Below are 461,373 nucleotides of genomic sequence, written 5' to 3' on the forward strand. Positions count from 1 at the left end.
GCCGCCCACGACCCGCGAAAGTTGCCGGGCTTGGCTCGCCGTCTGGACTACGCAGGCGCCGACGCCGTCGTCCTCTCAGCCTGCGTGCAAATGCCCTCACTCGACGCCATCGAGGAGGCAGAACAGATCCTGGGCCGCCCGGTGGTCTCCTCCGCGGTGTGCACGGCTCACCAGATGCTGCGAGCCATGGACCTCGCCGCCGTCGCACCACATGCGGGCCACCTCCTCTCCGGCGCCTTCGCCGAGAGCTGAGTGTCCGGGCGACCCGGTCAGCCATTGCAGAGCGACGTCCACCGCTTCCGAAGCCTGCGCATCCGCTGGGAACGACGCGACGACATCCACGAGCATTCCTCAGCCTCACCGTCTGCTCACCATCCATCGCCACGTCCGAGGCCTTGTCAGGGCCTTCGGGTGTCACCTCCGCGTCTGCCCCTCGGAGACCCAGTCACCACGGCCCATGACACGCCGCCCACCGTGACGTCGTGACACTGACCAGTCGAACCAGGGTGACCGACCTCGCCCGACCGCTCCCCCATTCCTGACATTGACAAAACGTCCGACGCCTCCGCCGACCAACCGCCCGGTCCGCCTGGCTCCAGCCGACGCGAACTCATTCCCACTGCGGGCAGATGACACCACCTTGACAGACAATCACCCAGGTCAGGCACGTTGAGCACCTTCGGACCGGCACCGTCGGTCACACCAGGGAAGTGTCAGAAGGATGACCACCACATTGGGCAAGATTGAGAAGAATTCTCAATCTGTATGGGTTCACGCCCGGCGAGAGCGTGGCAGGTTGTGCGCGTATCGTGCTTAAATCGCCTAACAGCCAAGCCAGATGGCTTGATCCAGCCGCTGGCCGTCCCCGCGTCGAACGCCTGGCCAGATCCGGCGGGTCCGTCCACTGCACCGGTGCGAACCTGCGGCAGAACTCCGACGGACGGCCCCTCGCGTGCCTCCAGCGGAGCGCCGTCGGTGTCCTTGTCACCCTCCCACCGGAGGCCCGAGCACCGATCCCTTGCCACGAGCAAGTCGCCTCCGAGGTCGACCCGTGGGCAGCGTATGTCTCCTCGTCGCAACACAGCCCCCGCACCGGGGCTCGCCCGCATGCTCACGAAGGGAATCTCCATGACCGCCACCGTCTCCAACTTCCACTACGGCGCCGTGACCCCCATCGCCGCCTATCTGATGGCCTGCCTCGGGGCGGCGCTCGGGCTGCGATGCACCACACGCTCCCTGCGGCGCCCTCACCACAGAGCCCGATGGCTTTCCCTCGGCGCCGTGACCCTCGGCTGTGGCGTATGGACCATGCACTTCATCGCCATGACGGGGTTCAGCGTCCAAGGCGCACTCGTCCGCTACGACACGGTGACGACCCTCCTCAGCCTCGGGGTGGCGATCGCATTCGTCGGCATGGGCGTATCCCTCGTCGGAAACAGGGCCAACTCCCGGGCGAACCTGGGAACTGCCGGCGCGATCACGGGGATCGGGGTCGCGGGCATGCACTACCTGGGGATGGCCGCGATCCACACCAACGGCACGATTCGCTACGACGCACTGACGGTCGCCCTGTCAGTCATGGTGGCCGTCGCGGCTGCCAGCGCGGCACTGTGGGCGGCGGTCTCCATCCACGGACTGTGGTCCAGTCTGGGCGCAAGCCTGGTCATGGGGGTGGCCGTGACCGGCATGCACTACACCGGCATGGCTGCGGTATCCGTCCAGCTCACGGGCCAGGCAGGGGGCACGCAGTCCAGCACCAGCCTGCTGGCGTTCCTCATGGCCATGCTCGTCGGCCCGCTCATCGTGCTCCTGATAGCCGCCGTCATCATCATGTTCGACCCCGACATGATGCTCGGCGACGACTCATGGGCCGAGAAGGCGGCCCACTCCCGGCACGCCCACAGGAACCGTCTGCGCAGCCTCACGCCCACTGGTGGCCGGAACTCGGGGGCGAGTGCACCTGTCGACTGCACTGCAACGACAACAGGTTGCACTGATCCGAGTGACGAATCCTGGCGGGCTTTCTAGCATTCTCTCGTCGGGTCGCCTCATTTCGGCCGCCTACACCAGCCGGTAGCCCCCGATTCCCCCGTGGCAAATGCTTGAGCAGAGCGAATCTGGAGTCGCCATGAGCCCGTCCCTCAGTAAGCGGGACATCGAAACGGACATGCATTTCGCCGGTCCGGACGACCTCACCTATGCGCAGTATCTCCGCCTGGACGTCCTCCTCAGTGCGCAACGCACCCGCAGTAGGCCGGAACACCACGACGAGCTGCTGTTCATCATCCAGCACCACACCTCGGAACTCTGGCTGAAGCTGCTCATCCACGAACTGCGACGGGCGATCGCCGGCTTCGCCGAGGACGACGTGCCGACCGCCCTGAAGTGCCTGGCCCGAGTGAAGCACATCCAACGGCAACTCTTCGAACAGTGGGCCGTTCTCGAAACCATTACGCCGGGAGAGTTCGCGGCTTTCCGCGACCACCTCGCCAAGTCTTCCGGGTTCCAGTCGGGCCAGTACCGCCTTGTGGAGTTCCTGCTCGGAAACAAGAACCCGGACATGCTGGGGATGTTCGCCGAGGATCCTGTCACGCAGAACACGTTGCGTGAGGCTCTTCACCGCCCCGGCCTGTACGACGAGTTCCTGCGGCATCTCGCTCGGCAGGGATACGAGATCCCCCTGGAACTGATCGAACGCGACTTCTCGCAGCCCTATGTGGAAAGCCCGAAGCTCCTGCCGGTTCTGAAGCAGATCTACGAGCAGCCAGCGGAGCACTGGCGGCCGTGGGAGACCTGTGAGGAACTCGTCGACATCGAGGAGAACTTCCAGCTGTGGCGGTTCCGACACATGAAAGCCGTGGAGCGCGTTATCGGCTTCAAGCAGGGGACGGGCGGCTCAAGCGGTGTCGCGTTTCTGCGGGCAGCACTCGAACTGAGCTTCTTCCCCGAGCTCCTCACCGTACGCACCGAGATCGGGCGATGACCGCGACGGGGTGCGCCCGCTGACGGAGTTGGACCCGGTGCCTCGTACGGCTGCACAAGTGCGGGTGGCGGGGCACTCACCCTGGGGCTTGTCGATCCCCACCTGCACACTGACCAGTTCGACGTCCACGCCCCTCCCGCGGCGGAGGTCGGCGCAGTACGAGACCTGAGCTGTCACCGAGGCACGTCTGCGGACTCACCTTGCTCGGCGGCGCCCCCCAGCAGACTCTGTCGTGATCAACTGTGCCGTCGTCGCCCTGCGTGCGGGACGCCCTCTCGAGAGGACACCGTTGTGACCACGATGACACCTCCGTCCATGGGCGAGGCCCAAGGCCTCGACCGGAGCGACGAACTGGCGCCATTCCGTGCTCGATTCCTGCCCATCGAGGACCCGCGCGTGATCGCCTACCTCGACGGCAACTCACTCGGCAGGCCGCTGAGGACGACACGTGAGCTCGCGGACGACCTCGTCGTCCGGCAGTGGGGCTCCCGGCTCATCCGTGGGTGGCACGACGGGTGGCTCACGTTGCCGGAAAGACTGGGAGACGCTCTGGGAGATGGGGCGCTGGGCGCCGCACATGGGCAGGTGATCCTCTCCGACTCCACGTCCGTGTGTCTGTACAAGGTGCTGCGAGCGGCCGTGGCCCTCCGTCCCGGCAGGACGGAACTGGTGACCGATACGGGCAACTTCCCGACGGACCGCTACCTCGTGCCCGCGAACTGCGGATGACCGTCCGCTGGATCGAACCCGACTTGTCTGCAATGGGTGTCACGGCGGATCAGGCGCCCGTGCCGTGGGCCCGGAGACAGCGGTCGTCACCCTCTCGCACGTCGACTACCGGTCCGCACGCATCGCGGACATGGAGCGCATCACCACCGTCGTCCACGACGACGGCGCGCTCATGGTCTGGGATCTCTGCCACAGCGTCGGATCGATTCCCGTGGAACTAGACGCCACGCACACCGACTTCGCCGTCGGCTGCACCTACAAATTCCTCAACGCCGGCCCGGGCGCACCCGGGTTCCTGTACGTCGCGGAAGAGCACCAGACCTCTCTGTGCCAGCCGATTCCCGGCTGGATGAGCGCCGAGGACCTCTACGCCATGGCTCCCGCGCACGTCCCCGCCCCCGGGATACGCCGGATGATCTCCGGCACGCCGGCGATCACCGGGCTCACCGGCGTGGCGGCCGGTGTGGAGCTTCTGGGGGAAGCCGGCATCCACCGGGTCCGGGCCAAATCCCTGTCGCTGACCCGCATGGCCATCGCGTTGGCCGACGCATGGCTCACCCCGATGGGGTTCGGCCTGGCCACACCGCGCGAGGACAAACTACGTGCGGGACACGTCACCTTGTCGCACCCGCAGGCCAAGGAACTGGCCGAACTGCTGATCAGCAACGGCGTCATCGTGGACTTCCGGGCGCCCGACGGCATCCGGCTCGGACTCTCGCCTCTGTCCACGAGCTTCACCGAAGTGTGGTGTGCCCTGGACCGTATGTGGCGACTCGCAAAGAAGTTCCTGCCATGAGAGCAGTTGCCAGGAGCGAGCGCAGCCGTACCCCTCGGCGTCCCTGAGCTCCCTGAGCTCCCTGAGCAGGACGACATCAGGAGAGCCGACTACGTGAAAGCCCCCGCCCTCGTCTCCCATCGGGGCGGCCAGACTGCTGCGCATGCCCAGCGGCCACACGTCCGGCGCTCCCTCTCGGGCAACGCCGGCCACGGGACCCGATCGCAGATCGCTGCGGGGCTGTGCCCACAGGCTCCCGGATCCCTGCAGCCGTCGCTCAGGCGGTCGCAGGCTGGTTCTTGTCGGCCTCAGCCGCGACGGCTGTGTAGAAGACGTTTTTGCCCTGCTTGCTTCGGCGCACCAGCCCCTTGGCAACCATCGCCTCCAGGGTGCTGCGCACCACGGTGAGCTTGATGTTGCGTGTGGGATGCGCACCCTCCAGCCCGTCGGCGACCTCGATGGCCGACAACGGCTGACCCTTCACGCTGAGGTGACTCACCACGAGGTCCCGCAGCGTCGGAGCCGAGCCGTCCCTCGCAACGGCCGCCGTGCGGGAAGAGGATGACCTCTTCGTGGCAGCCTCGGGGCGGACTTCTCCGTTCCTGACGTCCTGCCCGGGGGCAACCTCGGCCTGGCGCGGGACCGACGCCTCGACGCCCTCCGCGGACGTCGACTGCCCGACATCCCCGAGAGCCTGCTGCATGTGGACCAAGAGCGCCCGGTTGTGCCGCAGCGTCTCCAACTGCTCCTGCAGGGCGGCCATCTCGCTGGACAGGCGCGCTTGCTCCGCGGTGTTGCGTTCCAGGTCGTCGGCCAGTCGGGCGGCGTAAAGCGGCCTAAGGCTAGTCGCTTTGTCCAGATTTTCAGTCACGGTGGCACTCTCCTCGGGCCCGGTGGGGCAATGCGTTACTGGATAGTACTCACTACAATTGTGGATAGCTCACGTGTGCTCGATTCACTGGGGGCGGACGGGCTCGCGAGGGGTGAGTGGCCTCGCAGGTGGGGGCAGGGAGATCTGCCCGGATGACACCCATACGTCGGCATCATGGCTGCGACATCGAGCGCTCCGGTTGACTTGCCCACGCTGCGCAAACCGCCCCTGCCGGCCGAATCGTCAAAAAGTCGGCACTCACTCGACAGGAGATCGGGAATGCAGCACACCGTCCCTTCGCAGCGCCGTGAGGAACCACCGTGCAACACCTGGCTCAGCCGTTTGACGTCTTCTCTCCCGCGTTCGACGCGGATCCCTACCCCGCCTACCGGCGCTTGAGGGAGGACCACCCGCTGTTATGGCATGAACCGACGGCCAGTTACGTCATCTCGCGCTACGAGGACGTCCGCACCGCCTTCACCGACCCGCGCTTCACCAGCGACAACTATCGCTGGCAGCTCGAGCCGGTGCACGGCCGCACCATTTTGCAGATGGACGGGCGGGAGCATGCCGTGACGCGCGCGCTCGTGGCGCCGGCGTTCCGCGGCACAGCCCTCAAGGAACACGTCATCCCCCTCATCGAGAAGAACGCCGTCGCCCTGATCGACGGCTTCCGCGGGACGGGCCATGCCGACCTGGTCGCACAGTTCGCTGTGCACTTCCCCCTCAATGTCATCGCCGACCTGCTCGGTCTGGCCCCTGCAGATCGTCCGGCATTGCACCGCTGGTACACCTCAATCGTCGCCTTCCTCGGCAACTTTGCCCAAGATCCCCAGGTGGCTGCCGACGGGCTGCGCACACGCGCCGAGTTCAGCGCTTACCTGCTCCCGCTCATCAGCCAACGCCGACAGAACCCCTGCAGCGACCTCATCTCCGCTCTCTGCAAGGCTGAGGTGGACGGGACGCACCTGACCGACGACGACATCAGGGCCTTCTGCAGTCTGCTGGTCACAGGCGGCGGGGAACCGCCGCAGAAGGCCCTCTCTCAGCTGCTCCTCAATCTGCTCACCCATCCCGACCAACTGGCAGCCGTGCGGGAAGACCGCAGCCTCATCGGCCATGCCATCGCTGAAACCCTGCGCTTCGGCTCTCCCGTTCAGATGATCACCAGGCAGACCTCCGACGAGGTGAAGCTCAGTGGCGGTACCGTTCCACAGGGGGCGACCGTCACCTGTCTCATCGGCTCGGCCAACCGGGACGAACGGCGCTTCTCCTCGCCGGACAGGTTTGACATCTTTCGTGAGGACCTTTCCCCGGCGAACGCCTTCAGCGCAGCTGCCAAACACATGTCGTTCGCTCTGGGCCGCCACTTCTGCGTCGGCGCTCTCCTCGCCGAAGCCGAGCTCTCGGCCGCCTTGCATCATCTGCTCGACTCCCTGCCCGACATGGCATGTGCGGCAGGATTCACTGGAGTGGAAGTGGGAGTGTTCACCCGCGGTCCTGTGACGCTGCCCGTGACGTTCACCGCTACCGCATGACAGCGGGGCTTCGGGGCCGCAGCGTTGCGGGAACGCATCGTCTCCGAAGTCCATGCGGCACTGAATTGAGGCCTGCCCGCGGAGCCGGGTGCTCAGCTCGTCCTTGACGACCACGGACGGCCCTTCCACCTGCACGCCCCCGCGACAAGGCGGTCCCGGGGTGCTGCGGGAAAGGGTTCCTCCCGGCCCGGCCACGGTCACGCCTTGACACCCTTGGCAACTTTCCGGCCGGTCAGACCCGCTATGGCGTCCCCGGGCAAAGGGAAGTCGGGTGCGTCGGCTGCTCGTGCGCTGGGGTGCGGGCCGAACCGGCCGGCGCGGCTGGGGGTGAACCGTGGCACCGTCGCCCAGGCCGTGTCCGATGGGTCGTGTGACGCTTCGGTTGGAATCTCGTTCCGTGGGTCATGGGGCGGGAGGGGATCTCTCTGATGCAGAGTGGGCTCGGCTGGAGTCGCACTTGCCGGCGAATCGCGGCCGGGGTGGACGGGAGATGACCGGCAGGCCCACCCATGATCCTGTTACGGGTTCTAAGCAGTGGAATTCCAAGGGGGTCACGATCCTGCGCGAGCCTTATGATGCGGGGTTCGGGCTGACCTTCCTCGCAGCCGATCCTGACGGGAACCGTATCCGCGTCGCACCGCAGGACTGAAAGGCCGCAATGCGGCAGGCGCGAACGATAGGTGCCGCGCCTGCCGTCGTCTGACTTCGAGAGGACGACAGGACCTAGCGGCAAACCCGGTACCGGCGGGTCCCGGCTGGGCGACGAGTCCCGCGGACCATATCCGACTCCCAGGCCGAGGAGATGGTGGTCCGCACCCTCGAAGCGACACCTTGGGGCAGGACGCACTGGTCGCAGCGGGAACTTCCAAAGCCGAGGCGATCTCGCCGGCCGGTGTGCTGCGGATCTGGCCTACCTTGACCTTCAGGATCCCCCGGACCCGTTCCTGGTCGTCAAGATCCGTGACGTCGCCGCCGGTCTGCATCGTCCCCCTGGCGGACACTGCCGTGTGCGCCAGGGGGCGAGAAGCCGCAGGCTCGGGCCCTGGTAGAGCGGAGCGGGCAGGCCTCGGGCTACTCGGCAGCCGTTGCCGACCAGGTCAAATGTGGCACAGCGATCGAACGTGCAGGAGACCTCGTCGGTCCGTTCCCCGGTGACCATGCGGCGTCCTCCGCGCGCGACGACCCGGGGGTCGGCCATTACCGTGTACGCCTAGATGATTGAGTCCAAGGGCTCGTAGCCGTAGGCCGCCAGAGAGTGGTGTCGCATGTCGCTGCCATCGCCCGCCCAGCACGTGCAAGGCGTGCCCGTTTCATTCTGGAGGTCAGCGGAGAGCACGCGACGCATGCTTCAGCGACTCGGTGGACGTCTAGGTCGGGGCCCAGCTGAGGAATGGCCTTGAGTCTCCAGTGACTGGAGGCAGCAGAGTGGGGGACATGGACGTTACGACCCTCTACTCGATCGGGGAGCTTTCCCGGCGGACCGGCTTGTCCGTGAGGACCATCCGGTTCTACTCCGATTCGGGGGTGGTAGCGCCGACCACCCGTAGCCCCGCCGGTTATCGGCTCTACGACCTCGACGCGCTGCTTCGTCTGGAACTCCTGCGCACACTGCGCGAGCTGGGCATGGACCTGGCCACGATTCAACGGGTACTGGACCGCGAGCTCTCGGTGGCGGAAGTCGCCGCGGCGCACGCCGACGCCATGGACGTCCAGATCCGGGTGCTGCAATTGCGTCGGAGCGTTCTGCGAGTCGTGGCCAGACGCGGGTCCAGTCCCGAGGAGACCAAGCTCATGCACAGGCTCACGCAGTTGTCCGGCGAGGAACGCCGACGTCTGATCGACGATTTCGTGGATGGCACCGTCGGCACAGTGGATGCCGACCCGACCGCGGTGGCCATGGTTCGCGCTGCCACTCCCGACCTCCCCGATGATCCGACCGGCGAGCAGGTCGCTGCGTGGGTGGAGCTCGCCGAGCTGGTCGGCGACGAGGATTTCCGTGCCCGGATGCGCCAAGCGGCCGTACGCCAGGCCGCCGGGCGCCCGCTCGACATCGAATGCGATGCCGGCGAGGAACTGATGGAATTCACCCGTCAGAAGGTGGCCGAGGCCAGGAAGTCGGGCATCGACCCGCTCAGCAACAGAGTCGCACCCGTCATCGACGACCTCGTGCACCGCTTCGCCGAGGTGCTCGCGCGCACCCCTGACACGGAATTCCGTAACTGGATGGCCCAGCAGTTCGAAGAGGCGCACGATCCCCGGGTAGACCGATACTGGCAGCTGGTATGGATCGTCAACGGCTGGCAGGTAGTACCGAACCTGATCCCGGTGTATCCCTGGCTCATCCAGGCCCTGCGAAATGACCGTGCCGCATAGTCACCGCAGTGGGCACGCCCCGGATCCCTGAATGAGTCCAGAGGATCACCTGCGGACATGAGACGAGGGCGTCCAACGTCGATGTGTGACCAACAACCTGGACACTCTCGCAACGGCACTCTATGCCCGGATTGACGACGAGTTGAAGGCTTCGCCGTGGCTGGGCGCCGTGGCGGCCTGCCGTCGGAATCACGCCCACGCTCAGTGACGCCGAGCTGATCACGCTCGCGGTCATGTCGGCGCTGCTCGGATGCACCTCTGAGCGGCGCTGGCTTCGCCGCGTCGGGCGGGACTTCGGCCACCTGTTTCCCTACGTGCCCCAGCAGTCCGGCTACAACAAGCGGCTGCGCGCCGCGTTCTCACTGCTCACCAGCATGATCCGGATCGTGGCCCGCGATACCTCACTGTGGAGCGACGATGTGTGGCTGGTCGACTCCACACCGGTCGGCTGCGGTTGCTCCCGTGAGACGGTCAAACGCTCGGACCTGGCAGGCTGGGCCCAGTACGGCTACTGCGCATCACACTCGCGATACTTCTGGGGGCTGCGTCTGCACCTGGTGTGCACACTCGGCGGACTGCCGGTCCTGTTCGCACTCACCGGGGCCAAGGCGGACGAGCGCGAAACACTGCGCGACATGCTCGATACCGCGCCACACGTCCTCGCCGCTCACCCCGGGCAGACGATCATCGGGGACAAGAACTACTTCGGCCGCGAGTTCGAGCACGGCCTTGCCGAGCGTCACCTGAAGTTGCTGCGGCCAGCCCGCAAGGGGGAAGCCGAGCCGGCCGGCTCACACCTGTTCAAACCGCTGCGGCAGGTCATCGAGTCGATCAATCAGACCTTCAAGGGGCAGCTCAACCTGGAACGACACGGCGGCAAGAGCCCTGCAGGGGTGTCAGCCCGGGTCTTGTGCCGGATCCTCGCACTCACAGCGGCGATCTGGCACAACGACCAAACTGGACAGCCCATCAAGCGATCACTCACTGCCTACGATCACTGACCGCAACAACACCTCTTGGACTCATTCATCTAGGCCTGTCTGGCCCAGGCTCGAGACCGAGGCAACTTCGACCTACCGGGTTCCGTCCGCCCCACGACCGCCCCGAGTGGTGCGCCCCCGGCCCGGCCGAACCGCGTCGGACCGGCCTCCGTCTGCCACGTTCCACGTTGGCGGCAGCCATCTGCCTCACGGCCCAACTGTATGGCCTGCCCCGACATGCCTGGAACGCCTCCCTCAGCGGCATGCCGGCACCCGCGCAGGACGACGAGGTCCGCGTGTTCTCTGGCGCTCGCCCGGACGACAGCCCTCACACCCTGCCCCGAAGGCCGTCGCCCACCAGATCGCCACCGACGTCAGACACTCGGCCCCGGCAGGGATCAGCGATCTCTACCGGAGCCGAGTCGCAGCGTTAAGCGATTGGCAACGCCATCGGCACTATGGAATGGACGGTGTCAGTGGGCCCCGCTGTCAAGCGTGGCCACCAGTGCGTCGCCGGATCCCGCAAGAAGGGGTTTCGGGATGAACTGCAAGAGGCCCTCCCGGCGCGAGCCCGTCCGGTACTCGGCCGCAGAGCCCGTAGAGCCGTCCGCAGCCGGCACAGAACCGAGCCTCAAGCTTCGAGACACCACATCGTCTACCAGGAAGGCGCGCCTCCACAGTTCATGAACGTGCACCCGGCTACAACTCGCTCCGTGCCCCCAGCACTTGAGCCATGGGGGAACACCGCTGCCGTCACAGACAGCAAACCCGTGACGCTGAGGATCAAGACGGCTCGCAAGACGGTGGAATTCAATGTAACTCCTTTTTTGGAACGCGAGAATGTCCAGGTGGAACCAGACCCTGCGGATAAACCCGAGAGGGCCCGGTTGATGGGAACGCTTGCGCCAGACGGTAACCGCTTCTGGGAACAACGTCCGCTCCATCAGACGCGGCCGACGACAGAGGGGACAGACGGGCACCCGCCACCGCGCGAACCGGCACTGCCCGAATGGCTGGCGACGGAAAAGTATTGCCCAAGTCACCCACGCAACTACGCCAGTGCGGTCTCCGCCTCTCACTGCGGGGTGCGCGAGAAATACGGCCGGTGCGTGCTTCGACGGAGCCAGTGCCTACGCGGCGCTCGACCAGTCCCGGCCCCACTGTGGACGTCCGGCAGGCTGTGTGCTGGCAGACCGAATTGCATGGGAAGTCCGACCGTCAGCGCTGGCATGCTCAATCCCCCGCAGCCCTGACCGTTGCACCATTCAACGGCGACGGCCGTGGTCAATCCTCTGCCGTCATGGCTTCGACGGATGACTGCGGCTCGGGGCTTTCAACGAAATCAACCGCGGAATCCTCGACGGGGCGCCGAGGCGTCGTGTCGAGAAGGAGGCGGGTGACATCGGGGCGCGCATAGTGTCCGACGGGATCGGCGGCGGCTTTGGCCAGGGCGATGGCGGACAGGTCGATGTCGGCGTACAGGATGCCTTCGGCGTCCTCGGACAGCGGCTCGGCCAAGGATCGGCCGTCGGGGCCGAAGATCCGGGCGAAACCGCCGCCGCGCTGAAGCAGTTGCTCCTTGACGGGGGTGTCGCAGAACATCTCGATGGCGGCATCGCCCACGGTTGCGCACGGCGCGAGGACGAAGACCTGCCCTTCGACTGCGTACATCTGAGAGGCGGCGGTATTGACCTCAGGACCCAGTGCGTGGGCTGCTCCCCTGTACACCGAGAAGCTGGGCCAAGCAGCCACATGCACCTGCTCGTGCTGGCTGAACAAGGCGTACTTGGTGAGCGGTTGCAGGTGCTCCCAGCAGCACAGAGCCCCGACACGGCCCAGGGGCGTCCGGTGGACGACCAGGTCGGATCCGTCACCCTCGCCGAAGACCGTGCGTTCAACGTGCGTGGGCTTGAGCTTGCGACGGGCGTGTACGAGCGCGCCTTGGGCGGAGATCAGAGCCTGCCCCATGTAGAGGCTGCCACCGCTGCGTTCGCTGTACCCGGCCACCACGGTGATGGCGTTGGCGCAAGCTGCGGCGGTCAGGCGCTCGAAGCGAGGCCCGTCGAGCGTGATCGAATTCTCGTGGTACCGCCCGAGGAAGGCGAAGCCGGCCGCGGGCGAGTCCAGCCATAACCACCACGGATATCCGGGAATAAAGGTCTCGGGAAAGGCGATGAGCTGCGCTCCGGCGCCAGCTGCTTCCTCGATCAGCGCGATGCTCTTGTCGATCGTGGCGTCAGCGTTGAGCCACACCGGCTCCGCCTGCACCACGGCGGCCCTGAAGGTACCCGTGTAGTCGACCATGGTCTTCTCCTCATCTCTCGTACAGTGTCCGGGGCTTGTCAGCCGGCGAGCGGCAAAAAGCCAGTCCGCGCATGGCAATTGATGTACTCGGCGGTGACCGCGCCGCTGGGCAGGACCGACACCTCGTGCCAGAACGCAATGTCGAGGGGACCTGTACCACCGCCGATCATCCGGAAGAAGCTCTCGTAGATCTCCAGATGAGTTCGGTCCTCACGGCACCAGTCCATCAGATGACTGAGCGAAGCGAACCAAGCGACAGTGCAGGCACGCTGCATCAGTGAACCGTCGGCCGTCTCCTCGGCGATATTGCGCGCCGCGATACAACCTGACTGTGGGGTGTCGGCAAGGTAGTCGACGCCGCGGTCCTTGACCGGCTTGACCTCGGTCAAGTACGTCTCACGATAGAGAGTGCTCTCCGACCAGTCCTGCGCGGTACGAATCAGGGCCACCTCGCCGGGCACCGTCACGCTGACGCGGCCCCCCGGCCCGGGGGCGTCGCGAGCGGGCTGTGGTGCGAAGGCGCCGATCGACGGCTCCAGGCCGTCGATCGCCGACGCCGGGATGCGGTCACGGGCGGCGCCCCAATAGTCGTGCACGCGGGTCTCGGCGAGTTCGACGGTCTCGTGTTGGGACAGCCCACTGGTTGCGCAGAGTTCGCGGCGATGGGTGTGCAGGCTCTCCGTGCGCTCGGCCGGGATGACGCACACCTCTCGCCAGTGCGCGAGCGGTCCATGCGTGGGCAACTGCTCCCACGCAGTGCGCGCCGGCTCAGAACGTTGCCACCGGTCGTACGCGTCCGGATCGACCCAGTAGGCCATCCAAACAACGTTGTGGGCGCCGGCGACGTCCACGAACGATCCGCGGTCCAGTACGTCCGGCCCGTGTGCTCCGGCGAACCACTCTCCCAGCGCAGCGGCACCACCCGCGGCGGCCTGTGCCGTCGCTGCCTGGCAGGCGTACTGGGCGAACACGAATGCCTCGGTACCTTGAGGCAGGCGCGAGGTGTAGGCGGTGAAGCGTGGTGCATGGCCTGGCGGTCCCATAGGGGGCATACGTCCTCCGGTGTTGATGGCATTGGGTGCATTGACTCCTGACCAGGCAAGCCCGCTGCGACTGTCAGGGGCCAGGGCGTTGACCGGGCGCGGCAAGAGGCCGACCCGTACTTTCACCGCGACGCATCTGGTTCGACGCCTCATGGGTGAACTGCCCGTAGCTCACTTGACAGGTATGGGCACGACTGAGTTACCTGAGCCTGCCACGCGATTCACCTGTTCAGCGGGGCGAGGGTTGCGTTCGGGCCGCCAACTGCAAGTCGATGGACGCACTGACAGTTGGCGGCCCTCTCCCCTTCCCCGCCCCCATGCTGCCCTGAACCAACCGCTCTCGCTGACTCGTGTGCCCGATCGGCCGTCGTCCGTGGCCCTCCCCGCCGCCCTGGCGGGTGCCACAGTCTCACTGATCCCGCCTCGGGATCCGGTATCGGTGGCCTGAGCAGTCGGCGCGCACCGAGTTGAGCACCCACGTGCGGCGACACAGTTCCACGATCAGGAAGACGAGGAATCGAAGATGACCAACGGCCCGAAGACGCCGACCGCCCACCGCGGCAAGCCACCTGCCGCTCACCTGTTGGATGAAGCCGAGCGAGTGTCCCTCGAAGAGCTTCGGGCTCTTCAATTGCACCGGCTACGGACGACACTCCGATACGCGTACGAGAACGTGGAGTTGTACCGCGCCAAATTCGACGAAGCCGGAGTGAAGCCGGACGACTGCCACGCGCTGGAGGATCTACGCTGGTTTCCCTTCACGACCAAGGCTGACTTACGCGATACCTACCCCTTCGGCATGTTCGCTGTGCCCCTGGAACGAGTACAGCGCATTCACGCCTCGAGTGGCACGACCGGGCGCCCTACGGTGGTCGGATACACCGAGAACGACCTGTCGATGTGGGCGGATGTCGTCGCCCGCAGCATCCGTGCCGCCGGTGGCCGCCCCGGCCACAAGGTGCACATCTCTTACGGTTACGGCCTGTTCACCGGCGGTCTCGGAGCCCACTACGGCGCGGAACGGGCCGGGTGCACAGTGATCCCCGCCTCGGGCGGCATGACCGCGCGCCAGGTGCGGATCATCCAGGACTTCGAGCCGGAGATCATCATGGCCACCCCGTCCTACATGCTCACTCTCCTCGACGAGTTCGAACGGCAGGGCGTCGAACCGCGCACCAGCTCCCTGAAGGTGGGCATCTTCGGCGCCGAACCGTGGACGGAGGAGATGCGGCGCGAGATCGAGGAGCGCCTGGACATCCACGCCGTCGACATCTACGGCCTGTCCGAAGTGATCGGCCCCGGCGTCGCGCAGGAGTGTGTGGAGGCCAAGGACGGTCTGCACGTGTGGGAGGACCATTTCTATCCCGAGGTCGTCGACCCAGTCACAGGTGACGTGCTGCCCGAGGGCGACCGCGGCGAGCTCGTCCTCACCTCGGTGACCAAGGAAGCGCAGCCTGTGATCCGCTACCGCACCCGCGATCTGACCCGACTCCTGCCCGGCACGGCCCGACCCGCCTTCCGCCGCATCGAAAGGATCTCCGATCGATGTGACGACATGATCATTCTCCGGGGGGTGAACGTCTTCCCGAGTCAGATCGAGGAGATCGTGCTGCGTGCGCCTGGCGTCGCACCGCACTTCCGGATCGAACTGTCCCGGAGCGAGCAGATGGACCACATGGCCGTCCGCGTCGAAGCACGTCCTGGCGTCCTGGCCGGACAGCGCGAGGCCGCAGTTCGAATGATCGCCAAGGGCGTCAAGGACGGCATCGGCGTCACCATCGACGTGACCGTCGTCGACCCTGGCGAGTTGGAGCGATCCACGGGGAAGATCCTCCGCGTCAGGGACCTGCGCAACGCCTGACCGGAGGATGTCAGCCCAGCTCACGTCCGGGCCTCGGGTAGGCCGCCGGCGGCACGGCCGAGCGAGCGGCCGCGCAGGCTGAATCGCGACCGGTCACCCGCCCTGAGGCCTGAGGGGTGAAGCCCTTGGGCGGCCCACCCTCCCCGTGCCGCCCAAGGGCAACACAGTCTTCCCATTCCGGCACCGTGTGCATACCGCCGGTGTCCGCACTCCATCCTGTAGGGGCCAGCTCGGGTCTCACCGGCCTCTTGCCTGGGTTCCCAGACTCCCACGGGTCCCAGGTGCTCAGTCCGCTGACACTCGATGGCATGCCTAGCGGGGCATTTGGACGGCTCCCCCGTATCCACAACGCCCCGCTAGGCACCAGCCCGATGCGCATGGACGCAGTTGCGGAAAACCGGGCCCAAGCCTGCCGAACGAAGGCTGCAGAGCGCCCACGCACCCCGCAGCCCAGAGGGCGGCCTCCATCAGGCCAGCGCCACGAGCTGCCGCACGATGCTCGCATCCCTGCCCACCAACTACCCAACAGAGGAACTCCATGACCCGAAAGCGGACCCCGAGCAAATCGAAGAAGATCATCGGCCTTGTACTCGGCGTCAGTGCGCTGTCATGCACCATCGCGGTGACCACCGGGTTGGGCTTCGCTTCAGAAAGCGACTCGCGCCCGGATGCCGTCCGCCATCCGGGCAAGCCTACGCCAGGAACATTTCAGGCGCCTGTGCGCTCCGGCGTCCAGATCTACGCCTGCACGCAGCAGCCCGACGGCACCTTCGCCTTCACCCAGCGCGATGTCCGCGCCACCCTCAAGGGCGGCATCAAGCACTCGTTCGTCAACCCTGCCTCCGGGCCGCCGCAGTGGGTCGCGCCGGACGGCAGCGCCGTGACGGCGACGGTCACCAGCAAGACTCCGCACGGTGCCGGCAACATCCCCGAGCTGGAGTTGACCGCCACGCAGACGGGCCTTCCCACCGGAAAGCTGGCGAATGTGACGAAGATCCGCCGGGTGAATACCCAGGGCGGTGTCGCCCCGACCGGGCCCTGCGATCCCGCAGCGAACCCGACGGTGGAAGTCCCCTACAGCGCCGTCTACGAGTTCATCGCCTCGCCGTCCCCGTCGACGCCCGCCGACGGGTGATCCTTGGGCTGGGGATATCGATCGCTCAGCTCCTCCGCTGAGTCAGTCGAAGTCACCGCTTCCTTGACAGCGCGGAAGGCGGCTGACCAGCCCGCCCGCTCGTGACGAGGCCCTTCCCCATCTTGTGTGTAGGTTCTCGCAGTCCTCCCAGCGGGACGAACTCCCGTGCCATGAACGTTTTTGGCGTGGCCACCCGATCGGTGGCCACGCCAAAAGTGTTCATGGCACGGGCCTCACACGCTCGACAGCCGATGGGACGGGGCACACGAGCTCACACAAGCACTCACTCGTGCCTACATCGAGTACGTGCCTCACCGTACGCGTGAGGGCGCGCCGCCGCTGCCGCATCAAGGGCTCCGGCGATTCCTGCTGAAGCCTCCCCGGCCGTCGAGCGGAACTCCGCCCCGGCCCGCGTGCCGCTCGAGCCCCGCGCCGGAACTCTCGGCGGTACGGAGGCCACGTAGCCTGCTAGGGCCGTGTCTCCTTCCCCGTCAAAGCAACATTGGCCGTCATTTCCACGGTGAGAGCACCGGATGAATCGCGGATCTGCACCTCGACATCGAACCGCGCCTTGCCGCGTGCCTCGAGGTTGCGGCGCACAACGCCGTTGTCCTGCACGGTGCGGGCCTCGGCAGTGAGGTCTCCCATGGCCACGGCGCAATAGCGGATGGTGGCCTGCGCCAGGAACGGGGTGTAGCGATCGAGTAAGTCGGAGAAGCCCGCAAGGGTCAGGGCGCCTGCCGCGGAATCGGCCAGAGTGAAGGCGACACCACCGTGTGGGCCGGCCACATGGTTGTGCAGGTCCGCTCGATCGGGGAGACGCAGAACTGCTCGGTCCCGGGCTATGTCGACGTACTGCAAGCCGATCGTCCGGGTAAACGGCATAGCTTGCGACAACATCGCCCGCACGGCCTCCAGACGTACGGCGCCGATGTCGGACCCATCTGTATTCACTGCGACCCTCCGCGGATGACGAACTCGGCATGCAAAGCATCTATCAAACGATCAAAGACGACCACAGCTCAACGGGCATCAGGCGATGAATGCCAGAGCAGGCAATGAGGCGTGTTCGAGCAGGCAGCAAGGGACCCTCACGACTTGGCGGATGGTAGTCATGGGGGTGTTCAACGCCCGACAGGCGTGGGCGGCGCGTCCAGACGCGCCGCCCACATCGGCAGGACGGCATGGGAAGTGCTTCATCACCGTCCGTGCCCGCTCTTGATCGTCACGGCCGGACGGCGTTCAACAGCAGACGCGCGGCCCTGACAGTTGGTGACCCATGACTGCGGAACCGCTAGCCCGCGCCCGCGGAGGGACGCACGCACCATGGCAAGCTCTTTCGCCTCCCGAGTGACAGCCTGAGGCAAGTGCCCCCAGCGCGGGAACGCTCTCGGCAGTGCTGCATGCCGTGGTAAGTGCGCATGCGCATCCTGCGCCCGAAGTGCACTTTCCTGTCGCCGAGGTCTGGCTCACCCCCCCCTGCTCGAGCAGTCAATCCGTTCCGGCATGATCCCGCGGCAGACGCATCGCGCGTTTCGCGCGATTTCTGTCGGCGTACTGGTGATGCGTTCGCAGCGTGCGACTGACAAGGCGCCGACGCGCCCGACGTTGTGGCTACGAGCAACGTACGGATGACGAACGGCACGGTCCACGGCAGGCCGGCCATGGATGGGAAGTTGCCTTCGACGACGGACTATGCCCGTCCCGGTCGGTCAAGGTGGCACTCGCGGAGGCGGTCGGCACGCGTCCGTCGTCTGCTTCTCCGCGCCGGAGAGTGGGTTGGGCACCAGACCGTCGGCGACACGGCCCTTGGAGGGACTCCGCCCGAGGTAGGCAGTCACCAACCAAACGCCCCGCGAGCGTAGTTAGCGGTTCGTTACGGAAGGGCGGCATTCTTCACTGGTTCTCCTCATCGCCGCCCAGTAGGGTCAACGCAGCTTGAACCACCGGGCGAGTGACTGAAGCACCGTGCCGGGGGTGTTCGGCGGCGCGACGGTACATCTGAGGGGTCCAGGACTGCCCGGTCGTATCGGGCCTCGTCCGCCCGGAATTCCCCTCCCCGTCCCCGCGATCTCCGCCAGTCAGCTCCCCGGCTGCGACCTCCGCCCCCCCATCGGCCACTGGTCGAAGTTCCGCCCCCCGTACGAGGAAACGCCCATGCACTTCGCAAAGCCGCCGTCGCACGCTGGTCATCCCGCCCGTCTCCTGACCTCATGTGCCACCGCCCTGCTGGTCCTCGGTGTGGCCGCCGCCTCCCCGGCCGCCGCTGCCGACTCCGTCTCCTACGACTTCGAATCGCCCTCCCAGAAGCTGCCGTTCATGGCGATCAACGGCGCAGGCCGCGTTCTCGTAGGGCCCGCGCCCGGAGGCAGGTCGGGGCAGGCCGCGCGCGTCAACATCCCCAACGACGGACATTCGTTCAAATCCGAGCTGGTCATCAAGGGTCTCGACGCGGGCAGTCATCGCTTCAGCTTCGCCAACTACCTTCCCGGTGACTGGCAAGAGCAGGACTTCGACACCATCGTCGCCCAGTGGTTCAGCACGCAGGACGACACGCTGCGGATCAAGCCCGTCGTGGCTCTTTCGATCCACAGCGCCGACTGGCAGCTGAAAATCCACTGGATGAGCGGTGGGGAGATACAGGAGAAGATCATCCCGCTCGGAGCGGCACGTCTGGGCCATTGGAACCAGTGGACCTTCGACATCACGTGGTCCTCCCCGACTACACCCGGTTCGATCGCCGTCGCACGAGATGGTGTCAACGTGGGCTCGCACCAGGGTGCCAACAACTACCACCGCGGGCAGCCGCCGCACTTCAGGATCGGCGCCTACCGACCTGGTTGGCGCCCGGAAAAGGGGCCGACGCAGCGGGGCGGAGCATCCGAGGCGGTCCTCTTCATCGACGACATCGCCATCACCAGCACAGCCGCCGGCTCCGCACCGAACCCGCTCCCGACAACGACCGGTGGCGCCGCTTCTCCCTCACGTCCCCCGGTTCTCTCCAGTTCCACCTCTGCCGCCTCGCCCTCCGCGTCCCCCTCCACGAAGGCCAGTGCGGCACCGACCAGCGGCGCACCCGCGGCCACCGCCGACGCCGCTCCCGGGGCACCCCGTGAGACACGGACGGAGAACGGGTCCTCGCTTTCGAGCACCGGCCCGACTGGGGTGATCGGCATCGCCGCCGCCAGTGCGGCGGCGCTGGCCTGTGGCGCCTTCCTTCTCTTCCGGCGACGCACCGGACCACAAGGGGCTCACCGCCGCTGAGGTCACCGGCCGCCCCCGCCGCAAGTCCTGCGCCACCCGGCGCTCTTTGAGGACCGGCGATTGCCTGGGAGGGGGCGTGCCGAAGACCAGGGTGGCATCCGGTACAGACGACCGCCGCCGGCAGAGTCCCCTACACAGAAGGCGGCAATCACATGGGCAACAGCAGCCGTCGGCGCCGGTCAGTCCCGGCTGGCATCGAGTCGCGACAGATCGCGATCACCGAGTTCCGCCGCAGTAAGTCCGGCCGCGGAGGCGGAGGTTCCGATGGTGCTGTAGTCGTAGGCGACTTCGGAGTGATACGCAAGGTCGATGCCGGTGATCTCTTCGTCCTCGGTTGCACGGAAGCCGATGGTCCGGTCGACGAGCTTGGCGATCAGCCAACTCAGGACGAAGGAGTACACCATTACGCTCGTCGCCCCGACGGCCTGGCGGCCGAGCTGGGCAAGACCTGCCCGGCCGCCGGTGGCAAGGACCCCGACGAGGAGAGTGCCGACCAGCCCGCCGACGAGGTGGACGCTCACGACATCGAGGGAGTCGTCGTAGCCAAGCCGGTCCTTCAAGCCGCTGGCAGCGCAGCAGATGACTCCGGCAGCCAAGCCGATGACCAGCGCGCCGCCGGCGGTGACATGAGCACCTGAGGGTGTGATGGCAACCAGACCGGCGACGGCGCCTGAAGCAGCGCCCACGGTGGTGAACGATCCGCGCTGGACTCGCTCGTATCCGAGCCATGCGAGCATGGCTGCGGCAGCCGCGACCTGGGTGTTGACGGCCATGGTGGACGCCGTGCCGTTGGCGGCGAGCGCCGATCCGGCGTTGAAGCCGAACCAGCCGAACCACAGCAGCCCCGCCCCGAGAATGACCAACGGCAGGCTGTGGGGGCGCATCTGCTCTTGTGTCAGGCCGATACGACGACCGACGACGAGCGCCGCGGCGAGGGCGCCCATGCCCGCGTTGATGTGGACTGCGGTGCCCCCGGCGAAATCGATCACCTCGAGCTTGAACAGCCAACCCTCGGGGTGCCATACCCAGTGTGCCACCGGAAAGTAGACAACGGTCGTCCACAGGGCGACGAACAGGATCCAGGCGCTGAACTTGGCTCGGTCGGCAAGGGCTCCGCTGATCAAGGCCGGGGCGATGACGGCGAACATCAACTGGAACAGGACGAAGGCGAGAACGGGTATGCCTCCCTCCGCGGTGAGTGAGTCGCCGGAAATGCCTGCCAGTCCGGCGTAGCGCAGGCCTCCTACGAGGCCTGCGCCGATGTCGTCGCCGAAGGCGAGCGAGTAGCCGTAGAGCATCCACAGGACGCTGACGACGCCGAGGCAGACGAACGACATCATCAGCATGCTCAGGGCACTCTTGACTCTGACCATGCCGCCGTAGAAGAAGGCGAGGCCGGGAGTCATCAGCATGACCAGGGCGGCGCTGATCAGCACGAAGGCCGTGTCTGCACCGTTCATTTGATATTTCCCCTCGTGGAGCCCAGCGCCCCCACGGATCGACGTGGGGGCGCTGCGGAAGGACAACGGTTACGAAAGCGGTCAGACCTGGGCGGCGCGTTCGAGGGCCGCGCAACAGGTGTCGACGATGACTCGCGTCACGTCGTAGGGGTCGATGTTGGCGTTGGGTCGTCGGTCCTCGATGTAGCCCTTCTTGTCGGCTTCCACCTGCCAGGGGATGCGTACCGAGGCACCACGGTCGGAGACGCCATAGCTGAACTCACCCCATGTAGAGGTCTCGTGCTGGCCGGTGAGACGGCGTTCGATACCCGAGCCGTAGAAGCGCAGGTGCTCGTACGGCTTGTCTCCGTGACCGAGGGACTCGCAGGCGGTGATGATCGCGTCGTAATTCTCACGCATGCTGCGCGTGGAGAAGTTGGTGTGGGCACCGGCGCCGTTCCAGTCACCGAGCGCCGGCTTGGGGTCCAGGGTGACGGACACTCCGTGCTCTTCGGCGGTGCGGTAGAGCAGCCAACGAGCCATCCACAGCTGGTCGGCGACCTCCAGCGGGGGAAGCGGACCCACCTGGAACTCCCACTGACCGGGCATCACCTCAGCGTTGATGCCGGAGATGTTCAGTCCCGCCGCAAGGCAGTAGGACAGGTGCTGTTCAACGATCTCGCGGCCGAAGATCTCATCGGCTCCGACTCCGCAGTAGTAGCCGCCCTGCGGAGCCGGGAATCCGTTGTCGGGAAAGCCCAGAGGCCTGCCCCCTCGAAAGAAGGTGTACTCCTGTTCGATACCGAACAGCGGTTCCTGGCCGGCGAAGCGTTCGGCAACCGGTGTCAGCCGGGCCCGCCTGTTGGACTCGTGAGGCACCATGGCGGTGTCGAGGACCTCGCAGAGCACCAGCAGGTCGCCACCGCCCCGGATGGGATCCGGGCAGGTGAATACCGGCTCGAGGACGCAATCGGAGGCGTGGCCCACCGCCTGGTTCGTACTGGAGCCGTCGAACCCCCACACCGGTGGGAGGGCGTTGTCGTCGAGGATCTTCGTCTTGGAGCGCAGCCGCGCAGTGGGGTCGCCGCCGTCGATCCAGATGTATTCGGCTCGGTAACTCATGGATTCCCTTTCAGTGATTGTTCTCGTGCGGAGCGCACGTAGGTGGCAGGGGGCTGACAGGTTGGTATCGGCGCGATCCGCGCTGCCGCCCCCAAGTTCAACTGGTCGTCTTCCGGGGTCGGCCCGGGCCCGGGCCGACCGGCCCGCGCAGTGCGCTGACGGCCTCGGGGTGGCCGGCCTTCTCGGCGTCGCTGCGGGGGGTACCGCCCCAACGGTCCTCAGCGGCTGCGTCCGCTCCGTGGTCCAGCAGATATTCGATGACGTCGATGTGGCCCTCGGACGCCGCGAGGTGGAGGGCCGTACGGCCGTCGTAGTCCTGGGAGCGCGCCGAGACCCCGCCGGCGAGGGCTGCCTGGATGCCGTCGAGGTCACCGATGCTGGCTGACCACAGCAGGCGTACCGTGCCGTCGATGGCTGTCTGGTCCTTCTTCAGGCGTGGGTCGCGCTTGCCGCCCTCGCTGTTGCCCGCGACCAGGGAGTCATAGACGTGAAAGTTGTACCTGTCGACCAACTCGCGGCAGAAGCCGATGCCACGCACCGAGTTGCCCAGCAGGTCCAGGCGGGGAGACCAGATCGCTATCCCCATCACCTGAGGGATGACAAGCATCAAGGCGCCCGATACGCCGCTCTTGGCCGGCAGGCCGATGGTGAAGGCGAACTCCCCTGAATAGTCGTACATACCGCACGACGACATCAGGGACAAACACTTCTGCACGGTGCCGGTGGAGAATACGCGTTCGTTGGTGAGCGGGACGACTCCACCATTCGCGAGCGCGGCAGCCGTGGACGCGAGGGCCACGCTGTCCAACTCGATGGAGCAGCATTGGAAATAGAATTCTAATGTGGACAGGAGATCGGTCGCGTCCGGGAAAGCGTTGTGCTCGCGCATAAAGTATCCCAGCGCGAAATTTCGGTCGGCTGTCTGCCTTTCTGAGAGGTAGACCGCGTTATTGAATCCGACGGGACGGCCTGCCGACAGTCTGCGCCACGTTTCGGCGACATAGTCGAATCGGTCGGCCATGGCCTGCAATGGTTTCACCAGTGCACAACTCATGATGGCCCCGGAGTTGATCATCGGGTTGTGCGGGAGCCCTTCTCCATTAACCGAAAGTTCATTGAAGCCGCTTCCGCTGGGCTCTCGTCCGACATGCCGGTGCACTACCTCCGGCCCGTGCTCCTCAAGCGTGAGAGCGTAATTGATGGGCTTGCACACCGACTGAACACAAAAGCGCCTACTGGAGTCTCCGATACTGAATTGCTGCCCATCGACCGTACATACGGATATTGCAAACAAATCAGGAGGAACGCGCTTCAACTGTGGTATGTAATCAGCGACGCTCCCTTTATCATCGGCGCGCAGATTCTCATAGATATCCGTCACGTCCGAGGTGAAGGATGCGAAGTCGGGTATCGCCAGAGCGCCGGTGAGTGCTCGGTTGACCAGGCCACCCGAGCGGCCGCACAGGGCGGCGAACTGGGATTGGTCAAGCTGGGCATCCCCCGCCGAACCACCGCTGCTCAACGCGCCCACCAAACGGGGGTCGGCAGAGCTGATGCCCGTACGTTCAAGTCGCGCCACGAGCTCGGCGACGGAAATCGCGCCCTGAGTGCTCTTCTTGAAGGAGTCGAAGAGCCGCTCGTACCGCGCGATGTTCTGCTCAGGATGGGCTTTTACTTTTATTCCTTCGGCCGTTTTCGCCACCGCAGCACCCCATTTCACTAGACTATTGCGTGTACCAGCGGGCGATCGACTGCTGCCACACGCTCACAGCGTGCCATGCCCGAGACGGAACGAAGGCGATCGGAGGACGAGCGTGCCTTTTCCGTCACGAGTCAGTGCCTAATAAAACCTGCAGTGACGTGATTCACATCCTCCCTGACGAACCGAAGGAGACTTAAAGCCATCCTCACGTGAACGTTGTTGTCGGAGCGAACCAAACGTCAGCGTCGCGGGTCGCACTGCGCTCACGCCCGCCGGCGTCTCCGCGGTATACGTTTTGAATGTCTGCAGAATATGAATCGCCCTGTGAAGGCACTTCTTGCTCGGCACACCTGGCCCCCGAATAGATGGGAGGCGGTCGTTCCACGCTCCTCCGCATGACTTCGGGCGCGATACGTCACGCGGCCTGCTCGCCGGCCGCAGCATCACCTTCCGGCGTAGCAGGCCCTCGCCCCGGAGGCTCGACGAAGCGCGGAGAAGACCGTCACCAGGAGGTGTTGTCGTCGCTTGGGACAGTGACGCCCAGCTTCTGCAGAACGGCGAAGCGAGAGAGTGCCGGCTCATGTCCGGCGCCCCCGCCGATCGGCTCCGCGAGGGGCTGGATCCACGCTTCCGGGTCCGCCTCGAAGGAGAACGCCAGGGATATGGTCTCCTCCTCCCTCAAGAGGGAACTCGGAGTGACGAAGCGATACTGCGGAGCTCGCCAGCGCCCGTCGGTCCACCGTTCCATGAGCGATCCCAGGTTGACGATGAGAGAGCCATCCGGGCATTGCCACGTGGAGTATTCACCGGAGGAACTCACCGCCTGCAGTTCCACGACCTGGCTGCGTAGTGTGAAGAGCCCGACATCCGCGCCGAATCGGCGGCGTGCCGGCAGCCGCTCCACGAACGCCGGGCAGTCCGCCGGAGGGTGCCACATCACATGCTGCGTCCAGCAAGCCTCGGTCGCATGGCCGGCGAAGAAGTCGGCGTCCAGGCCCAGGACTTCGGCCAGGAGAGCATTGACCTCCTGAGCCACCCGCGTCATGCAGGCCGTATAGCGACTCGCGATGAGCCTGAGGGTGGCGGCGCTCTCCGGCCATCGGTTGGGAGGGTAATAGAATCGGTCCAGCGCCATTTCTTCGGCAAGGTTCTCCCTGCCGATGCGGAAAGCCTTCTGATGGCCGTGATGCAGTGGCGATGTCGGCAACCTGCCGTTCTCGGGCGCGGGCACATCCTCCACCAAGAGGTTCCATCCATGGTCGCTCGCTGTCTCGGCGACACATGACTTCTTCACTTCATTCGGCAGTTCGAAGAAGGCTCGGCCGCAGGCTTTGAGAGCCTCCTCCAGCCCCATGGGCATCTCGAAGCCGCTGAGGAAGAATACGCCCGTCTCGCGCAGCGATCGGTCGAGATCCGCAGCCAGCACGGCTCGTCTCGAGGCAGAGACCGACCGCCACTGGGACAGGTCGATGTCAGGAATGGCGCTGTGCATCTCAACTCCTACGACTTGGGGCGTGGCGATACTCGCAGTGCCCCTTCGGGTTCTTCCTGGGAGCGGAGGCCTTCTCCACCCGCAGCTTCCATCACGGAACCGTCGCGATAGCAGGAAAGGAACGGAGCTGCCTCACACTCCCCCGCACGGGGCCGTGGCTGTAGCGTCACCGCGCAGATGCGGCCGTCCGCGACCACGCGGCGCGAGCCCGGCGCCCTCGACTCAGTGCAGTTGCTTCGCTGCGGCCTTGATGATTGCTCGCACCTGAGCCGTGATCGCGGCGCGGTTCCTGAGGAACACGGGGTCGCTGATCTGTCCCGCGTTCGGATCACTGTTACTGCCGCCGAACTCGAGAACCGGTGTGTGGATATGGCCGCCGGGAAGCGACGCGTGCAGAGCATCGCGAAGCAACGTCGCCCGGTAGGCGATCTCATTGGACAGATAGTCGCCGGCGCCCCCGGCCCGCGGTGTGGACCCCGGGGTGGGGCCGTCCGGCTGGTCGACCTGGTCTGTGGCTCCCGCTGGAATCTCTGTGACGGCAGTGAAGTCCCTCACCGGGAAGGGGCCCGTGCCGTGGGCGGTGATCTCTCCGTAGGGGAGACTCGTCGTGGTCCACTGGGGCTGCGGGTTCACCGTAGGAAGTCCGGCCGGCACCGGAATGCTCCCCGTGCGGGCTAGGTTGTCGTTGTCGGGAAAACCTCCGCGCCAGTTCCCGTTATAGCGGACCACGTCGAAGTGTCCGATGCCGCCCTGGCTGATGGTGGCGAACATGTCCACCTGCTCGGGTCCCGGGCGAAAATAGGGCAGCAGGGTCCGTTCCACTGTTCCTTCGGAGAAGTCCTGCCACCGCACAGGGAAAACGACGGCCTCGATCCGTGCTTCCCCGGAAGAGGTGCGAATGGTGGTTCCATCCAGGGCCAGCGCCGCCGCTCCGGAGGGATTGCTGCGCCGGATGTCGTCATCCAGCTGGAAGGGGTCAAATCCTGTGATCAGTATGTGCTTGATGCTGCCGCCGGAAGGGAAGGTGACCGATTCCGCACCGCGAGAGGCCCTCTCCAGTCGCGTCACGAGAGCGCCTCGCTGGCGGGACGAGATGGCGAACGGTGGCTTCCACTGCCTCACGCCCAAGGTCATCTGGAGGCGCGTCCAGTAAAGAGCCCTGTCGTCGTCCGCTCCCAGGGCAGCGTCCTGCGGCGATTTGCCCTGGGCTTGTGCCACCGCCTGTCGCCACACATTGCGGCCGGTGTCCGCCATGAGCTTTTGGGCCTGCTCGTACGTGGATACGCGGCTCAGTGCTTTGTTGAAGGAGTCGAGTCTCTTCTTCATCTGTGAGCTCTTCAGGATTTCCTGCGGGACCTGGAGTGTCGAACGCTGCTCCTCCGCCGTCGGCTGCGACACCGCGGCAGGGGCGACGCGAGCACTGGTCACCGCCTGGGCCGTGGCAGAAGGCAGGGCAGTGAGGGAAAGGTATGCTGCCAGGCTCACGCTGATGCTCAGGTTCATCGCGCTTCCCGCTCGTGATCGATGGGTCGTGGTGGACATACACATCTCCTTTGGGTCAATTCAGTCAATTAGCAATGGTTCGGCGGAATGCGGCGGCCGTGGCCGTCTGAGTGCTTTGCCGCTGCAGGGCTCTACTCAGCCTCTGCCACAAGCGGTGCGGAACTCGGCCCGAAAACGCCGCTGAGCGCGCTGACGCATCACTCACCATTGAGTGCATGCTGTTGCCTCGGCGTCCGAGGCCTCCGCCTCTTCGTTCGAGGGTCAGCCCCCGGATGCGGACCGGAAGGGCGAGATGGTCAACTCCGAGGATTTGCCGGCGGTCGACACCGGGCCGTTCTTCCATGCCGTCGTCAAGGGCTGCGTCTCATCCGGCGGCGTGACCAGGAGGCGATCCGGAGCTATGGACACGGCACCGAGCCCGAGGGTGCGCTGAATGACAGGAGTGCCACCGCGCTTGTGCCGGAATGGAGAAGGACGACCGTGCGCGCCTCTCGCGTACGCGCAGGCCCCGCTGTGATCGGATCATTCTTCGAGTCTTGGAACTCGGCTCCCGGATCGTCCTGGACCGTGCAGGTGGCACCGGACTTGTTGGTCAGGACGAGGGGGAAACTCTGCCGGCCCGCGCCGGGAGCGCCGATGCCGACGGACAGCGTGAGGTCGCTCGTCCGGCATCTCTGCGGTGCGCCGGCGTCTCCATCCGGTTGGCCCGATGCCCGACTCTGCGACGACGACTGCCGAGGCTCGGCGCCGGCCGTGGATGCGGCTGTTGGGCCGTCAACGCTTGGGTCGGTCTCGTGGCTCGTCACCGTGGGCCGGAACGGCTGAGTTTCGGCGGAAGCCGCGCATCCGCCCATGAGCATCAACACCGCTGCGGCACCGACGGTGACGGCCACGGGGGGCAGGTGGCATCGCGAGGATGAGAGGGAGTCGGGCAGGGGTTGAAATCTCATGGGTAAAGCCACTTCTCCTGATGTCGATGGGCCAACACAGGTGCGTCACGGGCGGAAGACGTCTCGTTCGACGATGGACCACGCGGTGAGGTTCGACATTGAGTCACCGACATTGAGTGTTCTGCGCCACAGGGCCACGGAATGCAGCTGCTCTCGCGGCCAGTTGGGTGCTGTGAGCCATGCGCGTTCACTTGAGCATCCGCTGGGGTCAGCCATGTAACTGCTTTTGCGCCGCAGTGCGCCGCCGCGCACGCTTTCAAACGTGACGTCAGTCAGAGGACGCCATGCCGGACCGCGTGCGCCACGGCATGGGTGCGGTTGCGCAGATCGAGCCGAGACAGCATGCCGTGGATGATGTTCTTGACAGTGCGCTCAGAGTAACTCAGTCGCTCCGCGATCTCTGCGGTGTCAAGTCCCTCCGCGAGCAGCTTTACCACCTCGACTTCACGACTGAGCAGGCCAGATGATGTCAGCTCACGAGGACTTAAGATGTCGCGCTGTATGACGCGCAGGTGTTCGATGAGCCAGGCGACCATGACCGGCGAGAAATCCGCCCGGCCGTTGTGGGCGCCGATGACCGCCTGGATGACCCGTTCCCGGTTGGCGTCCTTTCGGGGGAGGACGCCGCTCAGCCCGAAGTGCACGGCCTTGAGCAGGGGCTGCTTCTGCACGGAGTCTGCGACGACGACCATGCGCGGAGCCGGGCGGCGGGATTCTCTGGCCACCTGTTCCATACGCAGGACCGCCGCAGAGCAGACACACTCCTCGACGAGGAGGCAGACATCCGCTTCAGCCTGCCGCTCACTGGGCATCAGGATGGTTGCTGCACTGTCCTCCAGGTAGGAAGCCATGCCCGCGTTCGCGACGGGGTCGGCGGTGATGACGACAACGCTAATGGGGTCCACGTGCACTCCACGCAGTGATCTTCTTGTGCATGACAGCTGCAGGCGAGCATGTGCCGCCGCGCTCCTAGGCGTTCGCCTGCCCTGTTGGACGGCCGTTCAGCGGGAAGGGTTCCGCTCGACGCGTGTTCGGGCGTAGGGGCGACAGTCCGGCGGAGACCGTCCGACTGCACGGCGCGTCTGCGGTCGCCGAGCCATCCTCGCCAGGTCGGGGCGCGGCATCTACCAGCCGGCCCGCCATCCGCGTGCCGCCATGGTGGAGGATTCGGGGGTGATTTGACTGAGGGCTGACGTCGGCTCGACCGCACAGCCGGGATCGCGGGGATTCAGTCGCCGGGCGCGGCTGTGTCCGCTTGCCCGGCCCGCTGGAGGGGCTCCCTCGAGCTCCGCCCGGCATGTGAACGAAGGGCTGTCATCCCAGCACGCCGTGCTGAAGGGCGTAGGCCACCGCATGCGTGCGATTACGCAGGTCCAACCGTGTGAGCAGACCAGAGATGATGTTTCTGATGGTGCGCTCGGAAAAGTTCAGTTGCTGTGCTACCTCAGCGGTGCTGAGCCCATCCGCCAGAAGGCGTACGACCTTGACTTCCCGTGCCTTGAGGCCCGCTGAGGTGCGGGGTGTCTGTGTCGGCCCGATGAGCCCAGGGCTCTGAGCCACACCAGGGGCCCGTTGGGTCGAGCTGCCGGCGGCGAAGACCGCCTGGACGACGTGCTCACGCACCGCGCTGTCACGGTGGACGAGGCAGGTCACGCCCCAGCGTCGGGCGCGCTGAAGGTGGTGAGGGGAAACGGTGTTGGCGATGAGGACCATTCGCATGCCTGGATTCTTCATACCTTCGGCAGCCTGCTCCAGGCGCCGCCATGTGCCTGAGTTGACATCACCGTCGATCACCACGCAGATGTCGGAGTCCTGGCGCGCTGTGGGAGGAAGGACTCTCAGCACAGGGCTGTTCCTCAAATAGGAGGCGATTCCCTCGCCTGTTAACGGGTCGCGGGCGAGGATCGAGACGCGAAGGGGTTCCATGGTTTCAACTCCACTCGCTCATGTGGTACGCCGTCCGGCGTCTCCCAGCGGCCCCGCTGGGAGATGCAACGCTCGGAGGCAGGTAACGCATGGAAGGTTGTCCGTCTGCTGAACTTTCCTTCACTGCGGCGCGTCGTGATCCTGACGCCAGCTTTCAACGCCTGTCAAATTCATGCAGTGTTGGGGAGCCTCCTGCGCCCTTCCCCGACCGCACCGTCGAGCAGGACGCCTGCTCAACCGACGGCTAACCTCCGCGTGAGTGGTGTATCGACGGCCCGGCGGTGAGTTCGGTGGGCAGGGCGGTCTCGGTCCACTCGTCGTTCTGCTAGGCCGGCACGGTCCCGACCAGGTGGATCAGGGCACCACGGTCGGAGAAGACACCGAGCACGTCGGTGCGGCGGCGGATCTCCCGGTTCAAGCGTCAACCTGCTCTCCCGCGCGTACAGCCTGTGCCGCAACCGCGCGCTCAACTGCGCCGGTGTCGGACTGCTCAGACACAGCCCGCCGACGCGTGGCCACCCGTGACCCCGTGGATGGGCCGCCTTCGGAACCTGGCTCGGCATCGCGCGGGCGCGGTGAGTTCAACACCGTTGCCACGACGCCCCGGGCAGGGCCGCGCCGATCACGTCCGCCCGGCCGACGTGCGTATCGGAGACGACCAACCGGACGCCGGACACGCCGCGGGCGATCAGAGAGCGCAGGAAGACGCTTCCGCGAGTCGCTGGCAGGTTCCTGACATACCTGGGGCACCCAGATACTCACGGCCCTCGGCGCTCGCCACTGCGTGCGCCCTCGGACGCATTCACCGCCTCATAAGAGCACTGCATCCACCAATCGAGACCGCCGTCTGGTCGATCATGCCGCGCCACTCATATACCTGGCGCAGGTAGGGCGAGTGTCACACACCTGTACCACCCTGACGCCTTGGCAACTGATGGCATGATGTGGAAAGTTGAGTACCACCAGCACAAAGCACCGGCTGCGGAGGGCGGGAGACATCACACTCCCGTCCCACAGGGTTGCGTGAGCGTGGGCGAGGCGCTCTGACAGCCGGGCTTGCCGAGCCGGTGTAATCCACGCCCCTCGCAGAGATCCCCCAAGGTCTTCCTCCTACGCCGCCGCTGGTGCAGTGGTCCCAAGGTGGCGCACACACAGTTGAGAGCCGTCCCCACGTGAGCTGGGCGAAAAACGGCCTTCGGTGCGCTAACTTGGGAGAACGTTGGTTCTCGCTGAAGGGTTCCGGCCATGGGACATGGAACAGATCTTGGCATGCTCCGCACCTTCCTGTGCGTGTACCGCTGTGGAGGCGTCGCCAGAGCTGCGGGCCTTCTCGGGCTGTCCCAGCCTGCCGTCTCCCGCCATCTGAAGACGCTGGAAGGCATCATGAGCCGTACGCTCTTCCAGCGCCTGGGGCGGGGGGTCGCCCCGACGCAAGCAGGGCATCTCCTCGCGATACAGATCGCCGAGCATCTGGACGCCCTGGAGGACGCCGTCACTGCTCTCATGCCTGCTGCCGACACCTCCTCTCCCGTGCTGCTGGGTGCGCCGAGCGATCTGTTGTCCGTTTACGTCCTGCCCAGGCTGACCCCTTTGCTGTCTCAGGGAGTCGATGTGCACTGCCGCATCGGCCTGTGCCCCGAATTGGCACAGGAGCTCCTGCAGGACGAACTGGACCTGGTGGTGGTGACCAAGATCGAGCAGGCTCCCACGCGACAGCTCCACCTCAGGCACATCTGTGACGAGGAGTTCATACTGGTCGGCCGCACCGGGGAGAAACCGTATTCGCCCAAGAACGACGGGCGCCGCTTCATCGGTTACTCACCGGCCATGCCGATGGCTCGACGCTACTTCCGTACCTGCTGGGGGATCGAACCGCCCTCCCCAGCACTGACCGTCGCCGATCTGCGGACCGTCGTCGCCGCTGTCGCAGCGGGAGCCGGGTTGAGTGTCGTCCCCCGCTACCTGGCCCAGGGATCTCTGGACGCAGGCTGTCTCAGCGTGCTGCACACACCGGACATCACCGTGAGCAACTCGATCTACTTGGCAGCCCGTCGAGGACGGCAACATCTGCCTCAGATCCGGACAGCTTTTGAGCTGTTGTGTCCGGCTGACTGAACCGCGGGATCACGCCGCGGCCTCGCGGCCGTGTGCTGGTGCACGATTCTCCTTGAGGTGTCATCTTCCTCAGCCGATATCACCCAACTTCCCCCAGACGCATGCAGCGTCGATCACGCGTCATGTCCAGGCCCGCTCACCACGAGGCCGAGTCACCAAGGCACCGATGGCCGATACGAGAATTACCGTTCTCCTCACCGGGTGCGGACATGGCGCTCCCCCGCCGGCCGGGCACACCACCAGATCGACGCATACACGCCGAGTCTGCGCGAGCCCGTTGACAGAGCCCCGGTGCGCCAGGACACTCCTCTGCATCAATTGTGAGCCGTTTTTCACTAGGCGCACACTTCATACAGCCGCGACGTTCTGCTGAGGCACCACTCGGCCGCATCGCGCGCCGAACCGCCGACACCCCGGCTCGGCAGCATCCTTCGTCTCGCTCATCACGACGTCGTGAAAGAAAGTGAGTCCCCCCGTGACACCTGTCGCGTCCCCACCGACCCGCTCGTTCAAGGCCGTCGCTCCGGTCATCGCCCTGTGTTGGCTCGCCGTCTTCTTCGACGGCATGGACGTCAACATCTACGGCGCGGTCATACCGCATCTGCTCGACGACCCCAGCCTCGGCTTCTCCCCGGGGAAGGCGGGCACCGTCGGCAGCTGGACCACCTTCGGCATGCTGATCGGCGCGTTGGCGACCGGTACGCTCACCGACTGGCTGGGGCGCAAGCCGCTGGTCACAGCCAGTGTTCTGCTCTTCTCCCTGGGTTCCGCGCTGTGTGCCGCCGCTCCCGACGTCACCGTGTTCGCGGCAGGGCGCTTCGTGTCGGGTCTGGGACTCGGCGGGCTCATGCCGATCGGCCTGGCGCTCGTCGCCGAGTTCGCCCCTCCCCGGCGCGCCGCGCTGGCAACAGGCCTGATGATGACTTCGTACCACGCGGGCGGTATGGCCGCGACGGGCATCAGCCTCGCTGTCGCCCCCGACCACGGATGGCGCTGGGTCTTCTGGGCGGGGGTCCTTCCGGCCGTCGTCGCCGTCCCGCTGGTCATGAAGTGGTTGCCCGAATCACCCGGCGTTCTCTTCGCCAAGGGCCGCATCGAGCAGGCATACGCCGTCGCCGACCGCTTCGGGCTGGATCGCCCGGGCTCGTCCGCAGCGCCCTCGGCCGGCGCCAAGGGACGCATGACCGCGATCAGGGGCCTCTTCGCGCCCGGGGTCCGTGGGGCGACGCCGCTGCTGTGGATCGCGTCCTTCGCAGGACTGCTGCTGGTCTACGGTGTCTCCACCTGGCTGCCCGAGTTGATGCGTGCTTCCGGCTACTCACTCTCGTCATCCCTCACCTTCCTCATCGTGATCAACGCGGGAGGCATCCTCGGCATGCTGGTCGCCGGCCGCACCGCAGACCGCTTCGGTCCCGTCAAGGTGTCGGCGATCTGGTTCCTCCTCACCGCCTCGGGCGCCTTCCTGCTCCGTGCCCAACTGCCGCTGGGCGTCGCGTACGTCGTCGTATTCCTCACCGGGGTGTGGCTCTTCAGCGCCCAGGTGATGGTCTACGCGACCACGGCTCGGGTGTACGAGCCCGGCGAGCGCGCAACCGGCCTCGGGTGGGTCACCGGCGTGGGCCGCACCGGCGCCGTGGTCGGCCCCTGGCTCGGTGGCATGGTGATTGCGGACGGCAACGCCTCTCTCGGCTTCACCACGTTCGCCGTGGCCGCCGTCCTGGCCGCGGCCGCGATCTCCCTGGTGCCGGTGGTACGCCGAGCCCGGGCCGACGCGGCACCCGGTCCGACGGCGGCGCTGGCCGGCGCAGCCGACTGAGGCAGGCAGGTCCCTGGCCCGCCCGCCGCCCACGCGGCGGGCGGGCCAGGGACCGCTAGAGTCCAGCCCATCGATTCCGTCCTCGTCGCCGGACCGCATGGAGGTCCCATGACCAGCCTCGCAGCCTCGCCGCCCGCCCCGACGGCACCGTCGGTGACCGTCACCCCGCTGATACGCGGAATCGGCGTTCTCCGGCGACTGACCGAGGCCGGCGGCACGATGAGCTTGCGCGACCTCTCCGACGCCACCGCACTCCCTCGATCGACGGTGGACCGGATCGCGTCGACGCTGGCCCACATGGGGTACGTACGGCTGGACGGACGGGACGTGGGGCTCCTGCCAGGCGTGATGGACCTGGGCAACGCCTATCTCTCCGCCATCCGCCTACCCGCTCTCCTCGGCCCGCACGTGCGCGCCCTCGCCGACGATCTGGACGAGTCCGTGTCCCTGGTCGTGCCGGACGGCACGGGACTGCGGATGATCCATCAGGTCAAGCACCGGCGGGCCATGACCCTCTGCTTCGGGATCGGCGACGTGCTGCCGGTGGACCGCGCCGCCCCCGGACCTCTCATCGCTGCCGAATGGTCTGAGCGAACCTGGGCCGAGTGGTCGGCTCAGTCCGTCGCGTCGACGGGCCACGAGGCTTCCGCCGCACCGCCCGGAAGCGCGCCGAGCGCCCCATTCTCACGCGCCTTGTGTGCCGAGGCGGCTCAGCGCGGCTGGGCAGAGGACGATCAGCGGATCGAATCGGGGTTGGTCGCACTCGGCGCCGCCGTGCGGGACCCACACGGGCGCCAGGTGTGTGCTGTCAGCGTGGTCAGTCACACCAGTCGGCACCACATGGCGTCACTGCGCGAGGCAGCCCTGCTCAAACTCCTGCGGACAGTAGGGGAGATGGAGGAGACTCTGCGCCGCGCCTCCGCCCCACCGGCGGACGAGCTGTTCGGAAAGGCTGACTGGACTGGCACGTCGAAGCAGGTCATGGGGCGGGAGTTCGTCGAGTCGCTGGCCCGCGGACTCACCGTCATCACAGCTTTCGGAGCTGGTCACGACACGCTGACCGTCGCCGCCGCTGCTCGGGCCACCGGGCTGGTGCGAGCTACCGCCAGGCGGGCCCTGCTCACCCTGGAGCACCTGGGGTACGTCGCCGCCGAAGGCCGTGTCTTCCGGCTCACTCCGCGCGTCCTTGAACTCGGGTTCCCCCCGCTGTCCCGCATCGCACTCGCCGAACTCGCGCAGCCCTACATCGAAGACCTGGGCACCCGGGTGCGCGAATCCACCTCGATAGCGGTGCTGGAGGGGACTGACATCCGGTATACGGGGCGCGCCCCTGTGTACCGAGTCATGAGCGTCAACATCACCATCGGTACCCGCTTCCCCGCCTACGCCACGTCGATGGGGCGCGTCCTCCTGGCCGGACTGCCGCCCGAAGAACGCTCAGCCGTACTGGACGACTGTGAGCCGCTCCAACCGCTGACCGCCAGGACGATCACCGTCCGCGAACAACTGGAACAGCAGCTGAACCTGGTGGCCGGGCAAGGCTATGCGCTCGTCGACGGCGAACTGGAGGTCGGGCTCCGGTCGATCGCCGTACCGGTCCGAGACCGTTCCGGACACGTCGTGGCAGCTGTCAACGTCGCGATGCACAGTGGTCGCCGCAGCGAGGAAGAATGCCTCAAAGAGGTGCTCCCGCATCTGCGCGCGGCTGCGTCCCGTATCGAGACGGACTTCGCGACCGCGGCACGCTTCGTGACGATACCGGTGCTCTGAGAACCGGCACGATTCGCAGCCGTGCCGGTCTTCGCGGGGGCCGCCGGTGCGGGATCCCGCGTGAGCCATGACGACCGGTCCTCGGTGGGCCGGGCAGCACCGTCGTCCTCAAGCTCAGCGAGAAGACCCTGCCTTCGGGGCTCGTGGGCGCGAGGTGTCGCAGCACGCCGATCCTCCCCCACGGCGTCCTCGACCTCGTTGCCCACGACCGCGAATGCCGCCGACGCTGCCCACCGACAGCTCCTGGCAGCCCGCTCCGGACGGGCACGGGCCCGTCCGGAGCGGGGCGGTCAGTCAGGCCGCGGCAGGGCGGGCGGCTGCAATGGGGCCATCGGTCCGAAACCAGGGCCGGCCGGCTCCTCGCCGGGGACGGTCAGCCGATCGTCCAGCGCTGCAGCGCCGAGCCAGATTCCGTCTGTTGGATCACCTGGGCTCCGTCGGTCGCCGAGGCGGCGGTGAGCAGGAGGCCACTGCGGGCGGAGGCGATGGTGTACTCGTCGTCCGCACCGAGCGGAGTGACCTTCCAGCGCTGGCCGGTGCCGCCGTCGCACGCACGCTGCACGACGGTGGAACCGGCCGACGTGGAGCCGTCGGCCACCTCAGCACACTTCCCGGACGTCTTGTTGGTCAGGATGTAGGTGCCGTCGGACTGCCGGGTGAACGTCCATGTCTGATTGCCACCGCGGTTCGGCCCCCAGACGACCAGTCCCGTGCCGTCGGACGTCGAGCCGCCGGGGTTGTCCAGTGCCTTGCCTCCGGTCTCGACGCTGTGCGCGCCCTCCACGACCGTCACGGTCCCGGGCCAGGGAACACCCGGGGCGGCGTAATAGCCGATGCCGGCCGCGGTCCAGCGCGGTCCCTGCTGGGCCAGGCGCTGCCTGAAGCTCTTCCAGTCACGGGCGGACTGGGGCGTCCATCCGACCTCGGCGATGGCGGGGAGGCGGGGGAAGCTCATGAAGTCGGAGTAGACGTAGGGTTCGGGCCAGTGAGTGTTCGGGGTCGGCAGCTCGTTGCTGCCCTCGTAGGCGCGGTCGGCCCACAGCGCGGCCTCGACGCCGGCGATCTGTCCGGCCGGCACGATGGAACCGGTACCGTCCAGCTTCGCGGTGCTTGTCGCCGGGTCCCACTCGTACGACTTCTGAACCGGCACGTATCCGGACCAGCTCAGCCCATAGGGCGTGGACACGTCGTACTTCATGTCCAGGTAGGCATGGTCGGACGGTGACATGACGAACTTGGCGCCCTGGGCGACTCCGTTGCGGACGAAGGCGATGCTCTCCGTCTCGTCCGCGGTGCCGATGCTTTCCCGGTCGTCCTCCTCACCCCAGAACTGCATGAGGCTGCCGGAGGGGACGGTGGCCTGGCCGAGCTGGTGCCAGCCCATCACGGTCTTGTGCCGTGCGGTGGTCGCCGACGTGGCCGCCTTGGCGTACGCGGCGTACTGCTCCGGAGTGGCCTGTGGAGTCTCGTCGCCGCCGAGGTGGATGTACGGGCCGGGGGTCAACTTGGCCACCGCCTCGATCACGGTGGTCAGAAAGCGGGTCATGTCGGCCGTGTGCTGCTTGTCCTTCATGCAGTAGAGGCTGATCCCGACGTCGAATCCGGAGTAGGGCGGCTTCGCTCTGTCGTCACAGTTGAGTGCGGGCACCGACGCCAGTGCGGCCCGGGTGTGGCCGGGGCCGTCGACCTCCGGCACCACGGTCACGAAGCGGGACTTCGCGTAGGCGACGATTTCCTTGTATTCCTTCGCCGTGTAGTACCAGTCGGTGCCGCCGGTAAATCCGCTCTGCGTACTGGCGCCCACCTTGGTCAGGTTCGGTATCGCGTCGATGGCAATGCGCCAGCCCTGGTCGTCAGTCAGGTGCAGGTGAAGCGTGTTGATCTTGTACGCGGCGGCCTGGTCGATAGAGCGCTTGATCTGGGAAACGGGGTAGAAGCGGCGGGCGACGTCCAGCATCACACCGCGGTACGGGTACCGGGGCGAGTCGGAGATCAGTACGGGCGAGACGGTCCACTGGCGGGACTGTCCGGTAGGGGACTCCACCGCGGCCGGGAGCAGCTGACGCAGCGTCTGCACTCCGCGGAACAGGCCTTCGGCTCCGTGTGCCCTCACCACGACACCGTTCCTGCCGGACGACAGGGTGTATCCCTCTGCTCCCAGCGACTTGGGACCGTGGGGATCCAGTACGACGGCGTTCTTCTGCGCCCACGTGTCCCGGACGACCGGGAGGGTGTAGCCCGTGGCCGGGGAGAGCAGCCGGGAGAGGTAGGTACCGACGCCGAGCACCGCCGGCTTCTTCGAGAGCACAGCGATGGGAGTGTGGGGGGTGAGGGTGAATCCCTTGCCCGCCACCGCCTGCTGGGAGACGGGCCGCGGCACGAGGGCGTAGGGGGCGGGCGCGGGGGGAGCGGCGGCCGCCTGGGAAACTGGGGCCGGCAGCAGCGGGAGAGTGAGGACGACTGAGGCGAGTGCGGCGAGGCGTCGGCCTCGCCGGTGCAACCAGCGCATAGTTGACTCCTTCGGGCGGGAAGGGCTCGGGCTGTGGTCACGAGGTGAGCGGCCGGGACGGCGCGATGCGCGCCGGCGAAGCGGCAGAGGGAGGCGCAGTCGTTTCACGTCGAGCAGGGGCGGTGCGGTTTCGTATCGGACGTATCGGGCTGACGCACACCCACCGCCGGCTCTCTGTCGCGTAGCGAGCCGCTCGCACTCTCTGTAGAGGCGTGTACGACAAGGAGCGATACAGGACATACATCTTGCTTGCAACTGCTTGAACTTCGCTCTTTGTGAGCAACTTCAACCAAAAGGTGTCAGGGGGTGGGGTGACCGTCAAGACCTACTCGGCCGTAGCTTCACCTCTCTCGGTAGACCACTTCCCGGCGACCGCACGAGACAGCGGAGAACGTCCCTCATGCGACGCTCGGGCGTACGTCGGGGCCAGGCGCGACAAAGATCCGCTGTATCGCCCCTGCCGCGCCCGACAACGCGAGGCAGGAAGCAGGCGCGGTCAGGTCATGGGCCGGGCGGCGGGAGCCCCCGAGGGGCGCAAGATGCGATGCCCCGTCAGTACGCCGACCAGAGCCTCCAGGGCATCGCTTCGGCCACCGCAGCGGCACGGGTCGCCCTGCGGGCCGGACGCGACATGGCCGACTCTCATTCCCGGTTCATCGACACGAACAGGAAGTTGCGGCGGCCCCTGCCGGCTCCCGCACACGTATCGGCAGGGCGGCCGTGCGCTCGCAGTGGTGGATGGGACTCGCACCAACCCGGTCCGGTCGAGCGGACCGCCCGGCCGAGCCCTCGACGACGCCGGGCGCAACGATGCCCGCGGCAGCGGGGCGACAGTGTTCGGCGAGCGTGGCGACGCAGGCACAAACGCTGTCCAGCACGGCGTCAGCTCGCCACTCGGGACGGGTGAACCAGCGTTCCGTGCCCCGCGAGACCCCTTCGGGGCCGATGACCCTCTCATGTATGTGCCGCCCACCTACAGAACGATCACGGACCGTGCGTCGGCGTCGCGCGGTCACTCCTCCCGGACGGGTCGCCTCTGTGGGGCAGCACCCGTGAGGGCATGGCGGTGTCCGGTCATCCGTCCTGCTTGCTGTGGGAACGCCGGTGGGAAGCGACGGGCCCGCCCCCTGCGCGCCGGGAGGTTCGGCAGGGGGCGGGCGGCCAGGGTGGTTACTTGACGGATCCGGCAGTGAGACCGGAGACGACTTTCCGCTCGATGAGTGCGAAGAGGACAACGACGGGGACGATGGCGATGACCGAGCCGGCGAACAAGTAGTTCCACTGCACGGTGTAGTTGCCGATAAAGCTGTTGATGCCGACCGTCAGCGGCTGGCTCTCCGGGATCGTGGAGAGCGTGAGGCCCATGACGAACTCGTTCCACGCGGCGATGAAGGTGAAGATCATCGCCGTGACGACCCCGGGCATCGCGAGCGGAAGGGTGATGCGCAGCAGCGCTCCTCCCCTCCCCAGCCCGTCGATCATGGCCGCCTCTTCGAGCGCTTCCGGGATGGAGGCGAAGTAGGCGGTGAGGATCCAGATCGCGAAGGCCAGGTTGAAGGCCGCGTTGCACAAGATCAGGGTCCAGACGGAGTTGAGCATGTCGAGCTGGTAGAACTCTCGGTAGAGGCCGACCAGCAGGGACGTGGGCTGGAACATCTGGGTGATGAGCACCAGCAGGAGGAACAGCTTGCGGCCTCGGAACTTCATGCGCGCGGTGTAGTAGGCGGCCGGAACGGCAACCAGCAGAACTAGCACAGTCGATCCGGCGGCGACGAGCAGTGTGACACGGAGGTTGTCTCCGAGGTTCGACTCGTGCCACACGTCGACGAAGTTCGCCCACTCGAACTCGCCCGGGACATAGGTGGCGTCGCGCAGTTCGTGTACCGGCCGAAGCGCGGTGATCACCATCTCCGCGTACGGGAACAGGAACACGGCCGCGAGCAGCCAGGCTACGGCAGCGACCAGCAGGGTGTGCGGACGCAGCGTGCGATGGGCCCGTGGGGTGCCGTGTCGTGCGCCGCCGGCAACGGACCCGGCCGGAGCGGGTCGGGCGGTCTCCTCGGTGTTGAGGGTGCGCTGTGTCATCAGCTCTCCTCCTGGTTCCAGCGGCTGGCCTTGAGGAAGACGACGACCATGAGTACGACGAGGGCGAAGTTCACCACGGACATCGCCGCGGACTCGCCGATGTCGGAGTTCTTGAGCTGGTACATGAACACCGTGGTGGTGGCGGTGTCACTGTCCGGGCCACCTCGGGTCATGCTCCAGATGATGGGGAACGAGTTGAAGACGTTGATCAGGTTGATGACGACACCGACGAGGAAGGCCGGCCTCAGCAGGGGGAGGGTGATGCGCAGATACGTCTGCCAGGTGTTGGTGCCGTCGACCTTGGCTGCCTCGTAGACCTCCCCCGGAATGGTCTGCAGTCCCGCGAGCAGCGTGTAGGTGGTGAAGGGCAGGGAGACGAAGACCGCAACGAACATCATCCAGGGCCAGGCCGTCGAGGGGTCACCCAGCCAGTCCTTGGGCCCGTCGATGAGTCCCAGGTCGGTCATCAGCGTGTTCAGGACGCCGGCGGTCTGGTTGAGCATCCATTTGAAGCCGATGGCGGTCATCACCACCGAGGCGGCCCACGGTGCGATGAGCGCCCAGCGGGTGATGCGGCGGCCGGGAAACTTCTGGTTGAAGAGCTGGGCCAGCGCCAAGGAGATCACCATGGTGGCGGTGACCACGACCACGGTCCACACCACGGTCGAGAGGACGACCGCCGACAGCGACGGCTCCTCGAACAACTGCTTGTACTTGTCGAACCCTGCCGAACCCCGAACGAATCCGCTGCTGCTGATCTTCAGGAACGAGGTACGGACCATCTCGTAGACCGGCCAGAGCACGACCAGGGCGATGAGCGCGACGGCCGGCCCGATCCAGGGCAGCGGGCCCAGTCGGGCCAGGCCGCCCCGGCCCTTGCGACCGGAGCCTACGGTGGATGAAGTGGTGGACACGAGAGGTGCCTTCCGTGACAGTGCGGTTCGTGGGGCCTACTGATCGGAGACCGTGTCCTCGGCCTTCTTCTGAAGCTCGCCCAGCACCTTGGCGGGGTCGGTCACGGCCGTGCCCCCGCTCTTCTTGATCTCGGCAGAGACGGCGTCCCAGGCCGTGTCGCCCAGCGGGTAGAAGACCGCGTTCGGCAGCAGCCGGAAGAAGGGCTCGAGGTCCTTGTGCTTGCCGTTGCCGGTCATCTCCTGGAGCGTGTCCGTGGTGACCGGCATCAGGTTGTACATCTCGTCGAACTTCAGCGTGTTCTCCTTGGAGTACGCGAAGTCGAGGAACGTGCGTACCTCATCCTTGTGTCCGTTGTCCCTGAAGGCCATCATCCAGTCGGCGACGCCCAGCGTTGACCGCAGCGCACCTGTCTTTCCCGGGATGGGCGCGACACCGTAGTCGACCTTGCCGTCCTTGGACATCTGGATGAGAGAAGGGTGACCGTTGAGCATCGCGGTCTTGCCGGCGGCGAAGTCCGCGAACGCCGTCTTGCGGTCCGTCGTCGCGGGGTTGGCATACGTCAGGCCGGGCTCGACCAGGTTCGACTTCAGCCAGCTGAACGCCTCAATGTTGGCCTTGCTGTTCAGCGTGTACTTGCCTTCGCTGTCCGTGTAGCCACCGCTGTTGCCGAGCTCCCAGATCAGCGACTCACCCTGGGCCTCCTCGGGGCCCAGCGGCAGCGCGTAGGGGGTCACTCCCGGGACCTTCGCCTTGATCTTCTCGGCGGCGGCCTCGAGGTCGTCCCAGCTCTTCGGCACCTCGGTGATGCCGGCCTCGGCGAAGACCGACTTGTTGTAGAAGAAGGCCCGCGCCGAGGAGACGAACGGTATGCCGTACTGCGTGCCGTCGACCTCGCCTGCCTTGGCGAAACTGCCGATCAGATTGGCCTGGGTCGTCACGGACAGCACCTCGTCCGCTCTGTAGAGCAGGTTGTCGGCGACCTTGTCGGCGTAGCCGCCCGTCTGGAGGATGTCCGGAACGTTGCCGCTCTGGATCATCGTCTTGACCTGGGAGTCAATGTCGTTCCAGTTGATCACCTGAACGTCGACCTTGATCTTCGGGTTGGCGGCGGTGAAGCGCTGGGCGACGTCCTTCCAGTAGGCCGTCGAGCTGTTCGATGCCTTGTCGCCGTAGTCGGCAGCCACCAGCTTCAGTGTCACGCCGTCGTCGCTCGACGCATCGGCGCCACCGCAGGCCGTGAGGGTGAGCGCACCGATGGTGCAGGCACAGATCGCCACGAACAGCTGCTTGTTCATCGTCAGTACCGCCTTGTCTACTGGCCGGTCGAAACGACACGGCCCAGTGAGGTCTGGGAACTGCAGCAGACCCGGAGCGTGCACGCAGCTGAAAGATACAACCGGCTTTCGCTCATAAACGAGCATCTGCTGTGGCCAAAGTAAACACGAGGAAGGCGGCACAGAACCAGGCCCGTTACGCAAAAGATGCTTGGCGGCGCCCGATGCCCCTGACACTGCACGTGAGTTCACGACGGGCCACGACCGGCAGGTCATCCCGAAGACCGATGGGGACTCAAGGAAGACTCCCGCTGCCGCCGGCCTCATCCATCCCCCGGCGCCGGAGTGGTCACAAGATCCATGCCGGCCGCGATCCTCGACCTGGCCGGATCACACGATCAGCCGAAGGTCGCCCGCGCGAAGAAGACATCAACGTGCGAGGGTGCATCCGCGTTCGCTCGCGGAGTTCCGCCGTCGCATGCAGGAAAGAGCCAGCCGCCGGCGGCTGCGACGGGGAGAGCTACAGGCCACGTTCCGCGCGGGATGCCAGGCACCCGGCAGCGGACGGCGCGGCGGGGCAGTCCCGAGCCGCGAGGACGACATCGAGGGACCACGACAGCCCGCCTCTCGCCTCCTGGGCTCGGTTCAGGGCGTTCGGACGTCGATCCACCCGGGGCCTCTCGGCGGCCTGCCACCCGAAAGAACCCTCACAGCCCGCCGGAAGACATCACGCCTCTTCGCTGCGTGGGTCACCACGGTCTTCAGACGCTGATGACCTCGATACCCGCGTCGGTGAGCCGCGTCGCCATGTCGGGAGCGAGACCGGAGTCGGTGACGAGTACGTCGATCTGGTCGAGACCGCAGATCCTGGCGAACGCGCGCTTGCCCATCTTGGACGAGTCCGTCGCGAGAATCACCTTCCGTGCGCGCTCCGCGAAGAGCCTGCTGATACCCGCCTCGTCCTCGTGGTGCGTCATCACGCCGAGCTGCGGGTCCACGCCGTCGACGCCGAGCACGGCGACATCGAGCACCACCTGGTTGAGCACACCCTCCGTCAGCTGGCCCACCAGTTCGTAGGTCTGGGGACGCGCCACGCCACCGGTCACCACGATCTTGAACTGCGGGCGCACCGCCAATTCACCCGCGATGTTCAGCGCGTTCGTCACGACCGTGCACATCGGCCCGGAGGAGTTCTCCCCCCGCTCCCCCATCGCGCCCGTCCGGAGCACCAGAGCCCGTGCCACTTCGGTAGTGGTGGTGCCGCCATTGAGTCCGACGACGTCCCCCACGCCCAAGAGATCCGCCACTGCGCTCGCGATGCGCTGCTTCTCAGCAACCTGACGTGAGGACTTGTAGCGCAGCGGAAGCTCGTAGGACACCCCGTGCGCGATCGCCCCTCCGCGTGTGCGGACGAGCAGTTTCTGCTCAGCCAGTTCGTCGAGGTCACGCCTGATGGTCGCCGGCGATACCGCCACAGAGGCGGCCGCCTCCTCGACATCCAGCTTGCCGTTGACCGCGAGCAGCTCCAACAGCTTGCTCCACCGCTCCTGCTTGGACATGCGCCGCCCCTCCGTGCCCTGGACTCCGAGATGGCGCACCGAGGGGGCGAGGACCACCTGAGCGGCCGGCCAACCGGTCCCCGAGAGGTGTGCACGAACTTGATCGTAACGCCGCGGCACCGCGCACAGCATCGCAGGGGCAATTTGCGCAGGCCGCTGAACCTCCAGCGGCCTGCCCCTGGACGCGACAGCCCCCGCACCCGATACTTCACTCACACTTGTTGCAAGATGTCGCGTGTTTCTGCCTCTTATCAAGCATCTTCAATCATCTGGATGGTTCGACATCGATGAACAGACGCAACGTCCCTGCTGCCGCCGAGAACACCATTCCGCCTGTTCGGCGCAGGCCTGCCGCTCCGGTGACCCGTTCCGCCGCAGCTCTTCCTCCGTACGACGGACCGGCCGACGGCCGTAACACCGCCGGGTTCGGGGCCCACGCGGATGCGCAGCCGTACGGGAGCAATGCCTCCGGCGAGACCGACGTCTTCGCAGCGGGCGAATTCCCCCACAGTCGCCCCCGTTCCCAGGGCCACCCCCACGACCGCGGTCTCGCCCTCGGTCACCCCGGCATCTCGGCCGCGATCCTCGACCTGCTGAACCGGGCGCCCGACGCCACCGCAGGTCCGCTCGCCGACCTCGTGCGGACCCAGCGCCTCACCCTGCTCATCGCCCAGGCGTGCGGCCACAATCCTCGCCCACCCCGCGGCACCTCCGGCTCTGACGCCTCTGGGGGCGGTCGTGGCCGATAACCCCCATACACGGGAATGTGTGCTCGGCCTCGATGTCGGTGGTACCGGGATGAAGGGAGCGCTCCTGGACCGCGGTGTGCGGCCGCTGGAAACCGTACGGCGACCGACACCGCGCGCCGACGGGGCGCCCGCGGTGGTCGACGCGATCGCCGACACCCTGGTCACGCTGACCCGAAAAGCAGCCGAGCGAGGCCTGCCGGTGCATCGTGCGGGCGTAGTTGTCCCCGGCATCGTGGACGACGATCGGCAAACGGCCGTCTGGTCGGCGAACATCGGGTGGCGCGACCTCCCTCTCGCGGCGCTCCTCGAGGAACGCACCGGACTGCGCGTCACACTGGGCCACGACGTACGCGCGGGCGGAGTGGCCGAATGCGCCCTCGGCGCGGCCCGCGGAGTGCAGAACGCGCTCTTCGTGGCCATCGGCACCGGCATCGCCGCGGCCCTCGTCTGTGACGGCAAGCCGATCCGGTCCGGCGGATACGCAGGCGAACTCGGCCATGTCGTCGTCGAGTCCGAGGGGCGACCGTGTGCATGCGGCAGCACCGGCTGCCTGGAGACCGTCGCGTCCGCCACGGCCGTCGCGGCCGCGTACACCGTGCGCAGCGGGCGGACGGTGACAGGCGCCGCCGATGTCGCGGCCCTCACAGCGCAGGGCGACGCCGTGGCACAAGCGGTCTGGGAACGGGCCGCAAGGGGACTGGCGGACGCACTGGCGACCGCGACCGCGCTGCTCGCACCGGAGCTGATCGTGCTGGGAGGCGGTCTCGCAGAGGCCGGCCGACTCCTGCTCGACCCCGTGCGCGCCGGGCTCGACGAACGCCTCAGCTTCCAGCGCCGCCCTCTGCTCGTCCGAGCCGAGCTGGGAGACCAGGCGGGGTGCCTCGGCGCCGGCCTCATCGCCTGGCAGGCAGGCAGCGGCCGGCCATCCCACGACCGCCAGGGAACAGGAGTGTCCGGGCCATGATTCTCACCGTCACCCTCAACGCCGCCCTTGACGTCACCTGGGATGTCGACAGCCTGCGGCCCCGTACCTCCCACCGGGTCGACGCCGCGCACGAACGAGCGGGCGGCAAGGGAATCAACGTCGCCCGCGTGCTCACCTTCCTCGGGCACGACCCAGTGGCGACAGGTCTCGTGGGCGGCCCCACTGGCCGCCTGATCCGCGCCGGACTGCGTACCGCGGGCATCCGGGACGCGTTCGTCGACGTGTCCGGCGACGCACGACGGACCCTCGCCGTCGTGTCCCGCGACGACGGCGACGCCACCGTCTTCAACGGCCGGGGACCACACGTGGATCCCGCCGAGTGGGAACTCTTCTGCCGTCATTACGCCTCGTTGCTCGCGGGGGTACGCGTAGCCGTCCTGTGCGGCAGCACCCCGCCAGGTCTGCCGACGGACGCGTACGCGCTGCTGATCCGCATGGCCGCGGCGGCCGGCGTGATCACGGTGCTCGACACCAGTGGTCCCGCCCTCCTTGCGGCTCTGGACGCCCGGCCGGACGTAGTCAAACCCAATGCCGCGGAAATCACGGCGGCAACGGGGTGCGAGGACGTCCTGGAGGCCGCGGCCGAGCTGCAGGCGCGGGGCGCCCGGACAGTCGTCGCGTCGGCAGGCGCGGACGGCATGCACGCGATCACCGCCGACAGCACGTGGAGGGCGAGACCTCCCGAGCGGCTTTCGGGCAACCCGACAGGCGCCGGCGATGCCTGCGTAGCCGCGATCGCGGCCGGTCAGGAGGCCGGCTCCGCGTGGCCGGACATTCTGCGCGAGGCGGTGGCCCTGTCAGCCGCCGCGGTGCCGTGCCCGGTCGCCGGCGAGGTCGAAGCAGCCACCTACCACCGGTTCCGTCCAGAAGTCTCCGTAGAGGAAAGTCATGCGGCTCGCCCTCAACGCCCCCCGGCCCGAGCACCTCACACCCCTCACCTTGCTTATTAGTGCGCACTGTCGCCGCATTTCGAGCAACTTTTGACATCGATGATGCTCATGGAGCAGCATGCTGGGGTATCCGGACCTCCTCCCCCGACCACTCCGAGCGCAAGGAATTCGCGTGACCACCTTCGAAACCTCCCGCACCTCGGTCGAGATCGCTTCCCAGCCCGAGACATGGATGCGAGCGGCCCGATCCGTCAGCTCCTTCACTGACGTACTCCCCCGGCGTGGAGAGCGCGTCGCCGTGGTCGGCTGCGGCACGTCCTGGTTCATGGCCCATGCCTACGCCGAGCTGCGCGAGAGCGGGGGACACGGCGAGACCGACGCGTTCGCAGCCTCCGAGTTCCCGGTCGGCCGCAACTACGACCGGATCGTGGCCATCACCCGCTCCGGCACCACCAGCGAGGTCTTGGACCTGCTGGCGAAGGTCAGGGGCACCGTCACGACTTCCGCCCTCACCGCAGACCCCGCCACACCCGTCATGACCGCAGCCGACGCCGTCGCCGTTCTCGACTTCGCCGACGAGGATTCGGTCGTACAGACACGGTTCGCGACCACTGCGCTGGTTCTGCTGCGTGCACATCTGGAGGCGGAGCAGGCCCTGCCGGCCGGCGTGCGTCCGATCGCGCAGGCCGTCCAGGACGCTCAGCGCGCCCTTGTCCTTCCTCTGAGCAACGAGGTGTGCGGCGCCGAACAGTTCACCTTCCTCGGCACCGGCTGGACCTATGGCCTTGCCCTCGAAGCCGGCCTGAAGTTGCGGGAGGCTGCCAGGATGTGGACCGAGGCGTACCCGGCCATGGAGTACCGCCACGGTCCGATCAGCATCGCCGGCCCCTGCCGCGTTGCCTGGGTGTTCGGCCCGGTACCGCACGGCCTCGCCGACGACATCGCACGGGTCGGCGGCCATTTCGTCTCCGCATCGACCGACGCGGTCGGCGCGCTTGACCCCCTCGCCGATCTGATCGTCGCCCAGCGACTCGCCGTACGCCTCGCCGAGGCCGCCGGCTACGACCCGGACCGCCCCCGCAACCTCACCCGGTCCGTGATTCTCGGCAACGCGTCCGCGTGAAGCGCGCCCACTTCCTTCCCGACTCGCGGGAAGGAAGTGGTGCTCCGGCCGAGTGACCGATCCCGCCCTCGGCCCCGCGAAGTCGACCGGCACCCGCGGCCGGCGCTCTACCACCGCACTGGAGAGACTCTTCATGCCTCTGACATCCACCGACGACATCGTCGGCCCCGCACACGCCGGTGACCACGGCGTCGGCGCGTTCAACGTCGTACAGATCGAGCACGCCGAGGCCATCGTCGCCGGGGCCGAACTGGCGGAGCTGCCGGTCATCCTCCAGATCAGCGAGAACACAGCCCGTTATCACGGCTCGCTCGCCCCGATCGGACTCGCGTCGCTCGCCCTCGCCCGTGCAGCCTCGGTACCGGTGGCGGTCCACCTCGACCACGCCGAAACCCAGGAACTCGTCCACGAGGCCATCGAACTCGGTTTCACCTCCGTCATGTTCGACGCCTCCAAGCTCCCCTACGAAGCAAACGTCGCGGCAACACGGGTCATCACCGAGCACTGCCACCGGGCCGATGTATGGGTCGAGGCAGAGCTGGGTGAAGTCGGCGGCAAGGACGGTGCGCATGCTCCCGGCGTCCGCACCGACCCCGACGAAGCCCGCGCTTTCGCCGCATCGACGGCCGTGGACGCCCTCGCCGTCGCCGTGGGCAGCTCCCACGCCATGCTCACCCGTGACGCTGTCCTCGACTTCGCCCTTATCAGCCGGCTGCGGGACTCGCTCGGCATCCCCCTCGTGCTGCACGGCTCCTCAGGTGTCGGCGACACGGACCTGGCCAAGGCCGTCGCGGCCGGAATGAAGAAGGTCAACATCTCCACCCACCTCAACAACATCTTCACCCGCACGGTGCGTGACCGGCTGGCGGCATCAGCCAGCGTCGCTGACCCCCGCAAGTACCTGGGTCCGGCACGGGATACGGTGGCAACCGAAGTGGCACGCCTGCTGGGCGTCCTCGCGGGCCGCTGACCGTGCTCTTCGCCGACCGGTCGACCACAGCGGACGGGCGGTGCCGGGCGCGGCCCGTCGCTGCCCACCCGGCACGCGACGGCGGCCGCGGAGAACTTGTCAACGGTGAAGAGGATGACTGAAGCGCCGACCGCGACGCTCTGACAGCCAACCGGTCGGCAAGGCCGCCGGGCACGAACGTCTTCCTCCCCGCCTCGCGCGTCCTGGAGCTCGGATACGCGCGGCTGTCTACCCTCACCCTTGCCGACATCGCTCGGCCGCACCTCGCTGATCCGGTCGGACAGATGCGGGAGTCCGCCTCGCTCGCGCTGCTCGCCGGTGCAGGGATTCGCCCTGGTGGAGCAGGATCTGGAGACTGGGCCGCGTTCACCTGCCGTACCGGTCAGAGACCGTAGCGGGCGCGCCATGGCAGCCCCTGGACATCGCGCTGCACGCCGGTGTCGAGCCGCCCGAGCACACCCGGGACACCATGCTGCCCGCCCTGCATGCGTGCGCCGCCGTGTCGAGGCCGACCTTGCGGTCGCCGGCCCGGCACGCTCCCGTGATCACGGATTGACACTCCCGCGCCACAAGCGCGCGGAGACACGCCCCTATCGGCCGGCACGGTATGTGACTGGCTGCTGGTGTCGTGCAGGGTGACAGCGGCTCCACATCGGCTGGTCCATGACCCGGTCCCTGAAGGGGCGTGGTGAGGACAGTTGGCGTCCGTCGGCGGACTGCCCCCAGCGCTCCCGGCCGATGAACGACACTGCCTGCATGCATCTGAGCAAGACGAACCCGTACTCGGCCGCATGCCCCAGCCGACCGCTGATCGATCTGATCGGAGCCAAGTGGACGATCCTCGTCATCGGTTGTCTGACCCGAGGTACGCAGAGGTTCAGCGAACTGGCCGCCGAACTCCAGGGAGTCACGCCGAAGGCGCTCACGCAGACGCTGCGGCAACTCGAACGCAACGGCCTGGTCCTGCGCACAGTGCACCCCGTGATTCCTCCGCATGTCGAATACGAACTGACCCCTCTTGGCCACACCCTCCGCGGGCCCGTCGAAGCTCTGCTCGGCTGGACCGACGCCTACATCGAGGTGTGTTCCGCAGCACAACGCGCCTATGACGCCGACGCCTGAGCTGCACACTTCACTCGGATATAGCCACTATCAAGAAAGTGCAATCTTCAAGGAGATTCCGCGCATCCCTAGCGTGACCGAGGTACCGACCGGTACCCGCCATTCAGGGAGTACGTGATGTGCGAAGCAGAGCAGCACAACCATCAGTCGCCGTCTCGCCGCGGCATCCTGCGTTGGGGCGCGGCAGCCCTGCCCGCGGCCGCAGGCGTGACGGCCTTGGCATGGCCGACACAGGCCACCGGCACACCGTCTGCCGCGGTGCGCAGTGGTGCGTACTACGAGGCGGGTCGCGGAGACACCCTGCGCGGCATCGCCAACCGCTTCCTCGGCTCCGAACAGCGCTGGACGGAGCTCTACCGCCTGAACCGGCAGGTCCTGGACAAGAGCGGTGAGCCGCGCACTGGCCAGCGCCTGGAACTCCCCGAGTCTCCGGACGGCGCCACGACCCGGAACTTCGCGCCGCTCCCTGACACCGCCAAGCCTCTGGCCGTCCCCCCTGAGGGCTACCGGCTCGATCGCATCGGTGACGCCTTCTACGCCGTGACCGCCGGTGGCACGCAGGCGGCCTTCCTCGTCACCAGCGCCGGCGTGGTCGTCATCGATGCCCCGCCCTCGCTCACGGAAGCGCTTCCGGCCGCGATCCGCCGCGTCACCGGCCGCAAGGTCACCCACCTCGTGTACAGCCACGACCACGCCGACCACACCGCAAACGCGTCGGCGTTCGGCGACGTGATCCGCATCGCGCACACGGCGACCGCAGAACGGATCAAAGCCGACCAGGACCCGGGCCGTCCGATGCCCACGGTGACCTTCCACGACCGCTACCGCCTCGACCTCGGCGACCAGCGGCTGCTCCTCAGCTACCCGGGCGCCAACCACGAGGCCGGCAACATCCTCATCCACGCACCTCGCCAGCGCGCGGCCATGATGGTGGATGTCGTGATGCCCGGCTGGGCCCCCTTCCGCGCCTGGGGCACCGCCGACAGCGTCCCCGGTGTACTGCGTGCCCATGACGAGCTCGCCCGTATGGACCTGGACACGTACGTCGGCGGGCACGTCCACCGGCTCGGCACCAAGGAGGACATCGAGGTCTCCCGCGAGTTCGCGCGAGACCTGTGGAGGGCCACCGCCAAGGCCATCGCCGCCACCGACATGGCCCCCTACTTCGGCAAGGTCGAACCGGGCAACAACTGGGCCGGCTTCGATCTCTACCTGCAGGCTGTCGCCGACAAGGTGGAGCCTGTCATCTACCGCAAGTGGCTGGGCCGCCTCGGAGCAGTGGACGTCTTCACCCGCGAGAACGCCCTCACCGTGGCACTCTCCCAGATCGTCGACGCTCCGCGCGATCTCTGATCGCCGTACGGGCAGCAGGAGAACCTGCCCTGGCCAAGCCGAGGTCGTCGCACGTTCCGGCTCTCGGGGTACACCGGCTGGTCTCAGGGACGCCGGCGATCACCGTGCTCGTCGGCGTGGCGGCCGCTGTGGAGCTTCTGACGCAAGCCGGCATCCACCGGGTCCAGGCCACACAGCTGTCGCTGACCGGCATGGTCATCGCGCCGATCGACGCATGGCTCCGCGCAAGTCGCGGCTTGAGTGTCGCCCTCTCCACCCGCCCCCACGCTGAGGCTGCTGAGACAGCATGCATGAGCGGCGCAGCGGACCGCATGAGTGGGCATGCCCGCTCGAGAAGCCGGCATCACGTGGGCTCGCAGCGTCAGTTCCGGTCCCAGCGACAGTTGCAGCGGGTTCACAAGGGGGTCAGGGCGGCAAACTCCGCTTGGCGCGACGCGTCGCTGCACTCACGCCGGGCGATCCCGTAGAACGTCGCCCGCCCTTCACAGCTCAGCGGAGACCGCGCGTCCAGTCCGTCTTGGGCTGCCGCAGCTCGGCGATGCGGCAGCCCATCCGTCCGCTGATACAGCCGCACGGTTCCGACTTCCCTGGCTGCCTCCGCGATGATCACGTTGAGTTGGCGGATCTTCCAGACAGTGCGGCACAGCCTGACAGACGGCAGGGCAGGGCAGGGCAGGGCAGGGCAGGGCAGGGCAGGGCAGGGCCAACAGCTTCCGGTCACGAAGTGCAACGGGCGTCAGACAGTGATGGAATGTTTAGTCACGGTCCGTCTGCGACACGTTCAGGCATCACAAAATAGCGACCCCCGCGCGCATTCTGGACTGGTCTTCACGTGAAGAGGTGACGCACTTGTCCGGCCGGAAATCGATTCGCACGACAGAGGTGATATGCCTACTGCTGACATTTATACTGACCGGATGTACTCAAAATAACGACCATGGAGGTGGCGACAAGGAAAGAAAATTCAGACTTATGCTTATCTCCTCTCCTACGGGCTTGGATGCGCCGCTCTTCTACGGAAAATCGAGAGGGGTGTTTGCAAAGTACGGAATCGATTTGACCATCCAGTTCGGAAATGGTTCACAGAGGACGTACGACGCAGTTGCCAGCGGTCGCGCCGATGCGGGCGTCACGGTCTTCTCAGCAATTGCACTCAGCGCCGGGAAGGGAGGTGATCTCGTCTCGTTCGGTTCACTTCAGCAAGTGGACAGTGCAGGGATCCTCATGAGCAAGTCCTCTCATGTCACTTCGACGGCGGGTCTACGGGGCAAGACACTGCTTGCCTCCTCAGGATCAGCGCTCCGCAGGGTTCTTCCGGTCCTGCTGTCGCAGGCTGGAGTTCCGGAGGATCGTGTATCCGTAAAGGATGTCGTGCCAGGAGCCCTGTACGCCGCCTATGTTGCGGGCCAGGCAGACGGAATGATCACCGTACTTCCGAACTCTGTTCCTGTAGTGGGGGATAAACGTCCTTCCGTGGCCCTTCCTTTCATTGAAAACGGTATCGTCCAACCCGGCCTCAGCTTGGTGGCGCAACCAGAGGATCTGCGGTCCGAGCGGGACACGTACGTACGCTTCATGCGCGCTCTCATCGAAGCCGATTCCTTGGCTCAAGCTGATATTCGAGAAGCAGCAGGTTCCGTCTCCGAGGAGGCACCGCAGCTGACCAAGGACGTCACGGCCGACCAGTTCCGGGCAGCTCAGGAATTTCGATGCTGGGCTGACTCACCCAACGGTTCATCCTCTTTCTTGCAACCCGCCGCTCTGTGGAAGTCAGGAATCTCCCTCTTCGAAAAGTCGGGCATGATTGAAAGCGGCGCGCTTAATAGTGAAGCGCTGTACACGAATGGAATCGTTCGAACCGCTGTCAGTTCTGATCCACCGCGAGGTCCACATGCACGCGAGAGATGCTGAAGCAGAACTTCCCGGAAATCAGAAGGTGAAGGTATCGCAGGTAAGCCACGAGTTCGCCGGCAGATCGAGATCCGTGCACGCTTTGGAGGACGTCTCATTCTCCGTGCCGCAGGGCGAGTTCGTAAGCATCCTCGGGCCGTCCGGATGCGGGAAGAGCACCCTGCTCCATCTAATTTCCGGGCTCAACATCGCGTCCCGCGGCAGGATCTTCATCGACGAAAAACAGGTAAGAGGCACCAGCCAGGACATCGGTATGGTATTCCAATCAGATCTTCTGCTGGACTGGAGAAATGCGCTCGACAACGTACTGATCCAGATCGAGTTCCGCGGGCTAAAAAAGTCGGATTACGTTGAGCCCGCGCGGGAACTACTACGGAAAACGGGCCTTGAACTCTTCACGGACGCCATGCCGAAACAGTTGTCTGGAGGGATGAGACAGCGCGTCGGAATCTGCCGCGCATTGATCCACGACCCCAGTCTACTGCTCATGGATGAGCCGTTCGGCGCACTGGACGCCATCACCAGAGAACGCATGAACATAGATCTTCTCAAAGTGGTCGAAGAATCCGGCAAGACCGTTGTCTTCGTCACGCACAGTATTGAGGAGGCAGTCTTCCTGGCTGACCGGGTGCTGATTCTTTCAGGGCGACCTGGCAGTCTCGTTGCAGATATAGAGATCCCGATTCCGAGGCCCCGCCTTGAATGGCCTCACGGGGAGTCGGACTTTTCACCCTTTGCCAAAAAAGCCCGTGCTGCCCTCGGGCATCGTGATCCCTTGTCGTGAGGCGGTAACTCTCATGCCAGCGGCCGGATCGAGGACCGGCAGGCCCGCACGTCGGCCCTCCAGGTATCTGGGGTGGCTGTGGGGCTTGACCGGTTTCATTCTGCTTGGGCTCTCCTGGGAATTGATAGTCATATCCGGAACTGTTCCTGAAACTGCGCTTCCTCGCCCGATGGACGTACTGCAGGCCCTTGTCGAGTATCGCGCACCTCTGTGGGATAACGGCTTGACGACCTTGTCTGAGATCATTCTCGGATTCGCGCTGAGCGCAGTTTCAGGATTCCTCATCGCACTCCTCATCGCCAGCTCGACAGTCTTGAACCGGATCCTCTATCCCGTTGTGATCGTCGCGCAGGCGGTTCCGAAGGTAGCGCTCATCCCAGTAATTCTGATCTGGTTCGGATTCGGTCGCGCGTCCAACGCGGTGATAGCTCTTTTGATCTCCGTATTCCCTGTGATCGTGAACACTCTGTACGGACTGCAATCCGTGGATCAACGGCTTATCGATCTCGGTCGCGCCATGTCCGGAGGGCGATTCATGATATTCCGCAAAATCAGGTTGCCAGCGGCCATGCCCAGTGTTTTCACCGGCCTGAAACTAGGCATGTCATTTGCCACTGTGGGTGCCGTCGCGGGTGAGATTTTTGCCGGCTCCGAAGGGTTGGGATACCTCGTGTCCAGCGCGGCTGGGGCTCTCAATACTCCATTGGCCTATGCGGCGATCGTAGTAATATCCGCTATGGGCCTGATTTTGTACTACCTCATGCTCTGGCTCGAACGCCGTCTGCTGCCCTGGGCTGCGGGCGACCGACCGTCGGGCATGTGACGTCCGTTCCGAGCCTTCAGCCATCTTCTGTGGCCCAAGGACGGGAAAGGCCGCCAGTGTAGGCTGACCATGAGTTCACAAGACCGGGCAGGCCTGCGAGGTGACGCGTGGCTGGAAACGTTGCTGTGGCTGGTGCGAGTGTGTCGAGTCGACTCTTCGCCGTCCTGGACTGCTTTCAGGTCGGGGCATCGGCCCTGTCTTTGACCGACATCGCCAACCGCTCTGGACTCCCCCTGTCGACCGCCCGTCGATTGGTTTCTGATCTGGTCGCCTGGGGCGGCCTGGTGCAGCACGAGGACCGAAGGTTCCGAATCGGCATGCGACTGTGGAAGATCGGCTCCCTCGCCTCTGACCAGCGAGTACTCAGAGAAGCCGCCCTGCCGTACATGCACGATCTCTACGAGGCGACCCAGGAGAACATCCAGCTCGCGGTCCTCGACGGACTCGAGGCACTGTGTGTGGAAAAGATATCCGGCGTGAGAGCCGTGCCGACGTTCACACACCTCGGTGGACGACTGCCGCTGCACGCCACGGGGGTGGGGAAGATCCTTCTTGCATTCTCACCCCGAGAAGTGGTGGCAGCCGTGCTGGCGCAAGGGCTTCCTCCGATAACCTGCCACACCATCACCGAACCTGGGCGGCTCGTGTCCGAACTGGCCAAGGTTCGTCAGAGCCGGATCGCGTTCTCGCAAGAGGAAATGTCGCTGGGCGCTGTGTCCGTCGCTTCGGTGATCGAGGGATCCAACGGTGCTATGCGAGGCGCGGTGAGCATCGTGTCCCGGTCCGCTGCCCGGCTGGACCGGCTGGAGCCTGCGGTCCGCACGGCGGCACTGGGAATTTCCCGCGCCTGCATCTGATCACAAAACTCGGTGCCACTCAGTGGCAAGGAATCATTGCTGCCCCGACCAGGCCGCATCTACGTTCAAGGGGTACAGCGGTTCTGTACAGCCTCTAGCGAGAGACCGTGATGTGCCATGTACGCGCTGAATGAAACTGCCGCAGGCTCTTCCTCTGTGATGCCTCCTGTCGCCATCTGCGCCATGCCGACGCTTCCAGCCTCGGTGCCCGCCATGCGGCATCTCGCTGTGAAGGTTGCCAGCCGCTGGCAACTCGGCGACATCGCTGAGTCGTTGGAACTGGTCGTGACCGAACTCGTCACCAACGCGGTGAAGCACAGCGGGGCGTCAGAAGTGGTGATGCTGCTGGCACATGAATCCGAGACGTCCCTGAAAGTGCAGGTCAAGGATTCAGGGCAGTGGCTCGTCTCTGCCTCGGACACCTCCTCTGCTTCGCTTCCGGTGGACGGCTGGGGTCTTTCTCTGGTCAGCGAGCTCTGCGCACATTGTGAGATTCGAGCTGGAGAGCACGGCACCACGGTGACAGCCACGCTGGTGCGCACCGAACCCGCGCCGGAAATCGGCCGATCCCAGCCCGAGTGCTGCGATCTGAACGAGGCCGCTCGGTCACTGGTGCACCAGTGAACCTGCGGCTTCCGCTGCCACAGCGCGCTGTTGCCCACTCTCCTGTCCTCTACCGTCCGACCTCTACCCCCTTCTGTGGGCGAGCAACAACTCAGTCGGCTTCTTCCTCCGACACTCAGAGCTCGTAAAAGGATCTTGCCGAGGTGCCCTGGTCGGGCGTGACCGGTGTGCTGATTCGGCCGTTTCGCCGAGCTGCACGCGGCCGGCAAGCTCGACCGGACGCGCGTGCGTGGCCGGGTCCCTCGTCCGCGGAACAACTCGTTCGGCACCGACCGCTCCATCAGACCCGTCCGGCAGGACTCGACCAACTCTCGTGGAGAACTGGCGCCTCGACTTGGCTGATGCACCTGCCCACCCGGATCCGAGCGGGCACCCGGGTGCAAACCTCCTCCCTTCAGCCGCTGTTGACACGGTGATGGATCGTGCAAGAATCTGGATCTCAGTAGTCATGTTCAAGCATCACGGTGCGTTGTGGACGCTCGTTCTTGCTCGTTCTCCTGAGACAGCGCCCGACGCAACCAGCCGCACTCATCTGCCCCCGCGACAAGGCGACCCGAAACTCTCGTACAGAGTTGTCGACTCAGCGTCCCGGCCCAACGGCCGGCTTGTCCTCGTCGTGGTGGTGCTTGTCTGCCTCGTCGAGCAAGGAGGAACTCATGAGCACACTCTGGACCCGAGGTGTCCCGGCCGCCCTCGCCGCTGTCGCCGTCGCGACCTCCCCAAGCATCCTCGCGCCACCGACGGACACGGACCTCTCGCCCACCGCATTAGCCCTGCCTGCTGTCTCGCCCACGCCCCAATCCCTCACCCGCGCAGGCCATGACGTCGCCGTGACCGGCAGAGTCCTCCTCGTCGTAGACGAGCGGACGGACGCTGCGGCCCGTGCCCGACTCGTGAAGCACCTCAAGGGCCACGGCGTGGACCGCGTTGACATCGCTGATCCCCGCCACATTCCGAAAGCCTCCCCGGGCCGGCTCACGGTGCTCCTCGGCCCCGCGGAACGGCCCGACATCGCCCAAGCGCTCGGCGGCACTTCCGTGCCCGACCGCGCAGACGGATACGCGATCAAGATCAGCGGCCAAGGAAAGGCCGCTTCCACCATCGTGACACTCGGCGGCCACGACGAAACGGGGCAGTTCTATGCAGTCCAGACGCTACGTCAACTCTTCCGCCACTCCGGCGGCAAGCACTGGAAGATCGCGAACGTGCAGGTGACCGACTTCCCCTCCATGGGGCTGCGCGGCACCATCGAAGGCTTCTACGGACAGCCCTGGACCCACGCCGAACGCCTGGACCAGATGGACTTCTACGGGGACATCAAGGCCAACACCTACGTGTACGCCCCCAAGGATGATCCCTTCCACCGCAGCAAGTGGCGAGACCCCTACCCGACCGACAAGCTGAACGAACTCGGAGCGCTCGTCGCCCGGGCTTCGGCCAACCATGTGCGCTTCACCTTCGCAGTCTCCCCGGGAGAGTCGATCTGCTACTCCTCACCCGCCGACCGCGTCGCTCTTGAAGCCAAACTCCAGGCCCTGTACGACCTCGGCACCCGGGCCTTCTCCGTCCCCCTCGACGACATCAGCTACACCAAGTGGAACTGCGATGCCGACCTCAGGACGTACGGCGCTCCCGGACGGGCTGCCGCGGCCGCCGCGCAGGTCGACCTGCTGAACGACCTGCAACGACACTTCATAAGCACCCACCCGGCGACACAGCCGCTGCAGATGGTCCCCACCGAGTACGGCGATCTGACCGACACCGCCTACAAGCAGAAGCTGCGGGCCGCACTCGATCCGGCGGTGGTGGTGATGTGGACCGGCACGGACGTGGTGCCTCCCACCATCACGAATGCGCAGGCGGACGCATCCTCCAAGCTGTTCGGCCGTAAGGTCTTCGTCTGGGACAACTATCCTGTCAACGACTACGGCAACACGTCCGGCCGACTGCTGCTCGCCCCCTATGACAAGCGCGAGGCAGGCCTCTCTGATCACATCAGCGGCATCGTCGCCAACCCTATGAACCAACCCTCCGCGAGCAAGGTCGCCGTCTTCGGCGCGGCAGACTTCGCCTGGAACGACCGCGCCTACCAGGCCGACACGAGCTGGCGGCATGCCATGTCCTACCTCGCCGGCGGCGACACCACGGCAGCCAAAGCCCTCCAGGTCTTCAGTGACCTGGAGCACCTCGCCCCCACCTTCGGCGCCAAGCCCTGGCAGAGCCAAGCGCCTGAGCTCGCTCAGCGCTTCTCCGACTTCTGGCGTGCTTGGAACGGCAGTGGCCGCGACCGCCTGAAGGCTGTCCGTGAACTGCGGGCATACGCACTGCACATCGAGCGGGCACCCGCCACCATCCGCGACGGCGCGGTGCAGCGGGGATTCCTGGTGGACGCCGCGCCCTGGCTGGACGCCACAGCCCTGTGGGGCCGGGCCCTCGTCAAAGCGACCGACGCCCTCGACGCCCGGCTCCGCGGCCTGAAGGCGAAGTCCGACAGGCTGGCCGCCGAAGCGCGTTCCCTGCAAGCGCAGGCGAGGGCAGTACGTATCGTCCCCTCCCGCAACACCTGGGGCGAGGTTCAGCCAAAGGTGGGTGACGGCGTCCTCGACACCTTCCTGGCGCGGGCGGACGCCTTGTTGACTGACTGGGAAACCGGCTGACAGTTCAACGCAGCCTCCGTTGAACCCGATTGACCTCCGGATTCACGCGAAGAGTGCCGCGCCCCGGTCTACGGCGGTCCGTTGACCGGGGCGGCGGCGGGATCTCGCGAGGGGGTGGCGATCAGGGGCCTGACCCAGGGGCCGGATCGTTATGCGAGGACAGAGAGCCTTGACTACTTATGCGCGATAGCCACACGATACCTTCACCGCGTGTCCAGGTCACAGCAGCTCAACGCCCGCCATACATGGCCCTTTGCGACTCTGGATGCTCAATCGGCGGGCGCGGTGTGCCGCGAGGTACGACCGAAAGTTCGGCAGGAGAGCAGTGAATCCACATCGACCAACCGATGGTGCCCCGTCCGCGGACCCGTACACAACCCCGGGTGCAGAAGACCACCTGGAGGACCAACTCGAGAGCTTCACAGCCCACTGGGTGAGACCTTACGTCTCCACAGCCGAGTCAACGTCCACGTCCGGGCCCGTCAGCACCTGGGACACGCTGTCGCTCCAGCCCATCCATCATGCCGCAGTCGTCCATCCGCCCAAGCCAGTTGCACAGCCTCACGGGGCACATCGCCGGCGGGCACGTCCCTCAACTACACGCGGACGTTCACCGATTGCCGCCACAGCTGCCGCGATGGGTGTTCTCGCCGTCACTGCCGCATGGTGGAAGGTCTCCGTCAGCGATGACGTCCGGCAGCCGATCGCGTCGACGACAAGAGAGGTTGTCGAACCGTCGGAAACACCCTCCGCGCCCCACCCCGTACCCACCGAACCCAGTGACCGCTCGTCGCCGCCGCCGTTGGTCTCGGACATCGCCTCCGCCCCGGTGTCCAGCGGGCCGCCCTCGGCGTCGGTAAGCCGCGCAGGCACCCAATCCGCTTCCGCGGCAGCCAGATTGGTCAAGTCTCCATCCGCGCCGGCGGTGACACGTACTCTCACCGCGCCGCCGCCGTCAGCTCCGACCTCGCTGGTCCTCTACCGGGGCGACCGGGGTCCGGAGGTTGCTGAGATGCAACGCCGACTCTCCATGACGGGATTCTGGTCCGGCAGCTGGGACGGGGTGTACAACGGGCCGCTGGAACGTGCGGTGCGCGCCTTTCAGCAGTACTACGGCGTAACTGGTGACCCGTCAGGCACCTACGGCCAGGCAACGCGGAGGTTCCTGGAGTCGATCACGAAATGATGGACTGATCCTCTCCAGTACGTCTTCTCATCAGTGTCATTCGTGATCGTTATGGCTCAGGCCTCCGTCAATGAGATTGACTGCGTCTGCGACGGGCCCTTGTGGCGTACGCCTCCCCCCGTGGGCGCCCGGCATCGGGCCCGTCGCCCTCCTCCCTCTCGCACCGGACTGAACCGCTCCGGGGTCGATGACGGCTCCGGGCTGCCCCGGGTTGAGTGAAGCCGAGGTGCTGGGTTTCAGCTTGTCCGGCAACAGCGTCGGTTGCGTGATCTGTTGGAGCCGCTCCCGGCGTCCAGCAGTACGTTGAAGCGAGGCCCGCTGCCGCTGTCCCTCACACTCTTCCTGCCCGTCAGTGGCCGCACACACCGTGAAGACCTGCAGAAACCAGCAGCGGCTCCATGGGGGTGCAGCGCTGTCAACCGGCCAGGTCATCCAGTCCATCCGATGATCCCTTTGCTGATAGCTGATGTCCATCAGCGTCATGGCTCGCCCACGGTGTCCTGGGGTTGGCTGGAGCACGGCCGTGGCCTCCGTCAGAGCGCGGTGTCGCGTGACGCGGAGAAGAACGCTGCAGCCAGGCCATGAGCGTTGAGGGGCAGGCTGGGTGCTGCTGCTCAACCAGCCGGCGATTCAAACTGCTTGGGAGACATGCAATGACCTATATGCGTAGCCTGATCGGCCACGGGCAGACCCCCACTGCCCGTGGCCCGGCGCCGAATACCTCCGGGTGTTCGGCCGACGGTGGTCGTGCCGGGAGCGCCGCGGGCGAGCAGGATGTGGCCCGTGCCGTGACCTCGGCCGACGAGGCCTTTGCGGCCTGGTCAGCCGTGCCCCCTCCCGAACGCAGTGCGCTCTTTTTACAGGCCGCTCAGATTCTGGTGCTGCGCACCTCTCAAATCGTCGACACGATGGCTTCGGAAGTGGGTGCCACGGCAACCTGGTCCTCGTTCAACGCCAAGCTGGCGGCACAGATATTGATCGAAGCAGCTGGCGCTGTCACCCATCCGACCGGCCAGGTCCTGCCCACAGAGACTCCCGGTGCGCACTCCATCCATGTGCGCTTGCCCCTGGGTGTGGTCGCCGCGATCGCTCCATGGAACGCTCCGCTCATCCTGGCGGCCCGCGCCGTGGCCCTGCCGCTGGCTCTGGGCAACACCGTGGTGCTCAAGGCGAGCGAGGAGGCCCCCCTGTCCGGTGGGCGGCTCCTTCAGAGCGCCCTGAAGGAGGCAGGACTTCCCGACGGTGTACTCAACGTCGTCACTCACGCCCGCGGTGATGCCGCCGCTGTGGTCTCTGCCCTTGCCGCCGATCCGCGAGTACGCGCCGTGAACTTCACAGGTTCAGCCGCCGTGGGCCGCACCGTGGCGGTAGAGGCTGCCCGGCATCTCAAACCTTCCGTTCTCGAGCTGGGCGGGAAGAACTCTCTGCTCATCATGGAGGACGCCGATGTCGACTACGCAGTGGGCGCCGCTGTCTTCAGCGCGTTCATGAACGCGGGCCAGAGCTGCCTGAGCACCGACCGCATCTTCGTCCAGCGCCCGCTGGCCGACGAGTTCGTCGCAAGGCTCAGCGAACGGGTCACGGCTCTGCCCGACAGTGACCCCAGCTGGCCTGCCGGCACGACCGGCCCTCTGGTCCACTCCCGCGCTGCGGAGCGGGTGTCCGCGCTGGTCTCCGATGCCCTCTCCAAGGGAGCCACGGCGCTGGCGGGCACGGGCACGGTTGAGGCCCCCGGCACGCTGGTGGCGCCTGTGGTGCTCACCGATGTCACCCCGGACATGGACATCTGGTCGGCCGAAATCTTCGGCCCGGTGGTGGTGGTCCACGTCGCAGACAATGCGGACGAGGCGGTCGCCCTCGCCAACGAACCTCCCTGCGGGCTGACAGCAGGCGTCATCACGAGCGACTGGGCTGCAGGCCTCAACATCGCCCACCGGCTGCGGGCGGGCGCCGTCCATGTGAACAACCAGGACGTGGCCGGCCAAGCCAAGGCCCCTTTCGGAGGCATCAGAGACTCGGGGTACGGCCGCTTCGGAGGCCAGGCAGGGATAGAGGCCTTCACTGACACCCGGTGGATCACGTTGGGGGCCGGGGGACGCCCCGTCTTCCCGCTCTGAACCCAGGCATCCGCCGCGGCAGCGCACCGACCAGTGGTGCAGCTTCTTCCCGGGCGGGTTCCGTCGAACGCATGGCTCGGCGGATCTGCTCGCCCCTCGTATCGACAGCATTGTCATCGAAAGGATTCCCCTTGCGGACAGTGATAGTGGGAGCCGGTTCCGCCGGCCTCATGTGCGCCTGGAAGCTCAGCGCAGACGAAAATCATGAGGTCGTGGTCGTGGACGCAGGTATCGACCCGGGCCCGGAGGTTCCTCCGGAACTGCGCACCGACATTCTCCTGCCGCCCGAGTACTACTGGCCGTACATCGATGAGGACACCGGAAACGTTCTGCCTCGCGGCAAGGTGTTCGGCGGCAGCTCTGCGGTCAACGCAGCTGCAGCGGTTCGCGGGCACCCATGGTGCTATGACGCCTGGGGCTCTGAGGTGTGGTCCTGGGAGGCATGTCTGCCCGCTTTTCGTGCCATCGAGGCGGACCAGCAATTCGGCCAGGACGACCATCACGGTTCCAACGGCCCCATTGCGATCACCCGGTACGAGCAGGGCGCGTTCGACCTCGCGTTCCAGGACGCCTACCGGAGCCACGGCTACCATCCGGTGGCCGACCACAATGCCCCTGGTGCGCTGGGATTCGGCCCCTTCCCCACCAACCGCGTCGATGGCGTGCGCATGAGCACCCTCCTGACCGTGCTGCCCCAGATACGCACCCGCCCCAACGTGGAACTTCGGCCGGGCAGCGAAGTTCTGCGCGTGCTGGTCAGCGACGGTGTCGCCCGTGGGGTGATCCTGCGGGACGCTCAGGGGCAGCACACCGTCGAGGCCGACCGCGTCATCCTGTCCGCCGGCACGTTCGGTACACCGGAGATCTTGTTCCGCTCCGGCATAGGTCCCGGCGACAGCCTGCGGGCCGCGGACCTTCCGGTCGTCGCCCACGCACCCGAGCTGGGAACGAACCTGTCCGACCACTTCATCCTTCAGATGGACGTGGAGGTCACCGATCCCACGGCGCTGGCCATGCCCGGCGGGCAAGGCACCCTGCTCACCTTCGAGTTGCCCGGCGACCGCCATCCGCAAGCTCACGTATTCGCTTACCACGCCGCCTTCTTCGACCCTACGGCCGGTCCTCACACCGCTGCCGTGACGAGTTCCCTGATGACGCCCGAGAGCCGGGGCCATCTCGAGCTGGGCCGCGGACCGGCCCGGGTCCATCTCAACCACCTGTCAGCGCCGGTGGATCGTTCCCGGGCGGCCTGTGTCGTCACCGCCGTGGCAGACATCGTCGACGGCCTGGCCGCGCAAGGTCGGCTCAAGCTCCCCGACGCACCATGGTGGCGGAGGGAGGATCTGCAGCAGGCCTGCCGCGAGAAGGCCGTCTCCTACCACCACCCTGTGGGCACCTGCCGCATGGGCCGCGAGGGCACCAGCGTTGTAGACGAGCATCTTCAGGTGAGGGGGGTTGAGCAGCTGATGGTCGCTGACGCCTCCGTCATGCCCTCCCTTCCCAGGGCACAGACCAACCTGGCCACGATGATGATCGGCTACAGGGCGGCCGGATTCGCAACCCGATAGCGTGCCGGCTCGGCGATCCTCATGATGAGGGCCGCGACGGTCACGGTGCCGAGGAAGACGTAGGGCCAGGCTCGTCGTTGCGAGGGGCCATGGCTCTGGTGGGCTTGAGCCGGTTGATCGCCCGTTCGACGGTGTTGCGTTTCCTGTGCCGCTCGCTCCTTGTCGAAGCATGGTGACCGCCCGCCGCGTGAGCCTCTGCACTGACAGGCATTGCCCGGCCGCGGACGGCCGGGCAATGCCTGTCAGTGCATCAGAAGCTGTCCCCGTTCAGGGAATGTCCCGAGTCCGGAGGCATGGACGGACGGCTGATGAGGGGCTTGGGCACCGCGTTCACCCGAACCGGAGGAGCTGTCCGCAGCATGGACATCGGCAGCTCGGTGCCCCGGCAGACCCGACGAAAGCGTCGTTGAGGGGCGACATCAGTCTCTTCCTCGGTCTGGACGTGGGCAAGTGTGAACACCACGCCACCGCCGTCACACGGACCGTGAAGGAAGACGCTCGACAAACGGCTGCCCCATCCCGAACCTCGGCCCGATGCGAAGGACGCGTTCATCATGGCCGACGCGGCCCGTGTGCCCCTTAGACGCTGCGGGCGATCGACGGTGAGGACGAGACCATCGCCGAGCTGGCAGTGATCGTGGCTTCGACGACGACCCGGCCGGTGAGGCGACGAGGGTCACTGACAGCTGCGCGGCCTGCTGCCCCGGATCCATCCGTCGCTGGAGCGGGTGCTGGGGCCGAGGTTGCAGCACCCGACGGTGCTCGCCCTGCTGGAGCGGTTGCCCTGGACCCTGCCGCCCTGAACATCTGCACACCTGTCCGGGCGACCCGCCAGGGGCTCGTGCTGCCACCGCTCGAGCCTGCGCCGGCAGGTCTGCCCGGTGCCGAACCCCAGCGCGCGGCCCTCCCAGGATCCGCGCAATGGATTACGGACACGGGACGACCAGCCGGCACCGCAGGTCAACGGAGAAGGGGCACATCGTACGGGCTTCAGGCCGGGATACCGGTCCCCACACGAGAAGCCTGCAGCAAGGTGCGCGCAGCGTCCTTGGCCTGACGGGCCGGCTCAGGGGAACCGAAGATGGCGGCCGTGGTCATCGCGCCCTCGGCCAGGAGGACGAGGTGGTCGGCAAGCCAGGTGGGCGCTTCTGCAGCGGCAACCAGGTCGGCGACGTACTGTCGGAAAGCCTGCTTGTGAGCCTTGGCGATGTCGGCCACGGCCGGGGAGGACGCCCCCAGCTCGCCGAAGGAGTTGATGAACCCACAGCCCCGGAAGTCCGGCTCGCTGAACCAGCGGTACAACCAGTCGAACACCGCCAGGATGCGCTGTGCGGGCGACTCGGAGGAAGCGTCCACATATCGGGCCAGATCGTCCAGCCACCGCGCGTCCCGCTGGCGCAGGTACGCCTCGACCAGGGACTCCTTGGAAGGGAAGAGTTGGTAGAGACGCTTCAGCGGGACAGCAGACGCGGAGCGAATCGCATCCATCCCCACAGCCCGGACCCCCTGGCCGTAGAACAGTTCCTCAGCCGCGCCGAGAACCCGCCTCTCGGCCTCTTCTCGATCCACTTCAGTCACCCCCTCCCCGGGGAATTGTCGTTCTCTCGTATCTCCTACGGTACCTCGCACGCAGCCGGGCAGGACACGTTCTTGCTGCGTCCTGCCCGGCATCGCGGCCGTTCGAGGCGCGACAGGATCCGGCGAGGGCCTGCGCACGTCACCCCACGACGTCCAGCCCCTGGCCGGTTCGACGTGCGAACCGACGCATTCGGCGCGAACGGGGGCGGAGCTGCTGCGCCCGTCGGCGACTTCGGTGCGACAGCCGACGTCGGCGGCGCCACGGCGACGGGACTCTACAGGCCCAGGTCGCTCAGGCCTGGGTGTCCATCGGGTCGGCGTCCAAGGGGCCAGTGGAACAAGCGCTCCGACTCCTTGATGGGGAGTTCGTTGATGCAGGCGTAGCGATGGTGCATCAGCCCGTCACCTCCGAACTCCCAGTTCTCGTTGCCGAAGGCGCGAAACCAGTTGCCCGAGTCGTCGTGGTACTCGTAGGCGAACCGCACGGCGATTCGGTTGCCGTCGAAAGCCCACAATTCCTTGATGAGCCGGTAGTCCAGCTCTCGATTCCACTTGCGGGTGAGGAACGAGACGATCTCCTCGTAGCCGGTGGCGAACTCCGCACGGTTGCGCCACCGGGAGTCCACCGTGTAGGCGAGGGCGACCTTCTCGGGGTTGCGGGAGTTCCAGCCGTCCTCCGCCAGCCGCACCTTCTGCGCCGCGGACTCTTGGGTGAACGGGGGGAACGGATGGCGTGGTTCGTGTGTCATGTCATTTCCTTTGGCCAGGCTCAGGTTCACGCACTGAACAACTGCCGGCTCCGTGGCGACACCTCGGTCGACCGACGGAGCGACTTCACTCTGCGAGAACGTACGTTCTCTCGCTCCTCACACACTAGGAGAACGATGGTTCTCACCGCAAGTGGAACAACCTCTCCCTCCACGGGACCCGATGCCGTCCGGCGGATCCGGCTGTGCACGAAGAGCTGCGGGACCACCGACGGCGCCCTCAGGCCAGGACTCCGGGCCCAGCCGACGAAACGGCCAGGGTGAGCGGAAGCCCGGTCCAGGCTGTCCCGTATCGAGTTCCCGCCACCTGCGGACCGAGTGGATGCCACGGGCTACGATGTCGAGTCCGGTCGACCCGCGTCAGCGCGGAAGCCCTGAGTCACCCCAGGGCCCCTGCACCCCTTCCGGCATCCGTGGCCAGGGTTGCGCGTCCCCCTCACCACCTCTTCCACCGAGCAACCGACTCAGCGACACGTGGAATTGACCGCCGCCCGTCCGGCTTTCTGGTCGCGGAACGAGAAGGAACTCGCCTCCCCTCCCCCGGCCGGATAGCGGTGAGTACGGGCTGCTCCGGTTGGCACGTCGCGTGGATCAGCGACCGCTCACCCCCCGGGCCCGGCCATGAGCGCGTCGGCAATGCGGTACGTTAAGAGAACGCTGGTTCTCATCGAAGGGTTCCGAGCCATGAAACATGGAGCAGATCTCGCCATGCTCCGCACCTTCCTCTCTGTCTACCGATGTGCGGGCGTCGCCAAAGCCGCAGGTCAGCTCGGCCTGTCCCAGCCCGCCGTCTCGCGTCACCTCAAGGCGCTGGAAGGTGCCATGGGCCGGAGTCTGTTCGACCGCCTCGGGCGGGGGGTTGCCCCGACCCAGGCGGGAGTCCTCCTCGCCTCTGCGGTCGCCGCTCACCTGGATGCCCTGGAAGGCGCGATCGACGGCCTGGCTTCCCCCAGCGCCACGGCCCCAGTGCTGCTGGGGGCACCGAGCGATCTGCTCGCGATCCATGTCCTGCCCCAGTTGACCCCTCTGCTGGCACGCGGCGTCCACGTACATTGCCGCATCGGCCTGTCCCTCGAGCTCACCCAGGCGCTCCTGCACGACGAGCTGGACCTCGTCGTCATGACGCAGATCGAGCAGGCTCCCACCAGACAGCTTCACCTCAGACACCTGCGCGAGGAGGAGTTCGTACTGGTGGGCCAGGCCGGAGAAGCTGCTTACGCGCCACAGAACGACACTCGTCGCTTCATCGGATATTCCCCTGCCATGCCCATGGCGCGGCGCTATTTCCGTATGTGCTGGGGCATCCAGCCACCGGCTCCCGCCCTGACGGTCGCCGACCTCCGGGCCGTGGTGGCCGCCGTCACAGCAGGAGCCGGTCTGAGTGTCGTGCCCCGCTATCTCGCACAGGAGGCCCTGGACGCCGGCAGACTGAGTCTCCTGCACACGCCGGTCACACCCGTCAACAACTCGATATACCTCGCCACGCGCCGAGGACGCGAGCACCTGCCTCAGATCAGGGCCGCGTTCGAGCTGCTCTGCCGGACAGCCTGAAGCCACAGAAGCGGAGCTGCCCGGCTCGCATCAGACGTGCGAGTCGACCTAGACGGGCGGTGCGGTGACGCCTCGACCATCGGGAGCCTGCGAGCAGGTCGGAACATCATGGTCGCAAACCACTGCCTGACTCCCTTATCTGAGAATCAACGTTCTCTGTGAGTGCAAGGCAGCAGGACCGACCGTTCTCAACCCCGACCGGCATTGCCACGACGGCTCCCCATGCAGTCCTTCGCCGGAGCCACATCCAGTCAAGCCGGGCGGGACCCCCGGCCATGCTCGAGTCGGCTCCGGCCGACCGGAACGTTCGTTGCACGCCTCGCTGGGCAGTGCGCGGGGGCATCGGCACGGTTCGGATCCGATCACGATTCGGGACGAAATCGGCGAGTGGATGGGAGGCGATTGACTTCCACGACACTTTGATCGCACGGACACAACGCCGCTCCGATGCAGGAACCGGCCGCTCGGTTCGGCTCAAATGCCTTGTAATTTTTGATGGTCGACCGCCAACAGCATCATGGCTCACCTCGCGTCCCATGGGCTTGACTAACGGGCAGTCACGCTGCATCCGCCGCAGTGTGCGCGCCCTGGCGCTCTGGATCGAGCGCTGCGTCCGAGCCGCGTGTACAGGTCAGTGGCCACATCGCCGTCCCTGCAGACAAGCGGTCGAAAGTTCACTGCAACAGGAGATGCACATGTCCAGCTTGCGGAGCCGGGTCCTCGGCGGACAGCAGGCCCCGGCCAACCGCAGTCGTCCCCCGCACTCCAGCCCGCGTCTCGGGGGTGATGCCCCTCCCGCCGCTCTCCACACCGCGGTACGTGCTGTGACGGCTGCTCGCCAGGCGTTACACCGCTTAGCCAGTGCTGCGGTATCGCCGGCCCGCAGGACGCCACATACGCAACGCACCCATCGGATGGGGCCGTCGGTCCTTCCCCCCGCGCGATCCGCCCTTCACAGGGGAAGGCGTTCCTCAGCCACGCGCACCATCGACGCCTGGGTGGTTGCCCTCGTCTCACGGATCGGGGGTGCTGCCTACCAGGTCGCCTCGCGTGCCCTCGCGCTAGCCGGGCAGGACATGTACAGCGGCCCATCGCACGATGACCCCGTGCGTCACAGGCTCTTCGACTCCGTCCACTGCACAGCCGCCACCTGGGCCACCGACAACCGCGACGCACGCCTGTCGGCGGATCCATACGAAGGCGTGCGAGGTCACCGAATGCTTCGGATCCACCCACATCCTGGACGCCGCCGTGCAGGGCCCTCCGTGGCCGGGCTTCATCCGCATCCCAAGCGGACCGGTGCAGGGTCAGTGGACCTGGTTCATGCTCCAGAGACAGACCGCGGCGGGCAGTCGGAGTTGCGCCGCGCGAGCGTCAACCTGGATCTCGGGCCCATGGCTGAGCTGGGACCCTCACAGACCGGTACGACGTAGGGCGTCACCGGCCGGCACGCCGTCCCGCGGTGAAGACCCATCCGTCTGGCGCTTCCAAGAGAGCGGGCGCTGACCGCGGTCGAGCATGTGCCGGGCCTCGGGGCGGGTGAGAAGCAAAACCGACACCACAGCGACGGTCGTGGACAAGGCTCCAACTCGAGACGGCAACGATGTCAGGGCCTTCCGCTCCGGCATTGCAGCCCGTACAGCCTTCGTCCTGGTCCCACTCGCGGCCTACCCGCGCCTAGACCTCTATTGCACGGCCGTCTGCTCACCCGGGGGTTGTCGCGGCATGGCCTGGGACTCGGGGTCATCACCCTGAGCTGTCTCCAGGCGCAGTCCGTCCCCCGGCTCAGCGGGCCCCGATCACTCAGGGCGGGGCAGTGACCTGGCCCTCACGGTGAACACGGCACAGCTCCCTGCCCTGACAGAGGCGGTCCTGCACGAGTCGGAGCATGACACGGCATTCGGTGCGGAGGTCCGCCGGAGCATCGGCACATCTGTCCGCCGAACGGCCGTCGGCGGGTTGCGGTGAATCACTGACCACCGACCGATCCCATCCGACACGACCAAGAAGTCGACACATCCATCACAAGGAGTTCCTCGCATGCGTATCACCTCGATCGGCCACGCCGGTCTGCTGCTCGAGACCGCAGCCGGCCGCATCGTCTGCGATCCGTGGTTCACCCCGGCCTACTTCGGCTCCTGGGTGCCCTTTCCCGATAACACAGGAATTGATCCGGAGCCGCTCGCGAACGCCGACTACCTCTATGTGTCGCACCTGCACCGTGACCATTTCGACCCGGACTGGCTCAAGCGGCACATGTCCAAGAAGACGACAGTCCTCCTGCCCGGCTATCCTGTCCCGGACCTGTATGAAGCCATGAAGAACCTGGGCTTCAGGAATTTCGTCCACACTCGCGACAATCAGGTCACCGAACTCGACGGCAGCCTTCGTATCATGATCAACGCCCTCACCTCACCGACCGATGGGCCGATCGGCGACTCGGGCCTGCTGGTGGATGACGGCAGGGTACGGATCTTCAACCAGAACGACGCCCGGCCAATCGAGTCCGGACCCATCGAGGACTTCGGTCCCTTGCAGGGACACTTCCTGCAGTTCTCCGGCGCGATCTGGTACCCCATGGTCTACGACTTCCCGGACCGGATGAAGGCCACGATCGGGCGGCGCAAGCGGCAAAACGGCATGGAGCGCGCACTCAAGTACATCGGCCAATACAAGGCCGCACACGTCTTCCCATTCGCCGGACCGCCGTGCTTCCTCGACGAGGACCTCTTTCATCTGAACGATCTGGACCGGGACGAGACGAACGTCTTTCCCGACCAGTTCTCCTTCCTGGAATTTCTCCACAAACAGAACCAGGACAACGCGCACCTCTTCCTCACCGGCACCACGGTCGAACTGACCCCGGACTCCGAGTGCGTCGTGGAGCAGATACCCCACGACGAGATCAGCAGCATCCTGGACCGGCACACCTACCTCATGTCCTACGGACAAAAGGTCAAGCCGGTCATCGACGGGATCCTTGCCGCCCTGCCGCAGGACCGATCCGACCTCCTCGGTCAGTTGAAGGAGTGGGTACAGCCGCTCATCGGATCAGCCGACCACATGTGCGCGGGAGTCAATGGCCGCGTACTGCTCGAAGTGGCCGCCGTCGACGAGGGCCCCGAGGAGCGGATCGTCTTCGACTTCCTGAGCCGCCGGGTCACAGCGGAATCCGGCCAGGAGTGCCGCTACCGGTTCCGCGCCGCCCGGCCCCTCATCGAGGAACTGGTACGCAGCCGCGAGCAGGACTGGGTGAACCAGCTCTTCCTCTCCTGCCGCTTCGACGCCTCCCGCACGGGGCCGTACAACGAGTACGTCTACACGTTCTTCAAGTCCCTCTCCGTCGAGAGGATGGCCTACGTCGAGGGCTACTACGCGGCGTCCAGAGGAGTCCAGGACTACGCCCGAGCCGGGGACCTCGTCGTGCAGCGATACTGCCCGCATCTGAACGCCGACCTGGTGCGTTTCGGAACGGTGCATGACGGCGTGCTCACGTGTCAGCTTCACGGCTGGGAGTTCGATCTGGCGAGCGGTCACTGTCTGACCAGCGACGACCGCAAACTGGAGACCAGGCCCCTGCGCGACGGAGACGAATCCGATTCCGCCTACCCGCGCATCGCGACGGTCGACGCGGACGGCGGGTCGGACGGTCCTCCAGCGTGATTCCCGCGAGCTGACGGCACCCGGCAGGATCACGAGGACGGCGGCCTTCCACTCCGGTCTACTGCTGGTCCGTGGAACCGCCGAGGCCCGTCGCCCGCGCCGCACCGTCGTCGGCGAGACGGCCTGGGACTGGGGTCCGTGGTCGCCGCAGCCCGCCGCGACCACGGACCCCACCACCCTCGACCTCCCCCACCCCGGCTCAGCCGGCCACGCCGCACCGCACGCTCGCCAAACCGGCACGGGAGTCAGCACCACACCGTCGAATCGCCCCTAACTGCGCGCCCCGGACGGCACTCGTTTCGACCACCTTCGAGCCCCTGGACCACCTCTCCGTGAGTCGGCATGGTGGCCGCACGCATAGCCAACCCTCGAACTATGGTGTCCCACCACATGTGCCCCTGACCTGCGGATTCCTACGGTATGGCGACACCGAACGTCCCCGTCAACCGCTTGGAAGTGGTACCGATGTCCTCCCCCGCGACCGCTCCGCCATCCTCGGGAACCCCGGCCAGCCTCAAGCGCATCGTCGCCGCCAGTCTCATCGGCACCACCATCGAGTGGTACGACTTCTTCCTCTACGGCTCGGCCGCCGCTCTTGTCTTCAACAAGCTGTTCTTTCCGGGCTCCGACCCGCTCGTCGGCACGCTCCTGTCGTTCCTGACCTACGCCGTCGGTTTCGCCGCGCGGCCGCTCGGCGCTCTGGTCTTCGGGCATTACGGGGACCGGCTCGGACGCAAGAAGCTGCTGGTGCTGAGCCTGCTGCTGATGGGCGGGGCGACCTTCGCGATCGGGCTGCTGCCGACGCATGCGACCGTCGGGAGCGCCGCCCCGGTGCTGCTGACCGTGCTGCGGCTGGTCCAGGGTTTCGCGCTCGGCGGTGAGTGGGGCGGAGCCGTTCTGCTGGTGTCCGAGCACGGGGACGCACGGCGGCGCGGTTTCTGGGCCTCGTGGCCGCAGACGGGTGCCCCCGCAGGGCAATTGCTCGCGACCGGTGTGCTGTCCCTGCTCACGGCCGTGCTCTCGGACGCCGCCTTCGCCTCCTGGGGCTGGCGGATCCCCTTCCTGCTCTCCGGGGTGCTGGTGGTCGTCGGTTTGTGGATACGTCTGTCTGTCGATGAATCCCCTGTCTTCCGGCAGGCGTTGGCGCAGGCCGAGGCCCGCAAGGCGGTGCGGTCGGCGGAGGCGGAACAGCTGCCGCTGGTGTCGGTGCTGCGACACCACTGGCGTGACGTGCTGGTCGCGATGGGCGCGCGGATGGCGGAGAACATCTCCTACTACGTCATCACCGCGTTCATCCTCGTGTACGCGACCACCTCGGCCGGTGTCTCCAAGCAGACCGCGCTCAACGCCGTACTCATCGCCTCCGCCGTCCACTTCGCGGTGATCCCGGCCTGGGGTGCGCTGTCCGACCGGGTCGGGCGACGGCCGGTGTATCTGCTGGGCGCAGTCGGGATCGGGCTCTGGATGTTCCCGTTCTTCTCGCTCGTCGACACCGGCACCTTCGGCAGTCTCGTCCTCGCCGTGACGGTGGGTCTGGTACTGCACGGGGCGATGTACGCGCCCCAGGCCGCCTTCTTCTCCGAGATGTTCGCGACCCGGATGCGCTACTCCGGCGCTTCCATCGGCGCCCAGTTCGCCTCGGTCGCGGCGGGGGCGCCGGCGCCGCTGATCGCCACCGCGCTGCTGGCCGACTACGACAGCTCCACCCCGATCGCCCTCTACGTCATCGCCGCGGCCCTGTTGACGGTCGTCGCCGTGGGAGTCGCCAAGGAGACCCGTCACCGTGACCTGACCGACGGCGACCTGACCGACGGCGACCTGACCGACGGCGATCCCGGCGTGGGCGCGGAGCACCCGCAGACCCCGGCGACGGACGCGCGCGCCGTCTGATCCCGTCCCCGTGGCCGCCGCTCAGCCGCCTCCGTACGCCGTCCGCGCGCGTACGGGGGCCGCTCAGCGCGGTGCCGGGTTCGCCAACCGGTGCAGTCTAAGGGCCAGTTGGATCTCCAGTGCGCGCGCCGGGCTCTGCCAGTCGTCGCCCAGGAGGCGGCCGACGCGTTCGAGTCGCTGGGCCACCGTGTTGACGTGGACGTGGAGTTCGTCCTTGGTGCGGGCCGGGCTCATGCCCGACGCGAAGTACGCGTCGAGGGTGCGCAGCAGGTCGGTGCCCCGTCGTTCGTCATAGGCGACGACGCGGCCTATGGTGCGCTCCACGAATCCCGCCACATCCCGGTCGCCGGCGAGGAGCAGCCCCAGGAAGCCGAAGTCCTCCGCGGCCGCCCCGTCGCCGGAGCGGCCCAGCAGCCGCAGGGCGTCGAGACAGCGGCGGCCCTCCGCGTACGCGGCGACCACCGTGTCCGGGTCGGCGGCGAGGCCCCGCACCGGGGCGGACGCGCCGACGGTGACCGCTTCGTGCACGGCCGTGCCGAGGTGCAGCGCGGTACGGCGGGCCAACTCCGTCGCGGTGTCGCCGTGTTCGAGCGGCAGCAACAGGACGGTGCCGCCGTCGCGGGCGGCGGCCAGGCCGTGCCGGGTGGCGGCGAGGTGGGAGGCGGCGGACCACAGGCGGCGGCGCGCGGCCGCCTCCTGGTCGGCGTCGGGCGCGGCGGCGTCGAGGCGGGCCGCGAGCACGACATGGGTCGCGTCGAGGTCGGCGTGCAGCCGGGTGGCGCGCTCGCGCAGCAGACGCGGGTCACGGTCGCGGGCTTCGAGCAGGTCGTCGAGGAGCTCGCCGCGCACGCGCTGTTCGGCCTCGGCGGCCGAGCGTCTGGCCAGGAGCAGCAGGGAGGTGACCATCGCGGCCCGCTCCAGGGTGCGCTGGTCGACCGGGTCGAGGCCCGGGTGGCCGCGCAGCACCAGGGCACCGAGCAGTTCCCCGCCGGCCGCGACCGCCGCGACCCAGTCGTGCTCGTGGCGTACGGCGTGGCCTTCCGCGCGGGAGGCCTCCACGGCGGCGGCCGGTGCCGTCTCCAGGAACTCCACGGTGCCGTCGAGCACTTGGGAGACCGCGGCGGCCACGTCGTGGACCCCGCCGCCGCGCAGGACGAGTTCGGCCAGCCGGTCGTGGACGTCGGAGGCGCGCTCGATGACCGCGCTGCGGTCCCGGATGATCTCGTTGGCGTGCTCCAGGCCGGCCAGGGCCGAGCGCGTCTCGGTGAGCAGGTTGGCGGTGTCGATGGCGGCCGCGGCGAGCGCGGCGAAGGATCCGAGCAGGGCGATCTGCTCCCGCTCGAAGACCCGGGCGCGCCGGTCGGCGGCGAACAGCACCCCGATGACGTGGGGTCCGAGCATCAGCGGGACTCCGAGGATCGCGACCAGCCCCTCGTCGCGTACGCCCGCGTCGATGGTCGTCGTGTGCCGGAAGCGGTCGTCGCGGAAGTAGTCGTCGGTGACGTAGGGACGGGCCGTCTGGGCGACCAGGCCGCCGAGCCCCTCTCCCATTCCGAGGCGCAGCTGCTGGAAGCGGGCGGCGACCGAACCCTCGGTGACCCGCATGTACGTGTCGCCCCTGGCGGGGTCGTGCAGGCTGAGGTAGGCGATGTCGGTGCCGAGCAGCGAGCGGGCCCGTTGCACGATCGCCTGGAGTACGGCGTCCACGTCGCGTGGGCCCGCGAGGTCGTGGGCCGTCTCGAAGAGGGCGGACAGCTCGGCCTCCCGTCGGCGTCGGCCCTCCAGCTCGGAGCGGACCCGCAGCGCGAGCAGTTTGGCGTGTTCGAGTGCCGCGATCCGCTCGCCGGACCCGCCCTCGGCGCGGGCGAGCAGCACGGGCCGGTCGTACGCCTCGGCGGCCGCACCCCGGGCGAGCAGCTCGAGGAACGGCGCGTCGGCGTCGTAGGTGGGACCGAGGGCTGCCGTGGCGCCCTTCAGGTGATCGCGGGACATGCTCACAGGATTCCTCATCGCCGGGCTGCCCCGTCAGCCCTGTGGACAACTCCGCCGGCGCGGGCGGGCAGGGTGCTCGGTGCGCTCAGTGCGCGGTCCAGCCGCCGTCGAGGACCAGCGAGGTACCCGTCACGAAGGACGCCTGTGGGCCGCACAGGTACGCCACGGCCTCGGCGACCTCCTCCGGTTCGATGAGCCGTTTGACGGCGCTGTCCCGCAGCAGCACGTCGGCCAGCACGCGTTCTTCGGGGACGCCGTGCGTCCGCGCCTGGTCGGCGAGCTGCCGCTGCACGAGCGGGGTGCGCACATAGGCGGGGTTGACACAGTTGGAGGTCACACCGTGGGGGGCACCTTCGAGGGCGGCGGTCTTGGAGAGGCCCTCGAGTCCGTGTTTGGCGGCGACGTACGCCGACTTGTAGGCGGAGGCGCGCAGTCCGTGCACGGAGGACACGTTGACGATGCGGCCCCAGCCCTGCCCGTACATGTGGGGCAGGGCGCCGCGGATGAGCCGGAACGGTGCCTCCAGCATCACGGTGAGCACCGTGTGGAAGACGTCCGGCGGGAACTCCTCCAGAGGGGCCACCCGTTGCAGCCCGGCGTTGTTGATAAGGACGTCGGTCCCGGCGGCCGCGAGTTCGGCGGCGTCCAGGTCGGTGAGGTCCAGGACGTACGGTTCGACCGAGCCGGGCAGACCGGCCGTGCTCCCGGCGAGTGTCTCCAGTCCTGCCGCGTCCCGGTCGACGGCGCGGACCTTGGCCCCGGCGGCCGCGAGCCGCAGCGCGCAGGCCCGTCCGATGCCGCCGGCCGCGCCGGTGACGAGGGCGGTGCGGCCACCGAGGTCGAGCGAGGGGGTGGCGGGACCGGGGGCGGCGACCTGGGGCGAAGTCATGCGACGAGCCTAGGCAGAGCCGGGTCACCGCCCCATGTGGTCACCGCCCATACTTCACGTGGAAGGCGTGGTCTCGAACCACGTGGGTTCGTCGGCGAGCGCCTGCTTGATGCGGAACAGCTGCCGGTCCTGCATCGGCGGCAGCGCGTCCAGCGCGAACCAGCCCACCTCGACGGACTCGTCGTCGTTGACGCGCGCCTCGCCGTCCACGGCCCGGCAGCGGAAGGTGACGTCCATGAACTGGCATTCGTCGCCGTTCGGAAACTTCACCTGTCGGCCGGCACGAACCAGGACGACGCGTTCGGGGACGCAGTGCACGCCCGCCTCCTCGTACACCTCCCGCACCGCGCAGTCCGCGGGCTGCTCACCCGGTTCCGGGATGCCCGAGATCACGCACCACTCATGGTTGTCCGCGCGCTGGCCGAGCAGCACCCGCCCCTCGTCGTCGAAGACGACAGCGCTGACGCCGGGGAGCCAGAGCAGTTGGTGGCCCGCGGAGGCCCGGATCTCGGTGATGAAGTCAGGAGTCGGCATACGGCGACCCTATCCGGGGCGCCTGTTTCAGTCGGTGGCGCTCCGTCGGGCCCGCACCCCGGCGCCGATCGCCCATCCCAGGCCGCCCACGGCGACGAGCACCAGGGCGATCTCGGGCAGGATGCCGAGCTTCGTCGCCGGCGTCTCGGAGGAGCGCAGGGGCACCTTCTGCACCAGGGAGTCCGCGACGAACATGCCGGTCTTCTGGGTGATCTTCCCGTCCGGCATGATGATCGCGCTGACACCGCTGGTCACGGGCACCGTGACGGTACGGCTGTGCTCGACGGCGCGGACCCGTGACATGGCCAGCTGCTGGTAGGTCATCTCGCTGCGGTCGAAGGTGGCGTTGTTGCTGGGCACGGAGATCAGCTGGGCGCCGTGGGTGACCGTGTCGCGCACGGCCCAGTCGAAGGCCGCCTCGTAGCAGGTGGCGAGGCCGACCTCGGTCCCGTCCATGTCGAACACACCCGGCTTGCTGCCCCGGCTGAAGTCCTGGCCGACCATGGAGGTCCAGTTCTCGTTGATGGCCCCGATGAACGAGCGCAGCGGGAGGTACTCGCCGAACGGCTGGACCTGCCGCTTGTCGTACGTCTGGGTGGGCCCCTTCACCGGGTCCCACAGGATCTGCTCGTTGTAGAGCTTGCCGTCCCGCTCGACCACGCCGCCGACCGAGATGGGCGCGTTGATCGCCTTGGCCGCCTTGTCGATGACCGCGGCGGCGTCGGCGTAGGCGAAGGGGTCGATGTCGGAGGAGTTCTCCGGCCACAGGACGAAGTCGGGCTGGGCAATCTTGCCCGCCTTGACCTCGGCGGCCAGGCGCTCCGTCTCGCGCGCGTGGTAGTCGAGGACGGCCCGGCGCTGGGCGTTGAACTCCAGACCGAGCCGGGGGACGTTGCCCTGGATGACGGCGACCGTCGCGGTGCCGTCCTCCGCCTTGTCGCTGACCAGCGAGCGGGCGGCCACGGCGCCGACGACCGGGACGGCCACGCTGAGCAGGGCCAGGGCGGCCGCCGACCGCCGCACCTCACCCGAGCGCCGCCGCTCCATTACGAGGCGCACGACCTCGTACAGGCCGAAACCGCACAGGACGACGGCGAAGCCCAGTACCGGGGTGCCGCCGAGCGCGGCGAGGGGCAGGAAGACGCCGTCCGCCTGACCGAAGGCGATCTTGCCCCAGGGGAAGCCGCGGAAGGGCACGCGCGCGCGTGCCGCCTCACCGGCGATCCAGAGCGCCGCCGCCCACAGCGGCCAGGCCGGCAGCTTCGACACGGCCGCCACGCCCACGCCCACCAGCGCGACGAAGACCGCCTCGATGACCACCAGGGCGAGCCAGGGCCCGGGGCCGACCTCGACGCCGGTCCACACCAGGAGCGGCAGCAGGAAACCCAGCCCGAAGAGGTAGCCGAGACCGAAGGCCGCCTTCCAGCTGCGCCCGCGCAGCACCCAGCCCAGGACGGCGAAGGCCGGCAGCGCCAGCCACCACAGGGTGCGCGGCGGGAAACTGACGTAGAGCAGCACTCCGGAGAGCGCGGCTGCGGCGGCCGGGACGAGGCGCAGGAGCCGCGCGCCGCGCGGGGCCCGCGCGGCCTGGGGCTCCAGCTGGTCCGGCTGGCCCACGGAAGTTGCGGTGACGGTCACTCCGGGAGTGTACGGCGAGTGACCTTTTGGCCGACAGCGCAGTCCGTGGGGCGGTCTCCGCCTGCCGCACAACCCGGCGCAACTCATCCACAAACCGCCCATCAGCCGTTACGGTGTGCCAGTGCCCCAGGTCGCGCGCGGGCGGCCGGGGTCCGTCACGGTTCAGGGCCGTCACGGTCGGGGGGCGACCGGGTTCGGGGGGACGGGTGGGTGCCACGGGGACGACGTCCGCGGTCGACGCGGACGCGGACAGACGAAACGTTTCTGACGCGGCGGGCGTGGCCGTGCTCGGGGCCTGCGCCATCTGGTCCCTGGTCACCGCCGCCGTGCACGACGGACGCCCCGAGGGCGTCCTGCTCGCCGTACTGGCGGTCGCCGCCGGCTATGCGGCGGGACGGATCCTCGGAGTGTTGCTGCCGGTCGCCGGGCCCTGTGCCGGGGCGCTGGCGGGGCTCACCCTGTCGGTGGCCCGGCCTCGGCTCGCTCCGGGCCCCGAGATCGTCGCGCCGCTGGGTCACGCAGGCGCCACCGCCGCGGCGCTGACCCTGTCGGCCGGTGCCGCGTGCTGCGCCGCCTGGGCGACCCCCGTGCCGGTGGTGCGGCTCGGGCTGTGGCTGCTCGCCGCGGGCATCACGGTCGCCGGGGCCCTCGTGGGCTCGACCACGGCGGTGGTGACCTGTTGCGCGGTGCTGCTGTGCTCCCTTGCGGCCGGCCGGATGCGCCACCGGGGGCGGTGGCTCGCGGCCCTGGCCGTGGCCGCCGCCCTGGTGACGGGCCTGATCTGGGCGGTCGCCGGGAACGTGCTGTCCGGCGGCCTCGCCGAGTCTCTGACGGACCGGCTGACTGCGCACCGGGTCGATCTGTGGCGCGACGCCCTGGGCATGGCCCACCGGGAGGCCGTCCTCGGCGTGGGCCCCGGGCGCTTCGCGGAGCTGAGCGGTACGGCGGCGCAGTCGACGCTGTCCGACGGCAAGCCGCACTCGGCGCCGCTGCAACTGGCGGCGGAGCAGGGTGTCGTCGGTGTGCTGCTGCTCGCCGCGGCCTTCTGCTGGGTGATGTTCGCCCTGTGGCGGGCGCCGCGCCCCACCCCGGTCGTCCTCACCGCGGGTGCCGCGCTCACGGCTCTGGCCGCCGTCGCCGCGATCGGCAACGCGCTGAGCTTCACCACGGTGTCGGTCGGTGCCGGGCTGCTGGCCGGACTGGCCACGGCCCGGCCGCTCGCCGAGGAACCCGCGGTGCCCGAAATCCGGCCGGAGTTCGACCGGGACCTGCGCCACGACGACCGCCCGGCCGCCTGACCTCAGTGGCTTCCCGGTGCGGGCGTCAGGGCGTGGTGCCCGGGGTGCCCGCCCGCAGCCGGTCCCTGATGACACGCACCGCCGACTCCGCGTCGTCCACGGTGATGGTGAACGTGTGACCGTCCCAGAGCCGCAGCAGCACGCCCTCGCCACGGCGGACCACGACGGCCGTGCCCTTCTCCGGCCGCCAGCGATAGCCCCAGCCGCCCCAGTGCCGCGGAGTGACGAGCGGTACGAAGTCGGCCCCCGCGACATGGGCCAGCGGGATCCGCCGACGAGGCAGCCCTATGTGGCCGCAGCGCACTTCGAGCGACTCCTGGTCGAGCTTCAGGTCGACGTGGACGAAGGCGAGGGTGCCGAAGAGAACCAGCAACCCGGCGGCGATACAGCCGACGACGGACATGGCGAGCGGGGCGATGCCGGACGTCCACGCGGATTCGACGGCGAGCTCGACGCCGAGCGCCATGCAGGCGGCGCCGACGAGCGCCAGCACCCACTGGAACCGGTTGGTGGCGCGTCCGGTCCAGACGTCGGGATGCGGGGCGTCTGCATGCGGGACGTCGGGAAGCGGGATGCTCTCGTCGTGGGGGTGGTCCCTCATATTCATGAGGTTACTCAGGTTTCGCTGCGCCGCTAGCACGTAGCGCAGGGTGGCTGCTCCGCCCGGGCGGCGGGCGGCCCCGAGGGGCCGGTCCGGGCCCGTCGGTCACCGGGCGGAGCTGACGGCCTCCAGCAGTCGGCCTTCCGCATAGGCCAGGGCGGGCGCCGGGAGAGCGCCGGGACGGCCGCTGAGGAGAACCGTCACGGTGCCGAGCGCCGCCGCCTCGGGTGCGGGGCGCGCGCCGATGCGGCGCAGTGCCTGCGCGGCCACGGCGCCGGCCGAGCCGTGCAGCACGAGCGGCGGCCGGTCGGGGTGCTGCACGGCCGCACGGATGCGGTCGGCGACCAGTTCGTAATGGGTGCAGCCCAGGACGACGGTCGTTACTTCCTCGGGGGTGAGCGCGGCGGCCGCGGCGACCGCGGCGTCGATCGCCGCCTCGTCCGCGTGCTCGACCGCCTCCGCCAGTCCCCAGCAGGGCACCTCGGCGACCGTGACGCCCCCGGCGAAGTCCCGGATGAGGTTGCGCTGATAGGGGCTGCCGGTGGTGGCGGGCGTGGCCCAGATCGCGACGGGGCCGCCGCCGGCCGCGGCCGGCTTGATCGCCGGGACGGTGCCGATCACCGGGATGCCGGGTTCGAGGAGGGACCGCAGCGCGGGCAGGGCGTGCACGGTCGCCGTGTTGCAGCCGACGATGAGGGCCTCGGGCCGGTGCGCGGCGGCGGCCTCGGCGACGGCCACGGCACGCTCGGTGAGGTCCTGTGAGGTGCGCGGCCCCCAGGGCATGCCGTCGGGGTCGAGGGAGAGCACGAGATCGGCATCGGGTCGCAGGCGCCGTACCGCGACGGTGGCCGCCAGCAGGCCGATTCCGGAGTCCATGAGCGCGATCTTCACCCGGCCACCATAGACGATGTGCTCTTGCGGCCCGGTGGCGTGGGGCAGACTGCGCGCGTGAGCGCCATCGTGTGGATCGCCGCCGTGACTCTGGCCGCCTGGCTGTGGCTGTTGCTCTGTCAGGGCTTCTTCTGGCGCACGGACGTCAGGCTGCCGGCCCGGAAGGAGCCACGGGAGTGGCCGTCCGTCTGCGTCGTCGTCCCCGCGCGCGACGAGGCGGCGGTGCTGCCCGCGAGCCTGCCCTCTCTGCTCGCGCAGGACTACCCGGGGCGGGCGGAGGTCTTCCTCGTCGACGACGGCAGCTCCGACGGCACGGGGGAGCTGGCGCGCACGCTCGCCCGGCAGCGGGGCGGGCTCCCGCTGACCGTGGCCTCGCCGGGCGAGCCTCCCGCGGGCTGGACCGGGAAGCTGTGGGCGGTGCGGCACGGCATCGGCCTGGCACGCGCGCGTGAGCCCGAGTACCTCCTTCTCACGGATGCCGACATCGCGCACGGGCCCGACAGCCTGCGGGAGCTGGTGGCGGCGGCCCGCACCGGAGGGTTCGACGTCGTCTCCCAGATGGCACGGCTGCGGGTGGAGAGCCTGTGGGAGCGGCTGGTGGTCCCCGCCTTCGTCTACTTCTTCGCGCAGCTCTACCCCTTCCGGCGGATCGGCCGACGCGGGGCACGGACGGCGGCCGCCGCGGGCGGCTGCGTCCTGCTGCGCACCGACGCGGCCGAGCGGGCGCGGATCCCGGACGCCATCCGGCACGCCGTCATCGACGACGTGGCGCTCGCGCGGGCCGTGAAGGGCGCGGGCGGTCACGTCTGGCTGGGGCTGGCCGACCGCGTGGACAGCGTGCGGCCGTACCCGAGGCTGCACGATCTGTGGCGGATGGTCTCGCGCAGCGCTTACGCGCAGCTGCGGCACAGTCCGCTCCTGCTGACCGGCACGGTGCTCGGCCTGGCGCTGGTGTACCTGGTGCCTCCGCTCGCCCTGCTCGGCGGGCTCGCCGCAGGCAGTGCGGCCACCGCTGTGTTCGGTGGTCTGGCGTGGCTGGTGATGGCGGGGACGTACGTCCCGATGCTGCGCTACTACCGTCAGCCGCTGTGGCTCGCTCCCCTGCTGCCGTTCACCGCGTTCCTCTATCTGCTGATGACGGTCGACTCCGCGGTCCAGCACTACCGGGGACGCGGTGCGGCCTGGAAAGGCCGCACCTACGCCCGTCCGGACGCCGTCGCGGACGAGGGCTGAGCCGTCGTACAGGGGCCCCTGTGAACAGGGGCGCCCGACCACGGGCCGGCCTCTATTTGCGGCCCGGCGTCCAGTTCATGCCCCACCCGTAGGCGTAGTCGACGGTCCGCTGTGGGCTCACCCCGCGCTCGGGCACCAGGTAGCGGGCCTCGCGCTGGACGACGAGGTCGCCCCCGTTGTTGGTGATCAGCGCGAGCGCGCACACGGTCGAGGGGACCGTGCACTCGTCGAGGGAGAAGTCGATCGCGGCGCCGAACTGCGGTTGCAGCGTGACGGTGGCGTGCAGGTCGGCGAAGGAACGGGCGCCCTCGTAGACGGTCACGAAGACGAGGATGCGCCGGAAGTCGTTCTTGTGGTCGAGGTTCACGGTGAGGTTCTCACCGCTCGCCAGGGCGCCGGTGCGGTCGTCGCCGTCGAGGTGGATGTACGGCGGTTGGTGCAGGGCTCCGAAGGCGTTGCCGAGGGCCTGGACCACGCCCTTGCGGCCGTCGGCGAGCTCGAACAGGGCGCAGAGGTCGAGGTCGAGGTCGTTGTGCATGGCGACCGCGCGGCCGCGCTTGCTCCCCCACCCCGAGAACTGCTTGCGCACCTCCCAGTTCAGGTTCACCCGCAGGGCGCCCGAGGTGCCGCCCTGCTTGCTCAGGGACACCGACGGGGCGGCCTTGGTCAGCGTCACCTTGGTCAGCCGGACCGGTGCGACGGGCGGTGCCGGCGGCGGAGGCGGCGGGGCCTGGTGGACGGGCGGGGGCATCGTGGCCGGGAAGGCGGGCATGGTCGGCTGCTGGGAAGGCGGCGGGGGAGGAACCTGACGGGTCGGCGGGGCCGGGGCGGCCGCCTGCTGCGGCTCGTCCACGGTGATCCCGAAGTCGGTGGCCAGGCCTTCGAGACCGCTGTCGTAACCCTGGCCGACGGCCCGGAACTTCCAGGCGCCCTGGCGGCGGTAGAACTCCCCCAGCACGAAGGCCGTCTCCACCGTCGCGCCTGCACTGTCGAACCGTGCCACGACGGTGCCCTGCGCCGCGTCCCGTACCTCGATGTAGAGGTCCGGCACACGGCCGAACGAGCCGCCGTCCGTCGAGGCCGCCAGGACGATGGTCTCGATCGCGGGCTCCACGCGCGCGAGGTCGACGAGCAGGCTGTCGGTCACCCGGCCCCCGGCGTCGCGCTTGCCCTCGTGGCGGACAGCTCCGGAGGAGTGGGCCGGCTGGTTGTAGAAGACGAAGTCCGCGTCGGAACGGACCTTTCCGCCGACCAGCAGCAGTGCCGACGCGTCCGCGTCCGGAACGCCCGTTCCCGAGCGCCAGCCCAGTTCGACCCGCAGCGCCGTGGTCGGCACCGGAGCATTGGACCCCTTCGACATTGACATGTACGCCCCCATCGCGTGTCAGTGCACCGGGCCGCACGCCTCGGCACCCCTCGGGTTGTCTTTCCGGCCAACCTATTGCGCGCGACGGGGAACTCCCATCGGGAGCGCAGGATCAGCCCTGACCAACCGCCGGTAACCCGCTCGGAACTCGGCCTTTACACGATCGGAAGGACGCGTGCCGTCCTTTTTTCCCAAGTTCGCTCGCATTGGGGGCCCGAGGTCACTGCGGACACGGAAATCAACCCTCTTATCGGTCTCCCCAACCAGCACATCGTGGGCTTAACTTATGTGCCATGACCTCCCCCCGCTCCACCTATGGCGGCGGCTACTACGCCTCCTTCCCGGACACCCCGATCTACGACTCGCTCGTGGCCGAGCGGGGCACCCCGCAGATCGCCCCGATCCGGGTCCCCGCCGCGTACGACATGGGCAGCAGCAACCTGCCCGCGTTGCCGTCGGCGCTGCCCGCACTCCCGGCGGGCCCCTCGCAGTCCTACGGCTACGGCTACCCGCAGGCGCAGCAGCCCGCGCCGTTGCAGCAGGCTCCGGCGGCGTACATCCCGCCGCAGGCCGGCGCGCCGCGCGGCTACCCCGGACCCCAGGCGCAGCAGCAGCCGCGTCCGGCCGGCCCCGGCACGGGCTACGACGCCATGCGCCCGGCCGCTCCCCGGCCCGCCACGCCCCAGTACCAGGACCCGTACAACCAGCAGTACCGGGGCTACTGAGCCCACGGGGTCGTCGGTGCCACCTGGCAGGATGGCCCCATGGGGCATGTGCAGCTGCTGTCGATTCACGTCCATCCGGTCAAGGCGTTCCGGGGTCAGGCACCCCGGGAGGCCGTCGTGGAGCCCTGGGGGCTGGCCGGGGACCGACGCTGGGCGCTGATCGACGACGGGGGAAAGGTCGTCACACAACGTCAGCAGCCGCGCCTCGCGCTGGCCGCCGCCGAGCTTCTGCCCGGCGGCGGCGTGCGTCTGTCCGCGCCCGGTCTGGAGCCGCTGACCGTGCCGGTGCCCGAGCCGGTGGGCACGGTGTCGATGGAGATCTTCCGTGACAAGGTGGAGGGGGTCCTCGCCGACGACACCGCGCACGCCTGGTGCAGCGCCCACCTCGGCGCCGACGTGCGGCTGGTGCACATGGACGACCCCGCGACCCGTCGGCCGGTGGACCCCGGGTACGCGCGGCCCGGCGAGACCGTCACCTTCGCCGACGGATATCCGCTGCTGGCCGCCACGACCGCGTCCCTGGACGCCCTCAACTCGCTGATCGCCCAGGGCGAGCACGCCGAGGAGGGCCCGTTGCCGATGAACCGTTTCCGGCCGAACCTGGTCCTGGCGGGCACCGATCCGTGGGCGGAGGACGGCTGGTCGCGCCTCGTCGTCGGCGAGGTCGAGTTCCGGGTCGCCAAGCCGTGCGGCCGCTGCGTCGTGACCACCACCGACCAGGGCACCGCGACACGCGGCAAGGAGCCCCTCCACACCCTGGGCCGGCATCGGCGCCTCGGCGGCAAGCTGATCTTCGGACAGAACCTGGTGCCTCTCGGTCACGGCACGATCAGAGTCGGTGATCCGGTGCGCGTCATCGCATAGTTCCGGCCGGGGTCGGAGGCCGGGCGATCCGTGGGAACCCCCGCCCGCCTCCGGAGCGTTGGGATTGCGTGAGAAGTTCATGAGAGGTCCCGGGCTCTGGTGATTTCGCTCTCTCTTTCCCCGGGCTCGCACGTGAACGGCTCCAACGGGGGTTATCACGGAGCGGGAAGGGGGTGCGGGCGGTGCGAGCGATCGGCGGAATCTGGCGCTGGCGACACAACCCACTGCGTCGTACGACGGATCTGGTCGAGGCGTGGGTGGCCTTGTCGGCCTTGTTGCTGATCCTCCTCGTCGCGCCCGTGGTGGGTTCCCTCGTCGGCGCCGTGGCGCAGGACGTCCTCCAGCGGTCGGTCCACGAGCAGCGGCAGTCCCGCCACGAGGTCACGGCCACCGTGGTGCGCAAGGTGGACGGTTCGCCGCTGGAGGTGGACCCGGAGACGGCCACCGGCCGGGAGGCCCGCACCCGGGTCGTCGCGGACTGGACGGCGCCTGACGGCACGGCACGGCACGGCACGGTCCTGGCGGGCCTCAAGACCCCGCACGGCGGCGACCACTTCGAGATATGGACGGACGGGCACGGCGCGCTGGTGGCCCGCCCGCTGGACTCCGCCACGGCGACGACGCACGCCGTGCTGGCCGGCTTCGGCGCGGCCCTGCTCACCGCGGGCGCCGTCGAGGGCGTTCGCCGGCTGATCGTCTGGCGCCTGGTCCGTCGCCGGTACGCCCGTTGGGACCAGGCCTGGGACCGCGCGGGCCCGGACTGGGGCCGCACCGGCACCGGCAGCTGACGGCCTTCCGTCTCTGGTCAACCCACCACCCGCGCGCACGCTACGGTGGTCCGGCCGAACCATTCGGCATCAACCCGCGTATCACGAGGTGGGGGCACATCAACGCCATGGCACAGGGCACGGTCCAGGTGACGCACACCGGCACATCGAGGTGGCGGCGCCGCACGGGTGAGTACGCATCGCTCGCCGCCGCCCTGGAGGCCGCGGCCGAGGGTGACGTGCTCACCATCGCTCCCGGAACCTATCGGGAGAACCTTGTCGTGGAGCGGTCCGTCACGCTGCGCGGCCCCGAGGGCTCCCCCGGTTCCGTGCGCCTCGCGCCCCTGGACGGGGTGCCGTTGACCGTGCGCGCCTCGGCGGTGGTACAGGACCTGCATGTGGAGGGCCAGGACGCGGCCGCGCCCGCGGTGCTCGTCGAGGACGGCACGCCGGAGCTGCTGGACGTACGGATCGTCACGCGGTCGGCGGCGGGCATCGAGGTGCGGGGCAGTGCCCGCCCGACGGTGCGCCGGTGCACCGTCGACAACCCGGCGGGCATCGGCATCGCCGTGGTCGACGGCGGCGGTGGTGTCTTCGAGGAGTGCGAGGTCGTCGCGGCGGGTCAGGCCGGCGTCTCGGTGCGCGGCGGGGCCCACCCCCGGCTGGAGCGCTGCCGGGTGCACCACACGTCGGGCGCGGGCCTGAGCGCGACCGGCGACAACTCCTCTCTGGAGGCGGTGGGCTGCGAGGTCTACGAGGTCAGGGGCAGCGGTGTCCAGATCACCGCACGGGCCACCGCGCACCTCACCGACTGCGATGTGCACCGCACCACCTCCGACGGCGTCACGCTCGACACGGACGCCGTGCTCACCCTGGCCGACTGCCGTATCCACGACATCCCGGAGAACGCGGTCGACCTGCGCTCCCGTTCGGTACTGACACTGACCCGCACGACGGTGCGTCAGTTCGGCCGCAACGGACTGTCGGTGTGGGACCCGGGCACGCGCGTGGACGCCAACCAGTGCGAGATCTTCGACAGCACCGGCGACTACCCGGCCGTCTGGGTCAGCGACGGCGCCACCGCGGTCCTCGACTCCTGCCGGGTGCACGACGTGCCCGACGCGCTGTTCGTCCTCGACCGGGGCTCCCGCGCGGACGTCGTGGACAGCGACCTGTCCCAGGTGCGCAACACGGCCGTGTCGGTGAGCGACGGGGCGACCGCCCAGCTCGACGACTGCCGGATCCGGGACGCGGCGACCGGCGCGTGGTTCCGCGACCACGGCAGCGGCGGCACCCTCAACAACTGCACCGTGGACAGCACCCAGACCGGCGTGATCGTCACCAAGGGCGCCGACCCCACCGTCGAGCGCTGCACCGTCGACTCCCCCGCCGAGGCCGGGTTCTATGTGTCGGCCGGTGGCCGCGGCACCTTCCTGAACTGCCGGGTGACGAACAGCGGCGGCTACGGCTTCCACGTGATAGACGGCAGTCGTACGACGCTGCGCAAGTGCCGTACGGAGCGCTGCGCGCGCGGTGGTTACGAGTTCGCCGACGCCGGGGGCGACGCGGGCTCGGGCTCCGGTCCCCTGGTCGAGGACTGCACCAGCGACGAGAGCGCGGGCGTGCGGACACCCGGGGCCGTGGCGGCGGCGGCGACGGTCGCACAGACGACCGCCCAGTCGCCGGGTCTGCTGGGTGTGGTCCCCGAGCAGCGGGTCACCGCGCCGGAGCCGCAGCGGGCCGCCGGCGAGCCGGAGACGTCGGTGCGGACCTCGAAGGACGTGCTCGGCGAGTTGGACACGCTGGTGGGCCTGGAGAGCGTCAAACGCGAGGTGCGGGCCCTCATCGACATGATCGAGGTGGGGCGGCGCCGTCAGCAGGCCGGGCTCAAGGCGGCGTCCGTCAAGCGCCATCTGGTCTTCACCGGCTCCCCCGGCACCGGCAAGACCACCGTCGCCCGCCTCTACGGCGAGATCCTCGCCTCCCTGGACGTGCTGGAGAAGGGCCATCTCGTCGAGGTGTCCCGCGTGGACCTGGTCGGCGAGCACATCGGCTCGACGGCGATCCGCACCCAGGAGGCCTTCCAACGGGCGCACGGTGGCGTGCTGTTCATCGACGAGGCGTACGCGCTGTCGCCCGAGGACGCGGGCCGCGACTTCGGCAAGGAGGCCATCGACACCCTGGTGAAGCTGATGGAGGACCAACGGGACTCCGTGGTGGTGATCGTGGCGGGCTACACGGCGGAGATGGAGCGCTTCCTGTCGGTCAACCCCGGTGTGGCGTCCCGCTTCTCACGGACCATCACCTTCGGTGACTACGGTCCCGAAGAGCTGCTCCGGATCGTGGAACAGCAGGCCGAGGAGCACGAGTACCGGCTCGCTCCGGGCACCGCGGACGCCCTGTTGAAATACTTCACGGAGCTCCCCAAGGGACCCGCCTTCGGCAACGGGCGTACCGCGCGCCAGACGTTCGAGGCGATGGTGGAGCGGCACGCCGGCCGGGTCGCCCAGGTGGCCGAGCCGAGCACGGACGACCTGACCTTGCTGTACGCGGAGGACCTGCCCGAGCTGCCCTGATCCGCTCAGGTGCGCTGCTGGGGCAGCTCCGGTCGCAGCCGTCCCAGCAGCATCTCGCGTTCGTCCACGAACGCCGGGTCGGCCTGGTAGTCGGAGTGGCCCAGTACGGGGGCGGGCAGCGGGTGTTCCTCGGTGCGGCCGTACGCCAGCGGGTCCGCGAGGGGCTCGCGGTCCACCTGGGGGCCGCAGTCGTCGCCGGACAGCCGGACGGGGCCGCCGATGGGGTCGGTGAGCCGGTACAGGTTGCGCCAGCAGGCGATGTCCTCGTGCAGGGCGGCGAGCGCGGCCGGCCCGAAGTGAGCCGGGAACCAGCGGCCGTAGAGTCGCTCGATCGGGGAGCCGTAGGTGAGCAGGGCGACCCGCTTACGGTCGGAGGGCCTCAGCTGCCAGGCCGCGGCGGCCGCGAGGACGCTGCCCTGGGAGTGACCGGAGATCACCAGGCGTCCGCCCGTGGCGCGCGTCCAACTGGCCATCCGCCAGGTCAGGTCGGGGACCGCGCGCTCCGCGTAGCAGGGCGGGGCGAAGGGGTGCGCGGCGCGCGGCCAGAAGGTGCCGACGTCCCAGAGGATGCCGATCGTGCGCCGCGCGGAGGCGTCCTTGTAGGCGCGTCGGCCCCAGGTGACGAAGAGGACGAAGCCGAGCCCTATGAGCCAGGAGCCCATGGCCTGAGCGGTCTGGGCGGCGCCCTGGACGAAGGCCTGGGCGCCGTCCGTGGCGCGGACCGGGGTCTTCCCGGTGCCGAAGGCGCCGAGGAGCGCGCCCGCGCCCAGGAGCAGCGTCGCGGTGGAGACGACGGCGACGAGGAGCGGGCCACGGTCGGTGAGCGTGGCCATCGCGCGGGCGCGGGCGATGCGCCGGGTACGGGCCGGGTCGCCGGGTCCGACCCCGTACTCGCGGCCCACCGCGTCCTGCTCGGCCCGGGTGAGCCGCCAGGTCTGGCGCCCGAGCAGTGCGCACAGCGCCAGCAGGACGACGAGCAGCACGGGGATGACGGACGCCTGCCAGGTCAGGAGCACGGGCGGGCCGTCGAGGAAGGTCCCGGTGCCGTCCAGCCAGTCCGACACTCGCTGCGACACCCCGCCGGACATCACTCCGCCGAGCGCACAGGCCAGCATCGCGACAGCGGGCCCGCCGAGCCCGCGCAGGGCGCAGCGCTCCTGCTGGACGAGCTGAACCCGCTCGACGGCAGTGGCTCCCTCCGGGTCCGCCGGTGCGGAGCGCTCCTGTGGACAGTGGTGCAGGGCGCGGGCGACGACCGCGAGGGTGATCACCAGGGCACCCTGGGCGAGGGCGAGACCGCCGAAGGTCGCGTCGCCGGGAAGCCGGCCCTCGGAGTGCCAGCCCGGGCGCTGCCACCCGGCGTACACCAGGGTGAGGGCGAGCAGGACGAGGGCGGCCAGGGGCAGCCGGTGGACTAGGTGGGCGTCGATGCGCCGGTCGAGGCGGTGCTCGCTGCGGCCCCGGCGGCACACCACCCACACCGTGGCGAGCGCGCCCGCCACCAGGGACGCCTCCAGCAACCGGCCGAGCCAGTCGAGGAGGGCGGGGCCGCCGGGTCGGCGGTCCTGGCGCACGGCCGCCGTCCCCACGGCCGCGGCCACCGTCAGCAGTCCCGCCGCGGTGTGTGCCGCGCGCAGGCGGGCCACCAGCCGGCGCCCGTACCAGAAGCCGGGCCGGCCGAGTGCGGTGTGAGCGGGGCCGTTCTCGGGTTCGGAGGCGCGGTCGAGGGGCTCCTGGGACTCGTACGCCCGCCAGGTGCGGTGGGACAGGTACCACAGGAGACCGACGAGGGCGGTCGGGACCAGGGCCGCGAGGGCGAGCCGACGGCCCGGCAGGCTCCACCAGCCGCCGTCGGAGACCGCCGGGGAGAGGAAGCCCAGCCAGGAGTGACGCTCGGCGCACGCGGTCGTGCCCGCGCACTGCCAGGCGGTCAGGTCGAGGGCGACCTCGCAGGCCGCGGCGACGAGCAGCACCGTCAGGCTCAGCGCCGCGAGCCGCACGAGCAGCCCGTACAGCCGCACCGCGCGGACGCCCTCCCGTGCCGCGGGGCGCATCCAGTGGGCGAGGTTGACGACCATGAACGGCAGCAGCAGAAGCCACAGGGCACGGGTGCCGTTGCCGGAGGTGAGGTTGGACCACACATAGGCCTCGGGAACCGGGGCGTCGCGGCCGCGGTCGTCGGCGGGGCCGGTGTCCGCGGTGACGTCGTCGGCGCGCCGGAACACGGCCGCCGTGTCGTCGCCGGTGATCCGCACCGTGCGCGGATCGTTGAGCATCTTCTCGGGCGTGGCGCCACCCACGCCGTGGACCAGGAGTTCCAGGGCCGTTCTGTCCGCTGAGGCACGTTCCACCGTTCGCACTTCCCCCGTGACACGCATTCGACATGTGTCCGCGCGGACATAAGGATCGCCACTTCAAAGGCTTGATACACCTTCCGTCACGGAACCTCCTCGGAGCGTGTGGGGAACGCCCACGCCACACGTGAGTGGCATGCACGCGTCGGGGTGGTGGACCAGCTGTGTGCAAGCCGTGCGAGGATGGGACGCCCCCGCACCGGAATCGGCGAGAATGGCCTCGTCGGAGCAGGTGAGCGGGCCTGTCGGACGGGCTGAGGGAAAGGACCGGAGCGTACGTGAGTGAGAATCAGAACCTCCTCGCGGAGCAGCGCCGCGCCCTGATCCTGGACGAGGTACGCCGCCGGGGCGGCGTACGGGTCAACGAGCTGACCCGCAAGCTCGGCGTGTCGGACATGACGGTGCGCCGCGACCTCGACGCGCTGGCGCGGCAGGGTGTCCTGGAGAAGGTGCACGGCGGTGCGGTGCCGGTCGTGGAGGCGAGCACCCACGAGCCGGGATTCGAGGCGAAGTCGGGTCTGGAGCTGACCGCCAAGGAGGACATCGCGAAGGCGGCGGCGGAGCTCGTCGCCCCGGGCAGCGCGATCGCGCTGTCGGGCGGTACGACGACGTACGCGCTGGCGCATCATCTGGTGGACGTGCCGGATCTGACCGTGGTGACCAACTCGGTGCGCGTGGCCGACGTCTTCCACGTGGCGCAGCGCACCTCGGGCCCCCGGCAGGGCGCTGCCACGGTCGTGCTGACCGGCGGGGTGCGCACGCCGTCCGACTCGCTGGTGGGTCCGGTCGCCGACCAGGCCATCGCGGCGCTCCACTTCGACGTGCTGTTCCTCGGTGTGCACGGGATATCGGCCGAGGCCGGTCTCTCCACACCGAACCTCGCGGAGGCCGAGACCAACCGGCGTCTGGTGCAGTCGGCGCGCCGGGTCGTGGTGGTCGCGGACCACACCAAGTGGGGTGTGGTGGGCCTGAGTTCGTTCGCGGCGCTGGAGCAGGTCGACACGCTGGTGACGGACGCGGGGCTGCCGGAGGCGGCGCGCGTGGAGGTCGCCGAGCACCTGCGGCGGCTGGTGGTCGCGGGCGAGCCCGGTGAGGGTACAGACATCTGAAGGGCCTGCGGCTAGGGTGACGCACCCGTTTCCTCGCCCCGAGGAGGTTGTGCGCATGGCTCACCGGCTGCGCCCCGAAGGACTCCCGTTCGTCGAGACCGCTCCTGTACGGCTGGTTTTCGCCCGGGAGGTGTCCGCTCCCCCTGAGCTCGTCTTCCGCGCCCTCGCCGAGGACGTGTCCGGCTGGGCGGAGTGGTTCCCGGCCGTGACGTCCGTCCAGCCCCTGGACGACGGCGCGGGGCGCGACGTACGGCTCAGGGGCGGCACGCGTTTCCGGGAGACGGTGCTCGTGGCGAAGGAGCCGGAGCTGTACGCCTACCGCGTGGACGTGACCAACGCGCCGGGCGTCCGGGCGCTGGTCGAGGAGTGGCGGCTGACGCCGGCCGGGGCGGGGACGCGCGTGCAGTGGACGTTCGCCGCCGACGGCAACGGGGCGTTCCGGGCGGTCCTGCGGCTGGCCCGGGCCGGTCTGGGGCGGTCGTTCCGGGACGCGGTGACGAAGCTGGACCGCCGGCTCACCCCGTAAGGGTTCCGGCCCTTCCGCTCGGGCGGCGCGTGTCGGAGGTCAGGCCGGCCACACGCCCGTGGCCAGCAGCGATTCGATCGCGGCGGTGTAGGGGGCGATGTCGAGGCCCTGTTCGGCGAGCCAGGTGTCGGAGTAGTACTTGTCGAGGTAGCGGTCGCCCGGGTCGCACAGCAGGGTGACGACGCTGCCGCGGTGTCCGTCGGCCACCATCCCGGCGACGATCTTCAGCGCGCTCCACAGTCCGGTGCCGGTCGAGCCGCCCGCCTTGCGGCCGATGGCCCGTTCCAGGGCGCGTACGGCGGCGACACTGGCCGCGTCCGGGACCTTCATCATCCGGTCGACGGCGCCGGGCACGAAGCTGGGTTCCATGCGCGGTCGGCCGATGCCCTCGATGCGTGAGCCGCAGTCGCAGGTGACGTCCGGATCGCCGGTGGTCCAGCCCTCGAAGAAGCACGAGTTCTCCGGGTCGGCGACGCAGATGCGGGTGTTTCGCTGTGTGTAGTGGACGTACCGGGCGAGGGTCGCGGAGGTGCCGCCGGTGCCGGCCGTGGCCACGATCCAGGCGGGCTCCGGGAACCGCTCCCACTCCAGTTGGCGGAAGATGGATTCGGCGATGTTGTTGTTCCCGCGCCAGTCCGTGGCCCGTTCGGCGTAGGTGAACTGGTCCATGTAGTGGCCGCCGCTGTCCGCCGCGAGGCGGGCGGACTCCTCGTACATCGTGCGGGAGTCGTCGACGAAGTGGCACCGGCCGCCGTGGAACTCGATCAGGCGGATCTTCTCGGCACTCGTCGTGCGCGGCATCACCGCGATGAAGGGCACGCCGATCAGCTTGGCGAAGTACGCCTCGGAGACGGCCGTCGAACCGCTGGAGGCCTCGATCACCGGACAGCCCGGCCGGATCCAGCCGTTGCACAGGCCGTACAGGAAGAGCGAGCGGGCGAGTCGGTGCTTGAGGCTGCCGGTGGGGTGGGTCGACTCGTCCTTGAGATACAGGTCGATGCCCCACTTCTCGGGGAGCGGGAAGCGCAGGAGATGGGTGTCGGCCGAGCGGTTGGCGTCGGCCTGGACCTTGCGGACGGCTTCTTTCAGCCAGTCGCGGTAGGCGATGTCAGTGCGGTCGACGTCGAGGGTGGCGCCGGTCCTGTTGTGCTGAGGGGTGGTCACGGCGGGGCTCCTTCAGGCTTCGCGCCGACGGTGGTCCGCGCGGCCGACACACCGATCATAAGCACCAGTCACACGCTTCTCACCTGCATAAACACACCTTTGAGAGCCTCAAAGGCGGCCCTGGGGGGCGGCTTTGGGGGCATGGGGGCGCATTCCCGCGAATGCTCCGGACGGGTAGCGCCGGGGCGTCGTGCGCACTGGTGCTCGACGCCGGGCGCGGGCAGACTGCACCGGGTCGGGCGAAGGTCCGGGCGAGGTGATGACGCCGGTCCGGACGCGGGGCCCGGACGGGGGCGCACACTGGACCGAGGACGGGTTCGATCACGACGCGGGCTGGATCACGACCCACGCGGGTGCACGGTTCGGCTCACCCAGGCACACAAGGGGGCGGGGAGGCATGGCGGAGCCGGAGTTCACGGCTACGGGCGTGCGCATCGGCAAGCGGCTGCGTTCGCTCACCCGAGCCGGCCAGGTCCGGATCAGCGACGGCAGGCTGGAGCTGCTGACCAGCTACGGCAGCGAGATCGACAGCGCGCCCGTGCAGGCGGTCCGCGCCTCCAGGCCCTGGTTCGCGCCGGAGGACCGGGCGCTGGCCGACCTCAACGGCAACCGGTATCTGCTGACCCTCGGCGACCACGACCCGGCGCCCGGCGAACCGGGGCCACCCGCGGCGCGCCGCTTCATCGAAGCCGTGCGCAGGGCGGCGGGGCGCGGCGGCTGAGCCGGCGCCGATGTACCGCGCCCGAGGCCGAACGGGTGGCCTGGCCCACGCGAGTTGCGGCACTGCGGCCACTGCGTCACTCTGGTCTCACGTCACTCTGGGTTTACCGGCGATAACGCTGCGAACCAGCCCGCCGGCCACGACAGCAGGCGGCCGCCTTGCGCAGACGCTCTGCTCGATCCGAATCCCGTGTTCTTCCGGACCTAAGTCGGGGAGTCGCAGCCGTGATCACCAACCCGAACAGGCACTGCACGGTCGAGCTTCAGGCCCTGCCGTCGCGGATCGGCCAGGTCCGCAGAATCGTATCGGCGCAGTTGCGCTACTGGCATATGGATCCACTCATAGACCGCGCCGCGCTCGGTGTGACGGAGCTTTTGACCAACGTCCACCTGCACGCGCAGCCCGACAAGATGTGCGTCGTGGAGATGGAGCTGCTGCTCGACCGGCTCACCGTCTCGGTGCGTGACCACGACCCGCGCCTGCCGGTCGTGGGGGTCGTCGACGACGAGGCGCTCGCCACCTGCGGGCGCGGCCTGGCCATGGTGGCGGCGGTGAGCGAGAGCTGGGGCGCCCGGCCGGACGGCGAGTCCGGCAAGGTCGTGTGGTTCACGCTGCCGGCCCCCGTCGCCACGCGGGAGCTGTCGGCGCGTCCGCCGCGTCGTACGCCCAGGGAGCAGGTCCCGCCGCGGTTCACGGAGGTCGTGTCCGTCGACGACCTGCGGCCCGCACATGCCCCCGCCCGGTCGGCCGTCGTCGGCTGACCGGGCGGTGACGTCACCTTCGGGGCGTCTGTCACCCTGGGCCACGGTGACCGGTCCCTGAGGCGTACGCCGTCCGGGTGTACGTCACTCCGTGGCGATGGCCCGCAGCACGTCCAGGCGTGCCGCGCGCCGGGCCGGACGCGACCCGGCGAGGGCTCCGGCGGCGATGCCCACCAGGGCCACCACGGCGAGTCGCGCGGGCGGCAGCGCGAAGGCGAAGGCGCTGTCGCTCGATCCGTCGGAGGCCCGGACCAGCACCCAGCCGAGGAAGGCGCCGAGGGCCAGGCCGCCCGCCGTGCCGAACGCGGCGACCAGGACCGACTCCCAGCGGACCATGGCCCGCAGTTGGGACCGGGTCTGGCCTACGGCCCGGAGCAGGCCGAGCTCACGGGTGCGTTCGTGGATCGCCAGGGTCAGCGTGTTGGCGATACCCAGCAGCGCGATGAGGACCGCGAGGGCGAGCAGGGCGTAGACCAGGGTGAGCATCATGTCGATGCCGCCGGCCGAGGACTGCGCGTACTCGGCGCGGGTCTGCACCTCGGGGTTGCCGTAGAGGGCCGCGACCTTCTCCACCGCGGCCTTGCCCTCGGCCGTGCTCACGCCGTCCGCGAAGGAGACCGCGAGCAGCGTGTCGGCGTCCTGGGTGCGGTGCGGGGCCCAGGCCGCGCGGGTGATGACGTAGTCGCCGGCGAGTTCGGAGCGGCCGTAGACCGCACGCACGGTGAACGTCTTCTCGTCGCCGTCGGTGAAGGCGAGCCGGGTGGTGTCACCGGTGGTCAGGTGCCGGCGGTCCGCCTCCTGCCGGGTGATGGCGATGCCGTCGGTCCCGAGGGCGCCCAGGTCGCCCCGGACGGTGCCGAGGTCGAAGGTGCGGCGCAGGGCGACCGGGTCGGTGACGGTCAACGCCCGCCCCCTCCCGTCGACTTCCGCGACGCCCCGGCCGAGTCCGACGGCCGTGTCGACCTCGGGCAGCTTGCCCAGGGCCGGTGCGAGCCGGGGGCTGAGTCCGCTGCCGCCCGCGCCGAACGAAGGGGTGCTGACGGCTACGTCGCCCGCGAAGGAACGGGAGACGGTCTGGTCCATGGTCGCCTTGAGGGAGGCCCCGAACACGGTGAAGAGGGAGACCACGGCGACGCCGATCATCAGGGCGCCGGCGGTGGCCGCCGTCCGCTTCGGGCTGCGCAGGGCGTTGCGGCGGGCGAGGCCCCCGGTGACGCCCCGCAGCCGGTCCAGAGGGCCGCCGAGGACGTGAACGGCCGTGCCGGCGGCGACCGGACCGAGGACGACGAAGGCGATCAGGGCCAGGACGGCTCCGCCTCCCGCCAGCCACACGGACGGGATGACCAGGACGCCGGTGAGGGTCGCCGCGACGGCGAGGGCGAGCAGGACCGCGCCTGTGACGGCGCGTGGACGGGAGGCGCCGGAGGAGTCCACGGCCGTCTCGCGCAGCGCGGCCAGCGGGGCGGTGCGGCCGGCGCGCACGGCGGGCAGCAGCGCGGACCCCAGGCAGACCAGGACGCCGACCACGAGGGGGACGGTCAGCGACAGGGCGCCGATCACCAGGTCGCCCTCGGGGAAGGGGAATCCGATGGCCGGGAAGAGGGCCTGGAGACCGGCGGCGACACCGATGCCGCCCGCGAGTCCGGCGGCCGAAGCGGTCACGGCGACCGCGGCGGCCTCGACGAGCGTGGCCTCGGTGACCTGGCGGCGGGAGGCGCCGAGGGCACGCAACAGGGCGTTCTCCCGTGCGCGCTGGGCCACGACGATCGCGAACGTGTTGTGGATGGAGAAGGTCGCGACCAGCAGGGCCACACCGGAGAACACCAGGAGGAAGGTGGTGAAGATCGTCAGGAACTGGCCGGCGATCATGTCGGTGTTCTCCTGCGCGGACTCCTGACCGGTGATGGCCTCGACGCCCTCGGGCAGTACGGGAGTCAGCCGGTCGACGAGTTCCGCCTGGCTCACTCCCGGGTCGGCGCGCACGACGATGCTCGTCGCCCGGCCGGGCCTGGCGGTGAGGTACTTCTCGGCGTCGGCGCGGGTCATACCGGTGAAGGTCACCTGGGCCATGCCGTCCTCGCCGCCGAAGGTCGCGAGTCCGACGATCGTCACGCGCACGGGGTCGGGGGTGCGCAGCGTGGTGGTGTCGCCGATCTTCAGGCCGCCCTTCTCGGCGGTGCCCCGGTTGACGACGACCTCGCCGGACCGGGCCGGTGCGCGGCCCTCCGCGAGCCGGTAGGGGTTGAGCTTCCTGTCGGTGATCCAGTTGCCGGCGAGGGTGGGCGGGCCCTGGCCGCCGATCGGTCGGCCGTCGCTGCCGACGAGTTGCCCCGCGCCCTGGATGTCGGGGGCGACGGCCGCGACGCCGGGGACGGCCGCGACGGTGCCGACCAGGTCCGTGAGGACGGGCTGTCGCACGCCCTCGCTCTCGCCGGGGGTGGTGATGGTGTCGGCGCCGCGCACGACGGCGTCGGTGCCCGCGGTCGCGTTGCCGAACATCGAGTCGAAGCCGGCGCGCAGGGTGTCCCCCATGACCAGCGTTCCGGCCAGGAAGGCCACCCCGAGGAAGACGGCGAGGAAGGTTCCGGCGAAGCGGCGCCGGTGGGCGCGCAGCGACGAGAGGCTGAGTCGCAGGGACGCGTTCATGACGGCACCTCGAAGGCTTTCATGCGGTCCAGGACGCGGTCGGCGGTCGGGGACTCCATCCGGTCCACGAGCCGTCCGTCGGCGAGGAAGACGACCTCGTCGGCGTGGGTGGCGGCGACCGGGTCGTGGGTGACCATGACGACCGTGCGGCCGGTCCGGCTTACGGTGCGGGCGAGGAGCCCGAGCACCTCTCCCCCGGCGCGGGAGTCGAGGTTGCCGGTAGGCTCGTCGGCGAAGACGACGTCCGGCCGGCCGGCGAACGCCCGTGCCACGGCGACACGTTGCTGCTGGCCGCCGGAGAGTTCGGAGGGCCGGTGGTGGAGCCGGTCGCGGAGTCCGACGACGTCCACGAGGGCGTCGATCCACTCCGACTCGCCCCGCTCGCCCGCCAGGTCCAGCGGCAGCCGGATGTTCTCCTCGACGGTCAGGGTCGGCACCAGGTTGAACGCCTGGAAGACGAACCCGACCCGGTCGCGGCGCAGGAGGGTGAGGCGACGGTCGTCGAGCGTGCGCAGTTCGGTGTCGCCGATGTACGCGGTGCCCGAGGTGAGGGTGTCCAGGCCGGCGGCGCAGTGCATCAGGGTGGACTTGCCCGAGCCCGACGGGCCCATGATCGCGGTGAACCGTCCGGCCGGAAAGGCCACGCTCACCCCGTCCAGGGCCCGTACGGCGGTGTCGCCGACGCCGTGGACCTTCACGGCGTCGACGACCCGCGCGGCGTTCCGCGTGGCCGTGGCGGCGGTCGCGGTGCTCATGCCGCACCGCCCTTGCCCGTGCGGCCGAACTGCTCGTCCAGGACGGACAGCCGACGCCAGTACTCGTCCTCGTCGATCTCACCGGAGGCGAAGCGACGGCCGAGGACGGCGAGCGGCGAGTCGCCGGTGGGCCGGGGGTCGCCGGCCGCGCTCCACGGACCGCGGCGGCCTCGCCACACCGTGCGGCGCAGGAGCGTGACGACGCCCACGACGACGGCCGCCCAGATCAGCGGGAAGAACAGGATCCACGGGCCGGGTCCGCCACCGTCCCAGTTCGCCAGGGTGTTCATCTCGGGTCATCTCCTCAGTGGTTCTGCGTGATGCCTCGAGAGTCCCGCCGGGAGGGGGTCCGGGTCGTCGTACGGCCAGCGGCAGTGCGCGTACCTCGCCGGGAGTACGCGCGCGTGTCCCGGCTGCTCCCCGAGGGCTGTTCCGCGGGGCTCGACGTCTGTAACTACTAGTATGTACAGTCGGGTCATGAGCACTTCGGAGCGGCTGATCGAGTCCACCCGGGACCTGCTCTGGGAGCGCGGTTACGTGGGGACCAGCCCCAAGGCGATCCTGGAGCGCGCGGGCGCCGGGCAGGGCAGCATGTACCACCACTTCAAGGGCAAGCCCGACCTCGCCCTGGCGGCGATCCGGCGGACGGCCGACGAGATGCGGGCTACCGCCGAGGGAGTACTCGACGGACCGGGCACGCCGTACGAGCGCATCGAGGCGTACCTGACACGCGAGCGGGACGTGCTGCGCGGCTGCCCCATCGGGCGGCTGACGATGGATCCGGAGGTGATCGCGAGCGACGAGCTGCGCGAGCCCGTCGACGAGACGATCGACCGGATCCGTGAGCGGATCGCGCACCTCGTCGAAGAGGGCAAGGAACAGGGGCAGTTCGGGGCCGAGCTGGACGGCGAGGCGATCGCCGCCACCGTCGTCGCGACCGTCCAGGGCGGCTACGTCCTGGCCCGCGCGTCCGGTTCACCGACCGCCTTCGACGCGGGTGTCCGCGGGCTGCTGTCGCTGCTCGCGCCCCGTCCGGCCGACTAGGAGGCCCGATGCACGCCATGCAGTACGAGCTCACGCTGCCCGCCGACTACGACATGGGCGTCATCCACGCGCGCGTGTCCCGTGTCGGGCATCTGCTCGACGACTGGGAGGGCCTCGGTCTCAAGGCGTACCTGGTGCGCGAACGCGGGGTGCGCGGTTCGCCGGTCAACCAGTACGCGCCGTTCTACCTCTGGAACGCCGTGGAGGGCATGAACAGCTTCCTCTGGGGAGGCGGCTTCCAGCGCCTGAGCGACGACTTCGGGCGTCCGGCGGTCCGTCAGTGGACCGGTCTGGCCTACGAGGAGGGCGTCGCCGCCGGTTCCCCCGCCCTGTTCGCCGTACGACGGCGCGAGCCGGTCCCGGACGGCGTGGCGCTGTCCGAGACGGCGAGGGACGCGGCGGACGAGGTGGGGCGGCTGACGCGAGAGGAGGGCGCGGTGCTCGCGGCGGCGGCGGTCGACACGAGCCGCTGGGAGAGCGTGCACTTCTCGCTCTGGGCGCACGACACGCCGAAGGCCGACGGCGACCTGTTCCGGGTGCTGCACCTGTCGGCGCCGGGGCGGACCACCCTGCCCGGAGGCCGGCAGTGGTGAACGCCGTGCGGACCGTGCTCGGGGACCTGCCGGCGGAGCGGCTCGGCGTGTGCGACGCGCACGACCACCTGTTCTTCGGCAGTCCCAGGCTGCCCGGTCAGGAGCTGAACAGCCGCTCCGCGGCGCGTGCCGAGCTGGCCGCGTTCCGCGCGCAGGGCGGTGACGCCGTCGTGCAGTGGACGCCGTACGGTCTGGGCCGGCGCGCGGCGGATCTGCCCCTGCTGTCCCGGGAGGCCGGGGTGCGGGTGGTGGCCGCGACGGGGCTGCACCAGGACGTCCACTACGACAAGGCGACGCTCGACGGCCTGCGGCACCGGCTCGCCGAGGTGTTCGTGGCCGAACTGACCGAGGGCATCGGGACGTCGGGGGTCCGCGCCGGGCTGGTCAAGGTCGCGGGCGGGTTCCACGCCCTCGACGCGCACACCCGCTGGACCATGGCCGCCGCGGCCGAGGCGCATCACGCGACGGACGCGCCGATCGCCGTCCATCTGGAGCTGGGTACCGGCGCGCTCGACGTGGTCGACCTGCTCTGCGGGGAGTTGGGCGTGCCCCCGCACCGGGTGATCCTCGGGCACCTCAACCGGGCGCCCGACGGAGTGGTGCACCGGCAGGCCGCCGAGGCGGGCTGCTGGCTCGCCTTCGACGGCCCGTCACGCGCCCACCACGCCACCGACTGGCGGATGCCGGACGCCGTACGGGCCCTGGCCGATGCCGGATTCGGCGACCGGCTGCTGCTCGGCGGCGACACCACGACGGCCGCGGCCCGCTCGGTCGACGGCGGCCCCGGGATGCCGTATCTGCTGCGCCGGGTCCGGCCACGGCTGGCGCTCGCCGTGGGCGAGGAGCTGGTGGCGCGGATCCTGGCGGAGAACCCGGGGCGGGCCTTCGGCGTCGAGTGGCGCTGAACGCCGGCTCAGGGAGCGGGACGCTCAGGTGGACGCCTGGTCGCTGTCCTTCATGGCGCCCCAGCCGTGCCAGCGGTCGATCTCGATCCAGGCGCTGACACGCGAGCGGACCCGGTCGGGGTACGGCTTGCCCGTGTAGTGGGTGGAGATGCGGTCGATGTCGGCCAGCCCTTCGTCCTCGTGCAGCTCGGCCACCCGCCCGATGAGGGTGACGTGCGTGTACCAGTCGTCGGAGTCGAGGACGGTGAGGGTCAGGCGCGGGTCGCGGCGCAGGTGCTGGAGGCGGACCCGGCTCTCGTCCAGGCTGATCAGGACGCGCCCGTCCTCCCAGACGTACCAGGTGGGGGTGGAGACGGGGGTTCCGTCGGAACGCAGGGTCGCCATCACACAGGGGTTGGGGCGGCTCAGCAGTTCGACGGCCTCGGGCGGCAGCGGGGGCTTTGACACGGGATCTCCTCTCGGTTCGGGTGTCTCGCGGTTCGGGTGTCTCGCGGTTCAGACGTTCTTGTCGAAGCTGGCGAAGTAGGCGGCGGCCATGTCCTCGTCGCCGTGGCCCTGAGCGGCGGCCCGCTCCAGACGCTCGGCGCTCGCCGCCGCCACGTCCAGGCGGACGCCGTGCTCCCGGCCGGCCTCGACGATCAGCCGTGCGTCCTTCGCCGCCGTCGCGACCGCGAACTGTGCGGGCGAGAGCCGGTCGTCGAGGATCAGGCCGGTCTTCGCCTTTAGGTACCCCATGTCGAGCGGCCCACCCGCGATCAGCTCGAAGAACGCGTTCGGGTCGACATCGAGGGACTGCGACAGGGCGAGAACCTCGCCGGCCGCGGCGGTGGCCGCGATGACCCAGCTGTTGGCCACCAGCTTCAGGCGCGTCGCGCTCCCCTCGCCGCCGTCCTCGCCCGTCCACACCGTCCGCGCGCCCACCGCGTCGAACACCGGCGCCACCGCGTCGCGGTGCTCGCTCGGGCCGGCCGCCAGCACGGTCAGCTGACCGGCCTCGGCGGGTTGCCGGGTGCCCAGGACCGGCGCGTCGAAGAAGACGAGGTCGTGTGCGTGCGCAAAGGATGCCAGGTCACCGATGGCTCCGGTCCCGGCGGTCGTCGACTGCACCCAGGCCGCTCCGGCACGCAGGCCGGGCGCGGCCTCGCGCATGACCTCCAGGGCGGCGGGCCCGTCGTAGAGCATGGTGAGGACGACATCCGCACCCCCGACGGCCTGGGCGGGGGTGTCGACGACATGGACGCCGTCGGCGGCGAGCGGCTCGGCCTTGGCCCGGGTGCGGTTCCAGGCGCGCACGGTGTGTCCCGCCCGGGCGAGGTTGCGCGCCATTGCGGCACCCATGATGCCGGTGCCGAGGACGCTCACGGTCAGTTCGTCTGTCATGGCCTCAACCTACTTCGACGCGGCGCCCACCAGGCCGTCCAGCCACGCCTGGTGGCCGTTGAGCATCGGGTCCGGCCGCTCGCCCGCCAGGGCGGCCGCGGGCTGCCCGAGCTGGGTCTCCTGGGTCAGGATGCGGACCCGGCCGCCGGGCAGGTCCTCCACCAGCCAGGCGTGCAGGACGTCCAGGTGCTCCTCGGGCGGGCCGTTCAGCTCGGCCGTCCAGGACAGGCGGCCGGGAACGCCGTCGGCGGGGGCCTGGAACTCGACCACCAGCGCATCCAGGGGCGGGAAGCCGAAGGTGCCGAAGCCGAAGACGAGGCCGTCCTTCAGCTGGGGGCCGCCGCCCTGCGGGAACGAGATGTCGGCGACGTTGTCGTAGTAGCCCTGCCACTCGGAGGTGTCGATCAGGAAGCGCCAGACCTCCGCGGCCGTGAGGCCCTGCACGATCACCTCGTTGGAGACGAAGTTGTCGCCGGTGCCGGGGAGGTACTTCTCGGGCCAGTCGATCGCGTTCTGCGTGGTCATCGAGGTCCCTTCGGGGGAGTACGGGTGCCGCCGCTCGGCGACATCTTCGGACGATAGGACGGCGGGCCATCGGGAAACCAATAGAGGGGCCGATATCTGCCATCGGGACTCCGATGCACACGGCGGATACGCTGGTGGGTATGGAGAACCGGACGAACCGGACGCCCGACATCGGCGAGCTCATCGGCGGGGATGGCGCGGCCGCCGTCGGCAGACAGCTTCCGGCGCACGCCGACCTGAACCTGCTGCGTACCTTTCTGGCCGTGTACCGCGCCGGCTCGTTCACGGCGGCCGCCCCGCAGCTGGGGCTCTCGCAGCCCACCGTGACCGCCCAGATCCGCACCCTGGAGCAGCAGACCGGGCGTGAGCTCTTCACCCGGCTCCCCAGGGGGGTGGAACCGACGCCGCCGGCACATGAGCTCGCCGGGCAGGTCGCCGCGCCGCTCGACGCGCTGGCCTCGCTCGAGGGCGGCGGTCCGCAGTCCGGACAGGGCACGCCGGTGCATCTGGCGGGGCCGTCGGAGCTGCTGTGCGTGCGGGTGCTGCCGACGCTTGCCCCGCTGGTCGCCGACGGGCTTCAGCTGCGGGTGACGCAGGGGCTGACCGAACCGCTGCTGGAGGAGATGCGGGCCGGGCGGCACGACCTGGTGATCGCCACCCGGCGGCCGCGCGGCCGTGCGCTGGAGTCGGTGCCGCTGGCCGACGAGGAGTACGTCCTGGTCGCCTCCCCGGTCTGGGCCCGGCGGGTCGGGGAGTACCCGGCGGCGGACGGCGGTCTGTGCGCCGCGCTGCGGGACGTCCCCCTGGTGACGTACGCCGAGGACCTGCCCATCGCCCGGCGCTACTGGCGAAACGTCTTCGGCAAGCAGCTCACCGCCCGCGCCGCGGTCACGGTGCCCAATCTGTACGCGGTCCTGTCGGCGGTCAACGCGGGCGCCGGCTACAGCGTGCTGCCGCACTCGCTGTGCCAGGAGTACCTGGAGGCGGGCCGGCTGACCCGCCTCCACTCCCCCGAGGAACCCCCGCTCAACACGCTCTTTCTCGTCCAGCGTCCCGGCAGCGACGCCAACCCCGATGTGCTCCGGGTCGGCGACCGGCTGCGGGCGGCGGCGCGGGCCTGGTAGCAACTGGCCTACAAGCCTTGTCCGTTGAGCCTGCCCAGGTCAGGATGTGAGTCTGCTCCAGGGGGTGCTCATGCGGATCCGGTACGCCGCCGCGGCCTGCGCCGGTCTCGCGGTGCTGGCCTCGTCGACCGCCTGCACGGTGCCGGAGGCGGGCAGTACGGGCATCACGGTGACCGCGGACGGACTGCCCGTCGGGGTGCTGATGGTCTGTCATCACCACATCGACGCGGCCGTCCTGTACACCGGCGACGGTGACGACGGCGACGAGTCCGAGGACGTGGGGAGCTGGAGCCGCGCGGAGCCCGCCACCGGCTTCGTCACCTGGCCACTGCGCACGGGAGGCGGGGGCTGGAGCGTCGACCGGCAGCCGCCGGCCACGCTCGAGCGGCAGCGCACCTACATCCTGCACGGCGGGACCGAGGACAACTCCTGGTCGACGACCGCCGTCTCCTTCACGCTCGCCCACCTGGCCGCGCTCGTCCCGGGCCGGGTGCGCTACTTCGCGGGTGACGTGCCGGGCGCCGACGACGACGGTTATCTCACCGCGTCGGTCGAGGAGTTCCGCGCCGACGCCTGCGAGGACGACTGACCCGCACCCCACACCCCACTCCGTACTTGACCGATCATTCTCGTTTGATCTAGCGTCACCTCATGGCCAGAAGCAAGGAGTTCGACCCGGACGCGGCCCTCCAGTCGGCACTGGAGCTGTTCTGGCGGCGCGGCTACGAGGCCACTTCGATGGCGGACCTCGTCGAGCATCTGGGCATCGGCCGCGCCAGTCTCTACGCGACCTTCGGCAACAAGCACGAGCTGTACCTGAAGGCGCTGGACCGGTACGGGGAGAAGCACCAACCGCTGCTCCTGGACGAGTTGTCGCAGCCGGGGCCCGCGCTCCCCGCGGTGCGTGCCGTGGTGCGGCGGTTCGCCGCGGAGGCGACGGACGAGGCGAGCCGGGCGTACGGCTGCCTCGTCACCAACACGGCGGCGGAACTGGCCCCGCACGACGCCGCGGCGGCCCGCCGGGTCGAGCGGAGCTGGGAGCACCTGGAGACGCTGCTGGAGTCGACACTGGTGCGCGCGCGGGCGCAGGGCGAACTGCCGGCCGGGCGTGATCCGCGCGGGCTGGCGCGCATGCTGCTGGTCCTGCTCCAGGGACTGCGGGTGGTCGGCAAGGCCTCGCCCGATCCCGCGCGGGTGCGGGACGCGGCGGAGCAGGCGCTCACACTGCTGGACTGACCGACCCCGACCCATGGGAACCGTCGGGGTCGCTTTTACCGGCCCACATACTGGAATGATCGGTCTTGAAAGGACTGCCATGCTCCGGAACCGCTTCTCCGGCCGCACCGCACTCGTCACCGGTGGTGGTTCCGGCATCGGACGCACCCTCGCCCTGGCCTTCGCGGCCGAGGGGGCCCGGGTCGTCGTGGCCGGGCGCACCGGCGCCTCGCTCGACGAGACGGTCGGGCTCGTCGAGCGGGCCGGCGGAACCGCGCTCGCCCGGGTCGCCGACGTCTCGCGCGCCACCGACCTGGACGCACTCGTCCGGGCGGCCGTCGACCGGTTCGGCTCGCTCGACGTCGCCGTCAACAACGCGGGTGTCCTCCGGGCGGGACGGCCGCTCGCCGACGTCGACGAGGAGGACTGGCGGTCCATGGTCGACACCAACCTGACCGGTGTCTTCCTCGCCCTGCGGGCCGAGGTGCGGCAGATGCGGACGCAGCCGGGCGGCGGCGCGATCGTCAACGTGTCGTCCAACATCGGCGTGCACCGGCAGATCCGGGGCCTGACCGCGTACGCCACGAGCAAGGCGGCCGTGACCGCACTGACCCGCGGTGCCGCGCTGGAACACATCAGCGACGGCGTCCGGATCAACGCCGTCAGCCCCGGCCCGTCCGCGACGGCCATGTCGCTGCGGCCGGGCGAGTCCGAGGCCGAGCGTGCCCTGCGGATGAAGGAGCAGTCACCGCTGGGCCGGGTGTCGTCGACCGAGGAGGTGGCCCGGGCGGTGCTGTATCTCGCCTCGGACGACGCGGCGTCCGTCGTGGGCACCGACCTGGTGATCGACGGCGGGGCCGCCCTGTAGACCGGCGGTGCAGTGGACCCGGCGGTGCAGTGGACCGGCCGTGCGGTAGGCGGGCCCTGCGGTAGGCCGCGCAGGGCCGTGGACAGCGCCCTGTCTCACACGGGGCCCAGCGCCCCCAGCGGATCGTCCAGCACCGGCTGCCAGGCCAACTCGGCCGCGCCGACCAGGCTGTTGTGATCGAGCGAGCAGGCGAGGATGGGGACGCCGCCGCTGCGGCCCCACAGGCTCCGGTCGGCGACGACGGCACGCAGCCGGTCGGGGTCGGCGTCGAGGAGGGTCCGGTGCAGACCGCCGAGGATGATCCGGTCGGGGTTGAGGATGTTCACCAGACCGGCCAGACCCAGGCCGAGCCGGTCGATCAGGGCTTCGGCGGCCATGCGGACCACCGGATCCCCGTACTCCGCGTGGATCAGCTCGTTGGCCTGCTGGAGCAGGGAGCCCTCGGGGCCGGGTTCGCGGCCCGCGGTGGTGAGGAGGGCGAGCGGATCCGCCTCGACGTCGAGACAGCCCCGGCTGCCGCAGTAGCAGGGACGGCCCTCGGGGTTGACGGTGAGATGGCCGACCTCCAGGGCGAGGCCCGAACTGCCCGTGTGCAGACGCCCGTCCAGCACCAGTGCGCCACCGACGCCCCGGTGCCCGGTGGCCACGCACAGCAGGTCGCGGGCGCCGCGTCCGGCGCCGTGCCGGTGTTCCGCGAGGGCGGCGAGGTTGACGTCGTTGCCCACGAATCCGGGGCCGGTGAGACCGGCGGCGCGGATGCGTTCGGCGAAGATCTCCCGCACGGGGGCGCCCACCGGCCACGCCAGGTGCAGCGGGTTCAGCGCCAGCCCCTCGGGTTCGGTGACCGCGGACGGTACGGCGAGTCCGGCGCCCACACAGGGCCGGCCCGTCTGCCGCAGCAGTTCGGCGCCGGCGTCGACGGCGGCGCCGAGCACCTTGGCGGGGTCGGCGTCGACCGTCTCGCAGCTGGGCGTGGTGGCGACGATCCGCCCGCCGAGACCGACCAGCGCGGCCCGGAACCCGTCGGCGTGGACCTGTGCGGCGAGGGCGACCGGGCCTTCCTCGGCCACCTCGAGCCGGTGGGAGGGGCGGCCCTGCGAACCGGCGGCGGCACCCGGCCGCGCGTCGACCCTGATCAGGCCCAGCGCCTCCAGCTCCGCGGCGACCGCGCCGGCCGTCGCACGGGTGACGCCCAGTTCGGCGGTGAGAACCGCGCGGGTGGGCGCCCGTCCGGTGTGCACGAGCTCCAACGCGGGCCCGAGCGCACCGCGCCCCCGGTCCAGCCGCGCTCTCGAGGTGGTCCCATCCCCCGCCGGCCGGGGGTCCGCCTTGCCGCTCATGAGGGCGAGTCTCCCATGATCCGTTCCTCAGGTGACGTCGGGGAAGCCGCTGACCCGCAGTGTGATGTTCAGCCGTCCGGTCAGGCCGAGGCCGGCCGGTGCCGTGCCCGGGAGGACCCGCGGCACTCCGTGGTACGCGAGCCGCGACGGCCCCCCGAACACGAACAGGTCGCCGCTGCGCAGCTCGACGTCGGTGTAGGGCCGGGTCCGGGTCCGCGGGTTGCCGAAGCGGAAGACGCAGGTGTCGCCGAGGCTGAGGGAGACCACGGGCGCGTCGGACTTCTCGTCGGCGTCACGGTGCATGCCCATCCGGGCGTCGCCGTCGTAGAAGTTGATCAGCGCGATGTCGTACGCGGCGCCCCGGGCCTGCTCCGGTCCCAGCGCGTCGGCCACCGCGCGCCGGCCCAGCTCGCCCAGCCAGGCGGGGAAGGGCTTGACGGGCGCGCCGTCACCGTCGCTGACGGTACGGGCGTAGGCGTACGGGTACCAGTGCCAGCCCAGGCAGACCTGGCGGGCGGTCATCGTGCCGCCGCCGGGTGTACGGACCGTGCGCAGGCCCGCCGGCGGACGGGCCCAGTCCCGGCAGGCCCGGAGCAGCTCACGCTGATGTGCCGGGTCCGCCCAGTCGGGCACGTGCACCGCGCCCGGCGCGACCTGCGCACGTTCCCGCGGAAACAGCTCGGAGTCCATGGACCCATCCTCCGCCATGGGTCCGACACCGGGCCTGATCTGCTGCTCGGTTAGCCTTGAAGCACGATGAACGACCCTATGACGACGCCGTGGGGCGAGGTCACGCTGGCCCGCCACCCCGAGGATCCGCGCGAGCCGCTGCGCGCCTGGGACGCATCCGACGCGTACCTGCTCAGACACCTCGCGGAGCGGGACGTCCCGCTGACCGGCACGGTGGTGGTGCTCGGGGACCGCTGGGGCGCGCTGGCCACGGCCCTCGCGGCGCACCGCCCCACGCAGATCACCGACTCCTGGCTGGGCCAGGAGGCGACCCGGGCGAACCTGGCGCGGGCCGGCGTCGAGACCGGCGCGGTCCGGCTGCTCACCACCCAGGACCCGGCGCCGGAGCGGATCGACGTGCTTCTGGTCCGGGTGCCCAAGAGCCTGGCGCTGCTTGAGGACCAGCTGCTGCGGCTGGCCCCCGCCGTGCACCCGGGCACGGTCGTCGTCGGCACCGGCATGGTGAAGGAGATCCACACCTCGACGCTGAGGCTGTTCGAGCGGATCCTCGGGCCTACCCGGACCTCGCTCGCCGAGCAGAAGGCCCGGCTCGTCTTCTGCACCCCGGACCCGTCGCTGCGCCGCCCCGCCAACCCGTGGCCGTACGCCTACGACCTTCCCGACGATGTCGGCGGCGCTCTCTCCGGCCGTCCGGTCGTCAACCACGCGGGCGTGTTCTGCGCCGACAGGCTCGACATCGGCACCCGGTTCCTCCTGAAGCACCTGCCGACGACCAGCGGCACCCGCCGGGTCGTCGACCTGGGCTGCGGCAACGGCATCGTCGGCACGGCGGTGGCGCTGGCCAACCCGGAGGCCGAGGTGCTGTTCACGGACGAGTCGTTCCAGGCGGTGGCGTCGGCGGAGGCCACGTACAAGGCGAACGGGGTGCCGGGGCACGCCGAGTTCCGGGTCGGGGACGGGCTCGCGGGAGTGGCGGACGGCAGTGTGGACGTCGTGCTGAACAACCCGCCGTTCCACTCCCACCAGGCGACGACGGACGCCACGGCATGGCGGATGTTCACGGGGGCCCGGCGCGCCCTGCGGCCGGGCGGCGAGCTGTGGGTGGTGGGCAACCGGCACCTGGGCTACCACCTGAAGCTGAAGCGGCTGTTCGGCAACAGTGAACTGGTCGCCGGTGACCGGAAGTTCGTGGTGCTGAGGTCTGTCAGGCGAGGGTGAGCCCGACACCGGTGACGATCCGCTCGACGGTGCGCGCCATGGCGTCCCGCCCCGCGCTCAGGTAGGGCCGGGCGTCGACCGCGTCCGGATGCGCTCCCAGGTGTTCGCGGATCGCGCCGGTCAAGGCCTGGTTGAGGGCGGTGCCGATGTTGACCTTGGCGATGCCGCCCGTGACGGCGGCCGTCAGCTCCCGGTCCGGGACGCCGGAGGAGCCGTGCAGGACCAGGGGCACGTCGAGGGCCGTGCGGAGCCGCTCGAGCAGGCCGTGGTCGAGGACGGCGGTGCGGGTGGTCATCGCGTGGACGCTGCCGATGGCGACGGCCAGGGCGTCCACACCGGAGTCCGCCACGAACGCGCGGGCCTCGGCCGGGTCGGTGCGGGCACCGGGCGCATGCGCGCCCTTGCCGCCCATCTCCCCCAACTCGGCCTCGATCCACAGCCCTCGGGCATGCGCCAGCTCCACGGCGGCACGGGTCGCGGCGAGGTTCTCCTCGTACGGCAGGCGGGAAGCGTCGTACATGACCGAACTGAAGCCCGCGTCGGCCGCCCGGCGGAGCAGCGGATCGCTCTGGACGTGGTCGAGATGCAACGCGACCGGCACGGCGGCCTGTTCGGCCGCGACGGCGGCGGCGCGGGCGAGCGGGAGCAGGTGCCCCTGGCGGTAGGCGACGGCGTTCTCGCTGACCTGGAGGACGACGGGCGCGCCCGCGGACTCGGCGCCGGCGATGACGGCCTCGATGTGTTCCAGCGTGATGATGTTGAAGGCGGCGACGGCCGTACGGGCCGTGTGCGCCCGGTTGACCAGTTCGCCGGTGGTGGTGAGCGGCACGGCAGCTCCTCTTCGGGAGTCGAGGGCTCAGGGGGTGAGGATCACCGAGCGGGTGAGGTGGCGCGGGCGGTCCGGATCGAGGCCGCGGGCGGCGGCGACGGCCACGGCGAGGCGCTGGGCGCGGACCAGTTCGGCGAGGGGGTCCAGTTCACCCGGCACCCACAACGCGCCGGTGGCGCCCACCTGTCGGGCCAGCCCGTCGGGTGCCTCGCCGAACATCCAGGTCGCGGTGGAGGCGGTGGCGATGCTGATGGGGCCGTGCCGGTACTCCATCGCGGGATAGGCCTCGGTCCAGGACAGCGATGCCTCGCGCATCTTCAGCGCGGCCTCGTTCGCCAGTCCGACGGTCCAGCCGCGTCCGAGGAAGGTGAACTGCCCGCAGTCCACGAGCCCCCGGGGAAGCGGCCCGGCGAGCGCGGTGCGGGCGTCGGTGACGACCCTGTCGCCGTGCAGGCCGAAGTGGGCGCGGAGCAGGGTGAGCGCGGTGGTCGCGAACCGGGTCTGCACGACGGAGCGTTCGTCGGCGTAGTCCAGGACCACGACGTGGTCGGCCGACTCCATGACCGGGGTGTGCGGGTCGGCGGTGATCGCGGTCGTGCGGGTGCGTCCGCGCATCCGGCCGAGCAGGCCGAGGACCTCGGTGGTGGTGCCGGACCGGGTCAGGGCGACGATCCGGTCGTAGGAGCGGGCGTGGGGGAACTCCGAGGCGGCGAAGGCGTCGGTCTCGCCGTGCCCCGCACCCTCGCGCAGGGCGGCCGCGGCCTGGGCCATGAAGTACGAGGTGCCGCACCCGACGATCGCCACCCGCTCCCCGGGCATCGGCAACTCGCCTGCGTATCGGAAGACTTCGGCTGCGGCTCGGGTCCAGCACGCGGGCTGGTCGGTCAGTTCGTCCTCGACGTGGGTCATGCCCCACCTCTCCCCGACGGTGACTGCTCATGCTTGTTCATGCAAGATAGGGCCATCATTCGAGCAACGTCACGGACACGGCGGCCGACGCGGCGGCGGTGGGCCGGTTTTTCGAGAAGACGGGAATCAGGGCCCTCCTCGTCTGAACCCGCAGGCCGTGCGCCATCGCCCGCCGCTTTCGCTCTGCCGGCCGCCGGCCCGCCGCTGCCGCCCGCCCGCCGTTGTGCGTTGCCGGCCGCCTGGCGTCGTGCCGTTGCCGGTCGGCGGCCACGCACGCGTGGCCGCCGACGGTGAACTAGTCCCCGGCGTGCGCGAGTTCGATGTCGTGGTCGTCCACGTCACCGCCGCCGAGGATGATGCCGCTCGCGCGGGGCGGGTAGCCGGTCGCGACGACCGTGTACTGGCCGCCGTCCAGGTCGGAGAAGGCGTACGCCCCGTCGCCGCCCGTCGTGGCGGTCGCCACGACGTTCCCGGCGGCGTCCACCAGGGTCACCCGGGCGTCGCCCAGCGGAGCGCCGGCGCCGCGAATCGTGCCCCGCACCAGCGCGCCGGGCCGCAACTCGACGTCGACCCGGGTGACACCGGTGCCGGCGATCTCCACGGGCAGCGCCAGCGGCCGGTGCTTGGGCGAGCTGACCGCGAGAGTCACCGCGCCCGGCACCAGCTCGGCGACGGAGAACTCTCCCGCGCCGTCGGTCTGCGCAGTGGCCAGCACATCGCCGCGCACGTCCGTGAGGATGACCACCGCCCCGGCGACCGGTGCCCCGCTCTCCACGGACCGCACCGTGCCGACGAGCCCGCTGGCGCCGCTGAGCAGCACGTCGTACGTGACCGGCGTCGCCCCGACCACCACGGTCGTCGCCTGCGGCCGGTGCCCGTCGGCGGAGGCGATGAGCACGTAGGTGCCCTCCCCCGGCGCCTCGACGGCGTAGGAGCCGTCCGGCCCGGCGACCGCCCGGCTCGACTGCCGCCCGCCCAGCGAGATCAGGGTGACCGCGGCGCCCTCCACGGGCACGTTCTCCGCACCCCGCACGTGCCCGCGTATCGGATGCCCGCCGCCGGCCGGACCGTCGTCGGTCAGCCCGGGGACGACTGCGACGAGTTCCGCCACCGCGCGGGCCAGCGGCACGGCCACCGCGGCACCCACGACCTGCTCGTCCGGTGTGACGACGGCCGGTACGGCGACGGCCTGTTCGGCTCCGGTCGGTCCCGCCTCGGCGGGCACCGGGGAGACGGCTTCGGCGGCCGACGGCGCCGTGCCCGCCGTCCGCTGCCGCGGGAGGAACGCGGCGACGGCGAGGGCCAGGAGGGCCGCTCCGGAACCGACGGCCATGACCACCTTGAAGCCGTTCTCCGAAGGCAGCGCGGTGCCGCCGAAGCCGGTGGTCATCTGGGCCAGGAGCACGCCGGCGACAGCGCTCGCGGTGGACGTGCCGATGGACCGCATCAGCGTGTTGAGACTGTTCGCGGCGGCCGTCTCGGAGGGGTCCACGGCGCCCATGATGAGCGCGGGCATGGCCCCGTAGGCGAAGCCGATGCCGGCGCCGATGACACAGGAGACCAGGACGAGTTCCCACACCGCGTCCATCAGCACGATGTTGAGGCCGTACCCGGCGGCGACGATGACCGCGCCGAGCATCAGGGTCACCTTCGGGCCCCGCGCCTTGGAGACCAGCGCGGAGAGCGGCGCGGTGGCCATCATCACCAGGCCCGTGGGCGCCATCACCAGGCCGGCCGCCAGCAGCGACCTGCCCAGACCGTAGCCCGTCGCCTCGGGCAACTGGAGCAGCTGAGGGAGCACCAGGGACATCGCGAACATGGAGAAGCCGAAGGCCATCGAGGCGAGGTTGGTCACCAGCACCTGGCGGCGGGCGGTGGTGCGCAGATCCACCAGGGGTTCCCTGACGCGCAGTTCGAACACGCCCCACAGCAGCAGGACGACGACCGCGGCGGCGAAGAGCCCGAGAGTGGTGCCGCTCCCCCAGCCCCAGTCGGCGCCCTTGGAGATCGCGAGCAGCAGACACACCAGCCCGGCCGCCATGCCGAGGGCGCCGACCAGATCGAAGCGTCCGCCGGTGCGCACCTTCGACTCGGGCACGAAGACCGGGACGAGCACGGCCGCGACGACGCCGAGGACGGCCGACGTCCAGAACAGCGTGTGCCAGTCGAAGTGGTCCGCGATGAGCGCGGCGGCGGGCAGCCCGAGGGCACCGCCGATGCCGAGGGAGGCGCTCATGAGGGCGGTGGCCGAGCCGAGCCGCTCGGCGGGCAGTTCGTCACGCATGATGCTGATGCCGAGCGGGATGACGCCGGAGGCGAGTCCCTGCAGGGCCCGGCCGACGATCATCGGGACGAGCCCGTCGCTGAGGGCGGCCGTGACCGATCCCGCGATCAGCATGAGAAGGCTGACGAGCAGCATGCGGCGCTTGCCGTACATGTCGCCGAGCCGACCCATGACGGGGGTGGCGACGGCGGCCGCGAGGAGCGTGGCGGTGACCGCCCAGGCCGTGTCGGAGGCCGGGGCGTCGAGCAGCTTCGGCAACTCCGGGACGATCGGGATCACCAGGGTCTGCATCAGCGAGACCACGATCCCGCCGAAGGCCAGCACCGCCACGACGAGGCCGGCCCGCGGCGCGGCGGACCCCTCCCCCGCCGCCGCGGACCTGGGTTGCGCATGGGACATGGCCGAGCCTCCGTGGGGGGATGCGGTTCTGCACGACTGCGCAGCATCGTAAGCCTGCTTGATTGACTCAAGCAACCAGTACTTTCGGTGTGCGGCGTGTGAAGAAACCGGGCAGAGGACTCCGGGCGAACGGGTCAGGCCGACGGGCCGGGCAGAACGCTCTGCCCGGCCCCCGCGGCGTCGCTACAGCGCGCGCTCCAGCTGGTCCGCCACCAGCTTCACGAACCGTCCGGGCTCCTTCGGCCGTCCGCCCTCGGCGAGGACCGCCAGACCGTGCAGCAGCTCGGCGGTCTCGGCGAGCCCGGCACGGTCCTCCCGCTCCTTGTAGGCCTGGTTCAGGCCCTGCACGAGCAGGTGATCGGGGTTGAGCTCGAGGATCCGCAGGGCGCGCGGCACCTCCTGCCCCATCGCGCGGTACATGTTCTCCAGCGCCGGGGTGAGATCGTGCGCGTCGGAGACGATGCAGGCCGGGGACACGGTGAGGCGGGACGACAGCCGCACCTCCTTGACGTCCTCCCCCAGTTGCTCCTTCATCCAGCCGAGCAGACCGGCGTACTCCTCGCCCTGCTTCTCGCGCTCGCCGTCGGCCTTGTCGTCGTCCTCCCCGCCGAGGTCGACCTCGCCCTTGGCGACGGACCGCAGCGGCTTGCCGTCGAACTCGCCCACCGCGTCGACCCACACCTCGTCGACCGGGTCGGTGAGGAGCAGGACCTCGATGCCCTTCGCCCGGAACGCCTCCATGTGCGGGGAGTTCTCGATGCTCTGCCGGGACTCGCCGGTCAGGTAGTAGACGGCGTCCTGTCCGTCCTTCATCCGCTCCACGTAACTCTTCAGCGTGGTCGGTTCGTCCGCGCTGTGCGTGGACGCGAACGACGAGACGGCGAGGAGGGTTTCGCGGTTGTCGGAGTCGGTCAGCAGTCCTTCCTTCAGAACGGCGCCGAACTCCCGCCAGAAGGTGGCGTAGCGGTCGGGGGCCGCGGTCATCATGTCCTTGACCGTGGAGACGACCTTCTTGGTGAGCCGGCGCTGCATCATCCGGATGTGCCGGTCCTGCTGGAGGATCTCGCGCGAGACGTTCAGCGAGAGGTCCGCCGCGTCGACCACGCCCTTGACGAACCGCAGGTAGGACGGCAGCAGCGCCTCGCAGTCGTCCATGATGAAGACGCGCTTCACGTACAGCTGCACACCGCGCTGGTAGTTCTGGTTGTACAGGTCGTGCGGGGCGTGCGAGGGGAGGAACAGCAACGCCTGGTACTCGAAGGTGCCCTCCGCCTGGAGCCGGACGGTCTCCAGCGGTTCGCGCCAGTCGTGGCTGATGTGCTTGTACAGCTCGTGGTACTCGTCGTCGGACACCTCGTCGCGCGAGCGCGCCCACAGGGCCTTCATCGAGTTCAGCGTCTCGGGTTCGGGCGCGCTGTCGGCGGCCCCCTCGGCGTCGGCGGTGCCGGCCGTGTCGCCGTCGACCGCCTTCGGGACCAGCCTGATGGGCCAGGTGATGAAGTCCGAGTAGCGCTTGACGATCTCCTTGATCGTCCGGTCCGCGGTGTAGTCGTGCAGCTGGTCGTCGGCGTCGGCCGGCTTCAGGTGCAGCGTGACGGTGGTGCCCTGCGGCGCGTCGTCCACCCTCGCCAGCGTGTAGGTGCCCTCACCGCGCGACGACCAGCGGGTGCCCTGGCTCTCGCCGGCCCGCCGGGTCAGCAGCGTCATCTCGTCGGCCACCATGAAGCCGGAGTAGAAGCCGACGCCGAACTGCCCGATGAGCCCCTCGGCCCCGGCCTCCTCCTGGGCCTCGCGCAGCTCCTGCGCGAACTTCGCCGTGCCCGAGTTGGCGATGGTGCCGATGAGTCGGCCGACCTCGTCGTAAGACATCCCGATGCCGTTGTCCCGCACCGTCAGGGTGCGGGAGTCGGCGTCGATCTCGATCTGGATGTGCGGGTCCGAGACGTCGGCGTCGAGCGTGTCGTCCCGCAGCGCGGCGAGACGCAGCTTGTCCAGCGCGTCGGAGGCGTTGGAGACGAGCTCGCGGAGGAAGACGTCCTTGTTCGAGTAGACCGAATGGATCATCAGCTGCAACAGCTGACGGGCCTCTACCTGGAACTCAAACGTTTCTGTCGACATGATGGGCGTGTACCTCACAGGTTCCGGAGTCTCCTGGACTGGCGACAGCCACTGTAAAACACCAAGTCAGCCTGCGGTGCTCGCTGTTCGTGATCGTCCGGATGCGGGCGATCGGGGCAGGCGGTCCGGGCCCGGGATCAGGGCTGCAGAACAGGACGGGAGAACCGGGCGGCGGGAGAACGGAGCGGGAGATCAGCGCCGGATCTCCTCCACCTCCGCGAAGCCTTTCGCGGCGCTCCACCGGAGCCGGGTCAGCCACTCGGTGGAACTGCGGGTGAAGACGAGGTCCCCCGAGCCGCCCACGGGGGCGACCTTCGACCAGCCGTCGAAGCTCCTGGTGAGCTTCGTGTCCCACCGGCTGAGGTCCGCCGTGGCGACGGCCGCGATCGACTCCATGGGCGGTTCGCCGTCGTAGCAGTAGTCGCCCCAGTCGGCGATGACCGCGACCGTCCCGTCGAACACCTTGAGCGTGAGGCTCTGGCACCGGTCGGTCGCGGTCGCGTACACCACGCGCGGCGCGCTCCACACGCGCGTGTCCGCGTCCCGGTGCCGTTCCACGAGCCCGCGTCCCTCGACGTACGCCATGCCCACGCGTCGTCCGTCGGGCAGCCCGATCTCCTCGTCGAAACGAAGGGCCGACGCGGTCGGCGCGGTCGGCGCGGCACCGGTACCGGTACTCGTGCCTGTGGCCGTGCCCTTGGCGGGCGCGGTGGCCGTGGCGGTCGTCGACCCGCCGCCGTCTCCCTGTCCGCCGCAGGCCACCGCGGCACCCACCATCAGCACCGCCCCCGCCAGGGCCCGCAGCCGCTCTCCGTGCATCCGCATGGCCCCATGGTCCTCTCTCCCCGGGCCGAGGCAGGCCAGGTCGGTTCAGGCCGAGTCGGTTCGGCTCAGGTCATGCCGCGTCATGTCACGTCACATGAGTGACGCGGATCTTGGACTGGCCGTGCGGGAGTTCCTCCCAGTCGTCCATGAAGTCGGCTCGCAGGCCGTGCTTCTCGGCCAGGGCCACGAGGGTGTCGGTGCGGTAGTAGAAGTCCTCGCGCAGCACGTGGTGTTCCTCGCCCTCGGTGCGGTCGAAGGTGAAGTCGAACCAGCCGCCGGGCGCGAGCACCCGCCCCACGTTGGCCAGGCACTCGTCGATGACCGGGAGCGGCGAGTGCGAGAAGACGCTGTGCGCGTGCACGACGTCGAAGTGGGCGTCGGGCAGGAACCGCAGCGTCAGGTCGCGCACCGGCGTCAGCGTCGGCAGCCGCTGCTGCAGCCCCATCTCCACGATCGTGTCCTGCGCGGCCACGAGGATGTCGGGTGAGATGTCGATGCCGTGGTAGTGGCCGGGCTCCAGGTGCCGGATGAACCGCCAGCCGCCCCGCAGGTTGCCGCATCGACGTGGTCGGCGAGGCGGGAACCGGCGAGGAGGCACTCGCTCTGGCCGCCCGGCTGCGCCCCGACGTGGTGCTGATGGATCTTCAGCTCGACGGCGGCATGGACGGCGTGACGGCCACCCGGCGCCTGACCGGCGGACCGGAGGCGGGGCCCAGGGTCCTGGTGCTCACGATGTTCGACACCGACGCCGACATCACCCGCGCCATCGAGGCGGGCGCCACCGGCTACCTGCTCAAGGCCGAACGGCCGGACGAACTCTTCGCGGCGATCCGAGCCGCGGCGGCCGGCCGCACCGCGCTGTCGGCGCCCGTCGCCGACCGTCTGCTGACCAGGCTGCGCAGTCCGCGTCCCACCCTGTCCGCCCGTGAGCACGAGATCCTCGCTCAGCTGGCCCGCGGCCTGGGCAACCGGGAGATCGCCCGGGCGCTGTTCATCAGCGAGGCGACGGTCAAGACGCATCTCGGGCGGATCTACGGCAAGTTGGGGGTGGAGACGCGGTCGGGCGCGGTGGCGGTCGCCAAGGAGAGGCGACTGCTGCCGTGACGACGCGGCACGGGGAGGCCGGGTGCCGTCACCCCGGCCCGCACCACCGGCCACGCGCCACCGGTCGCGCACCATCTCTGCGCACCGCCTCCAGGTGTCCGTCACCTGTCTGGCCGGTGACAAGGCTTGCAAGGCCACATGTCACCTGTCAAGATGGTGACGTGAATCCGGACCATGTCTTCGTCTGCGGGAACCCGGCCCTCGACTTCGCCGCGACGCTCCGCGCGCGGCGGTCGCTCCGGTTCGAGATGTTCGCGACACCGAGCCGCCTGGAGGCCTGGTACGTCGAGTCCGCGGTCGTCGACGCGGTGACACCCAGCAGCGAGGCCGACGTGGCGCAGGCGATCGCACTACGGGAAGCCGTCTACGACCTGGTCACGACCCGGCGCCTCGGGGAGGCCTACCGCCCCGAGGCGCTCGCCGCCGTGAACGGCGCGGCCCGCGGGACTCCCGCGACGCCGCAGCTCACCGAGACGGGGCGGTGGACGAACGCCACCCCGGAACAAGCGCTGGCCACCGTGGCGCGGCATGCCGTCGAGCTTCTGAGCGGGCCGGATGTTCCGCTGCTCAAGGAGTGCGGCAACCCCGAGTGCACCCGCGTCTACATCGACCGCTCGCGCGGCATGCGCCGGCAGTGGTGCGGCATGGAGTCCTGCGGCAACAAGCTCAAGGCCGCGGCCTATCGCGCCCGCAAGAAGCAGCCGCAGGCGCCCGCTCCCCATTGATCCCCGCCCGTCTCGCCTGATCCCCGCCCGTCTCGCCCGGTCGCACTGAGCCTCACCGAGCACACCGGGCCTCGCCGAGCCCCGCCGCGAGCGCACAGGGCCTCGCCGCGAGAGCGCCGGCCGAGCGACATCCACGTCGCACCCGAACCCGAAGGGCCCGCCATCGGCGGGCCCTTCGGCATGCACAGAGTCATGCGTCACCGGTTTGACAGGTGACGAACCCCGTGTCACTGTCGTGCCACGTTCGTGCCGCGTCCGACCGACGGAAAGGCTCCAGATGTTCACGAGGCGAGGTTTCGGCAAGGCCGTGGGGGTGGGCGTGGGTGCCGCCGGTGCGTCGGCGGCCGGGCTGCCCACAGCCGCCGGGGCGGTCCCCGCTCCCGGAGCGCTTCCCACGCCCGGGGGGACTCCCGCCGCCGGGGCGGCCTCCGGCCCCGGGGCGCCGGGCGGTTTCGGGCGGCTGAAGCAGATCCGCGCCGGCGAGTTGGACATCGGCTACATGGAGACCGGCCCCGCCCACGGGCCCGCCGTCGTCCTGCTGCACGGCTGGCCCTACGACATCCACAGCTTCGCCGAGGTGGCCCCTCTGCTGGCGGCGCGAGGCCACCGAGTGATCGTCCCGTACCTGCGCGGTCACGGCACGACGACCTTCCTGTCGAGTACGACGTTCCGCAACGCGCAACAGTCGGTGGTCGCGCTCGACATCGTCGCGCTGCTGGACGCGCTGCGGATCGAACAGGCGGTCCTTGCCGGTTTCGACTGGGGATCACGGACGGCCGACATCATCGCCGCGCTGTGGCCGGAGCGCTGTCGGGCGCTCGTCTCCGTGACCGGCTATCTGATCACCGACCGCGAGCGCCAGCGCCATCCGTTGGCCGCCAAGGCCGAGTGGGCGTGGTGGTACCAGTACTACTTCGCCACCGAGCGGGGCCGGCAGGGACTCCACGACAACACACGGGACCTGGCCCGGTTGGTGTGGACGTTCAACTCGCCGACCTGGCGCTTCGACGAGGCCACGTTCGAGCGCACCGCGACCGCCTTCGACCATCCGGACCACGTAGACATCGTGATCCACAACTATCGCTGGCGGCTCGGCCTGGCCGAGGGGGATCCCCGGTACGACGGGCTCGAGAAGCGGCTAGCCGCAGGACCCGACATCGCCGTGCCGACCGTCACCCTCGACGGCGAGAAGGACCCCTTCACCCCTGCGGGCGACGGCGCGGCCTACCGCGACAAGTTCACCGGCCCCTACGCGCACCACACCCTGACCGGGATCGGCCACAACGTGCCGCAGGAGGCCCCCGGGGCGTTCGCGCAAGCCGTCCTCGAAGCGAACCGGCTCGCCGGCGCCTGACGCCCGGATCCCCACACCCCCTCCGCCCTCTCCTCCCCTCTCCCCCTCCCTCTCGGCAGACAGGACTGCAAGTGATGGACATGAAACTCGAGGTCGTCGTCGTACCGGTCTCCGACGTGGACCGCGCCAAGCGCTTCTACCGGACACTGCAATGGCGGCTGGACGCCGACTTCACCACCGACGAGGGTCTCCGGGTCGTCCAGGTGACCCCGCCGGGCTCCTCGGCATCGGTCATCTTCGGCACCGGGCTGAGCGCGGCCGCGCCGGGGTCCGTCGAAGGCCTGCATCTCGTCGTCCAGGACATCGAGGCGGCCCGGGCCGAACTCGTCGAGCGGGGCGTGGCGGTGAGCGCGGTGTTCCACGACGCGGGAGGCGTGTTCCACCGCGCCGGGACCGAGGGTCGGGTACCCGGCCCGGACCCGGAGCGCCGCAGCTACGCGTCGTTCGCCTCGTTCAGCGACCCGGACGGCAACGACTGGGTGCTCCAGGAGATCACCACGCGCCTCCCGGGCCGGTGACAAAGGCCGGACGCCCGGCGGACCCCGTGCGGGGGACGGGACGGGACGGAGCGGGGCGGCCTCCACGTCCGGGCGGAGCGGAGCGACGGAGGACCCCACGACGCCCTTGTTCAGCTCCTGACCACCGCCTAGCCTGATTTTGTGCCGCAAATAAACAAAACCCGAACACGCGACGCCGTGCCGGGTCACGGCAATGACCTCACCCGGCTCCGCATCGCCCTGACCACGTTCTTCGCCCTCGACGGCTTCGTCTTCGCCGGATGGGTCGTCCGCATCCCGGCCATCAAGGAACAGACCGGCGCCTCCCCCAGCACCCTCGGTCTCGCACTTCTCGGCGTCTCCGCGGGCGCGGTGATCACGATGATGTTCACCGGGCGCCTGTGCAGCCGCTACGGCAGTCACCCGGTCACCGTGGTCTGCGCGGTCCTGCTCTCCCTCAGCGTGACGCTGCCCCCGCTCACCCACTCCGCCGCCGCGCTCGGCGCCGTCCTGCTGCTGTTCGGCGCGGCGTACGGCAGCATCAACGTCGCCTTCAACAGCGCCGCCGTCGATCTGGTCGCGGCGCTGCGCAGGCCGGTCATGCCCACCTTCCACGCGGCCTTCAGCCTGGGCGGCATGATCGGCGCCGGTCTCGGCGGGCTGGTCGCGGGATCCCTGTCGCCCACTCACCATCTGCTGGGCCTGGGGATCATCGGCCTGCTCGTCACCGCGCTCACGGCACCCACACTGCTCCGGCTGGAGCCGCCGCGGCCGCCGGAGCACTCCGCCGCCGGGCCCCGACCCACCACCGCCGGGCCCGAGCCCACCACCGCGGGGCCCGAGGAGCCGGCGCCCGCGAAGGCGGCTCCGCACCGGCTGACGCCCCGCACCCGTCGTCTCGTCGTCGTCTTCGGCCTGATCGCCCTCTGCACCGCCTACGGCGAAGGCGCCCTGGCCGACTGGGGCGCGCTGCATCTGCGGCAGGACCTGGGGTCGTCCGCAGGGGCCGCCGCGGCCGGGTACTCGTGTTTCGCGCTCGCCATGACGGTCGGCAGGCTCACCGGCACCACCCTCCTCGAACGGCTGGGCCGCACCCGTACGGTGGTGATCGGCGGCGGCGTCGCGGCGGCGGGGATGCTGCTCGGCGCGCTCGCCCCGGCCCTGTGGGCGGCGCTCCTCGGCTACTCGGTCGCGGGACTCGGGCTGGCCAACCTCTTCCCGGTGGCCGTGGAACGCGCGGGCGCCCTGGCCGGCCCGAGCGGTGTCGCCACCGCCTCGACGCTCGGTTACGGCGGCATGCTTCTGGGCCCGCCCGCCATCGGCTTCATGACCGACTGGTTCTCCCTGCCCACCGCCCTCACCAGCGTGGCCGTGCTGGCCGGGGTGGCCGCGGCGATCGGCTTCGCCACCCGTCGCGCGACCGCCGGCTGACGACCGCCGCCCCTCCCCTCGACCGCACTCCATCCGGCACACTCCCCCACATGGAGACTGCCGAGTTCATCCACGCCCTGGACCAGGAAGGCCGGTCGCTCACCGCCGCGGCGGCGGAAGCGGGCCCCGACGCGAAGGTGCCGACCTGCCCTGACTGGCAGGTCAGGGACCTGCTGCGGCACACCGGCGCGGTGCACCGCTGGGCGACGACGTTCGTGGCCGAGGGCGCTCCTGCGCCCCGCCCCCTCGGCGAACCGCCGGAGCTCGACGGCGACGCGCTGCTCGACTGGTTCCGCGAGGGCCACCTGCGGCTCGTGGGCACCCTGTCCGCCGCCCCGCCCGACCTGCGGTGCTGGCACTTCCTGCCCGCGCCGTCACCGCTCGCGTTCTGGGCCAGACGCCAGGCGCACGAGACGGCCGTGCACCGCGTGGACGCGGAATCGGCCCGTGGCCGGGCACTCGAGGAGATCGCCCGGGACATCGCCGCCGGTTTCGCGGCGGACGGCATCGACGAGCTGCTGCGCGGATTCCACGCGCGTCCCAAGAGCCGGGTGCGGACCGACGGGCCCCGGACCCTGCGGGTGCGCGCGACGGACACGGCCGACGCCACGTGGACCGTACGTCTGTCGGCAGAGCCGCCCGTGACGGAGCGGAACGACGAGGGGGACGCCGACTGCGAGGTGTCCGGTCCCGCTGCACTGCTCTACCTGTCGTTGTGGAACCGGCTGCCGCTCCCGGCCGTGACCGGGGACGCCGCACTGGCGACGCTGTGGCGGGAGAAGTCCGCCGTCGAATGACAGGCCGCCGTCAACCGGCAGGCCGCCGCGGTCAGTCCGTGAGCATCCGGGTCAACACCGCGCGCTGCACCGGCCGTACGTCGCCGTGCAGCGCGCGCCCTTTCCGGGTGAGAGCGACCCGGACGCCTCTGCGGTCCTCCGCGCACATGCCGCGCTCGACCAGACCGTCCTTCTCCAGACGGGCGACGAGCCGCGACAGCGCGCTCTGACTGAGATGGACCCGCTCGGCGATCTCCTGGATGCGATAACTGCACGAGCCGTCCGACGCCGCCGACTCCGCGAGGACGTCCAGCACCTCGAAGTCGCTTCCGCACAGGCCGTGTTGATGCAGCGCCCGGTCGAGTTCGCACTGGGTCCGCGCATGCAGTGCCAGCATGTCCCGCCACTGTTCCACGAGCGCCTGCCCGGCCTCGGCCTCACCCTTCTTCGCCGCCATGGGGCGCACCGTAGCAGAGAACGTCGATCATTGCATCGGAATTAAATGCACTTGCATTCGATGCATGCGCATGTAGTCTCTCCGTCATGACCTCTCCGCTCCCCTCCCCCGCGTCCCCTCTCGCCGAGGGCCGCTGGACCTCGCGGCTGTGGGGCACCCTGCTGGTGCTGTGTGCCGCGATGTTCCTGGACGCGCTGGACGTGTCGATGGTCGGCGTCGCCCTGCCGTCCATCGGCTCCGACCTCGGCCTCTCCACCTCGACCCTGCAATGGATCGTCAGCGGCTACATCCTGGGATACGGCGGCCTGCTCCTGCTCGGCGGTCGCGCGGCCGACCTGCTCGGCCGCCGCCAGGTCTTCCTGATCGCCCTCGGTGTCTTCGCGCTGGCCTCGCTGCTCGGCGGGCTGGTCGACTCGGGCCCGCTGCTGATCGCGAGCCGGTTCATCAAGGGCCTCAGCGCCGCCTTCACGGCCCCGGCCGGTCTGTCCATCATCACCACGACGTTCCCGGAGGGCCCGCTGCGCAACCGGGCGCTCTCCATCTACACCACCTGCGCCGCCACCGGCTTCTCGATGGGCCTGGTCCTCTCCGGCCTTCTCACCGAGGCGAGTTGGCGCCTCACCATGCTGCTGCCCGCGCCGATCGCCCTGGTCGCGCTGGCGGCCGGTCTGAAGCTGCTGCCGCGCAGCGAACGCGAGAAGGACCACAACGGCTACGACGTGCCCGGTGCCGTGCTCGGCACCGCGTCGATGCTGCTGCTGGTCTTCACCGTGGTCCAGGCACCGGAGTCCGGCTGGACCTCCGCACGCACGCTGCTGTCGTTCCTCGCCGTCGCCGCCCTGCTGACCGTCTTCGTCCTCGTCGAGCGCCGCTCGGCCGGCCCGCTGATCCGGCTCGGCGTGCTGCGTTCCGGCAGTCAGATCCGTGCCCAGCTCGGCGCGATGGCCTTCTTCGGCTCGTACGTCGGCTTCCAGTTCCTGGCCACCCTCTACATGCAGACGCTGCTCGGCTGGTCGGCGCTGCACACGGCACTCGCCTTCCTGCCGGCCGGCGCGCTGGTCGCGGTGTCCTCGACCAAGATGGGCTCGATCGTCGACCGGTTCGGCACTCCGCGGCTGATCGCTGCGGGCTTCGCCTTCATGGTCACCGGGTACGCGCTGTTCCTGCGCGTCGATCTCGACCCGGTGTACGCGGCGGTGATCCTGCCCACCATGCTGCTGATCGGCGCGGCCTGCGCGCTGGTCTTCCCTTCGCTCAACATCCAGGCCACCAACGGCGTGGCGGACCACGAGCAGGGCATGGTCTCGGGGCTGCTCAACACCTCCGTGCAGGTGGGCGGTGCGATCTTCCTCGCGGTGGTGACGGCGGTGGTGACCGCGGGCGCCCCGGCCGACCCCACCCCGCAGGCCGTCCTCGACAGCTACCGGCCCGGACTGGCGGTGGTGACGGCCATCGCCGCCGTGGGCCTGCTCATCACCCTCCCCGGACTGCGCACCCGGCGCACCCGCAACTCGGTCGTGATCGCCAGGTCCACCGTGCCGGAGGCGGACGCGGAGCCCGTGGGGGCCCGCGACTAGGGCCTGTCCCGACGGACGGGCCCTGAGGGGGAAGCCGCCTCCAGGAGTGCGCCCGGCGGGGCCGATTGCCTCGCCGGGCGCACACCTGTGAGACTCGCCGGATGAGCGGGTACGGGGGCCGACGCACGCAGGCCGAGCGGGACGTGATCACCGTCGAGATCGGATACGCGCTGTGCAGTGCGGTGTTCGCGGCGGCGGTGCTCTTCGGGGCGGTCGCCGGTCCGGCGTTGCTGTTCGAACTGCCGGACCTGGCGGAGAAGTCGCTGCTGCGGACAGGCCTGGCACTCGCTCCCGTGGTGTTCGTGGTCCGTGTGGTCTCCGTCCTCGTCCGCCTCCGTACGGGCTCTCAGCCCAGCCAGCCCGGCCGGACCAACCCCGACTCGTAGGCGAGGACGACCAGTTGGGCCCGGTCCCGGGCGCCCAGCTTCACCATCGTGCGACTCACATGGGTCTTGGCGGTGAGCGGGCTGACCACCAGCCTGCGGGCGATCTCCTCGTTGGACAGACCGATCCCGACCAGCGCCATCACCTCCCGTTCCCGCTCGGTGAGCCGGCTCAGCGCGTCGGCCGCCGCGGGCTCCTTGGAGCGGGCGGCGAACTCGGCGATGAGCCGGCGGGTGACGCCCGGCGAGAGAAGCGCGTCCCCGGCGACCACCGCCCGTACGGCACGCAGGAGTTCCTCCGGTTCGGTGTCCTTGACCAGGAAGCCGGAAGCGCCCGAGCGGATCGCCTCGAAGACGTACTCGTCGAGTTCGAAGGTGGTCAGCATGATGACCTTGACCTGGGAGAGCGCCTCGTCGCCGGTGAGCCGACGGGTGGCGGCCAGGCCGTCGAGTAGGGGCATCCGGATGTCCATCAGCACGACGTCGGGCCGCAGTTCCCGCACCGCGCGCACCGCTTCCTCCCCGTCGGCGGCCTCGGCCGCCACCTCGATGTCCGGCTGCGCGTCCAGCAGCGCCCGGAACCCCGCCCGGACCAGCGACTGGTCGTCGGCGAGCAGTACGCGGATCACCGTGCCTCCCTCGTCCACCGGCCCCGCCCCGTTCGCCGGTCCCGCCCCGTTCACTGGTTCTCCCCGGCCCTCGTGGGCAGAAGGGCGAGCACCTGGAAGCCGCCGTCGGGGCGCGGTCCCGCCTCGATCGTGCCACCCAGGGCCGCGGCCCGCTCCCGCATCCCGGCGAGACCGTTGCCGCTGCCGCCCGCGTCGGCACCGGTCGCCGGACCGTCGTCGTCGATACGCAGCCGAAGCGTCCCGCCACCCTGTTCGAGCCGCACGCGCGCGTGGCGCGAGCCCGAGTGGCGCACGACGTTGGTGAGGGCCTCCTGGACGATGCGGAAGGCGGCGAGATCCGTGTGCGGCGACAACCGGGGCGGCCGGCCGGCGACATCGACCGTGAGGCCCGCGCGCGCCGCTTGTTCCACCAGTTCGGGCAGCCGGTCAAGGCCGGGTGCGGGGGTACGCGGCGCGTCCCCCGGCGTGCGGAGGCTGTCGAGCACCTGACGCACCTCACCCAGTGCTTCCTTGCTCGCGGACTTGATGGTGGTGAGCGCGGTGCGCGCCTGCTCCGGGTCGGAGTCGAGGAGCGCGAGGCCCACACCCGACTGCACGTTGATCACCGAGAGGCTGTGCGCGAGGACGTCGTGCAGTTCGCGGGCGATCCGCAGCCGTTCCTCGTCGGCGCGCCGCCGGGCGGCCTGGGCGCGCTCGGCCCGCTCACGGGCCCACTGTTCGCGCCGGATCCGGGCCAGTTCCGCGACCGCCACGATCGCCACGGCCCATCCCGCGACGACGATCTCCTGTCCGAAGGAGGCCGCGTCGTCACCGGCGGGCGGCAGCCACCGGTACAGCCAGTGCGCGACCAGCAGATGGACGGTCCACAGCAGGCCCAGCGCCGTCCAGGCGGCCCGCCGGTGCCCGGCGACCACGGCGGTGAAGCAGGCCACGGCCACGGTCAGGAAGACGGGCCCGTACGGGTAGCCGGCACCCAGGTAGAGCGCGGCGGCGGAGGCCGTGCCGAACACGACGGCCACCGGGTGGCGCTGCCGCCACAGCAGCAGCCCGGAGGCGAGCACCAGCAGCACGCGCGCGAAGGCGTCGAGCGGTGCCCGCTCACCCTCCTGCGCATGGGCCGCGAAGTTCGAGCCGACGAGGACGAAGGCGATGAGCAGCACGGTGGAGCGCCAGGGCCACCGCGCGGCACGCGGCTCCGGGTCCGCCCCGCCCTCCCGGCCCTCCCCCCAACGGCGCAGCCGCCGCGGCGGCCTGTGCGACCACCACTGCCCCGGGCCGCCGCGCCCCTGCGTCCGCTCTTCTTCCATGTCCGCCACGCTAGACGCCGCCGGGTGCGCCGGACGTCCGCCGGGCGAGGTGATCAGCCGTACTCCCCTGGAAGTACGCGCCGCTCCTGGAGACGGTGTGGAACCGACCCGTCGGCCCGTCGCCCCGGTGGCCACGCGGCCGGCGAGGAAGCAACCGCCGAGTGACGGGCCGCGGACCGCGACACCCTGGCCCGCCTGATGAGCCGGTTCGTACCGGACGTCACGCCGCTGAGCGACCGCGACGTCCGGCCGGCGACGCTTTCAACCCGGACGCACCCACGCCCAGCGGCGCGTTCTAGCGGAGTCCCACCTCTTGGGCGAGGCGCGTGACCGCGTAGCGGAAGAACGGCTCGCGCTCCTCCACGACCCGGTTGAACTGCCCGAACAGCTCGAACCCGACCAGCCCGTACAGCTGGGCCCAGGCCGCCACCAGCGCCGCGACCGCCCCCGGCGGGAGGTCGGGGGCCAGGTCGGCCGCCAGCCGGACCGCCTCGGGGACCAGCTCGTCCGTCAGGAGCGGCACCTCCAGCGCGTGGCTGCCGTGTGCGTCGCGCACGATGCCGATGAGGAGCAGGCCGACGCGGGCGGCGGCCGGGACGGTCGTCTGCGGCGCGCTGTAGCCGGGTACCGGCGAGCCGTAGATCAGCGCGTACTCCTGCGGATGCGCCAGCGCCCAGCCGCGCACCGCCTCGCCGACCGTGACCCAGCGCTCGACGGGAGCGGCGTCGGTGACGGCCGCGTGGGCGGTTTCCGCGGCCTCGCCGAGGGAGTCGTAGGCGTCGATGATGAGCGCCGTGAGCAGGTCGTCGCGGCTCGGGAAGTAGCGGTACAGCGCGGAGGAGACCATGCCGAGCTCACGGGCCACGGCGCGCAGCGAGAGCCTGGCCGCGCCGTCGGACGCGAGCTGTCTGCGGGCCTCCTCCTTGATGGCGGCGGTGACTTCGATCCTGGCGCGGGCGCGGGCTCCTCGAACGATGCTGCTCATGCGTGCCAGTGTCCCACGAGAACAGAGCAGCGCACCCAATGGGGATCGGTGCACAAAACTGAGAGCACTGCTCTTGCAATGGAGCGGCGACCTACGGCAGACTCGAATCAAGCGAGAGCAGTGCTCACACTTTCCGTCCCGTTGTCGTTCAGGAGGCAGCAACCATGTCCACCCACGTGCAGAAGCCCGGCTGGTTCACCGTCAACGTCTTCAACCGCGCCGTGGCCTGGCTGACCCGCCGGGGTCTGAGCGTGTGGGGGTCCCGGGTGCTGGCGGTCCGCGGCCGCAAGAGCGGCCAGTGGCGGACCACTCCCGTCAACCTGCTGACCGTGGACGGGCAGCAGTACCTGATCGCACCGCGCGGCCACGTCCAGTGGACGCACAACATGCGGGCGGTGGGCAGCGGTGAGCTGCGCCTCGGCAAGAACGTGGAGGAGTTCACCGCGGTCGAGGTCGCCGACGACGACAAGACGCCGTTGCTGCGCGCCTACCTCAAGCGCTGGAAGGCCGAGGTCGGCGTCTTCTTCAACGGGGTGGGTCCCGACTCCCCGGACGCCGAGATGCGCCGGATCGCCCCTGACCACCCGGTGTTCCGGATCACCGTCACGAACCGACGGTGATCCGCGCCCTTCCGGTCAGGAACCGCTCTCCTCGGCCGCCGGGCCTGACGTCGCCGCCTGCCGCCGGTCCACCGCGGCCAGTGCCCGCTGGGCCATCGGATGCGAGCGGATGAGCTCGCCCAGGGTCGTCCGGCCGCGGGTGATGTCGGTGAACGCCCGCCAGGCGGGGCGGACGCCGGTGAGGGCGGCGTGGAAGAGTCCGGGACGACGCTCGAAGAGGGCGAGCAGCCGCTTGCCGACGCTCATCTCCACACCGAGCCCGGCCTTGATCGCGAAGGCGTAGTTCAGTGCCTGCCGGCGGGCGTCCACCGCGTCGTGCGCCTCGGAGACACGGACCGCCCACTCGCCCGCGAGCCGGCCCGAGCGCAGCGCGAAGGAGATGCCCTCACGGGTCCACGGCTCCAGCAGCCCCGCCGCGTCACCGCACACGAGCACCCGCCCGCGCGACAGCGGGGAGTCGTCGGCCCGGCACCTGGTCAGGTGGCCGGAGGAGATGCTCGGCTCGAACCCGGCGAGGCCGAGCCGCCCGATGAAGTCCTCCAGATAGCGCTTGGTCGCCGCGCCCTCGCCGCGCGCCGAGATGACACCGACCGTCAGCGTGTCCCCCTTGGGGAACACCCAGCCGTAACTGCCGGGCATCGGACCCCAGTCGATGAGGACACGGCCCTTCCAGTCCTCGGCGACCGTCTCCGGCACCGGGATCTCCGCTTCCAGGCCGAGATCCACCTGGTCGAGCTTCACCCCGACATGAGCCCCTATGCGGCTCGCGCTGCCGTCCGCGCCGACCACCGCACGCGCCAGCAGCGTCTCGCCGCCCTGGAGGACGACCGCGACCGTGCGCCGGTCCGGCACCGCCGAGCCGTGCTGCTCGACCCGCTGCACGGTGACTCCCGTGCGCAGCTCGGCGCCCGCCTTCTGGGCGTGCTCGACGAGCTGATGGTCGAACTCGGGCCGGTTGATCAGCCCGAACAGCATCTGCCGGGAGCGGCGGGTGCGGGTGAAGCGCCCGTTGTTCGAGAAGGTCACCGCGTGCACCCGGTCGCGGAAGGGCAGCTCGAAGCCGGGTGGCAGCGAGTCGCGGGAAGGTCCGATGATGCCGCCGCCGCATGTCTTGTAGCGGGGCAGCTCCGCCTTCTCCAGCAACAGCACCCGCCGTCCCGTGACCGCCGCCGCGTAGGCGGCCGAAGCCCCTGCGGGGCCCGCGCCCACCACGACGACGTCCCACACCTGCCGTGCGTCGTCCGCCGAAGAGTTCTCGTCGTCCGCCGGAGAGTTCTCGCTGCTCACGATGGTCTACTGCTCCTGATCAAGCCGCTTGCCGCACCTGTCCCCCGCATCCTACGGCGGAGATCGCCACGGTCCGCTGTGGGAGGATCGGCGGCGCGCGCGCCCCACATCCCGGCAGGCGCGTACGCTCGCACGGTCACCCGTACGGACCAGTACACACCAGTACAACGTCGCACCCACAAGGAGCGTGCCCATGTCGTCGAATCCGGTCGCCGAGACCGTCGCCTCGCTGCTGCCCAGGGCACGGGCGGAGCTCACCGAGCTGGTGGCCTTCAAGTCGGTGGCGGACTTCGACCAGTTCCCCAGGAGCGAGAGCGAGGCCGCCGCGAACTGGATCGCGGACGCGCTGCGCGCCGAGGGCTTCCAGGACGTGGCCCTGCTCGACACCCCGGACGGCACGCAGTCGGTGTACGGCTGTCTGCCGGGCCCCGCCGGTGCCAGGACGGTCCTGCTCTACGCCCACTACGACGTGCAGCCGCCGCTGGACGAGGCCGGCTGGACGACCCCGCCCTTCGAGCTGACGGAGCGCGACGGCCGCTGGTACGGCCGCGGCAGCGCCGACTGCAAGGGCGGCGTCATCATGCACCTGCTCGCGCTGCGCGCCCTGAAGGCGAACGGGGGCGTCCCGGTCACCGTGAAGGTGATCGTGGAGGGCTCCGAGGAGCAGGGCACCGGCGGTCTGGAGCGGTATGCCGAGCAGCACCCCGACCTGCTGGCGGCCGACACCATCGTCATCGGCGACGCGGGCAACTTCCGGGTGGGTCTGCCGACCGTCACCTCCACGCTGCGCGGTATGACCATGATGCGGGTGCGGGTCGACACCCTCGAGGGCAACCTGCACTCCGGCCAGTTCGGCGGGGCGGCGCCGGACGCGCTGGGCGCGCTGATCCGCGTCCTGGACTCGCTGCGCGCCGAGGACGGCTCCACGACCGTCGACGGCCTCACCGACGACGCGCACTGGGAGGGCCTCCAGTACGACGAGGCGCAGTTCCGCCAGGACGCCAAGGTGCTGGACGGCGTCGGCCTGATCGGCTCCGGCACGGTCGCCGACCGTATCTGGGCGCGTCCCGCCGTCACCGTCCTGGGCATCGACTGCCCGCCGGTCGTCGGCGCCACGCCGTCCGTGCAGGCGGGTGCCCGTGCGCTGATCAGCCTCCGGGTGCCGCCGGGCGTGGACGCGGCCGAGGCGACGAAGCTGCTCCAGGCCCATCTGGAGGCCCACACGCCGTGGGGCGCGCGCGTGAGCACCGAACAGATCGGCCAGGGCCAGGCGTTCAGCGCGGACACCACCAGCCCGGCGTACGCGGCGATGGCCGACGCGATGGCGATCGCCTACCCCGGCCAGGACATGCAGTACGCGGGGCAGGGCGGCTCCATCCCGCTGTGCAACACCCTGGCCGCGCTCTACCCGCAGGCGGAGATCCTCCTCATCGGCCTGAGCGAGCCCGAGGCACAGATCCACGCGGTCAACGAGAGCGTTTCCCCCGAGGAGTTGGAGCGGCTCTCGGTGGCGGAGGCCCTGTTCCTGCGCAACTACGCGGCCGGCTGACCCGCTCCGCCGTCGGCAGAGGGCCTCGCCCGGCGGGCGGGCCCTCTCTACGGTCGCCCCGTGGAGGTCATCGAACTCCTCCCCCGCCTGCACCTGCTGCGCTTCCTTCGTCGACCTGCACCGTGGCTACGACCGTGCGTACATCAGCTCCTACCCGGTGACGTGGCTCGTCACCGACCTGTACGGGTACCGCGGCGAGGAACGGGCGTACGTGCGCGCGTGCGCCGGGGGCTGCGGCCGAGGGCATCCCGGACGGAGCCGCCGCGCTCGTCAGCCGGCACGCCCCGGTCGCCGAGGTGGTGGAGGGGTTCGAGCGGCGGTTCCGGGAGGAGTGCCGGTCGGCTGCCTTCCCGGCTGAGGCGCTGCGGCGGATCTCGTCCCCGTAGCGGCTCTCACTCGGTCGGCACGCCTGCCTCGAGATACAGGGCCGCCCCGCGCTCGCGGGCGCGCAGCGCCCAGCGCAGTCGCTCGTAGCGGACCGGTGGCAGGAGATCGGCCGCCTCCTCCTCCGTGACGAAGCGCCAGGCCCGCAGTTCGGGGCCGGGCAGCAGCAGCCCCGCCACGGCGGCGGCGTCGAGCCGTCCGCCGTCGAAGAGGAGGCGCAGCCCACCGTAGGCGGGCGGGGCCGGCCGTTCCCAGTCGACGACCAGCAGCCGGGGTACGTCGTCCAGCCGGATGCCGGTCTCCTCCTCGACCTCGCGCACGCCCGCGCGCGCGGGCGCCTCGCCGGGCTCCACCACCCCGCCGGGGAACTCCCAGCCGGGCTTGTACGTCGGGTCCACGAGCAGCACCCGGTCCTGGTCGTCGAAGAGGAGGACCCCGGCGGCCACCGTCTCGGCGGTGGGCTCGGGGGTCTGCACGATGTCGCACGCGGCCACGGCGCCGCTGCCCACGGCCTCGGCTATCCGGGCGGCCGTCTCCTGCGGAGTGAGGACTCCGTTGTCGACGGGATGGGCGTCGGCGGTGAGCCAGGAGGCGAGGGCGGCGTGGTACGGCTCGATGTGGTCGTACGACCACTGGCGGACGCGTATCTCGCCGTCGGGGAGGTCCGGCGGGACCTCACGGGCGGCTATTCGCTCGCGCAGGATCGTTTCCCCCGGGGCGAGGAGCACATGGCGGACGGGGATCCGGCGGGCGGCGAGACCGCCGAAGATCTCGTCGCGGTACTCCTGGCGCAGCAGGGTCATGGGGACGACGAGGGTGCCGCCCAGCTCGGCGAGCAGCGCGGCCGCCGTGTCGATCACGAGCCGCCGCCAGATCGGCAGGTCCTGGAAGTCGCCGACCTCGGCGAGACGTTTGGGCGGCAGCAGGTGCGGGAGAGCTCCGCCGATGACCTCGGGGTCGAAGAGCGTGCTGTTCGGGATCAGGTCGATCAATTCCCGTGCGGTGGTGGTCTTCCCCGCACCGAACGCGCCGTTGATCCAGACGACGGTCACGGTTCCCCCTCTTCTGTTGGCCCCCTGTGGCTTGCCCGCTCCACCCTGCCACGGAAACCAGTCCGCGTTGAGGGCGCACGAACGCCGTGGCGCCGGCCCCCTCGCGGTGGGGTGCCGGCGCCACGGCGTTCGTGGTCGGTGCCCGGTCCGTCAGCCGTTCTGCCCCAGCGCGTCGTCGTCGACGGCCAGGCTGTCGCTGGCGATGGTGTGGTCGAGGGTGCTGAGGGTGTCGCCCACGTTCAGCCCTTCGAGGTCGGCACCGCCCAGGCCGTGCGAGGGGGTGATCGCCGCGACGACGAGCCCGGTGGCGAGGGAGGCGATGGCGAGCATGCTGCGCTTCTTCATGCGGGGATCAACGGCGTCAACGGGCACGGGGTCACGCGTCACCCGGTAATCCCCGCGCACGATCGACCGGTCTGCGGCGAGAATGCCGTCGTCACCGACGGTTCGGAGGAGCTTCGCCATGATCGGCCCGCAACACGCCCATGCCGCCCTGGACGGTCTGGTGACGGGTGACGCCTTCGGCGACAGCTGGTTCACCCGCTCCGACGAGCCCGCCGAGGAGCTGTGGGCGGCGCGGGAGCCGCGTCCCGCGCCCTGGCCGTGGACGGACGACTCGGCGATGGCGTTCGTCCTCTTCGCCCATCTGACGGAGCACGGGGAGGTCCGTCCGGGCGACCTGGCCCGGCAGTTCGCCGCCGAGTACCGCCGCGACCCGGCCCGCAAGTACGGCCCGTCCATGCACAGCGTGCTGCGGCGCGTCGGCGAGGGCGAGGACTGGCGGGCGGTGACGACGGGACAGTTCGGCGGACAGGGTTCGTACGGCAACGGCGCCGCGATGCGGGTCGCCCCGCTGGGGGCCTGGTTCCGGGACGACCTCGCCGCGGCCCGCGAGCAGGCCCGGCTGTCGGCCCTGGCCACCCATGCCCACCCCGAGGCTGTCGCGGGCGCGGTGGCCGTGGCGGTCGCCGCCGCGCTGGCGGCCGCCGGCGCGGGCCGGGACGCCCCCGCGCGCGACGCGTTTCTGCGGGAGGTCGCCTCGCACCTGCCGGACAGCGACGTCCGCTCCGGGCTGCTGGTGGCCGCGGGCCTCCCCGGGCGCGCCTCGGTGCGCCACGCGGCGTCCGTGCTGGGCTCGGGGACGCTGATCTCGGCTCCGGACACGGTGCCGTTCGCCCTCTGGTCCGCCGCGGGGCACCTGGACGACCTGCCCGAGGCGCTGTGGCAGACCGTCGGCGGGTGGGGCGACCGCGACACGACCTGCGCCGTCGTCGGAGGCGTGGTCGCGTCCCGGACCGGCACGGACGGCGTCCCCGCCGTCTGGCGGCAGTCCTGCGAGGCCATCCCGGCCTGGAGCGGCTGGGACGTCGTCACGGCGGCCGGGACGGCCGGCCGGCACGGCGTCGGGTGACCGTCGCACGGCAGGCCGTGTGACGGTCGGGCCCCGCCCGTGCCCGCGCCACCCCCGGCCACCCGGCGCGCGCACGAGCACGCCTGCCCGCCGCCGCCCCACACTCCACTCCGACACCCGAAACGTTCCTTCGAGGTGCCGCCCGTCGAAGTCAGACCCCCGCCGCCGTGGCGCCCGCCCCCGCCCCGGCCCCCGTGCTCGCCGACAGCGCTGCCGCGGCCGCTCCCACCAGGCCCGCGTCCGTGCCCATCTGCGCCGGCGTCACGGTCAGGCGCTGGACGAAGGAGAGGGTGGCGTAGTCGCGGAGCGCCCGGCGCAGGGGGGCGAACAGCACCTCGCCCGCCTTGCCCACGCCCCCGCCGATCACCGCGATGTCGATCTCGACGAGGGTCGCGGTGGCCGCGATACCGGCGGCCAGGGCCTGGGCGGCCCGTTCGAAGGACGCCACGGCGACCGGGTCGCCCGCGCGGGCGGCGGCGGCCACCGCGGCCGCGGTGGTGTCGCCGTCGGGGCCGGGCAGCCAGCCGTTCTCCAGGGCCCGACGGGCGATGTGGGGACCGCTGGCGATGCGTTCCACACAGCCGCGCCCGCCGCACGGGCACAGGTCCCCGTCGAGTTCGACGCTGATGTGGCCGATGTGTCCGGCATTGCCGGTGGGGCCGGGGTGCAGTCGGCCGCCCAGCACCAGGCCGCCGCCGACGCCGGTGGAGACCACCATGCACAGCGCGTTGTCGTGCCCGCGGGCGGCGCCCTGCCAGTGTTCGGCCGCCGTGATCGCCACGCCGTCGCCGATGAGTTCGACCGGGAGGTTCCCCGTCACCGCCCGGACCCGGTCGACCAGCGGAAAGTCGCGCCAGCCGGGCACGTTCACCGGGCTGACCGTGCCCGCCGAGGCGTCCACCGGACCCGCGCTGCCGATGCCGACGGCTCGGACGCGCGCCCACGGCGGCGCCGCGGTCAGCTCCGCCAGCGTCTCCTCGACGGCCCGCATCACGGTGTCGCCGTTCTCCTGGGCGGGCGTGGGGCGCTGCGCGCGGGCCAGGATCGTGCCGTCGCCGTCCACCAGCGCTCCGGCGATCTTGGTGCCGCCGATGTCGAGCGCGGCCACGAGGTCGGTGTACATCAGTCTGGTTTCTCCCGGTCCACCATGGAAGGGCTGGCCGGTCCAGCGATTGGGGGACGCGGGCCGGAGATGCGGTGGACAGTGTCTCCCGCATCTGACAACGTTGTCCAGGCTCTATGCTCGACGCCACATCCTCATACACACCCTGGGACCCACGCATCCCCGTGCGCAAATCTTGTGGACGGGGTGCATGGCCGACCTCCCGTGGACGACAGGACAGGACACAGCATCGTGCCCGAGACGCAGCGCCGGCCCGAGAGCCGCTACGGCAACCGTCCCACCATGAAGGACGTCGCCGCTCGCGCCGGAGTCGGCCTCAAGACGGTCTCGCGCGTGGTGAACGGTGAGCCGGGCGTCACGCCCGAGACGGAACGCCGTGTCCAGGAGGCCATCGACGCGCTCGGCTTCCGCCGCAACGACAGCGCCCGGGTGCTGCGCAAGGGCAGCACGGCCAGCATCGGCCTGGTCCTGGAGGACCTCGCCGACCCGTTCTACGGGCCGCTCAGCCGCGCGGTGGAGGAAGTCGCCCGCGCCCACGGCGCCCTGCTCATCAACGGCTCCAGCGCCGAGGACCCGGACCGGGAGCAGGAGCTGGCGCTGGCGCTGTGCGCGCGCCGGGTGGACGGCCTGGTGGTGATCCCGGCCGGGGACGACCACCGGTACCTGGAGCCCGAGATCAAGGCGGGCGTCGCCACGGTGTTCGTCGACCGGCCGGCCGGCCAGATCGACGCCGACTGCGTCCTGTCGGACAACTTCGGCGGCGCCCACGAAGGCGTGACCCATCTGGTGGCGCACGGGCACCGCCGGATCGGCTTCATCGGCGACATGCCCCGCATCCACACCGCCGCCGAGCGCCTGCGCGGTTACCGGACGGCGATGGAGGACGCCGGCATACCGGTCGAGGACGCCTGGATGTCGCTGGGCGCCACCGACCCCCTGCGGGTGCGCCGCGCGGCCGAGGAGATGCTGTCCGGGCCCGCGCCGGTCACGGCGATCTTCTCGGGCAACAACCGGGTGACGGTCACCGTGATCCGGGTGCTCGCCGAGCAGGCCCGGCGGGTCGCCCTGGTGGCCTTCGACGACCTGGAGCTCGCCGACCTGCTCCAGCCGGGGGTCACGGTGGTCGCCCAGGACGCGGCCACTCTGGGCCGTACCGCCGCGGAGCGCCTGTTCGGGCAGCTGGACGGCACTCTGATCACCCCCGAGCGCATCGAACTGCCGACCCGGCTCGTCACGCGCGGCTCGGGAGAGCTGCCGCCGGCCGACTGAGACGCCATGGACGCCCGCGACGACCACCGCACACTTCGGGCGCTCGGCCTGGCCGACGCGCCGCGCGACCACCCGCTGAGCTATCCCGGCGCCTGGCCGGCCACGTCCGGGCTGCTCCACGGGGACGAGCTGCTGCCGCTGGACCGGCTGACACATCCCGGCCGCACTCCGGTCGTGGCCGTCGGTTCCAACGCCAGTCCCGCCCAACTGCGGCACAAGATGGCCGAGTTCGAAGTCACCTCGCCCATCCCCATGGTGAAGGCCCGGGTGACGGGCATCGACGTCGGCGTCTCGGCGCATGTCAGCCGCGTGGGCTATGTGTCCGCGTCCCCCGTCCACGCCCCCGCCGTCACCCGGGAGTTGTTCGTCATCTGGCTGGACCCGGAGCAACTCGCCCTGATCGACGCGACGGAGCCGAACTACGACCGGGTCCTGCTGCCCGCGCCGGGTTTCCGGGTCGAGCTGGAGAACGGCGAGGCACTCCTCGATTCGTTCGCGTACGTGAACCATCATGGCGTGCTGCACAACGGCGACGGCATCCCGCGCAGTCACCCCGGGCAGCGTGCCCTGATCACCGAACTCCTCGCACGGTCAACGGCGTTGCGGGAGCTGTTCGGGGCGACCCCGGAGGAGTTCTGCGCCCGCGCCAGGGCCGACGCACGGCTCTGCGAGCGGGGCACCCGATTGTTCGCGGAAGAGAACCTTGTGACCGCGTCCGGCCTGGAACATCTGCACGTCCGATAGAATGATCGAACGGCGTCGCGTGTCGGTCACCGGCCGGGTGAGGCATGGAGGCGCCCGTGAGTTTGCCTTACGGAGGCATTCCACACATGTCAGTCGAGTTGAACCACACCATCGTCCACTCCCGTGACAACCGGGAGTCCGCCGAGTTCCTCGCCCACATCCTGGGACTCGAAGTCGGGCCCGAGTGGGGCCCGTTCGTCCCGGTGAACACCAGCAACGGCGTCACCCTGGACTTCGCCGCCGTCCCGGTGGAGTCGATCGTCATGCAGCACTACGCGTTCCTCGTCTCGGACGAGGAGTTCGACGCGGCCTTCGAGCGGATCGAGCGGACGGGGATCACGTACTTCGCCGATCCGCACGGCAAGCAGCCGGGTGAGATCAACCATCACCACGGCGGCCGGGGTGTGTACTTCATGGATCCCGCCGGGCACGGCATGGAGATCATCACGACCCCGTACACCTTTCCTGAGCAGTAGTCGCCCCTGAGGGCCGGTGGCCGGTCGGGATCTCCCACCCCGGCCGGCCACACCCCCTGCGCGCTGTCGCCCTGCTGCCGTGCCGCCCTACTGCCCGGAGACCGTCAGATCACCTCGGCGCGGCGTCGCGAAACTCTCCAGGGCCGCCCGGTCGAGCCCGGTCGCGCCGGTCACCTCGGCGAGGTCGAGGGCGCCGCAGTCCAGGCCGCGCAGCAGGTAGCCGCTGAGGGCCTTGGCGGTCGCGGGCTCGTCCATCACATCGCCGCCGGCCCGGTTGGCGTACCGCGCAAGCCGCTCGGCGGCCTGGGCGAAGCCCTCCCGGTAGAAGGCGAAGACGGCCGCGTAGCGGGTGGGGATGTGGCCGGGGTGCATGTCCCAGCCCTGGTAGTAGGCGCGGGACAGGGCGCGGCGGGTGAGTCCGTAGTGCAGCCGCCAGGCGGCGTGCACCTGCTCGGTCGGGCCGACCGGCAGCACGTTCGTGGAACCGTCCGAGACGCGTACCCCGGTGCCGGCCGCCGCGACCTGCATGATCGCCTTGGCGTGGTCGGCAGCGGGGTGGTCGCTGGCCTGGTAGGCGGCGGACACGCCGAGGCAGGCGCTGTAGTCGAAGGTGCCGTAGTGGAGGCCGGTGGCGCGGCCCCGGGCCGCCTGGATCATCCGGGCGACCGTCGCGGTGCCGTCGGTGGCGAGGATGGACTGGCTGGTCTCGATCTGGATCTCGAAGCCGAGCCGTCCGTCGTCGAGGCCCCGCGTCCGCTCGAAGGCCTCCAGGAGCCGGACCATCGCGGTGACCTGCTCCGGATAGGTCACCTTCGGCAGCGTCAGGACCAGGCCGTCGGGAAGGCCGCCGTTCTCCATCAGGCCGGTGAGGAAGATGTCGAGGGTGCGGATGCCCCGGTCGCGCACCGCGGCCTCCATGCACTTCATGCGGATGCCCATGTACGGGGCCGCGGTGCCCTTCGCGCTCGCCTCCGCGATCAGCCGGGCCGCGCGGGCGGCCGTCGCGTCCTCCTCGGCGTCCGGGCGGGGGCCGTAGCCGTCCTCGAAGTCGACGCGCAGGTCCTCGACGGGCTCGCGCTCCAGCTTGGCCCGCACACGCGCGTACACGGGCTCGGCGAGGTCCTGGGAGAGGCCGAGACAGGCGGCGAAGGAAGCCGCGTCGGGGGCGTGCTCGTCGAGGGCGGCGAGGGCCCGGTCGCCCCAGGAGCGGATGGTGTCGGCGTCGAAGGCGTCGCCGGGGACGTAGACGGTGTGGACGGGCTGCCGGGTGCCGGGGTCGCCGGGGTAGCAGCGGTCGAGTTCGGCGTCGACCGGGGCGAGGGAGGCGCTGATCTCCTCGCTGACGGCGCCCGCGAGGCTTGTCGTGACCGTCTCCTGCTGGCCCTGACCCATTCCACACCCTCCGGTTTTTCCGCTGTACGGAATCAACAATCCGTAGAGCGAAGTTATCCGTGCAGCTTCCGGCAGGTCAACACCCTGTCCACGGCGCGGTCCCTACGCTCGTCGGCACACCGACTGTCTCTTCCGCACAACCGTCATCACCTTCATCCTGTCTCACAAGGGAGGGAACATATGACCGGCACCACGGGGCAGACCCGACGGGCTGGGCTGCGCACGGCCCTGGCCGTCCTGGCGACCGTGCCCGTGCTGGGCACGGCAGGGTCGTCCGCCACCCGGCACGAGAGCCCGGCGCGCGGGGCGCTTCAGCCCGCGCCCGTGCCGCCACTGAAGGTCATGACCTTCAATCTGCGCTACCCGGGCGCCAAGGACGCCCATACCTGGGCGGTCCGCCGTCCGGTGATGCGCGCGCTGCTGCGCCGGGCGGCTCCGCACGTCATCGGCACCCAGGAGGGACTGCCGGCCCAGTTGCGCGACATCGAGGCCGACTTCGGTCCGCACTACGACTGGATCGGCAAGGGCCGCAGCGTGGAGGACCCGGAGGCGGTGGCCGTCTTCTTCGACACCCGTCGGCTCGCCCCGGTCGAGCACGCGCACTTCTGGCTCTCCGACACACCCGACGTGCTCGGCTCCAACACCTGGGGGGCGGACTACCCCCGCATGGTCACCTGGGTCCGCTTCCGTGATCTGCGCGCGCGGAAGGAGTTCTACGTCCTCAACACCCATCTCGACAACGCCAGCCAGTACGCGCGCGTGCGCTCCGCCGACCTGATCGCCGTACGGATCGCCCGCTTGGACCGCTCCCTGCCGCTGCTGCTGACCGGCGACTTCAACGCCGTCGCCCACGTCAATCCGGTCTATGACAGGCTGCTGGCCGCCGGGCTGGTCGACACCTGGGACACGGCACGCGCGCGTGGCGGGGCCTATGCGACCTACCACGGTTACAAGCCGCTCACGCCGAACGGGGACCGCATCGACTGGATCCTGGCGACGCCGGGCGTCACCGTCCACCGCGAGTGGACCGACACCTTCCACCTGGACGGCCAGTACCCGAGCGATCACCTGCCGGTGCAGGCCTCGATGACCCTGGAATGAGCCGAGGCCCCCGTGACCTGTGCGGTCACGGGGGCCTCGGACAGTGCTGCGACTGCCGGGTGATCAGCCCTTGCGGGTGTTGATCTCCTCGGTGAGCTGCGGGACGACGTCGAACAGGTCGCCGACGACGCCGTAGTCGACCAGGTCGAAGATCGGGGCCTCGGCGTCCTTGTTGACGGCCACGATGGTCTTCGAGGTCTGCATGCCGGCGCGGTGCTGGATGGCACCGGAGATGCCGTTGGCGATGTAGAGCTGCGGCGAGACGGACTTGCCGGTCTGGCCGACCTGGTTGGTGTGCGGGTACCAGCCGGCGTCCACCGCGGCGCGGGAGGCGCCGACGGCCGCGCCGAGGGAGTCGGCGAGGGACTCGATGAGGGCGAAGTTCTCGGCGCCGTTGACGCCGCGGCCGCCGGAGACCACGATCGCGGCCTCGGTCAGCTCCGGACGCCCGGTCGACTCACGCGGCGTGCGGCCGGTGACCTTGGTGCCGGTGGCCTGGGCGGAGAAGGTCACCGCGAGGGCCTCGACGGCACCGGCGGCCGGGGCGGCCTCGACGGCGGCCGAGTTCGGCTTCACGGTGATGACCGGGGTGCCCTTGGAGACACGGGACTTGGTGGTGAAGGACGCGGCGAACACCGACTGGGTGGCCACCGGGCCCTCGTCGCCGGCCTCGAGGTCGGTGGCGTCGGTGATGATGCCGGAGCCGATGCGCAGCGCCAGACGGGCGGCGATCTCCTTGCCCTCGGCGGAGGACGGGACGAGGACGGCGGCCGGGGAGACCGACTCGACCGCGGCCTGGAGCGCGTCGACCTTCGGTACGACGAGGTAGTCGGCGTACTCGGAGGCGTCGTGGGTCAGCACCTTCACGGCGCCGTGCTCGGCGAGCGCGGCGGCGGTGTTCTCGGCACCCGCGCCGAGGGCGACGGCGACCGGCTCGCCGATGCGGCGGGCCAGCGTCAGCAGCTCCAGGGTGGGCTTGCGGACGGCACCGTCCACGTGGTCGACGAAGACGAGGACTTCAGCCATGGGATTGCTCTCCTGCGAAACGAAGTTGAGGGGCGGTCGGCGAAGGGCCTTTAGATGAACTTCTGGCCCGCGAGGAACTCAGCGAGCTGCTTGCCGCCCTCGCCCTCGTCCTTGACGATCGTGCCCGCGGTGCGGGCCGGACGCTCGGTCGCGCTGTCGACCGCGGTCCAGGCGCCCTCGAGGCCGACCTCTTCGGCCTCCAGGTCCAGGTCCGACAGGTCCCAGGCCTCGACCGGCTTCTTCTTGGCCGCCATGATGCCCTTGAACGACGGGTAACGCGCCTCGCCCGACTGGTCGGTGACCGACACGACGGCCGGCAGGGAGGCCTCGAGCTGCTCGGAGGCGGCGTCGCCGTCCCGGCGGCCCTTGACGGTGCCGTCCTCGACGGAGACCTCGGAGAGCAGGGTGACCTGCGGGACGCCCAGGCGCTCGGCCAGCAGGGCCGGGACGACGCCCATGGTGCCGTCGGTGGAGGCCAGGCCGGAGATGACCAGGTCGTAGCCGGCCTTCTCGATCGCCTTGGCCAGCACCAGGGAGGTGCCGATGGCGTCGGTGCCGTGCAGGTCGTCGTCCTCGACGTGGATCGCCTTGTCGGCGCCCATGGAGAGGGCCTTGCGGAGCGCGTCCTTGGCATCCTCGGGGCCCACCGTCAGGACGGTGATCTCCACGTCGTCGTCGGAGTTCTCGGAGATCTGCAGCGCCTGCTCGACCGCGTACTCGTCGAGCTCGGAGAGCAGACCGTCCACGTCGTCCCGGTCGACGGTCAGGTCATCGGCGAAGTGCCGGTCGCCAGTGGCGTCGGGCACGTACTTCACAGTGACAACGATCCTCAAGCTCACGCCGGCTCTCCTACTGCATCGTCAGTTCTCGGCTGCCTTCTTCCAGGCAGCATAGGCGCCACAAGCGGCCGATCCCGGTCGGGGCGGCCCGCGCTCCGACCGAAATATTACTCGTCAGTACACCCAGTTCATGCCCGCTAAGCAAGCGCTTTGAACTGTGACCTTTGCAACGCAGCGTAATCGGAACTCGACGAGTTCGCAGGAGAGCGGGCAGTGATCAATCCCGCAGGGCGGTGAACCGCCCCTGGTGGTAGAGCAACGGGCGGCCCGCGCCCTCCGGGTCACCCAGGACCACCTCGGCCAGCACGATGCGGTGATCGCCCGCCGGGACCCGCGCGACGACCCGGCACACCAGCCACGCCAGCACGTCGTCCAGCACCGGAACACCCTGCGGACCGTCGCGCCAGGCGGTCGGCGCGCCGAAGCGGTCGGCGCCGCTCCTGGCGAAGGTGGCGGCCAGCTCCTGCTGGTGCTCCCCGAGTATGTGGACGCCCACGTGCGTGGCCCGGGACAGCACGGGCCAGCTGGAGGCACCGGTGCCGATGCCGAAGGAGAGCATCGGCGGCTCGGCGGAGACGGAGCTGAGCGAGGTGGCGGTGAAGCCGACCGGGCCGCTCTCGCCCGAGGCGGTGATCACGGCGACCCCCGCGGCATGCCGGCGGAAGACGGAGCGCAGGAGGTCGGGAGAGGCCAGGCGGGTGGAGCCGAGGCCGGGTGTGGCCGTCATGGGGTTGTCCTTCTGCGGGAAGTGGCGAGCCGGGCCGTGGGTGCTCAACGGGCCGGACAGCGCGCGCTCGCGGTACGGACCAGGTCCACGTGGACCCGTCCGTGGAGAAGGAGTTCCTCAGGCATACGGTCAGGCTGACGATAGGTGGCACGCACAGTCAAGTACGTTCCGGTATCTGGGAGATGCCTCACCGTCCCCCGCGGGCGGCTCACACCGCCTCCCCCAGGGCCGCGATGACGTCCGCCTTGCGGGGCTGGCCTGTTGCCCGTCGGACGATGTGGCCGTCGGCATCGAGCACCAGGACGGTCGGGGTCTTGAGGATGTCGAGCTCGCGGACGAGGTCCAGGTGCGCCTCGGCGTCGATCTCTATGTGGGTGACTCCGGGGACCACGCCGGCCACCTCGCCGAGGACCCGGCGGGTGGCCCGGCAGGGCGCGCAGAAGGCGCTGGAGAACTGCACGAGCGTGGCCCGTTCGCCGAGTTCGCCGCCCAGCCGGTCGGCTCCGAGCCGTTTGCCGTCGTCGCGCCCGCGCACCCGCACCCTCCCGCTCCGCCGCTTGTGCAGCACTCCGTAGGCGCTCGCCACCGCGAGCACCGCCACGCACACCAGCAGTCCGGCCATCAGGTCCTCCAGCGTTCACGAGACTGCAAAGATTCCCGACCCCAGGAATCGTTTCCGTTGCGGAATGCTTGATTCATGGACATCGATGCGAGGGGCCCGCGCTTCGGGGCCGCCGTGACGACCGTAGTACTCGCGGTCGTGCTGATCAGCGGCAGCGCCTGGCTGCTGGCGTGGCAGACGCTGGCGTTCGCGCTCGGCGCGACGGGCGGGGTGGGTCGCTCACCGTACGGCTGGGTGTTCCGCAGGGCCGTTCGGCCGCGGATCGGGCCGCCGACCGAGTTCGAGGCGCCGGAGCCGCCGCGGTTCGCGCAGGCGGTGGGTCTGCTGTTCGCGGGGGTCGGACTCGTCGGCCTCACCCTGGGTCCGGACTGGCTGGGCCTCGCGGCGACCGGGGCGGCGCTGGCGGCCGCCTTCCTCAATGCTGCTTTCGGGTACTGCCTCGGATGCGAGATGTACCTGCTCGTACGGCGGGTCTCGGTACGCGCGGAGTAAAGGCGGCTTAAAAGCCCGAGGTCGATCAAGGGGGTTGATAGTGACGAGAATCTCGCCGCTCCCGGGCACCAGGGCTGGCTCCCCGGCCGTTCTTCGGGCACGATCTGCGAGATGCCGTAAACCTACGGCTGCGTAACTTTGCCGCCGGGAGCCCCTCCCCGGCAAAGAGAAGGAAGGGTCCGCCCCGCCCATGGCAGAGATTGTCTACCGCCCCGTCGTCGGCCTCGCCCAGACGTTGTTCAAGGCCTGGGACCTCAAGATCGACTGCAAGGGTTCGGAGAACATCCCGCGCTCGGGTGGAGCCGTGCTGGTGAGCAATCACATCAGCTACCTCGACTTCATCTTCGACGGTCTGGCCGCGCTCCCGCAGAAACGTCTCGTTCGTTTCATGGCGAAGGAATCCGTCTTCCGCCACAAGATCTCCGGCCCGCTGATGCGCGGGATGAAGCACATCCCGGTGGACCGCAACCAGGGCGAGACGGCCTACGCGCACGCCCTGGAGTCGCTGCGTTCCGGCGAGATCGTCGGGGTCTTCCCCGAGGCCACCATCTCGCAGTCGTTCACGCTCAAGAGCTTCAAGTCGGGCGCGGCCCGGATGGCCCAGGAGGCCGGCGTCCCGCTGATCCCGGTGGCCCTGTGGGGTACGCAGCGGCTGTGGACCAAGGGCCACCCGCGCAACTTCAAGCGCAGCCACACCCCGGTCACCATCCGCGTCGGCGAGGCCATCGAGGCCTCCCGCGACAAGTACGCGGGCGCGATCACCCGGCAGCTGCGCGAGCGCGTCCAGGAGCTCCTGGAGGCCGCTCAGCGCGCCTACCCCGTCCGTCCCAAGGACGCGAACGACACCTGGTGGATGCCGGCCCACCTGGGCGGCACGGCTCCGACGCCGGAGCAGGTACGCGAGGCCGAGGCCCGCTGACGCGGTTCGCGCGCCTACGGGCCCCGGCCGGCATGCGCCCGGCCGGGGCCCGTTCCCGCGACCCCGCGCCCCGTGCGCGCCACGGCGGCCGATAGGGTCCCGGCCATAACGGGAAGCCGGATGCCGGGGCGCCGAGCGGTCGTCGGGCCGGCTGTTGTCTGCCGGACGCGCTACGGGGGCGAAGATGCGGCGTTGGGTCAAGGTGTCGGTCGTGGCTGCGGCCGTGCTCGGTCTGGGGGGCTGGATCGCCCAGCCGTACGTCCACCAGTGGTGGCTGATCCGCACCGCCTGCGACGGGATCCTGCCCGACGGGGCCGTCCGCGATCTGCTTCCCGAGGACGCCCGGGTCACGGGCACCGGGGCGGGCGGGGTGAAGGCGCTCGGCGACTACGGCTGCGAGGTCACCGTCGCGGGCGACCACCGTGCCGACTGGCGGCTGCTGTCCCTGTACGCCTACACCCGGCGCGACGACGTGGACCGCGAGTTCATGTCCGCCTTCCCGGAGAGCGGGTTCGACTCGCAGGCGGCGATGCCGGCCGGGCTGCCCGGGTTCGTCTCCCGCCTCGGCACCCTCGAGTTCCTGCTGCCCTGTCCCGACCTGGGCAAGGACGCCGACGGCCGGCAACGCAAGCTGCTGGTGCACGCGGGGGTCAGCCGCGACGGCTCCTGGCGTCGGCCCGCCTCCTACGAGGTCGCCGTCTCCTTCGCCAACTCCGCCTCGAAGCGCCTGGGGTGCGGCGCCGAGCCGCTGACGGCACCGGAGGGCGTCAGCCCGACCGACCCCGACGAGGACGAACCGAAGACGGTCGCCCTGGCTTCCGCCCGGGACACCCCCTGCGGCTGGCTGGCCGGGGCGGGGCTGCCGGACCCGACGCACTGGAAGCTCGACGTCCGGCTCACCGACGCGGCGCCGACGGGCGGTTGCGAGGTGACCATCGACGACGAGGCCACGAACGGCGGCTCCGAGGGAATGGACTTCGTCGCCTGGTTCGGGGACTGGAGCAACCGGCTCGTCTCCGGCAACGACTCGGACCGCCCGTCCCCGACCGCGAGCGCCCGCTGCGCCGGCGAGGCCGCCCACTTCGGACTCGACGCCTCCGAGGACCTCCCGGGCGTCGACCGGGCGAAGAGGCAGGCGTTGCTGCGGGCCTTCGCCGCCGCGCAGGTGGAGCGGCGGGGCTGTACCGACCTCGAGGTGGACGGCGCCTGACGCGGGTCGTCGTCAGATCGTCAGCCAGAGCGCCCGAACATAGCGGTCGTCGATGGCCTGCCGCATCACGTCGGCCCGCGCCTTCGGCACCTTCCGTGCCGACGCCCAGAAGGACACCACCCTGAGCAGTTGGTGCCGGGCGTCCATCAGGTCACCGCGTACCCGGCCCGCGTACCGCGCGGCGATCCCGGCCATCGGCGGGCGGGTGGTGACCTGCGCGGTGTGGGCGAGATAGACGCCGGGCGTGTACCGGCCGACGGCCGCGTCGAAGGCGGTCACGTCGGCGATGGTGCCGTCGCGGGCGTAGCGCGCCCGGTACTTCATCAGGGCGCCGACCCGGTCGGCCATGTGCTCGAGGTCGCTGTCGACCCAGTAGGTGTCGGGCGTCTCGTACCCGTCCTTGCCCGGCTTCGGGCGGTAGTCGGGGTCTCGCCCCTGCCCGTCGAGCCGCTCCAGGTAGTAGGCCAGCCAGGCGCGCTCGGCGGAGTAGAGGATCGCGAAGGCCTCGGGGTCCTTGGCCAGTTCGGCGACCAGCTGCTCGGGGTCGGCCTCGATGTCCGAGTAGGGCTGGGTGTGTTCGAAGTCGGCGTGTGCCTCGCCGGGGGCAAGGAAGCGGCCGTACGTGGTCCAGCCCTCGTCGTCGGGGCCGGCTTCCTCGGCGGGGACCGCGGGCCGGACGGCGTCGTCGTCGGAGCGCGTCCAGCGGTGCTGGTCGACGACGTACTGGGCGAGCATGCGGGCCACCCCGGGGGCCATCCCGTCGGGCAGTTCGACCCCGTTCAGGGCGGCGGCCACCGCGAAGGCGCCGCGTGCCTGGGCCAGGGTGTGCGGGTTCTGGAAACCGGTGGCGCGGGTGGCCGCGTCCACGATCCGGCCCAGCACCTCACCGCCGTCGCCGCACGGGTGCTCGTACACGAGGAGGTCGCGTACGGCGTCGAACCGGGCGAGGTCGTCGCCCGGGTCGAGCGCGCGGGTCGCGGCCGCCGGGTCCTTGGCCAGGGCGCGGGTGGCGGCGGGCAGCTCCCGGCAGGGGGTCTCGTCCTCGGAGGCGGCGAGGACGATCGGGACGGTGGTGACGGTGGCCAGCAGGGCCAGGGCGACGGCGGAGCCGAGCAGCGGGTGCTTCCGCAGCCGGGCGGCGAGGCGCCGCCGTCCACCGGCCGAGGCGCTCGGCTCACTCGGCCCGCTCGGTTCGGGCGGAGCGTCCTGTCCCAGATCCTCGTTCCCGTCCGCACCGGCCTCTCGGGCCTGTCCCCCATCACCCATGCCGGGGAGGTTAGCGACCGTGACGGCCGTGGTCGGCGGCGGGGGTGGTCACAGTGCGGTGGGGAGGGTCTTCCACAGGTGCGGCCGGTCGGGGGCGGCCCGCAGGGCGCCGAGGACGCCCGGATGCGCGGTGGCGTAGAGGCCGGGGTAGTCCCGCTCGCCCGCCGCGGCGTCGGGCAGGAAGGCCAGGCGTTCGCCGTCCAGGGAGAACCGCGCGTCCACACCCGGTCTGTTGCCGCGTGGGTCCTGGCGGTGCCAGCCGCCGTTGAAGCGCACCGCGACGAGCCCGTGGAGGGCGTGTCCGCCGCCCGCGTCGTGCACGAACCGCTGATAGCAGAGCGCGGTCGGGATGTCCTCGGCCCGCAGCAGGGCGGCCAGGGCATGGGCCTTGGCGTGGCAGATGCCGGTGCCCTGTTCCAGCACGTCCGAGGCGCGCCAGGTCACGCGCGGGTCGCCGGCGTCCTGCGAGTGGGGAATGGCGTTGCGGACGAATTCGAAGGCGAGGCGCGCATAACCATACGAGTCCTTCGCATCCTTCGCGAGGCGCGCGGCCGTGTCCCGCACCAGCGGATGGTGATGGTCGATGACGTCGTCAGCAGCCAGATAGGCCGAGAGGTCAGGGTTCTCCTGGATCAGCTCCATGAGGGGAGAGCATAGGAAAGCGATCACCCGAGAGTCAATGACTTTTCAGGTGACCGCATACCTATGCAGTCAATGCCCTTGCTACCGCGCCATCTCTTCCTTGACCGCGGCGACGAACGTGTCCACGTCCTCCTCGGTCGTGTCGAACGCGCACATCCAGCGCACGACACCCGCCGCCTCGTCCCAGAAGTAGAACCGGAACTTCTTCTGGAGCCGCTCGCTCACCTCGTGCGGGAGCCGCGCGAACACGCCGTTGGCCTGCACGGGGTACAGGATCTCCACGCCGTGCACGGCCCGCACGCCCTCGGCGAGCCGCTGGGCCATCTCGTTGGCGTGGCGGGCGTTGCGCAGCCACAGGTCCTTGGCCAGCAGGGCCTCCAACTGCACCGAAACGAAGCGCATCTTGGAGGCGAGCTGCATGGACAGCTTGCGCAGGTGCTTCATGTGGCGGACGGCGTCCTGGTCGATGACGACGACCGCCTCGCCGAACAGCGCGCCGTTCTTCGTCCCGCCCAGCGAGAGGAGGTCGACGCCGACGGCGTTGGTGAACGTCCGCATCGGGACGTTCAGCGACGCCGCCGCGTTGGCTATCCGGGACCCGTCCAGGTGCACCTTCATGCCGTGCGCGTGGGCGTGGTCGCAGATCGCGCGGATCTCCTCGGGCGTGTAGAGCGTGCCCAGCTCCGTGCTCTGGGTGATCGAGACGACCTGCGGCATCGCTCGGTGCTCGTCATCCCAGCCCCAGGCCTGCTTGTCGATCAGCTCGGGGGTGAGCTTGCCGTCCGGGGTGGGCACGGTGAGCAGCTTCAGGCCGCCCATGCGCTCGGGCGCGCCGCCCTCGTCGACGTTGATGTGCGCGCTCTCGGCGCAGATCACCGCGCCCCAGCGGTCGGTGACCGCCTGAAGCGCGACGACGTTGGCACCGGTGCCGTTGAAGACCGGGAACGCCTCCGCCGTGGCACCGAAGTGGCTGCGGATGATCCCCTGGAAGTGCTCGGTGTAGTCGTCCTCGCCGTACGCCACCTGGTGGCCGCCGTTGGCCAGGGCCAGGGCGGCCATCACCTCCGGGTGGGCCCCGGCGTAGTTGTCGCTGGCGAAACCGCGGACCTCCGGGTCGTGATGGCGCCGTGCGTCGGTCTTCGGAGGGTTCACGGCTTCTCGGTGAGCCACAGACGCTGTCCGTTCACTTCGGGGGCGGGCTTCTCCCAGACTCCGGTGATGGCCTCGGCCAGATCCTTGACGTCGGTGAAGCCCGCGAACTTCGCGTTGGGCCGGTCGGCGCGCATCGCCTCGTGCACCAACGCCTTCACCACCAGGATCGCAGCCGCGGAGGTCGGACCCTCGGCACCCCCGGCCTTGCGGAACGCGTCGGCGAGCGCCAGGGTCCAGGCCTCGGCGGCCGCCTTGGCGGCGGCGTACGCGGCGTTGCCCGCGGAGGGGTTCGAGGCGCCGGCGGCGCTGATCAGCACGTACCGGCCGCGGTCGCTGCGCTGGAGGCCCTCGAAGAAGGCGAGCGAGGTGTGCTGCACGGTCTTGACGAGCAGCAGCTCCAGGAAGTCCCAGTCGTCCAGGCTGGTCTTGATGAACGTCTCGCTGCCGCGCCAGCCGCCGACGAGGTGGACCACGCCGTCGATCCGGCCGAAGTCCTTCTCGACGCGCTGCGCCCAGTCCCGGGTCGAGTCCAGGTCGAGCAGGTCGACCGGCTCACCGGTGACGGTGGCGCCCCCGGCCCCGTAGCGGGCCGCGTCGACGGCCTCCGCCAGGCGCTCGGGGTCGTTGTCCGCGCCGGCGACGATCGCGCCGGCCTCGGCGAGTCGGAGCAGCGCCGCCCGGCCGGCCGGTCCGCCCGCACCGGCCACCGCGATCACCGCACCGCTGAGAGCCCCGTTCCCCATGGTCTTCGCCTCCTGAGCAGTGTTCTCGGTACGCAGGTCGCTCACGCGGCGATCCGCTCGGCGCCGTCCGCCGTGATGCCCCGGGTCGAGGCGATCACGCTCTTGAGCTTCTTGGACAGTGCCTCATAGAACATGCTCAGCGGAAACTCGTCCGGAAGCACGTCGTCCACGAGTCTGCGGGGCGGCTGGGTCAGGTCCAGGGCGTCGGGGCCCTTGGCCCACTTGGAGCCCGGGTGCGGGGCGAGGTAGGCGGAGACCAGCTCGTGGGCGGCGAACCAGTGGACGAGCTTGGGACGGTCGATGCCGTCGCGGTACAGCTGCTCGATGTCGGCGCACAGCTGGTTGGTGACCTGCGGGGCGCGCTGCCAGTCGATGTGCAGCTTGTTGTCGGTCCAGCGGACGACGTCGTGCTTGTGCAGGTAGGCGAAGAGCAGCTGACCGCCGAGGCCGTCGTAGTTGCGCACCCGGTCTCCGGTGACAGGGAAGCGGAACATGCGGTCGAAGAGGACCGCGTACTGCACGTCACGGGCCTGCGGGACGCCGTCGGCCTCCAGCTTCACGGCCTCCTTGAAGGCGGTGAGGTCGCAGCGCAGCTCCTCCAGGCCGTACATCCAGAACGGCTGGCGCTGCTTGATCATGAAGGGGTCGAAGGGCAGGTCGCCGTGGCTGTGGGTGCGGTCGTGGACCATGTCCCACAGGACGAAGGCCTCCTCGCAGCGCTTCTGGTCGTGGACCATGGCGGCGATGTCCTCGGGCAGCGAAAGGCCGAGGACCTCGACGGCCGCGTCGGTCACCCGACGGAAGCGGGCGGCCTCGCGGTCGCAGAAGATGCCACCCCAGGAGAAACGTTCCGGCGCCTCGCGGACGGCGATGGTCTCGGGGAAGAGGACGGCGGAGTTGGTGTCGTAGCCGGCCGTGAAGTCCTCGAAGGTGATGCCGCAGAAGAGCGGGTTGTCGTAGCGGGTGCGCTCCAGCTCGGCCAGCCACTGGGGCCAGACCATGCGCAGCACGACCGCTTCCAGGTTGCGGTCCGGGTTGCCGTTCTGCGTGTACATCGCGAAGACGACCAGGTGCTGGAGCCCGTCGCGACGGTTCGCGGCGGGCTGGAAGGCCAGCAGCGAGTCGAGGAAGTCCGGCACCTCGAAGCCGCCGTCGGCCCAGACCCGCAGGTCCTTGGCGAGCGCCCGGTGGTAGTCGGCGTCGTGCGGGAGCAGCGGGGACAGCTCCTCGACGGCCTCGATCACCCGCAGGACGGCCTGCTCGGCGTCCGTGCGCGGCGGTGCGCCCTCGGCCGCGAAGTCGATCGACCCGTCCTTCGACTGCCAGGGCCGGATCTGCTCCACGGCATCCTTGAGCACGCGCCAGGCCGGGTGCTCAACCACCCTGTCCGCCGGAGGAACCTGCTCCCCCGTAGCCGCCTGCACAAGAATTTCCGTCATGTCCCATCCTTCACTGGAGAAGCTCGCGTCAGGACACCGTATGCATATGAGGATTCCTCCAGCAAGTGGGACCTCCGGAAATTATCCTGCGCTCCCTCATCTTCACCGCACTTTTTCCTGCCTGACACCGAAGATGCGGCTACTTCCGCTAGTGCCTGTCCAGCGGGTCGGATCTCCGGCCCGGGCGGGTAGAGGAACCCTCGGTGCACGCTCATGTCCTTGACGGCCCCCGGGCCACTAGGCTGCGTGCTCCTCCAGCCCAAACCGTCGACGGAAGCGGGTCGTGTCTTGAACTTCCTCACCATCGGTCACCGTGGAGTCATGGGTGTCGAGCCCGAGAACACCCTCCGTTCCTTCGTCGCCGCGGAGCACGGCGGCCTGGACGTCATCGAACTCGATCTTCATCTGAGCAAAGACGGTGCTCTGGTGGTCATGCACGACGCCGAGGTGGACCGGACGACCGACGGGACCGGGCCCATCGCCGACCAGACGCTCGCGGAGCTGCGGACCCTCGACGCGGGCCGCGGCGAGCGCGTGCCGTTCTTCGAGGAGGTCCTGGACGCCGTGCGGCTCCCGCTCCAGGCCGAGATCAAGGACGTCCAGGCCGCGCGGGCACTGGCCGAGGTGATGCACGCGCGGGAGCTGGTGGACCGCGTGGAGGTGTCCTCCTTCCACGACGAGGCCGTCGCCGAGATCGCCCGCCTCGTCCCCGGGGTGCGCACCGCGCTCATCGGCAGCCGCTACGGCCTCGACATCGTCGACCGCGCCGTGGAGGCCGGCGCGGCGACGGTCTGTCTCAACCTGCGCCGGCTCACCCTGGAGATCGTCGAGGAGGCGCGGAAGCGGGACCTGCGGATCATCGGCTGGGTGGTCAACACCCAGGACCAGCTGCGGCTCGTCCGCGCCCTGGAACTCGACGGCGCGACCACCGACTACCCGGAGATCAGGCGCACGGGCCGCTTCACGGCCTAGGCCGGGTCCTGACGGTCAGACGAGCTCCTTGACCAGCAGCTCGAACCGGAGGTCGTCGCGCTGCGGAATACCGAAGCGCTCGTCGCCGTAGGGGAAGGGGGTCGTGCGACCGGTCCGCCGGTAGCCGCGACGCTCGTACCAGGCTATGAGGTCCTCGCGTACGGAGATCACGGTCATGTGCATCTCGGTGACGCCCCACTTCTCGCGGGCCTGCCGCTCGGCCTCCGCCATGACCGTCTTGCCGAGGCCGCCGCCCTGGACCGCGGGACTGACGGCGAACATGCCGAAGTAGGCGTGGTCGCCGCGGTGTTCCAGCTGGCAGCAGGCGACGATCCGGCCCTGCTGCTCGACGGTGAGCAGCCGGCCGTCCGGAGCCCTGATGACCGCGAGCACGCCGTCGGGGTCGGTCCGCTGTCCCTGGAGGATGTCGGCCTCGGTCGTCCACCCGGCCCGGCTGGCGTCTCCGCGGTAGGCCGACTCGACGAGCGCGACGAGCGCGTCCACGTCGGCGTCGACGGCGTCGCGGAAGGTGAATTCGGTGGCGGCGGTGTCCATGCGGGCGTTCTCCGGTCTCTGACTCGGCTGGGGCACCGCCGAGCGTAGACCCTGCGCCGGTAGGCTCCGGCTGCATGGTGCACGTACTCAGCAGTAGGACCCTGCTCCGGCCGACCGATCCCGAGCGTTCGCGTGCCTTCTACGGGGAACAGCTGGGCCTGGCGGTCTACCGCGAGTTCGGGACGGGGCCGGAGCGCGGGGTCGTCTACTTCCTCGGCGGCGGTTTCCTGGAGGTCTCGGGCCGCTCGGAGACACCGCCGGATCCCGCCGTACGGCTGTGGCTGCAGGTGCCGGACGTGGCGGCGGCGCACGACGAGCTGCGTGCCCGGGGAGTGGAGATCGTCCGGCCGCCGGCGCGGGAGCCCTGGGGGCTGCTCGAGATGTGGATCGCCGACCCGGACGGCATGCCGATCGTCCTGGTGGAGGTACCGGCGGACCATCCGATCCGGTACCGGCCGGGAATCTGAGCCGATCGGGCACGGCGGGGAGCCCGCGTCGCTCGGCACCGGCCGGAAATCGGAGTGCATCCGGCACCCCGGCGGGGAACCTGAGCCGATCCGATACCCCGGCCGGGGAACCTGAGCCGGTCCGCGACCCAAGACCCGGTCGGGAAGCCGAACTGGTCGGGGGTACCCGACGGGCGTCGGGCGGGGTGAGTCCGGGCGCGGTCGGTGGCGCAGGGCCGAGGGCTCGGATCCGGGGCGGGGCGCGGACCTGAAGGGCCCGGCCGGCCCGGCACGCCGGGCCGGTCCTCCTCATCGGTCGCCTGTGGGCCGGCGGGCCGTCCGCCCGGCCGCGGCCGGGCGGACGGGGCGGTTCAGCGGCGTGTCGTGGAGGCCATCGGGCCAGGCCTGGCCCTGTTTCGGGCCCCGGCGGCCACCGGATGCCATAGCGCGGACCGAGGCATAGCGTGCTGAAGGGGGCCCCTTTCGGAAGGAACGCCATGAAGCTCGACGCGCCCGTGCCCGGCGGGCCCTGCTGGGCCGAGCTGGGGACCAGTGACCTGGAGGCGGCGAAGCGGTTCTACGCGGAGCTCTTCGGCTGGCGCGCGGAGACGGATCCGCGCCAGGAGGCGGGCGGCTACACGGTCGCGCACCTCGGCGAAGCTGCCGTCGCCGCGCTCAGCCCCCTGTACCAGGAGGCACAGCCGTGCGCCTGGAACGTGTCGTTCGCGGTGTCCGACGCGGATGTCAGCGCGCGGCTGCTCACGGAGGCCGGGGGCAAGGTGCTGGTCGGCCCGATGGACGTCTTCGACGTGGGTCGCTTCGTGGTCGCCCTCGATCCGGGCGGTGCCGCGTTCCAGTTGTGGCAGGCGCGGACCTTCCCGGGCGCCGGGCTGTTCAACGCGCCCGGCTCGCTCGGCTGGGTCGAGCTGTTGACCCGCGATCGCCACCGGGCGGAGACCTTCTACACCACGGTGTTCGGCTGGACCGTCCGCTCCTCGGAGAACTACCTCCAGTGGGGCGTCGGCGGCGCGGACTTCGGCGGCATGATCACGATGGACGAGAAGTTCCCGCCCGAGGTGCCCCCGCACTGGCTGCCGTACTTCGCGGTGACGGACGTGGACGAGTCCACCGGGACTGCGGTGGAGGCGGGCGGCACCGCCCTGATGGAACCGACCTCGGTGCCGGACGGTCCACGCATCGCCGTACTGCGGGACCCGCAGGGCGCGGTGTTCGGCGTGTACCGGGCGGGAGACGAGGGGTGAACGCCGACGGGTCGCGGTCACCCGGTCCGATCCCGCGTCGGCGCGGCGTTCAGACCCGCAGGGCCCGCATGTGCCCCTCGAGTCGGCTCAACAACTCGCCCAACAGATCGGCCAGTTCGCCCTGCCGGCCGTCGTCCAGGGCGGACAGCACGGCACTCTCGTAGACGAGCTGCTCGGGCATGATGCCGTCGACGAGGTCGCGCCCGGCGTCCGTGAGGCGGAGGTGGGCGACACGGCGGTCCCGGGAGTCGACGCGACGCTCCACCAGTCCGCGCTCGGTGAGCTGCTTGAGCCGCTTGGTGACGGCCGCCCCGGAGGAGAAGGTCTCCCGGGCCAGTTCGCCGGGCGTCAGCTCATGGCCGGTGCGGCGCAGCGCGCCGAGCAGGTCGAACTCCGCACGGCTCAGGCCGGCCCGGCGCAGGGGCGCGTCCTCGGCCTGCTGGAGCAGCGCGGCGCAGCGGTTGACTCGGCCGATGATCTCCATGGGGCCGGTGTCGAGGTCGGGCCGGACCGTCTGCCACTGCCGTACGACAGCGGCGACGGTGTCGTTCCGTACCGGCCCTACCGGCTCTGACGGCTGTGCCGGCCGTACCGGGTCGCCGCTGCCCGTCCGGCCACCGCTCCCCCGCCTGCCGCCAGTGCTCCGACCGTCGCCGCTGTCCGGCCCGTCGCCGCTCCTCGGGCGGTCACCGGTGGCTGCGCGGCCGCCGGCCGCCGGTTCCGCCCCGGTCGCCGGTCCTTCCCCCGTCCCGTTTCCGGCCGCCGCCCGTCCCTGCGTCGCCGTCATCGCCGTACGTCCTCCGCTCCCGTGCTCGCGTCCCGGTCCAGGAGGAGCCCCTGGCGCCGTACCGTCGCCGCGAGCGTACGGTGTCCGGACTGTTCGGCCGCGACGACCCGCTCCTCGGGCAGTGCCCGCTGCCACCACTCGCCGGACGCGGCGTCGGCGGTGGCGCGCAGGTCGACCAGCGCGCCGGCGAGGCCGCGGCGGGCGGACTCCAGGGCGCCGGGGGCGGGGCGCGGCTCCGCCAGGAGGCGGGCGGTCTGCTCGCGGGCCCGTTCGGCGGCCGTCAGGGCGTGCCCGAGGCGGTCGCCGGCCCGGCGGTTGGTGACGGCGACCGCGGCGACGAAGCCGACCACGGCGCCGACGAGGGTGTCCGCCAGCCGCTCGGTGATCAGCCGGCCCGAGTCCTGGACCTGCGCGAACTCGGTGATGAGCAGCGCCATCGGGGTCACGCAGACGCTGCCGAGCCAGTAGTTGCGGCTGATCAGCGCCTCGGCGCCGAAGTTCAGGGCGAGGCAGATCAGGACGAGGGCGGCCTGGGTGAGATGGGCGAGCGGGACGAGCGCGGCGAAGGCGAGCACGCCGACCAGGTTGCCGACGACGCGCTGGACTCCGCGGCTCCAGGTGAGCGTGATGTTCGCCTGGTAGAGGGATGCGGCGGTGACCAGGGCCCAGTAGGGGCGGCCGACTCCGACGGCGAGAGAGGCGTACCCGGCGAGGGCGCAGCCGAGGGCGGTGCGCGCGGCGATCGGCGCGAGGGGGCCGAGGCGGAGCCACAGCGGCGGTCGTCCGGTGGCGAGTTCGGCGTCGACGCCGAGGAGTTCGTCGTCGTCCACCAGGTCGCCCGGGTGCGGGATCGGGCCGGTGCCGCGCAGGTCGCGGGCCCAGTCGCGCAGCCGCTTCGGGTCGGTGTCGGCGGGGGCGGCGAGGGCGATCTCGGCGCGGACGACGAGACGCTCCAGGGCCCGCCGGCTCTCCGTGGCGCGCGCCGCCAGCAGGGTCTGCCAGGCGGCGTGCACGGCGGCCGCCGCGGCGGCGCGGGTCCGGGCGTGGCCGTCGCCGAGGCCGTCCGTGGCGGCGTGGGCGGCGGCCGCGTTCAGGGCGTGGGCGGTGGCGCGGCGCTCGGGGCCGTGCGGCCGCAGCAGTCCGGGCGCCATGCCGATCAGCCAGGCCCAGGCGCCCGCGGCGAGTGCCAGCCCCAGGTGGCCGGGGACCTGCCCGAGGGTCTGCGGGGTGAACAGTGCGGCGGAGCTGATGAAGGTGAGGACGACGTTGGCGGGCGGGCCGAGGCGGGTCGCGTCGCAGAGGGCCTTCTGCGCGGCCGCGAGCAGGGCGCCGACGGTGACCAGGGCGACGGCGTCGGTGGTCAGCGAGGCCGCGAGCAGGGCGACCGCCAGTCCGGCGGTCATGCCCAGCACCACCCAGGCCAGGACACGGGCCCGGGCCGCATAGGGGCGGTTGTGGGCGTAGAGCGCGCACAGGGACCCGGCCATCGTGTACATCGCCAGGTCCAGCCGCCCGAGGGCCAGCAGGATCAGGTTCGGCGGGGCGACGGCGGCGATCACGCTCAGGGCGGGCTTGAACCAGATGTCGGAGGGCCGGCCGAGGCGCAGCACTCCGGCGATCGGGAGGCGGCGTCCCGGGCGCTGCCTGCGCCGACGGCCGTGCTGCCCGCCGCGCGGTTCCGGGCGGGCTTCGGGGTCGGGGTACTGAGGGGGCGCACTGCTCATACCTACTAATTTAGCATGTGTTTTACCCGTGAAATATTTCGTGCTCCGTCGAATGCCCCCCATGTACACCCTTGCGCCCGCGTGCGCACGGTGTGCCCTGGGCATCGCAACCCTCGATTGCGAACGTCGAGCGGGGAGGTGCGCGTGCACGGACCGGCTTCGCCCGGCTGGCTGCTGGTGGCGCTGTGTGCGGCGACCGGGGCCTACTGCCTGCTGCGGATGCGCAGCGCGGTCGAGGAACAGCGCAGGGCCGCGGGCGGCGAGGCGCTGATGGGCTTCGGGATGGCCGCGATGGCCGTGCCCGCGGCCGCGTTCACCCCGCCCGCGTGGGCCTGGCCGGCCTTCGCGGCGGTCTTCGGGGCGGCCGCGTTGCGGGCGCTGTGGGCGGCCCGCGTCAGCGCCCACCACCTGCACCACCTGGTCGGGGCCGGGGCCATGGTCTACATGGCGGGCGTGATGGCCGCCGCGCCCGCGCACCAGCACGGACACGGCGGCTCCGGCGTCCCGCTGCTGACGGGGGTGCTGCTCCTGTACTTCACCGGGTACGTCCTGCTCGCCGGGGTCCGGCTGCTGCCGGTGGCCGGGGCGGGTGGCGCCGCCGTGGCCTGGAGCGACCGTCCCGAGGTGGCGCGGGCGTGCCGGCTGTCGATGGGGATCGGGATGCTCGCCATGCTGCTGACGATGTGAACCCAACTCGGGCGTGGCCTACGTCACTTCGCTGTGACAAGCCGTACCCCTGAGCGGGACGCCGCTCATAGGCTGCTGCCCATGATGGTCCCCGCGGTACTGCTGCTGCTCGGTGCCCTGACCGCCGTGATCGCCCCCCGGCTGATCGCCCGGGCCGACTGGCCGGACCGCGAACCGGTGGTCGCGCTGTGGGCGTGGCAGTGCGTGGTGGCCGCGGTCCTGCTGTGCTGTGCGCTGTCGATGACGCTCAGCGCGGCGGCGGCCTGGCAGGCGGTGCGCGGCCATGTCTTCGCGCCGGCCCCGCGCTCGGTGGTGGAGGCGTACGCGCTGGGCGCGACGGGCCCCTGGGCGGCCGCGACAGCGGTGGCGCTCGCGTGCGGCGGGCTGTGGAGCGGGGCGATGCTCGTGCGGGAGGTGCTGCGGAGCCGGGCCGGGCGCCGGTCGCGGCACGCCGAACTCCGTCTGCGTGCGCCGCTGTTGCCGGGCGAGGAGTCCGCGTCCGGCCGACTGCTCGTCCTGGAGGGTGAGCGGCCCGACGCCTGGTGGCTGGCGGGCGCGGCACCCCAACTGGTGGTCACCACGGCCGCGTTGCGGCGCCTGAAGGGTCATCAGCTGGATGCCGTGCTGGCGCACGAGCAGGGGCACGCCCAGGCACGTCACGACTGGTTGCTGAACTGCTCGACCGCACTGGCCACCGGCTTTCCGCAGGTACCGGTGTTCGCCGCGTTCCGCGACGAGATGCACCGGCTGGTCGAGTTGTCGGCGGACGACATGGCCTCGCGGCGCTTCGGCCGGCGGACGACCGCGCTGGCGCTGGTCGAACTCAACGAGGACCGGGGCGTGTTCGGCCCCTCCCCCGCCCCCCAGGCCCATGTCCCGCAGCGCGTGCACCGGTTGCTCACACCGCCCGACCGCCTCACTGCGGCCCGCAGACTACGACTGACGGCGGGAGCCTCCCTCGTGCCGGTGATCCCGGTACTGGTGACCCTGGTCCCCGCCCTCCGGGCACTGGGCTGAGCCCCACGGCCCGCAGAACCCGCCCCACAGCCGGAACCAGCCGCAGAGCCGGAACCAGCCGCTCCGGAGACGACCGGGCGACCCCACCGTCCGGCCGACCACCCCGGAGGCCCGGCCAGGCTGTCCCGGAGACCCGGCCGGCCACTCCGCCTCCCACGGGGCGCCCACCTCAGCGGCCGGAACAACCACCCCTGAAGCCCCACCAGCCACCTCAGGACCGCCACCAGCAGCCCCGGCCACCACCTCACGCCCCCACCCGGCCGATCGACCTCCTCCGGATCCCGTCCGCCCTCTTGACAAGGCCATCCCGCCGGGCCAGGACCGACCAGCACCGAGGCCCGCCAGCCACCCCAAGGCCCTCACCAGCAGCCCCGAGCACCACCTCACGCCCCCGCCCGGTCGACCCGACACCCCCGGACCCGACCGGCCGCCCCGGAAACCCCCGAGCCAGGGCGGGCCACCCCGACAGCCAGGACCACTGGCGCGGCGGTCAGGGCAACCGCGCCGGAAGCCACCCCACCGACCCCAGACCCGGGGGCCGGCCGCCCCGGAACCCGGACCGAGCGCCCCGAGTTCGCTTCTGGCCCCACCGTTCGGCGAGGATCTCCGTATGCCCCATCCGTCCGTCGACTCCCCGCCCCGCCGCCCGGCCCTGCGCACGCCGCTGCGGACCGCCCTGGTCCTGGGGCTGTTTTCGGCCCTGCTCCTCGCCCTAGTCGCGGCCGACTGGCATCCCCTGTTCTCCACCGACGGCGACATCGCCCGCACCACCCACCGCTGGGCCGTCGCCGACCCCGACGTCACCCAGGTCTGCCGCATCCTCACGGACTGGGTATGGGATCCCGTGACCATGCGTCTGCTGGGCGCTGCCGTCGCCGTGTGGCTGGTGTGGCGGCACGGGGCCTGGTGGACGGCCGGGTGGCTGGTGGTCACGTCGGCGGTGGGCACACTGATCCAGCAGTCCCTCAAGGCGGGGGTGGGCCGCGCCCGACCGGTCTGGCCCGACCCGGTCGACTCCGCCCACTACGCGGCGTACCCCTCCGGACACGCCCTGACGGCCACGGTGGTGTTCGGTCTCCTGCTGTGGCTGCTGCACCGGCACGGCGTCGCCCCTGTCGTGTGGCGTACGGCGCTGGCGGTGGCGGTGGTCTCCGTGGCGGGCGTGGGACTGACCCGGATCTGGCTGGGCGTGCACTGGCCGTCGGACGTCCTGGGCGGCTGGCTGCTGGGCGCCGTGCTGGTGGCGCTGGCGATCGCGGCGCACCTGCGCTGGCGCCCGTGACCCTGCCGGGAGGACGGTGGCGACGGTACCGCTACGTGGGTCCGGAGGACGTGCGGCGGGCGGTCGTGCCGGGTGCCGGCGGCCGGGTGATCCGCTGTGCCGCGGACCTGGACGGGTACGGGGTGGCGGAGGAGGGGGAGCCGTTCACGTACGTCGTCGGGCTCGACGGCCTGCTGCGGCTCGCGCCCCGGCGCAGCGAGCACGTGGCCTGCGCGGGCGGCGCGGACGTGCTCGGCGCGGGCGAGATCTCGTTCCGCCGCACCCCGCACGGGCCGCGCGTGCACGAGGTCAGCAACCAGTCCACCGGCTACTGTCCCGACCCCGACTCCTGGCCGGCCGTGGCAGCCGCCCTGGACGGGGCCGGCATCGGCCGTCCCGACGGCTTCACCCACGCCCTGGTCTTCCGGCGCTGCGAGCGGTGCGGGGAGAACAGCGTGGTGCGTGAGGGGGTCTTCGTCTGCGTGTTCTGTGACGGCGATCTTCCGCTCGTGTGGAACGTGACCCCGCGGGACCCGTGAATCCGGCCGGGAGTCCGGGCCCGTGAGATCCAGCGGGTTCGTAGACTCGGCGCCATGCCCATGAAAGCCGTGTTGTTCGACTTCTCCGGGACCCTGTTCCGCATCGAGTCCGCCGAGTCCTGGCTGCGAGCGGTGCTGGAGGCGGCGGGCGTCGCGCTGCCCGCCTCGGAGCTCGCCGCGAAGGCGCGGGCGCTGGAGACGGCCGGCGCGCTGCCGGGCGGGGCGGGTCCGGTCCGGCTGCCCGCCGGGGTCGCCGAGGTGTGGCGGGTGCGGGACGAGAGCGCGGAGCTGCACCGGGCCGCGTACACGGGCCTGTCCCGTCAGGTGCCGCTGCCGGATCCGGCGCTGCACGACGCCCTGTACGAACGGCACAGGGTCCCGGCGGCCTGGGCGCCGTACCCCGACGCCCTCGACGTGCTGAGCGCGTTGCGCGAGCGCGGGCTCCGGGTCGGCGTGGTCAGCAACATCGGCTGGGACCTGCGGCCGGTGTTCCGGGAGCACGGCCTCGACGGTTGCGTCGACGCGTACGCGCTGTCGTACGAGCACGGGTTCCAGAAGCCGGACCCCCGGCTGTTCACGGTCGCGTGCGAGGCGCTGGACGCCGATCCCGGCGGGACCCTGATGGTGGGCGACGACCGACGCGCGGACGGCGGGGCGGCGGCGCTGGGATGCGCGGTGCACTTCGTGGACCACCTGCCGGCGGCCGAACGTCCGGACGCGCTGCGGACGGTGCTGGACCTGGTGGGGTGACCCGACGGCCTCGGCCCGCTCCACCGACGGTCGCCTGAGGCCACCATTACGGGAGAAGCACGCCCACTCTGGACGATCCCCCGCGTCGCCCAGAGCAGGCGGCAGCCCGGTGCGCTCCGAAGCCCACCGGGTTGGCCCTGAGTATAGTTGGCTGCCAGCCAGTCAACGCAGGAGTTCCAGGATGTCCCCGCGCAGCGCCTCGGTCAATGAAGAATTGCGGCGGCGTTCCCGGGAACGGCTCCTTCAGGCCGCGGTGGAGCTGGTGAGCGAGCGCGGGTACGAGGCGACGACGCTCGGTGACATCGCGGACCGGGCCGGCTCGGCGCGCGGTCTGGTGTCGTACTACTTCCCCGGCAAGCGGCAGCTGGTCCAGTCGGCCGTGCACCGGCTGATGCACCGCACGCTGGAGGAGGCGCTGGAGCGGGAGCCGCACACCGAGGACGGCCGGGAGCGGATGGCGCGCGCCATCGACGGCATCCTGGGCCTGGCCCGGGACCGTACGGTGCTGATGCGCCAGCACATGGCGGGCCTTCTGCAGGCCGAGGGGTTCGTGCAGTGTCCGGAGCAGCAACGGCTGGCCGAGCTGCTGCGGGAGACGGCCGCCCGGCACGGGTCGCAGGACCTCGACCACGACTACCCGATGCTGCGCTCGCAGCTGATGGGAGCGGTCTACGCGATGGTGCTGCCGAACGTGCCCCTGTCGCTGACGACGCTGCGCGCCGAACTGTTCGCGCGCTACCGGCTCGACTGGGAGCAGGGGGTCCCGCCGGACGCCGAGGCGCCCGGCGGGAGGAGTGACACCGATCTGTCGCGCTTCTTCGCGACCGACCCGACGACTCCGCGGAGCGAGGGTCAGTCGAAGTAGTCCGGCTGGGTCTGGACGTTGAGCTCGTGGACACGGACCCGCTTGGCCGGGTCGGTGCGCCGGTCGCTGAGCTTCAGCACGTCGAAGCCCTTGGCGATGTCGTTCGAGTAGATGTAACCGTTGTAGTAGTACGCCGACCAGGAGCCGCCGCCCCTCAGCACCTGGGTGTCGAGCGGGCCGCGCTCGAAGTAGGCGATCTCCTTCGGTTTCGACGAGTCGGTGAAGTCCCAGACCGAGACACCGCCCTGGTACCAGGCCTGCACCATGATGTCCTTGCCCTTGACCGGGATCAGCGAGCCGTTGTGGGCCACGCAGTTCTCGGTGTCCGCCTGGTGACGGGGGATCTTGTAGTAGCTGCGGAAGACCAGCTTGCGCTTGTCGCCCTTGCCGACGATGTCGTAGATGCCGTCGGCGCCCTTGTCCGGCCCGGTCGCCGCGTTGCACGTCGCCGCGCCGCCGCCGCCGAGCTCGTCGGTGAACACGACCTTGTTCGCCGTCTGGTTGAAGGTCGCCGAGTGCCAGAACGCGAAGTTCACGTTGTCCTGGACCTGGTCGATGACCTTCGGATGCTCCGGGTCCTTGATGGAGAACAGGATGCCGTCGCCCATACAGGCGCCCGCCGCCAGGTCCTTGGAGGGCAGGACCGTGATGTCGTGGCAGCCGGTCGTCTTGGAGACCCCGGGGTTGGTGGGCGAGCCCGGGTTGCCGCCGCCGTCCGGGCCCTCCCCGGGGAACAGCACGGGGAAGCTGACGATCGCGGCCTTCTCCGGCGTCTTGCGCGGCACCTTGATGACCGAGATGCCGTCGTGCGGGGGCTGGCAGTCCGGGTAGGCGGCGTTCGGCGAGTACGAGGAGACGTAGATGTAGACGTTCTTGCGCTCGGGCACCAGGGTGTGGGTGTGCGAGCCGCAGGCGGTCTCGACGGCGGCGACGTACTTGGGGTTCGCCTTGTCGCTGATGTCGAAGACCTTCATGCCCTCCCAGGAGGACTTCTCGGTCACCGGCTGCGTGGTGCTGTTGCAACTGCTGTCGCTGCGCGAGGAGTCGGTGGACAGGAACAGCAGGTCGCCCGAGACGGAGATGTCGTTCTGCGAGCCGGGGCAGAGCACCTGGGCGACGGTCTTGGGGGACTTCGGGTTGCTGATGTCGAAGACCCGGAAGCCGTCGTAGTTGCCGGAGAAGGCGTACTTGCCCTGGAAGGCGAGGTCCGAGTTGGTGCCCGGCAGGGCGTCCTTCGGGATGTTCGTCAGGTGCTCGATGTTGCCGGAGTGGACGATCTCGTCCTGCCCCGGTATCTCGCCGTCGGCGATCGCAGCCGCCGCCTCGGCCCGGGCGCCCTCGGACACCTTCTGCTGCACGGCGGGCCCGTCCCCCGGATCGGGGGTCGCGGCTGCCGGGACGGCCGTCAGGAGCGCGGCCAGCAGTCCGGTACACGCGGCGGCCACCCCCAGCCGTCTGCGTCGCGTTCGAAGGTCGTTCAACAGGGTCACTGTGTCCTCCCTTGTCGCCGTTCACGCGGAACGGTTCGCGGTGCTCCGAAGTATCGTCTTCATCATGCACATATCAAAGGCTGGCAACGCACTCGTAATGAATCTTTCGGTTCAGTAGTGCGACCCGTGGTGCGAAGATCCAGACGAGGACGGCACCCCCGTCCTCAACTCACCTGCTTCAGGAGGTCGTTGTGCTCGTCCGCCGCGCGCCCCTCGTCTCAGCCTCACTGCTGCTCGTCCTCGCCCTCGCGGGGTGCGACTCCGGGCCGGACACCAAGTCGGGTGCGGCGAGCGGCCCTTCGGTGATCGCGCCGGGCAAGCCGGGCGAGACGAACCGGACCCTGTCCGCCCAGGACGCTGCCGAGCAACGCGCCGACGACGACACACCCAACTCCGCCGACGTGGCGTACGCGCGGATGATGATCCAGCACCACGCCCAGGCCCTGGAGATGACCGAACTCGCCCCGAAGCAGGCCGAGTCGAAGGCCGTCAAGGGCCTCGCGTCGCGGATCGGCGCCGCGCAGGGGCCGGAGATCGAAGCCATGAAGGGCTGGCTCACGACATACGGCGAGGACGAGACGGACGGCGAGCACGACCACACGGCGATGCCCGGGATGGCCACCGAGGCACAGCTGAACCAACTGCGCGCGGCCCGCGGCAAGGCGTTCGACGCGCTCTTCCTCTCCCTGATGATCACCCACCACGGGGGCGCCCTCACCATGGCCGCGGACGTCAAGGCACAGGGAAACAACGTGCGGATCGAGGAGATGGCGGACGATGTGATCGCGCAGCAGACGAGCGAGATCACCCGGATGCGCGGGATGCAGTGACACCACGGTCCACCGAACCTCGTCGGCAGGCCTCGACAGCGGGACCGTTCAACGGGTCGGGCCGACGGGACCGTTCGACGAATACGCACAACGGGTCTCGCCTGTGGTTCGCCAATGAGCAGAGTCAGCGGCGGGCGTGACGTGGGGTCAGGTAACCCGCGTCACGCGCCTGCGCGATCAGCCGGAGCGATCTGCGGCGACTGCGTCCCGTCGCGCACATGACCGCGAGCACGGGGTCCGCCCCCTCCTCCTGGGCCGCGCGGTACTCCTGCGCCACCAGCCACCGCCCCTCGATGCCGCGCGGCCAGGCCTGACGGGCCCGCCGGGGACCGAACGTCTCGTCGGCATCCCCGGCGACGGCCGGCTCCCGCGCACCCTCCGCGCCGTACCCGTCGTACCCGTCGTCCACGTCCGCCGCATCCGCCGCGTCCGTCCCGTCCGCCGCGCCCGTCCCGTCCGTCGCGTCCACCGCGTCTCCGGCGCCCTCCACGCCCACCGCTTCGAGGACGCCGCCTTGGTCGCACCTCTCGAACAGCGGTCCCTCGATCCAGTCCGCGAGCACCGTCAGGTCCACGAGCGACAGGGGCGGCTGGGCGCGGACGTCCTCGACGGAGACACGCCCCCCGCAGACGACGGCCAGCAGCTCCACGCGCGCACCGTCGACGAACCCCAGCCGCACATGGAACCAGGACGTGGCGCCCCCGGCTTCCCGGACCTCCCACGCGGGCCACACGGACACCGTGCCGTCCTCGGCGGAACGATCAGAAAGATCAAGAAACGATGCTTCTAGCACACACGCAACGTAACCGCATGATCACTTTCCATACGAACGGACACGCACGCATCGAGCGCGCACAGCACCCTGTCAGCGGAGCCGCACTGATGCGATGCTGGAGGCACCAGCGATCTCCTCCGTCCCCTTGGGTAAGGAGTTCCGCGTGCTGCGTGTCGCCGTCGTCGGCTCAGGGCCGAGTGGGGTCTACACCGCCCAGAGCCTGGTCCAGCAGGACCCCGAGGTGCTCGTCGACGTCCTGGACCGGCTGCCGTGCCCGTACGGGCTGGTGCGGTACGGCGTCGCCCCGGACCACGAGAAGATCAAGTCGCTCCAGAACAACCTGCGCGCGGTGTTCGAGCACGAGCGGGTGCGCTTCCTCGGCGGGATCGGGGTCGGGACGGACGGGGTGCCGGCGGCGCGGCTGCGCGAGCTGTACCACGCGGTCGTGTACTGCGTGGGCGCCGCGACCGACCGGCACCTCGGCGTGCCCGGCGAGGAGCTGCCGGGCAGCTGGTCGGCGACGGAGTTCGTGTCCTGGTACAGCGCGCATCCGGACACCGTCGCCGACGGGTTCCTGCGGGACGTCCGCTCGGCGGTGGTGGTGGGCGTCGGGAACGTGGCGGTGGACGTCACCCGGATCCTGGCCCGGCGGGCGGCCGAGCTCACCCCGACCGACATGCCCCAGGCGGCGCTGACCGCGCTGGCGGCGAGCGAGGTCGGCGAGATCCACATGGTGGGGCGGCGCGGCCCGTCGCAGGCCCGCTTCACCACCAAGGAGCTGCGCGAGCTGGCCGGCCTGCCGGACACCGAGGTGGTCGTGGACGAGGCCGAGCTGGCGCTGGACCCGGCGTACGGCGACCCCTCCGCCCTGCCGGCGACGCAGCGGCGCAACGTGGAGGTGCTGCGCGGCTGGGCGGCGAACACGCCGACCCTCGGTTCCCGGCGGCAGATCCGGCTCCGGTTCTTCCTGCGGCCCGTCGAACTGCTCGCCGGCAACGGCCGGTTGGGCGCGGTGCGTTTCGAGCGGACCCTTCCGGACGCGCACGGCGGGGTGACGGGCACCGGGCGGTACGAGGACATCGAGGCACAGCTGGTGCTGCGGTCGGTGGGCTATCGCGGGGTGCCGCTGGAGGGTCTGCCGTTCGATCCGGAGCGGGGCACGGTGCCGCATCTCGCGGGGCGGGTCCTGCGCGAGGGCGTGGTGGCACCGGGCGAGTACGTTGCGGGCTGGATCAAGCGGGGCCCCACCGGGGTCATCGGCACCAACCGGCCGTGCGCGAAGGAGACGGCGACCTCCCTGCTGGAGGACGGCCCCCTCCTCGTACGGCGGGAGCTGCCGGGTGATCCGCTCGAACTGCTGCGGGCCGCCGGGGCCGAACCCGTCGAGTGGGCGGGATGGCTGGCGATCGAGCGGGCCGAGGCGGCGCTGGGCGCCTCGCTGGGGCGGGGAGTGGTGAAGCTGCCGGACTGGGCGGCGCTGCGGACGGCGGCGGGTCCCGCCAGGATCGGTGTACAGGACACACAGCAGCAACATCGGTGAAATCAACAAACTGTTTAAGTCCCGTACGTTCTCGTGCTGTTCGGCCTGTCCGGCCCGCTCGGCCCGACCGGCCCGTCCCGTCCGTTCGGCCCTACCGGCCGTGTTCGGATGCCCCCGCCGCCGCCCTGGAGTGCCCATGACCATGACCGCCCCCGTTCATCCCGTCGACGAGGTGCCACCCGCACGGCAGTTGGCCGCGTTCGGCCTCCAACACGTGCTCGCCATGTACGCGGGCGCGGTGGCCGTGCCCCTGATCGTGGGCGGTGCGATGAAGCTGTCGCCCGCCGACCTGGCGTATCTGATCACCGCCGACCTCCTGGTGTGCGGCATCGCCACCCTGATCCAGTGCGTCGGCTTCTGGCGGTTCGGCGTACGGCTGCCGATCATGCAGGGCTGTACGTTCGCGGCGGTCTCCCCCATGGTGCTGATCGGGACGACGGGCGGCGGACTGCCCGCGATCTACGGGTCGGTGATCGTGGCGGGGCTCGCGATCATGCTGCTGGCGCCCCTGTTCGGCAGGCTGCTGCGCTTCTTCCCGCCGCTGGTCACCGGCACCGTCATCCTGATCATCGGCATCTCACTGCTGCCGGTCGCGGGAAACTGGGTGGCGGGCGGCGCCGGTTCGGCGGACTTCGGGGAGCCGAAGAACATCGGACTCGCCGCGTTCGTCCTCGCCGTGGTGCTCGCCGTGCAGCGGTTCGCGCCGGCGTTCCTGAGCCGGATCGCGGTGCTGATCGGCATCGTGGTGGGGCTCGCGGTCTCCATACCGTTCGGGTTCACCGACTTCGACGGCGTCGGGGACGCCGACTGGGTCGGGATCAGTACGCCGTTCCACTTCGGCGCCCCCGCCTTCGAGGCGTCGGCGATCATCTCGATGCTGGTCGTGGCGCTGGTCACGATGACCGAGACCACCGGTGACCTCATCGCGGTCGGCGAGATGACCGGCCGCAGGGTCGAGCCGCGCAGCCTGTCCGACGGGCTGCGCGCCGACGGTCTGTCGACCGTCCTCGGCGGTGTCTTCAACACCTTCCCCTACACCGCGTACGCGCAGAACGTCGGCCTGGTGGGCATGACCCGGGTGCGCAGCCGCTGGGTCGTCGCCACCGCGGGCGGCATCCTCGTGCTGCTGGGTCTGCTGCCCAAGCTGGGCGCGGTGGTGGCCGCCGTTCCGGCGCCGGTCCTCGGCGGGGCGGGCCTGGTGATGTTCGGGACGGTCGCCGCGAGCGGTCTGCGGACGCTGGCCGAGGTCGACTTCAAAGGGAACCACAACCTGACGGTGGTGGCCGTGTCGGTCGCGATGGGCGTGCTGCCGGTCGGCGTGCCGACGATCTACGAGCAGTTCCCCGACTGGTTCCGGACCGTGATGAACAGCGGCATCAGCGCGGGCTGCCTGACGGCGATCGTCCTGAACCTGCTCTTCAACCACCTGCCCTCGAAGGCCGCGCCGGAGACGGTCGCCCTGCCGACCGGCGGCGGCGAGGAGCCCGTCGGGGACGTACCGGGGAAGAAGCCCACGGAGGAGATCGTCTAGACGACCGTGGGCGGCCGGGCTCACCGGCCGCCCACGGAACATCAACTCGCGCCGCAGGTCGCTCCGTTGAGCGTGAAAGCGCCGGGTGCCGCACTGCTGCCGGTGTGGGTCGCCTGGTAGCCGACGGTGACGCTCGCGTTGGGGGCGAGCGTGCCGTTGTACGTGGCGTTGGTCGCCGTCACCGCTCCCGAGGCCGGTGTATAGGTGGCGCCCCAGCCGTTGGTGATGGTCTGGCCGGAGGGCAGGGTGAAGCCGAGCCGCCAGCCGTCGACCGTGGTGGTACCGGTGTTGGTCAGGGTCACGGAGGTGGTCAGACCGGTGTTCCAGGCGTTGGTCGTCGCGGTCACCCGGCAGCCGCCGGGCTGGGGCTGGGGGGTGGGTCCGGAGGCGTCCAGGCCGAAGAAGGTGATCACGCGGGCGGCCATGCCCCAGGCGTACAGGTTGTGGCCGACGCCCTGGAGGCTGACGGCCTCCACGGGAGCCTGGTCACCCGTGCCGCCGTACCGGGTGCGGGTCCAGCCCGAGGCGGGCGAGTCGGTGGCGGCCGGGGTCTGGCTCACGCCCCGTACATCGGTCCACTGCTTGATCTCCTCACCGAAGTTGGGGTAGCGCAGCACGTCGTCCTCGGTGCCGTGCCACACCTGCATCCGCGGCCGGGACCCGGTGTAGCCGGGGTAGGCCGCGCGAACGAGGTCGCCCCACTCCCGCGCCGTGTGGATCACGGTGCCGCCGGAGCAGGCGCTGTTCCACTCGGAGCCGTCGGTGGTGGCGAAGCAGCCGAAGGGCACCCCGGAGAAGGCGGAACCGGCGGCGAACACGTCGGGGTAGTCACCGAGCAGGACGTTGGTCATCATCGCCCCGGAGGAGATACCGGTGGCGTAGACGCGGCCGGTGTCGGCCGCGTAGGCGGCGGTCACCCAGTCGATCATCGACTTGACGCCGACCGGGTCGCTGCCGCCGCCGCGCCGGAGCGCCTGGGGCGAGGAGACGTCGAAGCACTTGCTGCTCCGGGTGACGGACGGGTAGACCACCACGAACCCGTACCGGTCGGCGAGTTGGGAGTACTCGGTGCCGGAGTACATGGCGGGCCCGGAGCCGCCGCACCAGTGCACCGCGACGAGCACCGGCGGGTGAGCGGTGACGTTGGCCGGGGCGTAGACGTACATCTGGAGACTGCTGGGGTTGGCACCGAAGCCGGTGACCTCGGTGAGCGTGGCCGCCGGGACCGGCGCGGCGGCCTGAGGGCGGGCGGAGGCGGCGGGAGCGGTGAGGAGAGCGGCGGTGAGCAGGAGCAGCATTGCCCCGCATAACGAACGCAATGCTCTCCCGGGGGAGTTCGACACGCGCTTGTCCCTTTCTGGTAGCGGCTCGGGGGACGTCGTACGTGGGGTGCGCGAGAGGGAAACGGCGGCGCGGCAGGTGGCGCCGGTCTGCGTGGACAGACCCGGACGCATACCCCTCTCCGACACGCGTAAGGGGACGTCCGCATCGCATGGTGGCATGCACACGCGTGCCATGGAAGCGCTCCCACGGCAACTCCCGGCAAGCCCTTACTGGTTGGCCGGTGCCTGGCCGAGTGGCCGAATGTGTTCTGCGCAAAGCGTTGACTAGAAAGCGCTTGCCCCCTACGTTCCGTTCAGCAGTGTGACCGAGCCGCTCGCACCGACCCGCAAAGGGCCGCACTGCCCGCGCAGGTCGTTCAACATGGCACGCGACATTCACATACCTGACCACCCCCCTCCCCCGAAGGGACGCATCCGCATACGCCCACGGCCCCCACGTACACAGGCGCAAAGGTCCGCCACCGTCGTGTGCGGCCGCACTGCCGAGGCCGCCCGGAACACTCCGGCCGCCCGGAGCACCCTCACCATCCCCCACCTGGAAGAAGGCATCGGGACATGACTTCACCAGCACTGCCGCGCCGACGGCGCACCCTCACCGGCGCTCTCGCCGCCCTCACCCTCTCGGTTGGCATGATCATGACCACCGGGGCGCTGACTCCGGCGAACGCCGCCACCTGGCCCAGCGCGACCGGCAGCCAGGCGGTCTCCTCCACCATCGCGCTGTCCGGCACCAAGGACTACGGGATGATCCGCCTCTACGGCACCGGCGACCTGGGCAGCGGCAGTCAGGACGAGGACCAGGGCCCGATCCTGGAACTGGCCGCCGGCGCGGTGCTCAAGAACGTCATCATCGGCGCCCCCGCCGCCGACGGCATCCACTGCAAGGGCGCCTGCACCCTTCAGAACGTCTGGTGGGAGGACGTCGGCGAGGACGCGGCGACCTTCCGCGGCTCGTCGTCGTCCAACGTGTACACCGTCTCGGGCGGTGGCGCGCGGTCGGCCAGCGACAAGGTGTTCCAGTTCAACGGCGCCGGCACGCTGAACGTCTCCAACTTCGCGGTGCAGACCTTCGGCACCTTCATCCGCTCCTGCGGCAACTGCTCGACGCAGTACAAGCGGACGATCAACCTCAACACCATCGAGGCGACCTACTCGGGCAGCAAGCTCGTCGGCATCAACACCAACTACGGCGACAGCGCGACCCTGAAGAAGATCACGATCGTCGGGGACAGCAGCAAGAAGATCATCCCGTGCCAGAAGTACATCGGCAACAACACGGGGGCCGAGCCGACCACCAACGGCACCAGCGCGGACGGTACTTACTGCAAGTACGCGTCGTCCGACATCACCTACAAGTAGCCCCTCCCCACCGGTCCCCCCACGGTAAGAAGGCGGCCGTACGAAGCGTCCCCGCACGGCGCTTCGCACGGCCGCCGTACCTATGCGCCCGCCCCCGACACGGTGGCGACGAGTTCCCGTTGGTAGTGACCGTAGGCGGTGCGCAGGGCCGGTCCCGGCCAGTCGGCGGGGAGGAGTCCGGCCGGCAGCACCGGGTCGGCGAGGAGATGCCGTACCACCGCCGCGAGGGCCGTGAAGCGGTCGGCGGGCCGCTGGGTCGACTCGACGTGGGCCAGCAGGACCCGGGCCGTCCGCGCCCACGCGTCGAGCGGCCACAGTCCGGCGGCCAGGCCGGGGGCGGGCGCGTCGGGGCGGGCGGTGAAGTGCTGGAGCACGTCCCCGAGATCCGCAGGCCAGGGCCGGCCCAGATTGGCGGGCCGCAGCCAGACGCCCTCGCGGAGCTCGGCGAGCCGGAGGGCGCTCAACCGGCCGCGCAGTTCGGCGCGCTCGGCGGGGCCGCGGCCGGTCGCGGTGACGACGGCCATCTCCCACGCGCCGTCCCACGCGCGCGTGTCCGGGTGCACGGCGTCGTCCTGGCGGCGCTGGCGCTCCAGCAGCCGGTCGCTGAGCCGGTAGACGCCGTCCGTCCGCCGCAGGTCGCCCGCCGCCACCATCCGGCTGAGCGCCGCCCGCACCGTCGATCCGCCGACGCCGAACGGCTCCACCCCTCGCACCAGGTCCTTCGCCGCCATCTCGGGCGGATGCGTGCCCAGCAGCAGGCTCAGGACCACCGACCGCGCGGACAGCGGGGGCAGGTCGACCTCGCCGGGCTGCGCCGTCACGTTCATCCGCATGAGGCCGTACTTTACGTGCGCGCCGATGTTGCACTATTGCTACACCTGTAGGGAAAGTGCAACATGGTCGCATGGCCCAGACACGCACCCAGCCGCAGCCGCAGGCACACCCGGCGCCGCCCGTCTCGTCGTACGCCACGCACGACGTCACCAACCAGCCTCCGCCCCTGGCCCCGTACGACGCCTCCGACGACGCGGCCCTGCTGGAGGGGCTGCGCCGGGAGGGCGCCGGGTGGGCGGAGCCGGACGTCCGCCGGATCGGTCTGCTGGCGGGCGGTGTCGAGGCGCAGGAGTGGGGCGAGCTGGCCAACCGGCACGAACCCGTCCTGCGCACGCACGACCGCTACGGGCACCGCGTCGACGAGGTCGACTTCCACCCCGGCTGGCACGAGCTGATGCGGGTCGCGGTCGCGGAGGGGCTGGCCGGCGCGCCCTGGGCGGACGACCGGCCCGGCGCCCATGTGGCACGCACGGCGGGCGGTCTCGCCTGGGGGCACACGGACGCCGGGCACGGCTGCCCCACGTCGATGACCTATGCGGCCGTCCCCGCGCTGCGTCGCCAGCCGGAACTCGCCGCCGTCTACGAGCCGCTGCTGACCGGCCGGGTGTACGACCCCGGGCTGCGCGTGCCGACGCAGAAGCGCGGGCTGCTCGCGGGCATGGGGATGACCGAGAAGCAGGGCGGCTCCGACGTCCGGACGAACACGACGACGGCCCTGCCCACGGCGGAGCCCGGTGTGTACACCCTGCGCGGGCACAAGTGGTTCACGTCGGCGCCGATGTGCGACGTCTTCCTGGTGCTGGCGCAGGCGCCGGACGGGCTCTCGTGCTTCCTGGTGCCGCGTGTGCTGCCCGACGGAACCCGCAACACGTTCCGCGTCCAGCGGCTGAAGGACAAGCTGGGCAACCGCTCCAACGCGTCCTCCGAGCCCGAGTTCGACGGGACCGTGGCCTGGCTGGTCGGGCCCGAGGGACAGGGCGTGAAGACCATCATCGAGATGGTCAACTGCACGCGCCTGGACTGCGTGATGATGTCGGCGACGCTGATGCGCAAGACGCTCGTGGAGGCGGGGCACCACGTCCGGCACCGCAGCGCGTTCGGGGCGCGGCTGCTGGACCAGCCGCTGATGCGCAACGTGCTGGCCGACCTGGCGCTGGAGTCGGAGGCCGCCACCACGCTCACCCTGCGGCTGGCCGGCGCGGCCGACCGGGCGGTGCGCGGAGACAACGGTCAGGGTGCCGAGCGGGCTTTCCGGCGGATCGCCACCGCGGTCGGCAAGTACTGGGTGACGAAGCGGGGTCCGGCGTTCACCGCGGAGGCCCTGGAGTGCCTCGGCGGCAACGGCTACGTGGAGGACTCCGGAATGCCCCGCCACTACCGCGAGGCACCCCTGCTGTCCATCTGGGAGGGCTCGGGCAACGTCAACGCCCTCGACGTGCTGCGGGCGTTGACCCGCGAACCGGCGACGGCGGACGCCCTGTTCGGCGAACTCGCCCTGGCGCGGGGCGCGGACGCCCGCCTCGACGCCGCCGTCTCGCGGCTGCGGACCCGGCTGGGCGAGGCGACACCGGCCGGCGCCCGCCGTCTGGTGGAACAGATGGCCCTCACCCTCCAGGCCTCGCTCCTGGTCCGGCACGCCCCGCCCGCCGTCGCCGACGCGTTCTGCGCGACCCGGCTGGGCGGCGACTGGGGGTACGCCTTCGGCACGCTCCCGGACGGCGCCGACCTCGACGGGATCCTGGAACGGAGCCTTCCCGGCACGAACTGACGTCTTTCACGTGCGAGCCGTCGCCGGGGCCCCCTCGGCTGCCCGCGCTCCCCGCCCGGTCGTCGGGTCTTCCGGGCAGGAGCGCAGGCGGGCCGTCGGGTCAGCCCGTCGGGCGGCCCCAGAGCGCGTCGAAGCGGGCCCAGTCGGTGTCCCACTGCTCCACGCGCCGGCGTTCCATCCGGCCCCGCAGGACGCGGCCGCCCGCGAAGGGGAGGACGGCCACGCCGACTCCCGCCAGGCCGCCGACGAGGGAGGCGCGCAGTCTGGCCTGGGCGGCGGTGGCCGGTTTCGTCACCAGGCGGCCCTGCCGGTCCGTCCAGACCGTGACGGGTGTGCCCGCGGCGCTGCCGGGGCCGACCCGGACCTGGCCCTGGTGCGCGGAGCCGTCCGGTCCGGTCCAGCCGACCTTCGCCCACACCTGATCACCGGCGGCGGAACCGTTCACGGCGGCCCTGCCCGGGGCCCGCTCGGTCAGCCGCCCCAGGAGGGGCCGCCACTCGACGCGTTCCCGCGCCAGACCGTGTTCGACGGACCCCGCTGTCGCCCACCCCGCCAGCACCCCGGCGAGGACGGTCAGCGCCCACACGCCGAGCACGACCCAGGCCTCCACCGTGTCGGCGCGGCGCTTGAGCGGGTTGCGCCGCCAGCGCCACAGCCACACCTTCGGACCACGGAACGCCATCGAAGGCTTCCTCCTCATGAGCACATGAACATCCCGGCCGCCCTCCCATACGGGGCGGGCGGGCCTGATGCTCAGGGCGAATCCCTCGTCCCGACGCTGCCACGGGGCGAGCGCCTGCGCAGGCGTCCCGGTGAAAGTGGCCGATGCCTTGCGCTCCCGGACCGCCGTCACCGCTGTGACCTGCGGCGACGGCGTTTCCAGAGGTGACTGTCAGTGGCGGGGTGCAGACTGGCCGGTGTCTGGGACAAGGACGTCAAAGACACAGCGGAGGTGATCGGGCATGACCGAGACACTGCTTGCCGTGGGCACGCGCAAGGGCCTGTTCATGGGGCGTCGGCGCGGGGGCACATGGGAGTTCGACGAATCCCCCTACTTCAACGCACAGGCGATCTACTCGGTCGCCATCGACACCCGCGGCGTCCGCCCGCGGCTGCTGGCCGGCGGCGACAGCGCGCACTGGGGCCCGTCGGTGTTCCACTCCGACGACCTCGGCCGGACCTGGACCGAACCGGCCGCCCCCGCCGTCAAGTTCCCGCAGGACACGGACGCCTCGCTGGAGCGGGTGTGGCAACTGCACCCGGCGGCCGCCGAGCCGGACGTGGTGTACGCGGGCACGGAACCGGCCGCCCTGTACCGCTCGGAGGACCGCGGCGAGAGCTTCGAGCTGGTCCGCCCCCTGTGGGAGCACCCCACGCGCTCGAAGTGGGTGCCTGGCGGCGGCGGGGAGGGCCTGCACACGGTTCTCACCGACACGCGCGACCCGCGGTCGGTGACCGTGGCCGTGTCCACCGCCGGGGTGTTCCGCACGAGCGACGGCGGCACGAGCTGGGCGCCGGCCAACTCCGGCGTCGCCGCGGTGTTCCTGCCGGATCCGAACCCTGAGTTCGGCCAGTGCGTGCACAAGGTCGCGAGGGACGCGGTGAATCCGGACCGTCTCTACCTCCAGAACCACTGGGGGGTCTACCGGAGCGACGACGGGGGCGGGCAGTGGACCGACATCGGCGCGGGCCTGCCCTCCACCTTCGGCTTCGCCGTCGCCGCGCACCCGACGCGCGGGGACACGGCGTACGTGTTCCCGATCAACGCCGACGCGGACCGGGTGCCCGCCGACCACCGGTGCCGGGTCTTCCGTACCTCGGACGCGGGCCGGACCTGGGAACCGCTGACGGCGGGTCTGCCGCAGGAGGACCACTACGGCACGGTGCTGCGCGACGCGCTCTGTACGGACGACGGGGACCCGGCGGGCGTGTACTTCGGCAACCGCAACGGCGAGGTGTTCGCCTCGGCCGACGACGGCGACAGCTGGCGGCAGTTGGCCTCGCACCTGCCGGACGTCCTGTGTGTGCGGGCCGCGGTGGTCGCATGAGCCGACCCGCGCGCGAGGGGCGGCCGTCCGGCCTTGACCACCGGTTGATCAGCGACCTGTGTACGGCAGTAGGGTGACGCCGTGGCACCACGACCCTTGCATGAAATCGTCGAACCGGGCTGGGCCGAGGCCCTTGGACCCGTCGCCGGGAAGATCGCCGAGATGGGCGACTTCCTGCGCGCGGAGATCGCCGCGGGACGCACCTACCTCCCTGCCGGACAGAACGTCCTGCGGGCCTTCCAGCAGCCCTTCGACGACGTCCGCGTCCTGATCGTCGGACAGGACCCGTATCCGACGCCCGGGCACGCGGTGGGTCTGTCGTTCTCGGTCGCTCCGGAGGTCCGCCCGCTGCCCGGCAGCCTGATCAACATATACCGGGAGCTGAACACCGACCTGGGCCTGCCCCAGCCGTCCGACGGCGACCTGACACCGTGGACGCAGCAGGGGGTGCTGCTGCTCAACAGGGCGCTCACCACGGCTCCGCGCAAGCCGGCGGCACATCGCGGGAAGGGTTGGGAGGAGGTCACCGAACAGGCGATCCGGGCGCTGGCGGCGCGCGGCAAGCCCCTGGTGTCCATCCTGTGGGGCCGCGACGCCCGCAACCTGCGTCCGCTGCTCGGGGACCTGCCCTCGGTGGAGTCCGCGCACCCCTCCCCCATGTCGGCGGACCGCGGCTTCTTCGGCTCACGGCCGTTCAGCAGGGCGAACGACCTGCTGGTCCGGCAGGGAGGTCAGCCGGTGGACTGGCGCCTGCCGTGACCGGTGGTGCCGGTCCGGGCGACGGGGCCGGGACCGGCACCGCGGTCGGCTCCGGCAGCGGCATCCTGGCCGTGGACTCGGGCGGATCCGGTCTCCGGGTCGTCCTGGGCACCGCCGAGCGCGGTGCCCTCGCCCGGCGCTCGTCCCCGGTGCCCGTGCGCACCGGCGCGCGGGGCATCGACCCGGACCACCTGATGTCACAACTGACACCGCTGGTAAGGGCGTTGTCGAAGGAGACCGGTGTCCACCGGCCCGCTACGGCGGTCGTGGGCGCGGCGGGGCTCAGCACCCTGGGCGACGCGCTGCGCGCGGAGCTCCCGGGCGCCCTGGCGCGGGAGTTCGGCGTGCGGACCACCGCGCTCGTCGCCGACGCCGTCACCGCCTACGTCGGCGCGCTCGGACCGCGGCCGGGCGCCGTGGTGGCCGCGGGTACGGGCCTGATCGCGATCGGGACGGACCTGACGGCATGGCAGCGGGCGGACGGCTGGGGCCATCTGCTGGGCGACTGCGGCGGCGGCGCGTGGATCGGGCGGGCCGGTCTGGAAGCCGCCCTGCGCGCCTACGACGGGCGGCCCGGCGGGTCGGCCGCGCTGCTGGCCCGGGCCGAGGAGCGGTTCGGGCCGATGACCGGGCTGCCCGGTCTGCTGTACCCGCGTCCGGACCGACCGGCCGTCCTCGCCTCCTTCGCACCGCAGGTGGCCGCCTGCGCCCAGGACGACCCGGTCGCCGACGGCATCCTGCGCACCGCGGCCCGGCACATGGCCGAGTCCGCCGCCGCCGTCTGTCCGGCCGGCGGAGAGCCCCGGATCGCTCTCACCGGCGGTCTGTTCAGGGTGGGCGACCCGCTCCTCGTCCCCCTGGAGGGGGAACTCGCGCGGCTGCTGCCGCATGCCCTGCGGGTTCCCGCCGAGGGCGATCCGCTGGACGGCTCCGTGCGCATCGCCACCGCACTGGCGACGGGCACGCTCACGCTGCCGCGCGAGGAGCGCCTGTTCTCGGTGGAGAGCCTGGTGAACCCCCTCTGATGCATCGTGCGTAGGGAAAGTACGTCATGCCCCAAAAGGGGGATTACTGCCTCCGAGGGCAAGTCGCCTGGAAAACACGCTGATCACTTCTGATCCGTACGTAACTCATCAGACAAAACCGGACGGATACCGCTCACGTGCACCCTCCCCGAACAGGGGAGCCCAGGAAGCCAGTAACATGCGTCGCCATGAGCTCCCCCACTGGGCCCGCGTCCGGCCTGCCAGTACGAATGCCGCGGCCTCGCCAGCCTGGGCGGCACCGCCGACCCGAGCCGGTGGCGGCTCCCGAGGGCGCGCCCGCGCTCGTCCTCGCGGTGCCCGGTCCGCCGAGTGCCGCCACGCGCGGCCTCGCCGAGGAGATCGTGAGCATCGCCCGCTCCGAGCTGCCCGGCCTCGACGCACGCATCGGCTACCTGGACGGGGACGACAACGGTTTCCCCACCCTCCAGTCCGTTCTCGCGCACGCCGCCGACGAACGCACCGCCCGCTTCGAGCAGGCCCGTGCCGCCGGACTGGACGTCAAGGAGCCCGACGGCCCGGTGGGCGTCGTCGTGCCGCTCCTGGCCGGTCCCGACGGCGCACTGCTGCGCCAGGTCCGCCAGGCCGTCATGGAGAGCCGGATCGCGGCCGAGCTGACCGATGTGCTCGGTCCGCACCCGCTGCTGGCCGAGGCCCTGCACGTGCGGCTGTCCGAGGCCGGTCTGGCCCGCGCCGACCGCGCCCGGCTGTTCACCGTGGCGACGGCCGCGGACGGCATCATCCTCGCCTCCGTGGGCGGCGAGGAGGCCGTGCAGGCCGCCGGGATCACCGGCATGCTGCTCGCCGCGCGGCTCGCCGTGCCGGTGATGGCCGCGGCTCTCGACCAGGAGGGCTCGATCTCCTCCGTCGCCGAGCAGCTGCGCTCCTCCGGCTCCCAGCAGCTGGCGCTGGCGCCCTACCTGATCGGCCCGGAGATCGACGCCACGCTGATCGAGGAGGCGGCCAGGGAAGCGGGCTGTGCCGCCGCCGAGGCGCTCGGCCCCTACCCGGCCATCGGCAAGCTCGCGCTGGCCAAGTACACGACCGCCCTCGGTATCGCCCCGCCGCAGCCCCAGGGCGCGCCGGTCCGCTGAACCGGACGCACGGACGCCGTACGAACGAAGGGCCCGCTCCGGGTGCGGAGCGGGCCCTTCGCGTCGCCTCGGGCCGGCACCAGACCGGTCGCCGGCACGGAACAGCGAGCGGTACGAGCGGTACGGGTCGCTGCGGGTCAGCGGTGCGGGTCAGCCGAGAACCACGCAGGAGGCGGCGGGGACCGCGATCGAGCCGGCCCGCCGGGGCAGGCCGGTCGCCGGGTCGAGGGTGAACCAGGTGACGTCGCCCGAGCGCTCGTTCGCCACATACAGGAAACCGCCGGACTCGGCGACGGCCCGCGGCCAGTTTCCGGCGCAGGGCACGGTCCCGACCAGCCGCAGCATCTCCCCCGCGCCCTCCACGGCGAACACGGAGAGCACGTCCTCACCCCGGGTGGCGGTCCAGACGAACCGGCCGTCGGGCGAGACGACGAGGCCCGAGGGATAGGCGTCCCCGGCCGGGGCGCCGGGCAGGACGGCGGCCTCGGCCAACGGCTTCAGCGAGCCGTCCGAGGCGTCCCAACGGCAGACGGTGACGGTCGGGGTGAGCTCGTTGACCACGTAGGCGTAGCCGCCTCCCGGGTGGAAGGCCAGGTGGCGAGGTCCCGAGCCGGGGCGCAGTGCGTGCTCCCGGTGCAGGACGGGACTGCCGTCGCGCAGGGCGCACACCCGTACGGAATCCGTCCCGAGGTCCACGCTGACCGCCCAGCGGCCGCTCGGGTCGGGCTGCACCTGGTGGGCGTGCGGGCCCTGCTGGCGTCGCGTGTGCGGGCCCGAGCCGGTGTGCCGGAGGACGCCGGAGGCGACGCGGGCCAGGGAGCCGTCGGCGCGGATCGGGACGGCGGTGACGCTGCCGGAGCCGTAGTTGGCCGTGAGGACGTGTCCGTCGAACACGCTGAGGTGCGTGGGGCCGCTGCCGCCAATCGGCACCGGTGGCCCGGTCTGCTCCGGCGCGTCGCCCGTCACCCGGTAGGCGGCCACCGCGCCGTCCGCCGTCTCGCTGACCGCGTACAGCGTGTCCCCGGTGGCCGACAGGGCCAGATACGAGGGGTCGGGGACGCCGTTCACGCTGCTCAGAACGGTCAGCGCCCCGCTGACCGGGTCCACGGCGGCGGCCACGATCCCGGGCCCTCCAGCCGCCGTGAACGAGCCGATGAACGCCCGCCGTCGCCTTCCGCCGAGGTCTGCCACCGCTGTCCCCTCCCGGGTCGCCGCTGCCGCTGCTGACGCTGCTGCTCGGGGTGACCGTAGCAGTCGATCACCAGCGGTCTAGACCAGGCGCGCTCGCCCGGCCGACCGACGGCCCCCGGCCGGGTGGGCCCGAGGCGTCCGGGGCCGCGTTCGTTCGGGCGCCGAGCGGTACGGCGACGGTTGCGGCGGGGTGCGGCCGTCCGTCGGCCGGGCGGCGGACCCCAAGCTCGAGAAGGGCCCGCCCCAGGGGCATGGAGGTGGGTGGGTCGGCACCGGCCCGGCCGCCGGGTTGAGCGGTGCGGCGACGGTCCCGGCGGGTGCGGCCGTCCATCGGCCGGAGCGGCCGAGGGCGCGCCCGGGCCGCGGGCCTCCGCACCGGAGAGGAGGCCCGCTCCAGGGCATGGAGGTGGGCCAGCACCGGCTCGGACCCCGCGCCGAGCGGTAAGGCGACCGTCGCGGCGGGGTGCGGCCGGCGCGTCCGAGCGCGCCCGGGCGGCGGGCCGCCGCGCCCAAAGGATCGCGTCCGCTCAGGCGCCGGCCGGGACGCGTGACGCGCCGCGCAGGGGCACCGCGAGTTCGAGAAGGGCCCGCTCCAGGGCGTGGAGGTGGGCCAGCACCGGCTCGGACCCCGTGCCGAGCGGTACGGCGACCGTTGCGGCGGGGTGCGGCCGTCCGTCGGCCGGTGCGGCGGTGAGGGCCTCGACCGCGGACTCCACCCGCCAGCAGGCGGCGACGAGGCGGGCGTCGTGCGAGGCCTCGGGGTCCGCGGCGACCGAGGCCAGCCCGCGCACCTCGCGGGCACAGTCGTCGAGCAGCTCCAGCACGTGCCGGGCCCGGCCCTTGCGCGCCCGCAGGGGGCTGAGCGGATGTACCAGTGGCGCCAGCGACAGCCGGACCCGGGCGAGGATCTGCTCCAGTTCGACCACCCGCCGGGCAGGGTCCGCCGCCTCGGAACCCGCGAGCCGGGCGGCGGCCTCGGCGGTGCACAGGTGCACACAGCGCAGCGCGCGCTCCACCCAGGCGTCGGTGACGGAGTGCGTGGTCACCGGGAGCACCAGCAGCACCGCCAGTGCGGCCCCCAGCGCCCCGACGGCCGTCTCGGTCACCCGCAGGGCGAGCAGCGCCGGGTCGAGCAGGCCGAGCAGCCCGTACAGCGCGCTCGCCATGACGGTGACGGCGAGCATCATCCAGGTGTACGACACGGCGGCCGAGTAGAAGATCCCGAAGACGCCGACCGCGACGACCACGGCGGTCGCCACCGGCTCGCCGTGCAGCGGCAGGGCGACGACCAGACCCAGCACGATCCCGAGGACGGTTCCGAGGAACCGCCGGAACCCCCGTACGAGGGTCTCGCCGCGCGAGGTGGTGTTCACGAACACCCACCAGGTGGCGCCCACGGCCCAGTACCACCGCTGGTCCGACAGTGCCTGCCCGGCGACGAGGGCGATCCCGGCGCCCACGGTCGCCTGCGTCGCCTGCCGCGTGGTGATCCGCGCCAGCCCGGTCCCGCCGGTCGGCGGGGCGACGGCCGCAGCCGCCGGGAGCCGTCGCTCGTAGGGCCACACCCCGAACCGCACGGCGGACGACGCGGCGATCGACAGCAGGACGGCCGCGCACAGCTCGGGCAGCTGACCGGGGACGGTGTGCAGGAACTGGGCGGCGAAGAAGGTCATGAACGCGAACACCCCGAGCGAGTGCCCGCGCGGCCCCCAGCGCCGTGCGTACACCCCGGCCCCGACCACGGCGAGGAAGGCCGCGTCACGGGCGACGGGCACGTCGTGCAGGACGGCCGCGAGCGCCAGCACCGGCAGCCCGACGACCGGGAGCAGGGCGGTGGTCACGGCCTGCCCGCGCACCGTCGGGTCCGTCACCGTGAACAGCGCGAGCAGCGCGGCCAGGCCACCCGTGATGGCCGCCACCAGCGAAAGCCCGGCCGGCCCGCAGAGCGCGACGGCCAGCCCGATGCCGAGCACGGCCCGGGAGGCGAACCGCAGTCGCACCCGTCCGGGATCCGGTGCCACGAACGCCCTCTTCAGCAAGCTGCCCCGCCCTTTCCCCACCCTGATGTGCCGCGACATGAGAAAGGCGCCGCGGAGGTCCGCAGCGCCATCGACTCCCCCATTTGAGCATCCGGAGGGCTGGTGGTTCAACCGAGGTCGGGTCGACTGGGCCAATGGCTCATTCCAGGCCGGAATCCCCTCGCCAACAGCCTGCCATCGGCACACTTCCGCCGACGGCTTCGGCGGCGACGCCCACCCGGCCGGCGGCTCGGGCCCCGCCCGTCGTGCTGGGCCATTGGTACAGTCGGCGCTGATCACGAACGTGCGAGGAGGCCCGCCGGATGGCCGTGGACGAGCTGGACACCCGCATCCTGCGCCTGCTGCTCGAGCAGCCGCGGACGAGCGTGCGGGAGTACGCCCGGCTCCTCGGCGTCGCGCGCGGCACCCTTCAGGCCCGCCTCGACCGGCTGGAGCGGGACGGCGTGATCACCGGCGCGGCGCCGTCGCTCTCCCCCGCCGCACTGGGTCACCCGGTGCTCGCGTTCGTCCACATCGAGGTCACCCAGGGGCACCTCGACGACGTGGGCGACGCGCTGGCCGCCGTGCCGGAGATCGTCGAGGCGTTCTCCATCACCGGCGGCGGCGACCTCATCACCCGGGTCGTGGCGCGCGACAACGCGCACCTGGAGGACGTGATCCAGAAGCTGATCAGCCTGCCCGGGGTGGTCCGCACCCGCAGCGAGGTCGCGCTGCGCGAGCGCGTGCCGCACCGGCTGCTGCCGCTGGTGGAGTCGATCGGGCGAGCGGCCTCGAAGTAGCGTCCGCCCTCGCAACTTTCCGTCCCGTCAGGACCGTTGACGCTCACCCGTCACCCCTCTAGCGTCTGGTCGACCATCCGCACATCGTTCGTGATATCGAACGAATGTGTCGATCACCTGTGGACCGGAGGAGCAGCACATGGCACCGCCCCTCACCCGACGGATCCTGCTCCAGAGCGCGATGCTCACGGCGGCCGTCCCCGCGATATCCGCCACGGCCGCCGCCGGGGCCTCGGCGGCCGCGCTCCCGCCCTCGGCCGCCTGGTCGCTCCGGCCCTTCGGCCTCGAGGACGTCGCGCTCGGCGCCGGTGTCTTCGCCGCCAAGCGGCAGCTGATGCTCGACCACGCCCGCGGCTACGACGTGAACCGGCTGCTCCAGGTCTTCCGTGCCAACGCCGGCCTCTCCACCCTCGGCGCGGTCGCCCCCGGCGGCTGGGAGGGCCTGGACGGGGAGGCCAACGGCAATCTGCGCGGCCACTACACCGGGCACTTCCTGACCATGCTCTCCCAGGCGTACGCGAGCACCGCGGAGCAGGTGTTCGCGGACCGGATCCGCACGGCGATCGACGCGCTGACGGAAGTGCGCGAGGCCCTGCGGCACGATCCCGCCGTCCTGAGCACCGACGGGAGGTTCGGTACGGCCGTGGAGAACGTCCGCGGCTCCTACCAGTACGTCGATCTGCCCTCCGGCGTGCTCGGCGGCGCCGGCGAGATCACCCTCGCCGCCTGGGTGAAGCCCACCCATGACGCCGCCTGGGCCCGGATCCTCGACTGCGGCAACGACACGACCCGGTATCTGTACCTGGCCGCCCGCAACGCGAGCGGGGTGCCCCGGTTCGCCGTCACCACCGGCGGGCCGGGCGGCGAGCAGGGCCTCGACGGCACGGCCGCGCTGCCCCTGAACCGGTGGAGCCACCTCGCGGTGACCCTCGCCGGGGGCACCGGCACCCTGTACGTCGACGGCACGGCCGTGGCCCGCAACACCGCCATGTCGCTCACCCCGGCCGCCCTCGGCGCCCTCACCGGCCACTGGCTCGGCCGGTCCCACTACGCGTCCGACCCCGTCTTCGCGGGCGCCTTCGGCGGCTTCGACGTCTGGTCGCGTGCGCTGACCGCCGACGAGGTCGCCGGGTTGCAGAGCGCCCGGGCGGCCGGCGATCTCGCCTCGTACGCCTTCGACGAGACCTCGGGGAGCACCTTCGCGGACGCCTCCGGACGCGGCCTGACCGCCACCCTGCGCCGCACCTGGGACGGACCGAGCCATCCCGGGTTCCTCGCCGCCTACCCGGAGACCCAGTTCATCCAGCTGGAGTCGATGACCGGCCCCGACTACACGAAGGTGTGGGCGCCCTACTACACCGCCCACAAGATCCTCAGGGGCCTGCTGGACGCGTATCTGGCCACCGACGACGACCGCGCCCTCGACCTGGCGTCCGGCATGTGCGACTGGATGTACTCCCGGCTGTCCAAGCTGCCCGAGGCGACGCTCCAGCGCATGTGGGGGATCTTCTCCAGCGGGGAGTTCGGCGGCATCGTCGAGGCGATCTGTGACCTGCACGCCCTCTCCGGCAGGGCCGAACACCTCGCGCTGGCCCGGCTGTTCGACCTCGACAGACTCATCGACGCCTGCGCGGCCGACACCGACACACTCGACGGGCTGCACGCCAACCAGCACATCCCGATCTTCACCGGACTGGTGCGGCTGTACGACGCGACGGGCGAGGCGCGCTACCTCACCGCCGCGAAGAACTTCTGGCGCATGGTCGTACCGCACCGCATGTACGGCATCGGCGGCACCAGCACGGCGGAGTTCTGGAAGGCGAGGGACGTCATCGCGGGAACGATCGGCACGACCACCGCCGAGACCTGCTGCGCGTACAACATGCTGAAGCTGAGCCGGATGCTCTTCTTCCACGAGCAGGACCCGGCCTACATGGACTACTACGAGCGGACCCTGTACAACCAGGTCCTCGGCTCCCGGCAGGACACTCCGGACGCGGAGAAGCCGCTGGTCACGTACTTCATCGGGCTCACTCCGGGGCATGTGCGCGACTACACCCCCAAGCAGGGCACGACCTGCTGCGAGGGCACCGGCATGGAGAGCGCCACCAAGTACCAGGACTCGGTGTACTTCAGGGCGTCCGACGGCAGCGCGCTGTACGTCAACCTCTACAGCCCGTCCACGCTCACCTGGGCCGAGAAGGGCGTCACCGTCACGCAGAGCACCGACTTCCCGCGCGAGCAGGGCAGCACGCTCACCGTCCGGGGACGCCGGGCCGCCTTCGCGCTGCGGCTGCGCGTGCCGTCCTGGGCGACGGCCGGCTTCGGGGTGACGGTCAACGGGCGGAAGGCCGGCGGGACGCCGGTGCCCGGCAGCTACTTCACGGTGTCGCGGACCTGGCGCGACGGGGACGTGGTCCGGGTGACGATGCCGTTCCGGCTGCGGGTCGAGAAGGCGCTCGACGACCCTTCGCTCCAGACCCTGTTCCACGGTCCGGTCAACCTCGTCGCCCGCAACTCCGCGACGACGTACCTGGAGTTCGGCCTCTACCGCAACGCGGCCCTCTCCGGCGACCTGCTGCCCTCCCTCGCGCCGGTGAGCGGGAAACCACTGCACTTCACGCTCGACGGCACCGAGTTCGCCCCGTTCCACGAGGGCACCGAGGATCCGACCCACGCCTATGTGCGGCGGGCCGAGCCCAAGATCGTCTTCGGCAACAGCGACTCGGGCGTGGCCAACCCGGCGAAGACGGACGGCACCACCCTGCTCGACGAGGTGTGGGCACAGGCACCCTTCCGCGGGAAGCCGGCGCTGGTGGCGCGGGTGCGGACGGTGGTGGACGCCTGGGTGGCCGCCGGGCTGCTCGGTGCGGCCGACGGAGCGAAGGTGGTGCGCACCGCGCGCGGGGCGACCTACGCGCCCTGACGGCGCGGGAGCGCGCTAAGACCGGCGGCGGGGCTTGCCGCCGCCGGTACCGCGCCGACCGCCGCCGCCCTTCGCGGCACCGCCCTTGGCGCCACCGCTGCGGCCGCGGGCACCTCCGGCGGTGCTCTTGCCCGCACCGCCGCCCGCCTGCGGCTTTCGACGTTCGCGCTCACCCTTGCGTTCAGCCGCCGGAGTCTGCTGGGCACGACCCCGCGTGCTGTTGACGGTGCGGCCGCGGACGATGCCGATGAAGTCCTCGACCAGCTCGGTGGTCGCGTCCTCGGGCCAGGCGAGGGCGATGTCCGACCGGGGGGCGTCGACGATCGTCCGGTAGGTGAGGTCCTTGCGGTGGTGCAGGCGGGCCAGGGACTGGGGCACGACCAGCACGCCGATGTTCGCCGCGACGAGCTCGATCGCGTCCTCCGTGGTCGCCGGACGCTCGAAGGCGGCCTCGCCGGGCAGCTGCTCCCAGCCGAGGACGTCGTCCAGCGGATGAAGGACCACCTCGTCGGCGAGGTCGGCCACCGTGACCTCCTCGGCCGCGGTGATCACGTGGTCCCGGGGGACCACGACGACGGTGGTCTCCGTGTACAGAGGGATCGCGCTGAACACCGTACGGTCGACCGGAAGCCGCACGAAGGCAGCGTCCGCGGCCCCCTCACGCAAGACGTCGGAGGCCTCCGCAGGGGTCACCTGGAGGAGGCTGAGGGGTGTGTCGGGCAGGCGCTCCGCCCAGATCCGCACCCACTTGGCGGGCGTCACTCCGGGGACGTACGCGAGCCGGAACGAGGGGGAGTCCGCCGAGTCGGTCATCCCGCCAGGCTACCGGCTGTGGTCGGAGGTCTTCGCCGCGGCCGATACCCTGGACTGTATGAAGTCGCAGCAGAACACCCAGACGATGAAGCCCGCCACGGCGGCGAAGAAGCTGGGTGTGCACCTCCCCGCCACGCCCGCCGAGTTCCAGGAGGGCGTCGTCTCGCGCGCCGAGCTGAACGAGCTCCAGGCGAACCCGCCCGAGTGGCTGCTCAAGCTGCGCGAGACCGGCCCACACCCCCGTCCGGTGGTCGCGGCCAAGCTGGGCGTCTCCATCGCCGGCCTGGCCCGCGCCGGAGTGACCGAGGCGCTCACCACCGAGCAGATCGAGGCCGTCAAGGACGCCAAGCCCGAGTGGCTGGAGAAGGAGCGCGCCACGCAGGCCGAGGTCCGCAAGGAGACCGTCCGCATCAAGAAGCGCAACGCGGAGCGCGCCGAGTCCTGACCCCGGTCAGCGGCGCGGCACGAGGATGCTGAGGGCGTTGGCACAGACGACGGCGGCGATCGCCGACCAGTCGACGAGGCCGAGGTCCTGCCCCAGCCCGAACCGGCCGACCAGCGCGGCGAGCACCGGGTTGACGCTCATGAACAGGCCGAACGCGGCGGCGGGCACATGCCGCAGCGTGAACAGGTCGGCGACGTAGGGCACCGCGGAGGAGAGAACCCCGGCTGCCACGGCGAAGCCGACGGACTGCGCGGTCGGCGGGTGGCGCAGGACCAGAACCACGCCGACCGGCAGGAACAGCACGGCGGAGACGGTCGCGGCGGCCGCCGCGCCCTGGGCGCCGGGGACCCGTCGTCCGACCGTGCGGTTGAGCAGGATGTACGACGCCCAGCAGGCGGCGGCCAGCAGTCCGAGCGCCATCCCCGGATAGTCCGTGGAGGGCTGGGGACGCATCAGGGTGACCGCGCCCGCCGCCGCGATCACCGCGCAGCAGGCGTCCACCCGGCGACGCGCGGCGGCCAGCGCGATGGTCAGCGGCCCGAGGAACTCCAGGGTCACCGCGAGACCGAGACCGATGCGGTCGATGGCCGTGTAGAGCGACAGGTTCATCGTCCCGAACACCAGCGCCAGCAACAGGACCGGCCCCCACTGCCGCCGGGTGAAGGAGCGCAGCCGGGGACGGCCCACGGCCAGCAGGACGAGCGCGGCGACGTACTGGCGTACCGCGACGACCCCCGTGGGACCGAGCACGGGAAACGCGAGGGAGCCCATCGCGGCGCCGGTCTGGTTGGACAGACCGCTGCCGACCATGGTGGCCACCCCGGCGAGTCGCCGCCCGCCACGGGACTCGGGTACAGGTGCGGGAACGGGATCCGCCGCCGGGACGGTCGACGGGGGCGCGGGTACGGACGTGGCTGGCATACCCGGATCGTCCTCCCGGCCCGGCCTTGCGCAAAATGCATGACGCGCTCCATCCATACGATGGAGTCATGGATACGAGCGGTCGAGGACCGGGTGTGGAGCTCCGGCAGCTGCGATGCCTGGTCGCGATCATCGACGAGGGCGGTTTCACCGATGCCGCCGCCGTGCTCGGGGTCTCCCAGGCGGCGGTGTCCCGGACCCTGGCCTCGCTCGAACAGGCTCTGGGCGTAAGGCTGTTGAGGCGTACCTCCCGGGTGGTGACGCCGACCGCGACCGGGCTGCGGGTGGCGGCGCACGCGCGACGGGTGCTCGGCGAGGTGGACGCCCTGGTGCAGGACGCGGCCTCCGGGCACACCCGGCTGCGCATCGGCTACGCCTGGTCGGCGCTCGGCCGCCACACCCTCGCCTTCCAGCGTCAGTGGACGGCGCGGCGCCCGGAGACGGAGCTCCAGCTGGTGCGCGTGAACTCCGCGAGCGCCGGTCTGGCGGAGGGCGCCTGCGACATGGCGGTGGTGCGCAGACCCCTGGAGGACCGGCGGTTCGACGCGGCGATCGTCGGCCTGGAACGGCGCCTGTGCGCGCTGGCCGCCGACGACCCCCTGGCCCGGCGCCGCTCGGTGCGGCTGGCCGATCTCGGCGGTCGGACCCTTCTGGTCGACCGCCGCACCGGCACCACCACCCCCGAACTGTGGCCGCCCGACGCGCGCCCCGCCACGGAGGAGACCCACGACGTCGACGACTGGCTGACGGTGATCGCCACCGGCCGCAGCATCGGGATGACGGCCGAGGCGACCGCCAACCAGTACCCCCGGCCCGGCGTCGTCTACCGGCCGGTGCGTGACGCCGAGCCCGTCGCGGTCCGGCTGGTGTGGTGGCGCGACGACCCGCACCCCGCGACGCAGGCCGTGGTCGAGCTGCTCATCACGCTGTACCGCGCCCAGTGAATCCCCTGAGTCGCCCGGTGCCCGTCGCCATGACTACGATCTGGGCAGGTTCACCGATGTGGGTGTTTCGAGGTTGCTGGGGGTTGGGATGGTTGCTGGTCGTGTGGTGCGCTTCGACAGTCAGCGGGGCTACGGCTTCATCGCGCCCGACGACGGCGGGGAGGATGTCTTCCTGCACGTCAACGACATGCTGATGCCCGAGTCGCAGGTGCGCCGGGGCATCGTGGTGGAGTTCGAGATCGAGGACGGCGAACGCGGTCCGAAGGCGTCCGACGTACGGCTCGCGCGGGGTGCGGACGGCAAGCCCCTGGCCGCCGACGACGACGTCCTGTGCGATGTGCTGAGCACCGAGGAGTTCACCCGGAACGTCACCGAGGCGCTGCTGACGGCGGCGCCCTCGCTCACCGGTGAGCAGATCGTCCAGGTGCGGGCCGGCCTGGCGCAGTTCGCGAAGAACCACGGCTGGGTCGAGGGCTGACGCCTCCGCCCGGCCGGCGGCCTGCGAGGTCCCGGGCGAGGCCCCCCGCAAAGCGCTGACCTGGGGTCTCGTCACGCCGGAACCCGGGGCGCCGCCCGTTCCGTCGCCTCCCGAATCCCGTTGTCAGTGGCCTGTTCTAGTCTTCCCGTCACTTGATCACTGCGGGTGCGGGAGGCACACATGGGGTGGGTGTCGGCCGGCGACTACGAAGTCGCCCTCGATGACGGCAAGGTGGTGTGCCGCAACGCGGCCGGGCGGCGGTTGAAGTCCGTGCCGCCCAAGATCGCCGACGAGCCGGCGGTGGTGGGCCTGCGTCAGCTCACCGAGTGGCTGGAACGGCACGAACGCCGGTGCGTGGCCGACGTGGAGCGGTGGATGGTGCGCTCGCTGCCGGTGCCGTTCGCCGTCGTCGCCCAGGTGTGGCCCGACCCCGCCTGGCAGGCCGCCCTGCGCGACCTCGTCGTCACCGGGGCCGACGGCGAGGTGGCCGGGTTCCTGCGGGACGCCGACCCCGAGCGCGGACTCGGTCTGGTCGACCTCGACGGCGACACCGTCCGGATCACGCCCGAACTCGTCCACCTCCCGCACCCCGTGCTCCTCGACGAACTGGAGGAGCTTCGGGAGTTCGCCGTGGAACTCGGCGTCGAGCAGAGCGCCCAGCAGTTGTTCCGCGAGGTGTGGCGGCGTCCCGCGACGCTCGACGCGGAGGGCACCGCGGTCGAGGAGTACGCGGGCGGCTCGTTCAAGGAACAGCGGTTCCTGCACGGCCGGGTCACCCAGCTCGGCTACCGCGTGCGCGGCGGCCACGCCGTCACCTCCGTCCTCGAGGAGAACCGCACCGTCGAGGCCCGGGTATGGGTCGGCGACTACGAGGGCTACGAGGAGGCGGAGACGGGACCTCTGGTGTTCACCGACTCCGCCGGGCGGGTGCTGAAACTCGGTCTGATCGGGCCGGTGGCCTGGTCCGAGGGCATGCGCATGGCGGCCGCGCTGTACGCCGGGCGGGACATCGAGGACGAGGAGCGGGCGGCATGACGACCTACGACGAGACCACCGCCGGCGCGCTGCTCGACGCGGGCGCGGTGCTGCCCCCGGGGAGCACCACCCGCGAGGACGCCGACACGCTCACCGTCCGCAGGTACACCCACCCCGCGCTGGACGACCGGCAGATCGTGCGGCTCGTGCCGGGCACCCTGGGCGAGGCCGAGGACCTGGCGCTGGACTTCCTGGGGCTGGCCCGCGACCCGGAGACCCCCGAGGTCGGTCAGGTGCGCCGGGAGACTCTCGGCTTCCCCGCCTGGGCACTGGTCAACGACCCGGCGAACGGCCACCACGCGCTGGCGCTGGTCAAGGACGTCGAGCGGCTCGCGCGGCAGGCCAAGTCCCGCCCCGGCAACGCCAAGGACGGCTTCGAGGCGCTCGGCACCCGGCTCGGCCGGGCCGTCCCGCACTTCCTGCCCACCTTCTACGAGCAGGCCGCCCGCGTCTTCCTCCAGCACGAGAACACGACGTACGCCTCCGCCTTCTTCGGCAAGGCCCGGGAGGCCGAGCGGGTGCACGCGCTGAAGGTGGACGAGGAGCGGCAGCGGGCCGTGTTCCTGGAGTTCGCGTTCGCCGGGGCGCTCACCGTCAAGGCGCTCAAGGAGCACGTCAAGGCCCTCGCGGCGCGGCTCCACGCGGCCGAGGCCTGGGCGCAGTTCCGGCAGTTGACCGTGGAGCGCTGCGCGGCCGGGATGCCCCCGTACGCGTCCCTGCCGCAGGACGCGCGCGGGCTGATCAAGGCCGCCGGCCTCGACCGGGTCACCGAGGAGTGCGGCCTGGTCGCCGACCTGCTCTCCTCGCCGGCCGCGGTCCGGGCCCCCGCCTCCTTCTGGAACGCCTACCGGGCGACGCTCGCCGTCCTCGCCGAGCGGCGACCGGAGGTGCGTGAGCGACTGCTGGAGATCATGCCGGCCGGCCTGGGCCGTTCCGTCGAGGACGACGAGTTCTGGCTGGCACTGCTCGCGGAGTGCGGGGCGGATCTGCTCCTCACCGGTGAGACTGCGTCCGACGTGGACCCGGCGGACTGGCTCGGCCGGTGGGCCCTGCACCGCAAGCACGGCGGCAATGTCAGCGGCCGTTCCCCGGCCACCCTCGCCCTGGTGGAGCGGATGGGGCCCCGGCTGCGTGACCTGGGCCGTCCCGTCGATCTGTGCTCGGGCCGCTGGCACGCCGGCGCCGATCTCGACCTGCTCGACCTGTGCGCGGCCCAGGGCGTCCCGCTGACGCTGCCCGGCCCCGGCCAGGTCGTGTACCTCTCCGTCGACCGCTGGTTGCGCGAGGCCGTTCCCGGTCGGCGCGACCTCACCGCGACCGCGGCGGACCCCCGGCTGCGCCGCCTGCTGTACGCCGACATCAGCACCCTCAGCGGCCTCCGCCCCGCGCCGAAGGTGCTGGAGGAACTGGCCGCCCACCCCGTGCTCGCCGAGGTGCTGCGCGAGTGGCTGGACGACGCGGCCGGGGAACTGGCCTCGGCGGTCGGCCTGCCCGCCGCGCGGGCGGCACTGGAACGGCTCCGCCCCTTCCGTACCATCGCCGCCCGGGTCAGCCCGGCGGCCGTCGCCGTGGTCTCCGCGCACGCGGCCGCGCCGCTGCTCGGGCACACGCTGCGGGCCGGCCTGCTGGACGAGCTGGGCTGGCCCGCGCTGGACGAGGCGCTGCGCCGGCTCGACGCCGAGACCAGGCGCGACCGCGACGACACGCTCGGCGTCAGCGAGGCCTGGCCCGCGCTGATCCTCGCCCGCGCCCACAAGGTGATCGTCGTCGGCCCCGAGGAGATCCTGCTCGAGCACGACCTTCGGCTGCCCGTGACACTGGACCGCTGGCAGCGCCCGAGCTACCGCTACACGGACGGCGAACTGCTCGTCATGTGGCGGCAGGACGGCAAGCAGTTCGGCTACTGGTCGGCCCGCCCCGCCGACGTCTTCCCGCTCGGCGGTGAGCAGCTCCCGCACTGGTACGGCGGCAACGATGCGGGCGAACCGTCGATCCCGGTCCCCGGAGGCGGCCGCGCCACCGGCGGGCGCACGCTGCACGCCGGTGACACCGTCGTACCGCCGAGCCGCCGCATCCTCGGCGACGGCACCTCGTACTGGCGCCAGGGCAGGCAGGGCCGGCAGCAGGTGTGGCTCGAGTACGACCCGGCCACCGGCACCCACGGGCGCGCCTCGCTGCCCGCGTTCCTGTCGTCCGGCATCCGGGAGGACGCCCCCCTGCTTCAGCAGCACTGCGAGGTGCTGCCGCTCCAACCCGGCCTGGAGCGAAGCCCGTTCGGCACGGACGGCACCGTGCTCGGCCGCTGGGTGCGCACCGAGGGCGAGGGTGCCGAGACGCGCACCGTCGCCGGTACCCCGGACGGCCGCACCGTCACGCTGCCGTGGGCCGACGGGCGGGCGCCGGGCGTTCTGCTCGGCGCGCTGCGGCTGCCGGGCGGGGCCGAGCCCGTGGCCGTCGCTCTGCACCGGCAGATCGCCTTCTACGCGGGCGACGACCCGTCCGCCGCCGGGGAGCTGGGCCGGGTGACGCCGATGGAGCGCGGCGGCGAGTTCGCCGCCGGCACCCGGTTCGTCCCGCCGGTCGACTTCTGGCACGCCCTTCGACCGCGCGACGAGCGCGCGTCGGCGGTGCTGCGTGCCCTGACCGACGAGCAGGCGGCCGAGCTGCTGCGGGCCGCGAAGGAGGCGCTCGCGCAGCGGCAGGCGAAGCTGGCCGCGGCCAAGGTCGTGGACGGGACCTCGGACAGCGCGGCCGTCGTGCCGCCCGCGGACGAGGTCGTCCAGGAGGTCGTGTCCCGTTCCCTGCCCTCGCTGGGCGACGGGGGCCTCGTCGCGGGTGTCGCCTCACTGGTGCGCGCGGTGCTGCGGCTCGCGGAGTCGACCGCCGCGTTCGTGGCGCCGCCGGTCGAGCGGCCGAAGGCGGAGCGCCGTCGGATCGACGGCATGTTCGCCGACCTCAAGCCCGAGCACGGCGACGACGCGACGCTGCGCGAGGCCACCACCGGGCTCACCGAGGTGCACGGGTGGTGGGGCAGCGAGGTCCGCTGGAGCACGCTGCGGCAGGTCCGCGCCGTGAACCACGTGCTGTCCGGGAAGCCGGCCGACGGCAAGCCCCTGCCCGAGGCCTCCCGGTCCACCGGAACCGCCGACGGATGGCGCAGCGACGAGTTCACCCTGCCGGGCATCGGGCTGGTGTGGACGCCGGTGCTCGACATGCTGCGCCCGCTCGCTTACCGCGCCGCCTCCGCCACGGTGACCGAGGCGCACCGCGAGGCGCTGCTGCTGCTGTTCGAGGCGATCACGGACGGTCCGCTGGCCGCGCCCGGGGCCGCCCTGCGCGAGGTCGTGCTGAGCGAGCCGCACGAGAAGCAGGAGCGCGTCGGTCAGGTGCTGCGCCGGGACGGCCGTACCGTCGTCGTCCTCGGCTGCCAGAACCTGGACCGGCAGGCGGGGCGGGTGCACTGGCTCGCCCTGGACCACGATCCGGCCGGCTCCTTCGGCGCGATCGCCCACTTCACGCTGGAGCGGGAGACCGCGCACCCGGCGGTGTTCCCCGCCGACGCGCTGAGCGCCGTCACCGGGCTCGTCCGGGAAAAGGGCCCGGCGCCCTGGCAGCCGGAGGCGCCTGCCACCCTCGCCGCCGCGACCCACGGCGGGCTGGGGCCCATGCAGGCGGCCCTGCTGCTGGCCGGCAAGCCGAAGCAGCTGACCGACGAGGTGATCGCCGCGACCGGGCTGAAGCCGCGTCAGAAGGAGCTGGCCGACGCCCTGCTGTCCTCGGTCGGGAGCGGCGACCGGACGGCCCTCGTCGGTGCCCTGCTGCCCGGGAACCCGGGTGACCTGTGGACGGCCGGACCGGACACGGAGGCGGCCGGCCGGGTGTGGGCCGAGCGGCTCGGCGAGGTCGTCCGGCTGCCCGAGGACCTCGCCGGGGAGCTCTCCCTCGGCGGCCTGCCCACCGGCTCCGCGGAGGACGTCCTCAACCCGGGGCTGACCTCCTGGATCAGCCGCACCACCGTCCAACGGCCGGACAAGGACGGCAACCTGGTCGCGGAGGACCCGGCGGCGCTGCCCGGCCGGAACCACCTGACGGGTGCCGTGACCGCACTGGCCGGACTCGCCTACTCCCTGCCGTACGGACACCCGCTGCGGGCCGTCCTGCCGGAGAGCCTCGCCGCCCTGCGCCGCCGCTTCGCCGACCGGGGCCTGCTGCTCGACCTGGACGTCGCGTGGACGGAGAAGGGCTCCTCGTCCGCCGTCGAACTGCGCAAGGCGTACGGGCTGCCCGCCACCGGGGGCGCCGACGCCCACGGTCTGACACCCGTGGGCGAGGCGCTGGCGCTGCGCCCCTGGTACGGCGACCAGGAGACCGTCCTGGTCCGGCCGGGCGCGCTCGGCGCTCCCGACGACCCCGTGTTCGGGCTCGTCGAGGGGCTGGTCGGGCCGGGGCGGGGCGAGGGCATGCGGGCCCTGCGGACCCTCCTCGACGACCAACTGGCCCGCGCGGTCGCGGTCGGGGGCGACCCCGAGGGACCCTCCGGGCACGCCCAGGACCCGACCTTCAGCGTGCCCGGGCTGGTCGCCGAGGTCGCCGCGCGGCACGGCCTGGGCGAGGACGCGGCGGCGCTCTACCTCCAGTTGCTGGCGCTCCCGGACCCCACGGACCGCAACTGCGCCCGCTGGACCGGCTGGAAGCCCGCCCGGATGAAGAAGGCCCGCGTCGAGCTCGCGGCGAGCGGGCTGGTCGTCGAGGCCAAGCGGGCGCGTGCCGGACGCACCCTGTTCCTGCCGTGCGGCTGGCTGGACCTGACGTCGCCCGCGCTGCCGGTGGAGATCTGGAAGGAGGGCCTCTATCCGGTCCGCGCCTACGGGCGCGTGCTGCCGCTGATGCCCGTGCCCGAACTGTTCACGCGCGCGTGGGACCGCGTCCGCTCCGGCGACGCCCCGGCCTACGAGCAGCTCACCACCCGTGCCACCCGTAAGGGCCGCCGCCGATGACCACCCTCCCGCCCCCTCCGGAAGAACGCGCGCCGATGACCACTACCGCCCTGTCCCCCGACTCCGACTCCGATTCAGCCGGCTCCCCCGGCCCGGTTCGCCAGATCGTCCCGCCCGAGGACCGGTTCGCCGGCGAGCTGGCCTTCCTGGCCGCGTACGACGACGGGCCGCGCCCGCCCGCCTGGCGGCTCACCCCGCGTGCCGTCGTCACGTTCGTCATGGGCAGCGACGGCCGTGCCCTGAAGCTGCCCGAGGACGCCGAGGCGCCGGACGGGGTGCCGCGCCGGCTGGTGGTGGAGGCCAAGTTCGTCGGCGACCGGGCGCTGGTGGAGCGGTGTGTGGTCACGCTCGCCGGCGAGCGCGGGCTGTTGCTCGTCGGCGAGCCCGGTACCGCGAAGTCGATGCTGTCCGAGCTGCTCTCCACCGCCGTGTGCGGCACCAGCGGGCTGGTCGTGCAGGGCACCGCGGGCACGACGGAGGACCAGCTCAAGTACGGCTGGAACTATGCCCTGTTGCTGGCGCAGGGGCCGAGCCGGCAGGCTCTGGTGCCCTCGCCGGTACTGACCGCCATGTCCCGGGGCGCCATCGCCCGGGTCGAGGAGGTCACACGCTGTCTGCCCGAGGTGCAGGACGCGCTGGTCTCCCTGCTGTCGGAGCGGCGCATCGCCGTGCCCGAACTCGCGGGCTCGGACGACGCGTTGGCGCATGCCGCACCCGGCTTCAACCTCATCGCCACGGCCAACCTGCGGGACAAGGGCGTCTCGGAGATGTCCGCGGCCCTCAAGCGCCGCTTCAACTTCGAGACGGTCGGGCCCATTCCGGACCTCGACGCGGAGACCGCCCTGGTGCGCAGCCAGGCACGGGCCTCGGTGGAACGGGCCGGCGCACCCTTCCAGGTCGACGACGCCGTGCTGGAGGCGCTGGTCACCGCCTTCCGTGATCTGCGTGAGGGCCGCTCGGCGGAGGGCTGGGAGGTGGAGCGGCCGTCCACGGTGATGAGCACCGCGGAGGCCGTGTCCGTCGCGGGCGCGCTGGCGCTCGCGGCGGCCTACTTCCCGGGCGACCGTGATGTGCTCGGGCTGCTGCCGGGCCATCTGCTGGGTGTGGTCCGCAAGGACGACCCGGCCGACGCGGCCCGGCTGCGCGGCTACTGGGACGGGCCCGTCCGGCGCCGTGCCGAGCAGGGTTCCGCCACCTGGCGCACCCTGTGGGACCTGCGCACGGTCCTGGAGGGCTGACGGCCGTGTCCCCGCACCCCACCAGCGCGCCGGGCGCCTCGGACTCCCCCGGCACACCGGACTCCCCGGACGGGGCTCTCGCCGCCCTCACCGACCCGGCAGGGCCCTACCTCATCGGGGTACGGCACCACGCGCCCTCACTGGCCGCCGCCGTGCCCGCACTGCTGGACGAGGCGAAGCCCGACGTGCTGCTGGTCGAGCTGCCGGCCGAGATGCAGGAGTGGCTGCCCTGGCTCGGGCACGAGGAGACCCGTGCCCCGGTGGCACTCGCCGCCGCGCCCGGTGACGGCGGGAGCGGCGGGGGCCCGGCGTTCTATCCGTTCGCCGACTTCTCGCCCGAACTGGCCGCCGTGCGCTGGGCCGCCCGGCACGGCGTCCCGGTGGTCGCCTGCGACCTGCCCCTCGCGGACCGGGCGTGGGGCGAGGGGCGCGCCGGCACGGCGCAGGCCGAGGCACCCGGACTCGCCGGTGCGCTGCGGGCCCGGCTCACCGGCCGTCCCGGGGACGACCTGTGGGACCGGCTCGTCGAGGCCACCGCCCCGGGTTCACCGCCCGAGGCGCTGCGCCGGGCCGCCCTGCTGACGGGGTGGGCGCTGCGCGAGGACGCGGCCGCCTCCGGCGGGGTGCCCGAGCTGGACCTGCGGCGTGAGCGGTGGATGCGGTCCCGGATCACCGAGGCCACCGCGCGGGGCGAGCGGGCCGCCGTGCTCGTCGGCGCCTTCCACGCACCGGCTCTGACCGGATCGGCCCTCGCCGGACGAGGCGACGGCTCCACCGGCGGGCAAGCGGGTGCCACCGTCCCGGGGGGCGGCGGGCCGAAGGAAGGGGCTGTGGCGAGTCGGGCGGGGTGGACAACCTCGCTGATTCCGTATGCCTATGCCCTTCTGGACGAGCGGTCCGGTTATCCGGCCGGTATCCGGGACCCGGAGTGGCAGGACATGGTGCTGCGGGCGGCGGGCGATCCGCAGGCGTTGGAGGAGGCGCTGACGGGGGCGGCCGTGCGGGTGTGTGCGGCGTTGCGGGACCTCGGGCATCCGTCCGGGCCGGCCGACGCGCGCGAGATCACGCGGCTGGCCTCGGATCTGGCCCGACTGCGCGGGCTGCCCGCGGCAGGCCGGGGCGAGTTGGTCGAGGCGGTGCAGACCGTCCTCGCGCAGGGTGAGCCGTACGGGCGTGGACGGGCCGTGGCGCGGGCGATGGAGCGGGTGCTGGTCGGTACCCGCACCGGCCGGCCGGCGCCGGACGCGCCGCGCAGCGGTCTCGTCCCGGCGGTCGAGGCCGAGGTGGCGGGGCTGGGCCTGCCCGGACCGGAGAACGCCTCCGGCCCGGCGCGGGATCTGCGGCTCGACCCGCTGCGGTCGGACCTCGACCGGCGCCGTGAGCTGCTGCTGCGCCGACTGACGGTGTGCGGTGTGCCGTACGGCGAGGCGAGGGAGGTGGTCGGCGCTGGCGGGGCCGATGCCCTCACCTCGCGCTGGGAGGTGCGCTGGACGCCGGCGACGGCGGCCATGCTGACCGCGGCCGGCGTGCGCGGGGTCACCGCGGCGCAGGCCGCCGAGGGCGTGCTGCGGGAGCGTCGGCGCGCGGAGCGGGACGCGGGCGGGTCGACGGCCGCGCAGGTGCTCCAGGGGCTCTCGGAAGCCGCGGAGTGCGGCCTGCCGACGCTGGCGGACGAACGGCTCGCAGACGTCGCCGAGGTGCTGCCCCTGGCCGGTACGCTGCCTGAACTCCTGGCCGGGCTTGCCCTGTCGGACCGGCTGCGGTCCGGTCATGTGCCGGGGCTCGGCGCCGACGGGGAGCGTACGGCGCGGGTGGCCGCCGTGGCCGAGCTGCTCACCGCGGCGGCGGTGCGGCAGGTGGACGGACTGACCGGTTCAGAGGACCCGGCCGACGCCCACGCCCTGCTCGAACTCGCGCACCGAGCCGACCTGTTGGGCGGTATCCGGCTCACCGATGCCCTCGCCCGGCTGGCCGCCGACGGTTCCCCGCTGATGCGCGGTGCCGCCGGAGCGGTCCGGGTGCTGCTCGGGCAGGAGAGCGCCCGGGCCTTCGGCGACCGGGTCGCGTCCTGGGTGGACGGCGCCGTCGACGCCGACTCGCGGTCGGCGCTGACGGCCCGGCTGAGCGGGCTGCTGGCCGCCGCCGGTCCCCTGCTGGAAGCGGCGGCGCCCGCGCTGGAGCCGCTGCTGGGCCGGGTGTCGGAGTTGCCCGACCGGGACTTCCTCGACCGGCTGCCCGCGCTGCGGGGCGGCTTCGAGACCCTGAGCCCCGCGGCCCGCGACCGTCTCCTCGCGGCCGTCGAGGAACGCCTCGGCACCGGGCGCGTCGCCGACACCGAGGGGCTGGACCCGGCCGCGCTCGCCGCCTGGGCCGGGGCGGACCTCGCGGCCCGCGCCGCCCTGCGGTCACTGGGGCTGCTGCCCGCCCCGGGCGGCGACGCACGGACGCCCACCGACGAGACCGTGACCGCGACGACCGCGACTGCGACCGCGACCGCGACCGCGACCGACAAGGCCGGACACCCCGGGGATGACCGTCTCGACCGTCGACTCGCCCCCGCCGACCGGTGGCGGCTCCTCCTGGGCCGTCGCAGTGATCAACTACCCTCGTCCGCACGCGCGTTGGCGACGGCTCTGGACGAGCTGTACGGCAGCGGGCGCGGCGAGGGCAGCCGCGGGGACCTGACGGGCCCGGGGACCGGCGGTGGCCGGGACGCGCCGTATCCCGGGGTGCGGGAGTGGTCGCAGGAGCTGGCCGCGCTGTTCGGGCCGGGCATCCGGGAGGAGGTGCTGGCGGCGGCCGCCGCGTCGGGCCGCAGGGACGTGCTCACGGAGCTGGACGCGGACAGCGTGCGCCCCTCCGTCGATCTGCTGCGCACCGTGCTGCGGCACGCGGGCGGGCTGCCCGAGGCCCGGCTGGCGGCGCTGCGTCCGCTGGTGCGGCGGCTGGTCGAGGCACTGACCCGGCAGTTGGCCACCCGGCTGCGCCCCGCGCTGCACGGCACGGCGCTGCCGCGCCCCAGCCGGCGTCCGGGCGGCGGCCTCGACCTCCCGCGCACGCTGCGCGCCAATCTGGCGACCGCGCGGCGCGGCCCGGACGGCACGGTCCGGGTCGTCCCGGAGCACCCGGTGTTCCGTACCCGGGCGCGGCGGGCCGCCGACTGGCGGCTGATCCTGGTCACGGACGTGTCGGGGTCCATGGAGGCATCCACGGTGTGGGCGGCGCTGACGGCGTCCGTGCTGGCCGGGGTGCCGACGCTGTCCACGCACTTCCTGGCCTTCTCCACGGAGGTCATGGACCTCACCGGCCATGTCGAGGACCCGCTGTCGCTGTTGCTGGAGGTCAGCGTGGGCGGTGGCACGCACATCGCGGCGGGGCTCCGGCACGCCCGCGAGCTGGTCACCGTGCCGTCGCGGACACTGGTCGTGGTCGTCAGCGACTTCGAGGAGGGCTATCCGCTCGGCGGGCTGCTCGCCGAGGTGCGTGCGCTGGTCGGTGCGGGCTGCCACGTGCTGGGCTGCGCGAGCCTCGACGACACGGGCCGGCCGCGCTACTCCACGGGCGTCGCCGGTCAGCTCGTCGCCGCGGGCATGCCCGTCGCCGCTCTCAGTCCGCTCGAACTCGCCCGCTGGGTAGGGGAGAAGATCGCATGAGCCAGGACCTGTTGCCGCCGGTCGCGCCGTCCGTCACCGCCGAACTCGTCGAGGGGCTCTCTCCCCGGCTGCGCAAGCGGCTGGACGCGGGCATCGCCAAGCTGGCCGCACGTCCGGTCGTCCGCGACGGCGACACCGTGCGGATCGCCGTCGACGACGACACCGACCTCGAACTGCACGCGCCCGAGGGCGCGGTGACCAGCGCGGACGCGATCCGCTGCGGCTGCCTGCTCGCCCCCGACTGTCTGCACCGGGCGGCGGCGGCCTCGGCCGCGCCGGTGGCCGAGGCCGTTCCCGACAGCGCGCCCGCAGCGCCGGCAGCCGAAGGAGCATCTCGGCCGCCCGACGACGAGACGGCCGCCCCGGCCCAACTCGCCGCCGCGCGGGCCGTGTACGACGCGGCGGCCGCCGTGCTCGAAGCCGGCGCGGACGGCTCCGGCGCCGTGCTCCAGGCGGAGCTGCTGCGCGCCGCGCACACCGCGCGGCTCGCGGGTCTCCCCCGGGTCGCCGCCGCCGCGGTCTCCGTGGTCAACGGGGTGCGCGCGGCCCGTTCCGCCGACCCCGCCCACCGGCTGCCCGACCTTGTCGACGCGCTGCGCACCGTCCTCGGCATGGCGCACCGCCTGCCGTTCGCGACCGGCCGGGACCTGGCCGAACTGCGCGGCGGCGTACGTCAGCCCTACACCCCGGACGGCTCGCTGCGGCTGTACGGGCTCTTCTCGGAGCCCGTCCTGACGACGACCGGCTACGCGGGGGCCGTGACCTGGACCGCCGACGCCGAGGGGCGCCTCTACACGGTCTCCGACGTGGCTCCGGGCGGCCCCGGCCGGGCGACCGGCGCCGCCGACCGGGCCGTCCGGATCGGCGACACCGCCCTGACCCACCGTGAGCTGTCACGCGCGGGCCTCGCGGTGTCCGGGGCGACCGTCTCCGCCACGGGCCGGCTCGGCGCCGGGGCCGGGGTACGGGCGGTGCGCGCGTCGGGTGCCGCCTGGAGCGCCGAACCGCTCGACCGGCTGTGGGCGGTGCCGGTCGCCGAGCAGGTCGCACGCGCCCTGGCCGGCGGGCACGGCCTGCTCTTCCTCGACGTCACCCTGGCGGGCACGGTCCGGGAGGCGGCGGGGGACCGCCTGCTGGCCGACTGCGAAGGCCGCACGGTCCGGCTCGCCGTCGCCCACGACGATCCCGCGCTCCCCTACCGCGAAAACCTCCGCCTGCTCGCCGCCGCCCGGGGCAGTCGGCTGCGGGTCGTCGCGCGTCTCGCCCCGGGGCCGCTCCCGCGCGCCCTGCTGCTCGCCGCCGAGCACCCGGCCCGGGCCGGCGAGCGGGTGGATCTGGGCCTGGACCGTCTCCAGCGCGCGGACCTGCCCACGGCGACGGCCGCGCCCGCCGCCGCTCCCCCGGTGGACGAGGCGCCGTTGCACCTTCTGCGCCGCCGCGTGGACCAGGCCGTGTCGGGGGGCCGCAGGGTGCTGGGCTTCCCGGACAGCGGGGCGGGGGACGGGGGACGGCTGCGCCGCGTCGGTCTCGCCACCGCGGGCGAGCTGCTCGGCGAACTCCGGTCCACGGCGGCGGACCGGTCCCGCGACGCCTTCGGCCGGCTGCTCCCGGCGGACACGGGCCGTTTCGCCCGCGCCTGGCTGGCCGCGGCCGTCTACACCGGCGAGGTCGAGCGGGCGCTGTGCGCGGCGGCCTGGGGAGCGGATGCGGAGGTGGGCGCGGAGTCTGGTGCGGAGGTCGTGGCGACATCGCGGTGAATCCGCCGCCATTAGGACAGGATCTGACCTCTATCGCTCCTAACGTGGTGCTCGCACACGGAAGAGGACTCACGGAAGAAGGCGCCCATGAACCAGCCCACCCCCCTCGACGAGACCGCCGCGGCACCGGCCGTCAGCCGCGAGCGCGCCGACCTGCTGGAGGCGCTCGCCAAGCAGCGGCACTTCCTGCGCTTCACCACCCGCGACCTCACCGACGAGCAGGCCGGGCAGCGGACCACCGCGGGCGAGCTGTGTCTCGGCGGCCTGATCAAGCACGTCGCCTCGGTCGAGCGGGGCTGGGCGGCCTTCATCGTGCAGGGCGCGTCGGCGATGCCCGACTTCACCAAGATGACCGAGGAGGACTTCGCCAGGCGGGCCGACGAGTTCCGGATGCTGCCCGGCGAGACGCTGGCGGGGGTGCTGAAGGACTACGACGAGGTGGCTCACCGCACCGACGAACTGATCGCGTCCCTGCCCGATCTCGACGCGGACCACGCGCTGCCGGCGGCCCCCTGGTTCGAGGGGGACGCACGGTGGTCGGCCCGCCGCGTCCTGCTGCACATCGTCGCGGAGACCGCCCAGCACGCGGGTCACGCGGACATCATCCGCGAGTCCCTGGACGGCGCGAAGAGCATGGGCTGAGGCCCCTCGCGGCGGGCCGTCAGCCGACCTCGAGGACATGCGTCTGCCAGGCCTCCAGGGCCACGAACAGGCCGGGGTCGGTCAGTTCGCCGCCGTCACGGTCGTACGTCTGTGAGGTCAGCAGGTCGGTCAGGCGGTGCTCGCGCCCGGGCAGGTCGTCCCAGGGCAGGGGCAGTCGCGCCCGGGCCGGGTGGTCGGAGTGGTTGACGACGACCAGGTGGCGCGCGTCCGCGTGCGTCCAGGTCCAGGCGAGCAGGCCGCGGTGGGTGTCGTCGTTGTCCGGTCGGCCCGTCGCGGCGAGCGGCCGCCATTCGCCCCGGCGGACGACGGCCGCGGCCGTCAGCAGCCGGTGGTGGAAGGCGCGCAGCGGCTCGTCGACGGGCTCCTGCGGTCTGCGCGCGAGGAACACCGGCGGACGGACCCGGCGTCCCTCGAACTGGCCCTCGTGCCACAGCGTCGCGCCGGGCAGGGTGGCGACGGCCACGGCTGCCGCCCGTCCCCGCGCGCCGGGCAGGGCGGCGGCGGCCCGTGGTTCGTCGTGGTTCTCGAGGAAGCGGACGAGACCTCGCTGGTAGGTGAGGGCTGCCCCCAGATGGGCGCGGACGGAGTCGGCGTCCTCGTGCAGGAGACGGTCGTACAGCCGCTTGTCGTAGCAGTGGTCGAAGCCCTGCTGCTGCAGGGCCCATTCGAGGTCCCAGTACGCCTCCGCGACGAAGAGGAGGTCCGGGTGGCGCTCGCGGACGCGCGGGAGGACGTACGGCCAGAAGTCCTCGGCGGGCGCCGGTCCGGCCCGGTCGCCCCACGTCTTGGCGAAGACGTCGTTCATCAGCAGCATCGCCATGTCGCAGCGCACGCCGTCCGCCTGGTCGCCGATGGACACCAGCGTGTCCACGGTCGCCGCGCGCAGGGCGTCGCCGAAGGCGTTCAGCTGGACGACGTCGGGCCAGGGCGGGAAGAACGGGTCGCGTCCCCGGGCGAGGATCCGGCCGTCGGACTCGATGAAGTCGCCCGGCGTTCGGGACAGGTCGTCCGCGGTGCCCTGGATCAACCGGTCGGGGTGGCGGGTCACCCAGGGGTGGTCGGGGGCGACGTGGTTGGGGACGAAGTCGAGGATCAACCGCAGTCCGCGGGCGGCCAGTCGGGCCCGGGCCTCGGCCAGCCCTTCCGGTCCGCCGAACGAGGCGTCGACGACGTAGTCCCGTACGCAGTAGGGGGATCCGGCGATGTCCGCCTCGGTGACGTCGGGCAGGGCGGCGCGGAACGAGGTCCGCAGGGCTTCGTCGCGCAGCGCGATCCGCAGTCCGGCCGGGCTGCGCTCCCAGACGCCCATCAGCCAGACGGTGTCGACACCGGGCAGGGCGATCTCGTCCCAGGCCTCGCTCGGCACATCCCCGAGAGTGACCCGGCGCCCGTACCGTCCACCCAACTCGCCCAGCCAGACAGCCGTGTTGATCTCGTAGACCACCGTCATGACAGGGGCTCCTCGCGGTCGCCGTCGTTCTTCGGCCGCAGCGACTCGCGGCCGCCCCGGTGCCACTCGTCGGCGGTGAGGGTGTGGAACAGCGTCGCGGTGGCCGCCACCAGGCCGGTCCAGCCGGTCTGGTGGGAGGCGCCGAGGCCCGCGCCGTTGTCGCCGTGGAAGTACTCGTAGAAGAGGATCAGGTCCTTCCAGTGCGGGTCCTTGGCGAACCGGGGCTGCGCGCCGTGCACCGGGCGGTGGCCGTCGGCGCCCCGCAGGAAGGTGGAGGTGAGCCGGTCGGAGAGCTCGCGGGCGACCTCGTACAGGTTCATCAGGCGTCCGGAGCCGGTCGGGCACTCCACCGTGAAGGCCGCTCCGTGGTAGCCGTGCAGGTTCAGCAGCGCGCGGATCAGCAGCAGGTTGATCGGGAACCACACCGGTCCGCGCCAGTTGGAGTTGCCGCCGAACATCCCCGAGTCGGACTCGGCCGGCAGATAGCCGACGCCGTACGTCTGGCCGTGCACCTCGAACGTGTAAGGGTGGTCGGCGTGGTGGCGGGAGAGGGACCGGATGCCGTGCGGGCCGAGGAACTCGTCCTCGTCGAGCATCCGGGCCAGGATGCGGCGCAGTCGGTCCTCGCCGAACAGGGCGAACAGATACCGTCCCTCGGCGCTCGGATCCGCGGTGACGTGCTGCGACACGAAGGCCTCGACGACCGGATGCCGTTTGATGAACTCCTTTGCTCCCTCGACGAGTTCGGGGAACTGCTGGTCGGCCCGGCCGCCGATCACGCTGGTCGCCGCCAGGGGGATCAGGCCGACCAGGGAGCGCACCCTGAGCGGGGTCGCACTGCCGTCGGGCAGCCGTAGGACGTCGTAGAAGAAGCCGTCCTCCTCGTCCCAGAGGCTGGCGTTGTCCTTGCCGACCCGGTTCATGGCGACGGCGATCCACGCGAAGTGCTCGAACAGCGCCTGCGCCTGATCGACGTACACCGGGTTGTCCACGGCCAGTTCGATGGCGATGTCCAGGAGGTTCTGGCAGTACAGCGCCATCCAGGCGGTGCCGTCGGCCTGGTCGAGGTGGCCGCCGGTGGGCAGCGGGGCGCTGCGGTCGAAGACACCGATGTTGTCGAGGCCGAGGAAGCCGCCCTGGAAGACGTTGTTGCCGTCGACGTCCTCGCGGTTGAGCCACCAGGTGAAGTTCTTCATCAGCTTCTGGAAGGCGTTCTCCAGGAAGGCGCGGTCGGCGCGTCCGGTGCGGTGCTTCTCCAGTTCGTGGACGAAGAGGGTGGCCCAGGCGTGCACGGGCGGGTTGACGTCGCCGAAGTTCCATTCGTACGCGGGGATCTGGCCGTTGGGATGCAGGTAGAGGCGGTGCAGCAGCAGTTCCAGCTGACCCTTGGCGAAACCGATGTCGACCATGGCCAGGGCGAGGGTGTGGAAGGCGAGGTCCCAGGCCGCGAACCACGGGTACTCCCAGGTGTCCGGCATCGACATGACCTCGTCGTTGACCATGTGGTACCAGGCGCTGTTGCGGATCCGGGGGTCGGCGGCCAGCGGGTCGACGCCGTGTTCGGTGAGCCAGCGCTCGACGTCCAGGTAGTAGTACTGCTTGCTCCACAGCATGCCGGCCAGCGCCTGCCGGACCAGGTGTCGCTCGTCCTCGCCCATGCCGTCCGGGGTGATGTCCTCGTAGAAGGCATCGGCCTCGTTCCGGCGTGACTCCAGGGTCCCGTCGAAGTCCCCCCAGGGGTCGGCGAGTTCGGTGCCGGTCAGACGCAGCCGGAGGGTCGTGCTGCCGCCACCGGGGACGGTGCGCACCTGGTGGACGGCCGCCTTGGTGCCGGTGCGCGCGGGGTCGACGGCGCCGGTCTCGCCGTTCACGACGTATCGGCCGATGCCGTCCTTGACGTAGGGCGTGGTGTTCGGACTCCCGAAGATCCGCTCGTTGTCGGTCTCGTTGCCGGCGAACAGGAGCTCCGCCGCGCCGTCGTGGTAGAGCCGGAGGGCGCCGAGTTCGTCGTGGTCTGCGCGGACGCAGCCGTCCGCCGCGCGCAGGGCGGGCACGGCCGTGCCGCCGGCCCAGGACCAGGTGTGCCGGAACCACAGCGTCGGCAGCAGATGGAGGACGGCCTCGTCGGGGCCACGGTTGTGTGCGGTGATCTCGACCAGCAGGTCTTCGGGGCCCGCCTTCGCGTACTCGACGAACACGTCGAAGTAACGGTCCTCGTCGAAGACACCGGTGTCGAGCAGTTCGTACTCGAGGTCGTCGCGCCCGCGGGCCCGGTTGGTGTCGACGAGGTCGGCGTAGGGGAACTCAGCCTGCGGGTACTTGTAGAGGTACTTCATGTAGGAGTGGGTGGGCGTGTTGTCGAGGTGGAAGTAGTACTCCTTGACGTCCTCGCCGTGGTTGCCCTCGGTGTTGGTGAGACCGAACATCCGCTCCTTGAGGATCGGGTCGCGGCCGTTCCACAGGGCCAGGGCGAAGCACAGCCGCTGCTTGTCGTCGCTGACGCCGGCGATGCCGTCCTCGCCCCAGCGGTAGGCGCGCGAGCGTGCCTGGTCGTGGGTGAAATACGACCAGGCGTCGCCGTCGGTGCTGTAGTCCTCCCGGACGGTGCCCCACTGACGCTCGCTCAGGTACGGCCCCCAGCGCCGCCAGGGCGCCACGCCCTCGTCGGCCTCCGCAAGCCGCCGCCGTTCGGCGTCCGCGGCGCTGTCGCCTTCCGTCATCGCCCGTCCTCCTCGCCACCGCCCGCCACCTGGCTCCACCCTCGGGGGTCCGGGGGCGGGCCGCAATGACAAGGCGCGAGCGCGGTCACGACTTGGGCCGAACGACTGACGCGCGGCGCGGGCCGCCGAGGACCACCCGCCCCACGCGGCCCTCGCCCCCGCCCCCGCCCCGCACCTCACACCTCAGAGCCCCACTCCAGGCTCCACGCCCCCGCCCCACTTCACGCTCCGGGCCCCCATCACGGTCCCTTGACGGTCTCCGTGTGGCCGGTCACAATCCCTCAATGGATGTGACCGGTCACAAGCCGCTTTCGTCGGAGGTCGCCCCGCAGCGCCTCACCGTCGACCTCGCCGTCTCCGAAGGCCCGGTGCTGCTCGGCGCCAATGGCGCGCTGTACGGCCTCGGCGACGACGGGGTGCCCGGCGACGCCGTACTCGCGCCGCTGAAGATCACCAGCATCACGCAGAAGCCGGAGGGCGGCGCCCAGCACCCCAACGGGGACGCGCTCTCCGTCTCCGGGTCGTTCTTCCGCAACGGCGGCGGCGAGATCAACGTGATGATGCAGGACGTCTACGCCGAGTGGCCCTACGAGAACCTGGGCATCGACGACTACCTCGCCAAGGTCGACAAGATCGTCAAGGAGGTGTCGGCGCACCCGCACGGCGACCGCTTCGTCCACATCCCCTTCAACGAGCCCGACTGCATCTGGTACGACCTCGGCGTCCCCGACCGGGTGCGGTACGAGGCCAACCGCGACCGCTTCTTCCAGGACTGGACAACGGTGTACCGGCGCATCCGCGCCCTCGCCCCCGAGGCGAGGATCGCCGGGCCCAACGAGACCGGCTACCACTCCCGGCTGATGACCGATTTCCTCGCTTTCGCCCAGCGGGAGAACGTGCTGCCGCAGGTGGTGACCTGGCACGAGTTGGGCCCGGACTCGCTGCGGGACTTCCAGAGTCACCACGACGACTACCGTGCGATCGAGCGCCGGTTGGGCATCGCACCGCTGAGGATCAGCATCGACGAGTACGCCAACCGCCGTGACCTGTCCGTGCCGGGACAGCTCGTGCAGTGGGTGTCGATGTTCGAGCGGAACAAGGTGTACGCCAACCAGGCCTACTGGGACGCCGCCGGCAACCTGGACGGGAACGTGGTGCGCACGAACATCCCCAACGGCGGCTGGTGGTTCTTCCGTTGGTACGCCGGGCTGACCGGCGACACCGTGCAGGTCACCCCGCCGCGGCCGCACACCGTCGACACCCTCCAGGGCCTCGCCTCCCTCGACACCTCGCGCCGTCAGGCCCAGGTGCTGCTCGGCGGCTCGGACGGCGACGTGGACGTCGTGGTGCGCGGCGTCCCCAGCGCCGTCTTCGGCCGCACGGTCGTCGCGACCCTCGCCGAGGCCGCCTGGTCGGGCTACGAGGGACAGCACGCCGCTCCGCGGGTCCTCGCCCGCACCCGGGTCGAGGTGGCGGCCGACGGTTCGGTGACGGTGCCGCTGCGCGGCGGGCACAGGATGTCCGCGTACCGGATCGCCCTCACCCCGGGCGGGGCAGGCACCCCGTCCGCCCCGGCCGTGCCCTGGTCGGCGTCGTACGAGGCCGAGGACGCGGCGATCACCGGCGGCCGGGTGCGGACCCTGGGGACGGTCGCCGAAGCCAACGGCTACGCGGCCTCCGGCACGAAGGACGTCGGATCCCTCGACAGCGCCTCCAGCAGGGTCGACTTCACGGTGAAGGTCCCGGCGGACGGGAGGTACGACCTGGCGATCCTCTACGGCAACCAGTCCGGCGCCCCCGCCACCCAGCGGCTGCTCGTCGACGGCGCGGACCCGGTCACCGTGTCGTACCCCTCCACACAGAACTGGGCCTACCGCGCCAGGAAGGACCTCGATGTCGAACTGTCGGCCGGCACCCATGTGCTGACCCTCGCCAAGGGCGACGCCGAGGTCACCCTCGACCGCGTCGACCTCACCGCGCGCACCGGCGCACCGTCGGCGTCGTACGAGGCGACCCTCGCGGACATCGACGGCAGCCCCTCGTACGACTACTCCTCGTCGGCCGGAGTGGGCACGGGCGCCCTGGTCCTGCGGGAGGGCGACCGGGCCGTCTTCGACGTCTACGCCCCTCGCGACGGCTACTGCACCGTCGTGCCGCGGGCCTCGGCGGCGGTGCGGCTCACACTGCACGGCGAGCGGGTGACGGCGGCGCCGGACCGGCCCCTTCGGCTCTACCTGGTGGCGGGCAACAACCGCCTCGCGCTCACCGCGCGGCACGCGGCCGTCCGGTCCCTCGACGTCTCGGGGGCGGGCTCCGCCGACGGCACCCTCTCCTACGCCGCCGCCTCCGCCACCCTCACCGGAGGCGCGCAACTCGTCGACTCCGCCCACGCCTTCGGCGGCTCCTGTGTCGACGACCTCGGCAACAGCCTGGCCGGCGCCGCCGAGTTCACGGTGCACGCACCCGAATCCGGCCGCTACATGCTGGTCGTCCACTACGCGCACGACGACCGCCGCGACAACGGCCACGCCTACAACACCGACATCCTGTCCCGTACGGCGGATGTCACCGTCGGCGCCGGAGCGCCACGGAGGCTCACCTTCAAGAACACCTGGAGCCGGGAGGACTACTGGACCCTGGGTGTCCCCGTCGACCTGCGGAAGGGCACCGAAAGCGTGACCTTCCGCAACGCGACGGGCCGGGCCCCGCGCATCGGCCGCATCGAACTGGGCCGCGTGTTCCGCCGGTCGTAGCCAGACGCGCGCCGCTGTCCCGGCGTCAGCGGCCCACGCCTATCAGGCCCGTCAGATAGCGCCACAGCGACGAGCGCTGCCGGACCGCCGGATCGGCCGGTCCGATCCCGGCCGGTTCCTCGGCCGGGGCCTGCGAGGACGGCGGCTCCGACATCGTGGCCAGTTCGTACCGCACGGGCAGCGAGCGCAGGCCGCGCATGAAGGGCGAAGAGCGCCAGGGGAGTTGATCGGCGGGGAGGGCGAGGTCCAGGTGGGTGAACCGCTCGAACAGCCGGCCCACGCCGACCGCCGCGACCGTCGACGCGAGCTCACGCGCCGGGCACTGGCGAGGGCCCGCGCCCCAGGCCAGGTGCGCCCGGGTGCTGACCGTGGTGCCCGACTCCACGTGGTCGGCGAAGAGCGGGTCGGCGTGCGCCGCCGCGGACGAGACCCAGACCGGGTCGCCGGCCCGGATCGTGTAGTTCCCGAGCCGGGTGTCCTCGGCCGCGAAGCGCGGCACGAAGTTCACCAGCGGCGGCTTGCGCATGACCACCCGGTTCATGCTCTCCCTGACCATCCCGGCGGACAGGCTGGCCCGCACGCCGCCCTCACCCGAGATGACCTCGACCACCGTGTTGGAGATGAGGATGCCGACATGGTCGGAGGTCATGCCCAGCAGCATGAACAACTCGCGGGCTAGCTGGTCGAGCGAGAGGTCGGGATGCGCGGCCAGCAGGTACGAGGGGAAGTCCTCCCCCGGCTTCTCCAGCTTGCCCGCCGCCAGTTCGGCCAGCGCGGCCAGCAGCCGTTCCAGGGCGGGCTCCGCGTCCGGACCCGCGTCCAGTACCCGCCACATGTCCATCAGCGCGTCGTCGCCCTGCGAACCGGGGAAGCCGAGCAGGTGGCTGGCCACCATCAGCGGCAGCGGCCGGGAGAACTGGGCGGACAGGTCCGCCCAGCCGGTGCCGCCTGCCTGCCCCACCAGGCTGATCAGTTCGTCGGCGTAGGCGCCGACGGCCGTCTTCAGTCGCTTGGCCTGCGGGTGGCGCGGGTCCTGGAACGGCTTGAGGGCCGCGTCCCACGCCGTGCGCAGCGGCCGGTAGCCGGGGCCGCCCTGGATCAGCACATGGTTGACCTCGAGGGACGGTCCGAGCGGCCAGTCGGCCGGCACCCTGCCCTCCGAGCGGGCCCGCCACTTCTCCAGCCCCTTGGGCCACCCGGCGTCGTCCTGGAGCACCTCGAGCGACTCGCGGTAGCCCAGGACCAGCCAGGCGGGCACTCCCAGCAGGTCGACCGGCGCCACCGGACCGTGCTGTTGCCTGAGCCGCTCGTACACGAGCGAGGGGCGCGTCTCGTAGTCCCGGGTCAACAGCGGCTGCGGAGTCATCGTCTCCAGCCGCGCGCCCTCCAGGTCCACGGATCCGCCGTCACCCACCTGCGATTCCATCGCTCTGCCGCCCTCCGACACTCCCCGTACCGGCGCGTCGTCATTCGGTAGCCGGAACCGGTCGGACCCTATCCCAGGACCCGCCCGTGGTGAACGACGGGGGCACTGCGACCCGCGCGATCCCGGGACCGCCGTCCCCGAGTGCGGCGCCCCTTCAACTCGGAGCGTGCTCCGCGTGGTTGACCCCGCCGCTGCCGCACCGCGCGAGCGTCCGGCGACGGCGGCCTTGTCACGCCAGGACGAACCCGCGTCCCCGAGGACTCAACTCACGCAAACAGAACGGTGATCCCTCCGGTTCGCTCCCCATCGCTGCCATATTCGAGAACCACTTCGGAGGTGGCTGTGACGCGAGAGGCGACAACATCCCTGGCTACGACGACGGCGACGGCGAGAGACACAGCGACAACGAGAGCGACGAGCGCGGCGGACCGCACCGCCGACCGCATCGACGACCTGGCACGCCGTCAGGCGAAGGCGGTGGTGCCGGGCACGCCCAGGAGAGCAGGGGCCCTCGGTGCGCGGGAGCGGATCGAACGCCTGCTGGACGAGGGCTCCTTCACCGAGACCGGCGGGTTCGTCCGGGCGCGGTCCACGGGGGACGGTGCCCGCCGGCCCTACGGGGACGGGGTCGTCACCGGGTACGGCACGGTCGACGGACGGCCGGTCTGTGTGTTCGCCCAGGACTCCACGGTCTTCGGCGGCAGCATGGGCGAGGCCTTCGGTGAGAAGACCGTGGCCCTCATGGACCTCGCGCTGAAGACCGGTTGTCCGGTCGTCGGGCTCAACGACTCCGGCGGGGCCCGGATCCAGGAGGGCGTCTCCTCGCTCGCCCTCTACGCCGAGCTGGTGCGCCGCAACGTGCGGGCGTCCGGGGTCATCCCGCAGATCTCGGTCGTCCTGGGCCCCTGCGCGGGCGGCGCCGCGTACTCGCCGGCCATCACCGACTTCACCGTGATGGTGGACGGTGTCTCGCACATGTTCGTCACCGGGCCCGACGTCATCGAGGCCGTCACCGGCGAGCGCACCACCGCCGAGGAACTGGGCGGCGCCCGCGCCAGCAACTCCGTCAACGGCAACGCCCACTTCCTGGCCGCCGACGAGGAGGACGCCCTCGACACCGTGCGCGACCTGCTGTCGTACCTGCCCGCCAACAACCTCGGGCGGCCACCGGAGTACGCTCCCGCGCCCGCCGCCGACGGGGCCCGGCTCGACACGCTGGTCCCCGACCGGACCGGCCAGGCCTACGACATGCGCGACCTCCTGCGGACGGTCGTGGACGACGGCGAACTGCTCGAGGTGCAGGAGCTGTTCGCGCCGAACATCATCTGCGCCCTGGCCCGCGTCGAGGGCGCCACCGTCGGGGTCGTCGCCAACCAGCCGCTGCACGCGGCCGGTGTCCTGGACATCGACGCCTCCGAGAAGGCCGCGCGGTTCGTGCGGTTCTGCGACGCGTTCGGCATCCCCCTGCTCACCTTCGCCGACGTCCCCGGCTACCTCTCCGGTGTCAGCCAGGAACAGGCCGGCATCATCCGGCGCGGCGCCAAGCTGCTGTACGCGTACGCCGAGGCGACGGTCCCGAAGATCACGGTGGTGGTGCGCAAGGCGTACGGGGGCGGCTACGCGGTGATGGGCTCCAAACACCTGGGCGCCGACCTCAACCTCGCCTGGCCCACCGCCCGTATCGCCGTCATGGGCGCGGAGGGCGCCGTCGGCGTCCTGCACCGGCGTGAACTCGCCGCGGCCGACGATCCCGAGGCGCTGCGCGCCCGTCTCGTCGCCGCGTACGAGGCCACCCACGGGACGCCCTACCCCGCCGCCGAACGCGGGTACGTCGACGCCGTCATCGCCCCGCGCGACACCCGCGCGCACCTGTGCCGGGCCCTGCGCGCGCTGCGCGGAAAGCGCGCCCCGATGCCGGAGCGCCGGCACGGCAACATCCCGCTCTGATCGCCCGACCCGCCAGCCGACACCGCGCCGTGAGGAGCCACGCCCGATGGACAGCCGCCCCCCGCTCGCGCCCGCGTACCGGACTCTGCCCGAGTACCTGCGGCACTGGGCCGAAACCGCCCCCGACCGCCGGGCGTTCACCTTCGTCGATCACCCCGCCCCGCACTCGCGGGGCGTACACCGCACGCTGACCTGGCGAAGTCTGGACAGCCGCGTGCGGGCCCTCGCGGCCCGGCTCGCCGAACAGGCCGAGCCCGGGGCGCGGGTGGCACTGCTGTGCCCGCAGGGAACGGAGTACGTCACCGGTTTCCTGGCGGCGCTGGCCGCCGGGCTGGTCGCCGTACCGCTGTATCCGCCCGGCCTGCCCGGGCACGGGGACCGGCTCACCGGGGTGCTGGCCGACGCGCGGCCCGCGTTCGTGGTGACCACGAGCGGGGCCATGGCGGAGGTGGCGGACCTCTGCGCCGGTACGCAGGTGCCGGTCGTCGCCGTGGACCGGATCCCCGACACCGCGCCCCGGGACCGGCCGGTGGCCGCGCCGGACCCCGGGGCGACCGCCTACCTCCAGTACACCTCCGGATCCACCCGGGCTCCGGCGGGCGTGGAGATCACCCACGCCAACGTGGTGGCCAACGCCCGCCAGGCGCTGGCCGCCTACGGCGCCGACGCGGCCCCGGTGACCTGCGTGGGTTGGCTGCCGCTCTACCACGACATGGGACTCGTGCTGAGCGTCGCCGCTCCTGTCGTCCAGGGGCGTCCGTCGGTGCTCATGGACCCGGCCGCGTTCCTGCACGAGCCTGCCCGCTGGCTGCGGCTCCTCGCCGCACATCCGCGCGCGCTCAGCGCCGCACCCAACTTCGCCTACGACTACTGCGTCTCCGCCGTCTCCGACGCGCAGAAGGCGGAGCTGCGCCTCGACGGGGTCGCCGCGTTGATCAACGGCAGCGAACCGGTCCGGCCCGGCACCGCCGACCGCTTCCACGCGGCCTTCGCCGCCCAGGGGCTCGCCGCGGACGTCCACTGTCCGTCGTACGGGCTCGCCGAGGCCACCGTGTTCGTCAGCGCGGCCCGGCCCGGTGAGCCGCTGCGCCGGTTCGCCCTCGACCGGGACGCCCTCGCCGCGGGCAAGGCCCTGCCCGCGCGGCCCGACGACGCCGACGCCGTCCAGCTGGCGGGCTGCGGCACCCCGGCGGGCCAGCAGGTCCGCGTCGTCGATCCCGTCTCCCGCGACTCCCTCTCCGAGGGGGAGGTCGGCGAGATCTGGGTGCGGGGCCCCAACGTGGGGCGCGGTTACTGGAAAAACGAGGCCCAGAGCCGGCGTGTCTTCGGTGCCCGGCCGGCCGGCGCCCAGGGCGGCTGGCTGCGCACCGGCGACCTGGGGACGGTGCTGGACGGACAGCTGGTCGTCACCGGCCGGCTGAAGGACCTCATCGTCGTCGACGGCCGCAACCACTACCCGCAGGACGTGGAGGCCACCGTCCAGGACGCGCATCCGGCCGTGCGGCGCGACCGGCTCGCCGCCTTCGGCGTCCCGGGCGACGCGCACGACGCGGGCGAGCGGGTGGTCGTGGTGGCCGAGCACACGCGGGCCACCCGTCTCGACGGGATCGACGTACCGGCCCTGGCCCGGGCCGTGCGTGCGGCCGTGTCCGCCCGGCACGGCCTGCGGCTCGCCGACGTCGTCCTCGTCGCTCCCGGCGCCGTACCCCGGACGTCCAGCGGAAAGGTCGCGCGGTCCCTGACGCGGGCCAGGTATCTGGAGGGCGCCTTCGTGGCGGGGACCGCGCGATGAGCGCCGTCGACGAGGGCGCGCTGCGCCGCCTGATCGCGGAACGGGTCGCCGCCTGGAGCGGCACCGGCGACGACGTACCGATGGACCTGCCGCTGGCCGACCTCGGGATGTCCTCGCGGGACGCCGTCGGCCTGGCCGGGGAACTGTCCCGGCTGACGGGCCGCGAGCTGCCGGCGACGCTGCTCTGGTCGGCGCCCACGCTGGAAGCCCTGGTGGCGCAGCTGCGCGGCCCGGCCGAGCGGTGCCTCCCCGCGCCGCCCGCGGCCCCTCCCCCGGCCGCGCTCGACGAGCCCGTGGCCGTCATCGGGGTCGGGTGCCGACTGCCCGGCGGGGTGCGCGGCCCGGCCGACTACTGGCGGCTGCTGGGCGACGAGAGCGACGCGATCGGGCCGGTACCGGCGGACCGGTGGCGGGACTTCACCGCCTTCCCGCCCGCCGACGCGCCCACGCGCGGCGGCTACCTCGACGACATCGCCGGGTTCGACGCCGACTTCTTCCGCATCACACCGCGCGAGGCCACGGTGATGGACCCGCAGCAGCGGATGCTCCTGGAGGTCGTCCACGAGACGCTCGACCATGCCGCCGTCCCGGCCGCCGCCCTCGCCGGCACGGCCACCGGCGTCTTCGTCGGCGTCTGTGCCACGGAGTACGGCCGGCTCACCGGCGCGCGAGCGGCCGCCGTCGATCCGTGGGCCCCGGCGGGCGCGGCGCTCGGTGTGGCCGCGGGCCGGCTGGCGTACGTCCTGGACACCCGCGGGCCGAGCATGGCCGTCGACACCGCCTGTTCGTCCTCGCTGGTGGCCGTCCACCACGCCTGTGTCAGTCTGCGCACCGGCGAGAGCGACCTGGCGATCGCCGCCGGGGTCAACCTGCTGCTGTCGCCCGTCGTCGGCGTCGCCTTCGCGCGGGCGGGCGCCCTCGCGCCGGACGGCCGCTGCAAGCCGTTCTCCCCGGCGGCCGACGGGATCGGGCGCGGTGAGGGGTGCGCGGCCGTGCTGCTGAAACGGCTGTCCGACGCCGAGCGCGACGGTGACCGTGTCCTCGCGGTCGTCCGGGCCACCGCGGTGAACTCCGACGGCCGCTCGAACGGTCTCCTCGCCCCCAACCCGGCCGCCCAGCAAGCCCTGTTGAGCACCGCCTACGCACGGGCCGGGCTGGCCCCCGCGCAGATCGACTACGTCGAGGCGCACGGCACCGGCACCCCGCTCGGCGACCCGATCGAGGCGGGCGCGGTGGGCACGGTCCTGGGACCGGGCCGCGACCCCGACCAGCCGCTGCTGCTCGGCTCCGTCAAGGGCAACCTCGGGCACCTGGAGTCCGCGGCGGGCGTCGCGGGCCTGGTGAAGACGGTCCTCGCACTGCATCACGACCGCATTCCGCCGTCGCTGCACTGCGCGCACGGCAGCGCCCTGGACGATGGACGACTGCGGGTGGTGACCGAGCCCGAGCCGTGGCCCCGCTACGGCGGCACGGCCACCGCCGGGGTGTCGGCCTTCGGGTTCGGCGGTACCAACGCCCATGCCGTACTGGAGGAACGGCGGCCCCACACGCTGCCGCCCCCGGCCGACGAGCCGGCCGCCCGGCTGCACCTGCTGTCCGACGTCGACACCGAGCGGGTCCGGGACACCGCGGCCCGGCTCGCCGGGTGGCTCCGCACGCCAGAGGGCCACGCAGCCCGTCCGGCAGACGTCGCCCGTACCCTCGCCGGACGCACCGGGCGCGGGCCGGTACGCGCGGCCGTCGTCGCCGCTGACCGGGGGGAACTGGCCGACGCCCTGGACGCGTTGGCGCAGGGCCGGCCGCACGCGCGGGTGCTCACCGGCGACCGCGACCGGGTCGGGCGCGGCCCGGTGTGGGTGTTCTCCGGGTACGGCAGCCAGTGGCCCGGCATGGGGCGCCGACTGCTGGCCGAGGAACCCGCCTTCGCCGCCGCCGTGGAGAAGCTCGACGCGCGGCTCGCCGTCGCATGCGGCTTCTCGCTCCACGACCGGCTGGCGTCCGGAGCGGCGCTCGACCGCGTGGAGATCGCCCAACCGGTGCTGTTCGGGCTCCAGTTGGCACTCGTCGAGTTGTGGCGCTCGTACGGTGCCGAACCGGCGGCCGTGATCGGTCACTCCATGGGCGAGGTGGCCGCCGCCGTCTGCGCGGGCGCGCTCGACGTCTCGGACGCGGCCCGGGTCGTCGCCGTGCGGGCCCGGTTGCTGAGCGGGCTGCACGGCGGCGCGATGGCCGTCGTCGACCTGGACGACGGTGAACTGGCCGACCTGGAGCGCGACTTCCCGGGCGTCCAGGTCGCCGTCCACTCCTCGCCCCGGCAGAAGGTCGTCACCGGGGACGAGGGCGTGGTCACCCGGCTCGTGCGCCGGCTCGAGGAGCGGGGCCGCGCCGCCCGCGCCATGCGGGTCGTCGGCGCAGGACACTCGCCCCAGGTGGACCCGCTGCTGCCGGAACTGACCGACTCCCTCGCCGACGTCCGGGGCAGGCCCGCGCGCATCCCGGTCTACTCCACCGTCCTCGACGACCCGCGCGGCGACTGCCGGTTCGACGCCGCCCACTGGGCCGCCAATCTGCGCCGTCCCGTGCGCCTGGACCGGGCCCTCGCGGCGGCCGCCGCCGACGGCCACACCGCCTTCGTCGAGATCTCGCCGCATCCGGTCCTGGCCCGGCCGGTGACCGACACGGTGCCCGGCGCCCTCGTCGTGGGCACCCTGCGCCGCGACGCGGACGGCTGCGCCGGGTTCCTCTCGGAGCTGGGCGCCCTGTACGCGGCCGGTCTGCTCCTGCCGCGGCCGCCCGGCCGGGTCGTCGACGTGCCCGCACCACGCTGGCGGCACACCCGGTACTGGTGGACGGACGGGCGGGCCCCCGTCGCGGCGGCGTCAGTGGCCGCGGGACGATGGGCCGAGCCCGCCGCAGCGGGCGAGGAGGCCGACGGCCCGGTCTCGGTCGCCGCCCGCCTCAGCCACCACATCGCCGCCGTCACCGGCCACCCGACGGCCCGCGTCACGCCTGCCACGGCGCTGGCCGAGCTGGGCCTGGACTCGCTGATGGCGGTCCGTATCCGCACCGCCCTGGAACGCGAGTTCCGGGTCGACCTGCCGCTGCGCGACCTGCTCGGCGCCGCCACCGTCGACGAGGTGGCCGACCGCATCCGGCAGGCCCTTCCCGCGCCGGAAGCCGCCGGGGACGAGAAGGTGGGGCCCTCTCCGCTGCGGGCCCTGCGCACCGCCGGCTCCCGGCCGCCGCTGTTCCTGTTCCATGCGGCCGGCGGCCGCGCCGACGTCTACCGCGCACTCGCCGAACGGCTCGGGGACGACCGTCCGGTGCACGGGCTGGAACGGCTGGAGGACGCCCGTACCGTGCCGGAGAAGGCACGACGCTGTGCCGAGGCGATCACCGCGGTCCATCCCGACGGCCCCCTGCTGCTGGGCGGTTGGTCCTTCGGCGGCTTCCTCGCCCAGGAGACGGCCCGGCAGCTCACCGCCGCCGGACGGGCCGTGCCGCTGGTCGTGCTCATCGACTCGGTGCGGCCCCTCCTGCGACCCGACCGTACGCAGGCCGACCGGGTCCGCGCGCACTTCACGGGCTTCGCCCGCCATGTCGCCGACACCTACGGCGTCTCGCTCCGGCTGCCGTACGACGAACTCGCGGCGATGGACGACGACCGCGAGCGCATCGACCTCGTGCTGCGGGCCCTGCGCGGCGCCGTCGAGGTACCGGCCGCCGCGCTGGAGCACCAGCGTGCCTCCTACCTGGACCTGAGGGTCGGCGAGGCCCATCGGCCGGGCCGCCACGACGGCCGCGTGGTCCTGTACCGGGCCACCGAGCCGGCCCCGCACACGGTGCGCGACCCGGCGTACGAACGGGACGACGAGACCCTCGGCTGGGACGAGGTGTGCCCGCGTCTGACGGTCGTGCCGGTCCCGGGGCACCACCTCTCGCTGCTCGACCCTCCGCACGTCGACGAGATCGCCGCCCATCTGCGGCAGCTGCTCGCCACGCCGAGCGGACCCGCTGAACCGGACTGAGGAGCCGCCATGCCGCAGCACACCGCCCGACCGTCCCGCCGCGCCGTCACCAGGGCCGCGGCGGCCACCGGCCTGGCCGCCCTGTTCGGCGCGACCGCCGCCACGGGACGCGCCCGGGCCGCGACCCGGCTGGGGCCGCGCACCTTCGACGTGTCCGTGTCCTCCCCCGCGCTGGGCCGCAGCGCGCGGGTCCGGCTGATCCTGCCGTCGGACTTCGACGCCCGGCCCACCCGGAGCTACCCCGTCCTGTATCTCCTGCACGGCGCCCACGACGACTACACGTCCTGGACCCGGGAGACGGACATCGAGGCCTTCACCGAGGGCCGCGACCTGATCGTGGTCATGCCGGACGCGGGCCCCACGGGCATCCCCACCGCATGGCGCGGCGGACCCGACTACGAGACCTTCCAGCTCCAGGAGGTCCCGGCGCTGCTGGCCCGCGACTACCGGGCGTCCGGTGTGCGGGCAGTCGCCGGGGTGTCCACCGGAGGCTACGGCGCGATGGCGCACGCGGCCCGCCACCCGGGCACGTTCAGCGCCGCGGCCTCCTACAGCGGCATCCTCGACACCACCGCCCCCGGCGTGCCCGCGCTCCTGGACGCCATCGTGGCCCGCGAGAACCTGGCCCCGCACTCGCTCTGGGGCAGTCCGCTCCTCAACGCCCTGACCTGGCGCGACTTCAATCCGCGCGCCCGGGCGGCCGGGCTGCGCGGCACTCCCCTGTACGTCTCCAGCGGCAGCGGGGTGGTCGGTGGCGTCGGCGACTGGCTGCCCGAGGCGCTGGAGAGCACCCTGTGGCCCTCCGCGCACGCCTTCACCGATTTCCTCAGGCTCCTCGGCATTCCGGCCACCACCCACTACTACGCGGGAGGAGGACACAGCTGGACGTACTGGAAGCGGGAGTTCACCGCCTCGTGGCCGATGCTCGCCGGTGCGCTGGGGGTGCCGGAGTGATGTCGGTGCAGCCGGGGCACGGAACGGAGCGCAGGGGACGTCCGTCCAACACAGGACGTCCCCCTCGTCCCACGGCCAACAGTGCGTGGGCGAGCCGCCTCCGGGTGAAAGGAGTGTCCGTCGTGGCTGTCCCCACCCCGCGCGGCGTGCCCACCGAGCCCGGGACCGTTTCGGTTCCGCCCGACCTGGCCGAGTTGCTGCGCGCCCGACTGGAGAGCGTCGCCGACGAGGTGGAGGAGGAGGTCCGCCGGCAGGTCCCCGAGTACGCGCGGCCTGCCGACGGGATCTACGGCCGCAATCTCCGGGCCGGAGTGGTGCAGGCGCTCACGTTGTTCGTCGACCACATCGCCGACCCGCGCGGCCAGGGAGCCGCCATCGCCGCGACGTACTACGAACTCGGACGCGGCGAGGCCCTCGAGGGCCGCAGTCTGGACGCGTTGCAGTCCGCGTTACGGGTGGGCGGGCTGCACGCCTGGCGGCTGATGGGCCGTACGGCGGAGGAACTCGGGCTGGACTCCACGGTCGTGGCCACACTCGGCGAGCTGGCGTTCCGGACCGTGCACGAGGTCGCGGAAGCGGCCGCCGCGGGCTACGCGGAGGCACGGTCGCACAGCACGGACGAGCTGGAGCGGCGCCGCCGGCGTCTGCTCGACCTGCTGCTGGGCGACGGGCCGGTGTCCCCGGAGGCGGTGCAGGCCCTGGCGCACGGCGCACGCTGGCGGGTGCCTGCGCAGGTCGCCGTCGTCACGCTGGCGGCCACCTCGGACCCGCACACGGCGGACGGGCCACCGGCGATGCCCGGGGCACTGACGGACATGGGGTCGCGGCCGCCGCGCGTGCTGGTGCCGGACCCGGAGGGCTCCGGGCGGTTCGGCGGCCGGTCTTTCCTGCTGGGTCTCCAGGGACGTCCGGCGGCGATCGGCCCGACGGTCCCCGTCACCGAGGCCGCGCAGTCGCTGCGCTGGGCCACGCGGGCCCTGGGGCTGATGGGCCGCGGGATCCTGCCCCGGCAGGGCGTGGTGCGGTGCGCGGACCACCTGTCGACCCTGCTGCTGCACAGTGACGAGCCGCTGCTAGCCCACCTGCGGACGCGGGCCCTCGCGCCCCTGGACGCCGCTTCCGAGGGCCAGCGCGCCCGGCTGGCCGAGACGCTGCTGGCCTGGCTGCTCAGCGGCAGCAACGTGCCCGATGTCGCCGCCCGGCTCCACATCCACCCGCAGACGGTCCGCTACCGCCTGCGCCAGCTGGAGAAGCTCTTCGGCGACGCCCTGCACGACCCCGGCGCCCGCCTGGATCTGATCCTCGCCCTGCGCTCCGCGCACCACTCCTGACGGAAACCGGCATCGCACCGCATCGGCCCACTCACCACGGAACAAAAACATGTGGAATTTCTGAATTCCCGTCCATAACACCCGGCAAGGAAACGCGAATACCTTCGGGACTGTCCTTTTCATCAGGCGCTGCACGCGCCCCACCCGCAAAGGATTCCCATGCGTATCCGCTTGTGCCTCGCCGCGCTCTCACTCGCCGTCGGGGCTGGACTCGCCACTCTCCCGGCACCCACCGCATCCGCCGCCACCTGCTCGGACATCGACGTCGTGGCCGCTCGCGGCACCTTCGAGCCGGGCACGCTCGGCCTGATCGTCGGCGATCCGGTGTTCTCCGCGCTCCAGCGGAAACTGACGGGCAAAACCCTTTCCAGCTATGCGGTGAACTATCCCGCGGACCTTTCCCTGACATCGGCCGCGCAGGGAAACGCGGATCTGGTGAACCACGTCAAGGCGCAGGCGACGGCCTGCCCGAATCAGCGCTATATTCTCGTCGGATATTCGCAGGGCGCGAATGTCGTCGACAATTCCATCGGCATCAGCAGTGCGGGCGCGGTGGTCGGCAGCCCCATCGTCGCGACCCTCCCGGCGGCGGTCGAGCCGAAGGTCGCCGCGGTCCTGCTGTTCGGCAACCCGATCCGGGCCCTCGGCAAGAGCGTCACCGGCACCTACCGGAGCCGCACCATCGACTTCTGCGCCGCCGGTGACCCCATCTGCGAGAACGGCGGCGACGACGTGCTGGCGCATCTCGGCTACACCGCCGACGCCACCGCGGCGGCCACGTTCGCCGCCGGCAAGGTCTGACCGTACCGGCACGCCGGCTCACGGCAGGGCCCGGGAGGAGATCCTCCCGGGCCCTTCGCACGGGTGACGCGACGGCTATCGGGGAGTGCGGGCGAACGCCGAGAGAGCGCCGGACACGGGTTCGGGCAGCCCGTTGTTCTGCACCGGCGCCGCGGTCAGCACGTCGAGGTGCTGGTAGCCGGGGGCGACGACCGGGTGCAGGTCGGCCGGGATGCGGCCCGCGAGCAGTCCGTCGCCCGCGAGCACCGTGAGCGTCGGACGGGCCGTCAGTCCGGTGGGGTGGACGACGAGTTTCTTCACCTGCGGTGATGTGGCCAGCTGGATGTCGGTGACCAGTTTGGTCGGGAAGTACTGCTCCGTGAAGTCGAGCGGCTGCTCCGCCAGGCTGCGGGCCAGCTCCTGGAGGTCGGTGACCTCCTTGCCCGCGTCGGTGAACGGCGTACCGTCGGCCGACCGGTATCCAGGGTCGTCGGCGTCGCCGACCCGGTCGTGGTCGCGCCAGGTGTACAGCGGCCCGTGGGGCTGCGCGGGAACGGCCTTGTACCCGACGCCGAACAGCTGCGTCGGCTGCGTGCCGCCGTTGGGCACGGGGAAGCTCTTGTCCGTGACCGGCCCGCCGTCGAAGAAGCCCACGCTGCTCTGGAGGAACGCCAGCGGTACGGAGTTGTCGTCCATCAGGGCGCCGAGCACCGTGGCGTTGGTGAGCCGGAAGTCCTTCACCCCAGGGGAGCCGGTGAGGAAGGTGGCGGCGTCCTTCGAGAACAGGAAGCGGTTGGTGGCCTCGATGTTGATGCCGGACGGCAGATAGGCCGGCAGGTCCGCCTCGCCGTCCGGGTCGCGCACGGCGCCCAGACCGGCGATGCCGAGCAGGGTCATGGTCTCCGGGTTGAGCAGCACCGGCGCGGACAGCGAGCGCGGCAGCAGCCCGGTGTCGAGCCCCGCCTGCACCGCCGCGTAACCGAGCCCGACGTCCGGCAGGTTGGTGTCGTCGGGCAGGCTGCCGCTCAGGTCGGCCAGCGAGGTGGAGATCGTCGTGTCGAGCGCGAAGTAGCCGGCGCACTGGTTCTGTCCCGCGTCCGCCAGGGTGGTGGGGTCGCCGTCGAAGTCGGCCGCCGCGAAGTACCCGGTGACGACCCCGCCCAGCGAGTGTCCGCCGCACAGCACTTTGCTCCTGCGCAGGCCCTGGTCGGGCAGTTCGTGGACCAGCAGGTCGTATTCGTCCCGTACGGTCTGTTCGATGCCGAGCTTCGCCATCCACCCGAGCCGGTCGTCGTCGACGAAGCCGCCGAAGACCCGGCCGTCGACCTGCTTGGCCCGGTAGTAGTAGTCGACGGCGGTGTGCTGGTCGCCGGAGGCGATGCCGGTGCGGTCCTCCAGGCAGTTGGAGCGCCGGTCCAGGGCCCAGAACTCGATGTGCCGACCCTGCGCTGCGGCCTTCGCGACGGTGCCCCGGGCGACGCTGTCGAAGGCTCCGGCACCCTCCAGGATGCCCGGCTGGGCCACCAGGATCCGGTCGGCGTCGGCCGATGCCGCCGGTCCTTCGGCGGAGCGGTAGCGCAGATACGACAGCTGGTCGCAGGCCGCCGGCCGGGCTCCGAAGGACCTCGGCAGCGGCACCTTCACCCGTACCACCGACTCGGTCACGCCGTCGGCCGGGTGCGTCGACGGCACGGGCGTCTCGGTCCGTGCGCCGTCTCCCCGGGCGTCCGGGGAGACGGCGGTGAGCACCCCCGTGGTCAGCAGCACCGCGAGTACCGCGCCGCGCCACGTCCTTCCTCTGCTACGACTCGTCTTCATAGCCGGACGGTAGGGCCGTGGAGCGCGGGTGCTCGGGAAGTGCTCACAAGAACGCAGCACGCGACGGCACGCTTGTCACCGGCCCGCAGAGAAGGAGTCGGCGTTCTCGCGGCGCGGGTCAGGCGTCCGTGACGGTCACGGTGACGGGGGTGCCGATCTCGACGGTGCGGCTGACGGTGCACTGCCGGTCGTGGGAGACCGCGACCGCCCGGGGCAGGATCGCGCGGGCCCGGTCTCCGGAGGCGCCTTCGGGGAAGCTGACGGAGAAGGTGACCGCGAGGTCGGTCATCCGGTTGCCGAACTCGTCGCCGACCTTTTCGCCGGTCACGGTGACGGTGAACTCGGCGGGCTCGACGTGCCGGCCGGTGGCCGCGTCGACGTCGGCGGCGGTGCAGCCGCCGATCGCCGCGAGCAGGAGTTCGACCGGGGTGAAGTCGGTGCCGCCGTCGGAATCGGAGCGGGTACCGAAGCCGATCGTGCCACCGCGGACGTTCGTCGCGGTGAACCGGCCGGCGCCGGTCCGCTCGATGGTGACGAGGCGCTGGGAGTCTTCGCTCATGCCGACGACACTAGCGCCGCGCCACCGGCACGCCACACGGGCAGAACCCCGTCCCGGCACGGGCTCGCCCCGCCGGGCGACACAGGGGCAAGGCTGGCCCGAGGCGTCGACGGCCCGGCCCGGCGTCGGCTAGGCGCCCCGGCGCACCCGGGCGGCCGCACGGGCCTCGGCGGCCTGGCGGGCATCGGCTGCCTTGCGGGACTCGCCACCGCGGCCGGGCCGCCCGGGGCGGGTGCCCATACCGCGGAAGGGAGCGCCGCCGCGCGTCGGACGCTCCGCGGCGGCCGGCCCGTTGCCGCCGATGGGGACGCCGGAGGGAGCCTGGGCGCCGGTGATGCGGCTCAGCTCGGCCTCGCCGGAGCGGATCGGTGTGATCTGCGCCCTGATGCCCGCGTCGGACAGCAGTCGGGCCATGTCCCGGCGCTGGCTGTGCGTGACCAGCGTCACGACACTGCCGGACTCGCCGGCGCGAGCCGTACGGCCGCCACGGTGCAGGTAGTCCTTGTGGTCGGCGGGCGGGTCGACGTTGACGACGAGGTCGAGGTTGTCGATGTGGATGCCGCGGGCCGCGACGTTGGTCGCCACCAGCACCGTGACGCGGCCGTCCTTGAACTGGGCCAGGGTGTGGTTGCGCTGGGGCTGCGACTTGCCGCCGTGCAGTGCGGCGGCCCTGACGCCGCTGCCCAGCAGGTGCCTGGTGAACTGGTCGACGGCGTGCTTGGTGTCCAGGAACATGAGCACGCGTCCGTCGCGGGCGGCGATCTCGGTGGCGGTGGCGTACTTGTCGGCGCCGTGCACCTGGAGGACGTGGTGCTCCATCGTGGTGACCGCGCCCGCGGACGGGTCGACCGAGTGGACCACGGGGTCATGGAGATAGCGACGGACCAGGAGGTCGATGTTGCTGTCGAGCGTGGCCGAGAACAGCATGCGCTGGCCGTCGGGGCGTACCTGGTCGAGCAGCTCGGTGACCTGCGGCATGAAGCCCATGTCGGCCATCTGGTCGGCCTCGTCGAGGACGGTGATGTCCACCCGGTCCAGGCGGCAGTCCTTGCGCTCGACGAGATCCGTGAGGCGGCCCGGCGTCGCGACGACCACCTCGGCCCCGGCCCGCAGCGCGCCGGCCTGCCTGCCGATCGACATGCCGCCGACCACGGTGGCCAGCCGCAGTTTCAGCAGCCGGGCGTACGGGGTGAGCGCGTCGCTGACCTGCTGGGCCAGCTCGCGGGTGGGGACGAGGACCAGGGCCAGCGGCTTCCGCGGCTCGGCGCGTCGGCCGGCCGTGCGCACCAGGAGCGCCAGGCCGAAGGCGAGCGTCTTGCCCGAGCCGGTGCGGCCACGGCCCAGGACATCGCGGCCCGCGAGCGAGTTCGGCAGCGTGGCGGCCTGGATCGGGAACGGCTCGGTCAGACCGTGCCCGGCGAGCAGCTCCAGCAACTCGGCGGGCATGTCCAGTTCGCCGAAGGTCGCGGCGGCGGGGAGTGCGGGGGTGACGGTGACCGGTTGCGCGAACTCGGAACGGTCATTCGTGCGAGCTGAACGGTTCAACGGAGAACCTTCCTCGAGGGGCACGCATCGAGGAATTCCCGGCAGGAGTGGCAATGAGCCGGATGAATTGCAAGCACGAGCCGAAAATGAGACTGAAAGAATTCCATGAGAATCTTCGGAATCCCTGGAAAGCAGCAAGCTGGGGCCCGCACCACGTGGTGCGGGCCCCAGCTGCCTCATACGCTTTCGCGTCAGGCAGGCGTGATGTTCTCCGCCTGCGGGCCCTTCTGGCCCTGCGTGACGTCGAAGTTCACCTTCTGGCCTTCCTGAAGCTCACGGAAGCCCTGGGTGGCGATGTTCGAGTAGTGAGCGAAAACGTCGGGGCCGCCGCCGTCCTGCTCGATGAAACCGAATCCCTTTTCCGAGTTGAACCACTTGACGGTGCCAGTAGCCATGTCACATCTCCTTCGGGGCAGTGCCCAGAGGCCCACACCGTGTGGACCCATGCGTTGCCACAATGAACCCCGTCCGGATAAGCACCGGAGATACAAAAATGCCCGGCGACAGACAGTCGCCGAGGCACTTGAAGTTTCGGGAACCACAACTGCAACTAGCTTGAAGCCTAGCACGGTACATACAACCGCACTACCTTTCGCCCACGCGGCACCGGATCGGGCGCGCAAGCCTGTACGAAGTCAAATACACGCGAAAGGTTAATTTTCAGATTACACAAGGGGCGCCGCGGACGAACTCGACCATGGCTCGGGCGCGAGCCGGCGGTCGGGCCGGCCGGCGAGCACGGCCGTGACCACCGCGGTGCGGGACCGCAGTCCGGTGCGTGCGAACAGCCGGGACAGCCGGTTGGCCACCGCGTCCTCACTGAGCCGCAGCACCATGGCGATCCGACGGTTGGTGAGCCCTTCGGCGATCAGGGTCGCGAGCAGCCGCTCGTTCTCGGCGGTGGCTCGGGCGCGCCCCGGGACGGTGATTCCGGCCTCCCGCATGGCGGCCCTGGTGCGGAAGCGCGCCAGCGCGGAGCCGGTCCTCCCGAACAGTTCGTACGCCTCGTGCAGCAGCGTGGGCGGCCCCGCGCCGGCCTCGGCCGCGGCGACGAGGGTGACGGCCGTCTCGAACGGCTGGCTGCGCGAGCGTGCCAGGTCCACCGCCTCCCGCAGACCGTCCCGGGCGGCGCCGGGAGAGTCCTGCCGCAGCACACGGGCCGACGCGAGCAGAAACCTCAGTCGCGTCCGTCCGCTGCCCGTCCTGTCGGAGATCCGCTCCAGGCGTTCCAGACAGGTCAGCGCCTCGCCGGTGTGTCCCGTTTCCGCGTACACCTCGGCGAGGGCGGCCCACAGCTCGTCGACGCCGGCGACATGTCCGTGGGCGTCCGCCGCGTCCAGGCCGCGCCGCAGCGTCTTCTCGGCCCCGTTCGGATCGCCGAGGGCACGCTGTATCTCGGCCTCGACAGCGTCCAGCGAGTACTCCGGACGGTCCTCGCCCCGGTCGCGCACGCTGTCGAGGAGGCGGCGGGCGCTGGTGGTGCGGCCCCGGGCCAGGAGAATCTCCGCGGTGCGGGCGGGAATCAGACAGCCGTCCGCCGCGGGCGTGTGGATCCGGTTGTTCGCCAGCATCCAGCGGGCCGGCTCCAACGCCTCGTCCCAGCGGCCCTGGAGGTGGCGCCGGAGGAACACGCTGTGCGGGTGCAGCCGGTCGGCGGTGAGGCCCTGTGCGGCCAACAGGTCTTCCGCCGCGTGCAGGTCCCGGCCGCTGAGCAGCTCGTCGAACATCGTGGTGGCCAACGCGTACACGTGCTCGGCACCGAGGTTCGGGGCCTCGGAGAGGGCCAGCGCGCGCCTGAACCGCTCCGGCCGGCCCAGCACCATCTCCGCCACGGCTCGGAAGTAGTCGGGCTTCACCCGGCCGCGGACGTCGGTGGCCCACACCTCTTCCGTCCGGGCCAGCAGGTCCAGCGCCTCCTGCCATCTCGCCAGCCCGCACAGGGCCAGCGCCCGGCCGGTCACCGGGACCAGGCCCGGCAGCCGCAGTTCGTCCCACCACTCCGCCGTGGCCAGCCGGGACAGCGCCCGCCAGTCCGAGTCGTTGGCGGTCGCCGCCGTGCAGAGGTTCGCGGTGTCCTGCAGCGCATGAGTGCCCAGCACGTCCGCCCGGTTGCGCAGGATCGACTCGGCGATGGTCCGCGCGGTCCGGTAGTCCCCCGCCTGGTAGGCGGCCTTGGCGTACCGCTGAAGGGCCGGGACGCGCTCCTCGGGCCGCTCGACGAGGTTGCCGACCGCCCGGCACCACCGGAGCACTCCCCTGCCCTCGGAGTCGGGGTGCAGCCGCTGCGCGGCGGCCGTCAACTCCCGTACCGCACGGTCGCGGTCGACCAGGTGGCCGGCTTCCGCGACCCGGTCCGCCAGGTAGGCCACCGCGTCCGCCTCGTCGGACAGCGCCACCACCGGTGGGCCCGCCTCGTATGCGATGCCCGCCGCGTCCCGGTCCGCCCAGACCGCCTCCACCGCCGTGGCGGACAGCCGACTGCGTTCCAGCGGCCCCAGCCGTTCGCGGACGGCGTGTGCCGTCAGCGCGACGGCGAACGTCCATCCGCCTGCCGCGGCGCCGTCGAAGCCTGGCCTGACGTCGACGATCTGCGCGTCGATCAGTACGCGGATCGCGTCGCCGACCGTCTCGGCGGACAGTCCGGTCGCCGCGGGGATCAGCTCCGCGGCCCGCCCGCCGAGCGGCCACAGGACGCTCAGTGCCCCGGCCACCACGCGGCACGGCTCACTCAACGCGTCGAGCGCTCCCACGAACCGGTCGCCGTCCGGCAGCACCGGCGTCGGTGTCCGCACCCCGATGAAGGCGTGACCGTCGGCCACCCGGATCGCCCCTTCCCGGGTCCACCCGGTGAGCAGGGCGTCGATCGCGCCGGGGACCCCGTGCGTCAACTCCCGTACCCGCCGGGACAGACCGCTGTCGGGTGTCGCCCGCAACCGCCGTGCCACCACCGCGGTCGTCTCGTCCGGCCCGAGACGGGACAGCACGATCGTGTGCGCCCACGGCACGTCTCCCTGCTGTTCCACACCGCCGGCAGCACCGCGGTGCGGTGGCGTCCGGCCCTTGCCGTCCACGGCGCTGCGGGCATCGGGTGCCGCCTCGTGCCCGTTCCGCCAGGGGGCGCTCCGCTCGCCCCGCCCCACCGCGGAGGCCAGCAGCCGGACCGGGGACGGCACGCGCGCGAAATCGGTCCCGCGGAGCACGGCCAGCGAATCCGCGTCGGCGAGGTGGAGGTCGTCCAACTCCACGACCACGGGCGCGGACCGCGCCAGAGCGGCGCGCAGCAGTGCGGCCATCGCGGTCCCGTCGCGCCGCTCGGCCGCGTGCAGCGCCTCGGTGACCGGCTTCGCCGCGCGCCGCTGTGGCGTGCCGGAGAGGTGCTCCTCCAGCACCATGACCAGCCGCAGGGCGAGCACCAGCGGCCGTGCGTCGTCGCCCGGCACACAGCCCACCGCGAGCACGGGCGTCCCTTCGGCGCGCAGCCGTTCGCCGACTGCGTGCAGGAACGCGCTGCGCCCGGCTCCTCGTTCGCCCCGGACGAGCACCATGCGCGGTCCGTCCGGATCCTTGAGGCGGCCATGGACCTCGTCCGACTCCCGCTCGCGGCCGACCGGGCAGCCGGTCGTGCGGTCGAGGCTCGCCGCCGTGCCCCCGTGGACCAGCCAGGGGCTTTCGGACGGAGCAGTCATGGTCCACCGCGTTCTCTTCGACGACATGTGCGAGGCGGGTGGCACCGGACCCGACCGCGTCGAGCGTCTCCGGCGGCCCCGCGGCCGGGCCGTCAACACTGCGAACCATTATGGCGATTTCCGTATGATCATGTCCCGTCGGGCGGCGGGCTCCGAAAGCACCGCGCCGCGAACGTTCCTGCTCCGGTCGGCCGTTCACACGCGCAGTACCGGACCGGGAGGAGTGGGCGTGCCGAAGTGCGGGCCCGTCATCGGCAGGGACGGCGAGATCCGGGAAGTCGCCGACACCCTGCTGTCCACCGGTGCCTCGGCGCGCACCCTGCTGCTCGTCGGCAGAGCCGGAACGGGCAAGACCGCCGTGCTGGAACAGGCCCGCAGAACGGTGGTCGGTGAGGGCGCCAGGGTGTTGCGGCTGCGCTGTCACCACGGTGCGAACGCGCCCGGCGCGGCCGCCCTCGCCGAGGGCGTCCACCAGGTGCTGACCAAGGTCCACGACCGCTGGAGCCCGGCCCGTACCGGTGCCGTCCGTCGGACCCGGCTGCGCAACAGCGGCCGCGGCGGCGAGTTGACCCTGCTGTCCACGCTCGGCGAGGTGATCGCGGACGCGGCCCGTCACCTCCCCTTCGCGCTGGTGGTCGACGACGTAGAGCGGATGCCGTCACCGACGGCGTCCGCCCTCGGCCTGCTGCTGCGCGTCTTCCGCCCGGCCGGCGTGCCGATGGTGCTGGCCGGCCGGCCGGCACAGCCGGGAGACGGTGGTGTCCGGCAGCTCACCGCGGCGGCCGACCGGCTGCTCGAACTGCCGCCGCTGCGCCCCGCCGACGTGGAGGCCCTCGTGGTACGGCGCCTCGGCCGCCCGGTCGAACCGGCCCTGGTGACGGCGGTGGTGCGGGCGTTGGGCCCGATGGCGGGCACCCCCGAGGCCGTGCTGTCGGTGCTCGACTCGATGGCGGAACGCGGCGACTTCCTGGAGCTCGACGGTCATGTGTGCCTGACCGAGCCGGAGGAGGCGCTGCGACTCACCACGGATGTGGCGCGACTGAGCCGGCTCTGCTGGCCTGCCGGTCCCCCGGACGCCACGGCCCTGGACGCGGCGGCCGCGGTGGCCCGCAACCTCGAGCACGCCGAGATACGGCTCGACGATCTGCACCGGCTGAAGCCGGGCGGGCCACGCCGGTCCGGTCTCGTCGACCGCACGCTGACCCCACTGGTCGCGGACGGGATTCTCAGCGTGGACGAGGACCGCCGCGTCGCCTTCGCCGTTCCGGCCCTCGCGGCGGCGCTGCGCGCGCTGCCCACGCGTCATGCCGTGTCGTCGCTGCACGCCCTGATCACCAGATCGCTGACCGACCGGCTGGGCCCGGAGACGGCGGGGGGCGGCTGTCCCCGGCTGGCCGATCACGTGGCCGCCGCCGGGGCCGAGCTGGACGACGCCCTCGCGGTGGACGTACTGCTGGCGGCGGCCCGTACGGACGCCAGGTCCGACTGGTCGCGATCGGTCCGCGCCTACTCCTGCGCGCTCCGACGCCTGCCGCCGCACGACCGCCGCACCCCCGGCGTGCTGCGCGAGTCCGCCGAGCTGAGCCTGCGCCACGCCGATCACCCAGGTGCGCTGGCCCTGGGCGAACCGCTGTTCGCCTGCCTGGCCGCGCCCTCCGCCGAACAGGACCGGGAAGGGCTGGAGCACCTCGCCGAAGTGCCGGACGGAGAATGGGTGGAGCACCTCGCCGAGGCTCCGCACCCGAAAGATCTGGAGCACGTCGCCGAGGTCTGGGCGCTGGCGGCGTTGCACGAGCACCGATTGCCGCCGTGCGGCCTCGACGCCGGTCCCCAGGGCCGTGCCGCGGTGGAGCACGCGCCCGCCGTGGCCGGCTTCGCGGCGCTCGTCGGTCCGTACGGACTCGGCCCGGTGACGCCCCGTCCGGGTGCGGTGGCCCCCCGCGGACCTGCCGCCGCCGGCCCCCGGCCCGGGTCCGGGCCCCTGCCCTCGGCGGCGGAACTCCGGCTGCTGGCCGGAGCCGCGGGCAGCCGCGCCGGGCTGTCGGACGTCCTGCCGCCCGGCGCGGACGGCGTACGGACGCTGGACCGGCTCCGGAACGCGACCGCACACGCGGACCTGGCCGGCGCCCTGGCCTCCCTGCTCGGGGACCGCTACCCGGGGGCGGGGAACAGCACCGCCGCGCTGTACCACGCCATGGTGCGCGCGTATCTGCAAGGAGACTGGGACCGGGCGCTGGCGTCCGCCCGCCGGATCGAGGCGCGCGCCCGGACCCGCGGCATCGCGGCCGGCCCCGCGCAGGCCGCCCGGGCGCTCGCGGCCGACATCCACTGCGCGCGCGGGGAGTTGGGGCACGCACGGGCGTGGCTGGAGCTGGTCCCCGCCGCCGTGACCCACCCGCTCGTCGCCTGGGCGAGGCTGGGGGTGCGGTACTGGTCGGGCCAGGTGGAGGAGGCGATGGAGGCGGCGCTCGACGAGGTGCGGCGGGCCCGGCGGAGCGGCCTGCTCTCGGGCATCGAGAAGGTGCTGGTGCGATACCTGTCGTTCGCTCTGCTGGAGGCCGTGCCGCAGGCCATGGGGCGGGCGCTGGACGAACTGGAGGCACTGGACGAGGAGGTGGGATCCCCCATGACGCGCGAGGCGGTGCTCCTCGGCCGAGGCGTGGTGCGCCGCGACGTGGACAGCGCGCTGGCCGCTCTCCGCGCGGTGCGCCGACGGGGCGACGCGTACCTGGAACTGCTCTGTCACCTGGGCCTGGCGGAGATCGGCGACGACTCCGAACGATGGCTGGCCGAGGCCACGCGCGGCGCGCAGGCGCTGGGCATCGGGCGCGCCACCCGTACGTCGCTCGGCCATATGACGCGACGCCGGACCCTCGTCCTGCCGCGGGTGCGTCCGGCCAGGCACGAGTTGAGCGAGGAGGACATCGAGCTGACCACGATGGTCAGCCGTGGGGCGACCAACCGGCAGATCGCGGCACGGCTCGTGTGGAGCGAGAAGACCGTGGAGCGGCGGCTGACACGACTGTTCCAGCGCACCGGCTGCCGCTCCCGGGTGGAGCTGGCTGCGGCGTGGCTGGACGGCAGCCTCGCCCGCCGTGACCTGGTACCGGACGGCGTGCGTGGCGCGGCCGGAGCTTCGTTCCCCGCCTCCGGCCCCGGGACGCCGTCGAGCCGACGCTGACGTGCGGCGCGCCGGCCGCGGCACACCGGCCGGGTGTCTGCGAGCCGGCGCCTGACGTCGCGGACGCCGCGCGCCGGGCACGGCCGTTCTCCGGCCGGCGGGTCAGCCGAGTTGGGCTGCGTGGGTGTCGATGGGCAGGCCCAGTCGGCCGGTGTCCAACGAGCCGTCGGCGTTCACCTGGAAGTTCCAGTCGGCGTCGTCGCCGATGTAGCCGAGCACCAGGAGCGCGTCGGTGCCGCGCAGCGCTGCGTCCCGCCAGTTCTCGTCGCGGAACTGGGCGGCGGTCACCACGAAGAGGCGGCGGGCGTGTGTCCAGGCGGTCACCAGGGCGGTGCTGTCCGGCTGCGGGCTCTGAAGGCCCGACGATCGTCGGTCGGTACCCGTCGGCACGCCGTCCCGGCAGGCCAGAGCCTCGTCCCGGGTGGCCGCGGTACGCAGCCGGGCCGACCTCGCGCCCAGTCCGTCGGTGACCGACGGAGTGGCCGCCGAGCCCACCAGGACGACTGTGGCGAGCGACCCGACCGGTCCCGCGATCAGTTCGGTGATGAGAGCCTGCGCCAGGGACCGGACATCGTTGTCCTCACCCGTCAGGGCTATCGCCCCCGACAGCAGCGAGAGGTCGACGAGCACCCTGTCGCCTCGATGGCGGCCGAGGGTGACGGCCAGGGAGTAGGGATGCGCTGTCTCCACGCCCCCGTTTCCCGGACTCGTCAGGTCCTTCGGTTCCACCCACCACTCCTTGCCCGAGAGGTCCGCGGTCCATGGCGCGGGCGCGGGGGCATCGGCACCGGCGAGCAGCAGCGTCAGCCGCCGACCCGAGTGGATGACCGCGTGCACCTCGGGCAGCGCGCGTGCGCTGTGCGCCCGCCCCTCGGCCACGGCCCGCAGTCCCAGGGCGACCGTCTCGAGTTCCTTGCGGTGGGCGCTCGGTCTCGCGGTGCGGACCTGTCCGGGCAAGGAGTTGCGTCTGCGCAGGATCCACGCGGCGGCGGCCCCGAGCAACACCACGACGAGCACCACGGACGGGACAATGGACGCGCTCATGCGGCCACCTTTGTTACTAGAAGTTGCCAGAACTGGTCACCGGCTCTGCGGCGACGCCGCCCGCGGCGCTCCGCGGTCGCATCGCCAGGGGCCCGGTGGCACCCGGGGGAAATGCCTCCGCCGATCGGCCGGCAGCAGTGGGAGACGTCGAAACGCGTTTCCCACGCCATCGTGGTGCTTTCTCCCCTTCCGGTGGAAGGCGCGACCGCGAACCTTGCCGGTCCGTACAGGGAGAACGGCCCGGCCGCTCGCGCCAGGTTTCCCTCGGTCGGCGGACGTCGGGCTCCTGGCGCGGAGGTCCGGTCTTCCCGGGTGGCAGCATCGCCCTCCTGAACTCGTGGAAAACCTGTGCGATTTGGGGGCGGGCGAATGCCTCGGCAAGCAGTCGGCGAGACCGTGCGCGTGGCGATCCACGCACCCGCCCCCTTGGTCCGTGCCGGACTGGCCGGCTTCGTCGCACTGGACCCGCGTCTGCACGAACTGCCGCGGGCCAGGATCGGCGAGGCCGACGCCATCGTGGTCGCCGTGGACGTGGCGGACGCCTCCGCCCTGGACCTGCTCCACCGCCTGTGCGACAAGCCCGGCGCACGTTTCCTCGTGGTGGTGGGCAGGAAGTGGCGGGCCGACCTGTCGGCTGCGCGGCAGCGGGGCGTCCGCGCCGTGGTGTGGTGGGACTTCTGCAGCCCGGACGTCTTCGCCCGCTCGGTGCGCGCGGTGGCCGGCAGCGAGGAGACCCCGCTCCCTTCCCAGCTCACTCCCGGGCGTCCGGCACGCAACCCCGAGCGGGCGGAACACCACGTCGTCGCCTCCCGGGGCCGGGCCGAGCCCCGACTCGACGCTCGCGAGGTGGACGTGCTGCGCCTCATCGCCGAGGGAAAGCAGTGCGACGAGATCGCGCTCGAACTCTCCTACTCCGAACGCACGGTGCGATACATCCTCTACGGCGCGATGAAGCGGCTGCGCACGCGCAACCGCGCCCACGCCGTCTCCCACGCCATCCGGGCCGGGCTGATCTGAGCTGCCGGCGGCGGGAAATCTCGTCGACAGCGCGCCGCCCCACCCGGCACAGTGGCCGCTTGTGACGAGCAGCGAACTGTGGACCCGCGCGACCGCCGACCGCTACGACGCCGAGGAGGGCGAGATGTCCTCGGCCGCCGTCCTCGGACCGACCCTCGACTTCCTCGCCGAACTCGCCGGTGACGGCCGGGCGCTGGAATTCGCCATCGGAACCGGGCGCGTGGGTGTCCCGCTCCGGGAACGCGGCGTGCCCGTGGTGGGCGTCGAACTGTCCGAGCACATGGCGGCGGTCCTGCGGCGCAAGATCGACGAGGACACGCTCCCGGTCACCGTCGGGGACATGGCCACGACCGTCGTGCCCGGCGAGTTCGCCCTGGTGTATCTCGTCTACAACACCATCACGAACCTGCTCACGCAGGACGAGCAGGTCGAGTGTTTCCGCAACGCCGCGCGGCACCTGGCGCCCGGCGGCCGCTTCGTCATCGAGCTGGGGGTGCCGCCACTGCGGTTCCTGCCGCCCGGGCAGGTCGCGGTGCCTTTCGACGTCTCCGAGCGGCATCTCGGCTTCGACACCTTCGACCTGGTCGAACAGATCCTCGTCTCGCACCACTTCACCCGCGACGGCGACGACGGCAGCTACCGCCGCGGAGACTCCCGGCACCGGTACGCGTGGCCCGCGGAGCTCGACCTGATGGCACGGATCGCGGGACTCGGACTGGAACGGCGCGTCGCGGACTGGGACGGCGCACCGTTCACCCAGGACTCCACGAAGCACATCTCCGTGTGGCGCAAGCCGGCCTGACACGCCACCTTCCAGGCCGAACTCCCCCGACGCGCACGGCGACGTGGATCGGTGATTGGCTGTCCCCGTTTCCGACAGCCAGTCCACCCCAGGAGGACCCCGTCATGAGCAGTTCCTACGCACTCGAGTACAAGGTCGTCACCTTCCGCGAGTCACTGATCGGCGACGCGCTGGACAGCGACAAGCTGGAGAAGGTCCTCAACAAGCACGCCGAGGACGGCTGGGCCCTCAAGGCGATCACGTCCGCCGACGTCAAGGGCCGGATCGGGCCCGGCGCGGTCGAGGGCCTGCTCCTCACGCTGGAGCGTCCGCGCCGCTGACCCCGCGGTCCTGCCTACGGGTGCCGCTCCGCGGAAAGCCGTGGAGCGGCACCGGCCCGCCTCCGGATGCCTTCGGTGATCCCTCGGTGACACCCGTGGCCGACAAGTCCTCAATGGCACCGAAAGTCGCAAAGCTCCCTGTTGTATGGCTGTTGTATGGCTTCACGTGCAACCGGAGCGAGGGAACATGGCCAACGACACCACCGACGCACGTCCACCCGACGGGTTGAAGGCCGATGCGATCGGATTCGTCGACGCGCTCGTCATCGGGCTCAACGCCACCTCACCGGCGTATTCACTGGCGGCGGTCATCGGCCCGATCGTGGCGCTCGTGGGCATCTACGCCCCCGGCGTGCTGGTCGCCTCGTTCGTGCCGATGCTTCTGATCGCGTCGGCGTTCTACTACCTCAACAAGGTCGACCAGGACTGCGGCACCACCTTCTCGTGGGTCACCCGGGCCATGGGGCCGTGGGCGGGCTGGCTGGGCGGTTGGGCCATCACCATGACCGGGGTGCTGGTCGTCGGGTCACTGGCGGACGTCGCCGTGAGCTTCGCGCTGCTCGCCTTCGGCCTCGACAGCTGGGTCGACAACGACTTCGTACGCCAACTGCTCGCGGTGTTGCTGATCCTCGTGATGACCGCCGTGTGCGTCATCGGCACCGAGGTGTCCGCCAAGGTGCAGAACGTGCTCATCCTCGCCCAGGTCGTCTGTCTGCTCGCCTTCGTCGTCGTAGCGCTCTACCGCGTCTACGCGGGCACCAGCACCTTCGATTCCGTCGAACCGTCGTTCGGATGGCTCAACCCCTTCGGCGCCGGCGGCGCGACGCTGACCGGAGCCCTGCTGCTGGGCGTGTTCATCTACTGGGGCTGGGAGTCCGCGGTCAATCTCACCGAGGAGGTCGAGGACTCCGCCACCGCGCCCGGCAAGGCGGGCGTCTGGTCGACGGTCATCCTGCTGGTGACCTACGTGTCGGTCGGTTTCGCCGTCGTGGCCTACGCCGGAACGGCCTTCCTGGCCGAGAACGCCGACGAGGAGGAGTTCGTCTTCGCCCTGCTGGCCGGCCAGGTGATGGGCCGCTGGGACTGGGTCGTGCTGCTGGCGGTCTCCACCTCCGCGCTGGCGTCGACGCAGACGACGATCATCCCGGCGTCCCGTACGGCGCTGTCCATGGCACGCCGTCAGGCGCTGCCCGCCCACTTCGCCCACATCCACCCGCGGTTCCGCACGCCCGACGTGAGCACCTGGTGGGTCGCCGGCATCGCCATCGCCTGGTACCTCGTCCTCAACCAGATCAGCACCAACGCGCTCTTCGACTCGCTCACCGCGCTGTCGTTGCTGATCGCCTTCTACTACGCCCTCACCGGTGTGGCCTGCGCCGTCTACTACCGCCGCCATCTGACCGAGAGCGTCCGCCACTTCGTGCTCATCGGCTTCGGCCCGCTCGTCGGCGCCGGGCTGCTGGCGTGGCTCCTGGTGGAATCGGTCTCCGACATGTCCGACCCCGCGAACTCCTACACCGGCGCCTCGTGGCTCGGGGTCGGCCCGCCGCTCGTCATCGGCATCGGCATCGCCGTCACGGGTGTGGTGCTCATGGTGCTGTGGCGGCTGAAGGCACCCGCCTTCTGGTCGGAACGCGCGGGCGTGGCCGACCCCGATCTTGTCCACGGCGTCCCCGGCAAGGAGTCCTGAGATGGCGGTTGTCCTCGGATACGACGAATCCCCCGGAGCGGTACGCGCCCTGCGCATCGCGATCCAGACGGCGGCCGCGTTCCGTGAGCCGCTCGTGCTGGTCTACGGCGCCGCGGCCCCGGGGCCGGGGGGCGAGGAGTACCGGGCCCACCACGAAGCCGTGCGCGAGGCCGGACGCGTCGCCCTCGATCACGCCGTCGCGGCGGCCGAGGCGGCGGGCGTGCCCACGACTGTCGAGATCATCGACCAGAAGCCGGCGCAGGCGCTGATCGACGCCGCGTCACGCCACGGGGCGAGGTTCATCGTGGTGGGCAGCTGGGGCGAGAGCCCGATGCGCGGGGCGCTGCTGGGCTCGACCCCTCACAAGCTCCTGCACCTGTCTAGCATCCCGGTGCTCTGCGTCCCGACCGAGCAGTAGGCCGCCGCACCCACCGTCACGCCGGGCCGGGCCGAGCCCCTGCACCGGGTGTCACCTGCCCCAGATCCTCCGGTACGCCTCCCGGTACCCCGACGGGTCCCAGGTCGTGTCACCGGCGCTGTTGTCGGCCGTGGCGATGTGCACGGGGGCCGTGTACCCGCTGGCGGGACGGCCGGAGAAGGCGCGGTTGAACTCGTCGACGATCTGCCAGCCCTGCAGGGACAGCGGCTCGGGCACGGTGGCGGCCTGGTACTGCCCGCTGTTGATGCGCTGGAAGGCGGAGGGGTCGCCGTCGCCTGCGCCGATGTTGAAGGGCGGGCCCGAGCCTTCCTCCCCGGCCGCCCGGAAGGCGGGGGCGGCGTCCGCGAAGTACAGGTCGTTGATGGCGACGGAGTGGGTCCACCTGCTCCGGAACCGGGAGAGCAGGGAGGCGATCTCGCGCGGGGTGCGACTGCTCGCGTCCGGGATCGGGATGTTCTCGTAGGCGAGCAGCCGCACACCCGGACAGGTGGCGAGCTCCTTCCTGATCAGGTCGGACTTGTTCCTGGCGAAGGGAATCGAGGCATCGGTGATGAGCACGACCCCCGCGTGGCCGTTGGAGGTCGAGATGATCCAGCGCGCGCTGATTCCGGCCACGTCCTCGACGTCGGTGGTGACGTTGGTGAAGAGCTCGGGCCGCCGACTGGGGCCGGGAGCGGCGACCGCGTGCCAGCCGATGAGCGGGATGCCCGCCGCGTCGGCCCGCGCGACCTGTCGCGACGTCGCGTCGGGGTCGAACCCGCCGATGACGATGCCCGAGGGCTTGAGGGCCACGGCCTCGCTCATGGCCGCCTGGATACCGGTGGGGGTGCCTGCGCCGTCGATCACCCGGACGTCCCACCCGATGACCTGCGCGGCTTGCCTCACCCCGTTCGCGGCGCCGGCGACTCCGGGATTGGTCATGGTCTGGGCGACGTAGACGATGGTCTTGCCGGGCACCGCCGCGGGGCCGCTGGTCGGCCCGTTCCAGGGGATGTCGGTCTTCTCCGCCCGTGCGACGGTGGCCTGCGCCCTGGCCTGGACGGCAGGGCAGCCGCTCGGGCCGTCGGTGGATTCCTGCGGGCCGCCCGACGAGCCGCGTTCGCAGCCGGCCAGCAAGGTCGCCGTTGCCACCAGGACGCAGGCGGCGAGCCGGGCCTCGAAGGCGCCAGGGGTCGCTGTGCGGCTGCCGTACACGGGAGCTCCTCACGTGGGAACGAGCGGGAGGATGCGGCTGGGGGGCACGGAGGTGGTGCCCGCGGCGTGGTCAGGAAGCGGTGCCCGCTGTGCCGTCGTCGGGCGTCGAGGCCGGCGGCGGCCGAGGCGGCACGGCGGGCGTATCGCCGCCCGCGAAGGCGCCGGTGCGCATGCGGCGGCGGGCCGCGTAGCCGGCCAGGCCGACGGCGAGGAGCAGGGTGCCGCCGTAGAACAGCGGGACCGTCCAGAAGTCGGCGCCGAGCTGGCCGATGCCGGTGAGGCCGACGGCGAGGACGGCGACGGCGACCACGGTGCCGATGGCGTTGGGGCGGCCGGGTTTGATCGCGGTGGAGCCGAGGAGGGCGCCGACGAAGGCGGGCAGCAGGTAGTCGAGGCCGACGCTCGGATTGCCGATCTGCTGCTGGGCGGCGAGCAGCACACCGGCGAAGCCGACGATCAGCCCCGATGCGGTGAACGCGTAGACGGTGTACCTGCGGGTCGGGATGCCGACGAGGTCGGCCGCGCGCGGGTTCGAGCCGACGACGTACAGGTACCGGCCGAGCGGCAGTCGCTCCAGCACCGTCCAGAGGACGACCGCGAGGACGAGTACGTAGAAGGCGGGGACCGGAAGTCCGAGGAACGTGGAGTCGTAGACGTCCGTGAAGGCGGCCGGGAGGCCTTGGGGGCCGGGGACGATCCGGCCGCCGTCGGTGATCCAGCCGGTCACGGCGTACATCATGCTGCCGGTCCCGAGGGTGGCGATGAAGGAGTCGATCCGGCCGAACACGACGATGACACCGTTGAGGACACCCACGACCGCCCCTCCGACGATCACCGCGAGGCAGGCGAGCGGCCAGGGCCACCGCTCGTGGACGACGAGTTGCAGCACGGTGACGTGCGCCAGGCCGAGGCCGTAGCCGATGGAGAGGTCGAACGCGCCGGTCACGATGGGGACCATGGCGGCGAGCGCGAGGACGGCCGGGATCGACTGGTTGGACAGGATCGAGTCGACGGTGTCCAGCGTGGGGAAGGTGCGCGGCAGCGCGAGGGAGAAGACCAGGACGAGCAGGACGGTGAGGGCCAGGAGGCCGTACGCGCCGATGAGGTGCCCGGGGCCGTGCAGTCGCCCCGGTCGGCGCGGTCGTGGCCGGGGCGAGGAGGGGGAGGGCGGGGCGCTCATGGGTGCGTCCCGGCCCCTGGAGAGGGCACGGCCGAAGCCGCCCGGGTGAGTCCGGCGACCGTGAGGGCCGTACCGCTCAGCTCCGCCGTCACGGACCCGCGGACGAAGACCAGGGTGCGCCGGCACACGCCCGCCACCTCCTCGAAGTCGGTGGAGATGAGCAGGACCGCGAGGCCGTCGGCCAGCGCTTCGTCGAGCAGGCGGTGGAGCGCGGCCTTGGCGCCGACGTCCACGCTCGCGGTCGGCTCCTCGAGGATCAGCAGGCGCAGGCCCACCCGGAGCCACCGGCCGATCATGACCTTCTGCTGGTTTCCGCCGGACAGGGTGGCGATGGGGGCCTCGCTGTCACGGGGGCGTACCGCGAACCGTTCGATCAGGGTGACGGCCTCGGCGCGTTCGCGCCGAGGCTTGATCCAACGCAGCGCCGACAGGCCTCCCGCGCGGGGATTGGCCAGGAGGTTCTCCCGTACGGTCAGCTCGGCGAGGCAGCTCTCCCGCAGTCTGTCGCCGGGCACGAAGCCGACCCCGGTTCCGACGGCGTCGGCCACCGTGCGGGGTCGGTACGGCCGACCGTCGAGAAGGGCCCGCCCGCCGAGCAGGGGCCGTGAGCCCGCGAGGGCCCGGCCCAGGTCCATGTGGCCGGCGCCCGACAGGCCGACCAGTCCCAGGGCTTCCCCGGCCCTCAGTTCCAGGCTGACCGGTCCTGTGCCGACGGTCCTCACGCCGTCAAGGGTCAGGACGGCCGCCCCGTCGGCCGGTGCCTCGGAGGGGTGGTGCTCCGTCAGTTCCTCGCCGACGATGTCGTGCACCAGACGGGCGGGACTGTGGCCCGCCAGCGAGCCGTGACTGACGAGGCGGCCGTCACGCAGTACGGCGAACGTGTCGGCGACTTCGTACACCTCGTCCAGGCGGTGGCTCACGTAGAGGATGGCGTGCCCCCGGTCGCGCAGGGTGTGCAGGACGCGGAACAGCCGGGCACAGTCCGCGGCGGGGAGACGGGCGGTCGGCTCGTCGAGGACGATGAGCTTCGCGCGTGCCGCCAGGGCCCTGGCGATCGCGACCAGGGAACGCTCGGCCGGGGAGAGTCGGCCGGCCGGTGCGTCGGGGTCGAGATGTCCGGCGACGAGACGCAGGGTGTCCACGCAGCGCTCACGGGTCCGCCGCCAGGAGATCAGTCCGGCACGGCGCGGATATCCGGTGCTCAGGGCGATGTTCTCGGCGACCGTCATCCACTCCACGAGGCCCAGGTCCTGGTGGATGAACGACATGCTGCGGGAGGCCGCCCGACTCCCGAGCGGGTGGCCGTCCACCGTGATCTGCCCCGCGTCGGCACGGTGGACGCCGGCCAGCACCTTGATGAGTGTGGACTTTCCGGCACCGTTGGGCCCGAGGAGGGCGAGGACGCTGCCTGCGTGGACGTCGAGGTCGACCCCGGCAAGCGCGCGGGTCCCGCCGAACCGCTTGCCGAGCCCGCGGATCCGGACCAGGGGTTCGTCGAAGGGCGCAGCCGCTTCGGCGGACGTGTCGGGAGCGTCGTGCACGGACATCTCCGGGGGTCGGCCTGGCGATTTCTTCCCGACGTTCATCGGCATACTATCCGAGGAAATCGCATCATTTCAGACAATTCGGCCCGCCATGACTCCAACGGGTCAGTGGGCCGCTCCCGGAGCGCCGGGCTTCGTGCTCACGCCGCGTCGAGCCCGCATTCGGCCCAGATGACCTTGCCCTCCGGGAGGTAGCGCGTACCCCAGGCCTGGGACAGCTGTGCGACGAGGAACAGACCACGCCCGCCCTCGTCGGTGCTGGCCGCCCGGCGCAGGTGCGGGGCGGTGTTGCTGGCGTCGGAGACCTCGCAGATCAGGGTGCGGTCGTGCAGCAGCCGCACCCGGATGGGCCCGGATCCGTGGCGGATGGCGTTGGTGACCAGCTCGCTCAGTATCAGTTCCGCGGCGAAGGCGGCCTCGTCGAGTCCCCAGTCGGCCAGTCGCCTGAGGGCGGACGCACGCACTTCACCGACGAAGGCCGGGTCGGCGGGCAGTTCCCAGGTGGCGATCCGACCGGGGTCCAGGGCGTGGGTGCGGGCGACGAGCAGGGCGATGTCGTCGCACGGGTGGGCGGGCGCCACGGTGTCCAGGATCGCCTGGCAGGTCTCCTCGGGGGTGCGCTCCGTGTGGGCGAGGGTCCCGCGCAGCTCGTCCAGGACGACGTCGACGTCGCGGTGCCGGTCCTCGATGAGCCCGTCGGTGTAGAGGACCAGCTGACTGCCCTCGGGCAGGTCGATCTCGACCGCGTCGAAGGGCAGCCCCCCGAGGCCGAGCGGGGGCCCGGCCGGCAGGTCGGGGTACGACACCTTGCCGTCGGGGCGGACCAGAGCGGGCGGCGGGTGGCCGGCCCGGGCCAGCACGCACCGCTGCGAGGTCGGGTCGTAGATGGCGTACAGGCAGGTCGCGCCGATGATGCCGACCCCCTCGCCGTCGGGGTCCTCCCGGTCCAGGCGTCCCACGAGGTTGTCGAGGTGGGTGAGGACCTCGTCCGGGGGGAGGTCGAGTTCGGCGAAGCTGCGTGCGGCGGTGCGCAGCCGGCCCATCGTGGCGGCGGACAGCATGCCGTGGCCGACGACGTCGCCGACGATGAGGCCGACCCGGGTGCCGGAGAGGGGGATGACGTCGTACCAGTCCCCGCTCACGTCGGATTCGGCGGGCAGGTAACGATGGGCGACCTCGACGGCGTCCTGATCGGGCAGACCGTGCGGGAGCAGACGGCGCTGCAGGGCCAGGACCATGGTGCGCTCGTGGGTGTAGCGCCGGGCGTTGTCGATGGACAGGGCGGCGCGGGTGGCGAGTTCCTGGGCCAGCGAGCGGTCGTCGTCCCCGAAGGGGGCGGGATCCTGGGCGCGGTAGAAGCTGGCGATGCCCAGGACGACACCGCGGGCGACGAGCGGTACGACGATGAGGGAGTGGACGTCCGCCGGCAGCCGTTCGGTGTGCTCGGGGTCCTGGGCGAGCCAGCCCGCGGCGGCCTCCAGGTCCGGTTCCAGCACCGCCTCTCCGCCGGCCAGGCACCGCAGCCGGGACGTGGCCGGGCCGAAGTCCGTCCGCTTGCCGGCCGGAGTGAAGGGAAGGTCGTCACGGATGCCGTGGACCACCGCACGGCGCAGGTCGTCGAGGGGGTCGCTGGCTTCCTCGCCACGCAGTACGGCCTCGGACAGGTCGACGGTGACGAAGTCGGCCAGTCGCGGGACCGCCGTCTCGGCGAGCTCTTCGGCGGTTCGGCGCACGTCCAGGGTGGCGCCTATGCGGCCGCTGGCCTCGGAGAGCAGTTCCAGGCGGCGGCGCGCGGCAAGGGCGTACGCCCCCACGAACGGCTCCCCCACCAGCACGAGCCGTCTGGCCGAGGACGACGGTACGGGGTGATCGCCCGTGGCACCGTCGACGCCAGCGGCTCCAGCGGCTCCAGCGGCTCCAGCGGCTCCAGCGGCTCCAGCGGCTCCAGCGGCTCCAGCGGCTCCAGCGACCATGACGCCCTTGGCGCCCGCGGTGAGCCGGCCGGGCGCCGCGTCGGGAAGGTGCCCGGACGGCAGGGTGGCGGAGAGCCGCGCGGCCGGTGGACCGGCAGAGACGGCGGCGAGCTCGGCGGGGAAGCCCGGCACCTCGTCCACCTGGCGCGGGATGACCAGGAGCCCTTCCGGAGAGGGGTACGGGAGGACGGCCTCGACGGCGATGCCCTCCACCCCGGAGGCACTCGTCATGGGTCGGCTCACGAGCGTGATCCGCCGGCCGTCGGGCAGCGGCACGTCGACGGCGGCCCGCTGCGCGCGGGAGATCAGCTCGGCGGCCTTCTCCATGAGGGCCGCCCGGTCACGGGAGCTCAGCTCGGGGGCCAGTTCGTCCACCGCTACACCGCGGTGGAGGCCGACGGCGGCTTCGGCTCCGGCGGTCAGGTACGCCCGCAGCAGAGCGCGCTCCCGCCCGGAACTCTGCCCCAGCAGCCGCCGCTCCATGGCCCGCGCGGCTTTGCGTATCACGGCGCGCAGCGCCGGGTTCTCGGCGCCACGCGGATAGCCGAAGCACAGGACGCCCTCGATGCGCCCGCTGAGGGGGTCGCGGACGGGAAGCGCGACGCAGGCGCTCGCCTGGGAGCGCTCCGCGAAGTGCTCGGCCCCGTAGACCCGGATGAGCTGCCGCTCGGCCAGGGCGAGACCGATGCCGTTGGTGCCGGCGACCTGCTCGGCGAACACGAAGCCAGGGACTCTCTGGATCGCCGGGAGCCTTCTGGCCAGCGACGCCTCGCCGAACCGGCGCAGGAGGACCGTCCCGTGCGCATCGGCGACGGAGATGTTGATCTCGCTGCCGGAGAACCTGGCCTGCAGCCGGTCGAGCACCGGCACGGCCGCGCGGACGATCCGGCCGTCCGGATCGAAATCATCCAGGAAGGGAAGATCGGACTGGTCCGGCGAGAGGCCCAGGGTCCGGCAGCGCTGCCACGAGTCCAGGATCGACGTGCGCACGCCCTGCTCCACCGGCTCACCCTGCAGAAACCGCTCACGGGAGCGGGCGGGCCCCGTGCCGTCTGCAGCACGTCCCGCCGACCTCGGTTCCCCGCCGGACCGAACCACGCTTCGCCTCACCTGTGCCCGATTGGTCTCATTTCAGCAAAACAATCCGATATCGGTGAGGATACGGGCATCAGGAGCACTAGTCACGGTTCACGAGATCCCGCACGGGCGCGGTGACCGGGCGGGCCGCGCCCGCCCGCACAGGATCCGCGGCCACACGGTTCCGGGCGCCTCGGCCGGACGGGCCCGGCGACCCCCGCGCATCCGCCTCCGTTCACCCCTGCACAGCGAACTGGCTCCCGGTCTTCTCGCCGTCCTGCGTGACCGCGGCGGCCACGCAGCGGAAGACGCGCAGCCCCTTGTCCCATTCCGCCGCTGTCGGCGGGAGGATGTCGACGTTCCACTCGTCGGCGACCTCACGGCCACCATCGACCATGGACTCGGCCATGACCTGCTGCGAACACAGCGCCTTCACGTCGGGATGCCTGATCAGATCCCGCGCGTTGTTCGTCATGCCGTCCTCCGGCAGCGGGGCGATGGCGAAGGTCTCCCACACGTGCCTGGTCCGGCAGTCCGCGCGGCTGACGGTGATGATGCCCGAGATGTCCGTGATGCCGCTCCAGCACTCGGGGGTCGCGACACATCGGCCGCCCACGCCGTCGACGCCCGTCGCGGGGCAGTTCGCCGTCGCGGTCGCCACCCCTCCGAAGCCGGACACGCCCTTGCCCTCGGTCGTGGCAGCGGAGGAGGAGGCTGTCGACGGAGAGCCCTCGCCCCCGCGGTCCTGTCGGCCGTTCTGATACGTCACCACGGTGACCGACACGCTCACCGAGACGGCCACGGCGGCCAGTACGGCGATCAGCCGGGGGCGCCGCGACCCCTTCCGCCCGCCGTCGCGGTCGCCGTCACCGCCCGGGCCGACGGCCGCGGTCGTCCGGCCCGCGTCACGGACGGACGGCGGCGGAGGGGCGCCCCCGTACGGAAGAGCCGCATCCCGCGGCCGGGTGTACGAAGAGGGCGACGCATCCCGGCAGGACGGAGCGGTGGTGGTGCCGAACACCGGTCCGAAGCCGCCGGCACCTCCCGCGTCGACGGTGTCCGCATCATCGAGATCGACGGCGGCGAGAGCGTCCCGGAACGCGCCCGCGTCGGACAGTCGCCGGGCGGGGTCCGAGGCCACGGCGTGCCGAAGAACCGAGTTGAGGGCCGCCGGCACCCCGGGCAGGGCGGGGTACGGCCAGGTGTGCCGCACGATCAGTTCGGCGAGGCTGAGCTGGGTCCCGTCGTCCGGGTGGTGCGGCGGGCAGCCTCGCAGCAGGGCGTAGACGGTGGCGGCCAGCGAGTACACATCACCGGCCGGGGTGGGTTCCGCCATGTGAAAGGCCTCGGGCGGCGCGTACGCGGGGGTCAGCGCCTCCCGTGTCACGGACAGTTCCCGCCCCGGCCGGGGCATGGCGGCCAGCCCGAAGTCGGTGAGGGCCACACCGCCGTACCGGTTGACCATGACGTTGCCGGGCTTGATGTCACGGTGCAGCACCCCGGCCGCGTGAGCGGCCGCCACCGCGTCCGCGAGACCCACGCCGATCTCTCGCGCTTCCTTGAGCGGCAGGGGTCCCTGCCGGTGCAGCCGGTCGCCGAGCGAGCCGCCGGGGCACAACTCCAGGACCATGTAAGGGCGGTTGTCGGCAAGCACCCCGGCGTCGTACACCGGCACCACATGCGGATGCCCGGACAGCTGCCCGGCCGCGGTGACCTCACGCAGGAAACGCTGCCGATCGCGCGGTGTGGACAGCGTCCTGCTGTCCACCTTCAGCGCGACCTCCCTGCCCACGGCCAACTGCCTGGCCCGGTACACCGTGGCGAACCCACCCTGACCCAGAACCTCCTGGATCTCGTACCCGGGCAGTTCCATTCGTTCGAGCCCCACGTGCCGTACCCCCAGCGCACAGTCCCGGGCAGAACATCCGACCGAGGATGAGGCGAGACTCTAGCCCAGCGGAGGCCGCCACCCTCGATGCCCGGTGCGAATCGAACTTCTCCCACGGAGGCAACGGTCCTTCACTCCCCCGGCCCCCGGGTCCGGCCCTCGAGTCAGACCTCCGAGTCCGGCCTCCGGCTCGGCCACGGACCGCCCGAGCAGAACATCTCTCCCTGATCGGGACACATCACCCCAGGAAGCTCAGCCGCACCTGGCGGTCGGGGTTGTCCTTGTTGGTGTCCACCAGGCACACCGACTGCCATGTGCCCAGCTCCAGCCGTCCGTCGACGACCGGCAGGGTCGCGTGGGGCGGGACGAAGGCCGGGAGGACGTGGTCGCGGCCGTGGCCGGGGCTGCCGTGCCGGTGCTGCCAGCGGTCGTCGGCGGGGAGGAGGGTGTGCAGCGCGGCCAGGAGGTCGTCGTCGCTTCCGGCGCCCGTCTCGATGATCGCGATCCCGGCCGTGGCGTGCGGGACGAAGACGTTCAGAAGGCCGCCGCGCCCGGCGGCCACCTCGCGCAGGAACGCCTCGCAGTCCCCGGTCAGGTCGACGACCCTCTCCCGGGACCCTGAGGCGATGTGCAGAACTCGGGTGGTGAACGCATCTGACATACCCCCATCCTGACCCATTCGCCGGGTGCCCCGCCCGATCTCACAACCGAACCGGGAAGATCCACGCCGACCCTTCTGTTGGTGCAGGCGTGAACAGCTTGCGTGAGGTCGAGGTGGTCGTCATAGGCGCCGGCCAAGCGGGTCTGGCCGCCGCGTACCACCTGAGGCGCACCGGTTTCGAGCCGGAGCGCGACTTCGTGGTGCTCGACCACGCCCCCGCCGCCGGCGGTGCCTGGCAGTTCAGGTGGCCCTCGCTGACGTACGGCAAGGTGCACGGCATGCACGCGCTGCCCGGCATGGAACTGACGGGCGCGGACCCCGCCCGACCCTCGTCCGAGGTCGTCGCCGAGTACTTCGACGCCTACGAGCGCGCCTTCGACCTGCGCGTACGGCGCCCGGTCGGCGTGCGGGCGGTGCGTGAGGGCACCGGCGGGCGGCTGGTCGTCGAGACCTCGGACGGTACGTGGTCCACGCGGGCCCTGATCAACGCCACCGGCACCTGGGACCGGCCTTTCTGGCCGCGCTATCCCGGCCAGGAGACCTTCCGCGGCCGGCAGCTGCACACCGCGCGGTATCCGGGCCCCGAGGCGTTCGCCGGGCTGCGGGTGGTCGTGGTGGGCGGTGGCGCGTCCGGCACCCAGCACCTGCTGGAGATCGCTCCGTACGCGGCGCGGACCACGTGGGTCACGCGGCGGCCCCCGGTCTTCCGCGAGGGGCCCTTCGACGAGGGCGCGGGCCGCGCCGCCGTCGCGCTCGTGGAGGAGCGGGTGCGACAGGGGCTGCCGCCGAAGAGCGTGGTGTCCGTGACGGGACTGCCGCTCAACGACGCGATCCGGCAGGGGCTCGCCGACGGGGTGCTCGACCGGCTGCCCATGTTCGACCGGATCACTCCGGACGGCGTGGAGTGGGACGACGGGCGGCGGGTCGCCGCCGATGTCATCCTGTGGGCGACCGGCTTCCGGGCCGCCATCGACCATCTCGCGCCGCTGCGGCTGCGCGAGCCGGGCGGTGGGATCCGGGTCGAGGGCACGCGCGCCCTCGCCGATCCCCGCGTCCACCTCGTCGGCTACGGGCCGTCGGCCAGCACCATCGGCGCCAACCGCGCCGGCCGCGCGGCCGTACGGGACATCCGGCGGCTCCTCACGGAGGACCCGGTCGCCGCCTGACGCCCCGCCAGGTCACCCGGCCGCCGCCGACTGGCTCTTCGGGCTCCGGCCGCTCGGACGCGGGCTCGCCGGGCTCTGCTGGTTCCGGTTGAACTCGGCGACGTTGCGCTGGTGTTCCGCGTAGCTCGCCGTGAAGCGTGTGTCGCCCGGTTTGACCGTGACGAAGTACAGCCAGTCGCCCGGGGTGGGGCTGACGGCCGCGCGCATCGCCTCCTCGCCGGGGTTGTCGATCGGCGTCGGCGGCAGGCCCATGCGCTGGTAGGAGTTGTAGGGGCTCTCGACACGGGTGTCGGTCTCCGTCGTCCTCAGCGTGAAGCGGTTCAGCGCGTAGTTGATGGTGGAGTCCATCTGCAGCGGCATCCCGCGCTCCAGGCGGTTGAACACGACCCGGGCCACCTTGCCCATGTCCGCCTTGGTGGCGGCCTCGGCCTGCACGAGGCTGGCGATGGTGACCGCCTGATAGACGTTCATGGCGTTGCGCTGGGCGCCGGCCGCCGTCGGCGCCGCGTTGAACCTCTTGTTCGCGGTGTCGACCATGTAGGAGAGCAGCGTCTGCGGCGTCGCCTTCTTGTCCAGCGGATACGTCGCCGGGAAGAGGTAGCCCTCCGGGTTGCCCTCGGCGTCGTTCGGCAGCTTCAGCCCGGCCTTCGGCAACATCTTCCTGGTGGTGCCGGCCGGCAGGGCGAGCGCCTTGTCGACGGCCTCGTAGACCTGGCTCGCGCGCCACCCCTCCGGGATGACCAGGGTCGCCGGCTTCGGCTTCTCCTTCGGACTCTCCAGGCTCAGCAGCGGCACCGCCACGGCGGTGCCGGCCACGACGGCTCCGGTCGCGATGAGGACGAGACGGCCCCGGCGCGTCAGTCGAATCGTGCTCCGTGGCGGAGTGTTCATCTGCATGCGGGCACGGTAACCCTCATATCGTCACAAACCCGGCATAACTTGCCATACTTTCATCTTGTCGGCTCCAGACGGGCGTCCCGTCGCACCAGGGCCGCGTACCGCCCGTCCCGCTCCAACAGCTCCTCGTGCGTGCCCCGTTCGGCCACCTGACCGGAGTCGAGGACCACGATCTGGTCGGCACCCCGAATGGTGGACAGCCGATGGGCGATGGTGAGCGTGGTGCGATCGGCCGACAGCGCGTCGATGGCCTCCTGGACGGCCTGCTCCGTACGGGTGTCGAGGGCGCTGGTCGCCTCGTCGAGGATCAGCACCGGCGGGTCGCGCAGGATGGTGCGGGCGATGGCCAGCCGCTGCTTCTCCCCACCGGAGAACCGGTGGCCGCGCTCACCGACGACCGTGTCGTAGCCGTCGGGCAGGGCGGCGATGTGGTCGTGGATCTGCGCCGCCCGGGCGGCCGCGTGCAGCTCCTCGTCGGTGGCGTCGGGCTTGGCGAAGCGCAGGTTGTCGGCGACCGTGGCGTGGAAGAGGTACGTCTCCTGCGAGACGACTCCGACCGCGCGCGCGAGGGTGTCGAAGTCGAGGTCACGGACGTCGACGCCGTCGAGGGTGACCCGGCCGCCCGTCACGTCGTACAGGCGCGGCACCAGATAGCCCAGCGTGGACTTGCCGGCGCCGGTCGGGCCGACCACCGCGAGGCTGCCGCCGGCGGGAACGTCGATGTCGATGCCGTCGAGGACGGGCCCGCCCTTGTCGTCGTACCGGAAGGAGACGTCCTCGAAGCGGACCTCGCCCTTGATCTGGTCGAGACGGACCGCATCGTCCTGCTCGGTGATGTCGATGGGCAGGTCGAGGTACTCGAAGATGCGCTGGAAGAGCGCGAGGGAGGTCTGGATCTGCACGCCGGTCGACAGGAGGCTGACGGCCGGGCGGAACAGGCCCTGCTGGAGCGAGACGAAGGCGACGATCGTGCCGAGGGAGACACCGGGGCCGCCGACCCGCAGGGCCAGGCCCGCGGTCCAGTAGATGAACGCCGGCATGGCGGACATGACGATCCCGATCACGGCCATGCGCCAGCGCCCGGCCATGTTCGACCGCACCTCGAGGTCGACCAGCTGCTCGGACTCGTCGGCGAAGGACCGCGTGAGGGAGTCGGAGCGGCCCATGGTGCGGCCGAGCAGGATGCCGCTGACCGACAGCGACTCGGTGACCGTGGCGGCCATCGCGGCCATCTGCTTCTGCCGCTGGGTGGTGATCTTCTTGCGTTCGTTGCCGACGCGACGGCTGATCCACACGAACACCGGCAGCAGGAGCAGCGAGACGACGGTCAGCCGCCAGTCGAGGGCGACCATCGCGATGATGGTGGCGACCACGCTGGTGAAGTTGGAGACCAGGGAGGTGGCGGTGGAGGTGACGGTGGCCTGCATGCCGCCGATGTCGTTGGCGATGCGGGACTGCACCTCGCCGGTACGCGTGCGTGTGAAGAAGGCGAGGGACATCCGCTGGAGGCGGTCGTAGACGGCCGTCCGCAGGTCGTGCATGACGCGCTGGCCGACGGTCGTGGAGATCAGGGTCTGAAGGACGCCGAAGACACCGCCCAGGACGGCACTGAGGATCATGCCGAGGGCGAGCAGGCTCAGCAGGCCCGTGCGCCCCTCGGGAATGGCGACGTCCAGCGTCTCCTTCAGCAGGAACGGGGTGGCCACGGCGACCAGCGAGGCGGCTGCGACCAGCAGGCCGACGACCGCGAGCCGGGCACGGTAGGGCTTGAAGAGGGTGAGGATGCGGCGCACCTGCCGGGGCTGTTCGGTCGAGGTGCCGGGCGAGGGGGTCCAGTCGATGTGGTCGCGGGGCATGGCTCCTACGGAGGGTGAGACGATGAGGACTGACGGAGCATAGCTCATTGTTACCTATACTCACAATGAACGGCGTCCTGATATTGTTCCCGTATGACCACCCCCGATTCCGACAGTCTGCTCGCGGAGCAGCTGCTGCGGCTCACGCGCCGGGTGCACCGCATCCAGAAGCATCATCTGGAGCGGAGCGGGCTCGGCGTCACCCCGGCCCAGGCCCGGTTGTTGCGCACACTGGCGCACTGCGACTCGCCGCCGCGCATGGCCGACCTCGCCGAGCGGCTCGAGGTGGTGCCCCGGGCCATCACGACCCTGGTCGACGGGCTGGAGGGGAGCGGCAAGGTGCGGCGGGTGCCGGACCCCACCAACCGGCGGGTGATCCGGATCGAGCTCACGGAGGACGGCCGCAAGGCCCTGCGGCAGCTGCGGGGGGCACGGATGTCCGCCGCGGAGGAGATCCTCGATCCGCTGACGGAGCTCGAACGCCAGGTGCTGAGCGGGTTGCTGGACGCACTGGTGGACGGGAACCCTGAACGGGGACCGGAACACGGACACGGACACGGACATGGCCAGGGGCAAGGACGGGGGCAGGGAGGCACTTGCTGAGCCTCGTGAGAACGGGCCGCGGCCGCCCCTCCGTACTGCTGGAGGGGCGGCCGCGGCCCGTTGACACGTCGACGCCGTCCGGTCAACCGGTCTCGGGGGCGGTCGCCTTGGCGGGTCCGGAGCCGGACCCGGACCCGGACCCGGCGGAGACGACCACCGGAACCCCGGCCGCCGCTTCCGAACTCTCCGGACTCGCCGAAGCAGCCGGACCGGCCGAACCCTCCGACTGCCCGGTACCTTCCGGACGACCGGAGCCCTCCGGACGCTCGGACCCCACCGGCTTCGCGGGGCCGTCCGGCTCCTCGTCCGGCATGACGACGGTCTCGCCGTCCAGGACCCTCCTGGCCCGCTCCAGGTCCAGCGCGCCCTCCCAGCGGGAGACGGCGAAGACCGCCACACAGTTGCCGAGGAGGTTGGTGACGACGCGCATCGAGTCCATGATGCGATCGACGCCCAGCAGCAGGGCGACGGCGCCGGCGGGGATGGCCCCCAGCGAGGAGGCGGTCGCGGACAGGGCGAGGAAGGCCGAGCCGGGGATGCCGGCCATGCCCTTGCTGGTGAGCATGAGCACCAGGATCACGGTGATCTGCTGACCCAGGCTGAGGTCCACACCCACCGCCTGGGCGATGAACAGGGTGCCGATGGACAGGTAGAGCGAGGCACCGTCGAGGTTGAAGGAGTAGCCGGTGGGCAGCACCAGGCCCACGGCGTCGTCGCGCGCGCCGGCCTTGCGCAGCTTCTGCATCACGCGCGGCATGACGGACTCGGTGGAGGCGGTGCCGAGCGCGAGGAGCATCTCCTCACGGATGTAACGCAGGAACTTCCACAGACTCAGGCCGGTGACCAGCCGCAGGGCGACGGCGAGCAGCGTGATGAACAGGGCGGCGGCCACGTAGCACAGGACGATCAGCTTGCCGTAGGTCTCGATGACGCCCAGGCCGTAGTTGCCGATCAGGACGGCCATCGCGCCGAACACCGCGATCGGCGCCAGTCGCATGACGAAGCCCACGATCGCGAAGATGATCTCCTGAGCCTGCTCGACGGCCGGCAGGACCTTCGGCACCTTGGTGTGGCCGAGGTGCAGCAGCGCGGCGCCCACCAGACAGGCCAGGATGAGCACTTGGAGCAGCGAGTTCTCCGCGAAGGCGCCGATGAAACTGGTGGGCAGCGCGTTCACGACGAACTCGGTCGTCGAGGGCAGCGAACCGCCGCCCGTCTTCGCGTCGACCGCCGAGGTGTCCAGCGTGGAGGGGTCGACGTTCATTCCCGAGCCGGGCTGGACGATGTTGGCGGCGAGCAGCCCGATGACCAGGGCGAGCGTGCTCGCGACCTCGAACCAGATCAGGGCCTTGAGACCGATCCGGCCGAAGGCCTTCAGGTCACCGGCCTTGGCGATGCCGACGACGACCACACAGAACACCAGGGGCGAGATGATCGTCTTGATGAGCCGGGTGAAACCGTCGCCGAGCGGTTGGAGATCCGTGGCCACGTCGGGCCACAGCTTTCCGACGACGATTCCGAGGACGAGCGCGCAGGCGACCTGCGCGAAGAGTGAGGTACGCAGTATGCGTGCGACGCGTCGCGGCAGGGACGGGACGGACGGCGGCACGGGCACTCCTTGGGGGGATGGCGGCACCCGGAAGCCCTGACGGGGAAGGACAGGACTTCTGCGATGCGGAAAGCGGCTTCCGTAGCGATCACTGTGAAGGTGCCGTTGATCGCGCACGAGACCTGCGCGTTTCCGCTGTGTAAATCCCGGCCCGGGTGACGCGTCGCACGCGTTCCGGCTCAGCAGCCTCCGTGATCCCCGGTCAGCACCCCCTGCCTCGTGGTCAGTCGCCGGTCGTAGCAGCCGCCCGAGCCGTACAGCCGGTAGCGCTCGCTCGTCGTGCCGACGGCTTGGCGCTGGTCCCGGGGCACGTTGACGGTGAAGGTGGCATCACCCGTGTATGTGTCGTCGAGCCGTGACCACGACGTGCGTCGGCCGTTCCGGGTCGTCACGGAGTCGGCCCGGTCGCCGAGGGTCAGCACGGTGCGGAGCCGGTCGTCCGCGCCGAGAGTGGTGGTGCCGTTCATCGTGTAGGTCCGGTGGGTGCGCGTCGTACGGGCCGGTCCGCGGCCGTCGACGGTGACCGACTCCTCGTCCGTCCAGGTGGCGGCGAGACCGTCCACGGTCTCGCCGTCGGTCCAGCGATGCGCGGAGGTGTTCGCGAGGGCGCGGGTCACGGTGGTCCGCACGCGTCCGTGCGAGGTGTCGAGGTACCCGGCGACGGTCAGCCGGTGACCGCCCTCGGTGTCGACGCGGTGCTCCGTGCCGGGCGTGTAGGTGGCGGAGTCGGTGAGTTCACCCGGTTCGTGACTCAGGAGCCCGCCGCCCACGACGCTCTTCCCCGGGTCCTGCCAGACAAGCACGTTGACGGGTGTGCTCCAACCGCTCTGCCCCGCGGACACGCCGACGACGGACACCTCCACGCGGTGCGGACGACCGTCGTTGAGGATCCCGGCGAAGGGGGTCAGGTCGTATTCGATCGGCTTGATGTCGAAGGCCCGGGGGCCCGGAACCACGTACCAGAGGAAGGGGTTGGACCAACCGCCGGTCCAGACGGTCGGGAAGGGGGCGGCGATTCCGGCGGGTTGTCCGTCGACCTCGACCTGCACCTCCCGATAGGGCCCCTCGTCCGACCGGCAGGAGTACGGCGCGGTCGCGGGCACGGTGAGATACCAGTACTCCTCGCACCCGCCGCCTGAGCCGGTGGCGTACACCTCGGCGACGACGCGCTCGCTGTTGCGGGGCGTGGTGAGGGTCGTGCCGCCCGGACCGTCGGCCAGGGTGAGGACCCGATCGGGGGCGGTGGCGGCCGGCCTCCCCTCGTAGAAGGTGAGCGTCACCTTGACGTCGATCACGCCCGTGTAGGTGTCGTCGACGACGTTGCCGATGAGCATCTCCACGTCCCGGGCGGAGCGGAACGTGTCGGCGTAGCGGGTGACGTCCTTCTCGACGGACCACTCGATCCCGTCGGGCGACGGCTCGGGCGTCGAGGTACGGAAGATCTCCACGCCTCCGACGTGCAGATAGCCGAGCCGGTCGAACTGCCGCCCCTTGACCTTGCCGTCGAGGCGCAGCACCACCTTGCTCCAGCGGTCGCCGCAGCCGTCCGGCGGGGTGTACGAGCCCCGGTACGGCGTGAAGTCGCGGAACTGCGCCTCGGCGAGGGTGACTCGGCAGCTCTTGCCATGAGGCCTGGTCACGGGCGGGGCGGCGGTGAGGGGGTCGTGCCAGTCGGTGCCGAACTCGGCGGGGACCTCGACCGACGCGGACGCTGACGCCGACTCGGACGCTGACCCAGACGCGGACGCGGACGACGAGGACGCGGACGACAAGGACAGGGAGGCGTCCGCTCGCGCCGTGCCGCTCCCCAGGACGGTGCTCCCCAGGAGGATCACTCCGGTGAGCATGGACATGATAATCCGGCTTCTCATGGCCGGTGTTCTACGGGGAGTCGACCGTTCCCCGCAATGACGCCTCCGCCACGAGAGCTAGGCCTGCAGAGCGCCCCTGTCCCCCATGACCACCACAGGATGCCGATCCGGGTCGAGGGTGCGCAGCAGGTGTTCCATCGCCGCCCGGGACAGGCTGACGCAGGCCGACGTACCGCTGCCGTGGTCCATGTGCAGCCAGATCCCCCCACCCTTCTCCTCCCCCTCCGGCCGCGTCGGGTCGTCGGGCGGGGCACCCTTGACCCGGTTGTAGTCGATGGCGATGACGTAGTCGAAGTCGTGCCAGTGCGACCGCGCCCACCAGCGCGGCGCCGCGAAGGAGGCGGACCGCGTGTACGGCAGCCTGGTGCCGGGATCGGCCAGGACACCGCCCGCGTCGGTGAGCGTGAACACGCCGACCGGACTGCGGTTGTCGCCTGCGCGGTGCTCGGCGGTCCAGCCCTTCTTGCCGTTGTGCCCCCGCCAGCTCCGGACGCGCTCCCAGGACGGTCCCCTTCTGGCGTAGAGCACGACGGTGGCGTCCGCGGAGTCCTTCCCGTCGCCGTACACCGCCACAACCTGGCGGGAAACAGCGGGGATCCGCCGTTGCAGCCGGTCACCGACCCCCGGGACGCCGGTCGTCCCGGCGGCGCCCGGCGAGGTCCCGCCTCTCCTGCCGGCCGCCCCCGACGTACCGTCACTCCCCTGTTGCACGGCCCCACCACCGCACGCGGACAAGGCCGCGAGCAGCAGGCCGCAGATCACCGGCGCGGCCCCCGCGCGCCGCGCATAGCCATGTCGCATCGGCCCATGCTCGCACCACTTTCCGGGCGCCAGCGGCAGGTTCCGGACATCCGGGCCGTGTCGGACAGCTGTCGGATCCGGCCGCCGCCAAGGAAAACCGGTTGATTTTGACCACGCTGCGACGCGAACCTTGCACGGTTTGTTGCCGCTCCCCGCGGACCTTCCCGCTCGTCCGTCCGCGCCTCCCCCCTCCCCGTCTCCTTCTCCGCCTCCCCGTCTCCTTCTCCCCCTACCCCTGACTCGAGCCACTGGGACGTCATGCAGATCCAAGACCTTCCGTACCCCGACCCGGGTGTGCCGGACGCACGCTCGGGACCCCGCTTCCTGTGGTGGCTCGGCCGTAACCAGCTGGGCGGCCAGCTCAAGTCCCTGGCCTGGGGGCTGCTGCACTTCGTCGCCGTCTCGGCGCAGCCGTTCTGCGTCGGGTTCGCCATCGAGGCCGTCGTGGACCGTTCCGGTACCCGGCTCGCTCTCACCGGCGGCGTGATGGCCCTGTGCGGTGCCGCCACCGCGATCGGGGACACCTTCCTGCACCGCGCCGCCGTCACCAACTGGATCACCGCCGCCGCCCGGGTGCAGCAGCTGCTCGCCCGCAAGGCCTCGCAGCTCGGCTCCGCGCTGACCCGGCGGGTCGCGGCCGGGGAGGTCGTGGCCGTCTCCACGGGCGACGTCGAGAAGATCGGCTGGCTCGTGGAGGCCGTGTCCCGCTTCACGGCCGCGGCCCTCACGGTCCTGCTGGTCTGCGTCGGCCTGGTCGTCTACCAGCCGGCGCTCGGCCTGGTGGTCGCCCTGGGCCTGCCCGTTCTCGCGCTCGCGGTGCTGCCCCTGCTGCCCCCGGCGACGCGACGGGCCGACGTCCAGCGCGAGAAGGCCGGACGCGCCACCGAACTCGCCTCGGACACGGTGGCCGGCCTGCGGGTGCTGCGTGGGATCGGTGGCGAGGAACTGTTCCTCGACCGCTATCGCAGCGCCTCGCAGGAGGTCCGGCACGCGGCCGTGCGCAGCGCGCGCATGTGGTCGTTGATCAGCGCCATCCAGGTGCTGCTGCCCGGCCTGCTGCTGATCACGGTCGTCTGCTACGGCGTCCACCTGGCCCTCGAGGGCCGCATCACGGTCGGCGAACTGGTCACGGTCTACAGCTCCGTCATGGTCCTGGCCTATCCCCTCAGGCACTTCGAGGAGATCGCGATGGCCTACTCCTTCTCACGCCCGTCGGCCAAACGCGCCGCCCGCGTGCTGTCGCTGGAGCGGGTCACCGACATCGGCGGCTCGCGCGCGGCCGACGCTCCCTCGGGCGACCTGTACGACCCCGCCACCGGGCTGCTCGCCCCGACCGCCCGGCTCACCGCAGTGGTGTGCGGCGACCCGGACGCGGCCGGACAGCTGGCGGAGCGGCTGGGCGGGCATCCCCCGGAGGACAGCCCTGCGGTACTGCTCGGCGGGGTCCCGCTGAACGAGCTGCCGTTGGACTCCGCGCGCGCCTCGGTCCTCGTCCAGGACAAGGACCCGGTGCTGCTGTCCGGTTCCCTGCGCGACCTGCTCGACGTGCCCGCCTCGGGTGCGGTCGACGCGGGTGCGGCGCTGGCCGCCGCCCAGTGCGGGGACGTCCTCGACGCACTCGTGCAGGGTTCACTGGACGCCGACGACCCGATGGACGCCCGCATCACCGAGCGCGGCCGGTCCCTCTCCGGCGGCCAGCGGCAACGGCTCGCGCTGGCCCGCTCCCTGTACACGGACCCCGAGGTCCTCGTCCTGGACGAGCCCACCTCCGCCGTCGACTCGCACACCGAGGCACGGATCGCCGAGGGGCTGCGCGAACTGCGGGCGGGGCGCACGACGGTGGTGTTCACCTCGTCCCCCCTGCTGCTGGACCGCGCCGACCGGGTGGTGCTCGTGCACGAGGGCGAGGCCGTCGCGGTGGGCGTGCACCGCGAACTGTTGCGCTCCGAGCCCCGGTACCGGGCCGTGGTGACCAGGGAGACCGAGGAGGAAGCCGCGCTGGGCGAGGCCCTCCAGAACGAAGAGCCCTCCCTGAACGGTGTGTTCGAGGATCTGGGCGACAACCGACTCGAAGAGATCGACCGCGAAGAGATCGAGGAGACCGCATGATCGGCGTGGCGCCGCCCGCGTACGACCCGGCGGCACCGACGACGGCGAACACGTTGCCCGTCGGCGCCCCCGCTACCGTCCGCGCCTACGTGGCCGAACTCCTGCGCCGGCACCGCCGCGCCTTTGCGCTTCTCCTGCTCGTGAACACGGTCGCCACGGTCGCCTCGATGGTGGGTCCCTGGCTGGTCGGCGACCTCGTGGAGCGGCTGTCGGACGGTGCGCGCGAGCTCCATCTCGGGCTCATCGCCACCCTGTTCGTGCTCGCCCTGGTGGTCCAGGCCGCCTTCGTACGGCAGGTGCGACTGCGCGGCGCGATGCTCGGCGAGCGGATGCTGGCCGACCTGCGCGAGGACTTCCTCGTACGCTCGGTGCGGCTGCCGCCGGGCGTGCTGGAGCGGGCCGGGACCGGCGACCTGTTGTCCCGCATCACCACGGACATCGACCGGCTGGCCAACGCGATGCGCGAGGCCGTGCCCCAGCTGACGATCGGCGTGATGTGGGCTCTGCTGCTGCTCGGCGGGCTCGTCGTCACGGCACCGCCGCTGGCGCCGGCCGTCCTGGTCGCGGTGCCTCTGCTGGTGGCCGGGTGCCGCTGGTACTTCAAGCGGGCGCCCGCCGGCTACCGCTCGGAGGCCGCCGGCTACGCCTCCGTGGCCGCCGCCCTCGCCGAGACCGTGGACGCCGGCCGCACCGTGGAGGCCCACCGGCTGGGCGACCGCCGCATCGCGCTCTCCGAGCAGCGCATCCAGCAGTGGACCGCGTGGGAGCGCTACACGCTGTGGCTGCGCTCGGTGCTCTTCCCGGTCATCAACATGGTGCACGTCACCGTGCTCGGTTCGGTCCTCATGCTCGGCGGCGCGTTCGTGCTGAAGGGCTGGATCGGGGTCGGCCAGCTGACGACGGGCGCGCTGCTGGCGCAGATGCTCGTCGACCCGGTGAACCTCATCCTGCGCTGGTACGACGAGCTCCAGGTGGCCCAGGTGTCGCTCGCCCGCCTCGTCGGAGTGCGTGACATCGAGCCGGACGGCGGAGACTCCGGGCTCGTGCCGGACGGGCGCGACGTGCACGCCGACCGGGTCCACTTCGGCTACCGGGAGGGCGTCGACGTGCTGCGCAAGGTGACCCTGGAGGTCTCCCCCGGCACCCGGCTGGCCCTGGTCGGACCCTCGGGTGCGGGGAAGTCCACACTGGGGCGGCTGCTCGCCGGGATCTACGCGCCGCGCGACGGCCGGATCACTCTCGGCGGCGCCGAGCTGTCGCGGATGACCGCGGAACGGGTCCGCTCCCATGTGGCGCTCGTCAACCAGGAGCACCACGTCTTCGTGGGCTCCCTGCGCGACAACCTCCGGCTCGCCCTCCCCCACGCGCGGCTCCACCCGAGCGAGGAAGCCGCCGCGGCCTCGAAGGCCACGGAGGGCGCCGAGAACGCCGAGAGCTCCGAGGACGCCGAACTGTGGGCGGCCCTGGGCGCGGTCGACGCGGACGGCTGGGCCCGGGCCCTGGACGACGGCCTCGACACCGAGGTCGGCTCCGGCGGTGTGGCGCTCACCCCGGCGCAGGCCCAGCAGATCGCCCTGGCCCGGCTGGTCCTGGCCGACCCCCACACGCTGGTCCTGGACGAGGCGACCTCGCTGCTCGACCCGCGTGCCGCCCGCCACCTGGAGCGGTCCCTCGCCCGCGTCCTGGACGGGCGCACCGTCGTCGCCATCGCCCACCGTCTGCACACCGCCCACGACGCCGACGTCATCGCCGTCGTCGAGAACGGCCGCATCAGCGAGCTGGGCAGCCACACCGAGCTGGTCGCGGCGGACGGCGCGTACGCGGCCCTCTGGCGGTCGTGGCACGACTGAGGAGCGAAGCGGCGGGGGCGGCCGGCAGACGCCGGCACGAGGCGTGAGAGCGCCGACGCCTGGACCGGCTCCGGCGCGAGTCTCTGGGCCGGTGCCGGTGCGAGCGTCTGGGCCGGTGCCGGTGCCCGAGCCGGCGCTGGTGTCTGGGTCTGCGCCGGTGCCCGAGCCGATGTCCGGACCGGCGCCGGCGCCGGGACCTGGGCCCGCACCGGTGCCGGTGCCGGTGTCAGCGTCTGGGTCGATGCTTGGTCCCATGCCGCCGCGCGTGCCCTCCGCTGCCCCCTCCCGGGGCTGCGAGCTGCGTGCCCGCGGGACGGGGGCGGCCTCGGGTCCGCGGCGCCCGCGCCCGGGCCCAGGCAGCCCGGACCGGCCTTCGTATGTCCTCTGGCGTTGCGCGGTCCCGAAGCGGGGTGGAACGCTGGAAAGCGGCACCCGCGCGGAAGGCAGTCGGGATCCCTCCGGAACACACCGCGCTCGACCGGTGCCCCGTGCGGCGGCACCCCGCCGCCGACCGCGATGAGTACGGGGCCGTCACCCCCTGGAGGTACCCGTGAACAGTGCCGACGGATGGGGGGACGACGTCTACCAGCCCGACGCGTCCGACATCCAGGAAGACTCGGGACTGCTCGATGCCGAGGACACGCTGGAGAACGACGGCGTCGAGGACCCCCTCGATCGCGGTTGGTCCCCGCCGGACCGCCCCTGGGCGGTGGAACACGACGGTGTGACCGCCGCGGAGCGCCGGCAGGGCGAGAGCCTTGATCAGCGGCTCGCGGAGGAGGTCCCGGAGCCCGATGCGCCGGACGGCGACGGCCTCGGCGATTGCGACGGCACCGACGGGGAACTCCTCGACAACGAGGTCGGCTCCGCTCGCTCCGGCAGGCTCGTGGCGCCGGACGAGGGAGCCCACGAGGACGAGGAGAGCGCACTGATCGCCACGGACGTGGGCATCGACGGCGCGGCTGCCTCCGCCGAGGAGGCCGCGATGCACATCGTCGACGAGGACGCCCTGTCCGGCTGACCCGTCCACGGCGGCCCCGACCTTTTCCGACCCGTCGCCGCCGTCTCCGTCGGCAGCGTCATCGCCTTTGCCATCGCACGAGGAGCCCCCATGCAGCAGGACAAGCAGCCCGACTACCACGCGGTCGTCTTCCGCGACCGGACCGCCGGTTACGCCTTCCTGACCCGGTCCACCGCCAGTAGCGATCAGACCATCGAGTGGGACGACGGGGAGACGTACCCGGTCGTGGACGTGGAGATCTCCTCCGAGAGCCACCCCTTCTACACCGGCAAGGCGCGCACCGTGGACACGGAGGGCCGGGTCGCCCGCTTCGAGCGGCGCTACGGCGACGGCGGGGCGATGACCTGAACCGGTGCCGTCGCCACCACCGACCGCAGCCGTCGGGTCGCTCGTCAGATGTAGTTGAGGGCGGCCGCGCCGCCCACTCCCCCGAGCAGCATGAACACGGGCATCAGCACCTTCAGCTCGACCCAGCTGCCGGCCCGGAACCGCATCACCTTCGGCGGACCGATCGGGTACCAGCGCTTGCGCCCGATCGGGATGGGCCACAGGACCGGGCAGCCCGAGACGGTCAGGGCGTCGCCGATGTCGTGCACCAGGGCGCCCAGCACGATCGGCAGTCCCAGCCACAGGTACTGCTGGCCCGGGTCCGTGAACAGCCAGTCCGAGCCGTTGCCGGGCTTGTCCAGGACGCCTGCGAGGATCCAGGCGCTGGTGGCGGCCAGCAGCCACACCAGCACATCGCTGCTGGACCCCCGGGCCGCCCGCCACAGCAGCCCCTCGATCGCCAGCACCATGTGCACGAAGAGAAGCGCCAGGACCGCCCACCGGCCACCCGTGATCGCCAGCGCCGAGGCGCCTCCGCCGATCATGACGGCCCACAGCCAGGTGTGCGTCAGGGTTCGGTGGCCTCCGGAGCGGCGCGGGTCGCCCTGCTTCCTGGTGCTTTTGTAGACGGCGTAGGAGAGTTTGTCGACGATCTCGCACAGCCAGCGCGAGACGGGTCCGAAGGCCCGCGAGATGGTGGCCGCCTTGTGGTCGAGGTCCGGGGCGAGCGCGGCTCCGGCGCAGATCAGCGCACCCGCGAGCAGGACCGGCCAGGGCATCGTGTGCCCGGCCGCGGCAGCGGCCGCACCGACGCCGAGCCAGGCGGCCGCGCCCGACAGTGAGTGTGCTGGTCCCATCATGGCCGGTGCCCGCCCTATTCCTCGAATGCCGCTGTCCAGTTGACCGGGTGCGTTGACGCTCCGTCGGCGACACAGCGTAGCGGTCGTGATCTTCGGCCCGGCATCCGATTCCCCCATCAAGGACCAGGACAGGCAAGATGGGGGCGTGACCCTCATCGATCAGTTGCCGCCGACCGCAGATCCCGACGCCCTGTACGAAGCCTTCGAGTCCTGGGCGCAGGAGCGTGGTCTGACGCTCTACCCCCACCAGGAGGAGGCGCTGATCGAGGTGGTCTCCGGGGCGAACGTGATCGTGTCGACGCCCACCGGCTCCGGCAAGAGCATGATCGCGGCGGCCGCGCACTTCGCGGCTCTCGCCCGTGACGAGGTCACCTTCTACACGGCTCCGATCAAGGCGCTGGTCTCGGAGAAGTTCTTCGAGCTGTGCAAGATCTTCGGCACGGAGAACGTCGGCATGCTGACCGGCGACGCGTCGGTGAACTCCGACGCCCCGGTGATCTGCTGCACGGCCGAGGTGCTCGCCTCGATCGCGTTGCGCGACGGCAAGAACGCCGATGTCGGTCAGGTCGTCATGGACGAGTTCCACTTCTACGCGGAGGGCGACCGCGGCTGGGCGTGGCAGATCCCCATCCTGGAGCTGCCCCAGGCGCAGTTCGTGCTGATGTCGGCCACGCTCGGCGACGTGTCGTTCTTCGAGCAGGACCTCGCCCGGCGCACCGGCCGCCCCACGTCGGTGGTCCGCTCGGCGACCCGGCCGGTGCCGCTGTCCTACGAGTACCGGTACACCCCGATGACGGAGACGCTCAGCGACCTGCTGGTCACGAGGCAGGCGCCCGTCTACATCGTGCACTTCACGCAGGCGCAGGCGGTGGAGCGGGCGCAGGCGCTGATGAGCATCAACATGTGCTCGCGCGAGGAGAAGGAACGGATCGCCGACCTGATCGGCAACTTCCGCTTCACCACGAAGTTCGGCCGTAACCTCTCGCGCTACGTGCGGCACGGCATCGGCGTCCACCACGCCGGCATGCTGCCCAAGTACCGGCGTCTGGTGGAGAAGCTCGCCCAGGCCGGCCTGCTGAAGGTGATCTGCGGTACGGACACCCTCGGTGTGGGCGTCAACGTGCCCATCCGGACAGTGCTGTTCACGGCGCTGACCAAGTACGACGGCAACCGGGTGCGTACCCTGCGGGCCCGTGAGTTCCACCAGATCGCGGGCCGGGCCGGCCGGGCCGGCTTCGACACGGCGGGTCTGGTGGTGGCGCAGGCTCCCGAGCACGTCATCGAGAACGAGAAGGCCCTCAACAAGGCCGGTGACGACCCGAAGAAGCGTCGCAAGGTGGTGCGCAAGAAGGCGCCCGAGGGATTCGTGGGCTGGGCGGAGAACACCTTCGACAAGCTCATCGAGTCCGAGCCGGAGCCGCTGACGTCCCGTTTCCGGGTCACGCACACGATGCTGCTGTCGGTGATCGCCCGGCCCGGCAACGCCTTCGAGGCGATGCGGCATCTGCTCGAGGACAACCACGAGCCGCGCAAGCAGCAGCTTCGGCACATCCGGCGCGCGATCGCGATCTACCGCTCGCTGCTGGACGGCGGGGTCGTCGAGAAGCTCGACGAGCCGGACGCCTCCGGCCGCGTCGTCCGCCTCACCGTGGACCTCCAGCAGGACTTCGCGCTGAACCAGCCGCTGTCCACCTTCGCGCTGGCCGCGTTCGAACTCCTCGACCCGGAGTCGCCTTCCTACGCTCTCGACATGGTCTCCGTCGTGGAGTCCACGTTGGACGACCCGCGTCAGATCCTGGCCGCTCAGCAGAACAAGGCGCGCGGTGAGGCGGTGGCCGCGATGAAGGCGGACGGCGTCGAGTACGAGGAGCGGATGGAGCGCCTCCAGGACATCACGTACCCGAAGCCCCTGGAGGAGTTGCTCTTCCACGCGTACGACACCTACCGCAAGAGCCACCCGTGGGTCGGCGACCATCCGTTGTCGCCGAAGTCCGTCATCCGTGACATGTACGAGCGGGCGATGTCCTTCACCGAGCTGGTGTCGCACTACGAGCTGGCCCGCACCGAGGGCATCGTGCTGCGTTACCTGGCCGGCGCCTACAAGGCCCTCGACCACACCGTCCCGGACGACCTCAAGTCGGAGGATCTGCAGGACCTGGTGGAATGGCTGGGCGAGATGGTGCGCCAGGTGGACTCGAGCCTGCTGGACGAGTGGGAGCAGCTCGCCAACCCGGCGGAGATGACCGCCGAGGAGGCCCAGGAGAAGGCCGACGAGGTCAAGCCGGTCACGGCCAACGCGCGCGCCTTCCGGGTCCTGGTCCGCAACGCGATGTTCCGCCGCGTGGAGCTCGCCGCTCTCGACCGCGTCGCCGAACTCGGTGAGATGGACGGCGAGTCCGGTTGGGACGCCGACGCCTGGGGCGAGGCGATGGACAAGTACTGGGACGAGTACGACGACCTCAGCACCGGCCCGGACGCGCGGGGCCCCAAGCTGCTCGTCATCCAGGAGGAGCCGCAGAACGCCCTGTGGCGGGTCCGCCAGATCTTCGACGACCCGAACGACGACCACGACTGGGGCATCAGCGCGGAGGTCGACCTCACGGCCTCCGACGCCGAGGGCCGCGCGGTCGTCCGGGTCACCGCCGTAGGCCAGTTGTGAGTACCGAAGAGGGCACAGGAGAAGCGCACCGATGACGAATCCGGCCGAGAGGCTCGTCGACCTGCTCGACCTCGAGCAGATCGAGGTCAACATCTTCCGCGGCCGCAGCCCGCAGGAGTCCCTGCAGCGGGTCTTCGGTGGCCAGGTGGCGGGCCAGGCGCTGGTCGCGGCCGGCCGGACCACCGAGGGAGACCGGCCCGTGCACTCGCTGCACGCGTACTTCCTGCGTCCGGGCCGGCCGGGTGTGCCGATCGTGTACCAGGTCGAACGGGTGCGGGACGGGCGGTCCTTCACGACCCGCCGGGTCACCGCCGTGCAGCAGGGGCGCACGATCTTCAATCTCACCGCCTCCTTTCACAAGCCTGAGGAAGGTCCTTTCGAGCACCAGCTGCCGCCTGCCCGCGAGGTCCCGGACCCGGAGTCCCTGCCGACGGTGGTCGAGGAGATCCGGAAGCATCTGGGCGAGTTGCCCGAGCAGTTGGAGCGGATGGCGCGCCGTCAGCCCTTCGACATCCGGTACGCGGACCGGTTGCGCTGGAACGCCGAGGACGTCAAGGAAGCCGAGCCGCGCAGCGCTGTGTGGATGCGCGCCGTCGGGCCGCTGGGCGACGACCCGCTGGTCCACACCTGCGCGCTCACGTACGCCAGTGACATGACCCTCCTGGACGCCGTCCGCCTCCCGATCGAGCCCTTGTGGGGTCCGCGGAACTTCGACATGGCGTCGCTGGACCACGCGATGTGGTTCCATCGGCCGTTCCGCGCGGACGAGTGGTTCCTGTACGACCAGGAGTCGCCGATCGCCACCGGCGGACGTGGGCTGGCCCGCGGGCGGATCTACGACCTGGAGGGACGCCTGCTGGTGTCCGTCGTCCAGGAGGGGTTGTTCAGGGCGCTGTAGATCCGGTGCGGTAGATCCGGTGCGTCATCCGCTTCGGCGGCGTAGCCAGGTCAGCAGTCCGCGGGCCGGCCCGTCGGGCGGGTCGGTTTCTTCGGGCCGGTCCGGTGGCCCGGCCGGGGGCGTCGGGGCCGGTTTCCAGGCAGGCCGTGGCGCGGGCTGCTCGGCCCGCGCCTCGGCCAGGGTTCGTTCCAGGTCGTACCGCAGCCAGTCGATCTCGTCGGGGTCGTCGGCCGTCATGATCTTCTCCACGAGGTGCGCGGCCGGTGTGCCGGGGGTCCCCTGGGCGGGCGGCCGGGGCCGGAACCTGTTCAGGTGGGAGCGTTCGTAGGGGTCCTCGACGACCGCCGCGACCTGGAGGGGGTCGAGGAACCCGGCCAGGACTCCGGCGCGTTGCCAGGGGCCGTCGGCCTGTCGGTGCAAGAACCCCAGGTGGCGTCCCCGCCAGTTGCGGGGCCGTAGGTCGGCACCCGCATCCAGCTGGCTCCGCAGCACCTCAGGTGTGCGACCGGTCAGCAGGAAGGCGTTGGTCCCGTCAGTGGCGAATTGCTTCAGTTCGTCGGCGAGATAGAGCCAGACGACGGCCCGATAGCGGTTCAGATAAAATTTCACCGGTACCACCAGTCCCAGCCGCGCGAGGCGGGTGAACCGGGCCGGGGGCACGCCCATCATGGCAGCGCCTTCGCTGGTCCCCACGGCCAGCACGCTCGCGCGCAGTGCTTCGGGGAAGCTGGGTTCCGAGCGCAGACGTTCGATCTCCGCCCGGGCCACCCGACGGCCCCCTCCACCTTCGTCGGGCACGGTCCTGATGCGCCCGAGGTGCACGGCGAGGTCGAACTCGCTCCGCTTCAGATCCAGTTCCCGCGCCGCCCGGCTCGGCGTGCAGGAAGCGGAAAGTGGTCGCGTGACGGTGTTGCCGGACATGGTCGTCTCCCCCGTGGAGTGAAGTGGAGTGAAGCAGGCCTGCACGGTCGGCGGTGGCCTCGGAAAAAACCGTAGCCGGAATCGCGGACGCCGAGGCGAGCCTGTGGATAACTCTGCGGAGGAGGGTGAAAATGCAGGTCAGAGGTCTTCGAGTGGTGCGCGGTCGGGCTGCCGGGCGTCCACGGTGAGGTGCTCTCCGACCCGGTTGACGAGCAGGGTCATCTCGTAGGCGATCTGGCCCATGTCGGCTTCCGCCCCGCTGAGCACGCACAGACAACTGCCGGTGCCCGCCGCGGTGACGAACAGCACCGCGTCGTCGAACTCGATCATCGTCTGGCGCACTCGGCCCGCGCCGAAGTGACGCCCCGATCCCTTCGCCAGGCTGTGCAGTCCGGACGAGACGGCGGCGAGGTGCTCCGCGTCCTCCCGGAGCAGTCCCGCACTCGCGCCCGCCACCAGCCCGTCGTTGGACAGGACGAGTGCGTGCCGTACGTGGTCGACGCGCTCCGTCAGGTCGTCCAACAGCCAGCCCAGCCCCTGATTCTGCGCCATGTCCCGCTCCCCGTGTGACATTCCCCGTGTGACCCTCCGCCTCGCCGGAGAATCTGCCCGCCAGCCTTCCCCAGGAGCGGCCGCGGGAGCAAGGAGGATGGCGGCATGGCACAGAAGATGACCGATGAGCAATGGCGGGCCTTCGTCACCTACGGAACCCGCACCGCGAAGCTGTCCACCGTACGGGCCGACGGAAGTCCGCACGTGGCGCCGATCTGGTTCCTGCTCGACGGGGACGAGGTGGTGTTCAACACCGGCAAGGAAACGGTGAAGGGGCGCAATCTGGCGCGGGACGGCCGGGTCGCCCTGTGCATGGACGACGACCGGCCGCCCTTCGACTACGTGGTGCTGCGGGGCCGGGCCCGCATCTCGGAGGACCTCGACGAGGTCCGGCACTGGGCGACGCGGATCGCGGCGCGGTACATGGGTGAGGAGCGCGCCGAGGAGTTCGGCGCCCGCAACGGGGTGCCGGGCGAACTGCTCGTCCGTGTCGCCATCGACAAGGTTCTGGCGCAGAAGGACATCGCGGACTGACCGGGCCGACGTGGGCGAGGTCAGCCCACGGAGTCGAGCAGCCGGGCGGTGTGCATCCGCCCGGCGTACTCGACCAGCCGGATCAGCACCTCCTTCCCCGAGTCTCGGTCCCGGGCGTCGCACAGGACGACCGGGGTGCCGCCGTCGAGGTCGAGGGCGCGCGAGACGTCCTGGGCGCCGTATGTCCGCGTGCCCACGAAGCAGTTGACGGCCACCACGAACGGGATGTGCCGGTGCTCGAAGTAGTCGACCGCGGGGAAGCAGTCCTCCAGACGCCGGGTGTCGGCGAGGACCACCGCGCCCAGCGCCCCCTGCGACAACTCGTCCCACAGGAACCAGAAGCGGTCCTGACCGGGCGTGCCGAACAGATAGAGGGAGAGGCCGGAACGGATGGTGATCCGGCCGAAGTCCATGGCCACGGTCGTCGTGACCTTCTGGTCCACGCCGTCGGTGTCGTCCACCGACTGTCCGGCTTCGCTGAGCAGTTCCTCGGTGCGCAGCGGCTTGATCTCGCTGACCGCGCCCACCATGGTGGTCTTGCCGACGCCGAACCCGCCGGCGACCAGTATCTTCAACGCCAGGGGAGCCGTGTCGCCGCCCGTGGTGTCGGAGTTTTCGGAGACCATGGATCACTTCTCTCGGGAGTGTCGGCAACGGTCGAGGTCGGTACGGGAGTGCCGTGGCTCGGCGCGGCGGTCGCGCGGGGCTTCGGCGCCGGAGTGCGAAGTCAGCATCATGACAACCGCGGCCCCTTTCCGAGGGGTTCGACCGCTATCTGCCCGATGTGACCGACTCTTGCGTGTTCGGTGTCCGAAGGCGCGCACGAGTCGGTGTGCGGTGGGTCCGTACGCGTCCGGGTCCGTCCGGGGGTTCATCTACAGCGCTCGCAACCCCTCGATCACCTCGCGCAGAATCCGTTCGTCGGGCAACTGCGCGGGCGGGACCGGGCGGCTGACGGTGACGCAGCCGAGTTCCAGCAGGTCTCCGAGGAGCACCCGGACCACGCCCACGGGAAGGTCCGCGCCCGCCGAGAGCTCGGCGACGGACTGGGTCTCCGTGCGGCAGAGTCCGATGAGGGCACGGTGTTCCGGTCCGAGCGCCATGCCGTCCGTGCTCGGCGCACCCGGATCCAGGGTGACCAGGGCGATCAGGTCGAAGCGCACTCCGGTGGGTCCCGGCTTCGTGCGCCCGCCGGTCATGGCGTACGGGCGGACGAGCGGGCCGGCCTCGTTGTCGTACCACTGGCTGCCCAGCTCGCGCGGGGTGCCGGTCATGTCCTCGGTCATCTGCGTGGGTCGCTCTCTGGCCTCATCCGGCGGCGGTCGGGCGCCCGGCGAGCCGTGGCGCCGTGTAGAGGTGCTCTCCGACCCGCTTGACCAGCCGCGCCATCTCGTACGCGACGAGGCCGATGTCGGCGGTCACGGCGGTGAGGACGGCCAGGCAGGAGCCGTCGCCCGCGGCGGCCACGAACAGGAAGCCGTCGTCCATCTCCACCATGGTCTGGCGCACTCCACCGGCGCCGAAGTGGCGGCCCGCGCCCTTGGCGAGGCTGTGGAAGCCGGAGGCGACGGCGGCGAGGTGCTCGGCGTCCTCCCTCCTGAGGTCGGTCGAGGCACCGACGGCCAGTCCGTCGTTGGACAGCACCACGGCGTGCCGCACCTCGCTCACGCGCATCACCAAGTCGTCCAGCAGCCAGTCGAGTTCGCCGGACCGTTGGGCAGACCTCGTGCTCGGGTCCTGGATCATCTGGGGTCTCCTTCGCTGCTGTCGCTGCCCGGTTCGGGTTCCGGGGCGGCTCCGTGGCCGGGCTTTCTGCCGCCGCCGCGTGCCCAGCCCTCCCGGTACGCGGACATCCGGTCCCGAACGAGCTCGGGGGTGCGCCCTTCGTCGCCGCGCGGGCCGGGCGGGCGGGGCGGTTCCTCGGGGAGTGTCCTGCGCAGTTGGGGGGCGAGGTTGGCCTGCCGTACCCGGCGCGGGAGGTCGTCCGATCCTTCGGCGTCGTCCGGGGGACGGTGCAGGCGCAAGGCGGTGACTCCGGGAGGCGGGGGGTCGGTGGCCGCCGGTTCGGCAGCCTCCGGTTCGGCGGTGTCTCGTACGGAAGCGGCTTTGACGGAAGCGGCTCGGACGGGGGCCACCAGCGCGGGGCGGTCGGCGGAGGCGGGGACGGCTTCCTGACGCCGGTCGGCGGTGTGCCGGTCCGCGGCGGACACGCGCGCGTACACGCGTTCCGCGGGCCGCGGCCCGGTCTCCGTGACCTCGCGGGCGGAACGTTCCGGCTTGCCGCTGTGCAGCAGCGCCGTGGGCAGCAGGACCACCGCGGTGGTGCCGCCGTAGGGCGAGGTCCGCAGATGGACCTTGATGCCGTGGCGGGCGGCGAGCCTGCTGACCACGAACAGGCCGAGCTGGTCGCTGTCGAACAGGTCGAGCGCCTCCGACTGCGCGATGCGCCGGTTGGCCTCGGTGAAGGTCTCCTTGCCCATGCCCAGGCCGCGGTCCTCGACCTCGAGGGCATAGCCGTTGCCCACGGGTTCGCCGGTGACCCGCACACGCGTGTGCGGGGGCGAGAACTGGGCGGCGTTCTCGACGAGTTCGGCGAGCAGGTGGGTGAGGTCGGCGACGGCGGTGCCGATGACGGCTGCCTCCGGGAGCTGCCGTACCTCCACACGCGCGTAGTCCTCGACCTCGGAGACGGCGGCACGGACCACGTTGGTGAGGGACACCGGCATGCGCCAGGCCCGGCCGGGCGCCGCCCCGGAGAGGATGATCAGGCTCTCCGCGTGGCGCCGCATGCGGGTGGTGAGATGGTCGAGCCGGAAGAGGTCGCTCAGCTCGTTCGGATCGTCGGAGCGGCGCTCCATGCTGTCCAGAAGGCTCAGCTGGCGATGGACGAGGACCTGGCTGCGGCGGGCGAGGTTGACGAACACCCCGGAGATGCCGCTGGCCAGTTCGGCGCGTTCCACGGCGGCCCGCAGTGCCGCGCGGTGCACGGTGCCCAGGGCCTGGGCGACCTGCCCGGTCTCGTCCTCGGAGGGAGGCCCCGGCGGCGCTTCGGCGCGGACGTCGATCTCCTCCCCGGCGCGCAGCTTCCGCATGGCTTCCGGGAGTTTGCGCCGGGCGATCTCCAGGGCGCTGTTGCGCAGGCTGACCAGTTCGACGACGAGTCCGCGGCCGATGCGCACGGAGATGACGAGCGAGGCGACGACGGCGGCGAGGCCGAGCAGGACAGCGGCGCCGGCCGGGGTGAGCAGACCGCGGGTGAACGGGTCGGCGCGGTCGGCGACACCGCGTCCGGCGTCCGCCTCGATCGTCCGCATCCCGTTCTGCACGCGCGCGTGGGCCTTGTCCCAGATGCTCGCGGGGGCGGCGGCGAGCGCCTTCGCGCCGGGCCCGTCGGCGAGGGCCCTGTCCTCGGCGGCGTACAGGGCCGCGTAGGTGGTGCCGGCGGCGAGCCGCTGCCAGGCGGTGCGTTCGGGTCCGCGCAGGTCCGCGACGGCCGATTCCGTCAGGGTGCGGCGGGTGTCGACGGCGCCGGTGAAGAGCCGCAGGCGCTCTCCGTCGAGGCGTCCGGCGAGGCGCGCGCCGGCGAGCACGGCGCCCTCCTGGGCCAGGGCCTCCCCCGCGCGGGAGAACTCGAGCAGCACGCGCGCGTCCGAGCCGAGTTCGGCGTCCTGGACGCCGGAGAGGGCACCGCCGACCGAGAAGGCCGCCGAGATCGTGCTCGTGTACCGGCCGTACGTCTCCTCCCAGCCGGCGCTGCCGTCCAGGACCGCGGTCCGCAGCGAAGGGAGGCCCTCGGCCCCGGAGACGAACGTCTCGAGCCGCTGGGCCACTCCCGTGGGCAGGTCCTGGCCGTCGGCGACGGTGGCGTCGTCGCCCAGCCGCAGCCGGCCCACCGCGCGGTCCGTGCGTTCCGCGAGTGCCTTCAGGTCGCCACCCTGACCGGGGGCGGGCTCCGTCGCGTAGCGTACGGCGGCCGCCCGCTCGGTCTGCAGGGCGGCCACCGCGGCTGCCACGGGGGCGCGAACCTGGGAGTCCACCCGCTGCAACTGACGCAGCCCGGACACGTCCTGGGCGGTGCTGACGGTGGCGTACGCCCACAGGGCGAGCAGGGAGACGACCGGCACCATCAGCAGGCAGACGATCTTGGCGCGTACGGTGCGCGGTCTGATCCGCCAGCGCTCCGCGCGCGGGGGTATCGCGTCCGCGGGCGTGTCGATCTGCTCGTCCGCGCCCTCGTCGGCGGGCGGTCCGGCGTGGGCGCGGCGCCCGCGTGTGGGGGGCGGCGCGTCGGCGCCTGCCGTGGGGGTCCTACGGGGTGTACGCATGGCCTCCTCGCTCGGAAGGGGTTCAGGGGCGGGCCGGTCGCGTCAGACGGGCCGGGCCTGCTGTCGGACGGTGAGGCTGTCCACGGGCTGCTGGGCCGAGGCGGACGCCTCGCGCTCCCCCGTGGTGGGCGACAGCGCGACGAAGGCCGAGGTCAGGAAGAGATAGGAGCCGAGGCCGACGGCGAGAGGGAAGATGAACTGCATCGCCGAGGCGCCCGGCAGCGGCTCGCCGGAGGGCGTGACATGGACGCTCACCGCGAGCATCGCGGTGTAGTGCATGCTGCTCACCGCCGCGCCCATGACGAGGGAGGCGAGGGTGACCGCGATCGGCGACCTGATGTTGAGCGCCGCCCAGAGGGCCGCGGTCGCCGCGACGACGGCGATCAGGACGGACAGTCCGACGCGGACGGGGTCGTACGTCACGTCGGCGTGCAGCCGGACGGCGGCCATGCCCAGGTAGTGCATGCTGGCCACCCCCAGGCCGGTGGTGAGGCCGCCGATCAGCAACGCGCGCGTGCGGTCACGGCTGTAGCCGACGGCGAAGACACCGGCGCAGACGACGACCATGGCGACGAGAAGGCTGAGCACGGTCAGCGGAACGTCGTAGCGGATGTCGGTGCCGCTGACGGCGAAGCCCAGCATGGCCACGAAGTGCATGGTCCAGATTCCGGTGCCGATCGCCGAGGCGGCGGTGATCAGCCAGTTGCGGCGCGAGCGTCCGGTGGCGCCGAGTGCCCGCACGGTGCAGCGCAGCCCGAGGGCGGCGCCCACGCAGGCCATCACGTACGACAGCACGGGGGTCAGCCAGCCGAAGGCGGCGTGGTCCAGGTGTCCCATGGCCACGGGACGCTAGTGGGGGCACGGGAGCACAAAGGGGGCGCATTTCGAAAGGTGTTGAAATGTGGCGCAGTAGTGCGCCGGAACGATCGGGTCACGCTCGAACGTGTGCACCGAGGCGTCGTCCGTGTCGGTGAGGGATCATGCGGAGCATGAGCGACGACCACACACACGTTCAGGAGTTCTTCGGCGCCCGGGCCGCGGACTGGGACAGCCGCTTCCCGGACGACGGCCCCGCCTACGCCGCCGCGGTCGGCCGGCTCGGCCTGCGTGCGGGAGCGCGTGTGCTGGACGCGGGCTGCGGCACCGGGAGGGCCCTGACGCCGCTGCGTGCGGCCGTGGGCCCGTCCGGAGTGGTCGTCGGGGCGGATCTGACGCCGGCCATGCTGGCGGCCGCCGTACGGGCCGGACGCGGCCGTGCCGGGCGGCTGATGCTCGCCGACGTGACCGCGCTCCCCTTTCGCTCCGCGTCGCTGGACGCCGTGTTCGCGGCCGGCCTCATCGCCCACCTGCCGCGGCCGGAGGAGAACCTGCGGGAACTGGCCCGGGTGGTGCGCCCCGGCGGCACGCTGGCACTGTTCCACCCGATCGGCAGGGCGGCGCTCGCGGCCCGTCAGGGAAGGCAACTCACACCGGAGGACCTGCGCGCGGAACCCAACCTCCGCCCGCTGCTGGCCGGTTCGGGCTGGCGCATGACGTCGTACGCCGACGAGGACGCCCGCTTCCTGGCCCTGGCCGTCCGCGAGGCATGAGGGCTCACGCCTCCCCGGCGACCGCCCGCACGAAGGCGTCGGGGTTGTCGAACATGACGTTGTGACCGGCGCCCGGAACCGTCACCACGCGCACGCCCGCCGCCTCCAGGGCGTCCGCGCCGTCGAGCACACCGGTCAGCTCACCCTGGAGGTAGACGCGCTCGACCGCGTCGAGGCCGACCAGGATCTCGCGCATGACCGGGTCGGAGCCGCGCCTGAGTCCGACGGCGGTGCGATACAGAGCACGCGGGTCGGCCAGCCGCATGGTCGCGGCCCACATCGGCCCGACGTTGCCCAGCACGCGCGCGTACCCGCTGTCGACGAACTCCTCCTCCGTGTACGAGGCGATCCCGCTGCTCCCCGCGGAGGGCGGCGGAAAGGGGTCCAGATTGGCCTCCGTGAGCACGAGCCGTGCGACCAGATCGGGCCGGCGGTGGGCGAGGACGACGGCCACGGAGCCGCCCATGCTGTGGGCGACCAGCTCGGCGCCGGTCACCCCCGCCGCGTCCAGCGCGGCCGCCAGGGCGTCGGCGTGTTCGTCGAGTGTGTAGCCGAAGTCCGCGGGGCGGTCGCTGATGCCGTGTCCGGGCAGGTCGACGAAGAGGCTGCGCCGACCGGCGAGTTCGGGACGGGCGGCCACATGCGCGTGGTAGGCGGCCGAAGCCGCGCCCAGGCCGTGCACGTACACCCGCGCGGGTCCCGCGCCCTGTGCCTCGGTCCAGCGGACATGGCTGCCCGCACCGTCGAACTCCGCCTGCTGCATCGTCTCCCCCTCGGTTCGTCACCGCCGTCGATTCCGGCGACGCTCAACATACATCGGATCGGATGTATCTAGTCAACGCAGTATGACACTACCGATGTACTCGATGATCGAGGTAAGGCCGCATCGATGTACCACTGGCATGCGGCAGAATGCGGGCATGCTGGAGCTCGCCATCCTCGGTTTTCTGTACGACGCCCCGCTGCACGGCTACGAGCTGCGCAAACGCATCACGGCGCTGACGGGACACGTCCGTCCGGTGGCCGAGAGCACCCTCTACCCGACGATCAAGCGGCTGGAGAAGTCGGGATTCCTGGTGCGCACCACCGAGCCCGGGGCCGTCGCCGCTCCTCGCCATGTCCTCAGCCTCACCGACGAGGGCGGGAGCGAACTGCGCCGGCAGCTCGCCGAACCCGCCCAGCGCGACATCACCGACGAGAACCGCTGGTTCACGGTGCTCGCCTTCCTCCGGCACCTGGACGACGCCGCCGCCCAGGCAGCCGTGCTGCGCCGCCGTCTGGCCTTCCTGGAGGAGCCCGCGAGCTTCTTCTACGAAGGTGACCGGCCGCTGCGAGCCGAAGAGCTGGAGGATCCGTTCCGGCGCGGTGTGCTGACCATCGCGCGTGCCACGTCCCGGGCCGAGCTCACCTGGCTGCGCGACACACTCGCCTCACTGGGCGGATGACCCGCCCGGCTCCCGGACGGGGCAGCCTCGGACGCCGGGCACCGGGCGGGTGCGCGGCGCGGCGGCAGCAGCCGCAACAGGCGTCCACGCGCGCGTACCGCAGCCCGCACCACCGCGCGGGTCCCGGGGCTCGGAGGGGTGTAGCGAAACGCCGTCAACAGGTGTTCGTCGAGCAGGGCGAGTGTGGCGTTGCGCAGGACGGTTGCCAGCGGCCTCGGATACCAGGAGGCCATCAGGGTGAGCGTGGCGTCCGAGACCCGGCGCGCGCCCTGCGCTACAGGGCCGGCTCCAGGGTGCGGGTGACGTCCCGGGGGAACTCGTACGCCGCGGTGAGTCGACAGATCTCGAACGCGTCCTCGTACGGGTCCATCCGCCGGATCCGCCTGAGCCGTTCGAAGCGCTTCACCGCACCGTCCCCCTTCTGCCGCCGGAACTCCAACTCTAGGTTGAACAGCAGGAGATGAAGGATCAGTCAGGGCAACCACGCAGGGGGAAGGCGGTCGGCATGTTCGACAGGGTCCGCAAGGCCTACGGGAGATTCCGCGACGCGATGCGCGCGCGGTCGCGTCCGGACGGGGAGGCGAGTCCCGAGAAGAAGTCCCGTGGTGGTGGGAAACGCACCCACAATCTGTTCGAGGCGGCCGCCGCGTACGTCTCGGCGTGCGCCGAGGACGATCAGGACAGGATCGACGAGGCGGCGGGCTGGGTGTCGCCGGAGGCGCTGTCCTTCGGGGTGAACGAGCTGGCCTGTCGCGCGGTCATCGCGCTCGCCCGGGAGCGCGACGAGTCGCCCCGTACCGTGGCGCGTGAGCTCCTCGGACTGCCGTCGGCGTGACAAATGCAACGGTCGGGGGTGGTCGATTCGCCCCGTCCGACCGGAAAGCCGCAGCTCGGGTGTGTCGGGGAGTCGTGACAAGCGCCTTCCCGCCGCACTAGGGTGCGCGCCGTTGGACAAACCTATGGGGAGGCTGGGATGGCTGGGACGGACGAGGACGCCGTCGCCGCCGCGGACGATGCGCTCTATGTGCTCACGGCGGTGCTGCTGACGCCGGCGAAGTTCCCGAGCGCGCTGGGCGACGACTACCCGGAGGCCTGTGCGGCGCTCGGCCTCCCGCCGCTCGCCGACGGGTACGGATTGGTGCTGGGCCAGGACGGCGAGGGCGCGCGGTGGACGGTCGTCATCGACGACGTGTCACTGGTGGCCGTCGCCATCGCGTCGTGGGACTGCGGCATGGAATACGACCTGTCGCCCGGCGAGCGGACGGTCGTCGCCGCCCTGCCCGGCTGGCCGCTGGCGGTCGCCGTCGCGGCTCCCGGCGTACCCGCGCCGCACGATCCCGCCGCCGAGGTCGCGGAGGGCCCCGCCCTGGCGCCTCCGGACACGACCACCTGGGGGCCGGCCCAGCGACGCCTGGGGGCCGACGAGATCGCGCTCCAGTGGGCCCTGTGGCGCGAGCAGATCGACGACGCGGACTTCGCCCGCCCCCAGGAGGGCACCACCGCGAACACCGGTGCCGGCGCCGACCAGGGAGCTCGGGACGAAGAGCGGGGCGGGTCCGGCCCGGCCGACCGCGCCGACGGCGTCAGCGGGGCTGAGAAGGGCACGGTGAGCGGCCACAGCGGCATCCGACGCGTCCTCGCCGAGGTACGCGCCTACGTGGACGCCCCGCCTCCGCTCGGCCGTGTCAGGTCGTCGTTCGCTCCGGGTGACGCGCGTACGCTGCGCGCCGACGGCCCCGGCTGGTCGCTGGTCGCCAGGACCGACGACATCGCGTTCGTCCTGCTCGACGAAGAGCCCGGCGAGGTGCTGCCGGTCGGCCGTGGACCCGAACTGCCCGGGCTCCTCGAAGCGCTCGACAAGATGGCCGTACGGCCGCTCTGAGGTCGCGGCGATCCCTCTGCGGCCGTCGGCGCCCACTCCATGGGCCCCGACGGCGTGGACGTTCGGAGGACGGGGACCGCGACGCGGTCCCCGTCACTCAGCGGCCGAGCTCCTTGCGCGTGGCACGGCGCAGCCTGCGCCGCTGAGAGGGATCCAAGGTGAGGTAGGCCGCCGCCGGAACCCCCAGCACGATCAGCAGGGCGGCCCACCAGGGCAGCCAGATCAACAACAGCAGTCCGACCGCCACACCCCCTGCGGCGATCTTCGCGTTCTTCGACATGTGCGTCGCCTCCTTCGCGGCAACTGCCGCTCTCTGCCATGAAAACGGCTCCGCGCGGCCCGCGGTTCCGGACTCGACCCTGAGACGTCCCTGAGGTACAGCCCCGAGACGCCCCTGAGAGTTCCCGTCCCAGGATGGCGGACCAGACCGGATCCTCACATGGTGCGCGTTTGCCGCCGCAGTGCTGTACCCTCGGCGACCCCGCCCCTGGTAGTCAAGTTTGAGGAGTAGTTCATCACCGTGCAGAGGGTTCCCTTGGAGACACCGTTCGAGATCTCCGAACTGGCACGTTGCTCCGCCGTGTTCCTGCCCGGCACTCCGGCCCGAACCGGCGGCGTCGCCTTCTGGCGACCCGACGACGACGCCCTTCCCGCCGCAGTCGGCCGACGGGTGGAGGAACTCTCCGTCATTCTGCCGGCCGGCTCCGGTGTGGCCATCGCGCGCGTGCCCGCCCTCCTCCTGCCGCTGGAAGAGGCCTTGCCTCTCCTCACCCGCGCGCGTGCCGTGCCGGACGGACACCGGGCCGCCGCCTTCTGGGGTGCGGCCGCTCTGCTGGCACTGCGGTGTGTGGCGCGCGGTCTCCTGCTGCCCGGTCTGTCACCGGAGGACCACGACGCCTGGCGGATCGGCCCGCTGGCCCCGGAGGACATCGATCAGGTACGCCGACTGGCCGCCTCCATGCCGCCCGAGGCACACGCCGTTCCCGTGGACGAGGCCCCGCCCCTGCGCCTTCCCGACCCCGAGCGACTGCTGCGCGCGTTCCTGGACGCCGTGGCGGACGCGCTCCCCCGTACTCCCGCCGCGCCGCTCCTGACGGGAGGTCCGGCCTACGCGGCCCCGCAGCCCCGGCACCTGCCGGAACTGCGCGCCTGGGCGGCCGACGTCGCCGCGGGCCACGACGCCGGCGTACGGATCTCGCTGCGGATCGAGGTCTCCGGGCTCGACATGCCCGGGATCGACGCGCCCGGGTTCAGGGCCGTGCCGCAGGTGCACAGCGTGAGCGACCCCGCGATCGTCGCGGACGCCACCGACGTCTGGGAGGACGCCGGTGTCACCCGCGGGGCGTTCGGCCCCCGCGCGCGGATGGACGCCCTGCTCGCCCTACGCCGTGCGGCCCGTGCCTGGCCGGCGCTGACCCCCTTGCTGTCGGCCACCGTGCCGGACGCCGTCGAGCTCCTCGACGAGGAGCTGTCCGAGCTGCTGGGCGAGGGTTCTCGGGCACTGGCGGGCGCGGGGATCGAGGTGCACTGGCCGAGGGAGTTGGCCCGCACCCTCACCGCCCGCGCGGTCGTCGGGCCGCCCGAACAGCAAGAAGGGCCCGATCGGCTCGGCGCGGACACACCGTCCTTCCTGTCGGCCGACTCGCTCCTGACGTGCACCTGGTGGTTCGGGCTGGGCGACCAGCAGCTGACCCGGGAGGAGCTGGACCGGCTGGCCGAGGCCAACCGGCCTCTGGTGCGGCTGCGTGACCAATGGGTCCTGATCGACCCACGGGAACTGCGCCGGGCACGCGCGCAACAGGACCGCAAGATGACGCCCGTGGACGCTCTGGGCGCGGCTCTGACGGGCTCGACGGAGGTGGACGGCCGCCGGGTCGACGTGCGGCCCACCGGGTGGCTGGCGGCCCTGCGCGAGCGGCTGACGCAGCCCGAGGCGCAGGAGCCCGTGGCGCAGCCCGCGGCCCTGGACGCCACGCTGCGCGACTACCAGCGGCGCGGCCTGGACTGGCTGGCCCGGACCACGGCGCTGGGACTGGGGTGCTGTCTGGCGGACGACATGGGGCTCGGCAAGACCGTCACGCTGATCGCCCTGCACCTGCACCGCGGGACGGACGCCTCGACGGCGGGCCCCACCCTCGTGGTCTGTCCGACGTCCCTGATGGGCAACTGGCAGCGGGAGATCGAGAAGTTCGCGCCGGGCACGCCGGTGCGCCGCTTCCACGGTCCGCAGCGTGATCTGGCGTCCCTGGCCGACGGGGAGTTCGTCCTGACCACCTACGGCACGCTGCGCCTGGACGCGGGACGGCTCGGCGAGGTGCCGTGGGGCCTGGTCGTGGCGGACGAGGCCCAGCATGTGAAGAACCCGTACTCGGCGACCGCGCGGGCGCTGCGCACCATCGACACACGCGCCCGCGTGGCGCTCACGGGCACGCCGGTGGAGAACAACCTGTCGGAGCTGTGGGCCATCCTGGACTGGACGACACCCGGTCTGCTGGGCCGGCTCGGCGCCTTCCGTACGCGGTACGCGCGAGCCGTGGAGAGCGGCGGGGACCCGGCCGCGGCGGAGCGGCTCGGCCGGCTCGTGGGACCGTTCCTGCTGCGCCGCCGCAAGTCGGACCCGGGGATCGCCCCCGAGCTGCCGCCCAAGACCGAGACCGATCGGCCCGTGGCCCTCACGCGGGAGCAGACCGGCCTGTACGAGGCCGTGGTGCGCGAGACGCTCGCCGCGATCGCCGAAGCGGACGACATGGCGCGCCGGGGGCTGATCGTGAAGCTCCTGACCGGTCTCAAACAGATCTGCAACCACCCGGCGCAGTACCTCAAGGAGGAACGGCCGAGGACAGCCGGACGCTCCGGGAAACTCGAGCTCCTGGACGAGCTGCTCGACACCCTCCTCGCCGAGGGGGCGAGCGTCCTGGTCTTCACGCAGTACGTGCGGCTGGCGCGGCTCCTCGAACAGCACTTGGCGGCGCGGGGCGTACCCACGCAGTTCCTGCACGGCGGTACTCCCGTCGCCGAGCGCGAGAACATGGTCCGGCGTTTCCAGGACGGTGAGGTCCCCGTGTTCCTGTTGTCGCTCAGGGCCGCGGGCACGGGCCTCAACCTCACGCGCGCGGAGCACGTCGTGCACTACGACCGCTGGTGGAACCCGGCCGTCGAGGCGCAGGCCACGGACCGGGCGTACCGCATCGGCCAGACCCGGCCCGTGCAGGTGCACCGGCTGATCGCCGAGGGCACTATCGAGGACCGCATCGCCGCCATGCTGCGCCGTAAGCAGGATCTCGCGGACGCCGTTCTCGGGACCGGCGAGGCGGCGCTCACGGAACTGACGGACGCCGAGCTGGCCGATCTGGTGGAGCTGCGAGGGGATGCGCGATGAACCGGCACGACAGCGTCGAGGAACGGACCTTCGCCGCATTGCCTCCCGCGCACGGGAGGGGCTTCGCACAGACGTGGTGGGGACGGGCGTGGCTGACCGCGCTCGAGGACGGCGCGCTGGACGGGGAGCAGGTGAGGACGGGCCGTCGGCTCGCGCGCGCGGGCGCCGTGGGCGCGGTGTCGGTGCGACCGGGGCGGATCACGGCCGTCGTCCAGGACCGCGATCACACGCGGCACCGGGCCGACGTGCTGCTCGACCGGCTCCCGGACGACCACTGGGACCGACTGCTGGACCTGGCGGTGGAGCGCGCGGGGCACGTCGCCGCACTGCTGGACCGGGAGATGCCGCCCGATCTGGTCGAGGACGCCGAGTCGGCCGGCATCGACCTGCTTCCGGGGCCGGGCGACCTGGAGGCGCAGTGCGACTGCGGCGCCTGGGACCACTGCGGTCACACGGCGGCGGTCTGCTACCAGGTGGCGCGGCTGCTCGACCAGGATCCCTTCGTCCTGCTGCTGCTTCGGGGACGTGCGGAACGGAGCCTGCTGGACGACCTCCAGGCGCGTGGCTCCGCCGCTCGGCCCGACGCGGAGCCGCTGCGGACCGAAGGTGTGGACGCGGCGGAGGCGTACGCGGCCGGGAACATCCTGCCCCCGCTGCCCTCCGTGCCCGAACTCCCGCCGGAACCGGGTGTGCCGCCCTCCTGGGACACGGATGCCCCGACCCCGGCCGGGGTCGAACCGGCGGCGCTGGAGATCCTGGCGGCCCGGACGGCGGCCGCGGCACACCTGCTGCTCGCCGAGGCGCTTCGCGAAGGAGCGGAACGGCGTGCGCCGACGGCCCGGTTGACCGTGGGCCAGGACGCCGTACGGCTGGCGGAGGGCGTCCTCGACGTATCCGGGACGGCGGATCGCCCCGGCGAGGCCGTGCTGGGCCGTCTCGCCGCCGGGTCGGGGCGCGACCGGGCGGAGCTGGCCGCTGCCGTCCGGGCCTGGCGACACGGCGGGGCGGCCGCCCTGTCCGTGCTCGAGGAGGAGTGGGTCGTGGAGGGCGAGGCGTTCGCACGCGCGCGTGCCGCGCTGGACTCGGCCTGGGAGGAGGACGAGCGGCCGGTGCTGCGGGCACGGGCGAACCGGTGGACGGTCGTCGGGACGGCCTGCCAACTGCGGCTGGGGCGGGACGGCAGATGGTGGCCGTACCGCGAGGAGGGCGGTCGCTGGATGCCGGCCGGCGATGCCGCCCACGACCCGGCGACGGCTCTGGCCGCGGCCCGTCCCGACAGCGAGGAAGCGCTTTCTTAGGCCGGGCTCCCTACGACGACGCGCGGGGCTTCGGTCCGACGGACGGCCGACGCCCCCTGTTCATCCGGAGGTCGTACGGCGTTCGGCGCGTGCCCCAAACCTGGCCGCTGTCAGCGAACTTGTCGCATCTTCTCCTCAGGAGGCCTGATGTCCCCGCACGCCACCGGTCGGCGCCGCGTCCACCGTTCCGTCGCGGCGGGCGTACCGCTCGCCGTGCTGGCCGCGCTCGCCACCGCCGGACCGGCCGCCGCGGGCACCGGGGCCCAGGAGGCGCACGTCACGCGCACCGCGACGCTCGCCGACATCCCGCTCGGGACGTTCAGCAACGCGCTGCTGCCCGGCACGGTGGCCGACGACCGGGGCGTGGACCTCGGCGGCATCGGCAGTGACATCTATCCTGCGGGCCGCAAGGGCGAGTTCTGGACGGTCACCGACCGCGGGCCCAACGGACAGATCAAGGTCGGCGGCACCAAGCGCCGTACGTTCCCGGTGCCCGGGTTCGACCCCGCGATCGTGCGGATCCGGGTGTCCGGGGACGCGGTGAAGGTGCTCCAGGCGATCCCGGTCACCACCAAGTCGGGGAAGCCCGTGACGGGCCTGTCGAACCAGGCGGGGCGCGACGAGGCGCCGTACTCCTACGACGCGCAGACGTCGGTGTCGTACAACCCGGACGGGCTGGACACCGAGGGCATCGTGCGGGCGGCGGACGGGAGTTTCTGGCTCGTCGACGAGTACGGGCCCTCGCTGGTGCACGTCTCCGCGCGCGGGAAGGTGCTGACGCGTTACGTGCCGCAGGGGCTGAAGCTCACGGGCACGGACTACCCCGTGGTGGAGGCGCTGCCGGCCGTCCTGCTGCACCGGAAGATCAACCGCGGCCTCGAGGGGCTGGCCCAACTCCCCGGCGGTGACCTCGTCCTGGCGGTGCAGAGCCCGCTGTCGCTTCCGGACACGGACGCGGGAGAAGGCTCGCGGACCACGCGTCTGCTGCGTTTCTCACCGAAGAAGAAGGCCGTCACCGCCGAGTACGCGTACCGCTTCGACCCGGTCGAGGTCGTCGACCCGAGCGAGGACGACACCTCCGAGCTCAAGATCTCCTCGCTGGTCGCCGTGGGCGGCGACCGGCTGCTCGTGGAGGAGCGCACCGACAAGGCCGCGCGGCTGCACCTGGTACGACTGAGCCGCGCGGCGAACATCCTGGGCGGCCGCTGGGACGACGACACGACGTCCCCCTCGCTGGAGCAGCTGGACGACCCCGCGGCCTCGGGAGTCCCGGTGCTGGCGAAGCGGCTGGCCGTCGATCTCGGCACGGTCACCGGGGTTCCCGGGAAGATCGAGGGCGTCGCGCTCGTGGACCACTCCACGCTGGCCCTCATCAACGACAACGACTTCGGGATGACGGACGGCGCCGGCGCGTTCGACGCGCAGGGCCGGCTCGTCGACAGCGGCATCGAGACGACGGTCACCTACGTGCGGCTGCCGCGCGGCGTGTGAGCGACGGCACCTCGGCCCGCGCGCGTGGCGCTGTGCGGCGGCCACGCGCGCGTGACCGCTAGGGCAACAACTCCTCCAGGGACGGCAGCAGCGACTCGAGATCGCTCGGCAGATCGCTCGGCAACGCGGTCGGCAGCCGGCTCGGCAGTCGGGTGGGGAGCTGCGACGGCAGCTCGGTCGGCAAGCCGCTGGGCAGCTCGACCGGAAGACTGAAGGACGGGGCGGGGGTGGCGCCGCTGCCGGTGCTGTTGCCGACGTTCGGCTCGCCGTCCGGCGAATCGTCGCCTCTCATCAGCACGACGGCGACCACGGCCCCGGCCGTGAGGAGCAGCGCGAGGACGACGAAGAGGGGGTTCCTCCGCCTTCCGGACCCGCCCGGCGGACCCGATGGAGGCGGCGACCAGCCGCCCCCGCCCGTCCCGTCGTCGGGTCCGTAGCCGGAGCGGGGCGGTCCGAAGCCGCCCGGAGGCGGCATGTCGCCCGGCGGTCCGGGCGGTCGAGGCGGTACGGGCGGCATGGCCATACCGTCCAGCGTCGCGGGGAACCGCTCGCGGCGCGAGCCCCGCACGGAAGTTGATACCGACTCATGCCATGGACCGCATGATTCCGGCGTATTCCGCGCGGAGGTCGCTCGAAGGCGAGCGAGAACCGAGCGGAGACCGAGCGAGGACCGAGCGAGAACCGAGCGTTCGACGGCACGCGTGTGTGCACGCTCCCCGGTGCACACACGCGTGCGTGCCGGTTCAGCCCCGGGCGCCCAGGAGGTGGTCCATGGCGAGCTGGTCGAGGTGCTCGAAGGCCATGCCGCGGGCGGCGGCCGTCTCGGCGTCGAAGTCCTCGAAGGCGGTGCGGTCGGCGAGCAGACTCTCCAGGCCGTCGGCGGCGGTGGCCTGGGCGAGCTCGTCCAGGCGGGAGGCGCGCAGGGCCTCCTGGACCTCCGGGTCGCCGCGGAACGCGGCCGCACGCTCCTTGAGGATCAGGTAGTTGCGCATGCAGCCCGCGGCCGAGGCCCACACACCGTCGAGGTCCTCGGTGCGCGGCGGCTTGAAGTCGAAGTGCTTCGGGCCCGCGTAACCGGCGCTCTCCAGCAGGTCGACCAGCCAGAACGCGGAGCGCAGATCGCCGGCGCCGAAGCGCAGGTCCTGGTCGTACTTGATGCCGGACTGACCGTTGAGGTCGATGTGGAAGAGCTTGTCCGCCCACAGCGCCTGGGCGATGCCGTGCGGGAAGTTCAGCCCGGCCATCTGCTCGTGGCCGACCTCGGGGTTCACGCCGTACAGCTCCGGGCGCTCCAGACGCTCGATGAAGGCCAGGGCGTGGCCGACGGTCGGGAGCAGGATGTCGCCGCGCGGCTCGTTCGGCTTGGGCTCGATGGCGAACTTCAGGTCGTAGCCCTGGGAGGTCACGTACTCGCCGAGGAGGTCGAAGGCCTCCTTCATACGGTCGAGGGCCACCCGTACGTCCTTGGCGGCACCGGACTCCGCGCCCTCACGGCCGCCCCAGGCGACGTAGATCTTCGCGCCGAGCTCGACGGCCAGGTCGATGTTGCGGATCGTCTTGCGCAGGGCGTAGCGACGCACGTCACGGTCGTTCGCCGTGAACGCGCCGTCCTTGAAGACGGGGTGCGTGAAGAGGTTGGTGGTGGCCATCGGCACGGTCATGCCGGTGGTGTCCAGGGCCTGGCGGAAGCGCTTGATGTGCTCCTCGCGCTCGCTCTCGGAGGACCCGAAGGGGATCAGGTCGTCGTCGTGGAAGGTCACGCCGTAGGCGCCCAGCTCGGCCAGGCGCTGCACCGACTCGACCGGGTCCAGGGCACGCCGCGTGGCGTCACCGAACGGGTCCCTTCCCTGCCAGCCGACGGTCCACAGGCCGAAGGTGAACCTGTCATCGGGGGTGGGCTGGTAGCTCATGCCGCGGCTCCTTGCTTGAAGACTGTGTCGCTGACTATTTCGTCATGGCAGTTTACAAATTAGTATGCGGACGCATCTCTGGGAAGACAGATCCCGCAGAGCCGCGGAAAAACTTGAGGGAGAACCCGATGTCAGCAGCCGAGGGTCCGCTCGTCGTCGGCGTGGACACGTCCACCCAGTCCACCAAGGCGCTGGTCGTCGACGCGGCCACCGGCCAGGTCGTCGCGAGCGGCCAGGCGCCGCACACGGTGACCTCGGGCGCCGGCCGCGAGAGCGACCCCCGTCAGTGGTGGGACGCCCTGCGCGAGGCCCTGCACCAGTGCGGCGACGCGGCCCGCGAGGCGGCCGCGGTGTCGGTCGGCGGGCAGCAGCACGGGCTCGTCACGCTGGACGAGCGCGGTGAGCCGGTGCGTCCGGCGCTGCTGTGGAACGACGTCCGCTCGGCCCCGCAGGCCCGTCGGCTGACCGAGGAACTGGGCGGAGCGAAGTTCTGGGCGGAACGCACCGGATCCGTCCCGGCCGCGTCCTTCACGGTCACGAAGTGGGCCTGGCTGGCGGAGCACGAGCCGGAGGCCCTGCGCGCCACGAAGGCCGTACGCCTCCCGCACGACTACCTCACCGAGCGGCTCACGGGTGAGGGCACCACCGACCGCGGTGACGCCTCCGGCACCGGCTGGTGGGCGTCCGCGACCGAGTCGTACGACGCGGAGATCCTCGCCCACGTGGGACTCGACCCGGCGCTGCTGCCTCGTGTGGTGCGGCCCGGGGAAGTGGCGGGCACCGTACGCGACAGTCACGACCTGCCCTTCGCCAAGGGCACCCTGGTCGCCCCGGGCACCGGGGACAACGCCGCGGCGGCACTGGGCCTCGGGCTGCTCCCCGGCACGCCCGTGCTGAGCCTCGGCACCTCGGGCACGGTGTACGCGGTCGCCAAGCGCCGCCCCACCGACCCCACCGGCACCGTGGCGGGTTTCGCCGACGCGCACGGCGACTGGCTGCCCCTGGCCTGCACCCTGAACTGCACCCTCGCCGTCGACCGCGTCGCCGCCCTGCTGGGTCTGGACCGCGAGGCCGTGGAACCCGCCGCGGACCTCACGCTGCTGCCCTACCTGGACGGCGAACGCACCCCGAACCTGCCGAACGCCTCGGGCCTCCTGCACGGTCTGCGCCACGACACGACCGCCGGCCAGCTGCTCCAGGCCGCCTACGACGGCACCGTGCACTCCCTGCTCGGCGCACTCGACCTGGTCCTCGACGAGGACGCGGACCGCTCGGCGCCCCTGCTGCTCATCGGCGGCGGCGCCCGGGGCACAGCCTGGCAGGAGACCGTGCGCCGGCTGTCCGGGCGGCCGGTCCAGGTGCCCGAGGCCAAGGAACTCGTCGCGCTGGGGGCCGCGGCCCAGGCGGCGGGCCTGCTGACCGGCGAGGACCCGGCCGCCGTCGCTCGCCGCTGGAACACCACCCGGGGTCCGGTGCTCGACGCCGTCGAGCGGGACGAGGCGACGCTCGCCAGGATCGCCGGGGTACTCTCCGACGCGGCCCCGCTGCTGGACCGGAGCACGGACGCCCACTGAGCATCGACGAATGGACGGAGGCATGACCGCACCGCTGCACGAGGCCCGGCCGACCGGCCCGGGGCGCGCACTGCCCGACACCCAGCAGGGCATGCGCCGCCGCAACCTGGCCCGGGTGATGCACGCCGTCAGCGCCGAGGGACCGCTCTCGCGCGCTGCGGTCGCCTCACGCATCGGCCTGACCCGGGCAGCGGTCTCGACCCTCGTCGACGAACTCATACGCACCGGACTGCTCGAGGAGCTGGGCCCCGAGCGGCCGGGCCGGGTGGGCCGACCCGGTTCGGCGCTGGCGGTCAGCGGGCGCGGTCCGGCGGGCATAGGTGCCGAGATCGGCGTCGACCACCTGGCGGCCTGCGCCGTCGACCTGCGCGGCGAGGTGCGGGCACGCGCCGTGCGGCACGGCACCAACCGGGGCCGCTCCCCCGAGCCGGTGGTCGAGGAACTGACCGGCCTCGTGCGCCGGGTGGTCGCCGAGGCGGAACGCGAGGGGCTGTGGCCGGCCGGACTCGCCGTGGCCGTCCCCGGCCTGGTCGCCCGCGACGCCCGTACGGTCGTCCGCGCGCCCAACCTCGACTGGCAGGACGTCGACCTCGGCGCGTTGCTGCCCGGGGAGTTCCCGCTGACCGTGGACAACGAGGCCAACTTCGGCGGGCTGGCCGAACTCTGGCTCGGCGCGGACACTCCGGGAAACTTCCTGCACGTGTCGGCGGAGATCGGCATCGGCGCCGCGCTGGTCGTGGACGGCAGCCTGCTGCGCGGCACCCGCGGCTTCGCCGGTGAGCTGGGCCATGTGCCGGTGCACCCGGACGGACCGGAGTGCGGGTGCGGCGGGCGCGGATGTCTGGAGCAGTACGCCGGTGAGGAGGCGGTACTGCGGGCGGCCGGACTGGAACCGGGCGAGGACCGCGTCGGACTCCTCGCGGGACGCGCCGCGGACGGCGACCCGGACGTACGGCGGGCGCTGCGCGAGGCGGGAACGGCCCTCGGCATCGCGCTCACCGGGGCGCTCAATCTCCTGGACCCGGAGGGTGTCGTGCTCGGTGGCGCCCTGGCCGGGCTCGCGCCGTGGCTGCTGCCGTCGCTCGAGGCCGAGCTCTCCCGGCGTACGGCGGGCCCCGCCCGTGCGGTGTCCGTCTCCCGGCTGGGTCCCGAGGGCCCGTTGCTGGGGGCCGCGCACTCGGTGGTGCGGGCCGTGCTGGACGATCCCGCGGTGGTGGCGGAGCGGGCCTGAGCCGACGGGCCGTGCACCTGGCCGCCCGGCCCGGCACCTCCGCCGGCTCGCCGGTCGCGTCACAGGCCGGCATCCGCGCTCACAGCGCCCAGGGTGCCGATCGGATGGGCCCGGAACTCCCCGTTCGGGTGAGCGAGTTGTCCACAGTCGCGCGCTCGTCCACCGAACCCCGGCGTGTCCTCCTGCCCTGCCCGCCGGCGCCGTAGCGTAATGCGTGCGGGACACGGCCGCCGAGTGGTGACGGCAGTGTCCGGCCGGTACGGGATCACGGGTTCGGCGAGTCGGACGCGTACCGGATCGACCGCCGCCCCGTACGCGCTCCGGTGCCGCCCGCCGGACGTCCGAGACCCGAAAGGCAGCACCCCTGTGGAACGAGCGAAATCCCTCCCCGGACGACGACGGATCCTGAAGGGCGCAGCCCTCGCCGCCGTTCCGTACGTACTGCTGCCCGACGCACAGGCGGGCGCCCGGCCTCGGACTGTCGACTACCCGCCCGCCGAGTGGCAGCCCGCGACCGACACCAACCGCACGGCGGCGGACCGCCCCGTCAGTCATCCCGTCGACCGCGTCGTCATCCATGTCACGCAGACCCTCTACTCCAAAGCCCTGACCGTCTTTCAGAACCCGCGCAAGAAGGTGTCCGCCCACTACGTCGTACGCTCCGTGGACGGTCATGTGGCGCAGTGCGTGAGCGAGTCGGACATCGCCTGGCACGCGGGGAACTGGGGCTGCAACACCCGCAGCATCGGTATCGAGCACGAAGGGTGGGTCGACAGACCCGCCTACTTCACCGACGCCCTCTACGAGGGGTCCGCCCGGCTCACGGCGTCGGTCTGCGACCGGTACGGCATCCCGAAGGACCGCGCGCACATCATCGGCCACTACGAGGTGCCGGGCACCGATCACACCGATCCCGGTCCGAACTGGGACTGGAGCCGCTACCTGAGACTCGTCGGCAGCGCCTGACCCGGACCTGACCGCACACCGGGCCGCCGGCGGATCGTCACCTTCGCAGTCACGTCGTCCAAACGGTTGTCGGTCCGCGTACCCGGCGTGACGATGTCCCCAGCCGTATCGCCTGCCGGGAGGACGAGTTGAACGATCCCTGGGTGGCCCTCGAACCGGGTGCCGACCCCGCCGAGCGGGTGCGGGTCCTGCGCCGGGCGCATGAGACGTTCACCGACGCGGGCACCGTGCCGCGACCGGTGCGCTCCGTCGTGGCCGACTCCTGGCGGCGTTCCGCGCGGGCCGGCGTCGGTCCCGACGGCACGGCGAGCGTCGAGCTGACCGACGGCGATCTCGGCGCCTACCGGTCCGAGCATCCGCTGGCGCGGGTGATGCCGTTGTTCCGTGAGCTGATGGGCACCTTCGCGGCCGACGGCGAGCATCTGCTGGCGGTGTGCGACGCGCACGGCAGGCTGTTGTGGGTCGAGGGGCACGCGGCGACCCGGCGGCAGGCGGGGCGGATGAACTTCGTGCCGGGTGCGCGATGGGCGGAGAGCGCGGTCGGGACGAACGCGCCGGGTACCGCGGTCGCCCTGGACCGGCCGGTGCAGGTGTTCGCGGCCGAGCACTTCATCCGGCGGGTGCAGCCATGGACGTGCGCCGCCGCTCCGGTGCACGATCCGCGGACCGGGCGGGTGCTCGGTGCCGTGGACATCACCGGCGGGGACGGCCTGGCGCATCCGCACAGCCTGGGCTTCGTGCAGGCGGTCGCGCGGGCCGCGGAGGCCCACTTGGCGCTGCTCGCCCCGGAGCGGCCTGCCGTCGACGCACCGCGGCTGACCGTGCTGGGCCGGGACGAGGCGCGTCTGATCACCGGCGGGCGTGACCTCAGGCTGAGCCGCCGGCACAGCGAGATCCTGGTGCTGCTGGCCCGCCGTCCCGAGGGCCTGACGGGCGACGAGCTGCTGTGCGCGCTGTACGAGGACGAGTCGGTCCCCCCGGTGACGCTGCGGGCCGAACTCGCCCGGCTGCGCGGGGTACTCGGCCCCGGGCTGCTGGCCTCGCGCCCCTACCGGCTCACCGTCGCGTGCGAGTCGGACGTCGCCGTCGTCGAACGAAGGCTGGCGGCAGGCGCGGTGACGGCGGCCGCGACGGCCTACACCGGGCCGCCGCTGCCGTCCTCGCAGGCACCGGCGGTGGCGCGGCTCAGACGCCGTCTCGCCGAGGGTCTGCGCGCCGCGCTGATCGCCCGCGGCGACCCCGATCTGCTGGCGGACTGGGCGCACGCGCCGTGGGGCGAGGACGACCTCGACGTGTGGCGGGCGCTCGCCGCGGCCCGCCCGACGGCCGCGGTACGGGCTCGCCTCGCGTCCCTCGAGTCGGAGCTGGCGGCGCCGACCGGATGGCCGCACCCGTAGGCCGGGCGAGCGGTCCGCGGTCGAGGCGTCCGCAGTCGAGGCGTCGGCAGGCAAGGCGTCCCGGCGGGTACCGCAACGTGGATGCAACGTCCGCCTGCCTAGCCTCCCGCGGAGAGCTGCCCAACGGCGGGCAGCGCTGCTGAGGGAGGCAGAGCAGGATGACCCGTTACGCGGCGCCAGGCACCGAGGGCGCGATCGTCTCCTACCAGACGCGTTACGACCACTACATCGGCGGCGCATACGTGCCGCCGGCCCGGGGGCAGTACTTCGACAACCCGTCCCCGGTGAACGGCGAGACGTTCACCGAGGTGGCGCGCGGTACGGAGGAGGACGTGGAGCGGGCGCTCGACGCGGCGCACGCGGCCGCGCCGGGCTGGGGCCGCACCTCGGCGACCGAGCGCTCCGACATCCTGCTGAAGATCGCCGACCGCATGGAGGCGCATCTGGAGCCCCTGGCGGTCGCGGAGAGCTGGGAGAACGGCAAACCCGTCCGTGAGACGCTGGCGGCGGACATCCCGCTGGCCATCGACCACTTCCGCTACTTCGCCGGCGCGGTGCGGGCCCAGGAGGGTTCGCTCAGCGAGGTCGACGACGACACGGTGGCCTACCACTTCCACGAGCCGCTCGGCGTCGTCGCGCAGATCATCCCGTGGAACTTCCCGATCCTGATGGCCACCTGGAAGCTCGCGCCGGCCCTCGCCGCGGGCAACACGGTGGTCATCAAGCCCGCCGAACAGACCCCGGCCTCGCTGCACTACTGGATGAGCCTGGTCGGGGACCTGCTCCCGCCGGGCGTGGTGAACATCGTCAACGGCTTCGGGCCGGAGGCGGGCAAGCCGCTCGCGTCCAGCCCGCGGGTGGCGAAGGTCGCCTTCACGGGCGAGACGTCCACGGGCCGGCTGATCATGCAGTACGCGGCCGAACACCTGAAGCCGGTCACCCTGGAGCTCGGCGGCAAGTCACCGAACATCTTCTTCGACGACGTGTGGGAGAAGGACGACGACCTCCGCGACAAGGCCCTCGAAGGCTTCACCATGTTCGCGCTGAACCAGGGCGAGGTCTGCACCTGTCCCTCGCGCGGGCTGATCCAGCGCGGCAACTACGGCGACTTCCTTCAGGCGGCCGTCGCCCGCACCGAGCTCATCAAGCCCGGCCACCCCCTCGACACGGACACGATGATCGGCGCGCAGGCGTCCGGCGACCAGCTCGCGAAGATCCTCTCCTACATCGACATCGGCCGGAAGGAGGGTGCGAGGATCCTCACCGGCGGCGAACGCGCGGAGTACGACGGCGAGTTGAAGGGCGGATACTACGTCCAGCCGACGATCTTCGAGGGTGACAACCGTATGCGGATCTTCCAGGAGGAGATCTTCGGTCCGGTCGTCTCGGTGGCCTCGTTCGACGACTTCGACGACGCCATCAAGATCGCCAACGACACGTCGTACGGCCTCGGGGCCGGCGTGTGGACGCGGGACATCAACACGGCGTACCGCGCGGGCCGGGCGATCCAGGCGGGTCGCGTCTGGACGAACTGCTACCACGCGTACCCGGCACACGCCGCCTTCGGCGGCTACAAGCAGTCGGGCATCGGCCGCGAGACGCACAAGATGATGCTGGAGCACTACCAGCAGACGAAGAACATTCTTTGTTCCTACAGCCCCAAGAAGCTCGGGTTCTTCTAGAGCTCACCGCCGTTCGCCTGGAGGCCCGTCGCGCTTCAGGCAACCCGACGCAGAAGTCACCATCCGCGATCAGCGCGACATCCTCCGCCACTGTGCGCCTTCCCAGGTGCACCCGCCCCGGACGAGCCGCGGACCGAGCGGCGTCCTTGTGGAACGACGTCGACGGAGTGGAGCCAGGATCACCCTGGCTCCACTCCGTGGTGCGGGCGTGTCACTGGAACTGTGCGAAGAACCTCCAGATCTCTCCCTTGGTCCAGGTGGTGACGCCGCTTTCGCCGGAGGAGCCGTCGACCGGACCGGGCATGTGACCTCCGTCGAACGCGGCCCATTGGACCGGGTATCCGGCACGGCAGCCCGAGTAGGTGGTGGTGATGTGCGTTCGGCTGCCCGACGCGGGCTCGCGCGGGCTTTGGCCGGTGCAGCCGTTGTTGGCGACGAACTTGTCGCGCAGGGACCGTCCTTGCCCGATGTTGAGGACGTTGTCGCTGATGCCGTGGATTCCGAAGTAGGCGATGGGCTGGGTGCCGCCGTTGCACCCGCTGATCTGAGCGCCGGACATGACCGCGACGGCCCTGAAGACGTTCGCCCGGCTGCATGCGAGTGCGTAGCTCATACCGCCGCCCCAGCTGAATCCCGTGGCGAAGCGCTGTGCCGGGTTGACACAGAGGCCGCCCTCGATCCGCCGGATCATGTCGTCGACGAAGGTGATGTCCTCACCGCCCGAGTCGGCCCAGCCGTTGCCGAGGCCCTGGGGCGCGACGAGGATCGCGGCGTTGTTCGACTGTTCCTGTTGGCCGTAGTACGACCAGGCGCTCCCGCTCGTGCCGCCCGAGGCGACCTCGGCGGCGGTTCCGCCCCGCCAGTGGAACGCGAAGATCAGGCGATAGGGGCGGCTGTTGTCGTAGTTGGCCGGAACCCTGAGGATGAAGCTGCGGCTCTTGCCGCCGCTCTGCATCGTGTGTGTACCGCTCGCCAGAGTCGGGGCGCTGCCGCATCCACCGCCGCCGCCACCGGACGACAGCTTGATCATCTGCCATTGCTGGTTGGCACCGCCCCAGTCGGAGTACTGGACGACGTTGCCGCCGTCGGCGGTGGAGGCGCCCTGCACCTCCACCGCCTTGCTGCTGGTGCGGTTGATCAGCCGGACGTGACCCGCGTCGGAGTCGGCCAGGCGGAACTGCTGGTTCGCCCCGTTGCCGTCGGTCCACTGCTGGATCGCGGCACCGTCTGCGGTCGAGGCGCCGGCCACGTCGAGGACCTTGCCCGAATGCCGGGCCTTGAGGCGGTAGAAGCCGCCGCCGGAGTCCACGAACTGCCACTGCTGGTTGGCTCCGTCGTTGCGCGTCCACTGGTTGACCCGCGCGCCGTCGGCGGTGGCCGCGCCGGAGACGTCCAGCGCCTTGCCGCTGTTTCGATTGACCAGCACATACCAGGCATTGGTGTCCACCGTCGCCGCCTCGGCGGGCGCCGGATTCACCGCGACGAGCATGCCGATCGCGAGGGTCGCAGCCACCACGGCGGCGACCCGCGACCACCAGCGAGGCCTGCGTGGAGGAGCGGGGGGAGCCGCACCGGAGGACTTCATCGATTCACCCTTTCGTTGATGGCAGGTCCCATCAGGTGCGGGTCCAGCGTTGGTTGCTGCCGTTCGAGCAGGAGTAGAGCTGGATCAGGGTGCCGTTGGCGGTGCCGCCCGAGACGGCGTCGAGGCAGAGGCCGGACTGGACGCCGACGATGGATCCGTCGGAGTTGAGGCGCCACTTCTGGTTGTCGCCGCCCCAGCAGCTGTAGATCTGGACTTTGGTGCCGTTGCCGGTGCCGGCGGCGTCCAGGCACTTGCTGCCGTAGACCCTGAGCTCGCCGGCGGCGGTGTACGTCCACTGCTGGTTGGTGCCGTTGTGGCAGTCCCACAGGTGGAGCTGGGTGCCGTCGGTGGTACTGGTGCCGGGCACGTCCAGGCAGCGGCCTGAACCGACGCCCTTGATCGGTCCGGAATCCGAAGGGGGCGTGGAGGTGCCGCCGTTGAGTGCGTTGAGGACGGCGGAGTAGGCGGCCTTCTTGCTGCCGTCGCCGTTGAACAGCAGCGGCGTTTGCTCCGACCGCCAGGAGTCGGTGTCGCGCACACCCCAGACGGTGATGCCGAGGCAGCGCGGGACGGCCAGGCAGTCGTTGGTCACGCCGGCGTAGGTCGTGGCCGGGGCGCCCTGGATGTCGAGTTCGGTGATGGCCACGTCGACGCCGAGGGCGGCGAAGTTCTGCAGGGTGGTGCGGAAGTTGCTGTTGTAGGGGCTGCCACTGTTGAAGTGCGACTGGAAGCCGACGCAGTCGATCGGCACGCCGCGCTGCTTGAAGTCTCGGACCATGGCGTACATGGCCTGGGTTTTGGCCCAGGTCCAGTCCTCGACGTTGTAGTCGTTGTAGCAGAGCTTGGCGGCCGGGTCGGCGGCGCGCGCGGTGCGGAAGGCGACCTCGATCCAGTCGTTGCCTGTGCGTTGCAGGTTGGAGTCGCGCCGGGCTCCCGAACTGCCGTCGGCGAAGGCCTCGTTCACGACGTCCCACTGGGCGATCTTGCCCTTGTAGTGGGCCATCACGCCGTTGATGTGATTGATCATCGCCTGGCGCAGCGTGCTGCCGCTGAGGCTCTGCATCCAGCCGGGCTGCTGGGAGTGCCAGGCCAGGGTGTGGCCGCGCACCTGCTTGCCGTTCTGCACCGCCCAGTTGTGGACGCGGTCACCGGCGGTGAAGTTGAACTGGCCCCGCTGCGGTTCGGTGGCGTCGATCTTCATCTCGTTCTCGGCCGTCACCGAGTTGAACTCACGGCCCGCGATCGTCGTGTACGCCGAGTCGCCCAGCCTGCCCGAGGCGATGGCGGTGCCGAAGTAGCGGCCGCTCTGCGCCGCCGCGGCACCGAGCGTGCTCTCGGCGGCGTGTGCGGTCGGCGGCGCGACCAGTGTGGCGACCGTACAGAGGACGCCGACGACCAGCGCCAACATCAGGCCGCGGATCTTCCGGCGGACAACGGGTCCGGGAAGGGCGTACGAGCCCATGGCTGTGCCTCCAAGGTAGACATCACGGAAGGACGGAAGGACGGAAGCGCAGAGGAATGCGTCGTCCGCTCCCGCTCGGCAGACGGACGGGGCCGGCCGGAACCCGGGCGGTACGGAATCACCGGACACCGCGGTCATGGGACCGGGACGATCTGAACCGGCACGGACGGCACCCGGTCGGAGATCGGGTGCCGTTCGGCGGTCGGGTGACGTTCGGCGGTCGGGTGACGTTCGGCGGTCGGGTGAGGTACGGCGGGGCGGCGGCGGTGCTTCGACACAGGCATGGGGGTACTCCATCGCGGCTCAGCCGGGGGACCGCCACGCGGCGTCGCGCACCTCTCCGACTGTGCGAAGAGCCAGGACGCGCTGGTGCGGACCTCACCGGAACGAGACGGGTGGCGCAGGTGCTTCGGTGCGCGGATCTGTCGTGCAGTTGCGCGTGGATCTGCCGTGCAGCACAGATTGCTCAGGGCCGACGCGATTCGATATCTCGAACTATGGCCGGGTTCTCAGACAGGGATGATTGAGGTATTGATGATGGATCGTCAATACTCCCCGCAGAAGAAGTTTCCGTACCTCGCCCGAAAATTTCCGGAATCCCGGCGAGCCGGACGGCGAACCCCCGGCGTCGCGTCGGCGGATGCCCTGCGGCCGGGGCCCGGACGAGGGTGCGGACGCCGCCGACTCGACTTCTCACCACCGCGCGGATGCCTTGGGCTGGCGAGCTGTAGCGCACAAGCCGGAGCGTCTCCGGTCGGCGTGACAGCTCGTCAAGCTCGAAGGGGAGGCGCTGTTTGTGGACAGATCGGCGACAGGCCTTGACCAGAGGGCTCCACATTCCTAGCTTGTGGCGTCACAGCATCCGGGAATTCTTCGAATGTTTCGAGATTGCCCCTGCCCCCGGCGCGTCCGCCCCGCGATTCATCGGGGTCACCTCACCCCCGCCCCCCAAGGAGGCCCTCTGATGTGGTTTCGCCGCCCGTCCCCGGTCCGTCCAGGACGCTTACTCGCCGTCCTCGCGCCCTTGCTGCTCGTGGCCACCTTCCTCGGTGCCCAGCCCGCCGACGCGGCGACCGTAGACCCCAACGCCTCGTACGTGCTGGTCAACCGCAACAGCGGCAAGGCCCTGGATGTCTACAACATGGCGACCAACGACGGCGCCCGCATCACTCAGTGGACCAGGAACGACCAGAACCAGCAGCAGTGGCAGTTCGTCGATTCCGGGGGCGGCTACTACCGCATCAAGTCCCGCCACTCCGGCAAGGTGCTGGACGTCTACAACTGGTCCACCGCGAACGGCGGCTCGATCGTCCAGTGGTCCGACCTGAACGCCAACAACCAGCAGTGGCGACTGGCCGACAGCTCGGACGGCTACGTGAGGTTCATCTCGCGCCACAGCAACAAGGCCCTCGAAGTACAAGGCGCATCCACCGCCGACAACGCGAACACCGTCCAGTACGACGACTGGGGCGGCACCAACCAGCAGTGGCAGCTCGTCAAGGTCGGCGGCGCCGATCCCGGCCCGTGCGATCTTCCGTCGACATACCGCTGGACATCAACGGGCGCGCTGGCGCAGCCCAAGCCGGGGTGGGCCTCGTTGAAGGACTTCACCGTAGTCCCCTACAACGGCAGGCAACTCGTCTATGCGACGACGCACGACACGGGGACGAGTTGGGGTTCGATGAACTTCGGCCTGTTCACCAATTGGTCGGAGATGGCCTCGGCCGGCCAGAACACGATGTCGGCTTCCACCGTCGCGCCCACGCTCTTCTACTTCGCGCCGAAGAACATCTGGGTGCTCGCCTACCAGTGGGGCGGGACCGCCTTCTCCTACCGGACGTCGAGCGACCCCACCAACCCGAACGGCTGGTCATCCCAGCAGGTGCTCTTCTCCGGAAGCATCACCGGCTCCGGAACAGGGCCCATCGACCAGACGCTCATCGGTGACGGGACGAACATGTACCTGTTCTTCGCCGGTGACAACGGCAAGATCTACCGGGCCAGTATGCCGATCGGGAACTTCCCGGGCAGCTTCGGCACGACCTCGACAGTGATCATGAGCGATACGACGAACAACCTGTTCGAAGCCCCGCAGGTCTACAAGCTGCAGGGCCAGAACCGCTACCTCATGATCGTCGAAGCGATCGGCTCGCAGGGCCGCTACTTCCGCTCGTTCACGGCCACCGGTCTGAACGGCTCATGGACACCCCAGGCCGCGACCGAGAGCAATCCCTTCGCCGGCAAGGCCAACAGTGGCGCCACCTGGACCAATGACATCAGCCATGGCGAACTGATCCGTACCAGCGCCGATCAGAGCATGACCGTCGATCCCTGCAATCTGCAGTTGCTCTACCAGGGGCGCAGCCCCGACTCCGGCGGCGACTACGGCCTCCTGCCCTACCGTCCGGGTCTGCTGACACTGCAGCGCTGACGACGTGACACGAGTCCGGCTCCGGCAGGGAGCCGGCGTGGCGGGCTCGGCGGAAGGCCGAGCCCGCCCGGGTCACGCGACCCGATCGCACAGTTGGTTGATCTTCGAGTGCCCAGGTGGTGATCCTGGACAGGTCCAGGGAGGACAGTGGCCTCCCTGATCGCGGCTCATGCCGAGGGAGGTGTCTGCGGCGGAGTCTTGCCGTCCCGCGGGGAACCCTTCGCCCCAGGGGGCCGCGCCCATGAACGCCGGTCCGGCCGGCCCGAGGGCGACCGGATACAGTGCGCGAGACGGCAGCCTGGTCAGGGAGGGGAAACGTGACCGACACCAGCAACACCCGACCCGCCGACAGCGAAGCGCAAGCTCCGCGGCAGAGCCGACTGCTCCGCCTGATGCGCTATCTCCCCCTGATCGCCCCCGTCCTGCTGTGGGCCGTGCCCTGCTGGGTGCTCCTGCACACCGGCCAGCACTGGCCGCTGCCCGTGACGCCGGTCGGCACCGCCCTGTTCGCCCTCGGCCTCGTCGGTATGCCGCTCTCGATGGTGCGCGGCCACGGCCGGCGCCAGCAGGACCGGGCGGCGATCGTGGGTGACACCCTGCTGGGCACCAGCTGGGTTCTGTTCACCTGGTCCGTTCTGCTCGGCGTCTTCCTGCGGCTCGCCCTGGCCGTGGCCGGCGTCGGCGAGAGTCAGGACCGGGCCCGAATCGTCACCTGGGCCGCCCTCGGCACAGCTGCCGTGCTGCTCACCTGGGGCTACGTCGAAGCCCGTCGCGTGCCGCGCGTGCGCCGGCTCGACGTGCAACTCCCACGGCTGGGTGCCGGGTTGGACGGCATCCGCGTCGTCCTCATCACCGACACCCACTACGGCCCGCTCGATCGCACTCGCTGGTCGGCGCGGGTGTGCGAGACGGTGAACACCCTGGAGGCCGACCTGGTCTGCCACACCGGCGACATCGCGGACGGCACGGCCGAACGCCGCCGCGCCCAGGCCGTACCACTCGGTACCGTGCAGGCCACCCGGGCCCGTGTGTACGTCACCGGCAACCACGAGTACTACAGCGAGGCCCAGGGCTGGGTCGACCTGATGGACGAGCTGGGCTGGGAGCCGCTGCGCAACCGCCATCTGCTGCTCGAACGCGGAGGCGACACCCTCGTGGTCGCCGGCGTGGACGACGTCACCGCCGAGTCCTCCGGCCTGGCAGGCCACCGCGCCCATCTCGCCGGAGCCTTGAACGGCGCCGACCCCGCCCTACCCGTCCTGCTCCTGGCACACCAGCCCAAGTTCGTCGACCGGGCGGCAGCCGAAGGCATCGACCTCCAGCTCTCCGGCCACACCCACGGCGGCCAGATCTGGCCCTTCCACCACCTGGTCCGCCTCGACCAGCCCGCCGTCGCCGGCCTCAGCCACCACGGCACCCGCACCCTCCTCTACACCAGCCGCGGCACCGGCTTCTGGGGCCCGCCGTTCCGCGTCTTCGCCCCCAGCGAGATCACCCTGCTGGTGCTCCGCTCCCCGCACCCGCCCACCTCGCCGTAAGCACTGGGCAGGCCCGACACATCCGCTCGGAGCAGTCCACGAGCCGAGGGGTCCGGCGTCGACAGACGACCGGGCCCCTCCCGCCGAGGACAAGATCCGGACCGTTCCCGGGCCGACGGCTCCCACGCGCCATGCCTTCTACCGGTGGCCGCCCAGGCGGGCGCGCAGCAGATTGGGGTCGGTGGCCGTGGTGTAGGCGGCGCTGAGCACGTACACGTCATTGCCGCGCAGCGCCACGGAGGTGGGGTTCTGAAGTCCGTCGGTGGCATCCAGGACGGTGGTGCTGGTGCCGTCCGGCCGGATGCGCACGACCGTGTTGGGGGCGTTGCGGGCGGCGAGGATCTCGTCTCCGCGGCCCGTGAAGGCGAAATCGTCGATACCGGCCAGACCCGAAGCCTTGACCTGCGGTGCTCCCGCACGGTTTCCCGAACGGATCGGGATGCGCAGGACGGTGCCCTGGTCCAGGTTGGTCACCCACAGCGCACCGCCGTGCACTTTCGCGCCGTTGGCGCCGAGGAAGCCGGTCGAGGCGAGCTCGGGAGCGGTGGACCATGCGCGGGGCGTGCCGCCCGTGACGGGAACGGTCCACACGGTGCCGAGCACCGAGTCGGTGATGTAGAGCTGTCGGCTGCGCTCGTCCAGTGCCAGCCCGTTGGGCAGGCCTCCTGCGGGCAAGGCGGCGATGCGCTGCGGCGCCTGCCCGGGGCGCAGCCGCCACAGCCCCGTCAGGTCGGCCGTGCCGGTCGCGTACAGCACGTACAGGGTGCCGTCCGAGGTATGGGCGATGCCGGTGGCCAGGGGAAAGCCGAGGACCGGGGTGTCGACTCCGCCGTCGGCCGGGGCGGGCAGCGTCGCCAGGACGTGCGTGGCGCCCTGGCGGGTGACCCGGGCCACCTGGCGGCCGGCGGCGAAGGTGACGGCCGCCGTGCCGTCGGGCAGCAGGGTGATGTTCTCCGGCATCTGACCCGTGGACAGGTCGAAGTGGGTGGCGACCCGCACATGTGTCAGCGGTCCTCCGGTGGACGTCGCGTCGGCGGGCACTGCCGCTGCAAGGGTGGCCGCGGCCACCACAACTGCCGACATGATCAGCTTGATGCTTCGCTCGGACATGGTTCCTTCTCTGTTTTCGGGCATGCGGCAGCCGCGGTGCGGTGCCGTGGACGAGGGGTGCTTCGGGGGCGGCCGTGATCGTGCCGCCTGCCGGCGGGAGTCGGACAGGCCGACCGGCGGGCTGGGACCGTCCGACCGGGCGGACAGCCCGGCGAGGTGGACAGCCCGGCAGTGGGACGCTCCGGCGGATGCGCAAGCGCCGGGCGCCTTCGGGCGACGGAGGGGCTCGGGTCAGGTGGTGCGGGTCTCGGCGCCGTGGCGCGGCTGGGTCGATTCCTGCGGTGCCGTGGTGTGGACGAGCAGGGTCAGGGCTGTCGCGGACGGGGAGCCGGGCGCTGCCGTGGCCACCACCAGGGACGGTCCGCTTCCTTGCGGGCTCTGGAGGGTCTGCTGGGTGACCGCCAGTGTCCCGACCAGCGGGTGGCGCATTTCGTAGTCGGCGACATCGCAGGCCTGGATCCGGTGATCGGCCCACATCGTGGCGAACTCCGGGCTGCGCATGGCCAGTTCGCCGATCAGTCCGGCAAGCAGCGGATCGTCCGGGAAGCGGCCGGCCGTCAGACGCAGATTGCCCACCACGGCCCGGGCCTTGGCGGGCCAGTCGCTGTACAGATCGCGGGTGTGCGCGTCGAGGAACACCAGCCTGGCCATGTTCGGCCGTCGGCCCGGGTCGTCGGGGCTGTCCGGATCGAGATGCCCCGCGAACAGTCCGTGCCCCGGCCGGTTCCAGGCCAGGACGTCGCTGCGACGGCCGATGACGACGGCCGGTGTGCCCTCGATGGCCGCCAGCAGCGCGCTCGTTGCCGGGGTGACGCGTTCGACGGGCGGTCGGCCGGCGGCCCTGGACCGTCTTGGCGCACGGGCCAGGGTGTGCAGATGGGCACGCTCGGACTCGTCCAGTCGCAGGGCGCTTGCCACCGCGTCGAGCACCTCGCGCGAGGCGTTGCGTGACTGGCCCTGTTCCAGGCGGGTGTAGTAGGGCGCGCTGATGCCCGCGAGCATCGCGAGCTCCTCCCGCCGCAGTCCGGGCACCCGGCGCCGCTCACCGTAGGTCTGCAACCCGACGTCCTGGGGGCGCAGTTGGCTACGGCGTGCCTGGAGGAAGTCGGCGAGGTGCCCGTGCTTGTTCATGTCACCGAGTATGCGTACCGCCGACGACGCGCGCCTCACCCCGCTGGGGTAGGGATCGGCGGGGTCTGGCTCGGCCCGGCCCCGGTCTCCAGGATGGGCCGCGTTCCTCTTCGTCGCTTCCGGGAGAATCCATGAGCGCCACCACCTCAGACCCCCGAAACCCGCTGGCAGGGCTCGACCTGGCTCCCTTCGCCTTCACCCGGCGGTGCTGGGTCGCCGCGCCGCCGGACTCCGTCTACGACCTGATCAGCGATGTGTCACTGATCGAGACGTGGAGTCCGAGCGCCGACGGGGTGAACTACGCGCCGGGCGACGGTCCGTGGGTCGGTGCCCGGTTCAGCGGCCGCAACCGCCGGGACGGGCGCGAATGGGTCACCCACTCCGAGGTGGTGCGGGCCGATCCGGGCGCCGCGTTCGCCTTCGTCGTCGGTGGAGCCGACCACGGCATCGTGCGCTGGGACTGGCACTTCCACGAGCAGGGCCGGGGCAGCGTCGTCCGGCAGTCCTGGCGGTTGCTGCGCGCCGACCCGGTCCTGGGCGACACCCTCCAGGACGTCTGTTCGCTGCAGGACCACATGGCCGACAGCGCGGAGTCCACCCTGCTCGCCCTGGCAGAGTGGATCGCCGACCACCGCGCCCTCGCCGACCACCGCACCCGCTGACAGCTCGGGCGGCCTCCGACGGGGCCGTCTCCGAACGGCGAGGAGGTACGAGACAGCACCTTGGCGGCGGACGTACCGAGAGGCCGTGCTCGTCCGATTGCCGACAGCACCCCCGGGGCCAGGCAGTCGAAACCGATGCATCCCTTTGACCTCGGATTCCAATTCCAAACGGAAATCACCCAACGGAATTTTCCTGGCTCTGGACCCTGCGCTCTCCAAAAGGAACACATGGGATCGACAGGAGTGAAGATCGCCCCGCAGGGCACACGATGGATCGGAGGTTGATAACTATGGTTCCTGTTCTTCTCGTTCTTCTGCTTGCTCTGATCCTCTTCGGTGCCGGTTTCGCACTCAAGGCTCTGTGGTGGATCGCAGTCATCGTGCTGATCGTGTGGGTGCTCGGGTTCGTGATCCGTCCTGCGGCAAGCGGCGGCAAGCGGGGTCGCTGGTACCGCTGGTAAGCGGACCTTCACCACGACCTGACATGGGTGGGCACCGACGCCACGGCGTCGGTGCCCACCCATGTCACGTCCCCCTGTCACAGCAGGACGAAAATGGTGACTCTGTTGATTAAGGGTACTTGGATGCCGTCGCCGGAGGGTGTTCGTGCCGCCAGGAACCATGGCCTCCAACACGACTCCTCCGGCCATTTAAATTTTCCGGCGGGGTGAATGCGTGGGGGGCGAAAAGCAGGGCACTCGATTTTCTGAGCAGGCGGCACCGAATGTGATGACGTCAGCACACTCCCGCAGATTCGACTGCGGGAGTGGCGAAGAATCTCGATGAGGGAGTCGTTTTATGAGTGACAGCATCTGGGGCTACCAGCCGACCACCGGCCACACCACGGGCACCGACCTGATCGGGTACACGGTCGAGGCTACCGACGGCAGCATCGGGAAGGTCGACAAGCACTCGGACGACGTCACCTCTTCGTACCTGGTCGTCGACACCGGCGTATGGATCTTCGGCAAGCACGTTCTGCTTCCGGCCGGAACCGTCAAGACGGTCGACCAGGCCGAGCGCAAGATCTATGTCGACCTCACGAAGGAGCAGATCAAGAGCTCCCCCGAGTTCGACAAGGACAAGCACGTCGGTGACGCCGGCTATCACGAGCAGGTCGGCGGCTACTACCAGAACCACCGAAGCGTCTGACTCACGACGTCACCCTGAAGCGGGGCCGCCCGGAGAACCTCCGGTCGGCCCCGCTTCTCGTGCACTGACTTCCAGGTACTCGCGCCGCCCCGGCTGCGGGTCCGGAGCGGTGTCGAGGACGTTGCCGCGCGGGTTGCCGATGCTCTCTCCGAAGAAGGCCCGGGTGGTCGGGCGCACAGCGGAGTACCAGGCGCTCAGGTCGTCCGGGTCGTCGACGAAGGTGACCTCGATGCCGAAGTCGGCGAACGCGCGTATAGCCGCGGAAATGGGGCGAGTTGAGGTTCTCGATCTCCAGTCGGCGGTGTTCCGGGAGCGCGAAGAAGGCGCGGGCCGCGTGCAGCGCCTCGTCCCGTACGGACGGGGGAACGACGTGTCCTTCGCGGTCAAGCTGCGCGTCCAGCTGCTCCGTGACATCGGCCCGGCCCTCTCCCCGCACTCGGCCTTCCTTCTCCTCCAGGGCGTCGAGACGCTCAGCCTGCGCATCGAACGGCACTCGGCCAACGCTCAGGCTCTGGCCGAGTGGCTGGAACAGCGCGACGAGGTCGCCGTCGTCCACTACCCGGGCCTGGAGTCCAACCGGTGGTACGAGGCGGGGCAGCGCTATCTGCCGCGCGGGGCCGGCGCGGTCCTGGCCTTCGAACTGCGGGACGGGGTCGAGGCCGGCAAGCGGTTCGTCGACGGCGTCGAGCTGTTCAGCCATCTCGCCAACATCGGCGACGTACGCAGTCTCGTCATCCATCCGGCGTCCACCACCCACAGCCAGCTGGACGAAGCGCAGTTGGCGGCGACCGGCACCGCCCCCGGCCTGGTGCGCCTGTCGGTCGGCATCGAGAACCTCGCCGATCTCAAGGCGGACCTGGAAGCCGGCTTCCGTGCCGCGAAGGGCGCGTCCTGAACGCCGTACCGACGACCTCCCAGGTCCCCCTCCCGCCGGCCTCCGGGGCCTGGCGGGAGGGGGACCCTCCGGGGCGCCGCCGGTGGCACCTGCGGGAGGGACCGCTGCCGTTGGAGGCGGGAGGTGAACTGCCCGGCGCACGGCTGGCGTTCGAGACCTGGGGGCGGCTCGCACCGGACCGCTCCAATGCCGTGCTGGTGCTCCACGCGCTCACCGGCGACAGCCATGCCGCCGGGCCGGCCGAACCCGGTCACCCCACCCCCGGCTGGTGGGACGGACTCATCGGGCCCGGTCTGGCCTTGGACACCGACCGCTGGTTCGTCGTCGCTCCCAATGTGCTGGGCGGCTGCCAGGGCAGTACCGGACCGTCCTCGCCCCGTCCCGACGGACGGCACTGGGGTGGCGCCTTCCCCGCTCTGACACAGCGCGACCAGGTCGCCGCGGAGGCCGGGCTGGCCGACGCGCTCGGCATCGACCGCTGGGCCCTGGTGGTCGGCGGCTCCATGGGCGGGATGCGCGCCTTGGAGTGGGCCATGTCGTACCCGCAACGTACGAGCGCGCTGCTCCTGCTCGCCACGACGGCGGCGGCGAGCGCGGAGCAGATCGCCTGGGCCGACATCCAGCTCCATGCCATCCGCGACGACCCGCACTGGCGCGGCGGCGACTACCACGACACGGGCCTGGGGCCGCACGCGGGACTCGGTCTGGCCCGTCGTATCGCCCACGTCACCTACCGCAGCGAGCCGGAGTTGCAGATCCGCTTCGGCCGCGCGCCCCAGGGCACGGAGGACCCCTGGAGCGGCGGCCGGTACCAGGTCGGGTCGTATCTCGACCACCACGCCGCCAAGCTGGTGCGCCGCTTCGACGCGGGCAGCTATGTCGTGCTGGCGGGCGCCATGAACACGCACGACGTCGGCCGCGGTCGCGGCGGTACGCGTGCCGCCCTGCGCCGCGTGACCGCCAGGACGCTGGTCGCCGGAGTGGGCTCGGACCGCCTCTACCCCCTCGGCCAGCAGGCGGAGCTGGCTGCGGGGATTCCCGCGGCGGATCACCTCCGAGTGATCGAGTCCCCCCACGGCCACGACGGCTTTCTCATCGAAGTGGAGCAGGTCGCCGCGCTGGTACGCGAACTCGTCGGCTAGCGGCGGCCGTTCGGTTCCTTCGGGGCCGACCCTGTCGCGGATCAGCCCTCTTGCCCTTGACGCGTACGTCAGGGGTTAGCGTCTGCGCGCCGACGGCCGGACCTGTCCGGCCGTCCCCGTCCGCACGCCCTTTCGAACCCGTTCAGGAGCCCCGACATGGCCGCTGCCCTGCCCGCGACGACCCGCGAGATCCTGCTGACCGAGCTGCCCGGCGGGCTGCCGGGGCCCGAGCACTTCACGATCACGCGGAAGCCGGTTCCCAAACCCGGTCCGGGACAAGTCGTCGTCCGGAACCGGTACTTCCTCGTGTTTCCCGGCCTGCGCACTCTGATCGGCGGCGAGGCCGACGGCGTACCGCTGCCCCGTATCCACGTCGGTGACGCGCTGTTCGGTCCCGCGGTCGGTGAGGTCGTCGCGGCCGGGCCAGGCGGTCCGTTGCGCCCGGGGGACACGGTCACCCATCTGCTCGGGTGGCGCGAGCACGCGCTGGTGGCGGCGGCCGAGTGCGCTCCCCTGGGCGATGTGCTGCCCGACCCGGTGGCCCATCTGTCGTCCGGTTCGGCCGCCTACGGAGCGCTGACCCGGCTCGCCGAAGTCCGCCCCGGCGACACCGTGTTCGTCACGGGCGCGGCGGGGGCCGTGGGAACGCTGGCGGGCCCCGTGGCGCGGCTGCTGGGCGCGGGACGGGTCATCGGGAGCACCCGGTCGCCGGACAAGGCCGAGCGGCTGCGGGCCGAGATCGGCTACGACGCGGTCGTGGTCCCGGGATCTCGGTCGATCGACGAGCAGCTGGCCTCGGCGGCGCCCGACGGCATCGACGTGCTGCTGGACAACGTCGGCGGTGAGCAGCTGGCCGCCGCTGTGCGCGCCGGGCGCCGGGGTGCCCGCTTCGCACTGGTCGGCGCGCTGTCGGGACAGTTGTCGCCGGGCCGGGACGGTGGCAGCGCACCCGCCGAGATCGACACGTTCCGGATCGTCAACCAGGGCATCTCGCTGCACGGTTACAGCGGAACGGACCATCCCGAGGTGGCGAAGGAGTGGACCGAGCGCTTCGGGGACTGGCTGCGCTCCGGCGAGATCGCCTTCCCCTGCGTACGGATCCCGGGCATGGATGACGCGCCGCGGGCGTTGCAGGAACTGTTCCAGGGGCGGCACTTCGGCACCGTGGTCGTGGAGTTGCCGCCGACGTGAGGCGTCGTCGCGCGCGGTCGCGGCGGCCGAGACCGAGGACGCGAGGACGGACATGCGGATCGGAGACGCGGCGGCCGCCGCGGGGACCACCCCACGGGCACTGCGGCTCTACGAGGAACGGGGCCTGCTGCCGGCGCCGCGGCGCACCGCCACCGGGCAACGTGCGTACGGGCCGGACGAGGTGGCGAGGGTCCGCGTCATCCGTGAGCTGCTGGCGCTCGGGCTCACCGTCGAGGACCTGCGCAGTTTCGCCGACCGGATCGGCCTGCTGGTCGAGAATCCCCGACGGCGGTGCGGGCCCCCCGGCTCCGGCGGGCCCGGCGCCGGGGTGGTCGACCGCAGGATCGCGGCCCTCGACGCCGAGATCGACCGCCTGAGCCGGCTGCGCGCAGGACTGGCCCTGCGCACCTACGAGCATCCCTGACGCCCCGTCCCCCGAGGCGGACGGCTCACCGAGGTCGATGACGCCGGACACGGCTCCCTCCGATACGCCGAGGGGCCGCCGGACGAGGTCTCGGGGGGCGACAGGGATGGGGGGTGGGGACTCGGCCTGGCTCTGGGGGCGGCGATCGGCTCCACGAGCAGGCAACCTCCTGACCCGGTACGGCATCGACCGCACGCACACCGTCGTCCCCGCCGTCGACCCCGTGGAGGCGCTCGCCGGGTTCGTGCAGCGACGAGGGCGGGGACGGAGGCACGACCGCCACGGTGCAGCCCCGCCCCCTCCCCGGTCGCGGTCCGGGCTACAGCGCCGTGACGTCGGTCCGCCGTCGGTCCGGTTTGAAGGGCAGCGCGGTCACCGTCGCCCTGACCTCCCGCTGCGCGGTCCCCGGCCTGCCCCACAGGACCACCACCTCGGTGCCCGGCGACGCTTGGCCGGGGTCGATCACGACGAGGGAGATCGTCGACCGCAGGTTGACACTCACGGTCCGGCCCGTGGACACCCCCACCCGGCGGCCGCCGACGAGCACCTGGTCGAAGGCGGGGCCGCGGCCGCGCGGCAGCTCCATCGGGTCCGGGAGGCTGCCCTTGCCGAGGGGCGCGGTCAGGATGCCGCAGACGTCCTCGGCGTTCCAGCGCAGACCCATGAGCGTCCGCTGCGGGTCCCCCTTCGCGGCCGCGGCGGCCAGCGCGTCGCGCCCCAGGAACTCGCGGTCGGGAACACCGCCCCGGAAACCCCAGCCGAGCTCGCCCGGCTTGCGGAAGTAGTCCGTGACGCCGTTCTCCGGGACGAAGCTGCCGCCGGGTGTTCCCCTCCTGAACTGCCGGGGCGCGCCCGGGGTGAGGAGGGACGCGGGGAGGTAGTCGAGGCCGTTCGTGGCGATGCCCGCTTCGATGTGCTGCACCGGCTGGGAGCGCAGCCCCAGTTCGCGGATCCCCAACGGGCGGCCGCTCGCCACGACGGCCGACCAGATCGCGTCGGCGTGAGCGGCGGAGCCGTGCAGTTCGTAGCCGAGTTCGCCCGAGATGCCGGTCCGCAGGACCCGCACCGGGACCCCGTCGACGCGTGACGGGCGGCTGCGGCTGAAGCCGATGTCGCGCAGACTCTCGCCCGTCAGCTTCTCCAGCGTGTCCAGGGCCGCCGGACCCTGGACCCCGAAGATGAACAGGTCGGGGCTGACGTCCTCGGCCTCGGCGTCCCAACCGCCCTGGCCCAGCTGCCACAGCAGCCAGTCCGCGCTGCCGGCCGTGTAGAGGAACTCCTCTTCCCCCACGCGGCACACGATCCCCTCGGACGCCACCCAGCCGTTCCCGTCGAGCTGGACATGGTGCTTGATCTGGCCGAGCTCGAAGCGGGACAGGTCCCGCATGCCGAGCCACGCGAGGAAGGCCCGCGCCTGCGGTCCCCTGACGACGACCTTGTGCAGCGACGACCAGTCGCCCACGTAGCAGGAAGTGACGTGCGCACCGCACTCCTCGACCCAGCCCGTGTACTCGAGCGGCAGCAGCGTCTGGGCGAAGGCCCCGAAGGAGGCCAGGTGGTTGCTCTCGTCCTGGGCCGCGGCGGCGGGGCTGAAGTAGGCCGGCCGCCGCGTGACGAAGGGGGCGTCCCTGAGTCGCAACACCGCTTCGTAGGTGCTGCGCCGAACCTCGGCTGCGTCCACGGGATCCTCCGGCTCATGAGGCAAGGACTAAATCGTTTAAGCCGGACCGTAACAGTCGGTTTCACCGACGGCGACGCTCTGAAGGCTCCGCCCGCCGCATCCATTGCTGACGCGGCGTGGGACGGACGCGACGCCGCTCCCGGCGACGGGCGCCGACTCGTCACGGCTCGACGGCGGTCACCGGCTCGACGGCGGTCACACGGACGCGCGGTCCACGATCCGACCGCGCACCGGTGCCAGGCCCTCCGTGTCGATACCGAGGGCGTCCCGCGCGGCGATCCGCCCGAGGATCTCGGCGTCGATGTGCACGGTGGTGAGCGCGGGCGTGGTCAGGGAGCCGTACTCGGTGTCGTCGAAACCGATCACGGCCATGTCCTCGGGCACCCGCAGCCCGAGGTCACGCAGGGCCGTGAGGCTGCGCAGCGCGATGTCGTCGTCGAAGGCGGCGAGGGCGGTCACCTCCGCGTGCGCAGCCAGGAACGCCTCGACGGCGTCCGCGCCGGCCTCCCTCGGCCGCGGCACGACGAAGCGTTCCAGGGGAGGCAGTCCCCGTCGCCGGGCGGCCTCCCGGGCGAAGCCGAGCCGGGCCTGCGTCAGGGGGAACTCGTGGTCGGGCAGGGCCATCGCGATCCGGGTGTGCCCGCGTTCGGCGAGGAAGTCGATCTGGAGCGCGGCGTTGGCGGCGAAGCCGCTCTCCCAGTCCTGCGCGTCCGGCTCGCCCTGCTCGTGTCCGCGCATGTAGACCTCGCCGAGCCTGAGCACCGCCCGCGGCACGATGGCGTCGAGGATCTTCTGCGTGGCCTCGGGCGCCGCGTGTCCGTGCCGGACCAGGAGGACGTGGTCGTGCTCGGCCAGTTCCTCGTCGAGCCCTCGGACATAGCTCCGGGAGAAGTTGCCCTCGATGCCCCGGTCGACGTTGAGCACGACGATGCGCGAGGAACCCTCGCGCAGGGCGCGGGCGATGCCGTGCGGGACGTACCCCAACTCGTGGGCGGCCTCCGTGACCCGCTCCCGGGTGGCCGCGGAGATCGTCTGCCGCGGGTCGTCGTTCAGCACGAAGCTCACCGTCGCCCTGGACACACCGGATGCCTTGGCGACGTCGCTCAGCGTCACCCGACCGGAACGGCCCACGCCGACCCACTCCCTCTCAGCCGGACCACGCGCCCCGACGAGGGGTGTCACCACGCCGGCGTCCCACCTGCGTCCCACGCGTAGAACGATTAAGTCCCGGGCGTCAGCCTACGCGACGAGCGCGACGAGACGGTCGGTCGGGCCGCCAAGGTCTCGCCTTCGGCGCCCCAGCGGGCGGCCCGCAGCGTGTTGACCATGAGCATGGCGATGGTCATGGGTCCCACGCCGCCGGGGACGGGTGTGATCCGGTCGGCGATCCCGTCGAGTTCGGCGGAGCGGACGTCGCCGGCCAGGCCGTCCGGCGTGCGGTGGATCCCCACGTCGATGACGACCGCACCGGGCGCCACGTGTGCGGAGCCGACGAGCCCGCGGACGCCGGTCGCGACCACGACGATGTCGGCGGCCCGGGTGACGGCCGGGAGGTCGGTGGTGTGTTCGTGCGCGATCGTGACCGTCGCGCCGCGCCGCAGCAGCTGTTGGGCCAGCGGCCGTCCGACCAGTGCGCCCCAGCCGACCACGGCGACGCGGGCGCCCTTGAGCGCGAGGCCCTCGGCGTCGAGGAGTTCGATGACACCGCTGGGTGTGCAGGGACGCAGTCCGCGTTCCCCGCGGGCGAGCAGGCCGGCGCTGGCGGTGGTCAGGCCGTCGACGTCCTTGGTGACGGGGTTGCGGTCGATCAGGGCGGCTGCGTCCAGCCGCCGGGGCAGCGGGAGTTGCAGCAGGATGCCGGAGACCCGTGGGTCGCCCGCGAGCTCGTCGATCACCGCGGCCACGTCCTCCTGAGTGGCCTGTCCGGGCAGATGCCGGTGGAAGTCGCGCATGCCGGCCTCCCGCACGGCGCGTCGCTTGGCGGCGACGTACACGGCGCTCGCCGGATCGTCGCCGACGAGAACGGTCGCCAGTCCGGGAACCGTTCCCGCACCCGCGGCGACCTCCTCGGCGACCCGGGCACGGATCCGCCGGGCGATCCGGCTGCCGTCGATCGTGGTGGTCATGGTGGTGAACGGCCTTCCTGAGGTGGGGCACACCTCCCCCGGCGAGAGACATGCGACGGGCGCTCGGCGCTCGGCCGGTGGGACCGCGGCGGTACGGCGCCGGGCCGGACCGGCAGTGTGCCGAGCGCCGCGTGCCCTGCGCCGCGTGCCGTCAGGCGAAGACGATGGTGTGGTTGCCGTCGCGGATCACGCGGTCCTCGGCGTGCCACAGGACGGCGCGGGAGAGCACCGCGCGTTCCACGTCGGCGCCACGGCGGGTGAGGTCGCCGGCGGTGTGGGCGTGGGTGACGCGGACGACGTCCTGTTCGATGATCGGGCCCTCGTCGAGGTTCTCGGTGACGTAGTGGGCGGTGGCGCCGACCAGTTTCACGCCGCGTTCCTTGGCCTTGGCGTACGGTCCGGCGCCGATGAAGGCGGGCAGGAAGGAATGGTGGATGTTGATGATCGGGACGCCGACCCGATCGATGAAGTCCGCCGACAGGATCTGCATGTAGCGGGCCAGGACGACGAAGTCGACGTTGCCCTGGAGCAGCCGGAGGTGCTCCGCCTCCGCAGCCGACTTGTCGGCGCCCTGGCAGGGGACATGGAAGAAGGGGACGCCGAAACTCCGTACCTCCTCGGCCACATCGGGATGGTTGGAGATCACCATGGCGACGGTGACGGGGAGTTGGCCCTGGCGGTGGCGCCAGAGCAGATCGAGCAGGCAGTGGTCGGACTTGGAGGCGAAGATCGCCACCCGCTTGGGCACGGAGAGGTCGCGGAGCGTGTAGCGGAGCCCGAACGCGTCCACCAGGTACCGGTCCAGGTCGGCCCGCAGGGCGGGCAGCGCGGCCTGGAGGCCGTCGAGGCCGAACACGGTCCGCTGGAAGAAGGCGCCGCCCTGCGGATTGTCCGAGTACTGGTCGAGGGAGACGATGTTCGCGCCGTGGCCGCCGAGGGCGGAGGTGACGGCGGCCACGATGCCGGTGGCGTCGGCACCCTGCACGACGAGCGAGGCCTGCGGGGCGGGCGGCCCGCTCCTGGCGGCGCGGGCCGGGGCGTCCTGGGTGAGGATCATGCCAGGCCGTCCTTCCGGAAGCGGGCGGCCCAGTCGGAGGTCGCCCTGAGCCCGCCGAACGTATAGAAGTGGATTTTCAACTCGCCGTGGCGGGCGGGGTCGTGGGCCGCCGCGAGGGCGCGCAGGAATCGGTCCGGACCCGCCGTACCCATGAGGTTGGTCAGGGAGAAGCCGTACTTCTTGACGACGGAGGCGCTGGTGCCGACACCGAAGCGGGCGGCGTACGCCATGAGCCGCCGCACTCCGGCGGGGCCGGGCACGCCGATCCTGATCGGCAGACCGACGCCACGGCCACGGACCTCCTCCACCCAGGCGAGCACCGGGTCGACGTCGAACCCGAACTGGGTGATGACACCGGCCTCCAGCGGCTGGGCGGCGAGTGCCGCGTGCTTGTCCCGCAGCGCGGACCACAGGGCGGTGCCGTCGATCGCGGGGTGGCCCTCTGGGTAGCCGGCGATGCCGACGTGACGGACGCCGTACTCCCGCAGCAGCCCCGTGCCGATCAGGGACAGCGCGTCCGCGTACGGGCCCTCGGGGTGTGCCGGGTCCCCGCCGACGAGGAACACGTTGTCGGAGGTGCCGTCCGCGCGCAGTCCGGCCAGGAACCGCTCGAAGTCGTCGCGGGATCCGAGCCGCCGGGCGGATATGTGCGGTACGGGCACGAAGCCGAGCCGCTTGACCGCCCGGGCCGCGTCCAGCCGCAGCCGGAGGTCCTCGTTGCCGAGGAAGGTGACGTTGATCCGGGTGCCCGGGGGGATGGTGTCGCGGGCCTCCTCCAGCTTGGGAACGTCCTTCCCGGTCATCTCCAGGGAGAAGTCGTCCAGCAGGGAGGTGCCGACCTCTGTGCGTACCGTGCTCGCGGGTTGCATCGTCTTGACGTCTCTCGTTTCGCTTCTCGGTCGGCCCGCGTCAGCGGTTGTGGCGGTACAGGGTGCGTGCGTGCGCGTTGAACGGGGACGGCTGGACGGTGGCGCGGATCCGGGGGAAGCCGAGGTCGGCCCCGGGGTCGGTGCCGGAACCGGGGTGCTCGCCCCAGACGACCGCCACCTCGGTGCCCGGCGCGGTGTACTCCGGGTCGATCAGGGTCTGCGCCAGGACCGTGCCCACCGGGTCGATCGACGCGCTCTGCATCGTCGTGCCGACCGGACCGGCCGCGCTCTCCACCCGGTGACGGGCGTAGGTGAGGACGAACCCCGGGTCCTCGCCCCCGCCGATGACGGAGCGGACGTCGTCCGGGTCCAGGACGAGGGTGACCTTGGTACGCAGCGGCTCGTCCTTCGCCTTCAGCAGGGCGTCCCGGCCCAGGAAGTCGTGGTTGAAGGAGATCATCTTCCCGTAGCCGAGCTCGTACGGGGACACGTAGTAGTCCTCGATGTCCTCCGAGTAGTGACTGCCGTTCAGCGGACGCTTGCCCTCGATACCGAACAGAGGCAGGTACCGGCGGTATTCCAGCAGGTCCGGGTCGGTGTAGATACCGGGCACCGGTGAGGGGATCCAGCCGCTCTCCACGCTCGGTGTGGCGTACGCGAGGGCACCGACCTGGACCAGGCCGAGCGGCTCGCCGGCCTTGAGGAAGGCCTCGTGGACATACGCGGCGTGCTCCCAGGGGCCGATGAACTCGAAACCGGCCTGACCGGCCATGCCGTGGCGCAGGGCACGCAGAGGGTGACCGTCGAGGGTGACCGGGCTGGAGTGGAAGAACTTCGTCTCCGGCAGCGGTCCGCCGAAGGCCCGCTCGACGAGCTCCGTCGCCAGCGGCCCCTGGATCTGGTAGCGGAACAGCTTCGGGGCACCGCCGCCGGGCCGGAAGGCGGAGGACGGGTCGGTGGCGAATCCGACGTCGTAGCCGCCCTTCTCCGCGTGGTACTGCACCCAGTGCTGCGCGGCCGGGATCCCGCTGAGCAGGTACTTGTTCTCGCCCTCGCGGGCCAGGATGCCGTCGGTCACGATGTGACCGTGCCGGGTGACCGGCACGTACTGCTTGGCCTGCCCGATCGCGAACTTCTCGAAGTTGTTGGCGCCGTGGTCGGCCAGCACCCGGGTGGCGTCCGGGCCCTCGATCCACATGTCGTACATGTGGTGCGAGAGGTTGAGGAGCGCCACGCCTTGGTGCCAGGCGGTCTGCTCCTGACGCCAGCCGGCGTATTCACGGTCCACGACCTCGGGAAGCCACGGCTCCGCGTTCGGCTGCCACAGCAGTTTCATCGGGGACCCGGCCCGGTCGATGCCGTTCTGGAGGGAGGGGGTGGTCATGTGCGGCTCCTTTGCCGAGCGTTCGTCCCGTCGCGCCACCTGGCACTAAATCGATTTAGTGAAGGGCAGGGAGACCTCACACCGAAGGCGCCGACCCGACCGAGCGGCTCACCCCTGCGGTTCCGACTCCGCTAAATCGATCTAGCGCACGTTAGCAAAGCGACTCCGTCCGCACGAAGTGCCTGACGCGGAATCTTTGTGTGCGGCCCACGTGCTCGACAGGCGGAACCGGCGCAGGACCAGGACGGGATCCCCCGCGCGCCGTCGGCGGGGATCCCCGGTCCGGCGGCCCACGGGGAGCCGGCGCAGGAGGTGTTCAGCAGGCGGCGGTGACGGCGTCGGCGCGCAGCGGGGCGGCGGTCTTCGCCGTGACCTCCTCGAGGGTGACGCCCGGAGCGGTCTCCACCAGCGCCAGGCCGTCGGGGGTGACGTCGAGGACACCGAGGTCGGTGATGATCCGGTGGACGCAGGCCTCCCCTGTGAGCGGGAGAGAGCACTCCCGGACGATCTTCGGTGAGCCGTCCTTGGCGGTGTGGTCCATGAGGACGATCACGCGACGGGCGCCGTGGACGAGGTCCATCGCGCCGCCCATGCCCTTGACCATCTTGCCGGGGATCATCCAGTTGGCCAGGTCGCCGCGGGCGGAGACCTGCATGGCGCCGAGGACCGCGGTGTCGATGTGGCCGCCGCGGATCATGCCGAAGGAGAGAGCGGAGTCGAAGAAGGAGGCCCCGGGCAGGACGGTGACCGTCTCCTTGCCCGCGTTGATCAGGTCGGGGTCGACCTCGTGTTCGTACGGGTACGGGCCGGTGCCGAGGATGCCGTTCTCGGAGTGCAGGACGACATGCACGTCCCGTGGGAGGTGGCCGGGGATCAGGGTGGGCAGGCCGATGCCGAGGTTGACGTAGGAGCCGTCGGTGAGTTCGGCGGCGGCGCGGGCGGCCATCTGGTCTCGGGTCCAGCTCATGCGCGTACGGCCCCTCGTGTCGAAGACGCGGAAACGGAAAGGCGTTCGATGTGCTTGTCTGCCGCTTGGGCGGCTGTCAGCTCCACGACCCGCTGGACGTGGATGCCGGGAAGGTGGATCTCGTCGGGGGCCAGGGCGCCCGGTTCGACGAGTTCCTCGACCTCGGCGACGGTGATCCGGCCGGCCATGGCGGCGAGGGGGTTGAAGTTGGCGGCGGCCCTGCGGAAGCGGAGGTTGCCGTGCCGGTCGCCGCGCCAGGCCCGTACGAGGGCGAAGTCGGTGGTGATGCCGTGCTCCAGGACGTGCGGGCGGCCCGCGAAGTCGCGGATCTCCTTGGGGGGTGAGGCGACGGCGACCGATCCTCCCCCGGCCGCGTGGCGCCAGGGCAGTCCGCCCCGCGCGACCTGGGTGCCGACGCCCGCCGGGGTGAAGAAGGCGGGGATGCCCGCGCCGCCCGCGCGCAGCCGTTCGGCGAGAGTGCCCTGCGGGACCAGCTCCACCTCCAGTTCGCCGGAGAGGTACTGGCGGGCGAACTCCTTGTTCTCGCCGACGTAGGAGCCTGTCACCCGGGCGATCCGGCCCGCGGCGAGCAGCACGCCGAGGCCGCGTCCGTCGACACCGCAGTTGTTCGAGACGACGGACAGACCGGTGGCGCCCTGTGCGTACAGGGCCCGGATCAGCACCTCGGGCACACCGCTGAGGCCGAAGCCGCCGACGGCCAGTGACGCGCCGCGGGCGATGTCGGCCACCGCCGCCGCGGCGCCGGAACTTACCTTGTCCATCGGGGAGTTGCCTCTCGGTCGGGACGGCTCACGACGCCGCCTCGCGCAGGGCGTCGGAGACGGACTTCACGCCGCCGTGCGCGGTGAGGCCGCCGTCGACGGGGATCTCCGCGCCGGTGACGAAGGAGGCCTCGTCGGACAGCAGGAACACCACGAGCGGGGCGACCTCGTGCGCGGTGCCCGTGCGGCCGAGCGGTGTCTCGCGGACGTTCGCGTCGCGGAAGGCGGGCGCGGCGGAGGCGGTCATCTCGGTCTCGATGAAGCCGGGGTGGATCGTGTTCACGCGGATGCCGCGCGGGCCGAGCTCTGTCGCCGCGCTCTTCGACAGGCCGCGCAGGGCCCACTTGCTCGCCGTGTAGGCGACCGGGTAGTGGCCGGTGAGGGCGGCGGACGAGCCGACGTTGACGATGGAGGAACCCGGCGGCATCAGCGGTGCCAGGTGCTGGATGCCGAGCAGCGGTCCGGTGACGTTGACGGCGTGGACGCGGGCGAAGTCCTCGGGCCGTACGTCGCCGACGCGGGCGCGCCAGGTGATGCCCGCGTTGTTGACCAGGCCGTGCACCTCGCCGTACGACTCCCGCAGAACCGCGGCCAGTTCGGCCCAGTCGTCCTCGCTGGTGACGTCGAGACGCCGGCAGTCGCCCGCCGGCCGGGCGTCGGTGGCGACGACCCGGGCGCCCTCGCGGACCAGCGCCGCCGCCTCCGCCGCGCCCTGGCCGCGGGCCGCGCCGGTGACGACCACGACCTTGCCGAGGAGCCTCCCCCGGTGCGGACCGGTCACGGCCGCTCCCGGGTGCGGCGGCGGGCGGCGGGGAGCGGCACCGGATCGGCGCCCGCCACCACCGTGTTGGAGACCGTGCCGATGCCCTCGACGGTGAGGGTGACCGTGTCACCGGGCTTCAGCGGCGGCGGTGACTGCTCCCCGCGCACTCCCCACAGCTCCGCCAGGCAGCCGCCGTTGCCGCAGGTGCCCGAGCCGAGCACGTCGCCGGGGCGGACGACGGTGCCCCGTGAGGCGTAGGCGACCATCTCCTCGAAGGTCCAGCTCATGTGGGACAGCAGGTCCTCGCCGATGACCTCGCCGTTCACGGCGGCGGTCAGTGCCAGGCGCAGGAAGCCCTCGGTGTCCCGGTACGGTTCCAGCTCGTCCGCGGTGACCAGGTACGGCCCGAGGGTGGCGGCCGTGTCCTTGCCCTTGCACGGGCCGAGGCGGACCTGCATCTCCCGGGACTGGAGGTCCCGGGCCGACCAGTCGTTGAAGACGGTGTAGCCGATGATGTGGTCCCGTGCCCGTTCGGGGGTGAGGTCCCGTCCCTCGCGGCCGACGACCGCCGCGACCTCCAGCTCGAAGTCGAGCAGGTGGCTGCCCGGCGGCACCGGCACGTCGTCGTGGGCGCCGACGACCGCGTACGGGTTGGTGAAGTAGAAGGTCGGGGCGTCGTACCAGGCTTCCGGCACCCCGCCGGCCCCGTCCACGGACCGTCGTACCCCTTCGACGTGTTCCTCGAAGGTGACGAAGTCCCGCACGGTGGGCGGCTCCAGCGGCGGCAGCAGCCGCACCTCGGACACATGGGGTCCGGCCGGAGCCCCGAGAGCGGCGGCGCCGACGCCGAGCAGCGCGTCGAGGCCGTCGCCGGACCGGATCAGCTCCGTGAGCGAGCGCGCGCCGGGCACCGGGCGGAGGGTGCCGTCCTCGTCGACGACGGCGACCCGGCGCCGGTACTGGTGTTCGTAGGTGGCGAAACGCATGGACGGCTCCAGGCTCCGGGGTGGCTCGGGGGTGGCGGGGTGCCTCTGGGTGGCGAGGGGTCAGACGGGCGGGGCGACGAACACGCCGCGGTCGACGTCGTTGAAGGACTCCTTGGCGACCAGCTCGTTCATGGGGTTGGCGGTGCCCCACTGGTCGGCGATCTCGGGCTGGGAGAAGTCGTAGACGTGCGGGTGCCAGGTGTCCTCGTCCAGCAGCTCCAGCTCCGTCGTGTACTCGACGGTGTTGCCCTGCGGGTCGAGGAAGTAGGTGAAGGTGTTGTCGCCGGCCGTGTGCCGCCCCGGGCCCCAGAGCTTGCGGGCGCCCGAGCGGATCACCCGGCCGGAGCCGCGCAGGTACTCGTCGATACCACGCATCTCGAAGGAGACGTGGTGCAGCGAGGTGTGCGGGCCCTGCGCGATCGCCATGGAGTGGTGCTGGTTGCTGATCCGCATGAAATGCATGGCCTCACCCATCCGGGGATGCATGAGGGTGTCGGAGAGCCGGAAGCCCAGGTGGCGCTCGTACCACTCCCGAGTGACGTTCAGGTCGGGGGAGTTGAGGACGACGTGCGAGAGCTTGACCGGGATGGCCTCCTTCTCCTCGATCTTGCGGTGCTGGCGGGTCCCGACGTCCGCCGAGACCTCGACGGTGCGGCCGTCGACGTCGAAGAAGCGGAAGCCGTAGCCGCCGCCCGGGGTCTCGATCTTGCCCGGCCGCGTGACCAGCCGGACGCCCCCGGCGAGGAGGCGCTCGGCGAGGGTGTCCACGTCCGTCGCGCTCGCCGCGCCGTAGGAGACCAGGTCGAGGCGCTTCTCGTCGGCCTTGCGCAGCCGTACGACGTAGTTCTCGGGGCTGCCCTCGGCGGCCAGGAAGGAGATCCCGGAGTCCTCGGCGACCTTGGTCAGGCCCCAGACACCGGCGTAGAAGTCGAGTTGCCTGTCGTAGTCGGGCACGGCGAGGTCGACGTGCCGCAGGTGGGTGAGCAGACGCATGGGGGTCAGTCCTTCCGGAGGAGGGCGGCGGCGTTGCCGCCTCGTACGGCGTGGAAGTCGGCGTCGGGCAGCCGGGCGGCGCGCAGCGCGCCGACGGGGTCCTCGGTGCCCATGTCGAAGGGGAAGTCCGAGCCGAGGAGTACCCGGTCGGCGCCGACCGCGCGGATCAGCTCCCGCAGGACGTGCGGGTCGTGGACCAGCGAGTCGAAGTACAGCCGCCTGAGGTAGCTGCTGGGCAGGTGCGCGCAGCCCGCTCCCGCGTCGGCGCGCGTCGACCAGGCGTGGTCGGAGCGGCCGATGTGGGTCGGCAGATAGCCGCCGCCGTGTGCGGCGATCACCTTCAGGCCGGGGTGCCGGTCCAGCACCCCGGAGAAGATCAGGTGGGAGAGGGCGACCGCGTTCTCGGTGGGCTGGCCCACGGTGTTGGACAGGTACCAGCGGTCCAGGCGCTCGTCGAGCGTGCAACCGAAGGGGTGCAGGAAGAGGATCGCGCCGGTCTCCTCGGCCCGCGCCCAGAAGGGCTCGTACGCCGGGTCGGACAGTTCCCGGCCCGGGGCGTGGGAGGAGATCTCCACTCCCGACAGACCCTGTTCCAGGGCGTGTTCGAGGGCGTGTACGGCCAGGTCCGGGTGCTGGAGCGGAGCGAGTCCGAGACCCTTCAGCCGGTCGGGCGCCCGGGCGCAGTGCGCGGCGGTCGCCTCGCCCGCGAGCCGGTACAGCTTCTCGGCGGTCTCCTCGTCCGCCCAGTAGTGGTAGTGCGAGGGCGACGGACTGACCAGCTGCACGTCCACGCCCTGCGCGTCCATGGCGGCCAGCCGCACGGTGGCATCGGTCAGCCGCGGGACGCGCTCACGCACCATGGGGCCGCTGACGGCCAGGGAGGCGGGGCCGTTGCGCCGGGCGTCCAGCTCCCTGGCCGCGGTCAGTCCGGGGAGCCCGGCGACGAGGGCGTCGACCTCGGGGAGGAGGACGTGGGCGTGCACGTCGACGGTCGGCGACGTCCGGTCGGTCACGGCAGCTCCTTGAGCATCGTCATCGTCCGGCCGATCAGGCCCGGCACGTCGGCGTCGCGAACGCCGTCCAGCTGCCACTGCCCGAGCTGCACGGACGCCTCGACCACGGCCCGCACCCGGGGGATGCGGCGCTCGTGGTACCGCTGGAGCAGGTCGTCGTCCCAGTCCCGGCCGGCGGTGAGGAGTTCGACGAGGACCGAGGCGTCCTCCAGGGACATGGCCGCGCCCTGCGCGAGGGTGGGCGGGCAGCAGTGCGCTGCGTCGCCGACCAGCACCACCCGGCCGCGGTGCCAGGAGCCCTCCACCAGCAGACGGTCGAACCAGGTGTAGTTGACCTTCGCCGGGTCCGTGATGTGCGGGGTGATCTCGGCCCAGTGGCCGCCGTATCCCCGCGTGAGCCGGCGCATCTCGTCGGCGTAGCGGGCCGGGTCGATGGAGGCGCGGTCGCGGCACGCCTCGACGACGTAGGCGTAGAGGGTGTGCTCGCTGGTCGGGCAGTAGCCGGCGATGTACGCCGGGCCGCCGTAGGCCAGGTCGGTGCGCACCAGGCCCGCGGGGCGTGGCGCGGTGGTGCGCCAGATGGCCATGCCGGTGGGCTCGGGTTTCGTCGTGATGCCGATGGCGGCGCGGGTAGCGGAGTTGAGTCCGTCGGCGGCGATCACCAGGTCGTACCGGGAGGTGGAGCCGTCGCTGAAGCGCGCCGAGACGCCTTCGGCGTCCTGCTCCAGGGTCTCGGCGGTGGTGCCCAGGCGGACGCCGGCGCCACTGGCGCGGACCGCGTCGATGAGGATCTGCTGCAACCGGGGCCGCTGCATGCCCAGGGTGGCGGGCAGGTCGTCGCCGCCGGTCCGGATGTCCTCGGCCTCGTGGAGAACGGTGCCGTCGGGAGCGACGACGCCCAGCGAGCCGAAGGCCCAGCCGGAGGATGCGACCTGGTCCAGGACCCCCAGGTCGCGCAGCACGCGCAGGGCGTTGCCCTGGAGGGTGATGCCGGAGCCGGTCGTGGCGTTCCAGTCGGGCCTGGCCTCGATCAGGTCCACGGCGACGCCGGCGCGACGCAGCAGGACGGTCACGGCGTTGCCCGCGGCGCCGCCGCCGATGACGAGGACCGTGCGGGGTGTGGTCATGGGAAGCTCCCTTGTCACGCGGGCTACTTGACCGCGACCGGGTTGACGGGTGAGCCGACGGCTCCGGTGATGGGCAGGGGCGCGGCGGTGAGCCAGAACGCGTACCGGCCGTCCGCCGCGCAGTCGGCGGCGAGCGCGTCGAGGTCCCACATCTCCCCGATGAGCAGGCCCATGTTGGGGATGGCGACCTGGTGCAGGGGCTGGAAGGCGGCGTCGAACTCGTTCGGCCGTACCTCGAAGCCCCAGGTATCGGTGGCGATCGCGGCGATCTCGGTGCGGTGCAGCCAGCCGGCCGTGGTGAAGGACAGGCCGGGCGAGTCGCCGCCCGCGTAGTCGCCCCAGCCCTCGCGCCGGGCCCGGGCCAGCCGTCCGGTCCGCACGACGACGATGTCCCCGCGGCCGACCACCACGCCGTGCGCGTCGGCGGTCGCGGTGAGGTGCTCCTCGGTGATGGCGAACCCGTCGGGCAGCTCTCCCCCGCTCTCGGCTCCGATGACTTGGCCGACATCGAGGAGGACCCCGCGTCCGGCGACGTACGGCGCCATGTGCTCGATGCCGGTGACGAGGTCGCCGTCCGAGGTGACGACCTGCTCGGCCGGCCGGCCGTTCCACGCCTTGCCGTGGTCGAAGATGTGGCCGAGCCCGTCCCACTGGGTGGAGCACTGGAGCGGCATCGCGATCACGTCGTCGGCGCCGCCGATGCCGTGCGGGAAGCCCTGGTTGCCGAGGGCGGCGTCGGTACCGGTGTCGAGCATGGTGTGCACCGGGTTGGTGCGCCGCCGCCAGCCCTTCTGCGGGCCGTTCATGTCGAAGGACTGCGCGAGCGAGAAGCTGACTCCCCGGCGGACCAGGGCGGCGCCTTCGCGGCGCTTCGCCCCGTCGAGGAAGTTCAGGGTGCCCAGCACATCGTGTTCGCCCCAACGTCCCCAGTTGGAGAAGGACTTGGCCGCCTCGGCGATCGCGCCCTCGGGGTCGTGGCGGTCCGGGCTCACGACGCCTCCTGCGTGATACAGCGGGTGCGCTGGGCACCGAGCCCGGTGATCGAGCCGTCCATGACGTCGCCGTCGCGCAGCAGCCGTCCCCAGTGCATGCCGTTGCCGGCCGGAGAGCCCGTCAGCACCAGGTCACCGGGCAGGAGTCGGGAGGTCTGAGAGGCGTACGACACCAGCCGGGCGATACCGAAGAGCATGTCCTTGGTGGACTCGTCCTGCATGGTCTCGCCGTTCAGCTTCAGGGTGACCCGCAGATCGCCCGGGTCGGCGATCGACGCGGCCGGCACGATCCAGGGGCCGAGCGGGGTGAAGCCGGGCGCGTTCTTGCTGCGCAGCCAGTCCGTGCCGATGGCCTTCATGTCCCGGCGGAAGACGGTGGCACGGTCGGTGAGGTCGTTGGCGATCGTGTACCCGGCGACGTGCGCCAGGGCCTCCGACACCGACACCCGGTAGGCCGGCCTGCCGACGACGACCGCCAACTCCAGCTCCCAGTCCGGCTGTTCGGCCCAGGAGGGCAGGACGACATCGTCGTAGGGGCCGGTGATCGCGCTCGGCAGACCGATGAACACGTACGGCAGGTCCTCCGCCGCCCGTCGGTCCATGACCTCGGCGATCTCCGCCCGGGCCGCTTCCGGTGTGCGCGGGTCGTCGGGCGCGCGGTGGGCGACCTCCAGGTCGATCACGTGCTGCCGGTAGTTGGCCCCGGACTGGAAGACCTGGCGGGGCTCGACCGGAGCGTGCACCCGCAGTCCTTCGAGGGGCTGCCAGGCGTCGGCGGTGCCGGTGGGGGCGTCGGTGTCGTTCGCCGCGAGGGCGCCCAGGCGCGGCAGCACCTCGTCCCAGCGCTCGAAGAGCCGCCGGGTCGTCAGGGCGGGGTCGCGGAAGGCGGTACGAAGGTCCAGCACCCGCCCTTCGGGGACCACGAGGCCGGGGAAAGACACCTGGTCAGGGGCGGAGAGGGTGCCGAGGGCGAAGGGTCCGGAGAAGGACGCGGAAGGGGCTGCGGGTTTCACTGACATGTCCTCCTGATTGCGATGCGACTAATCTGGCCCCACCTCCCGTAATCTGGGAAATCGATTCTTTGGATATCGATCATCCATCGCATGAATAACGCCGCCTGGGGCGGCCTCGGTGTGGAGGCGTTGTGTACCTGTCCGGCCTCGATCTCAACCTCGTCCTGTCCCTGCGGGCGCTGCTGGAGGAACGCAACGTCACCCGGGCCGGGCAGCGCATCGGGCTCAGCCAGCCCGCGATGAGCGCGGCCCTGGCCCGCCTGCGTCGCCACTTCGACGACGAGCTGCTCTCCCGCGTCGGTGGCCAGTACGAGCTCACGGCCCTCGGACGCGCGCTGCTCGACCGCACCGCCACCGCCTGTGACCTGCTGGAAAGGGTGTTCAGCAGCAGGGCCGAGTTCGTCCCCGGCAGCGAGGAGCACGAGTTCACCCTGCTCTCCTCCGACTACGCCGTCGCCGTGTTCGGTGCCGAGCTCGCCCGGACCGTGCACGCCGAGGCTCCCGGGGTGCGGCTGCGCTTCCAGCGGCCTCCGACCGACGTGACGGAGGAGACGGCGACCCTGCTCAGCACGGCCGACGGACTGCTGATGCCGCACGGCGTCATCAGCGGCTTCCCCACCGTCGAACTGTTCACCGACGGCTGGGCCTTTCTCGTCGCCGAGACCAACGACGAGGTCGGCGACCGGCTGACCATGGACGATCTGGCACGGCTGCCCTGGGTCACCTATCAGCGCACCTACGACGCCCCCGCCGCCCGCCAGCTGAGCATGCTGGGCATCGAACCGCGTGTCGAGGTCTCCGTCGACAGCTTCCAGGTGCTGCCGTTCCTGGTGGCCGGCACCCGCCGGATCGCCCTGGTGCAGCAGCGTCTGGCCGAGCAGCTGCGCGGGGTGGCCGCCGTACGCGTCATGGCGGCGCCGTACGAGGTGGTCCCCCTCCAGGAAGCCCTGTGGTGGCACCCGGTCCACACCCACGACGCGGCGCACATGTGGCTGCGCGACACCGCGGCCCGCGTGGGAGCGGAGCTGAGCGCGCCCGCATCCGGTCGTCGGGCCGCATCCAGGGCGTGAATGATCCACATCCTCGATCTCGATCGGCCGGGGGCTAGGCAGGTCCTGCGCGGTACCTCATAGTCGTCTCAACCCGGCGCCGGAGCCGCACCGCTCACCGCCGCCGGGGCGGAGCAGACCCCGGTGAGCCGGACCTTCGCGACGCCACGGCGATCATCGGTGCCCCCACACTCCGGCCCCGCCGTGCGCTCCGGATCCGCCCCGGGTTCCGGAGCGGCCATGTGTTGTTCCGGATCTGCCCCGAGTTCCGGATCCGCCATGTGTTCCGGGCGGCCTCACCGAGACGGCCGCGCCCCCGTCCCCCTCCCGATACGCCAGGTGGAGTTCCCGCATGCCCGCACCCGTGCCCCCGCTGTCGTCCCCGCCGCTCGCCGCCGCCGACGACGCACTGTCCGAGCAGCCCGTGTCCGGAGCCGGACACCGGCTCCGCATCACGCTGCTGATGGCCGGCAGCTGTCTGCCCATCCTGGGCGCCGTGCTCATCGCTCCCGTCCTGCCCCGGATGCGGGACCACTTCGCCGGCACTCCCGGTGTCGAGGCGCTGGTCCCCATGGCCCTGACGATCCCGGCCCTTTCCCTGGCACTGCTGGCGCCCTTCGCCGGCATCGTCGTCGACCGGCTCGGCCGCAAACGTCTCCTCGTGATCGCCACCGCGCTCTACGCCGTCGTCGGCACCGCTCCGCTGTGGCTGGACTCCCTCGGCGCCATCGTCGCCAGCCGCGCCCTCGTCGGTGTCGTCGAAGCCGCCATCATGACCTGCTGCACCACACTGATCGGCGACTACTACTCCGGCCGGCAGCGCGACCGCTACCTGGCCATGCAGACGATGTGCGCCTCGATCTCCGCGACGGCCTTCTTCGTCCTGGGCGGCGCGGCGGGTTCGGCCGGCTGGCGCACACCGTTCTGGGCCTACGCGGTGAGCCTGCTCCTCGCCCCCGCCATGGCCGCCTTCCTGCCCCGCCCCCGGCCGACCGGCAACACCACCGCCCCCTCCCCCGTCGCGCCCGCCGACACGACCGCCGTCCCCTCCCCTGCCGCACCCCCGGAGCCGGCCGGGCGTTCCTTCCCCTGGCGGCCGCTGGCCGGGACGTGCGCGCTCACCGTCTTCGGTGCCGTCCTCTTCTACACCGTCCAGGTGGAGATGGCCTTCCTCCTCGACGACATGGGGGTGACCGACCCCGGCATGATCGGGCTCGCCATCGCCGCCTCGAGCCTCGCGACCGTGATCGGCGCGGTCGTGTTCACCCGGCTCGGCCGCACCCCGGACGCCTGGCTGCCCGCCGTCTTCGCCCTGTGCGCGCTCGGCTTCGCCGTGATCTGGCTCGCCCCCGGCCCCGTCGTCCTGACCGTCGGCGCCATGATCAACTGCTTCGGCGGCGGCATCATGCTGCCGAGCCTGCTCACCCTCGCCCTGTCCAAGCTCGACTACGCCGACCGCGGCCGCGGCACCGGACTGTGGACGGGTTCCTTCTTCATCGGCCAGTTCATCTGCCCACTCGTGGTCCTCGCGCTGACCTCGGCCCTCGGCAGCCTGACAGGAGCGCTGGGCGTACTCGCCCTCGCCGGATCCGTCGGGGCGGTCGCTCTCGGCCTCGCCGGCCGCCGGCGGGTGCCTCTCACCGCCGGCTGACGATCTTCCCGCGCGCCGACCGGCGGGGCGCGGGTCGCCGCGGTCTCAGGAGTCGGCCGGGCCCAGCCAGGCACCGATGCCGGCGAGGGCGCCGCTCCCGTAGTCGGACTCGATGTCGCCTGCCAGGTCGGCGATGGTGACGGACCCCACGGACGCGCGCCACGCCGATTCGGCGCAGGCCATGGCACGGGAGATCGCACACGGCGTCGTGCGGGCCTCGGGCGGACTCGCCATCGGGCCGCGTCGGCGGATCTCCGCGCGGCCGAAGGCCGGGCCGGGCCTGTCGATCCCGACCGCCGACGCGCCGACGGCACACGTCAGGTCAGCGCACCACGGGCCTCACGCCGGCCGGAGTCGGCGGACCCGGCTCGCTCCCGGATCCGCCGACTCCCCCCGCGTCGCGTGCCGCCGTCAGCCCTTGTCCACAAGGTCCTTGAGTGCGATGTTGAGCTCCAGGACGTTCACCCGGGGCTCACCGAGGAAGCCGAGGGTGCGGCCGTCCGTGTGCTCGTCGACCAGCTGCCGGACCCGGGCGACGGACAGACCGTTCCGCTCGGCGATCCGATGGACCTGGATGTCCGCGTACTGCGGGGAGATGTCCGGGTCGAGGCCGGATCCCGAGGACGTGACGGCGTCGGCGGGCACGCCGGAGGGGCGGACCTTGTAGTCGGCGGTCGAGTTGTCCTTGACGACGGCGGCCCTGGCAGCGGTCACCCAGGCGATGAGGTCCTTGTTGTCGGCGGAGCGGTTCGTCGCGCCGGAAAGGATCAGCTTGTACTGGGTGTTGACGCTGTTGGTGCCGAGGCCGTTGGCCGGCCGGCCCTGGAACCACTTCAGGTCGGGCTCCGGGGTCTCCTGTCCCTCCTTGAGCGGCAGGTTGTACGACTGCCCGATCAGCGTCGAGCCGACGACCTTGCCGTCCGCCTCGATCTCCGAGCCGTTCGCCTTCCCGGGGAAGATCCCCTGGGCGATGCCGGTGACGACCAGCGGGTAGAGGACACCGGTCACCAGGGTCAGCACGAGCAGGGCGCGCAGGCCCGCCCCGAGCAACCGGGCGGTGTTGGTCAGGGAGTTGTTCATGGCGTTCAGCCGATCCCGGGGAAGAGGGAGATGAGCAGGTCGATGAGCTTGATGCCGACGAAGGGCGCGACCAGGCCGCCGAGGCCGTAGACCGTCAGGTTGCGGCGGAGCATCTTGTCGGCGCTCACCGGCCGGTACCGCACACCCCTCAGGGACAGCGGGACCAGGGCGATGATGATCAGCGCGTTGAAGATGACGGCGGACAGGATCGCGGAGTCCGGGGAGGTGAGGCCCATGATGTTGAGCTTGTCCAGGCCGGGGTAGACGGCCGCGAACAGCGCCGGGATGATCGCGAAGTACTTGGCGACGTCGTTGGCGATGGAGAACGTCGTCAGCGCGCCCCGGGTGATGAGGAGTTGCTTGCCGATCTCGACGATCTCGATGAGCTTGGTCGGGTTGGAGTCGAGGTCGACCATGTTGCCGGCCTCCTTCGCGGCCGACGTACCCGTGTTCATCGCCACTCCGACATCGGCCTGGGCGAGAGCCGGGGCGTCGTTGGTGCCGTCGCCGGTCATCGCGACGAGCTTGCCGCCCGCCTGCTCCCGCTTGATGAGCGCCATCTTGTCCTCGGGGGTGGCCTCCGCGAGGAAGTCGTCGACACCGGCCTCCTCGGCGATCGCCTTCGCCGTGAGCGGGTTGTCGCCCGTGATCATGACGGTCTTGATGCCCATCCGGCGCAGCTCGTCGAACCGCTCGCGCATGCCGTCCTTGACGACGTCCTTGAGGTGGATGACGCCCAACACCCGTGCGCCGTCGGTGTCCTCGACGGCCACGAGCAGCGGCGTACCGCCCGCCTCGGAGATCCGGTCGGTGAGCGCGCCGGCGTCCTCGGACACCTCGCCGCCCCGCTCCCGGACCCAGGCGACGACCGAACCGGCCGCGCCCTTGCGGATCCTGCGCCCGTCGACGTCCACGCCCGACATCCGGGTCTGTGCGGTGAAGGCGATCCACCCGGCGCCGGACAGCTCGCCCTGGTGGCGCTCCCTCAGCCCGTACCCCTCCTTCGCCAGGACGACGACGGAGCGGCCCTCCGGCGTCTCGTCGGCCAGGGACGACAGCTGGGCGGCGTCGGCGAGTTCGGCCTCGGTGGTGCCGCGCACCGGTACGAACTCGGCGGCCCGGCGGTTGCCCAGGGTGATGGTGCCGGTCTTGTCGAGCAGCAGGGTCGAGACGTCTCCTGCGGCCTCGACGGCCCGGCCTGACATGGCCAGGACGTTCCGCTGCACCAGCCGGTCCATACCCGCGATGCCGATCGCGGAGAGGAGCGCGCCGATCGTGGTGGGGATGAGGCAGACCAGCAGCGCCACCAGCACGACCATCGTCAGGTGCGTGCCCGCGTAGTCCGCGAAGGGCGGCAGCGTCGCCACCGCCAGCAGGAAGACGATCGTGAGCGAGGCGAGCAGGATGTTCAGCGCGATCTCGTTCGGCGTCTTCTGCCGGGCCGCACCCTCGACCAGGCTGATCATCCGGTCGATGAACGTCTCGCCCGGCTTCGTCGTGATCCTGACGACGATCCGGTCGGAGAGGACCTTCGTGCCACCGGTGACGGCACTGCGGTCACCGCCCGACTCACGGATGACGGGCGCCGACTCACCGGTGATCGCCGACTCGTCGACGCTCGCGACACCCTCGACGACGTCACCGTCACCCGGGATGACGTCACCGGCCTCGCACACGACGAGGTCGCCGATCCTCAACTCGGTCCCCGGGACCGGCTCTTCGGAGTGCCCGGCGAGCCGTCGGGCCACCGTGTCGGTCTTGGCCCTGCGCAGGGTGTCGGCCTGCGCCCTGCCCCGGCCCTCGGCGACCGCTTCCGCGAGGTTGGCGAAGACCACGGTCAGCCACAGCCAGGCGCTGATGGTCCAGCCGAACCAGTCGCCCGGGTCCTTGACGGAGAAGACGGTGGTGAGCAGGGAGCCGATCCACACCACGAACATCACGGGTGACTTGACCATCACCCGCGGGTCGAGCTTGCGGAAGGCCTCCGGCAGGGACCTGCCGAGTTGCCTGGGGTCGAACAGGCCCGCGCCGACGCGACCCCGGTCCTGGTGACCGGTCGGCACATCCTGGTGCGGCGCCCGCGCGGGGACGGCTGTGGACATCGGGTCCTCTTGCTTCGTTACGTCGGTTGTCATGACGCCAGCCCTTCGGCGAGCGGTCCCAGGGCGAGCGCCGGGAAGTACGTCAGGCCGGTGATGATGAGGATCGCGCCCACCAACAGGCCGGTGAACAGAGGCTTTTCGGTACGCAGGGTGCCCGCCGTCGCCGGGACCGGCCTCTGTTCGGCGAGCGAGCCGGCCATGGCCAGCACGAACACCATCGGCAGGAAGCGGCCGATGAGCATCGCCACGCCCAGGCTGCTGTTGAACCACTGCGTGTCCGCGTTCAGACCGGCGAAGGCCGAGCCGTTGTTGTTGGACGCCGAGGTGTAGGCGTAGAGGATCTCGGAGAAGCCGTGCGCGCCGGAGTTGGTCATGGAGTTGCCCGGCGTGGGCAGGGCCGTCGCGGCGGCGGTGAGGACGAGCACCAGGGCGGGGGTGATGAGGATGTAACAGGCCGCGAACTTGATCTCGCGGGTGCCGATCTTCTTGCCCAGGTACTCAGGGGTCCGGCCGACCATCAGACCGGCGATGAACACCGCGACGACCGCCATGACCAGCATGCCGTACAGGCCGGATCCGGTACCGCCGGGCGCGATCTCGCCGAGCATCATGCCGAGCATGGTGATGCCGCCGCCCAGGCCGGTGAAGGAGGAGTGGAAGGAGTCCACCGCACCGGTCGAGGTGAGCGTGGTCGCCACGGCGAAGATCGAGGACGAGCCGACGCCGAAGCGGACCTCCTTGCCCTCGTACGCCCCGCCGGCGAGTTCCAGCGCCGGGCCGTGGTGGGCGAACTCGGTCCACATCATCAGCGCCGTGAAGCCGACCCAGATGGTGGCCATGGTCGCGAGGATCGCGTAACCCTGCCTGACGGAACCGACCATGACGCCGAAGGTGCGGGTCAGCGCGAGCGGGATCACCAGCAGCAGGAAGATCTCGAAGATGTTCGTGAACGGGGTCGGGTTCTCGAACGGGTGGGCGGAGTTGGCGTTGAAGTAGCCGCCGCCGTTGGTGCCCAGCTCCTTGATGGCCTCCTGCGAGGCGACCGCACCGCCGTTCCACTGCTGCGAGCCGCCCATGAACTGGCCGACCTCGTGGATGCCGGAGAAGTTCTGGACGGCGCCGCAGGCGACCAGCACGATCGCGGCGACGAGGGCGAGCGGCAGCAGGATACGGACGGTCCCGCGCACCAGGTCCGACCAGAAGTTGCCGAGCTCACCGGTTCGGGAGCGCGCGAAGCCGCGCACCAGGGCCACCGCGACGGCGATACCGACGGCCGCCGAGACGAAGTTCTGCACGGCCAGACCGGCCGTCTGCACGACGTGGCCCATGGCCTGCTCGCCGTAGTACGACTGCCAGTTGGTGTTCGTGACGAAGGACGCGGCGGTGTTGAACGCCTGGTCCGGGTCGATCGCCTCGAAGCCGAGCGAGCCGGGCAGATGTCCCTGGAGCCGTTGGAGCAGGTAGAGAAGGAGGACGCCGACCGCCGAGAAGGCGAGGACACCGCGCAGGTAGGCGGGCCAGCGCATCTCGGTGTCGGGGTCGGCACCGATGCCCCTGTAGATCCACTTCTCGACGCGCCAGTGCCGGTCGGAGGAGTAGACCCGGGCCATGTAGGTGCCGAGGGGGACGTAGGCGAGCGCCAGCGCCGCCATGAGAGCCAGCAGCTGGAGTACGCCGGCGAGTACGGGACCCATGGCCGCTCAGAACCTCTCCGGGAAGATCAGGGCGAGGACCAGATAGCCCAGCAGGGCGACGGCCACGACGAGGCCGACGATGTTCTCGGCGGTCACAGCTTGGTCACCCCCTTGGCGACGAGGGCCACCAGCGCGAAGACCGCGACCGTGGTGACGACGAAGGCCAGATCGGCCATCGCGAACTCCTTGGAGAGGTTCGGAAGAGGTACGGACAGGTCGAGAGAACACCGTCCGTGGCCGGAAAGGACCGTCGTTGACACATCCCTGACGGGGGCGCCCACGCCTTTGACGCGGCCCTTACGGCCGGCTGTCAGGACGGGGGTCCGCGGGAGGCGCGGACCGGGTCACGGGATCTCCTGCTCGGCCCAGATGATCTTTCCGTCGGCCGTGTACCTGGCGCCCCACCGGTGGGCGAGCTGCGCCACCAGGAACAGGCCGCGGCCCCCCTCGTCGGTGATCCGGGCATGCCTCAGCCGTGGGGCAGTGCTGCTGGCGTCGGATACCTCGCAGGTCAGGCGCGCGTCCAGGATCAGCCGCAGCCGTATGGGGGGTGTGGCGTAGCGCACGGCGTTGGTGACCAGCTCGCTCACGATGAGCTCGGACGTCATGGCCAGCTCGCCCAGCCCCCAGGCCTCCACCTGCCGGGTGGCCCGGGCCCGGATGTCGGCGACGGCCGCCGGGTCCACCGGCACCTCCCAGGAGACGACGTGGTCGGCGCCGAGGGCGTGCGTGCGCGCCAGGAGCAAGGCGATGTCGTCGGGCTGGGGCACGGGCACGAGCTGTCGCACCGCCGAGGTGCACAGGGTCGCCAGGTCGGCGTCGGACCGGGCCAGCACCTCGCCGAGCCGGGACATGCCCTCTTCGATGTCCCGGTCGGCCCCCTCCACGAGGCCGTCGGTGTAGAGACCGATCAGGCTGTTCTCGGCGAGCTCGATCTCGGTGGCTTCGAACGCCATCCCGCCGAGCCCCAGCGGAGGCCCGGCGGGGGGCTCCGGGAACGAGACCCGCCCGTCGGGGGCGACGACGACGGGCGGCGGGTGTCCGGCCCGCGCCATCGTGCACCGTCGGGTGACCGGGTCGTAGACGGCGTACAGGCAGGTCGCCCCCAGGAAGGCGGTGGCGCCCTGCTGCGCGCCCGTGTCGTCGGTCCGCTCCCCGCTCAGCCGGAGCACGAGGTCGTCGAGATGGGCCAGCAGTTCGTCGGGAGGCATCTCCATGTCGGCGAGGGTCTGTACCGCGGTGCGCAGCCGTCCCATGGTCGCCGCGGCGGCTATGCCGTGCCCCACCACGTCGCCGACGACGAGTCCCACCCGGGCCCCGGACAGGGGGATCACATCGAACCAGTCGCCGCCCACCCCGTCGGTGGGGTCCGCCGGCAGGTAGGAGGAGGCCAGCTCCAGCGCCGTTCCGCCCGCCAGGGCGTGCGGCAGCAGACTGCGCTGAAGGGTGACCGCCGCCGTGTGTTCCCGGGTGTACCGGCGGGCGTTGTCGACGCAGAGCGCCGCCCGCGCCACCAACTCCCGGGCCAGCAGGACGTCGTCGGACCGGAACGAGACGGGGTTGAGGGACCGGACGAAGGTGGCGAGGCCCAGGGCGGTGTTCCGCGCCCGCATCGGCACGGAGATGAGGGAGTGCAGGCCGAACTCGCGGATGCTCACCGCCCGTTCGGGCTGTTCGGTGGTCCACAGGTCGTCGGAGGGGTCGAGCACGGGGATGAGGATCGGCTCGCCGTCGATGAGCAGGTTGGCGTCGTGCGGCGGCGGCAGGAAGTCCACCCGGTCCCCGATCCCTGCCACGGCTTCCGGGCAGCCCTCGCGCACCGAGCACATCCCGGCGCGCCGCATCACCGGCCGTGCGGGCGCCGGTCCCGCGTCGGTCAGCCATGCGCCGTGCCCTTCGGTGCTGAGCACCGGCTCCAGGAGGTCGACGATGACGAAGTCCGCGAATCCGGGAACGGCGAAGTCGGCGAGCTCCTGGGCCGTGCGCATCACGTCCAGGGTCGTGCCGACGCGGGTCCCGGCCTCGTTGACCAGCGACAGCAGCCGACGGGCGTGCCACCGCTCGGTGACGTCCTGGACCATGTAGCAGACCCCGGTGACGGAGTCGTCGTCGCCCACCAGGGGGAAGAACGACGTGGAGTAGGCGTGCCGGCGGTGCGGGTCGGCCCAGCTCCACCCGAGGTACTCGTAGTCGGTGACCGGGGCCCCGGTCTCCAGTACCTTGCCCATCAGTCCCTCGATGGCGACCGCCTGGAGTCCGGGCAGCAGCTCGCTCAGTCGGCGCCCCAGGCGCTGTTCGCGGGGCACACCGCCGAACCGTTCCAGCGTGTCGTTGAGCCACACATAGCGCAGCTCCAGGTCCATCACCGCCATCCCGACCGGGGAACGGGTCAGGAACCCGTCGAGGACGGACTGGCCCAGCGTCCACTGCTCGCTCTGCTCCCGCGCCGAGAGCAGGAAGCACTCGTCGTCGCCGACCCGGAACGAGGCGGAGACCCGCAGGTCGACGTCGACGGGGCGGCCGTCGCGGTGCCGTACGGAGATGACACCGCTCCACCCCATCCCGGCCCGGCACCGCGCCGCGACACCGGCCACCCGTGCCGGGTCCCGGTCCATCGCCACCAGCTCCGCGGCCGAGCGGCCGACGACCTGCGACGCCGGGCGGCCGAGCAGTGCTTCCGCGCCGCGTGTCCAGCCGACCACGACGCCGTCCGCGGACACGATCGCCGCCGCGTCGGTGGACGCGTCGAGGAGATCGCGCGGTGCCGCGGGCGTCGGGGCGTCGAAAGCATCTCGCGCAGAATCCATGGGTTCCGTCCTTTACACGACCATGGTCCTGCTTGTCCGCCCGATGCGCACGGCGCCGTCGGCTCCGCCTCCGGGGCTCCCGGTTTTCGGACACGCCGAACCAGAGGCAGCATGGAGGTACAGGAGGAGGCTCCGCGATGACAGCCGAACCCAACCGGTCGGGCGGGAACGCGTACGACGCCGAGACGCCCGCGCGCACCGGTCTGCTGGACGTGCTGAGCGTGTCCGCCATGGTCATCGACATCGACGGACGCATCGTGTTCTGGACCCCCCAGGCGGAGGATCTGTTCGGCTACACCGCACAGGAGGCTCTCGGCAAGTACGCGGCACGGCTGTTGATCCACCCCGAGCACCTCCAGTCCGTGGTGCGGCTGTTCGCGGAGGTGCTGGAGACCGGCCGGAGCTGGGCAGGCGCCTTCCCCATCCGACACAAGGACGGCAGCAGCCGCCTGATGGAGTTCCGCAACATGCGGCTGCAGGACGATCTCGGGGACGTCTACGCTTTGGGCATCGCCGCCGACCACAATCTGCTCCAGCGCGTCGAGACCGATCTGGCGCTGTGCGAACGGCTGATCAACCAGTCGCCGATCGGTCTGGCCCTGCTGGATCCGGACCTGTGCTATCTCCTGGTCAACCCGGCGCTCGAACGCATCGACGGCATCCCCGCCGAGGACCATGTCGGCCGTCGGCTCAGGGAGGCGATGCCCCTGCCCGACATCGAAACCATCGAGTCCGCGCTGCGGCAGGTGCTCACCACCGGCACGCCGCTGCTCGACCAGTACCACGTGGGCCGCCCGCCGACCGACCCCGACCACGAGCACGCCTGGTCCCTCTCCTTCTACCGCCTTGAGGACCCGGGCGGGCGGGTGCTGGGCGCGGCCGCCTCGGTCGTCGACGTCACCGAACGGCACCGCGTCGCCGCGGAGGCCGACCGGGCTCGGCGGCGCCTCGCCCTCATCGCCGAGGCCTCCACCCGGGTCGGCACCTCACTGGAGGTGGACCGGACCGCCCACGAACTGGCCAACATCGCCGTCCCGCAGCTCGCCGACGTGGTCGCCGTGGACATCCTGGACTCCGCCCTCGCCTGCCGCCGCTCGCGCCGGCCGGACAACGGCCCGGAGCTGTTCCGCGCCCTCGCGCTGAAGGCGGCCCACCCCACCGTGGCGCTGCGCGCCGCCGACCCGCCGGGCGACGTCGCGGCCTACGAGGGTGACCGCCTGGTCACCCTGTGCGTGCACACCGGCCGGCCGGTCCTGGTGCGGCACGTCGGCGAGCAGGACATCCCCCGGATCGCGCGGGACGCCGAGGCCGGTGCGCTGCTGGCCCGGGCCGGGGTCCACTCGTACCTCGCGGTGCCGTTGATCGCCCACGGCGAGGTGCTCGGCGCCCTCGACCTCAAGCGCACCCGCAACCCGCTGCCGTTCGACGAGGACGACGTCATCCTGGCCGGTGAGCTGGCCGGCCGTGCCGCCGTGGCCATCGACAACGCGCGCTGGTTCCAGAGCGTGCGCAACACCGCCCTCACCCTCCAGCGCAGTCTGCTGCCCGACCACGCGCCGCATCACACCGGTCTGGAACTGGCCTCCCGCTACCAGCCCGCCCAGGCGACCAGCGAGGTCGGCGGCGACTGGTACGACGTCATCCCGCTGACCGACGACAAGACCGCGCTGGTCGTCGGGGACGTCATGGGCAACGGCATCGACGCCGCCGCCACCATGGGCCGGCTGCGCACCGCGACCTGTGCCTACGCGGACCTCGACCTCGAGCCCGGCGACGTGCTGCGGCACCTCGACAAGATCACCTGCGATCTGGAGCACTACATCGTGACGTGCCTGTACGCGGTGTACGACCCCCGTACCCGGCAGTGCCGCATCGCCAACGCGGGCCATATGCCGCCCGCGCTGGCCGGTCCCGGCCGTGATCCGACGCTGCTGGAGCTGCCGCCGGGAGCCCCGCTCGGCGTCGGCGGCGTCCCCTTCGAGACCACCACGGTCGAACTCGCCCCCGGCGACCTGCTGGTCCTGTACACGGACGGCCTCGTGGAGACCCGCCTGCACCCCATCGACGACCGCCTGGCCGTCCTGCTCAGCTTCCTGGACGAGCCCGCCAGGCCCCTGGAGGAGCTCTGCGACCTGCTGCTGTACGGCCTGCGCCACCCCGACGACCACGACGACGTCGCCCTGCTCATCGCCCGGACCCCGTAGCGGGCGCGTCGGCCATGACCAGACCCGCGATGTGGGCGGTGACCGTGTCGAGGATGTCGGTCCAGGCGGTCGCGTCGCCCAGCACGAGGTAGTTGAGGGTCAGACCGTCGGTCATGGCGGCCAGATAGCGGGCCAGGACGGGGACGGGGACGCGCAGCCGGAGGTCCATGCCGCTGCGTAGCTGCTCGATGAGTTCGGTGTAGGCGTCGCCGTACATCTCGTACTGCCGCCGGGCCAGTTGCTCGAATCCCGGCTCGCGCAGCGCGTACTGGGTGAGTTCGTAGGTGAGCATGTGCTCGTCGGGGTGGGCGCGGACGTGGTCCCAGTACGCCTGGAAGCCCGCGCGGACGGTCTCCTCGAGGGTGGCCCTGGGCCGTAGCGCGTCCTTGACGACGCTCACCGAGTGGTCGGTGAGCGTCGTGATGACGGACTCGACGAGGGCCTGCTTGGAGTCGAAGCAGTAGTGGAAGACGCTCAGGGACACCCCGGCCTCGGCGGCGATGGACCGGGTGGTCGTCTTGGGGACGCCGTCCCGGGCCATCGCTCTGATCGCCGCTTCCGTCAGCTGCCGGCGCCGTTGCGCCGACGGCATCCGTGCCATGTGCGTCCCCCCGTGGCTGACTGCTAGGCGCTGTGGACGCCCACCTCGTACAGCGAGTATCCCCAATCCGTGCCCCGGTCCAGGCCGTGCACCCGGACGTAGCGGGCGGGGGTGCCGGTGAACCTGGCCGTGTCCAGGCCGCCGTCGCCGGAGGTGGTGGACCATGCGGTCGTCCAGGTGGTGCCGTCGGTGGAGAGCTCGACACGGTACGACTTGCCGTACGCGCGCTCCCAGTCGAGGGTGACGCGGGAGACCAGGTTGGTGGAGCCCAGGTCGACCTGCCACCACTGGTCGTCGCTCCAGTCGCTGGCCCAGCGGCTGGCGTCGTCGCCGTCCACGGCACGGCCGGGCTGGTAACTGGTGAACGGGTTGGACTCGGACGAACTCGCTGTGGCGGTACGGCCCTTGGCGAGGTTCACCGAAGCCTGGTGCTGCTCGGTGGAGCCCCAGGTGCCGAGGTAGGACTCGGCGCCCCGGAAGAGGTCGTCCACCACGTCCTGTCCCGCGACGAGCCGGATGTCCTCGATCCAGTCGGGGATCAGGCCCACGTCGGCGCCGCCGTCGGTGTTGTAGTCGAAGGTGCGGGTGCCGACGGTCTGCCTGTCGATGACGGAGCCGCCGTCGACGCTCTTGAAGGGGTAGGTGACCTTGTTCGCGGCGTCGGCTCCGCGCGGGGCGGGGTGGTCGCCGATGCCGTTGAAGTCGGTGCCGTAGCCGTAGCCGACACCGTACTTGTCACGCAGCGCGTCGGTGCGCTCGGCTTCGGCGCCGAACGCCTCGGAGCCGTGCATGTACTGGGCGACGAAGCCGCCGAGGGAGTAGACCCGCTCGGTCCAGTTGAGATCCATCCAGCTGTGCGAGGACAGCACGCCGGGGTAGTTCGCGGCCTCGAAGATGTCGAGCGCCTGCCCGGTGGCCTTGACGCTCATGTGGTCGATCTCGAGCATCATCTTGCGCTTCATCATGCCGCGTACGGCGTACTCGCCGAGGGCGGTGAGCCCGCGGGTGTTGCACTGGGCGTCCGCGGCGTACGAGGGGACCTCCGTGCCCGCCGGCAGGTCCGCCTCCGCCTCGGAGGCCGCGGTGCCGATGGGGTTGTCGGCTTGCGGTCCGGTGCACTTCTCGGTCTGCCAGAAGGTGCCGGTCGACAGGAACTGGCCGACGTTGATGGCCGTGCCGAGGCCGCCCTCGTCGAAGCGGACGCCGCACAGCGCGTTGTCGAACTTGTGGCACAGGAACATGCTGCGCACGCCGAGCGCGTACAGCTCGTCCAGCCCCTTGTCGACGTCGGCCTGGCTGCACTGCGCGATGTCGAGGATCTGCTTGCAGCCGAACGGTTCGGAGGTCTCGACGCCCAGAACGACCGCCAGCTTGCCCTGCTTGATGACCTCACGCGCCTGCGCGCTGTCCAGGACGATCCGGAACCAGCCCTTGCCGGTGCCGCCGTACATCTTGTCGATGTAGGCCTGGAGGTCGTACGTCAGCTTCGCCTGGAGGCGGATCGACGTCATCTCGTCACAACTGCGGTCCTTGAACGGGTAGACGGAGCAGATCATGCCGTTGGTGACCAGGTCGTTGACCAGCACCCGCTGTCCGCCGCGCCAGGCCCGCTCCACCCAGGCGTAGTAGTTCGCCTGATGGGTCATCGAGTCGTAGGCCGGCCAGTCCTTGAAGGTCGGCCACCCGGCCGGGTCGTGCTTGCCGTCTCCGCCGTGGGTGATGTAGTCGAAGAGCGCGAGCGTGCCGTCGGGGTAGTGCTCGGGACAGTCCTTGAGCGCGTCGGCGACCCCGGCTTCGGAGAACACCTTGCCGCAGATGAGCCGACCGCCGAAGGCCTCGTTGGAGAACAGGTGGTTGTGCGCGTCGACGAACCCGCGCACATCGCCCGCCGAGTCGGTGCCGGTGAACGGCTCGCCGGTCACATTGACCTGGGAGTCGGGGGTCGGCCTGGCCGTGGGTGTCCACCAGTCCGCGCCGGCCGCCGAGCTCGGCGTGGGGCCGAGGACCGTGGCGAGCACGAGCAGGAGCAGCGAGACGACGGTGACATCTCGGCGTCTGCGGTACGGGCGTCCGGTCATGGTCACAGCCCACGTCCCTCGGTCGGCGGGAAGGCGCGGTCGACGAGGGCTTTTTGACTGCCCATGAGCTTGTCATGACCGACGCAAGATAGTGCGACGAGGATCGCGACAGATTCCTACCGAGTCAAGGGTCCGGGACGCTTGACCTGATGGCCGACGGCCCCGCGCGCGGCGCAAACTTCCCACGCCCGCCTTTCAGTTGCGCCGGAAGCACCGCGGGAGCACTCCCTCACCAGCGCGCTCACACGTTCAGGTGGTGATCCACAGGAGCGTGCCTCGCCACCTCCGCTCTGCCCCTATCCAGGGCGTATGGACAAAACTTCCCCTTCTGTAGACCCCGTTCGGTTCTCCCGCCGACGGTTCACCGCGGCCACCGCGGCCACCGCGACGACCGCCGCCGCACTCACGGGCGCGGCCCCGGCCGCGGCCCTGCCCCGGCAGTCCGTGTGTCCGCCCAGGTCCACCGCGGACTGGGCGACCTGCCTCACGGTCGCCCGGGCGCTGCTGGTGGTGGACGAGCACGACCGGCCGCTGGTGCCCCGGTACGAGAAGGTCCTCGCCGGCGGACTGCCCCGCGCCAGGACCGGGACCGGCAAGAAGGTCCTCGTGATCGGCGCCGGGCCCGCCGGGCTGGTGGCCGCCTGGCTGCTGAAGCGGGCCGGGCACCGCGTCACGCTCGTGGAGGCCAACGGCAACCGGGTCGGCGGCCGTGTCAAGACGTTCCGTACCGGCGGACACGAGCACGCGGCGCAGGCCTTCGCCGACCCGGCGCAGTACGCGGAGGCGGGCGCCATGCGGATCCCCGGCAGCCATCCGCTGGTGATGGGCCTGATCCGTCAACTGGGCGTCGAGAAACGCCGGTTCCATCTCGTGGACGTCGACGCGGACGGCAAGCCCGTCAACAACGCCTGGCTGCACGTCAACGGCGTCCGGGTGCGCCGCTCCGCGTACGCGAGGTCGCCGCGCAGGATCAACCGGTCCTTCGGGGTGCCCCGGAAGTACTGGGACACACCGTCCGCGACCATCCTGCGGGAGGCCCTGGACCCGGTGCGCGACGAGTTCAGCACCCGGGGCGCCGACGGCAAACGGGTGGACAAGCCGCTGCCGGAGCGGGTGCAGGGCTGGGCACGGGTCGTGCAGCGGTTCGGGGACTGGTCGATGTACCGGTTCCTGACCGAGGAGGCCGGCCTCGACGAGCGGACCGTCGACCTGGTCGGCACGCTGGAGAACCTCACCTCCCGGCTGCCGTTGTCCTTCATCCACAGTTTCATCAGCGCCTCGCTGATCAGCCCGGACACCGAGTTCTGGGAGCTGGTCGGCGGCACGGCGACGCTCCCGGACGCTCTGCTGAAAGAGGTCTCCGACGTCATCCGGCTCGACCGGCGCGCGACGCACATCGAGTACTGGGCGCCGGACCGGCAGGGCGACGACAACACCTCGTACGTGCGGGCCGACGGACCGCACGTGTGGATCGACACCGTCTCCGAGGGGCGCGGCGGCAAGGTGGTGCGCGAGCAGTTCACCGCCGACCTCGCGATCGTCACGGTGCCGTTCTCGGGGCTGCGCCAGGTGCAGATCAGCCCGCTGATGTCGTACCGGAAGCGGCGTTCCGTCGCGGAGCTGCACTACGACAGCGCGACCAAGGTGCTGCTGGAGTTCAGCCGCCGCTGGTGGGAGTTCAGCGAGGCGGACTGGAAGCGCGAACTCGACGCCGTGCGGCCGGGGCTGTACGAGGACTACCGGTCGGGCCGGGCGCCGGCCGACGGGAGCCTGCTCGGCGGGCATCCGTCCGTGCCGCCGGGGCACATCACCGCGGGGCAGCGGGTGCACTACGCCGCAAACCGGTGGGCCGGCCGCGACCAGCCCGAGGCGGCGCACATCGTCGGCGGCGGCTCGGTCTCCGACAACTCCAACCGGTTCATGATCAACCCGTCGCACCCGGTCGACGGCAGCGCGGGCGGGGTCGTGCTCGCCTCCTACAGCTGGGCCGACGACGCCTCCCGCTGGGACTCCCTGGACGACGAGGCGCGCTACCCGCACGCCCTGCGCGGGCTCCAGCAGGTCTACGGCCGGCGCGTCGAGGTCTTCTACACGGGCGCGGGCCGCACCCAGAGCTGGCTGCGCGATCCGTACGCCTACGGGGAGGCGTCCGTCCTGCTCCCGGGTCAGCACACGGAGTTGCTGAGCGCCATCCGCTCCGCCGAGGGCCCGCTGCTCTTCGCGGGCGACCACACCTCGGTCAAGCCGTCGTGGATCGAGGGCGCCCTGGAGTCGGGGGTCCGGGCCGCGCTGGAGGCACACGAGGCGTAGGGGCGACCCAGAGTGTTTTGAACGCGTTCAAATAAGTAGTAGGGTCCCCTTCTGACAAGAGGGGGCCTTACTCATGAAGATCGTGCTGCCCGGCGGGACCGGGCAGGTGGGGACCGTGCTGCGCCGCGCGCTGACCGCGGCCGGACACGAGGTCGCGGTGCTGAGCAGACGTCCGGGTCACGGCGAGATCCTGTGGGACGGCCGCACCCTCGGCCCCTGGGCCGAGGCGATCGACGGCAGTGACGTCGTGGTCAACCTGGCAGGACGCAGCGTCAGCTGCCGCTACACACCGGACAACCTGCGGGCGATGATGGACTCCCGGGTGGACTCGGCCCGGGTCGTGGGCCGGGCGATCGCCGGCGCCGCGCGGCCCCCGCGGGTCTGGCTCCAGATGAGCACCGCCACCGTCTACGCGCACCGGTTCGACGCCCCCCACGACGAGGCCACCGGCGTGATCGGCGGAGCCGAACCCGGCGTCCCGGACTACTGGGGCTACAGCGTGGACATGGCGACCGCCTGGGAGCGGGAACAGGAGATGGCCGACACCCCGCACACCCGCAAGGTCGCCCTGCGGGCCGCGATGGTGATGAGCCCGGACCGGGGCGGGGTGTTCGACGTCCTGTCGCGGCTCGCCCGGCTCGGCCTCGGCGGCCCGGTCGCGGGCGGCCGTCAGTACGTGTCCTGGATCCACGACCACGACTTCGTCCGCGCGGTCGAGTTCCTCGTCGGACGCGACGACCTCGCCGGAGCGGTGAACCTGGCCGCCCCGGCCCCCCTCCCCCACCGCGCGTTCATGCGCGCGCTGCGCGGCGCGTGGGGGATCCCGGTGGGCCTGCCCGCGACGAAGTGGATGGCGGAACTCGGCGCCTTCGCCCTGCGCTCGGACACCGAACTGCTGCTCAAGAGCCGGCGTGTCGTCCCCGGCCGGCTGCTCGACGCGGGCTTCGCCTTCGACCGGCCCGAGTGGCCGGAGGCCGCCGCCGACCTCGTACGACGGGTGCGAGACCGCTGACGGGCCGCGCGGACGTGCACAGGGGTCACGTCCGCGCGGCTGTTCTCGGTGGGCGTCAGCTCGTCGCGCGGACCGCGTCGAGGATCAGCTCCGCGACCGCCTTCGGCTGCGACACCGCGACGGCGTGCGAGGCGCCGTCGATCTCGACGATCGTCGCCCCGGCCCGCTGTGCGCCGAAGCGCTCGACCTCGGGGTTGATGGCCTCGTCCGCACCGGCGATCAGCGCCCAGGACGGCTTGGTCTGCCAGGCGGCCGCGGCGGCGGTCTCCTCGAACGCGGCGGCGGCCAGCGGGCGCTGGGACGCGGCCAGGATCCTGGTGACGCCCGCGGGCAGGTCGGCGGCGAACACCGACGGGAAGGCGTCCTCGGCGATGGTGACCTCGACGGCGGGCTCGCCGCCCGGCACCGGGTACGTCCACTGCTTGAGGTTGCTGACCAGGGTGGAGAGCGGGAAGCGGCCCTGGAGCTCGCCGAGGCTCTCGCCCTCCGCCAGCGCGTAGGCGGCGACGTAGACGAGGCCGACGACGTTCTCCGTGGTGCCGGCCACCGTGATGAGGGCGCCGCCGTAGGAGTGACCGACGAGGATCACGGGGCCGTCGATCTGAGCGGCGAAGGAGGCGACGTACGCGGCGTCGGAGGCGAGGCCGCGCAGCGGGTTCGGCGGGGCGACCACGGGGACGCCGTGGCCCTGGAGCTCGGCGATGACGCCGGACCAGCTGGCGGCGTCCGCGAACGCTCCGTGGACCAGGACGACGGTGGGAGTAGTCATAGCGGTGTGTCTCCTGAAGGTCAGACGTGCAGAGCGTCGCGCAGGGTGCCGACGGCGAGCGTGATGGCGGCTTCGGCGGCGTACGTCGGGCGCAGCGCGTTCAGCATCACGAAGTCGTGGATGATGCCCTGGAAGCGCACCGCGGTGACCGGGACACCGGCCGCGCGCAGCTTGTTCGCGTACGCCTCGCCCTCGTCGCGCAGCACGTCGGCCTCGCCGGTGATGACCAGGGCCGGGGGCAGGTCCTTGAGCTGCTCGGTGGTGGCGCGCAGCGGGGACGCCGTGATCTGGGCGCGCTCGGCCTCGTCGGTCGTGTACTGGTCCCAGAACCACTGCATGCCGTCGCGGCGCAGGAAGTAGCCCTCCGCGAACTGGTGGTAGGAGCCGGTGTCGAAGCTCGCGTCGGTGACCGGGTAGAAGAGCACCTGCTGGACGAGCGGGACGCCACCGCGCTCCTTGGCCATCAGGGTGAGGGCGGCGGTCATGTTGCCGCCGACGGAGTCACCGGCGACGGCGATGCGCGTGGCGTCGAGGCCCTTGGACGCGCCCTCCTCGACGATCCACCGGGCGACCGCGAAGTTCTGCTCGATGGCGACCGGGTAACGGGCCTCGGGAGAGAGGTCGTACTCGGGGAAGACGACCGCGGCCTCGGCGCCGACGGCGAGCTCGCGCACCAGCCGGTCGTGGGTGTGGGCGTTGCCGAACACCCAGCCCGCGCCGTGGATGTAGAGGATCACCGGCAGGGTGCCCTCGGCGCCGGCCGGCTTGACGATCCGGGCCCGGACGCTGCCCGTGGGACCGCCGGAGACGGTGATCCACTCCTCGTCGACCGCGGGCTTGTGGATCTCACCGGACTGGACCTCGTCGACGGCCTTGCGCCCCTCCGCCGGCGGCAGGTCGAAGAGGTACGGCGGGTTGGCGGTCGCCTCGGCGAACGCCGCGGCCTCGGGTTCGAGCACCGGCGTGACCGGCTCGACGACGTCGGACATGGCATCTCCAGCTGTATTCGATGTGCGTTGTCTTGCTCCGCCACGCTAAATCCGCCGAGCGGGCGGAATTTGTCCGCCCGTGCACCGACGCTGTGCTCACAGTGCACAGAAGCCTTTTCCGTGGTGGGCACGGAATTCTTCCGGCCACGAAAGGAAATTCGAGAATACGATTCCGCTCCGCACGGTGAACAGCCGGGGATCACGGCCGCATTCAGCGGTGACCGCTCCGCGCGCCTCTCCCCGCGGTGTCCCGCCATTCGCGTGGGGACATGCCGTAGGCCGACCGGAAGACCCGGCTGAAGTGCGTGGCGCTCAGGAAACCCCACCGGGCGGCCACGGCCGCGATGGTCCGGCCGCCGCGGCCGTACCGCATCAGGTCGCGTCGGCACTCCTCCAGACGGCGGCGCAGAATCCACCGGCCCACGGTGGTGCCCTCGTCCTTGAACAGCTTGTGCAGATAGCGCACGGAGATGTGGTGGGCACGCGCGATGACCTCCGGGGACAGGTCCGGGTCGGTCAGGTGCAGTTCGACGTACTCCAGGACGCGCCCCAGCACCGGGGGGTGCGCGCCGGGCGCGCCCGGGGCGCCGGGCGCACCGCGTGTTCCGGATTCTCCGGGCGTTCCGGGTCCACCGGCTCCTCGAGGTGCTCCGGGTGTTCCGGGTACCGCTGTGCCCAACTGCTCGGCGGCGAGGGTGGCCAGCAGGTTCACCGCGTTCCAGGCGAGCATCTCGCCGACCTGAGGGCGGGCCTCGGCCGTGGCGCGGGCCAGGTCGGACAGCAGCGGCGACAGCAGGGTGCCGAGCCGGGAGGCGCGGGCCACCGGTGTCCGCGCGATCCGCCGCACGTCGGAGTCCCCCAGCCCGAGCAGGTCGGCCGGGACGAGAAACGTCGTCGCTCGGAACGGCTCGCGGAAGTCGAGCGCGGGCGCGCGGTGGACGTCGTAGAAGCAGACGTCGCCGGGCGCCAGACGCAGGCCGAGGGCATCGGGCGGCTCATTGGCGGGAGCGGGAGCCGGGGCAGCGGTGTAGGGGGCAGCGGTACAGGGCCGGGCGCCGCCGCGCAGGCCGACGAAGAGGTACTCGCCGGCGTCATGGGCGAGCAGCCGGTGCGCGGGGTGCGGCGACGCCTCGCCCGGCAGCCGGGCTGGCGTGTCCTCCCCGGCCGTGATCTCGACGCCCAGGGGTGTCCGGACCACGGGCCGGGCGAGGGTGCGGGCGCTGTCACAGGTACTGGTGGTGCTGGTAGTGGGCATCTTCCGCCGTAGCCTCCGGGGACCGTCCATCACGTCGTCCGGACGGTAGTTCGGCGGATGTGCAAAAAGAGTGACAACGAAGTGACAGCGCCTTCACGAGCCGCGTGGCCGGCCTTCCGCGGCGGCGCGTTCCGTGGCGAAGACCCGCAGCAGGTCGTGGAGGGTGTAGCGGCCCGGCGCGGGCTCGGTGAGGAGATGGGCGTCGGCGAGCACGCCGAGCAGCAGCCGGGCTCGGCGGACCGGCAGCCCGGCGAGCGCGGCGGCCCCGGCCGGGGTGATGTCGGGTCCTTCGTGCCGGGGCAGGAGCCGGAAGAGGCGGGCACTGTCCGGTGCCAGGAGCCGGTAGGAACCCTGGAAGGCCTCGCGGGTGGCGGCGAGGGCGTCGAGACTGCCGTGCGCCTCGCGCAGTTCGGCGGCCACCGCGGCGAGCGGGAAGTCCGGTCGGCTGACGGCGCGCGCGGCGACGGTGGCCAGCGCGAGAGGCAACCGGCCGCACCGGGCGACGATCTCGTCGGCGGCCCGTGGTTCGGCGGCCACCCGCTCGGCACCGATCCGCCCGGCCAGCAACGCGTGCGCCTCCTCGGCGGGCGGGATCGCGAGGCGGAGCGGCCGTGCTCCCGCGGCGACCAGTCCGGGCAGGGCGTGGCGGCTGGTGACCAGCGCAAGACAGCCCGGCCCGGTGGGCAGCAGCGGGCTCAGTTGTCCGGTGCCGACGGCGTCGTCGAGGACAACGAGGACGCGCCGACGCGCCAGGAGGGTGCGGTACATGCCGGTCAGGGCGTCCGGCCCGTCCGGCATGCGGGGCTCGGGCACGCCGAGCGCCGCGAGCATCCCGCGCAGCGCGTCGGCCGGATCCACGGCGGGCCGGGCGGGATCGGAGCCACGCAGCGCCACGTACAACTGCCCGTCCGGGAAACGATCGGTGGCCCGGTGCGCCCAGTGCAGCGCGAGGGTGCTCTTGCCGATCCCGGCCATCCCTCCGACCAGCACGACCCCCGCCGCCGAGCCGACCGCCCTCTCCAGCCACTCCGACTCGGCGACCCGCCCCGCAAAGGAGGGGAGAGCCGACGGCAACTGGGCGGGCCGCACGAACTCCCCGACGCCCCGACCGGCGGGGGCGTCGGTCTTACGGCCGGTGCCGCCCGCCTCGGCGGCGTCGGCAAGCCCGTGGGCAACAGCCCTGTCGTCGGCGGAGCCTGGACTCGCAGGCCCCGGACCGACAAGGCGCGGGGCGCTGAGTCCCTGGACGGTGGAACCGGAGTCGACGTCCGCAGAAGCGGGAGCCCCGCAGTCGGTGAGGTGGGACCCGGAGAGTCCGGGGGCGGCAGCCTCGGCAGCATCGGCCCGGGCAGCGGCGAACCCCAGGACGGCAACCCCTGTCCGGGGCGGCCCGAAAGCGGCACCGCCCGAAGCAACAGCGCCCACGCCGGAAGCCTCAGGGCCGGCAATCCCGCTGCCGGGGGCCTCGACGCGGGGTGTTCCGGTACCGGGAGCTCCGATGTCGGGCGCCCCGGCGGCAGACGCACCGACACCGAGGGCCCCCGCGCCAGACGCCCCGACACCGGGCCCCCCGCTGCCAGTTGCTCCGAGGGCGCGGTTTCCGTCGGTGGCGGGGGCAGGAGCGGCGGGTCCCGGGGTGAGGGGCTCGGGTGGAACCGGGGCCGTGGGGGCTGGGGTCGTGGTGGTCTTCGTGGTTCGGATCGGTCGGCCGAGGTGTACGACGGGCCCGCTCTTGAGTCGGTGTCCGACGTCCTGGCGCAGTACCCGCGTGTGGGCCGCCGCCAGTTCGGTGCCCGGGATGAGGCCGAGGTCGCGGGCGAGGCGTCGGCGGACGTCCTCGTACGCCCCCAGCGCCTCCGCCTGGAGTCCGCAGGCGGCCAGGACCAGCACCAGCCTGGCGTGCAGCGACTCGTCGAGGGGGTCGTGCGCGGCGGCCCGGCGCAGGGCGGGCAACGCCTGCTCGGCGTGGCCGCACAGCAGTGCCGCGTCGGCGGCCAGCCGGGCCGTCTCGAGGAGTTCCCGTTGCACGGCCGTGAACTGGACGTGTTCACGTGCGGACGCCGGGATCCCCATCGCCACCGGCCCACGCCACTCCCCCAGCGCCAGGACGAACTGCCGGGCCGCCGTCTCGGCCCGTCCGGTGGCCGCCGCCCGCTTGCCCTGCCGGGTCAGCTCACGGAAGCGCAGCAGGTCGACCTCGTCGGTCGCCGCCTCCAGGAGATAGCCGCCGGTGCGGCGCAGCAGGCGCCGGCCCGGGGCGCGGGGCGGCAACCCCGGTTCGAGCAGCCGCCGCAACGCGCCGACGTAGCGCCGCACCACGTTCAGCGCGCTGGCGGGCGGTCGCTCGGCCCACAGCACGTCGACGATCTCGCTGGTCGGCACGGACCGGCCGGCGTGCGCCAGGAGCAGGGCGAGCAGGGCGCGTTGCTGGGGGAAGCCGGGATCGAGCTCCCGCTCCTCCCGCCACACCCGTACCGGCCCCAGCACCTCGAAGCGCGTCACGTCACCCAAGGCGTCGTCCGGCGGCGTGATCGAGCCCGAGCCGGGTGTCAGACGGCACCGGCGTGACCGTCCCGTGCGTCCAGCAGTGCCTCGACCCGCTCGGCGTCGGGATGGTTCAGGCCCCTGAGGAGGACCAGGGCCTGCCGCCACGCGGTGCGGGCGCCGTCGTGGTCGCCGGTGGCGAGGTGGGTGTCGCCGACCCGGACGAGGATGTCGGCCTCGACGTAGGGCACGCCCAGGTCGCGCAGCAGAGCGAGGGCGTTGCGGTAGCCGAGGAGTGCGTGCGGGTGGCGTCCGAGGTGGTGGTGGGCGTAGGCGATGCTGTCCCAGGTGGCGGCCTGCCCGTAGCGGTCGCCGAGTTCCTGGAGCATGGTGAGGGCCTCGAAGCAGTGCGTCAGGGCACGCCGGTACTCGCCGAGCTGAGCGTGGTACCAGCCGACCGAGTTCAGCACGCTGGCCTGCGCGGCGCGGTCGCCGAGCGTACGGAACAGGCCGAGGGCGAACCGGTTGTGGCGCAGGGCGCCGGGCAGGTCGCCCCGCTGGTCGCACTCCCAGCCGAGACTGCGGTGGGTGTGGGCACGGCCCGTGTCGTCGCCCAGCTCGGTGAAGAGTTCCAGGGCCCGCTCCAGTCGGGGAACGGACCGGGAGTGCAGACCGAGCCGGCCCTCCACGCGGGCCAGTCCACGCAGTCCGCGGGCCTCCAGCCCGGGGTCGGCGAGCCGTCGGGCGGCGTCGAGCGCGGTGCGCTGCACGGCGAGGCCGTCGTGCCAGTGACCGCGCCGGTCGAAGAACGGCTCCAGGGACCAGGCCAGTTGGCAGGCGAGACGTTCCTGCACGGGCTGTCCCGACGCGGCGGCCGCCTCGACCACGGCGAGCAGGACCGCGTGTTCGGCGGAGAGCCAGGCCAGGGCGCGGTCGTCGTCGGCGAGGGGCTCGGGACGGACGCCCTCGGGCGCGGGAGGCGGGGGCAGCGGGTCGGCGTTGGGGGCCAGCAGCCGGTCCGCGGCGTGGGCGGTGTGCAGGTAGTGGTGGTGCAGCCGGTTCAGGGCCGCCGCCCGGTCGGCCTCGGTGTGCCGCTCGTGGACGAGTTCCCCGGCGTGGGCGCGGAGCAGGTCGTGGAAGGCGTAGCGGCCGGGGCTGTGTTCGGTGACGAGGTGCAGTCCGGTCAGCTCGGCCAGCAGCGGTCGGGCCCGGCGTACGGGCAGGCCCGCCAGGGCGGCCGCGGCCGGCAGGGAGAGGTCGGGGCCGGGGTGCAGCGCGAGCAGCCGGAACAGCCGCGCGGCCTCGGTCGAGACCGCGCGCGAGGACCAGGAGAAGACCGTGCCGACGTCCACGGAGGCGTCGGAGCGGACGAAGGCGTCGAGGCTGCCGTGGGCATCGCGCAGTTCTGCGGCGACGGCGGCGAGCGGGAAGTGGGGGTGACCGGCGGCGCGGGCGGCGACGCAGGCGAGGGCGAGGGGAAGTCCGGCGCACAGCTCGCTGATCTCGTCGGCCGCCCGTGGCTCGGCCGCGACCCGCTCCGCGCCCAGTCGGCGGACCAGGAAGGCCCGCGCCTGGACGGCGTCGAACGGGCGCAGGACCAGGGAGTGGGCACCGTGGGCGGCGACGAGCCCGGGCAGTTCGTCGCGGCTGGTGACGATGGTGAGGCAGCCGGGCGAGCCGGGCAGCAGCGACCGCACCTGCTCGGTGTCCCGCGCGTTGTCCAGCACCACGAGGACCCGCCGGCCGGTGAGCACGCTGCGGTAGAGGGCGGCCTGTGCGTCCACCCCGTGCGGGACGCGTTCCGGCGGTACACCGAGCGCGCCGAGGAACCCCCGGACCGCCTCACCCGGGTCCAGGACGGCTCCGGACGGGTCGAAGCCGCGCAGGTTGACGTAGAGCTGCCCGTCGGGGAACCGGTCGGCGACGCGGTGGGCCCAGTGCACCGCGAGCGTGGTCTTGCCGACGCCCGCCATACCGCCGATGGCGCTGATCACCACGGTCCCGGGCCCCGACCCGTCCGCACCGGACAGCGCGAACACCTCGTCGAGCTCGGCGTCCCGGCCGGTGAACGCCGTTATGCCATGCGGGAGTTGGGCAGGCGGGAGAAGAACGGACGGTGACGGCGGAGCCGACGACGCGGGCGCAGGCGCGACGGAACCGTCCGCGCCCGCACCCTCGGACACCGCACCTCCCGATGGCGCGTGCGCGAGGGAACCGTCCGCGCCCGCACCCTCGGACACCCCGCCGCTCGACTCACCGGACGCCCCGGCCGCCGTCTCCCGCACCCCGTGCAGCACCGTGTCGCGCGCGTCGCGCAGTTCCCCTCCGGGGTCGATCCCCAGTTCCTCGGCCAGCCGCGCCCGTACGGCCTCGTAGGCGGCCAGCGCCTCCGAGCGATGGCCGGCCGCCGCCAGCGCGAGAAGCAGTCCCGCCTGGAGGGGTTCGTCCAACGGGTGCCGCGCGGCGGCCTGTCGCAGCTCGGCCAGGACCGCGTCCGGCCTTCCGGCGCGCAGCGCGACCTCCGCCGCCTGCCGCACGGCGGCCGGCAGCTCACGGTCCACCGCGTCGAACGCCGGGTGCGCACGCGCCTGTGCGGGAATGCCGGCGGCGAGGGGTCCGCGCCACAGCGACAGTGCCTCGTCGAGGAGTTCGAGCGCCTGCGCGGGCGACCGGTCCGCGATCCGGCGCCCCTCCTCGCGCAGCGCGCGAAACCTCAGCAGGTCGGAGGAGTCACCGTCGGTCACCAGTCGGTATCCACCGGCGTCCCGCACCAGCCGGCGCCCCTCCGCGCGGGCGGCGAGGCCGGGCTCCAGCAGCCGGCGCAGCGAACCCACATGGCGCCGGACGACATTGACGGCGCTGCGCGGTGGAGCCGCTCCCCACAGGACGTCGACGATCTCGCTCACGGCGACCGGCCGCCCCGCCGCGACCAGCAGCAGGGCCAGGAAGGCACGTTCCTGCGGTCCTCCGAGCTCCAGTTCCGCATCCCCCCGGAACACTCGAACGGCTCCCAGGACCGCGAACCGCAGCGGCTCCAGCGGCACGCCATCCCCTCCCTCCGGTCTTCCTCCCCAAGGCTTCGACTGTACGACAGGCGGGAGGTTACCCAGAGTTACGTATGGCGCGTTCCGGCTGTTCGAAGACGGTGGCCGAGCGAAAACCTTGTTGAGCTAGGTCAAAACCTAGGGATACTAGGAAGCGAGGGCGTGAGGGCCCTCCCCCGCGGACAACCGACTGGAGCAAGCCATGACCCCGCCCCGGACCGGCACCCTGGCAGTGCCCGGCGCCACCCTCCATTACGAGACCCTCGGCAGCGGACCGGTCCTGCTGCTGATCCCCGGCGGCGCCGGGGACGCCGGACTGTACGCGGGCATGGCACCGGAGCTGGCCACCCGCTACACGGTCGTCTCGTACGACCCGCGCGGTCTGTCCCGCAGCCCTCTCGACGGCCCGGCGGACGCCCCACGCGCCGACGAAGAGGTGTCGGTCTGGAGCGACGACGCCCACCGGCTGCTCGAACTGCTCTCCCCCGGCGAGGAGGCGGTCGTCCTCGGCTGCAGCTCCGGAGCCGTAGTCGCGGTGGAACTGCTCGTCCGGCACCCCGAGCGGCTGCGCCGGGTGGTCGCGCACGAACCGCCGCTGCTGGAGCTGCTGGAGGACCCCGCCCCGCATCGAGCGCTGTTCGCCGAGGTACGCGAGACCTTCCGCACCGAGGGCGCCGACGCCGCCATGACCCGGCTCGGCGAGGGACTGGCGGACGGACCGGGCCCGCAGGCGCCCGCGCAGCCCACGGAACTTCCGCCCGAGATACGGGAGATGGCCGTCCGGATGCACACCAATCTGCCGGTCTTCCTGGGCCGCGTCCTCTGCCCGTTCTCCTCGGCCGTACCCGACCTCGCCGCGCTCCGGTCCGTGGCGCACAAGCTGGTGCCGGCCGCCGGGCGTGACTCCCGCCGCCAACTCCCGTTGTACGGACCGGCCGCGCGTCTCGCGGAGCTGCTGGGATCCGGACTCGTCGAGTTCCCGGGCGGCCACCTCGGAGCCGTCGAGTCCCCGAAGGAGTTCGCCGACCGTCTGCTGACCGTCCTGGACCGACCGGACAGACCGGCCCGGTGACGGCGTACCGGCCCGCACCGGGCCGGCGGACAGACACGCGGGGTCCGGGACGACTTCGCCCCGGACCCCGAGAAACCGTGGAGTGAGTGACCGCTCGTCAGCAGGTGCGGCCGGTGTAGTGGGCGCCCTGGATCTTGGCGGCGGAGCCCAGCCACGACGTGCCGGGACCGACGCACCGCTCGTAGTCGGCCGCCCAGGCCACGTCGACCTTGATGACCACGCGTGAGCCGTCCGACGTGCAGTGGTTGTAGAAGGCGTCGGAACCGGTCTCGTAGAAGCCGCACGGGTCCGCGGCCGCGGGACCCGCGGTGGCGGCCGTCAGCGCACCCAGAGAGGTGAGGACGAGAGCGACGGAACCGAGGGTGCTGAGCACCGTACGACGAACACGCACAGCGGAACTCCTTGCCGGGAAATGAGGGTCGTTGGAGAGAAAAGCCCAGGTCCGCCGAGGGAACGAAGGCCTGGACCAGGATCGCCGCGTGCCCTCGGAGATGATCGGACGACGGGCTCCGTTCACCCCGCGAATCGTTTCGCCGGTACTCCGTTGGAGTGGTCGCCCCCCGAAGGGCGACTGGGCGGGGCGGGGTCCCCGGGATGGCGGGCAGCTTCACCCGGGTGAGCGCCTTGAGTGGTGGAGCGGGGCTCGCTGACTGACGGTGGATCACGTCAGGCCGGGTCGTGTCAGCTGACGAGGTGTCGGCTGCCCGGTCGTGACGGAAGGACCATCAGATGCGTTCTGCTCGCATGATCCTGGCCACCGCGGCGGCTTCGGCCGCCCTCGCCATCGGCGCCCCCGGCGCCTACGCCGCCGGTGACACGGACCACGACGACTCGTCCTACAGCAAGGAGGACAGCTCCTCGTACAGCAAGGAGCACGACAAGGAGGACAGCTCCTCGTACAGCAAGGAGGAGGACTCCTCGTACAGCAAGGAGGAGCACGGCAAGGAGGAGCACGGCAAGGAGCACGGCAAGGAGGAGCACGACTCCCCGCACGGCGGCATCCACACCGGTGGCGGCGCGCTCGCCTCGGTGAGCGACAGCGGCGCGGCGAAGGACCCCAAGTACGACCCCGAGACGTACAAGGACAAGGACACCGAGAACAGCGGTGAGCACGGCAAGGACTCCTGGAACGGCGGCAAGGAAGAGTCCGGCGGCTGGAGCAAGGAGCACGACAAGCCCAGCGGCGGCGTGCACACCGGCGGCGGCGCCCTCGCCACCCCCTCGGCGACCGCGGCCGGACTCGGCGTCCTCGCCGTCGCCGGCACCGGCCTCTACGCCCTGCGCCGCAAGAAGACGGTGGGGGGTGTGGCCTGACCCATGCCTGACGCGATAGCGAAGCCGCGGCCGCCACACATGCCCCCCTGTGGCGGCCCGGCCCGCATTCCGCCGACCGGTCCTCTTCGGCCGAGCCGCTCCCGGCCGGGATCGTATGCAGGAACCCCGACGCCCCTGTCGGCCCGTCCGCTTCGCCCGTACACTGACAAATTGTAGACGTGCGGACGCAGTTGACCGGGGGGAGCCGCCATGTCGGGGGACCAGTACGGCAGATACAACGACACCGACCACAACACCTTCTACTACGTTCCGCCCATGCCGTCGGCCCCGCCGCCGGCGCCGGCGGACGGCGCTCGGGCCGTCGCGGTGGCCGTGCTCAACCTCAGTGGTCTGGGCCTGGGTTACGCGCTGGTGCGCCGCTGGGCCCTGATGGCGCTGTGCTGGGTCGCCACCGCCGTCCTGCTGTTCGTGGCGCTGCCGGCCGACCCGGACGGCGTCCCCGGCTTCGCCCTCGTCCTGTACGTCCTGTTCCTCGTCGCGGTGGCGGCGGACGGTGCGCGCGTGGGCCTGCGCACCCGGCTGACGGGACTCCGTCGGGCGCCGCTCGCGCTCGGCCTCGGACTGCTCCTGCTCGTCGTGCCGGCCGGGGGTGTCGTGCTGTACGACAGCGCGCGGGACGAAGCGACCCAGCAGATGCTGCTCGACCGGCTCGACGAGGCCGACGAACTGGTGCAGGCCGCCGGTGACAGGCCGTTCGACTCGGCTCAGGCCGACTACCGCAAGGCGCTGCGCGTCTACGCGGACCTCAGGTCCGACCACTCCGGCTCCCGGGCGGCCGAGCGGGTGCCCGCCCGGATGAAGACCTACTACACGACGGTCGGAGCCGCGTACGCGCAGGGCGACTACTGCGAGGCGGTGGAGCCGCTGAAGTATCTGCGGACGGTCCCCAAGAGCCTGCCCGGAACGGATCTCGGGGCACTGAAGACCTGGCCCGACGACCGGCTGGCCACCTCGCTGTACGAGTGCGCGTCGACGGCGCTCACGGCGGGCGAGGCCGACTGGGGTTCGCAGTACGGGGAGCTGCTGACCACCTTCCCCGATTCGGAGCAGGCCGCGAAGGTCGAACCCGCCGTGGCCGCCGCCGTCGTCCGTACGGAGAAGGACCTGCACGGGGCCGAACCCTGCTCCGCGGTCCAGCGGCTGCGTACGCTCGGCTCCCAGATCGACGGCCTGGAGGCCGGGCAGGCGGACATCGGCGCCGCTCTCGACAAGGACAGCCGACGGGCCACGACCAGCGCCGACACCGGCACGTACACCTGCGGCGTGGACCAGTACCGGGACGGCGACTTCGAGTCGGCGCAGACGACCATGACGGAGTACGCCTCCGCCCACAAGACCGCCAAGAACGCCGGCCTGGCGAAGAAGATCGCCATAGCGGCGGAGATCGCCCAGACCGTGCCCGCCGCGGGCAAGAAGCTGCCGACGACCCGTACCGGCGGCAGCATCTCGGTCACCGTGCAGAACGACAGCCCCGACGCGGTCACGGTCCTCTTCACGGGCCCGGTCACCGGCAGCTTCACCCTCAAGGCCTGCGGCAGCTGCAAGGCGTACTCCTTCGGCAGCACCATCAACCCGTCGTTCGAGCCGTGCAACGACAGCGGCAAGAACTATCCGCAGCGCACCATCAGCCTGCCGGTCGGCACCACGTTCTTCCTGCACAAGCCGAACGGCGACAGCTCCGCCACACCCGCCTCGGACACGGCCAAGCTCGAGTCGGGCTACATCTACACGGAGTGCGCCTACACGACGCAGAGCTTGGGGTCAGGCCTCTGAATTCCGGGTGAAAACCCGGAGGATTTCCGCCCGCTGAAAGGCTGTCAACAGCGCACTTCGTTACCTGTGGGTCGCATGTGACGGGTGATAAGGTGCGCCGGAATTCTCTCGCGCAGGGCCCCCACACGAAAGCCTTGAGATACTCCATGAACGACATAACGGCGGAAACACCCGTGCATTCCTTTGCCCCGGGCGGTCGACGCCGGCACCGCAAGGCCAAGCAGAGCAGCACCGGCGTCCGGCGGGCGATCGTGCTCGCACTGGCCCTGCCCGTCACCTCGGCGGCACTGGCCGGCCCCTCGGCCTTCGCCGCCGAGAAGGGCATCGGCACGACGGCCAAGGACACCGCGGCGGGCCGGACGCTCGACGCGGACGACCAGCAGCTGGTGGCCAATCTCGAGGCCCGCGTCGTCGACCCGCGCCTGGGGTCGGAGGTCAGCGGTGTGGTCCTGGACTCCGAGTCGGACACCACCCTGTGGGACCACAACGGGGCGACCGCGCTGATGCCGGCGTCCAACACCAAGCTCGCCACGGCGACCGCCGCCCTGACCGTGCTCGGCCCGAACCACAGGTTCACCACCAAGGTCGTCTACGGCAACGGCACCCTGACCGTGGTCGGGGGCGGCGACCGTACGCTGACCAGCGCCGACCTCGCCGAACTGGCGAAGACCGCGGTCGCCGGGCTCAAGGCGGCGGGGCTGACGTCGGTGAAGGTCGCCGTGGACGACAGCCTCTTCGGCGCACCGACCCTGGCCAACGGCTGGAACACCGGCTACTACCCCGACTCCGTCGCCCCGGTGCGCGCCCTGGTCGTCGACGGGCACGGAGTCCAGGACACCTCGATCGACGCCGGGCAGGTCTTCGCCCAGCAGCTCACGGCGGCCGGGGTCACCGTCGACGGCGCCGTCACCCGCGCCGAGGCGGCCCCGGGCGACGTACCGGTGGCGCGGCACCAGTCGGCAGCGCTGTCGGAGATCGTCCACAAGATGATCAAGGTCAGCGACAACAACATCGCCGAGACCCTGCTGCGGATGACCGCACTCGGGGCGGGCCGCCCGGCCACCTTCGAGGACGGCACGGACGTCGTGCGCAAGGTGCTGAGCCTTCGGTACGGCGTTTCCCTCGACAATTTCGAGATCTACGACGGAAGCGGCCTTTCGCGGGCCAACCGCATTCCGGCCGCCACACTCGCGGAAATCCTCGAACTGCTGACGGAATCGCGTTACTCCCGCACCCTGGGCTCCATCCTCGACGGGCTGCCCGTCTCCGGTGAGGCCGGCAGCACGCTCGGTCCGGAATGGGGCCGCTTCGACGACGTGAACTCCAAATGCGCGGTCGGCAAGGTGCACGCGAAGACCGGCACCCTCACCGGAGCCATCGCCCTGAGCGGTCTGACCCAGGGCAAGGACGGCAAGTGGAAGGTCTTCTCCTTCATCGAGAACAACTCCACGGCCAACCCGAACGACATCAAGGACGCCATGGACGGCCTCGCGGCCACCGTGAACGGCTGCTGGGCGTAGCGAACACCCCTGCACGACGAGAGGGCCGGCGCCTCCGGGGCCGGCCCTTTCTCGTCACGGCCCGACGCTCCCGCCGATTGTGACCCACACCACAAGGAAACGCTGCCGTTTCGATGACTTCGAGAGCTAGTCTGGCCAGCAAGTGAACGAAACGGTTTCGTTCATGAGAGGCGTACGCCCCCACTCGCATGGAGAACACAGCCATGGCCTCCGTACTCATCGCCAACGACCAGTCCCTTCAACGCGTCGGCCTGCGCATGCTGCTGACCGCCGAGCCCGACCTGACCGTCGTGGGCGACACGGCGAGCGGGGCCGAAGCGGTCCGGATGAGCGCCGCGCTCCGTCCCGACGTCGTCCTGCTCGGCGGCCACCGCTCCGAGACCGACGACATCGAGACCATCCGTCGCATCGCCCACCCGCCACGCCTCACCGCGGTCCCCGGCCCCGCCGGGCCGGTCGGGCAGCCACCGCGGATCCTGGTGCTGACCTCCACCGGTGACGAGGGGTACGCCTACGCCGCCCTGCGCGCGGGCGCCGGCGGATTCCTCCTGGAGGACGCCACCTCCCGCGAACTGACCGCGGCCATCCGCGTCGTGGCAGCCGGAGACGCCGTCATCACCCCCGAGCTGACCCGCGCGCTCATCGACACCGTCCGCCATGAGCGCGCTCCGCGCCCCGGCGAGCGGACTGTCGGACTCGACACCTTCACAGGGCGCGAACGCGATGTCCTCGTCGCCGTCGCCTCCGGCTGGTCCAACGCGGAGATCGCCGCACGGCTGTCCATCGCCCCGACCACCGTGAAGTCCCACGTCAGCCACATCCTCGCCAAGATCGGCGCCCGCGCCCGGGTCCAGGCGGTCGCCTTCGCCTACGAGTACGGCCTGGTACGCCCGGCGGCCTGACGACGACCGCCTTCTCATCCCCTTCTCTCCCCCTCCGCCTCTCCCCCCACGGCCCCGTACCCCCTTTGCGGGTACGGGGCCGCCGGGCGGCTAGCCGCGGTCGCGCTGGTGGACGCGGGCCAGGAGCAGGTTCGGGTCGGGCTGCTTGAAGTACGCAGCGCTGGGGACGTAGGCGGTCCGGCCGCGTACCGCCACCGAGGTGGGGTTGGACAGCCCGTCCTGTCGGGTGAGGACGACCCGGTGGGTGCCGTCCGGGCGGACCTGGGCGATCTCGCTGCCGCCGATCAGGGCGGCGAGAAGCGTGTCGCGGTGCCGGTCCACGAACGCGAAGTCGTCGATCGCGAAGAGGCCCGTCGCCCGGGTCTCGATCGCGCCGGCGCAGCCGCTCTCGCGTACCGGGATGCGCAGCAGCGTCCCGGCGTTGGTGTTGGACACCCACACGGCGTCTCGGTGGACCCGGAGGCCGTTGACTCCGACGCGGGCCGCCGGCGGTGCGTTGCGCGGCTCGAGCACGGCTCCCGTGGCCCACGCCGTGGGCTTGCCGCCCGAGCGCGGGACGCGCCAGACGGTGCCCAGCACCGAGTCCGCGACGTAGAACACGCCCCGGCGCTCGTCGAGGGCGAGGCCGTTGGGGAACCCGCTCGGCGGCAGCTGTGCGATCTGCCGGGGCTTGCCGCCGCCGGAGGGGATGCGCCAGATGCCGGTCGCGCGGGTGCCCGTGGCGTAGTTGACGTACAGGGTGCCGTCCTGCGCGCGGGCGATGCCGAGGACGACGGCCCTGCCGACGACGGGTGTCTGCGGGTTCGTCACGGCGGGCAGGGTCGCGAGGAGCCGCGTCCCGCCCTGCCGGGTGACGTTGACGACCTGCCGGGCGGTGGAGAACGTCAGGTCGGCGGATCCGTCGGGTTCGAGGGCGATGTTCTCCGGTGACTGGCCCTTGGCGAGGTCGAAGTGGGCGACGACGCGCGGAGCGGAGACCGCCGGCTCGTCCGAGACGGCGGGGGCCGTGGCGAGCAGGCCGAGGGCTAGGGCGGCGGCGGTGACGCCCGCCGAACGGGGGACTCGGGGCATGGGACCTACCTTGCGGGGAAGCCGGAAACGCCGCCGTGCGGCGGCCAGACGACCATGGCGGTGGGTCGGCGACGGCCGCCGCAGTCGCGGCCGGGGGATCGCCCGCGTGGCCCAGGGCATCGACCCGCCTGCCGCTCACCCGGGTGACGCGGCCATGCAGCAGACTGTGTGGTGCGGACAGCGGTCCCGACAGCCGTCCCGCCCGGACGGACACTCACCCAGAAGGAAGCACAGCGTGATCATCTTCGGCACCAAGGGATACCTCTACCAGCTGGCGATACTGACGCTCGTGTGCGGCCGTTGCGGCAATCCCGCCGCGCACACCCTGCGCAAGCGGGTCACGAAGTTCACGCTGTTCTTCGTGCCGCTGTTCCCTGTCTCGACGAGTCACGCGACGCAGTGCACGTTCTGCGGTGCCGAGCAGAAGCTGACCAAGGAGCAGGCGGAGCAGTTGACGGCGCAGGCCGCGGGCGGCGTCGGCGGCCAGGCGTACGGGCAGCCGCACCAGCAGCCGTACCAGCACTGACGGCCTCCCGGCGGCTCAGCGGGTGAGTCCCGCCCTCGCGCAGGCCGTGAGGAGCTCACGGGTGCAGATCTGGGCCGTGGTGTACAGGCCGCCCTTGACCAGGGTCCGCTCGATGTCACGGGCCGTCACCGGACGCGGCTGGAGCAGGACGGCCGGGATGCGTTTCGTGGTGGGGCTGTCGACGGTCGTGGTGGCGCTGTCCCGGGGGTCCTCGCCCCGGCCGACGGCGACGGCCATGGCGGCGACCGCGGCGGCCTCCTTCGCGAACGGCTTGTAGACGGTCATGTACTGCTCGCCCTTGACGACGCGCCGCACCGCGTCGAGGTCGGCGTCCTGGCCGGTGACGGGCGGGAGCTTGGTGACGCCGGCGCTCTTGAGCGCGGCGACGACGCCCGCCGCGATGTTGTCGTTGGCCGCGAGGACTCCGTCGATCCGGTCGGGGCCGAGGGCCGCGATGGCGGCGGACATGTTGGTGTGGGCGTTCTGGGTGCTCCAGTCGGGGGTGTTGTAGGACCGGGCGATCCGCACCTCGCCGCTGAGGACGGACAGCGCGCCCTTCCGGTACGACTCCGCGTTCGGGCTGGTCGGATCACCGTTCATCATGACGACGTTGTCGCTCCCGGCGCTCTGCCCCGCTTTCAGCCCCAGGGCCTTCAGGAGCGCCTCGCCCTGGAGTCTGCCGACCATGAGGCCGTCGAAGCCGACGTAGCCGGTGATCGGGCCCTCGGCGAGGCGGTCGTAGGCGATCACCGGGACACCCGCCTGGTCCGCCTCCTGGATGGAGGAGCGCAGCGCCCGGGTGTCGGCGGCGTCGAGGATCAGGACCCGGGCCCCCTTGGTGATCATGGAGATCATCTGCTGCCGCTGTCGGGTGACGTCGCTCTCGGCGTTGGCGTATTCCGTCCGGCAGCCGGGGCAGAGCTTCCGCACCTGTGCCTCGATCAACGGCCGGTCGGCGTGTTCCCAGCGCGGGACCATGCGGCTCGGCAGCAGCAGGCCGACGGTGAAGCCTTCGCCGGCCGCCTTCTCGTCTCCTCCGCAGGCGGCCAGCGGCATCGTCAGGAGCGCCGCGGCGAGCACCGCGACGACGGCCCTGCGGCGCGTCTTCACGGCACTCCCTCCGGCACGGCGATCTCGCTCCACACCTGTTTGCCGCCGGCCACCGGGACCGACCCGAAGGCGTCCGACATCGCCTCGACCAGCAGCAGGCCCCGGCCGCCGGTCGCCTCCCAGTCGACGATCACCGGTTTGGCGGGCGCGCGCGGCGAGGAGTCGCTCACGGAGACGCGCACCCGGTCCCCGCGCAGCACCAGGTCGAGTCGGACCGGCCCCTGGGTGTGCACCAGGGCGTTGGTGACGAGTTCGGAGACGACCAGCAGCACCGCGTCGGCCGCCTCCTGGACCTTCCAGCGGCGCAGGGTGCGCGCGGTGAAGCGGCGGGCGTGCATGACGGCGTCCGGCAGCCGCCACACCATCCAGCCGGCCCGGATCGGCCGGGTCTTCATGCCGTCGTAGCGCAGCAGCAGCAGCGCCACGTCGTCCTCCCGGCGGCCGTCGTCGCCGAGGAGTTCGTCGGCCATCTTCCCGGGGTCGGCGGGGTCGGCCGCGGCGAGCGCGACGCGCGTCCGGCGCATGCCCTCGTCCAGGGGCAGGTCGGCGGCCTCGACCAGACCGTCGGTGACCAGGGCGAGGACCGTGCCGGGCGCCAGTTCGACGGCCGTCATGGGGAAGTCCGCCTCCGCCAGGATGCCGAGCGGGGGGCCGCCCGCCACCTCGACCTCCTCGGTGGAGCCGTCGGGGAGACGCAGCATGGGCGCGAGGTGCCCGGCCCGGACGAAGAGGGCGTTGCCCTCCTCCAGGTCCAGTTCGGCGTAGCAGCAGGTGGCGAACAGGTCGGTCTCCATGCCGACGAGGAGCCGGTTGGCGTGCGAGACGACCACGTCGGGCGGGTGGCCCTCGATGGCGTAGGCGCGGACGGCCGTACGCATCTGGCCCATGATCGTCGCGGCTCCGGCGCTGTGTCCCTGAACGTCTCCGATGACCAGGGCCACCCGGTCCTCGGAGAGGGCGATGACGTCGTACCAGTCGCCGCCCACCTGGAGCCCGCGTCTGGCCGGCAGATAGCGGGCGACGGCGGTCCCGCCGGGCAGTTCGGGCAGGCGCCGGGGCAGCAGGCTGCGCTGGAGCATCGTCGCGAGTTCCTGCTCGGCGTCGTGCGCGTGGGCGCGCTTGAGGGCCTGGCCGACCAGGGCTGCGGTGGCGGTGAGCAGGGACCGTTCCTCGGGGACGAACTCGTGCGGCCGGTCCCAGCCGACCATGCAGACCCCGGCGACCTGGCCCTTGGCGGGCAGCGGCAGCACGGCCAGGCCGCCGGCTCCGATGCCCGCCAGGCCGGCTTCGAGGGCGGTGCCTGCGGGCCAGAGGTCCATCCGGCCGTCCCGCAGGGCCGCCTGGAGGGTGGGCAGGGCGCGCAGCGGTGCGTCGGGCCATTCCGTGCGCCACTCGGTGCGCCACACGTCCGGCCAGGCGCTGGGCTGGGGCGGGTCGAGGGCGGTGACCATGACCCGGTCGTCCTGGACCGCGGCGAGGGCCACGTGGTCGGCGGCCAGCGGCTCGCGCAGCGCGGCGACCACCACGCGGCCGACGTCGCGAACCGTCGCGGCGTCGTCGAGGGCGGCCGTCAGCCACTGGATCCTGGAGACGTCGTCGCCGCCGCGGCGCAGCACCGGGGTCGCCGTCACCACGCCCAGGACCTGTTGCGGCCCGTCGCCCGCGCCCGGCTCCGCCCGGCAGCTCAGGCTCAGCCAGCGCATCTCGCCGGTCGGGCCCCGCACCCGGAACTCCAGGTCCCGTCGGCCGAAGGCGTCGGTGGTCGGTTCCAGGACCGACATCAGGGCGTGCATGTCCTCCGGGAGGGCGTGCGCGAGCAGGGTGTCGACCTTGCCGTCGAAGTCGTCCGGTGTGATGCCGACCAGTTCGAGCAGGGTGTCGTCGGCCTCGATCAGGCCGGTGTCCGGGGAGAGGACGAAGGAGCCGACGCGCAGGCTGCGCAGGGCGGGGCCCAGCAGCGGTGTCGGGATCGGCGGGTCCGCGCCCGGCGGGAGGAGGGCGGCGACCGCGTCGGCGTACCGCTCCAGGAAGCGGCGCTGCTCGACCTCGAAGCCGTCCGGGGAGGCCCCCAGGACGAGGAGGCAGCCCAGCCTGCTGCCCTGGATGCCGAGGGGCAGCGCCCCGAGCGGGGTCTCGGCGGTCAGCCACAGGGGGTGGTCGGTGCGGAAGGCACGCGCCGCGGGCGAGTCACCGGACAGCGGCAGGCGCTCCGGCGGTGCCGGTCCGGAAGAGACGCTTCCGGACGTGTCCACCAGCTGAAGCTCGCGCGTGCCGACCTCCGGCGCGTAGACCGCCGCCAGTGTCGCTCCGGCGAAGGCCAGGGCCCGGTCGAGGCATGTCCGCAACGTACCTCCCATCCTGCCGCAGGTGCCGACAGGTTGAGATCGGGGCACCCACCCACCAGAATCGCATATAAGGATCAACCGAACATATCCACCGCTACCACCCTATTGTCGTCTACGGCAGGTACCACCCATGAAGGCCTGCATCAGGGACACAGCCGCCGCGGTGACCGCGGTCTCCACCGCGGTCGTCCTGACGGCCTGCGGGGCGGACACCCCGGACGAACCCGGCAGAGACGGACGGCCGCGCATCGGCCTGCTGCTGCCGGACGTCACCACGCCCCGCTGGGAGACCCAGGACAGGCCGCTGCTGGAGCAGAAGATCGACGAGCTGTGCCCCGACTGCGCGGTCGAACACGCCAACGCCAAGGGCGATGTGGCCCTCCAGCAGGAACAGATGGACTCGATGATCACCAAGGGGGTCGATGCCATCGTGCTCGTGGCCGTGGACGCCCGCTCGCTCGGACCGGCGGTCACCAAGGCCCACGAGGCGGACATCCCCGTCATCTCCTACGACCGGCTCGCCGAGGGCCCCATCTCGGGTTACGTCTCCTTCGACGGCAGGGAGGTCGGCAGGCTCCAGGGCCGGGCGCTGCTGAAGGCGATGGGCGACAAGGTGCCCGGCGCCGAGATCGTCATGATGAACGGCGACCCCAGCGACCCGAACACGAAGTCGTTCCAGGACGGCGCGCTGTCCGTGCTCGACGGAAAGGTGAAGATCGGCAAGGCCTACGACACCCTCCAGTGGCGTAGGGAGGCCGCGCACATGAACATGTCCGGGGCCATCGCGGCCCTCGGCGTCGAGTCGATCGACGGGGTCTACGCGGCCAACGACGGCCTCGCCGCCGGGAGCATCTCCGCCCTCAAGGCGAACAAGGTCGACCCGCTGCCCCCGGTCACCGGGCAGGACGCCGAGCTCTCGGCCCTGCGGCGCATCGTCGGCGGCGAACAGTACATGACCGTCTTCAAGCCGTTCGCGCCCGAGGCCGCCGCCGGCGGCGCCATGGCGGTCGCCGCGGCCCGCGGGGAGAGTCTCGGGCAGGTGGCCACGGCCGAGGTGCCGACGAGCGGCGGGGACGCGGTCGCCGCCGTGCTGCTCACCCCGGTGTCGGTGACCGTCGACAACATCGAGGACACGGTGGTGAAGGACGGCCTGCACACCGTCCGGCAGATCTGCACGCCCCAGCTCCGGGCCGCCTGCGACCGGGCCGGACTGACCTGACCCGCATCGAACGGACACCGTGTCGGCAGGACACGCGTCGACCTGACGCCGCCGGAGCCGACGCCCTCGGGAAGGAGATGGTTTCCGTGCCGGAGATTCGCTCCGGGCGTTCCGCCGCCGTTCTCGGGGGCGACGCGCCCGGGGCCGTCACCGGCGCCGGACCGGGCATGCCCCCACGGGGGGCCGTGCGGGAGGCGAGGTGGTGACCCGCGTGCGGGCCGTCGCCCGTGCCGTGCGGAGCGGGCCGGCGGTCGTCCGGCGCAAGCTGAGCGCCGGTGAGCTGGGCTCGCTGCCCGTCGTCCTCGTCCTCGCCGTCGTCTGGATCACCTTCCAGTCCCTCAACCAGAACTTCCTCTCGCCCCGCAACCTGTCCAATCTCAGCGTGGACATCGTGGGCACCGGGATGATCGCGGTCGGCATCGTCTTCGTGCTGCTGCTCGGTGAACTCGATCTGTCCGTCGGCTCGATCAGCGGGCTCGCGGCGGCCGTCTTCGCCGTGCTGAACGTGAACAACGGGGTGCCGGAGTGGCTCGCGCTCATCGTCGCGGTGCTGGCGGGCACCGTGGCGGGAACCGTCCAGGGCTACTCGATCGCCAGAACCCGGGTGCCGGCCTTCGTGATCACCCTCGCCGGGCTGCTCACCTGGAACGGCCTGATGCTCTCCGTCCTCGGGGACAGCGGCACCGTCAACCTCGACGAGAACGGGCTGGTCGCCAAGCTGACCAGCTACTACTTCACCGACGACGCCGTGGCCTACGGTCTGGCGGCGGTCGCCGCAGGCGCGGTCTTCCTCGTCTCCGACCGCGACCGGCGGCGCCGCAAGGCCATCGGTATGCCGCACCGGTCGGTGCACGCCATCGCGCTGCGCACCGGCGCGGTCGCCGTGGTCGCCTTCGGCGTCGCGTACCTGCTCAACCGGTTCCAGGGGCTGCCGCTCGCCCTGCTGATCTTCCTCGTGGTGGTGGCCGGCCTCGACGTGGTGCTCCGCCGCACCCACTACGGACGGCAGGTCTACGCGCTCGGCGGCAGTGTCGAGGCGGCCCGCCGCGCCAGCCTCAGCGTGACGTGGGTGCAGACCGCGGTGCTCGCGGCCTCGGGCACGATGGCCGCCGTCGGCGGCCTGTTCCTGGCCTCGCGCATCACCTCGGTGAGCCAGAGCTCGGGTTCGGGCGTGCTGCTGGTCAACGCCATCGCGGCGGCCGTCATCGGCGGCACCAGCCTGTTCGGCGGGCGCGGTTCGACCTGGTCGGCGGTGCTCGGCATGCTGGTCATCCAGTCGATCGCCTCCGGCATGGCGATCACGGACACTCCCCCGGCCGTGCAGTTCGTCATCACGGGCGGGGTGCTCTTCGCCGCGGTGATCATCGACTCGCTGTCGCGGCATTCCCAGGCCACCCGCAGACGGGCGTGAGAGGACGTTCGTGGAACGGTCCCGGCGACCGTTCCACGAACGCGGGTCACGAGGTCTGCTCGTCCTCGACGAACGCGGTGATCAGGCCGTGGGGTGCGCTGTCGCCGAACATGAGCTCGTGGAGCCGGGTGCCCTCGGCCGCGGCCGCGGCGCCGCGGGGGAACATGGCCCGCTCGTACTCGGTGAGCGCGGCCTCGACGTCGTCGGGGTGGGCGGCGAGGGCCTTGCCGAGTTCGGCGCCGTCGTACATGGCCAGGTTGGCGCCTTCGCCGTTCGGGACCGAGAGGTGGGCGGCGTCGCCGAGCAGGGTCACCCCCGGCACCCGCTCCCACCGGTGCCCGGTCGGCAGTGCGTGGAGGGGGCGCAGGACGGGGGCGGTGTCGGCATCGGTGATCAGCGCGGTGAGTTCCGGCGCCCAGCCGTCGAACTCCCGCGCGATCCGCGCGCCGGCCCCGGCGGCATCGGTGAAATCGACGGCGGCGAACCAGTCCCGCGGGCGGGCGAGCGCCACGTAGGCGTGCAGGGTGTCGCCCTTCTCCCGGTGAGCCTGGATCGCCTTGCCCGGGGCGAGCGCGAGCAGCGATCCGCCGCCGACCGCCTTCGCGGCGGCCGGGTGCCGGGTGTCGCCGTCGAACAGGTAGGTCTCGACGTACGACATGCCGGTGTACTCGGGTACGGCGGCGGAGAGCAGCGGCCGGACCCGTGACCACGCGCCGTCCGCGCCGACGAGCAGGTTCGTGGTGACGGTGGTGCCGTCGGCGAAGGTCACCTCGTGGCGGCCGTCGCCGAGGGCACGGGTGGCGCTGACCTTGTGGCCCCACCGGACGGTGCCGGCCGGGAGCGAGTCGAGCAGCATCCGCCGCAGCTCGCCGCGCTGCACCTCGGGACGTCCGCCGGTGCCGTCGTCGGGTTCGTCGAACAGGACGGTCCCGTCCCGGTCGAGGATCCGCAGCGCCTGGCGGCCCTCCAGGACCAGGCCGCGGAACTCGTCCGTCAGGCCGGCCGCCCGAAGAGCCGGCTGGCCGCTGTGGTCGTGGATGTCGAGCATCCCGCCCTGGGCGCGGGCCGCCGGTGAGGCCTCCGCCTCGTGGACCGTGGCCGTCATTCCGTGGACGTGCAGGACGCGGGCCAGGACGAGTCCGCCGAGGCCGGCGCCGATGATCGTGACGTCAGTGGTCATGGTGATTCCCTGCGTGTCGTACGCCTGCCGGACGGGCGCCCGGAAGGATCTCTTCGAAGGGTTCCGGACCGGGCCGACAGGCCGCCGACATCGGACCGACAGCCCCGACATCCGACCGACACGGCGGGCCCTCCGCGCGATCTCCCGGGTCACCCGGCCCGGTCCGTGCGGGGTCGGTCGCGGGCGCCGCCGGTGGCGATGAGTTCCGGGCGGGGCACGGGTCTCCTCTCCTGACCCTCGCGGGACGGCGCAGGGCGCTGCCCGGCACGAGACACCACGGAGGACACCATGACGACCACGCCGCACGACCGGACCGACGCGCTGCCCGGCCGCCCGCCCGTCGTCGACCTGGCCACCTGGCAGACCGCCCGTGACGAGCTCCTGGTCCGCGAGAAGGCGTACACCCGTGCGGGCGACGCCCTCGCCGCGGACCGCCGCCGGCTGCCGATGGTGGAGCTCGACGGGACGGTCGAGGTCGTCGGACCCGATGGCCCGGTCCCGTTCCTGGACCTGTTCCAGGGCCGCGACGAGCTCATGGTCTACAAACACATGTGGCACGACGACGCGCCGCACCAGGGGCAGTGCGAGGGCTGCACCACCACGGCCCGGCATCTGAAGGACGCCGTCTACCTCAACGCCCGCGGCGTCTCGTTCGCCGCGGACGGGAACCCCACGTGGGGCCCGACCGGCCGTCCCGTGCCGCAGTGGACCCGCCCCGGTGCGACCCCCGTGGAGACCCTCGGCCGGCACGGCCCCCACCACTGACGCGCCGCCGCTCACCCCCGGGCCGGGACCGGGCCCTGCCGCCGGCCGGGCGCGGGCCCGGCCGTAGGCCGTTCGACCCGGTCACGGGTCGACGCCGCACTGCGGCGGGACACCACGCGTCGTCCGGGCGGGCGCGGCCGGCCTCGCCGACGCTCTCTGCCGCGCCGAGCGTTCCCCCGCACTGCCTGCACGGACTGCACTGCCCGCACTGGTTCTGACCGCGCGCCGGCCGAACGTGAGTGACGTCTTAGGTGAAACTTGCACCACTTTTGAACGCAGTGCCGCCGACGCGTCGTAGTGAGGGGTACCCGGCGCGTCACGCGCGAGGCGCTCCAGAGGCGATAGGTCGATCGTGCCGAAGAACTCACCCGCGGCTGAGGGACGAAGAAAGCCCCTCACCCGCAACTGGCCCGTGGCCAGGCGGCTTCGGGCCGTGCTGCTGATCCCCGTGCTCGTCGCCCTCGTGCTCGGAGGCGTACGGGTGAAACGCTCGGTCGACACCTGGCAGGACGCGGACGACGCGGTCCGCGTGGCGGAACTGATCCAGGCGGCGAACAAGTACGCCAGCGACGCGATCAACGAGCGCGATCTGTCGGTCATCCCCCTGCTGACGGGCGCCAGGACCTCCGACACGGTCGTACAGGCCCGGAAGATCACCGACGCGGACGCGCGGGTGTTCGACGCGGCGGTCGACCGGATGCCGAAGACCGGCGGCCTCGTCCGGCGCGTCCAGCTGGTCCGCGCCGGTGAGGCGCAACTCGCCGCCGTGCGGGCCAACGCGTTCACCTCCCGGATGTCCGGAGTGCAGACGGAGGAGAGCTACCACACCGTCCAGCACCCCTTGATGGAGATCTCGAACGAGCTGGGCTTCGGCAGCAGCAGCCAGGCGAGCATCGGCCGGACCCTCTACGCCGTGTCCCTGACGCAGGCGGCCGAGTCCCTGATCCGGTCCATCGGCACACATCTGCTGGTGGAGGACCGTGACCGGCTCGCCCCGGGTGAACTGGCCTCCCAGCTCGCCTCGTTCCGCTCGTACGCCTATCTCGAGCAGGTGGGGCTCCAGGAGTACGTGGGCGCCGGCACCACCGAGGACGTGACGAGGCTCCAGCAGGCGCTCGCCGCCGCCGAGGAACGGGGCAGACAGCAGACCGCCGCCGCGGCCGCACAGGCCGCGGCGGCGGGGCGGACGTTCGTCGCCCCGCCCACCATCGACGTGATGATCGCCGAGATCGCCGACGGGAAGCCGGCCGCGGAGCTGGCCGCTCGGGGCATCACACCCGAGTCGTTCTTCGCCGCGTCCACGCTGGGCTTCGACGCCTACCGGGGCATCCAGGTGAACCTGACCGACGCCGCGCTCACGAGCGCCCACGACATCGCCGACGACGCGCGCCGGGACGCCGTCACCAACGCGGCGCTCGTGCTCGCCTCGCTGCTCGTGGCCTTTCTGCTCGCGTCCTGGGTGGCCCGCACGATGAGCACCGGGATGCGCCGTCTCAGCGCCTCCGCGATCGAGATCGCCGGTCGGCGGCTGCCCGCTCTGGTCGACCAGATGTCCCGGCCCGACTCCGGCGAGGTGGACACCCGGGTCGTCCCGATCCCGATCCACACCACCGACGAGATCGGCGAGGTGGCCCGGGCCTTCGACCTCGTCCATCGCGAGGCCGTCCGGCTCGCCGCCGAACAGGCCCTGCTGCGGGGCAACATCAACGCGATCTTCACCAACCTCTCGCACCGGGGCCAGTCCCTCATCGAACGTCAACTGGCCCTCATCACCAGCCTGGAGGACAACGAGACCGACCCGGAGCAGCTGGAGAACCTCTTCCGGCTGGACCATCTCGCCACCCGCGTCCGCCGCAACGGCGAGAACCTCCTGGTGCTCGGCGGCGAGCGGCCCGCCGAGCAGTGGGACCGGCCGCTGCCGCTGGTCGACGTCGTCCGCGCGGCCTGCTCGGAGGTGGAGCAGTACGAGCGCATCCGGCTCTTCGGGCTGCCGGAGGCCCAGATCGACGGCCGGACCGTGCCCGACCTCGTGCATCTGCTCGCCGAACTGCTGGAGAACGCCACGGTGTTCTCCTCCCCGCAATCGGAGGTGCGGGTGACCGCCGTGCGGCTCCCCGACGGCCGGATCACGGTCGAGATCCACGACGAGGGCATCGGGCTGGCGGCGGACGACTTCGCGGTGATCAACCGCAAGCTGGCCGACCCGCCGACCGTCGACGTCGACATCTCCCAGCACATGGGGCTGTTCGTGGTCGGCAGGCTCGCCGAACGGCACGGCATCCGCGTCCAGTTGCGGCCCTCCGGCGAGAAGTCCGGCACGACCTCCCTCGTCATGCTGCCCGACACGGTCACCCAGCCGCTGCCGGGCACCCTGCCCGACTCCGACACCCTGACGCTGGCCCTGCTCAAGAACGTCCCGCAGCCCGAGTACGCGGGCACCGCGCTCACTCCCGGCGGCCAGGACTCCGGTGACGCCTTCACGGACTACGAGGCGTGGCAGGACGAGCCGGCCGGGACGCGGCCCGCCGACGAGCCGCCTGCCGAGGAGCCGACGACGACGTCCGGCGCCCGCCCGCGGCGACTCTCCCGGCGCGCATCCCGGAGCAACCGCCGCCCGCGCACCGACTGACGCCCCCGGCGCCGGGCGGCGTGCGGCGTGCGGCGTGCGGCGTGCGGCGTGCCACGGAAGGGACACGCCGCCGGATGGCCCATCTCGCCTGTTCCGGGCTATGGGGTCATAGCGTGGACAATATGAAGAAATGCCATATCGCGTACCTGGCGTGCACGGCGGCGCTGATCGGGACGGGGCTCGGTGCCGCTCCCCCGGTCGCCGCCCACACGGTCCATGTGGTCCACCCGGGCGAATCGATCCAGAAGGCGGTGGACGCCGCCCGGCCGGGCGACACCGTTCTGCTGACCTACGGCACCTATCACGAGAGCGTCGACGTGAGCACGCCCGGGCTCACCCTGCGCGGCGTGGGCCGCGGCACGGTGCTCGAACCGGAGGCGGGTGCGAGCACCGGCACCGCCCCGAGCACCGGATCGGGCGCCGCCAAGACCAAGAAGGCCCCGAACAGCTGTGCCGCGAGCGGGAACGGCATCTGCGTCGTGGGCACGAAGGACCACAACGTCGACGGCGTCACCGTCGCCTCCCTGACGGTGACCGGCTTCGCCAAGACCGGTCTCTACGCCACGGAGGCCGACGGGCTGACCGTGCGGCGCGTCACCGCGGTGAAGAACGGCGTGTGGGGCATCGCCACGGAGCACTCGGTCCATGGCGTGTTCCGCCACAACACCGCCCGCGACAACGGCGACGCGGGCCTGTTCCTCGCCAACACGGTCAAGGAGGAGCAGGGCGCCACGGACACCGAGGGAACCGTGGTCGAGCACAACCGGCTGGAGGGCAACCGGATCGGTGTCACCGTCCGCCGACTGCGCAACCTGACCCTCGCGGGCAACCACCTCACGGGCAACTGCGCGGGCGTGTTCGTCGTCGGCGACGAGAACAAGCCGAAGGCCGGCTTCGTGACGGTGCGCGAGAACCGCATCGAGCGCAACAACAAGTCGTGCCCGAAGACCGCGCGGCTGGACGCCCTCCAGGGCTCCGGCATCGTCCTGACCGGCGCAGAGGACAGCCTGGTCACCCGGAACGTGATCAAGGACAACGTCGGCAAGTCCCCGCTGTCCGGCGGCATCGTCCTGTTCAAGAGCTTCGTGGGCACGACCAGCGACCGGAACCGGATCAGCGACAACCTGCTGCGGGGCAACTCCCCGGACCTCGTCAACACGGACACCGGCAAGGGCAACACCTTCGAAGGCAACTCCTGCCGCTCGTCGAAGCCCGCCGGCCTGTGCTGAACCCCGTGAACCCCACGAACTCCAAGAAGGAAGGCGGCACATGACGACCACTCAGTCTGCCCCTCCGCCGTCGATGCGGCTGCGGGAACTCGCGTTCGGGGCGGCATGTGCCGCCGCCGTGCGCGCGGCCGCCCGGCTGGGCGTCGCCGACGCCCTCGGCGACAGCCCCATGGCCGTGGAGGACCTCGCGGCCGCGGTGAAGACCGAACCCCGCCCGCTGCGACGGCTGCTGCGGGCCCTGTCCTGCTACGGCGTCTTCACGGAGAGGCCGGACGGGACCTTCGCGCACACCGACGTCTCCCGGCTGCTGCGCGAGGACGACCCCAACAGCCTGCGCGCCATCACGCTGTGGTGCACCGAGCCGTGGACCTGGGACGCCTGGCCGTTGCTGGACGAGGCGGTGCGCACCGGCCGCAACGTGGTGGAGGACCTGTACGGCAAGGAGTTCTTCCCCTACCTCAACGAGGACGCCCCGGAGTCGGCCGACGTCTTCAACCGCGCCATGACGACCTCCAGCGTGCAGTCGGCGCGGGACGTCGCGGAGTTCCTCGACCTGACGGGGTGTTCGTCGGTCGCCGACATCGGCGGCGGTCAGGGGCACGTGGTGGCGAGTCTGCTCGACAAGTACCCGTCGATGCACGGGGCGCTGCTCGACCTCCCCCGGGTGGTGGAGAACGCGGTGCCGCGTCTGCTCGCGGGCGGCGACCTCGCCGGCCGTGCCCGCGTGGTACCAGGCGACGTCCGTACGGCCGTTCCGGTGAAGGCCGACGTCTACGTCATCAAGAACATCCTGGAGTGGGACGACGAGAGCACGGCCCGCGCGCTGCGCAACGTCCGTGCGGCGGGCGGCCCCGGGACCCGGGTCGTGGTCATCGAGAACCTCGTCGACGACTCGCCCTCGATGCGGTTCAGCACCGCGATGGACCTGCTGCTGCTCCTGAACGTCGGCGGGGCGAAGCACACCACCCAGAGCATGGTGGACCGGCTGACCGAGGCGGGCCTCGTCATCGACGACATCAGCCCGGTCAACCCCTACCTGCACGCGTTCGACTGCCACGTCCCCGGCTGATCCGACCGCGTCCCCGGTTCTCCGAATCCGTTCCGGTCCCCCCGGAAGAGAGCCGCACAGACCACCGGTCGCCGGGCCCGCAGCGTCGCGGGCCCGGCGACCGGTGATGGTCGGCGGGGGTCAGCCGGCCGGCTCGCGCTCCCAGAGGTAGAAGCGCTGCGCCATGGCGTCCTTCGGGGAACGCCAGGTCTCGGGGTCGTACGCGCTGACGTACGCGGCCAGCCGCTCGCTGACGCCCCGGAACTCGGGATGTCCGGTGATCTTGGCGATGGCGGGCCCGGGGTCGCGCTCGGCCTCGATCAGGTGCATGTACACGTCGCCGAACTGGAACAGGCTGCGCCGGTTCACGCCGACGAGCCGCGGCAGCTCTCCCCGGTCGGACTCCTCGAACACCTTGGCGATGTCGGGTGCCGATCCCGGGGCCATCCGGGCGACGATCAGAGCTTGGTGCATGGTGCTGTTCTCCGTCCGGATCAGTCGGTCAGACCGGGGGTGGCACCGCGCTCGGCGGCGGTCTTCTCGATGCGGTCCCGGATCAGGCCCAGCTGGACCTTGGAGTTCCGGTTGATGTTGTCGGTCATCCACTCGTCGTCGACCGGCGCTTCGGGCTTCATCGCGAAGTCCTGCGTCCAGACCATCCGCGTACCGGCCGGCACCTCCTCGTACCGCCAGTGGATGTCCATGTGGGCGAAGGGCCCCGTCTCGACCCGGCGGGCCTTGACGGTGAGCGTGTCGCGGTCCGGCTCGCGCTCCGAGACCCAGCTCCACACGGTGCCGTTCTCGTCCGGGTGCATGGTCAGCCGGAACGTCGTCCTGCGTCCCTCCCGGGAGAGGATCTCGACGGAGGCGTACTCGCTGAACAGCCGCGGCCAGTTCTCCAGGTCGTTGGTCACCTCCCAGACCAGGTCCAGAGGCGCCGCGATGGTGATCTCGTTCTGCGTGTGTCCGGTCATCTCACGCTCCTGTCATGAGGGCACTGTTGACGAGGTCGAGGAACTGCCGGGGCGACTTGGAGCGTTCGGCGTCGGGAGGCATCGGCGTGCCGTACCGGTTCTCCAGTTCGCCCACGATCCCCAGCAGGCCGAGCGAGTCGACGCCCAGTCGGTCGAAGCCGGCGTCGTCGCGGCGGAGTTCCTCCGGGGCGACGGTGACGCCGGCGGACTTCTTCATGAGTTCGGCCAGCTCTTCCACAGTGATGCGGTCGGTCATGCCATTCCCTTCCTCTGCTGCTCCGCGGCGCCTCGCTACGAGGCGTCGGTGGCGCCGTGCCGCAGCACCAGCGCCGAGTTCGACCCCATGAGTCCCCGGCTCAGGACCAGCGCCGTACGTACCTCGGCGGTACGGGCCCGGCCGGTCACGAGGTCGAGGTCGTGGCAGATGTCGAAGACGTTGGGGGTGGGTGGGATCAGGCCGTGCTCCATCGCGAGCACCGCCGCCGCGACGTCCATCAGCGGCGCAGCGCAGTAGCCCCGGCCGATCCCGGTCTTCGGCGCCGTGACGGGCACGCGGGTGCCGTGCGCCCCGAGGGCGTCGGCGATCGCCAGGGCCTCGGCGCGGTCCGCCTCCGGCACACCGAGGGCGTCGGCGAAGACCACGTCGATCTCCTCGGGAGCGCAGTCGGCCTCCTCCAGGGCTTGCCGGACGGCCTGGGCGAGCCCCTCCCGGGACTCCTCCCAGCGGGAGGCACCGGTGAAGGTCGCCGCGTGTCCGGCCAGGTAGGCCTGCACCCGCGCGCCCCGTGCCCGGGCCGCGGCCTCCGCCTCCACCACGAGCATGGCGCCACCCTCGGCCGGCACGAACCCGCAGGCCGCGGAGGTGAAGGGGCGGTAGGCGCGGGTCGGGTCGTCGACCGTGCTGAGTTCCTCGTAGCCGAGTTGGCAGACCACCGAGTAGGGCGCGATCGGCGCCTCGGTGGCCCCGGCCACGATCACATCGGTGCCGCGGCGCACCGCCCGCGCCGCGTGGGCGAGGGCGTCCAGGCCGCCGGCCTCGTCCGCGGCGACGACCGAGCAGGGACCCTTGAAGCCGCGGCGGATGGAGATCTGGCCGGTGCTGGCGGCGTAGAACCAGGCGATGGACTGGTACGGGCCGACGAAGCGACTGCCCTTGCCCCACAGCTGCTGGAGCTCGCGCTGTCCGAACTCGCCGCCGCCGGAACCGGCCGCGGTGACCACGCCCACGGAGAAGGGCGCGGCGTCGGTCTCCGGCCGGCCGAGCTGGGCGTCGTCCAGCGCGAAGTCGGCCGCGGCCATCGCGAAGTGCGTGAACCGGTCGGTCTGGACCAGGAAGCGTTCCTCGATCGCGGCCGACGGGTCGAAGTCGCGGACCTGACCCGCCACCCGCAGCGGCAGATCCTCGCAGCCCTCGCGGGTGACCCGGTCCAGGACGCTGATGCCCTCCCTGGTGGACTTCCAGAAGGTCTCGGTACTGGCTCCGTTGGGCGCGATCACACCGATTCCCGTGACGGCCGCGCGCCGCGGCAGGGGTTCACTCATCGTGTCTTCTCCCTCGGCCGGTTCATGACCACCGCGGACTGGAAGCCGCCGAACCCGCTGCCCACCGAGAGCACGCTGGCGAGCTTGCGCTCACGGGCCACGCGCGGGACGTAGTCCAGGTCGCACTCGGGGTCGGGCGTCTCGTAGTTGGCGGTCGGCGGTACGACCTGGTTGGCCAGGGCCAGCACACAGGCGACGAGTTCGATCGCCCCGATCGCGCCGAGGGAGTGGCCCACCATCGACTTGATGGAGCTCATGGGCGTGTCGTAGGCGTGCGTGCCCAGGACCCGCTTGACCGCAGCGGTCTCGTGGCGGTCGTTCTGCTTGGTGCCCGAGCCGTGCGCGTTGACGTAGTCGATCGCGGAGGCGTCGAGCCGGGCGTGGTCGAGGGCTTCCTCGATGGCCCGGGCCATCTCCAGGCCGTCGCTGGTCAGGCCGGTCATGTGGTAGGCGTTGCCGAACGTGGCGTACCCGCCGAGCTCGCAGTAGACGTGCGCGCCGCGGGCTCGGGCGTGCTCGAGCTCCTCCAGGACGAGTACGGCGCCGCCCTCGCCCATGACGAACCCGTCACGGTCGGCGTCGAAGGGACGCGAGGCGTGGGCCGGGTCGTCGTTGTTCGAGGAGGTGGCCTTGATCGCGTCGAAGCACGCCATGGTGATCGGCGAGATCGGCGAGTCCGAGGCGCCGGCTATGCATATGTCGGCCCGGCCCTCCTCCACGGTGTGGAAGGCGTACCCGACCGCGTCGAGCCCGGAGGTGCAGCCCGTGGAGACGGTCTGCACCGGACCGCGCGCCCCGAACCGCTCCGCCACCGTCGAGGCGAGGGTGCTGGGCGTGAACGCGCGGTGCAGGTGCGGGGCCGCCTCCCGGTGGTCCACGTCCCAGCGCTGCCCGCCGTGGCTGACCGCGACGTAGTCGTTCTCCAGCCGGGTGGTGCCGCCGACCGCGGTGCCCAGGGAGACACCGACCCGCCAGGGGTTCTCGGCGGCCAGGTCGAGACCCGCGTCGCGTACCGCTTCGTCCCCGGCGACCAGGGCGAACTGGATGTAGCGGTCGCACCGCTCGACGTCCGTCGCGTCCAGGCCGTGGGCCGCCGGGTCGAAGTCGCACTCGGCGGCGATCCGCGACCGCAGACCGGTCGGGTCGAAGAACGTGATGGCCCGCGTCGCCGTGCGCCCGTCCGCCAGGAGGTTCCAGAAGGCCGGGACGCCTATGCCGCCCGGGGCGACGATGCCTATGCCGGTGACCGCCACTCGTCTCGTCATGAGCGCACCTGACGTCGCTCGGCCGACTCCGCCCCGATCACGGCGGGCTCGGCTTCGGTTCCCTCGGTGTCGACGTGGCCGAGCGGCGGGCTCGGGGCCAGCGGGCCGAGGTGGAAGACCATACGGGCCTCCACCTTGCCGACGTTGCGGAAGCGGTGGCGCACGTTGAGGGGGATCAGGAGCCCCTGCTCGGGCTGGAGCGGGTGCGGCTCACCGTCCAGGTCCACTTCCAGCTGTCCGCACACGACGTACACGAACTCCTCGGAGTACGGGTGGTAGTGCTCACCGATGCGGTCGCCGGGCTGGATGAGGGCCAGGCCCATGAAACCGCTGGTGGCGCCCACCGTGGCCGGGGTGAGCATGGCGCGCAGGTCGCCGCCTCGCCGGGTGTTGGGCTCGACCTCGCTGAGATCCATGATTCTGTGACGAGAAGTGATCACGACTTCCTCCGATGATGTGGTGCACCGACGCGGCAGGGGCGGGGCACCGCCCCTGCCACGTGATGACGAATCAGGCGTCGGGCGACCGGCGGTCGGTGACGAGATCCATGCGCGCCAGTTCGAGGAAGCGCGCGAGACGGCCGGCGTTCGACGCGGACGCGCCGGCGGCGTCGTCCTGGAGCGTCGTCAGTTCGGCCACCTGTCCGGGGTCGGACAGACCGAGGGCCTGTACCGGGTCGGCGGCCTCGAGTCCGCCGCGCACGTCGATCAGGCGTACGACGACGTCGTCGCGCTGGAAGATCGTGCTGCGCAGGACCGGGCTGCGCGGGTCGTCCGCCGCCGCCTCGTCCTGCCGGGCGAGCAGCTCGGCGAGCTTCATGCCGCGGTCGGGCCGGGCCGGGTAGTACAGGGCGTACCGCTCGGCCTGCGGGTTCTGCCGCTCCTCCGCCGTCACGTGATGGACGGCCGGCAGGGCGGCGCGGGTGAAGAAGACCCGGGCGGACTCGGGGTCGTTGAGGTCCCGGTCCTGCTCCAGATGGGGGTTGATGGCCTCCTCGACGGCCCGCACCTCGGGCTGCCGGGAGACGTGACGCAGCGCGGAGAGCAGGTCGCCCCGCACCTCGATGGCCCGCACCACGCGGTTGCCGTGCATGAACAGCGAGGTGCGGCACAGCCGGGTGGTGTCGTCGACCTGCGGCTCGGGTGAGGCGTAGTCGGCGAGGATCTTGGCGACGATCTCCTCGCTGCCCGGCTTGACGGTGAAGGTGAGCGCGTGCCGGATCACGCCGTCACCGATCCTGGGCGACGTCTGGAGCCGGCGCTTCGCCTGGTCGGCGGCCGCCGCCGGGCCACCCGTCTCGCGGACGACGTGGAAGCGCAGCGAGCGGGTGTCGCGCACACAGCTGTGCAGCGGCTCCACCATCGCCACGTGCTCCTCGCTGTTGACCCAGGCGAGGAACGGCGGGGCGCTCTCCCACTCGCTGGTGATGAGCCACTGCGAGGGGTTCTCGATGGACTGGCACAGCTGGTCGCTGACGTGCCCGGGGACGGACGCGACCTGGTTGCAGAGCTGCTCGTACGCCTCGAGGAACTGCTGCTGGGCCCCGTCGTAGACGTCGACCAGAAGGACGACGCGGAGCCGGGAACCGTCGAACACGGACTGGGAGACACGTTGTGACGCCTGTCGCGCCCGCGAACCTGCAACACGTTCGGAGGTGGTGGTCATCCTGCGCACATCTCCTTCGCGGAGGGGATAAGTGAACGTCGGCCGCGGTGATGCGACGTCAGCGTTCCTCGATCCTGTGCCCGTCCCCGCAAGCGCGCGACTCGGATGAACTACGTGGGTGACTGGGCGGCCGGCCGTCAGACGAGATGAGCGAAGACGACCAGGTTGTCGGTGTAGTCCTTGACCCGCCGGTCGTAGGCCCCCGCACAGGTGATGAGCCGCACCTGCGCCTCGGGGGTGTCGCCGTACACCCGTTCGCTGGGGAAGTCGGCCTTGTCGAAGGTCTCCACGCTGTCGACCCGGAAGGACGCCTTGGCGCCGTCGGCCCGCAGGACCTGGAAGCTGTCGCCCTTCGCCAGCCCGTTGAGCCCCGCGAAGACGGCCGGGGAGGTCTTGGTGTCGACGTGCCCGGCGATGATCGCGGTGCCCGTCTCGCCGGGCGAGGCTCCCTTGGCGTGCCAGCCGACGAGGTTGACGTCGTTCGCGGGAGGCGGCTCCAGCTGCCCGGTGGGGCCGATGGCGAGGTCGACGAAGGGGGCGTCGACCGCGATCTTCGGGATGAGCAGCCGCACGGGCCGGGAGCGCGGCAGATGCTTGCCCTGCGGGCCCTCGGTGGCCGCTTTGCCCGGGGCCGGGGCCGGCGCGTCCGGAGCGCGGGCGGCGGGGACCGAACCGGCGGCGGGCGGGGCGTGCGGCGGGCTTGCGGCGCCGGTGGACGTGTCGTTGCCGCCGCCGAACAGGTTCAGCGCCAGGAGCACCGCGACCGCGGCGCAGACCATCATCACGCCGGCGCGGGAAGTTCCCTCTTCGGTGAGCGCCGGCTCGGTGCCGGAGGGTTTGGCGGGGTCGGAGGGAGAAGGGGAGGAGGAAGGGGGAACTGCCATCGGGGACCACCTCATTCGGGCACGGCAGCGGGGCGGACGGGGCACGGGGAGCGAGCCGGGCCGCCACACGGGGGTACCGGTGGCGGCCGCGGCCTCGCTATCGCGTCCGGCATGGGTCAGGCCACGCTTCCGGCCGTCTTCTTGCGGCGCAGGGCGTAGAGGCCGGTGCCGGCGACGGCGAGGACGCCGAGTCCGGCCGCGGTCGCCGAGGGGGTGGCGAGGGCGCCGCCGCCGGTGTGCACGCCGCCGCTGGGCTTGTCGTGCTCCTTGCTCCAGCCGCCGGACTCTTCCTTGCCGCCGTTCCCCTTGTCCTTGTACGTCTCGGGGTCGTGCTTGGGGTCCTTCGCCGCGCCGCTGTCGCTCACCGAGGCGAGCGCGCCGCCACCGGTGTGGATGCCGCCGTGCGGGGAGTCGTGCTCCTCCTTGCCGTGCTCCTTGCCGTGCTCCTCCTTGCCGTGCTCCTCCTTGCCGTGCTCCTCCTTGCCGTGCTCCTCCTTGCTGTACGAGGAGTCCTCCTCCTTGCTGTACGAGGAGCTGTCCTCCTTGTCGTGCTCCTTGCTGTACGAGGAGCTGTCCTCCTTGCTGTAGGACGAGTCGTCGTGGTCCGTGTCACCGGCGGCGTAGGCGCCGGGGGCGCCGATGGCGAGGGCGGCCGAAGCCGCCGCGGTGGCCAGGATCATGCGAGCAGAACGCATCTGATGGTCCTTCCGTCACGACCGGGCAGCCGACATCTCGTCAGCTCGGGTGACCCGAACGGGACGTGATCCACCGTCAGCCGCCCGTCGCCGCGGCACCACTCGGGGCGTTCACACGGGTGAAGCCCGCGGGGTCAGGCGAGCCCCAGCCCGGTCTTCAGGACCTGGCGCAGCGTCGCCTCGGCGTCCGCGTCCGGACCCGGCGACCGCCATACGACGAACCCGTCGGGCCGCACGAGTACGGCGCCCCCGCGTGCCGTGCCGTGGCGCTCCGCCCAGTCGGCGTCGCCCTCCGGCACCAGGTCCGCGTCGGCTCCCGTGCCCACCCGGTACGACCTGAGCGGGAGGACCAGCTCCTCGGCGAGGCGGGTGGCGGCCTCGTGCCATCCGCTCGGCTCAGCGGCGTCGCTGAGCAGGACCGGCGTCCGCTCGTAGAGGTCGAGGGTCGAGATGCGCTCGTTCCCGCGGCGGACCCACAGGTGAGGTGCCCTGCTGCCGGGTGCGCCGGTCAGGTCGAGGCTCTCCGGCACGACCGGGACCGCGGGGTCGGCGCCGACGACGGCACCCTGCGGGTAGCGGTAGCCGAGGGCCACGTTGAGGATGCCTCGCTGGGGACCGCCGCCGCCGGCCGCGGGCGGCGCGGCGAACCCGGGGTGGCTGTGCTCGGCCGACCGGGCGGCGGCCCGGGCGCTGGTGGCCTCGGCGACGGGCCGGCGCTCGGCGTCGTAGGTGTCCAGCAGCGCCTCCCCCGCCCACCCGTCGACGACCGCGGCCAGCTTCCAGGCGAGGTTGTGCGCGTCCTGGATACCGGTGTTGGAGCCGAAGGCCCCGGTGGGGGACATCTCGTGGGCCGAGTCGCCGGCCAGGAACACCCGTCCCGACCGGTAGCTGCGGGCGACCCGCTGGGCGGCGTGCCAGGGCGCCTTGCCGGTGATCTCCACGTCGAGGTCGGCGACCCCGACCGCCCGGCGGATGTGCTCGGCACAGCGCTCGTCGGTGAACTCCTCGAGGGTTTCGCCGTGTTCGGGGTGCCAGGGGGCGTGGAAGACCCAGTTCTCCCGGTTGTCCACCGGCAGCAGGGCGCCGTCGGCCTCCGGGCTCGTCAGGTAGCAGACGATGAAGTGGCGGTCGCCCACGACGTCGGCGAGGCGGCGGGAGCGGAAGGTGAGGCTGACGTTGTGGAACAGGTCGCCGGGCCCGCTCTGACCGATGCCGAGCTGCTCGCGGACCGGGCTGCGGGGGCCGTCGGCGGCGACGAGGTAGTCCGCGCGGATGGTGGTGTGCTCGCCCGTCTCACGGCTCTTGACCACCGCGGTGACGCCGGTGGCGTCGCTGTCGAACGACATCATCTCGGTGTGGAAGCGCAGGTCGCCGCCGTGCCGTCTGGCGTGGTCGAGCAGGACCGGCTCGAGGTCGTTCTGGCTGCACAGGCACCAGGCGCTGGGGCTGAAGCGGGCCAGGCCGCCGCCCGGGTCGATGTCCCGGAACAGCCACTCGCCCGCGTCGCCGACCAGGGTGGGCGTCTGCAGGATGCCGTGGTTGTCGGCCAGGGTGGCGGCGGCCTCCTGGATCGCCTGCTCGACACCCGCGACACGGAACAGCTCCATCGTGCGGACGTTGTTGCCGCGGCCGCGGGGATGGATGGAGGTGCCCGCGTGGCGCTCCACCAGTACGTGCGGTACACCCAGCCGTCCCAGGAACAACGAGGTCGCCAGGCCGACCAGGGAGCCGCCGACGATGAGGACCGGGACCCTGATGGTGTGGGGGCCGGTCTCTTCGGCTCGTTCTTTCGTCACTCTCGCCTCCAGCGCGTCGATTCCGCCGACCCGGCCGGATACGGCGGAGATCCTCATGCATGCCCCGTGGAGGTGACGGTGGCTCAGGCTTCACCCGCCTGCGTCGCGGCGCCGGACGGGCCCGTCCGGCGCCTCGTGAACCGTCGGACCCCGCACACCTTCGGGTGTACGGGGAACGGGTTCTGATCGGCCGGGGTGTCGGACGGACTCCCGGCCCGGGTCCCGGACGGGCTCTCAGCTGCCGAGGTAGAAGCGGACGGTCGTGCCCTCGTCGGAGGTGTGCACACGGACCAGGTCGGCCACGTAGTGGACCAGCATCAGCCCGCGGCCGCCGATCTGACCGCGCGCGGGCGGTCTGCGGCCGGCGAGCGGATCGGACAGCCGGCCCGCGTCCCGGACCTCGCACACGACCTGTCCCGCACGGGCCCAGACGGCGAGCGTTCCCCGTCCGGCGCCGTGCACCACGCTGTTGGTGGTCAGTTCCGCCACCGCCAACTCGGTGTCGTCCAGCCGCTGCCCGGTGAGTCCCAGCCGTTCGGCCTCCTCGACCGCGAAGGCGCGCGCCGCGTACAGCTCGTCGGCGCCGAACGAGAACACGGCGGCGTCCGGCGCGGGCACCAGCACCTCGTTGTAGCGGGCCACGACGGAACGCCAGTCGTAGGCGTCGCTGACGCCCTCCTGGTCGCGGGTCACGATCGTCGGGTGGGTGATCCTCGCGTCGGCCAGGACCTCCTCGTCCAGGCGTGCCTCGTCGTACGGGCAGAGGATGGTCACCGGACGGCCCTCGAAGGCCGCGTTGATCAGTGCCTCGTGCTGCGCGCAGGCCGGGTACTCGTCCGCGGTGCGGCCCGCCCAGATCGGCTCGCCGATGATCCGTACCCGCCCCCGCTGATGGGAGTCGGCGAACGCGCGTAGCACTCCGGGAATGATCCGGCCCGGGTTGCGGCCCGCCACCGTCATGTCCAGCAGACGAACGGCCCGGGCGTCCGCGCCCAGTCCGGCCCTGATCAGCTCCAGGTTGGGTCCCGGCACCGCCACCGCCACCGGTTCGCCGAGGTCCAGGCCCTCCTGCACGAAGGACACCGTCCGGTCCACGTACTCCTGTTCGGTGCGGTAGAACAGCGCGGGGTGCTCGAACGCCTCGTGGGTCGCCACCGTGTTCATCGCGGCGCCACCTCGATCCTGCCGAGGCCCGGCCAGAACAGGCTCAGTACGCGCGGCACCTGCGGTGGCGGATGCTCGACCACCACGCGGCCTCCGGACAGGCCCAGTGCCGTGACGGCGAGCGCCGCGACCCCCGCCACGTCGACGAACGCCACTTCGGACAGCTCCACGTAGGACACATCGGCGTGCTGCCGGGCCAGGCCCGCCAACGCCTCTTCCCAGGGCGAGCGAGTGATCTCGCTGATCTCGCCCCGGGCCCGGATACCGGGCCGACCGGACAACGGGCCCACCTCCAGCACGGCCGCGCCGTGCACCGGGCCGAGTCCGCCGTCTCCCTGCGAGACGTCCACCACCCGCGGCCTCCTTCGCTGTCTGCCGCTCACCGGCACCAGCGTAACGCGGCCCCTTGCACCGTCGGTGCGCTCCCCGAGCAGCGGCGTCGGCCCGGCGACCGGGGATCTTCCGGAGCGGGACGTAGCCTGGCCCGCACCGCACGAGGAGGCGGCTGCGGACGACGGTCGAACCCATGGTGACGTGATGTGTTGGAGTGCGACGGCCGATCTGGTGGCGGGCGCCGGTGTGGCGACCGTCGGGGTGGCCTGCGTGACGCGAGTGCGCGACCGCCGGGATCTTCCCCTTGCCGCGCTGCCGCTGCTGCTCGGGGCTCATCAGATCGTGGAGGCGGTGGTCTGGGACTCGGGCGGGGGCAGCGGGCCCGCCGCCGTCGTCTGGGCCGTGATCGCGCTGCCGCTGCTGGCGGTGTGGGTGCCGGCGGCCGTGCGGTGCGCCGCCCCGCCGGCCGCCCGGCGCCGGCTGACGTTCCTCCTGGCGCTCGGCGTCGCGACCACCGCGGGGCTCGCGGCCGCTGTCGCCACCGGGCCGGTGACGGCCGAGATCCGCGGCCACACGGTCGGGTACTCGGTCCACCTCTCGCACCCGGCCGTGCTCGTCGCGGGATATCTCCTGGCCACCGTCGGCTCTCTGCTGCTGTCCGGCGACCGGCGGCTGCTGGTCCTGGGAGCGCTGGCCGGCGTGGGCGCCGCGGCCTGCTTCGCGCTGTGGCGGCTGGAGTTCGTCTCGACCTGGTGCGCGTTCGCTGCGGTGTGGTCGGTACTGCTGTTCGACTGGGTGCGCCGCCGACCGGACTCCGCACAGCTGCCCCCGGACCGGACGCGGAGTTCCGGCGCCACCCGGTGAGCGGACGCACGGCCGCCGGACCTCATGCGTCGAGGTCTCCCCGCCGGGCGGGTCGACTCTCGACGACGTGTCGATCGTGGGAGCCGCCTACTGCGGGTCCTCGGCGGGGGCTTCGCAGGTGATCTCGTCCCGCGGGGTGTAGTGGGTGCGGAACGGCTCCCGCCGCACCTCCCGGCCGTCGTTGTAGAAGACCCGATCGACGGTGACGTCGAAGCCCTCGAGCGGGGTCTGCGGCACGCACTTCTCGTCCGTGCTCACCTTGCGCTCCGGCTGCTGCACGTGGGTGCGAGGGCCGGTGACCGACTTGATCTCGTCGTACTTCCTGGTGCCGAGGAAGGTGACGGTCACCGAGGTGTCGGTGGCCTCGGCCCGGACGTAGAGGGCGTGGCCGGAGTCGTTGGCGAACTTCAGATCGAGGCTGCCCCAGGCGACCGTCGCCTCGCGGCCCTCCGGATAGCGCTCGATGTAGAAGGAGTGGGCGCCGTACTCCACGGGCTTGACCCCGGCGAAGAACATCGCGTTGAACATGGTCGTGGCCATGGTCGAGACACCGCCGCCGGGCGCCTTGGTGAACCCGCCGTCGAGGATCATGATGCCCTCGCCGAAGCCGTTGGCCTCGGTGCGCTGCCCCACGGTCCGGTTGAAACTCCAGGTCTTGCCCGGCATGACGAGGGAACCGTTGATGCGCTGTGCGGCCCGCCCGATGTTCTTCGTGCGGTACGCGGCCGGTTCGAAGTGGACGGTGAAGGAGGAGATCTTCTCCGTCAGCCCCAGCCGTGCGGCGCTGTCCCGGGTCAGCTGCGGCTGCGTGCGTCGTGCGACCACTTCCCCGGTGCGGGCCGCTCCGCCGGACCGGGTGAGCAGCGGCAGCACGGCCTTGCCCAGCGCCTTGTCGGTGATCTGGACGCCGGTCCGGGCGTCGTCGGCCACCACGACCCGGTCGCCGTCCAGCCGCAGGGCGGCGTTCGCGGCGGTGGTGGTGATCCCGGCCAGCGGGCGGGCCACCGAAGGGGCCGCGCGCAGTCCCTCGTCGTCCAGCTTCGGTACCAGCCGTCCGGCGCCGTCGGGCCGCATCGTCAGATGCTCGCCCAGCACCTTCTGCCCGATGGTGAACCGCTTGCCGCCCGTGGTGAGGGTGACGGGCGCCGACATGGCCGGCCGCGCGAACTCGCGCACCGCGCGCCGCACCTCGTCCGCCGTGACCTTCGACTGTGTCTCGCGGGCGGGCAGCGCCGTGACCGCGCCCGCCTCGCCGCGCAGGAAGGAGGTCCGCAGGGTGCCGACGGCGGCGTCCACGTCCAGTGCGTAGCCGGGGTGCGGGGCGACCTGCTCGACCCGGCCGTCGGCGAAACCGACAGCGCCCTCGCGGACCTTCTGGTCGAGGGTCTTCGCCAGCTTCCCCAGAGCGGTGCGGGCCTTGTTCTCGTCGAGGCGTACGACCGGCTCCTCGTCGCCCCCCGAGCCGAAGAGCCCGCCGACGAGGCCGACCGGATCGGAGCCGACGCGGGCCACCCGGTCGACCGTGCGCTCGGCGTCGAAGGCGAGTCCGGCCTGCCGCGGGTCGACGGTCCCGCCGCGGTCCCCGACCCGTACGGCCAGCTCCCGCGAGCCGGCCGCCGTCAGGTGCTCGTCCAGTTTGCGGACGGCCTCCGCACGGCTGAGGCCGCCGATGTCCACGCCCCGCACCGTCGTGCCCGGCTCGATCTCACCGCCCGTGAGCAGCAGCCCGGTCAGGTACAGCGCGCCGACGCCGACGGTCAGCGCACCGCCCGCCAGGGCGAGGGGCGGCACGGAGGCTATTCGGGGGCGCATGGGTCTCCTGGACGGACGATCGGCGGGTGGTCCCGCCCCGCTGCGCGACACCGCACACGGGACAGCGGCGACCACGGGGGGAAGCAAGCACGGGCAAGCACCCCAAGCTACCCAGAATGCGCGATGAGATCATATGTCCCAGAACACGTATGTTCCGGATCACTTCGTCCGTTCCGGATCGCATCGCCCGTCCGGATCAGGCCGTCCGGTCGTCAGGCCGTCGGGTCGCCAGGCCTTTCGCCCCCGGCCCCCGGGACGGTCAGGCGCCGAGGGATCCGCCGTCCGGGTCGGTCGACGGGGTGGCCACCTCTGCCGCGATCCGGCGGTAGGCGGCTCGGGCCTGGATGATCCGGGCGAGCACGGTGCCGACGAGAGTCGCGGCGCACAGGCAGGTGAGCCAGAAGGTGTCACGGTGGCCGGCCCAGGTGAGCGTGCCTACGGGCGGGATGGCGAAACCGTTGAGGGTCAGCCAGCACAGGACGGCCGTACCCGGGGCCGCGGTGAAGCGGGCGCAGAGCCCCAGCAGGGCCGCCAGGAGGGACAGCGCGGCCAGGGCGAATCCGGGGCGGTCCGAGCCCACCAGCGTGTTGTGCACGGCCACCAGGACCAGCGCGCCACCGAAGGCCGTGGCCCACACCACCGGGGTGGCGACGGGCTGGGGCACGGGCCGGGCGCCGGCCCTGAGGGACACCCACTCGATCATGCTGCACGCTTCCTTCCGGCCCCCATGCCCCCGGAACGCCGGCCGCCACGGCAGCGTGGACCTCGACGCGCATTCTCCCACCCGGTCGCCGGGCACACTCCCGTCGCCCCGTTCCCTGTGCTGGCTAGGGTGGCATCGACAGGTGTTCGAAGGAACGCTCCGACCAGACAGGGGGCGGCCGTGGGGGCTCCACGCCTGAGCAGTACGCCGTTGCCGGGAATCGGCGTCCGCTACGACCTGACCACACGCGAGCGACGCCGTCTCTCGGTGGTCGCGCACCGCGACGGGGCTCGCACGTTGAGCGCGTACCACGAGGACGATCCGGACGCCTGCGCCCTGTCGGTGCGGCTGACCTCGGGCGAGGCGGCGGCCCTCGTCGACGCGATGCTGCCGGACCACCACAGCCCCAGCCTGCTGTCCACCACCGAGCTGGGGCTGGTGGCGGAGCGCGTCGAGCTGCCGGGGACGTCGCACTGGAACGGGCGGCTGCTCGGCGAGACCCGGATGCGCACCGGGACCGGGGTGTCGATCGTGGCGGTGCTGCGCCGCGCCGAGGCCATCCCCTCACCGAAGCCGGACTTCCGGCTGACCGGCGGGGACACGCTGATCCTCATCGGCACGAGGGAGGGCGTGGAGGCTGCCGCGGCGATCCTCGCCCGGGAGTGAGGCCGGGAGGGAGGCGCCGGCGCCGCTCCCCCGGTGAGTGCCGCATCTCTAGAAAGAGGCCTCGGAGGACGTCAGGGGCCTGGTCGGCCAGTCGAGCAGTCGAGCAGTCGGGCGCCGATGACCGCGGTCTGCAAGGTGTAGCGGTGGGCGGGGTCGGTCGGGTCGGTGCCGGTCAGGGTGTGGATGCGGGCCAGACGGTAGGTGAGGGCGCGCACGCTGAGCGAGAGCCGCCGGGCCGTGGCGGCGGCCACACAGCCGGTGTCGAAGTACGCGATCAGGGTGTCGAGCAGGGGCTGCGCCCCGCCGCGCGCTCGTTCCAGCGGCCCCAGAGCGCCCTGCACCAGGTCCACCAGTGCCTGCCGGTCCCGGGCCAGGACGGGGAAGACCAGCAGGTCGGAGGCGCGCAGCAACGGCTCGTCGAGGCCCATGCGCTGGGCCACGTCCAGGGCGTTGAGGGCCTCTTCGTAGCTGTGCCCGATGCCGACCGGGCCCGGCCTGGACCGTCCGATGGCCACCTGGGCCCGGCCCGTGGTGGCGCGGGCGTGCCGGGCGAAGTGGGTGAGGACCTCGTCCTGGTCGGCTGGGGCGATGCACACCATCCGGCCGTCCTTGGTGGTGAACAGGATGCGGCGGTTCTCGAAGCGGCCGAACAGCTCGTCCGCCACCTGCCGGGGAACGGGGTCGGTCTCGTCGTACTTCTCCGGGCCCTCGGCCACCGCGACCGCGTGGGCGCGGGACAGCCGTAGCCCGAACCGTTCGGAGCGCGCGGCGAGTTCGCCCGAGGGCCCACGCCCGTGGAGCAGGTCGTCGATGAACTCGCGGCGGGCCGCCTCCTCCTTGCGGACCACCAGCCGCTGCGCGCGCTCGTAGCCGTCGGCGAAGGCGTCCACGGCCTGTTCGACGACGGCGAGGACGCTGTCGGGATCGGCGCCTCTTGGACGGCCCTCCCGGCCGGCCGTGAGGTGCGCGCGGACGAGACCGCGCCAGCCGCGGCCGGCCTCGGCCGCCCGCGCGCCGAGCACCCGGCGGGACTCGATCTCGTCCCGGGTCAGCCGACGGCCCGTGAGCGCGGCGTCCGCCAGGATCCGGTCGAATCCGTCGAGGAACAGCTCGGACGAGTGCGGGCCGGTCATGGTCTCCCCGTTCGGATCAAGCGCTGTCGGACATCGGACACATGTTCCCACCGAGCGGTACGGCGGTGGGACGCTCCGGGGTGCGTCCGGCGTGGCGTCCGCCCACCGGACTCAGCGGCTCGCGTGGACGGCTTCGGCGGACTCCGTCGGCGTGACCGGGCCGGGCGGCGCGCTCCGGGGGCGCCCCGGGGCGAGGCGGCGGGCGAGGGGTTCGGTCCAGCGGGCGGCGAGCGGCCCGAGAACGACCAGGATCAGCACGTACGCGGTGGCCAGCGGGCCGATGCGCGGTTCGACACCGACGGCGAGTCCGGCGATGACGATGGAGAACTCGCCGCGCGCGACCAGGGTGCCGCCCGCCCGCCACCGTCCCTGGGCGGAGATCCCGGCCCGCCCGGCCGCCCAGTAGCCGGTGGCGATCTTCGTCAGGGCGGTGACGGCGGCCAGCGCCAGGGCGGGGAGGAGGACGGGCGGGATGTCCGCGGGGTCGGTGTGCAGGCCGAAGAAGACGAAGAACACCGCGGCGAACAGGTCCCGCAGCGGGGTGAGGAGACTGCTGGCGCCCTCGGCGACCTCGCCGGACAGCGCGATGCCTACGAGGAAGGCGCCCACGGCCGCGGAGACCTGGAGCTGCTGGGCGAGGCCCGCGACGAGAAGGGTGAGGCCGAGGACGACCAGCAGGAGCATCTCGGCGCTGTCGGAGGAGACCGCGCGGCTGATGAGACGGCCGTGGCGCAGCGCCACGTACAGGACGGCCCCGACGGCCCCCAGGGCGATCAGGAGGGTGACGGCTCCGCCCGCGAGGCTCACCCCGGCGAGCAGGGCGGTGAGGATGGGCAGGTAGAGCGCCATGGAGAGGTCTTCCAGGACCAGGATGCCGAGGACGACCGGGGTCTCGCGGTTGCCGAGCCGACGCAGGTCGCCGAGGACCTTGGCGATGACGCCGGAGGAGGAGATCCAGGTGACTCCGGCGAGGGCGACGGCGGCGACCGGGCCCCAGCCGAGCAGCAGGGCCGTCGCGGCGCCGGGGGCGGCGTTGAGCGCGAAGTCGAGCGCGCCTGAGGGGTATTGGGTCTTCAGGCTGGTGACGAGTTCGGAGGCGCTGTACTCCAGACCGAGCAGGAGAAGCAGGAGGATGACGCCGATCTCGGCGCCGGTGGCGACGAACTCCTCGCTGGCCTCCAGGGGCAGGACGCCGCCGTGGCCGAAGGCGAGCCCGGCCAGCAGGTAGAGGGGTATGGGTGAGAAGCCCACGCGTCCGGCGAGGCGTCCCAGCAGGCCCAGGACGAGGATGATCGCCCCGAGTTCGATGAGCAGGGCGGTGGTGTCGTGCACGGGCGTCTGACCTCCGTCGGTCGAAGTCGGTGGTGGCGTCTGTGCCGTACGGGCGTGCGGGTGTCCCGAAGTGGCTCGTCGCTTCGTCAGGGAGCCGGAGAAGGGCGTGGGTTGCCGCCGTGAGCGGCGGGCCGCGTCGCGGGTGAGGCGGTACCGACCGTGGGTCCGCCTGTCTCCACCGCGCGGGGCGAAGAAGGCGTCAGCGCACGGGGTGGTGGCTCAGGGCGGCAGCGCCGGTATCGGGAACGCCGTCGCGAGCGGCGTTGTCGACGCGCACGTGGACGACTCGACCCATGTCACGCCCCCCATCACGTCGGCGGCGACCGCCGGCCCGTTGCTCCACGGCCGGGCGGACCGGCGCTCAGCGGAGTGTAAGCACTTGGTAAAGGATCCTAGCGCACACCAAAAGGTGAAAATCATAGAAATACAGGTCAGATGGGGTTAATGAGGAGGAGAGCAATGTCGTCGCTGCGCGGGGTCGAGCGGCGGGCGTGCCGGACGAGGGCGTCGGCGAGGACGTTCATGGTGCCGGGCCCGGTGCGGCCGAGTTCGCGGGCGAGGGCGTTCACGGCGTCGTCGATGTCGATGCCCGGGGCTTCGACCATGCCGTCGGTGTAGAGGGCCAGCACCGAACCGGGAGGCAGCGGGATCTCGACGGACTCGTACGGGGCGTCCGGCTCGATGCCCAGCAGGAGCCCGGGCGGCACCTGGAGGACCTCGATGCGGCCGTCGGGGTGGCGCAGCAGCGGGGGCGGGTGGCCGGCGCTGGCCAGGCACGCGCGGTGCGCGGTCAGGTCGAGGTGGACGTAGAGGCAGCTGGTGAACAGGCCGGGGTCGAGGTCGGTGAGCAGACGGTTGGTGCGGGCGAGGACCTCGTCGGGGGGCGCGCCGGCGTTGGCGTGGACGGCGGTGCGGACCTGTCCCATGAGCGCCGCCGCGTTGACGTTGTGCCCCTGGACGTCGCCGATGGTGGCGGCGGCCGTGGTGGTGTCGAGGCGGATGAGGTCGTAGAAGTCGCCGCCGATGTCCATGCCGCGGGTGGCGGGGAGGTAGCGGGCCGCCACGTCCAGGCCGGGGACCCGGGGCAGGGTGTGGGGCAGCAGAACGGCCTGGAGGTTGTGGACGAGCTGGTGCTGGGTGTCGTAGAGACGAGCCCGGTCCAGCGCCTGCGCGATCAGCCCGGCGGTGGAGGTGAGGACGGCCCGCTCCTCCGGAAGGAAGGGGTGGGGCCGGTCGTAGGCGAGCACCAGGGAGCCGACGGGACGTCCGGAGGTGATCAGCGGCAGGAAGGCCCAGGCGGCCATGCCGTCCTGGACGACCGCGGGGGGATACGCGCGCCTGAGGTCGGCGAAGGTGGCGAAGAAGCCGGGGACGCCCGTGGTCAGGGTGTGCACGGCGGGGGTGTCGGAGGTGAGCGGAACGGCGTCGAAACGCTGCATGAGGTCGGCGGAGTAGCCGCGGTAGCCGATGATCCGCAGCCGGCCGTCCTCCGCCGTCATCAGGGCGAGGGCCCCGGCGCCGAAGGCGGACGGAAGCTGTTCGGCGACCTGGTCGACCACGTCCCGGACCCCGACGGCCTCGGTGAGCGTGGCGGCCAGGTGCATCAGGTGGTAGAGGGTGGCGGCCCGGCCGGGCGCGGTGGCGGCCGCCGGATGCGGCCGCGGCGGGTCGGTGAGCGGGGCGTGGGCGTGCGCCGAGTGGGTGGGGGCGATGTACACGCTGATGCCGGAGGCGTCCGGGTGCAGCCGGAAGGACAGCCACCGGTCCGGCGGCCGCATGGCGGTGAAGGAGGTCGGTTCGCGGCTGATCAGGGCCGCCCGGTAGCTGTCCTCGGCGATCGGGTCGTCGAGCCAGGGCAGCGCCTCCCAGGGCTTGGTGCCGAGCAGGTCGGGGACGGCGGAGCCGAGCAGCCGGGCGGCCGTGGTGGTGGCGAAGGTGATGCGGCCGTCCACGTCCAGCGAGCAGCAGCCGCCGGGGAAACGCTCGGCGAAGTCGACGGCGGACCGCGCCTGGGCCGTTGCGACCGGCCGGGCCCGGAGCGGCGGCAGCACCCGTGGCACCCCGCCGACCCGCACGGGGTGTCCGTCGGCGGCGGCCCGTCGCAGGAACCGGCCCAGCCGGAGGCAGAGGCCGGTCATGGCCTCCCGTTCGCGCACGCTCAGCTGGGCCGGGTGCGAGGCGGGCCACTGGAGCACCAACCCGCCCCAGACCTCGTCGCCGGTGGTGATCGGGGCGGCGGCCAGCGAGAAGCGGTACGGCACGACGAGCGACAGACGCGGATAGCGGCGCGCCATCTCCTCCGCGCCGCCGATCCACACCAGGCGTCGTTCCCGCACGGCGTCGGACACCGGGGACGCGGCCGTCAGCGCCACTCGCGCCCAGGGCATGGAGATCTCCCAGGGGAGCCCGCCCAGCACGGCGAGCCGCAGCACCGGTTCGCCGGCCGCCGGCAGGTACACGGCGGTCACGGAGGCGCCGGTCTCCCGCGCGGCCTCGGCCAGGACCTTGTCCAGCGACTCCGGACCGCGGCCCCCACCCGACCCGGCAGCGGCAGCATCCGGCACACTCTCACCTTCCCCGCAGCGCAGGGGGCGCTCGCTGAACGACGCGCAGGCCTCGGGGCGCCGAGGGCCGACACCCCTAGGGCGGACCCTACGCCGACCGTGCGGACCCGGCATTTCGTCGGGTCCGCGGACGGCGGCCGTGCGCCGGGGTGAGCCGTCGTCCGCCGTCTTCGCGCCCCGCATCGCCGCTTGTCAGCGCCTCTGTGTGGGCACTACTGTCACCACGCCTTGGTGAACGGGAAATCCGGTGTGATGCCGGTGCGGCCCTCGCCACTGTGATCGGGAAGTCCGGCTCCGGCCCTTGCGGGCAGCCACTGGGTCCTCGGGACCCGGGAAGGCGGAGCACGGGCGGTGGTACCCGTGAGCCAGGAGACCGGCCAAGGCACGTCAACCATCCACGAGGTGCTGGAGAGGGTCTGCTCAGCCATGCACATAGCCGAGGGTTTTCTGCCTCCGGCGCACGCGATCGCCTGGGGCGTCGCATCCGCGCCATTCGTCGTCCACGGAGTACGGTCACTCACCCGTGAGGTCAAGGAGCACCCCGAGAGCACCCTGCTCCTCGGCGCCTCCGGAGCCTTCACCTTCGTCCTGTCCGCGCTGAAACTGCCTTCGGTGACCGGGAGTTGCTCACACCCCACCGGCACGGGGCTCGGCGCCATCCTGTTCCGACCGCCGATCATGGCGGTGCTGGGCACCATCACCCTGCTCTTCCAGGCCCTGTTGCTCGCCCACGGCGGCCTGACGACGCTCGGCGCCAACGTCTTCTCGATGGCCGTCGTCGGGCCCTGGGCCGGTTACGCGGTCTACCGGCTGCTGCGGCGGTTCGACGTGCCGCTGATGGTCACGGTGTTCTTCGGCGCGTTCGTGGCCGACCTGTCCACCTACTGCGTCACCAGCGTGCAGCTGGCGCTCGCCTTCCCGGACCCGAGCAGCGGATTCCCGGGCGCGCTCGGCAAGTTCGGCTCCATCTTCGCCGTCACCCAGATCCCGCTCGCGGTCAGCGAGGGGCTCCTCACGGTGTTCGTGATGCGGCTGCTGACCCAGTCCAGCAAGGGTGAACTGACAAGGCTGGGCGTGCTCGTGACCGGCGGCCGGACCAAGGCGGGCGCCGAGGCCGGGACCGAGGCGGTGGCCCGGTGAGCCGTAACGCGAAGATCAACGCCCTGCTGCTGTTCGTGGTGGCCGCGCTGGCCGTCCTGCCGCTGGCCCTCGGGCTCGGCGACCACAAGGAGGAGCCGTTCACGGGCGCCGACGCGGAGGCGGAGACGGCGATCACCGAGATCCAGCCGGACTACGAACCCTGGTTCTCGCCCCTGTACGAGCCGCCGTCCGGCGAGATCGAGTCGGCGCTGTTCGCCCTCCAGGCGGCCCTCGGCGCGGGGGTCCTCGCCTACTACTTCGGCCTGCACCGGGGACGGCGGCAGGGCGAACTCCGGGCCCTGGCAGACCGGGACACCACGACCTCGACGACCTCGACGACGGCGCAGGCCTCGACGACAGCGACGACCTCGCAGAGCGCCGAGAACACCAGGAAGACCGAGAACACCGAGGCCACGGAGGTCGCCGAGACCACCGCGAGATCCCACCCCTCCGGGAGCGTCTCCGAAGCGTCCGCCCCCGATCGGACCTGAGCCCGCGTGCTGCCGATCGACGCGGCGGCGCACAGCAGTCGCTGGCGCCACCGCCATCCCGTGGACAAGGCCGTGCTGGGACTGGGTCTCACCGTGCTCGCCATCTCCCTGCCGCCCTGGCCCGGCGCGGCCCTGGTCCTGGTGACGGCGCTCGTCATCCTGCTGGGGCCCGCGGGGGTGCCGGGCCGGAGGCTGTGGCGCGCCTACCGGGTACCGCTGGGCTTCTGCGTGACCGGGGCGCTCACCCTGCTCGTGCAGGTCGGCGGCCCGGACCGGTTCGTGGACCTGGCCGACGGCGGTCCGGTGCGCGCCGGGGAGCTGCTGCTGCGTACCTCGGCGGCCTCCCTCGGTGTCCTCCTCCTCGCGTTCACCACCCCGATGTCCGACCTGCTGCCCCGCCTGGTCAGGGCCGGGGTGCCCGCGCCCGTCGTGGATGTCGCCCTGGTGACCTACCGCATGAGCTTCCTGCTGCTCGACTCCCTGCGCCGGATCCGGGAAGCGCAGGCGGCCCGGCTCGGGCACACCACCCGGGCCGCGGAGTGGCGTTCGCTGGCCGGGCTCGGCGCCACCGCGTTCGTCCGTGCCTTCGACCGGGCTGCGCGCCTCCAGGACGGGCTGGCCGGGCGCGGCTACGACGGCACCCTGCGCGTCCTGGTGCCCGAGGCCCGGGTCTCCGTCCGCTTCACGGCCGCCGGCGTCGCGCTCCTCGCGGCCCTGGTCGCCCTCACCTTCGTCCTGCAATCCGTACTGGAAAGGCCGCTGTCATGAGCGAGCCCGCACTGGTCGCCCTGCGGGGTGCCTCCTTCGCCTACGAGGACGGCCCGGCCGTGCTCAGCGGCCTGGACTTCGAGGTCCACGCGGGGCGCGCGCTCGCCCTGCTGGGCCGCAACGGCAGCGGCAAGACCACGCTGATGCGACTGCTGAGCGGTGGACTGCGGCCGGGCGAGGGCGAGTTGTGGGTCGAGGGGCGCCCGGTGACGTACGACCGCAAGGGCCTGACCCGGCTGCGTACGACCGTGCAGCTGGTGGTCCAGGACCCGGACGACCAGCTGTTCGCCGCGTCCGTCGCCCAGGACGTGTCGTTCGGACCGCTGAACCTCGGCCTGCCCGACACCGAGGTGAGGGCCCGGATCGAGGAGGCGCTCGCGGCCCTGGACATCACCGCCCTGGCCGACCGGCCCACCCATCTGCTCTCCTACGGCCAGCGCAAGCGCACCGCGATCGCCGGCGCCGTCGCGATGCGGCCCCGGGTGCTGATCCTCGACGAACCGACCGCCGGGCTCGACCCCGACGGCCAGGAACGGCTGCTCGCGATCCTCGGCCGACTGCGCGAGTCCGGCACGACCGTGGTCATGGCCACCCACGACGTCGACCTGGCCCTGCGCTGGGCCGACGACGCGACCCTGCTCACCCCGTCCGGCGCGCGCACCGGACCCGCCGCCACGACGCTCGCCCGCACGGACCTCCTCCAACAGGCGGGCCTACGGCTGCCCTGGGGCGTCGCCGCCGCCCGGCTCCTGCGCGTCCAGGGCCTGTTGACCGACTCCTCGACCGGCCCGCGCACCGCGGAGGAGCTGGCCGCGCTGGCCGCGACGCCCGCTCCCACTATCCCCGCCGAAGGCTGACACCCCGCGACGGTGTCCGCCTGCCGCCGACAGCCGACGCACGGGAACCGGATGGACGATGATCGCCGGCATGGAGCGGATCATGGATCTCGACGAAGCCGTTGCCGCAGTCACGGACCGCCGGACCGCATGGCGGGCCCATGGTCTGACGGTCGGTCCTGTGACCTGGCGCGACGCGGCAGCCCCCTGGCCACAGCGGCTCGAGACCGACAGGGCCGAGGTGACGGATCCCGACTCGATCGGCATCCATGTCCGCGGCCCGCACGAGGCCGAACTGCTCGTCGTCCTCCACCGCGGCGGGTGGGCCGACATCGACTACGTCGCGAGCATCGACGACGCGGGCGTGTTCCCCACCCCGGCCCTGACCTCCACCCGGCAGTTCGGAGCCCTCCTCGACACCTGCGTGACCCGCGTCTTCGGCCTCGCCCCTGCCGATGGGTAGGACCCGGGCGGGAAACGGCCTTCGACCGCGTTCACCCGCTCCGCGCGACGGCGCTTCGGTCGTGCAGGGGACACGGGCAGTGATCGAGCCGCGGCCGCGGATCCCGTGACCGACGCAGGCGGCGCAGCCGCACCCGGGGACGGGACATACGACGCACGGCGACCGGCAGCAGCAGCGGAATGCGGGTGAGCACGAGAATGGTGCCGTTGCGCGCGAGTTCACCTCGTCGGAGGGTGCGCAGAATCTGCCAGGAATGCTGAAGAACCCGGCCGACCCGCAGGGCCCGCGACTCGAGCGCGAGCAGGAATCCGAGAGCGAGCAGTTCGCCGCGCCAGCAGTTCTTCGCCCGGGCTTCCTCGAGCACCGTCTCGATCAGCCCGCGCGCCTTGGCGATGTCCCCGCGCGCGGCCGCGAGGGTCGCGCTGCCCAACTGTGCCTGCTGGTCCCCGCTGGCCCTGTTCCTACAGTTGTCGAATCCGCGTCGAGCCTCGTTGAGGTGTTCCTGGGCATCGTCGAACAAGGCCATGGAAACGAGTGGTTCCGAGATACGCAGATGCACGAAAGCGGTGGAGTAGGTCCGTCCCGTCGGAGATGTGCCGTCGGATATCCCGGCACAGCTTGAGGGCGTCGCCGTACCGGCTGGTGTCCGTCCGATAGCGCGCGAGGGCCGGCACGGCCCGCATCCAGTCCGCCGTGCCGGGGGACGCTGCGGCCACCGCTTCGACGAGGCCGCGCGCATGCCGCCGCGGAGTCCGTCGTACGGTCGTCGCCGGGGGCCGCCCGGCGGGACGTCTCGCGGGGTGGGCGCCTCGGCCCTGCTCACCGTGGGCACCCCTCGGTCCTGCGGTTCCCACGCCTGAATGGTTTGATATTCAACTATGACTCGACGGATCTTCATAGACAAGCAGAGCCCCAAGGCCTACCACGCGCTGGTCCAGACGTCCGAGGCCGTGCGGGCGACCGCCTCCGACGCCGGCCTGGAGCGCACCGTCGTGGAACTGATCAATCTGCGCGTCTCGCAGCTCAACGGCTGCGCGTTCTGCCTCGACGTGCACACCAGGGCCGCTCTGCGCGCGGGCGAGGACACCAGGCGGCTGGGTGTCCTCGCGGCCTGGCGGGACACCGACCTCTTCAGCCCCCCGGAGCGCGCCGCCCTGGCGCTGGCCGAGGCGACCACCGTGCCGTCCGACGCCGCCGCGCAGGAGGCCGCGTACGCCGACGCCCTGGAGGTTCTCACCGAGGACCAGATCTCGGCGGTGATCTGGGTGGCGGTCACCATGAACGCCTTCAACCGGGTGTCCATCCTGAGCAAGCACCCGGTCCACTAGCGACCCGCCGCCCCCGTCGGCACCGGAGGGCCCACGCCTCGGTGCGGGGCCGCGCGCCCCGACACCGGTCAGCACCGTCACCCCGTCCGCCCGCGGCGTGTCCGCCGACAGCTCCCAGCCTCCGGCTCCTCCCAGGCCGGAAGCCGGCACCCCCCTCGTGGGGAGGTACCGGCTTCCGGCCGTGCTTCGGCGAGTGCCCTTCGTCAGGCCGTCACCCACCCGGCCGGGGGTGGGCGCCGGTGACGCGACAGGCTTCCGACGGGCTCAAGCACCGAGGAACATCCTGCACGTCCCCGACCGTTCGAAGACTGCCCCAACGACCTTGGGCAGCTTCGTTCCCTTCGCCCGGAGGTAGGCGGGGCCGGCATCCGGCGTGAACCCCGCGTCCATGACGTCCGTCAGCACTTCGTCGGGGGTCTTCTTCCCGGCGGAGGTGAGCCGGTTGTCCTGGACGAACGCCGGAACACCGTCGCACGGCATGGAGAACTGGACATTGAACGGGTATCCGTCCAACGCCTTGAGGGCACCGTAAGTGATGTCCTCGGCCCCCTTGGGCAGGCGGACACCGTAGTCGGACAGGGCCTGGTCGAGACTGACGTCGGCGGCGTCCGACGGAGACTCGTACGGGAACGGCCCGGCGTGCTCGGCGGAGTTCAGGCCGTCCGGATCACAGGCGGCAAGACCCCCGACCAGCAGCACACCCACGAACAACGCCGGCATCCGGGTCAGGCGGTGGAACACGATTTCTCCTAGCCGATGTTGAACGTCTGGTGACCGACGACATCGAAGTCACGAGCCAGCCCGACCGAGTTCAGACGAGCCATGTCGTTCTGCCGCAGCGGCTTGAAGGGCCCCACACCGAGGTCGCCCCGAGGCTTGCCGCCTCCGATGTTCCCCCAGTTGTACCGCTTGTAGACATCCACGGTGACGGTGCCCGTGACCTGGCCCCTCTTCATGACCGTGTCCCCGCGCACCCGGTACTGGTACCCGTTGAGTGCGAAGTAGTAGTCGTCGGCGTCGGCACCCTTGTTCATTCCGTGCTCACGCCCCCTGGCGACGCTGCTGCCATGCCAACCGCTGTCGAAATGGCCGAGCTTGATCTGCTGACCGACCTGCTTCCGCATGTAGGAGAGGCTGGCCATCATGTCCGCGACGTTCACCTCGGCCGTCTCGCCGCCGTTCTCCATCCAGTGCTCCATGAGGTTGAAGCCGCGCTGCCACCCTCTCATCGCGACATAGGACAGGGCCATGGAGCCGGCCAGGAAGAACACGCTCTTGTCGTGCGCGTCCGTCTTCAGGGTGCCCCACCCCGGACGGTTGGCGTCCTCGGCCTGGACCGGGGGGTACTCGTAGGCCGGGCCGCCGGCCGGCATCTTCTTCGGGTCGAAGCCGGAGCAGTTGTTCGGGTTGCACAGGGAGCCGAACCCCTGCTCGTTGGCGAGGTCCTGGCTGATGGGCGTCCCGCCCTTCTCCACCGGCTTGTTCATGGTGGGGTCGGCCCACCAGTTGTCCTCGCCCGTCGGGTCCCAGCCCAACAGCGGGCTGTTGTCGGCGTAGGCGTATCCGTTCAACGACTGGGCGTCGGAGGTGTCCAGCAGCGGGTCGACGCTGAGGAACTGGCCGAGCAGCGGGTCGTATTCGCGGGCACCGACGTGGGTGAGGCCGGTGGCGGGGTCGGCGGGCTTGCCGAGGAACTTCTTGTCGTCGGGCCAGGTGGTCACCGCGGTGCCCCGGTCGGCGCCGAAGGGGGTGGTGTAGCGCTTGGTGATGGCCTGGTCGCCGGCGGCGAGAGCGAGGCTCGCGGTGTTGTGCCGGTCGGCGGCGAGCCAGGTGAGGGCGGAGGTGCCGCTCTGGTTGGTGCGCACCGCCACCGCGGTGCCGCCGAGGGAGTAGGTGCGCTGGGCCCACTTCTTGCCGGTCGTGGCGTTGTAGTGGACCTCGGTGGCACCGAGGTAGAGGACGGTCTCCCCGCCGGTGTTGCGGCGGACGAGGAGGCTGCCGTCGGTGTCGTAGACGTATCCGGTCGTGCTGGTGGCGGAGCCTGCCGTCTCCTTCAGGCTGCCGAGCCGGCCCTCGCTGTCCCAGGTCAAGGACTGGGTCGCGGTTCCGTCGGGGCGCGTGGTGGTGTCACCGGCGGCGTCGTAGCCGTAGGCGGCGGTGACCCCGGTACAAGCACCCGTGGCGGTCCCGGAGGGAGTGACGGTCAGGGTGTGCGGCTGGGCGGTGTTGTTGTAGCAGTAGGTGCGTGAGGTGGTGCTGCCGGAGGTGCTGTGGTTGGTCTCGGTGGCGCGCTGCCCGGCGCTGTTGTAGGTGTAGCCGTTCCAGTAGGGGGCGGGACCGCCGAGGCCCGCGGCGGTGCGGCCGGACGCGGCGCAGTCCGCCGCCTTCGGCGTCCAGGCCTCGGTCAGACGCTGGTAACCGTCGTAGGTGAAGCACTGGTTGTCGGCAGTGCTCGCCCCGCCCAGGGTGGTGGGGTCGGTGAGCGAGGTGACGTTGCCCGCCTGGTCGTACGCGTAGTTGAGCTGCTGGAGCTGCCAGGCGTGGGTGTCGTCGGTGACCACGGACTGGGTCAGACGGTCCGTGCCCTCGTCCCAGGTGTTGGTCAGGTAGGCCTTCTTGACGCCCGCGGCGTCGGAGACCCCGAGGGTCAGCTGCTGGACCTTGTCCGTGGCGGTGAAGTCGCTCGCGAGGACGTAGCTCTGGGTGCCGCTGAGGGTGGTGGGAAGTCCGTAGTCGTTGTAGCCGGTGTCGATGATCTCCTTGGGCAGTCCGGCGACCGCGGGCTGGACGTCCTGGTCCTGGGCGCCGGTGAGGTCGTAGTGGGCGCTGAAGGACAGCGTCGCGGACGGTACGGCACCGGAGCTCACCAACGGATCGTCGGCGGGCAGTGTCAGCGTGGAGTCCAACGCGTGGTAAAGGCTGTCGTAGCTGGTGACCTTGCGCGTGTAGGCGTGGGCGGTGTCGGTGGCGCCGTTGCTGTACCGGGTCGACGAGGCCAGCTGGCCCTTGTAGCCGGTGGCGTCGTAGGCGAGGGCGGTGAGCTGGTTGGCCGGGATCTGCTCCTCGGTGGTGGAGGTCAGGTCGGCGTCGGCCGCCGCCTTGTAGGTGGCGGTGGGGCGGCGCAGCTTGTCGTAGGCGGTGATGACCACCCGGCCGGCGCCGTCCTTGGTCCACGCCGGCAGGTCCCGGCTGTCGTAGCCGGTGGTCTCGGTGCCCTTGTCCGGGTCGGTGCTCTTCACCTGACGGCCGAACAGGTCGTAGATCCAGGTCCAGGAGCTGTTGTCCGGTCCGGTGACCTTCGCCTGCTTGTCGTCCAGGGTGTACGCGAACTTCGTCGAGGTGTAGAGGGTGCCGGTGCCACCGCCGTAGGCCGCGTCGTCGGGGGACGGGGAGGCGTACTGGCGGGTCTCGACCGCGCGGCCGAGCGCGTCGGTGATCGTGCGCTTCGCCGAAGCGCCCTCCACGCCCGAGGTGGCGGTGGAGTCGCCCGTGTAGCTGGTGGTCGTGGACCAGCGCTGCACGCCGTAGGTGTAGAAGGTGCTGGTCCTCGGGCGCTCGGCCCCGTCGAAGGTGACCGAGGTCTGCTTGGCGGTGCCGCCGTACTCGGCGCGGCTGTAGGTGCCCGAGGGCGGGTTCTTGCTGTCGTAGACGTCCGCGTAGGTCTCGTAGGCCAGGCCGCGGCTGTCGTAGCGGGTGTCGGTCAGGATCCGGCCGCCCTCGACGCTGCGCTTCTGCGTCTGGATCGGCCGCAGTTGGGCGTCGTAGAGGGAGAAGACCGTCTCGTAGGTGTCGCCGTCCGCCTTGATGGCCCCGGTCGAGGTCCAGGACGCGGCGGTGTTGCTGACGCTGTACCCGTAGACGTAGCTGGCGGGCAGGTCGCTGGTGCGGTTGGGCAGCCACACGGCCGTGACCCGGCCGAGGGCGTCGTAGGTGTACTGGGTCTGCTTGTTGTTGATGTCGAACGAGCGGACGACGTTGCCGCGCGCCGGCTCGTAGTAGGTGAACGTCTTCTGCGTGGCCGTGTTGGTCGTGATGGCCATGGTCAGCGGACCGCCGGCGGCCGGCGTGTAGGCCGTGGTGGTGGAGTTGCCGGCGGCGTCGGTGACGGTGGTGGGGCGGCCCAGGGTGTCGTGGACGGTCTTGGCCGTGGTCTGCCAGGTGGTGGGGCCGCGCTCCCCTCCGCTGGAGGTGGCCGGATAGGCGGCTGCCCGTCCGGTCCAGGAGGCGTCGCCCAGGGTCGGCGTCTGGCTCGCGGTCCAGGCGGTGGCGGCGGTGTTGTCGAAGACGGTGGCCTGGTCGGAGAGCACGTCTCCGCGGTCGGCGACCTTGGCGGGCAGGTTGAGCTGGTCCTCGCCGGTGGCGCAGGTGCGGCCGACGGTGCGGCTGCGGGAGACGAGGTCGGAGATGCCCTTGGCGGTGTTGCGGGCGTACCAGGTGCGGGTGCAGATCTCGTCGCCGCTCCTGGCGGCGTCGCCGGCGTCCTCCTCGGTGGCCTTCATGCCGTAGGAGTCGAAGGTGGTGGAGGTCGTGTGCGTGCGCCAGGCGTCCTTGACCGTCAGGTACGTCGACGTGGCGGTCCCGCCCGTGCGGACGAAGTACGCCTCGGTGTCGGCGTAGGACGCGTGCTGGGTGGCGGTCTTCTTGGACCAGGGTTCGTTGACGGTCACCGAGACGGCCTGGCTGCCGTCGTAGGTCACCTGCTGCCGGGTGAAGCCGGTGTACTGCTCACTGTCGGTCTGGTCCGCGACGGTCAGCCCGGGGACGGCGAGCGCCTTCACGCTGACGTCCTTGCGGGCGGTGGGGTCCGGCTTGCCGTCCGAGCCCTGTACCCGGTCGCCGTCCATGCCCTGCATGTAGACGGTGACCGTCTTGGACTTGGTGGCGTCCGTGCCCTTGACGGTGGTGACCTTGCCGTAGCCGCGCCACTGCGACCAGGTCCGCTCGGCCTGCGGGGTCAGCGGGTTCTCGTCGTAGTGCCAGGCGGGGTCGGCGTAGGTGTAGTCGGTCTCGGTCGTGGCGTTCTTGCCGGTGGGGTCGGTGCTGGTCACCGCGAGGACGCGGTACTTGTGGAACCAGTCGAGGCCGGCTTCCTCGGCGCCGTTGATGTGCCAGTACACCGGGTAGCACGAGGTGTGGTCGTCGTCCTCGTCAGGGGTGTGGCCGCGCACGCACTCCGGGTCCGAGAGGGTCACGGTGGTCACCGCGCCGGTCTCCGAGATGAGGGTGCGGACGCGGGGCCGGTAGAGCGGCACGATGTCGTCGGTGCCGTCGACCCGGTTGGGCCGCTTGTCGTAGGTGAACGTCACCGGCGGCAGAGCGATCGCGGTGCCGGCCTTGCCGGTGTGCTTGATCGAGTCGAGCACCAGCACCTGGTCGGAGGTGTCCCCCAGGTCGCCGCCGTCGAAGAAGTGCTGGGCGAGATCCCAGGAGTCCACGGCGTCGTACGTGTTGCCGGCCGCGTCCCAGGAGAAGGAGTCGACCCCCGTCAGCCGCTTGCGGGTGAAGAAGGACGGGCTCTCGGCGTCGCAGTCGTCGCCGCTCTTGCAGAGGGAGTCGAAGGGTACGTCGGGCCAGTTGTCGGCCGTGGATTCCTTCAGGTCCGAGCAGTCCGAGGCGGTGCAGCGCTCGCTGTAGTCGAAGGTCACCTTGTGCGAGGCGGTGCCGGAGAACAGGGCGTCCTTGCGCTGACCGTAGAGGATCTTGGTCAGGTAGCCGCCGCGGGTGTAGGTGGCGGTGGCGGTGTCCGCCTTGTTCTTGGCATAGGAGTTGGTCTCGGCGGTGTACCAGTACGACATCGCGTTGCCGTGCAGGTCCTCCACGTAGTCGAGGTTCCACCGCCACGCCTGCGTCAGCGCGCGGTCGGCGAACGCGGTGCCCTTGCTGTAGCCCGGCTCACCGGAGTCGTCGCCGAAGACGGGCACGGTCCAGGTGGAGTTGGTGCGCTCGGTGCCCGCGCCGTCCAGCTTGTTCTGGCCGAAGACGTACTTGGTGCCGTTGCCGGTGGTCACCGTCCAGTACTCGCCGTCGTCGTCGCCGTTGTCCGCGCCGGTGCCGCGGGTGACGACGGAGGCGTCGTCGTCCTTCAGCCGCCAGGTGCCGGTGGTGTCGTCCTTCACCAGGGTGGTGGACTTGCCGTTGAGCACGAGGGAGGCGTTGTCGTACTTCCAGCACATGTCGTACTTGTCGTCCTGGCCGTCGTCGTCGCAGGAGCCGTACGAGCGCTCCACGTACGAGGAGGACGACAGGTCGAATCCCTCACCGACGGCGCTGCCCTGGTTGTTGGTGTTGGCGGTCCGGCCGTCGATGGAACCGGAATCGTAGGACAGCGTGACCGACGGGGTGGGGCCGGCCGCCGGCGCGGGCGGGGTCATGGGGTACGACCAGGTGAAGGAGCCCGAGGAGCCGCCGGCCTGCCAGGACGACGACGCGCTCAGCGGGGTGGCGGTGTAGGCGCCCGCCCCGGACGCCGACTCGCCGGCGGCCGCGGCGAGCGCCACCACGGCGGTGGCCGGTGCCGCCGCCGCGCGGGCCGACATCGGCACCTGCGCGGACACGGTCTGCGCGCTCACGTCGTTGTGCGTTCCGGCCAGCGGTGTCTCGACGCGGCAGGACGCCTTCTCCGGCGTGGTCAGCGCGCACTCGGGCAGGCGCACCAGGCGCAGTCGGCCCGCCCAGTCGCCGCCGTAGGCCGAGGCGAACGACGAGTAGTCCACGTCAAGTCCGTTGGTACCGGCTTGCCCTGTGGTCACCGACAGCAGAATGCCCTTGATTCCGGCGGCGGTTGCCTCCTTGCGGCCCAGTACCCGCACGGTCGCCGCAGTCGCGGACGTCACCGACCGCGCCGCGGGCGCGGTGAGGGTGACGGGCAGACCGCCCACCTCGGCGCGCTTGCCGCGGACGAGTTCGGCTCGGCCGGCGGCGGGCCAGGTGGCGTGCTGTGCGGCCAGGGCCTTGGCACCCTGCGCGCGGTTCTCCGCCTGGGCCTTGGCCAGACGGTCCCGAGCCGCCTTCGCCGTGGCGGGATCGGCGGGGATCATCTCGGCGTTGCGGGTCTTCGGTGTGCCGGGCCTGCCGAGCGCGTCGGCCGCCTGGGCGACCGGGGCCAGGCCGATCGGCACGCTCAGAGCGAGAACGAGCGAGCCGACGGTCAGGCGAAGTGTGCGGCTGACGGTGGCCGGGCGGCCGTTCCGTCGTCTTCGCGGACGGAAGAGCATGGTGTGGTCCCACCCCTTGGCGTTCGTGCACGGATGTTGCATGAGGACGCCGGATCCGCCGGACGTGGAGTCCGCCGGACACCGGAGGGCCGGGTCGCGGCGCGGCGCGGCCCGGCCCGGCGGTTGGCGGGGGCCCGGCCCTCGCGGCCGGGCCCCGACGGCGGTCAACCGCCGATCATGTTCTCCACCTGCATGTCGTTGGCAGGCGCCCCGACCCAGATCCGCAGATCGCTGATCTTCTCGGGCAGGTAGTTGCCCCACGCCTTGTTGACGTAGGCCCGGCCGGCGGAGAAGTCCCCGTTTCCGGCGACCGCGGTGAAGGCGGTCGGCACGTCGTTGGGTGTGGCGTCGAGATACAGGCTGATCGTCCCGTCCTGGGCGTTGTAGGCGCCGGTCAGCCGGACGCGTTCGTCGGTCAGGGCGGTGCTTTCGGAGCTGACGGCGGTGTAGGTCTTGCCGTCCGCCGCGAGACGTCCGAAGCGCCAGTACCCGACGGGTACGTCCTTGAGGGTCCCGTCGTCCTGCGGGACCTGTTCGGTACCGGTCTGGTTGAACCACAGGCCCCAGGCGGACCCGTCGGCCGTGCGCTGGCCGACGACCTGTCCGCTGTATCCGGCGCTCTTGCCCGCCAGGGCGGCACCGTCGAGTTCCACCTCGGTGGTGACGGTGAAGGAGCCGGTGTCGTCCACGACCGGGCCGGGTACGGTGACCGCGTCGTCGACGCCGTCCAGTGAGACGGCCTCACCGTCGAGCGTGGCGCCGCCGCTGAGGGTCATGGTCCGGCTGTAGCCGCTGACCGAGTCGGCCAGGGTGCTGCCGGTGGCGCCGTCCGGGTTCCACGCGCCGACCAGTTCCACGGCGGTGCTGCCGGTGTCCGGGTCGATCAGACCGGCCTCCTGGGCCATCTCCCTGTCGGACAGGGCCCGCTGGAACACCGCGACCTCGTCGATGCGCCCGCGCCAGTAGTTGTTGAACCCGCCGCTGTAGCCCGCTCGCCCGACCTGGAGGGCACCGTCGCTGGTGGTCGGCTTGCCCGAGGTCCCCAACGCCACCGGGGCGCCCTGCGGGCGGCCGTTGACGTAGAGGGTGATGGTTCGGTCGGTGGCGTTGTAGACCCCGCCGACGTGCGTCCAGGCCTTCAGGGGCACGCCCTGGGCCGAGGCGTTGGCGCCGATGTACTTCCGCACGCCGTTCTCGTACCAGGACCACAGGAACACCCAGCGCTGGATGCCCGAGGAGTAGTACAGCGACCAGCCGGTGTTGTCGGAGTTCTGCTGGGAGGCGACGCAGTGGTAGTCGGTGCCTTCCGTCAGGTAGGCCCAGGTCGAGACGGAGAAGGAGGCCTGCGTGTTGATCGCCGGTGACGCGGTGTCGGCCCAGGCGGTCTGGTTGGCGGCCACGGAGGAGTCCAGCCAGAAGGACCGGTCCTGGTCGCCCCGGCGGGCCAGGCTCGAGAAGCCCGCGCCGGCGGTGTGGAAGGTCAGGGGATGGCGGGTGCCGGCCGTGGTGGCGGAGTCGGCCGCCGTGACCACTCCGGAGCCGGGCGCCGCGTCGTCGAAGTGCCAGCGTCCGGAGGCTCCTTCGCCCTCCGCGACCTTGAACAGGAAACTGGTGGTCGCGCCGGGGCGCCCGGAGCCGACGTTGTCCTTGGCACGGACCTGGAGGATCTGCGTGCCGGGCAGCTCCGGCGTGATCAGCCTCGTCGGCGCGGAGCCCGTGACGGAGTGCCAGGTGGGCCAGGTCGGCAGCCGGTACTCGTAGCCGGCGATGTTGGTGTCACCCGTGGCGGGCTTGAAGTAGAAGTTCCCGCCCTGGCCCGGTCCGCCGCCGGCGGCACAGGCGTTGGCCGTGCACAGGCTGTACGTCCCGTCGGTGGTGACGGTGGGTGCCTTCGGCGCGGTGGTGTCGACCTTGAAGTAGCACCAGCCCTTGGTCGTCACCGAGCTGTGGGTCGACTCGATCGCGTGGTCGTCCCCGCTCCAGTAGGACCGGGTCCAGGCCGACATCCGGGCCAGGGCCCCGTCCGTGAAGGTCAGCGGCGAGGTCACCTGGACCTTGGCGTTGTCGGTGACGAAGCCGCTGGACGGACGGATGGGTTCGGTGACCGTGGTCCAGCTGCCGTCGGTGTTCTTCCTCTGCACCACGAAGTGGGCACGCAGGGTGGCGCCGCTCTCCCCGCCGGACTCCGTCTGGACGTTGGCGAGGAAGTCGGGCGTCGGGTCGGAGATGATCGCCGGGTCCGTCTCGCCGGTCTCGCAGGTGGTGCCGCTGCCGGACAGGACGCCGGGGCTGGTCGGCGGCGCCGGGACACCGACGTAGTCGACGTCCAGGACGGCGTCGTCGTCGAAACGCTTCCAGCCGTTGGGGTCGCCCTCGTCGCCGGCCTTGAGCATCAGTGTCAGCCGGGACATGTCACCGGCCGCGAAGGACTGCACGGTCTTGGTCAGGTTCTCGTACGACTGGCTGGGGTCGTCGTTGAACTCGATCGGCTTCGCCGGCTGGCTCGGGTCGCAGTTGGAGCCGCGGCCCGCGGACACCGTGCGGTCGCCCATGATGTCCCAGTTGGCGGTGGGACCGGGCCAGCGGGTGGAGGAGGAGATGTCACCGGTGCGCACCAGCTGCACCACGGTGGCCGTGCAGGACATCGACCAGCGCTCGGTCACCCGGAAGGTGGCGTCGAGCACCCTCTTGCCCTTCAGCGCGGACGGCGAGAACTCGAAGTACATGCGCTGCTTGTACGGGGTTCCGGTGGTGCAGGGGTAGCCGAAGCCGCCGGTGTAGTAGATCGAGCACAGGCCCACCCCCTTGCCCTCGTCGCCGCCGGTGAAGTTGTAGAAGGCGTCGCCGTCGGAGGAGAGCACCGTGCGCTCGGACTCCGACCAGGAGACGTCCGGGTCGATGTAGAGCGGGTAGACGGTGTCCTCGTCCTTGAGCTGACCGGCGTCGGGGACGACGGTGATGGCGCTCTGGGTGACCGAGATGTCCAGCGGAACGGCGGTGGCGCCGTCACCGGGGCCCTCGGCCGGGTCGGTGACACCCGACTCGTCGCCCTCGGCCGCGGATCCGGCCGCCCGGGTGTCGCCGGCCGCGGCCACGGCGGACGCGGCGTTCGTGGACTTCGCCGAGGCGGTCCTGGCCGAGGAGGAGCCCGAGGGCTCGGCCCGAGTGGCGGGGTCGGTGGCGCCGTCATGGCCCGCGGAGTCCCACTGGCGGGCCGTCGGGGCCCGGAAGACGGTGGCGCCGTTGTCGTCCACCGCCTGCAAGGACTGGCCCGCGCCCTCCCTCAGCACCAGACCGTCGGCCCGCACCGGCAGGTGCAGCGCGGTCAGTGCCGGGTTCGCGGCGGCCTGAGCCGTCTTGGCGACGAGAACTTCGCGATAGCCCTCGGTGGTCGCCGTCATCCGCAGGTCCACGTCCGGCAGGACGTTCGCGTAGACGGCCGAGTCGCCGTCCAGCGTGGGAGCGGGCAGCGAACCGGGCCAGCCGACCGCCAGGGTGTGGCCGTCCTCGGTGATGCTCACCAGGTCCTTGCCGTCGCCGCCGCCGGAGAACGACACACCGGCGACAGCCGCCTTCGGGGCGATCCGGTGGTCTTCACGACGGGTCAGGGTGGCGTCGGGCGCCGCCCAGGCGCCACCGGGCTGTGCCACCCGGACGGGGACGACCGACTGCTTGAGGTTGAAGGTGGCGCCGTCCGGATTGGCGTACGTGGTCGAGTACTCGGTGCGCTCGGAGACCACTTCGACCGGCTTCCCGGTGGCCACCGCCTGCGCGGACGCCTGCGTTGCCGCAGACGCTGCGGAGGCGTCCTGGCTCGGCGCCGCGGCGGCGGGAGCCAGCGGCAGGACGGGAAGTCCGCCGAGCAGCAATCCCGACAGTGCCCCCGCCACCGTCGTGCGCATTCTCGGTCTGTGTCGTGTGCTGCCCATCGGTATGCCCCACCCCGCCATTCCCTGGCCCGTCGGCCCGCGCGCACGAAAGACCCGGTCGGGACTCGTGACGGCGGCGCCGAAGAAAACTCAGCAAAGGAAAGCGTGACCCGGACGGGTCGTCAACTGACTATTTCTGCGGAAAAATTGACTGACCATTGGGTGGAAGGAAGCGTGCAAGACACATCCGAATATCCCCCTCTCCTGCCATACGCACCGAATCGGACGAAGCATTTCGTCACGTCACATCGAGAGAGGAACCGGCACCTCCGTTCGAGTGCCGGACAGGCCGCACCGGTGAAGTTCAATCCCATTCCGGCAAAGACCGGGAACGGTGGCGCCGGTTGTTTCGGCGAAAGAGAGGGGGCGGCTTTTCCATTTAACCCGTGAGACATCTTTTCAAGGGCGGACGTTCATATTTAAGATGATCAACTTTCATCCGGCACACACGGGGCCCGTCGGCCTGTGCGCTGCCGGGAGGCAGGACGTGGCGGCGGGCCTGTGGGACGGCCGGGCGGCGCCCGCGGTGATCAGCCGGCCGTACGTCCCTCCCGAGGTCCGCGGCCACGGCGTCGGCGCGGCCCTCCTGGCACGGGCGGTCGGGGCGGCACGTGCCCGGGGTGCGCACCCGGTCCTGGACGTGGTGGCCACCGACCTCGCCCGGTGTCCTTCCACGAACGGCTCGGTTGGCGGCTCCTCGGCACCGCCGACCAGCGGTGGGGTCCGACCCGCACGGTGTCCGTGCGCTGTTGCGCCGCCCCGAGGACGACCGCTCGGGCGACGGAGTAGCACAAGGCCTCGGGAGGCGCTGCCGAACGGCGGTGCAGGCACCCGGAATCGTGCGATTCCTCACCCGTTCTCGTGGTCTTGCCGCCCATCCCCCTGGCGGGAGTTCCCGCAGGTCATGAGAAAGTTGCGGCCCAAACTACCCAGGGGGGTCTGTGACACGACATCAGAAGCGGTTCGGGGTGCGCAGAAAGTCGGTGACGCTGATCGTCGCGCTCGGCACCATGGCCGGGGCGGCGCTCGCGGGGGCGGCTCCGGCCGGCGCCGCGACCTGGACCACCGTGGCGGCGGGCGTGGCGTACCGACAGTACGACCTGGCGGCGGCCGCCGGGACGACGCATGTGCATGTGCTCAGCGTCGATCTCGACAACACCCACGTGAGCCTCGGGCTGTTGTACCCGGGGGCGGTCGCGTCCCGCTCGGCGATCTCCTCGCTGGCGAACAGCCAGAAGGCCGTCGCCGGTATCAACGGGGACTTCTTCAACATCAGCGAGACGCAGCACCCGGGCGTCGCGGCGACCGGGGCGAGCGTGGGTCCGGCGGTCGCGAACGGGAAGGCGCTCAAGGGCGCGGTCCCGAACGGGCAGCGGTTCGGACCGGCGCTGCCGCCGGGCACGAACACCAGGGCCGTGGTCGGTGTGGGCACCGACGGCAAGGCCCGGGTGGACAGTCTGTCCCTCAACGGGACGGTCAGCGTCCTCGGGCGGCGGCTGCCGCTGGGCGGCGTCAACCAGTACGCGCTGGCCGAGAACTCCATCGGCGCGTACACCTCGGACTGGGGCAGCGTCTCGCGCAAGCGGGCCACCTGCGGCACGGACACCGAACGGGCCGCGGCGTGCAGCACCAGCACCTACGAGGTGACCGTGAAGAAGGGCCGGGTGGTGTCGACGTCGACCGCACCCGGCAGCGGCACCATCACGGCCGGCACCACGGTCCTCGTCGGGCGGGAGGCGGGCGCGGCGCGCCTGAAGAAGCTCGTCAAGGGCCAGGCGGTGGCGGTGCGCTACGGGCTGACGGCCGCGTCGAGGTCCGCGTACAGCTTCGCCGTGGGCGGCTACCCGGTCCTGTCGGCCGCCAAGCCGCTGTCCGGGCTGGACACGTCGGTCTCGGCGGTGCGTACGGCCGTGGGCATCGGCAACGGCGGGAAGCGGGTGTACCTGTTCGCGCTGGACGGTGCCACCGCGTACCGCAAGGGGCTGACGATCGCCGAGGTCGCAGGCGCCCTGAAGAGCCTCGGCGCGACCGAGGGCTTCAGCCTGGACGGCGGCGGCTCGTCGACCCTGGTGGCCCGTCCCGCGGGCTCGACCAAGGTGACGGTCCGCAACCACCCGTCCGACGGGTACGAGCGCCCCGTGGCGAACGGCATCGGGGTCTTCACCAAGTAGTCGCCCAGGTCATGGGTGAACCCGCAGCGGCCTCACGGCCGAAGACTGCCGACGATGTCGGCCGTCGCCGTGAGGCCGCTGTGGATGGTGGGGGCGACGTCGGTGCCGGCCAGAAGGAACCCGAGCAGCAGGCAGACCAGCGCGTGCGAGACCTTCAGTCCGCCGTTGCGCATGAAGATCACCGCCAGGACCAGCAGCAACAGCACCGCGGAAATCGAAATGGCCACCGTCAACCTCCTCGGACACGTCCGCTTTCACGGCGTTCGGCGGCAAGTGTGGCCTAACGGAGGGTTCGTCCGTGCGGCTGACCTGTCCGCCGAACGAGTGGTGTCAGGCGAGGGCCGCTACGCCGCCCGGTGGGCGTCGAGGAACGCCTCCAGGCCCGGCAGGTCGTCCGTGTTGAGGTAGTCGACGCCGGCGGCGAGGAGTTCGGCCCACAGCGCGTCCCGGGCGGGGCCCGCGAGATCGGGCGTGGCCCAGAACCGCACCCGCTGCCCGCGCGCGTGGGCCGCGCCGACGATGCCCCGCAGCTTCTGCCGTTCCGCCTCGGGGAACGCCCCGACGCCGAGCCAGGTGAAGTTGAGCGTCCAGTTGTCGCTGATCAGCGAGGCGAACGAGGACTCGGAGGCGCCGAGGTCGACGAGTCGGCCGTCGTAGAAGGCCCGGCGGACACTCTGGGCCTCCATGGGCGTACGGGCCGCGCGGTCACCGGAGATGACGGCGGTCACCGGTCCGGGGTGGACGCGGCCGTGCGCGTAGGTGGTGAACAGGCCCTTGTGGCGCGCCAGTTGCCGGTCGAGTTCGAGATACGTCGAGGAACCCTCGGTCTTGATGTCGATGAGCAGTTGGATGGGCTGCCGGTAACCCCGGTACACCGATCCGCGGTTGGCCCGCGCGCGGGCTGCGAGCGGGGCGAGGTAGAGCGACTCCAGGGTGCGGGTGGGGTCGAGCTGGTCCGCCGAGTGGGCGACGAGGAGTTCGCCGTCGACGAGGAAGATGTCGGCCTCGACGCTGCCGAAACGGTGGTCGAGGGCGTCGAGCAGCGGGCGGGGATGCTCGTAGTCGTTGTGGGCGTGGGCACGCCACAGCGGGCGGGGGCCGCGCTTCTGGCCGTCGGCGAACGCGCTGCCTGCGGGCGGGGCGAGCACCGCGGCGACGGTGGCGCCGAGGCCGGTGAGCACTCTGCGGCGGGTGACGAGAGCCATGTCGTTCCTCCCTGTGGGGCGGTCGGGCCACAGGGAGTATGAGGCTGCGGGAGTGACAACGAACCCGTACGTGCGAGGAGTTGGCCGGACCGCCGTCGCCCGTTCACTCCTTCGGGCCGACGGCACGGAAAAGCCCGCCCCAGGTGGGGCGGGCTTCATCGGGTGACGGTCAGGGGGCCCGCAGATCGACGAGTTCGGCCACGGCGGCCCGGTGGGCGCCCGCGCTGCCGTAGGCGATCGAGTCGGCCTTGGCCCGCTTGAGGTACAGGTGGATCGGGTGCTCCCACGTCATGCCGATGCCCGCGTGCAGCTGGAGCGCCTCCTCGGCGGCGTGCACGGCGACCCCCGCCGCGTAGGCCTGGGCGACGGCCACCGCGATGTCGACGTCCTCACCGCTCGCCAGCGCGTCGGCCGCGCCCCGGGCGACAGCCCGGAGGTTGACGACCTCCAGCCAGAGCTGGGCCAGCCGGTGCTTGATCGCCTGGAAGCCGCCGACGGGCCGGTTGAACTGCTTGCGCTCCTTCAGATAGCGCACGGTCTCGGTCAACGCCCAGTCCGCCAGACCGAGTTGCTCCGAGGCGAGCAGCCCAGCACCGGCCCGCAGGCCACGGCGGACGGCTGGTTCGGCGTCGCCGAGACGGCGGCCGGGGGCACCGCTGAGGGTGACCGTCGCGAGCGGGCGGGTGAGGTCGAGGGACACCTGCGGGGTGACGGTCGCGGCGGCCGCGTCCACCGCGTACAGACCGCCGTCGTCCGCCGGAACGAGCAGCACGTCGGCGACGGCCGCGTCCGCGATCTTGGACAACTCGCCCCGGAGGAGGCCTCCTTCGACGTGTACGGCCTGGACGGCGGCGCCCGGTGCGGTGTGCAGGCCGACCGCCAGCACGCCGACCGTCCGCCCGGACGCCAGCCGGCCGAGCAGCTCCTCGTCCCCGAGGGCCAGCAGCGCCTCGGTGGCGACGACGGCACTGGTCAGGTACGGCACAGGGGCGACGGAGCGCCCCAACTCCTCCAGCACCACGGCGACTTCACGATGGCCGGCGCCCTGACCGCCCAGCGCCTCGGGCACCAGTAGGCCGGCGAGACCCATGCCGTCGGAGAGCGCCTTCCAGGCCGCGAGGTCGTGCGGCGCGTCCGACTCCGTACGCGCGATGACCCCGGGCGCGTCGCAGTGGTCGGCGAGCAGGTCGCGGACGGCGGCGCGCAGCGCCTCTTCCTCCTCGGAGTAGAGGAGATCGGGCTGTGCGCTCATCGGGCCAGGTCCTTCCAGGCGACGTCCTTGTCGGTGCGCGGCTCGGACGGCAGGCCCAGGACGCGTTCGGCGACGATGTTCAGCAGGACCTCGCTGGTCCCGCCCTCGATGCTGTTGCCCTTGGAGCGGAGGTAGCGGTATCCGGCCTCCCGGCCGGTGAAGTCCACCAGCTCCGGGCGGCGCATGGTCCAGTCGTCGTACAACAGGCCCTCCGCGCCGAGGAGTTCGACCTCCAGACCGCTGATCTCCTGGTTGAGCCGGGCGAACGCGAGCTTCATGCCGGAGCCCTCGTAGCCGGGCTGGCCGGCGACGAGCTGCTGGCGCAGGCGTTCACCGGTGAGGCGGGCGGCCTCGGCCTCGACCCAGAGCTTCAGCAGCCGCTGGTGCAGGTCGTGGGTGCGCAGTTCGGGCCGCTCGCGCCAGGTCTTCGAGACCGGGCCGATCATGCCGCCCTCGCGGGGCAGCCGCATGCCGCCGATGGCGACGCGTTCGTTGTTCAGCGTGGTCTGCGCGACCCGCCAGCCGTCGCCGACCTCGCCGAGGCGGCGGGAGTCGGGGATGCGGACGTCGGTCAGGAACACCTCGTTGAACTCGGCCTCGCCGGTGATCTGGCGCAGCGGCCGGACCTCGACACCCGGGTCCGTCATGTCACAGAGGAAGTAGGTGATGCCCGCGTGCTTGGGCACGTCCGGGTCGGTGCGGGCGATGAGGATGGCCCAGCGGGCGACATGGGCGCTGGACGTCCACACCTTCTGCCCGTTCACGACCCACCCTCCCCCGTCCTCACGGACGGCGCGGGTGCCGAGCGCGGCCAGGTCGGAGCCGGCGCCGGGCTCGCTGAACAGCTGGCACCAGACCTCCTCACCCACCCACAGGGGACGCAGGAACCGCTGCTTCTGCTCCTCGGTGCCGTAGCGCAGGATCGTCGGCGCGGCCATGCCGAGGCCGATGCCGATGCGCCGCGGGTCGTTGTCGGGGGCGCCCGCGGCCGCCAGCTCGGCGTCCACGACGGCCTGGAGGGAGCGGGGCGCGCCCAGTCCGCCGAGGCCCTCGGGGAAGTGCACCCAGGCGAGTCCCGCGTCGAAGCGTGCCTTGAGGAAGTCCGTCGTACCGGTGTCGGCGGGCGGGTGCGCGGCCAGCAACTCCGCTGTGCGGCGCTTCAGTTCGGCTGCGTCGGTCATGCGGTGGCTCCGTTCTGCGGTACGACGGCGACCCGGCCGGTGGTGACGCCGTCGCCGACCCGCTGCACGGCGGCCGCGGCCCCGTCGAGCGGTACGCGCTCACTCACCAGCGGCCGGATCGCGCCCCGGGCGGCCAGGTCGGTGAGCTGCTCGTGGCAGTGCTGGACCAGCTTCGGGTTCTTGGTGTTGTACAGGCCCCAGTGCAGGCCGAGGATCGTGTAGTTCTTGACGAGGGCGTGGTTCAGGGCGGGACTCGGGATGCTCCCGCTCGCGAAGCCGACGACCACGATCCGGCCCTCGAAGGCGACGACCTTCGTGGACTGGGTGTAGGCCTCGCCGCCGACGGGGTCGTAGATCACGTCGGCGCCCCGGCCGCCGGTGGCCTCCTTCACGGCGCCGACGACGTCCTGCGCCCGGCGATCGATCACCACGTCGCAGCCCAGCTCCCGGGCCACGGCGGCCTTCTCGGCGCCGCCCACGACGCCGATGACCCTCGCGCCCGCCGCCTTCCCGAGCTGCACGGCCGCGCTGCCGACCCCTCCTGCGGCAGCGTGGACGAGCAGCGTCTCGCCGGCCTCCAGGTGCGCCCTGCGGTGCAGACCGAACCAGCCCGTCTGGTAGCCGATGTGCAGCGCGGCGGCCTCGGCGTCGTCCAGCGACTCGGGCGCCGGCAGCAGGGCGGCCGCGTCGGCGACGGCGTACTCGGCGAAACCGCCGTACGGCAGCGCCGGGTTGGCGATCACACGGCGGCCGTCCTCGGTCTCGCCGCAGATCTCCACGCCGGGCGTGAACGGCAGCGGGGGCCGCACCTGGTAGTGCCCCCGGACCATCAGCACATCCGGGAAGTTGATGTTCGCGGCACGCACCCTGAGCAGGACCTGGCCGTCGCCGGGCGTGGGCCGCTCCACGTCCTCGAGCCGCATCACCTCGCTCGGCTCGCCGTTCTCGTGCACCTGCCATGCCTGCATGCGGAGCCTCCACGGGACTGCGTCGTCCGACCGGCGTTCCGACCGGTTCGCTTCGCATACTAAGCGGTCGCTTGCCAAGAGGGAACAGACGACGGACGAAGAGTCGCCCCCGTCACTCCTTCCGAGGCCTCGCTCGCACATGCATCCGCTCGCCCTGCGGTCCGAACAGGCTCAGGAACTCGGCCGGCCCCTCCCCCGTCGACCCGAACCAGTGCGGCACGCGCGTGTCGAACTCCGCGGCCTCGCCCGCCGTCATCACCACGTCGTGCTCCCCCAGCACCACCCGCAGCCGCCCGGACATCACGTACAGCCATTCGTAGCCCTCGTGGACGCGCAGCTCGGGCTCCTCCTCGCGCCGGGGCACCAGCACCTTGAAGGCCTGCAGTCCGCCGGGCTGCCGGGACAGCGGCCAGAAGGTGCGCCCGTGCCGCACGATCGGCTCGGCCCGCACCCGGGGATCCCCCACCGGCGGCGCCCCGACCAGCTCGTCCAGCGGCACCTGGTGGGCCTGGGCGATCGGCAGCAGCAGCTCCAGGCTGGGCTTGCGCAGCCCGGACTCCAGCCGCGAGAGGGTGCTGACGGAGATGCCGGTCGACTCGGACAGCGCCGCGAGCGTCACCTCCCGATCCTTCCGGAGCCGCCGCAGCCTCGGCCCCACCTCCGCGAGTACCTCATCGGTCGTCATGCCTCCATCTTGCCGAAGCGGCAAATATGTTTGTCAATCCCGCGCGCACCCGGCGACCGTGGTCGCGGAGGTGGTCACCGTGACCGAGAAGACCGAGCAGTACGAAGTGATCGTCGTCGGCGGGGGCGCCGCCGGCCTGTCCGCCGCGCTCGTCCTGGGCCGGGCCCGGCGCCGCACCCTGGTCGTCGACGCGGGTGAGCCGCGCAACGCGCCCGCCGCTCATATGCAGGGATACCTGTCGCGGGACGGCATGTCACCCGCCGAGTTCCTCGCCGTCGGCCGCGAGGAGATCGCGCGGTACGGCGTGAACCTGGTCCACGACCGGGCGGTGGACGCCACCCGGGGTGAGGACTTCGCCGTACGGCTCGCGAGCGGGCAGACCGTGCGGGCCCGGCAGCTCGTCGTCGCGACCGGCCTGAAGGACGAGCTGCCGCCGGTCCCGGGCATCGCCGAGCGCTTCGGCCGGGACGTGGTCCACTGCCCCTACTGCCACGGCTGGGAGGTCCGCGACCAGGCCTTCGGCGTGCTCGCCACCACCGCGACGAGCGTCCACCAGGCACTGATGGTGTCCCAGTGGTCGAAGGACGTGACCCTCTTCCTGCACACGGTCGCCGAGGCGGACCTGGCCGACGAGGACCTGCGCAGGCTGGCCGCGGCCGGCGTGCGGATCGTCCCCGGCGAGGTGGCCGGGCTGGTCGTCGAGGACGACCGGCTCACCGGGGTCCGGCTCCGGGACGGGCGGGTGCACGAGCGCGAGGTGGTGTTCGTGGCGCCCCGGGCGGTGCCGCGGACCGACCTGCTCGCCCGGCTGGGCGCCGAGCTGAGCGAGACCCCCTTCGGCACCTACCCCGTGGTCGACGGACGGGGCCTGACGACCGTGCCCGGCCTGTGGGCGGCCGGCAACGCGTCGGGCTTCGCCGAGCAGGTCGTGAACGCGGCCAGCCGTGGCTACCGGGCCGGGGCGGCGATCAACGGGGAGCTGCTGATGGCGGACCTCGACCGGGCCGTCGCCGCCGGGGCCGCCGACGCGAAGGTGCCGGCCGTGCGGATGTAACGCGGCCGTCGGCGTTGCACCATGGCTGCATGCTGCTGACCCGGCTCGCCGACGTGTCCCGGGAGGTCGCCGCCACCTCGGCGCGCTCCCGCAAGATCGCCCTGCTCGCCGAACTCTTCCGGGACGCGGAGGCGGACGACGTGCCGATCGTCATCCCCTATCTGGCCGGCCGGCTCCCCCAGGGTCGGCTGGGCATCGGCTGGAAGGTGCTGAGCCGGCCGGTCGCCCCGGCCGAAGGCCCGGCCCTCACCGTGCGGGAGGTGGACGCCCGTCTCACCGCGCTCGGCAAGGTTTCGGGCCCCGGCTCGCAGGCCGAACGGACGCGCCTGGTCGGCGAGTTGATGGGAGCGGCCACCGCGGACGAACAACGCTTCCTGCTCGGCCTCATCACCGGCGAGGTACGGCAGGGCGCGCTGGACGCCGTCGCCGTGGAGGGCCTGGCACAGGCGACCGGGGCGCCCGCCACGGACGTACGCCGGGCGGTGATGCTGGCCGGGTCGCTGCGGACGGTGGCGCAGGCGCTGCTCGCGGACGGACCGGCGGCGCTGGAGGCGTTCCGGCTCACCGTCGGCCGGCCGGTCCTGCCGATGCTCGCGCACACCGCGTCCGCCGTGGCCGAGGCGGTCGGCAAGCTCGGCGTCTGCGCGGTCGAGGAGAAGCTGGACGGGATCCGCGTCCAGGTGCACCGTGACGGCGAAGACGTCCGCCTCTACACCCGCACCCTCGACGACATCACCGACCGGCTGCCCGAAGTGACGGACGCGGCAAGGCGGTTGACGGGTTCGCGGTTCATCCTCGACGGCGAGGTCATCGCCTTCGACGAGACGGGCCGTCCCCGCTCCTTCCAGGAGACGGCCGGCCGGGTCGGCTCCCGGGTGGATGTGACGGCGGCCGCCGAAGCGGTCCCCGTCGCGCCCGTCTTCTTCGACGCCCTGTCCGTGGACGGCCGGGACCTGCTCGACCTGCCCTTCGCCGAACGGCACGCGGAGCTGGCCCGGCTGGTGCCCGAGCCGATGCGGGTGCGCCGCACGGTGGTGTCCGGCCCCGAGGACGTCGAAGCCGCGGAGGAGTTCTCGAGGGAGACCTTGCTGCGCGGTCACGAGGGAGTCGTGGTGAAGGCCCTCGACGCGCCCTACAGCGCGGGCCGGCGCGGCGCCTCCTGGCTGAAGGTCAAACCCGTGCACACGCTCGACCTGGTGGTGCTGGCCGCCGAGTGGGGCCACGGGCGGCGCACCGGCAAGCTCTCCAACCTGCACCTCGGCGCCCGCACCGCGGACGGCGGCTTCGCCATGCTCGGCAAGACCTTCAAGGGCCTGACCGACGCGTTGCTCACCTGGCAGACGGAGCGCCTGCGGGAACTGGCCGTCGACGAGAGCGGACACGTGGTGACCGTACGCCCCGAACTCGTCGTGGAGATCGCCTACGACGGCCTTCAGCGCTCCACCCGCTACCCGGCCGGCGTCACGCTCCGCTTCGCCCGCGTCCTGCGCTACCGCGAGGACAAGCGCCCGGAGGAGGCGGACACGGTGGAGACCCTGCTCGCCGCCCACCCGGAGGTGCGACCTTGACCCCCGCGACGCCGAAGCGCAGCGCGGGCCTGCTGTTGTTCCGGCACACCGACGACGGTCCCCAGGTGTTGCTGGGCCATATGGGCGGTCCGTACTTCGCGAAGAAGGACGCCGGGGCGTGGACCGTCCCGAAGGGCGAGTACGAGCCCGACGAACCTGCCTGGGAGGCGGCCCGCCGCGAGTTCCGGGAGGAGCTGGGCCTGCCGCCCCCCGACGGCGAGGCGGTCGACCTGGGCGAGGTCCGGCAGAAGAACGGCAAGATCGTCACCGCGTGGGCGATCGAGGCGGACCTCGACCCGGCGGCCATCGCACCCGGCACGTTCACCATGGAGTGGCCGCCGAGGTCCGGACTGACCCAGGAGTTCCCGGAGCTGGACCGGGTGGCCTGGTTCGGGCTCGACCGGGCCCGGCAGGTGATCGTCACGGCACAGGCCGCGTTTCTCGACCGGCTGGCGGAGCACTCGGGCTAGGGACGCGTCTTTCGGCCCACCCCGGGGCCGCTGGGTCTGGCACGCACATCTACCGCGTTGTCGTCGGTTGCCGGCGTCGGACGGCGCCGGAGCTCCGAGTCGGGCTGATCCGAAAGGCGCGCCCCGCGGATGCGCACGCGTTGCGACCCCGGGTCCGGCGCGGCAAGGTCGAAGCACAGTCAGCTCTTCAGGAGGTCGGTCATGCCCATCGCGACGGTGAACCCGGCGAACGGCGAGACGCTTCGGACGTACGAGGCCATGGGCGAGGAGGAGCTGGAGCGCCGGCTCCAGCTCGCGGAGGCCACCTTCCGTACGTACCGGACGACGACGTATCCCGAACGTGCCCGCCTGCTCGAGCGGGCCGCCGACCTCCTCGACGAGGACCAGGGGGACATCGGCCGGGTGATGACCACCGAGATGGGCAAGCCGGTGAAGCAGGCGCGCGCGGAGGCCGCGAAGTGCGCCCGGGCGATGCGCTGGTACGCCGAGCACGCGGCGGAACTGCTCGCCGACGAGGAGCCGTCCGCCGCCGACGTGAAGGACTCCGGCGCCGCGCGCGCCCTGGTCCGCTACCGGCCGCTGGGCCCGGTGCTCGCGGTGATGCCGTGGAACTTCCCGCTGTGGCAGGTGGTCCGGTTCGCCGCGCCGGCGCTGATGGCGGGCAACGTCGGCCTGCTCAAGCACGCCTCCAACGTCCCGCAGACCGCCCTGTACCTGGAGGACCTGTTCCACCGGGCCGGCTTCACCGAGGGCTGCTTCCAGACGCTGCTCGTCGGCTCGGGCGCGGTCGACGAGATCCTGCGCGACGACCGGGTGAAGGCGGCGACCCTGACCGGCAGCGAGCCGGCCGGCCGGGCGGTGGCCGCCACCGCCGGGGAGATGATCAAGAAGACGGTGCTGGAGCTGGGCGGCAGCGACCCGTACGTGGTCATGCCGTCGGCGGACGTCGACCGGGCCGCGCAGGTGGCGGTGACCGCGCGCGTGCAGAACAACGGGCAGTCGTGCATCGCCGCCAAGCGGTTCATCGTTCACACGGACGTGTACGACGCGTTCACCGAGCGGTTCGTGGCGGGCATGGCGGCGCTGAAGGTCGGCGACCCGCTGGAGGAGGAGACGGACGTCGGGCCGCTGGCGAGCGAGCAGGGGCGATCGGACCTGGAGGAGCTCGTGGACGACGCACGGCGCTCCGGCGCCGCCGCCCTGTGCGGGGGCGAACGGCCCGACGGACCGGGCTGGTACTACCCGCCGACCGTACTCTCCGGGATCACCCGCGAGATGCGTATCCACCGGGAGGAGGCGTTCGGGCCGGTCGCGACGCTGTACCGGGCGGCCGACCTGGACGAGGCGGTGCTCATCGCCAACGACTCGCCGTTCGGCCTGAGTTCCAACGTGTGGACACGGGACGAGGCCGAGGTGGACCGCTTTGTACGGGATCTGGAGGCCGGTGGCGTGTACGTCAACGGCATGACCGCGTCCCATCCGGGGTTCCCCTTCGGCGGGGTGAAGCGGTCCGGGTACGGCCGTGAGCTGTCCGGGCACGGAATCCGGGAGTTCTGCAACATCACCACGGTTTGGCACGGTGCGTGAGCGCCGCGCGGCTACGATCCCGGATGTGAACCGCGAAGTGACTCTGCCTCTGATCGTCGATGACCGCGGGACCTTGCAGGTGGCCGCGGCCGACGTGAGCAAGCTGCTCCGCACGTTGGGCGGTCGTTGGCTGCATCTCGTCGAGGCCGGGGCGGACGGGCTCGACGAGGACACCGTCGCCGCGTTGACCATCGAGCTCGCGAAGCTGGCCGACCGGATCGATGTGGCGTGCATCGCGCACAGCAGCGGGGGTGCGCCGTAGTCCGTTGCCACCGATCGAGCGGCTTGCGCAGGCCCCGGGGAGGCGTCCCCGGGGCCGTGCCACGACGTCTGGCGGTGTCCTGGGACCCGCCCTAGCGGATCGGCATCCCCGACAGGGTGCGGGCGATCACCAGGCGCTGGATCTCGCTGGTGCCCTCGAAGATCGTGTAGATGGCCGCGTCGCGGTGCATGCGCTCCACCGGGTACTCCCTGGTGTAGCCGTTGCCGCCGAGGATCTGGATCGCCTGCGCGGTGACCTGCTTCGCGGTCTCGCTGGCGTACAGCTTCGACATCGAGCCCTCGGCGGCGGTGAACGGTTTTCCGTTGATCGCCATCCAGGACGCGCGCCAGACGAGCAGCCGCGCGGCGTCGATCTGGGTGCGCATGTCCGCGAGCTGGAAGGCGACGCCCTGGTTGTCGATGATCGGGCGGCCGAACTGCTCACGGGTCTTGGCGTAGTCGAGGGCCACCTCGTACGCGGCGCGGGCCGTGCCGACGGCCATGGCGCCGACCGCCGGCCGCGAGGCCTCGAAGGTCGCCATCGCCGCGTTCTTGACGCGCTCGCCACCGGTCCTCGCCCGCTCGCGGGCCCGCGCCAGCCGCTCGTCCAGCTTCTCCTTGCCGCCGAGGAGGCAGGAGCCGGGGATCCGCACGTTGTCGAGGATCACCTCGGCGGTGTGCGAGGCGCGGATGCCGTGCTTCTTGAACTTCTGGCCCTGGGCGAGACCCGGGGTGCCCGGCGGGACGATGAAGGAGGCGTGCCCCTTGGAGCCGAGTTCGGTGTCCACCGCCGCGACCACGACATGGACGTTGGCGATGCCGCCGTTGGTCGCCCAGGTCTTGGTGCCGTTGAGCACCCACTCGTCCTTGGCCTCGTCGTACACGGCACGCGTGCGCAGGGAGGCCACGTCGGAGCCGGCGTCGGGCTCGGAGGAGCAGAAGGCGGCCACCTTGACGTCGCTGGCGTCGCCGTACATCTGCGGGATCCAGGTGCCGATCTGCTCCTCGGTGCCGTTGGCGAGAACGCCCACGGCGGCGAGGCCGGTGCCCACGATCGACAGGGCGATGCCCGCGTCGCCCCAGAACAGCTCCTCCATGGCCATCGGGATACCGAGGCCGGTGGGGTCGAAGTACTGCTGGGCGTAGAAGTCGAGGGAGTAGATCCCGACCTTGGCGGCCTCCTGGATGACCGGCCAGGGAGTCTCCTCACGCTCGTCCCATTCGGCGGCCGCGGGGCGGATGACGTCGGCCGCGAAGCCGTGCAGCCAGTCCCGGACCTCCTTCTGTTCGTCGTTGAGCTCCATGGTGAACTCGGCCATGTCCCCTCCAGGGCGGAACGTGCGTGTTACTAGCGGTAACGCGAGTCTGTTACCGGTCGGTAGGAAAAGTCAACTCCTGCTGACGGCCCGGGAGCCCCCCGGCCCGTTCGATGTCAGGCTGCTGCCAGGTGTTAGTTTGCGCAGGCGTCACCGAATCAGCACGGGTGGGGAGAGCTCATGGACACCACGCAGCGGACCGAGCAGCAGCGGTCCGCCGACCGCCGAAGGCGCGAGCTGCTGGAGGCCGCCGACCGGGTGGTGCTGCGCGACGGCCCGCAGGCCTCGATGAACGCGATCGCGGCGGAGGCGGGCATCACCAAACCGATCCTCTACCGGCACTTCGGCGACAAGGGCGGACTCTACGCCGCGCTCGCCAAAAGGCACACGGACGCGCTGCTGGACTCGCTGCGGGCCGCGCTGGACGCGCCCGCCGAGCGGCGCGAACGGGTGGAGGCCACGCTGGACACCTACCTCGCCGCGATCGAGGCCCGGCCCCAGGTCTACCGCTTCCTGATGCATCCGTCGGACGGGTCGCCGGGCGAGCAGGGCTTCGACGTGGGCAAACACTCGGCGCCGCTGCTCCGGCGGATGGGTGAGGAGCTGGCCCAGGTCATCGAGGACCGGGTGGACCTCGGACCCGGCAGCCAGCAGCTGGCCCGGGTGTGGGGGCACGGGATCGTCGGGATGATGCACGCGGCCGGGGACTGGTGGCTGGGCGAGCGGCCCTGCACCCGTGCGGAGCTGGTGCGGAGTCTGGCCGATCTGTTGTGGGGTCGCCTCGCGGCGGCCGGCGACAAACTCGGCGGGCCCGGGTTCTGACGCTCGCCCGCCGGGCGCGGGACACGTGTGGGCGCTCGCGCCCACACGGCCCGGCCGTACGGCAACACCCCGCTCTAGGCGGGACCGGCCCCCCGGCTCCAGGAGGCCCGTGCGACCTGGCGCGTGAGTCTCCTCCTGCGCCACCCCGTCACGCGGTCCGCGTACACCGTGCCCTCCAGGTGGTCCGCCTCGTGCTGCAAGCATCTGGCAAAGAATCCGGTGCCGTGCACGGTGATCGGCTCGCCGGTCATCGTGAACCCCTCGACCACCGCGTGGTCGTGGCGCTCCGTGCCCGCCTCCAGACCCGGCAGGGACAGACAGCCCTCCGGGCCGCGCAGGACGATGCCGTCGGCCTCCACCAGCCGGGGGTTCACCACATGCCCCAGGTGGCGGACGTCCTCGTCGTCGGGACAGTCGTAGACGAAGACCCTCAGCGGCTCGCCCACCTGGTTCGCGGCGAGGCCCACGCCCTGGGCCGCGTACATCGTGGCGAACATGTCCTCGACCAGGCGGGCGAGTTCGGGGCCGAAGTCGGTGACGTCCTCGCAGCGGGTGTGCAGGACGGGGTCGCCGAGCAGGGAGAGGGGCCGGACGCGCCCGTGGGCGCCCGGGATGGAGCCGTGTCGCATGGCGGCAAGGGTACGGTCCTTTCTGACACGCGCATGCCGCTCACGGGCGTGAGGTGGTGCCGGGATTCGGGAGTGCGAATGGATCTCGATAGGCTGACCACCCACCACGTTGCCGTACGGCAGAGGCGCGGCGCGTACGCAAGGAGGATCGAGAACTGATGGCAGGCAACTCGGACCCGCTCACGCCGCGGGCCAAGATCGCCGTGACCGCCGGCAAAGCGGTCGCGGCGGCGTCGCGCGCCGCGGGGCGCGGCAGCGGTTCGGTGATCGGCGGCCGGGTGGCGCTCAAACTCGACCCCGACCTTCTCGCCCGGCTCGCCCAGAACCTGGACGTCATCCTCGTCTCGGCGACCAACGGCAAGACCACCACCACGCGGCTGATCGCCGAGGCACTGCGCGCCGCCGGACCGGTCGTGTCCAACGCGCTCGGCGCCAACATGCCGGCCGGCATCACCTCGGCCCTGGCCGGCGGATCCGACGCCCGCTACGGCGTGATCGAGGTCGACGAGAAGTACCTCGCGGGCGTGGCCCGGGACACCGCCCCCAAGTGCATCGCGCTGCTCAACCTCTCCCGGGACCAGCTGGACCGCGCCGCCGAGACCCGCATGCTCGCGGAGAACTGGCGTGAGGGGCTTGCCGGTTCGAAGGCCGTCGTGGTCGCCAACGCCGACGACCCGCTGGTGGTGTGGGCCGCCTCCTCCTCCCCCAACGTGATCTGGGTCGCCGCCGGGCAGATGTGGAAGGACGACGCCTGGTCGTGCCCGTCCTGCGGCGGTGTCATGCAGCGGCCCGGTGACGACTGGTTCTGCGGCGAGTGCGGGTTCCGGCGTCCGACGCCGAGCTGGGCGCTGTCCGGGGACCACGTGCTCGACCCGCACGGGTCCGCCTGGCCGATCCACCTCCAGCTGCCGGGCCGCGCCAACAAGGCCAACGCCGCCTCCTCGGCCGCCGTGGCCGCCGTCTTCGGGGTCCCGCCGCAGGTGGCGCTGGAGCGGATGTACCAGGTGCAGGCCGTCGCCGGACGCTATGACGTCGTCCAGTTCCAGGGGCGTGACCTGCGGCTGCTGCTCGCGAAGAACCCGGCGGGCTGGCTCGAGACGTTCAGCCTGATCGATCCGCCGCCCACCCCGGTGATCCTCTCGGTGAACGCGCGCGGCGCCGACGGCACCGACACCTCCTGGCTGTGGGACGTCGACTACACGCGGCTGACCGGCCACCCGATCTTCGTCGTCGGTGACCGGAAGCTGGACCTCGCGGTGCGCCTGGAGGTCGCCAACCAGCACTTCCAGGTGTGCGAGAACCTCGACCAGGCCGTGCAGCAGGCACCGCCGGGCCGGATCGAGGTCATCGCGAACTACACCGCGTTCCAGGACCTGCGCCGCCGCGTCGGCAACTGACCACTAAGGACGTTTCCATGAGCGACAACCAACTGCGGCTGGTGTGGATCTACCCGGACCTGCTGAGCACCTACGGCGACCAGGGCAACGCCCTCGTCGTCGAGCGCCGCGCCCGGCAGCGCGGCCTGGACGTGGCGCGTCTCGACGTGCGCAGCGACCAGCCGATCCCGACCTCCGGCGACATCTACCTCATCGGGGGCGGCGAGGACCGGCCGCAGCGACTCGCGGCGGAGCGGCTGCGCCGGGACGGGCACCTGTACCAGGCGGTGCAGAACGGCGCGATCGTCTTCGCGGTGTGTGCCGGGTACCAGATCCTGGGCCACGAGTTCGTGAACGACCTCGGCCAGCGTGAGCCCGGTCTCGGCCTGCTGGACGTGACGACGACGCGCGGCGAGGGCGAGCGGTGTGTCGGCGACGTCCTCGGGGACATCGACCCGCGGCTCGGTCTGCCCCCGCTGACCGGCTTCGAGAACCACCAGGGCGTCACCCACCTCGGCCCGACCGCCCGCCCGCTCGCCCGCGTCTCGCTCGGCAAGGGCAACGGCACCGGCGACGGCACCGAGGGCGCGTACAACGACACCGTGTTCGGCACGTACATGCACGGCCCGGTGCTCGCCCGCAACCCGCTGATCGCGGACCTGCTGCTGAAGCTGGCGCTCGACGTGAACGCGCTGCCGCCGATCGACGACCGCTGGTACGAGGCGCTCCGCAACGAGCGCATCACGGCCGCGCAGCAGCCCGCGTAGGAACTGCCGCGCAACAGCCCGCGCAGGAACAGCCGTGCGGCTGCCTGCGCAGACGCTGTTGCGCGGCAGTCTGCGTGACCGTGTGTTCACCTGATTTTCAGGGTGTCGTCAGCAGCCCGTCTGACAGTGCATCCGCACAGGTGAGCAGGCGCGTCCAGCAGGCGGACGCGTGCTTCGGCCCCGCCCCCTCCTGCCGCTAGGGTGGCGGGGATTCGAGCCGGACAATGTGGTCCGGACCGGCCCACGTGGAGAAGGTTGTTTCGGGCTATGCGCATTGGTGTCCTCACGTCCGGCGGCGACTGCCCCGGCCTGAACGCCGTCATCCGGTCCGTCGTGCACCGTGCCGTCGCCGACCACGGCGACGAGGTCATCGGCTTCCGGGACGGCTGGAAGGGCCTCCTGGAGTGCGACTACCTCAAGCTCGACCTCGACGCGGTGGGCGGCATCCTCGCCCGCGGCGGCACGATCCTCGGCTCCTCCCGGGTCCAGCCCTCGCATCTGCGGGACGGCGTGGAGCGGGCCCGGGGCCATGTCGCGGAGCTCGGCCTCGACGCGATCATCCCCATCGGGGGTGAGGGCACGCTCAAGGCGGCGAAGCTGATGTACGACAGCGGGCTGCCCATCGTGGGCGTGCCGAAGACAATCGACAACGACATCGCCGTCACCGACGTCACCTTCGGTTTCGACACGGCGGTCGGGGTCGCGACCGAGGCGCTGGACCGGCTGAAGACCACCGCCGAGTCCCACCAGCGGGTGCTCGTCGTCGAGGTCATGGGACGCCACACCGGCTGGATAGCTCTCCAGTCCGGCATGGCGGCCGGCGCCCACGCCATCGTCGTACCGGAACGGCCCTTCGACATCGACGAACTGGCCCGCCGGGTCGGCGAGCGGTTCGAGGCGGGCAAGCGGTTCGCGATCGTCGTCGCGGCCGAGGGCGCGAAGCCGAAGGCCGGCAGCATGGCCTTCGACGAGGGCGCGAAGGACATCTACGGGCACGAGCGGTTCGCCGGGATCGCCCGGCAGCTCTCCATCGAGCTGGAGTCCCGGCTCGGCAAGGAGGCCCGGCCGGTCATCCTGGGGCATGTGCAGCGCGGCGGCACGCCGACGGCGTACGACCGGGTGCTCGCCACGCGGTTCGGCTGGCACGCGGTGGAGGCGGTGCACCGGGGCGAGTTCGGGAAGATGACGGCCCTGCGCGGGACGGACATCGTGATGGCGCCGCTGGCCGACGCGGTCGCGACGCTCAAGACCGTTCCCGAGGATCGGTACGCGGAGGCGGAGACCGTCCTCTAGCCCGTCCGGTCGGGTGCGGGTCCGCCGTGACGGCCCCGCGCCCCTGGGACAGGGCCGTTCGCCCCCGGTGACAGAGGTCGCCGGGGGCTTCTCTACTCTTGTGGGCGGCAGGAAACGTACAACCCCCCACGAATCAGGAGCCGGCGGCATGGAACACAGCGGGCACGGCATGACCATGGATCTGCCGCCGTTCACGCTGGGGCGGGGCCTTCAGTGGTCGGCGGACCCGTTCTTCCTCGTCGGCTGTCTGGTGGGGCTGGCGCTCTACGGCTGGGGCGTCCTGCGGCTGCGCAGGCGCGGGGACGCGTGGCCGGTGGGGCGGACCGTGTCGTTCGTCGTCGGGGTGCTGACCATCGGGCTCGTCATGTGCACCCGGCTGAACGACTACGGCATGGTCATGTTCAGCGTGCACATGGTGCAGCACATGGTGATCAGCATGCTGTCGCCGATCCTGATCCTGCTGGGCGCGCCGATGACGCTGGCGCTGCGTGCGCTGCCGGCCGCCGGACGGGGTCGCAAGGGGCCGCGCGAGCTGCTGCTGATGCTGCTGCACAGCCGCTACATGCGCATCGTCACCCATCCCGCGTTCACCATCCCGCTGTTCATCGCGAGCCTGTACGCGCTGTACTTCACGCCGATCTTCGACTTCCTGATGGGCTCCAGGGCGGGGCACCTCGCGATGATGGTGCACTTCCTCGCCGTGGGTGTGGTGTTCTTCTGGCCGATCATCGGCGTGGACCCGGGGCCGAACCGGCCGGGCTATCTGATGCGGATGCTGGAGCTGTTCGCGGGCATGCCGTTCCACGCGTTCTTCGGCATCGCGCTGATGATGGCCTCGCAGCCGATGGTCGAGACGTTCGAGAACCCGCCCGCCTCGCTCGGCATCGACGCGCTCTCCGACCAGAACGCGGCCGGCGGCATCGCCTGGGCGTTCAGCGAGATCCCGTCCGTGCTGGTGCTGATCGCGCTGCTCTTCCAGTGGTACGGCTCCGAGCAACGGCAGGCCAAACGCAAGGACCGGGCCGCGGACCGCGACGGCGACCAGGAGCTGGAGGCGTACAACGCCTATCTTGCGTCGCTCGACGCACACGGGCGCTGAACCCGGGGCACCATGGAGGGACGCGCCCTGCGGAGGGCGGCCCCGAGGAAGGTGTCGCGATGGCAGGTACCACGGACAGTTCCACGAAGACCATGGGGGTGCTCACCGTCGGCGGACTCGTCGCGGTGACCGCCTACACGGTGGCGCTCGGCAGCAACGGCTGGCTGTGGTTCGGCTGGGTCGTGCTGGGGCTGATCACGCTCGCCATGATCATGACACGGCCCGGCCCTGGCCACCGGTGAGGCGGGCCGCCGAGTGGACGCCCGGCTGGTACTTCGGCAGCCGGGCGGTGATCTTCATCCCTGCCCCCAGGGCCGTCTCGATGACCAGGCCGTAGTCGTCGCCGTACACCTGGCGGAGCCGGTCGTCCACGTTGGACAGGCCGATACCCCCCGAGGGGCTCACCTCGCCGGCCAGGATGCGGCGCAGCGCGACCGGGTCCATGCCGGCGCCGTCGTCCTCGATGACGACCAGGGCCTCGGCGCCGGCGTCCTGCGCGGTGATCTGGATATGGCATCGGTCGGCCTTGCCCTCCAGGCCGTGTTTGACGGCGTTCTCGACGAGCGGCTGGAGGCAGAGGAAGGGAAGGGCCACCGGGAGGACCTCGGGGGCTATCTGGAGGGTGACGGCGAGGCGGTCGCCGAACCGGGCCCGCACCAGCGCCAGGTAGTGGTCGATGGCGTGCAGTTCGTCGGCCAGGGTGGTGAAGTCGCCGTGCCTGCGGAACGAGTAGCGGGTGAAGTCGGCGAACTCCAGGAGCAGCTCGCGGGCGCGTTCGGGATCGGTGCGGACGAACGACGCGATCACAGCGAGCGAGTTGAAGACGAAGTGCGGGGAGATCTGGGCGCGCAGGGCCTTGATCTCCGCCTCGATCAGTTTCGTACGGGACTGGTCGAGGTCCGCCAGCTCCAGTTGGACGCTCACCCAGCGGGCCACCTCGCCGGCCGCCCGGACCAGGACGGCGGACTCGCGGGGCGCGCAGGCCACGAGGACGCCGTGCACCCGGTCGTCGACGGTGAGCGGGGTGAGAACGGCCCAGCGGACGGGGCAGTCGGCGTGCTCGCAGGTGAGCCGGAAGGCCTCGCCGCGCCCGCTCTCCAGGGGGCCGGCCAGCCGTTCCATGATCTCCGTGCGGTGATGTGACCCCACGCCGTCCCAGACCAGCACCTGCGTCTCGTCGGTCAGGCACAGCGCGTCCGTGCCGAGCAGGGTGCGCAGCCTGCGGGCCGACCTGCGGGCCGTCTCCTCCGTGAGGCCTGCCCTGAGCGGGGGCGCGGCGAGCGAGGCGGTGTGCAGGGTCTCGAAGGTGGCGTGCTCGACGGGGGTGCCCAGGCCGCCGAGGTTCTCGGGGCGGGCGGTGCGGCGGCCCAGCCAGAAGCCCGCGGCGAGGAAGGGGAGGATCGCGATGCAGACGCCCGCCAGGAAGCCGCTCATGCCTTCGCCTCCGCCGCCCGCAGCTCTTCCGTGCGCAGTTCCTCGGGCAGGTGGAACCGGGCCAGGATCGCCGCCGTGCCGGCCGGGACCCGCCCCGGGGTGGCCAGGGACACCAGGATCATGGTGAGGAAGCCGAGCGGTACGGACCACAGCGCGGGCCAGGCGAGCAGCGCGTGCAGGCCGCCCGTGCCGGGGAAGCCCGCCATGGTCGCGGCGACGGCGAGGAACGCCGAACCGCCGCCCACCAGCATCCCGGCGGCCGCGCCGGGCGGGGTCAGCCGTCGCCACCAGATGCCGAGGACGAGGAGCGGGCAGAAGGAGGACGCCGACACCGCGAAGGCCAGCCCGACCGCGTCGGCCACCGGCAGCCCGCCCACCAGCCGGCTCGCGGCGAGGGGTACGGCCATGGCGAGCCCGGTGCCCAGCCGGAAGTGCCGGACGCCCCGGGCCGGCAGGACGTCCTGGGTGAGCACGCCCGCGACGGCCATCGTCAGCCCGGACGCCGTGGACAGGAACGCGGCGAAGGCTCCCCCGGCGACCAGCGCGCCCAGCAGGTCGCCGCCGAGGCCGCCGATCACCCGGTCGGGCAGCAGCAGCACGGCCGCGTCGGCGTCGCCGCTGAGGGCCAGCTCGGGGGCGTAGAGGCGGCCCAGGGCGCCGTAGACGGGCGGCAGCAGGTAGAAGGCGCCGATCAGGGCGAGGACGGCGACCGTGGTGCGGCGGGCGGCGACTCCGTGCGGGCTGGTGTAGAAGCGGACGACGACGTGCGGCAGGCCCATGGTGCCGAGGAAGGTCGCGAGGATCAGGCCGTAGGTGGCGTACAGGGGGCGTTCCTCGCGGCCGGCGGCGAGGGAGGTGGACATGCCGCCGTTGCTGCCGCGCTCGGCGACGGGGACGGCGGTGCCCTCGGCGAAGGTGAGGCGGGTGCCCCGCTCGATGTGGTGGGTGCCGACGGGGAGCCGGAGCACGGCGTCCTGGTGCGGACGGCCGTCGACGCGGCCGTCCACCGTCACGGTCAGGGGGCGGTCCAGTCGGAGGTCGAGGGTGTCGTCGACCCGGACGACGCGCTGGTCGCGGAAGGTGGCCGGTTCCCCGAAGGCGTCACGGGGCGCGCCGTCGCCCTGCCAGGCGAGGACGAGGAAGAGGGCCGGGACGAGGAGGGCGGTGAGCTTGAGCCAGTACTGGAAGGCCTGCACGAAGGTGATGCTGCGCATGCCGCCCGCGGCGACGATCGCGGTGACCACGACCGCGACGATCAGACCGCCGAGCGAGTCGGGGGCGCCGGTCAGGACGGTCAACGTCAGTCCCGCGCCCTGGAGTTGGGGCAACAGGTAGAGCCAGCCGACGCCGACCACGAAGGCGCCCGCGAGCCGCCGGGACGACTGCGAGCCGAGACGGGCCTCGGCGAAGTCGGGGAGGGTGTAGGCGCCGGAGCGGCGCAGCGGGGCCGCGACGAAGAGGAGCAGCACCAGATAGCCGGCGGTGTAGCCGACCGGGTACCAGAGCATGTCCGGCCCCTGGACCAGGACCAGCCCCGCGATGCCGAGGAAGGAGGCGGCGGAGAGGTACTCGCCGCTGATGGCGGCCGCGTTGAGGCGCGGGCCGACGGTGCGGGAGGCGACGTAGAAGTCGGAGGTGGTGCGGGAGATGCGCAGGCCGAAGGCGCCGACGAGGACGGTCGCGACGACGACGAGCGCGACGGCGGGGACGGCGAAGGCCGAGTTCATCGGTCCTCGACCAGGCGTATGAAGTCCCGCTCGTTGCGTTCGGCGCGGCGCACGTACCAGCGGGCGAGCAGCACGAGCGGGGCGTAGAGGCAGAAGCCGAGGACCGCCCATTCGAGGCGGTGGGCATCGGGCATCGCCGCGAAGAGCAGCGGCAGCGGGCCCACGAGCAGGGTGAGGACGGCGAACACCGCGAGCGCGGCCCGCAGTTGGGAGCGCATCAAGGAGCGGACGTAGGTGTGACCGAGGGTGGTCTGCTCGTCGATCTCGGTGCGCGGCCGGTAGTAGCCGGAGGCGCGGAGGGTGCGACGGGCGGGCCCGGTGACGACTACACGCCGCTCGGCGGGGTCCTGGTTCGGCACGGTCAGGGCCTCCTCATCAGCAGGTCCCGCAGTTCTCGGGCGTGGCGGCGGCTGACCTGGAGTTCCTCGCCGCCCACCAGGACGCTCACCGTGCCCGCGTCCAGGCGGAGTTCGCCTATGTGGCGCAGGGCGACGAGATGGCGGCGGTGGATGCGGACGAAGCCGCGGGCCCGCCAGCGCTCCTCCAGGGTGGACAGCGGGATCCGGACCAGATGGCTGCCGCGGTCGGTGTGCAGCCGGGCGTAGTCGCCGCGGGCCTCGACATGGGTGATGTCGTCGACGGCGACGAAGCGGGTCACACCGCCGAGTTCGACGGGTATGTGGTCCGGGTCGGGCTCGTGCACGGGGATGCGCGGAGCGGCTCCGCGCCGCTCGGCGGCTCTGAGTTCGACGGCGCGGCGGACCGCCTCGGCGAGCCGTTCCTTGCGGACGGGTTTGAGGACGTAGTCGACGGCCTTGAGGTCGAAGGCCTGGACGGCGAAGTCCTCGTGGGCGGTGACGAACACGACCAGGGGCGGCCGCGCGAAGCCGGTGAGGAGACGCGCGAGGTCGAGGCCGTCGAGGCCGGGCATCTGGATGTCCAGGAAGACCACGTCGATGGCTTCGGGGCCGTCGGGCCCGGACTCCAGGGCACGGTTGATGCGGCGCAGCGCCTCGGTCGCGTCGCCTGCTCCCTCCACGGTGCCGATCCGGGGGTCCGCGGTGAGCAGGTAGAGCAGCTCCTCCAGCGAGGGGCGTTCGTCGTCGACGGCGAGGGCGCGCAGCATGAAGGTGGAGTGTAGGGGCGATCCGCACGACTGGACATGCACCGGGGTGTGGACGTATGCGCTGGATACAGTGCCCGCATGAACAGCACGCCCGCCCCTTTCGACGAACTCGACCGGAAGATCATCACCGCTCTGATGGCGAACGCCAGGACGAGCTTCGCCGAGATCGGGACGGCCGTCGGCCTGTCCTCGACGGCGGTCAAGCGCCGGGTGGACCGGCTGCGGGACACCGGAGTGATCACGGGATTCACGGCCACCGTGCAGCCGTCGGCGCTGGGCTGGCGCACGGAGGCGTACGTGGAGGTGTACTGCGAGGGCGCCGCGCCCCCGAGGCGCCTCGCGGAGGTGGCACGCAACCATCCCGAGATCACCGCGGCGATGACGGTGACGGGCGGGGCGGACGCGCTGCTGCATGTGCGGGCGCGGGACGTGGAGCACTTCGAGAACGTGCTGGAGCGCATCCGGTCCGAGCCCTTCATCCGGAAGACGATCAGCGTGATGGTGCTGTCCCATCTGCTGCCGGACAGCCCCGAGGCGGGCGCGAGCCAGCCCGCTCCCGAATAAACCTGCATCGGCGCAGTGAACCTGCGTTGACCAGGCACATCACGCAGCATTCCTGCGTCGACACGCAATGCATGTTCCTTGTCGGGCGTCCCCGTCAGTTCCTACCGTGGTGTCAATCCCTCAGTCGACTCCGTAGGAAAAGGGAAAGGTGGAGGTACCTCACTGTGACCGAAACCCGTGTGCGGCGCCCTCGGCGCTTCCTCGTCTGCGAACCCAGACACTTCGCCGTGCAGTACGCGATCAACCCCTGGATGCGTCCCGACAGCCCCGTCGACGTCGACCTCGCCCAGGAGCAGTGGCAGGGACTGGTCCGCGCCTACCGGGCCCACGGCCACACCGTGGACACCGTGGAGCCGGCCCCCGGCCTCCCGGACATGGTCTTCGCCGCGAACTCGGCGGTCGTGGTGGCGGGCCGGGTCTTCGGCTCCCTGTTCCACGCGCCCGAGCGGCGGCCCGAGTCCGTCCACTACGACACCTGGTTCAAGGCGGCGGGCTACGACGTCCACCGGCCGGAGTCCGTCTGCGAGGGCGAGGGCGACCTGGTGTGGACGGGGCGGTACGTGCTGGCCGGCACCGGCTTCCGGACGACCCGTGAGGCGCACCGGGAGGTGCAGGAGTTCTTCGGCCACCCGGTGATCAGCCTGACCCTGGTGGACCCGCACTTCTACCACCTGGACACGGCGCTGTTCGTCCTCGACGACGACAACATCTCGTACTACCCGGAGGCGTTCTCCTCCGGCAGCCGTGAGGTGCTCGCCCGGCTGTATCCGGACGCGGTGCTCGCCACCCGCGACGACGCCATGGTGTTCGGCCTGAACTCGGTCTCCGACGGGCGCCATGTGTTCATCGCGCCCCGGGCCGAGGCCCTCGCCTCCCGTCTCACCGAGCGCGGCTATGTCCCCGTCCCCGTCGACCTCTCGGAGTTCCAGAAGGCCGGCGGTGGCATCAAGTGCTGCACGCAGGAGATCCGTTCATGACCGCACCCGTCGTCCCGACGCGCACCTCCGCCGATCTGATCCGCGCCGAGGAGCCCGTCCTCGCGCACAACTACCACCCGCTGCCCGTGGTCGTCGCGAGCGCCGAGGGCGCCTGGGTGACGGACGTCGAGGGACGCCGCTACCTCGACATGCTGGCCGGCTACTCGGCCCTCAACTTCGGCCACCGGCACCCACTGCTGATCGAGGCGGCCCACCGCCAGCTGGACCGTCTCACCCTCACCTCCCGCGCCTTCCACAACGACCGCCTCGCCGAGTTCGCCGAGCGGCTCGCCGAGCTGACCGGCCTGGACATGGTCCTGCCGATGAACACGGGCGCGGAGGCCGTCGAGAGCGGCATCAAGGTGGCCCGCAAGTGGGCGTACGAGGTGAAGGGCGTACCCGCCGACCGGGCGACCATCGTGGTGGCCGCCGAGAACTTCCACGGCCGTACGACGACGATCGTGAGCTTCTCGACGGACGAGACGGCGCGGGCGGGCTTCGGGCCGTTCACCCCGGGCTTCCGGATCGTGCCGTACAACGACCTGGCCGCGCTGGAGGCGGCCGTGGACGAGACGACGGCGGCGGTGCTGATCGAGCCGATCCAGGGCGAGGCGGGCGTCGTCATCCCCGACGACGGCTATCTGGCCGGGGTCCGGGAGCTGACCCGCCGCCGGAACTGCCTGTTCATCGCGGACGAGATCCAGTCCGGGCTCGGCCGTACCGGGCGGACGCTCGCCGTGGAGCACGAGGGGGTCGTGCCCGACGTGCTGCTGCTCGGCAAGGCGCTGGGCGGCGGGATCGTGCCGGTGTCGGCGGTGGTGGCCCGGCGGGAGGTGCTGTCGGTACTGCGGCCGGGCGAGCACGGGTCGACGTTCGGCGGCAATCCGCTCGCCGCCGCGGTCGGTACGGCGGTGGTGGAGCTGCTGGAGACGGGTGAGTTCCAGCGCCGGGCGACCGAGCTGGGCGTGGTCCTGCGGGACGGGCTGACCGGGCTGGTCGGCAAGGGCGTCGTCGGATTCCGGGCGCGCGGGCTGTGGGCGGGCGTCGACATCGACCCGGCACTGGGCACCGGCCGCGAGGTGAGCGAGCGCCTCATGCGCAAGGGCGTCCTGGTCAAGGACACCCACGGCTCGACCATCCGGCTCGCGCCGCCGCTGACCGTCACCGGTGAGGAACTGGCCTCGGCGCTGGCCACCTTGGAGAGCGTGCTGACACGCGACGCCTGAGGAACGCGCCCCGCGAGGGGCGCGGATTCCCGGCCGCGCCGGCGCGCGGCCACCGCCTCCCGGGTGGCTCGGCCGCTGTCGTGCAGGCAGGGTGAAGATTGAGTCAGGAGGTGGTAGACCACTCTCAGCGACAGAGAGGTCGGCCGTGGGCACACACGACGAGGAGGACGTTGCCCGCCGGTGGTTCGACGTGGCGGACACCGCCCCCCTGCTGCTCGACACACGGGGGGTGGTGACGAGCTGGACCAGGGAAGCCGAGCGCTTGCTGGGGTATCCGGCCGCCGAGGCGGTGGGCGAGGACCTGGCCGGGCTGCTCGCCCCCGGGGACGCCGAACGGCTGCCGTACGTCATGGACCGGTGTCGTCGGGACGGCGGCTGGGCCGGGCTGCTGTCCGCCCGCCGCCGGGACGGGCGGCCGGTGTCCGTGATGGCGCGGATCACCTCGGCCGATGAGCCCGGCGGCAGCGCGCGCCGGCTGGTCCTGCTGAACGAGATGGCCGACGCCCCCGGCTGGGACATGAGCCGCGCGGTGCTGGAGCAGATGATCGGCGGCTCCCCGATCGGTATCGCGATGGTCGACGCCGACCTGCGTTTCGTGTGGTCGAACGCGGCCCTGACCCGGTTCGGCGGCGGTCCGCCCGAGAGCCGGCTGGGGCTGCGGCTGGCCGAGGTCCAGCCGGGGCTGAACTCCGAGGCGATCGAGACGCAGATGCGACGGGTGCTGGCGACCGGCGAGCCGGTGCTCGGCTACGAGCTTGTGGGGCGGGTACGGGCGGCGCCGCACCGCGAGACGGCGCACATGTTGTCGTTCACCCGCCTGGACGACGAGCACGGCGCCCCGATGGGCGTCTACTACACGGTCGTGGACATGACCGAGCGGCACCGCGCCCGGCAGCGGCTCGCCCTGCTCGACCGGGCCGGCCGGCGCATCGGCCGCAGCCTGGACATCGCCCGGACCGCTCAGGAACTGGCGGACGTGGCGGTGCCGGGGTTCGCCGACCTCGTCACCGTGGATCTGCTGGAGCCGGTGTTGCGGGGCGCGGAGCCCTCGCTCGGCCAGGCGTGGGACCACGACGCGGACGACTCCGTCACCCTGCGCAGGGCGGGACGGCGGGCGACCGGCGATCCCGGGGTCGCGACCGGCAGCCGCGAGGTCGTGCACCGGGCCGGCTCGCCCGCGGTGCGCTGTCTGGTCGGCGGACGGCCCTGGCGGGTCGAGCGGCTCGATCCGCTCGACCCGCTCGATCCGCTCACCGAGGAGTGGGTCGCGGGTCTGCCCACGGGTTCCGAGCCGCCCAGTGCCCTGATCGTGCCGGTCCGGGCGCGGGGCGTCACCCTCGGCGTGACCACCTTCCTGCGGCGCCACCGGCACGAGCCCTTCGGCGAGGACGATCTGGCGCTAGCCGAGGACCTCGTCTCCCGGGCGGCCGTCTGCGTGGACAACGCGCGCCGCTACACGCGCGAGCGTGCCGCGGCCCTGGTGCTCCAGCGCAATCTGCTCCCCCGCCGGCTGCCCGAGCAGGACGCGGTCGAGGTGGCCGCCTGCTACCGGCCGGCCGACGAGCTGACCGGTCTCGGCGGCGACTGGTACGACCTGATCCCGCTGTCGGGGGCGCGGGTGGCGCTGGTCGTCGGCGAGGTACCGGGGCACGGCATCGACGCCGCCGCGGCCATGGGGCGCGTACGGACCGCCGTGCGCACCCTGGCCGCCCTCGACCTGCCGCCCGCGGAGATCCTCGCGCACCTCGACGACCTGGTCACCCGCATGGACGACGAGGAGGGCGTGGCGGCCGAGACGGAGCCGCAGGAACCGCGGTCGGACGGTTCCCAGACGGTGGGCGCCGCGTGCGTGTACGTCGTGTACGACCCCGTCGACGGGCGGTGCGTGATGGCCGCGGCGGGGCACCCCGCCCCGGCCGTCGTCCTGCCCGACGGCAGCGTCACGTTCATCGAGCTGCCCCAGGGCCCGCCGCTCGGTGCGGGCGGGCCGCCGTTCGAGTCGGCCGAGGTGACCCTGCCGGAGGGCAGCACGTTGGCGCTGCACACGGACGGTCTGCTGGCCCGGGGCGAGCGGTGGGCGCTGGACACCGACCGGGAACGGCTGCGGCAGGCCCTGGAGCAGTCGGCGGACACGCTCGAGCTGCGCTGCGGGACGGTGATCGACGCCTTGGTCCCGGCCCGCCCGTACGACGACGTGGCCCTGCTGATGGCCCGGACCCGTCGGCTGCCGGCCGAGCGGGTCGCCGACTGGGAGCTGCCCGGCGACCCGGCGGCGGTGGCCGAGGCCCGCAAGACCGCGAGCCGCCGGCTGGCGGAGTGGGGTCTGGCCGAGCTGTCGTTCACCACCGAGCTGGTCGTGAGCGAGCTGGTCACCAACGCCATCCGGTACGCCACCGGACCGATCCGGCTGCGGCTGATCCGTGAGCGCACCCTGGTCTGCGAGGTCTTCGACGGCGGCACCACCGCACCGCATCTGCGCCATCCGCGCGCCACCGACGAGGGCGGCCGCGGGCTGCTGCTGGTCTCGCAGGTCACGCAGCGGTGGGGCACCCGCTTTCTCCCCGAGGGCAAGATCATCTGGGCCGAGCAGTCACTCACGGATCCAGACGCCTGACCGTCCCCGCGGAGCGGCCCACCCACCCCATTCATCACATCGCATGAGAAAATGACGCAATACCGGCGGATGGGACGCGGCCATGAACGACAGGGCGATCGACTACACGGCGGTGTTCCAGGCGTTGCCGGGCGCGGTGGCACTGCTGACGCCCGAGCTGGTGTACGCGGACGCCAACAGGGAGTTCCTGCGCGTGTCCGGCCGTCAGCGCGAGCAGTTGATCGGCCGGCACGTCTTCGAGGTCTTCCCCGACAACCCCAACGACGGGGCCGCGAGCGGCATACGCAATCTGGAGGCCTCGCTGCGGCGCGTACTGGCCACCGGCGAGCGGGAGGCCATGGCGCTCCAGCGTTACGACGTCGAGTCGAGCGAGCGGCCCGGCGAGTGGGACGAGCGCTACTGGAGTCCCGTCAACGCGCCCGTGTACGGGCCGGACGGCTCGGTGGTGCTGATCGTGCACCGGGTCGAGGAGGTCACCGAGCTGATCCGGGCCCGCGGCCGCGGGACGGGCGGGGACGGAGCGCGGGCGGGCAGCCGGGGCCGCGTCCTGGAGGCCGAGCTGTACACCCGCGCCCGCGAGCTCCAGGAACTCAACGAGCGGCTGCGGCTCGCCCACGCTCGTGAGCGCGAGGTCGCCCTCGCCCTTCAGGAGGCGATGCTGCCCGCCGGCCGGCAGGTCGGACACCACCGGGCCGCCGTGCGCTACCGGCCGGCGGTCGGCGCGCTCAACGTGTGCGGGGACTGGTACGACCTGGTGGACCTCGTCGGCGGCAACCGCATCGGCGTGTCGGTCGGCGACGTCGTCGGGCACGGTCTGGAGGCCGCCGGGGTGATGGGCCAGCTGCGCAGCGCGCTCAGCGCGGCCTCCCGCGTCGCGGCGGGCCCGGCCGAGGCGCTGAACGTCCTCGGGCGGTACGCGCATGTCGTGGACGGTGCCGAATCGGCCACCGCGGTCACCACGTTCATCGACTTCGACCACCACATCATCACCTACAGCAGCGCCGGGCATCCCCCGCCCGTGCTCGTCCACACCGACGGCCGGGTGGAGTTCCTCGACCGGGCCACCGACCCCCCGCTCGACGCCCGGCCCACGCCGGTCCCCCGGCCCCAGGCACGCACCGCCTACGACAGCGGCGCCACTCTCGCCCTGTACACCGACGGACTCGTGGAACGGCGGCGCGAGGACATCGACACGGGCCTCGCCCGCCTCGCCGACGCCCTCGCGCGCCACCGGAAGGCGGACCCGGAGTCCCTCGCGGACGCCGTCCTGCTGGAGTTGCTGCCGCCCGGCGGCGCGACCGACGACACGGCGCTGGTGATCGTGCGGCTGTGAGCGCTGCCGCCGGTCGATGACGGACAGCTGAACGCCGTGGAAGTCCAGCATCGTGAGGGTGCCGTGGCCGCGTCCGCTCCCCCCTGTACGGCCAGGCGGCCTCGACGAGACCGTCGGCGTCCAGGAGCCGTTCGAGGACCTCGAGGTAGGCGGCGCCCCGGACGCTCTCCAGGGAGTGCGCCGTGAGCCGCTCCACGAAGTCCCAGCAGCGTGCGAGCAGTTCCGGGTCCGGGGGCATCGCTCTCCAGCTGCGGTATCAGGACCGGCGTGGTGAGGCACTCGGCCGGCAGCCCGTACAGGTCCGCGGCGACGGCTTCGGTCCGAACGGCCGCTTCCGCCGGCATCTCGTACTTCTCGGCGATGAACTCCGCGGAGTCGGGGAGGGTGCGCAGCAGCAGGGCCGGAATGTCGTCGGCGGGGATCTCGCTCATGTCTCTTCCAGGCCGGTGTCAGAGTCACTCACCCCGAGGGGGTTGCGTCGAGATCAAGGCGACATCTCCGGCGTCTCGCCCTCGGTGGATGTGCCACCGACCAGGTTGCGGCAAGATCCATGGAGATTCGACGAAAAAGTGCCGTGCGCGACTCCCGACGGCCGCGCAATCGCTTCCCGCGGCTCCCTGCGGCTTGCTGCGCACCGTCCGGGAGCAGCACCCTGGTCAGGCGGCCATCCCGCCGATCCGCCGGAGTGAGGAGCGACCCCTTGTTCTACTACGTGCTCAAGTACGTCTTGCTGGGCCCCCTGCTGAGACTGGTCTTCCGACCCCGGATCGAAGGCCTCGAGCACGTACCGGAGTCGGGTCCGGCGATCGTCGCGGGGAACCATCTGTCGTTCTCGGACCACTTCCTGATGCCCGCGATCCTCAAGCGCCGCATCACCTTCCTCGCGAAGGCCGAGTACTTCACGGGTCCCGGCATCAAGGGCCGGCTGACCGCGGCCTTCTTCCGCAGCGCGGGCCAGATCCCGGTCGACCGCTCGGGCAAGGAGGCTGGCCAGGCCGCGATCCGCGAGGGCCTCGGCGTGCTCGGCAAGGACGAACTGCTCGGCATCTACCCGGAGGGCACCCGCTCGCACGACGGCCGCCTGTACAAGGGCAAGGTCGGGGTCGCGGTGATGGCGCTCAGGGCTCAGGTCCCCGTCATCCCCTGCGCGATGATCGGCACCTTCGAGGCGCAGCCGCCCGGCAAGGTGATCCCGACCCTGCACCCCGTGGTGATCCGCTTCGGCAAGCCCCTCGACTTCTCCCGCTATCTCGGCATGGAGAACGAGAAGGCGGTGCTGCGGGCGATCACCGACGAGATCATGTACGCGATCCTGACGCTGTCCGAGCAGGAGTACGTGGACCAGTACGCGGCCGTAGCCAAGGCGGAGGAGGCCGCGGCGAAGGCGGCCAAGGCCGAGAAGGAGCGAAAGTTCCCCCGCCTGCCGTCCCGTTGACGTCCCGTCACCAATTGATGGACCGTCACGAATCGATGGTTCGTCAGGGGCCGGTTTCCTGCCAGGAGTCGATGTTCCGTCAGGTCGACTGATGCTCCTTCCACCAGGACGACTGATGCTCCGTCAGGACGACTGAAAGGGCGGCCGGATCGCTCCGGCCGCCCTTCGCTGTCGTGCGGGGGTGCTACGGCTTGGGCGTGGCGTGCGGCGCGCAGGTCACGTCCGCGGTGTCCAGCTTGCCGGTGAGCAGGTAGGCGTCCACCCGGGAGTTGATGCAGGTGTTCACCAGGCCGGTCACTCCGTGGGAGCCGGCGTCCTTCTCGGTGATCAGGCGGGAGCCCTTGAAGCGCTTGTGCAGTTCGACGGCACCCTCGTACGGGGTGGCCGCGTCATCCGTGGACTGCACGATGAGCACCTGCGGCAGGCCCTTGTGGGTCTTGACGTCCACCGGGGTCTGCTGCTGGACCGGCCAGAAGGCGCACGGCAGGTTCATCCACGCGTTGGCCCAGGTCATGAACGGGTAGTCCTTGTTGAGCCGCGTGTTGTCGCTGTTCCACTTCCGCCAGCTGGTGGGCCACTTGGCGTCGGTGCACTCGACGGCGGTGTAGACGGCGTTGCCGTTCTCCGAGGAGATGTTGCCGGCCGTGTCGGTCAGGTCCGGGGCTGCCGCGTCGACGAGCGCCTGGGTGTCTCCCGCGAAGTACTTGCTGAAGACGGTGGCGACCGGGACCCACGAGGAGTCGTAGTACGGGGCGCTCTGGAAGAAGGAGATCAGTTCGGCCGGGCCGACGATCCCGCCGATGGGGTTCTTCTTCGCGGTGGCGCGCAGTTCGAGCCACTTGGCCTGGACGGCGGCGCGGGTGGTGCCGAGGTGGAAGGTGGCGTCGTTGGCGGCGACCCAGTCCTGCCAGTCCTTCCAGCGGCCCTCGAAGGCGACGTCCTGGTCGAGGTTGGCCTCGTACCAGATCTTCTCGCGGGAGGGGTTGACCACGCTGTCGACGATCATGCGACGCAGGTGGCCCGGGAACATGGTGCCGTAGACGGCGCCGATGTAGGTGCCGTAGGAGACACCCAGGAAGTTGAGCTTCTTCTCGCCCAGGGCGGCGCGGATGACGTCCAGGTCACGGACGGTGTTCGGGGTGGTCATCTGCGCCAGCACGGCCTTGCCGCTGCGCTCGGCGCACCCGTCCGCGTACTCACGGGCGAGCTTGATCTGGGCGAGCTTGTCGGCCTCGCTGTCCGGGACCGGGTCGGCCTTCGGCGCCTTGACGAACTCCTGCGGGTCGATGCAGGAGATGGGCGCGGAGTGGCCGACCCCGCGCGGGTCGAAGCCCACGAAGTCGTAGGCCTTCGCCACGTTGGTCCAGACGGGGGCCTTGGTGGTGACGCGGCGCGGGAAGCGCAGGCCCGAGCCGCCGGGGCCGCCGGGGTTGTAGACGAGCGCGCCCTGGCGCTCCGCGGCGGTACCCGTGTTGCCGATGCGGTCGACGGCCAGCTTGATCTGCTTGCCGTTCGGCTTGGCGTAGTCGAGCGGCACGGTGACCCAGCCGCACTGGATCGGCTTCTCCAGGCCCCAGTCGGCGGGGCAGTCCTGCCAGTCGATGCCTGCCTTGCCGGCGCGCTCCGCTGCGATGGCGGCACCGCGCGCCTCCCGGTCCTGCCCCTGACGGCCGCTGGTCGCGCTGGCCGTGGGCGCCGCGAAAGCGCCGGCGAGCATCGTCGCGGCGACGAGTACGCCGGCCGAGCCGAGCGCCGTGGTGCGCTTGTTCGGTCGTATGTCCTTCAAGTGGGAACTCCCCTACCTGGTGATGGCGGCAGAGGGATCCTCGCGGCTGTGAGGCACCTGAGAAAAGGTGTAGTTGACCTTCTTTGCCAATCCGATAACCGGAAAGTGATGTACCGCTCACCGGATGTCGACATCGGCGAGCGCCTCGTCCAACGCCCGCCGCAGCCTCAGCGCGTCGGGCGCGACGGCGGTGACGAGTGCCGCCGGCCCGGCCAGCGGCATGACACGGGCGTGCTCGCCGATGTTCCGGGCCTCCGTCGGGGTCTCGAGGAACTCCGGCCGTACGACGACGAGTTGGCCCACGGCACGATACTCCGCCAGGACGGCGGGCCCGTCCCAGCCGCCGGGCGCGCCGGGCCCGCAGGCCAGTTCCTGATCGAGGACGACCCGCCCCGCGATCCGCACGGTGAGCCGGCTGGTCAGCCTCCCCGGCTCCTCCCCCACCCGGCCGAGCACCTGCTCCTCGCGCAGCACGAGCCGGGCGTGGGCCCCGAGCTCGGCCCGCGTGGTGACGAACAGATCGCTCCCCTTCGCCGAGATCAACTGCTCGGGCGACCAGCGAAGTTCACCACCGTCGGCGACCGTGAGGCGTACGTCGTAGTGGGCCTCGTCCTTCGCCTGCCCGGGCAGGGCGATGGTGGCGGCGGCCGAACCGACGTGCAGCCGGGCGCCGCTCCCGACGTCGGCCTCGACGGCGAAGCGGTCACCGCCGAGAGGTCCGCTCATCGCGCCGACGAGCATGACGCGCGCCTCGCCTGCGGTACCCCGGGTGCGGCGCAGGGCGAGCGGTCCGTCGCTCTCGAGGACGGGCAGGGAGGTCCCCCCGCGTCCGTCGTCCCTCGCCCCGATCCGCGCGGTGGCGTGCACTCCGCTCATGTCACGCCGTCCAGGCGGCGAACTGCGTCCGCACCCACGAGGCGACGTCCCGGACACCGCCCTCGCTCCGCAACGACTGGAAGACGACAGGCAGTTCGGCCCGCTGGGCCTTGGCGTCGGCGGCCATCCGGGCGAGGTCGGAGCCGACGTACGGCGCGAGGTCGGTCTTGTTGACGACGAGCAGGTCCGCGGTGGTGACACCGGGCCCGCCCTTGCGGGGGATGTCGTCCCCGCCCGCGACATCGATGACGAAGATCTGCGCGTCCACGAGGCCCTTGGAGAAGGTCGCGGTGAGGTTGTCGCCACCCGACTCGACGAGGATCAGGTCCAGCGGACCGACCTCGTCCTCCAGGTCCTCCACGGCCTCGAGGTTGGCGGAGATGTCGTCCCGGATCGCGGTGTGCGGACAGGCGCCCGTCTCGACGGCCGTGATCCGCTCGGGCGGCAGCACGGCCTCTCGGAGCAGGAACTCGGCGTCCTCCCGGGTGTAGATGTCGTTGGTGACGACGGCGAGGGACAGTTCGTCGCGAAGGGTGCGGCAGAGCGCGGCGACGGTGGCGGTCTTGCCGGACCCGACGGGACCGCCGAGCCCGATACGGAGGGCGCGCCGCGAGCCGTCGGCCCGACGGGCGTCGGCGCCGACGGCCGCAGCGGCGGGACGGTCGTGGGTGTGGTCGAGATGCATGACACGGCTCCTCATATCAGCCCGTCCGGCGTTCGAGGGCGAGGCCCTTTCAGGGCCGAACGGGGGTCTGGGGGCGGAGCCCCCGGGGTCGGGAAGGGGCGGCGGGGGCGGCTGCATCCGGCAGCGGCTCCGCCGTGGGCGCTAGGAGGCGAACAGCCGTACCGGCCACGCGGCGTGAACCTCCGCCCCGATCTCCAGCAGCGGCGCCGAAGCCGCCGGCAGCGCGTCGACCCCGGCCTTCGGGACGGCCGACCCCGCCACCACCGCCCGGTCGACCACCCGGTCCAGCTCCGGCGCCAGCCGGGCCAGCACCGCCGTCGCCTCGAACGGGTCCAGGCTCAGCAGCCGCACCACGGCCGTCGCCGGTCCGCTCACGTTCTCGTAGACCGAGCAGTACGCGGCGTCCGCCGCCCCGAGCCCGGCCGCCCGCGCGGTCAACCCCAACACCACCGGCTGATGTGCCCCCTTGGGGAACTCCCGGGCCAGGGCGTCGAGTTCGATGCTCGGCCAGGCCGCCCGGGCGGCCCGCATCAGCTGCCGGCCCAGCTTCCTGGCGGTCAGCCGAAGCGCCGGGGACGGGGTGCGGGCGTCCGCCGCCGCGTCCAGCTCCGCCGGGTCGCCCCCGGACGCGGCGGCGGCCGCCAGCGCCGCGGCCACCAGCCCCGTGGTGTGCAACCTCCCCCGGAGGAAGGCCTCCAGGCTGGTCGCGCCGGTGATCCGTCCCGCCCTGACGGCCTCCTCCGCCCCGCCGGAGTGCGCGTGTCCTCCGGCGGGGAAGCGGCCGTCGGCCAGGACGAGCAGTGCTGCCCTTGTCACATCGATGTCCTCAGAACCGGATCAGAACAGGAAGTAGCGCTGCGCCATGGGCAGTTCGGCGGCGGGAGTCGCCTCGACCAGCTCCCCGTCGATGTGCACGGCGAAACTGTCGGGGTCGACCTGGACGCGCGGCCGGGCGTCGTTCTCCCGCATGTCCGCCTTGGTGACACCGCGCGTGGACTCGATGGCGACGAACTTCTTGCCCAGTTGCAGACGCTCCGGCAGTCCGTCCTCGATCGCCAGCGGCGCCACGAAGTTGAACGAGTTCGAGGCGGGCGCCCGGCCGATCGCGCCGTACATCGGACGCGGCAGGATCGGCTGGGGCGTCGGGATCGAGGCGTTGGCGTCGCCCATCTGCGCGTACGCGATCTGCCCGCCCTTGATCACGAGGTGCGGCTTGACGCCGAAGAACGCCGGCTCCCACAGCACCAGGTCGGCGAGCTTGCCGCCCTCGACCGAGCCGATCTCGCGGGCCAGGCCCTGTGCGAGCGCGGGGTTGATCGTGTACTTGGCGATGTAGCGGCGTACCCGGTGGTTGTCCGCCCGGCCGTCGCCGGGCAGGGAGCCCCTGCGCCGCTTCATGACGTGCGCCGTCTGCCAGGTGCGCAGGATGACCTCGCCGACCCGGCCCATGGCCTGCGCGTCGGAGGAGATGATCGAGATCGCCCCGAGGTCGTGCAGGACGTCCTCGGCGCCGATCGTCGACGGCCTGATCCGCGACTCGGCGAACGCCAGGTCCTCCGGGACCGCCGGGTTGAGGTGATGGCACACCATCAGCATGTCGAGGTGTTCCTCGGCGGTGTTCACCGTGTACGGCCGTGTCGGGTTCGTGGAGCTCGGCAGCACGTGCGGCTCGGAGACCACGGTCATGATGTCCGGCGCGTGCCCGCCGCCCGCACCCTCGGTGTGGTACGCGTGGATGCCGCGGCCGGCGATCGCGGCGAGCGTGTCGCCGACGAACCCGGCCTCGTTGAGGGTGTCCGTGTGGATCGCGACCTGGATGCCCGTCCGGTCGGCGACGGTCAGCGAGGCGTCGATGACGGCCGGCGTCGAGCCCCAGTCCTCGTGCAGCTTCAGACCGAGTGCCCCACCCCGGATCTGCGACAGCATCGCGTCCTGGGAGACGGTGTTGCCCTTGCCGAGGAAGCCGATGTTCAGCGGGTACTGCTCCATCGCCTCCAGCATCCGCGCGAGATGCCACGGGCCGGGCGTCACGGTGGTCGCCTTCGAGCCCTCGGCCGGTCCGGTGCCGCCGCCGACCAGCGTGGTGACACCGGCGGACAGCGCCTCGTCGGCGATCTGCGGACAGATGAAGTGGACGTGCGCGTCGACCGCGCCCGCGGTCAGGATCCGCCCGTTGCCGGCGATGATCTCGGTCTCCGGGCCGATGACCAGGTCCGGGTGGACGCCGTCCATCGTGTCGGGGTTGCCGGCCTTGCCGATACCGGTGATGCGCCCGTCGCGGATGCCGACGTCGGCCTTCACCACACCCCAGTGGTCGACGACGACCGCACCCGTGATGACGGTGTCGGGCGTCCCGTCCGCGCGCGTGGCGCGGGACTGCCCCATGGACTCACGGATGACCTTGCCGCCGCCGAAGACCGCCTCCTCACCGGCGAGTCCGGGGCCGCCGCAGCGGTCCTCCTCGATCTCGATCAGCAGGTCGGTGTCGGCGAGCCGGATGCGGTCGCCGGTCGTCGGGCCGAACAGGTCGGCGTACGCGGCACGCGTGATCTCAGGCATCGAGGGCACCTCCGGTCTCTCCGCGCAGACCGGGCACGACACGGGCGCCGGCGAGGGGGACGAGTTCGACGTCGACGGGGATCCCGGGCTCGAAGCGCACGGCGGTGCCGGCGGCGACGTTCAGCCGCCGGCCGCGCGCGGCGGCGCGGTCGAACTCCAGGCCGGGGTTGGCCTCGGCGAAGTGGTAGTGGGAGCCGACCTGGACGGGCCGGTCGGCGGCGTTGAGGACGGTGAGCCGGGTGACCTCGCGGCCCTCGTTGTAGATGACCGGGTCCGCGGCGAACAGGATTTCTCCGGGAATCATCGAGGCCCCCTCAGACGATCGGATCGTGGACGGTGACCAGCTTGGTGCCGTCCGGGAAGGTGGCCTCGACCTGGACGTCGTGGATCATCTCGGGGATGCCCTCCATGACGTCGTCGCGGGTGAGCAGCTTGCGGCCGGACGACATGAGCTCGGCCACCGTGCGGCCGTCACGCGCGCCTTCGAGGATGTGCGCCGTGATGAGGGCCACGGCCTCCGGGTGGTTGAGCCTGAGCCCGCGGGCCCGGCGCTTCTCGGCGACGTCGGCCGCCACGTGGATCAGCAGCCTCTCCTGCTCGTGCGGGGTCAGTTGCACGTCCCACCTCACATCCTCGCTCCGGACCGTGCGGGGCCCGGTTGCCGCGGCCGCCGGGGAAAGACCCTGGTGGCATGGATCGGCAGGCTAGTTGGACCGCATTTCGAGCAAGTTAACCGACCTGTGATCGATTCAGGCCCCCGACAACGGGGCCGACACGCTCATCAACGCGCGTAGGCCGTCCCGCAGCACCTCGACCGGAGCGGGTCCGAACAGCGACTGCTGGACGAGGAAGCCCTGCACGACGGCGATCATCGTCCGCGCCACATGGTCCGGCGACACATCGGACCGCATCATCCCGGCCTCCTGGTAGGCGACGACGATCCGTCCCCACGCCTCGCGCACCCCGCTGTAGCCCTCGCTCAGGACCGCCGCCAGCTCGGGGTTGCGCAGCGTCTCCGTCCACACCTGGATCACCAGGCGGGGGAATGCTGGCTGCCCGTCGACGGTCAGGGACTCCCGGGAGGCGTGGACCCGGCCGAGGACCGAGGAGACCAGGATGTCGGGTGGCGGCGGAATGTGCCGGCCCTCCTCCTCGAAGCTCTCGCGGACCTCGTCGAGCACCTCGCCGACGATCGCGGCGATGAGCTCCTCCTTGCCGCTGAAGTAGCGGTACACCGCCCCGGCGGACAGATCGACCTCCTTCAGCACGTCCTGCATCGACGTGGCGTGGAAGCCGTTGCGGGCGAAGCAGACCGACGCGCCGTCGAGGATCTGCCGGCGGCGGGCGTCGAGGTGCGCCTGGGATACACGGGCCATGACCCCCAACGTAGAACGAACATTCCTTCTTGACAAGGGGCCGGTTCGGCGGGACGGTGTGGACGAGCGACAAAACGAACGATCCTTCTTTTTGACCTCCGAGCCCTGCCGACCCGTACGCGGCCCGACCCGCACTCAGCCCGACCCGCACGTACCCGTCTCCGTCCGCAGGCCTACCCCGCCCGCACGACCACCTGCCCGCACCGCGCACCGTCCGTCCACGGCCCCACCCGTCCGACACGCCGTCCCGCACGCCTCCAGGGGGAGTCCCCATGTCCGCCACCCGGCGCCTGATCGCCGTCGTCCTGCTCGTCCCGACCCTCGCCGCCGTCGCCCTCTGGGCATTCGCCTGGCCCGCCGCCCGCACCGCGCCGCGCGACCTGCCGCTCGGCGTGGCCGGTCCGCCCGCCGCGACCGCGCAGCTGGAGAGGCAACTGACCCGACACGAGGGCGCCTTCGAGATCCACCACTACGCCGACGGAACGGCCGCCCGGGAGGCCGTCGAGGACCGGACCGTATACGGCGCGGTGGTCGTCACCGCCGAGGGATCCGAACTGCTGACCGCCTCGGCCGCGAGCCCGCTCGTCGCCCAGCTGCTCCAGCAGGCGGTCGCACAGCAGGCGGCGGCCTCGGGCACCCGGGTGGAGACGGTGGACGTGGTGGCGGCTCCGGCCGCCGACCCGCGCGGCTCGGCCCTCGGTGCGAGCGTGCTCCCGCTGGCCCTCGCCGGGATCGCGGCGGGCGCGCTGGTGTCCCTGCTGGGCCTGCGCGGGGTCCGTGCCGTGATCGGGCTGGTCGGCGCGGCCGCCCTGGTCGGGTCGGCCGCGGCGGCGCTGGCGCACAGCTGGCTCGGGGTGCTCACCGGCGACTGGTGGGCGGAGGCCGCGGTGCTGGGGCTCTCCACGCTGGCGGTGAGCGCGGCGGTGGCGGGCTGCGCCGCGCTGCTCGGCACGCCGGGCATCGGAGCCGTGTCCTTCGTGGTGATGTTCCTCGGGAACCCGTTCTCCGGGGCGGCCTCGGCACCGAGGATGCTGCCGGAGCCGGTCGGGGTGATCGGCCAGTGGCTGCCGCCGGGCGCCGGTACGACGCTGCTGCGCTCGGTGTCGTTCTTCGACGGAGCGGCGGCGACCGGCCCCGCGCTGACGCTGGTCTGGTGGGCGGCGATGGGCCTCGGGGCGGTGCTGCTGGGCGCCCGGCTGAAGCCGGGACCGACCCGGGCCGAGCCGGCCACCGAGGCGCGGCGGCCCGCACTCGTCGCCTGACCGTCCCGTCAGGCGACCCGCCCACAGGGCCGTGCACCCCCGGATCCGGGGGTGCACGGCCTTTCGTGTGCCTACGGCCGACGCTTCCCGCCGGCGCTCCCTACGACGGATTCGGGCCCCGGTACTCCGCCGTGACCCCGAACCGGTGCTGTTCGCGGGGAGCGGACGCGACCTCGCGCACGGTGGTGACCGAGCTGATCACCGGCTCCTCCGCGGCCTTGTCGAGTTCGTCGAGTCGCTCCAGGTCAGCGGCGGAGACGAGGGCGACGAGAGGCTTGCCGTGGCGTGTCACGACGACACGTTCACCGCCGTACACCACGCGGTTGATCAGGTCGGCGAGTTCAGCCCTGGCTTGCGTCACCGGAATCTCGTAGGCCATACCCCCATTCTAACGTCACGTACATCCTGTACATTTTTTACAGATCCCGTCGGGCGTAGAAGACGTCGGACGGAGAAGGAGGGGCTCCGATGAACCGACCGTCCGCCCGTCATGTCCTGCCCGAGTTCACCGAGCGCACGAGCTTCGGGCACCGGACCATGGATCCGTACTCGAAGCTGCTGGAGGAGCGGATCGTCTTCCTGGGGACGCGGATCGACGACGTCTCGGCGAACGACGTGATGGCCCAGTTCATGTACCTCGAGCACAAGGACCCGGACCGGGACATCGCGCTGTACATCAACTCCCCCGGCGGCTCCTTCAGCGCGATGACGGCCCTCTACGACACGATCCGGTACGTCACCTGCGACGTGGAGACCACCTGCCTGGGTCAGGCGGGCTCGTCCGCTGCGGTGCTGCTCGCGGCGGGCACGCCGGGCAAGCGGTACGCGCTGCCGGGGGCGCGGATGACGATCCACCAGCCGTCCCTGCCCGAGCCCGTCCAGGGGCAGGCGAGCGACCTGGCGATCCAGGCCGAGGAGCTGGCCCGCATCCGCGCGAGCCTGGAGGAGATGCTCGCACGGCACACCGGCCGGACGCCGGAGCAGGTGGCCGCGGACATCGAGCGGGACAGGTTCCTCACCGCCCAGGAGGCCGTGGAGTACGGCCTGGTGGACGGCATCATCCCCAGCCGCAAGGCCTCGGCCGGCGCGCCCGGCGGGAGGTGAGCCGCCGATGGTGCCAGAGCTGCCGCCGCTGCCCGCGCTGACCCGCGCGGAGGCCGAGCTGATCGACGGCTACCTTGACGTGGTCGACCTGCTCGGGCGGATCAACCCCGCCCACCACGGCGACACCTACCGCGGACTGCGCGCCGCCCAGGCGCTGGTGACCAAGGCGACCGCGCTGCGCGACGCGCTGACGCTCATGCACCAGCGGGGCGAGAACGAGCTGCACGCGCCGACGCTCGCGCGGGCGCTGCGCGTCCTCGACGGGGAGCGCCGTACTGCGCGCGTCACGCTGCCTCCGCTCTCCGACAGTTGACCCGACGGATCCACCTCCGGTCCGGACCGCTCACGCCCAGGACGTGACGACCGGACCGGAGTTGAAACGGCCCAGAAGAGGTACCCCCGTTCAGCGGAGCGTCTACTGCTCCCCCGACCCCTCCGCGGTTGCGCAAAAGGGCGCTCTTCGGGCGGAATAGCGGGCTCCACCGCTGGTGGGAGCCCCTGAGGCGCCTTGACACCTGATCGCCCATCAGGGTGTCCACCCGAACGGGTGAGTGGTGAGTAACCCCACAAATCCCCGGTTCCGTTGGGATTTTCGGACATCGGTGAGCCAAGATCCCTGACTGACGACAAGCCCCCGCCACAAGCGGCGGGGCGGTCCGGGCGGACGCCGAGTCCTGCCGCCGCCCGGATGACCGGTCGACAGGAGTGCATCGGCAGGAGTGGAGGACCCAAGCACGACGGGTCGCCGGAACGGTCACGCCATGACCGGGCCGAGCAGCCCTTGGGGTGAAGCCGCAGCAGCGGCCGGGCAACTTCGCCAGCCCGAATCCGACAGGTCATCCTTCACAGGCGGCTGACGAAGGGTTGCGCATGACTGCGCTCAATCGTGTCCCGTCGCTCATGGCCCGGGCCGGTACGGCCTCGGCTTTCGCCATCGCCGCCGTGGGCGGCTCGGTCGTGGTCCCGGGGCTCGCCCCCGACGCCGCGGCCGCCACACCGGCGACGAAGGCGCTCCAGATCGCGGCCTCCAAGAAGGGTGCCCCGTACAAGTACGGGGCCACCGGGCCGAAGAGGTTCGACTGCTCCGGGCTCACGCTGTACTCGTTCAAGAAGGCGGGCAAGAGCCTGCCCCGGACGGCGTCCCAGCAGTACAACAAGACGAAGCACATCAAGGCGTCGAGCCGCAAGGCAGGCGACCTCGTGTTCTTCCACTCGGGCTCGAACGTCTACCACGTCGGGATCTACGCGGGTAAGGGCAAGATCTGGCACTCGCCGAAGACCGGCGACGTGGTGAAGCTCCAGAAGATCTGGACCAAGAGCGTCTGGTACGGCCGGGTCCGCTAGGGCCTGCCAGGGTCACGGGCTGGTTTCCCGGGGCGGTGGGGGCGTCCTGACGCGCCTTCATCGCCCCGGGAGCTCACCCTCCGCCGGGGCCGCCAGGGCACCGGCCACCGGCTCCGCCGCCGGGACGGCCCACGGGAGCTCGACGGTGACCGTCTTGCCGCCCTCCCGGGTGGGCCGCACTCTCAGCCTGCCGCCGCACTCCGCGGTCAGCCATCGAATGATCACCATCCCTCGGCCGTTGTCCTGCTGGACGGCGGCCGGCAGTCGTTTGGGGAAGCGCGGGTGGCTGTCGGTGACCCCGACGCGCAGGTGTTCGTCACGGTCGAGGACCAGGTCCACCGTGAAAGTGGGTGACTGGCCGAAGGTGTGCTGTACGGCGTTGGTGGCGAGTTCCGAGACGATCAGCCGGATGGCGTCGGCCATCTCCGCGTCCGCCGGCAGACCCCATTCCCCGAGGGCGCCGGCCACGAATACGCGAGCCGCGTAGACCGAGGCGGGATCGCTCGGCAGAGTGACGGATGCTTCCAGGTGATCTGCCATGGCGACGTCGACCCTTTCCCACGGGACCGGGAGCCCGACACGGCGCGGATGGTTCGAGTACGGTCCCGGACTGGTGCTTCTTCGCCAGACTGCCATTACCGCGCCGGTCACGGGTGGGATCCACCAGGATATGCATATATCTGTCGCCCGATGCGGTGAACTCTGCGACGGCAGAGCGTATTTGGTCGGCCCGGTAGGAGTAAGGAGGAGCCCATGCAGCACGGCCCCGCGGTGCGCCGCCGGAAGCTGGGCGTCGAACTGCGCAATCTGCGCGCCCAGGCGGGCCTCACCAGTGGTGAGGCGGCCCGGCTCGTGGGCTGGCACCAGTCCAAGGTGAGCCGCATCGAGACCGGTATCAGTGGATCGAAACCGGCCGATGTGCGGTTACTTCTCGACGCCTATGGTGTCGCGGATCCGCAACTGCGGGAGCTGATGCTGGCGTTGGCGGGCGACGACGGCAGTGGCGGCCGGGACCACTGGTGGCACGCGTACCGCGGGGTGCTGCCGCCCACCTACCGGGACTTCATCAGTCTGGAGTCGCAGGCGAGCGCGATGCGCACCCTGGAGACGACGGTGGTACCGGGGCTGCTGCAGACGCCCGAGTACGCGCGCGCGGTGACCAGGGCATCCGTGGAGGGCGGCGACGAGGACCAGCTCGACACCCTGGTGGAGGTCCGGCTGGCCCGCCAGGACGTGCTGCGCGCGCAGCCACCGCTGGAACTGAACGCGGTATTGGACGAGGCGGTGCTGCGACGGGAGGTGGGCGGGCCCGAGGTGATGGCACGACAGCTCGGTCGGCTCGTGGAAGCCGCCCGATTGCCCCAAGTTCGGCTTCAGGTGCTGCCGTTCGCCGCCGGAGCGCATATCGGGGTAACTGGCCCTTTCGTTATCTTCTCATTTTCGCGCACTTCTGATCTGGACGTGGTTGTTCTCGACCACTTGACGAGTAGCCTCTATCTCGAACGGAAAGAAGACCTCCAGGCCTACACCGAGGCCTTCAACGCCCTTCGGGCGCACGCCCTTTCGCCCGGGGACTCATCGGATTACATCGCCGCGATAGCCGACGGCGCGTAAGGAGGCACCATGTCCGCACCACCGCGGAACGTACCTTCCAGTACCGATCCCGACCGTCTCCCTGAGGTGCGGTGGCTGCGCAGCAGCTACAGCACGGGAGCGAACAACTGTGTGGAGACGGCCCGGCCGGCCTCCGGCCCCTGGGCCGGTCTGCTCGCCGTACGCGACTCCAAGGACCCGGCCGGACCCGCCCTGCTCTTCTCCCCCGAGAGCTGGTCGGGCTTCACGGCCGGGTTCTCGGGGGTCTCACGGGTCCGCTGACCGCACCGCAGCAGTCAGAGGCGGTCCACGGCCGTGTCACGCCGACTCATGGTCGTGTTTCGCCGATCACCCGTACAGCGCGTTCCAGCTCGGCCCCGGAGAGGTCCGCACGCGCGGTCAGCCTGAGGCGTGAGATGCCGTCGGGCACGGAGGGAGGACGGAAGCAGCCCACGGCCAGGCCTGCCGACCGGCAGTCCGCCGCCCAGCGCACGGCCCCCTCCGGGGACGGCGCACGCACGGAGACGACCGCGGCGTCCGGACGCACCGCTGCCAGGCCCGCGGCCGTCAGGCGTGCGTGCAGCTCGCCCGCCACCGCACGCGCGCGTGCCGCGCGCTGCGGCTCCCGGCGCAGCAGCCTGAGGGCGGCCAGCGCCGCCCCCGCCGCCGCCGGGGCCAGGCCCGTGTCGAAGATGAAGGTCCGGGCCGCGTTCACGAGATGCTCGATCACCCGCGCGGGACCCAGCACGGCGCCGCCCTGGCTGCCCAGCGACTTGGACAGCGTGACCGTGACGACGACGTCGTCGGCGCCCGCCAGACCGGACGCGTACGGAGCACCCTGCCCGCCGTCCCCCAGCACACCGAGCCCGTGGGCGTCGTCGACGACCAGTCCGGCGCCGTACTCCCGGCAGGCGGCCGCCAGGGCGGCCAGCGGGGCGGCGTCGCCGTCGACCGAGAAGACCGTGTCGGAGACGGCCACGGCCGGGCCGTCGTGTGTGCCGAGCGCCTTGCGCACCGCGTCCGGGTCGGCGTGCCCGACGACGTGGGTGGTACCGCGGGCCAGCCGGCAGCCGTCGATCAGCGAGGCGTGGTTGCCCGCGTCGGAGACGATCAGCGACCCGTGCGGGGCCAGCGCGGTGACCGCCGCGAGGTTGGCCGCGTATCCGGAGGAGAAGACGAGGGCCGCCTCGAAGCCGCAGTGCTCGGCAAGCTCCCGCTCCAGTTCGCCGTGCAGCTCGGTGGTGCCCGTGACGAGCCGGGAGCCGGTGGCGCCGCCGCCCCAGGTCCTGGCGGCCGCCGCGGCCCCCTCCGTGACCTCGGGGTGGCGGGCGAGGCCCAGGTAGTCGTTGCTCGCCAGGTCGAGGAGCGGCGAGTCTGCCGGGCGGGGCCGCAGTGTCCGCACGAGTCCGGCCCGGCGCCGCAGCTCCGCCTGCTCGTCGATCCAGCCGAACGCCATGGGTCCTCCGGGCTTTTGTAGGTAGCGGACAGACACTAGCGGCCCGACCGCCCACCCACGGTGTGGCAATACCCACACGTCGAACCCGGTGTGTTGTGCGATCCCTACCTTGGCCCGGAGCGGGTGCGTAGGACAGGATCGGCTCTCATGGACCTGCTGAACACGCTGGTGGACAAGGGGCTTCGGCGCGAGCTGCCGACCCGCGAGGAAGCGTTGGCCGTGCTGGCCACTTCCGACGACGACGTGCTGGACGTGGTGGCCGCGGCCGGCCGGGTGCGCCGGCAGTGGTTCGGGCGACGGGTGAAACTCAACTACCTCGTCAACCTCAAGTCGGGGCTGTGCCCCGAGGACTGCTCCTACTGCTCGCAGCGGCTCGGCTCCACGGCCGGGATCCTGAAGTACACCTGGCTCAAGCCGGAAGAGGCCTCGCAGGCGGCTGCGGCCGGTCTGGCGGGCGGGGCCAAGCGGGTCTGCCTGGTGGCGTCCGGGCGTGGTCCGACGGACCGTGACGTCGACCGGGTCGCCGGCACCATCAAGGCGATCAAGGACCAGAACGAGGGCGTCGAGGTCTGCGCCTGTCTCGGCCTGCTCTCCGACGGCCAGGCCGAACGGCTGCGCGAGGCGGGCGCCGACGCCTACAACCACAACCTGAACACGTCCGAGGGCACGTACGGGGAGATCACGACCACGCACACGTACGCCGACCGGGTGGACACGGTGCAGAAGGCGCACGCGGCGGGTCTGTCGGCGTGCTCGGGCCTGATCGCCGGCATGGGCGAGTCCGACGAGGACCTGGTGGACGTCGTCTTCTCGCTGCGCGAGCTGGACCCGGACTCCGTTCCGGTGAACTTCCTCATCCCGGTCGAGGGCACCCCGCTCGCCAAGGAGTGGAACCTGACCCCGCAGCGCTGTCTGCGCATCCTGGCGATGGTGCGGTTCGTCTGCCCGGACGTCGAGGTGCGCATCGCGGGCGGCCGCGAGGTCCATCTGCGCACGATGCAGCCGCTCGCCCTGCACCTGGCCAACTCGATCTTCCTGGGCGACTACCTCACGACCGAGGGCCAGGCCGGCAAGGCCGACCTGGAGATGATCGCGGACGCCGGGTTCGAGGTGGAGGGCGCGGAACAGGTCACCCTGCCCGAGCACCGGGCGACGGCGGCCGGGGGCTGCGGGTCCCACGAGGGCGCCGGCTGCGGCTCGCACGAGAGCTCCGGGTGCGGCTCGCACGAGGACGCCGGCTGCGGCTCCCACGCGGGCGGCGGTGTGTGCGGCTCCGCCCCGGCGTCGGCCCCGGCCGCGGCGGTCGGCGAGGCCCGTACGGACCTGGTCTCCGTACGCCGGCGTGGCGCCGGTACCGATCTCGCGCCCAATGCCTGAGCTGCCCCGGCTCGGGGTGCCCGAGCTGCTGGAGCTCGACCGGCGGCACGTGTGGCATCCGTACGGTCCGATGCCCGGCCGGGCCGAACCGCTCGTCGTGGAGTCGGCGAGCGGGGTGCGGCTGCGGCCGGCGGACGGCTCGGGTGACCTGGTCGACGGCATGGCGTCCTGGTGGTCGGCGATCCACGGCTACAACCACCCGGTGCTCAACGAGGCCGTGCGCGACCAGCTGGGCCGGATGAGTCATGTGATGTTCGGCGGGCTCACCCACGAGCCCGCCGTACGACTGGCGAAGCTCCTTGTCGACATGTCGCCCGACGGTCTGGAGCATGTGTTCCTCGCCGACTCCGGCTCGGTGTCGGTCGAGGTCTCGGTGAAGATGTGCCTCCAGTACTGGCGCTCGCTGGGCCGCCCGGCCAAGCGGCGCCTGCTGACCTGGCGCGGCGGTTACCACGGCGACACCTGGCAGCCGATGTCCGTGTGCGATCCCGAGGGCGGGATGCACGACCTGTGGACCGGGGTGCTGCCCCGGCAGGTCTTCGTGGACCCGCCTCCGGTGGAGTTCGAGGAGGCGTACGCCGACCTGTTGCGCGAGACGATCGAGCGGCACGCCGACGAACTGGCCGCGGTCATCGTGGAGCCGGTGGTGCAGGGCGCGGGCGGGATGCGGTTCCACTCCCCCGGCTATCTGCGGGTGCTGCGCGAGGCGTGCGACGCGCACGACGTGCTGCTGGTGTTCGACGAGATCGCGACCGGGTTCGGGCGCACGGGCGCGCTGTTCGCGGCGGAGCACGCCGCGGTGACACCCGATGTGATGTGCGTCGGCAAGGCGTTGACCGGCGGCTATCTGACGATGGCGGCGACGCTGTGCACGTCCCGGGTGGCCGACGGGATCTCGCGGGGCGAGGTTCCGGTGCTGGCCCATGGGCCGACGTTCATGGGCAACCCGCTCGCCGCGGCCGTCGCCTGTGCCTCGATCGAGCTGCTGCTCGGGCAGGACTGGCTCGCCGAGGTCAAGCGGATCGAGGCGGGGCTGCGGGACGGCCTCGCCGCGGCGGCGGAGATCCCGGGCGTGCGGGACGTCCGGGTCCTCGGCGCGATCGGCGTCGTCCAGCTCGACCACCCGGTGGACATGGCGGCCGCCACCCGGGCCGCGGTGCGCGAGGGTGTCTGGCTGCGGCCGTTCCGCGACCTGATCTACACGATGCCGCCGTACGTCACCGGTGACGCGGACGTGGCACGGATCGCGCGCGCGGTGTGTGCCGCGGCGCGGGAGGGATGAACATGCCGATCCTGGTGATCACGGGGACGGGCACGGAGGTCGGCAAGACCGTCACGACGGCCGCGGTCGCCGCGTCGGCGCTCGCGGCGGGGCGGACGGTGGCCGTCCTCAAGGCCGCGCAGACCGGCGTACGCGCGGACGAGCGCGGGGACGCCGACGAGGTGGCCCGGCTCGCGGGCACGGTGACGACGGCCGAAGTGGCCCGCTATCCCGAGCCGTTGGCTCCGGCGACGGCGGCGCGCAGGGCGGGCCTGGCGGCGGTGCGACCCCAGGACGTGGCGGAGGCGGCGCAGAAACTGGCCGCCGGGCACGACCTGGTGCTCGTCGAGGGGGCGGGCGGGCTGCTCGTACGGTTCGACGAAGCGGGCGGAACGCTGGCCGACGTGGCACAGCTGCTGCGGGCGCCGGTGCTGGTGGTGGCCTCGGCGGGCCTCGGCACACTGAACACCACGGAACTGACGGCTCGTGAACTGCGAGGCCGAGGAGTGGAGTTGCTGGGGGTCGTGATCGGCAGCTGGCCCGACTCCCCCGATCTGGCCTCGCGTTGCAATGTCGCTGATCTGCCGGAGGTGGCCGGGGCCCCGCTGCTGGGGGCGCTGCCGTCGGGTGCCGGCGCTCTCGCACCCGGCGATTTCCGTACCGTGGCGCCCGGTTGGCTGGCGCCGCGGCTGGACGGGACGTGGGAGGCGGAGGCCTTCCGGAAGCGGACCGGTTCCGGGGACTAACCGCCGTCCGCGTCCGCGAGCAGCCGGACGAGTTCGATGCGGGAGCGGATGCCGAGGCGGGTGAAGACGCCTCGCAGATGGTGGTCGATGGTGCGGGGGCTGAGGGCGAGGCGGGCGGCGATCTCGCGGTTCGTGGCGCCGTCGGCCGCCATCCGGGCGACCAGGAGCTGCTGGGCGGTCAGGTGGGCCGTCGGGCGCCGGTCGCCGCGGGTGGGGGCCGCGGGGGCGCCCAGCGCGCGCAGTTCGGCGCGGGCGCTCTCGGCGCAGTGCGGGGCGTCGAAGGACTCGAACGCCTCCATGGCGCTGTGCAGCCGGTCGCGGGCCTCGGTGCGGCGGCGCAGCCTGCGCAGTGCGCTGCCGAACAGCAGTTCCGTGCGGGCCCGTTCGAAGGCTCGGGTTCCTTCGGCGTGCAGCCGGAGGGCCGTGCGGTAGTGCTCGACGGCGTCGGCGCCCGGCGTGAGCAGGGCTTGGCAGCGGGCGCTGAGGGCCAGGTCGTCGGCGCTGCCGACGGCGCGGGCCCAGCGGTCGTAGTCGGCGTGCGCGGCGCGCGCCACGCGGGTCTCGCCGGTGCGGACGGCGGCCTCGACATAGTGCGGGGTGGCCAGGTGGCGGATGGCCCGGTGGCCGTGACCCGGACCCGAGGCGGCGAGCGCGCGCAGCCGGGCCGCGGCGGCGTCGAAGCGGCCGGAGCCGAGGTCGAGGAAGGCGAGCGCCCACTGCGCCAGGGCGGCGGGCAGGCCCAGGGCGTGGGCGAGGGCGTAGGAGCGGGCGGCCGCGGCCCGCTCCCGGCACAGGTCCTCGTCGCCGGTGAGCGCGGCGAACATCGCGAGGGCCGCCTGGAGATGGCAGGCGCCGTTGTCCTGTCCGGTGGCGTACGCCTGACGCAGGGCGTCCAGCGCGGCGGCCTCGGCGGCGCGCGGACGGCCGGTCCAGAAGTCGGCGTAGGCGCGGAACTCCATGGCCTGGGACACGGCGGCGGTGACCCCCCGGGCGCGGGCCGCGGCGGCCGCCCGGACCGTGGCGGTGGCGGCGCGGGTGTGGTCGCCGAGCATCAGGGCGGCGATCCCCGCGTGCAGGAGGAGGGTGGGGTCACCGCCCGGACCGCACCGCCCGGCGGTGGCCTCCAGCAGGTTGCGCGCGTCCTCGTACCGTCCGTCGACGGCCGCCGCGATCCCGCCGAGCACACCGGGCGGGTCGATGCCCGACTGCCCCGCGACGAGGGCCGCTTCACGGCATCGACGCAGATCGCCGGTGTAGACGGCGGCTTCGGCGGCTCGGGCCAGGAAGTGGGTGACGGGAGCCGTGGTGGCTGGCCCCGCCGCCTCGCCCGACTCGCGCGAGGTGACCGGGGAGGTGAGCGAGAAGGCGACGGGGGAGGCTGTGGTGCCGTCCCGTCCCGGTGCCGGGTCACCGGGCTCGGGCCGCGCCCCGGCCGCCCGTGCCGCCCCGGCCAGCAGCGCGTCGAACGCCTCCCCCGCGTGCCCGGTCCGCAGGGCGAGGATGCCGGTGAGGGCGTCGGCGTCGGTGCGGGCGGCGAGGGCTCGGGACCGGTCGCCGTCACCGCGGTGCCAGGCGTCGGTCGCCGCGTGGGCGAGGAGCCGGGACCTGTCGCCCGGGTCCGTGCAGAGCGCGGCGGCGCGTTCGGCGAGGGCGCCCGAGAGCGCCGGGTCGCCGGCGGCGCGCGCCTGGGCGGCGGCCGTCGTGAGCTCCGCGGCGAGCCGCGCGCTGGGCCCGAGTGCGCCCGCGCCCCGGTGCCAGGACCGCCGGGGCGTCTCCGCCGCGCCGTGCAGGACCCGGGCGAGCAGCCGGTGTGCGTCGCGCCGGTCGGCCGGGGCGGCCGTCTCGTAGGCGGCGATCCGGGTCCAGGCGTCGCGGAAGCCGACCCCGCCGGCCGTGGCGTACGCGATCCCGGCCGCCTCCGCAGCTTCGAGGGGCCGGGTGTCGAGCCGGGCGGCGGCGACGGCGCGCAGGAAGGCGTGGGTGGCCACCGGGTACTGGTCGGCGGCCGCCAGCAGGAGCACCAGCCGGGTGCCGTCGGGCAGCGCGCGGACCTCGCGGCGGTGGGCGCGCAGCGTCTCGGGGGCGAGGTCGGCGGGTTCGGCCGGCAGCGGGTCGAAGCCGGCCGCCTGTCGTTCGGTCAGCCTCGCGACGAGTTCGGCGGCCGCGCGCGGGTCGCCGTATACGAGGCGCAGCACGCGCACGCGCACGCCTTCGGACAGCGCCGGGGCCGGGCGCGGGCCCGCGTCCGGCGGCGCCGGTGGCGAAGTGCGGTCCGCGGACGGGGGGTTCACTCGTGTCACCACACAAGTGACGTTACTGGCGGGTTACTTGAACCGTAAAGACTGGCGATTTCACCGATGCGGCGCGCGTAGACCCGCCGGACACTCCTGGCAACCCCACACGTTTCAGGAGGCATCATGCAGCGCCACAAGCGTCGCATCGCCGCGGCACTCTCGGCCGTGGTCTCTTCGCTCCTTCTGTCACTCTCGTTCTCCGCCCCCACAGCCCACGCCGCGACCCACAACCCGATCGTCTTCGTGCACGGCATCAGCAGTTCCTCCAGCAGCTGGGACGACTGGGTCGCGGACTTCAAGGCCGACGGCTACACGGCCGCCGAGCTGGACGCCTGGACGTACAGCTGGTCCCAGTCGAACGCCACGACCGCCTCCCAACTGGCCACCGAGATCAAGAACGTGCTGGCGAGAACCGGCGCGTCCAAGGTCGACGTCGTCATCCACTCCATGGGCGCGCTCAGCTCCCGCTACTACCTCAAGAACCTCGGCGGCACCGCGTACGTGGACGACTTCGTCTCCGTCGCGGGCACCAACCACGGGACGTCGGTCGCCTCGTGGTGCAGCTGGCTCTACACCTCCTGCGCCGAGATGGTCACCGGCAGTTCGTTCCTCACCTCGCTCAACTCCGGTGACGAGACGCCGGGCAGCGTGAACTACGCGACCTACTGGTCGAACTGCGACGCGGCCATCGACCCGGACTCCTCGGCGCTGCTGAGCGGGGCCACCAACGTCGGCGTCGGGTGCATCTCGCACAACGACATGAACAACGACCACGGCGTGTACGAGCAGGTGCGCGACTTCATCCAGTAAGCGCTACAAGCGCTACGGCGACAGCGTGGGTGCGGCGGGCCTGCACGGGGGAGAATCCCGGTGGGCCCGTCCTGCCCGGGAGGTCGCCATGCCACTCCGCTCCACCGGCTCCGGCAAGGTGCCAGGTGACACCGTCCACCACCCGCTGTTCGCCCGGTTCTGTGCCCGGCTCGGCACGGCCGCCGAGACCCGCGGCGGTCTGGCCCCTCTACGTGATCAGCTGCTCACGGGGCTGTCCGGCCGGATCATCGAGATCGGCGCGGGCAACGGACTGAACTTCGCGCACTACCCGGCCGCCGTCTCGGAGGTCGTCGCGATCGAGCCGGAACGCCACCTGCGCACGCTGGCGCTGGAGGCGGCCCGGCGCGCGGAGGTGCCGGTCGATGTCGTGCCGGCCGTGGCGGAGGCGCTGCCGGTGAAGAGCGAGGCCTTCGACGGGGCGGTGGTCTCGCTGGTGCTGTGCAGTGTGCGGGACGTGCCCCGCGCGCTCGGGGAGCTGCGGCGGGTGCTGCGACCCGGCGGCGAACTCAGGTTCTTCGAGCACGGTCCCGGCGGCGGTCCGGCGATGCGGTTCACCCAGCGCGCGCTGGACCGCACGGTGTGGCCGACCCTGGCCGGCGGCTGTCACCTCACCCGGGACACGCTCGACGCCCTGCGCGATGCAGGGTTCGAACCGGGCCCGTACCGCCGGCTGTGCGTGCCGGAGAGGGGCCCGAGATTCCCCTCCTCGTACTGCGTTCTCGGGAGAGCCCGGCGCCCCTCATAGGCTCCACTGACGCAGTTCCCGCGCGATGTCGGACACCGACGCCTCGCCGGTCTTGACCAGCCGGGCCAGGTCGCGGACCTGTTCGGGCGAGGTGGCGACCTTCAGACCGCTGGCGACGAGATAGGCGTACGCGACGGCGCAGGCGAACAGGGCGTTCGAGCGCTCCAGCGCGGGCACGTGGATGAGGAGCTGGAGCAGCGCTGCGGCGCGGGCCGGCGCGTCGTCGTAGACGGGGACGTCGAATATCTCGGCCTGGTGGCGCGCCACGGCCGCCACCAGTGCCCCCCAGTCGGTGACCTGGGGGTCCCCCGGGGTCTTCTGTTCGGCGAGCATGAGAAGCCAGGCGAGATCGATGCGGAGGTCGCTCAAGGGATCAGCGGCGACCTTCGCGCGTGCCACCCTCGCGGTCGGCGCCGAACTCCTCCGCGAAAACGGCCTCGTACTGCTTCATGAAGTCGCTGGCGGCCTCGACGAACGTGTGGCCGACTTCGCCGGCGTCCTGTCTGACCAGCTCTTCTATGTAGCGGTTGACGCTCATGCCACGGGCCGTGGCGCGCTCGCGGGCGGCGCGGGCCGTGCCCTCGTCGACGCGTACGTTCAGCTGGGTCTTCGCCATACCTCCGACGCTAGCGCCGCGATGCTAGCAACGGCAAGGGCGGCCGGGAGGTGAAAAGGGATACCGGGTGTGCGCCGGGTCACACTACGCTCGGCCGGGCAGAACCATCACCACGCGATCGGCACGTCCACACGAGCGAGGAGACAGCCTTGTCCACACCTGCTGCGGAGCACGCCCCCGGTCTGGCCTCGGCCGGCGGGATCGCGGCCCGCGCCCGCGGTCTGACCAAGGCGTACGGCTCGGGCGAGACCACGGTGCTCGCCCTGGACTCGGTGGACGTGGACATCGCGCGCGGCCGCTTCACCGCGGTCATGGGGCCGTCCGGTTCCGGCAAGTCGACCCTGATGCACTGCCTGGCGGGCCTCGACACGGTGTCGGCCGGCCAGGTGTGGATCGGCGACACCGAGATCACGGGGCTGAAGGACCGGGAGCTGACCCGGCTGCGACGGGACCGGATCGGGTTCATGTTCCAGTCGTTCAACCTGATCCCGACGCTCAACGCGGCCGAGAACATCACCCTGCCCATGGACATCGCGGGGCAGAAGCCCGACCAGAAGTGGCTGGACCAGGTGATCGACACGCTCGGCCTGCGCGACCGGCTGAAGCACCGGCCGTCGCAGCTGTCCGGCGGCCAGCAGCAGCGCGTGGCCTGCGCCCGGGCGCTCGCCTCCCGCCCCGAGCTGATCTTCGCCGACGAGCCGACCGGCAACCTGGACTCGCGCGCCGGGCTGGAGGTCCTCGCGTTCCTGCGGGAGGCCGTCGACCAGCTGGGGC

At 71.4% G+C, this 461,373-nt stretch carries 383 protein-coding genes, 9 pseudogenes and 2 riboswitches (2 of these 394 cut by a window edge); of the genes and pseudogenes, 198 read left to right on the forward strand and 194 right to left on the reverse strand.

Annotated features, from left to right (window positions below):
• From OG736_RS06055 to OG736_RS06075, 5 genes are all read left to right on the forward strand, one after another.
• On the forward strand, positions 1-252 hold the end of the coding sequence (locus OG736_RS06055) for a maleate cis-trans isomerase family protein (protein WP_327181497.1). The gene continues 516 nt to the left of window position 1, outside the view; only the last 252 of its 768 coding nucleotides appear in the window; its start codon lies beyond the left edge, outside the window; the stop codon is at positions 250-252.
• Between the two features lie 876 nt (positions 253-1,128).
• Positions 1,129-2,028, forward strand: a complete 900-nt coding sequence (locus OG736_RS06060; protein ID WP_327181498.1) for an MHYT domain-containing protein — start codon at positions 1,129-1,131, stop codon at positions 2,026-2,028.
• Positions 2,029-2,128: 100 nt separating this feature from the next.
• Positions 2,129-2,983 (forward strand): tryptophan 2,3-dioxygenase, encoded by an 855-nt coding sequence (locus tag OG736_RS06065; protein ID WP_327181499.1) that lies wholly within the window; start codon positions 2,129-2,131, stop codon positions 2,981-2,983.
• 291 nt (positions 2,984-3,274) lie between these two features.
• Positions 3,275-3,712, forward strand: a complete 438-nt coding sequence (locus OG736_RS06070; RefSeq protein WP_327181500.1) for a hypothetical protein — start codon at positions 3,275-3,277, stop codon at positions 3,710-3,712.
• Positions 3,713-3,776: 64 nt separating this feature from the next.
• A complete protein-coding gene (locus OG736_RS06075) occupies positions 3,777-4,508 on the forward strand; it encodes an aminotransferase class V-fold PLP-dependent enzyme (RefSeq protein WP_327181501.1) in 732 nt (243 codons plus the stop codon).
• Positions 4,509-4,764: 256 nt separating this feature from the next.
• On the opposite strand, the gene OG736_RS06080 is transcribed toward OG736_RS06075, so the two are convergent.
• Positions 4,765-5,358, reverse strand: a complete 594-nt coding sequence (locus OG736_RS06080) for a BlaI/MecI/CopY family transcriptional regulator (RefSeq protein ID WP_327181502.1) — start codon at positions 5,356-5,358, stop codon at positions 4,765-4,767.
• A 320-nt stretch (positions 5,359-5,678) separates the two neighbouring features.
• Between OG736_RS06080 and OG736_RS06085 the strand changes: the two genes are divergently transcribed.
• From OG736_RS06085 to OG736_RS06100, 4 genes and pseudogenes are all read left to right on the forward strand, one after another.
• Positions 5,679-6,896 carry a cytochrome P450 gene (locus tag OG736_RS06085; protein WP_327181503.1) on the forward strand — a complete coding sequence of 406 codons (1,218 nt, stop codon included), beginning with the start codon at positions 5,679-5,681 and terminating at the stop codon, positions 6,894-6,896.
• 529 nt (positions 6,897-7,425) lie between these two features.
• A pseudogene (locus tag OG736_RS06090) lies at positions 7,426-7,545 on the forward strand (VOC family protein); the annotation flags it as partial.
• Positions 7,546-8,330: 785 nt separating this feature from the next.
• Complete coding sequence (locus OG736_RS06095; protein WP_327181504.1) at positions 8,331-9,269, forward strand: MerR family transcriptional regulator; 939 nt, start codon at positions 8,331-8,333, stop codon at positions 9,267-9,269.
• Between the two features lie 85 nt (positions 9,270-9,354).
• Positions 9,355-10,270, forward strand: a pseudogene (locus OG736_RS06100) (IS982 family transposase).
• Between the two features lie 1,263 nt (positions 10,271-11,533).
• Here the strand turns inward: OG736_RS06100 and OG736_RS06105 are convergent.
• The gene (locus tag OG736_RS06105; protein ID WP_327181505.1) at positions 11,534-12,553 is read right to left on the reverse strand and encodes a carbon-nitrogen hydrolase family protein; all 1,020 of its coding nucleotides are present in this window, start codon (positions 12,551-12,553) and stop codon (positions 11,534-11,536) included.
• Between the two features lie 38 nt (positions 12,554-12,591).
• Positions 12,592-13,524 carry a phenylacetaldoxime dehydratase family protein gene (locus tag OG736_RS06110; protein WP_327181506.1) on the reverse strand — a complete coding sequence of 311 codons (933 nt, stop codon included), beginning with the start codon at positions 13,522-13,524 and terminating at the stop codon, positions 12,592-12,594.
• Positions 13,525-14,119: 595 nt separating this feature from the next.
• Here OG736_RS06110 and paaK point away from each other — a divergent pair.
• The gene (gene paaK / locus OG736_RS06115; RefSeq protein WP_327181507.1) at positions 14,120-15,457 is read left to right on the forward strand and encodes a phenylacetate--CoA ligase PaaK; all 1,338 of its coding nucleotides are present in this window, start codon (positions 14,120-14,122) and stop codon (positions 15,455-15,457) included.
• Positions 15,458-15,995: 538 nt separating this feature from the next.
• Entirely contained in the window at positions 15,996-16,592 is a 597-nt protein-coding gene (locus OG736_RS06120) for a DUF3455 domain-containing protein (RefSeq protein ID WP_327181508.1), read from the forward strand.
• A gap of 468 nt (positions 16,593-17,060) precedes the next feature.
• On the opposite strand, the gene OG736_RS06125 is transcribed toward OG736_RS06120, so the two are convergent.
• Positions 17,061-17,546, reverse strand: coding sequence for a DUF4442 domain-containing protein (locus OG736_RS06125; protein WP_327181509.1), 486 nt, complete (start codon positions 17,544-17,546; stop codon positions 17,061-17,063).
• 1,203 nt (positions 17,547-18,749) lie between these two features.
• Between OG736_RS06125 and OG736_RS06130 the strand changes: the two genes are divergently transcribed.
• Entirely contained in the window at positions 18,750-19,856 is a 1,107-nt protein-coding gene (locus OG736_RS06130) for a heparin lyase I family protein (protein ID WP_327181510.1), read from the forward strand.
• 179 nt (positions 19,857-20,035) lie between these two features.
• On the opposite strand, the gene OG736_RS06135 is transcribed toward OG736_RS06130, so the two are convergent.
• The 9 genes and pseudogenes from OG736_RS06135 to OG736_RS47235 all read right to left on the reverse strand — a co-directional run.
• A complete protein-coding gene (locus tag OG736_RS06135) occupies positions 20,036-21,316 on the reverse strand; it encodes an ammonium transporter (protein WP_327181511.1) in 1,281 nt (426 codons plus the stop codon).
• A gap of 81 nt (positions 21,317-21,397) precedes the next feature.
• Positions 21,398-22,417, reverse strand: a complete 1,020-nt coding sequence (gene glnII / locus OG736_RS06140) for a glutamine synthetase GlnII (RefSeq protein WP_327181512.1) — start codon at positions 22,415-22,417, stop codon at positions 21,398-21,400.
• A gap of 97 nt (positions 22,418-22,514) precedes the next feature.
• Positions 22,515-24,119 carry a glutaminase A gene (glsA, locus tag OG736_RS06145; RefSeq protein ID WP_327181513.1) on the reverse strand — a complete coding sequence of 535 codons (1,605 nt, stop codon included), beginning with the start codon at positions 24,117-24,119 and terminating at the stop codon, positions 22,515-22,517.
• Positions 24,120-24,621: 502 nt separating this feature from the next.
• Positions 24,622-25,611, reverse strand: coding sequence for a 2-oxoglutarate and iron-dependent oxygenase domain-containing protein (locus tag OG736_RS06150; protein ID WP_327181514.1), 990 nt, complete (start codon positions 25,609-25,611; stop codon positions 24,622-24,624).
• Positions 25,612-25,833: 222 nt separating this feature from the next.
• Complete coding sequence (locus tag OG736_RS06155) at positions 25,834-27,153, reverse strand: pyroglutamyl-peptidase I (RefSeq protein WP_327181515.1); 1,320 nt, start codon at positions 27,151-27,153, stop codon at positions 25,834-25,836.
• A gap of 359 nt (positions 27,154-27,512) precedes the next feature.
• Entirely contained in the window at positions 27,513-28,064 is a 552-nt protein-coding gene (locus OG736_RS06160) for a DUF4232 domain-containing protein (RefSeq protein ID WP_327181516.1), read from the reverse strand.
• 272 nt (positions 28,065-28,336) lie between these two features.
• Complete coding sequence (locus OG736_RS06165) at positions 28,337-28,969, reverse strand: helix-turn-helix transcriptional regulator (RefSeq protein WP_327181517.1); 633 nt, start codon at positions 28,967-28,969, stop codon at positions 28,337-28,339.
• 409 nt (positions 28,970-29,378) lie between these two features.
• Positions 29,379-29,990, reverse strand: a complete 612-nt coding sequence (locus tag OG736_RS06170) for a helix-turn-helix transcriptional regulator (protein ID WP_327181518.1) — start codon at positions 29,988-29,990, stop codon at positions 29,379-29,381.
• Between the two features lie 325 nt (positions 29,991-30,315).
• Positions 30,316-30,661, reverse strand: a pseudogene (locus OG736_RS47235) (transposase); the annotation flags it as partial.
• A gap of 598 nt (positions 30,662-31,259) precedes the next feature.
• Between OG736_RS47235 and OG736_RS06185 the strand changes: the two are divergent.
• From OG736_RS06185 to OG736_RS06195, 3 genes are all read left to right on the forward strand, one after another.
• Entirely contained in the window at positions 31,260-32,105 is an 846-nt protein-coding gene (locus tag OG736_RS06185) for a LysR family transcriptional regulator (RefSeq protein ID WP_327181519.1), read from the forward strand.
• A gap of 475 nt (positions 32,106-32,580) precedes the next feature.
• Positions 32,581-33,921 carry an MFS transporter gene (locus OG736_RS06190; protein WP_327181520.1) on the forward strand — a complete coding sequence of 447 codons (1,341 nt, stop codon included), beginning with the start codon at positions 32,581-32,583 and terminating at the stop codon, positions 33,919-33,921.
• A gap of 108 nt (positions 33,922-34,029) precedes the next feature.
• Positions 34,030-35,691: an IclR family transcriptional regulator domain-containing protein gene (locus tag OG736_RS06195; protein ID WP_327181521.1), complete on the forward strand. Its 1,662-nt coding sequence runs from the start codon at positions 34,030-34,032 to the stop codon at positions 35,689-35,691.
• A 373-nt stretch (positions 35,692-36,064) separates the two neighbouring features.
• On the opposite strand, the gene OG736_RS06200 is transcribed toward OG736_RS06195, so the two are convergent.
• The 5 genes from OG736_RS06200 to OG736_RS06220 all read right to left on the reverse strand — a co-directional run bounded on the left by OG736_RS06200 (position 36,065) and on the right by OG736_RS06220 (position 44,033).
• Complete coding sequence (locus OG736_RS06200; protein ID WP_327181522.1) at positions 36,065-38,200, reverse strand: family 20 glycosylhydrolase; 2,136 nt, start codon at positions 38,198-38,200, stop codon at positions 36,065-36,067.
• Between the two features lie 1,170 nt (positions 38,201-39,370).
• Positions 39,371-40,285 carry a carbohydrate ABC transporter permease gene (locus tag OG736_RS06205; protein WP_327181523.1) on the reverse strand — a complete coding sequence of 305 codons (915 nt, stop codon included), beginning with the start codon at positions 40,283-40,285 and terminating at the stop codon, positions 39,371-39,373.
• Positions 40,285-41,199, reverse strand: a complete 915-nt coding sequence (locus OG736_RS06210; RefSeq protein ID WP_327181524.1) for a carbohydrate ABC transporter permease — start codon at positions 41,197-41,199, stop codon at positions 40,285-40,287. The genes OG736_RS06205 and OG736_RS06210 overlap by 1 nt, the downstream gene beginning before the upstream one ends.
• Positions 41,200-41,235: 36 nt before the next feature.
• A complete protein-coding gene (locus tag OG736_RS06215; RefSeq protein WP_327181525.1) occupies positions 41,236-42,495 on the reverse strand; it encodes an extracellular solute-binding protein in 1,260 nt (419 codons plus the stop codon).
• Between the two features lie 740 nt (positions 42,496-43,235).
• Entirely contained in the window at positions 43,236-44,033 is a 798-nt protein-coding gene (locus OG736_RS06220; RefSeq protein ID WP_327181526.1) for a DeoR/GlpR family DNA-binding transcription regulator, read from the reverse strand.
• A 287-nt stretch (positions 44,034-44,320) separates the two neighbouring features.
• Here OG736_RS06220 and OG736_RS06225 point away from each other — a divergent pair, with 287 nt between their 5' ends.
• From OG736_RS06225 to OG736_RS06305, 17 genes and pseudogenes are all read left to right on the forward strand, one after another.
• Complete coding sequence (locus OG736_RS06225) at positions 44,321-44,782, forward strand: hypothetical protein (RefSeq protein ID WP_327181527.1); 462 nt, start codon at positions 44,321-44,323, stop codon at positions 44,780-44,782.
• Positions 44,772-45,746: an ROK family protein gene (locus OG736_RS06230; protein ID WP_442817004.1), complete on the forward strand. Its 975-nt coding sequence runs from the start codon at positions 44,772-44,774 to the stop codon at positions 45,744-45,746. Before OG736_RS06225 ends, OG736_RS06230 begins: the two co-directional genes overlap by 11 nt.
• Positions 45,743-46,717 (forward strand): 1-phosphofructokinase family hexose kinase, encoded by a 975-nt coding sequence (locus OG736_RS06235; protein WP_327181529.1) that lies wholly within the window; start codon positions 45,743-45,745, stop codon positions 46,715-46,717. The genes OG736_RS06230 and OG736_RS06235 overlap by 4 nt, the downstream gene beginning before the upstream one ends.
• A gap of 172 nt (positions 46,718-46,889) precedes the next feature.
• Positions 46,890-47,780 carry an SIS domain-containing protein gene (locus OG736_RS06240; protein ID WP_327187535.1) on the forward strand — a complete coding sequence of 297 codons (891 nt, stop codon included), beginning with the start codon at positions 46,890-46,892 and terminating at the stop codon, positions 47,778-47,780.
• Positions 47,781-47,913: 133 nt separating this feature from the next.
• The gene (locus tag OG736_RS06245) at positions 47,914-48,750 is read left to right on the forward strand and encodes a class II fructose-bisphosphate aldolase (protein ID WP_327181530.1); all 837 of its coding nucleotides are present in this window, start codon (positions 47,914-47,916) and stop codon (positions 48,748-48,750) included.
• Between the two features lie 756 nt (positions 48,751-49,506).
• Positions 49,507-49,872, forward strand: coding sequence for a winged helix-turn-helix transcriptional regulator (locus tag OG736_RS06250; RefSeq protein WP_327181531.1), 366 nt, complete (start codon positions 49,507-49,509; stop codon positions 49,870-49,872).
• 117 nt (positions 49,873-49,989) lie between these two features.
• Positions 49,990-51,225 (forward strand): MBL fold metallo-hydrolase, encoded by a 1,236-nt coding sequence (locus OG736_RS06255; protein WP_327181532.1) that lies wholly within the window; start codon positions 49,990-49,992, stop codon positions 51,223-51,225.
• 840 nt (positions 51,226-52,065) lie between these two features.
• Complete coding sequence (locus OG736_RS06260; protein ID WP_327181533.1) at positions 52,066-53,136, forward strand: ABC transporter substrate-binding protein; 1,071 nt, start codon at positions 52,066-52,068, stop codon at positions 53,134-53,136.
• Positions 53,069-53,920, forward strand: a complete 852-nt coding sequence (locus OG736_RS06265; RefSeq protein WP_327181534.1) for an ABC transporter ATP-binding protein — start codon at positions 53,069-53,071, stop codon at positions 53,918-53,920. The genes OG736_RS06260 and OG736_RS06265 overlap by 68 nt, the downstream gene beginning before the upstream one ends.
• A gap of 169 nt (positions 53,921-54,089) precedes the next feature.
• Positions 54,090-54,743: an ABC transporter permease gene (locus OG736_RS06270; protein ID WP_327181535.1), complete on the forward strand. Its 654-nt coding sequence runs from the start codon at positions 54,090-54,092 to the stop codon at positions 54,741-54,743.
• 107 nt (positions 54,744-54,850) lie between these two features.
• Positions 54,851-55,600 carry an IclR family transcriptional regulator gene (locus OG736_RS06275; RefSeq protein WP_327181536.1) on the forward strand — a complete coding sequence of 250 codons (750 nt, stop codon included), beginning with the start codon at positions 54,851-54,853 and terminating at the stop codon, positions 55,598-55,600.
• A gap of 117 nt (positions 55,601-55,717) precedes the next feature.
• Positions 55,718-56,224 (forward strand): ATP-binding protein, encoded by a 507-nt coding sequence (locus OG736_RS06280; protein ID WP_327181537.1) that lies wholly within the window; start codon positions 55,718-55,720, stop codon positions 56,222-56,224.
• A gap of 656 nt (positions 56,225-56,880) precedes the next feature.
• Positions 56,881-58,881: a glycoside hydrolase family 84 protein gene (locus OG736_RS06285; RefSeq protein ID WP_327181538.1), complete on the forward strand. Its 2,001-nt coding sequence runs from the start codon at positions 56,881-56,883 to the stop codon at positions 58,879-58,881.
• Positions 58,882-59,518: 637 nt separating this feature from the next.
• The gene (locus OG736_RS06290) at positions 59,519-60,067 is read left to right on the forward strand and encodes a peptidoglycan-binding protein (protein ID WP_327181539.1); all 549 of its coding nucleotides are present in this window, start codon (positions 59,519-59,521) and stop codon (positions 60,065-60,067) included.
• A 653-nt stretch (positions 60,068-60,720) separates the two neighbouring features.
• Positions 60,721-62,184 carry an aldehyde dehydrogenase family protein gene (locus tag OG736_RS06295; protein WP_327181540.1) on the forward strand — a complete coding sequence of 488 codons (1,464 nt, stop codon included), beginning with the start codon at positions 60,721-60,723 and terminating at the stop codon, positions 62,182-62,184.
• A 71-nt stretch (positions 62,185-62,255) separates the two neighbouring features.
• Complete coding sequence (locus OG736_RS06300; protein WP_327181541.1) at positions 62,256-63,752, forward strand: GMC family oxidoreductase; 1,497 nt, start codon at positions 62,256-62,258, stop codon at positions 63,750-63,752.
• Positions 63,753-64,158: 406 nt separating this feature from the next.
• Positions 64,159-64,531 (forward strand): annotated as a pseudogene (locus OG736_RS06305) (IS110 family transposase); the annotation flags it as partial.
• A 211-nt stretch (positions 64,532-64,742) separates the two neighbouring features.
• Here OG736_RS06305 and OG736_RS06310 read toward each other — a convergent pair.
• Together OG736_RS06310 and OG736_RS06315 are read right to left on the reverse strand one after the other, a co-directional pair.
• A complete protein-coding gene (locus OG736_RS06310) occupies positions 64,743-65,330 on the reverse strand; it encodes a TetR/AcrR family transcriptional regulator (protein WP_442817005.1) in 588 nt (195 codons plus the stop codon).
• A 275-nt stretch (positions 65,331-65,605) separates the two neighbouring features.
• A complete protein-coding gene (locus OG736_RS06315; RefSeq protein WP_327181542.1) occupies positions 65,606-66,079 on the reverse strand; it encodes a nuclear transport factor 2 family protein in 474 nt (157 codons plus the stop codon).
• A 702-nt stretch (positions 66,080-66,781) separates the two neighbouring features.
• On the opposite strand from OG736_RS06315, the gene OG736_RS06320 reads away from it, so the two are divergent.
• The 3 genes from OG736_RS06320 to OG736_RS06330 all read left to right on the forward strand — a co-directional run bounded on the left by OG736_RS06320 (position 66,782) and on the right by OG736_RS06330 (position 73,201).
• A complete protein-coding gene (locus tag OG736_RS06320; protein ID WP_327181543.1) occupies positions 66,782-67,648 on the forward strand; it encodes a LysR family transcriptional regulator in 867 nt (288 codons plus the stop codon).
• Positions 67,649-69,688: 2,040 nt separating this feature from the next.
• Positions 69,689-71,311: a Rieske 2Fe-2S domain-containing protein gene (locus OG736_RS06325; protein ID WP_327181544.1), complete on the forward strand. Its 1,623-nt coding sequence runs from the start codon at positions 69,689-69,691 to the stop codon at positions 71,309-71,311.
• Positions 71,312-71,776: 465 nt separating this feature from the next.
• Positions 71,777-73,201 carry an MFS transporter gene (locus OG736_RS06330; RefSeq protein WP_327181545.1) on the forward strand — a complete coding sequence of 475 codons (1,425 nt, stop codon included), beginning with the start codon at positions 71,777-71,779 and terminating at the stop codon, positions 73,199-73,201.
• Between the two features lie 63 nt (positions 73,202-73,264).
• On the opposite strand, the gene OG736_RS06335 is transcribed toward OG736_RS06330, so the two are convergent.
• The 4 genes from OG736_RS06335 to lnt form a co-directional block, all read right to left on the reverse strand.
• The gene (locus tag OG736_RS06335; RefSeq protein WP_327181546.1) at positions 73,265-75,193 is read right to left on the reverse strand and encodes a helix-turn-helix domain-containing protein; all 1,929 of its coding nucleotides are present in this window, start codon (positions 75,191-75,193) and stop codon (positions 73,265-73,267) included.
• Between the two features lie 85 nt (positions 75,194-75,278).
• Positions 75,279-76,082 (reverse strand): 3-hydroxybutyrate dehydrogenase, encoded by an 804-nt coding sequence (locus tag OG736_RS06340; protein ID WP_327181547.1) that lies wholly within the window; start codon positions 76,080-76,082, stop codon positions 75,279-75,281.
• 54 nt (positions 76,083-76,136) lie between these two features.
• Complete coding sequence (locus OG736_RS06345) at positions 76,137-76,616, reverse strand: NUDIX hydrolase (protein WP_327181548.1); 480 nt, start codon at positions 76,614-76,616, stop codon at positions 76,137-76,139.
• A gap of 27 nt (positions 76,617-76,643) precedes the next feature.
• Complete coding sequence (gene lnt, locus OG736_RS06350) at positions 76,644-78,254, reverse strand: apolipoprotein N-acyltransferase (RefSeq protein WP_327181549.1); 1,611 nt, start codon at positions 78,252-78,254, stop codon at positions 76,644-76,646.
• Positions 78,255-78,532: 278 nt separating this feature from the next.
• Between lnt and OG736_RS06355 the strand changes: the two genes are divergently transcribed.
• A complete protein-coding gene (locus tag OG736_RS06355) occupies positions 78,533-79,552 on the forward strand; it encodes an O-antigen ligase family protein (RefSeq protein WP_327181550.1) in 1,020 nt (339 codons plus the stop codon).
• Between the two features lie 25 nt (positions 79,553-79,577).
• Here the strand turns inward: OG736_RS06355 and OG736_RS06360 are convergent, their stop codons facing one another.
• The gene (locus tag OG736_RS06360; protein ID WP_057605310.1) at positions 79,578-80,153 is read right to left on the reverse strand and encodes a hypothetical protein; all 576 of its coding nucleotides are present in this window, start codon (positions 80,151-80,153) and stop codon (positions 79,578-79,580) included.
• Positions 80,154-80,258: 105 nt separating this feature from the next.
• The gene (locus tag OG736_RS06365) at positions 80,259-81,044 is read right to left on the reverse strand and encodes a glutamate racemase (protein WP_327181551.1); all 786 of its coding nucleotides are present in this window, start codon (positions 81,042-81,044) and stop codon (positions 80,259-80,261) included.
• Between the two features lie 39 nt (positions 81,045-81,083).
• Between OG736_RS06365 and OG736_RS06370 the strand changes: the two genes are divergently transcribed.
• The gene (locus tag OG736_RS06370) at positions 81,084-82,277 is read left to right on the forward strand and encodes a glycosyltransferase (protein WP_327187537.1); all 1,194 of its coding nucleotides are present in this window, start codon (positions 81,084-81,086) and stop codon (positions 82,275-82,277) included.
• 52 nt (positions 82,278-82,329) lie between these two features.
• Here the strand turns inward: OG736_RS06370 and OG736_RS06375 are convergent, their stop codons facing one another.
• Positions 82,330-83,637, reverse strand: coding sequence for a TerD family protein (locus OG736_RS06375; RefSeq protein ID WP_327187538.1), 1,308 nt, complete (start codon positions 83,635-83,637; stop codon positions 82,330-82,332).
• Positions 83,638-83,936: 299 nt separating this feature from the next.
• Here OG736_RS06375 and OG736_RS06380 point away from each other — a divergent pair, with 299 nt between their 5' ends.
• The 4 genes from OG736_RS06380 (at position 83,937) to OG736_RS06395 (ending at position 88,575) form a co-directional block, all read left to right on the forward strand.
• Positions 83,937-84,368: a DUF6643 family protein gene (locus OG736_RS06380; RefSeq protein ID WP_327181552.1), complete on the forward strand. Its 432-nt coding sequence runs from the start codon at positions 83,937-83,939 to the stop codon at positions 84,366-84,368.
• Positions 84,369-84,407: 39 nt separating this feature from the next.
• The gene (locus OG736_RS06385) at positions 84,408-85,232 is read left to right on the forward strand and encodes an MOSC domain-containing protein (RefSeq protein ID WP_327181553.1); all 825 of its coding nucleotides are present in this window, start codon (positions 84,408-84,410) and stop codon (positions 85,230-85,232) included.
• A gap of 182 nt (positions 85,233-85,414) precedes the next feature.
• Positions 85,415-86,020, forward strand: coding sequence for an Rv1733c family protein (locus tag OG736_RS06390; protein ID WP_327181554.1), 606 nt, complete (start codon positions 85,415-85,417; stop codon positions 86,018-86,020).
• A gap of 107 nt (positions 86,021-86,127) precedes the next feature.
• Positions 86,128-88,575, forward strand: coding sequence for a right-handed parallel beta-helix repeat-containing protein (locus OG736_RS06395; protein ID WP_327181555.1), 2,448 nt, complete (start codon positions 86,128-86,130; stop codon positions 88,573-88,575).
• A 5-nt stretch (positions 88,576-88,580) separates the two neighbouring features.
• Here the strand turns inward: OG736_RS06395 and OG736_RS06400 are convergent, their stop codons facing one another.
• Positions 88,581-90,953 carry a hypothetical protein gene (locus OG736_RS06400; protein ID WP_442817006.1) on the reverse strand — a complete coding sequence of 791 codons (2,373 nt, stop codon included), beginning with the start codon at positions 90,951-90,953 and terminating at the stop codon, positions 88,581-88,583.
• Positions 90,954-91,207: 254 nt separating this feature from the next.
• On the opposite strand from OG736_RS06400, the gene OG736_RS06405 reads away from it, so the two are divergent.
• Positions 91,208-92,038, forward strand: a complete 831-nt coding sequence (locus OG736_RS06405; protein ID WP_327181557.1) for a DeoR/GlpR family DNA-binding transcription regulator — start codon at positions 91,208-91,210, stop codon at positions 92,036-92,038.
• A 55-nt stretch (positions 92,039-92,093) separates the two neighbouring features.
• Positions 92,094-92,564, forward strand: a complete 471-nt coding sequence (locus tag OG736_RS06410; protein WP_327181558.1) for an SRPBCC family protein — start codon at positions 92,094-92,096, stop codon at positions 92,562-92,564.
• A 39-nt stretch (positions 92,565-92,603) separates the two neighbouring features.
• Here OG736_RS06410 and OG736_RS06415 read toward each other — a convergent pair whose 3' ends face one another.
• Positions 92,604-93,728 (reverse strand): L-cysteine desulfhydrase Cds1, encoded by a 1,125-nt coding sequence (locus tag OG736_RS06415; RefSeq protein ID WP_327181559.1) that lies wholly within the window; start codon positions 93,726-93,728, stop codon positions 92,604-92,606.
• A gap of 397 nt (positions 93,729-94,125) precedes the next feature.
• Here OG736_RS06415 and OG736_RS06420 point away from each other — a divergent pair, with 397 nt between their 5' ends.
• Positions 94,126-94,449, forward strand: a complete 324-nt coding sequence (locus OG736_RS06420; protein WP_327181560.1) for a hypothetical protein — start codon at positions 94,126-94,128, stop codon at positions 94,447-94,449.
• 224 nt (positions 94,450-94,673) lie between these two features.
• Positions 94,674-95,210, forward strand: coding sequence for an ATP-binding protein (locus OG736_RS06425; protein ID WP_327181561.1), 537 nt, complete (start codon positions 94,674-94,676; stop codon positions 95,208-95,210).
• 84 nt (positions 95,211-95,294) lie between these two features.
• Here OG736_RS06425 and OG736_RS06430 read toward each other — a convergent pair whose 3' ends face one another.
• Genes OG736_RS06430 through OG736_RS06440 form a run of 3 tightly spaced genes read right to left on the reverse strand, consistent with a single transcriptional unit; the run spans position 95,295 to position 98,901 of the window.
• Positions 95,295-97,856, reverse strand: a complete 2,562-nt coding sequence (locus OG736_RS06430; protein WP_327181562.1) for an ABC transporter permease — start codon at positions 97,854-97,856, stop codon at positions 95,295-95,297.
• On the reverse strand, positions 97,853-98,611 hold the full coding sequence (locus OG736_RS06435; protein WP_327181563.1) for an ABC transporter ATP-binding protein: 759 nt from the start codon (positions 98,609-98,611) through the stop codon (positions 97,853-97,855). The genes OG736_RS06430 and OG736_RS06435 overlap by 4 nt, the downstream gene beginning before the upstream one ends.
• Complete coding sequence (locus OG736_RS06440) at positions 98,608-98,901, reverse strand: SHOCT domain-containing protein (protein WP_020125972.1); 294 nt, start codon at positions 98,899-98,901, stop codon at positions 98,608-98,610. Before OG736_RS06440 ends, OG736_RS06435 begins: the two co-directional genes overlap by 4 nt.
• 187 nt (positions 98,902-99,088) lie before the next feature.
• On the opposite strand from OG736_RS06440, the gene OG736_RS06445 reads away from it, so the two are divergent.
• The 3 genes from OG736_RS06445 to OG736_RS06455 are packed head-to-tail and all read left to right on the forward strand — an operon-like array spanning position 99,089 to position 101,153.
• Positions 99,089-99,655, forward strand: a complete 567-nt coding sequence (locus OG736_RS06445) for a TetR/AcrR family transcriptional regulator (RefSeq protein WP_327181564.1) — start codon at positions 99,089-99,091, stop codon at positions 99,653-99,655.
• Between the two features lie 8 nt (positions 99,656-99,663).
• Complete coding sequence (locus OG736_RS06450; RefSeq protein ID WP_327181565.1) at positions 99,664-100,248, forward strand: DUF4865 family protein; 585 nt, start codon at positions 99,664-99,666, stop codon at positions 100,246-100,248.
• Entirely contained in the window at positions 100,245-101,153 is a 909-nt protein-coding gene (locus OG736_RS06455) for a phosphotriesterase family protein (protein ID WP_327181566.1), read from the forward strand. Before OG736_RS06450 ends, OG736_RS06455 begins: the two co-directional genes overlap by 4 nt.
• A gap of 24 nt (positions 101,154-101,177) precedes the next feature.
• Here the strand turns inward: OG736_RS06455 and OG736_RS06460 are convergent, their stop codons facing one another.
• The 3 genes from OG736_RS06460 to OG736_RS06470 are packed head-to-tail and all read right to left on the reverse strand — an operon-like array spanning position 101,178 to position 103,058.
• A complete protein-coding gene (locus OG736_RS06460; RefSeq protein ID WP_327181567.1) occupies positions 101,178-101,600 on the reverse strand; it encodes a PPOX class F420-dependent oxidoreductase in 423 nt (140 codons plus the stop codon).
• A 48-nt stretch (positions 101,601-101,648) separates the two neighbouring features.
• Complete coding sequence (locus OG736_RS06465) at positions 101,649-102,533, reverse strand: NAD(P)-dependent oxidoreductase (RefSeq protein WP_327181568.1); 885 nt, start codon at positions 102,531-102,533, stop codon at positions 101,649-101,651.
• Between the two features lie 9 nt (positions 102,534-102,542).
• Positions 102,543-103,058: an SRPBCC family protein gene (locus OG736_RS06470; RefSeq protein ID WP_327181569.1), complete on the reverse strand. Its 516-nt coding sequence runs from the start codon at positions 103,056-103,058 to the stop codon at positions 102,543-102,545.
• Positions 103,059-103,198: 140 nt separating this feature from the next.
• Here OG736_RS06470 and OG736_RS06475 point away from each other — a divergent pair, with 140 nt between their 5' ends.
• The 4 genes from OG736_RS06475 (at position 103,199) to OG736_RS06490 (ending at position 106,265) form a co-directional block, all read left to right on the forward strand.
• Positions 103,199-104,182: a LysR family transcriptional regulator gene (locus OG736_RS06475; RefSeq protein WP_327181570.1), complete on the forward strand. Its 984-nt coding sequence runs from the start codon at positions 103,199-103,201 to the stop codon at positions 104,180-104,182.
• A gap of 46 nt (positions 104,183-104,228) precedes the next feature.
• Positions 104,229-104,771, forward strand: a complete 543-nt coding sequence (locus tag OG736_RS06480) for a hypothetical protein (protein WP_327181571.1) — start codon at positions 104,229-104,231, stop codon at positions 104,769-104,771.
• A 62-nt stretch (positions 104,772-104,833) separates the two neighbouring features.
• A complete protein-coding gene (locus OG736_RS06485; protein ID WP_327181572.1) occupies positions 104,834-105,418 on the forward strand; it encodes a TetR/AcrR family transcriptional regulator in 585 nt (194 codons plus the stop codon).
• Positions 105,419-105,497: 79 nt separating this feature from the next.
• Entirely contained in the window at positions 105,498-106,265 is a 768-nt protein-coding gene (locus OG736_RS06490; RefSeq protein WP_327181573.1) for an SDR family NAD(P)-dependent oxidoreductase, read from the forward strand.
• Between the two features lie 95 nt (positions 106,266-106,360).
• Here the strand turns inward: OG736_RS06490 and OG736_RS06495 are convergent, their stop codons facing one another.
• Together OG736_RS06495 and OG736_RS06500 are read right to left on the reverse strand one after the other, a co-directional pair.
• A complete protein-coding gene (locus OG736_RS06495) occupies positions 106,361-107,605 on the reverse strand; it encodes an ROK family protein (protein WP_327181574.1) in 1,245 nt (414 codons plus the stop codon).
• A 27-nt stretch (positions 107,606-107,632) separates the two neighbouring features.
• Entirely contained in the window at positions 107,633-108,295 is a 663-nt protein-coding gene (locus tag OG736_RS06500; RefSeq protein ID WP_327181575.1) for an alpha-ketoglutarate-dependent dioxygenase AlkB family protein, read from the reverse strand.
• Positions 108,296-108,373: 78 nt separating this feature from the next.
• Here OG736_RS06500 and OG736_RS06505 point away from each other — a divergent pair, with 78 nt between their 5' ends.
• A complete protein-coding gene (locus OG736_RS06505) occupies positions 108,374-109,513 on the forward strand; it encodes a methyltransferase (RefSeq protein WP_327181576.1) in 1,140 nt (379 codons plus the stop codon).
• On the opposite strand, the gene OG736_RS06510 is transcribed toward OG736_RS06505, so the two are convergent.
• From OG736_RS06510 to OG736_RS06535, 6 genes and pseudogenes are all read right to left on the reverse strand, one after another.
• The gene (locus tag OG736_RS06510) at positions 109,500-110,342 is read right to left on the reverse strand and encodes a class II fructose-bisphosphate aldolase (protein WP_327181577.1); all 843 of its coding nucleotides are present in this window, start codon (positions 110,340-110,342) and stop codon (positions 109,500-109,502) included. The genes OG736_RS06505 and OG736_RS06510 overlap by 14 nt on opposite strands.
• A gap of 27 nt (positions 110,343-110,369) precedes the next feature.
• Positions 110,370-111,251: an SIS domain-containing protein gene (locus tag OG736_RS06515; protein ID WP_327181578.1), complete on the reverse strand. Its 882-nt coding sequence runs from the start codon at positions 111,249-111,251 to the stop codon at positions 110,370-110,372.
• Between the two features lie 295 nt (positions 111,252-111,546).
• On the reverse strand, positions 111,547-113,934 hold the full coding sequence (locus tag OG736_RS06520) for an MFS transporter (RefSeq protein WP_327181579.1): 2,388 nt from the start codon (positions 113,932-113,934) through the stop codon (positions 111,547-111,549).
• Positions 113,935-114,117: 183 nt separating this feature from the next.
• The gene (htpG, locus tag OG736_RS06525; RefSeq protein WP_327181580.1) at positions 114,118-116,052 is read right to left on the reverse strand and encodes a molecular chaperone HtpG; all 1,935 of its coding nucleotides are present in this window, start codon (positions 116,050-116,052) and stop codon (positions 114,118-114,120) included.
• A gap of 192 nt (positions 116,053-116,244) precedes the next feature.
• Positions 116,245-116,877, reverse strand: coding sequence for a hypothetical protein (locus tag OG736_RS06530; protein WP_327181581.1), 633 nt, complete (start codon positions 116,875-116,877; stop codon positions 116,245-116,247).
• An 85-nt stretch (positions 116,878-116,962) separates the two neighbouring features.
• A pseudogene (locus OG736_RS06535) lies at positions 116,963-117,436 on the reverse strand (class I SAM-dependent methyltransferase); the annotation flags it as partial.
• On the opposite strand from OG736_RS06535, the pseudogene OG736_RS06540 reads away from it, so the two are divergent.
• The 6 genes and pseudogenes from OG736_RS06540 to OG736_RS06565 form a co-directional block, all read left to right on the forward strand.
• Positions 117,436-117,981: pseudogene (locus tag OG736_RS06540) on the forward strand (LuxR C-terminal-related transcriptional regulator); the annotation flags it as partial. The pseudogenes OG736_RS06535 and OG736_RS06540 sit on opposite strands and share 1 nt — an antisense overlap.
• A gap of 161 nt (positions 117,982-118,142) precedes the next feature.
• Positions 118,143-118,706, forward strand: a complete 564-nt coding sequence (locus tag OG736_RS06545; RefSeq protein WP_327181582.1) for a CGNR zinc finger domain-containing protein — start codon at positions 118,143-118,145, stop codon at positions 118,704-118,706.
• Between the two features lie 277 nt (positions 118,707-118,983).
• Positions 118,984-120,060, forward strand: coding sequence for an alpha/beta fold hydrolase (locus tag OG736_RS06550; RefSeq protein WP_327181583.1), 1,077 nt, complete (start codon positions 118,984-118,986; stop codon positions 120,058-120,060).
• A gap of 74 nt (positions 120,061-120,134) precedes the next feature.
• The gene (locus OG736_RS06555) at positions 120,135-120,578 is read left to right on the forward strand and encodes a VOC family protein (RefSeq protein WP_327181584.1); all 444 of its coding nucleotides are present in this window, start codon (positions 120,135-120,137) and stop codon (positions 120,576-120,578) included.
• A gap of 141 nt (positions 120,579-120,719) precedes the next feature.
• On the forward strand, positions 120,720-121,988 hold the full coding sequence (locus OG736_RS06560; RefSeq protein WP_442817007.1) for an MFS transporter: 1,269 nt from the start codon (positions 120,720-120,722) through the stop codon (positions 121,986-121,988).
• A 50-nt stretch (positions 121,989-122,038) separates the two neighbouring features.
• A complete protein-coding gene (locus tag OG736_RS06565; RefSeq protein ID WP_327181585.1) occupies positions 122,039-122,785 on the forward strand; it encodes a maleylpyruvate isomerase family mycothiol-dependent enzyme in 747 nt (248 codons plus the stop codon).
• Between the two features lie 31 nt (positions 122,786-122,816).
• Here the strand turns inward: OG736_RS06565 and OG736_RS06570 are convergent, their stop codons facing one another.
• Positions 122,817-123,221 (reverse strand): MarR family winged helix-turn-helix transcriptional regulator, encoded by a 405-nt coding sequence (locus OG736_RS06570; RefSeq protein WP_327181586.1) that lies wholly within the window; start codon positions 123,219-123,221, stop codon positions 122,817-122,819.
• A gap of 86 nt (positions 123,222-123,307) precedes the next feature.
• Here OG736_RS06570 and OG736_RS06575 point away from each other — a divergent pair, with 86 nt between their 5' ends.
• The gene (locus OG736_RS06575; RefSeq protein ID WP_327181587.1) at positions 123,308-124,798 is read left to right on the forward strand and encodes an MFS transporter; all 1,491 of its coding nucleotides are present in this window, start codon (positions 123,308-123,310) and stop codon (positions 124,796-124,798) included.
• Positions 124,799-124,899: 101 nt separating this feature from the next.
• Positions 124,900-125,184, forward strand: a complete 285-nt coding sequence (locus tag OG736_RS06580) for a DUF6332 family protein (RefSeq protein ID WP_327181588.1) — start codon at positions 124,900-124,902, stop codon at positions 125,182-125,184.
• Here OG736_RS06580 and OG736_RS06585 read toward each other — a convergent pair.
• From OG736_RS06585 to OG736_RS06595, 3 genes are all read right to left on the reverse strand, one after another.
• Positions 125,145-125,810 carry a response regulator gene (locus OG736_RS06585; protein ID WP_327181589.1) on the reverse strand — a complete coding sequence of 222 codons (666 nt, stop codon included), beginning with the start codon at positions 125,808-125,810 and terminating at the stop codon, positions 125,145-125,147. The genes OG736_RS06580 and OG736_RS06585 overlap by 40 nt on opposite strands.
• A gap of 50 nt (positions 125,811-125,860) precedes the next feature.
• Complete coding sequence (locus tag OG736_RS06590) at positions 125,861-127,117, reverse strand: histidine kinase (protein WP_327181590.1); 1,257 nt, start codon at positions 127,115-127,117, stop codon at positions 125,861-125,863.
• Positions 127,118-127,412: 295 nt separating this feature from the next.
• Positions 127,413-128,102 carry a TetR/AcrR family transcriptional regulator gene (locus OG736_RS06595; protein ID WP_327181591.1) on the reverse strand — a complete coding sequence of 230 codons (690 nt, stop codon included), beginning with the start codon at positions 128,100-128,102 and terminating at the stop codon, positions 127,413-127,415.
• 164 nt (positions 128,103-128,266) lie between these two features.
• Between OG736_RS06595 and OG736_RS06600 the strand changes: the two genes are divergently transcribed.
• Positions 128,267-128,722, forward strand: a complete 456-nt coding sequence (locus OG736_RS06600) for a nitroreductase family deazaflavin-dependent oxidoreductase (protein WP_327181592.1) — start codon at positions 128,267-128,269, stop codon at positions 128,720-128,722.
• A 15-nt stretch (positions 128,723-128,737) separates the two neighbouring features.
• Here the strand turns inward: OG736_RS06600 and OG736_RS06605 are convergent, their stop codons facing one another.
• Positions 128,738-130,009, reverse strand: a complete 1,272-nt coding sequence (locus tag OG736_RS06605) for a geranylgeranyl reductase family protein (RefSeq protein WP_327181593.1) — start codon at positions 130,007-130,009, stop codon at positions 128,738-128,740.
• Between the two features lie 193 nt (positions 130,010-130,202).
• Here OG736_RS06605 and OG736_RS06610 point away from each other — a divergent pair, with 193 nt between their 5' ends.
• Entirely contained in the window at positions 130,203-131,558 is a 1,356-nt protein-coding gene (locus tag OG736_RS06610; RefSeq protein WP_327181594.1) for a dipeptidase, read from the forward strand.
• Positions 131,559-131,950: 392 nt separating this feature from the next.
• On the opposite strand, the gene OG736_RS06615 is transcribed toward OG736_RS06610, so the two are convergent.
• Both OG736_RS06615 and OG736_RS06620 read right to left on the reverse strand, forming a co-directional pair.
• Positions 131,951-132,994, reverse strand: coding sequence for an NUDIX hydrolase (locus tag OG736_RS06615; protein WP_327181595.1), 1,044 nt, complete (start codon positions 132,992-132,994; stop codon positions 131,951-131,953).
• 150 nt (positions 132,995-133,144) lie between these two features.
• The gene (locus OG736_RS06620; RefSeq protein WP_327181596.1) at positions 133,145-133,339 is read right to left on the reverse strand and encodes a hypothetical protein; all 195 of its coding nucleotides are present in this window, start codon (positions 133,337-133,339) and stop codon (positions 133,145-133,147) included.
• A gap of 118 nt (positions 133,340-133,457) precedes the next feature.
• Between OG736_RS06620 and OG736_RS06625 the strand changes: the two genes are divergently transcribed.
• Positions 133,458-134,405, forward strand: a complete 948-nt coding sequence (locus tag OG736_RS06625) for an ADP-ribosylglycohydrolase family protein (protein WP_327181597.1) — start codon at positions 133,458-133,460, stop codon at positions 134,403-134,405.
• Between the two features lie 151 nt (positions 134,406-134,556).
• Here OG736_RS06625 and OG736_RS06630 read toward each other — a convergent pair whose 3' ends face one another.
• Positions 134,557-135,528, reverse strand: a complete 972-nt coding sequence (locus OG736_RS06630; protein WP_327181598.1) for an ROK family protein — start codon at positions 135,526-135,528, stop codon at positions 134,557-134,559.
• Positions 135,529-135,759: 231 nt separating this feature from the next.
• Between OG736_RS06630 and OG736_RS06635 the strand changes: the two genes are divergently transcribed.
• The 3 genes from OG736_RS06635 (at position 135,760) to OG736_RS06645 (ending at position 138,017) form a co-directional block, all read left to right on the forward strand.
• Positions 135,760-136,797: a LacI family DNA-binding transcriptional regulator gene (locus tag OG736_RS06635; protein ID WP_327181599.1), complete on the forward strand. Its 1,038-nt coding sequence runs from the start codon at positions 135,760-135,762 to the stop codon at positions 136,795-136,797.
• A gap of 6 nt (positions 136,798-136,803) precedes the next feature.
• A complete protein-coding gene (locus OG736_RS06640) occupies positions 136,804-137,541 on the forward strand; it encodes a hypothetical protein (protein ID WP_327181600.1) in 738 nt (245 codons plus the stop codon).
• Between the two features lie 86 nt (positions 137,542-137,627).
• Positions 137,628-138,017 (forward strand): VOC family protein, encoded by a 390-nt coding sequence (locus OG736_RS06645; RefSeq protein ID WP_327181601.1) that lies wholly within the window; start codon positions 137,628-137,630, stop codon positions 138,015-138,017.
• Between the two features lie 87 nt (positions 138,018-138,104).
• Here OG736_RS06645 and OG736_RS06650 read toward each other — a convergent pair whose 3' ends face one another.
• Complete coding sequence (locus tag OG736_RS06650) at positions 138,105-139,409, reverse strand: DUF6986 family protein (protein ID WP_327181602.1); 1,305 nt, start codon at positions 139,407-139,409, stop codon at positions 138,105-138,107.
• Between the two features lie 180 nt (positions 139,410-139,589).
• Here OG736_RS06650 and OG736_RS06655 point away from each other — a divergent pair, with 180 nt between their 5' ends.
• Positions 139,590-140,510 carry an endonuclease/exonuclease/phosphatase family protein gene (locus OG736_RS06655; protein ID WP_327181603.1) on the forward strand — a complete coding sequence of 307 codons (921 nt, stop codon included), beginning with the start codon at positions 139,590-139,592 and terminating at the stop codon, positions 140,508-140,510.
• Positions 140,511-140,573: 63 nt separating this feature from the next.
• Here the strand turns inward: OG736_RS06655 and OG736_RS06660 are convergent, their stop codons facing one another.
• The 4 genes from OG736_RS06660 to OG736_RS06675 form a co-directional block, all read right to left on the reverse strand.
• Positions 140,574-141,536 carry an electron transfer flavoprotein subunit alpha/FixB family protein gene (locus tag OG736_RS06660; RefSeq protein ID WP_020125926.1) on the reverse strand — a complete coding sequence of 321 codons (963 nt, stop codon included), beginning with the start codon at positions 141,534-141,536 and terminating at the stop codon, positions 140,574-140,576.
• Between the two features lie 50 nt (positions 141,537-141,586).
• Complete coding sequence (locus OG736_RS06665) at positions 141,587-142,375, reverse strand: electron transfer flavoprotein subunit beta/FixA family protein (protein ID WP_054240640.1); 789 nt, start codon at positions 142,373-142,375, stop codon at positions 141,587-141,589.
• Between the two features lie 217 nt (positions 142,376-142,592).
• A complete protein-coding gene (locus OG736_RS06670) occupies positions 142,593-143,102 on the reverse strand; it encodes a flavin reductase family protein (RefSeq protein ID WP_327181604.1) in 510 nt (169 codons plus the stop codon).
• A gap of 208 nt (positions 143,103-143,310) precedes the next feature.
• Positions 143,311-143,724 (reverse strand): thioredoxin family protein, encoded by a 414-nt coding sequence (locus tag OG736_RS06675; RefSeq protein ID WP_327181605.1) that lies wholly within the window; start codon positions 143,722-143,724, stop codon positions 143,311-143,313.
• A 75-nt stretch (positions 143,725-143,799) separates the two neighbouring features.
• On the opposite strand from OG736_RS06675, the gene OG736_RS06680 reads away from it, so the two are divergent.
• From OG736_RS06680 to OG736_RS06690, 3 genes are all read left to right on the forward strand, one after another.
• Entirely contained in the window at positions 143,800-144,216 is a 417-nt protein-coding gene (locus OG736_RS06680) for a DUF4395 domain-containing protein (RefSeq protein ID WP_327181606.1), read from the forward strand.
• Positions 144,217-144,406: 190 nt separating this feature from the next.
• Positions 144,407-145,135, forward strand: coding sequence for a lysophospholipid acyltransferase family protein (locus OG736_RS06685; RefSeq protein WP_171395629.1), 729 nt, complete (start codon positions 144,407-144,409; stop codon positions 145,133-145,135).
• A 211-nt stretch (positions 145,136-145,346) separates the two neighbouring features.
• Complete coding sequence (locus OG736_RS06690; RefSeq protein ID WP_327181607.1) at positions 145,347-146,345, forward strand: hypothetical protein; 999 nt, start codon at positions 145,347-145,349, stop codon at positions 146,343-146,345.
• 12 nt (positions 146,346-146,357) lie between these two features.
• Here the strand turns inward: OG736_RS06690 and OG736_RS06695 are convergent, their stop codons facing one another.
• The 5 genes from OG736_RS06695 to OG736_RS06715 all read right to left on the reverse strand — a co-directional run bounded on the left by OG736_RS06695 (position 146,358) and on the right by OG736_RS06715 (position 151,587).
• Positions 146,358-147,611, reverse strand: a complete 1,254-nt coding sequence (locus tag OG736_RS06695) for a hypothetical protein (protein ID WP_327181608.1) — start codon at positions 147,609-147,611, stop codon at positions 146,358-146,360.
• A 48-nt stretch (positions 147,612-147,659) separates the two neighbouring features.
• Complete coding sequence (locus OG736_RS06700) at positions 147,660-148,253, reverse strand: transglutaminase domain-containing protein (protein WP_327181609.1); 594 nt, start codon at positions 148,251-148,253, stop codon at positions 147,660-147,662.
• Positions 148,254-148,334: 81 nt separating this feature from the next.
• Positions 148,335-149,405, reverse strand: coding sequence for a threonine aldolase family protein (locus OG736_RS06705; protein ID WP_267023796.1), 1,071 nt, complete (start codon positions 149,403-149,405; stop codon positions 148,335-148,337).
• A complete protein-coding gene (locus OG736_RS06710) occupies positions 149,402-150,148 on the reverse strand; it encodes an SDR family NAD(P)-dependent oxidoreductase (RefSeq protein WP_054240980.1) in 747 nt (248 codons plus the stop codon). Before OG736_RS06710 ends, OG736_RS06705 begins: the two co-directional genes overlap by 4 nt.
• Positions 150,149-150,189: 41 nt before the next feature.
• Positions 150,190-151,587 carry a DUF6421 family protein gene (locus OG736_RS06715; protein ID WP_327181610.1) on the reverse strand — a complete coding sequence of 466 codons (1,398 nt, stop codon included), beginning with the start codon at positions 151,585-151,587 and terminating at the stop codon, positions 150,190-150,192.
• 288 nt (positions 151,588-151,875) lie between these two features.
• Between OG736_RS06715 and OG736_RS06720 the strand changes: the two genes are divergently transcribed.
• Complete coding sequence (locus OG736_RS06720) at positions 151,876-152,559, forward strand: glycerophosphodiester phosphodiesterase (protein WP_327181611.1); 684 nt, start codon at positions 151,876-151,878, stop codon at positions 152,557-152,559.
• A gap of 15 nt (positions 152,560-152,574) precedes the next feature.
• Here the strand turns inward: OG736_RS06720 and OG736_RS06725 are convergent, their stop codons facing one another.
• Complete coding sequence (locus OG736_RS06725) at positions 152,575-153,114, reverse strand: GNAT family N-acetyltransferase (RefSeq protein WP_327181612.1); 540 nt, start codon at positions 153,112-153,114, stop codon at positions 152,575-152,577.
• 74 nt (positions 153,115-153,188) lie between these two features.
• Between OG736_RS06725 and OG736_RS06730 the strand changes: the two genes are divergently transcribed.
• Together OG736_RS06730 and OG736_RS06735 are read left to right on the forward strand one after the other, a co-directional pair.
• Positions 153,189-153,581, forward strand: coding sequence for a VOC family protein (locus OG736_RS06730; RefSeq protein ID WP_327181613.1), 393 nt, complete (start codon positions 153,189-153,191; stop codon positions 153,579-153,581).
• Positions 153,582-154,057: 476 nt separating this feature from the next.
• Positions 154,058-154,822 carry a VOC family protein gene (locus OG736_RS06735; protein WP_327181614.1) on the forward strand — a complete coding sequence of 255 codons (765 nt, stop codon included), beginning with the start codon at positions 154,058-154,060 and terminating at the stop codon, positions 154,820-154,822.
• Positions 154,823-154,871: 49 nt separating this feature from the next.
• Here OG736_RS06735 and OG736_RS06740 read toward each other — a convergent pair whose 3' ends face one another.
• A complete protein-coding gene (locus OG736_RS06740) occupies positions 154,872-155,609 on the reverse strand; it encodes a MarR family winged helix-turn-helix transcriptional regulator (protein WP_327181615.1) in 738 nt (245 codons plus the stop codon).
• Positions 155,606-157,333, reverse strand: a complete 1,728-nt coding sequence (locus OG736_RS06745) for an FUSC family protein (RefSeq protein ID WP_442817008.1) — start codon at positions 157,331-157,333, stop codon at positions 155,606-155,608. The genes OG736_RS06740 and OG736_RS06745 overlap by 4 nt, the downstream gene beginning before the upstream one ends.
• Positions 157,334-157,477: 144 nt before the next feature.
• On the opposite strand from OG736_RS06745, the gene OG736_RS06750 reads away from it, so the two are divergent.
• The 6 genes from OG736_RS06750 to OG736_RS06775 all read left to right on the forward strand — a co-directional run bounded on the left by OG736_RS06750 (position 157,478) and on the right by OG736_RS06775 (position 162,452).
• On the forward strand, positions 157,478-158,020 hold the full coding sequence (locus OG736_RS06750) for a DUF5134 domain-containing protein (protein WP_327181616.1): 543 nt from the start codon (positions 157,478-157,480) through the stop codon (positions 158,018-158,020).
• Positions 158,021-158,101: 81 nt separating this feature from the next.
• Entirely contained in the window at positions 158,102-159,037 is a 936-nt protein-coding gene (locus OG736_RS06755; protein WP_327181617.1) for a M56 family metallopeptidase, read from the forward strand.
• A 610-nt stretch (positions 159,038-159,647) separates the two neighbouring features.
• Positions 159,648-160,319: a phosphatase PAP2 family protein gene (locus OG736_RS06760; RefSeq protein ID WP_327181618.1), complete on the forward strand. Its 672-nt coding sequence runs from the start codon at positions 159,648-159,650 to the stop codon at positions 160,317-160,319.
• Positions 160,307-160,837 (forward strand): hypothetical protein, encoded by a 531-nt coding sequence (locus OG736_RS06765; protein ID WP_442817159.1) that lies wholly within the window; start codon positions 160,307-160,309, stop codon positions 160,835-160,837. The genes OG736_RS06760 and OG736_RS06765 overlap by 13 nt, the downstream gene beginning before the upstream one ends.
• 60 nt (positions 160,838-160,897) lie before the next feature.
• Positions 160,898-161,587 carry an HAD family hydrolase gene (locus OG736_RS06770; RefSeq protein ID WP_327187542.1) on the forward strand — a complete coding sequence of 230 codons (690 nt, stop codon included), beginning with the start codon at positions 160,898-160,900 and terminating at the stop codon, positions 161,585-161,587.
• A 181-nt stretch (positions 161,588-161,768) separates the two neighbouring features.
• The gene (locus OG736_RS06775) at positions 161,769-162,452 is read left to right on the forward strand and encodes a TetR/AcrR family transcriptional regulator (protein ID WP_327181620.1); all 684 of its coding nucleotides are present in this window, start codon (positions 161,769-161,771) and stop codon (positions 162,450-162,452) included.
• Here the strand turns inward: OG736_RS06775 and OG736_RS06780 are convergent.
• The gene (locus OG736_RS06780; RefSeq protein WP_327181621.1) at positions 162,440-163,942 is read right to left on the reverse strand and encodes an LVIVD repeat-containing protein; all 1,503 of its coding nucleotides are present in this window, start codon (positions 163,940-163,942) and stop codon (positions 162,440-162,442) included. The genes OG736_RS06775 and OG736_RS06780 overlap by 13 nt on opposite strands.
• Before the next feature lie 191 nt (positions 163,943-164,133).
• On the opposite strand from OG736_RS06780, the gene OG736_RS06785 reads away from it, so the two are divergent.
• Positions 164,134-164,772 (forward strand): DUF305 domain-containing protein, encoded by a 639-nt coding sequence (locus OG736_RS06785; protein WP_327181622.1) that lies wholly within the window; start codon positions 164,134-164,136, stop codon positions 164,770-164,772.
• A gap of 124 nt (positions 164,773-164,896) precedes the next feature.
• Here the strand turns inward: OG736_RS06785 and OG736_RS06790 are convergent, their stop codons facing one another.
• Entirely contained in the window at positions 164,897-165,511 is a 615-nt protein-coding gene (locus OG736_RS06790; protein ID WP_327181623.1) for a DUF6214 family protein, read from the reverse strand.
• A 199-nt stretch (positions 165,512-165,710) separates the two neighbouring features.
• Between OG736_RS06790 and OG736_RS06795 the strand changes: the two genes are divergently transcribed.
• The gene (locus OG736_RS06795; protein WP_327181624.1) at positions 165,711-167,087 is read left to right on the forward strand and encodes an FAD-dependent oxidoreductase; all 1,377 of its coding nucleotides are present in this window, start codon (positions 165,711-165,713) and stop codon (positions 167,085-167,087) included.
• Positions 167,088-167,223: 136 nt separating this feature from the next.
• Entirely contained in the window at positions 167,224-168,618 is a 1,395-nt protein-coding gene (locus OG736_RS06800) for a nucleobase:cation symporter-2 family protein (protein ID WP_327181625.1), read from the forward strand.
• A gap of 41 nt (positions 168,619-168,659) precedes the next feature.
• Here OG736_RS06800 and OG736_RS06805 read toward each other — a convergent pair whose 3' ends face one another.
• Entirely contained in the window at positions 168,660-169,916 is a 1,257-nt protein-coding gene (locus OG736_RS06805) for an extracellular catalytic domain type 1 short-chain-length polyhydroxyalkanoate depolymerase (RefSeq protein WP_327181626.1), read from the reverse strand.
• Between the two features lie 600 nt (positions 169,917-170,516).
• Here OG736_RS06805 and OG736_RS06810 point away from each other — a divergent pair.
• A complete protein-coding gene (locus OG736_RS06810; protein ID WP_327181627.1) occupies positions 170,517-171,320 on the forward strand; it encodes a pectate lyase in 804 nt (267 codons plus the stop codon).
• Between the two features lie 80 nt (positions 171,321-171,400).
• Here OG736_RS06810 and OG736_RS06815 read toward each other — a convergent pair whose 3' ends face one another.
• Positions 171,401-172,153, reverse strand: coding sequence for a PaaX family transcriptional regulator C-terminal domain-containing protein (locus OG736_RS06815; RefSeq protein WP_327181628.1), 753 nt, complete (start codon positions 172,151-172,153; stop codon positions 171,401-171,403).
• Positions 172,154-172,224: 71 nt separating this feature from the next.
• Here OG736_RS06815 and OG736_RS06820 point away from each other — a divergent pair, with 71 nt between their 5' ends.
• Positions 172,225-173,922, forward strand: coding sequence for an acyl-CoA dehydrogenase family protein (locus tag OG736_RS06820; protein ID WP_327181629.1), 1,698 nt, complete (start codon positions 172,225-172,227; stop codon positions 173,920-173,922).
• A gap of 100 nt (positions 173,923-174,022) precedes the next feature.
• On the opposite strand, the gene OG736_RS06825 is transcribed toward OG736_RS06820, so the two are convergent.
• Positions 174,023-174,604, reverse strand: a complete 582-nt coding sequence (locus OG736_RS06825; RefSeq protein ID WP_327181630.1) for an Rv1733c family protein — start codon at positions 174,602-174,604, stop codon at positions 174,023-174,025.
• 280 nt (positions 174,605-174,884) lie between these two features.
• On the opposite strand from OG736_RS06825, the gene OG736_RS06830 reads away from it, so the two are divergent.
• The 4 genes from OG736_RS06830 to OG736_RS06845 all read left to right on the forward strand — a co-directional run bounded on the left by OG736_RS06830 (position 174,885) and on the right by OG736_RS06845 (position 178,866).
• Positions 174,885-175,970, forward strand: a complete 1,086-nt coding sequence (locus tag OG736_RS06830; RefSeq protein WP_327181631.1) for a WD40/YVTN/BNR-like repeat-containing protein — start codon at positions 174,885-174,887, stop codon at positions 175,968-175,970.
• 81 nt (positions 175,971-176,051) lie between these two features.
• Positions 176,052-176,729 carry a uracil-DNA glycosylase gene (locus OG736_RS06835; RefSeq protein WP_327181632.1) on the forward strand — a complete coding sequence of 226 codons (678 nt, stop codon included), beginning with the start codon at positions 176,052-176,054 and terminating at the stop codon, positions 176,727-176,729.
• Positions 176,726-177,754: an N-acetylglucosamine kinase gene (locus tag OG736_RS06840; protein WP_327181633.1), complete on the forward strand. Its 1,029-nt coding sequence runs from the start codon at positions 176,726-176,728 to the stop codon at positions 177,752-177,754. The genes OG736_RS06835 and OG736_RS06840 overlap by 4 nt, the downstream gene beginning before the upstream one ends.
• A 188-nt stretch (positions 177,755-177,942) precedes the next feature.
• Positions 177,943-178,866, forward strand: coding sequence for a sirohydrochlorin chelatase (locus OG736_RS06845; protein ID WP_327181634.1), 924 nt, complete (start codon positions 177,943-177,945; stop codon positions 178,864-178,866).
• Between the two features lie 150 nt (positions 178,867-179,016).
• On the opposite strand, the gene OG736_RS06850 is transcribed toward OG736_RS06845, so the two are convergent.
• Positions 179,017-180,057, reverse strand: a complete 1,041-nt coding sequence (locus OG736_RS06850; protein WP_327181635.1) for a lactonase family protein — start codon at positions 180,055-180,057, stop codon at positions 179,017-179,019.
• 527 nt (positions 180,058-180,584) lie between these two features.
• Positions 180,585-182,096 carry an FUSC family protein gene (locus OG736_RS06855; protein WP_327181636.1) on the reverse strand — a complete coding sequence of 504 codons (1,512 nt, stop codon included), beginning with the start codon at positions 182,094-182,096 and terminating at the stop codon, positions 180,585-180,587.
• Between the two features lie 302 nt (positions 182,097-182,398).
• Between OG736_RS06855 and OG736_RS06860 the strand changes: the two genes are divergently transcribed.
• Together OG736_RS06860 and OG736_RS06865 are read left to right on the forward strand one after the other, a co-directional pair.
• Positions 182,399-182,875 carry an Lrp/AsnC family transcriptional regulator gene (locus tag OG736_RS06860; protein WP_267023773.1) on the forward strand — a complete coding sequence of 159 codons (477 nt, stop codon included), beginning with the start codon at positions 182,399-182,401 and terminating at the stop codon, positions 182,873-182,875.
• A 139-nt stretch (positions 182,876-183,014) separates the two neighbouring features.
• Entirely contained in the window at positions 183,015-185,801 is a 2,787-nt protein-coding gene (locus OG736_RS06865) for a beta-L-arabinofuranosidase domain-containing protein (RefSeq protein ID WP_327181637.1), read from the forward strand.
• 15 nt (positions 185,802-185,816) lie between these two features.
• On the opposite strand, the gene OG736_RS06870 is transcribed toward OG736_RS06865, so the two are convergent.
• Complete coding sequence (locus OG736_RS06870; RefSeq protein ID WP_327181638.1) at positions 185,817-186,614, reverse strand: LysR family substrate-binding domain-containing protein; 798 nt, start codon at positions 186,612-186,614, stop codon at positions 185,817-185,819.
• A gap of 58 nt (positions 186,615-186,672) precedes the next feature.
• Here OG736_RS06870 and OG736_RS06875 point away from each other — a divergent pair, with 58 nt between their 5' ends.
• Entirely contained in the window at positions 186,673-187,059 is a 387-nt protein-coding gene (locus OG736_RS06875) for a DUF5997 family protein (RefSeq protein ID WP_171395664.1), read from the forward strand.
• 6 nt (positions 187,060-187,065) lie between these two features.
• Here the strand turns inward: OG736_RS06875 and OG736_RS06880 are convergent, their stop codons facing one another.
• Complete coding sequence (locus OG736_RS06880; protein ID WP_327181639.1) at positions 187,066-187,980, reverse strand: EamA family transporter; 915 nt, start codon at positions 187,978-187,980, stop codon at positions 187,066-187,068.
• Between the two features lie 68 nt (positions 187,981-188,048).
• Here OG736_RS06880 and OG736_RS06885 point away from each other — a divergent pair, with 68 nt between their 5' ends.
• From OG736_RS06885 to OG736_RS06920, 8 genes are all read left to right on the forward strand, one after another.
• Positions 188,049-188,924 (forward strand): LysR family transcriptional regulator, encoded by an 876-nt coding sequence (locus OG736_RS06885; RefSeq protein WP_327181640.1) that lies wholly within the window; start codon positions 188,049-188,051, stop codon positions 188,922-188,924.
• 88 nt (positions 188,925-189,012) lie between these two features.
• Positions 189,013-189,402 (forward strand): cold-shock protein, encoded by a 390-nt coding sequence (locus tag OG736_RS06890; protein WP_327181641.1) that lies wholly within the window; start codon positions 189,013-189,015, stop codon positions 189,400-189,402.
• Between the two features lie 180 nt (positions 189,403-189,582).
• Positions 189,583-190,437 carry a DUF4132 domain-containing protein gene (locus tag OG736_RS06895; protein WP_327181642.1) on the forward strand — a complete coding sequence of 285 codons (855 nt, stop codon included), beginning with the start codon at positions 189,583-189,585 and terminating at the stop codon, positions 190,435-190,437.
• Complete coding sequence (locus OG736_RS06900; protein WP_327181643.1) at positions 190,434-195,434, forward strand: hypothetical protein; 5,001 nt, start codon at positions 190,434-190,436, stop codon at positions 195,432-195,434. The genes OG736_RS06895 and OG736_RS06900 overlap by 4 nt, the downstream gene beginning before the upstream one ends.
• A 35-nt stretch (positions 195,435-195,469) precedes the next feature.
• Positions 195,470-196,672, forward strand: a complete 1,203-nt coding sequence (locus OG736_RS06905; protein WP_327181644.1) for an ATP-binding protein — start codon at positions 195,470-195,472, stop codon at positions 196,670-196,672.
• Between the two features lie 5 nt (positions 196,673-196,677).
• Positions 196,678-200,325, forward strand: a complete 3,648-nt coding sequence (locus tag OG736_RS06910; RefSeq protein ID WP_327181645.1) for a vWA domain-containing protein — start codon at positions 196,678-196,680, stop codon at positions 200,323-200,325.
• Positions 200,322-202,082 (forward strand): hypothetical protein, encoded by a 1,761-nt coding sequence (locus OG736_RS06915; RefSeq protein ID WP_327181646.1) that lies wholly within the window; start codon positions 200,322-200,324, stop codon positions 202,080-202,082. Before OG736_RS06910 ends, OG736_RS06915 begins: the two co-directional genes overlap by 4 nt.
• Before the next feature lie 87 nt (positions 202,083-202,169).
• Positions 202,170-202,724: a DinB family protein gene (locus OG736_RS06920; RefSeq protein ID WP_327181647.1), complete on the forward strand. Its 555-nt coding sequence runs from the start codon at positions 202,170-202,172 to the stop codon at positions 202,722-202,724.
• A 19-nt stretch (positions 202,725-202,743) separates the two neighbouring features.
• Here OG736_RS06920 and OG736_RS06925 read toward each other — a convergent pair whose 3' ends face one another.
• The gene (locus OG736_RS06925) at positions 202,744-204,195 is read right to left on the reverse strand and encodes an alpha-amylase family glycosyl hydrolase (RefSeq protein ID WP_327181648.1); all 1,452 of its coding nucleotides are present in this window, start codon (positions 204,193-204,195) and stop codon (positions 202,744-202,746) included.
• Positions 204,192-206,915 (reverse strand): MGH1-like glycoside hydrolase domain-containing protein, encoded by a 2,724-nt coding sequence (locus tag OG736_RS06930; RefSeq protein WP_327181649.1) that lies wholly within the window; start codon positions 206,913-206,915, stop codon positions 204,192-204,194. Before OG736_RS06930 ends, OG736_RS06925 begins: the two co-directional genes overlap by 4 nt.
• A gap of 284 nt (positions 206,916-207,199) precedes the next feature.
• Between OG736_RS06930 and OG736_RS06935 the strand changes: the two genes are divergently transcribed.
• Positions 207,200-209,668 carry a CBM35 domain-containing protein gene (locus OG736_RS06935; RefSeq protein WP_327181650.1) on the forward strand — a complete coding sequence of 823 codons (2,469 nt, stop codon included), beginning with the start codon at positions 207,200-207,202 and terminating at the stop codon, positions 209,666-209,668.
• 25 nt (positions 209,669-209,693) lie between these two features.
• Here OG736_RS06935 and OG736_RS06940 read toward each other — a convergent pair whose 3' ends face one another.
• Complete coding sequence (locus OG736_RS06940; protein WP_327181651.1) at positions 209,694-211,094, reverse strand: cytochrome P450; 1,401 nt, start codon at positions 211,092-211,094, stop codon at positions 209,694-209,696.
• Positions 211,095-211,460: 366 nt separating this feature from the next.
• Here OG736_RS06940 and OG736_RS06945 point away from each other — a divergent pair, with 366 nt between their 5' ends.
• The 6 genes from OG736_RS06945 to OG736_RS06970 all read left to right on the forward strand — a co-directional run bounded on the left by OG736_RS06945 (position 211,461) and on the right by OG736_RS06970 (position 221,947).
• Positions 211,461-213,041, forward strand: a complete 1,581-nt coding sequence (locus OG736_RS06945) for an acyl-CoA carboxylase subunit beta (protein WP_442817160.1) — start codon at positions 211,461-211,463, stop codon at positions 213,039-213,041.
• A gap of 46 nt (positions 213,042-213,087) precedes the next feature.
• Positions 213,088-214,833, forward strand: a complete 1,746-nt coding sequence (locus OG736_RS06950; protein WP_327181652.1) for a fatty acyl-AMP ligase — start codon at positions 213,088-213,090, stop codon at positions 214,831-214,833.
• Positions 214,830-218,861, forward strand: a complete 4,032-nt coding sequence (locus OG736_RS06955) for an acyltransferase domain-containing protein (protein ID WP_327181653.1) — start codon at positions 214,830-214,832, stop codon at positions 218,859-218,861. Before OG736_RS06950 ends, OG736_RS06955 begins: the two co-directional genes overlap by 4 nt.
• 9 nt (positions 218,862-218,870) lie before the next feature.
• Positions 218,871-219,815 (forward strand): alpha/beta hydrolase, encoded by a 945-nt coding sequence (locus OG736_RS06960; RefSeq protein WP_327181654.1) that lies wholly within the window; start codon positions 218,871-218,873, stop codon positions 219,813-219,815.
• A gap of 122 nt (positions 219,816-219,937) precedes the next feature.
• A complete protein-coding gene (locus OG736_RS06965; protein ID WP_327181655.1) occupies positions 219,938-221,146 on the forward strand; it encodes a PucR family transcriptional regulator in 1,209 nt (402 codons plus the stop codon).
• 159 nt (positions 221,147-221,305) lie between these two features.
• Positions 221,306-221,947 (forward strand): cutinase family protein, encoded by a 642-nt coding sequence (locus OG736_RS06970; protein ID WP_327181656.1) that lies wholly within the window; start codon positions 221,306-221,308, stop codon positions 221,945-221,947.
• 75 nt (positions 221,948-222,022) lie between these two features.
• Here the strand turns inward: OG736_RS06970 and OG736_RS06975 are convergent, their stop codons facing one another.
• The 5 genes from OG736_RS06975 to OG736_RS06995 form a co-directional block, all read right to left on the reverse strand.
• Complete coding sequence (locus tag OG736_RS06975; RefSeq protein ID WP_327181657.1) at positions 222,023-223,744, reverse strand: hypothetical protein; 1,722 nt, start codon at positions 223,742-223,744, stop codon at positions 222,023-222,025.
• A 118-nt stretch (positions 223,745-223,862) separates the two neighbouring features.
• The gene (locus OG736_RS06980) at positions 223,863-224,303 is read right to left on the reverse strand and encodes an OsmC family protein (RefSeq protein WP_327181658.1); all 441 of its coding nucleotides are present in this window, start codon (positions 224,301-224,303) and stop codon (positions 223,863-223,865) included.
• Positions 224,304-224,432: 129 nt separating this feature from the next.
• Positions 224,433-225,848: a DEAD/DEAH box helicase gene (locus OG736_RS06985; protein WP_327181659.1), complete on the reverse strand. Its 1,416-nt coding sequence runs from the start codon at positions 225,846-225,848 to the stop codon at positions 224,433-224,435.
• Between the two features lie 191 nt (positions 225,849-226,039).
• A complete protein-coding gene (locus OG736_RS06990; protein ID WP_020125862.1) occupies positions 226,040-226,243 on the reverse strand; it encodes a cold-shock protein in 204 nt (67 codons plus the stop codon).
• A 270-nt stretch (positions 226,244-226,513) separates the two neighbouring features.
• Positions 226,514-229,534, reverse strand: a complete 3,021-nt coding sequence (locus tag OG736_RS06995; protein WP_327181660.1) for an AAA family ATPase — start codon at positions 229,532-229,534, stop codon at positions 226,514-226,516.
• Positions 229,535-229,763: 229 nt separating this feature from the next.
• On the opposite strand from OG736_RS06995, the gene OG736_RS07000 reads away from it, so the two are divergent.
• A complete protein-coding gene (locus tag OG736_RS07000) occupies positions 229,764-232,715 on the forward strand; it encodes a helix-turn-helix transcriptional regulator (protein WP_327181661.1) in 2,952 nt (983 codons plus the stop codon).
• A 102-nt stretch (positions 232,716-232,817) separates the two neighbouring features.
• Here the strand turns inward: OG736_RS07000 and OG736_RS07005 are convergent, their stop codons facing one another.
• Entirely contained in the window at positions 232,818-233,759 is a 942-nt protein-coding gene (locus OG736_RS07005) for a hypothetical protein (protein WP_327181662.1), read from the reverse strand.
• A 369-nt stretch (positions 233,760-234,128) separates the two neighbouring features.
• Between OG736_RS07005 and OG736_RS07010 the strand changes: the two genes are divergently transcribed.
• The 5 genes from OG736_RS07010 to OG736_RS07030 all read left to right on the forward strand — a co-directional run bounded on the left by OG736_RS07010 (position 234,129) and on the right by OG736_RS07030 (position 238,006).
• Complete coding sequence (locus OG736_RS07010; protein WP_327181664.1) at positions 234,129-234,776, forward strand: helix-turn-helix transcriptional regulator; 648 nt, start codon at positions 234,129-234,131, stop codon at positions 234,774-234,776.
• A 61-nt stretch (positions 234,777-234,837) separates the two neighbouring features.
• Positions 234,838-235,578: a class I SAM-dependent DNA methyltransferase gene (locus OG736_RS07015; protein WP_327181665.1), complete on the forward strand. Its 741-nt coding sequence runs from the start codon at positions 234,838-234,840 to the stop codon at positions 235,576-235,578.
• Positions 235,579-235,682: 104 nt separating this feature from the next.
• Positions 235,683-235,898: a DUF4177 domain-containing protein gene (locus OG736_RS07020; RefSeq protein ID WP_054240582.1), complete on the forward strand. Its 216-nt coding sequence runs from the start codon at positions 235,683-235,685 to the stop codon at positions 235,896-235,898.
• A 187-nt stretch (positions 235,899-236,085) separates the two neighbouring features.
• A complete protein-coding gene (locus OG736_RS07025) occupies positions 236,086-237,588 on the forward strand; it encodes an APC family permease (protein ID WP_327181666.1) in 1,503 nt (500 codons plus the stop codon).
• A gap of 1 nt (position 237,589) precedes the next feature.
• Positions 237,590-238,006 (forward strand): universal stress protein, encoded by a 417-nt coding sequence (locus OG736_RS07030; protein WP_327181667.1) that lies wholly within the window; start codon positions 237,590-237,592, stop codon positions 238,004-238,006.
• 51 nt (positions 238,007-238,057) lie between these two features.
• Here OG736_RS07030 and OG736_RS07035 read toward each other — a convergent pair whose 3' ends face one another.
• The 6 genes from OG736_RS07035 to OG736_RS07060 form a co-directional block, all read right to left on the reverse strand.
• A complete protein-coding gene (locus OG736_RS07035; protein WP_327181668.1) occupies positions 238,058-239,221 on the reverse strand; it encodes a substrate-binding domain-containing protein in 1,164 nt (387 codons plus the stop codon).
• Positions 239,222-239,291: 70 nt separating this feature from the next.
• Positions 239,292-240,401 carry an ABC transporter permease gene (locus tag OG736_RS07040; protein WP_327181669.1) on the reverse strand — a complete coding sequence of 370 codons (1,110 nt, stop codon included), beginning with the start codon at positions 240,399-240,401 and terminating at the stop codon, positions 239,292-239,294.
• Complete coding sequence (locus tag OG736_RS07045) at positions 240,398-241,942, reverse strand: sugar ABC transporter ATP-binding protein (protein WP_327181670.1); 1,545 nt, start codon at positions 241,940-241,942, stop codon at positions 240,398-240,400. The genes OG736_RS07040 and OG736_RS07045 overlap by 4 nt, the downstream gene beginning before the upstream one ends.
• Positions 241,943-242,085: 143 nt before the next feature.
• Positions 242,086-245,016, reverse strand: a complete 2,931-nt coding sequence (locus OG736_RS07050; protein ID WP_327181671.1) for a SpoIIE family protein phosphatase — start codon at positions 245,014-245,016, stop codon at positions 242,086-242,088.
• A gap of 214 nt (positions 245,017-245,230) precedes the next feature.
• Complete coding sequence (locus OG736_RS07055) at positions 245,231-246,883, reverse strand: serine/threonine-protein kinase (RefSeq protein WP_327181672.1); 1,653 nt, start codon at positions 246,881-246,883, stop codon at positions 245,231-245,233.
• A 238-nt stretch (positions 246,884-247,121) separates the two neighbouring features.
• The gene (locus OG736_RS07060; RefSeq protein WP_327181673.1) at positions 247,122-247,544 is read right to left on the reverse strand and encodes a secondary thiamine-phosphate synthase enzyme YjbQ; all 423 of its coding nucleotides are present in this window, start codon (positions 247,542-247,544) and stop codon (positions 247,122-247,124) included.
• Positions 247,545-247,633: 89 nt separating this feature from the next.
• On the opposite strand from OG736_RS07060, the gene OG736_RS07065 reads away from it, so the two are divergent.
• Entirely contained in the window at positions 247,634-248,710 is a 1,077-nt protein-coding gene (locus OG736_RS07065; RefSeq protein ID WP_327181674.1) for an NAD(P)-binding domain-containing protein, read from the forward strand.
• A gap of 12 nt (positions 248,711-248,722) precedes the next feature.
• On the opposite strand, the gene mltG is transcribed toward OG736_RS07065, so the two are convergent.
• The gene (gene mltG, locus OG736_RS07070; protein ID WP_327181675.1) at positions 248,723-249,607 is read right to left on the reverse strand and encodes an endolytic transglycosylase MltG; all 885 of its coding nucleotides are present in this window, start codon (positions 249,605-249,607) and stop codon (positions 248,723-248,725) included.
• 53 nt (positions 249,608-249,660) lie between these two features.
• Complete coding sequence (locus OG736_RS07075; RefSeq protein ID WP_327181676.1) at positions 249,661-251,463, reverse strand: ABC transporter ATP-binding protein; 1,803 nt, start codon at positions 251,461-251,463, stop codon at positions 249,661-249,663.
• A 93-nt stretch (positions 251,464-251,556) separates the two neighbouring features.
• Between OG736_RS07075 and OG736_RS07080 the strand changes: the two genes are divergently transcribed.
• On the forward strand, positions 251,557-252,066 hold the full coding sequence (locus OG736_RS07080; RefSeq protein WP_327181677.1) for a MarR family winged helix-turn-helix transcriptional regulator: 510 nt from the start codon (positions 251,557-251,559) through the stop codon (positions 252,064-252,066).
• Positions 252,067-252,148: 82 nt separating this feature from the next.
• Here the strand turns inward: OG736_RS07080 and OG736_RS07085 are convergent, their stop codons facing one another.
• The 3 genes from OG736_RS07085 to OG736_RS07095 all read right to left on the reverse strand — a co-directional run bounded on the left by OG736_RS07085 (position 252,149) and on the right by OG736_RS07095 (position 256,347).
• The gene (locus OG736_RS07085; RefSeq protein ID WP_327181678.1) at positions 252,149-253,675 is read right to left on the reverse strand and encodes a cation:dicarboxylate symporter family transporter; all 1,527 of its coding nucleotides are present in this window, start codon (positions 253,673-253,675) and stop codon (positions 252,149-252,151) included.
• Positions 253,676-253,854: 179 nt separating this feature from the next.
• On the reverse strand, positions 253,855-255,546 hold the full coding sequence (locus OG736_RS07090) for a peptide-N4-asparagine amidase (protein WP_327181679.1): 1,692 nt from the start codon (positions 255,544-255,546) through the stop codon (positions 253,855-253,857).
• 57 nt (positions 255,547-255,603) lie between these two features.
• Complete coding sequence (locus tag OG736_RS07095; protein ID WP_327181680.1) at positions 255,604-256,347, reverse strand: L,D-transpeptidase family protein; 744 nt, start codon at positions 256,345-256,347, stop codon at positions 255,604-255,606.
• A gap of 258 nt (positions 256,348-256,605) precedes the next feature.
• Here OG736_RS07095 and OG736_RS07100 point away from each other — a divergent pair, with 258 nt between their 5' ends.
• The 4 genes from OG736_RS07100 (at position 256,606) to OG736_RS07115 (ending at position 261,675) form a co-directional block, all read left to right on the forward strand.
• The gene (locus OG736_RS07100; RefSeq protein WP_327181681.1) at positions 256,606-258,456 is read left to right on the forward strand and encodes an ABC transporter transmembrane domain-containing protein; all 1,851 of its coding nucleotides are present in this window, start codon (positions 256,606-256,608) and stop codon (positions 258,454-258,456) included.
• Positions 258,453-260,306: an ABC transporter ATP-binding protein gene (locus tag OG736_RS07105; RefSeq protein WP_327181682.1), complete on the forward strand. Its 1,854-nt coding sequence runs from the start codon at positions 258,453-258,455 to the stop codon at positions 260,304-260,306. The genes OG736_RS07100 and OG736_RS07105 overlap by 4 nt, the downstream gene beginning before the upstream one ends.
• Before the next feature lie 550 nt (positions 260,307-260,856).
• Positions 260,857-261,327, forward strand: a complete 471-nt coding sequence (locus tag OG736_RS07110) for a DUF5709 domain-containing protein (protein WP_314219354.1) — start codon at positions 260,857-260,859, stop codon at positions 261,325-261,327.
• Between the two features lie 90 nt (positions 261,328-261,417).
• Entirely contained in the window at positions 261,418-261,675 is a 258-nt protein-coding gene (locus tag OG736_RS07115) for a type B 50S ribosomal protein L31 (protein WP_028806163.1), read from the forward strand.
• A gap of 44 nt (positions 261,676-261,719) precedes the next feature.
• On the opposite strand, the gene OG736_RS07120 is transcribed toward OG736_RS07115, so the two are convergent.
• The gene (locus tag OG736_RS07120) at positions 261,720-262,514 is read right to left on the reverse strand and encodes a metal-dependent hydrolase (protein ID WP_142269046.1); all 795 of its coding nucleotides are present in this window, start codon (positions 262,512-262,514) and stop codon (positions 261,720-261,722) included.
• Positions 262,515-262,659: 145 nt separating this feature from the next.
• Between OG736_RS07120 and OG736_RS07125 the strand changes: the two genes are divergently transcribed.
• Together OG736_RS07125 and OG736_RS07130 are read left to right on the forward strand one after the other, a co-directional pair.
• Positions 262,660-265,173, forward strand: a complete 2,514-nt coding sequence (locus OG736_RS07125; protein WP_327181683.1) for a DEAD/DEAH box helicase — start codon at positions 262,660-262,662, stop codon at positions 265,171-265,173.
• 31 nt (positions 265,174-265,204) lie between these two features.
• Complete coding sequence (locus OG736_RS07130; RefSeq protein ID WP_327181684.1) at positions 265,205-266,071, forward strand: acyl-CoA thioesterase; 867 nt, start codon at positions 265,205-265,207, stop codon at positions 266,069-266,071.
• Positions 266,072-266,095: 24 nt separating this feature from the next.
• Here the strand turns inward: OG736_RS07130 and OG736_RS07135 are convergent, their stop codons facing one another.
• Both OG736_RS07135 and OG736_RS07140 read right to left on the reverse strand, forming a co-directional pair.
• A complete protein-coding gene (locus OG736_RS07135; RefSeq protein ID WP_327181685.1) occupies positions 266,096-266,992 on the reverse strand; it encodes a DUF6397 family protein in 897 nt (298 codons plus the stop codon).
• Between the two features lie 138 nt (positions 266,993-267,130).
• Positions 267,131-267,544, reverse strand: coding sequence for a roadblock/LC7 domain-containing protein (locus OG736_RS07140; RefSeq protein ID WP_327181686.1), 414 nt, complete (start codon positions 267,542-267,544; stop codon positions 267,131-267,133).
• A 105-nt stretch (positions 267,545-267,649) separates the two neighbouring features.
• On the opposite strand from OG736_RS07140, the gene OG736_RS07145 reads away from it, so the two are divergent.
• The gene (locus OG736_RS07145) at positions 267,650-268,078 is read left to right on the forward strand and encodes a PPOX class F420-dependent oxidoreductase (RefSeq protein WP_327181687.1); all 429 of its coding nucleotides are present in this window, start codon (positions 267,650-267,652) and stop codon (positions 268,076-268,078) included.
• A 20-nt stretch (positions 268,079-268,098) separates the two neighbouring features.
• Here the strand turns inward: OG736_RS07145 and OG736_RS07150 are convergent, their stop codons facing one another.
• The 5 genes from OG736_RS07150 to OG736_RS07170 form a co-directional block, all read right to left on the reverse strand.
• On the reverse strand, positions 268,099-268,704 hold the full coding sequence (locus tag OG736_RS07150) for a GTP-binding protein (RefSeq protein ID WP_327181688.1): 606 nt from the start codon (positions 268,702-268,704) through the stop codon (positions 268,099-268,101).
• Positions 268,705-268,953: 249 nt separating this feature from the next.
• Positions 268,954-269,364 (reverse strand): DUF742 domain-containing protein, encoded by a 411-nt coding sequence (locus OG736_RS07155; RefSeq protein WP_171395727.1) that lies wholly within the window; start codon positions 269,362-269,364, stop codon positions 268,954-268,956.
• A 22-nt stretch (positions 269,365-269,386) separates the two neighbouring features.
• On the reverse strand, positions 269,387-269,824 hold the full coding sequence (locus OG736_RS07160; protein ID WP_054240559.1) for a roadblock/LC7 domain-containing protein: 438 nt from the start codon (positions 269,822-269,824) through the stop codon (positions 269,387-269,389).
• Positions 269,821-272,403, reverse strand: a complete 2,583-nt coding sequence (locus tag OG736_RS07165) for a sensor histidine kinase (RefSeq protein WP_327181689.1) — start codon at positions 272,401-272,403, stop codon at positions 269,821-269,823. The genes OG736_RS07160 and OG736_RS07165 overlap by 4 nt, the downstream gene beginning before the upstream one ends.
• Positions 272,404-272,445: 42 nt before the next feature.
• Positions 272,446-273,240, reverse strand: coding sequence for an MHYT domain-containing protein (locus OG736_RS07170; protein WP_327181690.1), 795 nt, complete (start codon positions 273,238-273,240; stop codon positions 272,446-272,448).
• Positions 273,241-273,392: 152 nt separating this feature from the next.
• On the opposite strand from OG736_RS07170, the gene OG736_RS07175 reads away from it, so the two are divergent.
• Positions 273,393-273,992: a class I SAM-dependent methyltransferase gene (locus tag OG736_RS07175; protein WP_327181691.1), complete on the forward strand. Its 600-nt coding sequence runs from the start codon at positions 273,393-273,395 to the stop codon at positions 273,990-273,992.
• 4 nt (positions 273,993-273,996) lie between these two features.
• On the opposite strand, the gene OG736_RS07180 is transcribed toward OG736_RS07175, so the two are convergent.
• Entirely contained in the window at positions 273,997-274,755 is a 759-nt protein-coding gene (locus OG736_RS07180) for an alpha/beta fold hydrolase (protein ID WP_327181692.1), read from the reverse strand.
• 157 nt (positions 274,756-274,912) lie between these two features.
• On the opposite strand from OG736_RS07180, the gene OG736_RS07185 reads away from it, so the two are divergent.
• On the forward strand, positions 274,913-275,437 hold the full coding sequence (locus tag OG736_RS07185) for a PadR family transcriptional regulator (protein ID WP_028806161.1): 525 nt from the start codon (positions 274,913-274,915) through the stop codon (positions 275,435-275,437).
• Here the strand turns inward: OG736_RS07185 and OG736_RS07190 are convergent.
• Both OG736_RS07190 and OG736_RS47240 read right to left on the reverse strand, forming a co-directional pair.
• A pseudogene (locus OG736_RS07190) lies at positions 275,423-275,709 on the reverse strand (oxygenase MpaB family protein); the annotation flags it as partial. The gene OG736_RS07185 and the pseudogene OG736_RS07190 overlap by 15 nt on opposite strands.
• 2 nt (positions 275,710-275,711) lie before the next feature.
• Complete coding sequence (locus OG736_RS47240; RefSeq protein WP_442817215.1) at positions 275,712-275,843, reverse strand: hypothetical protein; 132 nt, start codon at positions 275,841-275,843, stop codon at positions 275,712-275,714.
• Positions 275,844-275,942: 99 nt separating this feature from the next.
• Here OG736_RS47240 and OG736_RS07195 point away from each other — a divergent pair, with 99 nt between their 5' ends.
• Together OG736_RS07195 and OG736_RS07200 are read left to right on the forward strand one after the other, a co-directional pair.
• The gene (locus tag OG736_RS07195; RefSeq protein WP_327181693.1) at positions 275,943-276,272 is read left to right on the forward strand and encodes a hypothetical protein; all 330 of its coding nucleotides are present in this window, start codon (positions 275,943-275,945) and stop codon (positions 276,270-276,272) included.
• 138 nt (positions 276,273-276,410) lie between these two features.
• A complete protein-coding gene (locus OG736_RS07200) occupies positions 276,411-277,319 on the forward strand; it encodes a hypothetical protein (RefSeq protein ID WP_327181694.1) in 909 nt (302 codons plus the stop codon).
• A 97-nt stretch (positions 277,320-277,416) separates the two neighbouring features.
• On the opposite strand, the gene OG736_RS07205 is transcribed toward OG736_RS07200, so the two are convergent.
• Positions 277,417-277,599: a tail-anchor membrane protein gene (locus OG736_RS07205; protein ID WP_020125819.1), complete on the reverse strand. Its 183-nt coding sequence runs from the start codon at positions 277,597-277,599 to the stop codon at positions 277,417-277,419.
• 240 nt (positions 277,600-277,839) lie between these two features.
• On the opposite strand from OG736_RS07205, the gene OG736_RS07210 reads away from it, so the two are divergent.
• From OG736_RS07210 to OG736_RS07220, 3 genes are all read left to right on the forward strand, one after another.
• Entirely contained in the window at positions 277,840-280,698 is a 2,859-nt protein-coding gene (locus OG736_RS07210; protein ID WP_327181695.1) for an SCO1167/SCO6262 family helicase, read from the forward strand.
• Positions 280,695-281,996, forward strand: a complete 1,302-nt coding sequence (locus OG736_RS07215) for an SWF or SNF family helicase (RefSeq protein ID WP_327181696.1) — start codon at positions 280,695-280,697, stop codon at positions 281,994-281,996. Before OG736_RS07210 ends, OG736_RS07215 begins: the two co-directional genes overlap by 4 nt.
• Positions 281,997-282,143: 147 nt before the next feature.
• Positions 282,144-283,487, forward strand: coding sequence for an esterase-like activity of phytase family protein (locus tag OG736_RS07220; protein ID WP_327181697.1), 1,344 nt, complete (start codon positions 282,144-282,146; stop codon positions 283,485-283,487).
• Between the two features lie 58 nt (positions 283,488-283,545).
• Here OG736_RS07220 and OG736_RS07225 read toward each other — a convergent pair whose 3' ends face one another.
• Positions 283,546-284,010 (reverse strand): hypothetical protein, encoded by a 465-nt coding sequence (locus OG736_RS07225; RefSeq protein WP_327181698.1) that lies wholly within the window; start codon positions 284,008-284,010, stop codon positions 283,546-283,548.
• A gap of 220 nt (positions 284,011-284,230) precedes the next feature.
• Positions 284,231-285,397, reverse strand: a complete 1,167-nt coding sequence (gene xylA / locus OG736_RS07230; protein ID WP_327181699.1) for a xylose isomerase — start codon at positions 285,395-285,397, stop codon at positions 284,231-284,233.
• Between the two features lie 128 nt (positions 285,398-285,525).
• Here xylA and xylB point away from each other — a divergent pair, with 128 nt between their 5' ends.
• The 5 genes from xylB to exaC all read left to right on the forward strand — a co-directional run bounded on the left by xylB (position 285,526) and on the right by exaC (position 292,247).
• Positions 285,526-286,971 carry a xylulokinase gene (xylB, locus tag OG736_RS07235; protein ID WP_327181700.1) on the forward strand — a complete coding sequence of 482 codons (1,446 nt, stop codon included), beginning with the start codon at positions 285,526-285,528 and terminating at the stop codon, positions 286,969-286,971.
• Between the two features lie 22 nt (positions 286,972-286,993).
• Positions 286,994-288,202: an ROK family protein gene (locus OG736_RS07240; protein WP_327181701.1), complete on the forward strand. Its 1,209-nt coding sequence runs from the start codon at positions 286,994-286,996 to the stop codon at positions 288,200-288,202.
• A gap of 366 nt (positions 288,203-288,568) precedes the next feature.
• Positions 288,569-289,168, forward strand: a complete 600-nt coding sequence (locus OG736_RS07245; RefSeq protein ID WP_327181702.1) for an N-acetylmuramoyl-L-alanine amidase — start codon at positions 288,569-288,571, stop codon at positions 289,166-289,168.
• 128 nt (positions 289,169-289,296) lie between these two features.
• Complete coding sequence (locus OG736_RS07250; RefSeq protein ID WP_327181703.1) at positions 289,297-290,565, forward strand: GAF domain-containing protein; 1,269 nt, start codon at positions 289,297-289,299, stop codon at positions 290,563-290,565.
• Positions 290,566-290,723: 158 nt separating this feature from the next.
• Positions 290,724-292,247: an acetaldehyde dehydrogenase ExaC gene (gene exaC, locus OG736_RS07255; RefSeq protein ID WP_327181704.1), complete on the forward strand. Its 1,524-nt coding sequence runs from the start codon at positions 290,724-290,726 to the stop codon at positions 292,245-292,247.
• A 211-nt stretch (positions 292,248-292,458) separates the two neighbouring features.
• Here exaC and OG736_RS07260 read toward each other — a convergent pair whose 3' ends face one another.
• The 3 genes from OG736_RS07260 to OG736_RS07270 all read right to left on the reverse strand — a co-directional run bounded on the left by OG736_RS07260 (position 292,459) and on the right by OG736_RS07270 (position 295,578).
• Positions 292,459-293,763, reverse strand: a complete 1,305-nt coding sequence (locus OG736_RS07260) for an RICIN domain-containing protein (RefSeq protein WP_327187544.1) — start codon at positions 293,761-293,763, stop codon at positions 292,459-292,461.
• Positions 293,764-293,863: 100 nt separating this feature from the next.
• The gene (locus OG736_RS07265; protein ID WP_327181705.1) at positions 293,864-295,294 is read right to left on the reverse strand and encodes an endo-1,4-beta-xylanase; all 1,431 of its coding nucleotides are present in this window, start codon (positions 295,292-295,294) and stop codon (positions 293,864-293,866) included.
• A gap of 134 nt (positions 295,295-295,428) precedes the next feature.
• A complete protein-coding gene (locus OG736_RS07270) occupies positions 295,429-295,578 on the reverse strand; it encodes a hypothetical protein (RefSeq protein ID WP_327181706.1) in 150 nt (49 codons plus the stop codon).
• Between the two features lie 680 nt (positions 295,579-296,258).
• Between OG736_RS07270 and OG736_RS07275 the strand changes: the two genes are divergently transcribed.
• Together OG736_RS07275 and OG736_RS07280 are read left to right on the forward strand one after the other, a co-directional pair.
• Positions 296,259-297,725, forward strand: a complete 1,467-nt coding sequence (locus tag OG736_RS07275; RefSeq protein WP_327181707.1) for a non-reducing end alpha-L-arabinofuranosidase family hydrolase — start codon at positions 296,259-296,261, stop codon at positions 297,723-297,725.
• Positions 297,726-298,042: 317 nt separating this feature from the next.
• Positions 298,043-299,263 (forward strand): metallophosphoesterase, encoded by a 1,221-nt coding sequence (locus OG736_RS07280; protein ID WP_327181708.1) that lies wholly within the window; start codon positions 298,043-298,045, stop codon positions 299,261-299,263.
• Between the two features lie 138 nt (positions 299,264-299,401).
• Here OG736_RS07280 and OG736_RS07285 read toward each other — a convergent pair whose 3' ends face one another.
• Together OG736_RS07285 and OG736_RS07290 are read right to left on the reverse strand one after the other, a co-directional pair.
• On the reverse strand, positions 299,402-300,373 hold the full coding sequence (locus OG736_RS07285) for a hypothetical protein (protein WP_327181709.1): 972 nt from the start codon (positions 300,371-300,373) through the stop codon (positions 299,402-299,404).
• 231 nt (positions 300,374-300,604) lie between these two features.
• Positions 300,605-301,504, reverse strand: coding sequence for a helix-turn-helix domain-containing protein (locus OG736_RS07290; protein WP_327181710.1), 900 nt, complete (start codon positions 301,502-301,504; stop codon positions 300,605-300,607).
• Positions 301,505-301,635: 131 nt separating this feature from the next.
• On the opposite strand from OG736_RS07290, the gene OG736_RS07295 reads away from it, so the two are divergent.
• From OG736_RS07295 to OG736_RS07305, 3 genes are all read left to right on the forward strand, one after another.
• Positions 301,636-302,166 (forward strand): SRPBCC family protein, encoded by a 531-nt coding sequence (locus OG736_RS07295; RefSeq protein ID WP_327181711.1) that lies wholly within the window; start codon positions 301,636-301,638, stop codon positions 302,164-302,166.
• Between the two features lie 290 nt (positions 302,167-302,456).
• On the forward strand, positions 302,457-302,627 hold the full coding sequence (locus OG736_RS07300; RefSeq protein ID WP_054240969.1) for a hypothetical protein: 171 nt from the start codon (positions 302,457-302,459) through the stop codon (positions 302,625-302,627).
• A 337-nt stretch (positions 302,628-302,964) separates the two neighbouring features.
• A complete protein-coding gene (locus OG736_RS07305; RefSeq protein WP_327181712.1) occupies positions 302,965-303,318 on the forward strand; it encodes a PRC-barrel domain-containing protein in 354 nt (117 codons plus the stop codon).
• A gap of 211 nt (positions 303,319-303,529) precedes the next feature.
• On the opposite strand, the pseudogene OG736_RS47245 reads toward OG736_RS07305, so the two are convergent.
• Positions 303,530-303,811 (reverse strand): annotated as a pseudogene (locus tag OG736_RS47245) (2-oxoglutarate and iron-dependent oxygenase domain-containing protein); the annotation flags it as partial.
• Between OG736_RS47245 and OG736_RS07315 the strand changes: the two are divergent.
• The 4 genes and pseudogenes from OG736_RS07315 to OG736_RS07330 all read left to right on the forward strand — a co-directional run.
• Positions 303,692-304,213 (forward strand): annotated as a pseudogene (locus tag OG736_RS07315) (PLP-dependent transferase); the annotation flags it as partial. The pseudogenes OG736_RS47245 and OG736_RS07315 sit on opposite strands and share 120 nt — an antisense overlap.
• Positions 304,210-305,355 (forward strand): homoserine O-acetyltransferase MetX, encoded by a 1,146-nt coding sequence (metX, locus tag OG736_RS07320; protein ID WP_327187545.1) that lies wholly within the window; start codon positions 304,210-304,212, stop codon positions 305,353-305,355. The pseudogene OG736_RS07315 and the gene metX, both read left to right, overlap by 4 nt.
• A 156-nt stretch (positions 305,356-305,511) precedes the next feature.
• Positions 305,512-306,546 carry an MDR family NADP-dependent oxidoreductase gene (locus OG736_RS07325; RefSeq protein ID WP_327181713.1) on the forward strand — a complete coding sequence of 345 codons (1,035 nt, stop codon included), beginning with the start codon at positions 305,512-305,514 and terminating at the stop codon, positions 306,544-306,546.
• A 52-nt stretch (positions 306,547-306,598) separates the two neighbouring features.
• Positions 306,599-306,970, forward strand: a complete 372-nt coding sequence (locus OG736_RS07330; RefSeq protein ID WP_327181714.1) for a MerR family transcriptional regulator — start codon at positions 306,599-306,601, stop codon at positions 306,968-306,970.
• A 319-nt stretch (positions 306,971-307,289) separates the two neighbouring features.
• Here OG736_RS07330 and OG736_RS07335 read toward each other — a convergent pair whose 3' ends face one another.
• The 15 genes from OG736_RS07335 to OG736_RS07405 all read right to left on the reverse strand — a co-directional run bounded on the left by OG736_RS07335 (position 307,290) and on the right by OG736_RS07405 (position 322,729).
• A complete protein-coding gene (locus OG736_RS07335; RefSeq protein ID WP_327181715.1) occupies positions 307,290-308,651 on the reverse strand; it encodes an aminomethyl transferase family protein in 1,362 nt (453 codons plus the stop codon).
• 195 nt (positions 308,652-308,846) lie between these two features.
• Complete coding sequence (locus tag OG736_RS07340) at positions 308,847-309,782, reverse strand: LacI family DNA-binding transcriptional regulator (protein ID WP_327181716.1); 936 nt, start codon at positions 309,780-309,782, stop codon at positions 308,847-308,849.
• Between the two features lie 89 nt (positions 309,783-309,871).
• A complete protein-coding gene (locus OG736_RS07345) occupies positions 309,872-310,777 on the reverse strand; it encodes a bifunctional 5,10-methylenetetrahydrofolate dehydrogenase/5,10-methenyltetrahydrofolate cyclohydrolase (protein WP_327181717.1) in 906 nt (301 codons plus the stop codon).
• Between the two features lie 151 nt (positions 310,778-310,928).
• Positions 310,929-311,834, reverse strand: a complete 906-nt coding sequence (gene purU, locus OG736_RS07350) for a formyltetrahydrofolate deformylase (protein WP_327181718.1) — start codon at positions 311,832-311,834, stop codon at positions 310,929-310,931.
• Positions 311,831-312,703, reverse strand: a complete 873-nt coding sequence (locus OG736_RS07355; RefSeq protein ID WP_327181719.1) for a methylenetetrahydrofolate reductase — start codon at positions 312,701-312,703, stop codon at positions 311,831-311,833. The genes purU and OG736_RS07355 overlap by 4 nt, the downstream gene beginning before the upstream one ends.
• A 40-nt stretch (positions 312,704-312,743) precedes the next feature.
• A complete protein-coding gene (locus OG736_RS07360; protein ID WP_327181720.1) occupies positions 312,744-314,087 on the reverse strand; it encodes an aminomethyl transferase family protein in 1,344 nt (447 codons plus the stop codon).
• 316 nt (positions 314,088-314,403) lie between these two features.
• The gene (locus OG736_RS07365) at positions 314,404-315,054 is read right to left on the reverse strand and encodes a CoA transferase subunit B (RefSeq protein ID WP_327181721.1); all 651 of its coding nucleotides are present in this window, start codon (positions 315,052-315,054) and stop codon (positions 314,404-314,406) included.
• On the reverse strand, positions 315,051-315,836 hold the full coding sequence (locus OG736_RS07370) for a CoA transferase subunit A (protein ID WP_327181722.1): 786 nt from the start codon (positions 315,834-315,836) through the stop codon (positions 315,051-315,053). Before OG736_RS07370 ends, OG736_RS07365 begins: the two co-directional genes overlap by 4 nt.
• Before the next feature lie 28 nt (positions 315,837-315,864).
• Positions 315,865-316,617: an SDR family NAD(P)-dependent oxidoreductase gene (locus OG736_RS07375; protein WP_327181723.1), complete on the reverse strand. Its 753-nt coding sequence runs from the start codon at positions 316,615-316,617 to the stop codon at positions 315,865-315,867.
• The gene (locus OG736_RS07380) at positions 316,614-317,585 is read right to left on the reverse strand and encodes a fumarylacetoacetate hydrolase family protein (RefSeq protein WP_327181724.1); all 972 of its coding nucleotides are present in this window, start codon (positions 317,583-317,585) and stop codon (positions 316,614-316,616) included. The genes OG736_RS07375 and OG736_RS07380 overlap by 4 nt, the downstream gene beginning before the upstream one ends.
• 60 nt (positions 317,586-317,645) lie before the next feature.
• Positions 317,646-318,578 carry a VOC family protein gene (locus OG736_RS07385; protein ID WP_327181725.1) on the reverse strand — a complete coding sequence of 311 codons (933 nt, stop codon included), beginning with the start codon at positions 318,576-318,578 and terminating at the stop codon, positions 317,646-317,648.
• Positions 318,579-318,583: 5 nt separating this feature from the next.
• Positions 318,584-319,591, reverse strand: coding sequence for an amidohydrolase family protein (locus OG736_RS07390; RefSeq protein WP_327181726.1), 1,008 nt, complete (start codon positions 319,589-319,591; stop codon positions 318,584-318,586).
• Positions 319,588-320,718: an FAD-dependent oxidoreductase gene (locus tag OG736_RS07395; RefSeq protein ID WP_327181727.1), complete on the reverse strand. Its 1,131-nt coding sequence runs from the start codon at positions 320,716-320,718 to the stop codon at positions 319,588-319,590. Before OG736_RS07395 ends, OG736_RS07390 begins: the two co-directional genes overlap by 4 nt.
• 23 nt (positions 320,719-320,741) lie before the next feature.
• Positions 320,742-321,710, reverse strand: a complete 969-nt coding sequence (locus tag OG736_RS07400; RefSeq protein ID WP_327181728.1) for a cyclase family protein — start codon at positions 321,708-321,710, stop codon at positions 320,742-320,744.
• Entirely contained in the window at positions 321,707-322,729 is a 1,023-nt protein-coding gene (locus tag OG736_RS07405) for a fumarylacetoacetate hydrolase family protein (protein WP_327181729.1), read from the reverse strand. Before OG736_RS07405 ends, OG736_RS07400 begins: the two co-directional genes overlap by 4 nt.
• Before the next feature lie 125 nt (positions 322,730-322,854).
• Here OG736_RS07405 and OG736_RS07410 point away from each other — a divergent pair, with 125 nt between their 5' ends.
• Positions 322,855-323,793 carry a LysR family transcriptional regulator gene (locus OG736_RS07410; protein ID WP_327181730.1) on the forward strand — a complete coding sequence of 313 codons (939 nt, stop codon included), beginning with the start codon at positions 322,855-322,857 and terminating at the stop codon, positions 323,791-323,793.
• Between the two features lie 331 nt (positions 323,794-324,124).
• Positions 324,125-325,423: an MFS transporter gene (locus OG736_RS07415; protein ID WP_327181731.1), complete on the forward strand. Its 1,299-nt coding sequence runs from the start codon at positions 324,125-324,127 to the stop codon at positions 325,421-325,423.
• Between the two features lie 45 nt (positions 325,424-325,468).
• On the opposite strand, the gene OG736_RS07420 is transcribed toward OG736_RS07415, so the two are convergent.
• The 7 genes from OG736_RS07420 to OG736_RS07450 form a co-directional block, all read right to left on the reverse strand.
• Positions 325,469-325,657 (reverse strand): hypothetical protein, encoded by a 189-nt coding sequence (locus OG736_RS07420; protein ID WP_327181732.1) that lies wholly within the window; start codon positions 325,655-325,657, stop codon positions 325,469-325,471.
• A gap of 177 nt (positions 325,658-325,834) precedes the next feature.
• Positions 325,835-326,503 carry a potassium-transporting ATPase subunit C gene (locus tag OG736_RS07425; RefSeq protein WP_327181733.1) on the reverse strand — a complete coding sequence of 223 codons (669 nt, stop codon included), beginning with the start codon at positions 326,501-326,503 and terminating at the stop codon, positions 325,835-325,837.
• 5 nt (positions 326,504-326,508) lie between these two features.
• A complete protein-coding gene (gene kdpB / locus OG736_RS07430) occupies positions 326,509-328,605 on the reverse strand; it encodes a potassium-transporting ATPase subunit KdpB (protein WP_442817009.1) in 2,097 nt (698 codons plus the stop codon).
• Positions 328,606-328,634: 29 nt separating this feature from the next.
• Positions 328,635-330,299 (reverse strand): potassium-transporting ATPase subunit KdpA, encoded by a 1,665-nt coding sequence (gene kdpA, locus OG736_RS07435; protein ID WP_327181735.1) that lies wholly within the window; start codon positions 330,297-330,299, stop codon positions 328,635-328,637.
• Between the two features lie 6 nt (positions 330,300-330,305).
• Positions 330,306-330,395: a K(+)-transporting ATPase subunit F gene (gene kdpF / locus OG736_RS07440; RefSeq protein WP_016434100.1), complete on the reverse strand. Its 90-nt coding sequence runs from the start codon at positions 330,393-330,395 to the stop codon at positions 330,306-330,308.
• Positions 330,392-330,559, reverse strand: a complete 168-nt coding sequence (locus OG736_RS07445) for a hypothetical protein (RefSeq protein WP_327181736.1) — start codon at positions 330,557-330,559, stop codon at positions 330,392-330,394. Before OG736_RS07445 ends, kdpF begins: the two co-directional genes overlap by 4 nt.
• Before the next feature lie 84 nt (positions 330,560-330,643).
• A complete protein-coding gene (locus OG736_RS07450) occupies positions 330,644-333,106 on the reverse strand; it encodes a SpoIIE family protein phosphatase (RefSeq protein ID WP_327181737.1) in 2,463 nt (820 codons plus the stop codon).
• Between the two features lie 137 nt (positions 333,107-333,243).
• Here OG736_RS07450 and OG736_RS07455 point away from each other — a divergent pair, with 137 nt between their 5' ends.
• On the forward strand, positions 333,244-335,310 hold the full coding sequence (locus OG736_RS07455) for a SpoIIE family protein phosphatase (protein WP_327181738.1): 2,067 nt from the start codon (positions 333,244-333,246) through the stop codon (positions 335,308-335,310).
• On the opposite strand, the gene OG736_RS07460 is transcribed toward OG736_RS07455, so the two are convergent.
• On the reverse strand, positions 335,291-335,911 hold the full coding sequence (locus tag OG736_RS07460; RefSeq protein WP_142269116.1) for a TetR/AcrR family transcriptional regulator: 621 nt from the start codon (positions 335,909-335,911) through the stop codon (positions 335,291-335,293). The two genes, OG736_RS07455 and OG736_RS07460, sit on opposite strands and share 20 nt — an antisense overlap.
• A 23-nt stretch (positions 335,912-335,934) precedes the next feature.
• A complete protein-coding gene (locus OG736_RS07465; protein ID WP_327181739.1) occupies positions 335,935-337,989 on the reverse strand; it encodes a galactose-binding domain-containing protein in 2,055 nt (684 codons plus the stop codon).
• A 309-nt stretch (positions 337,990-338,298) separates the two neighbouring features.
• Here OG736_RS07465 and OG736_RS07470 point away from each other — a divergent pair, with 309 nt between their 5' ends.
• Together OG736_RS07470 and OG736_RS07475 are read left to right on the forward strand one after the other, a co-directional pair.
• Positions 338,299-340,299 carry an L-glutamate oxidase LgoX gene (locus OG736_RS07470; protein ID WP_327181740.1) on the forward strand — a complete coding sequence of 667 codons (2,001 nt, stop codon included), beginning with the start codon at positions 338,299-338,301 and terminating at the stop codon, positions 340,297-340,299.
• Positions 340,300-340,372: 73 nt separating this feature from the next.
• Positions 340,373-341,311: a DUF1731 domain-containing protein gene (locus OG736_RS07475; RefSeq protein WP_327181741.1), complete on the forward strand. Its 939-nt coding sequence runs from the start codon at positions 340,373-340,375 to the stop codon at positions 341,309-341,311.
• 55 nt (positions 341,312-341,366) lie between these two features.
• Here OG736_RS07475 and OG736_RS07480 read toward each other — a convergent pair whose 3' ends face one another.
• The 5 genes from OG736_RS07480 to OG736_RS07500 form a co-directional block, all read right to left on the reverse strand.
• Positions 341,367-342,080, reverse strand: coding sequence for an alpha/beta fold hydrolase (locus OG736_RS07480; RefSeq protein WP_327181742.1), 714 nt, complete (start codon positions 342,078-342,080; stop codon positions 341,367-341,369).
• A gap of 20 nt (positions 342,081-342,100) precedes the next feature.
• Entirely contained in the window at positions 342,101-343,069 is a 969-nt protein-coding gene (locus OG736_RS07485) for an alpha/beta hydrolase (RefSeq protein WP_327181743.1), read from the reverse strand.
• A gap of 211 nt (positions 343,070-343,280) precedes the next feature.
• Positions 343,281-344,324 carry an AraC family transcriptional regulator gene (locus OG736_RS07490; RefSeq protein ID WP_327181744.1) on the reverse strand — a complete coding sequence of 348 codons (1,044 nt, stop codon included), beginning with the start codon at positions 344,322-344,324 and terminating at the stop codon, positions 343,281-343,283.
• 93 nt (positions 344,325-344,417) lie between these two features.
• Positions 344,418-346,835 carry an AfsR/SARP family transcriptional regulator gene (locus tag OG736_RS07495; protein WP_327181745.1) on the reverse strand — a complete coding sequence of 806 codons (2,418 nt, stop codon included), beginning with the start codon at positions 346,833-346,835 and terminating at the stop codon, positions 344,418-344,420.
• Between the two features lie 38 nt (positions 346,836-346,873).
• Positions 346,874-349,852 carry an AfsR/SARP family transcriptional regulator gene (locus OG736_RS07500; protein ID WP_327181746.1) on the reverse strand — a complete coding sequence of 993 codons (2,979 nt, stop codon included), beginning with the start codon at positions 349,850-349,852 and terminating at the stop codon, positions 346,874-346,876.
• Positions 349,853-350,054: 202 nt separating this feature from the next.
• Here OG736_RS07500 and OG736_RS07505 point away from each other — a divergent pair, with 202 nt between their 5' ends.
• Positions 350,055-350,924 carry an alpha/beta fold hydrolase gene (locus OG736_RS07505; protein ID WP_327181747.1) on the forward strand — a complete coding sequence of 290 codons (870 nt, stop codon included), beginning with the start codon at positions 350,055-350,057 and terminating at the stop codon, positions 350,922-350,924.
• Between the two features lie 97 nt (positions 350,925-351,021).
• Here the strand turns inward: OG736_RS07505 and OG736_RS07510 are convergent, their stop codons facing one another.
• Positions 351,022-351,315, reverse strand: a complete 294-nt coding sequence (locus OG736_RS07510; RefSeq protein ID WP_037733872.1) for a DUF6355 family natural product biosynthesis protein — start codon at positions 351,313-351,315, stop codon at positions 351,022-351,024.
• A 338-nt stretch (positions 351,316-351,653) separates the two neighbouring features.
• Between OG736_RS07510 and OG736_RS07515 the strand changes: the two genes are divergently transcribed.
• The 4 genes from OG736_RS07515 to OG736_RS07530 all read left to right on the forward strand — a co-directional run bounded on the left by OG736_RS07515 (position 351,654) and on the right by OG736_RS07530 (position 356,454).
• Positions 351,654-352,238: a hypothetical protein gene (locus OG736_RS07515; protein ID WP_327181748.1), complete on the forward strand. Its 585-nt coding sequence runs from the start codon at positions 351,654-351,656 to the stop codon at positions 352,236-352,238.
• Between the two features lie 210 nt (positions 352,239-352,448).
• Positions 352,449-354,032 carry a hypothetical protein gene (locus OG736_RS07520; protein WP_327181749.1) on the forward strand — a complete coding sequence of 528 codons (1,584 nt, stop codon included), beginning with the start codon at positions 352,449-352,451 and terminating at the stop codon, positions 354,030-354,032.
• A gap of 146 nt (positions 354,033-354,178) precedes the next feature.
• The gene (gene dacB / locus OG736_RS07525; protein WP_327181750.1) at positions 354,179-355,552 is read left to right on the forward strand and encodes a D-alanyl-D-alanine carboxypeptidase/D-alanyl-D-alanine endopeptidase; all 1,374 of its coding nucleotides are present in this window, start codon (positions 354,179-354,181) and stop codon (positions 355,550-355,552) included.
• Between the two features lie 203 nt (positions 355,553-355,755).
• A complete protein-coding gene (locus OG736_RS07530) occupies positions 355,756-356,454 on the forward strand; it encodes a LuxR C-terminal-related transcriptional regulator (protein ID WP_327181751.1) in 699 nt (232 codons plus the stop codon).
• A 90-nt stretch (positions 356,455-356,544) separates the two neighbouring features.
• On the opposite strand, the gene OG736_RS07535 is transcribed toward OG736_RS07530, so the two are convergent.
• The gene (locus OG736_RS07535; protein ID WP_327181752.1) at positions 356,545-357,525 is read right to left on the reverse strand and encodes an SMP-30/gluconolactonase/LRE family protein; all 981 of its coding nucleotides are present in this window, start codon (positions 357,523-357,525) and stop codon (positions 356,545-356,547) included.
• A 235-nt stretch (positions 357,526-357,760) separates the two neighbouring features.
• Between OG736_RS07535 and OG736_RS07540 the strand changes: the two genes are divergently transcribed.
• Complete coding sequence (locus OG736_RS07540; protein WP_327181753.1) at positions 357,761-358,051, forward strand: zinc-ribbon domain-containing protein; 291 nt, start codon at positions 357,761-357,763, stop codon at positions 358,049-358,051.
• A 15-nt stretch (positions 358,052-358,066) separates the two neighbouring features.
• On the opposite strand, the gene OG736_RS07545 is transcribed toward OG736_RS07540, so the two are convergent.
• Both OG736_RS07545 and OG736_RS07550 read right to left on the reverse strand, forming a co-directional pair.
• Positions 358,067-359,161 (reverse strand): substrate-binding domain-containing protein, encoded by a 1,095-nt coding sequence (locus OG736_RS07545; RefSeq protein WP_327181754.1) that lies wholly within the window; start codon positions 359,159-359,161, stop codon positions 358,067-358,069.
• Positions 359,158-361,506 carry a SpoIIE family protein phosphatase gene (locus OG736_RS07550; protein ID WP_327181755.1) on the reverse strand — a complete coding sequence of 783 codons (2,349 nt, stop codon included), beginning with the start codon at positions 361,504-361,506 and terminating at the stop codon, positions 359,158-359,160. The genes OG736_RS07545 and OG736_RS07550 overlap by 4 nt, the downstream gene beginning before the upstream one ends.
• Positions 361,507-361,636: 130 nt before the next feature.
• On the opposite strand from OG736_RS07550, the gene OG736_RS07555 reads away from it, so the two are divergent.
• Both OG736_RS07555 and OG736_RS07560 read left to right on the forward strand, forming a co-directional pair.
• A complete protein-coding gene (locus OG736_RS07555) occupies positions 361,637-362,725 on the forward strand; it encodes a substrate-binding domain-containing protein (RefSeq protein ID WP_327181756.1) in 1,089 nt (362 codons plus the stop codon).
• Between the two features lie 199 nt (positions 362,726-362,924).
• Complete coding sequence (locus OG736_RS07560; protein ID WP_327181757.1) at positions 362,925-364,136, forward strand: sugar ABC transporter permease; 1,212 nt, start codon at positions 362,925-362,927, stop codon at positions 364,134-364,136.
• A 46-nt stretch (positions 364,137-364,182) separates the two neighbouring features.
• Here the strand turns inward: OG736_RS07560 and OG736_RS07565 are convergent, their stop codons facing one another.
• Positions 364,183-365,316, reverse strand: a complete 1,134-nt coding sequence (locus OG736_RS07565; protein WP_327181758.1) for an FAD-dependent oxidoreductase — start codon at positions 365,314-365,316, stop codon at positions 364,183-364,185.
• A gap of 288 nt (positions 365,317-365,604) precedes the next feature.
• On the opposite strand from OG736_RS07565, the gene OG736_RS07570 reads away from it, so the two are divergent.
• The 4 genes from OG736_RS07570 (at position 365,605) to OG736_RS07585 (ending at position 371,008) form a co-directional block, all read left to right on the forward strand.
• Positions 365,605-366,081 carry a DUF899 family protein gene (locus tag OG736_RS07570; RefSeq protein ID WP_327181759.1) on the forward strand — a complete coding sequence of 159 codons (477 nt, stop codon included), beginning with the start codon at positions 365,605-365,607 and terminating at the stop codon, positions 366,079-366,081.
• Between the two features lie 412 nt (positions 366,082-366,493).
• Positions 366,494-368,710: a sensor histidine kinase gene (locus OG736_RS07575; protein WP_327181760.1), complete on the forward strand. Its 2,217-nt coding sequence runs from the start codon at positions 366,494-366,496 to the stop codon at positions 368,708-368,710.
• A 122-nt stretch (positions 368,711-368,832) separates the two neighbouring features.
• Positions 368,833-369,939, forward strand: a complete 1,107-nt coding sequence (locus OG736_RS07580) for a right-handed parallel beta-helix repeat-containing protein (protein ID WP_327181761.1) — start codon at positions 368,833-368,835, stop codon at positions 369,937-369,939.
• A gap of 40 nt (positions 369,940-369,979) precedes the next feature.
• Positions 369,980-371,008: a methyltransferase gene (locus OG736_RS07585; RefSeq protein WP_327181762.1), complete on the forward strand. Its 1,029-nt coding sequence runs from the start codon at positions 369,980-369,982 to the stop codon at positions 371,006-371,008.
• A gap of 120 nt (positions 371,009-371,128) precedes the next feature.
• On the opposite strand, the gene OG736_RS07590 is transcribed toward OG736_RS07585, so the two are convergent.
• The 12 genes from OG736_RS07590 to OG736_RS07645 form a co-directional block, all read right to left on the reverse strand.
• Positions 371,129-371,461, reverse strand: coding sequence for a TcmI family type II polyketide cyclase (locus tag OG736_RS07590; protein ID WP_327181763.1), 333 nt, complete (start codon positions 371,459-371,461; stop codon positions 371,129-371,131).
• A gap of 20 nt (positions 371,462-371,481) precedes the next feature.
• Positions 371,482-371,961: an SRPBCC family protein gene (locus OG736_RS07595; RefSeq protein ID WP_054240494.1), complete on the reverse strand. Its 480-nt coding sequence runs from the start codon at positions 371,959-371,961 to the stop codon at positions 371,482-371,484.
• Between the two features lies 1 nt (position 371,962).
• Positions 371,963-372,217: an acyl carrier protein gene (locus OG736_RS07600; protein ID WP_307161976.1), complete on the reverse strand. Its 255-nt coding sequence runs from the start codon at positions 372,215-372,217 to the stop codon at positions 371,963-371,965.
• A 35-nt stretch (positions 372,218-372,252) separates the two neighbouring features.
• Positions 372,253-373,503 (reverse strand): beta-ketoacyl synthase N-terminal-like domain-containing protein, encoded by a 1,251-nt coding sequence (locus OG736_RS07605; protein ID WP_327181764.1) that lies wholly within the window; start codon positions 373,501-373,503, stop codon positions 372,253-372,255.
• Positions 373,500-374,768, reverse strand: a complete 1,269-nt coding sequence (locus OG736_RS07610) for a beta-ketoacyl-[acyl-carrier-protein] synthase family protein (RefSeq protein ID WP_327181765.1) — start codon at positions 374,766-374,768, stop codon at positions 373,500-373,502. Before OG736_RS07610 ends, OG736_RS07605 begins: the two co-directional genes overlap by 4 nt.
• Positions 374,765-375,184 (reverse strand): cupin domain-containing protein, encoded by a 420-nt coding sequence (locus OG736_RS07615; RefSeq protein WP_327181766.1) that lies wholly within the window; start codon positions 375,182-375,184, stop codon positions 374,765-374,767. Before OG736_RS07615 ends, OG736_RS07610 begins: the two co-directional genes overlap by 4 nt.
• Before the next feature lie 94 nt (positions 375,185-375,278).
• On the reverse strand, positions 375,279-376,433 hold the full coding sequence (locus OG736_RS07620; RefSeq protein WP_327181767.1) for a SchA/CurD-like domain-containing protein: 1,155 nt from the start codon (positions 376,431-376,433) through the stop codon (positions 375,279-375,281).
• A gap of 137 nt (positions 376,434-376,570) precedes the next feature.
• Complete coding sequence (locus tag OG736_RS07625) at positions 376,571-377,317, reverse strand: class F sortase (protein ID WP_327181768.1); 747 nt, start codon at positions 377,315-377,317, stop codon at positions 376,571-376,573.
• Positions 377,318-377,433: 116 nt separating this feature from the next.
• Positions 377,434-378,012: a hypothetical protein gene (locus OG736_RS07630; RefSeq protein WP_327181769.1), complete on the reverse strand. Its 579-nt coding sequence runs from the start codon at positions 378,010-378,012 to the stop codon at positions 377,434-377,436.
• A 134-nt stretch (positions 378,013-378,146) separates the two neighbouring features.
• Positions 378,147-379,865, reverse strand: a complete 1,719-nt coding sequence (locus OG736_RS07635) for an FAD-dependent oxidoreductase (protein WP_327181770.1) — start codon at positions 379,863-379,865, stop codon at positions 378,147-378,149.
• Between the two features lie 177 nt (positions 379,866-380,042).
• Complete coding sequence (locus OG736_RS07640) at positions 380,043-380,972, reverse strand: anti-sigma factor RsbA family regulatory protein (RefSeq protein ID WP_327181771.1); 930 nt, start codon at positions 380,970-380,972, stop codon at positions 380,043-380,045.
• Positions 380,969-381,325 carry an STAS domain-containing protein gene (locus OG736_RS07645; RefSeq protein WP_327181772.1) on the reverse strand — a complete coding sequence of 119 codons (357 nt, stop codon included), beginning with the start codon at positions 381,323-381,325 and terminating at the stop codon, positions 380,969-380,971. Before OG736_RS07645 ends, OG736_RS07640 begins: the two co-directional genes overlap by 4 nt.
• 184 nt (positions 381,326-381,509) lie before the next feature.
• On the opposite strand from OG736_RS07645, the gene OG736_RS07650 reads away from it, so the two are divergent.
• On the forward strand, positions 381,510-382,169 hold the full coding sequence (locus tag OG736_RS07650; RefSeq protein WP_327181773.1) for a DUF6629 family protein: 660 nt from the start codon (positions 381,510-381,512) through the stop codon (positions 382,167-382,169).
• A gap of 87 nt (positions 382,170-382,256) precedes the next feature.
• Here the strand turns inward: OG736_RS07650 and OG736_RS07655 are convergent, their stop codons facing one another.
• Positions 382,257-383,981 carry a VanW family protein gene (locus OG736_RS07655; RefSeq protein WP_327181774.1) on the reverse strand — a complete coding sequence of 575 codons (1,725 nt, stop codon included), beginning with the start codon at positions 383,979-383,981 and terminating at the stop codon, positions 382,257-382,259.
• A gap of 259 nt (positions 383,982-384,240) precedes the next feature.
• The gene (locus tag OG736_RS07660; RefSeq protein WP_327181775.1) at positions 384,241-384,684 is read right to left on the reverse strand and encodes a hypothetical protein; all 444 of its coding nucleotides are present in this window, start codon (positions 384,682-384,684) and stop codon (positions 384,241-384,243) included.
• Positions 384,685-384,864: 180 nt separating this feature from the next.
• Here OG736_RS07660 and OG736_RS07665 point away from each other — a divergent pair, with 180 nt between their 5' ends.
• The gene (locus OG736_RS07665) at positions 384,865-385,350 is read left to right on the forward strand and encodes a cation:proton antiporter regulatory subunit (protein ID WP_327181776.1); all 486 of its coding nucleotides are present in this window, start codon (positions 384,865-384,867) and stop codon (positions 385,348-385,350) included.
• 71 nt (positions 385,351-385,421) lie between these two features.
• Here OG736_RS07665 and OG736_RS07670 read toward each other — a convergent pair whose 3' ends face one another.
• The 3 genes from OG736_RS07670 to OG736_RS07680 all read right to left on the reverse strand — a co-directional run bounded on the left by OG736_RS07670 (position 385,422) and on the right by OG736_RS07680 (position 390,379).
• A complete protein-coding gene (locus OG736_RS07670) occupies positions 385,422-386,483 on the reverse strand; it encodes a PucR family transcriptional regulator (protein ID WP_327181777.1) in 1,062 nt (353 codons plus the stop codon).
• Between the two features lie 111 nt (positions 386,484-386,594).
• The gene (locus tag OG736_RS07675) at positions 386,595-387,815 is read right to left on the reverse strand and encodes a cation:proton antiporter (protein WP_327181778.1); all 1,221 of its coding nucleotides are present in this window, start codon (positions 387,813-387,815) and stop codon (positions 386,595-386,597) included.
• Between the two features lie 431 nt (positions 387,816-388,246).
• Positions 388,247-390,379 carry a SpoIIE family protein phosphatase gene (locus tag OG736_RS07680; protein WP_327181779.1) on the reverse strand — a complete coding sequence of 711 codons (2,133 nt, stop codon included), beginning with the start codon at positions 390,377-390,379 and terminating at the stop codon, positions 388,247-388,249.
• 212 nt (positions 390,380-390,591) lie between these two features.
• A riboswitch (cobalamin riboswitch) is annotated at positions 390,592-390,775 on the forward strand.
• A 30-nt stretch (positions 390,776-390,805) separates the two neighbouring features.
• Here OG736_RS07680 and OG736_RS07685 point away from each other — a divergent pair.
• The 5 genes from OG736_RS07685 (at position 390,806) to OG736_RS07705 (ending at position 394,077) form a co-directional block, all read left to right on the forward strand.
• Complete coding sequence (locus OG736_RS07685; protein ID WP_327187546.1) at positions 390,806-391,519, forward strand: energy-coupling factor ABC transporter permease; 714 nt, start codon at positions 390,806-390,808, stop codon at positions 391,517-391,519.
• Positions 391,516-392,010 carry an energy-coupling factor ABC transporter substrate-binding protein gene (locus OG736_RS47250; protein ID WP_442817010.1) on the forward strand — a complete coding sequence of 165 codons (495 nt, stop codon included), beginning with the start codon at positions 391,516-391,518 and terminating at the stop codon, positions 392,008-392,010. The genes OG736_RS07685 and OG736_RS47250 overlap by 4 nt, the downstream gene beginning before the upstream one ends.
• 6 nt (positions 392,011-392,016) lie before the next feature.
• Positions 392,017-392,778 carry a cobalt ECF transporter T component CbiQ gene (gene cbiQ / locus OG736_RS07695; protein WP_327181780.1) on the forward strand — a complete coding sequence of 254 codons (762 nt, stop codon included), beginning with the start codon at positions 392,017-392,019 and terminating at the stop codon, positions 392,776-392,778.
• Positions 392,775-393,635 carry an energy-coupling factor ABC transporter ATP-binding protein gene (locus tag OG736_RS07700; RefSeq protein ID WP_327181781.1) on the forward strand — a complete coding sequence of 287 codons (861 nt, stop codon included), beginning with the start codon at positions 392,775-392,777 and terminating at the stop codon, positions 393,633-393,635. Before cbiQ ends, OG736_RS07700 begins: the two co-directional genes overlap by 4 nt.
• Before the next feature lie 82 nt (positions 393,636-393,717).
• Positions 393,718-394,077, forward strand: a complete 360-nt coding sequence (locus tag OG736_RS07705; protein WP_327181782.1) for a hypothetical protein — start codon at positions 393,718-393,720, stop codon at positions 394,075-394,077.
• A gap of 31 nt (positions 394,078-394,108) precedes the next feature.
• Here the strand turns inward: OG736_RS07705 and OG736_RS07710 are convergent, their stop codons facing one another.
• Positions 394,109-394,603 carry a hypothetical protein gene (locus OG736_RS07710; protein ID WP_327181783.1) on the reverse strand — a complete coding sequence of 165 codons (495 nt, stop codon included), beginning with the start codon at positions 394,601-394,603 and terminating at the stop codon, positions 394,109-394,111.
• 352 nt (positions 394,604-394,955) lie between these two features.
• Here OG736_RS07710 and OG736_RS07715 point away from each other — a divergent pair, with 352 nt between their 5' ends.
• A complete protein-coding gene (locus OG736_RS07715) occupies positions 394,956-395,405 on the forward strand; it encodes a carboxymuconolactone decarboxylase family protein (RefSeq protein WP_327181784.1) in 450 nt (149 codons plus the stop codon).
• Between the two features lie 264 nt (positions 395,406-395,669).
• On the opposite strand, the gene OG736_RS07720 is transcribed toward OG736_RS07715, so the two are convergent.
• The 3 genes from OG736_RS07720 to OG736_RS07730 all read right to left on the reverse strand — a co-directional run bounded on the left by OG736_RS07720 (position 395,670) and on the right by OG736_RS07730 (position 406,521).
• The gene (locus tag OG736_RS07720) at positions 395,670-396,146 is read right to left on the reverse strand and encodes a hypothetical protein (protein WP_327181785.1); all 477 of its coding nucleotides are present in this window, start codon (positions 396,144-396,146) and stop codon (positions 395,670-395,672) included.
• 8 nt (positions 396,147-396,154) lie between these two features.
• Complete coding sequence (locus tag OG736_RS07725; protein WP_327181786.1) at positions 396,155-402,661, reverse strand: RHS repeat-associated core domain-containing protein; 6,507 nt, start codon at positions 402,659-402,661, stop codon at positions 396,155-396,157.
• 122 nt (positions 402,662-402,783) lie between these two features.
• Positions 402,784-406,521: a LamG domain-containing protein gene (locus OG736_RS07730; protein WP_327181787.1), complete on the reverse strand. Its 3,738-nt coding sequence runs from the start codon at positions 406,519-406,521 to the stop codon at positions 402,784-402,786.
• A gap of 968 nt (positions 406,522-407,489) precedes the next feature.
• Between OG736_RS07730 and OG736_RS07735 the strand changes: the two genes are divergently transcribed.
• Positions 407,490-408,719, forward strand: coding sequence for a phosphodiester glycosidase family protein (locus tag OG736_RS07735; RefSeq protein ID WP_327181788.1), 1,230 nt, complete (start codon positions 407,490-407,492; stop codon positions 408,717-408,719).
• A 32-nt stretch (positions 408,720-408,751) separates the two neighbouring features.
• Here OG736_RS07735 and OG736_RS07740 read toward each other — a convergent pair whose 3' ends face one another.
• The 6 genes from OG736_RS07740 to OG736_RS07765 form a co-directional block, all read right to left on the reverse strand.
• Positions 408,752-408,946: a hypothetical protein gene (locus OG736_RS07740; protein ID WP_327181789.1), complete on the reverse strand. Its 195-nt coding sequence runs from the start codon at positions 408,944-408,946 to the stop codon at positions 408,752-408,754.
• A 117-nt stretch (positions 408,947-409,063) separates the two neighbouring features.
• Entirely contained in the window at positions 409,064-409,924 is an 861-nt protein-coding gene (locus OG736_RS07745) for a phosphatidylinositol-specific phospholipase C/glycerophosphodiester phosphodiesterase family protein (RefSeq protein WP_327181790.1), read from the reverse strand.
• 169 nt (positions 409,925-410,093) lie between these two features.
• A complete protein-coding gene (locus OG736_RS07750; RefSeq protein WP_327181791.1) occupies positions 410,094-411,176 on the reverse strand; it encodes an acyl-CoA dehydrogenase family protein in 1,083 nt (360 codons plus the stop codon).
• Entirely contained in the window at positions 411,173-412,357 is a 1,185-nt protein-coding gene (locus OG736_RS07755) for an acyl-CoA dehydrogenase family protein (RefSeq protein WP_267023614.1), read from the reverse strand. Before OG736_RS07755 ends, OG736_RS07750 begins: the two co-directional genes overlap by 4 nt.
• Positions 412,354-413,325, reverse strand: coding sequence for an NADPH:quinone oxidoreductase family protein (locus OG736_RS07760; protein ID WP_327181792.1), 972 nt, complete (start codon positions 413,323-413,325; stop codon positions 412,354-412,356). The genes OG736_RS07755 and OG736_RS07760 overlap by 4 nt, the downstream gene beginning before the upstream one ends.
• A 112-nt stretch (positions 413,326-413,437) precedes the next feature.
• Positions 413,438-414,010 carry a helix-turn-helix domain-containing protein gene (locus OG736_RS07765; protein ID WP_327181793.1) on the reverse strand — a complete coding sequence of 191 codons (573 nt, stop codon included), beginning with the start codon at positions 414,008-414,010 and terminating at the stop codon, positions 413,438-413,440.
• 70 nt (positions 414,011-414,080) lie between these two features.
• Between OG736_RS07765 and OG736_RS07770 the strand changes: the two genes are divergently transcribed.
• From OG736_RS07770 to OG736_RS07790, 5 genes are all read left to right on the forward strand, one after another.
• Positions 414,081-415,064, forward strand: coding sequence for an NAD(P)/FAD-dependent oxidoreductase (locus tag OG736_RS07770; protein WP_327187547.1), 984 nt, complete (start codon positions 414,081-414,083; stop codon positions 415,062-415,064).
• 29 nt (positions 415,065-415,093) lie between these two features.
• Positions 415,094-416,632 (forward strand): ATP-dependent DNA ligase, encoded by a 1,539-nt coding sequence (locus tag OG736_RS07775; protein ID WP_327181794.1) that lies wholly within the window; start codon positions 415,094-415,096, stop codon positions 416,630-416,632.
• On the forward strand, positions 416,629-417,102 hold the full coding sequence (locus tag OG736_RS07780) for an NUDIX hydrolase (RefSeq protein WP_327181795.1): 474 nt from the start codon (positions 416,629-416,631) through the stop codon (positions 417,100-417,102). Before OG736_RS07775 ends, OG736_RS07780 begins: the two co-directional genes overlap by 4 nt.
• A gap of 201 nt (positions 417,103-417,303) precedes the next feature.
• A complete protein-coding gene (locus tag OG736_RS07785) occupies positions 417,304-418,689 on the forward strand; it encodes an NADP-dependent succinic semialdehyde dehydrogenase (RefSeq protein ID WP_327181796.1) in 1,386 nt (461 codons plus the stop codon).
• A gap of 25 nt (positions 418,690-418,714) precedes the next feature.
• On the forward strand, positions 418,715-418,951 hold the full coding sequence (locus OG736_RS07790; protein ID WP_028807142.1) for a DUF6213 family protein: 237 nt from the start codon (positions 418,715-418,717) through the stop codon (positions 418,949-418,951).
• 91 nt (positions 418,952-419,042) lie between these two features.
• Here OG736_RS07790 and OG736_RS07795 read toward each other — a convergent pair whose 3' ends face one another.
• Complete coding sequence (locus OG736_RS07795) at positions 419,043-420,269, reverse strand: acyl-CoA dehydrogenase family protein (RefSeq protein WP_054240462.1); 1,227 nt, start codon at positions 420,267-420,269, stop codon at positions 419,043-419,045.
• A gap of 177 nt (positions 420,270-420,446) precedes the next feature.
• Between OG736_RS07795 and OG736_RS07800 the strand changes: the two genes are divergently transcribed.
• A complete protein-coding gene (locus OG736_RS07800) occupies positions 420,447-421,088 on the forward strand; it encodes a TetR/AcrR family transcriptional regulator (RefSeq protein ID WP_020131608.1) in 642 nt (213 codons plus the stop codon).
• 74 nt (positions 421,089-421,162) lie between these two features.
• Here OG736_RS07800 and def read toward each other — a convergent pair whose 3' ends face one another.
• Positions 421,163-421,717: a peptide deformylase gene (def, locus tag OG736_RS07805; RefSeq protein WP_327181797.1), complete on the reverse strand. Its 555-nt coding sequence runs from the start codon at positions 421,715-421,717 to the stop codon at positions 421,163-421,165.
• A 158-nt stretch (positions 421,718-421,875) separates the two neighbouring features.
• Here def and OG736_RS07810 point away from each other — a divergent pair, with 158 nt between their 5' ends.
• The 5 genes from OG736_RS07810 (at position 421,876) to OG736_RS07830 (ending at position 426,494) form a co-directional block, all read left to right on the forward strand.
• Positions 421,876-423,114: a MurT ligase domain-containing protein gene (locus tag OG736_RS07810; protein ID WP_327181798.1), complete on the forward strand. Its 1,239-nt coding sequence runs from the start codon at positions 421,876-421,878 to the stop codon at positions 423,112-423,114.
• 17 nt (positions 423,115-423,131) lie between these two features.
• Positions 423,132-423,860 carry a type 1 glutamine amidotransferase gene (locus OG736_RS07815; protein WP_327181799.1) on the forward strand — a complete coding sequence of 243 codons (729 nt, stop codon included), beginning with the start codon at positions 423,132-423,134 and terminating at the stop codon, positions 423,858-423,860.
• Between the two features lie 267 nt (positions 423,861-424,127).
• Positions 424,128-425,153 (forward strand): 6-phosphofructokinase, encoded by a 1,026-nt coding sequence (locus tag OG736_RS07820; protein ID WP_054240459.1) that lies wholly within the window; start codon positions 424,128-424,130, stop codon positions 425,151-425,153.
• Positions 425,154-425,301: 148 nt separating this feature from the next.
• A complete protein-coding gene (locus tag OG736_RS07825) occupies positions 425,302-426,252 on the forward strand; it encodes a cytochrome c oxidase assembly protein (RefSeq protein ID WP_327181800.1) in 951 nt (316 codons plus the stop codon).
• A 59-nt stretch (positions 426,253-426,311) separates the two neighbouring features.
• Complete coding sequence (locus OG736_RS07830) at positions 426,312-426,494, forward strand: hypothetical protein (protein WP_020131614.1); 183 nt, start codon at positions 426,312-426,314, stop codon at positions 426,492-426,494.
• On the opposite strand, the gene OG736_RS07835 is transcribed toward OG736_RS07830, so the two are convergent.
• From OG736_RS07835 to OG736_RS07850, 4 genes are read right to left on the reverse strand one after another with little or no spacing between them, the layout of a single operon-like run.
• Entirely contained in the window at positions 426,463-427,686 is a 1,224-nt protein-coding gene (locus OG736_RS07835) for a sensor histidine kinase (RefSeq protein WP_327181801.1), read from the reverse strand. The genes OG736_RS07830 and OG736_RS07835 overlap by 32 nt on opposite strands.
• Positions 427,683-429,413, reverse strand: a complete 1,731-nt coding sequence (locus tag OG736_RS07840) for a sodium/solute symporter (protein WP_327181802.1) — start codon at positions 429,411-429,413, stop codon at positions 427,683-427,685. Before OG736_RS07840 ends, OG736_RS07835 begins: the two co-directional genes overlap by 4 nt.
• Complete coding sequence (locus OG736_RS07845) at positions 429,410-429,772, reverse strand: hypothetical protein (protein ID WP_327181803.1); 363 nt, start codon at positions 429,770-429,772, stop codon at positions 429,410-429,412. Before OG736_RS07845 ends, OG736_RS07840 begins: the two co-directional genes overlap by 4 nt.
• A gap of 2 nt (positions 429,773-429,774) precedes the next feature.
• Complete coding sequence (locus OG736_RS07850) at positions 429,775-430,539, reverse strand: LytR/AlgR family response regulator transcription factor (protein ID WP_327181804.1); 765 nt, start codon at positions 430,537-430,539, stop codon at positions 429,775-429,777.
• 78 nt (positions 430,540-430,617) lie between these two features.
• Between OG736_RS07850 and OG736_RS07855 the strand changes: the two genes are divergently transcribed.
• From OG736_RS07855 to OG736_RS07880, 6 genes are all read left to right on the forward strand, one after another.
• Complete coding sequence (locus tag OG736_RS07855; RefSeq protein WP_020131619.1) at positions 430,618-431,103, forward strand: Lrp/AsnC family transcriptional regulator; 486 nt, start codon at positions 430,618-430,620, stop codon at positions 431,101-431,103.
• Positions 431,104-431,267: 164 nt separating this feature from the next.
• Positions 431,268-432,080, forward strand: coding sequence for a dimethylargininase (gene ddaH / locus OG736_RS07860; RefSeq protein ID WP_054240453.1), 813 nt, complete (start codon positions 431,268-431,270; stop codon positions 432,078-432,080).
• Positions 432,077-433,306 (forward strand): ornithine--oxo-acid transaminase, encoded by a 1,230-nt coding sequence (rocD, locus tag OG736_RS07865; RefSeq protein WP_327181805.1) that lies wholly within the window; start codon positions 432,077-432,079, stop codon positions 433,304-433,306. The genes ddaH and rocD overlap by 4 nt, the downstream gene beginning before the upstream one ends.
• A gap of 145 nt (positions 433,307-433,451) precedes the next feature.
• Positions 433,452-435,920, forward strand: coding sequence for a SpoIIE family protein phosphatase (locus OG736_RS07870; RefSeq protein ID WP_327181806.1), 2,469 nt, complete (start codon positions 433,452-433,454; stop codon positions 435,918-435,920).
• Between the two features lie 82 nt (positions 435,921-436,002).
• Positions 436,003-437,253, forward strand: a complete 1,251-nt coding sequence (locus tag OG736_RS07875) for a PP2C family protein-serine/threonine phosphatase (protein WP_327181807.1) — start codon at positions 436,003-436,005, stop codon at positions 437,251-437,253.
• 700 nt (positions 437,254-437,953) lie between these two features.
• A complete protein-coding gene (locus tag OG736_RS07880; RefSeq protein ID WP_054240449.1) occupies positions 437,954-438,688 on the forward strand; it encodes a lysophospholipid acyltransferase family protein in 735 nt (244 codons plus the stop codon).
• Between the two features lie 184 nt (positions 438,689-438,872).
• On the opposite strand, the gene OG736_RS07885 is transcribed toward OG736_RS07880, so the two are convergent.
• The 8 genes from OG736_RS07885 to OG736_RS07920 all read right to left on the reverse strand — a co-directional run bounded on the left by OG736_RS07885 (position 438,873) and on the right by OG736_RS07920 (position 445,970).
• A complete protein-coding gene (locus tag OG736_RS07885) occupies positions 438,873-440,405 on the reverse strand; it encodes an alpha/beta hydrolase (RefSeq protein ID WP_442817161.1) in 1,533 nt (510 codons plus the stop codon).
• A gap of 186 nt (positions 440,406-440,591) precedes the next feature.
• Positions 440,592-441,350: an urease accessory protein UreD gene (locus OG736_RS07890; protein ID WP_327181809.1), complete on the reverse strand. Its 759-nt coding sequence runs from the start codon at positions 441,348-441,350 to the stop codon at positions 440,592-440,594.
• Between the two features lies 1 nt (position 441,351).
• Positions 441,352-442,035, reverse strand: a complete 684-nt coding sequence (gene ureG / locus OG736_RS07895; protein WP_327181810.1) for an urease accessory protein UreG — start codon at positions 442,033-442,035, stop codon at positions 441,352-441,354.
• A gap of 141 nt (positions 442,036-442,176) precedes the next feature.
• Positions 442,177-442,851 (reverse strand): urease accessory protein UreF, encoded by a 675-nt coding sequence (locus tag OG736_RS07900; RefSeq protein WP_327181811.1) that lies wholly within the window; start codon positions 442,849-442,851, stop codon positions 442,177-442,179.
• 21 nt (positions 442,852-442,872) lie between these two features.
• The gene (locus OG736_RS07905; RefSeq protein WP_327181812.1) at positions 442,873-444,594 is read right to left on the reverse strand and encodes an urease subunit alpha; all 1,722 of its coding nucleotides are present in this window, start codon (positions 444,592-444,594) and stop codon (positions 442,873-442,875) included.
• Positions 444,587-444,898 (reverse strand): urease subunit beta, encoded by a 312-nt coding sequence (locus tag OG736_RS07910; protein ID WP_327181813.1) that lies wholly within the window; start codon positions 444,896-444,898, stop codon positions 444,587-444,589. Before OG736_RS07910 ends, OG736_RS07905 begins: the two co-directional genes overlap by 8 nt.
• 10 nt (positions 444,899-444,908) lie before the next feature.
• Positions 444,909-445,211: an urease subunit gamma gene (locus OG736_RS07915; RefSeq protein ID WP_028807144.1), complete on the reverse strand. Its 303-nt coding sequence runs from the start codon at positions 445,209-445,211 to the stop codon at positions 444,909-444,911.
• Between the two features lie 132 nt (positions 445,212-445,343).
• Entirely contained in the window at positions 445,344-445,970 is a 627-nt protein-coding gene (locus OG736_RS07920; protein WP_327181814.1) for a TetR/AcrR family transcriptional regulator, read from the reverse strand.
• 272 nt (positions 445,971-446,242) lie between these two features.
• On the opposite strand from OG736_RS07920, the gene OG736_RS07925 reads away from it, so the two are divergent.
• Complete coding sequence (locus OG736_RS07925) at positions 446,243-447,232, forward strand: ABC transporter permease (RefSeq protein ID WP_327181815.1); 990 nt, start codon at positions 446,243-446,245, stop codon at positions 447,230-447,232.
• Between the two features lie 100 nt (positions 447,233-447,332).
• Here the strand turns inward: OG736_RS07925 and OG736_RS07930 are convergent, their stop codons facing one another.
• Entirely contained in the window at positions 447,333-447,611 is a 279-nt protein-coding gene (locus OG736_RS07930) for a type II toxin-antitoxin system Phd/YefM family antitoxin (RefSeq protein WP_020131637.1), read from the reverse strand.
• 89 nt (positions 447,612-447,700) lie between these two features.
• Between OG736_RS07930 and OG736_RS07935 the strand changes: the two genes are divergently transcribed.
• From OG736_RS07935 to OG736_RS07945, 3 genes are all read left to right on the forward strand, one after another.
• Positions 447,701-448,336, forward strand: coding sequence for an ATP-dependent Clp protease proteolytic subunit (locus tag OG736_RS07935; protein WP_327181816.1), 636 nt, complete (start codon positions 447,701-447,703; stop codon positions 448,334-448,336).
• A gap of 7 nt (positions 448,337-448,343) precedes the next feature.
• A complete protein-coding gene (locus OG736_RS07940; protein ID WP_327181817.1) occupies positions 448,344-448,649 on the forward strand; it encodes a hypothetical protein in 306 nt (101 codons plus the stop codon).
• Between the two features lie 383 nt (positions 448,650-449,032).
• Positions 449,033-449,203: riboswitch (cyclic di-AMP (ydaO/yuaA leader) on the forward strand.
• A gap of 3 nt (positions 449,204-449,206) precedes the next feature.
• Positions 449,207-449,680, forward strand: coding sequence for a C40 family peptidase (locus OG736_RS07945; RefSeq protein WP_057601952.1), 474 nt, complete (start codon positions 449,207-449,209; stop codon positions 449,678-449,680).
• Between the two features lie 57 nt (positions 449,681-449,737).
• On the opposite strand, the gene OG736_RS07950 is transcribed toward OG736_RS07945, so the two are convergent.
• Positions 449,738-450,220 (reverse strand): ATP-binding protein, encoded by a 483-nt coding sequence (locus OG736_RS07950; protein ID WP_327181818.1) that lies wholly within the window; start codon positions 450,218-450,220, stop codon positions 449,738-449,740.
• 213 nt (positions 450,221-450,433) lie between these two features.
• On the opposite strand from OG736_RS07950, the gene OG736_RS07955 reads away from it, so the two are divergent.
• Together OG736_RS07955 and OG736_RS07960 are read left to right on the forward strand one after the other, a co-directional pair.
• Complete coding sequence (locus OG736_RS07955) at positions 450,434-451,294, forward strand: helix-turn-helix domain-containing protein (RefSeq protein WP_327181819.1); 861 nt, start codon at positions 450,434-450,436, stop codon at positions 451,292-451,294.
• Between the two features lie 9 nt (positions 451,295-451,303).
• Positions 451,304-451,555 carry a DUF397 domain-containing protein gene (locus OG736_RS07960; protein WP_327181820.1) on the forward strand — a complete coding sequence of 84 codons (252 nt, stop codon included), beginning with the start codon at positions 451,304-451,306 and terminating at the stop codon, positions 451,553-451,555.
• 46 nt (positions 451,556-451,601) lie between these two features.
• On the opposite strand, the gene OG736_RS07965 is transcribed toward OG736_RS07960, so the two are convergent.
• Positions 451,602-452,729: an 8-amino-7-oxononanoate synthase gene (locus tag OG736_RS07965; protein WP_327181821.1), complete on the reverse strand. Its 1,128-nt coding sequence runs from the start codon at positions 452,727-452,729 to the stop codon at positions 451,602-451,604.
• A 147-nt stretch (positions 452,730-452,876) separates the two neighbouring features.
• Between OG736_RS07965 and bioB the strand changes: the two genes are divergently transcribed.
• The 3 genes from bioB to bioD are packed head-to-tail and all read left to right on the forward strand — an operon-like array spanning position 452,877 to position 456,113.
• Positions 452,877-454,106 (forward strand): biotin synthase BioB, encoded by a 1,230-nt coding sequence (gene bioB, locus OG736_RS07970; protein WP_327181822.1) that lies wholly within the window; start codon positions 452,877-452,879, stop codon positions 454,104-454,106.
• Positions 454,099-455,388, forward strand: coding sequence for an adenosylmethionine--8-amino-7-oxononanoate transaminase (locus OG736_RS07975; protein ID WP_327181823.1), 1,290 nt, complete (start codon positions 454,099-454,101; stop codon positions 455,386-455,388). Before bioB ends, OG736_RS07975 begins: the two co-directional genes overlap by 8 nt.
• 2 nt (positions 455,389-455,390) lie before the next feature.
• The gene (gene bioD, locus OG736_RS07980) at positions 455,391-456,113 is read left to right on the forward strand and encodes a dethiobiotin synthase (protein WP_327187548.1); all 723 of its coding nucleotides are present in this window, start codon (positions 455,391-455,393) and stop codon (positions 456,111-456,113) included.
• On the opposite strand, the gene OG736_RS07985 is transcribed toward bioD, so the two are convergent.
• The gene (locus OG736_RS07985) at positions 456,110-458,416 is read right to left on the reverse strand and encodes a helix-turn-helix transcriptional regulator (RefSeq protein ID WP_442817011.1); all 2,307 of its coding nucleotides are present in this window, start codon (positions 458,414-458,416) and stop codon (positions 456,110-456,112) included. The two genes, bioD and OG736_RS07985, sit on opposite strands and share 4 nt — an antisense overlap.
• Before the next feature lie 114 nt (positions 458,417-458,530).
• Between OG736_RS07985 and OG736_RS07990 the strand changes: the two genes are divergently transcribed.
• Together OG736_RS07990 and OG736_RS07995 are read left to right on the forward strand one after the other, a co-directional pair.
• Positions 458,531-459,217: an esterase/lipase family protein gene (locus tag OG736_RS07990; protein ID WP_327181824.1), complete on the forward strand. Its 687-nt coding sequence runs from the start codon at positions 458,531-458,533 to the stop codon at positions 459,215-459,217.
• A gap of 88 nt (positions 459,218-459,305) precedes the next feature.
• On the forward strand, positions 459,306-459,983 hold the full coding sequence (locus OG736_RS07995) for a class I SAM-dependent methyltransferase (RefSeq protein ID WP_327181825.1): 678 nt from the start codon (positions 459,306-459,308) through the stop codon (positions 459,981-459,983).
• Here the strand turns inward: OG736_RS07995 and OG736_RS08000 are convergent.
• Positions 459,978-460,352, reverse strand: a complete 375-nt coding sequence (locus OG736_RS08000) for a fic family toxin-antitoxin system, toxin component (RefSeq protein ID WP_267023653.1) — start codon at positions 460,350-460,352, stop codon at positions 459,978-459,980. The two genes, OG736_RS07995 and OG736_RS08000, sit on opposite strands and share 6 nt — an antisense overlap.
• 4 nt (positions 460,353-460,356) lie before the next feature.
• The gene (locus OG736_RS08005) at positions 460,357-460,599 is read right to left on the reverse strand and encodes a hypothetical protein (RefSeq protein WP_020131652.1); all 243 of its coding nucleotides are present in this window, start codon (positions 460,597-460,599) and stop codon (positions 460,357-460,359) included.
• A 149-nt stretch (positions 460,600-460,748) separates the two neighbouring features.
• Here OG736_RS08005 and OG736_RS08010 point away from each other — a divergent pair, with 149 nt between their 5' ends.
• A protein-coding gene (locus OG736_RS08010; RefSeq protein WP_327181826.1) for an ABC transporter ATP-binding protein crosses the window boundary here: on the forward strand, positions 460,749-461,373 show its 5' portion. The gene runs 227 nt beyond the window's last position; 625 of the gene's 852 nt are visible here — the first part of the coding sequence; the start codon lies at positions 460,749-460,751; its stop codon lies off the right edge, out of view.

It is taken from the genome of Streptomyces sp. NBC_01334 (assembly GCF_035983595.1).
Taxonomy (GTDB): Bacteria; Actinomycetota; Actinomycetes; order Streptomycetales; family Streptomycetaceae; genus Streptomyces; species Streptomyces coriariae.

Bases quoted from the DNA above. Each gene is read 5' to 3' on its own strand.
- OG736_RS07760 (WP_327181792.1), bottom strand. From the start codon at position 413,325: ATGCAGGCATGGCAGGTGCACGAGAACGGCGAGCCGAGCGAGGTGATG.
- OG736_RS07685 (WP_327187546.1), top strand. From the start codon at position 390,806: ATGCACATAGCCGAGGGTTTTCTGCCTCCGGCGCACGCGATCGCCTGG.
- OG736_RS07585 (WP_327181762.1), top strand. From the start codon at position 369,980: ATGACGACCACTCAGTCTGCCCCTCCGCCGTCGATGCGGCTGCGGGAA.
- OG736_RS06495 (WP_327181574.1), bottom strand. From the start codon at position 107,605: ATGAGCGGCAAGGCGGACCCCCGGCCGGCGGGGGATGGGACCACCTCG.
- OG736_RS06520 (WP_327181579.1), bottom strand. From the start codon at position 113,934: ATGTCCCATGCGCAACCCAGGTCCGCGGCGGCGGGGGAGGGGTCCGCC.
- OG736_RS06740 (WP_327181615.1), bottom strand. From the start codon at position 155,609: ATGACGGCGACGCAGGGACGGGCGGCGGCCGGAAACGGGACGGGGGAA.
- OG736_RS07005 (WP_327181662.1), bottom strand. From the start codon at position 233,759: ATGAGCGCGTCCATTGTCCCGTCCGTGGTGCTCGTCGTGGTGTTGCTC.
- OG736_RS07450 (WP_327181737.1), bottom strand. From the start codon at position 333,106: ATGGATTCTGCGCGAGATGCTTTCGACGCCCCGACGCCCGCGGCACCG.
- OG736_RS07775 (WP_327181794.1), top strand. From the start codon at position 415,094: ATGCTGCTGACCCGGCTCGCCGACGTGTCCCGGGAGGTCGCCGCCACC.
- OG736_RS06975 (WP_327181657.1), bottom strand. From the start codon at position 223,744: ATGAAGACGAGTCGTAGCAGAGGAAGGACGTGGCGCGGCGCGGTACTC.
- OG736_RS06640 (WP_327181600.1), top strand. From the start codon at position 136,804: ATGGACGCCCGCGACGACCACCGCACACTTCGGGCGCTCGGCCTGGCC.
- OG736_RS06150 (WP_327181514.1), bottom strand. From the start codon at position 25,611: ATGCACAGCGCCATTCCTGACATCGACCTGTCCCAGTGGCGGTCGGTC.
- OG736_RS06430 (WP_327181562.1), bottom strand. From the start codon at position 97,856: ATGAACGCGTCCCTGCGACTCAGCCTCTCGTCGCTGCGCGCCCACCGG.
- OG736_RS06900 (WP_327181643.1), top strand. From the start codon at position 190,434: ATGACGACCTACGACGAGACCACCGCCGGCGCGCTGCTCGACGCGGGC.
- OG736_RS06060 (WP_327181498.1), top strand. From the start codon at position 1,129: ATGACCGCCACCGTCTCCAACTTCCACTACGGCGCCGTGACCCCCATC.
- OG736_RS07995 (WP_327181825.1), top strand. From the start codon at position 459,306: ATGCCACTCCGCTCCACCGGCTCCGGCAAGGTGCCAGGTGACACCGTC.
- OG736_RS07300 (WP_054240969.1), top strand. From the start codon at position 302,457: ATGGTTCCTGTTCTTCTCGTTCTTCTGCTTGCTCTGATCCTCTTCGGT.
- OG736_RS06130 (WP_327181510.1), top strand. From the start codon at position 18,750: ATGCACTTCGCAAAGCCGCCGTCGCACGCTGGTCATCCCGCCCGTCTC.
- OG736_RS06550 (WP_327181583.1), top strand. From the start codon at position 118,984: ATGTTCACGAGGCGAGGTTTCGGCAAGGCCGTGGGGGTGGGCGTGGGT.
- OG736_RS06395 (WP_327181555.1), top strand. From the start codon at position 86,128: ATGGCACAGGGCACGGTCCAGGTGACGCACACCGGCACATCGAGGTGG.
- OG736_RS07480 (WP_327181742.1), bottom strand. From the start codon at position 342,080: ATGACTACTCCCACCGTCGTCCTGGTCCACGGAGCGTTCGCGGACGCC.
- OG736_RS07620 (WP_327181767.1), bottom strand. From the start codon at position 376,433: ATGACCACCACCTCCGAACGTGTTGCAGGTTCGCGGGCGCGACAGGCG.
- OG736_RS07605 (WP_327181764.1), bottom strand. From the start codon at position 373,503: ATGAGTGAACCCCTGCCGCGGCGCGCGGCCGTCACGGGAATCGGTGTG.
- OG736_RS06225 (WP_327181527.1), top strand. From the start codon at position 44,321: ATGAACAGACGCAACGTCCCTGCTGCCGCCGAGAACACCATTCCGCCT.
- OG736_RS06320 (WP_327181543.1), top strand. From the start codon at position 66,782: ATGAAACATGGAGCAGATCTCGCCATGCTCCGCACCTTCCTCTCTGTC.
- OG736_RS06575 (WP_327181587.1), top strand. From the start codon at position 123,308: ATGACCTCTCCGCTCCCCTCCCCCGCGTCCCCTCTCGCCGAGGGCCGC.
- OG736_RS07715 (WP_327181784.1), top strand. From the start codon at position 394,956: ATGACTCGACGGATCTTCATAGACAAGCAGAGCCCCAAGGCCTACCAC.
- ureG (WP_327181810.1), bottom strand. From the start codon at position 442,035: ATGCATCTCGACCACACCCACGACCGTCCCGCCGCTGCGGCCGTCGGC.
- OG736_RS06185 (WP_327181519.1), top strand. From the start codon at position 31,260: ATGCTCCGCACCTTCCTGTGCGTGTACCGCTGTGGAGGCGTCGCCAGA.
- OG736_RS07950 (WP_327181818.1), bottom strand. From the start codon at position 450,220: ATGGCAGATCACCTGGAAGCATCCGTCACTCTGCCGAGCGATCCCGCC.
- OG736_RS07030 (WP_327181667.1), top strand. From the start codon at position 237,590: ATGGCGGTTGTCCTCGGATACGACGAATCCCCCGGAGCGGTACGCGCC.
- bioB (WP_327181822.1), top strand. From the start codon at position 452,877: ATGGACCTGCTGAACACGCTGGTGGACAAGGGGCTTCGGCGCGAGCTG.
- OG736_RS06205 (WP_327181523.1), bottom strand. From the start codon at position 40,285: ATGACACAGCGCACCCTCAACACCGAGGAGACCGCCCGACCCGCTCCG.
- OG736_RS06565 (WP_327181585.1), top strand. From the start codon at position 122,039: ATGGAGACTGCCGAGTTCATCCACGCCCTGGACCAGGAAGGCCGGTCG.
- OG736_RS07955 (WP_327181819.1), top strand. From the start codon at position 450,434: ATGCAGCACGGCCCCGCGGTGCGCCGCCGGAAGCTGGGCGTCGAACTG.
- OG736_RS06630 (WP_327181598.1), bottom strand. From the start codon at position 135,528: ATGTACACCGACCTCGTGGCCGCGCTCGACATCGGCGGCACCAAGATC.
- OG736_RS06775 (WP_327181620.1), top strand. From the start codon at position 161,769: ATGTCCCCGCGCAGCGCCTCGGTCAATGAAGAATTGCGGCGGCGTTCC.
- OG736_RS06830 (WP_327181631.1), top strand. From the start codon at position 174,885: ATGACCGAGACACTGCTTGCCGTGGGCACGCGCAAGGGCCTGTTCATG.
- OG736_RS07875 (WP_327181807.1), top strand. From the start codon at position 436,003: ATGAACGACAGGGCGATCGACTACACGGCGGTGTTCCAGGCGTTGCCG.
- OG736_RS07840 (WP_327181802.1), bottom strand. From the start codon at position 429,413: ATGAACTCGGCCTTCGCCGTCCCCGCCGTCGCGCTCGTCGTCGTCGCG.
- OG736_RS07220 (WP_327181697.1), top strand. From the start codon at position 282,144: ATGTCCCCGCACGCCACCGGTCGGCGCCGCGTCCACCGTTCCGTCGCG.
- OG736_RS06660 (WP_020125926.1), bottom strand. From the start codon at position 141,536: ATGGCTGAAGTCCTCGTCTTCGTCGACCACGTGGACGGTGCCGTCCGC.
- OG736_RS07630 (WP_327181769.1), bottom strand. From the start codon at position 378,012: ATGCGTTCTGCTCGCATGATCCTGGCCACCGCGGCGGCTTCGGCCGCC.
- mltG (WP_327181675.1), bottom strand. From the start codon at position 249,607: ATGCAGATGAACACTCCGCCACGGAGCACGATTCGACTGACGCGCCGG.
- OG736_RS07555 (WP_327181756.1), top strand. From the start codon at position 361,637: ATGAAGGCCTGCATCAGGGACACAGCCGCCGCGGTGACCGCGGTCTCC.
- OG736_RS07155 (WP_171395727.1), bottom strand. From the start codon at position 269,364: ATGACCGAGGACATGACCGGCACCCCGCGCGAGCTGGGCAGCCAGTGG.
- OG736_RS07610 (WP_327181765.1), bottom strand. From the start codon at position 374,768: ATGACGAGACGAGTGGCGGTCACCGGCATAGGCATCGTCGCCCCGGGC.
- OG736_RS06095 (WP_327181504.1), top strand. From the start codon at position 8,331: ATGGACGTTACGACCCTCTACTCGATCGGGGAGCTTTCCCGGCGGACC.
- OG736_RS06655 (WP_327181603.1), top strand. From the start codon at position 139,590: ATGACCGGCACCACGGGGCAGACCCGACGGGCTGGGCTGCGCACGGCC.
- OG736_RS06450 (WP_327181565.1), top strand. From the start codon at position 99,664: ATGCACGCCATGCAGTACGAGCTCACGCTGCCCGCCGACTACGACATG.
- OG736_RS06980 (WP_327181658.1), bottom strand. From the start codon at position 224,303: ATGAGCGAAGACTCCCAGCGCCTCGTCACCATCGAGCGGACCGGCGCC.
- OG736_RS07305 (WP_327181712.1), top strand. From the start codon at position 302,965: ATGAGTGACAGCATCTGGGGCTACCAGCCGACCACCGGCCACACCACG.
- OG736_RS07475 (WP_327181741.1), top strand. From the start codon at position 340,373: ATGAAGATCGTGCTGCCCGGCGGGACCGGGCAGGTGGGGACCGTGCTG.
- OG736_RS06160 (WP_327181516.1), bottom strand. From the start codon at position 28,064: ATGAGATTTCAACCCCTGCCCGACTCCCTCTCATCCTCGCGATGCCAC.
- OG736_RS06400 (WP_442817006.1), bottom strand. From the start codon at position 90,953: ATGCGTGTCACGGGGGAAGTGCGAACGGTGGAACGTGCCTCAGCGGAC.
- OG736_RS06445 (WP_327181564.1), top strand. From the start codon at position 99,089: ATGAGCACTTCGGAGCGGCTGATCGAGTCCACCCGGGACCTGCTCTGG.
- OG736_RS06610 (WP_327181594.1), top strand. From the start codon at position 130,203: ATGTCGTCGAATCCGGTCGCCGAGACCGTCGCCTCGCTGCTGCCCAGG.
- OG736_RS07075 (WP_327181676.1), bottom strand. From the start codon at position 251,463: ATGCCCCGCGACCACATCGACTGGACCCCCTCGCCCGGCACCTCGACC.
- OG736_RS06925 (WP_327181648.1), bottom strand. From the start codon at position 204,195: ATGACGGTGGTCTACGAGATCAACACGGCTGTCTGGCTGGGCGAGTTG.
- OG736_RS07745 (WP_327181790.1), bottom strand. From the start codon at position 409,924: ATGGCTCTCGTCACCCGCCGCAGAGTGCTCACCGGCCTCGGCGCCACC.
- OG736_RS06235 (WP_327181529.1), top strand. From the start codon at position 45,743: ATGATTCTCACCGTCACCCTCAACGCCGCCCTTGACGTCACCTGGGAT.
- OG736_RS07565 (WP_327181758.1), bottom strand. From the start codon at position 365,316: ATGACCACTGACGTCACGATCATCGGCGCCGGCCTCGGCGGACTCGTC.
- OG736_RS06555 (WP_327181584.1), top strand. From the start codon at position 120,135: ATGGACATGAAACTCGAGGTCGTCGTCGTACCGGTCTCCGACGTGGAC.
- OG736_RS07505 (WP_327181747.1), top strand. From the start codon at position 350,055: ATGACCCCGCCCCGGACCGGCACCCTGGCAGTGCCCGGCGCCACCCTC.
- OG736_RS06695 (WP_327181608.1), bottom strand. From the start codon at position 147,611: ATGGGTGATGGGGGACAGGCCCGAGAGGCCGGTGCGGACGGGAACGAG.
- OG736_RS07010 (WP_327181664.1), top strand. From the start codon at position 234,129: ATGCCTCGGCAAGCAGTCGGCGAGACCGTGCGCGTGGCGATCCACGCA.
- OG736_RS07935 (WP_327181816.1), top strand. From the start codon at position 447,701: ATGAACCGACCGTCCGCCCGTCATGTCCTGCCCGAGTTCACCGAGCGC.
- OG736_RS06970 (WP_327181656.1), top strand. From the start codon at position 221,306: ATGCGTATCCGCTTGTGCCTCGCCGCGCTCTCACTCGCCGTCGGGGCT.
- OG736_RS06845 (WP_327181634.1), top strand. From the start codon at position 177,943: ATGAGCTCCCCCACTGGGCCCGCGTCCGGCCTGCCAGTACGAATGCCG.
- OG736_RS07885 (WP_442817161.1), bottom strand. From the start codon at position 440,405: ATGCTCGCCGGCGCTTTCGCGGCGCCCACGGCCAGCGCGACCAGCGGC.
- OG736_RS06065 (WP_327181499.1), top strand. From the start codon at position 2,129: ATGAGCCCGTCCCTCAGTAAGCGGGACATCGAAACGGACATGCATTTC.
- OG736_RS06760 (WP_327181618.1), top strand. From the start codon at position 159,648: ATGCCCCATCCGTCCGTCGACTCCCCGCCCCGCCGCCCGGCCCTGCGC.
- OG736_RS07930 (WP_020131637.1), bottom strand. From the start codon at position 447,611: ATGGCCTACGAGATTCCGGTGACGCAAGCCAGGGCTGAACTCGCCGAC.
- OG736_RS07965 (WP_327181821.1), bottom strand. From the start codon at position 452,729: ATGGCGTTCGGCTGGATCGACGAGCAGGCGGAGCTGCGGCGCCGGGCC.
- OG736_RS07330 (WP_327181714.1), top strand. From the start codon at position 306,599: ATGCGGATCGGAGACGCGGCGGCCGCCGCGGGGACCACCCCACGGGCA.
- def (WP_327181797.1), bottom strand. From the start codon at position 421,717: ATGCGACACGGCTCCATCCCGGGCGCCCACGGGCGCGTCCGGCCCCTC.
- OG736_RS07135 (WP_327181685.1), bottom strand. From the start codon at position 266,992: ATGTCCGGCAACACCGTCACGCGACCACTTTCCGCTTCCTGCACGCCG.
- OG736_RS06270 (WP_327181535.1), top strand. From the start codon at position 54,090: ATGGACGTACTGCAGGCCCTTGTCGAGTATCGCGCACCTCTGTGGGAT.
- OG736_RS07960 (WP_327181820.1), top strand. From the start codon at position 451,304: ATGTCCGCACCACCGCGGAACGTACCTTCCAGTACCGATCCCGACCGT.
- OG736_RS07910 (WP_327181813.1), bottom strand. From the start codon at position 444,898: ATGATTCCCGGAGAAATCCTGTTCGCCGCGGACCCGGTCATCTACAAC.
- OG736_RS06335 (WP_327181546.1), bottom strand. From the start codon at position 75,193: ATGTCCCGCGATCACCTGAAGGGCGCCACGGCAGCCCTCGGTCCCACC.
- OG736_RS06685 (WP_171395629.1), top strand. From the start codon at position 144,407: ATGGCAGAGATTGTCTACCGCCCCGTCGTCGGCCTCGCCCAGACGTTG.
- OG736_RS06240 (WP_327187535.1), top strand. From the start codon at position 46,890: ATGCGAGCGGCCCGATCCGTCAGCTCCTTCACTGACGTACTCCCCCGG.
- OG736_RS07535 (WP_327181752.1), bottom strand. From the start codon at position 357,525: ATGCCCCGAGTCCCCCGTTCGGCGGGCGTCACCGCCGCCGCCCTAGCC.
- OG736_RS06295 (WP_327181540.1), top strand. From the start codon at position 60,721: ATGACCTATATGCGTAGCCTGATCGGCCACGGGCAGACCCCCACTGCC.
- OG736_RS07975 (WP_327181823.1), top strand. From the start codon at position 454,099: ATGCCTGAGCTGCCCCGGCTCGGGGTGCCCGAGCTGCTGGAGCTCGAC.
- purU (WP_327181718.1), bottom strand. From the start codon at position 311,834: ATGATCCTCACCCAGGACGCCCCGGCCCGCGCCGCCAGGAGCGGGCCG.
- OG736_RS06860 (WP_267023773.1), top strand. From the start codon at position 182,399: ATGGCCGTGGACGAGCTGGACACCCGCATCCTGCGCCTGCTGCTCGAG.
- OG736_RS07580 (WP_327181761.1), top strand. From the start codon at position 368,833: ATGAAGAAATGCCATATCGCGTACCTGGCGTGCACGGCGGCGCTGATC.
- OG736_RS07650 (WP_327181773.1), top strand. From the start codon at position 381,510: ATGTGTTGGAGTGCGACGGCCGATCTGGTGGCGGGCGCCGGTGTGGCG.
- OG736_RS07160 (WP_054240559.1), bottom strand. From the start codon at position 269,824: ATGATCCAGGACCCGAGCACGAGGTCTGCCCAACGGTCCGGCGAACTC.
- OG736_RS06745 (WP_442817008.1), bottom strand. From the start codon at position 157,333: ATGAGCAGTGCGCCCCCTCAGTACCCCGACCCCGAAGCCCGCCCGGAA.
- htpG (WP_327181580.1), bottom strand. From the start codon at position 116,052: ATGTCGACAGAAACGTTTGAGTTCCAGGTAGAGGCCCGTCAGCTGTTG.
- OG736_RS07530 (WP_327181751.1), top strand. From the start codon at position 355,756: ATGGCCTCCGTACTCATCGCCAACGACCAGTCCCTTCAACGCGTCGGC.
- OG736_RS07940 (WP_327181817.1), top strand. From the start codon at position 448,344: ATGGTGCCAGAGCTGCCGCCGCTGCCCGCGCTGACCCGCGCGGAGGCC.
- OG736_RS06675 (WP_327181605.1), bottom strand. From the start codon at position 143,724: ATGGCCGGACTGCTGGTGTGCGTGGCGGTGCTCGCGGTGGCGAGCGCC.
- OG736_RS06960 (WP_327181654.1), top strand. From the start codon at position 218,871: ATGCCGCAGCACACCGCCCGACCGTCCCGCCGCGCCGTCACCAGGGCC.
- OG736_RS06385 (WP_327181553.1), top strand. From the start codon at position 84,408: ATGGGGCATGTGCAGCTGCTGTCGATTCACGTCCATCCGGTCAAGGCG.
- OG736_RS07815 (WP_327181799.1), top strand. From the start codon at position 423,132: ATGAGCGACAACCAACTGCGGCTGGTGTGGATCTACCCGGACCTGCTG.
- OG736_RS07625 (WP_327181768.1), bottom strand. From the start codon at position 377,317: ATGGCAGTTCCCCCTTCCTCCTCCCCTTCTCCCTCCGACCCCGCCAAA.
- OG736_RS07725 (WP_327181786.1), bottom strand. From the start codon at position 402,661: ATGCAACATCCGTGCACGAACGCCAAGGGGTGGGACCACACCATGCTC.
- OG736_RS07180 (WP_327181692.1), bottom strand. From the start codon at position 274,755: ATGCAGCAGGCGGAGTTCGACGGTGCGGGCAGCCATGTCCGCTGGACC.
- OG736_RS07185 (WP_028806161.1), top strand. From the start codon at position 274,913: ATGCTGGAGCTCGCCATCCTCGGTTTTCTGTACGACGCCCCGCTGCAC.
- OG736_RS06730 (WP_327181613.1), top strand. From the start codon at position 153,189: ATGGTGCACGTACTCAGCAGTAGGACCCTGCTCCGGCCGACCGATCCC.
- OG736_RS06645 (WP_327181601.1), top strand. From the start codon at position 137,628: ATGTCAGTCGAGTTGAACCACACCATCGTCCACTCCCGTGACAACCGG.
- OG736_RS07140 (WP_327181686.1), bottom strand. From the start codon at position 267,544: ATGGCGCAGAATCAGGGGCTGGGCTGGCTGTTGGACGACCTGACGGAG.
- OG736_RS06820 (WP_327181629.1), top strand. From the start codon at position 172,225: ATGGCCCAGACACGCACCCAGCCGCAGCCGCAGGCACACCCGGCGCCG.
- OG736_RS06500 (WP_327181575.1), bottom strand. From the start codon at position 108,295: ATGGACTCCGAGCTGTTTCCGCGGGAACGTGCGCAGGTCGCGCCGGGC.
- OG736_RS06505 (WP_327181576.1), top strand. From the start codon at position 108,374: ATGACGACGCCGTGGGGCGAGGTCACGCTGGCCCGCCACCCCGAGGAT.
- OG736_RS07990 (WP_327181824.1), top strand. From the start codon at position 458,531: ATGCAGCGCCACAAGCGTCGCATCGCCGCGGCACTCTCGGCCGTGGTC.
- OG736_RS07115 (WP_028806163.1), top strand. From the start codon at position 261,418: ATGCAGCAGGACAAGCAGCCCGACTACCACGCGGTCGTCTTCCGCGAC.
- OG736_RS06995 (WP_327181660.1), bottom strand. From the start codon at position 229,534: ATGACTGCTCCGTCCGAAAGCCCCTGGCTGGTCCACGGGGGCACGGCG.
- OG736_RS07080 (WP_327181677.1), top strand. From the start codon at position 251,557: ATGACCACCCCCGATTCCGACAGTCTGCTCGCGGAGCAGCTGCTGCGG.
- OG736_RS07785 (WP_327181796.1), top strand. From the start codon at position 417,304: ATGCCCATCGCGACGGTGAACCCGGCGAACGGCGAGACGCTTCGGACG.
- OG736_RS07205 (WP_020125819.1), bottom strand. From the start codon at position 277,599: ATGTCGAAGAACGCGAAGATCGCCGCAGGGGGTGTGGCGGTCGGACTG.
- OG736_RS06735 (WP_327181614.1), top strand. From the start codon at position 154,058: ATGAAGCTCGACGCGCCCGTGCCCGGCGGGCCCTGCTGGGCCGAGCTG.
- OG736_RS07290 (WP_327181710.1), bottom strand. From the start codon at position 301,504: ATGAACAAGCACGGGCACCTCGCCGACTTCCTCCAGGCACGCCGTAGC.
- OG736_RS07755 (WP_267023614.1), bottom strand. From the start codon at position 412,357: ATGACCGACGCAGCCGAACTGAAGCGCCGCACAGCGGAGTTGCTGGCC.
- OG736_RS06990 (WP_020125862.1), bottom strand. From the start codon at position 226,243: ATGGCTACTGGCACCGTCAAGTGGTTCAACTCGGAAAAGGGATTCGGT.
- OG736_RS06905 (WP_327181644.1), top strand. From the start codon at position 195,470: ATGACCACTACCGCCCTGTCCCCCGACTCCGACTCCGATTCAGCCGGC.
- OG736_RS06755 (WP_327181617.1), top strand. From the start codon at position 158,102: ATGATGGTCCCCGCGGTACTGCTGCTGCTCGGTGCCCTGACCGCCGTG.
- OG736_RS06915 (WP_327181646.1), top strand. From the start codon at position 200,322: ATGAGCCAGGACCTGTTGCCGCCGGTCGCGCCGTCCGTCACCGCCGAA.
- kdpA (WP_327181735.1), bottom strand. From the start codon at position 330,299: ATGGGTCCCGTACTCGCCGGCGTACTCCAGCTGCTGGCTCTCATGGCG.
- OG736_RS07595 (WP_054240494.1), bottom strand. From the start codon at position 371,961: ATGACCGGACACACGCAGAACGAGATCACCATCGCGGCGCCTCTGGAC.
- OG736_RS07215 (WP_327181696.1), top strand. From the start codon at position 280,695: ATGAACCGGCACGACAGCGTCGAGGAACGGACCTTCGCCGCATTGCCT.
- OG736_RS07590 (WP_327181763.1), bottom strand. From the start codon at position 371,461: ATGCACCAAGCTCTGATCGTCGCCCGGATGGCCCCGGGATCGGCACCC.
- OG736_RS07380 (WP_327181724.1), bottom strand. From the start codon at position 317,585: ATGCGTTTCGCCACCTACGAACACCAGTACCGGCGCCGGGTCGCCGTC.
- OG736_RS06290 (WP_327181539.1), top strand. From the start codon at position 59,519: ATGGGTGTTCTCGCCGTCACTGCCGCATGGTGGAAGGTCTCCGTCAGC.
- OG736_RS07615 (WP_327181766.1), bottom strand. From the start codon at position 375,184: ATGGATCTCAGCGAGGTCGAGCCCAACACCCGGCGAGGCGGCGACCTG.
- OG736_RS07825 (WP_327181800.1), top strand. From the start codon at position 425,302: ATGGAACACAGCGGGCACGGCATGACCATGGATCTGCCGCCGTTCACG.
- OG736_RS07835 (WP_327181801.1), bottom strand. From the start codon at position 427,686: ATGAGCGGCTTCCTGGCGGGCGTCTGCATCGCGATCCTCCCCTTCCTC.
- OG736_RS06340 (WP_327181547.1), bottom strand. From the start codon at position 76,082: ATGACTTCGCCCCAGGTCGCCGCCCCCGGTCCCGCCACCCCCTCGCTC.
- OG736_RS07570 (WP_327181759.1), top strand. From the start codon at position 365,605: ATGACGACCACGCCGCACGACCGGACCGACGCGCTGCCCGGCCGCCCG.
- OG736_RS06770 (WP_327187542.1), top strand. From the start codon at position 160,898: ATGAAAGCCGTGTTGTTCGACTTCTCCGGGACCCTGTTCCGCATCGAG.
- OG736_RS06280 (WP_327181537.1), top strand. From the start codon at position 55,718: ATGTACGCGCTGAATGAAACTGCCGCAGGCTCTTCCTCTGTGATGCCT.
- OG736_RS06345 (WP_327181548.1), bottom strand. From the start codon at position 76,616: ATGCCGACTCCTGACTTCATCACCGAGATCCGGGCCTCCGCGGGCCAC.
- OG736_RS07175 (WP_327181691.1), top strand. From the start codon at position 273,393: ATGAGCGACGACCACACACACGTTCAGGAGTTCTTCGGCGCCCGGGCC.
- OG736_RS07100 (WP_327181681.1), top strand. From the start codon at position 256,606: ATGCAGATCCAAGACCTTCCGTACCCCGACCCGGGTGTGCCGGACGCA.
- OG736_RS07295 (WP_327181711.1), top strand. From the start codon at position 301,636: ATGAGCGCCACCACCTCAGACCCCCGAAACCCGCTGGCAGGGCTCGAC.
- OG736_RS06715 (WP_327181610.1), bottom strand. From the start codon at position 151,587: ATGACGGAAATTCTTGTGCAGGCGGCTACGGGGGAGCAGGTTCCTCCG.
- OG736_RS06710 (WP_054240980.1), bottom strand. From the start codon at position 150,148: ATGGGGAACGGGGCTCTCAGCGGTGCGGTGATCGCGGTGGCCGGTGCG.
- OG736_RS06920 (WP_327181647.1), top strand. From the start codon at position 202,170: ATGAACCAGCCCACCCCCCTCGACGAGACCGCCGCGGCACCGGCCGTC.
- OG736_RS06930 (WP_327181649.1), bottom strand. From the start codon at position 206,915: ATGACGGAAGGCGACAGCGCCGCGGACGCCGAACGGCGGCGGCTTGCG.
- OG736_RS07265 (WP_327181705.1), bottom strand. From the start codon at position 295,294: ATGGGCTCGTACGCCCTTCCCGGACCCGTTGTCCGCCGGAAGATCCGC.
- OG736_RS07020 (WP_054240582.1), top strand. From the start codon at position 235,683: ATGAGCAGTTCCTACGCACTCGAGTACAAGGTCGTCACCTTCCGCGAG.
- OG736_RS06955 (WP_327181653.1), top strand. From the start codon at position 214,830: ATGAGCGCCGTCGACGAGGGCGCGCTGCGCCGCCTGATCGCGGAACGG.
- OG736_RS07925 (WP_327181815.1), top strand. From the start codon at position 446,243: ATGTCCGCCACCCGGCGCCTGATCGCCGTCGTCCTGCTCGTCCCGACC.
- OG736_RS07090 (WP_327181679.1), bottom strand. From the start codon at position 255,546: ATGAGAAGCCGGATTATCATGTCCATGCTCACCGGAGTGATCCTCCTG.
- OG736_RS07705 (WP_327181782.1), top strand. From the start codon at position 393,718: ATGGATCTCGACGAAGCCGTTGCCGCAGTCACGGACCGCCGGACCGCA.
- OG736_RS07750 (WP_327181791.1), bottom strand. From the start codon at position 411,176: ATGAGCGCACAGCCCGATCTCCTCTACTCCGAGGAGGAAGAGGCGCTG.
- OG736_RS06490 (WP_327181573.1), top strand. From the start codon at position 105,498: ATGCTCCGGAACCGCTTCTCCGGCCGCACCGCACTCGTCACCGGTGGT.
- OG736_RS06600 (WP_327181592.1), top strand. From the start codon at position 128,267: ATGTCCACCCACGTGCAGAAGCCCGGCTGGTTCACCGTCAACGTCTTC.
- OG736_RS06865 (WP_327181637.1), top strand. From the start codon at position 183,015: ATGGCACCGCCCCTCACCCGACGGATCCTGCTCCAGAGCGCGATGCTC.
- OG736_RS07660 (WP_327181775.1), bottom strand. From the start codon at position 384,684: ATGATCGAGTGGGTGTCCCTCAGGGCCGGCGCCCGGCCCGTGCCCCAG.
- OG736_RS06220 (WP_327181526.1), bottom strand. From the start codon at position 44,033: ATGTCCAAGCAGGAGCGGTGGAGCAAGCTGTTGGAGCTGCTCGCGGTC.
- OG736_RS07105 (WP_327181682.1), top strand. From the start codon at position 258,453: ATGATCGGCGTGGCGCCGCCCGCGTACGACCCGGCGGCACCGACGACG.
- OG736_RS06590 (WP_327181590.1), bottom strand. From the start codon at position 127,117: ATGGAAGAAGAGCGGACGCAGGGGCGCGGCGGCCCGGGGCAGTGGTGG.
- OG736_RS07025 (WP_327181666.1), top strand. From the start codon at position 236,086: ATGGCCAACGACACCACCGACGCACGTCCACCCGACGGGTTGAAGGCC.
- paaK (WP_327181507.1), top strand. From the start codon at position 14,120: ATGACCAACGGCCCGAAGACGCCGACCGCCCACCGCGGCAAGCCACCT.
- OG736_RS07370 (WP_327181722.1), bottom strand. From the start codon at position 315,836: ATGGACAAGGTAAGTTCCGGCGCCGCGGCGGCGGTGGCCGACATCGCC.
- OG736_RS06880 (WP_327181639.1), bottom strand. From the start codon at position 187,980: ATGCCAGCCACGTCCGTACCCGCGCCCCCGTCGACCGTCCCGGCGGCG.
- OG736_RS06245 (WP_327181530.1), top strand. From the start codon at position 47,914: ATGCCTCTGACATCCACCGACGACATCGTCGGCCCCGCACACGCCGGT.
- OG736_RS06195 (WP_327181521.1), top strand. From the start codon at position 34,030: ATGACCAGCCTCGCAGCCTCGCCGCCCGCCCCGACGGCACCGTCGGTG.
- OG736_RS07485 (WP_327181743.1), bottom strand. From the start codon at position 343,069: ATGTCCGACGTCGTCGAGCCGGTCACGCCGGTGCTCGAACCCGAGGCC.
- OG736_RS07395 (WP_327181727.1), bottom strand. From the start codon at position 320,718: ATGACCACACCCCGCACGGTCCTCGTCATCGGCGGCGGCGCCGCGGGC.
- OG736_RS07040 (WP_327181669.1), bottom strand. From the start codon at position 240,401: ATGAGCGCCCCGCCCTCCCCCTCCTCGCCCCGGCCACGACCGCGCCGA.
- OG736_RS07600 (WP_307161976.1), bottom strand. From the start codon at position 372,217: ATGACCGACCGCATCACTGTGGAAGAGCTGGCCGAACTCATGAAGAAG.
- OG736_RS07145 (WP_327181687.1), top strand. From the start codon at position 267,650: ATGGCACAGAAGATGACCGATGAGCAATGGCGGGCCTTCGTCACCTAC.
- OG736_RS07270 (WP_327181706.1), bottom strand. From the start codon at position 295,578: ATGCCTGTGTCGAAGCACCGCCGCCGCCCCGCCGTACCTCACCCGACC.
- OG736_RS06360 (WP_057605310.1), bottom strand. From the start codon at position 80,153: ATGAGGGACCACCCCCACGACGAGAGCATCCCGCTTCCCGACGTCCCG.
- OG736_RS07465 (WP_327181739.1), bottom strand. From the start codon at position 337,989: ATGACCGGACGCCCGTACCGCAGACGCCGAGATGTCACCGTCGTCTCG.
- OG736_RS07670 (WP_327181777.1), bottom strand. From the start codon at position 386,483: ATGACCGGCCCGCACTCGTCCGAGCTGTTCCTCGACGGATTCGACCGG.
- OG736_RS07425 (WP_327181733.1), bottom strand. From the start codon at position 326,503: ATGAACAACTCCCTGACCAACACCGCCCGGTTGCTCGGGGCGGGCCTG.
- OG736_RS06595 (WP_327181591.1), bottom strand. From the start codon at position 128,102: ATGAGCAGCATCGTTCGAGGAGCCCGCGCCCGCGCCAGGATCGAAGTC.
- OG736_RS06135 (WP_327181511.1), bottom strand. From the start codon at position 21,316: ATGAACGGTGCAGACACGGCCTTCGTGCTGATCAGCGCCGCCCTGGTC.
- OG736_RS07655 (WP_327181774.1), bottom strand. From the start codon at position 383,981: ATGCGCCCCCGAATAGCCTCCGTGCCGCCCCTCGCCCTGGCGGGCGGT.
- OG736_RS07360 (WP_327181720.1), bottom strand. From the start codon at position 314,087: ATGACCACCCCCTCCCTCCAGAACGGCATCGACCGGGCCGGGTCCCCG.
- OG736_RS07120 (WP_142269046.1), bottom strand. From the start codon at position 262,514: ATGATGGGACCAGCACACTCACTGTCGGGCGCGGCCGCCTGGCTCGGC.
- OG736_RS06380 (WP_327181552.1), top strand. From the start codon at position 83,937: ATGACCTCCCCCCGCTCCACCTATGGCGGCGGCTACTACGCCTCCTTC.
- OG736_RS07470 (WP_327181740.1), top strand. From the start codon at position 338,299: ATGGACAAAACTTCCCCTTCTGTAGACCCCGTTCGGTTCTCCCGCCGA.
- OG736_RS06805 (WP_327181626.1), bottom strand. From the start codon at position 169,916: ATGCTGCTCCTGCTCACCGCCGCTCTCCTCACCGCTCCCGCCGCCTCC.
- OG736_RS07795 (WP_054240462.1), bottom strand. From the start codon at position 420,269: ATGGCCGAGTTCACCATGGAGCTCAACGACGAACAGAAGGAGGTCCGG.
- OG736_RS07240 (WP_327181701.1), top strand. From the start codon at position 286,994: ATGACCGCACCGCTGCACGAGGCCCGGCCGACCGGCCCGGGGCGCGCA.
- OG736_RS06485 (WP_327181572.1), top strand. From the start codon at position 104,834: ATGGCCAGAAGCAAGGAGTTCGACCCGGACGCGGCCCTCCAGTCGGCA.
- OG736_RS06670 (WP_327181604.1), bottom strand. From the start codon at position 143,102: ATGACGGCCACACCCGGCCTCGGCTCCACCCGCCTGGCCTCTCCCGAC.
- OG736_RS06440 (WP_020125972.1), bottom strand. From the start codon at position 98,901: ATGAACACCCTGGCGAACTGGGACGGTGGCGGACCCGGCCCGTGGATC.
- OG736_RS06950 (WP_327181652.1), top strand. From the start codon at position 213,088: ATGGACAGCCGCCCCCCGCTCGCGCCCGCGTACCGGACTCTGCCCGAG.
- OG736_RS07490 (WP_327181744.1), bottom strand. From the start codon at position 344,324: ATGCCCACTACCAGCACCACCAGTACCTGTGACAGCGCCCGCACCCTC.
- OG736_RS07365 (WP_327181721.1), bottom strand. From the start codon at position 315,054: ATGAGCTGGACCCGAGACCAGATGGCCGCCCGCGCCGCCGCCGAACTC.
- OG736_RS07095 (WP_327181680.1), bottom strand. From the start codon at position 256,347: ATGCGACATGGCTATGCGCGGCGCGCGGGGGCCGCGCCGGTGATCTGC.
- OG736_RS06285 (WP_327181538.1), top strand. From the start codon at position 56,881: ATGAGCACACTCTGGACCCGAGGTGTCCCGGCCGCCCTCGCCGCTGTC.
- OG736_RS06625 (WP_327181597.1), top strand. From the start codon at position 133,458: ATGATCGGCCCGCAACACGCCCATGCCGCCCTGGACGGTCTGGTGACG.
- xylA (WP_327181699.1), bottom strand. From the start codon at position 285,397: ATGAGCTACCAGCCCACCCCCGATGACAGGTTCACCTTCGGCCTGTGG.
- OG736_RS06325 (WP_327181544.1), top strand. From the start codon at position 69,689: ATGCGTATCACCTCGATCGGCCACGCCGGTCTGCTGCTCGAGACCGCA.
- OG736_RS07820 (WP_054240459.1), top strand. From the start codon at position 424,128: ATGCGCATTGGTGTCCTCACGTCCGGCGGCGACTGCCCCGGCCTGAAC.
- OG736_RS07830 (WP_020131614.1), top strand. From the start codon at position 426,312: ATGGCAGGTACCACGGACAGTTCCACGAAGACCATGGGGGTGCTCACC.
- OG736_RS07455 (WP_327181738.1), top strand. From the start codon at position 333,244: ATGACAGCCGAACCCAACCGGTCGGGCGGGAACGCGTACGACGCCGAG.
- OG736_RS06825 (WP_327181630.1), bottom strand. From the start codon at position 174,604: ATGGCGTTCCGTGGTCCGAAGGTGTGGCTGTGGCGCTGGCGGCGCAAC.
- OG736_RS07165 (WP_327181689.1), bottom strand. From the start codon at position 272,403: ATGCGTACACCCCGTAGGACCCCCACGGCAGGCGCCGACGCGCCGCCC.
- OG736_RS07060 (WP_327181673.1), bottom strand. From the start codon at position 247,544: ATGTCAGATGCGTTCACCACCCGAGTTCTGCACATCGCCTCAGGGTCC.
- OG736_RS08005 (WP_020131652.1), bottom strand. From the start codon at position 460,599: ATGGCGAAGACCCAGCTGAACGTACGCGTCGACGAGGGCACGGCCCGC.
- OG736_RS07890 (WP_327181809.1), bottom strand. From the start codon at position 441,350: ATGAGCGGAGTGCACGCCACCGCGCGGATCGGGGCGAGGGACGACGGA.
- OG736_RS06255 (WP_327181532.1), top strand. From the start codon at position 49,990: ATGTGCGAAGCAGAGCAGCACAACCATCAGTCGCCGTCTCGCCGCGGC.
- OG736_RS07325 (WP_327181713.1), top strand. From the start codon at position 305,512: ATGGCCGCTGCCCTGCCCGCGACGACCCGCGAGATCCTGCTGACCGAG.
- OG736_RS07640 (WP_327181771.1), bottom strand. From the start codon at position 380,972: ATGAACACGGTGGCGACCCACGAGGCGTTCGAGCACCCCGCGCTGTTC.
- OG736_RS06800 (WP_327181625.1), top strand. From the start codon at position 167,224: ATGACCATGACCGCCCCCGTTCATCCCGTCGACGAGGTGCCACCCGCA.
- OG736_RS07700 (WP_327181781.1), top strand. From the start codon at position 392,775: ATGAGCGAGCCCGCACTGGTCGCCCTGCGGGGTGCCTCCTTCGCCTAC.
- OG736_RS07810 (WP_327181798.1), top strand. From the start codon at position 421,876: ATGGCAGGCAACTCGGACCCGCTCACGCCGCGGGCCAAGATCGCCGTG.
- OG736_RS06895 (WP_327181642.1), top strand. From the start codon at position 189,583: ATGGGGTGGGTGTCGGCCGGCGACTACGAAGTCGCCCTCGATGACGGC.
- rocD (WP_327181805.1), top strand. From the start codon at position 432,077: ATGACCGCACCCGTCGTCCCGACGCGCACCTCCGCCGATCTGATCCGC.
- OG736_RS07130 (WP_327181684.1), top strand. From the start codon at position 265,205: ATGACGAATCCGGCCGAGAGGCTCGTCGACCTGCTCGACCTCGAGCAG.
- OG736_RS06470 (WP_327181569.1), bottom strand. From the start codon at position 103,058: ATGACCACGCAGAACGCGATCGACTGGCCCGAGAAGTACCTCCCCGGC.
- OG736_RS07285 (WP_327181709.1), bottom strand. From the start codon at position 300,373: ATGTCCGAGCGAAGCATCAAGCTGATCATGTCGGCAGTTGTGGTGGCC.
- OG736_RS07520 (WP_327181749.1), top strand. From the start codon at position 352,449: ATGTCGGGGGACCAGTACGGCAGATACAACGACACCGACCACAACACC.
- OG736_RS07355 (WP_327181719.1), bottom strand. From the start codon at position 312,703: ATGCAACCCGCGAGCACGGTACGCACAGAGGTCGGCACCTCCCTGCTG.
- OG736_RS06250 (WP_327181531.1), top strand. From the start codon at position 49,507: ATGCATCTGAGCAAGACGAACCCGTACTCGGCCGCATGCCCCAGCCGA.
- xylB (WP_327181700.1), top strand. From the start codon at position 285,526: ATGTCAGCAGCCGAGGGTCCGCTCGTCGTCGGCGTGGACACGTCCACC.
- OG736_RS06300 (WP_327181541.1), top strand. From the start codon at position 62,256: ATGGCTCGGCGGATCTGCTCGCCCCTCGTATCGACAGCATTGTCATCG.
- OG736_RS06215 (WP_327181525.1), bottom strand. From the start codon at position 42,495: ATGAACAAGCAGCTGTTCGTGGCGATCTGTGCCTGCACCATCGGTGCG.
- OG736_RS06580 (WP_327181588.1), top strand. From the start codon at position 124,900: ATGAGCGGGTACGGGGGCCGACGCACGCAGGCCGAGCGGGACGTGATC.
- OG736_RS07150 (WP_327181688.1), bottom strand. From the start codon at position 268,704: ATGGTCTCCGAAAACTCCGACACCACGGGCGGCGACACGGCTCCCCTG.
- OG736_RS07730 (WP_327181787.1), bottom strand. From the start codon at position 406,521: ATGCGCACGACGGTGGCGGGGGCACTGTCGGGATTGCTGCTCGGCGGA.
- OG736_RS06570 (WP_327181586.1), bottom strand. From the start codon at position 123,221: ATGGCGGCGAAGAAGGGTGAGGCCGAGGCCGGGCAGGCGCTCGTGGAA.
- OG736_RS07710 (WP_327181783.1), bottom strand. From the start codon at position 394,603: ATGGCCTTGTTCGACGATGCCCAGGAACACCTCAACGAGGCTCGACGC.
- OG736_RS07945 (WP_057601952.1), top strand. From the start codon at position 449,207: ATGACTGCGCTCAATCGTGTCCCGTCGCTCATGGCCCGGGCCGGTACG.
- OG736_RS06935 (WP_327181650.1), top strand. From the start codon at position 207,200: ATGGATGTGACCGGTCACAAGCCGCTTTCGTCGGAGGTCGCCCCGCAG.
- OG736_RS06155 (WP_327181515.1), bottom strand. From the start codon at position 27,153: ATGTCCACCACGACCCATCGATCACGAGCGGGAAGCGCGATGAACCTG.
- OG736_RS06200 (WP_327181522.1), bottom strand. From the start codon at position 38,200: ATGCGCTGGTTGCACCGGCGAGGCCGACGCCTCGCCGCACTCGCCTCA.
- exaC (WP_327181704.1), top strand. From the start codon at position 290,724: ATGACCCGTTACGCGGCGCCAGGCACCGAGGGCGCGATCGTCTCCTAC.
- OG736_RS06435 (WP_327181563.1), bottom strand. From the start codon at position 98,611: ATGAGCACCGCGACCGCCGCCACGGCCACGCGGAACGCCGCGCGGGTC.
- OG736_RS06420 (WP_327181560.1), top strand. From the start codon at position 94,126: ATGGCGGAGCCGGAGTTCACGGCTACGGGCGTGCGCATCGGCAAGCGG.
- OG736_RS07920 (WP_327181814.1), bottom strand. From the start codon at position 445,970: ATGGCCCGTGTATCCCAGGCGCACCTCGACGCCCGCCGCCGGCAGATC.
- OG736_RS06410 (WP_327181558.1), top strand. From the start codon at position 92,094: ATGGCTCACCGGCTGCGCCCCGAAGGACTCCCGTTCGTCGAGACCGCT.
- OG736_RS06515 (WP_327181578.1), bottom strand. From the start codon at position 111,251: ATGACCCACGTCGAGGACGAACTGACCGACCAGCCCGCGTGCTGGACC.
- OG736_RS06725 (WP_327181612.1), bottom strand. From the start codon at position 153,114: ATGGACACCGCCGCCACCGAATTCACCTTCCGCGACGCCGTCGACGCC.
- OG736_RS07515 (WP_327181748.1), top strand. From the start codon at position 351,654: ATGCGTTCTGCTCGCATGATCCTGGCCACCGCGGCGGCTTCGGCCGCC.
- OG736_RS06650 (WP_327181602.1), bottom strand. From the start codon at position 139,409: ATGGGTCAGGGCCAGCAGGAGACGGTCACGACAAGCCTCGCGGGCGCC.
- OG736_RS06105 (WP_327181505.1), bottom strand. From the start codon at position 12,553: ATGGTCGACTACACGGGTACCTTCAGGGCCGCCGTGGTGCAGGCGGAG.
- OG736_RS07200 (WP_327181694.1), top strand. From the start codon at position 276,411: ATGGCTGGGACGGACGAGGACGCCGTCGCCGCCGCGGACGATGCGCTC.
- OG736_RS07415 (WP_327181731.1), top strand. From the start codon at position 324,125: ATGCCCGCACCCGTGCCCCCGCTGTCGTCCCCGCCGCTCGCCGCCGCC.
- OG736_RS07405 (WP_327181729.1), bottom strand. From the start codon at position 322,729: ATGTCAGTGAAACCCGCAGCCCCTTCCGCGTCCTTCTCCGGACCCTTC.
- OG736_RS06885 (WP_327181640.1), top strand. From the start codon at position 188,049: ATGGATACGAGCGGTCGAGGACCGGGTGTGGAGCTCCGGCAGCTGCGA.
- kdpB (WP_442817009.1), bottom strand. From the start codon at position 328,605: ATGTCCACAGCCGTCCCCGCGCGGGCGCCGCACCAGGATGTGCCGACC.
- OG736_RS06815 (WP_327181628.1), bottom strand. From the start codon at position 172,153: ATGCGGATGAACGTGACGGCGCAGCCCGGCGAGGTCGACCTGCCCCCG.
- OG736_RS07855 (WP_020131619.1), top strand. From the start codon at position 430,618: ATGAACAGCACGCCCGCCCCTTTCGACGAACTCGACCGGAAGATCATC.
- OG736_RS07850 (WP_327181804.1), bottom strand. From the start codon at position 430,539: ATGCTGCGCGCCCTCGCCGTCGACGACGAACGCCCCTCGCTGGAGGAG.
- OG736_RS06810 (WP_327181627.1), top strand. From the start codon at position 170,517: ATGACTTCACCAGCACTGCCGCGCCGACGGCGCACCCTCACCGGCGCT.
- OG736_RS07225 (WP_327181698.1), bottom strand. From the start codon at position 284,010: ATGGCCATGCCGCCCGTACCGCCTCGACCGCCCGGACCGCCGGGCGAC.
- OG736_RS06680 (WP_327181606.1), top strand. From the start codon at position 143,800: ATGGACATCGATGCGAGGGGCCCGCGCTTCGGGGCCGCCGTGACGACC.
- OG736_RS06330 (WP_327181545.1), top strand. From the start codon at position 71,777: ATGTCCTCCCCCGCGACCGCTCCGCCATCCTCGGGAACCCCGGCCAGC.
- OG736_RS07420 (WP_327181732.1), bottom strand. From the start codon at position 325,657: ATGGCGAGTCCGCCCGAGGCCCGCACGACGCCGTGTGCGATCTCCCGT.
- OG736_RS07385 (WP_327181725.1), bottom strand. From the start codon at position 318,578: ATGCGTCTGCTCACCCACCTGCGGCACGTCGACCTCGCCGTGCCCGAC.
- OG736_RS06375 (WP_327187538.1), bottom strand. From the start codon at position 83,637: ATGTCGAAGGGGTCCAATGCTCCGGTGCCGACCACGGCGCTGCGGGTC.
- OG736_RS06315 (WP_327181542.1), bottom strand. From the start codon at position 66,079: ATGACACACGAACCACGCCATCCGTTCCCCCCGTTCACCCAAGAGTCC.
- glnII (WP_327181512.1), bottom strand. From the start codon at position 22,417: ATGAGTTACCGAGCCGAATACATCTGGATCGACGGCGGCGACCCCACT.
- OG736_RS07170 (WP_327181690.1), bottom strand. From the start codon at position 273,240: ATGGGACACCTGGACCACGCCGCCTTCGGCTGGCTGACCCCCGTGCTG.
- OG736_RS06620 (WP_327181596.1), bottom strand. From the start codon at position 133,339: ATGAAGAAGCGCAGCATGCTCGCCATCGCCTCCCTCGCCACCGGGCTC.
- OG736_RS06475 (WP_327181570.1), top strand. From the start codon at position 103,199: ATGGAGAACCGGACGAACCGGACGCCCGACATCGGCGAGCTCATCGGC.
- OG736_RS06170 (WP_327181518.1), bottom strand. From the start codon at position 29,990: ATGGAACCCCTTCGCGTCTCGATCCTCGCCCGCGACCCGTTAACAGGC.
- OG736_RS06875 (WP_171395664.1), top strand. From the start codon at position 186,673: ATGAAGTCGCAGCAGAACACCCAGACGATGAAGCCCGCCACGGCGGCG.
- OG736_RS06870 (WP_327181638.1), bottom strand. From the start codon at position 186,614: ATGACCGACTCGGCGGACTCCCCCTCGTTCCGGCTCGCGTACGTCCCC.
- OG736_RS06940 (WP_327181651.1), bottom strand. From the start codon at position 211,094: ATGGAATCGCAGGTGGGTGACGGCGGATCCGTGGACCTGGAGGGCGCG.
- OG736_RS07275 (WP_327181707.1), top strand. From the start codon at position 296,259: ATGTGGTTTCGCCGCCCGTCCCCGGTCCGTCCAGGACGCTTACTCGCC.
- OG736_RS06530 (WP_327181581.1), bottom strand. From the start codon at position 116,877: ATGCGGATGCACGGAGAGCGGCTGCGGGCCCTGGCGGGGGCGGTGCTG.
- OG736_RS07800 (WP_020131608.1), top strand. From the start codon at position 420,447: ATGGACACCACGCAGCGGACCGAGCAGCAGCGGTCCGCCGACCGCCGA.
- OG736_RS06700 (WP_327181609.1), bottom strand. From the start codon at position 148,253: ATGGAGCTGATCCAGGAGAACCCTGACCTCTCGGCCTATCTGGCTGCT.
- bioD (WP_327187548.1), top strand. From the start codon at position 455,391: ATGCCGATCCTGGTGATCACGGGGACGGGCACGGAGGTCGGCAAGACC.
- OG736_RS06120 (WP_327181508.1), top strand. From the start codon at position 15,996: ATGACCCGAAAGCGGACCCCGAGCAAATCGAAGAAGATCATCGGCCTT.
- OG736_RS07905 (WP_327181812.1), bottom strand. From the start codon at position 444,594: ATGCCTGAGATCACGCGTGCCGCGTACGCCGACCTGTTCGGCCCGACG.
- OG736_RS06890 (WP_327181641.1), top strand. From the start codon at position 189,013: ATGGTTGCTGGTCGTGTGGTGCGCTTCGACAGTCAGCGGGGCTACGGC.
- OG736_RS07195 (WP_327181693.1), top strand. From the start codon at position 275,943: ATGTTCGACAGGGTCCGCAAGGCCTACGGGAGATTCCGCGACGCGATG.
- OG736_RS06465 (WP_327181568.1), bottom strand. From the start codon at position 102,533: ATGACAGACGAACTGACCGTGAGCGTCCTCGGCACCGGCATCATGGGT.
- OG736_RS07460 (WP_142269116.1), bottom strand. From the start codon at position 335,911: ATGGCACGGATGCCGTCGGCGCAACGGCGCCGGCAGCTGACGGAAGCG.
- OG736_RS06265 (WP_327181534.1), top strand. From the start codon at position 53,069: ATGGAATCGTTCGAACCGCTGTCAGTTCTGATCCACCGCGAGGTCCAC.
- dacB (WP_327181750.1), top strand. From the start codon at position 354,179: ATGAACGACATAACGGCGGAAACACCCGTGCATTCCTTTGCCCCGGGC.
- OG736_RS07635 (WP_327181770.1), bottom strand. From the start codon at position 379,865: ATGAGGATCTCCGCCGTATCCGGCCGGGTCGGCGGAATCGACGCGCTG.
- OG736_RS07765 (WP_327181793.1), bottom strand. From the start codon at position 414,010: ATGACGACCGATGAGGTACTCGCGGAGGTGGGGCCGAGGCTGCGGCGG.
- OG736_RS07345 (WP_327181717.1), bottom strand. From the start codon at position 310,777: ATGACCACCACGATCGACGGCAGCCGGATCGCCCGGCGGATCCGTGCC.